The sequence below is a fragment of the Paenibacillus sp. BIC5C1 genome (assembly GCF_032399705.1).
Lineage (GTDB): Bacteria > Bacillota > Bacilli > Paenibacillales > Paenibacillaceae > Paenibacillus > Paenibacillus taichungensis_A.
The window spans coordinates 807,403-1,268,775 of sequence record NZ_CP135922.1; the positions used below are offsets into that span (position 1 = coordinate 807,403).

The window sequence follows — 461,373 nt, forward strand, 5'->3', positions numbered from 1 at the left end:
AGCGACGAGGAAATCGCAGATGCGTTCAACCCGTCATGGCACCTGAAGCATGTGGATACAATCTTCAAAAAACTTGGTTTGAACGACTAATATAATCCTTTCATAAGGCTAGAGAACAGAATGATGGGTCAGCAGGGAACGCAGAGGACAGAAATAAGCTGAAGAAGCGAAGCGTTCGCCTTTATCCCCGGATTTTCACTTTGAAAAAGTGGAATCAAAAAATCTGGGGATAACAGCGATCGGAAGATTGTTCTGTCATCGGAGTGAAGTGTGCATCATCACGGCTCTGTTTATAGCCCTACATCTCCTGAAAGAAGGTGAGCCTCCATGGCGCTGTCCACTGCGGCAGATCTCGTTAAAGCTCCTTTGTTATACAAGGGAAAAGTGCGTGAGTTGTACGATCTGGGTGAACATTTTCTCATCGTGGTTACGGACCGGATTTCGGCATTTGACTATGTGCTGGACCCGGCCGTTCCCGAGAAGGGCAATGTGCTTAATAAACTGAGCAGCTTCTGGTTTGAACTGACGGACGACATGATGGATAACCACGTGGTGCATACGGATGTAAACCAATTGGGCGATGTCATCACTGATCCTGAACAGCTCAAAGACCGCATCATGGTGACCCGCAAAGCCGAGCGCATTGATATTGAATGTGTGGTACGCGGATACATTACCGGAGGCGGGTGGAGACAATATGAGAAAAGCGGAGAGGTCAACGGCATCAAGCTGCCGGAGGGACTTCGCAAAAACGCCAAGCTCGACGTTCCCATCTTCACCCCAGCAGCTAAAAACGATGTCGGTCATGACGAAGACATTCCGATGGATCGAATGAAAGAAATTGTCGGAGATGCTCTGGCGATTGAGCTTCAGGAAAAGAGCCTGCGTCTCTACGAATTCGCTCGCGACTATTGCGATCAGCGGGGCATCATTCTCGCAGACTGCAAATTCGAGTTCGGCATGGTCGACGGCAAAGTCATTCTGATCGATGAAATCTTCACGCCAGACGCTTCTCGCTTCTGGGCCCAGGAGAATTATGCACTCGACATCGAGATCGACAGCATGGATAAAGAGCCAGTGCGCACCTATCTGTTAGGCAGCGATTGGGACAAGAACAGCAAACCTGACCCGCTGCCACAAGAGGTAGTGGAGGCCACAACCGCAAGATACGTCGATATTTATAACCGTTTAACGGAAAAATAAGTTTGAGTAAGGGACGTTTGAGTGTAGGCTACGGGAAAGTTTGGCTTTCGATCGCTGTTGCCCCCGGAATGTTTGGATTGGAATCCTTTCTTCAAAAGGAAACATTCCGGTTGCAAAGGCGAGCGCTAACGCTTCTCCAGCTCAAATTTTTCCCTCCACCAGTGTCAAACTGGGGATGAGGCAATTAAACCAAGACTTTTATTAAACTGGAAGTCTATCAATATAAAAAAACAGTAGGGTTACTCATTTAACTCGAAGACCATTCACTTTTTTCACGTAATGGTCAGGCTCGACCATTACACACCGTGCAACGTAAAGGGTTTAGGCCTTTAAAAAAACGTCGCATGGACTAGCGGAGGGGCGGAATTGTTCTTAAAGGAGCGATAGCGTTCGCCTTTGTCCCCGGGTTTTGACCGCACAGCGGTTCAAAACAATTCAGAAAAACCTGGGGACAACAGCGACCGGAAGAACAATCCGCCCCGGAGCAAGCTCCCAAGTCACTTTTTTAACAGCATAAAGCATTTATCCCGTTCATTACTGAGGAGGAACATAAGGATCATGATTAAAGCAACCGTCTATGTCACTATTAAGCAAAGCGTTCTCGACCCGCAAGGAGTAGCTGTTCAAGGTGCCCTGCACTCGATGGGATTCAATGAAGTGGAAAGTGTACGGATTGGTAAAGTCATGGAACTGACTCTGGATACAACAGACCGTGCGGAAGCGGAGAAACGATTGACAGTAATGTGTGAGAAGCTGCTGGCTAACACCGTTGTTGAAGATTACCGCTACGAATTGGAGGGTTAATCCCATGAAATTTGCAGTTCTTGTGTTTCCTGGATCCAACTGCGACATCGACTGTTACAAAGCAGTAGAAGATGCGATTGGACAAGAGGTTGATTATGTATGGCACACGGCTACAGATTTATCGGCTTATGATTGTATCCTTGTTCCAGGTGGTTTCTCTTATGGAGACTATCTGCGCTGCGGAGCGATCTCCCGTTTTGCACCCGTAATGAATGAGGTAGCTAAGGCTGCTGAACAAGGTAAATATATTCTCGGCATTTGCAACGGATTCCAGATCCTCACTGAGGCAGGATTGCTTCCTGGCGCGTTGATCCGCAACATGTCGCTGAAATTCCGTTGTCACGATACGGTGTTGAAAGTGGCGAATGCAGCTACTCCATTTACACGTGACTATGCACCTGGGGAAGAGATCGTTATTCCTATTGCTCACGGTGAAGGAAACTATTACTGTGACGAAGAAACACTAGCAAGTTTGCAGGCAAACAACCAGATCGTCTTTACGTATGGCAGCAACCCGAACGGTTCCCTGGGTGATATCGCGGGAATCTGTAATGAGGGTGGAAATGTGGTTGGCATGATGCCACATCCAGAGCGCGCGGTGGACTCACTGCTGGGTTCGGAAGACGGCAAACGTATGTTTACATCTATTTTGAAAGCATGGAGGGATCGGCATGACGCAGCAGCTATCCGCTAAGGAACCGACGGCAGAACAGGTCGCAGAACATAAACTTTACGCACAAATGGGCGTGTCTGACAGCGAGTATGAGCTGATCTGTGAGTTCATGGGGCGTAAGCCGAACTACACGGAAATTGGTGTTTTCAGTGTGATGTGGTCGGAGCACTGCGCTTATAAAAACTCCAAGCCATTGCTGCGCCGTTTCCCAACCACTGGACCACGTGTCCTGATGGGACCTGGTGAAGGTGCCGGTATCGTGGATATCGGTGACAATCAGGCCGTTGTATTCAAAATTGAAAGCCATAACCATCCTTCCGCGGTTGAGCCTTATCAAGGTGCGGCAACAGGTGTGGGCGGCATTATCCGTGATATTTTCTCCATGGGTGCAAGACCCGTAGCAATACTGAACTCCCTGCGTTTCGGTAAGCTGGAGAGCGATCGCGTTAAATATTTGTTCGAACATGTGGTAGCGGGTATTGCTGGATACGGTAACTGTATCGGTATTCCTACCGTTGGTGGCGAAGTGATGTTTGATGAGAGCTATGAAGGTAATCCGCTGGTTAACGCGATGTGTGTGGGTCTGATTGATCATGACAAGATTCAGCGCGGTGTAGCTAAAGGCGTAGGTAACCCGGTTTACTATGTGGGCCCGCCAACAGGCCGTGATGGAATTCATGGAGCAACCTTTGCATCGGTTGAACTGACGGAAGAATCCGAGTCCCAACGGACAGCGGTTCAGGTCGGTGATCCGTTTATGGAGAAACTGGTAATGGAATCCTGTCTGGAATTGATCGACACGGGCATCGTGCTCGGGATTCAGGATATGGGTGCTGCTGGTCTGACATGTTCGAGTGCAGAGATGGCAAGTAAAGCGGGTAACGGTCTGGAATTGTATCTGGATCAGGTACCACAGCGTGAAGAAGGCATGACGCCTTACGAGATGATGTTGTCCGAGTCCCAGGAACGGATGTTGTTCGTTGTTGAGCCGAAGGATGAGGCGCAGGCGATGGAAATCTTTGAACGTTGGGGCGTAATCTGTGCGAAAGTCGGTAAAGTAACGGATGACGGACGTCTGAAATTGATCCACCACGGTGAAGTGGTTGGAGATATGCCAGTAACGGCACTGGTTGACGAATGTCCAGTGTACGACAAACCTTCTTCTGTACCTGCATACTATGAGCAAAGTGCTTCCATCGACACGCTTCGTTACGACGAAGTGTCGGATCTCGGCGGAGCGCTGAAACAAGTGCTGGCTTCACCAACAGTAGCAAGTAAAAAATGGATTTATGATCAATACGATTACATGGTACGTACAAGCACTGCCGTTCGTCCGGGGTCGGATGCAGCCGTAGTCACGATTCGTGGCACACGCAAAGGTCTCGCGATGACAACGGACTGTAATGGACGTTATGTATATCTGGATCCAGAAGTAGGCGGACGGATTGCAGTCAGTGAAGCTGCCCGTAACATTGTATGTTCCGGTGCAGAGCCACTCGCGATTACGGACAACCTGAACTTTGGTAACCCGGAGAAGCCGGATATTTTCTGGCAGATGGAAAAAGCAGTAGACGGTATGGCGGAAGCTTGCCGCGTGCTGGATACGCCAGTTATCGGTGGTAATGTGAGTCTGTACAACGAAAACGCTAAAGGCTCTATCTATCCAACACCAGTGGTTGGTATGGTTGGTCTCGTTCATGATACAGATCACATCACAACACAAGCATTCAAATCCGAAGGTGATGTTATCATCCTCCTCGGTGAAACAAAAGCTGAGCTGGGTGGCAGCGAGCTGCAATACGCGGTTCATGGCCAGACGGAAGGTCGTCCGCCAGAACTGAATTTGCAAACGGAAAAAGCGTTGCTCAGCACCGTGCTGGAAGCTATTCAATCCGGTCTCGTTCGCTCGGCACATGACTTGTCTGAAGGCGGCTTGGCTGTTGCACTCGCAGAGTCTTGTATCAGTGGTAACGTTGGAGCACAGGTGAATGTCGAGACTGCACTGCGGGCAGATCACGCCCTATTCAGTGAGAGCCAATCTCGTATTTTGCTGTCGGCTTCGCCGGAGCAAGCAGGTAAGCTGGAAGCTTTTGTACGTGAACGTGGTGTGCCTGTAGCTGTTATTGGACGTGTAGAAGGAAGTAACCTGACAATTGAATTGAACGGAACATCAGCCGTGAACGAACCTGTAGGAGGTTTAGCTCAGGTCTGGGAGGATGCGATTCCATGTCTCATGAACTGACGACAGGACCATTGTGGACAGGTGATTATTATAACGAAGGGTCCGGCAAGGAAGGACTCGACAAATTAAAGGAAGAATGCGGAGTATTCGGGGTGTTCAAACATCCTGACGCCGCATCACTATCCTATTATGGCCTGCATGCCCTTCAACACCGGGGTGAAGAAAGTGCAGGGATGTGTGTAAGTGACGGTAACGAGTTTCACTACCACCGTGGTATGGGTCTGGTGAAGGAAGTCTTCACCAAAGACCTGATGCAGACGTTAACCGGGGATATCTCCATCGGACACGTTCGTTATTCAACGAGTGGTGACAGTAAGCTGACGAACGCACAACCATTGGTATTCAAATACCGTGATGGTGATCTGGCTGTAGCAACGAACGGAAACATTGTAAATGCGCCAACAATCCGGCGTGAATTGGAGCAGGGCGGATCTATTTTTCAAACGACCAGTGATACCGAAGTTATTGCCCATCTAATCGCGAGATCTTCCAAAGGATTGGTAGAAGCTGCGAAGGATGCGTTCCAACGGATTGTGGGTGGTTATGCATTTCTGATCATGACCAACGACAAGTTGCTGGTTGCTTCTGATCCTCATGGTCTGCGTCCGCTCACAATGGGTAAATTGGGAGATGCGTATCTGTTCGCATCCGAGACGTGTGCCCTCGAGACGATTGGCGCAGAGTTGATTCGTGACATTGAGCCAGGCGAACTGTTGGTACTGGATGCGGATGGTCTTCATGAAGACCGCTTTGATCATCACAAACACCGCAAGGCACTGTGTGCGATGGAGTATATCTACTTTGCCCGTCCGGACAGTGACATGAATGGTGCAAACCAGCACGCTGCGCGTAAACGGATGGGTAGCCGGATGGCGATTGAGTCGTTTGTCGATGCAGATCTGGTAACAGGTGTACCGGACTCCAGTATTTCCGCGGCAATTGGCTACGCCGAGCAGACAGGGATTCCGTATGAGATGGGTATGATCAAAAACAAATACACCGGACGTACGTTTATCCAGCCAAGCCAGGAACTGCGGGAGCAAGGCGTGAAGATGAAACTGAGCGCTGTACGTCGCGTTGTGGAAGGCAAACGTGTGGTTATGATTGACGACTCCATTGTGCGGGGAACCACTTCCCGGCGGATCGTAAACATGCTCCGGGATGCCGGAGCAACAGAGGTGCATGTACGGATTACATCACCACCGTTCAAAAACCCGTGCTTCTACGGTATTGATACGCCTGACAGTCGCGAATTGATTGCCTCTCAACTGTCAGTGGAAGAAATTTGCCGTGAAATCAACGCGGACTCCCTGTCGTTCCTCAGCCCCGATGGGCTGATTACATCGATTCAGGGAGATAATCAGGATGACTACAAAGGCGGGCTTTGCCTCGCATGCTTTGATAATGATTATCCAACCCGCCTCGATTTCGGCGGCGAAGAGAAATTCGGCTGTAGCTGCTAGCTGTTAAGCCCCGCCTTGCGGAGCAACAGGGGCTCAGGCAGCGATGCGAAGCAGCTGCCCCGGGTCGCAGCCCGAGCCCTTAAGCCCCGCCTTGCGGAGCAACAGGGGCCCAGGCAGCGATGCGAAGCAGCTGCCCCCTGGCGTAGCCCAGCTCTTAAGCCCCGCCTTGCGGAGCAACAGGGGCCCAGGCAGCCAAGCGAAGCAGCTGCCCCGGGTCGCAGCCCTTGCCCCTAAGCCCCGCCTTGCGGAGCAACAGGGGCCCAAGCAGCCAGGCGAAGCAGCTGCCCCCGGGCGTAGCCCAGCCCTTAAGCCCCGCCTTGCGGAGCAACAGGGGCCCAGGCAGCCAAGCGAAGCAGCTGCCCCCGGGCGTAGCCCAGCCCTTAAGCCCCGCCTTGCGGAGCAACAGGGGCTCAGGCAGCCAGGCGAAGCAGCTGCCTCCGGGCTTGCCCCGCAGCGCAGCCGAGCGGGGTTCGCCGACCAGTGGCCTGCGGCCAACGGAATCGGCGAACAACCACGCGAGCACACGAACGAACCAACCATAGCAAGATCATACCAGCCACCCCTGCACCGCTTGTTTGGCGGGTGTCCAGAGGGCCTGCCAAGGTCCTTTGGGGTCCTCCCGGGCGGGAGGATTTAGGAGGGGCGAAAAAAAAGGAGCTGATTCCACTTGTCCGAAGCATACAAAAACGCCGGCGTCGATATCGCGGCAGGCAACGAAGCGGTTGAACGGATGAAAAAACACGTGAAGCGTACCTTCCGTCCGGAAGTGATGACAGATCTGGGGGGCTTTGGCGCCCTGTTCGGTTTGAACAAAGATAAATATGATGAGCCGGTGCTTGTATCCGGTACAGACGGTGTAGGAACTAAGCTGAAAATCGCATTTGCCATGGACCGTCATGATACCATCGGAATCGACGCGGTAGCCATGTGTGTGAACGACATTGTGGTACAGGGCGCAGAGCCGCTGTTCTTCCTCGATTATCTGGCATGTGACAAAGTCATCCCGGAGAAAATCGAAGCCATTGTTGCGGGAATCGCAGAAGGGTGTCATCAGTCGGGCTGTGCTCTGATCGGTGGCGAAACGGCTGAAATGCCGGGCATGTACAGTGAAGGTGAATACGATATTGCCGGATTTACCGTAGGTATCGTGGACAAAGCGAAAATCATTAACGGTACAACGATCGCTCCTGGCGACACGGTGATTGGACTTGCATCCAGCGGAGTGCATAGTAACGGATTCTCCTTGGTACGCAAACTTTTGTTGGAACAAGCCGGATTGGGCTTGCAGGATGAAGTCGCTGAACTGGGCGGTAAGCTGGGTGACGCACTGCTGGAACCAACGAAAATCTATGTAAAACCACTCCTGTCCCTGCTTGAAAAGGTAAAAGTAAAAGGCATGGCCCACATTACTGGTGGTGGCTTCATCGAGAACATTCCGCGTATGCTGCCAAGCAGCGTAAATGTAGATATTGATTATGGTTCTTGGCCGATTCTGCCAATCTTCAACCTGTTGCAAGAAAAAGGAGCCGTCTCAAACCGCGACATGTTCACCACGTTTAATATGGGGATCGGACTTGTCCTGGTTGTGAACGAAGCAGATGCAGGTGAAGCATTGGAACAATTGAAAGCATCTGGTGAAGAAGCGTACATCATTGGACGTGTGACCGAAGGAGATGCGCGAGTAACCTTCACGGGAGCGGATGTTTAATGGCGAATTACCGTATTGCTGTATTTGCCTCTGGTGAAGGGTCTAACTTTCAGGCATTGGTTGATGCAGCAAGGAACGGAGGGCTCGGGGCATCCATAGATCTGCTGGTATGTGACAAACCGGCTGCACGTGTAGTGCAGCGGGCGCAGGATGCAGGTGTGGAATGCCATCTGTTTACTCCCAAAAATTATGATTCCCGCGAAGCCTACGAGGCTGAGATCGTGGAAGTGCTTGAATCCAGAAACATTGACCTGGTTGTTCTTGCCGGCTACATGAGATTGTTGACTTCAGTTGTGGTAGATCGCTATGCAGGACGACTTATTAACATTCATCCGTCCTTGTTGCCAGCGTTTGCAGGCAAAGATGCCATAGGGCAGGCGCTTGAATATGGTGTTAAAATCACCGGGGTTACCGTTCACTTTGTGGATGGGGGCATGGATACAGGGCCGATTATTGCCCAGCATCCTGTTCCGATTTTGCCAGAGGATACGGCTGAATCCGTTAGTAGTTCCATCCATGCTGCCGAACAGCAACTGTACCCTGAGGTTGTGTCCTGGTTTGCTCAGGGATGGGTTCAACTCGAAGGTCGACAAGTTACGGTACGGAAACCGGTTTGATATAAGTTGGAACCTTTTACACGTTAACGGAGAGGCCAGAAATAAGCTGGAGAAGCGAAGCGCTCGCCTTTATTACTGGATTTTTACCTTTGAGAAATTGTTCGAAAAATCTGGGAATAACAGCGATCGAAAGATTATTCTGGACTCGTAGTGTTTTAGTGTAAACTCATTTATCAACTTGTATAACAGAAGTCGAAAATTGGTACGCATTTTGTGATATTTCTCGGGAAATAAATCGGTTGTGTTTCGCCATGAAACGCGAAGCCATGGGACATTAAAGGAGGAGCATATTGTGAGTATCAAAAGAGCGCTGGTCAGCGTATGGGATAAAACAGGCATCGTGGATTTTTGCCGCGAGCTGTCGCAAATGGGTGTGGAGATTATTTCGACAGGAGGTACAAGCAGCCTGTTGTCGAAGGAAGGCGTGCCTGTCATCGGAATTTCGGATGTGACCGGATTTCCGGAGATTATGGACGGACGTGTTAAAACATTGCATCCAGCAGTTCATGGTGGTTTATTGGCTGTTCGTGACAGCGAAGAGCACAAGCGCCAGATGGAAGAGAATGGACTGGATTATATCGACCTCGTTGTTGTAAACCTGTATCCGTTTCAGGACACCATCGCCAAACCGGACGTAACGTATGAGGACGCAATCGAGAACATCGATATTGGTGGTCCAACCATGCTTCGTTCTGCTGCTAAGAACCATGCTTATGTTAGTGTTGTTGTAGACACAGCAGATTATGGCAAGGTGCTTGAAGAGGTCCGCAGCAATGGGGATACCACACTTGAGACACGCAAACGGCTTGCGGCAAAAGTGTTCCGCCATACAGCGGCATACGATGCAGTTATCTCCGATTATCTCTCCAACCTGAACGGTGATCCACTGCCAGAGCGTCTGACGGTTACTTACGAAAAACTCCAGGATTTGCGCTACGGCGAAAATCCACATCAGCAGGCGGCATTTTACCGCAAACCGCTGGCAGCTCAAGATACATTGACAACAGCCGAGCAATTGCATGGCAAAGAGTTGTCTTACAATAATATCAACGATGCGAACGCAGCATTGCAGATTGTGAAAGAATTTGAAGAACCGGCCGTTGTGGCGGTTAAACATATGAATCCTTGCGGCGTGGGTATTGGTGAAAGCATCTACGAAGCTTATGGCAAAGCTTATGCGGCTGATCCAACCTCCATCTTTGGTGGAATCGTGGCAGCCAACCGCATTATCGATAGCGATACAGCGGCTAAACTGAGTGAGATTTTCCTGGAAATCGTACTGGCTCCTGATTTTACACAAGAGGCACTCGACATCCTGACCAAAAAGAAAAACATTCGTTTGCTCAAAACGGGTGAACTGAACGCTGCCCGCAATCGGGAGAGTAAGTTCGTAGTAACCTCCATCGACGGCGGCATGATTGTGCAACAAAGCGATGTGCATTCCATTGAAGCGGGCGAGCTCAAGGTAGTTACAGATCGTGCACCATCGGAAGAAGAACTGAAACAGCTTTTGTTTGGCTGGAAAGTGGTTAAGCACGTGAAATCCAATGCCATTGTGCTTGCAGCAAACGACATGACTGTTGGTGTAGGCGCAGGGCAAATGAACCGTGTCGGCGCAGCCAAGATTGCTATCGAACAAGCTGGAGAACTAGCCAAAGGAGCCATTCTGGCATCCGATGCATTCTTCCCAATGGGCGATACACTGGAACTTGCAGCGAAAGCTGGAGTTACAGCCGTTATTCAACCAGGTGGTTCGATCAAGGACGAAGAGTCCATCAAAGTAGCGAATGAATACGGTATTGCCATGGTCTTCACAGGCGTTCGTCACTTCAAACACTAGAACGAAAAAGGTTTAATAAGGGGTGTCGCCTGTCATGCTTATGACTTATGGTACACCCCTTCTTTTTAAGCTATTTCAACACGTAATAGTATAACAAAACCAGTTATGCACGGAGGGGGAACAACACTAATGGATATTCTGGTAGTTGGCGGCGGTGGCCGGGAACACGCAATCATATGGGCACTGGCGAAAAGCCCGAAGGCAGGCAAGATTCATTGTGCTCCGGGAAATGCAGGCATTGCGCAGCTCGCCGAGTGTCACCCGATTTCGGTAAATGAATTCGATAAACTGACGGCGCTTGCCGTGGAGCTTAACGTGGGATTGGTTGTTATTGGGCCAGACGATCCGCTCGCAGACGGCATTGTAGACGCTTTTGATAAAACAGGCATTCCGGTATTTGGACCACGCCGCAATGCAGCAAAGATTGAAGGCAGCAAAACGTTCATGAAAGACCTGCTGCACAAATACAATATTCCGACTGCAGCCTATGAGAAGTTCGACAATTATGAGCAAGCGCAGGTTTATCTGAATGAGCAGGCCATACCTGTAGTAATCAAGGCCGATGGGCTGGCAGCTGGAAAAGGCGTTACCGTAGCCTATTCACGTGATGAGGCTGACCAGGCACTCCGCAGCATTATGGTGGAGAAAGTATTTGGTGAAGCAGGAGCCAAAGTCATCATCGAAGAATTCCTGGCAGGTCAGGAAATGTCGATTTTGGCTTTTGTCGATGGGGAGACCGTTCGTCCGATGGCTGCTGCACAAGATCACAAACCGGTATTCGACAATGATCAGGGGCCAAACACGGGCGGAATGGGTACATACTCACCATTGCCACATATCCCGGCCTCCATCATTGAAGAAGCGGTAGAGACGATTATCAAACCAACAGCCAAAGCGATGGTATCCGAAGGGCGTCCTTTCCAAGGTGTATTGTTTGCCGGGCTGATGATTTCACCAGATGGTAAACCCAAAACGATTGAATTCAACGCTCGTTTCGGTGATCCCGAGACACAGGTCGTATTACCGCGTTTAAAGAGTGATCTGCTCGACATTTTCTGGGCAACTGTGCACGGGAAATTGGCGGATATCGAGATTGAATGGAGCGACGAAGCTGCTGTATGTGTAGTGCTTGCATCTGGAGGCTATCCTGGTCCGTATGCCAAAGGTGTCGTTATTGAAGGACTGGAGCAAGTCGATGAAGCAGTAGTATTCCACGCTGGAACGGCACGCAATGAATCTGGAGACTGGGTCACCAATGGTGGACGGATTCTAGGCGTTGTGGGTCTTGGTTCGGATATTGCCGAAGCCCGAAACAAAGCCTACGCTCAAGCGGAACGTATCCATTTTGACGGTAAACATCAACGGTCTGATATTGCTGCCAAAGCGTTGGTATAACTAATTCTAACTTGATAAATTGAAACATGAGGGTCCGTACAGATGTACACCGGAAAAGGTGTTTGCATCCTGCGGGCCCTTTTCAACGTATACATCATTATGGTGTCATTGCCGGACTTGTTATAGTCCGGATACGGCAAAGAAGAATGGCTATAAATAAAGGCCCGAAGCAGGTTTAATCGACTAAAGTAAAGGGTACCATTTCTATAAGCTGGTCTATACTAACCATGTGAACCATATCACATAAAATAAAACTGTAGATCGAGAAAGACCACATACATAAAAGTTTATTTTGTGAACTCATTTTATAATCTATATTCCAAACCATAACGTGCAACTGGATGGTTTGGCGTAGAACATGTTATACTTTTCTGAAACAGGAATGAACAAGAGGGGAGGTGGATATCTATTGGGAAGGCGATATTGTAAACTGTCCAAATGGAGAATTTTGGTGGAGTAAATCGAGAAACAATGACAGCAAGAGGGGGAACCCTGTTTTTAGTGAAGTAGTTTCTATAAGTGATGGACTTCATCCTGAATTCCTGTTTTGCAATTTTACAAGGTCAAAGTACAACCTATACACACTTTATCATTTAACGATTTCATATAAGGCATAGGCCATATTGAACGTCAATCAGCTGTTGAATGGTTAACCAAGTTAACCGATGACGCTGTAACTATCTCTGGAGGTGAATCCCTGAGAAGCGGGGAAATCATTGGACATAATCACCATATTAAATATTGTATTACTCATTATCTTGATTGCATTGACCGCATTTTTCGTTGCATCTGAGTTCGCTGTGGTTAAGATTCGTACATCAAGAGTGGATCAACTGGTTGCCGAGGGGAATAAAAAAGCCATATTGGCCAAGAAAGTAGTCTCGGACCTCGATTATTATCTGTCAGCCTGTCAGCTCGGTATTACCGTAACTGCCCTTGGATTGGGAGCACTCGGTAAGCCAACGGTTGAAAGGTTGTTATACCCGGTATTTAATTATCTGGACGTTTCAGCTTCCATATCGGCGGTTGCTTCCTATGCGATTGCCTTTATACTTGTCACGTTCCTGCACGTTGTGGTTGGGGAGATGGCACCCAAAACGATGGCAATTCAATTTTCGGAAAAATTGACGCTGTTGCTCTCACCACCGCTATACTGGTTCGGAAAAATTATGTATCCCTTCATTTGGGCGCTGAATGGTGCATCCCGGGTAATTCTGCGGGCATTTGGAGTGAAGCCTGCCGGACATGAACAGGCATACTCGGAGGATGAGATCAAAATCATCATGAACCAGAGCTATGAAGGAGACGAGAACAACAAGACCAAGCTTTCGTACCTGGAAAACGTATTCGTGTTCGATGAGCGTGATGCCAAAGACATCATGGTTCCGAGGACAGAGCTTGTGACATTGAATCAGAATATGACATACGACGATATCATTCCGATATTGGATGAGCATAATTATTCACGTTATCCCGTCATTGAGGATGGCGACAAGGACCGAATTGTCGGTGTAGTCAATGTGAAAAAGATTTTGCCTGACATGGTTGCCCTTAGGGAACACCAACTTATCGATTTTGTTCGGGAGATTCCTTTTGTTTCTGAAGTGACAAGTATCCAGGATGCCATGATCAAGATGCAGCAGGAACGCGTGCACATGGCTGTGGTAGTGGATGAATACGGAGGTACTTCGGGAATTATTACTATGGAGGATATTCTGGAGGAGCTTGTCGGCGAGATTCGGGATGAGTTCGACGCTGATGAAGTTGCTGACATTCAGGAAACTGGAGAGAACCAATATCTCATTAACGGCCGGGTGCTGCTGGATGAGTTGGAGCGACAGTTTGGGCTTGTCTTTGAAGGCAACGAGGAGATGGATACCGTGGCCGGATGGATTCAGTTCCAGAAGGGTGTGGGTGTGGAACAAGGCGATACGGTTGAACACGGTGATTACGTCTGGACCGTTGTGGACGCAGAAAATTTCCACATTAAGCAGGTTCTGCTTGAACGTGTAAATAGTGCTCAGGTGGATGAATCTGCTAGCGATCTGGCGTGATGTTGGTTCGATCATGACTGTAATCTAGGGTATGACTGCCATTTGGCTACTGCCCTCAGAATTTAAATGTTTTGGCAACGTAGCAGTGTAGGGGACGGAATCGATTCTGAAGAAGCGTAGCGTTCGCGTTTGCAAACCAATTTTAAACCTTTGAAAACAACAATCAGGGAAATTTGGAGGCAATGGCGATCGGAAGAACGAGCCGTCACCGGAACGTCACTTGTGCAACCTTAATATAAATTTTACTTGGAGGTGAATCCCTCATATTGAGGGAAATCATTGGACGGAATAATAGCCTTAAACTTATTTTTAGTAGCCGTATTTATCGGACTGACCGCCTTTTTCGTTGGAGCGGAATTTGCAATTCTGAAAGTACGGATGTCCCGAATAGATCAGTTGATCCTGGAAGGGAACAAAAAAGCGGTATTGGCCAAAAAAGTGGCTCACAATCTGGATTATTATCTATCTGCGTGTCAATTGGGTATCACGATCACGGCGCTGGTATTGGGTGCGTTGGGTGAACCCACTGTTGAGAAAATGCTGCATCCGCTGTTTGAGCGACTGGAAGTCACAGCGGCGTTGTCTACGGTACTTTCGTACGGGATTGCCCTGGCAATTATTACGTTCCTGCATGTCGTTATTGGTGAATTGGCACCGAAAACACTGGCGATCCAGTTTGCAGAGAAGATGACACTATTGCTTGCACCACCGCTGTACTGGTTTGGTAAGATCATGAATCCGTTTATCTACGCGCTGAATGGGGCTGCCCGTCTATTGCTTGGCATCTTTGGAATAAAACCTGCCGGTCACGATACAGTTCACTCCGAAGAGGAGCTGAAGCTGATTATGGCGCAAAGTTATGAGAGTGGAGAAATTAATCAGACAGAGCTGGACTACCTCAAAAACATATTTGCTTTTGATGAACGTCTGCTTCAGGAGATTATGATCCGCAAAGAAAAAATCGTTACGCTGGACAAAGAAATGCCGCTGGATCGTATGATCGAGGTTCTAAAGCAGCATGAATATACACGTTTCCCGGTGATTGAAAAAGGAAATCAGGATCACTTCGTTGGATTTATCCATACAAAGGAAATGCTCACGAGTGTTGCCGCAGGCCGGGATTTCAACATGGATACGTTTGTACACGACATGTTAAAATTTTCGGAGTTATCGCCGATTAAGGATGTCTTGGTCCAGATGCAGCAAAGTCGTTCCCATATCGCAACAGTGCATAATACAGAAGGGGAAACAGTTGGTCTGGTTACGATGGAGGATATTCTTGAAGAAATTGTTGGAGATATCAAGGACGAGTATGATGGCAAAGATCTGGTTCAACCGACTAAGCGATTAAAATTAACCTAAAAGTAATGCGAGATTATAAGGATCGATCTTGTGCGGCGGCAATTGAATAAGATTCAAGGAAGACAGGTTTCCGAGTGATCGGGGCCTGTTTTTTGCCCATCTCAGTATACTCAAGCGGCATTCAGCAGGTTAAAGCCTAGATATATCTTAACTTTAAAACAAAAGCTTGCTTATTTAGTCCCAATGGATTAATATAAATTTAAAGAATCTTGATTTAAAGATAAATAACAAAAAGCGAAGCATAACAAACTGCTAAATATAACAATGAACTAAATAAAACCAAGGGAGTGGAGATTATGTTCAGAACTTCAGGAATCCATCACGTTACGGCTTTTGTAGATGATGCACAGAAAAATGTTGATTTTTACGCAGGTGTATTGGCACTGAGACTGGTGAAAAAAACGATTAACTTTGATGCACCGGATGTGTACCATCTGTATTATGGCAATGAGGATGGCGCACCTGGCACCATCATCACCTTCTTCCCTCAGCAGAATGCCAGAAGAGGTGTCATCGGCGCAGGACAAACGGGGGTAACCGTATATGCGATTCCGGTGGGTAGTCTGCCATTCTGGAAAGAACGTCTGACATCCTTCGATATTCCATTTGAAAATAAAATAAGATTTGGCGAGCAGTACATTCGCTTCTTCGATAAAGGCGGTCTCTTGCTCGAATTGGTCGAGCGTGAAGGAGGTCAGCCAAGCCAGTGGTCATTCAACGGTGTACCGTCGGAACATGCCATTAAAGGTTTTGGTGGAGCTGTATTATTCAGCCATGTACCTGACAAAACAACGGATGTGCTGACAACGATGCTCGGTCTGGAGCAGGTAGGAGAAGAGGATGGGATCATTCGTCTGCAGGCGAGTGGTGATATCGGGCAACTGATCGACATTCAATCGACTGGAATCCAGCGAGGAATTGGCGGAGCAGGTACGGTTCACCATATCGCATGGCGTGCAAAAGATTATGTCGAGCACGAACAAATGCAGCAGGAGCTTCAAAATGCGGGATATCATCCAACGCCGGTCATTGACCGTCAGTACTTTAACGCTGTGTATTTCCGGGAACCGGGAGGTATACTGTTTGAATTGGCGACTGATCCTCCAGGTTTTGCACGGGATGAACCACAGGACAGCATGGGCCAAAAGCTGATGCTGCCTGAATGGTATGAACCACAACGTGAGCAGATTGAACAGTTGCTGCCACCTATTCAAGTACGTGAATGGAAAGGAGAGTCCAAATCATGAGTACTATCAATACAATGAAACATATTTATAAAGCAGGTTCTCAGCCAGATGCACCCACCTTTTTGTTGCTGCACGGGACAGGTGGAACGGAGAACGATCTGGTAGGTCTGGCCGAAATGATCGCCCCAGGAGCAGGTATTCTGGGTGTGCGTGGTAACGTATCCGAAAATGGAATGCTCCGTTTCTTCCGCCGTTTGGCGGAAGGGGTGTTTGACGAAGAGGATCTCATTGCACGGACAGCGGAATTGGGTTCTTTTGTGGATGCAGCTGCTGTTCAGTATGGCTTTGATCGTACCAATGTCTTCGCACTGGGCTACTCCAACGGAGCAAATATCGCAGCAAGTCTGATTTTCCATCAGCCTGACGTATTTAAAGGGGCGATTCTTCACCATCCGATGGTACCGCTCCGCGGTTTGGAACTGCCAGAACTGAAAGGGCTGCCTGTATTTATCGGAGCAGGAGAGAACGATCCAATTGTGCCGAAACGAGAAACGGATGAACTCGCTTCACTGCTTAGTGGAGCAGGCGCAGCCGTGCACATGCACTGGGAGCGTCAGGGGCATCAGTTGTCCCGTACCGAGGCGGAATCTGCTGCGGCGTGGTTTAAGACTCAGGCTAAGTCGAAGTGACTGGTTGGGCAGAGGTAATACTTAATCATAGCAAAAGAACACCGTTACCTTTACAGGTAATGGTGTTCTTTTTGTTTAATTGCTATAGTCAATACAAACTTAGATGTACATTGATGATTTATTTGTAGCTACCAGTTACAAAAACAGACTGTGAATCATAACCTATATTTGGTAAATCAGCTGTGAATTTAAGTTTTTTAACTCCTCCGATATCAAACGAAGCCGTTTGTTTTCCGCTAGAAGCATTTATTTCGAATTCTTTAAGAAGAGTATCTCCGCCGAATGCTTTTAGACTAACGGTATTATTCATTTTAACGGGAAATACAGAAAGTTCTATCGTTTGATATTTCCCTTCAGGGACTAAAGTGAATTCTTGACCTATAAAAATTTCTTTAATAACTACTCCTGACTCATAATCTTTTTCTTGTTGCACTGTAAATTGTTTATCTTTTGTTACATAGGAATCATGTCTCACTTCAATTTTCTCGGAAGTAATAGGTGTTGTATCTGATTTTTCACCAAGCGAAAGGGTTTGATTACTGTTGTTATAATCTACGGCTACCCCAAGTGCTTCCCCTACAGATCGAACTGGTAGATATGTCGTATTGTTATATGTAATTGCTGCTAGTTTCTTACCATTCTGATCTACTGGACTCCATGTTTTACCTGAAATGCTGTAGTTAATTCCCCAGTTAAGGTTGGCAGTAATTTTCTCCAAGATAGGCGCAGCCCCAGCCCCGATAGCCATACCTCCTAGAAGTGTAAAACTTGATAAAGCGATAATCAACTTTTTCTTCACAAATTCTTCCTCCTTAAGTAAATTTATGATTTCATTGTAATTATATTACTTTAGTCATGGTATGACAATGATTTTGTTGGTCTTAAAGACCTAGTAAAATGAATGATCATATGGTGGACTTAAAAGTCTGGCATGTGGATAGGGCAAGAATTTGATGTTCAGTTGAGCTGAACAAAGTTGTTGCAGCAACCGTTGTGGAATTTTAGAGGCTAAGAGAACGTGTAGAAAATGAGCTAAAGCATGAGTGGGCCGAATTATTAAATTTAATGTAATAACTGAACTGTTAGACAACTCTGTGGAGATAGTTTAACAGCTCGGTCCCTGAATCGATCGAGATTTTGGTGTTATTTCTTAAATTGAAGCTTTGATGTCAGCGAAGAAAAATGAAGGGCCAGTGTGCTTTGCTTATGTCAATATGCCTTGTCCTAAAGTATGGAATAATCTATAATCAAGTAATTGATAATCATTTTCAATTAGATTCGGTTTGTTATGACTATGCGTGTAATCAGGAGGGGAAGATGAAGCCTAACCATAGCTCACATTCTTTTGGTTCAAGTGCATTTATTCAGACTCGGGATGGTCGCAAACTACATTATATGTCCAGAGGAACAGGTGATCTGACCGTTGTATTTGAGTCCGGTATGGGCTTCTCACGATCGACTTGGGGGCTGGTAGCACCGGCTGTTGCTAAACATGCATGCGCCGTCGTGTACGACAGGTCGGGGACAGGACGAAGTGAAGTCGATTCGTCTGCGCGCAATCTCCGTAGAATAGCAGAAGACCTTGACGATCTGCTGACTGCATTGGGGCCTGGTCCGTTTATATTGGTAGGGCACAGCTGGGGAGGCCCCATTGTACGAGCAGCTGCGGCCTCGAACCTGTCACGATTAAGGGGAATCATCCTGGTTGATCCTTCAGACGAGCATTGCCAATTGTACTTTTCCAAAGCAGCCAAATTCAATTTTGCCTTGAATAGTCTCCTAATTCCACTCATGGCACGTACAGGATTGTACAGATTAGTTGGCAGCAGACCTGGAAGTGTACAGCCTGACGATGTTGTCAGCGATCACCGTGCAGAAGATTTCACTGTACAGGCGGCCAGGACAATGGTTGCGGAGTCGAAACCTTTTCTGACTGACTTGGCTTCCTTGCTGGTTACTCCTCTCGATCTTGGTGATTTAGAGGTCAGCATCATCTCAGGTACGAAAACAGGCATGGGAGAACGTAAAATAAGACCTGCTATTATCGAGGCACACCACCGGACTGTGAGTACTTTAACGAATGCAAAATGGATTGGAGCTGATCAATCCAGCCATATGGTCATGTTTACAGATCCACAGGTCATTGTTGATGAAATATTGCGAATGGTAAATGGTTCGAGCTCAGGCGCAAGAACTGAATAAAAGTGATACAATAAAAAGAAAAAGCAATGCTTGCATTGCCAACCAAGATAAGCGGAGTGTGGATAAGAGATGAAACCAGTGGAACAAGAACCAACGGGAACTGCCAATCCCGGCCGTACCGGTGTTGGCATGGAAGATATCGTGCGCGCACATCATGTGCTGCGTGAAGTCATTGTAAGAACGCCTTTGCAGCGGGATGCTGTATTGTCGGCCAAATATAACTGTAATGTGTATCTTAAACGGGAAGACCTGCAGGTAGTACGTTCGTTTAAAATTCGCGGAGCTTACAACATGATTCGTAGTCTGACTCCAGCTGAACTGGAGAAAGGCATTGTCTGTGCGAGCGCGGGCAACCATGCGCAGGGCGTTGCTTTTTCCTGTAACGCGCTTAGCATCCACGGTAAGATCTTCATGCCGAGCACAACTCCAAACCAGAAGGTGAAACAGGTACGTCGATTTGGTGGAGATAATGTTGAAGTTGTGCTGACAGGTGATACGTATGACGATGCTTATGAAGAAGCTATGCGTGCGTGTAATGAACAGGGCATGACGTTTATCCATCCGTTCGACCAGCCGAAGATCATTGCGGGTAATGGTACGGTAGCGATGGAGATTATGGAGAGTCTGGATGAAAAAGCGGATTATGTATTTGTCACAATCGGTGGTGGCGGTCTGGCTGCTGGCGTTGGAACCTATATGAAGACGGTTAGCCCGGAAACCCGCATTATTGGCGTAGAACCACTTGGTGCGGCTTCCATGAGTGAGGCCATGTTCCGCAAGCAGGTTGTCACGTTGGATAATATTGATAAATTCGTGGATGGTGCAGCGGTGAAACGTGTTGGTGACCTGACCTTCGACATCTGTAGTGGCACGTTGGATGACATTGTGAAGGTGCCTGAAGGCAAAGCCTGCACCACCATTTTGGAGCTCTATAATGAAAATGCGATTGTTGTGGAGCCTGCTGGTTCATTGGCGGTTGCTGCACTCGAGCAGTATCGCGAACAAATTGCGGGCAAGACGGTTGTCTGTGTAATCAGCGGCGGCAACAATGATATCGATCGGATGCAGGAAATCAAGGAACGTTCGCTGATTTATGAAGGTCTGAAATATTATTTCATGGTCAATTTCCCACAGCGTGCGGGAGCTTTGCGTGAATTCCTTGTGGAAGTACTGGGACCCAATGACGACATTGCCCGTTTTGAATATACGAAGAAGCATGATAAGGAAAATGGACCTGCCTTGGTGGGCATCGAGTTGATGTACAAGGAAGATTACCAGCCGCTGATTGAACGTATGAATCGTAAAGGTCTCGCGTATACCGAGCTGAACAAAAATCTCAATCTGTTCAACATGTTAATCTGATGAATTATTCCAATGTGAAGTCGGACCGTAGTGAGGCGCAGCCTCTGTTGAGACCTGCTCGCATAGAAGATGCGGCACAAGTCATCCCTCTGCTTTATCAGGCGATTGGTGATATTGCTTATTCTCTGGCGGGTGAAGGGGTGCATGAGAAAGCGATGCAGATACTGCAGCAATTTTACGTGCAGGAAGACAATCGGATCAGTTATCGCAATATAACGGTAATGGAGCAGAACGAACAGGTCGCTGGAATACTGGTGGCATATGATGGCGGTGAAGCAGATCGTTTGGATCAGCCAATTCTGGATCGGCCTGGTCGGAGTACAGATGAGAAATATACGTTGGTCAAAGAAACCCGTCCCGGGGAGTATTATCTGGATACTCTCTCCGTAAGCGAAGCGTATCAGGGGCAGGGGATCGGCAAGGCATTGATGGCTGCTTTTGAGCAGCAGGGCAGGGAACTGGGACACTCACAGGTGTCCCTCATTGTTGAACGTGACAATGGCCGGGCCTTGATGCTGTACGAACGGCAGGGCTATATCAAGGATGAAGTGATTGTCATTGCTGGACATGAGTATAACCATATGGTCAAGCCAATTCAACGATAGAATCAAAAAGAAGACCGACATGGGAGCGATCCTGTGTCGGTCTTCTTTTGCGTTCTTTATGTGCATTAGGTGATTAATATCATGAATTATTTAATAGCCGGTATCAGCCTTGGTCGGAACATTCTGTTCCAGCCATTTCTCCACAGCAGCTGTTTTCTCATATTTCGCTTCCTTAACCACATCCATAAAGGCATCCAGCTTGGTGAGGAATTCACTATCGACGGATGCAAGACGCTGCAAGACGCCGTTGTAGCCTCTTTGGGCGTTCGCAACCATTTTGTTCGTATCATAATCAAACAGCGGTGTGTTGTTCAGCCCATAAAAGGTATACAGGGTATAACTGTTCAACAAATCCTGCACCTGCTTGGCCCGATTCGATTTCGGATAAAGCTCCAGGAATCTTTCCTGGCTGAGTGCTCGAAGGAGAATTTCCTGGTAACCAATGACCAGAGCTCCGTCATCCGCAGGCAAGTTTTTCGTTTCCTTTGTCATGATACTGATGTAGCTTGAGATATCCTCTGTAATCTCAGAGGTATATTTCACGAGTGCCGCATAATTCATAATGGGATAGAGGGAGCCTTCGAGCATGACGAGGCGATAGCCGCTGTCACGGGCTTCTTTTAACAGTGCACGCACATTAGAGTCCTTAGTACGCTCCATGAGTTTGGTGAAGCTGTCATTCATTTGGTATACCTTGAGCATCTTGGCCTGAACGTTAGGAACGAGCAGACGGTCCGTCATGGCGGTTAGAGCCTTCAGACGTGCATTCTCCAATTGAAGCACCATCAGGGTAGCATGATGCGTTGTTACTTTTTTGATATTGGACTCCAGATAGGTGTCAGCGGCGGGCAAGCCGTTCTTTTTTTTGAGCATGGACTGAAATGTTTTATATATGGCGGTTGAACTGCTGGTGGTTACTTTGGTATCGGGGCTTGAAGGAGCGGCAGCAGCGAGTCCAGGTGTAACTGCAGTTCCTGTAAAGATTGCAGCTATGGTAAGGACTGTGATGAAGAGTCGAGCCCCTTTGCGTTGGCCAGATAAATACGATGATGTCATCTGTGTGAACCTCCCGTAGTTTTAAAGATAGTAGGTTGTTATTCACTATACATTAAACGAAATTGGAAAGGATGTTGTTGCGGAATAATGACAAATTCTTCTGTTATTTTTAACCTTTGGAGGGTAGATCGTATAAGGACATTTCTGCGAAAATATTTTTTGTGGGATTGGAAACTTTTACTGATGATCATACGTCTTAGATGTGCACAGGAAATTACAGGAATAAATTGAAATTCAAAAAAGATCACATTTTAACTTAAATAATGAAGAGAATGGGGATATTGGATATGAAGAAAGCGGGAGGACGTCAAGTGAAAAAGGTGATGTCAGCACTGGCCGTATCGGCTATGTTGATGTCTGCACTACCAACGTCGGTTATGGATGCAGCTGCGAGAATTAGTATATATATCAATGATGCGGAGCTCTCGTCCGCACAGGCACCTGTCATGAAAGGTGGACGTGTACTGGTTCCTTTGCGCTCCATCTTTGAAGGATTGGATGCCACTGTAGAGTACACCAACAGAACCAAAACCATTAAGGCTAGCCGGGGTGACCAAGAAGTCTCGCTGACCCTGGGTTCCAAAACGGCTTACATCAACGGCGAAGCGGTAGCGCTAGATGTACCTGCAAATACCATCAAGGGAAACACAATGGTTCCAATTCGTTTTGTCAGTGAAGCTTTTGGGGAGAAAGTATTCTGGAATTCCCGCAATCAGCGGGTAGATATCAAAACAACGTCCACACCTCCTGTAGATGAGACGAAATATGCAGCATGGAACATTTACGGTTCAGTATCCGGAAGTAATGGGGATGGTCGTGATCTGACTGTAAGCTTCACACGCCCGACGTCCGAAAAAGCTGTATCCCAGTATCGTGTGATGCTGGTGAAAACCCGTGATGTAAACAGCTTTAATGAGTCTTCGGCATCAGTCGTGCCATCCGGTAATTACACAGCCATTTCTCCAAATGGCACTGATCCAAGATTGACGCTGAATTCTCAGACACGCGACGTGAACGGGGATTTGTTAAACACAAGTGAAACCTATCGTCTGTACGTACTTACAATGGGGAACAGCAACAACAGCTACAAAAATCTGCTGGCGTGGTCTTCCCAGTCCTTGAAATTAAACAATGTGAAAACAACGGTGCAGCCTGTCACAGGTCTGAAGATCGCAGATATCAGTGACTATGGCGATGGACGTGACATGGAAATTAACTTCACACAGCCTAGTACAACATCAAATATTACGTATTACCGTGCTTTTGTAGTTAAGGCGAAAGACGCTTCTTCATTCAATCTGACTACGGCAAATAATGTGTCCAGTTCTAATTCAACCATTATTTATAAAGGCAACAGCACAGCGGTCAAAACCCAGTTAAGTTCCTCGACACGTGATACATCCGGGGAATTGATCAAAAACGGCACATCCTATGTCGTGTATATTGTATCTGTGAGCTCCAATGCGGCAACAGCAGACAATAAACTGTCCACAGTATCATCTTCACTTACGCTGGGCGTAAACACAGCAACAGCGCCAGTCATCACGCAAGTGAAAGACAATTCGGATTATGGAGACGGTCGTGACATTCAGGTGAGCTTCAACCGTTCATCCGATGAATCCAAAGTTGCTAATTATCGAATTTTCGTAGTGCGGAACTCGGTATCCAGCAGCTTTAATCTGACTACGGCAAGCAATCTGTCTTCCAGCTTGTACTATAACGTGAACAAAACAGGCAACAATATTACAACAACACTGCCATCCTCCATGAAGGACACAAGTGGTTATAACGTAACGAATTTACAGGATTATCGGATCTACGTTATGGCTGTAGGCAACCAGCAGAATGGATATACCAATGCGCTGTCTTCCTCGTCAACGCTGCTGAGACTGGCAACGAATAGTAATGCTGGAGTTGCAAGCAACATCGGTGTGGCTGATGTGAGTGACAATGGCGACGGCCGCGATCTTCGGGTTTCGTTTACCAGAGCTTCGGATGAATCCAACGTTTCTGCCTATCGGGTATATGTGGTTCGTTCCGCCTATGCAGGCAGCTTTACACTGAGCGCGGCTAACGCATCGAACAATTATTATCAGGTGAACAAGACGGGTGGAAATCAGTCCTTTACTCTTCCTAGCAATATGGTGGATACTAACGGTTACACAGTTTCCAATAACAATAACTATCGCGTGTTTGTCCTGTCGGTAAGCACAAGCGGGAACTCCAGCCAGAATGCTCTATCATCTTATTCTTCACAGATTACGCTGACTGCCAATGCAGCTGTGACTGCACCGAGCAATGTGGTGGCAACGGATATTGGGGATAACGGCAATGGTAGTGATCTGCGTGTGACATTCAATCGTTCGACAGATGAGACGAATGTGAGTCACTATCGGGTGTTTGTGGTGAAATCGACAAATACGAGCTTTAATCTGACATCTGCGAACTCAGTTAGCAGTGCGAATTATAAGTATGTAAGCAAAAATGGAAACAACCAGACTGTTAATTTTACAAATGAGAAAACCGTGGATGGCAGTGCGATCGTGAATGGTGTGGGCTATCGTGTGTATGTCATGGCGGTGAATAACAATGGCTCTCTTGCCAATGCATTGTCTTCAGGCTCGGGAGTAATTACATTAGCCTCCAATACGGCTGTAGCCGCAGTGAGCAATGTAAATGTAACTGTGAAAAAACAAGGGCAAGCGGGAGATGCTTCGGATGTATCTATAAGCTTCAACAAGGCATCTAGCGAAAATGGGATTTCGGGTTACAAAGCTTTTATAGTACCAGCTAATCAAGTGAGTGGTTTTAGTGTTTCTTCTGCACTTGGAATTTCTTATAATGTTGATATCAACAAAAATGATGCTTCAAATCCTGTCGTTTTGAATAATGGTCACCGGGATATTAATAATAAGTCACTTGTTATAGGGCAGAAATATCGGGTCTTTGTGTTATCCGTATCGGACAGCAGTTCACGTGCTTCCAATCTGTCCGCAGCTTCCGATGAATTTAATATTATTGCACAAGCCGTACCTGTCCAAACCGCGACCATTACTAAAATTGAGAATGCTAGCACGACAACGGATGCGGGATTCAAGGTAACTATCAATAAAGCGACAGACGAAAGAGGAATATCTCAATATCGCCTTTTCGTAGTTAGAGCCCAAGATGGCTTCGATGTGGCTCAGGCAACCCAGAATAATAGTTTTAAACAAGTGTCAGCAGGAGAAATGAACTTGAACAAAGATACGGTGGATTCTAACGGGAAGGCAATTGAAATTGGAGCAGAATATAAATTATATATCCTGTCAGTATCTAGTGATAATTCCTTGTATACAAGTTCGCTTTATGGCCCTTCGGCTACAGTTAAGTTGGATGCGCCTGTATCTTCAGCTCCAGATTCATCTCCAACGACAGACACAAATACTGGATCTTCCAATTCGAATCAATCTGGTACTGCATCTCCACAGACCTAAAATCAAAATTAAATAATAAATTGAATTGAAAAGGCTCCCTTTCCGAATGAGAAAGGGAGTTTTTCTTTTGCATATTTTGATAAAAGGCATTTCGTTTGAATCAAATATACTGCACTATAAAATCCTGTCACCAAAAAGGTTCCTTTGGCCATTGCTGCAAGTGGGTAAACCGATGGATAATAGGAGAAAGAAGAGCATGATCCGAAAGGACTGATGGGATGCTTGCATTTCGCTTAACCGGCCTGCCGGATTCCCGGTTGCCTCTGTATCTGTATTGTGTGGGGACACAAGAAGAGAAAGTTCAGTTCAGACCGGATGGATTTCCGGTGTATCAGCTTTTTTTGTTACGCAGCGGCAAGGGAGAATTTAAGGTTCCAGGTGAAGGAGCATGGACAGTATCGGCAGGTGAACTGTTCGTGATCCAACCGGGGGTGGCCCATGAGTATATTCCGCATTCTAAAACACACGGGGAGCTTGGATATATTGGCATTGGTGGAGAGGCGGCGGGGGTGGTGCTTCGGTCGGCGGGACTGCTGCCAATGGGGCCACGGCGTTTGTCTGAATTTGAACAGTTCTGGTCACGAGTGACGGACATCTGGCACTCGCTGGACGATGGGATGAGTGAAATGTGGAACAATTCAACAATCATCTATCAGCTTATTCTGGATATTTCACAGTGCATATTCCCGCTTCATGATGAGACTGAAGAGCGAGAAGCAAGGAGTAGGTCGTTAACACGTTCTGAGCGCGAGTCGGAATCGGCAAATGAAGCATTCACTCGAGCAGTGTCGCTGATGCATACACACTACCAGGATGATCTGCTGTTGAAGCATGTCGCTGAAGCCGTTGGTTATTCGGTGCAGCACCTGAACCGATTATTTCACCAGAGGCATGGGATAACGGGGCATCAGTACATGCAGCGATTGCGTTTGCAGAAGGCGTCCGAATGGTTGGACAAACACCCACGCGCAAGTGTAAGAGAGGCTGCGGAGACGGTTGGTATGGAAGCGAACTACTTTATCCGCATATATAAGCGAGAATTCGGAGAGACCCCGGGCAAGGAGATCAAGCATCGCATTCAGATCAAAATGGAGAGAGACTCTACGGGGCCTGTGGATCGTCTGTATGAAGTATGATAAGTCCATTCCGTTCGCAAGATGGGATCAGTTTTAAACGAGCTACTGGCCGTAATATAAGGTTACTTATAAGGTGTGGTAAGTGATCGCCTTTACCTCTGATAGATAAAAAGCATTATGAAATTTTACCTGAACGGTCTGAAAATAAAAATAGCTGTCGAGAATTTCTCAACAGCTGGTTGGGGGCCATTAGGGCCCCTTTTTTGACACTCGATATTCTATTTCATCACCGAATTGTCGTACTTCACTCGTACTTCATCTTCACACACCACATAACGGGGATATACCCAATGCTGCTGCCCACAAAGGGCACCAACATTGTTATGCTTTCTTTTGTCCGAATAGTGGTCTCAACGTAGCCAATCCCACAATCCCGATTACGAGACTTATCCACGGAGCCAGCGTAAATACGGGAAGGCTGTCGCGCAGCGGATATCCTACGAATAAAACAAGCACAACGATAACGATATAGATGACGATTCCCCGAAGATTGACCTGTGGCCTGGCAGTCTTGTCTGCTCCCTGATCATCTGGACGCTCAGCAAGGCGGCGAAGCATTTCAACCAGTGCAATACCCCCAACCGCTGCAACGATCAGGGAGAACAGACTGATATGGCTAAATGGTTCCGTATCTCCATCCGTCCAGCCAATAAATAGCCCAACCGCACCTTGAATCAGCATGACAAAAGACAAAGCTGCCCAGGAGATCATGAAGTACCATTTGGGTGTCCGTTTAACTTGACCCTTAGTCTCCGCAGGTTCGGCTTCAACTGCTGCTGTATTCTTGGCTGACGTGCTGCGTTCATTGGATTTGCTTCCGGAGCCCCGTACGGCCGTACTTGAAGCTCTGGATGAGTCCATATTTGATTCACCAGCAGTTGCAGCCGGATTATTGCCTGCTACTCCTAGTTGTGAATAGATATGTTGTTCCAGATCAGTTCCATATAACTCACGAGCAGGCTTGCCGTCACGCTGAGCTTGTACGATGGCTCTCCCAGCCGAGAGAATCCATTCTTCCTGTGTTCTCTCATCTGCAGGTGATTGACGCGCAATGGTGCTGATCTGGTCAAACAGTTTTACATGTTCCGGTGTCATTTTACTCATTTCGGTCATTTGCCGATTCTGTATTTCTTTCAACTTCTTATAGGAAATCCCCAATGATTGCTCCCCCTGTCTACACACGTTCTGATCCCCGGTGAATCTGGAGACCCTGACGGTATTTTAGTATACGGGAAGGGCTCTCGTTTCGCAAAGTCATTCCTTATAAAACAACTGTTTACGATTCGACCACAGCTCTGCGCAGGCCAGAATGATACATGTGCATAGCAGCACCAGTTTTCCGTGACTACGAATCCATTCCAAGATGTGTTCCATGAATTCAACCCTTTCGCCAGAAGGAATCGGAGGCAAATGTTGGCTATGATATATGGCTTAGTTTCTCCGTGGTTCGACGTTAATATGCGTAAGTGCTCATCCAGTTCTAACGATTGTGTGAAGAATGAATAAAGTACAGCCGATTCCACCACAATAGTAGCATTTCCAACAGAAACCAGGGATTGGAGTGTGGCAGGGATGGATCAACAAACAGAACAATTAACAAGGAAGCTGCTGCTAAACAGCAACTCCCGTGGAGTAACGGATGAGGTTGTGCCAATGGAGGAGACGTTGGAGGATGCGGAGTATGCAGAAGAGTATTCAGAAGGAACCTTTCAATCAGGGAGCTTCTGGGGGAGCTCGAATCCGTTTCATGAACATGAATGGCAGGGTCGAGTGGAGACCCATGAGATGTTCCGTCGCAGTTATGAGTAGTGGCTTCAAGTAATAGGAATGACTCGAGTCAGCTGTTGTCAGCGTGGCTCATTTTTTTTGCGAAATTGTCGATAAAATGTAGACAAGGTACGTCTGGAAATGGACATTTCCTCACGTTGACTTGAGGTTCACAGGATGATAATATACTAATATCATCCTTAATACACATTAAACTTATCGGATTTATATATAATTAACAAAATGAACATGAGCAGGGAAGAATGGAAAGGGGAAATGGGCATGGAGCGTCAGATCAGTATTCGTCATGGGCAGGAAGAATTAACAGCCACGATTCATTATCCGGTCGTCAAAGACATCAAGGAGGGAAATCACCAACAGCGTGTACCTCTTGCTGTCATCTGCCATGGATTCGTAGGAAGTCGGATCGGTGTAGATCGTTTGTTTGTGAAGACCGCCCGTGAGCTGGCCGAAGATGGGTATTTGGTGCTGCGCTTCGATTACATTGGCTGCGGGGAGAGCAGCGGTGAGTACGGAGCTGAAGGACTTGAATCCATGATTATTCAAACACGTTCTGTGCTGGACTATGCGGTAAACTGCAGTGATGTAGATCCAACCCGTGTAACGCTGATCGGTCATAGTCTGGGTGGAGCTGTTGCTCTGCTGACTGCTGTTCGGGACAAACGGGTCAAGAATCTCGTTATGTGGTCATCTGTTGGATACCCGTTCAATGATATTGTGAAAATTACGGGACGTGATGTGTACGATGAAGGGGTGAAACTGGGGTCGGCTGATTATCTCGGCTACAAGTTTACACCAGCATTTTTTGAATCACTGGCTGAACATCAGCCGTTCCAGGAAGCCGTTAAATTTAATGGGGATGTTCTGGTGGTGCACGGCACGTCGGATGAGATCATTCCTGTCGATTACGCATTCCTGTATCAAAAGGTATTCTGGATGCGCCAGGAAGGCCGCTGCGACAAGGAGATTATTTTCCAGGGCGATCATACCTTCTCTTCCGGCAAAGAGCGTGAACAGCTGATTACGCGTACGAGAGAATGGCTGGGAGAACGTCAGAAGATCGAACAGGATTGGCAGCACTGGATGATCTAAGAGGGGTTAAATATCAACCTTTATCGTTGGGATGGAACATTCTATATCCAACATGGATTAGTCCATAAGGCAACATGCGCGTCCAGATTGCATCTGATTGGGATGTTAGCTTGGAAAAGCGCCTTCTTCGGGGTAAAATAGAAGGGTAAGCATCCTATCCGTGTCTGGAGGTTGGCAGCAATGACATTACCCGCACTATTCATTGCGCATGGTTCTCCCGCTCTGGCGGTGGAGAGCAATGACTACACTCACTTTTTGAACCAGCTTGGAGACAGGCTGCCGGCTCCGAAAGCCATTGTTGTATTTACGGCGCATTGGGATCGTCCCGAACCGTCCGTGACAATGGATGATACACATCAGACCTTGCATGATTTTTACGGATTTCCCTCTAATATGTATACAATGAATTACCCTGCGCCTGGTCAGCCAGACCTTGCGAATGAGATCTGCGCGCTGTTCACCCGTAGTAATCTTCCGCATCAACCGGTTCGAGGCCGGGGATTGGATCACGGGGTATGGGTACCGCTGTTACACATGTATCGAGAAGCCAATATTCCTGTTATTGCGGTATCTGTCGATTCGCTGCGTTCCCCGCAGGAACAGTATGATATTGGACGGATGCTGGAGCAGCTGCGTCATGATAATGTGCTGATCATTGGCAGCGGCGGAACGGTTCATAACTTGCGCATGCTTGGCAGCAATGACGAACCCCAAGACTGGGCAGTGGAATTCGATAACTGGATTGGCGAGCGGCTTGAACAGTGGAATACGAGAGAGCTGTTTCAATATGACAAAAAAGCGCCCCATGCCCGCACGGCGGTTCCATCTTATGGGACGGAGCACATTGCGCCTTTGTTCTATGCCATGGGTACGGCTGATATGTCACGATCTGCAAAACGTCTATTCCAGTCGTATCCTTACGGTACGCTCAGTTTAAACTGCTGGCAGTTTGGTGACGGCGTATAACTTGGAACAGACAAGAGGATGTGAACAAGTCTTTGAGTTTTATTTTGTAAATACACCTAGTTCATCGACCAGCCAGACTTAGGTTATGAATGAGCTGAACCAAAAAAGGTTTCTGCGGCCAGCGTAATGGGCCTCAGGAACCTTTTTCTATAACTTGAGCAGACTGCAATTTAGAATAATCACTTGCGAATCTCAAAAAGCTCACATGCTGTACGCGAGTGATATGCCAGTTCACTTACACTGGACTGAACCACAACGGTATTGCTGTCAAAACGGATAATGACGCCACCGGAATCAATCTGGTGATTATCTTTGAAAACACGGACTTTATGCTTCATTTCCATCGCTTCCTGGAAGTCGGCATCGGTCTCAAGACGGCGCTGGGTTGGCATGTCATGTACTCCTTTAATTGTAGTCAATCGATATGTTCATCATAATACGTGTTTCTGTCGATGGGCAAGTCAGAGGATATACAAGCATATATAAAAAAACAAGAAAAAATCCTGCTCTCCAGGGGGGAGGGAGCAGGACCGGAAAAGTCTATTTAACGTTAGGCTGTTTTGTGCGTATGGTTTATCGTTGGTGTGTCTTTCGGCTGACTGCCTTTGTTGCGAGTGAACAATCCGCGAAGGTAAGGCATTACCCAACGATCCAAACCGATTTTACCAGCATTTGCACCGGCGACTACAAGGAAGATTTCCATCAGGACTAACTGAGCATTCGTGCTTACTGTTCCCGAGAAGAGGAACGCGAAGTTCATGACCATCGCCATCAGTGCTGCCAGTGTTGTGAAGCATCCAAGAATGAGACCCAAACCTACAAGGAATTCACCCAGTGGGATGATGAAGTCGAACAGTCCTGCATTTGGTACCGCGAAGTTCTCAAGGAATGTTCCCCACCAAGCTTGAACGGTTGGGTTTTCACCCGTTGCTTTTCCTACAGCGCCTGCAAGGAATCCGCCAGCTTGGAATCCACCTGTTAATTTGCCCCATCCGTGCGTCATCCAGTCGTAACCGATATACACCCGAAGTACTGTCAAAATCCACATTGCCACTTTGTTTTCTCTAAGCCATTGGTTGAAGCTGAACATATAAACCACTCCTTCATGGAATTTAGTGTGTGTTGTTTTTTTGTTTTTCTAAGTGATCACCTTTGATGTCTTTATTGTATAGTTCAAAAGTCATTCTGTTTGTGATTATTATCACAATCTAGTTCAAATTTTAAGTAAGGTTTGAGAAGTTCACATTTAGGACATATTTTTCAGTCTGCCTCAAGTTTCAAACGTAAAATGAAGGGTAGAAAATGCTCTCCTTATCGAAGACAAATGGTGCTGTGTGTGATTAAATGGAAAGAAATACGTGAAATGGTCACTTACATAAGAGCAACTACAGCCTAGATTTCAGCCATATCGTTCAGGAGGTACATATATTGAAGCAATTGAAATGGAACAAAACGACGTCAGCGGCGTCGCTGCTTATTCTGGCCCTGAGTCTGGTCGCTTGTCAGAATAAGGAGATGGTGCAGATTCCAAAGCCGGAGTCCGTTCCTACACCGATACAGGAAGAACAAGAGACAGAAGAACCTGCCACTTCGCTCTACACAGCACCACTTACGGGTCTGCCTGTTGATGAAGCAATTATGCGTCGCCCACTGGCAGTCATGATTAACAATGCTCCTGCAGCGCGGCCTCAATCCGGTCTAAGCGCGGCAGATATTATTATCGAAGTGCTCGCTGAGGGAGGCATTACCCGTTTTATTGCCATATTCCAAAGTGAAGGAGGGGCAGAAACGGTCGGACCCGTGCGCAGTATCCGTCCGTATCTGATCGAGCTTGGTGAGAGTTACGATGGTGTATTGGTACATGCGGGTGGCAGCCCGGATGCCTATTCCATTTTACAAAAGCAGCAGAAACAGCATATGGATGAGATATCGAATAGCGGCCCTTATTTCTGGCGTTCCTCGGATCGTAAAGCACCGCACAATCTATATACGTCGGCGGACAAGCTGAGAGAAGGCGCGGATACCAAAGGCTATAGTCACGACTTTAAGTCCCCTATATATACGTATAACGAAGAAGGTTCCACGTCCGCCGGAGAGTTGGCCAAGCAGTTCGATATTCATTATTTATTGGAGAGTTACCGGGTCACGTATGATTATGATGAAGTTAGCGGACGATATATGAGATTGGTGAACGGAAAGGCAGATCAGGATCTGGATAATGGCAGTCCCATTGGAGCGGCAAATATTATTGTAGCGGGTGCGGATCACAAGGTACTCGATAATGTGGGCAGACTTTCCGTTAATTTGGAGCAGGGCGGTGAAGCCATGCTGTTTCAAAAAGGCAAGATGATTCGAGGACAGTGGGTCAAAAAGCCAGGTGATATTATTCGATTTGTACAAAATGGGACCGAAGTTGCTCTTGTTCCTGGCAAGACTTTCATCAGTATCGTACCGAATCAGCCTGACTTTGCAGGGCATGTCGAAATTGAAAATTAATCCAATATGAAGAGAAATGTAAACGCAGTGTAAAATTTCATCATCATTTTTCCAGCCATTCCAAATAATTAAGATTCATTTCAGATTTATGTGATAAGAATATAAAAAAGGATCATGCCTTATGTACAAACCGTGAAACATTTATGATAAGATATCAAAGGTTGTCATTTCATGTTTCATCGGTTATCGGCAATTTCTCGTAAAGGGGATAGAGCTATGAAGCTTAAGAAGAAGAAGGATATATTTTTTGAGACACTAGAGAACATGGCAGATACGGTCGTGCAAGCGGCTGATTATTTCTCCCAACATGTTTCCAACCTTCAGGATGTGACTCTTTTTGCCAATGAAATGAAGAAGTACGAGTCCCAGTGTGATGATTATGTTCATACCATCATTACAGAGCTCAACAAGACATTTATCACGCCGATCGAACGCGATGATATTATGGAACTGACAACGACACTTGATGACGTATTGGACGGACTCGAAGCAACGGCTTCCCGTTTCTATATGTACCAACTGACTGACCCGGACGAATATATCGTTCAATTCGCTGAAATTTTGCGCCAATCGGCTTACGAAATTCAGAAGGCCATTCATTTGCTGTCTCAGAAAAAGTTGCTGGCGATCCGCGAGTACACGATTCGTCTGAACGATCTGGAAAACCAGGGCGACGAAGTGCTGCGCAACTGTATCAAGAACCTTTTCGCTACTGTGCCTGATCCGATTGAACTGATCAAACGCAAGGAAATTTACGAACGTCTTGAGACGACAACGGATGCTTGTGAACACGTAGCGAATGTGCTCGAATCCATCATCATGCGTAATTCTTAAGGAGCCAGAGAATAATGGAAACAACGATTTGGGTATTGGGTATAGTCGTCTTCCTTGCACTGGCGTTTGACTTCATCAACGGATTTCACGATACGGCGAATGCCATCGCAACTTCGGTCTCGACACGGGCACTGACTCCGCGCCGGGCAATCCTTATGGCTGCCGTGATGAACTTTGTCGGTGCCATGATGTTTACTGGAGTAGCGAAGACGATTGGGGGGAGTGTAACAGACCCCACCAAGCTGGATAACGGGATTGAGGTCGTCATAGTCACCTTGATCGCCGCGATTATCTGGAATCTCGTTACATGGTGGTTCGGAATTCCTTCTTCATCCTCGCATGCACTGATTGGTGCTCTTGCTGGTGCTGTACTTGTTGGCGCAGGGGCTGATAAAGTCAAATGGAGTGGATTTATTGACATCGTCGGAGGGTTGTTATTATCACCTCTGATCGCATTTGCCATCGGTTATGTGGTCATGACCATTCTCAAATATATTTTTGCCAAACGCAGTCCGCATAACGTGAACAAAGGTTTCCGTACGGTACAGATTTTCACAGCAGCACTTCAGGCATTTACGCACGGTACCAATGATGCGCAGAAGGCAATGGGGATCATTACTTTTGCTTTGGTCGCAGCAGGCGTACAGGATCATCTGGATGTTCCGTTGTGGGTTAAAATCTCTGCGGCAACAGCGATGGCGCTTGGTACTTCCATTGGTGGTTGGAAAATCATCAAAACGATGGGAACCAAAATTTTCAAAATTGAACCGATTAACGGTTTTGCCGCGGATCTGTCAGCTGCATCCGTTATTTTCACAGCAACGTTGCTCCACCTGCCGGTGAGTACAACGCACGCAATCACATCTGCCATTCTGGGTGTTGGTTCCGCGAAACGTTTCTCAGCCGTTAAATGGGGACTTGCTGGACGTATCATTATTACGTGGTTTATTACGATTCCGATTACCGGGGCGCTGGCAGGATTGTTGTACTGGATCATTTTCTAATTCAAGAAAGTGTTTCGGCACAAACTCTGGGTTTCAGACAAACTGTTCATAACTATGTGAATATCGGGATATGTGGACAATTATACAACCAAAAAGAAGAGACGCCTGTGCATGAACGTGTGGACAGGCTGGATATGTGGATAGCCATCCGTGGAATGATAAACCAAAAGAAGATATTCCTGTGGATACAGGAGACTGTGGATAGGGAAATGAGAGAAGCCAACAGGGTTGGCTTTTTTTGTTGTCGCGTTTGCAGGATAACGTGTGTATAATGGGCTGTTGCAGGGGACGGTTCAATGGTTAAAGTTGTACAATAACGTAAAGGATACAAGACAAGGACGTGGTCTAATTTATGATTCGTACACTCGCCATCTCACGGGATCATCAGGTATCTGTAAATGTACCGCTGACACAGCTGGATCTGCAGGATTACGCCTGGGTATGGGCAGATTTCAACCAGCCTTCCGAAGAGGAAAGCCAGTTGCTGGATACATATTTTCATTTTCATCCATTAGCTATTGAGGATTGTATGCATGTGCTGCAGCGACCCAAACTCGATTATTATGACAATTTGCAGTTCCTCGTGCTGCATGCACTGAATCCGACCACATTGGAAGCGGAAGAGGTGGACCTGTTTCTGGGTGCGAACTTCCTGGTATCCTTTCATCATGGGGCACTGGAGGAAGTCGACGAAGCTTGGGAGAGGTTGCTGCATCATGCGCACGAACGAACCATCTGGGCCCGGGGCCCGGTAGCAGCGGCATATACGGTGATGGACAAGTTGGTCGATCATTATTTCCCGTCTCTGTTTGCCATTGAGGATGAGCTGGCTGAACTGGAGAACCGGGGCGGCAAGGAGTCGGTGGAAGACCTGATGAATCAGGTGTTCGACTTGCGCAGTCGATTGCTGAAGCTTAGACGAACGGTAGTGCCCATGCGGGATCTGCTCTATCGGGTAGTCAATTCTCAGCATGTGCAGCGAACAGGGGAGCATACCGTATACTTTACCGATATCTATGACCATTTGTTGAAGCTGACAGACATGATTGAAGCTGATCGGGAAATGACGGCAGACCTGCGCGACAGTTACATCTCCTTGAATTCCAATCGAATGAACCAGATTATGAAGACCCTCACTGTGATTACAACCGTCTTTATGCCATTGACGCTGATCGCGGGGATCTATGGCATGAATTTTGCTTATATGCCTGAGTTGCAATGGAAGTTTGGGTATGGAGCGGTGCTGCTGTTGATGTTTGTTCTGGGCGGAAGCATGGTGGCCTGGTTTGTGAAGCGGGGCTGGTTCAAGTAGGAAAATAGAAACTGGATAGCAAGTGAAGAGTTAGCGGTCTGCACAGATCGCTTCTTTAGCCTGTGTATGATGTGCATAAGAGGGCAATTAGGAGTACATATAGATTTGTTTTCGCAATAGATGTCCACATGTGGATAAGATAAATGAAGAAGCATCATGTGCATAACTTTATTTTGAAGGATATTTAGCTGCTACAAACCGGGTGAAAATAGTAAAAGGCATCTTCAGTATTGAAGACGCCTCGGGGAATTTCTCAAGGATGGATTCCATGATCTGAATGTTAATATCGGATTCTTATCATGAAATGAACCCTGCTGCGTTTTCGTGATAATTTGGATGGCTCCATCGTATTGTAGGTTACTCTGTTTGTTCCAATAAAAATGTGGCTGTAGCGGTAGGTTGTCCATTAACGACAATCGTTAGCGTATGCAAACCGGCATAATGCTTTCTCGTCGTAATGACTTTGAACGATTGCTTCGTTGCAACCTTGGTTCTCCCGGTAGGGAATGTTTTATCAGAGCATTTGAACCGCTTGGGTGCCTGCTTGCCATTTGCTTTCATATATCCGATTTCATATTCGATCCGCAGCATCTGTGACTGACCACTTTCATTAACGACATCAAAGGAAAAATGAAGATCTTCCCCGATGGCTACGGTATCTCTTGCAAGCTGAAGATGCTCGATATGTGTCGCATCCTGCTCGACATATCCAAAGAGACTCAGCGCTTTCGGATGTCCCTTTTTCAGCAAAGAGCGGCTTGCGTGACGAACGATCCAGTCCGTATGCTCATGTTGTCCGTACCAGCTTGAGGCCAAATCCAGAACCAGTTCTGGATGGTCTTTCGAGATGTCGTTCAGGTGATTGGCTACACTTTTCCGGACATACAGGGACTCGTCCTGCTTCAATTCATGCAGAATGGGAAGTACTGGTGTTGGATCGGTAATGAATCCCCGAAGTTTGGAACCCCATGGAAGACGTGGACGGCTGCCTTCACTGGCAAGCCTGCGTATATGTTCATTGGGACTTGCCGTCCATTCCATCATGCGTTTCATCGTTTCGATCGGGTAGCGTTCAATAAACGGGCGTACCGCGAACTCGGAACTGGAATAAGGTGTGAAGAGGGTCAAGTACTTCATGGATAGTTCGTAGTTTTCCGGCGCAAGTCCGTTCACTTCAATAAAATCGGGAACGAACAGATACTCGACCCCTCGCATCTGTGGTGCTGCCTGCTCAATCACGTGTAATGCCTCTTCATAGTTGTCAGGCAGAACTTCGGTCAATGCCGACGTAATGCGGCGGATACGACCTTTGAATTCTAGCTCTCCCCAGCCTTCGGCAAATACAAGTTCATGAAACTGTTGCTTGTCCAACTTCGGGTAGAATTGGTGTAACCATTCTCCTGTCCGGTCGATTAATGCGGGAGTATATTTGTCTTTAAATAGTTCCATAGTCCGCCTCCTTTATCTATAAACTCAGTATACCTCAATTCACGGGAATAAGAACATAGGTTCCTAAGGAATTGGTAATGAATATTCTCTTATATGAACGATTGAGTGGATTGAAGAGAAAGAAGATGGAAGTGGATTAAGGCACCCCCTTATGTAAGAGGGCGCCTGGGAAAAGTGTTAGAGCTTTTTGCTTTTTTGGGGACGACGTTTGGTGGTGTTGGATTTATTCCGGCCAGTTTTACTACTCGTGTTCCGTTTGCGCGGAGTAGAGTTCGTTTTTTTACGACGTTTGCGTGAGCGAGGTGGCGAATACTCTTCATAATCTTTATCCGCAAGACTGCTACTTTTTTTTCCTTTTCCAAAAGGCAGAATCCCCATCACCAGTTTCATCATGGGTGCCATCTGCTGGAAGCCGCCAACGACCTTTTGCATTTTGCCGATTCCGCTCATGATGCCATCAATTCCACCGAAGCGGTCGATCATTCCTTTCAGTTCCCCGATGTTGGCCAGGGAAAAGCCTGAGGAAGACGCAGGTGCTTCCACCGGAACGGGGGGAGCAACAGGAGCTCCCCCGCCGAAAAAGTTTCCACCGGGTCCCCCCGGACCACCTGGACTATAAGGTACAAGTCCGGATGCTTCAACCTCTTGGAATTGAGGGTAGTAAGGCTCTACTCCAGGATACATGGGTTGAACCTGAGCTTCATTCAATGCCCGTGGCGGCATATAGGCAGATGTATGGGCCTGCCGTTGCGTATGAGAAGACGGACGCTGCCGTGGAGCGGGCTGACGGTGATAATAATGCTGTGGCATGAACTATCACGTTCCTTCTATGTTGGATTTCGGAATTGCGTTCCTTCAGCTGCTGGACGTGCATAACAGACCGAGTCGGAACTCCCTTTTGCTATACTGTATGTCATTAGCGGAGAGACGGCGTAGGCGAGTATCCCGCAAAACGGGATATTTGCGGATTTGGGCGCAGGAGTGGATGATAGCTTAACAGTGGAATTATATAGTTTAGACACAAAATTGTCACATATTAAATGTAATAATTCCTACATATTTAATCGGAAAAATACGGTGAAAAATGGGATAAATCGTGAGATAGAGCGGGATTGTGCGCGCAGGGAGGACATTAATGCTATATGAAAGCGGTAACATGTATTTTTATTCTGTAGTGCGTGAAATCGTTAACGCTTGAAATACCAACTCAGGCTGGGTACAATGAAGGTACACAGTAACCGCTAGGGGATGATGATGAAATGCAGCTGAAAAAGCTAAATGATAAAAGCATTGAACAATTATTTGAGGCTATTTTGACTCTGAAAGATATTGAAGAGTGTTATGTGTTTTTTGATGACCTCTGCACGGTAAACGAGATTCAATCCATGTCCCAGCGGCTGGAAGTAGCGCGTATGCTTGGCAAAGGAAATACCTATAACCAGATAGAAGCTGAGACAGGTGCAAGTACAGCCACGATCTCTCGTGTAAAACGCTGCCTGAACTATGGTAATGACGGTTATAAAATGACGCTGGAACGCCTGGGACGTTAAGGATGAAGAAGCCGGGTGTACTCATCATTAGTCACGGTTCTCAGGAGAAAACCTGGGTTGAATCCGTCGATGACGCGGTCTCCCGGTTGAATCTGCCTGAACCCTTGCCCGTCGAAGCCGGGTTTCTTGAACTTGTGGAAGGACGCCTGATTCAGGACGGTATCAACCGACTGGAAGCACAGGGCGTAACCGATATATTGGTCGTACCTCTGTTTGTTTCATCCGGTAGTACACATGTGGATGAGATTGAGTATGCCATCGGTGCCAAAGACGCTCCGGAGCGTGAGACGGATCTGGAACCATTCGAGGTGAAAGCACAAATCCACTTCGGCTATCCTGTGGATAACGACCCGGATATTGCGGTCATGGTCTGGGACAAGGTAAAGGCCCTGTCGCAGCAACCAGAACAGGAGACGATCCTGTTAATTGGACATGGGAGTATTCACGATGGATTCCGTCAGCGATGGGAAGCGGGTATTTCTTCACTCGCACAGCGGGTGCATGAAGTCAGCGGTGTTGCTCATACCGATTATGCGCTGCTAAATCAGGATAGTGTGTACGACAAGGCGAAATACTGGAGTGAAGAGCGGGGGAGCCGGGTTATTGTGGCGCCGCTGTTTTTGAGTGCCGGTTATTTCACCATGAAGGTGATCCCGGGCCGACTGAAGGAACTGGATTATGCATATAGTGGTGAGACGCTGCTTCCACATCCGCTGTTAGGAACGTGGCTGGAGCGCCAAATTCAACTTTTACTGGAAAAATGTAATGAGGTTAAGGTTTAATTCAGGGAAAACAGATCGCTGCTAGCGATTATTCCCGTTATCTCTAACAATAGCTTAAACACAAACGGCAGAGATGCCGTTTTTTTGTTATGGCTTCAGCCAGTTGAGTGCGTGAAACGCGCGAAACAAAAAACCACCCGCTATGCGGGTGGAGGGACCTGAGGTTTGACCACCAAGACCATTCCGATAAAATTGAGATGTTCAGGCTCAACGAAAGGAATGGTCTTAGATGGCAAATAAGAGCTACAGCCTAGCTCACACAAAGTGGATGTGCAAATACCACATTGTATTCACCCCGAAGTATAGACGGAAAGAAATCTATAATCAAGTGAGAAGAGACTTGATCGAAATTTTCAAACGTCTATGTAAGTACAAAGGAGTAGAAATTATAGAAGGTCACATGATGCCCGATCATGTTCACATGTTGGTAGCGATCCCACCGAAAATGGCTGTCTCCACGTTCATGGGATATCTAAAGGGAAAAAGTTCGCTCATGATCTTCGAGAAACACGCCCAGCTCAAGTATAAATACGGAAATCGAAAATTTTGGGCAGAAGGGTATTACGTAAGTACAGTGGGTCTAAATGAAGCAACGGTAAGAAAGTATATACGTGAACAAGAAGCACATGATCAGGCGATAGATAAGCTGAGTGTAAAAGAATATGAAGATCCATTTAACAGCAACAAGAGCAAAAAGAAGTAAAACCAGTTTAACTGGTAAGTGAAAGTGACAAATAACACTGAGCCTGAACAGATTTGCTGTCAGGCTAGCGTCTTTAGGCGCAGTTTGGCAACAGGGGGTTATACCCCAAGAGCAAACCACCCGTTGGACGGGTGGTCCTGATTTTTGTATGTATTTTAGACAAAACACGCCGATTTAGGCGTGTTTTTTTGTATTAGGCAGAACCCTCTACGAAGCCAAATTTCGGGTTCAATCCGCGGAGACAGAGTGGAGGTTGAGGGTTCTAACTCTGAAATGATTCTCTTTACAGGAAAGTTTTTGTCTGATAAGATGTCAACATTCAATTGTTAACCTAAATAAATATTTTTGGTTAACAATTGAAATGCTCTTATGGAAGGTGATAACTTGTGACACATTATGAACGGCTTGCAGCTATAAATAAGGCTCATTTATGGAACCCTTTTACGCAGATGAAAGATTACAATAACTCCGATCCTCTCATCATTGAACGAGGCGAAGGCGTCGTGCTGTATGACGTCCAGGGACGTGCTTATTATGATGGCTTCTCCTCGGTTTGGCTTAATGTTCACGGACATAACATACCCGAGCTGAACCAAGCCATAACGGATCAGTTGGAACGTGTTGCACATTCTACGTTACTCGGAATGGCTAACGTGCCAGCTATTGAACTTGCTGAGAAACTAGTGGAGATTTCCCCAGAGGGATTAAATAAAGTATTTTATTCCGATTCAGGAGCAACCGGTGTCGAGATCGCAGTGAAGATGGCGTTTCAATACTGGAAGAACCGAGGAGAAACCGGTAAAACGAAGTTTATTACGATGAATCAAGCCTATCACGGAGATACGATTGGTGCGGTAAGTGTCGGTGCAATTCCGTTGTACCATGATGTGTTCCGTCCGATGCTGTTTCCTACTCATGTCATTCCATATCCTTACGTTTATCGACATGAGGATGGCGAGCGGGAAGCCATGGAAGCTACGTTAACCGCATTACGTAATGTACTTGAAACGAGTGCAGATGAAATCGCGGCTATTATCGTGGAGCCAATTGTGCAAGGAGCTAGCGGCATCCTCATTATGCCAGACGGCTGTCTGCGCGAGATGGCAGCACTTTGCCGTACATATGATGTACTGTTCATAGCCGATGAGGTGGCGACAGGCTTCGGTAGGACAGGTGCTATGTTTGCTTGTGACCTCGAAGAAGTGTCACCTGATTTGATGGTGATAGGCAAAGGTCTTACAGGCGGCTACTTACCTGTGGCAGCGACACTGGCAACAGATGAGGTGTACAGCGCGTTTTATGCCGATTATGAGGAGCAAAAAACATTTTTCCACGGTCATTCCTTCACAGGTAATCCGCTCGGCTGCGCCGTAGCTTTGGCTAACTTGAAACTATTTGAAGAGCGCAACCTGGTGGAAGGTGTAAGAGCAAAGGCGGCTTTTGTAGAGCAGAAGCTCTCAGTACTTAAAGATTCTCCGCACGTCGGGGATATCAGGCAAAAAGGACTGATGTTAGGAATTGAGCTTGTACGGGATAAAGCAACTCGGGAACCGTATGATTGGGCCGAACGCATCGGCGTTCGTGTAACGGAGCGGGCCAGAGCGCTTGGCATGCTTACGAGACCACTTGGCAATGTTGTTGTGTTCATTCCTCCTCTTGCCAGCACAGAGGCTGAGCTTGAAGCCATGATTGATATCTTGATGCAATCCATTTTTGACATCACCGAAGGTGGCTTTGAATCATGAATGTAATTCGCGGATTGTTCGTCACAGGTACGGATACAGGGGTTGGGAAAACCATCGTTACAGGGGCTCTTGTTGCTGCGCTTCGTGCTGAAGAGCGGAATATAGGCGTCTGGAAGCCTGTGCAATCCGGTGCACCTCTTGGGAGCGGAGAAACCGATGCGGAACGCCTGTTGAAATACACCGGAATTGATGAGTGTGCCGAGGATGTGGCGCCATTTACATTCCAAGCCCCACTGACCCCGCTGCTCGCTGCCAAGCAACATGGAATGGATATTACGTTACAGGAGATTATTAAGGCTGGTCAGCAGCTGGCAGATCGATATGAATCAGTACTTATTGAAGGGGCAGGGGGAGTCGCTGTTCCTCTGACCGAGGATTCTTTTGTCGTGGATTTAATCTCGGAGCTTCGAACACCTGCCCTCATCGTTGCGCGGACAGGTCTGGGTACGATTAATCACACACTTCTTACGGTATCGTACCTGCAGCAGCACGGGATTCCGATCGTAGGTTTTATTCTGAACGATGGTGAATATGACGAGATTTATAACGATTCCAGTATCACAACAAACGCGGAGCTGATTGAACGTTATTGCGGCATCCCCTTTCTTGGGCGTTTTCCCCGCTTGAGGGACGAATTAAATACGGAAATGTTGATCCAGGTGATTCGAGAGAAGATCCAGTTAACACCGATCAGACAGGCATTAACAGTTCAATTCATGGAGGAGGAATGAAGATGAAAACAACGGTAACTAATCTGAATTGGTCGTCGCTTGCGAATCGATCGTTGAATGGCGAATGTTTATCAATTGAAGAGGGACTTGCCGTGCTTGAAGCAAGCGACGATGAGGTACTGCCGCTGATGCAAGCGGCTTTTCAAGTGAGGAAATATTTTTACGGCAAAAAAGTGAAGCTGAATATGATCATCAACGCCAAAAGCGGCTTTTGTCCCGAAGACTGCGGTTATTGCTCACAATCTCTCGTATCGACCGCACCCATCCAAAAATACAGCTTGCTCGACAAAGAAACGCTGCTTGCGGGAGCACATGAAGCTATGGCGCGTAAAGCTGGAACTTATTGCATTGTAGCATCAGGCAAAGGTCCCACGAATAAGGAGCTGGATCAAGTGGTAGAGGCGGTAAAAGAAATCCATGAAACAATGCCACTTAAAATCTGTGCGTGTCTGGGAATCTTGAAGGACGGTCAAGCAGAACGCTTGGCTGAAGCAGGCGTGCACCGATACAATCACAACTTGAACACAAGCAAGGCCAATTATCCGTCGATCACCACAACGCATACTTATGACCAGCGAATTGAAACCGTGGAAAAGGTTAAAGCATACGGCATGTCCCCCTGCTCCGGTGTCATTATCGGTATGGGTGAAAGTAATCAGGAAATTGTCGAGATGGCTCTTGCACTCCGTAAGCTTGATGCGGATTCAATTCCGATTAATTTCCTGAATGCGATACCGGGGACCCCTCTGGAAGGAGCAGGGCGCACTCCGGCCATGAAGGCGCTCAAGGTACTGGCGCTATTTCGGTTCATTTGTCCATCTAAAGAGATTCGTGTTGCGGGTGGACGCGAGATCAACCTCCGTACGCTACAGCCTTTGTCACTTTATGCCGCAAATTCACTCTTTGTAGGTGATTATTTAACGACAGCAGGTCAGGAAATATCGAATGATCATCAAATGATTGAAGATTTGGGTTTTGAGATTGAGTTAAATGCACTTTAAGGCGGTACAGACTATGAATTGGATGGAAAATGAACTTGCGTTATTGGCTGATGCCTCCAATGAACGTTACTTGCGTGACAGTGCCGCGGTTCCAGATCGTCCTGGTTATACGTGGAGAGGAGACCAAGTGCTCCTCAACCTGGCCTCCAATGACTACCTGGGACTTGCTCGGCATCCTGATATCATCGATACAATTCGCGAGGCACTTCTTGCCGAAGGGGGAGGTTCTGGCGCATCTCGGCTTGTTACTGGGAATCGACCGCTTTATGGCCGTCTGGAAGAAGAGCTGGCCACTTGGCAGCATAGTGAAGCTGCGCTTGTTTTTGCAAATGGTTATATGGCTAATTCTGGTGTCATTCGTGCACTCGTGGGCCGGGGTGATGTCGTTTTTAGTGATCAATTAAACCATGCCAGCATCGTGGACGGTATTGTGCTGAGCCGCGCAGAACATGCCAGGTACCGACATCATGATATGGAACATCTAAAGCTATTATTGAACAAACATCGGGATAAACGACATAAGTTGATTGTTACGGATGCTGTCTTTTCAATGGATGGTGATCAAGCACATTTGGAAGAACTCGTTGCGCTCAAACAAGAATACGGGGCCATGCTGATGGTGGATGAGGCGCACAGCGGGGGCATCTACGGGAAAAGGGGGGAAGGACTTTGCTTTAAGCTTGGTCTGCATCATGATGTGGATGTGCATATGGGGACGTTTAGCAAATCATTCGGTTTATATGGGGCTTATGTCTGCGGCAGCCGAACATTAATCCGCTTTCTCGTTAACAAAGCTAGACCTCTTATCTATTCAACGGCATTGCCGCCTTCTCTCGTAGCTGGTATTTCAACAGCGTTAAGTCTGGTACAAGCAGATCATTGGCGCCGCGAACGCCTCTACTCGGCAAGTCAATTATTTCGTTCTTCGCTTAGTGATGCCGGATTTAACGTTGGGACCGGGGACTCCCCTATTGTACCGGTAATTGTCGGTGATAATGAAAGGGCTCTTCGTTTCAGTGAGGCACTTGAAGCAGGCGGTATTGCTGGGGTCGCTATCCGTCCGCCTACCGTTCCTGATGGCACAGCACGAATTCGCTTCTCCTTATCGGCCGACCATACCCCTATGGAGTTGAATGATGCCAGCGCAAAAATCAGTGAAATCGGGCTTCAGTTGGGGGTACTGAGCTCATGAGTGCCTTGGAAAATAGTCCGGTGCAAATCGAGCAGGAGACAAGTGGAACCATATTATGGCTAACGGGATGGAGCATGCCAGATGCGGTGTTTGACCGTCTTCGCCTGTTATTGCCTGATTTTCGTCATATGTCTGTAGATTACAGTGCTGCGGATTCTCCAGAGGAAATGCTGTGTTTAACTGAAACAGCAGTTAAGGACATGTTGGGTATTGAAGGGTCAGCTTGCAGGGAGAAAGTAGCTGATGGTCGGCTTCTGATATCAGGTTGGTCACTCGGAGGTTTACTGGCACTCAGACTGGCGGCTAAAGGTTACGTGGACGGCCTTGTGCTGTTCGGTGCAACGGCTCGTTTTACCCGCCCAAAAGAAGAGTTGGACCGTGGCATAGCAGATGCCTATGTTAGGCAGATGATCAAAGGGATTTTAAAGGATCGACATGAAGTTGAAGCTAATTTTCGTCAAAGGATGTTCACAGAGCATGAATGGAAGGCAGGTCTGGCTGAGTGTCTACCTCCTATGGGTAGCTGGACAACGCAAGCACTAATTGCAGGTCTTCAGATTTTACGAAGAGAGGAATGTTTGTCTCAATTGCCCAATATCGATTGTCCGGTTCTTCTTATTCACGGGACTGAGGATAGGATATGTCCTTACGGTGCTGGCTTGGAGCTTACAGCTCATTTACCTCAAGCCGAGTTAATTACATTAATCGGCTGCGGGCATGCACCCTTTTTGGAAAAGGAAGTACACATCGCTGATGAATGGAGGAGATGGTGGCATGACCATTGGAAGAAGTAGTGCTGTTCAACGCCAATTTAATCGTAGTGCCACTTCTTATGATGCACATGCTCATATTCAGCGTTCTATGGCTGATCAGTTAGGAAGATCCCTCGCAGAATGGAAGAACAAAGGGTTATTAAGTGATCCGAGCATTCTCGAAATTGGTTGTGGCACGGGGGCTTTGACTCAAATCCTGGTAAATGAATGGCCTAGTGCAAATATTACTGCACTTGATATTGCACCCGAGATGATCGAAGTGGCTTCAAAGCGGTTACGATCAGTAGAGCATCCAGGCAATGGGAATTCTACAACGGATCGTTTACGTTTTCTACAAGCAGATATCGAAATGTGGGCCGTAAATACTCCGGAGTGCTCTGTGGATATCATCGTCTCTAACGCCTGTTTTCAATGGCTAAGTTCGCCGCAGGAAACACTGGGTCACCTACGGCGAATGCTGCGACCTGGGGGCTTGCTCATATTTACGACCTTCGGGCCTGATACATTTTGTGAAATGCATGAGGCATTTGATGAAGTTTATCGTGCCAACGGGATGGAACCACAGCGGCATGGACTTTCGTTTCTATCGCTTGCTCAATGGGAAACCATGCTCCACGAATCCGGATATACTGGTGTCCATTGTGAGCGTTCAATTCATATGGAAAAGTATGCTTCGGCAAGAGATTTTCTGTATTCGGTTAAAGGAATGGGAGCCAGTACTTCAGAAGCAGCAGCGATTCCTGGGTATAGTTTACGACGTTTATTCACCAACATGTATAAAGAGTACGAGGATAAGTTCAGCATACAGGGAGGAGTTTCAGCAACATATGATCTCCTGTTCATTCAATCATTAGTGTAGTCCCTGACGAGGTAATATTAGCAACAGTTACTCTTGAAATGACTCTTCTTCTGTCCATACACAGTTATTTTGTGAATGAATCGCTGTCGTTCCAGAATCAATAGCTGTTTTGTAATACCAAATCTTATAATCTATTTTCTCCAAATACGTTTCCAGTTCAGCAATTTTCTCCAGAACAACGTTTTTGTGTGTTTCAAATACTTCAAGACGCTGCTTTAATGTAGCGTCTCCTTCTATGCTCCAATCGACGTACTCTTTGATCTTTCTCACGGGCATACCACTTTTTTTCAGACAAGTAATCACTGCAAGCCACTCAAAATCACTTTCTTTGAAATCCCGGTTACCTGCCTGATTACGATCAACAAAGGGCAATAAGCCTTGCTTGTCATAAAAGCGTAATGTATGTGCGGTTAATCCTGTTCTATCTGCAACCTGACTAATTGTATATCCCAATGTATAAGCCACCTTTGTTATTAGATATTCATGATTGTAGAGATTAGAGTGTACTCTAAGTCAAAACAATATTCAAAAAATGAATGCGTTGGAGCGGATACATCCAGAAGTTTGACTTAGACAATACTCTAAGGATTAGAATTTTTTTGCATCGAAAATTTTAATCGTAGGGAGAGAGTGTAATGAGTAAACCAAGCGTTTGGGTGATCACTGGATGTTCCACTGGATTCGGCAGAGAACTTGCAATAGCAACGATTAAAGCAGGTTATCATGTTGTTGTCACAGCAAGAAATCTGGATTCAATTACTGACCTTGTCCGTGGAAATACGGATAAAGTTCTGGCTATGGAGCTTGATGTTACCAAGCCTGATCAGATTGAAAAAACAGTGAATGCCACGATAGAGAAGTTTGGCCGAATTGACGTACTTGTCAATAATGCCGGAGTTGGTTACTTTAGCTCCATAGAGGAAGCCGATGAAGTCGAAACTCGGAAAATGTTTGAAATAAACTTCTGGGGTCTTATGCATATGACTAATGCTGTTTTACCTTATATGAGAGTCCAGTCCTCGGGACATATAATCAATATATCTTCCATTGGGGGGTTAGCTTCATTTCCTGGCGTGGGTTACTATAATGGTACTAAATATGCTGTTGAAGGGATATCGGAAAGCCTGGCCCAAGAGGTTGCGCCGTTTAGAATCAATGTAACGTTGGTTGAGCCAAGTAACTTCCGTACTGATTGGTCCGGACGCTCAGCCGCTAAAACAAAATCAGCGATTAAGGAGTATGAGGAACTCATCTCACCGTTTGTAAATGCCGAAAACCACGGAAAAGAACCCGGAGATCCCAAAAAAGCTGCAGAAGCAATTGTTAGCATCGCTGAGTTGGAAGAGCCTCCGCTTCGCTTGTTGCTTGGAGCGGATGCTTACCATACCGTGGTGAACAAATATACAGAGCAACTGAATAAATTCGAGGAATGGAAAGAAGTATCGGTAAATGCTGATTTTCAAGATTAAATGGGGCAATTCCAAAAGAGACAGGCTCCCCAGCTTGCAAATAGAAAAAAACGTCATCACTTCACGTGATGGCGTTTTTGTGTTGGTCCGGTCATCTTTATCGAAGAGGGAACAATCAGATGAAGCTCCAGCAAAGACATCAATTCTTCAACAATCTGTTCGGCTGGATAAGGCATGGAATTCATGATCCACCATTCCAACAGGCCAGCGGTAGCACAGGCAAGAAATTGCACAGTGATTTCCCTGTTGATTCCCTTGTGAATACCGCATGCATCAATCTGCTCTTCCACTCCCTGGATCAGAAGTTTCATCAGCCGGTTTCGAAAGGCAGGAATCCCTTTTTGGGTTAATAGCGTGGTATAAACAGGGGCGTGCTGCTCCAGGTAACGGAAGGTTCGGAGCAACGCCTCCCTAACAGTCATAGGCGTTGTAGGACTCTCCACCATACAGCTCTCCACCAGTTGCTGCAAATACGTCTCAATGCTTTGATCCAACAGATCAAACTTGTCCGTGTAGTGCAAATAGACGGTACCACGGTTCACATTGGCCCGATCAGCAATCTCATTAATCGTAATTTGCTCGAAATCCTGCTCTTCTAACAACCCGATAAAGGCATCGGTTATGGCTTTTCTTGTTTTGACAACTCGTCTGTCCATGGCTCCTCCTTTGATGTATTCAACAATATGGATCAATTCGTTGATTATTCAACAATAACGGATATTTTAGCGATTGAAGCGTTGCACCTGCTTTGTTACTCTTATTTTATCAACAAATGTTGATAAAGCAACGAATATCCATAAAAATTGAAATAGAGGGATAACTAATGAATATATTAGTATATGGCGCAGGTGTTCTGGGCAGTCAGTTGGCGCAGGTTCTGGTACGTGGGGGAAATAACGTTACCCTTCTGGCTAGAGGGAAACGGGCAGAGGAACTGGAGAGGGATGGTATTGTCATTCGTCATGTGTTTCAGTTTAAAACGACCATAGATCCAGTTCGGGTAACCCGTACGTTGGAAGTGAACGATAACTATGATCTTATTTTCGTGGTTATGAAGTATAACGATTTCCCATCGGTGCTGCCTATTTTGGCTGCCAATCAGAGCAGAAACATAGTGATCGTCGGCAATAACGCAGATGCACGTAGCATGCAAATCTTTTTGGAGGAAAATAGCAAGGTGGAGAAAAAGGTCGCCTTTGGTTTCCAGGTCAGCGGCGGGCGGAGGCAGGAAGACCGTATGTTATCCATTGGTGGAGCAAGCGGGCAAATGGTGATTGGTGGGCTGGACGGCGAGATTACCTTTAAATCCATACTGGATCAAGCTTTTGAGAAGACGAAATACAAATTGAATTACCTGAACGATATCGATGCCTGGCTGAAAAGCCATATTGTGCCCATTCTGATGCTTAATGCGGTGAGCTTTAATGAGAAGCGTGAGATGATCAAGCTGGAAGGAAGCAGAAAGCAAATTCAGCATATGATTGGGGCGATGGATGAGGGCTTTAGTGTGCTTGAGGCTATGGGCATAACAATTATACCGGAGATTCAGGCCAAACTGATTCGCAAACATCAACGGATGTTTTATCTTCTGTTGAAGATTTACAGTATGCTTCCGATCTATAAACTGGTTGCCGGTTCCTTTGGGGAGATCGAGGCTTTAAATGATGCATTTACCGATTGGAAAAAGGCTACTAACACGCCTACTCCTCATTGGGATGTGCTCAAAAAAGAATATTCTGATCTCAAATGAGATGACTATTGCTCAAAGTCCCGATCCCGACTACAATTAAACCAACTAATAAAATGGGGATAAGGAGATATGCAGATGCGGGAAGTGCCTATGCGCTATGTCAAAGCAAACCAGATTGGGATTGTCCTATTTGTTGTTCTGTCATTTCTGTTCAATCAACCGTTAATTCTGGGAGCGTTATGGATCATCCAAGTTGTCGGTCTGGCATCTGGAGGCAAGCTTAATCTGTTTGTGCAGATTGGGAAGGCCGTGTTAACGGGAAAAGGGACAGAGACACAGGCAGTGGAACTGCAACGCTTCAACAATGTTCTGGCCATATTGTTTCTCACGCTGGCACTTGTCTCATTCGGCCTTGGTTGGCAGGTAGCAGGTTATATTTTCTCGTCGATGCTTCTCCTGGCTGCAAGTGCCGCATTGCTCGGTTACTGTGTGGGCTGCACCGTATATTTTTGGTATAAACAGCTCCGAGCGGGCAGAAAGATTGGCTTATAAACTAAATGTAGTTGCAAAAACAATCCCCTCCAAGTTCTGTGGTCTACTTGAAGGGGATTTTTACTTTTTTTATCTAAACCAGGCATTGTTTAAATTGTTCGTAAAATTACTATCGTTCAACGGAACATTGGCACTGCCAAAATCGGTCGTATTCAGAGCATTGCGTGCCGCAGACGTCAGATCATCCCAGCCGATCAAAGGCTGCGTTCCACCCACGGTTCCAGTCACACCAAGCTCATGATTTAGAGGCCAGGTACTATTGTAACTAATCAAAGGATTAGTACCGTTTAGGTTCGTGTTACTTGGTGCAACATTCGTGAACTGCCCATGTCCTGAATAGGCGATGGAGAGGATTTGAGGATTTTGTGCTGCGGGATTGTCTACCCATACTACGATGCCTTCCCAGTCATGACGATGGCCGAGGCCGGAGGAAGGGGAGTCTTTCGGGAAGTACCATGCGTACATAATCGCCCATACGCCATTATGCCATGCCGAACGGGAGTAGACTTGGCCTGTACTTGAGCTGCAATTTCCATTAGGTGAACCGGAGGTTTGCAAGCCTGCATTGGTATTGCCCTGTTGATCCACGGCGGGGAATGGAACACATCCATGGTAGACTTTTAAGTAGGGTTGGAAACGCTTGGCTGCTATTTGCGTGACTGTGACGGGAGTTGCTTCCTGGAATCCGACAACCTGATCATGGTTAATGACCGCCGCTTCAACGGCTGTGACAAAGGGAATACAGGCCAAGAGCGAAACCAAAAGCAATAATACAAGTTTTTTCATTCGGTGATCTCCTTCATGGGTAGGATATTGGAATATGTTAAGGATGCACTAAGACTATATTGAAAAAGGTTTCATTTTATTTGTCATCTCGTTCTAGTTTTTGTTAATTTTTTGCAGGATATGGTTGTCCTCATGATTTGAGAGGGGATAAGACTATTTACGGCCCAAGCGGGCAGAATGGTTATGGATGGTTATAAATGACAGCAAATTCATAGGATTAGATTCAAGAGGAGTGCCAGAGGTTTATTTTGTAAAGGATAGACAAGTTCGGAAGTGAACAGAGAGCTTAAACTCCATTGTATGGCCATTGCTGGAACGAGGTAATTCTCTAGGATGTATCGTTATTGTTATCCAAATGTAAATTTCGCTATAATCGATATGAAAATAATTACTTATGCATCACAGGCTAGGACATCTTCACATTTGATGATATGATAGTACATAAAGGCTTTGGAATGAGACGGAATTCCTTATGCATATATATAAGTAGAGAAAAAGTGTTGGGGCAGGATTAACGGACGTGAGTCATTGTGTAAAATGATACCCGACTACGGTCACTCTCAGATAGTAAGAATATGAGGTCGTTCAGACTCATGGATAATGTGGAATAGGTGGCGTATGAGATGAAAAAAGCTCGCTTGATATATAATCCGACCTCAGGCCGGGAAGAAATGAAGAAACGTCTGGCAGATATTTTGCAGCGTTTGGATCAAGGTGGTATTGAAGCCTCGTGTCACGCAACAACGGGTGAGGGAGATGCAACCCGGGAAGCGGAGCTGGCGATCGAACGCGGATATGACATGATTATTGCCGCTGGTGGCGACGGTACGTTATATGAGGTCATTAACGGTATGGCCGAGCGGGAGAATCGTCCTCCACTGGGTGTATTTCCTTTGGGAACGACGAATGATTTTGCGCGTGCGCTGGGTATTCCGAGACAGTGGGAAGATTACGTGGATCTGGTCATTAACCAGCAGCTTCGTCCGCTCGATCTGGGCAAGGCGAATGATAAATATTTTATCAATATCGCAGGCGGGGGTTCGTTAACCGAACTGACCTATGAGGTGCCAAGCCGTCTGAAAACGATGATTGGGCAGCTCGCCTACTATATGAAGGGTATTGAGAAAATGGCGAGCCTGTCTCCTCAGGAGCTGGTTATCCGTGCCGCGGGTCAGGAAGAAATTCATGATGAATTCATGCTGTTCCTCATTGCCAATACGAATTCTGTCGGGGGCTTCGAGAAGCTGGCTCCGGGTGCGACCATTGATGATGGCTTGTTCGATGTAATTGGTGTGCGCAAATGTAATCTGGCTGACATGATTCGCCTCGTAACCCTTGCGCTGCGTGGTGAACATCTGAATGACAAGAAAGTTGTTCATTTCCAAACGGATTATATGGAAGTAACATCGCCGGGCTATGTTCAGTTGAATTTGGATGGCGAGTTGGGCGGCACATTGCCTGCGACATTCAAGAATCTGCGTCATCACCTGATGTTGTATCGTTAAGCGTAGTATGGATCGGGGAGAAAATGTGATTTCCTGTTGCTGTGTGCAGTGGGATCACGTATAATCTCATGGTGCCTGAAAATGAATGGAATTTCCCTTGCACAAGGGATGAACATATATGAAGAAAGAAGTGAATGTACGTTGTCTAATACGAACCGCAGCGGTCGTGGAAAAAACCGCCGGAATTCGGCTGCCTCTCAGGGGCAAGGGAATGCTTCAGCATCCCGTCAGCCGAGCAAATCATCTCGTCCATCTACACGTCAGCAAGGGAAAGAGGTGCGGCTACAAGGCGCATCTCTTTCTGCCGTTCGTCCGAAGGGACGGGAACGTGAATCTGCATCAATCGAAGGACTTCCTGTCAGCAAAAATGAAGAGACTGTCATCGACATCATCGGTATGAACCATGACGGTGAAGGTGTCGGCCGTGCCAATGGATACACGTTGTTCGTGCAGGGCGCGCTCCCGGGTGAAACCGTCCGCGTACGCGTGATGAAGACCAAAAAGCAGTACGGCTACGCCAAACTGTTGGAGATCGTGAAGGCCAGCCCGGATCGTGTCTCCGCGCCTTGCCCGATCTACGATCAGTGCGGCGGATGCCAAATCCAGCATATGAGTTACGCCGGACAGCTTGCCTGGAAACGCCAGCTCGTAGTGGATAATTTGCAGCGGATCGGTAAGCTGAATGTGTTGGTGGAGGATGAAGAAGGTGCCGAGCAACAGGGCATTCGTGTGCTGCCTACCATGGGTATGGACGAGCCGTGGCGCTATCGCAACAAGGCACAGGTGCCTATCGGTGCAGCCGAGGGTGGTCTGGTAGGTGGTTTTTACGCTAAAGGAAGTCACCGGATCATCGACATGGACACCTGCCTTATTCAGCATGAGCACAATGACGAAGTGGTTGCGAAGGTTAAGGAGATCGGTAGCCATTTCGGGATTAGTGCATATAACGAAGAGACAGGCCGCGGTTTGCTGCGTCATGTGGTTGTGAAGAAGGCATTTCGTACAGGTGAGATGATGCTCGTTCTCGTCACGAATGGCCGCGACATCCCCTACAAGGAAGATTGGATTGGAAGTATCCGTGAAGCGATCCCGCATGTGGCAAGCATTTGCCAGAACGTGAACAAGAAACAGACCAACGTCATCTTTGGCGATGAAACCCGCGTCCTGTGGGGCCGTGATGTAATCTATGATTATATCGGTGATGTGCAGTTTGCCATCTCGGCCCGTTCGTTCTATCAGGTGAATCCGGTGCAGACAGAAGTACTTTATGGGAAGACGGTAGAGTACGCAGGACTGAGCGGTAAAGAGACGGTAATTGACGCCTATTGCGGCATCGGTACGATTTCTCTTTTCCTTGCGCAACATGCGGATCAGGTGTACGGGGTTGAGATTGTGCCCGAAGCGATCGAGGATGCGCGTAGCAATGCGCTGCTGAATGAGATAAAGAACGTGAAGTTCGAAGTCGGTGCATCGGAAGATGTCATCCCTCTTTGGAAAGAGCAAGGCATCGAAGCCGACGTCATCGTCGTAGATCCACCGCGTAAAGGTTGCGATCCACGTTTGCTGGATACGATTCTGGAAATGAAGCCGGAGCGAGTGGTGTATGTGAGCTGTAATCCGAGCACCTTGGCACGCGACCTGCGTGTACTGGAGGATGGCGGCTATCGGACGGTTGAGGTAACGCCGGTGGATATGTTCCCGCACACGGTCCACGTGGAGTCAGTGGCGATGTTGGTTAGAAGCTAAACAAAAACAGAAGGGGTTCGAGAATTTATTCATGATTCTCGAACCCCTTCTTGTCTTTGTTTCAATACCATTCATTAATTTGTGAGTAATTCTGGAGTAAGTTTAATTAATACACATGCACACCCGTACCAAGCACGGATTTGTTTTGTACGAAATTACCGGATAGATATACCTTTTGAAGATTAGGCAGCTGGCTTAGGGTCTCGATATTGGAAATGGCATTGTTCTCGAGATGAAGCTCTTCTACGGCCTGCCAGTTACTCATAAATTCGAGAGAAGCCAAATTGCTGTCTTGCAGAGTGAAGGAACGTAGAGCGGACATTTTGCCAAAGTAAGACATCATTTGGTCAACTTCAGTAACAGAGGTATTGTTTATGCTGAAATATGGCTGCTCTAAGGTCAATTGTTCAAGCACGTTGTTCTCCGCGGCCGCTTTTTGTTCAAAATCCAGCCTGCACTCGGAGCACATCAGAGATTTGACCTGCTTCAAACGAAATAAAGCATCGCTCTCCTTATATAGTGACGAGTCGTAAATGCTTAGGGCCTCTAGGCGAGACAAGCCGTCCAGGGCGGGAAGGCGGGTTATTTCACTGATCTCCCAGAGGGAAAGCTGCTTAAGTCTCGGGAATTTCCCAAGCGCCGCCAAATTCAACTCTCCACTTCCGCCCCGGAGCGTCAGGCTGGTTGCGGCGGGCGCCTTTAGCCCCGGGAGAAAGGAGCCTGGGATTTCCACCCGCATAACATTTGGCAATGTCAGCGCTTCTTCATTCTCGTAGTAGCCGGATAACGTTAATTCCCGCAAAGAGGATAGGCTATTGATGGGTTTGACCGAGCTGAGCTTGCTTAAAGAAGCCAGGCGTAGTTTCGTGATGGAAGTCTTGTCGGTCAGATGCTCCAGACTGGAGAAGTTTACATTTTCAATATCTAACGTTTGTAGAGCAGGCATATTTTGCACAAAGTCGATGGACTTTACGTTGGTTAAATAAGAAAGCCGGAGCTCTTGAAGCTGAGTTAAGGAGTACAGCGGCTGCAGGTCTGTGGCTTCACTGTAATCGATGGACAGGGAGGTCAGCCCGGTCATAGACGACAACCATCCCAGTTCATTGATATAGGTGAGCGACAGGGACTTGAGCGGCAGTTTGTTCAACAGAAAGAAATCCGTTACGGACTCATCCACATAGGTAATGGATAACGAGTTCAGATTAGGGAATTCCAGCAGCAGGGCCAATTCCTGATTGCTGCGAAGCTGAGTGGAAAGCTCCGAAACTTTGGACTTGTCGCCAAAGTAGCCGGAAAACGTGCTGAAAGATTCGTTAAAAGCGCCTCCATAACTTTTTAATCCGGGCATATGAGCAAACGTGGTTTGGTTCGACTGGGAGATTTCATAGGTATTCGTCAGGTCCAATGCCGTCAGTCCCGTAAAGGCTTCAAAATCTCGCTGATCGATCTCCTGAGTATTCAGTTTCTTGTCCTGAGTAACATAAGTAATCTTCTCGGCCTGTTCATCGCTGAAGGGATCGGAGAGGCTATATGTAAACTTCCACTGATCATTCTCCGAATGCTCTACGGTTAAATAGCGAAGACGAGCCAATTCCTCCTCGGTAGGCAGGGCAGAGCCTTTATCGAAGATATCTCGCAAAAATGAGAGCAGAACCTCGCTTTCGGGCATCTTTCGCACAGGCAGATTGGCTTCTGTTTTTGGATAGGTGGAGTTGTTGCTATAATAAAAATAAGTACCGATGGCGCCAGTTAGGACTAACATTAGCATCAGCATTAGCTTTACGGAGACAGCCTGCTTCAGCGGTGCTTTAGGGGGCGTTCCGTGGTAATGATTAATGGTCTGGTCTACGTAATAGACATTATTTTGCTTCAATAAGAGCTCTGTTTCACAATAGGGACACTTTAAAATCTCACCCTCTTTGTATTCAATTCTTCCGTTGCAGTTGGGACAGTTTAACGGGATAAAAGCCACGAATGTCCCCCTCCTTCATTATGATGGTCATAAGATCATGCCGAATGGTCATCTGACTTCATTATACCTTGTGAATTTACGTTTGATGAGAGAAAGAAGTTTCACATTGCGAAGGAGCAGGGGGAATCCTGCTCCTTTTTGATCTTTTTTAAGTAAGGCTGGTGGTAGGCATTATTACATAAGTCTTTAAGCGATCGAAGTAATCGGATGTTTAACTTGCACAGGGTAGAGATGATCACCAGGGGTTCTTACAAATAAACCGTCATTGGTGATGGTACTTTTTAGAACGAGATGTTCTGTTGCATCTGGTGTGAAATGGAGGGTTATTTTCTCCGTATCCTCATCTGCAATCTGATGTAAAATATCTGTCATATGGATTTCGTTTAAACAAATAACATCGAAGAGGTCAATATTATTGTCTTCCTTCTGATAAATAAGGATGACGTTTTCATTTTCCAAGTGATAAATATCGTTACTGAACACATTCAGGCAGTAAAACATGAGTATGCCTTGAGTCTGGGCGGTTCCGAAATGTTGCGAAACAGGCAGCCTTTGGGATGCAAATTGAAGGATAAGGCGTAAATCCTCAGCGTTAGTAACATCGAGTTTTCGAAGGTTCTCAGGCTCGGGTGATTTTTTTGCCTTATAATCCATTGAAAAAAGATGTTCTTCCACAGGCTTAAACCCAAACTTGGGGTAAAAATCAAGCACCGATTCATTGGCAAAAAGGTACATGAGGTCGTACTTGTTGTCGTATTCCTCTAAAATCTTGTTCATTAAACGAGTGGATAGTCCTTTCCCTCGATAATCGGGATGTGTCATCACCGTTCCGATTTGAATTGCTTTTTTCTTTTCCCCATGAATGATGAGTTCAAGGATGTTAACAGAAGCGTTGGCAATAACCTGGTCTCCATCTACAAATGAAAAAGGTATATATCGTTCTCCCCAAAATCCTTGTTGGTACCAATTTTCAAATTTTATATCAAAAGTGTTAGCAGCAAGTTCGAAGAAACTTGTTCGAAGTGTTTCATTGTTTCTATAATCCTTCTTAAATATAAATTCCTGCATTGTATGTTCCCCCTTAATCCGCAAAAGTGACTGTCTGTATATTAATGGTATTATCCAGTACTTAAACTGATATATCAAGCATCGTTCACGGAAATGCATGACTGTGGATTTTATGTATTTGATAGAGATTTATCATGATATTGAACATAACAATTTCGTGACGAGTAATGAACACCGTTTCAGCTTATATAGCTTATCGAATTTATTGCCGCGACCTGATCATCGGAAAGAAGAGCATGTCCGTACAATTATCAGACTTGGAAGAGTTCTGTAAAAAACTAAGATTCCTCTTTAATTTGGAGTAAGAATTCTCTTCCATGAAGTGGTATTATCTGGGGTGAAAGGAGGTTGGCTAAAGCAATTTATGTAAGCGCTTTATATGTTTTATAAAAAAATTTTGTGTGGGGGGAATGCTTCGAAATGAGGAAATCATTTAAGCAGGTCGTTTCCGGGTTACTCGCAGCGGCTCTGCTTCTTCCGGGCGGCTTGATAGCTCCGGCAGTTAGCGCTGCGGATCTAGCGGCATCTAATTCACAAATTGTGTATCAGGAAACATTCCAGAATGGTCAAGGCAAGGTGACTCAATCAGGTGGTGCCCAGCTGAGCACTGTAACAGGCAAGGCGTTTGAAGGCAATGATGATGGAGTAGCTTTAAAAGTTAGTAACCGATCTAATAACTGGGATGGCGTGGACCTCGCTTTTGATGACCTTGGTTTGTCCGTTGGCAAAGAGTATTCTGTAACTGCTTCCGTTTATGTAGATACTGATGCTAACCCACCTGCAGCTGGGAAAGCCATTCTGGAGATTGTATCTAATAAGGGCGTTGCTGGCTCAGAAGGATACACTGGAATTAGCTCTGCTGACTTTAAAGCAGGACAAGGCATTACGCTATCCGCCGCTCTCTCCGTAACCAGTGTGGAGAAGACAGCTCTGCGAATCAAGTCTGATGAAGCAGGTAAGGGTGTCTCTTTCTATATTGGGAATATCACGATCACCCAGACAGTAACACCTGTCGAACCCACGGTAGTCCTTAACCAAAGCTTTGAAGATGGAAATACTGGAGGCTGGGGCAAGCTGTCTTGGGGATCAAACGGCGAAACTGCGGTCGTTGGTAACTTAGCCTCCGAAGGCACGAAATCTCTGAAATTCTTCAACCGGGCCGATGAGAAGGCCGTTCCTGCCCTCGTACTTACAGGCAAGATGAAATCCGACCGTAAATATGATATTTCTCTCAAGGTTAGACTCGGTTCAGGTGAAGGTCAGTTCCATCTGGCTTCCAAGATAGATTCTGAAATATTGCCGGATGGTCAGAAGTATCCTTGGATTATAGGGAATAAAAATGTAACTGCTTCCGAATGGACGCTATTTGAAACCAAAAGCTATGAAGTTCCTTCTAAAACGAATGAGGTCATCATCTATGTTGAACCATCGGACAATACGTTAACCTCGGATATTTATATTGATGAAGTCATCATCACCGATGTAACCCCTGATCAAACCGCGCCGGAAAATGTAGATAAAACGGGCATCTTTGCAGACTTTGAGAATGGTCTGGATGGATTCAAAGCACGAAATGGCCGTGAAACGGTAGTTCTTTCCGAAGACGATAATCATACATCTGGCGGCAAGCAAAGCTTGCTTGTGACGGCTACGACACAATATGATGCAGCCTTGGTTGATGCTACAGGCAAAATGGCAAAGAATCATGAATACGAGCTCTCTGCTTGGGTGAAAATGGCTCCTGGCGAAGCACCTACAACCCTTCGTATTAGTGTTCAATATGCAGACAGCGGCTTTGCGAACGTTTCATCAAATGCAACCGTTACCGATCAGGATTGGGTTCACTTAACGGGTAAGTATACGCTCACCACTACTCCAAGCGTGCTTAATGCTTACATTGAAACAGCAAACAATGACGGCGGCAACCGTACCTTCTTCTTGGATGACTTTACTCTAAAATATGTGGGACCCGTAGCTGCTGCACCTCCGATCCAAGAAAATCTTCCTAATCTCAAGGATATTTACGAGGATGATTTCCTGATTGGGAACATTCTTAATCCGTCTACCTTTGACGAGACACGGCTCAAGCTTCTGAAGAAACATCACAATGTCGTCACGTTTGAGAATGACATGAAGCCGGATTATGCATATAACGCGGACAGACAATTTGATTTCACCGCAGAAGATGCTCTTGTCCAAAGAGTAAAGGATGCAGGCCTTGATTTGCACGGTCACGTGCTTGTATGGCATGCGCAGTCACCAACATGGCTTTATACGGCAGAGAGTGGTAAACCATTGAGCCGTGAAGCAGCTCTGACGAATCTAAAAACACATGTTAAAACGGTTGTTGAGCACTTCGGTGACCAAGTTATTTCCTGGGATGTTGTCAATGAAGCGATGAACGATAACCCGGCTAATCCGGAAGACTGGAAAAATGCATTGCGTAATTCAGGCTGGTTACAAGCCATCGGCCCTGAATTTATAGAGGAGGCATTCCTTGCGGCAAAAGAAGTCATTGATGAAAATGGCTGGGATATCAAGCTTTACTACAATGATTACAATGATGACAACCAGAACAAATCTACAGCCATCTACAGCATGGTGAAAGAGATCAATGAGAAGTACGCCGCAGATCACCATGGCGAGAAACTGATTGATGGCATCGGCATGCAAGCCCACTATAATTTGGGTACGAGATTGGACAATGTCAAGATGTCGCTCGAGCGTTTTATTTCCTTGGGAGTAGAAGTCAGTGTCACCGAGTTGGACATTATGGCAGGCACCAATTCTACAATTACTGAAAAAGAAGCAAAGCAGCAGGCCTATCTGTATGCTCAATTAATGGATCTCTATAAGAAGAACAGTGCGCATATTCCACGTGTGACCTTCTGGGGATTGAATGACAGCACGAGCTGGAGAGCCGAGCAGAATCCAACCTTGTTTGACAAGAATTTTCAAGCAAAAAAGGCGTTCTACGCGGTAGTTGATCCGCAAAAGTACATGTTGGAAAATCCACCCGAAGCCCTTGAATACAAGAAATCAAGCGCGCACTATGGGACACCAACTATTGATGGCTCTGTAGACAGTGTATGGAGCCAAGCTCCTGAAATGAAACTGGATACGAAGCAAATGGCATGGTCAGGTGCGACAGGAACAGCAAAAGCACTGTGGGATGACGACAATCTGTATGTGTTGGTTCAGGTCAGAGATGATCAACTGAACAAGTCCAACCCGAATGCATGGGAGCAGGATTCCGTTGAAGTATTCGTCGATGAAAATAACGGCAAAACGTCCAGCTTCCAAGATGATGATGGACAATACAGAGTGAACTTTGAAAACGCAGCTTCCTTTAATCCTGCGGAAATCGCTGCAGGCTTCGAATCCAAAGTCACTGTTTCCGGTACCAACTACACCGTTGAAATGAAGATTCCGTTCAAAAAGGTTAAGCCTGCGAACAATGCCAAAATTGGTTTTGATGCGCAGATTAATGATGCGAAAGACGGCAACAGAATCAGCGTGAATGCATGGAATGATCCATCTGGTCAGGGTTACCAGGATACGTCCGTATTCGGTGAATTGACGCTGATTGGCAAACCTTCTTCTGGTGGCAACAACGGTGGCGGTAATAACAGCGGGGGGAACAATGGTGGTAGCAGTGGCGGATCAAATTCCGGGACTACTCCGCAACCTCAACCACAGCTTCCAGGCAGCGATTCGGCGATTGTGCCGGTAATTAAAGTCGAAAATGGAACAGCCACAGCAACCATTTCAAGCGACAGCCTGAATAAAGCGATTGAAAAAGCTTCTCCAGGTGCAAATGGCAAGAAGCTGGTTACTATAGAAGTGCCGAAGCAGGCCAATGCCCAATCCTATGTGGTGCAGATGCCGACTTCCATCCTGCAAAGCAACAATAATGTTGAGTTTGTGCTTAAGACGGAGAATGCAACACTTCGAATTCCGTCCAATATGCTTTCTAATATTACGGAGCAAGCCGATCAAGTCTCTATTCAGATTAACAAAGTCTCAGCAGATCTTCTGGGCGCAGATGTTCGCGCTATTGTGGGCAGCCGTCCGGTGATCGATCTAAGCGTAAAAGCTGGTGACCGACTAATTGCCTGGAACAATCCTGCGGCGCCTGTAACGGTATCTGTTCCGTACACGCCTGCTGCACAGGAGCTTGTCAATGCACATCAAATCGTGATTCTGTACATTGACAATCAAGGCCATGCAACAGCCGTTCCAAGCGGACGCTATGATGCTAAAACCGGTTCGATGGTGTTCAAAACAACTCATTTCAGCACTTATGCAGTAGCCTACGTAACCAAGACCTTTGCCGATGTGCAAAATGTCCTGTGGGCAAAACAAGCAGTCGAAGGGATGGCTGCACGCGATATTATTAAAGGAATCTCTGATGACAGCTTCGCTCCTGCAGCTTCTATCACGAGAGCCGACTTTATCACCTTGCTTGTCAGAGCACTTGAGTTGAAAGGTCCGGGCACGAACACGGCAGCCTTCAGCGATGTACAGCCAACTGCTCACTATGCACAGGCTGTGGCCATTGCCAAAGAACTTGGAATTGCCTCTGGATTCGAAGACAACACATTCAAGCCAGGCAACAAGATTTCCCGTCAAGATATGATGGTTCTTACGGCGAAAGCATTAAAGGCAGCAGGTAAGCAATCTGCCGGTAACGGAAATCTGGCTCCTTATTCCGATGCTGCAAGCATTTCCACTTACGCGATGGATAGTGTAACTTCCCTCGTAGGAAGCGGAATCGTCAACGGCAAAGATGGCAAAATTGCGCCAGGCGAACCATTGACCCGTGCTGAAGCAGCGGTGATTCTGTACCGCATCTGGAACATGTAATTGTAAATTGAATTGAACAAGCTGATTAAAAAGATTACCCCCGTCTATTTATCTAGACGGGGGTAATTCTGCTAGTTTATATCTAATGCACGGCGGGGGGTTAAATGTAGATACCGTAATCTACAGATTCCATGGGTTCCGAAACGACCTGCCACATGCAGTGCTAACAACGTGAAAAACCTCGTGCATCACTCTGCAGCAAAATGCACGACTGCACTATATAACATCTTATTTCGAAGGGGGTCGAACGTCACTTGATGCTGAACCTGTTTCACACGCAGCAGCAATGCCTTGTTCATTCCGATTCGTTCCTCGATCGACCGTTCCAGTTCATTGAAGTCATAAGCCTGCAAGCATTCGACTTTGTCTTTGATAATATCCAGTGTAATTTCCATGTTTGATCCAGGCCTCCTCCATGTCACAATTGCAGGTACAAAAGCCTGCCAAGCTTTTATTGTAGAGCAGCTTCTCCAGTTCGACAAGAGTAATGGAAAAAAATGAACAGCGAAACTTAGTTGTTTGAAGATTGCCCATAGCAGAAAACGAAAAGAATCTAATGAGACGAAGGTACCCGCCCGATAAATATATAAATCATCATCAAATGTGAACATTGACTCAAAGCCGCCAGCCCTTAGCTTGAACCAAAAAGGAGTCAACAGCCAATGATACGTGTCATGTTAATTGACGATGAAGCAGATGCATTGAAATTGCTTGAAATATTGCTTAAACAAGTGGGGAATGTCGAAATTGCCGGGACGTATCTCAATCCCATTCAGGCAATCAATGCTCTAAACGAAACAATGGTCGATGCAGTGTTCTTAGATATCCAGATGCCCGGTATGAAGGGAACCGAAGCTGCCCGGCGCATCAGAAGCATCTCTCCTGAGCTACCCATTATTTTCACGACTGCCTACGCGGAATATGCACTGGAAGCGTTTGAGATCGATTCTACGGATTATTTGCTGAAGCCTTTTACGGTAGGCAGATTAGAGAATACAGTAGCACGGATAATCAAAAACCTATACAAGGCAGACCTAGCGCTGCCCAATAAAGCTCCTGTTCCGTCTGTTCAATCTCTTGGAGGGTTTCACATCGTTTCACCGCTCAAGACCGGCACAGAAATCGTGTGGAAAACAAAAAAAGAGCGAGAGCTCTGCGCATTTCTGATTCATCATGAAGGCAAGAGTGTGAATGCTGGCGTCATTATTGAAGCGTTGTGGCCGGGGTATGACCTCGACAAAGCCAAGTCGTATTTGTACACTTGTCTTTCTTATCTTCGGAGAAGCTTGACGGATCAAGGTATTCCTATCCATATCCGTAAAGGAAATCAAGGTTTCTCCGCTGAACTGAACGATATTACGACAGATGCCTCTCCATTCGAGACATTATTGAACCGAATATTGGACGAAGAGAATATGCATGAGAAGCATTACCATCAGATGAACGAGATGTACACCGGAGATTATATGGGTGAATGCAATTTCGACTGGGCTATTGCCAGACAGTTGGAGATCAAATCATTGTATGTTCGTGTTCTTCGCAAATGGAATAGGTATTACCATGGCCTAGAGAAGCTCTCACTTGCAGCAGATAGTTTACAGCGATTGCTGACAATATTTCCAGACTCCGAGATCGACGGCCGTGCGCTGATCAGACTCCATCTGAAGCTTGGCAACCGGAGTGAGGCGTACCGTGTATGTTTGCAGTTGGAACAGGCTGTACGCATTCAGCTTGGAACAGAATTAGAGGAGGAAACGATGTTACTGGTTCAACAAACGATGGAAAGACAGAGTGCACAGTCTAATGAATCGTAAAATCATTGCGGCACTTATAACAATAGCGATGCTGTTTGCTACTTATGGGTTATTGCTGACATATTTCACAGTGAATAAGAAAACGATGCCGATTGCAACAAATGGAACGATGGATTTGACCGAATGGGCTTTTGAAGAGAACGGCATCGTTCGCTTGGATGGACAATGGGAGTTTTATCCCCATCGACTGCTCTTCAGTCGGCCACTCGATTCAGATAGTACGAGAGATCAGGCACCTTCATTGATTCAGGTACCTGGTTATTGGGCCAAGCAGATGGATACGTTGGGCGTGGCTACATACCGGTTGAGGGTTCTAATTGATGATGACAATGTCGTATATGGGATTAAAACGGCTGCCGTTCTGATCTCTAACAGGCTTATCGTCAATGGTCAAGTCGTAGGCTCCAGCGGAGACCCTAGTCTGAAAGAAGATTATGAGGCACTTAATAAGCCATATGTCAGTTACTTCACACTAAAGCATGGTTGGAACGATATTCTGGTCGAGGTTGCTAATCACGAATTTAAGGTTGCTAGCGGAATTGGTGAATCGATTCAATTTGGTAAGGCTGATCAGATTTCAAGAATTCGGGATCTCGCGACAGCACATGACTGGGTGGTATTGACCGCCTTTCTGATCATGGGACTATATTTTATCGGTTTATTCTCTCAGCGGAGGAACGATCTCTCGCTTGTCGTATTTGGACTCGTCTGTTTGTTTATCGCAGCGTTTACAAGTGTCAGTGGCGAGAGGGTGTTGTTTGATGTGATTGGGCCATTCCCATTCTGGCTCTATTTCCGCATTCAAATGGTGGTGACCGTTGGGGTAGGCGTAGGCTTTTTCCTGTATGTGTATACCGCATTCCGCCCCTACAGCCACAAATGGCTTACTAAAGGAAGCTTAGTTACAGGGACATGTTTAATCTTTTTGCATTTGGGCTTCGCTACACAGATTACAACAGGACCGGTACGTCTTGTGACGTCACTATATGTCACGTTTGCATTGCTGTACGCAACCTATGTGTTTGTTCACGCAGTTCTACATAAGGTAGCTGGCAGTTGGTATCTTGCCGTGGCGGCTATGGCGTTAAACGCTCTAATTTTGAACCAGAACTTGAACGTATATTTCGGAGTACCCATCTATTCGTTGGCACCAGTCGAGCCGTTCCTTGTGCTCCTCATGCTTGCACTGTTGATGTCGCTTCGCTTTTCCAATGCTTTTCAACGGATTGAGGAGCTTTCCGAGCAATTGCTGGAGGCAGACAAACACAAGGACGATTTTCTTGCGCGTACCTCGCATGAATTCAAGACGCCTCTGCACGGCGTGATGAACATATCGCGATCCATGCTTGATGATGTTGCCAATCCGGTTACAGTTGGGCAGCGAGAAAAGCTACAATTAATGATTGAGATCACCAGAAAGCTGTCTCAGCTTGTCTATGACATTCTGGACTTGTCCAAACTGAAACAGGGAGAATTCAGGATCGTGCTTGCACCAGTGGATGTGCGTTCTGTCGTGGAGGTTCAGATCCGTTTCTACGCCTATCTCTGTACAGAGAAGAATATTCAACTCATCAATCAGGTTCCAGCGGACTTACCTCTCGCGCAAGCTGACGAAAATCGGATAAGCCAAGTCATCAGTAATTTGCTCGATAACGCGATCAAGCACACGGAGCATGGAACAATCGTTGTTACCGGGAAAGAACACGGAGGGTTGCTACAATTCGAAGTTAGGGATACAGGTGCAGGCATTGATCCAAAAAATCTGCCGCATATTTACGAGCCGTTTAAATCCATGGAGGAAACACGGAAACGCGGCTTCGGGCTTGGGCTGCCAATTGCGAAGCAACTGATCGATTTGCAAGGAGGTAAGCTAGCTGTAATGTCTACGTTGGGAGTGGGTACTACCTTTACGTTTACACTGCCGACGGCATTACAACATAGCGATCCTTGGGTTCCTTCATCTACTGCCTATAATCATCCCCTGGAGAAGGAATATTCATTTTCGACGCCTTATGTTATGAATGCTGAAGGCCAACGTACGGTATTAATCGTCGACGATCAGTATGTGAATCTGAAGGTCTTGCTGGATGCGTTGCAATCGCTCAATTACCGTGTTATCGCGGTCAAAGATGGATACGAGGCGCTAGAACAGATCGACCAACCAGGCAGAATTGATCTGGTCATTCTTGATCTCATGATGCCTGGTATGTCTGGATATGAAGTCTGTCTAGAAATTCGCAAACGGTATTCACTACTGGACTTGCCTGTACTCATGGTAACAGCAGCGCTGCAACCGCAGGATAAGGTGGCAGCCTTTCAGGTGGGAGCTAACGATTATTTGCCGAAACCATTTGATTTAGAAGAACTGAAAGCTCGAATCGGAAGCTTGCTTGCCATGAAGGAATCGTTGGGGCGGGCAGTACATATGGAGGTGGCATTCCTTCAATCACAGATCAAGCCACATTTTCTATATAATGTCCTTAATAGCATTGTATCTTCCAGTTATACAGATGTAGAGCGTGCGAGGAACATGATTGTTTCTCTGGCAGATTATTTACGTGGAAGCTTCCGGTTCAGTAATACGAATGAACGTATTGAATTTGATGAAGAATTCCAGCTTATTCAAACGTACGTGGAGATTGAGCAAGCAAGGTTTGGGGATCGAATCTGCTTCGAATATGATATTCCCGAAGCGGCTTATCGTTCGAAGATGCCGCCGCTGCTGTTACAGCCTTTGGTTGAAAATGCAGTTCGTCACGGCATCGGGGCTCGAATCGAAGGCGGAACGGTAAAGTTGACAGTAGAGAGATCCGAAGGTGATTGGTTATTCACTGTAATTGATGACGGAGTCGGAATTTCTCCTGAGCGAATAGATCTGCTATTGGAACAAAACGAATCGAATGGTGAGCACGGCGTAGGCTTGCGGAATATCAATAAGAGACTTAGATTTGAATACGGGACTTCACTGGAACTTGCGAGCGAGCCGGGGCGTGGAACGAGTGTTGCCTTTCGTATTCCTGATATACAGTCTTAAGGGAAAAGTGCGTAGTATCACAGGGTTCCATCGTATTTGCGATGGGGCTTTTTTGTATGCGTTGAAAAGTTAATATATCGATTGATATGGTCGAAGTATGTCGAATGGAGTCAATTTTTAAGGTTTTTTTAAGGTGCCGTCCGTTATGCTGAGCATACATGTATAGATGCATCAATAGAACGAGAAGGCGGAGGGATAGATGCGCAATGATTTCAGTGAGAACAATAAGTAAGAGATACAACAGACATTTTCGAAGAATGGCACACTTGTTGCTAGCCATCATTCTCTTTATACCATCTTTGGTGATTGGGGGCGGGGTCACTTCCGCAGCATCCGGCTGGTCGATCATTGATGGGTACGGACCAACTGGAATCAATGTAAATCCATCCATGAGGGGCGAAAAACCTGCCATAGTGGAATGGAATGGTGAAATCTATGTGGCATGGCGAGAAAGTATCCAGAGTACGCCTACGATCAACCAAATCAGAGTGAAGAAATTTAACGGATCAAATTGGGTTAGTGTTGATGGGGCTCATCAAACAAATGGTTTGAATTATGATGTCACCAAAGATGTCGAGTCTCCGGCTCTAGCTGTTTATGACAATGCGCTGTATCTGACATGGACGGAGAAGAATGCTTCTTCTATTGAACAAATTAGGGTTAAAAAATATGACGGTACAAGCTGGATGAGTGTCGAGGGCGGGAACCCGGTCGGAATCAACGTCAATCCCTCCGTAAAAGCGACCGGTCCGAAATTGACTGCATTCAAAGGCGAATTGTACGCTATATGGGGAGAGGCAGGTAAAATTCGCGCGAAGAAATACAATGGCACCACGTGGACAAGTCTCGACGGTGGCGGAACAGATGGGTTGAATGTAAACCCTGGCAGTGGAGCAAGTGGGCCAGCTATGGTTGTATTTGGCAATGATCTATATGCAATGTGGGCTGAAAAAGTAGGCACAGGCTTCAATATATTGCGGGTAAAGAAGTATGACGGAACCAACTGGATTGTGGCTGATGGTGGCACAGGCTTAAATAAGGTAAGTTGGAATAACGCAATAACCCCATTTCCAACGGTTATCAATGATAATTTGTACGTCACATGGGTGGAAGCTCGTGGGGGTCAATATAGCACGGATGATCAGATTCGTGTCAAGAAATTTGACGGCATCACTTGGACTAATATAGATGGAGATGGTGAATATGGCATAAATGTAAGGACTGGATTTCGAGCTTTCGAGGTTCAATTAGCGGGTTTGAATAATGAATTATATGCTATTTGGTCCGAAAATTCGGGAGAAATGGCTAACGGAGTCCCCGTTTTCAAGATCCGCGTGAAAAAGTATGACGGCAATGGATGGGTTTTAGCCGAAAATGGAAGAAATGGTGGCTTGAATGCTTTTGGAACTAAAACCGCCAGCAACCCTGCCATAACAGCAATGAATGGAGCGCTGTATGCGGTGTGGGACGAGAATGACAGAACAGTGGTAAATATAAGGGCAGCCCAATTTACGCCGCCACCTCCACCAAGCGTCACCAGCGTTACTATGAATCCAGTTACGACAAGTATCATGCAAGGTGGTAGCAGACAACTATCGGCTGTTGTTAATGCAGTAGGAGAGGCGCCAACGACGGTGACATGGAACAGTAGTGACGCCACGAACAAGGTCGCAGTAAATTTTACGGGTTTAGTAACTGTTGCACGGGACGCAACACCAGGTGATTACATGATCACGGCGACTTCCACATACGATAACACCAAAAAAGCAACAGCAACCGTTACGGTAACATATGCACCAGCGGTTCAGAGTATAACGGTTAATCCAAGTACTGCTAGCCTGATGCAGGGAGAAAGCACCCAGTTAACGGCAACGGTAGTGGCAGTAGGTGGAGCGCCAGATACGGTAAGATGGTATAGCGGTGATCTCAGTAATAAAGTAACAGTTGATGAAACGGGGAAGGTAAGTGTGGCAACAGATGCTAGTCCGGGTGACTATACCATTACAGCATCTTCCGCTTATGATACTGGCATGAGAGAATCGGCCATTATTACGGTGACGTATGCACCAGCCGTTAATAGCGTTAGCGTCAGCCCAGATACCGACAGTTTGATGCAAGGAGAGAGCAGACAGCTGGTAGCAACGGTAAACGCTGTAGGTGGGGCGGCAACAACGGTGACGTGGGTCAGCAGTGACACGGATAACAAGGTTGCGGTAAGCGATACCGGCTTCGTAACGGTTGCAGCAGATGCTGTGCCAGGGAACTACACGATTACGGCAACTTCAACGGTAGACAGTAGTAAGTTGGGTACAGCAACCATGACGGTGACGTATGCACCAGCAGTAAACGGAGTTATCGTTTCACCTGATCCGGCAAGTATTATGCAAGGAAAGAGCTTGCAGTTAGGGGCTGTCGTTGAAGCAGTAGGTGGAGCCTCAATGGATGTAACGTGGAGCAGTAGCGACCTTACCGGGAAAGTTGTGATAAGTAATACAGGCTACGTAACGGTTGCAGCAGACGCTGTGCCAGGGGACTACACGATTACAGCTACATCAATTGAAGACGGCAGCAAAACGGGAAGGGCAACCGTTACAGTGACTTATGCGCCAGCCATTCACAATATCACTGTCAATCCGGAAAGTGCTAACGTCGCGCAAGGAAGAAGCGAGCAACTCACCGCCACGGTAACTGCGGTGGGTGGAGTCGATCCATCCGTGATGTGGACAAGCAACGATTCCACCAACAAGGTAACGGTGAGCACCACGGGGAATGTTAGCGTTGCTTCCGACGCTGTGCCAGGTGACTATATCATTACAGCAACCTCAGTGTCCGATCTAACCAAGGTTGCAACGGCAGTAATTAAGGTAACGTATGCCCCGGCCGTGAACAGCGTCATTGTTAATCCGACTACGGATACCCTGATGCAGGGAGAGAGCAGACAACTGACGGCAACGGTAGACACCGTAGGCAGAGCCGATGTAACGGTGACGTGGAGCAGTAGCGATGCAACGAATAAGGTGAAGGTCAGCGATACAGGTTATGTTACGGTTGAAGCCGATGCTGAGCCAGGGGAATATACCATTTTCGCGACTTCTACAGTAGATATCAGCAAAAAAGGTAGCATGGTTCTTACGGTAACAGCAGCTCCAACATATACGATTGCTGCGATTGAAGATCGCACATTGGAATCTCTATTGCTCGGCTATGAATCTGGTACTCAGGAAACGACTACCGTTTCCATTCAGCATACGGGTACGGGAAATCTGGTTCATTTATCTGCATCTCATGGCGGGGATGATTCGGATGCCTTTGTGATCACACAGCCGGATACTGAATTGGCCGCTGGAGAACAGACCCATTTTACCTTGCGTGCCAAGGACGGATTGCCAGCAGGAACATATACAGCTACGGTTACTTTGACGGCAGATCACATGTTGCCTGTCACTTTCAAAGTAACACAGGCAGTAAATCTGCCTAATGCGCCAGCCAACCCTCGGAATCTGACAGCTGAACCTGGGGATGGTCATGTAACGTTGAAATGGGAAACGGAACCCGATGTAGAGTATCGGATTTATATGGCAACAGATGATGATCCTGACCAAAGGGTTGAAATCACAGACAAAGCATCGTCACCTTATACGATTCCTGAGTTGGTTAACGGTAAGACCTATTACTTTGTTGTAAAAGCAGAGAATAAGGGAGGGCTTAGTGAAGCCTCCAATCAGGTCAGCGTTACTCCATCAAGCGCTCCGGGGGCACCAACAGATGTGACGGCGACTCCGGGCAACGGACAAGCCACTGTGAGATTTACAGCGCCAGCCCATGATGGTGGAAGTCCAATTACGGGATACGAGGTGACTGTATGGCCAGGGAACACGATAATTACAGGAAACGCTAGTCCAATTATAGTTCCAGGATTGAGTAATGGAACAAGCTATACGTTCACGGTGAAAGCCATTAACGGTGCAGGTAAAAGCACAGACTCAGCTAAGTCCAATGCAGTTGTGCCTACAGCGGGCTCTACTCCGCCAACCAATCCGCCTGTAACACAAGCTCCATCGACCACACCAGTAACACCTGTCAAACCACCGACAACAGCGCCTACAACGGCAACGACAGGGGTTGATATTCTGGTTAATGGGAAAGTAGAGAATGCTGGACAAGCGACAATATCCCGGCGTGATCAACAAACCGCTTTGACGATTGTGGTGGATCAGCAGAAGCTGAACGATAGATTGGCAGCGGAAGGACAACATGCTGTTGTTACGATTCCCATTCGTCAAACGTTTGACATCTTTGTTGGTGAGCTTACTGGCGAAATGATCAGGACGATGGAAGATTATCAAGCTGTACTGGAATTCCAAACGGAGCAAGCTTCATACACCGTGCCTGCAGGGCAGATTCGCATTGGGAAGATTGCGAGTCAAGTTGGAGGGTCTAACGACTTGCAGGGAATCAAGGTACAGATTGAAATTGCAGCTCCGACCTCTGTTCAATCGGACATTGTAGGGCGCGCAGTCGCTCAGAATGAGTTGACGCTAGTTGCACAGCCGCTTAACTTTACAGTTAATGCTGTTTATGGTGATAAGTCCGTTGAAGTCAAAAATTTTGATGCTTATGTCGAGAGAACGATTGCTATCCCAGATGACGTGGATCCGAACAAAATTACAACTGGCGTTGTCGTGGAGCCAGACGGATCGGTTCGCCATGTTCCGACCAAAGTACGTCAAAACAATGGAAGATACGAAGCTCAAATTAACAGTCTTACCAATAGCACATATGCAGTGGTATGGCATCCGCTACAATTTGGTGACGTAACGAATCATTGGGGTAAAGATGCTGTGAACGACATGGGATCTCGAATGATTGTGGAAGGCGTTGGCAACGGCAACTTCAACCCTGATCGAGCCGTGACTCGCGCAGAGTTTGCCGCAATCGTTGTTCGTGGTCTAGGACTTCGCCCGGAGAGTGGAGATACACCATTTTCGGATGTTCAAACCACGGATTGGTACAACGGTGCGATTCGTACAGCACATGCTTATGGACTGATCAACGGCTTTGAGGATGGTACTTTCCATCCGAAAGAAACCATTACGAGAGAACAGGCGATGGTCATTTTGGCAAAAGCAATGACGATTACTGGGCTGACAGACAGCTTGGATACAGAATCTTTAGATACAACGCTCCAGTTGTTCCAAGATGAGACTGCTGTATCCTCCTGGGCACGCAGCAGTGCAGCAGACAGCGTGAAGTCCGGTCTTGTGCAGGGTCGCAGTCAATCTTTACTTGTACCTAAGGGTCAGATCACACGTGCCGAGATTGCAACGATTATGCAGAGATTGCTACAGAAGTCGAATTTAATCTAAGTAGTGATAGGTGATTAAACGATTCATGCAGTAATGGCAGGTATATCGCCTGGCTAAGAGAAAAGCGGAACGAGGGCTAGAACCAGCCTTCATTCCGTTTTTTTCATTTAGGATGTAGAGTTTTATATTCATATTCCTAATCTTCGTTTGTCTCTGGGACGCAGGCGACTTGATTAGGCATTTTTACGGGAGAAGTATGCTTCTCTCAAGGGTGTGATATAATCGTTCTACAAATGATGAATTATTTCGGGATAAGTGATTTCCCTAGTATGCATAGAGAGGTTTTGGATATGACGAAAGACAATTTTTGGCGTGAATTGCCACGGCCATTTTTTATACTTGCACCGATGGAAGATGTGACAGATGTGGTGTTTCGCCATGTCGTAAGCGAAGCGGGCAGACCGGATGTGTTTTTTACGGAGTTTGCGAATACAGAGAGTTACTGTCACCCGGAGGGTAACAAAAGTGTGCGTGGGCGTTTGACTTTTACAGCGGATGAACAGCCGATTGTGGCACATATTTGGGGAGACAAGCCGGAGTTCTTCCGCGAGATGAGCATCGGGATGGCAAAAGAGGGTTTCAAAGGCATCGACATTAATATGGGTTGTCCTGTAGCTAATGTGGCAGAGAATGGGAAGGGGAGCGGTCTGATCTGCCGTCCTGCACTTGCAGCGGAAATCATTCAGGCGGCTAAAGCCGGAGGACTGCCCGTAAGTGTAAAAACAAGGCTCGGGTTCACCGAGGTGGACGAATGGCGCGACTGGTTAACTCATATTTTGCAGCAGGACATTGTAAATTTATCCATTCACCTGCGGACAAGAGAAGAGATGAGCAAAGTCGATGCGCACTGGGAGCTGATCCCGGAGATCAAGAAACTTCGGGACGAGCTTGCACCGAATACGCTGCTAACCATTAATGGAGATATCCCAGACCGTGCGACCGGACTCAAACTCGCCGAACAGTACGGTGTGGATGGCATTATGATTGGACGAGGCATTTTCCAGAATCCGTTTGCTTTTGAAAAGGACCCAAGAGAGCATACCACAGAGGAGTTCCTTCGTTTGCTGCGGCTGCACCTGGACCTGCATGATCAATATTCAGAGCTTGAATTGCGTTCGTTCAGCCCGCTGGCCCGCTTTTTCAAAATCTACGTCCGTGGATTCCGCGGGGCAAGTGAGCTGAGAAACAGCTTAATGAATGCCAAAACAACGACTAGAGTACGGGAATTGCTCGATGAGTTTGGAATTCAGGAACATGATAGGGCAGAGGAAAATGAATAGAATACAGGAGGTCACATGTCCTGGAGTAAACTGAAACAGCAACTGGAGAGTTTCCTTAGTCCGGCGTTAGTTGGAAGGGTCGAGTACCGGGCAACCAGCTACCGCTATTCACCTGATAAATCAGGAAATTGTTACATTACCGTAGATAAAAGGAACGTACTCAATATGAGTGATATCACTGGCTCGATCAGATGGTATCTGACGGAGCAGGAGATCAAAAACGACCCGGATTTGCTGATTCCTGTAAGTCATGAAGAGATTGAAGCCGTCAGAAAAGATACCAAAGGTACCGTTCCAGAGGATCGTCTTCAAGTCATAGCAAGAAGCAGAAAAAGCTCAGGACATGCCAAAGAGCTCCTTTCTGCGCAGGCCGCATTAAGTAAATCGAATTTTACTATTGTAGCGACTACGTTTTTATCTACTTCGATAGAGGATAATCTGGAGAGCAACGATATCTTGTTGAATATTCTGGCTTTAATAGACAGACGAGTTGGTAAAAAGAGAATCCTAAATATGTCCGAGCAGATCAAGTTAAAGCATCCAGCTGTGCAGTATTTTTATGAATTAAGGCGCAGTACGTTGTGAAAATTAATAAATTTCAATGACGGGCACCCTGTATTTAGGCTAGTCCTACTGAATATGAGCTTAACAAGAAAAGAGATGATCAAGTAGACTTCAACCTGCGCATGTAGGTAAGTCTACTTTTTTATTGTTCAATTTTTGCTATAGCTTTTAACTATAACTCGTTATGGCATTTAAGTATCTCAGCCAACCTCGTTCTGCATGATATGATAGTAGTATACAACGAGGGGGTTTTTGACATGACTGATAAGTTCCAGATCGTAGGTAGTTTGTTGCGTCCTGAAGAGCTGCTGACATATAAAACGCAAATTGAACATCGTGATGATATCAAATATCCATTCTATGAGAGTTTTGAAGGTTATGAAAAATGCGAGACTGAGGCCATCAAACAAGTGGTGAAAAAAGAAATCGAGCATGACCTGTCGATTATTACAGATGGAGAGTTTTCCAAATCGATGTGGCATCTGGATTTTGTGTGGGGCTTTGGTGGAGTTGAGCGTTATATTGCAGACCATGGATATTTTTTCCGTGATGTCGATGGATCATCAAAATATGAAACACGTAAAGATATTGGCCTGCGCATAACGGGCGAATTGAGCGGTAAAAATCATCATTTCATTCAACTGTTCAAACAACTGCAAGACACGGCGGGTGATCAGCAAACGAAACTTTGCGTTCCATCGCCATCCCATATTTTTGGTGAACTCTCCTGGTCGGATAATATCGGAGGTACGGATGCTGTTTATCAGAATATTCAGGAGCTTAAAGCGGGTCTTGTGAAAGCTTATAAGGAATTTGTGGAAGAATTCGCTGCGGTAGGCGGTAAAATCCTGCAAATGGATGACTGCTTGTGGGAGCTGTTTGCAGACGACAACCCGAACTCTCCGTTTACAGGGGAGCATATTAACCAAGAGGAAGTACAGGGTCTCGCTACCGAATTTATTGATATTAACAATACAGTGATTGACTTCGGCCATAGCCTGGGATTGAAAATGTGGACACATAATTGCCGCGGCAACTATGATTCCCGCAACATGGGCGGTGGATCTTACGCGAAAATCGCGAACCTGTTCCTGAAGCAATTGAAATATGATCGTTTCTTCCTGGAGTGGGATGATGATCGTGCGGGTTCTATCGAAGCATTGGAAGTTTTCAAGGACAGACCTGAAACGGAAATCGTATTAGGTTTGTTGTCATCTAAGACAAGTACACTTGATGATGAAGAGCGCGTAATCCGTTTGCTTGATGAAGCATCCAAAATTATTGATAAGGATCGTCTATTGCTTTCGCACCAATGTGGCTTTGCATCCTGCGATGGCGGTAACGAACTAAGCGAAGCTGAGCAATGGGCCAAAATCGTACAAGGTCAAAAGATTGCCAAGCAATACTGGGAAAACTAATTCCGAATAGTAGCATTTTCAGCTATAAGAGATGACTCGCAGGACCAGCAATGGACCTGCGAGCCGTCTCTTTTTTTTATACCTCTTTTCTCCCCAAAATAACGTCGTTTCTTGCTTAAGGTTGCAGGACCATACTCGAGTAGCATAACTAAGTGCAGCCTCACAGGATGTATCTGTACCGCCATTGTATTGCGCGATAAGTGGCTCTTTCTCAGATCGGTGATTAAGACACTGTAGGAGAGAAAGGAGTTGTTAGCATCATTGGTGAGGTTGGAATGGGAGTGAATTTAGTGGAATCTGGATGTATAGCGTGGCAACAGGCTGTGATACAATGAAAATGAAATTGTTATACGGATTATCTCGCAAGCTGTACTTCCTCAAAAGATAAATTAGAAATATATATGTCCTATGAAAAAGGAGTTTTGCACAATGAATTTGGAAGAGGTTATGGAGGAGCTAGAAGCGCTAGGGAAAGAACGAACAAAAAAAATATATATGTCCAATGGTGCACACGAACCGCTTTTTGGAGTCGCAACTGGAGCGATGAAACCTATCGCGAAGAAAATAAAAAAGGATCAACCTTTGGCTGAGCTGCTTTACGCTACGGGGAACTATGATGCCATGTACTTTGCTGGCGTGATTGCCGATCCCCAAGCGATGACAGAAGCTGATTTTGACCGTTGGATCGATGCCGCTTATTTTTACATGATCTCTGACTTCATCGTTTCCGTCACGTTGGCAGAGACGGATATTGCCCAAGCGGTTTCGGACAAGTGGATCGCGAGCGGGGATGATTTGAAAATGTCAGCTGGATGGAGCTGTTATTGCTGGTTACTCGGTAGCCGACCAGATAGCGAATTCTCCGAAAGTAAGCTAAACGATATGCTCAAACAGGTAGAACAGACGATTCACGAATCACCTGAACGCACCAAGTATTCCATGAACAACTTTCTCTACACCGTTGCAGTTTCCTACCTTCCGTTGCATGATCAGGCGGTGGAGACGGCCAAGGTCGTGGGCCCTGTTGAAGTCAACAAGGACAAGCCCAAGAGCAAGTTCCTGCAAGCATCCGAAAATATTCAAAAGGCAGTGGAGAAAGAGCGCACTGGATTCAAGCGTAAATATGTAAGATGTTAAGCTGAATAGTTGTCGTCAGTTTTGGTATAGAGAACATTAAAATCTGCATTATTTAGTTGTATATAGATAATTGAAAACACGCCATTTATAGGCGTGTTTTTTGTGTTTACAGCTGGATACTAAAAATGTAACAGCATCAAATATACGCATTTTATAAGGACCCGGAGCGTTTACTTTTTAATTACTTCTAACCATTTCTTTAGCTTGCTGCCTGCCTGCCGCGAGGAAGCTGTCGCTTAGTTCAGGATCATTAACAGAGCGTGCAAGAACAAGCGAACCAACTAGTGTACTAAACAGTGCACGACTTTTGGACACATCCATATCTGCTAGATCGGAGATAAAAGTAACCATCCGCTCCAGTTCATGAGTGAATACCTGCCGAACTTCTTCGGAAGAGCGGGATATTTCGCCGGAAAGGGCAGGGAAAATACAGCTCATTTCCGTTTTGTCACGGTGATAGGGACTGAGATAATAATCAATGACTGTATTAATCTTGGGGTTCTGCTCTTCCTGATCTGCGACTTTCTGAAGAAGTGCGATGGTATCGCTAATGGCATATTCACAGGCTTCGGCAACCAGTTGTTCCTTGTTGTCAAAGTGCGAATAGAACCCTCCATGAGTCAATCCGGCTCCCTTCATAATGAACGGTACACTGACGTCCTGAATACCGTTGGTGCGAAAAGCCCGAGCGGCACTCTCAACAATCTTACCTCGTACTTTTATTTTATGGCCTTTGGGATAGGGCATTATCATTCACTCCATAGCTTCATCATTCTATAGCAATTGAACTAAAGAATATTTACACCTTGCACTCCGATGACAGAACAACCTTCTGATCGCTGTTATCCCCAGATTTTTTTTGAATCCCTTTTCCAAAAGGGAAAATCCGGTGATAAAGGCGAAGCATATGCTTCCGATGCAGCTTTCTTTCAGAAAGCTTTTAGCTTCGCTTCCTCAGGTAATTTCTGTCCTCTCCGTTCTCGTGTAAATTTGTAGTTCAATTTTTATACTTTCAAAATATTATAGTCATCATAATAAAGCTTGTCAATTTGGCGACTGGATGTCTGTTGATTTACAAAGGGGCCAAATACGGTTATTGACTGTGTTAAAATATGATGGTTATAATATATTAAGATCATCATATATTAAGATCATCATATTTTAAATCGACTGCAAATCGGGGGAATCAGGATATGAGTAAGCTTGAATCTGTAGATACGTTAGTTATTGGATCAGGTCCGGGAGGATATGTGGCGGCGCTGCGTTCTTCGCAATTGGGGATGAAGACGGCAATCGTTGAACGTAAACAGCTCGGCGGGGTCTGCACGCATGTGGGTTGCATACCATCCAAAGCATTAATTGCGGAATCACATCGCTATGATTTGTTCAGACAGTTCAATCAAGCTGGCGCAGAAGCGACATTTAGGATTGCACAGGATTTTAAACAGGGGGTTGTGAATAAACAGGCAGGTGGCGTCCACTATTTGTTAAAAACTGCGGGTGTGACCATTCTCGAAGGAAATGCCAGTCTGGTGGATGAGCACACAGCTCTGATTCAGCAAACTGGACAGGAGCAAAACATCTCTTTTAAAAACCTCATACTGGCAACGGGATCTCGCCCGATTGAGCTGCCAGCATTTCCAGTTGGAGGTCGTATCTTGTCTTCCACAGAAGCACTGTCTTTGTCTGAGGTTCCGAGTAGTCTGGTTGTTATCGGCGGAGGATATATTGGTGTGGAGCTTGGACAGATGTATGCCAAATTCGGAACAAAGGTAACGATTCTCGAGGGTGGAGCACAAGTATTGCCCGGATTCGAGGCGGAACTTACAGCACCTGTAGTCAAACAATTGAAGGCGGACGGCATCCACATCGTAACCGGAGCAATTGCTGAAAAGGTGGAGCAGAATGCTGATTCCATTACACTGCATTATTCGAAAAATCAGGAGCAGTACCAGGTTACGGCAGAATATGTATTGGTCACAATCGGCAGGAAACCCAATACAGACGGCCAGTTAGGATTGGAACGCATAGGCGTGTCCGTAACGAATAAGGGACTGATTGAGACGGATGAACAGTGCAGGACGGTTATTCCGCACATTTATGCCATTGGAGATATTACGGCTGGTCCGGCACTCGCTCACAAGGCGTCCTATGAAGCCAAAGTAGCAGCAGAGGCCATTGCGGGTCTTACCTCCAAAGTGGATTACAAGGTGATTCCGCTTGTCGTCTTTTCGGATCCGGAGCTATCCAGTGTTGGAGTAAGTGAGACTGAAGCCAAAGCACAGGCCATTCCGGTGATTATCGGAAAATCTTCTTTTGGGATCAACGGAAGAGCATTGGCATTAAGGGAGACCGAAGGATTTGTGAAAATAGTGGCTGACCCGACCTCGGGAATTGTCATTGGTGCGCAAATCGTTGGCGTGGAGGCATCCACACTGATATCGGAGATCGCACTTGCAATTGAAATGGGTGCAACCGTGGAGGATCTGGCCATGACCATTCACCCTCATCCCACTTTGGGAGAAGTGATCATGGAGGCTGCCGAGAACGCGGTCACCAAAATGAAAAAGCAAAAATAGTCAACAAATTTGACTATACACGAAGATTGGGAATGGGAGAGAAAAAGCATGAAGTTAAAAGCAGGTTTGTACATCGGAATTGCGGTGGTATTCATTGTTGGAGGTTCACTTCTGGCTGTTAAGGGCAAGGATGCTGTAAGTCAGGCCGAGAGCAGGAAACAAGGCTTACTTGAGGCAGAGCAAACGACATTGTTTTATCAGAATAGTCCTGGGGCGATTATAGAGGCTGGTGCATCTGCAGGGGACTCCGTGAAAGAGGGAGAGGTGCTGTTCAAAGTGAAATCAACTGGGGAAGGAGATGTGGATGTACTCGCACCGTATGATGGTTTGGTCGACCGCGTTACTGTGAAGCAGGGAGATCAGGTACAAGCAGGCGTGCCGCTGGCGGTTCTGCAAAAAAATAATTACTATACGGATCTCTATATCCAGGAAAGTGAAATCCAAAAGCTTGAAGTGAATCAAAGCATTGATGTTCATTTTCCGTACTTGGATCAGCCAACACACATGAGCGGGGTGGTTACGTCCATCTCATCTGCCCCACAATTCGCGAGCTTGCGCATGTCACGAGAAAAGGGGCAAGCCGATCTAAGTATGTTTTTGGTCCGAATATCGATGGATTCAAGTGCTGATTTGCTTCCGGGGATGACAGCAGAGGTGAAACTTGATGAAATCACTGATTGACGAGTGGAAGTACGTATCGGGAAGTAAGTATGTTCGATTGATTTTTATCGGCCCGCTTATTGCAGCCTTATTCTTTGGTTTAATGTTCTCGCAGAATCAAATTAGTAAATCGCCAGTTGTGATCATTGATGAGGATCATAGCGAATATTCACGGCAGTTGATCTCCAAAATAAATGCCTCGCAATATATGAGCGTCAAAAGTGTATATGCGAGCCGAATGAGTCCGGAAACATTACTTGCTAACGAGCAGGCAGTAGCAGTCATTATGCTTCCCGATCAATTGGGATTACGTCAACAGCAGGGAAAATCGACGAATATCGGCATCTTGATGGATAACACAATGCCTTCGGGGCTAACCGGAATTCGGACCGCGATTCAGGAGATCATCCAGACGGAAAATATGACCCTTTCCATGACACGTCTGATTCAGAAAGGGATGGATGCCGAAACAGCTAAAGGAATCGTATCGCCGTTATCCCTTCAACAGCGGATGCTGTTTAATCCAACCACCAGTTATGTCGGTTTTATGGTGCTAGGATTTGTAAATATCGTAGTATTGATGATTACGACAAGCGCAGCAGGGTCGATTGCACCTCGGCTTCGTCAGGAAGGGAAACTGTTTGCAAACGGAACGTCACCTTTCCAGCTATGGATTCGGTGTGTACCCTACACTGTGTTGAGTTCGATTTCGCTGCTTCTATCCTATGGATTGTTAAAGCAAGTAGGGGGGATGCGGTTTGAAGCTGAGCCTTATCTTTTTATCATTCCACTCGTTATTTATGCCTTTGCCTTGTCGCTTCTGGGTATGTTGATTGGATACACAGCCAAAGACATATCGAAAGTAAGCCTACGAACCAGCTTTGTGTTGTATCCGTCCTTTCTAGCTACGGGAATTCAACTAACGCCGCTGGCATTTCCAGAACCGTTCCAAATTTTCGCTTGGGCACTACCCATGAACTGGCTTAACCGCCTGATTCGTGGAATGGCTTTTCGGGACGGAGCGCTTACAGCCTACAGTCTGGAGTTGGGGGCATTGCTAATTATTATTGGCGTCGTGTCCTTGCTCATGGGGTTACTGTTTTTGCGTGAAGGGAACAAAGTGTCTCCCAGCCGTGAACCACTTTTGAATGCAGATATATTGCCGAGCAGCAGTTAAATGAAAAGATAAGCAGTGAAACGAAAACAGACGCACGGGAATCATTCCTGATGCGTCTTTCTGTTTAGTTACCGCAGATGACTTATAAAGATAAAGGTCCTTCTAGCGAAGGTTTTTTATATCGTTTATACTTGTAAGGCCAATTTACTTGAGGAGTTGTCTAACGAATCATGAATAAAAAAGAAGTCGCGCATATACGCAAACAGTTTAAGATGGATCATGATCTACTGAATATTTACGATATTCTCAACGTGTATATTACAAAAGAAACGAACGAGATTTATCATTGGGAGCGACATCCGTTTGAACTGGTGGATAGAGAGAAGCAGGAGCTGTACATGGGCAATTTCAAAAAATTGCTGACAGGCGAGCTGGATCAGAAATTGTTTGAGCTGAGGTTCCAGGAGCAAGCGGAGGAGCCGGCTCAGGTGATGCTTCACCAAGCATTGGTAACAGGAGATCCGGAGGAGTGGCAGGACCTGATGCTTCTGTTGGTGGAACGAATGTTGGCAGATGCCAAGTATGAACGGGATATGGTGGTCACGTTTGTTCGTGGACAGTATTACTTGCCTACCAAGGCTCGAAACGATGAAGCGGAAGAGAGCGAGAAAAACGAAGTGTTCGCACATCCATTCATTCTGTGCAGTGTGAATTCCACGGAGAAGCAGCGGAAAACACTTTTGTTTGATTACGTGGAGAGAGAATTTAAGTACAATGTCATTGTAGATCCAGTTGTCAAATTAAGCACGCCAGAGCAAGGGTTTCTGTACCCCAGCGTGACGGACAACTACTCCGATGTAAACCGTGTTCTGTATTGCACGGGAAAATCCAATTTCCCGGACCCGCATTTTGTTGAAAATGTGTTGAATGGAGAAAGGTCTGTGACAGCACTGGAAGAACGGGCGATCTTCGAAGATATCGTGAAGGAAGTTGCCGGTGAACAGCTCGACTCAGCCACAATTGCACATGTGTACGAGGAGATCAACCGGGTTATCGAAATTAACGAAGAGTCACATGAAGAAGAACCTCCGAAGCTGGATTATAAAGATCTGGAACGTGTGCTGACCGCAAGCGGTGTAGAGGATCTGACATCGGAGAAAGTGGAACGTGCATTTGAAACCATCGTCGACAACAAGAATTATGAAATGAAAGCGACCAGTGTTATGCCGAAGTTTACATCCAAGTCCATTAAGATTGAAACCAAAGTGGCTACGATTTCGGTTAGCCCACAAGACTTGAGATATGTGAAACAAGTAAATTTTCAAGGCAGACGGTGTATCATGATTGAAGTGGATGAAGATGTTGTAATTGAAGGGTTTACGCTTACGACAGAGGTACTGTAGTTGCATGGTAATGAAACTAAACATTTCAGTTCAAAGAAGACGCTCGAGACTCGCTCCCGAAGCGTCTTTAATTTGCCTATAAACTCTATCGCACATATCCCTCCCCTACATCCACCCTGTAATCTCCAAAATGGAGGCTTTCGCAGATTGCACTTCGGACTGTGCACCTTTGCGCCATTCTTTCGGCGATTTACCCATAAGTTTGGAGAAGCAACGATTGAAGCTGGAAATGGACTGAAAACCGACTTGTTCAGAGATGGAAAGAATGGAAGCGTCCGTGCTTTTTAATTGCTTGCAGGCTTCTTCAATCCGGGTGCTGTTCAGGAAATCCAGAGGTGCGGTTCCCATAATGTCATGAAATTTCCTGCGAAAATGTGTGGTGCTCAGATGGCACAGATCAGCGAGATAATCGATGGTTATGGGCGACATATAGTTTTTGGTGATATACTCCAGCACCGGAGAAATAACAAGATCACCTTTTAGATTATGCTGCGTTTCTTGATCTGCCAAAGGTTCATTCCGGGAATGGATTCGCAGGAGTTCGATATAAAGGGATAACAATAGGCCATAGGCGCTTTCCTGATAAAGAGGATTTTTCTGCTTCAATTCTTCTACGACAGATGTCGCAAGGTTATAAATCTTCGGATGTTCCTCCCTGTTTAAAATGCAGTTCAATCCCTTAATTGCCTTCAAATTGGGCTGAAAGTTACTGTAGGCACTGTTCTTAAACGACTGTTGAAAGAGGTCCTCGGGCGAGAAGAAGAGATAAGACCATAAGCTGGCTTCATTGGGTGTACTATATGTTGTATGAGGAAGATATCTGGGGATAAAGGTTACGTCACCGGCTTTAAAAGGTACCGATTCACCTTTGATCTCCATAATGCCGCTATCCGAATGGCAAATGCCAATCTCCAGATGGTTGTGGAAATGAAGATGTTCACTTTTGATATCGGAGATCTTCCAACGTTCACCGCTTAGCAGCAGAATAGGAAAGTGGATCGGCAAGCTGTAGTGGCGATATTCAATAATGGGCTGCTTTTTTCTGGGCACATTCGATAACTCCCATTCATAAATGATTGAAATTGCGCAGTTTTGTTGCGAATATGCTTAGATTGACACTATTTTACTGCGTACAATGGAATAAGTAAAGCGTTTTCAAACCATGGACGGACAGCTCTCAAGCACATTTGGGGGCGTGTGCGCTACGAGAGGGGAATCACCGATGCTTCAAGTGAAATATGACAGGGAAGAAATTTTAAACGTTATTGATAACGTTACGAAAAAAACATTGGCGATGGATTTAACGTGGGATTGGCCTTGCGGTGTGGCATATTATGGTGTATCCAGAGCTTACCAAACGACAGGCAATCAAGAGTACTTGGACAGGCTTGTCCAATGGGCGGATGAATACATCGAGCTGGGCTTGCCGGACTGGACCGTAAATACATGTGCGATGGGCCATATGCTGATTACTTTATATGAAGAAACAGGGAACCAGAAATACTGGGATATTGTAACGAGCAAGGTGGATTATCTTCAAAATCATGCGCTTAGATTCGGAGATAACGTGCTGCAGCATACCGTATCCATTTCTAATGATTTTCCCGAGCAGGCATGGGCGGATACCTTGTTTATGGCGGCATTTTTCCTGCTCCGTGTAGGAAGCAAATTAAAGGATCAGGACATGATCCAGGATGCTCTGAATCAATATTACTGGCATATTAAATACCTTCAAGATCCGAGCAGCGGTTTCTGGTACCACGGGTACAATAACGTTAACAAGGACCATATGTCCGGATTGTATTGGGGCAGAGCGAACGCCTGGGGCGCTTACACCATGTCACAAGTAAAACCACAGTTGAAGGACTGGTATCTATATCCACAGTGCATGGACGTGGAGTGTTCGCTGCGGGATCAACTGGCATCTCTGAAGCTCGTTCAGACAGAGAATGGCTTATGGCGGACAGTTCTGGATGATGAGGAGTCGTATGAAGAGGTGTCGGCTTCCGCCGGTATTGCAGCAGCCATGATCAATAACGGTAATCCGCTACATACCAAATATGTGCAAAAGGCATTGGAAGGCATTCTGGACAACATTAGTGAAGATGGACGTGTGCTTGGTGTATCTGGTGGTACGGCCGTGATGAAGGATCGGGATGGATATCGCAATATTCCAAAAGATTGGATTCAGGGCTGGGGTCAGGGCCTGGCACTCGCTTTCCTGTCCGACATGTTGAAATAGGGAGGGAACCAAGTTGTCCAAACCAATCAAAGGCTCCTTTACGCTACCCGGCGAATCCGGTTATGAGGCACTGACTTTGGAACTTGCCGAACGGTGGGGTGCCGATGTCATTCGTGACAGTGACGGCACACAATTATCCGATGAAATTATCAATGCGGGGTATGGCATTTATTCGACCATCTGCATCATCCGGGATCATAACGAGTGGGCATTCCGCAATCAAGATAAATTGCAGCAATGTTTTTTAATTACAAATCCGAAGGTAGCTGTACAAGATTATGTATCGTTCTATCTGATGGAGGATTTTTTTGCTGAACAATTCAAGGTGAATGATTCGAAAGAGGCGTTTAAATATTGGCAGGTCTTTGACCGGACAACTGGGGAGGAAGTGCCAAGAGGACAGTGGAATTATGAGAGGGAATCCGGTCATGTAGTCATTACCGGCATCGTCCCTTGGCATAAATACACGGTAAGCTTCATGGCCTATCGGATCTGGGAAGAGATCTCGATGTACAATCACACCACGAACCATTGGGACAAGGAGCATTTGATGCAAATTGATCCGATCTATTCGGAAACGCAGACCTATCTGCTGGATTGGATGGAGAATTGGTGCCGGCAGCATCCGGAAACAACGGTGGTTCGTTTTACCTCATTATTTTATAATTTCGCATGGATCTGGGGCAGCGACGAGCGTAATCGCCATCTATTCTCGGATTGGGGATCATATGATTTTACGGTAAGTTCAAGAGCACTTGATTTGTTTGCCAAAAAATTTGGATATTCACTCTCTGCTGAGGATTTTGTGAATGGCGGCAAATATCGCGTAAGCCATATCCCGGCGCAGCAGCGCAAGCTGGACTGGATGGCATTTATCAATGATTTTGTGATCGAATTCGGGAAAAAATTAATTGATATCGTGCATAACCACGGCAAGCTCGCGTATGTCTTCTATGATGACAGCTGGGTTGGCATGGAGCCTTACAACGACCGCTTTCAGGAGTTTGGATTCGACGGGATGATTAAATGTGTATTTTCCGGTTATGAGGCAAGAATGTGTTCAGGTGTCAACGTGGATACTCATGAGATTCGTCTGCATCCCTACTTGTTTCCGGTTGGTTTAGGCGGACTTCCGACCTTTAAGGAGGGCGGAGATCCCACGCTGGATGCCAAAAAGTATTGGATCAATATCAGGCGCGCTTTGCTCAGAGAGCCGATTGACCGGATTGGATTGGGTGGATATCTGCATCTGGTTGAGCCTTACCCGCACTTTTGTGAATACATCGAGAAGATTGCGGACGAGTTCAGGGAAATAAAAGAGCTTCATCATGAAGGCAAGCCCTATCAGATTAAGACCAAGGTAGCGGTTCTGCATAGCTGGGGCAAACTAAGATCGTGGACGTTATCCGGCCACTTCCATGAAACGTATATGCATGACTTGATTCATGTAAATGAAGCCTTGTCAGGCTTACCGATTGAAGTGCAATTCATTGATTTTGAAGATATCCGTCAGGGCGTGCTGCAACATATAGACGTCGTGATTAATGCCGGCTCTGCCGGTTCAGCCTGGAGCGGCGGAGAACATTGGAATGACCACCAATGTGTGGACCTACTGACCCAATGGGTGTACGAGGGCGGTACCTTTATTGGCATCAACCAGCCATCGGCGGTAGAAGGGTACGACAGCTTTTTCAGAATGGCACATGTTCTTGGGGTGAATGAGGATACTGGCGCCAGGGTGGTTCATGGAAAATGGACATATGAGACTCGCGATGAGCATGGTTTGTTGCCGGAAGGGGCAAAAATAACGCCGAAGAATAATATATATCTTACCGATGGAACAGCGGCTGTGGTAGATGAAACGGATGGTATGATTACATTGTCTGCACATGACTTTGGTAAAGGAAAAGGAATCTACCTGCCTTCATTCGAATTCAGTTGGGAGAACACAAGGTTGCTGCTGAATCTGATTCGCTTTGCAGGTCATGAATTCCATGATTCGAAGTACATTACGGATAACTTATTTACAGAGTGTACTTATTATCCGGAGAGTAAAATATTGGTCGTCATTAACAATAGTGATCAGGTTCAAACCACGACAATTGATACGGACTACGGAAAACAAACGCTCGAACTGGCTCCGTATGATACGGTCATCACCAAGATTGGTGTAACCAAATCGATGTCCTCATAGAATATCTTCTGCATAGACCGTTTCCTGACCAGGGAGCGGTCTATTTGGGCTAAGAAGAATTTTTACTCATGAATATTTTATAATGTAAACCATAAATGCAAACCTGCTCTATGAATTAACCATGGACATTTTCCACTTCGTCTATATTACTAGGGAGGGTAATCTTTATTCAGTTGGGATGAGTTTTTATGTAGAAAGGTTCGTCTAACAACATTGGAAAACACCAACTTATGTAAAAATTTTGTAATTTATAAAAAAGGCTATTTCTCAAAATATATTAAAATATCAAATAAATCATGTTAAATTATATGATAATTATGGAAATTGGAGGATTTATATGGGGATTCATAATGAGTTGAATCAAATTAGAGTTAGAAACAATTCAACAACTGAACAAAATTTTTTTTCAATTGTAAGTGCGATAGTGATCGGGGTAATTTTAGGTTTAGCAGCAAAGCTTGTAGATACTCAGGGGATTAACCCCATATTTGACGCTATCGGTGGACGTTTAGGTATATGGATTTTTTTTGCAACACTCTTATCGGTTTTTAGTTATTCTCCCAAATTAGCAGCTGTAAAGATATTCTCCTTTTTCGTATCGCTTCTAACTGTTTACTATGTGTACAGCGTGCTCTTTCTGCATTTTTTCCCAAAGAGAGAAATTGTATTTTGGGGGATATGCGCGTTGATATCGCCGGTATGTGCTTATGTAGTGTGGTATGCACGTGGTTATGGAATTGTATCTAGCTTAATCTTATCCCTTCCAATTACAGCTTTACTGTCAGAAGGATTTCAACTACGATACGCTTACTTACCTGAGCACACTCACTACTATTTGATCCCTATACTTATGGGAATATATCTGATTATGGTCATTGTTTTATTTTTTATTGTTCCTAAAAGTCCCTTAAGATTTCTGATTGTTCTACCAATTTCTATAGTTCTCTCTTTCATTATGATATATTTTAATGTTTTAGGGCATATATTTGGTGGATTAAACGGCTTTTTGTGAGTTTAGTCTATCATTATAAGGGGGGGATATATCCAAATAAATAATATTTTTTCCAAAAAAAACTCTTGATTCACTTTTGTATATGATTATCAATCAAAACCGAGCCATTGCATTTTATATAAAAAAATCGGTATAGAAACGTAAAAAGCAAGCAATAAAACGTTGGGGACTAGTTCCTTAAGCGTCTTATTTTGCATGGTGTAATACACAGCCGATCCCCTGAATACGGACCGGCTATGGTTCTAAACAGAATCTAAAAGGACTTCTTTTTAACTAATCCTCCAGTCAATCCCGTTATTGCAGCTGCCAGAGGGTTGGTGTTGCGGAAGGGATCCAATCCACTTGAGACGTGTGTGTAAGAAGGCATTTGTACGTCAGGTTATTGTAGCTCACGATTGTGCCCACTGTGTATTGCGTATTGGCTGCCCAGGCAGGTGCAGTTGAAGCAGCGGCCGTTTTACCGCTGACTGTGCTTGCAGCTGATTGGTTGCCTGCTGCATCAACAGCATAAACCGAGAAGTTGTAGGTCGTGTTCGCTGCAAGATTAGTTACCGTATAAGACGTTGCCGTCCCGGATGTCGTCGTAACCAAAGTAGAGCCGTTGTAAATTTTGTACCCTGTCACGCCTACATTATCCGTGGATGCCGTCCACATCAGCTGAATGCTGGAGGCGGTCGGCGTTCCCATCACATGCAGCCCGCCTGGAGATGTAGGTGCAGTAGTATCGTTTGCAGGAGGTGCAGTTGTGGTAACGCTTACAGTATTACTGGCTGCAGATTCGTTGCCTGCTGCGTCGACTGCTTTGACAGTAAAGGTATACGCCGTGCTTGCTGTCAGCCCTGTTACGGTATAGCTTGTAGTTGTGCCGGATACATTGCCGATTAAGGTAGTCCCGTTGTAAATTTTATACCCTGTTACGCCTACATTATCTGATGAAGCCTTCCATGATAAAGATGTACTGGTCGCAGCCGTTGCAGTTGCCACAAGTGAAGTTGGAGGTGTTGGTGCCACATTATCAACCGGGTTCGTCCCGGAAAAGTTTACGTCGATGACATTATAGAAGGCGTTGGGAGTATCCGCAACCTCCCAGACTGCTAGAATGACATGATAACCGCTGCGTTCGGGTACGTTGCATGAATTGGTGTAGCTAAATGGAGGTTGGCTGCCATTATAAGGAACTGAACAGAACGGTGTCAGGTCAAACGAATCACGGGATAGAGGTGCATTCGGGTTCCAGTTTGGTTTCGTAATATAATATTTCCAGCTTGCCGTTGAATGGTTAGCTGTCAGCTTCCAAGTAAACGTATTAGTGCCACTAGACATATTCACTTTCGACCAACGTGTAGCGGATTGCTCATCGAGCTTAGGAAAGACGCCGTTAGCGCTTGCAATATGGCCGTCCGTAGGTCCTGCAGCAGGGAAGCCCTTAGGTGCTTCCAGACTTTGGGGTTCATACACGATACTGCCGCAATCCTGATTGACTCCCGAAGCACACAGTGCAGCTCGGCTCGCCGGCCCTTCTACGTAACCATGTGACAACGCCTTTGGACTGTTGAACAGCATGCTTACCGTTGTAAGCACCAGCAGACAGCAAATCAATACTAGCTTGGAAGACGGTAAAATAAATCTGAACATTCGATAGCCTCCTATATCATTTTTTTTATATAAACTCAAGTAAGAGCTTATATCGTAATTAAGGAAGTGCTATACCATATATGGATATCGTTTGATAAAGAAATCCATATACGGGAATTTCTAAAGTTATTGTAAAGGACCTAGATTTGCTGAACAAGGATAAATTTGATAGATCATCCAGTTATTCAAGACTTAGGTAGGTATACAAAAAGGCCTTTGCGGAGAGATCATCTCTCCACAAAAGCCTTTATTTCCGACTGGATTGATAAGTGAAGTGCGTATTATACATCGATTTTAAATAAAAGGCAAGAGGAAAAAGATTGCTTTTGAGTGGGGGATCGTTTATGCTAAAAAAAGGAGGTTTACTATATTTGAAAGGAGGAAGTTGAAATGGAAAATATGTGTATGAACATGATGATGAACATGTGTATGGAAGAAATGATGTGCAAGATGAAATCCATGAAGATGATGATGGAATGTATGGAAGACAAAAGCATGATGGAAGGCATGGACATGAATAAAATGATGTCCTGTATGCAAGAATGCGACGAAATGATGACCACAATGATGGGCATGATGAGCAACATGAAGAAAGCATCCATGTAATTATCGTTCATTCATTTCATGTAAAGCTGGCGGGCTTTACATATGTGCGGAACAGTTGACTGTACGCATCAAAAGAATAGTAAGCCTTTAATCAAGGCGGGTTAAGCAGACGAACTGCAGACCGGCTTTTTCTTATTTATATTGAAGAATCTTCCTCGACACATCGATACGCATAAGCTTTAATTTGAACCATTGCTCTTGCAGGGAATCGGTCTGAGAACCTTCGGAAGCGACCCGCAGTTTGTTGAAGATCTCCAACAGCTGGTTGTTAATCTGGTCATAGTTGGCAAGCAATTCACGCAGCATAATAACCCTTCGTTCTTTCTGTAGCAATTCATCCTTCTGCTCTTGAAGCTTTCCGAGAATATCTTCAGCCCATTCCGAGTCTCCTATGGTACGGGCATAATTATATAAATCCAAATAATCGTTAACCCAAGCTTGTGTCCAAGAACTCATGGCGTTATTCACTCCAGTCAGCTTCGCTTTTCTATATACCGAGTATTATACCCGGAATAATACAATTTACAAGTAGATTATAGGATTTTTTGGGATGGAATCATGCAGAGAATATACAAGAGTTGGCCCATGGGCTGCATTGTGGCGATTCCGAGCAGAAGAAGTAACTGTTCAATGCTTAATAATATCAATGATTTTGCGCTCTGCATCCTTGGCTTCAGGAATAGGGTATAGCACAAAGACATGATTCATTTTGGGATAAACAAAGGTATTATGATCAATGCCCTGGTCGGTAAGCAGTTTATCGAGCTTCATGTTGTCGGGAAATAAACCTTCATGAGTTCCGATGAAAATGGTAATCTTTCCAAGCCCTTTGAAGTCTCCGTAGATTGGACTGATCAATGGATCATCCAGATCTTTATCTGCCGCCCATATTCTCCGAATCACATCATAGCCTTCCACAGCCAGCATCGGATCTCGGGTCTCATAGTCGAATATGACCGGGTTGTCCAGAACCATATCCACACATGGAGATAACAGAATGATATCTTTGGGTTGAGGAAGAAGATTCATCTTAATGTAATGTGCGAAACTTAGCGAAATATTTCCGCCCGCTGAATCTCCCATAATGGTAAGTTGGGCAGGGTTCTTGATCGATTCAATGATTTCCCGGTATAAGCTCAAGAGTTTTGGATAAGTATGCTGGTAGTTGAAATGAGGCACTTTGGGATAGATGGGTGCTATAACTTTGGCATTCAACGAATGTGCGATGCGGTCCATGAACTTCCAATGAAAGATTAGAGGCTGGTGCGTATGAGCGCCGCCATGTATATATAGAATTACTTTTTGGTCAGCGGACTTCTGGTCATTCAATGTGAACACCTGCATGTCCTCAAAGGAACGGTCGTTTACGGAGGAGATTAATTTAACTTTACCCAACGCATAAGGCTTAGTATTTTCTACCCCCATGTGCTTCAGGTGCTTCAGGGTATTTTCTCGTGTGGATAAACTCTTCTTGCTATCTAAAGTTCCGATGTATTTTTCGAAGAGATAGCTCTTTATAGAGCGTTTTTTGTTATATATATTCACACTCATCTGTGCGCCGCCTCTCATCCATAAAGTATGATATCCACAGTATAAAGCCTGAAGTATACTCCAAGGTCAAGGCTGGGAAAGTGATTGGTGTGCATAAAAGAGGAGAAATGAATTCAGCTAAGCATTTACCCGATTAAATATATATTCTGGAAAATAAATTAAAAATATACTATGTTATAGGTTGATAGATGAAGGGATCATTTATCTCTAACTATAGTAAAGATCATATCAAACTGAAGGAGCATACATATGTTCAATCAACCGACTGCTTTTCGTTCAGTGCTCAACCCTAAGTATCTGGAGTTTGTATTGAGTGATCAATATGACATCGGATCGTGGGAAGAATGTTTATTCTGGCTGAGAGGATTAAATGATACCTACCGCATACGTACTTCCTCTGGAATGTATATTCTTCGTGTCTACCGTACTGAAATTACGGAGGCTGATGTTCTGTACGAACTCTCCCTGTTATCTCAATTAAAGGGCATACTAGGTTCATCAGCACATACTGATATTGGAGAATACATCGAGAAGAAAGATCATACTGGATATACAGTGTTGGAGGCCGCGGAAGGCAAGCGGGTTGCTGTGATGTTTCGGTATATTGAGGGTACGGAGAACAACCTTGAAGATGAACAGTCATGTTACACTTTTGGTCAGTCTGCGGCTGAGCTGCATAAAGCGATGAATCAAGTGGTATTGGAGCAGCCGCGATATGAGTTGGATACGAAGTTTCTCATTGACGAGCCTCTTGAGCGAATCATCAACTATATCGGTGAAAAAAATGAAGCATCATCATTCCTACATACGTTTGCTAGAGAGTTAAAAGAACGAATTGGCGTCGCATCCAAACTAGGTTTGGACAAGGGGCTGTGCCATGGCGATATGCATGGAAACAATAACGCTTTTCAGCAGGGAAATCAGTTCAGCCATTATGACTTTGAGTGGGCGGCTAAAGGCTGGCGTGCCTACGATCTGGCGCAGGTGAAGGCTCGCAAGAGACAGTCTGGTGAGCAAAAAGAAGTGTTATGGAGTGCGCTCATGGCGGGATATCGTTCGGTTAGAAGCTTCTCTACGGAAGATGAACAGGCTGTTGATCTCTTTATTATTGCTCGCCGATTCTGGGTTATGGGTCTGGATGTTGCTTTTATCGAAAGTGATATGGGCGCGCTGGATTATGGTTCGGATTGGCTGGATAGTTTCGTGGGAGAGTTCCGGGATACGGGGATTGTGCAGCAGTGATGATTAACAACAACGATGGATTCAAATGAAGTGGGCCTTCTGGGTGGTTCCAGAAGGCCTCTTTTATTTTGTGAAATGCATTTCATGACCATTACTTACTTAGTTCGATGAAGTCGAAGCTACGACGGCAGCCGATGTTGCAGCAGCGGCCATGGCGGCCTGTTGGGCAATGATAATGTTGGTGATGCTAGTGGAGACTGTCGTGGTCAGGACGCCGTTTCGAAGATCCTCCACATACTGCACTGCCACCAGCGAGGACGAGAGCAGCAGCAATTCCTGTTTGTTGATGGACCAGGCACCAAAGCCCTTCTGTGTACGCAACCACTCATACGTTTCCTCAACTTGCTCTACCAGCGTATCTCTGTCAGCGGGCAGTAGGGAGAGGATACCCAGAGCCGGCAGGGTGTATATTTTGTCTAATCGTATTCCCCGGCGGCGGAATGTCTCATTTAATGCTATCACATGAGTGCTCGCCTCCGGATTATCATCGCCTAGGATCAGCACCTGTGTTAATGCCTGCACGCTATTGCCAGGCGAGAACTCAGGTTTTAATTCTGCATAGAGCTGCTCCATACGGGTCACACCAGATTCCACGTCGAGATCGGAAAGGGCCAGCATAGCTGCAAAAATATAGTCGTCCTGTCCGGTAAGAAAGCGGTGTTGGGCTTTCATGTGATCATAAAATGATTTGGCTCGTTCGACCTTATGCTCGAATTGCTCAGGCGTCGCGTGAGCTGCAATCTGATAGGCGGCGATAACCAGAAAATCGGACGAACGAAATTTGATTTTTTTATCATCAGATCATAGATAAGGAGGGTGTCTTCAAGTTTCTTTTCCTGATCTGTCGTAAGCGAGAGTAAGGTGGCGATGCTGATCGCCGAATTTCCCCTGAAGGCCGAGAAGAGATTGGTGTTTTGTTTAATCAATTCATGACTTTGGCGAATGGCCTCGCCATCGGCTTGTTTTTTTTCTGCTGCATATAAAAGGGCTGCCAGACGGTGCATCATCACATTTTTCCACTTGAATGATTTTTTGATGATCTGAGTGTTGGAGACGAATAATTCGACTCGTGCAGCATGTTGCTCATGCATAAGCAGACCTCCCGAATGATTGGATCTTTTCTCCAGTTTACTATAAATGAGGCCTTGCCGTTCACAGAAAAAAAGCACCCCATCAGAAGTTTATGGAATCCTTGGCAGGCTCCAATTTGTACTTCCAAGAGGTGCATTCTTGATTAAAACTGAAAGAGTTCATGTATTTGAATCTGTGTATGAGAATGGATACTATGTGGTTGTTGTATTGTTAATTAAAAGAAATCGTGTAGGATACGGAAGGATACAACGTTGTAGACGCTGGTACGCGTTCTACCACAGTGACCAGAGTGCCAGGATTGTAGTAGGCTGAACCCCCGGTGTAATTGTTGTTGTTTACGATGGCTGTCCCCAGGTCGATTGTCGTATTATTGTAGCTCCAGTAGTAGTGCAGTTGAAGTGCATTGGCTGCGGAAGCCGTAATTTTTACGCTTGTACCTGTGGTTTTGGCATTAGGGAGAATGTAGGCGTATCCTTGGCCAGCAGTGAGCGTATTGGAATAGCTACCTCCATAACTTACGACCGCGGGATTAGCTGAAGCGGTCAGACCGAACATAAGGGATATGCCCATAAAAAATACAAATAATGTGCTGCTTAGTTTTTTCATCGATACCTCATCCTTTCAAAATGAATTGTTTTAAAGTGTAACCTCACCAAAACGAAAACCTTTTCGAAAATGGATGGAGACATCCTCCTTTTTTCAGTTTATGTTAGCGTTAACATTCCTGACGGCTATAATATATACCAATAAAATACAGTTGTAAATAGCGGAAAAGAGTATACAAAAAAGGACCGCTTTAAGCGGTCATAGCGTTTCTTATTTCTCAGTGTACGATCTAATGAATTTACAATAATAACGCTAACAGATGGATGGCCCCAATAATCCCCATGGGGTAAATAAATGATCTGGAAAATGAATTCTTAAATTCATTACGAGGGTGCTTTTCGAAAAATAGGTGCAGTACCGCATGAATGATGAAAAATATATCGAGCACCCAGAACGTAACCGTTTGATATGAGCTGAAAAGCAGTGCGAGTATGACGGTGTAGAGTGGTAGGTGAACGAATGTGAAGCATTTATAGGCTTTTTCATCTTCCATATTTTTCAGCACGATAAACAATTTCCACTCAGATCGTCTAATGGCGTCCATTTCGTGCAGTAGAAATAAAGATAAATTAAACAAAAATAAGACTAGTAAAAAGTCAGGCATACCCATTCTCCCTTTCCTATTCAACCTCCCCCTATCTTACTAGTGTCAATTATTTTTGGCAAAATATGACTAAAAGGTTCACGCTCCGTTCATACGTTCTTGATATGCTCTCGAAAGAAAGCCGAGAAACAGTGGTTAAAACAAAATATACGGAGTGGTGGAGGTTTGTGATGTCATCGTCGATAAGGAAATTGGTTTGCAAAATGATGTTACTGGTATTGTTGGGGACTACGCTTGGGGCAACTTGGTTAGGGATTCAGGCTCCCGCATCAGCAGAGACTTACTCTTCCGGATTGAGTTCTGGTACACAAGAGAAGAGAAACGCGGTTAACCTGGATAACAAAGAACAGCTAGCAGCATTCATTGATGGGATTATGGATGTACAAATGGATTCTTTACAGATTCCAGGTGCAGTCATTTCAATTGTGAAGGATGGGAAGATTCTGCTCTCCAAAGGGTACGGACATTCGAACATCGAAGAAAATAAAACTGTTGATCCCGAAACCAGCCTGTTTCGGATTGCGTCGACCACAAAGCTGTTCACATGGACCGCAGTGATGCAGCTGGTAGAGGAAGGAAAGCTTGATCTGGACACTGACGTTAACACCTATCTGAAAACGGTGAAAATACCACCAACCTATGCGGAACCGATTACGTTGCGTCATCTCATGACCCATACGGCAGGCTTTGAGGAGGGCGGTGTTGGATATCAGATTACTACCGATCCAGAGAAGCTGCCCGTTTCCATTGCAGAAACAATGGCAAACCATATGCCAGCTAGGGTCATGCGGCCAGGCGAGATGCTGGCCTATTCCAACTATGGTGCCTCACTCGCAGGACTTATCGTCGAAGAAGTTAGTGGCATTGCTTATAATGACTATATACAGAAAAATATATTTGATCCGCTGAGCATGAAGTATGCTACGGTGGAGGAGCCTGTTTCGGCATCGTTGAAGCCCTATGCTGTACTTGGATATGCCCGAGCCAATGGCGAGTATATAACCAAGCGTCCTACGTTTGAAGGTGGCTTTCGACCAGCAGGATCAGGCAGTGTCTCGGCGAATGATATGGCTCATTTCATGATTGCCCATCTACAGGACGGGCGATATGAGGATAAGCAAATTCTCAAGCCGGAAACCGCCAAGCTCATGCATTCCCCGGCATTCCGGTTCGACAAACGTTTACCCGCCATGGACTTGGGCTTTTATGAGTTGAATATGAATGGCCTGCGTGTGATCTCCCATGCAGGTGCCGACGAGTTGTTTAATACAGCACTTTATCTTGTACCGGACCAACACGTCGGCATATTTGTTTCCTACAGTGGAGGGGACGGTGGAACGGCAGCAGGAGGATTGGCGCAAGCCTTCTTTGATCGTTACTATCCTGCCCATATGACTAATCAGCCTGCTGCAACCTCTATTGAACTAGGGGAGCCTCTGGAGAAATATGCAGGTTCCTATCAATTTACACGTCGTAATCACACGAAGATCGATAAGTTTTTCAGTTTTCTGACTCAGATCAATATTAAGGTTTCGGATAATCGGTTGTCGATTGGAAGTGGTGCAGATCAGCAAGTATACACTCCGATTGGAGTGAATCTATTCCAGGAAGTCGGCGGGAAGCATCAGATGGGATTCCGTACGGATACAGAGGGCAAGGTCACGTATCTGTTTCTGGATATACTCAACCCCATGCCACTGGAGCCTACGCCGTTAATCAATCAATCGAAGCTTTGGCTTCCGCTGCTCGGTATCTCGGCCGTTCTGTTCATTACTGTACTACTGGGAGCTATTTATCGCAGACGCAAAATCAAAGCGATGCCAAGGGCGCAGAAATGGGCAGTCCTGCTGTTGGTAGTTACGTCCGTGTGGTCATTGGTGACCTTGGGAGCTACACTTCTGGTGGTGAACATGGATCTGATCGATCGACTCAGTCATATTTCACTATCTCTACGTCTTTATCTGTTCATGCCTCTGATTCTTGTGGGATGGAGTGTGGCCATCGTAACGATGAACGTTCTGGCATGGAAAAACAAATATTGGACGTTACCTAAGCGTGTGTATTATACGTTCGTAACTTTAGCAGCAGTAACCTTATGTTTATTTTTCTATCATTGGAATCTGTTGGGCTGGCATTTTGGTTGAACCCTCCACCCAGGTGGAAGAGGATAAGAAATCTATTGGAGGCATGCATTTTATATGACCCAAATCCTTGTCGTGGACGACGATGTGCACATTCGTGAGCTGATTACTTTGTTTTTGCGGAATGAGGGATTTGAGATCGTGGTGGCTAAAGACGGTGCAGAAGCATTGGATATTGTTGAGAAATCGCAAATTGACCTGGTTATCCTCGATATTATGATGCCCAAATTGGATGGTTGGGAACTATGCCGGGAGATCCGGCGCATGGATCTGAATATGCCGCTCTTGATGGTTACGGTAAAAGGGGAATCGGCTCAGAAAGTGAAGGGATTCCAGCTTGGAACAGATGATTATTTGACAAAGCCCTTCGATCCGCTGGAGCTTGTGATGAGAGTGAAAGCATTGCTGAAACGGTATCTGATTGTCTCTTCCCAAACGATTCAATTGGGGGGCATTACACTGAATCGCCGCAGTTTTCAAGTGATTCGAGGAGAGCAGACGCTCAATCTGCCTTTAAAGGAGTTCGAGTTGCTGTTCATGCTGGCGAACCAGCCTGGGCAGATATTTACCCGGGAACAGTTAATTACGAAAATTTGGGGCAGTGACTATGAAGGTGATGACCGGACGGTTGACGTTCACATTAAGCGATTAAGGGAAAAATTCGCTGGCGATGCACATCACTTTCAGATTGAAACGGCCCGAAGTCTGGGCTACCGGTTAGTGATCACATGATCAAGACCTTATACGTTCGCATCATTCTCACATTTTTGGTTGTCATTATCTTCAGCTTGCTGTCGTCTTTCCTCGTAGGGCTCTTTCTGTTCAAAAAAGAAGTGAACCACCTCGGTCAGAATGACATGATTGCAACAGGTGAGGAAATGATACGTCTCTATGAACAAACACACCCGGAGGACCGGGATGCATTCATTAAAAGTATGGTGAAGATATCTACCTATCCCATTCATCTATATGACGTTTCCGGCAACGTAACATTTTATAATCTGGACAATACGGATACCGTTCAAATTGCGCCAGAGGTGGTTCAAATGGTATTGCAGGGCCAGGTCTATCGCTCGCCGGCTGAGGTGGATCAGACCTTTATCGGTCTTCCTTTCCCATTCCAAGGGGAGCCGCAAGCCGTGTTTATGCAATTTTCTCCGCAGAACGAAAATATCATTAATCGAATGGTCTTCCTGATATTATTACTCGCACTGTTTATTGGAAGCCTCTGTATTCTTATTGCTGCAAGGTACTTGGTGAAACCGATTCAGGTATTGACTCGTGCAACCAAGCGGCTGGCGAAGGGTGATTTTGAGGTGGAAATCCAAACGAAACGTGTGGATGAAATGGGAGCTTTGACGCACAGTTTTAATGAGATGGCGAGTGAGCTCAAACAGTTGGAACAGATGAGACAGGATTTTGTTTCCAATGTATCTCATGAGATTCAAACCCCGCTGACCTCTATTTCCGGTTTTGCCATGGCGATGAAAAATAACAGCCTGGTTGCCGAACCTGATCGTAACTATTACCTGGATATCATTATTACGGAGAGTGGACGGCTATCCAGACTTAGCGATAATCTGCTGGAGCTTGCATCTTTGGACTCCGATCATCATCCGTTCGAGGCGGCTACTTATAATCTTGATGAGCAAATTCGGCAAATTATCGTTACCTGCGAGCCGCAGTGGTCCACCAAAAATATTCAGGTTCATCTGGAGTTGGCCGATACGATTCAAGTTACAGCAGATCGGGATCAGCTCAATCAGGTCTGGATGAATCTGCTGGGGAATAGCATCAAGTTTACGCCAGCAGGTGGGCATATTTGTATACGAACGCACCAGGTAGAGAATGAAATTCTCATTACGATAACGGATACGGGTATTGGAATAGCGCAAGAGCAGCTGGAGTATGTGTTTGATCGGTTTTATAAAACAGACCTGTCGCGAAACCGCAGCATTAGCGGTAACGGTCTGGGCCTTGCGATCGTCAAGAAAATCGTGATGCTTCACCACGGAACCGTCGAAATGAGAAGCCGGGAAGGTGAGGGTACGACGGTGCTGGTTCATCTGCCTTTAGGATAATTGCATCAAAATCAAACACGCCACGGTTGGCGTGTTTTTTTATTTTCGCTGAATATTTAGATCAAACAACAAAGCAGTCAGCAGGCTCCACATTCGAAAAAGACAAACTCTTTACCCACAGTTTATACATCCCGCATAGTAGATTGCTAACGTGATGAAAAGGGGTGATAAGGATGAGAACAACCGAAAGAGTATATCCTGCTGACAACCAGCCTGTACTCACGAGCCATACCCTTGGATGGGACTATCTGCAGGTGTCCCGGTGGCCGAGTCCTCAGCATGCTGCCGGGGGGCTTACCGGAACGAAGCATCAGATTGCCATACATTGTTCGGCTTACTATGAGAACTATTATACCATTCATATCCTGCCTGCTGGAGAACCCGTTCTCTGTTCCTGGGGAAAGGCTTCCCTGTATTTCCTGCAGATCGAAATCCCGCCTTCCTATCTAGAGCACATCGCACGTGAATCGGGACTGCTGAAGGAAGGGTATATTCAGTTGGAACTCAAGTATTATGTCAAGGACCCCAAGCTGTTGCAATTAGGACTCTGGTTGCTCGAAGAGCTGCAGAATGGCGGCAGACAAGGAAAGATATATAGTGATTCACTCTCCAATATGCTCATCCTGCATCTCCTGAACCATTATTCTCAGGTATGCACGAACAGCACTCCCTCCAGAATGACGGCCAATCAGGAAATTTATCAGTCCATAGAATATATGAAAGAAAATTTGGAGGCGGAGCTCTCCATTCAGGAACTGGCTGACAAGGCTGCCCTGAGTCTGTCCCATTATATTCGGCTGTTCAAACAGCAGACGGGGCATACACCACATCATTATCTGATTCGCCTGCGGATCGAACATTCCAAGCTGCTGATCAGTAAGGGAGAGTACGGGCTGAAGGAGATTGCCGACCGTGCCGGTTTCTCCGATCAGGGTCACTTCACAAGAATGTTCAAGCGGATCGCTGGAACGACGCCCAAACAGTATATGAACGAGGTTTCTTCGAACCGAATCATTCTAAAATGATTGTTTTGTTCAATAAAAACCGCATTTTGTCCAACAGACGTCCTTGGCCTGAAAGCTACAATTAGTTTAAGCCGATCGGGAAGTGAATCCCGCTGGCTAAAACGGGGGTCACTGCTTCCATAATGGACGAACCATTATTGGAGCAGACCTACAATTCAGGAGGCGTTAATATCATGAAACTGAGAAAAGTGTCAGGCTGGGTCTGTGCGGGAGTGTTAATTGCAGGTTCTCTTACATCAGGAACATGGGCGGTGCACGCATCGGCCGAAGCTGCGGAAAATGCGGTATATGCTGCACAGGCCGCCGAATCCTGGCATGAGGTGTCCAAGCAAACCTTTTGGCTGACGGATGCCTTTGAGCGCGGACAAGGCGTCACAACAGATGGAAACTCGTGGATTTTTAATTCACAGCTTGGTTTATTAAAGACGGCACTGGACGGAAAGACGGTTCAGAAACGAAATGCGGTAGCAATCCCGGCTGAGATAGCAGTGCAGGGCGGTGACCACATTGGGGACATTTCCTATTACAACGGGTTGATTTATGCTCCTATTGAAGACAGTAAGAAATACGAACATCCCTACATCGCCGTCTATAATGCCTCCACACTTCAATATACTGGAACCTCCTATGCGCTTCCGTTGAACCTTCATCCCGGTGGTGTGCCTTGGGTAGCCGTAGATGCCGATCGAGGTCAGGTCTATACGGCCCAGTGGAACAATGCCCCTGTGTTGAATGTGTTTCGACTCAGTGACATGTCCCTCATCAAAACCGTACCGCTTAGTCAAACGATTGATCGCATTCAAGGCGCAGAGATGTATAATGGTGCGCTGTATGCCTCCTCCGACAATAACTCCAAGAAATCCGTCTACCGGATTGATCCAGATACCGGAGCTGTCACGCTGGCCTTTGACCGGAACCTCGGAAGCAGTAATGAAGCGCAAGGCATCACTGTTCTTCCAACAGCCGAAGGTGCTGTCCTGCATATCCTTGATGTAGACTCCAACCGTGTAAGCATGAATTTCAGACATTATGGATTTTAAACAGAGCTAACATGCTCTGCACATATGAGGGGAGAAAACAAATGCTGAAGCAGGGGAAAATGGCGCTAATTGCGCTGGGATTAACGTTAATGCTAGTCGGGTGCGGTCAGGGAGGGGGGAATGCAGCGGATACCAAGGTCGGCACGGCTACAACGGCTTCAACAGCTGATGCAAACGCGGCTTTGGATCAGACTCCCAAGGAGCCGATTGAAATCTCGTTCTATTACCCGGTTAATGTAGGCGGGCCACTTACAAAGGTTATTGACGGGATGAGCACATCTTTTATGGAAAAATTCCCGGATATTAAGGTTAAACCGGTCTATACCGGAAACTACGGAGATAATACGATCAAAATTCAGGCAGGTGTACAGGCCAAGCAGCCGCCGGATGTGGCTGTTATGATGTCGACTGAGCTGTACAGCATGATGGACACGGACGCGATTATTCCTCTGGATGATTTTATCGCCAAGGATGCGGACTATAACAAGAATGATTTCTATCCGGCCTTCGTGGAGGATACCCAAGCGGATGGACATACGTACAGTGTACCGTTCCAGCGAAGTACTATTATTCTGTATTACAACAAAGACATGTTCAAAGCTGCTGGTCTGGACCCGAGCAAGCCACCGACAAACTGGGATGAGCTGGTGGAATATGCCGGGAAGCTGAATCGTGATGGACATACAGGGCTGGAGATTCCGGGGAATGACGATTCCTACTGGATGTTCCAGATGCTTGCCCGCCAAAATGCGAGCGATCCCAAGCAGAGCATTATGGGGGATGACGGCAGGAAAGCCAATTTCAATACGCCGGAGAACGTCGAAGCTCTGCAATTCTGGCTTGACTTGTCCCATAAGTACAAGGTAATGCCAAAAGGAGTTATAGATTGGGCTGCCACGCCAACCGATTTTATTGAAGGCAAAACGGCTATGATGATGCACACTAGTGGCAACTTGACGAACGTGAAAACCAACGCCAAATTCGACTTTGGTGTAGCCTTCGCACCAGCCAATAAGCAATACGGATCGCCTACGGGCGGGGGTAACCTGTACATTTTCAAAGATACCACACCAGAGAAACAGGCAGCAGCTTGGGAATTTGCCAAGTATATGACTGCTCCGGAACAAGCTGCACTGTTCAGTTCTTCATCCGGTTATGTCGGGGTTCGCAAATCTGCCTACGATACGGAAGCCATGAAGGTGTACACAGATGGATTCCCGCAGGCACTCGTGGCCCGTGACCAGTTACAGTATGCGTTCCGGGAATTATCCACGCATAATCACGGCAAGGTGTCCTCCGCACTAACCAACCAGATTCAATCCGCGCTGGCTGGCAAAATCGATGCGGCTGGTGCATTGAAGGCCGCACAAGAAGAAGCGGATCGTGTGCTCGCTCTTTTTAACAAATAAAGCTGCTGAATTAGAACCTTCCTTAGTTATGATCCTGGCGGGAAGCCACTACAGTGCTTCCCGCCGATATTTCTTACCAGGGAGTTGCAGGGAAGTAAGGCTCAGATTGTACAAGGAGGAGAATCGGGCATGAATACCCGTTGGAACGAAAAGCTTAGGCGGAACGGGTTTGGGTGGGCACTTGTGTTACCATCCCTTCTGTTTCTTGGCATGTTCACCTATTATCCGATGCTAAAATCGGCATGGCTCAGTCTGTTTGAGCAGAATTTGGCCGTTCGCACGCCTGTATTTGTAGGAATGGACAACTATAAGGCATTGCTGCATGATCCTGTTTTTGTTGAAGTGTTCCGAAATAACATCTGGTTTGCGGTCGGTACGGTTCCCGTCTCGATGGCGCTGGCCTTTGTAATGGCGTTGTTTGCAGATAAAGCGATCCGGGGCAAAGGTCTGGTCCGTATTGCTTTTTTCTACCCGAATATGATTCCAATGATCGCCGCTGCGAGCATTTGGCTGTTTCTTTATATGCCTCAGTTTGGTTTGTTTGCCCGGTTTGCTTCCTGGTTCACAGGAAGCGAGGTTAATCTGCTTGGCAATCCGGATACGGTGCTTGGCTCGCTGATTGTGATGACTGTCTGGAAGGAGGCCGGATATTTCATGATCTTTTATCTGGCTGGCCTGCAGCAGATTCCGAAAGATCTTTACGAGTCGGCTTCGGTAGACGGGATCGGCGTGTTGACGCAGCAGCTGCGGATCACCATTCCATTGACGATGCCCACAACGCTGTTTGTCACCGTCGTCGCGATTACGAATGCCTTCAAATGGGTGGATCATCTGTGGATGATGACCAAGGGAGGGCCTGATCATGCCAGCAGCTTGCTTCTATATTATATCTATGAGACGACTTTCAGTTTCAATGACCAGGGGATGGCGGCAGCTATGACCGTGGTGATGATTGTTCTGCTTCTTGTCATATCCTGCTTCCAATTTGCGGGATGGGAACGCAAAATTCATTATCAGTAGAAGGTGGAAGGGGATAGGAATCATGAAAAATGCTGCCGAGCTGTCCTTGTCCGCTAAATTGCGGCCTGAAAAGGCCAAGCAGTCGCTGAATCGGAAGTTTAGATTCGCAAGGCGCCGTCGGATAGCCGGACAAGCGTTGTGGCATGCAATTATGTTGTTGTTTGCTGCGGCTTGGCTGATTCCGCTAATATGGATGCTGCGCAATGCCTTTCTACCAAAGGATGCGTCCATTGGCGCAGGTTGGTCCTGGGATTTTACGCTGGATAATTTCAGTCGGGTTTGGCAAGGGGCACCGTTCGGACAATACATGTGGAATACGCTACTGGTAACCTCAGGAATATTTGCAGTTCAGATTGTTACATTAACCCTGGCAGCATATGCGTTTGCCCGTGTTGCTTTTGTTGGGCGGAATATTGTATTTATGCTCTTTCTCGTCCAGATTATGGTCCCATCGGATGTACTCATCTTCTCTAACTACCAAATCATTAACGAGTTGGGACTGCTGGATACAAAGATCGGTATTATGCTGCCTTATTTCGCTTCTGCGTTTGGAGTGTTCCTCTTAAGGCAGGCCTTTAAGCAGCTTCCGTACGAACTGGATGAGGCTGCGCGTGTAGAGGGCTGCTCTTCACTAGGCATTCTGCTGCGTATTTATATGCCGCTGTCGAGGCCCGTCTATCTTTCGTTTGCGATTGTTTCCATCAGCTTTCACTGGAACGACTTTCTTTGGCCGCTTATTGTGACGAATTCCCCGGAAAATCGTCTGCTGACTGTAGGTCTGGCGATGTTTGCAAAATCAACCGAAGCAGGTGCGCAGTGGACGGATGTCAGCGCAGCAACCCTGATTGTAACTGCCCCGATGCTGATTGGCTTTCTGTTGTTCCAGCGACAGTTTATCAGCAGCTTTATGCATTCGGGCATCAAAGGATAAGGGAGATGATGATAATGAGACTGATGGTAATGGGCGATTTGCACTATTCTAGCGAGCTGATAGAGGCCGATGATCAGATGATTGAGGCCAGGGAGGATTTCTATACCGATTATCTGTCGGAGTTTTTGGCATTCTCCGCTGACTATCACCTGTCTATTGGTGATCTGACACATGCCGGCGAACTCTCGGAGTTCGATTTTATTATGAGCAAGGTAAAAAGTGAGCTACTGCAAGGTGAATTTCTATATGCACTGGGCAATCATGATACGCATACCTGTTCCAAGGCCGATCTACAGGCAAGGACGGGACAGCATCGCTATCTGGCCATTGAAGAAGAGGAGGCAGTGCTGCTGGTACTGGACACTGCACGTGAGGATCCCGACCATTGGGGCGGCATGATCGATGAAGAACAACTGAACTGGCTGCGCGAACAAATGAACAGGTACGGACATAAGCCGCTGCTCGTGTTCGCCCATCATCCGGTATACGCTACAACGGCCAGATCCACGGAGCCGATGATGTCTATTGATGCTGCACTCGATATCTGGTCAATACTGAATGAACATCAAGGACCGGGCATTTTCTTTAACGGACATAACCACGTTCAGTCTGTCTTTCAACGTGATCATTGGCATTTCGTACAATTGGCAGCCGTACCGGATATCCCTGCGGTTCTGCTCGTGAACCTTCAGGAGCAGCAGTTGAGCATCAATACTATTTTGCTGAAGGGGACACCGTATCAGGAGCTGGCGAACATTTTTGTCAAAGGCATGTATGATTATGAACCCCATCCTGATGCCAAAGGCGACGGTCATTCCGCAGAACTGCTAGTATCACTATCCTTTCAGAAGAAAGGGATGACGCCATGACCCGCAGGAGGGTAAGGCTGGCTATAGTTGGAGGCAACCGGGGGGCAAGCTTTTTGAATGCCTTGCATTCTCTTGCTGACCGAATTGATCTTACGGCTACTTGTGATTTGAATGAACTGGTCCTGGAGCAGTGGAAAGGGATTTTTCCGGGGATCAGAACGTATAGCGACTATTCGGAAATGCTGCAGGACGCTTCCATTGATGCAGTCTTTGTAATTAGCCCCATGCATATGCATGCTCGACATTCCATTGATGCACTGAACGCAGGCAAGCATGTGTTAAGTGAGGTGATTGCAGTGCAGTCACTTGAGGAGGCTTGGGAATTGGTCGAGACAGTGGAGCGCACAGGTTTGAAATATATGATGTCCGAAAATTATTGCTTCTCCAGGTCCAATCTTATGGTTAATTATATGGCGCAGCAAGGTTTATTCGGGGAGATTACCCATGTAGAGGGTGGTTATATTCATGATTTACGTCATCTAATTCATCATCCGGACGGCTCGCTTACATGGCGAGGACAACTCCACCACAATTATAACGGGGTCAATTATCCGACGCATTCGATTGGGCCTGCCGCGCAGTGGATCGGGCTGAATAAACCGGGAGGAGATCGGCTTAAAAACATCTCGACGCAAGTCTCCAAACCGAGGGCTTTGCAGAATTATTTCAGCGAGCAGTTTGGCAAGGACCATCCTGCTGCCCGTGAAGGCTACTGGAGTCAAGGGGATTCAGCCGTCGCCGCGCTGGTGACCGAGAATGGCGTTCTGATTACGCTGCGTATCGACTGGGTCTCCGTCCGTCCACATAATAAAACTCATTATATGCTTCAGGGAACCAAGGGAGCGTACTTGTCCGCGCGTCATCCCTATGAGGAAGATCTCGTATGGCTGCAGAACCGATCTCCGGTAAACGGAGAGGATGGCTCAGAAGTATGGGAGAACATGTCCTGTTATCAGCCTGAATATGATCATCCCAAATGGAAGCAGTGGGGCCACTTAGCGGCGGGCACGAAGCATGGCGGGGGTGATTTTCTGGTGCTGGAAGAATTCATCTCGGCGATTCAGGAAAACCGCAGCCCGCTGGTTGATGTGTATGATGCCGTGACCTGGAGCGCGGTCTTTTTCCTCTCCATGCAATCCGTGAAGCAGGGCGGGAACACGGTGTCCTTTCCGGACTTTAGAGTAAAGGCAGGCTATACAGGATGAGGAATGAACGTTCCAAGTTGGTCATGAAAAAGGATACTTTGGCAGATCTGCCGCAGCTGAACATACCGGAAGGCTACAGCTTAAGATCGTTTCAATCCGGTGATGTAACGGAGTGGGAGCATGTGATCCGAATTTCTTTTGCCAGGGAGATTGCCTTCGGTGACAAGATCGGATTTCAGCCTCCGTTTTTGCCGGAGAAGATTCTGTTTCTCTGTTATCAGGGACTTGCTGTTGCCACTGCTGTAGCATGGGAGAAAGAGGACAGGGATATCGATTGTGGATATCTGCATATGGTGGGCGCTCTGCCGGGGCACTCCGGGAAAGGGTTGGGGTATACCATTGCCCTGGCGGCCTTGCATCGAATGAGAGATGAGGGGAAGCAAGCGGCCCTGCTTGAGACGGATGACTTCAGGCTTCCTGCAATTGCAATCTATCTCCGATTGGGATTTATTCCTTTATTCATGGAGGATGGGCACAGCGGCCGCTGGGAAAAGGTATTTAACGAACTGATGAGTTAACTTGGCTTCGTTCAAGCCTTATGTGGCTAAACCGTTCACCGTAGGTATATCCACCAGTGCTTTGCTGCTGGTGGATTTTTTGTATTGAATCCGCTTCCTTACATTCCTTGTTGTATTTCTGCGACACATCTCGTACAATTTGGTGAAGTAATTCTGCATTGCGTTAATGTGAAAATAATAAGTTGATCTGACAACAAGAAGCTGCACACAAGAAAAGGGGAGAATCGTTTGGAATCCAAGCAACTATCTAGAGGGCTAAAGCCCCGCCACGTAGAGCTGATTGCACTCGGAGGTACGATCGGGGTCGGATTGTTCATGGGATCGGCAAGTACGATCAAATGGGCAGGTCCTTCGGTACTGCTGGCCTATTTGCTGGCCGGGATCATTATCTTTTTTGTCATGCGTATTATGGGGGAAATGCTGATTCAGGAGCCTGTCACCGGTTCATTTGCCACATTTGCTCACAAGTATATCAGTCCGCTGGCCGGGTTCCTGACTGCCTGGAGTTATTGGTTCCTCTGGGTAACGGTTGGTATGGCTGAAGTCACCGCGATTGGGATTTATGTAGGCTACTGGTTCCCGGATATACCACAATGGCTGCCTGCCTTGGCTGGCGTGCTCATTATTGCAGCAGCGAATCTGGCAGCGGTAAAGTACTATGGAGAATTCGAATTCTGGTTTGCGCTGATCAAGGTGACAGCGATTATCTTCATGATCGTGATCGGAACCGGACTCATCTTCTTCGGCTGGGGGAACGGAGGACAGCCCATTGGGCTATCAAATCTGGTGAGCCATGGCGGATTTTTCCCAGGAGGGATCAAAGGTTTCCTATTTGCCCTGTGTATCGTAACGGCTGCTTACCAGGGCGTTGAAATGGTAGGTATTACGGCAGGTGAAGCGGAAAATCCGAAGATCACGCTGCGTAAAGCGATCAAAAATATCGTGTGGCGTATTCTCATTTTTTACGTTGGGGCCATCTTTGTCATCGTGACATTGTACCCTTGGAATGAAGTTGGAGAGACGGGAAGTCCGTTTGTACTGACATTTGCCAAAGTCGGGATTGTCGCTGCTGCGGGAATGATTAACTTTGTCGTGCTTACCGCTGCGATGTCGGGATGTAACAGTGGGATCTATAGTGCAGGACGTATGCTTTACACACTTGCGGAGAATGGACAGGCACCGGTCTTTTTCAAAAAGCTGTCCAAAGGCGGGGTTCCCCGCAACAGTATTATCATCACGATTTCCTTGCTGCTGGTGGGTGTGGTACTCAACTATCTGATGCCGGACTCCAAACTGTTCCTGTACATCTATAGCGCAAGTGTTCTTCCGGGGATGGTTCCGTGGTTCGCGTTGGCCTTCAGCCAGTTCCGATTCAGAAAGCGTTGGGGCAATGAGATGGGAGACCACAATTTTAAATCCAAATGGTTCCCCATCAGCAACTATATCATCATCGTATATCTGACGCTTGTCATTATTGGTATGGCATTTAACCCGGATACGCGGTTACCCCTAATTGTCGGGGCTACATTTATGGCGATCGTTGTGATCGGATATTTCGTATTTGGCATAGGAAAAAGACAGCGGGTAGATGAAGGCGAAGATCATTAACCTCTTATTATAGAATCGTTGATGTTAATATCGTAATATCATACGTGCATTCCTTGAATACATGGGAGAACCTTCGGGAGATCCAGTGTCATGCAGGGAGTGCATTTTTTTGTTTTCAAAATTCACTCTTGAATCTCCTGTAACTGGAGGTTTTATGATTGGAAATAGAAGAGCTGCTGCACGATATATTTTAGTTCAATTGTGGCAGAGAAGGGGGCAAGGAATAATGAGAACTCTAGAATGGATTTATCTTATTTTCAATGTAGTGATGCTGGTGTGGTTGATTGGGGGCTGGAACAAACCTCGGAAAATGGTGTGGGGAGGATGGGTCATATCGGTTGTATTATTGCTGGTGCATGGGGTGAGTGAGGGATTTCGTTGGCCCATGATTCCGGCGTATCTTCTCACACTGGTTCCACTGTTTGTGTTAATCGCTAAGAGGTCAAAATCAGCTGGCGTGCGGAAATTCGGACGTGTTCGAATCATTGGAACATCGCTATTGGTATTGGTATACGCTGCCGTGACGATGGGGCTACCACTTCTGTTTCCGGTATTTTCATTTGATAAACCAACAGGACCTTACGGAATCGGTACGCTATCCTACGATTGGACGGATGAGAGCCGGGAGGAATTGCTGACGAGTACAGCCGAAGACAAACGGGAACTGATGGTGCAGATCTGGTATCCAACGGATAAAGACACAAAGGGAACAACGGCTCCTTACGTCAATGATCCGAAAGTGTATGCAACAGCCTTTAATGATGTGCTGAAGCTGCCAAAGCTTCTATTTTCAAGCCTGAGTCAAGTCAAAACCCATGCCATTCAGGAAGCATCATTGTCTAATGCGGAAGCCAAGTATCCGGTTATTCTTTTCTCACATGGTCTGCATGGTTATGAAAATCAAAATACGTTCCAGGTGGAGCAACTGGTCAGCCAAGGTTATATTGTTGTGGGTATTAATCATACGTACAGTAGTCTGGTCTCTGTGTTCCCGAATGGGCGAGTGGCGCAATTTGAATCGGAGAGCAAGGAAGGCTTCGATCAACTGCAATTCAGTTATATGGACAAGCTCAACGAGACATGGGTGAAGGATGCGCAATTTGTGCTGGATCAAGTGGAGAATTTGGCTACCAATGATTCAAACGGACGTTTTAACGGTCATATGGATCTGGACAACATCGGCATGTTTGGACATTCATTTGGCGGGGCAACAACCGTACAGATGCTGATGGATGATCCTCGTGTCAAAGCAGGTATGAACATGGATGGCGTATTGTTTGGGGAGAAGCGCATTCCTGCTGAAGGAGTGGGCAAACCGTTTCTCATGATGAGCGCGGACACAACCGTTGCAGGTACAAGTGTCATGAGTGACGACGAGATTGAAGCAATGGGCACGACTCGTCCGGAAGCCGAGAAATACTACAAAGAAGTGTATGCACGTTATGAACCGGTGACCGCGGGAGGGAACTACTGGATGGAGCTGAGTAATACCAAACATCTGAGTTTCTCGGATCTCTATCTGATATCTCCGATTCTTGAATGGTCACAGGGGGTAGATGCAAAGGGAGCTCACCAAATCGTAAATGACACAACAATCGACTTCTTTAATCACTATCTGAAAGGGCAACCGCTCCAGTTGGACAGTGAAGTGGGAGAACACGCATCCTATTCATTGAAAAAAGGGTGAATGTAACAATGGAAGAGGACTGAAATTCAGTCTTCTTCCATTTGTTTTAATCGCAGTCGCATGCCTTCCTGCAACAGATTAATGCCGTCTACGATCTGGCTCCATTCAGGATTCACGATCTTGCAGAGCTTGTTAAAACGAAGGATGCGCTCAGTTACGGAGTCGAGCATATATCGAGCCTGTTTGCGAAAAAATACTTCCGGATCTCCAGCATGTTCATTACTGGCGTACATCATCACAAAATCCCACACCATGCTCTGCACTGCGGGGCTATCTAACGGCCAACATTGGTCCAGAGCTTCGGTGGCACGAATGCGGAGGGTTTCCATTTTTTTTACCCAGGCTTCTGCTTCAAGCTGTGGATGATTCGCCATGGTGAAGAAGGGAAGTTCGAGACGGGCCAGATCGGCGATGTAGGCCGGATCGTTGATGATTTCCTGAATTTCTTTCCATGCCAGTGTTTGTTGGGCTGACAGCTTTGTATCTTTCATCATGTATTTGTCGAAAAAATGCAGAAACGAAACTCTCCATTCGTGCGGGATTCCGTCCAGCAGGTGAGATTCTTCCATTTTGGCGGAAACGAATTTTTTCCTTTTTTGAGCATTGACGGTCAGCGAATCCACCAGGCTTGAGACATAGGTAAGGGACTGTCCGGAATGGAGTGTATCTTCCGCTTCCCGTTGTCTGGCTTGTTGCAGAATGGAGAGCATGGAATTCATTGTCCCAATCTGAGTTTCCAGGGCTTCAATCTGTAGATCCAGCGCCTGTGACACGCCAAGTTCACCGGACATCAGCTTGCGAATATCCGATATGCCAAAATTCAAATAGCGAAGCGTTGTGATGAGTTCCAGCCGCCAAACGTCTTGCGGTGTATAAAGACGGTGACCACCTTCCGTATGAAAAGAGGGCCGGAGCAACTCGATTTCATCGTAATAACGAATCGTTTTGACAGTCGAGCCGATCATTTTAGCAGCTTCACCGATCGAATATGTATCACTGCTTGGGTTCAATAAAATCACCTCAGGATCTATTATACAACCTCCTGTTACTGGAGATTCAAAGTCGGAAGGTTGCCATGGAAATATTCAGAGCCAGTTTAAATTTTACCCATCTCGGTTACAAAGGAAAGAGTGCAACGTTTATGAAAACAACTTCCAAAATAAAATAAATCCGAGGAGGAATTGTACATGGCTAATCAAGACCAGCACACCATGCAAGATCCGACGACACAATATCCGAAGGCAACATCAGATTGGAAGCAGCAGCAGGAGGAGCCGGGGCTTCAGCGTGAAATGACTCCTGTACCTGATACAGGTGAAAAAAGCTATAAAGGCAGCGGACGTCTGACCGGACGTAAAGCTGTTGTAACCGGAGCCGACAGCGGTATTGGTCGGGCGGCAGCTATCGCTTTTGCCCGTGAAGGCGCGGATGTCGTCCTGGCTTATCTTCCTGAGGAAGAAGCCGATGCGAAGGAAGTGGTCAAGCTGATCGAAGAAGCTGGCCGCAAGGCTGTTGCGATTCCAGGTGACCTCAAGGATGAGAAATACTGCGAAGAACTCATTGAATCTGCTGTGAAAGAGCTCGGCGGGATCGATATTCTCGCCAACGTAGCAGGTAAACAGCAGTTTGTTGAGCAGATCGCCGATCTGACTACAGAACAATTTGATGCGACATTCAAAACCAATGTCTATTCGATGTTCTGGCTCTGTAAAGCAGCTGTGAAACACATGAAGCCAGGCAGCTCCATCATTAACACGTCTTCTATTCAGGCATACAAGCCCTCTCCAATCCTGCTGGATTATGCGACAACAAAGGCAGCAATCAACACCTTCAGCAAGGCGCTGGCGCAACAAGTCGGCAGCAAAGGTATCCGTGTGAATGTTGTCGCACCGGGTCCAGTATGGACACCGCTTCAGGTTGTTGGTGGACAACCCGTAGAAAAGCTTGCAGATTTTGGCTCCAATACGCCACTTGGTCGTGCAGGGCAGCCTGCTGAAATGGCGCCAGCGTTTGTGTTCCTGGCGAGCCAGGAATCGAGCTATGTGAGCGGTGAGACACTGAACGCCAATGGCGGTACAGTTAGTCCGTAATTTTGGATATAAAAAGCCTATGAATTATAGGTCAGTGATCATAGGCAAGTAAAGCAAAGAACTCCAATCCCGATAAAGGTGAATGGAGTTCTTTGTTGTTATGGACTTTTTCCTGATTATTGCATTACTTCTGATCCGGGTTAGGCTCCAAAATGGCGTAGCTGCCGAGCGTGGCCAATTGAGCTGTATTCAGCAGGGCTTCATCTACCGCAGCGAGGGCTTCGCCTGCAGCTGTCATCAGTTCATCAGAGTCCACAGGTGAGGCAAAACGAAGAATTACCCGATTTTCTCCATTTTTCAGTTCACTCTCAGCCTTCGTTTTGTATTCACTAATCGAAGCGACTTCGAGATCGTTCTGTACATAATAATCGTTCGCATCACTTTCGCCATTAAACAGGGCGAGTTCGGCATCAAGCCAGTAATCCTTATCGGCTATCGTTTTCTGACTTGCAGCCGTCTCATCATTTGCATTGTACAGGAAGTAAGGAATACCGGAATTGGTCAGATTGTTGGTAGCATCTACATGGAACCATTCATTTCCGATTTTTACCTTATTCCACGCATGAGGAACACCGCTAGATGCTCCCGTTACGACGATGCTTTCCAGTCCAGACAGATCGGAGAGCAGTTTGTAGACGGAAGCATAGCTGGCACATACGCCAACGCCTTTGACAAGGATACCGTAAGTGGTAAACGAATCGTTGAACTGTGCATCGACATTTTTAAAATTGTTCTGTTCTGCATTTTCCAATGCTGCATCATCATACTTCGCGTTATCGTTCAGATAATCGTAGATGGCTTTCCGTTTCTCATCATCCTTCATGCCATCCTTGATGATGGAAGCAACAACTTCGTTTGCTTTGGCGATAATCTCGCTCTGCTTCTTCTGGATGACATCTGCCGACTCATTGTAATGGATCGAAAGGGTAAGTGTACCGTAATTGTATTCAAAACCTTCCACACCAAGAATCAATGGATTCTGGTACATTACTTTCAGGACAACATCCGAGAGCGTTGTGAAATTTTGGGCCTCTGGAAAAGCTTTTAATGAGATCTTGTCTTGGGCAGCAACCATGTTTTTAGCCAAAACTTCTTCCAATGCAGAATCTGCATTGATCATTGTATCGCCTGTAGCCGGCTCAGGAACCGTTTCCTGATTACCTTGTTCTACATTCTGCTGGGTATTGGATTTCTGCTCATCTACCAGATTGTCCTCTTCAATTTCGGAAGCTGGATCCGGAGATTCACTCGTAATTTCATCAGAAGCTTTATCGGGAGTTTCATCGCCAATCTCGGTGGATGCAGAATCAGTATCGGCTTCTGACGTTTCAGTATCGTTTGTGGACTCTGTAGATAGAGCTTCTTCAACCGTCGGTCCTGTTTCTGTTTCCGTTGCAGTCTCCGATGCAGGAGAATCATGATTGTTGATAATGGTTGGCACATCAGGTGCAGGGACGTATGGTGTGTTATTTTTCGGTTCTACCAGTCCGTTACTGGAATCAGCCACGGTTTGCTGGGCAAGTCTATTCAGGTCATCTTGGGTCACATTCTCTACGCGTACGTAACTTTTCAGAGCTGTTCCTTTAATGTGAAAAGGAATATTTGTTTCATTGAACTCCGAAATCTCTACGTTGGCGGTATCATAAACAATCGTCTCACGGGCTAAAGAACCATCATTGTACTCAACTGTCGTTTTTTGGGGGAGTACATCTATATTCTTTAATTTCTCCCTATACAATTGTTCTTTCAAAGCTGTTGGTAACTGGGAAGCAAGCGGAGCTGTAGGGACACCTCTGCTAAAATTGGATTCTTTTCCTCCACCTAGTGCAGTGACGTAATACTCTCCTCGTATACCATGGTTCTGATGAGTAGTTATCAGTTCATTATAAGTGCCGAGCCCGCCTTTTCCGTCTCTCAAAAAATCATTGAAAGACGTCTCTGTCGTTACCGCAAGATCTAAAGGCAGACTATTATTAAAAGCATCCTCTGCACCGGTCACAGGCTTGTTTGTATCAAAGTAAGTTAGGTCAGAACGCTCATAAATTTTATATTCGGTTGCACCTTCAACCTTGTCCCAGACCAACTTGAACCGTCTGTCTTTATCAATCTCGTATCTTAGGTTGGGCACAGGTAACTCCGATTTCACTGTAAACGGAATAATGATGGGTTGATTGAGCAGTGTTAGCTTCTCCGCATCCGGATCATAGTTCAGACGAATGTAATAGATAGGGGCACCGCCCCAAGAACTTTGATGCGTGTTATTTAATGAATCGGAGCTTAGTACACCCGATCCAAGAGGCTCAATAGAAACATTGTTGTCATTGATTTCTGGTATGGCGTAAACTTTGCTGGATTCAAGGGCCTTAATATCGGTATGTACACTAATAATGTCACTAGCTGACAGGCTATTTTTACGTAAATCTGCTTTAAACCTAAACGTAAATTCCTCATCCTGAGCTACGTTATACATCGGCATAATCGCTTTATTCGATTCGGATCCGTACTTCTGCTTCAAACTTAATACGCTAGAACCTTCTACTATTTCTGTGGGGTTATTCTCGGACGGGCTGCTCTCCTTGTCATTGCTCTGACATCCAGCCAGTAACAGGGTAAGCATAAACATAATCAAAAATAAACGTTTCATGGTACACCGCTTTCTCGTTTTTCTAAGTTGTTGCAAAGTCTAATTTCTAAAAAAATTAAAACACCGAAGATTATCATTTCTGGTTAAAACCCATTTACGAACCTCTTATCAGCAAAACCTCCTATTAATTTCCTAATGTCTTTTGCTAGTCTATGGTCATATAGACTTATTGTCAAGATATGTAATGGTATATTATGACTATATACAATAGAGCAAGAATCCAGTAAAAGAGCTAGTTAAATTGATCTTTGCGAGAGAGTGAGAATTGTCGAGACTTCTGGTACAATGCATGATAAAACGAAAAATGGAGTGGATCGGATGACGCCAGAACAGATTGTCAGAACTTTTTTTGAAGAAGTGCGCTCGGGTCGCAATCTTGATTATGCCAATACACTGATGGCCGAGCAGGTACTGGCTCACCAGGTGATCTCGGAAGAGGAAGTGACAGTCACAAGAACGCCTTCCGTCTATGCGGATCATGTGAGGGAAATGATTGAGGTGTACGGAGATTTTTCGCTGCAGATTCAGGAGTTGCTCGCACAGGGAGAGAAAGTATATGTACGCTGGAGACAAGTGGGTACTCATGTTGGAGAAGTGGATGGATATGCGCCGACCAACCTGCCCGTGATTGAAATTGCGAGTGCGGTATACCGAGTGGAGAATGAGAGAATTGCAGAGTACTGGATTCAGATCGACAGGCTGGGAATCGAAAAACAATTGGAGCGCAATCAGAGCTGAGAACCAGCTTTATCACAGAAGAGATTTCTCAAATTATATAATACAGATATAACTACTTCTACCACATCCACATTATCAGTAATTAATAATGAGGATTTTGCAGGTACTGCGACTACGAAACAGTTTAATATCCCGGAGGGATTTGAATATGTGAAAGTGAACTTTAAAAATACCGGTTCGAAAGCGTTCACGTTTACGATTAACCAAGAATCTACTGCTGGAACCGCAAAAATGTCTTATACTGTCCCAGCAGATGGTATAGAGCATACTTATTGGAATGACCAGGCTTGGTCAACGGGTTTGTTTTATGTGAGCATGTCTTCTGCGCAAGGGATGTCCGGCAAATTGAGTGTGTTGCTGGGTACTGACCCCAATAAACAGAAAAGTTTGTAAAAGCCATCGACTCATGCTGATAAGTGATTGTAGAAAAGCCTAGACTTTCTTGACCCTATACCAGTATGTATAGATTTCCGTGTATCCAAGTTTGGCATACAGTTTTAATGCGGGAGCATTATTGGCAACTACTTGCAGGTAACTGGAGGTAGCACCATTCTCTTTTCCCCAATGCAACAGATGAAGGATCATCTGCTCGGCCAATCCCCGATTCCGGAAGTTAGCGTCCGTTATGATGTCATATAATCCAATATAGCCTCGTTCCACCACACCAAATCCACAAGCAACGACTTGTCCGTCGATGAACAGCGAGATGAAACCTGTACGCGTACGGATGTTATTCAACATTAGTTCCATCGTTCCCCGATGCAGATCACTTACCTGATTCAGTCTGCAAAAGTGATCCAGCCACTCTCCGGTTAACTGTTCGTCCATTTTTACATCAGAGTGCTCGGGCTCCTTAAGGGTTTCCAGGCTCCGAGTCTGAACCCGGCTGAGATCCACAATATCATACCCCTTTTCATGCAAAAGCTGGTCGAGATGATCCGGCTGGATAAACGGCGTAATCTTGAATATGGTACTTAACTGATTGGAAGCGTAAATTTGCTCGCATTGCTCGATCTTTTCATGCACATCCATGGTCGAGTAGTGAAGAGGTTGAATGGAGTTGGCGCGCTTCGTATATCCCTGTGCAAAACGCATTGCCCATCCGTCAAAAAGCAAGGTGGATAAGGGCGGCCAATGGTTGAGTGATAGTTCCTCAATGGTTTTGTAATCCGGATTCGATGTAGGGGTCATATCTATCCTCCTATCTTATAATTTTATAATAATACATATTAATGAATAAAAATTCAATACGAAATATATAATGTGTCACGAAACATAATGCATAGAGTTACTGAATGGGTTACAATCTGAATGAATAAATCCAAATTTTGAAATTGAAATATCGGAAGAAGTGGAGCAGGTTATGCTAACTATTGAAATAAACAATCACATCATTAACTGTCATATCGAATATGGAAAACGGAAGAAAGCTTCCATTACGATGGATTTACCCTATATGGTCACAATCAAGGCTCCCAATGGTACCAGCGAAGACATGATCCGGCAGCTTGTTACGCAGCATGGGGAAGTGATTTTGACAAAATCAGCTCTGATGCAGCAGGCGTTGGACGGTCCTCAAGCGAAAGAATATGAAGAGGAAGGCAAAGGGAAGTTTCTGCTCTTTGGCAAAGAACATGCGCTGCATGAGTTAATTGACGTAGAGGGATGTTCGGAAGAGGATTTGCGTGCGAATCTGAAGAAGTTTTATTTTGCGGAGTGTAAAAGAATGATCGGTGAGCGCATCGGCCGTTACCAGCAGGAGTTGAAGGTGAAGCCGAAGTCTGTGGACATCGTGGAATCGGCGACCAAGTGGGGAAGCTGCAGTTGGGATAAAAAGCTGACGTTTAACTACCGCCTGGCGATGGCTCCACTAGAGGTGATTGATTACGTGATCATCCATGAGTTATGCCATATCCATCATATGAATCATGATCGTTCGTTCTGGCGCCGAGTGGGCAGTGTTATGCCCGACTACAAAGCCAAGGAGGATTATTTGATGCGATATGGCCGAGCCATGACCTTGTGAAAAATAAGCGTACCACGTATGGACGTGGTGGAAGGAGTTCAAGATGTCAGATAGTACCTCTTATGATGTGCTGGTAGATGAATATATCTCGCAATTTCCTTCAGATGTACAGGTCAAATTACAATCATTAAGACAGATTATTCGCGATTCCGCTCCCAATGCCGTGGAGAAGATCAGCTACAAGATGCCAACGTATGCAGAGCACGGGAATCTGGTTCATTTTGCAGCGTACTCCAAGCATATCGGATTTTACCCGGGTGCCAGTGGGATTGAAGCGTTTAAGGAGGAACTCTCACGGTATAAAGGAGCCAAAGGATCGGTGCAATTTCCATTGGATCAACCATTGCCAGAAGAATTGATCCGCCGGATCGTGGAATTTCGGGTGCAGGCCAATGTGGAGAAGGCTCGGGAAAAGAAACGAAAGAAGTAGTGGACGGTCCCATATATATGCGCGAGTAACGCGAGTAAAAGGAAATGGATGAGGATTAACACGGTTTATATGTAACTTCAAAGATTTGAGTATGGTATAATTAGAGCAGATTAGTCGTAGAATGCTCAGAGAGCCGTGCTGGTAACACGACTCTCTGAGCAATAGCCGCTTTTAAGGGCGGTGGGCTTCGCTTAGAAAGCTGATCATAAATAGACCGCATCCTTTTGCGAGGGGGGCGGTCTATTTGCGTTTATCGGACAGAATGGCAACGAGGAGCGTGCCGAAGGTAAGCATCAACATGATTGCTTCAAACACTGTCACAGGGCATACCTCCCTTCATGGCGAGGTAGCCGACCGACCCTTTAAGCCTATTCTATTGCTTTGTTGATTATAGCATATTTTGTAAGAATTTATGGCTTCAGAATCTGTGTATATGTAATTCGCTCATTAGTTGCAGGGCATCCCGAAAAAAATAGCTATGTTACATTCTAATGTTGATTTGTGACCATAAGAAAACCGCCTTTGTGAAAAGGCGGTTATTTAGCGATTTGTCTACCGTTGCGTAATCACCTTAAGTGACAAGGTCATCTTACCGTCTGATAAACGAGACCTATGGCTCCAGAATCAAAGGTCTTGTTTTCAATTAGATTAAGATTGATCTTCTCCTTGATGCCTTGGAATAATGGCAATCCCTTACCGACCAGGACGGGAGAAACTGTAATTTTATACTCATCAATTAAATCAAGCTGCATAAGGTGGTGTGCGAACCTAGGACTGCCGAGGATGACCATATCCTTGCCTGGCTGCTGTTTGAGGTTATTGATCTCTTCCTCGATATCTTCTTTCACGAGTCTTGAATTATTCCATTCGACTTTCTCCAGCGTCGTGGAAAAAACGACTTTGGCTGTCTTTTCGATCCAATCAGCATGATCAAGTTCATGTTGCGAAGCTGATGGGTTCGAAGGCACAGATGGCCAGTAACTGTGCATCATCTGATAAGTCCCACGCCCCCAAAGGACCGTGTCGGCAGTACTCAGAATTTCTTTTGCGTGTTTCTCCAAATCAGCATCGTAGGAAACCCAGCCAATGTCCATTTCACCATTCGGCCCTTCTACAAAACCGTCAAGCGATGCGTGCAGAAATAGAACGAGTTTTCTCATTTTCAATTCTCCTTTGCGCATGAGGGATATCTAACTATGAACATATTTTTCTTATTCGATGAGGTATCCTCATATTCCTTGTTGTCTCCATGAGCATTTTTAAGCACAAAACTGAATTCAGCCTTTTTTCAGGTAGAGCCATTATACTATTCCCGAATCCTGTACTGGAAAAGGAGTTTTGGCATGTCTAAGGTGGTCCATAAGTCGCTTTATCTCATCCTGCTTGTTTTTGTCGGCGTGTTTATCGTTTCATCCCTATTTGTCCGGGCACAGTACAACTACACCTTGTACGGGGATAATCCGATTCTGGGTACGCAGCAGTGGAGTATTTTTATCCCAGTGATTGCCTTGCTTCTGGTATCGGGCGTCGTGTTATATCGGCTTGGTCTGAAGCTGAACAAATACAGTCCCAAAGTTGTCATTCCTGTGGTGCTGCTATGTTCTCTGGCCATTCAAATTATAATTATTTTCGTGTTTCCACGAGTGCCTACGGATGATTCACAGACTGTGCTTTCACTCGCGATGAACATGCTCTACGATCAGGATTATTCCTCGTTTGAAACAGGTGGATATCTGCACATGTTCCCGTTCAACTTTTCCACCGTCTTGTATCTAAAAACATTGCTGTACCTGTTCCCGGATAATTATCTGGTAATCAAGCTGTTCAATATTTTGTTTGCAACGGTAACGACATTAATGATTTATCTCATTTATAAACAGTTAAATCATAAGTCCGCGGAACGTGATTACGGGGTTCTGATCTTTGCACCCACGTATCTGCCATCCCTGTTCCTGAACAACCTGATCTATAACGATGTTATTGCTACGGCATTTCTGACATCTTGTTTATACTTTTTGATTCGGTTTATACGTGAAAAGTCTTGGCAGACGATCGTTATTGCCGCCATTCTGCTCGCCATTGGCAACTACTTCCGAAGCATTGGCGTAATTGTGCTGATTGCTGCTATGTTAACCATCCTGCTGAATATGCGAAGTATTGGATTCAAGAAAGTGATTGCCTCCATCTTCGTGCTGGCTACGTTGTTTAACGTCCCAGGGTGGACTCAGAATGCGGTATTAAAATCATCAGGTGCTGTAAGTGAGCCTGTTGGAGAAAATTCGGCACCGGTCTATATGTGGTTGAACATGGGTATTAATCTGGAACGATTCGGCTTCTGGGACAATATGGAGAGCTACCAGATCTATCAAAGAGAAGCCAACTATAATAAAGCTGAAAGTACAGAACTGTACAAGCAGGAGATTGAACGCAAACTGTCGGAAGCCAGCTTAAGTGACTTGGCCCAGATGTATTACAAAAAGATTATTTGGACCTGGACCGAAGGCACCTACCAAATGGATCGATATGGCATTGGTAACGAAAGCTCCTCGGGTATGGGAGGAGGAAGAGGTGGCGGAATTGCCGGCTCCTACAGTTATACCAATGCGGTCACAGAATTATTCAAGGGAGATTCCGTCTATCGGACGGGGGTGCTTTGGATCGTTTATGTGATGAATTTCATGATGTACTGTTTTATTTTCATTCGCTTGGTCGGTGGGATTCGTGAAAAGCGGTATGACGAAGTCTCTTTGATTCTGGTTATTCTCGGATTTATCGGATTCTATATTCTGTGGGAGATTAAATCGAGGTATATCTACCCCGTATATCCGCTGCTGATTGTATTGTCGTACATGGGATTCAAAGATGCGTATAACTTCATGTCTCATAGAAAACTCGGCTGGGAACGTTCTTCCCTGAGAAAAGGGTGATCCGTATGCGAAAAAATGGTTATCTCATATCGGCTATGCTCTTGCTGCTGACCTGCTCAGTTTTGCTATCTGCCTGCGATGCTATCACTGCCCAGAACATTACGAATACCGGTTCTGCACAAGGCATGAACGGTGGCGGAATGATGAATGGTGGTGGCCCGGGCATGAATGGAGGAACGCAGAGGGGCGGAGGACAAGGGATGAATGGCAGAACAGGCGGTCAGGACGATATGCGGGGGATGATGAATGCCGATCTTACAGGCAGAGTGATCTCTGCTACAGGGAGTACCGTCACGATTTTGTTGCTTGAGGTGGAGGATAACTTATCCACAGATTCCAATAATGGAAATGGAAGACGATCAGGCTCCTCCAGAGGTGGAAGCATGGATATGAAAGATACGGGCATCGAAATGAAATTGAACATCAGTGAGGATGTGGATATCACGGAAGGCATGGGCATGGGGGCCCCAGGCAACAACCAAAATGCTGATTCATCCATTCAGGTGTCTGATTTGAAAGAGGGAGATGTCGTTATGGTTTGGTATAAGGAGAACACCGAAACCGTAGAACGAATGGTGGTTACACAGTCTTGATATTCATTGCCTACCTTCACTTGATGGAGTATTATGGAAATAACTTGTTTTTCGGAAGGAGTGAGCGTCATGAAACGACGGGCTAAGATGATGCAAAGCGTTACAACAACAATTAAGGTGATTACGAACTGAATAGATCCGGCAGAGCAACGGACACATGGTGAAGCATTTGGAGTTTGCTAATGTGACGATCTGAGGTCTGCCGACATACAGGGATATAACTGCTTATTTTTCCTGGGTTGCACGAGGTTTATTTGCTTATGCAAGTAAACCCGTGTATCCAGAATTTTAAAGCCGCAGGCATAGCCTGCGGCTTTTTGCGCGCAAAAATAGGAATCGGAACGCTAAATGCGTTCTACATTAAACGACCACTAAGGAGATATGCCCATGTTAAAACTTAAATATTTATTCCATAATAACGATCTCGCCGAGATGATTTTGAAAAACTGGAGTTATGATCCGGAGTCACTGGACATGTTCCAGTATTATCGTATATCCTCCAATGCCGTGTATCCGTTCAGGGATCAGGGAAAGCTTCACTTGCTTCGTTTTGCCCCTGCAGAGGAGAAAAATCAAACCAATCTTGCAGCAGAGCTAGAATTCCTGACCTATCTTAAACTAAACCAATATGGTGCCATGGAAGCTGTACCTTCCCATGCAGGGAAAGAGCTGGTTGAGGCACATACGCCTTGGGGAATGTATTATGCCTCCGTATTCAAACGAGTTGCTGGTAACCAGATGGGCAGTATCGATTTAAATGACCAGATCGTACACAGCTTGGGTGAGGCATTGGGTAAGCTGCATCGTTTATCCCGTGAATACACACCCAAACAGGCAAAACGCTGGATGTATACCGATGTATTGGATTGGATGAAGGACGTGCTGGGGGAGTTCCCTGGCGAGAATGCGGCGCTCAATGAGGTAGAAGTTCTCCGGATTTATTTTGCAAATTGGCCCGTTACCCTGCAGAACTTCGGTTTAATTCATTACGATTTTGAACTGGATAATGTCTTCTATGACGAGGAAAGTCATTCCTGTTACGCCATTGACTTCGATGACGCGATGTACCACTGGTACGCAATGGATGTGGAGCAGACTCTGGATAGTTTACGGGATGAAATTCAGCCGGATGAATGGGAGCAGAAGAAGCGACTATTCTTGCAAGGGTACTGGAAGGAAGCAGGAGACGCCTATGATATGGAGTCGATGTTTCCGGCATGTCGTCGTTTTGCCAATCTGTACGGTTATGTACGTGTGCTTCGATCTGGGGCAGAACAATGGGCGCATGAGCCAGAGTGGATGAGTGGATTAAGAGCAAGGCTGGATAAAGCGATGGCAGTAAAAGCAAAGCGGTTTGGTCAGCAGCAGCCCCACCATCTACCGGCCAAATGATCCTCATTACTTTTCCAGCAAAGATAATTAAGGTTAAATCAGGCATCTGCATAAGCGCAACGAAATAATGATTGATTTTTTATTCATCTCCATTGTAACATTGGATTAAGCGCTATACCTTTATTGTTAGAACATCAATGTTGGATTACATGGTCAAGTGGAAACCGGCAAGTCGTTTCACCAATTGAATGAAGAGGACGGTCATAACGAACATGGACGACAAAAAGTTAATTATCTTTTTTGACAGCGGCGATACCATTGTTGATGAATCGACCGAGATTCGGGACGAAGAAGGAATTGTTCTGAGTGCGGATCTGATTCCGGGTGCGGATATCACGATTCAGAAGCTTCATGAAAGAGGGTACACGCTGGCCCTGGTTGCTGACGGCGATGCACAATCCTTCAAGAACGTATTTAAGCAGCATGGACTTCATGATTATTTTAGCGCAATGATTATTTCGGAGAATATTAAAGCCAGCAAGCCAAGCCCGCGGATGTTTAAGGCAGCAATTGGTGCCCTTGATTTGTCAGAAGGGGATTTTTCAAGAACAGTGATGATTGGCAATAACCTGAGTCGTGATATGAAGGGAGCCAACGCACTTGGCATCACCAGCATCTTTCAGAGCTGGACACCGCGTTATCCCCATGAGCCGGTGGATGAGATAGAACGTCCGACTCACACAGTCGGTGAACCGATGGAGCTGCTTGAACTTATTGAACGGCTAAATGCCGAAGTTAAATAAATAAGTGTTTGCTTGCCATGCCCGTGAGCAGAAGGATGGATTGACTTTCAACCTTCTGTTCACGGGCTATTTTTACTTTTTTACATGAGAAAATGATAGAATGATCGTAAAATCCGGAACTGAGGCAGGTGTTCACATGGAGGAACCACATCGGAAGCCGTTGTTATACTTGCAAACTGCCGATTTGGTGATGGAAGAAATCCGTAACCGGAAATTGCAGCCACATGATCCCGTACCATCAGAGGGGGAGCTCTCCAAACTGTATTCTGTCAGCCGTATGACGGCCAAGCTTGCGCTGCAAATTTTGGAGAAACAAGGTATTGTCTATCGGTTGGCGCGGCGGGGTACATTTGTATCGGGTGATTATTTGGGTGGCCCGGGTAAGGAGTCATTGTCGGGGAATGTAACTACAGACAAGAAGCTTATGAAGCGAAAAATTGCCCTTTTGTTCCCCAATATGGATGATTACGTAGCCAGAATTATTGCATCCGTCGAGAAGGAAGCACGTAAATCAGGTTGCCAGTTGCTCATTCGGATTACTACGGATAAAGAGGATGAGAGCATCTGCCTACAAGAGTTGTACGAGGAAGGAATCGATGGAATTATTCTGTTTCCAAGGGGGCGAACACGCTGCAGTGAAAAGGTGCTGGAGCTTAATCTGCTGAATTATCCTTTGGTAATCATCGATCGGATCTTTCGTGAGGTCAATATTGATTGTGTGTACCATGACCATTATCAGGGAGCCTACAACTTGACGGAATATTTGATTGATAGAGGACATCGGGAAATTGGGTATATCTCTATGCCGTTTGATGGAGTGACGAGCCGGGAGGACCGCTATAAAGGTTATGTGCAGGCCATGCTGGACTACGCACTGCCTGTTAACGGTCGCAATATTTGCCTGGATTGTGCAGAGGATTACATGCTCAACCTGAATGGGCCGAATCTCCAACTCAAGGATTTCATTCAAAGTAATCCCGCAATGACAGCCGTTGTCTGTGCGGATGATTATATCGCGACTTCTTGTCTGTACACGGCCTTATCCATCTACAAGCAGGTACCTGAGGAACTGTCCATCATTGGTTTTTCCGACATCCAGTTGGCGAGTCTGCTGCCCGTGCCACTGACTACGGCAAAACAAACGACAGAGAAGCTTGGACAGGCAGCAGTGAATTTGCTGTGCAAACGTATGGAGAATTCCCGAGAAGGTGCTTTATCCATCAAGGTGAACACAACCATCATCGAACGAAGCTCCGTACGTAATCTTAATCAATGAGTGTTGATGCGGTTCCGTTATTCAAGCCAATTTAAACCTTCCTTATCTCGTTTTGATGATAAGGGAGGTTTTTTTGTATGTCAGTGACATAAGATGGTTGTTATCATATTCAAACTCAATAATACGTGATTTGTTATGTATCTCACCTTTTTATGCAAAAATATTGTAAATAATAGTAGTTATATGAAGTTTATTTGGAGGAAAATTTACATTTATATCATTGTATATGTCAATGACATATATTAGTGTGAAGATATGCCACTTATCTTTTAAGGATGAAGGGAGGATCTTCCGGAAAGCGCTACCACACATCCTGGGAAATGACCTGCAGAGCCAAAAGAAATGTAACGTACGAACGTTGGCAATAATCGAAATCATTATTCGAAGAGGAGCCCGAATATGACAATCAAATCCTTGCTTGCAGCTTCGTTCTTGGCAGTATCTCTTTTCTTTCCACTGGCGCAGCCTGCGCAGGCGGCAGAGGACAATGCCGTAACGGTTTACCAGGATGGAGATTTTGGAGGCAGCTCCCAACCATTTGGGATTGGCCTGTTCAATGTGAATCAGCTTAACGTGGTTGGCAACGACAAAATATCTTCGGTAAAGGTAGCTCCGGGATATCGATTGACCCTGTATCGTGACAAGGATTTCTCCGGTGATACCAAAATACTGACCAGCGATGCGGGATGGCTTGATGATTTTAATGACGCGACCTCCAGTCTGAAAGTAGAGAAGATCGGAGGCCCCAATAAACCAGTTATCGCATACTCCAATTCACCTTATGGAGGTTTTGAGCAGCAGTTTGATATTGGCAGCTATAATGTGGATGAACTGAAGGCTGGCGTAGGCAATGATGCCATTTCTGCACTTCGGGTAGCCCCAGGGTATAAGGTCACATTGTACAAAGACTACAATTTCGCTGGATACTCAAAGGTTCTGACCGCAGATGCGATCTATGTTGGCGGAGATATCAATGATTCGGTATCGAGCCTGAAGGTTGAAGCCATCTCGCCGCTCGATGCCACATCGCTTGCCGTTCCGGGTAACGATTACAGTGACACAGCCAAGCGTGAAATATTGCAAACCTTTGCACCCAAGATCTGGTTTGCCCAAGGCGAAGTTTATTTTCCGTCCTCGGTAGAACATACCCTGCCGCATGTGGATCGGTATGTGAATCCAGGTTCAGGTTTATATGAATTCAAGACCAAAACGGAATTAAATCCATATACCCTGAAACTGCCGTATTTTACGGGCGATCTGGCTAATGCGCCGATCTACGCGTTTTGGGTGGAGAAGGAGTATAACAATGTCGATCTGGTATATTTCCAGTTCAGTCCCTATGATCTTGGGAAAACGGTGTTTGGCACGGAAGTGGGAGATCATGTCGGAGACTGGGAGCGGGTTACGGTCAGATTGGCCAAGTTCACCGATCAGAACAGTAACTATGTGAAGCCGGTTCAAGTTTACTATGGCGCGCATTCTTTCGGTACAACCTACTCCTGGGGTGAAGTGGACAAAGTAAACAATACACATCCTGTCGCTTATTCCGCGTTTGGTTCCCATGGGATGTGGAAAGATCCTGGCAATCATGTCTATCAGGAACTCGTCGTGACCCAGTTGATTGATGTGACCAATCAGGGAACGGCATGGGATACCTGGAACAATATCCAGGCCTTTCAGTATTATCCGAATACCCGAACAGGCAATGGTCTGGGAAATGCTTGGCCTTCATGGCTGGACAGGGATTACAGCAATCCGAACAGCTTGTCTGTCTATAGATTCGGAAATCCGTCCCAAGGCTCCTTCTTTGGTCAGCCTCTGCTTGCGGGAGGACCAACAGGACCGCAGGAAAAAGGCGCATTAACGAATGATGTTATTTTAGATTAGACGATGATTAACGAGGGGACTCGCTTTCACAATGAAGCGGGTCTCCATGCTTATTGTTCAAATAAACAGTATTAACTGTGAATCTAACAACGGAGGCTCAGACAACCATGACTAACCGTAAAAAAGTACATGTTGTTTTTAAAACTCACCTGGATATCGGATTTACACACTTGGCGGAAAACGTCGTAAAGCAGTACATGGAAGAGTATGTGCCCAAAGCTATCGCACTGTCCGCACAGTTGGAAGCAGAGGGAGGACGAGAGCAATTCATATGGACCACGGGTTCCTGGCTGATCCGTCATTATCTGAATCATGCGACCGAAGAGGGCAAACAGGCTATGGAACAGGCGATCCGCAAAGGTCATATCGTATGGCATGGATTACCGTTCACGACGCACACCGAGCTGATGGACCCCTCATTATTTCGCTACGGATTGTCCATCGGACTGGAGCTTGATAAACAATTTGGCAAAACGACCATAGCAGCAAAAATGACGGATGTACCCGGGCATACCCTTTCTATGGTGCCTCTGATGAATGAAGCGGGTATCCGGTATATGCATCTTGGGGTTAATCCAGCTTCCATGCGCCCGGATGTCCCTAAACTGTTCAGATGGCAGGCAGCGGATGGCAGTGAGATCATTGTCAATTATGCGGACACCTACGGTGAGGCAGTCGAAATTGAAGGTATCGATGATATCTTGTTGTTTGCCCATACGGGCGACAATTGCGGACCGCCAAGCGCAGAAGAGATTCGTGAACAATTCCAGCATATCCAGGAACGATACCCCGATGCAGAGATTATGGCTTCGTCTCTTGATGCATTTGCGGTGCACCTAGATCAGGTTCGGGACCAATTACCTGTTGTACGTGAAGAGCTCGGGGATACTTGGATTCACGGAGGTGGTACCGACCCGCTTAAAATAGCCCGATTCCGCCAGTTGCAGCGGTTAAGAGACAAGTGGTTGACGGAAGGCCGAATCGATCCGGCAAGCGCTGAATATAAAGGTATGAGTGATGCCATGCTGCTGGTTGTGGAGCATACGTGGGGACTTGATGTGAAGAAATGGCTTCCGGATTTCCGGAATTATGCCAAGCCTGACTTCAACCGGGCGCGGGAAATGAATGACGTGGATGTCGAGGATATTCCTGCCAAATTTCAATATATCGGTGCCTTCGCCATGGATGAGTTCGACAGTCATTCCAGCGGACTATTCTCTTCGGAGACGAGCCGTCGTACCTATTCGATGATAGAGAGCTCTTGGGCGGAACAGCGGAGATATTTGGACACGGCTGTGTCGTGCCTGAGTGAAGAGAAGCAGAAGGAAGCGCGTCAAGCTTTTGAACAACTAAATCCTGTTAAAAGTGTATCTTCCGGTACTGTATCTGCGGCAAGTCATCAAGTTTATAGCAGTGGCGGATACCAGTTGGCCTTCAATAACAATGGTGCACTGATTCAGCTGACAGGTGATAATGAAAAGAATTGGGTTGACGCGAAGCAACCGTTCGGAGTCTATGCCTACGAAACCTTCGGGACGGAGGATTACGACAGGTATTTCCGTACTTATATGCAGAACCTGCCTGTGACCCATCCTTGGGCTGATGCCGATTTCAGCAAACCAGGCTTTGAATTTGTGCGTCCGCTACCAAGCCATCAGGTGTACTTGCCAATCGTGACCGATATGCACAAGTCAGGCAATGCTAGTGGCGATACGTATTGGTTCCGGTTGTACATGCCAGCAGAAAGTTATGAATTGTACGGAGCACCCAAGGAACTGGAACTGGTATATACGTTTTCCCAGGCAGGAGTGGTAGAGGTTACCTTGCAATGGTTTGGCAAAGAAGCGAATCGTCTTCCAGAGGCCAGTTGGTTTGGATGCGGACTTAAGGTGGATAACCCCAATCTGTGGATGATGGACAAGCTTGGAGGACGAATCTCTCCGTTGAATGTTGTAAAAGACGGCAACCGCAATCTGCATGCTGTAGACAAGGGAGTATTCTATGATGGCACAGATGGCCAGGCCTCTATTGAAGCATTGGATTCCGCTTTGGTCGCACCTGGACAGAGAAGACTGCTGCAATTCGACAACTCGTTTGTCTCGCTTGAATCCGGATGGCAGTTTAATCTGCATAACAATATCTGGGGTACCAATTTCCCAATGTGGTACGGGGAGGATGCCAAATTCCGCTTTCGACTAAATACAGCTGCAAACCGCAAATAAGAGAAGTTGATGTAGAATTTTACCAAAAATTGATGATCGGATAATAATCCTAGTACAATTGGAACCTATACTTGGATTTGTGAGTGAGAGTGCTGTTGGAGCAGACTTGAATTGTTCGGAACTGTTCCTAAAATGAATTTGAAAAAACAGAATTTTTTTGTAAAATCCCTATTGCTTGAACGTAGTCATCCATGTATTATATACAAATAAAGCGTTTACATTTTCTTATATGTCAATTAAACCGGTTTAATTCTACGAGATGTTTTCCCGATTGAACACCTCTGTTGCATAAAAATTAAACCGGTTTAATTGTATCTACATATGTACATAAAGGGTTTATTTCGTTAGGGAGGTGAGCGCCAACCAGAGCATATTCAGGCAAGTTAATGGCAAATCCAAACGTGGAGGGGTTTAGCTTGAAAAGGAAAAGCAACTTGTTAATTGTTCTTGTCCTAATCACGACAATACTGGGGGGATGCTCTGCATCTTCGTCTAACAACGAAAATGAGGAATCGACAGTGAAAGAACCTGCTGTTACGGACAACAGTGCCAAAGAAGCCCCGATGCTGACAAAGCTTGTCGATGAAGGTAAATTGCCTGCCCTGGCTGAGCGGCTGCCAGCTTCCAAAGACATTATGGTTGAAGAGGTCGTCGAGGAAATCGGGCAATATGGTGGAGATTGGAACATGCCTTGGACTGGTGTTCCTGATAAGTGGGGAATAGGCCAACCGACAGAGGAAGCGCTGTTTCGTTTCAACAAGGAAGGAAACAAAGTTGAACCAAACGTAGCCAAGAGCTATGAAGTGAATGATGATTCCACCGTGTTCACCATCCATTTGCGAGAAGGCATGAAATGGTCCGACGGTGTTCCTTTCACAGCGAATGATGTTCTCTTTTATTGGGAGCATATGTTGACCAAAGAGACCTTTGGCAAAAAGATCTATGATGCTTATTACTCTGTTGACCCTGTTACCGGGGATAGAGCGTTGGCTGAAGTGAAGAAGGTGGATGACTACACGTTTACCGTAACTCACAAGTATCCAAGTGTGCTCTTCCTGGAACGTGTGGCCATTGATAACAAGTGGTTCTTCGCTCCTGCACACTTTCACAAAACCATCCTTCCTGAGTTCGTAGGGGATGCCAAAACATTGGAGATTACGAAGCAGTGGGGCTATGAAGATCCCAAAGTATTCTTGATGGAAACCGGGTATACGGACTGGCTGCATTACCAGATTCCTACACTCCGAGCATGGGTGCCAACCAATGATCCTAATGGCGATCAGTTTGTCATGGAGCGCAACCCGTACTACTGGAAAACAGACAAAGAAGGCAAACAGCTCCCGTATATTGACCGGATTGTAGCGACAAAGATTCAAGATCCGAGCCAAAAGGTACTTGGAACGCTTGCCGGTGATTACAACCTGGTGATCTTTGATTCCAAAGACTTCACGGTACTGAAAGAGAATGAGAAAAAAGGTGACTACCGGATTATCCCTTGGACACAACCAGCTTGGTCCAGCGCGGGAGTACAGTTAAACCAGACTACGGAAGATCCGAATCTCCGCAAACTTTTCCAGGACATTAAGTTCAGGGAAGCACTCTCCATTGGGGTAGATCGTAACCAGGTGTCTGAGATTGTCACCAGTGGACTGGGAGAACCGATTCAAGCTTCCGTACCCGAAGGCGTAATGGGCTTTCAGGAAGGGTGGGCCCAGCAGTGGGCGGAATACGATCCTGAACGCGCAAACCAAATTCTTGACGAGTTAGGCTTGAACAAGCGGGATAAAGACAACTTCCGTATGAACCCTGATGGTTCCGAGTTGACGCTCACGGTGATTGAGAGCACGACCGATACAGCACCATTCCTTGAATTGCTTAAGAAATACTACGAGGATATGGGGCTGCGAACGAACCTGAAAGTGGTTGACGGAGGCACACATTTTGATATGAAATATGCCAACAAAATTCCGATGACTACCGAGAATATTTCTGTCGTCAACGTAGCTTTCCGACCGGATACAATGGTTCCGCTCCGTGTTATAACACCATGGTTCGGCCATTACGGCCTATACAGCCAATCTGGCGGCAAGGAAGGTGTCAAGCCTGAAGGGGATGTCGCTAAAATCCTTGAGTATTGGGAAAAAGTGAAAGCAAGCAAGACACTGGATGAAATCAATCAGTATAGCAATGAGATCGTGAAACTGCACCAGAAGAATCAGTGGGTAATCGGATATGCGGGACCAACTCCGGTTCTGATTACAGCCTCGAATAAAATTCATAACATCCCTACGGATCTTATCTGGTCCGATGAGTATCGCTCGCTGGGTCAAGGCCATCCGGCACAATTTTTCATCAAGCAATAGCTGGTGAAGCATTCAGGTAAACAATAGTGAGGAGGGGCTTATCCTTGCTATTGTTTCCTTTTGTATCATTCACGCGGTGCAGAGGAGAGGAATAGATGTTTGAATACATTTTAAAACGAATCCTGTTGGCCATTCCTGTTGTTGTTGTGATCTCCTTTATCGTCTTCTACATTATTCAATTGCCACCTGGCGATTACGTATCCTCCTACTCGGCCAAGATGTCCGCTTCCGGCGATATCATGACCCAGGCTGAGATGGATGATATGCGGGCGAATCTGGGGCTCGATCGGCCAATCTATGAACAATATTTCGTTTGGGTAAAGAAAATCATTTTGCATGGCGACTTTGGTTTCTCGTTCAACTACAACAAACCGGTGATGGCGGTGATCCAGCAGTATATGGGACTGACTCTGGTCGTCTCGCTGGTGACAATGGCCTTCCATTATATAATTGCGATTCCGGTTGGGATCTACACGGCGGTAAAGCAGTATTCTGCGGGCGATTATTTCTTTTCCGGCCTGAGCTTTATCGGGATGGCAACGCCCAACTTTTTGTTAGCCATTATTCTCATGTTCTTTTCCTATAAGTGGTTCGGTAATCCATTGCTCGGCTTATTCTCCAACGAATACGTGAATGCGCCGTGGTCCATGGACAAGGTAAAAGACTTAATGCAGCATATGGTGATTCCGGTTATTGTAATCGGGCTTTCGGGAACTGCAGATCTGATTCGGATCATGCGCGGACAAATGCTCGACGAGTTGAACAAACCGAATGTCATTACAGCCCGTGCCAAAGGCTTATCAGAGATGCAAATCCTGTTCAAGTATCCGACACGTGCAGCCTTGAATCCTATTGTGAGTACCTTTGGCTGGTCACTGTCCTCCATCTTTACCGGCGCTACCATTACAGCAATCGTATTGAACCTGCCGATTCAAGGGCCAGTTATGCATAATGCATTGCTCGGTCAAGACATGTATCTTGCTGGAACCTTTTTATTGATCATGGCTTTGCTGACGGTTCTCGGAACACTGATTTCCGATATTTTGCTGGCTTGGCTTGATCCCAAAATACGTACAGAGTTCAGAGGATCCTAATGATGAGACCACTACCGTTATTTAAAGGTCAAAGGCCGGCAGCCCCTGTTACAGCAGCACCCAAAGATACTGTATACAGCTCGCAGTGGCGGCTGATATATCAGAAATTCAAGAAACATAAGTTGGCCCGGATCAGCATGTACATTCTTGGCGCATTTTACATCATCGCACTGTTCGCACAGTTTATCGCTCCGTATGGGCTGCAAAGCTATGACAGCAAATACGTGAATGCTCCGCCAATGGGACTGCGATTTGTCGATGCGGACGGCAAGTTTCACATCAAGCCGTTTGTATATGAATTGAAGAGCGAGCGTGACCCCGAAACATTGCGTAAAATGTTTGTCCCGGATACCGAAAAAAAGCATTTCTTCAAGTTCTTTGTGAAGGGAGAAGAATATAAGTTTCTTGGTCTGATCCCCATGTCGACGCATTTGTTCGCTGTAGATGAGCCAGGGCGGATATTCCTGCTGGGTACGGACGGTATGGGGCGTGACCTGTTCTCCCGGATCGTGCTGGGCAGTCAAATCTCACTAAGCATCCCGCTGGTCGGCGTAGGCATTAGCTTTATTCTGGGTTTGATTATTGGAGGCATCTCCGGTTATTTTGGCGGCTGGATTGATTCCATGATACAGCGCATCATCGAAATCATCCGTTCCTTTCCGACGCTGCCATTGTGGATGGCACTGTCTGCTGCAATTCCGCCACGTATTCCGGTCGTGACCATGTATTTATACATCGTGATCATCTTCGCTTTTATTGGCTGGACCGATCTGGCACGTGTGGTCAGAGGCAAGTTCATTTCGTTGAAGAATGAAGATTATGTAATCGCTGCAAAGATCGCTGGTGTAGGGGACGCAAAGATTATTGTCAAACATCTACTGCCAGGCTTCATGAGTTATTTGGTCGTAGCGACAACCCTGGCGATTCCAAGCATGATTCTGGGTGAGACGGCTATGAGCTTTCTCGGTCTTGGCGTACGTTCGCCGGCAACCAGTTGGGGTGTGCTGCTTCAGGAGGCGCAAAAAATTGAAAATGTGGCCCTTTATCCATGGAAGCTCATTCCGCTCGCTTTTGTCATTCTGACTGTATTGACCTATAACTTCATCGGCGATGGCTTGCGCGACGCGGCTGATCCGTACAAAAAATAATTGTCCAAATACTAGGCAAGCGAGGGGATAGCATGGCAACTCAAGCTGTTGATAAGGAGCAACCTTTACTGTCCGTTCAAGACCTGAAGATTCGGATTCAGATGGAAAATGGCGTCATGAATGCCGTGGATGGAGTCGACTTCAATATATACAAAGGCAAAACCCTTGGGCTTGTGGGGGAATCGGGCTGCGGCAAAAGCCTGACAAGTCGGTCGATTATCAGCATCAATCCCAAGGAATGTGAAACGAGTGGAACAATCACTTACAATTCCGACTCGGAATCGAATCTCCATGGTCTGAATCTTTTGTCTCTTAAGCCGACAGGCAAGCAGATCCGCTCTATCCGTGGCCGCAAAATCTCGATGATCTTTCAGGAGCCGATGACGGCCTTCTCACCGATGTATACCATCGGGAATCAAATCATGGAAGCGATCCGAATTCATCAGACGAGGAATAAGAAAGAGGCCAAAAAAATCGCGTTAGAGATGCTAAGCAAAGTCGGGATTTCCGATCAGGCCAAGCGTTTCGATCAATATCCGCATGAATTCTCGGGAGGTATGCGTCAGCGGGCGATGATCTCCATGGCATTGTCCTGTAACCCCGAAATTCTGATTGCGGATGAGCCTACGACAGCGCTCGATGTGACCATTCAGGCTCAGGTATTGGAACTTATGAAAAGCCTGCAGGCGGAGTTTGGCATGGCCATTCTGCTGGTGACCCATGATCTGGGTATTATTGCGGAGATGTGTGATGAGGTTGCGGTGATGTACCTTGGAAGAATTGTTGAGCAGGCACCGATGAGGGAAATCTTCAACAATCCGAAACATCCCTACACGAAAGGGTTACTTAAATCAATGCCCAGGCTGGGAGGGAATAAAAGTAAACGGCTGGATTCCATCGAAGGTTCTGTTCCGATGCCGGTCAACATGCCTCCGATGTGCGGATTCTATGATCGCTGCAAGGACAGGATTGAAGGTGTATGTAATCAACAAGCTGTACCGAAAACCGCGATTTCCGACCAGCATATGGTCAGATGTTTCTTGTACGCGGACCAGAGAGAAGGAGAAGCATAATGACCAAACCCATTCTTGAAGTCCTCAAACTAAACAAAAGCTTTCAAGTCAAATCCAAAAAAGCCCTGTTCAAAAAGCCAAAACCCATTCATATTCTAAACGAAATTTCATTTGAACTCCTTGAAGGGGAGACGCTCAGTATTGTCGGGGAATCCGGGTGTGGAAAAACGACGCTCGGACGCTGTATCGTTAGAGGTGTGGATGCTTCTTCAGGCAGTGTAGTCTATCATGCGGAAGATGGAAAAGAAGTGAATTACCTAAACTTGAAGGGCAAAGAGATCAAAGCATATCGCAAGGATATCCAGATGATTTTTCAGGACCCGTATTCCTCACTCAGCCCCCGGATGAGCGTATTCGATATTATCGCCGAGCCGCTGATTGCGAACTTTAAGCTGAGCAGGACTGAAGTGGAGACGAAGGTGATGGAAATTGCCGAGAAAACAGGTCTGAATGTGAGTTATCTGAAACGTTACCCACATGCATTTTCGGGAGGACAGCGGCAGCGGATAGCCATTGCGCGTGCGCTGATTACACAACCCAGACTGATTGTCTGTGATGAAGCGGTCTCCGCGCTGGATGTATCGATTCAGGCTCAGATTATCAATCTGCTCAAAGATTTGCAGGAGCAATTCAAGATCACATATATCTTCATCTCGCATGATCTTTCCATCGTACAGAACATTTCCGACCGAGTGGCGGTTATGCATCTGGGCAGAATTGTGGAACTGGCGACAACGGAATCATTGTTCTCGAATCCTCAGCATCCCTATACGGAGGCGCTAATGTCAGCTGTGCCCCAACCGAATCCGGATTATAAAAAAGAACGAATTATACTGGAGGGGGAAGTACCGAATCCGGCCAATCCGCCAAGTGGCTGTCATTTTCATCCCAGATGCTCGTATAAGACGGATAAATGCATCCAGCACGTTCCTGAACTCCGTGAAGTAGGATATAATCATTTTGCTGCCTGTCATTATGCAGAGCAGCTTCAGCTTCGCGGCGTTCCGATCGAGACTGAGGATGAAGTGCAGTCCAGGACATCCTAACCAGCGACATGTACCTGACGATACCATCAGTCATCTTTGAACTCGCGAGGACGAAATCGAACTAGTGTTGAGGAGAGGTTGTTCCTAATGGCAAAGATTGATGATGTAGCCCGTCTGGCGGGTGTATCCAAGGGAACGGTATCTAACGTATTCAGCCAGAAAAGGCCGACGAGCAAAAAGGTAACCGAGAAAGTGCTGCAAATTTCGAAGGAATTGAATTACGTGCCGAATCATATTGCTAGAAGCTTGGTCACCAAGAAAACAATGGCGATCGGGCTTACGATTCCGCACGGAAAATTCTTTTTCAGCGTGTTCCATAATCAGTTTATCAATGGTGTTATTCTGGAAGCTTCCAATTACGGATATCGGGTGCTTCTGGACATGATTGCTGCCGAAGAGGTGAAGACACCTTCACTTGCGAGCTATCCTATTGACGGTGCCATTGTGCTGGGACCTACAGAAGAGGATGACCGGATCAATCTGCTGTATCAGCATGACATTCCGTTTGTCACGATTGGTAAAATCATTAACAAGGGACTTCAGGGTGTATCTACCGTCAACAATGATAATAAACAGGTCATGCGCGATATTTGCGATTATTTGCTTGGACTGGGTCATCGGAACATCATGTTCCTGAACGCCGGGGAGCAGATGACTGTTTCCATTGAACGGTCGGAAGAGTTCGTCCGTGTGCTGCAGGAGCATGGTGTGATGATCCAGCCTGGAATGATTCATTATAAACCGGGTATTCATTCAGACAAGTATATTAAATATGGCTATGACGAGACCCTTCACAATGTGAAGAATCCCATGGGAAGGGTTACGGCTATTATTGCAGACGACGACCGTACTGCATTTAGCGCCCTTAATGCCATCAACGACGCAGGTCTTCGTGTGCCGGAAGATATCTCATTATTTGTAATCTGTGGTGATCAGTCCATGATGCATCAGGTAAGGCCTTCTTTGACGGGAATGGATCTGCAACCATCTGAGCTGGGTGTTCAGTCGGTAAGGCTGCTTATGCATAAGCTCGGTATTCTGGAGGGATCGTACGAGAATAACAGGATCGTGCTTAGCAAAATAATAGAAAGAAACTCTTGTGCCTCGATCAAGAATTAGCAAGAATGAGTTTCGGATGTCGTGAGGTTAAATATGATAACGTTTACATCCTGGGTGGGCAACTCTGTACCTTTTGAGTATTATGTTCGAATTCTAATCAGTGCTGTGCTCGGGCTGTTAATCGGATTTGATCGGACCCATAAGAACAAACCGGCAGGCGTAAAGACGTATACATTTGTCACGGTCGCTTCTGCACTCATTACAATCGTATCCATTGAGAGTGTTGAAGTGTACGGACAACTGCACAACCGAACGATGATGGACCCGATGCGTCTGGCGGCTCAGATTGTTTCGGGCCTTGGTTTTCTCGGAGCAGGACTCATTATGAAGGCCGGATTTGAAGTGAAAGGTTTGACATCGGCAGCAATGATCCTATTTGCAGGTGGAGTCGGTATTGGTACGGGCGCTGGTTTCTACGGAATTGTGACCTTTTCGATGGCGGTGGCTTTCTTTTTCATCCGGGTTGGGGGTTGGATTGAGAAGTGGGAGCACAAGAAGCTGGTGGCAAAGGAAGAAAAGAAGGACTTGAGTGCTTAAATGTTTGAGTATTTTCTGCAAACGAATAAGCGTATTCGATGGAAAGCTTTGAATACGCTTATTTATTAAAGTAGTGAAGAATGCATAGTTATCCCTATCCTCATTAAAACACTAATTTATAAATTACATACCCTATTACCAATAATATAATGAGGATTCCAGTTCCTTTCCATCCCAAACCGCCAACTAAATCTGCGAAGCTTCCAAATTGAGCACGATTTATCCCATCACCAAACGTACCCATGGGGTTTCCCTTTAATTCTTCTTGTCTCAAACGTTCTCTTTTTTCTTCAGGTGTTTCTTCTCGAAAATCCATGTAACCACTCCCTGAGATTTGATTTTTTTTAGTAAACAGAACCTATAATCAAATAGAGCACAGGTGATCCGAAGTAAGTCAGGAACGCTTTGTGCTCTTGTTGTATTCAAATGTTGTAGGGGTTATGGTTCGATACTAAGATCGAAATTGGGCTCACACATATAGTCGATCGGGTAGAGATCATCTCTCGCCGATATTAATGCACGAAGGTGCAGGTAACGATTATGGGGTTGCACCACAACATCACCGATAGAATAGGGGACAAGTTCAGCTACGACGAAAACGTCCTCTGCGTGGTTACATTTGAAGATTACGTTGTTCGGATTACATACTTCCTCCATATAACTGTAGGTCATGACATGGAAGGAACGTGCTTTCCAATTCGTCTTAATCACTTTATAGGACTGCGTCCGCACAAGATTGAGGTAACGCTCCAGTGAAAAGGTATGCTCGAACTGAGTGATATACCCCTTTTTATCCACATCAATCGTAAATTCTACGTCATAGCTTACATGAAACTCTTCCTTGTACGTTCCCTTCATCATCTTCATCGCATTAAAATATGATCCGAATTCGGGATCTTCTACATAGGGAATGGCAATGAGTTCAGCGTTAATGTGATGAGTAATCTCGCTGTTGCTGGAAATACCCGTATTAAACTTGGTAGGCTGAAGGTCAATTGACCCAATCATGCTCCCGGGGAAACCGGGACTGCAACTTATTCGCATAGTCATCCCCTTCGTTGTTAGTTAATCATTAGACGAAAGAATGAAGGTAAAGTTGCTCCAGAATAAGGAAATTGAGGCTGGGTATGAATGAACCTATTTCCAATCGCCTTGCTCTTTTGATACAGTATTCATAGTAAAACCCGTGAGGATATATTGTATATCGAACAATCACTTCAAGAACTGATGCACAATGCGTGCGCGGAGGCACGTTTCGATCAGATAATAATAATTCGTTTATTTTGAAAGGAGCCCATTCCATGAATGTGAAAGATAACTTGATTGAACAGCAGTCCCTAACTTTCGTAGGCATTAAAAGAACATTCTCTTGTGTGGATGGCGAGAATTTGAGAGAGATTCCAAAGATGTGGCAGGAAGCTTTGGCGGACGGAATAGAAGATCGTTTAAACGAGTTTAATAACGGGGCCGTCTCCGGTTTGGTCGGCATTTGTATAGATCAAAGGGAATTACATAGCGATCAAATGGAATACTGGATCGCAACCTCACACTCCGGGGAAGTACCTGAGGGTTTGTTCTCAATAGAGATTCCCGCGTCCCACTGGATGGTGTTTGAAGCCGATGAGTTGGCGCCAGAAGCGATACAGCAGTTGTGGAAGTATATTATGAGCGAATGGTTCGGAGCCACCCCTTACAAGCACGCAGGAATTCCGGAACTTGAGGTATACCCTGGTCAGGGTCTTCCTCCTCAAGTATGGATCCCTGTTAAACCGTTATCGTGATTTAACGGATAACATCGATCGGAAGGTAGTTCTGTCATTGGAGTGGCAAGTGTAAATAACCTTTAGTTCAATTATATAGTACTAGAGGGTTTACTCACCATGGCTGCATCATGTTCTATTCATTAGGAGGCTTAATATGTTATCCAATAAAGTAATTGATTATTGTCAAAATCAGGGCTGGTGGCATGAAGATGTGCCGGCAGAGTACGAAGAAGCCTTACGTAAACTGGGTATTGATCTTGAATCTGATTTTGCACATTTTTATTTGCATGCTGATGATGGTCCGACCTTTTACAGCAGACATCAGGAGATCTATCAGATCTGCTGGGTGATGGAAAACACCGTATATTTGGAGGACATGACGGTGGCTCAACTCACGTTAGGATTGCCAGAAGCCTACATCCCGCTGGACAGCTTTGAGGGCGAGGGTGGATTCTTTTATAACCGCCAAACGGGAGATGTGGCTCTGGTCGAGCTTGGTGAATCGATTGAACGTTTCCTGAGTGGTGAAAGTACACCGCAGTGGGCGAACTTCAATACCTTTTTGGAATGGTATTTCGAACTGGAGGAGGAGGTTGCGGAGTGAAAGATTTGACGCCGGAGCATCCCGAACTGGAGAGACGAATTATTGAAACGGTAGAAGCAGGCAATGTTCTGGATGAAACGCAGCAGCATGAGCAAGCCCTGATCTATTATGATCAGGCTTGGGGGATGCTACCTGAGCCAAAGACGGACTGGGAAATGGCAAGCTGGATCGCTTCCTGTCACGTGAATGCACATATGGACATGGAGCAATACGCGCTGGCGAAGCCATGGGCTGAAATCGCACTGCAAACGCGAAGCTCGGATATTAATACTGGGCCGTGGATTGAGCTGGGTATAGTCTGCATGAGGCTAGAGCAGCATGATGAAGCTTTTGCAAATTTGGACCTGGCGTATGTATATGGCAAGGAGAGAGCGTTTCAAGGAAGCCCGCGTGGCGTTTTGCAATATTATAAGGAACAGAAGGCGAAGCGTGAACGAAACCAAAACACCTTCAAGAGAATGAAACCTTGTCGTAAGACAGGGAGATCATCTTGGAGGTGTTTTTGCATTGGCAACTAGAGTGAAACTAGATAACGTGTCACTCTGGCTTGAATTCCACGAATCACCTGATCACCTTGTCCAAGCACAATAAACCCTCAATTCATATAGTTATAGCAAACCAAAAAAAGGGGGTGAAGCTCATGGCAACCACAACAGGTATGATTACGAACACAGGAATTACCCCAGCAACGACCGTAATCATTAACATCGACAATGACAACCTTAGTTTTTCATCAAACGTGGTCTATCACATTTACGTATGGAATACAATTTTTAGTAAAGCTTTAATCTACGCCGGCTCATTGAATATTAATGCGAACACTAGTCAGATTCTCAGTTTTAATATCGCAGGCAATTCAGCTTATGAAGTCCAATTCCTTGTAACTGGAAATGCACCGACAGACACAGTTATTACGGTATTCGGAACGGACTCTTCAGGAAACGTCATCCCTCATCAAAGAGTGCTGCAATCCGAACTTACCTTCATAGCTCAGCTGAACCCGTAGGTATTGCAGTACCAATTACGAAAGGATATTGATATGGTTAATATTCAAATTTCGCCAAGCACAAGCGCTCAATTCGAGCCCACCATCGCGGTGAATTGGCTCAATCCTTCGGTTATGGTTGTTGTAGCCGTAGATCTTTCATCAGGTCCTCCCATTATAGGTTTATACAAATCTATTGACGCAGGTGCTACGTGGACAACAACGTTATTACCGCTACCCACAGGATTTGCAGGCATCGAAGCACCACACATTGATTATATTTTTCCGAATACGTTCGTAGTGTTGGCCCATGCCTTCGATTCAGACGGTCTCAGCGGGTCGATTGTTTCCTATACATCAGTCGACAACGCCTCTTCATTCGGGACGCCAGTTATTGTGAATCAAGGGTTTGGACAGTTTGTGAATGATGACCAGGTGGTTGTTGTCACTGACAAGGCTGGATCAAGTCCCTTCTTCGGAAATGTATATACCGGTTATACTCATGATTACAACACGCAATTCATACCAGGAAATACGATATTTTTCAATCGCTCCCTAGATAGCGGTAATACCTATTCCAGTCCCTCCCTGCTGTCTTCGATTGAAGAATTCGAAGAATTCCCCGGCATCGCCATTACATTAAATGGGATTGTCGTCGTGGGTTGGATCAATCAACCTCCTGGTGATACAGATCTTAAAATTCGTACTTCACCGGACGGTGGAGTCACTTTTACCAATGAAACGATGGTTGATTCCGTTGTGGTTCCGCCAGACCCATTACCGGGATACCAATTTAGATGTCTGACATATCCTTCCCTCGCCGCGGATATTTCTAATGCACCGACGACGCAAGGTAATGTCTATGCTGTATGGCAAGACTTTCGGGAAGGTTATTCCGATATTTTTCTTGCTACTTCCACTAATTTTGGTGTGGATTGGGGGACACCAATACCCATTACGGGAAGCCCAGTGGGATCTCAAAACTTTTTTCCAGTCATAACTGTGTCCCCTACGGATGGTGCAATATTTGTTACCTATTACACGAATCAGGTTGATCCCCTCAACATTGATGTTTATCTAGCTACATCGAGAGATGGAGGATTGACTTTTACGAACACCCGTATAACGACAACTTCCTTTGATGTCACCGGCGATGTCTTGATTGGGGACTACATTGGCAATGCGATTGTCCCTCAAACAGGCCGTCTAGTGAGTGTATGGACGGACACGCGGACTGGTACGGAGAACATCTGGTTTGGTGATAATCAATGAGCTATTACCCATGTAAATTAAGAATACCCTCATGTAATAAAGGATGCCGAGCTAACAAATGGCATCCTTTATTATTTTAAATAAGAGACAGCCAAACCAATTTGAATGAATATAAGTCTGACTGAATTATGCGAAGTCGCGGGCTTTATCCAAAGCGGGCTCCGTTTTTACTTGCTCTACTTTTTGGGCCAAGGGCGTACACACAGGCAATCTGCAGGGAATGTAATAAACTAATTTCATACTTGTAGAGAAAGGGTGGGGAAATTGCCGGATGTAGGGATTGTAATGCCTGTGTATACGCAAAAACCAGACTTTTTGCGAAAAGCTCTGAAGTCTGTTTTACAACAGATATTCACCGATTATGAACTAGTCATTGTAATAGACGGTGACCCACAGATGGAGCCCATTGTCAAAGGATATACCGCCAGTGATCCGCGGGTATCCGTGATCTCATATCCGACTAATCAAGGTGTAGCTCACGCGCTTAATACCGGATTTAATGTACTTTTAAGTAATCCTGACATCAAATATTTAACTTGGGTATCAAGCGACAATATATATGATCCACACTTTCTGGAAGTTCTTCGTGCATCCTTAATTAAGGGACCGCAGTCATTAGGCATTGTATATAGTTCTTTTCAAAGCATAGATAATGAGGGGAACCTTCTAAGTGACGAGCACCATTTGGCTGCTCTTCGACAATATCAAGGCCAGTCCAAAGAGAAGCTGCTCGATTCTTCAATTATCGGTGTTTCTTTTATGTACAAAGCCGAACTCGCCAAAATTGTTGGTGAATACCGGATGCAGCCTGTTGAAGATTATGAGTATTGGCTGCGTCTGGTAGAACACTGTGAGATTCGCTTTATTCCGGTGGAACTTATGCACTATCGTGTGAATTCCCCCTTCAGTGTATCGATACAGCTCCATGCAACAGAGCATCATCGGAGATGGAGATATACCTATCATTTAGCCCGTTTACAGGCTCGTTGCCGTAGAGAAATCGCTCCTGTTTTAACGGTCCTATATCCGGTACAGACCGCAGAACTTTCCCACATTAAAGCTGTGGAGGATATGTATGAACAGACTTTTAGCAACTATATTTTTCGGGTAATGGATTTGTCGCATGATGGCCAGCCTACATCCGTACTTGCAGAGATTTCACATCCAATAACCGAGTTTATATGGATGCCAGGCGCATCTGTTCAGCATGCTATATACCGAATGCTCTTAAGTGTAACTACCCCGTACACTATAATCTATGGTCCTGAATCGTTTACATCCTATATGGATATCCAGTATTTGATGGAGAACCTGATTAAAAATGATCATCTGGCTATAAGCAATTATTATACTGAGGATCATACTCTAATCGGTTATCGTAATAAGGGTGTACCAAATGTAAAAAAAACAAATACCAACGAACTCTTCAAGAGCGCGGAATTGCTGGAGCTATATAGTCAGATTATGATTACAAATACAGATGAAAAAGAGTGATAATATGAAAGTATTATTTACGTTCTTTAATCCAAGCGGGGGGATGGAAACCTTAAACCGGGTAAGATGTGCAGCTCTAAACGCAAGGGGAATTGAATGTCATATGCTGTACACTCATGATGGCGAAGGTCGGAGGAATATTCGCGATTTTCCCGTTCATCTGATTCACAGCAACGAGGATATATCCAATTTACTATGTTCACAAAAGTTTGATTTGATTGTAGTAAACTCGGATATTGACCTGGTAGAGCAAATCAGAATTCTTGGTTATAAGGGTTTGATGGTGTTCGAACTGCAGGGTCTTGGGGAGCTGGAGGAAGCTAGAGCGGTTATTGCTAACTATGCAGGCCGGATCAGTCTGTATACAGATGCCCTGCTGTATCCAGAGACTGCCCATTTAAAGAAGTTACTAAAGGAATACCTTCCTGCAATGCCGCATTACTGTTTTGATAATCCTGTTGGTCTTCCTTACTTCGAATATACAGCATATCCACCGAAAAATTATCCTGTTCTGGCGTGGATTGGGCGAATTCAAGCCAATAAAAATTGGAAGGAGTTTCTACAGATTGGAATGCAGTTGCTACGTAGCCAGCCAGAAATGTATTTATGGATTTTTCAGGATGACACTTTAGCTGATCCAGAAGAGAAAGCCCGATTTGATCAATTTATCGCTGAAACAGGGATTGCTTCCAAACTGATAATGTATTCAAACATTCCACATGAGCATATGGCCGATTACTTAAGTATCATTGGTGACTCCGGGGGTTTGCTGTGTTCCACCTCTATACTTGAAGGATTTGGATATGCAGTGGCAGAAGCCATGTTATGTCGTTGTCCTGTGTTGTCCACCGATTCAGACGGAATCCGCAGGTTGGTTATTCATAATCAAACCGGAAAAATATACAGCAGAGGGAATATAGAGGAAGCCGTTTCGGAGGCATTGTTATGGATGAATAATCAGGTTTTTAGAACTTCTGTTAGACACGAAGCCGAGGAGCATGTCCGAGTTAATCTGAACCCCGAGCTATACGTTACAAGATTCCTTACGATGTACACATCAATGTTAGGTAAGATAGCCCGTTAGAGGAACTGTTGAACTTAAAATTATGATGATTTGCAGTGGTTGAGACGTGGATGAGATGGAAATGAAAAGGGAAGGCATTACCATGAACATGTACCTTAAAGGAACGCCCGCTGATAATGCCCTATGGAGTCGTTTCATTCCACACTAAAGTCGGAGGTTCTACCTTGAGGATCTGATGTGTAGAACAACTGCCAAGCATCGTATGCATACGCGATAACAGGATTTCCTCCCTAATAAAAAAGGGATAAAAGAAATCTGGGGATAACAATGATCGGAAGATTATTCTGCCACTGTAGTGGTAAAGTATGATCCTTCACCGAGTTAATCTTTCGCCCCGTAAGGGAAAAATTCATCGACGAGATCCTGCGGCGAAATGGACACAAAGACGTGATCCAGGTCGGTTTTGCTGGCGAAATCCACGATGTCTCCCGTATAATACCGTGGATCAATCAGGTAAATCTCAGACACGACGGTCGACAGGAAGGAGATCATTGGCACTGCGAGAGAGTCCTTGATGAACATTACCTTGAGTCCGTTGGGCTTGTCTTTGTTCACCACATGAACGATTCCCTGATTTCCGTAGAGGTACGTAAAGTACTTGTCAGCGGTTAGATCATAGGTAGCTCCTTGCACATTCAGGGGATAGGTCGTGAGCAGAGCGTCCTCAAAGCGACCGTTCAATGTAGCTTCCGTCTCGCCGGTCTTGAAGTAGAAGGAATAGTCCGTTTTGAACTTCGGATAAATCAGGTCAAAGTCATCGTCACCCGCAAAGTATTTCCCGGCTTTTCGCCCCTGTGATCCAATGAAAATATCCTGATACGGAACCACATTATAGTTATTTAAGTCGGTGAAATAATGATCCGGGTCCAGCGGCTTATCGTACATGCCGTCCAGATGATTCACGAGCTGGCCAAAGGCCCAGAACGCGGTCTTGATTTTCCAGTGGTGATCCGTGGTGAAAAAGAGATCCTTTGCCGGAATACCACTTTCCAACAGACCTTCGCGCAGATCCACCGTATCGATGCCATCCTGCTTGAGATTGGCGAGAAAGCCATCGGCTGTTTCGTTGTTATAATTGTAAGGAATGCCTTCCGGGAACTGGGTATAACCACGTACGTATTTGTCGGGTGTCATTACATAGGTTAGCTTCGTTTTTGGGGCCAAATGAGCTCCCAGTGCAGCAACCTGATCGGACAGATCTTTCGTATCTGTCGGCTCTGTCGCGAAGTAGGTATAGTGCAGTTTTCCCTCCATGTCTTTTACGACCTCGAAGTTGTTCTCCTCGTTCTTCCACATGAGTGACTGCATATATCCGTACGCTTCCACGAAGCCGAACTTATCGAAGACATGTTCATTAATGTCGTCATCCAGTTCGTGAATCAGTTCTTTGGCTTCAGAATAATGATAGTCCGCTGAGGCCAGCGTCTTTTGGATCGGCCCGAAGGATTGAATAATGTTCAGAACAGAGAATGTCACGAGCACGAGAATGAAGAGGAAAGCCGTGATTCTCTTTTTGGCAAAAAAGTTGTGCATGCTTGTGCCTTCTCTCAGAAATTGAAATAAATAAACGGATTGTATGTACCTTTGACCAGATACGATACACAGACCAGAAATAAAACGATGATTGTGACCGGGTACACCAGTTCCAATGGTTTGCTGAAACGTGCGCCGTCCACCATCAGTTTGTTCATTCGTGTGGCAATTGGCATGCAGAACACAATACCGAGGATGAAGAAGAGTGCGTACTCTCTCAGGAACATCCAGGTTGTATCACTCCAGAATCCATTGCCGTACAGTCCGAACATATTGCCCAGATAGTTGCCAGCTTGAAGCAGATCCGGTGAACGGAAGATCACCCACCCGATGACCACAATAAACATCGCATAGAGATGCCGCAGCGGGTTGAAGCGGGTACCTTTATCAAAGTTAGAGATTTTCTCCAATGCAATGAATGCGAAGTTAATTAATCCCCAGACGACAAATGTCCACTCCGCGCCATGCCACACGCCAGTCAGTCCCCAGACGATGAGCAGATTGCGAATCATTTTATCCTTGTTGGTGACACGTGATCCCCCGAGTGGGAAATAGACATATTCTTTGAACCAGGTGCCGAGCGAGATATGCCAGCGACGCCAAAATTCAGTGATGGAGCGAGAGATATACGGATATCTGAAGTTCTCTTCGAACTTGAACCCGAACATGAGGGCTAGACCAATGGCCATATCGGAGTATCCTGAGAAATCAAAATAAATCTGCAACGTATAGGCGATGGCTCCAAGCCATGCCAGACTTGCCGGAATATCCGAGGTGCCACCCATGCTAAAGATGTGATCTGCGACAATCGCCATGCTGTTGGATAACAGCACCTTTTTACCCAGACCCACAATGAAGCGGCAGCAGCCGAGTGCGAACTTGTCCCAACTTTCCTTACGGTTGACCATCTGGTCTGCAATTGTGTTATAGCGCAGAATCGGTCCGGCAATGAGCTGAGGGAAGAAGGAGATATACAACGCCACATAGAAGAGGTTTTTCTGCACAGCACCATGTCCGCGATACACATCGATGACATAGGAAATTCCGTGGAAGGTGAAGAACGAGATCCCTAGCGGTAACGCGATATTCGGAATATTTAATCCAAAGCTTGTATTCTCATTCACAATACGAAGTGCAAAAGCCATGTATTTGAAGACAAACAGCATACCCAGATTGACGATAAGCATCAACGTAATGATGGTGTAAGCGGCATTCCGTCGTTCTCTGAACTTGTTCACAAGCAGGGCGAAGATATAGTTGAAACAGATGGAGGCCAGCATGATGAGGACAAACCACGGTTCACCCCATGCATAGAAGAATAGACTGGCAACCAGCAGCAGCATGTTTTTGGCCGTAACCGAGAATCTCAGTATGTAATACAGCCCCAGCACAAGCGGCAGAAAATAAAATAGAAAGATTACACTGGAAAAGAGCACTGCCTTTCCTCCTTGAGGATCATATAAGAGAGCACGTTGTATCTATTGATGCAACAGGCTCAAGTAAAACAGACAGACACCCGCATCTCAAGATGCGAGTTGGTCTGCAAGGGTCGTTCACATGCGAAAAGGACGCCGTGCTTGTCGATCATTCCGGGACCGTCGCTTTCTGGTACCCTGAGTATTCCGTTGTCTTCTCCACATCCAGTAGAGGACGAGTCCATGGATTCCGGCAGCAGTTAACAAGAGTCGAATAAACCATCCCACCGATGTTTTTATCAGTGGGTCCGCAGGGTTGAGCACCTTGGTAACTTCGGATGGGTCAGGAATAGAACGTGGCGTCCCGTCGTTCTCCTGAACATTCATGGCCGAAGAGCGATCCAGCATGATGGTCTTTGTCAGATTCCATTTATTATTCACAAGTGCATGTATGGTGGTCTGCTCAGCAGCGACATCGGTATGAAGTGTCAGCAGTCCATACGGTGTAATGGATACTCCCTGCACGGGGGTGTCGAGCTGGAATGTTACTTCGGGTTTTTCTTCTGAGGAGAATTCAACACTGTATTGGGCAATGGATTCTCCGGCTACAGGTTTTACCACACGTTCGTCACCAGTCATTTGTATGGTGGTGAGCCCGTTCTCCACCACAGCTTGCTTTTTGGACAACGGCTTGATGTTGCCGATGCGGAAGCTCAGTTTGGTGTTTTCGGGAGTTGTGGTTGTAATGCCCCAGCCAATGACTTTACCCAAGTTCACCTGACCTGCCGTGCTGGCCTTGTCCTGGACCATTAGGCTGGAAAAGGGGATGCGGATCTGTCCGACAAATCCCGGTTCCAATGCAATCAGGCCGGATATCGGGCGGACCAGTTCAGCCTGTCCGGTTGATTTCTCGACTACGATGACGTTTCGGTCATCAGACACAGTAAGGGAGGTTTTATCCGCTCGGGTCAGTACGATATTAAGAGGCAACTTTCGGTCCGATTCATTGCGGATGGAGAAGGTCAAAGCCCCATAGCCTGACCAGTCTCGATTCTGCAGCTCATAGACGTAGGCCGAATAGTATCCTTTTTTGAGCCCCTGAGTGGAGGTCTTAATTTGGATACTGCCTTGGTTATCAACGCTGGCGTCTACTTTGGCTCCATTGTTCCATTCATGGAGTGTACTCCCCTTCACCTTAAGCTGCTCTGCCTGAACAGCCTGAATGGGATACACGTTCCACAACACAACAAGACTGGCGACAAGTGTAAGTTGTTTCCACTTCTTGATCATGATTGATTTTTTGCCTCCCCTCTATAGATAAGCCATCTCGTTCAGTTCGTCTGAAGAGATGTTGTTCTTGCCCTGGGATACAGGGCCTGTTTTACCCAACTGGACATGTTCCTTATTCCACTGTTTTAGCAGAGCTTCCAAGGTTGGCATCTGATGGTTGCGAGCAACATCACGAATATTGGTCACACGGTACAGATTGCCTCGTTTGTTACGCAGGGACTGCACCCACATGCATTCCAGTGAGATGTCTTCGCCAAGCGGAAGTTGGATCTCATTGGCCAAATCATGAGGCTCCACCTCCACCAAGACGAATTCATAGTTGAAATCCAGCAATGTCACGGTTCCATGATCTGCCGTTGGCAATTCGCGATTTAGCGCAATTCGTGCCAGCTTCCGGTTGGACATGAATTCACTCTGACCTCTACGTACAAAATTCAGGCGAATGTCTTCAAATGTACTGATATCCTTGTCCAGCTTCTGAGGCAGCGTAGGTTCGCGATCATAGATGATATGCAGCAGCTGGCGCTGCTCTTGTTCCGTGATATCCGTAACCGTAAAAGCATATTTCCAGCGGTTCCCGATCGAAGCGACATGTGCCACCTTACCAGTAAACTCGCTTGAATATCGATCATTCACCAGTTTAATGCCAATCTCCATATCACTTGGAATGTACTTCGGTGTATCCAGTATAACGGAAATGCCGCCTTCCGAGAGATCGTTGGTGATGCAGGAGATGACCTCCCCTTCCGTTGTGAGCGTGCAATCCACAGCAGCCGTTGAGCGCTCATGATTGCGGAACACTTTGCGTCCAGCCAGGAAGAAGATCGACATCATGATGTTGTAGAAATTAATCAATAACCAGTACAGCACAACGAGGAAACCAATCGTTCCCTGGCTAAATGTCCAATGGATACAATTCACGATTCCGATAATGGACAGTACCGCCAGAATCAGATGAGGAATCATCTGTTTAATCTGATAGTTCCGATCATCATTTTGAGCGCCGTCTTTGCGGGTAACGACGAATTTGTTCATCGTGATGCCCAGAGTTTCCAGAATGACGGCAGGCAGAAGGGAAGGGAACAAAATGGTCTCATATACATTGGTCCATTTGGTGGTTCTAATATTGCCGGATAACATCCGCAGACAGGTGTTGGTCAACAGATACATCGGCAACCAGAACACGAGAATCTCCAGAATGGTACATTTCACAACTAGAACGCCGAACACGGCAAACAGTATGGGTGACATGATGTACAGCAGTCGTTTTAAACCGGAGTACCAGTAGGTAATGGATGAGATGTAGTTCAGTTTTTGCGCAAAACTAAGTCCCTTTTTGAAGAGAAGGTTCATTTTTTTACCTGTCTGGATACAACCACGCGCCCAGCGCTGACGCTGTTTGATCAGACTTTTCAGATCACCGGGAGCAAGTCCCGAGGCCAGTACTTTATTGGTAGCGAAGCAGCGATACCCTTTGCTCTGCATTTCAATACCAGTGGCAAAATCCTCTGTAATGGAACCGGTATAGAAACCGCCGACATCTTCCAGTGCCTGTCTGGAGAGTACAGTATTTGTTCCTCCATAGATGACGGAGTTGGATTTGTTACGTCCCACCTGTACGTCCCGATAGAAATAGTCCTGTTCATTCGGTATCCGGTTCTCGGAGTACAGATTGTACTGGAACTGATCCGGATTATAGAAGCTCTGTGGTGTCTGCACAAAACCAATTTTTTCTCCGGTCAAAAAATAGGGAACGCACGACGTCAGAAAATCATGTTTTGGAATCATGTCTGCATCAAAGGTGACGATTAGCGGGGAAGAAGTATGCTTCATGGCATTGTTCAGGTTACCCGCCTTGGCGTGTATATGCTCCGTTCGCGTAAGGTAGTTGATGCCCAGATGAGCAGCCAGTTCCCTCATTTCTGGACGATTGGAGTCATCACACAGATGGATATGTACTTTGGAGCGATCAGGATAATCCATATTCAGACAGCCATTAATCGTTTTGAACAGAAGCGAAGTGGGTTCATTATAAGTTGCGATAAATACATCCACATCCGGATATAAGGCTTCGTCAACAACGGGAAGTTCGGGATATTCGAGCCGGGTCATATTGTAAAAATGGACGGCGAGTTCGAACATACCTATAAGTTCGACAATGAGGAGGGCAAGACCTGCGGTTACGGCGAGAGGGCCATGTCCGAAAGGAATGGTGAAAAATGTACGCCAAATGACGTAAATACAAGACATAATCACAGTAGCTGTGACAAGTATCTTGTTGCGTGTACTTAAGTAGTTCAAGTGAATACCTCTTCCTGATTTTCTGTGTAGTGCCGCCTATTGGATAAAAAGAATGTGATCATTGTACTAAACGATTCTGAACAAATTCTGAAAAAAGAGATAGGACCTCGCAAAATATAGAACCATCGGTTCAATTTTTGATGGTTAATTTTGTCGTATCATAATAATTATTGTAGTTATTTGTCGAAATTTGCGCAATATGTTTATTTATTTTTTTCGCATAAATGAAAGTGGGACTTGGATGTTATCTGAAAACACAAAAATGACGAGCCCAAGGTTTTAATGTCATTAAGTTAAGTAACTTAATGACATCGCCCCAAGGACTCGTCATTTCTGATTTTTCTGTTTCAGTCTTCTGCCATCGTGATCAGCAAAAGGCATATATTCATTTCAAATTAGTCAGAGATGTTGCGCGTATAATACTCAATAATATCTTTGCGACGGATAATACCGAGGAAGACACGGTCGACATCCACCACAGGCACAAAGTTTTGATCTGCTGCCAGCGTCAGCATATCCTCCATTTCTGCCTTAATAAAGACACATTCATTATATACACGGTTGTCGATCTCATGCACTTGGACCTGATCCATCGTCTCAAATGTCAGTCCAGGAGTGCTCCGCATTTTCCATAACAAATCGCCTTCGGACAGGGTGGCAACATATTTTCCATCCTGGTCAATCACGGGAATGGCGGTATAATGCTGCAATTCAAGCTGCTCGATCGCATCTTTCATGGAAGCGGAAGACTTGATATAGGCCACTTCGGCTTTGGGGAGTAAAAAATAGCTGATTTCCATCATCGGGCTCCTTTACTGTAATCTCACTCTCCTTATTTAAACATATTATGTGAGCTTTCGGCTATTTTTAATGATAAATTCGTCAGATTTGTTCCATTGTTTAATTGAGGCTGGAAATCTATAGTGTATATTAGAGGTGATATGATCATGAAATCGAAACGTAAAATTATTTATGGACTGCTTCCCATCTTATTTGCCGGTGGAATCGGAATGTACTTATACATGCAGAATAGCAAAACAGAGGAAGTAAAGCCTGAGGTAACCGCTAATCAGTACATAGAGCATTTGCAAAAGAAAGAATTTGATCAATTGTATACCTTGATGACGCCTGCTTCATTGAAAGAGTCCGGTATGAACCGTGAGCAATTTGTGGAGAAATACAACGTAATCTATTCGGGTATGGAGGTTTCTGCGATTAAAGCAGAATTGAAACCGAAAGTAATCGAAGAGGCATCGGACGGCACGGGTGATGAAAATAAAAGCCAAAATCCGGATGCTTATGAAGTGGACTACAGTCTGCAGTTAACAACTTTCCTGGGGGAAGTGGACGAGACACATACACTGAAACTGGTGCGTGAAGAGCTTGAGGAAGGTGGAAAAGTCTGGCGGATCAACTGGAAGCCATCCATGATTCTGACTGACATGGCCAAGGGAAGCAAAGTTCGGGTGAGAACCCTTTTTCCGGAACGTGGAGACATTGTTGATCGTGAAGGACTGCCCCTCGCAACAAAGGGAAATATATATGAATGGGGCATCATACCTGAGAAGCTGGGAGAAAACCCGGAATCGATGATCGCCCGGATCGCGGAGCACTACAAAGTAACAGAAGCTTTGATCAACACCGCGCTTGCACAGAAATGGGTGAAACCAGAATATTTTGTCCCGATTGCTTCAACAGAAGACTCCCGGGTGCCTACAGCGCTGGCTGGTGTGCAAGTTCAATCCAAGGAAATACGATATTACCCTCTTGGTGAGGCTGCGGCTCATTTAATCGGTTATGTGCGCAAGGCCACCAAGGAAGACTTGGAGAAAGATACGGAAGGCTATTATCGTGCGGAAGATTGGATTGGCAAAGCCGGACTGGAGCAATCCTTGGAGAAACAGCTTCGCGGCGAACGAGGTGGCCTGATCGAGATCACCGATGAATCTGGAAACACTCGCTCTGAGCTTATTCGCAAGGATGCAGTGGATGGACAGAATATTCAACTGACGATCAGCTCCGAGCAGCAGCGCAAGTTGTATAAGACACTATCGAGTGGTGGTGACGCCGGAGCAATGGTGCTGATGAATCCAACGGATGGTAATTTGCTGGCACTGGCAAGTGCGCCCGCCTATAATCCGAACAAGATGGTTACAGGACTGACGCAGGCAGAGTGGGATGCCTATTCAGCAGATGAGAAGCTTCCTTTTATCAATAGGTTTACGAATCGTTATGCACCAGGTTCAACCTTCAAAGCCATTACGGCAGCGGCAGGTCTGATGGAGAAGGTTACCACAGCGGACAAATCGCATGATATCTCTGGTCTGCAATGGCGCAAGGATGAGAGCTGGGGCGGTTACTATGTGAAACGTGTGAAAAGTGTATCCCCGGTGAACATGGTTGATGCGCTGGTCTACTCGGACAATATTTATTTTGCGAAGGAAGCTGTTGAGATGGGCAGCACCAAGTTCATAGATGGCATCCAGAAGTTCGGATTTGGAGACAACTTTGGACTGGATGAACTGTATTTGAAATCAAGTCAGTATGCAAACGAGGCTCATCTCGATCTTTCATCTGAGGTGCTGCTCGCTGACACGTCCTATGGACAGGGAGAAATGTTGATGTCGCCAATCCATCTGGCGTCCTCCTTCACCCCTTTTATTAATGAAGGAAAAATGGTGAAGCCCGTACTGATAGAGGAAAAGGAAACCACTGAGCCGGAAGTTGTGATTACGCCTGAAGTTGCAAATACGGTGAAGGATGCTTTGGGCCAGGTCGTGACCCGATCGGGAGGAACGGCTCATTCCTTGAACTCACTTCCTGAAGGACTGGCGGCTAAGACAGGAACTGCCGAGCTGAAGGCCAAGAAGGGGGAGAAAGGACAGGAGAACGGTTTTGTCGTGGTGTTTGATACCGAATCACCATCCTTCCTTATAGCCGCGGTCATTGAACAAGTGAACGGACGAGGCGGCAGTCATTATGTTTTGGACAAATTAAAGCCTTTCCTGGAGAAAAAGGGAGTAACACAGTAATTGGATTGCTATTTATGATGTATCTTTTAGTATGTGAAGAGCCCAGCCTCCATTTATGTTATGAAAATGGGGCTGGGCTCTATGTTTGCCTTTATGTTATAAGATTTATTTCCGAGCAGTCAGCATAAAACGTGCCGAGTTCGTTCGAATCCCTTTATCGCAGCGATTTTGCTCAACAAACTGTTGGAAACGCACTAAGTCGGATTCCTTCTCTCCAAAACCGGGAATGATCGGTGCATGGGTCAGTAGGAAAAGTAGATCATCAGGCGTGGAGTAATACTCTGTTGCATTATATTCGTGTGCATCGATGTCACGAAAACCGGCTTCTCGAAGTTCACGTTTGTATCGTTCCATTAATGTGCCAGGCTGAACGCCCAGCAATTGTCCACGGTCAAAAGCCTTTGAGAGGTTATATTTATCATTTTCACTGACTTGTTGGGTAAGGAATACACCGCCATCGGCCAATACCCTGAATACTTCTGTAGCGCAGAAGTCGGAGTGTCTGGAGGACACGACATTAAAGAATTGATCCGGAAATGTCAGTTGCTCTGCATTCATATGCACAAAACGAACATTCGAACGGGAACCAGATGCCTTGAGATTACGCTGGGCAGTCTCAATCATTCCCCGGGAAAGGTCGATTCCAACCAATAACAGTGCGGCACCCGCGATGGAAAGAACAGCTTCTCCCCCGCCTGTGCCAATATCAAGCAAAAGATCAGACGGTTCGGTGCAGTGTGTAACTTCCTCGTAGAAATTCCATTCGATGCCCTCTGAAGTCACTTTCAGGGAGCTGAAGTCCCAGCCATTCAATCGCCCAATATGTTCGTAAAAAGAAGTATAGTCCATCTTTTTCTTCATGATATGATTCCTCCAATGTGAGTTCTTGATTCTAGACAGATGTTGTGCAAAATCGTTACGTTTAGATGCCGAACAGACTCAAAAGGGCAGACGTATCCCATGTTAGCTGGTACGCGTTTTGACCCAGCCCGACGACTAATTACTTCGAACGATTCGGAACGACATCCGTGTCACCTCACAGTTTGGAATATCGTTATTATAATGAATTGACAGCGTATACGCGAGATGTTATTTTGAGGTGAAATCCATTCTATTAGATTGAGGTGATCGATGGTGACTGTTCGCGCTGAGCAAATTTTTGTTAATTTGCCCGTTAAGGATTTGAAGAGGTCCGTTGATTTTTTTACCAAAGTAGGGTTTGAGTTCAATGCGAACTTTACAGACGAGTCTGCGACTTGCATGATCATTGGAGACAACATCTATGCGATGCTGCTGGTGGAGGATCGGTTTCAATCGTTTATTTCGAAAAAAATATCCAATGCGGCGGACACGGCTGAAGTCATCGTAGCCTTGACGGTGGAGAGTCGTGAACAGGTCGATCTGATTGTACAAGCTGCTCTGGATGCTGGCGCCAAGCCGTATAATGATCCTCAAGATCATGGGTTTATGTATGGATGGAGTTTTCAGGATCTAGATGATCATCTGTGGGAAGTTTCCTATATGGATCTAAGTAGCTTTCCTACGCAAGAATAGAATACATTAGTTAGTCAGTGCCTTCCTATTAACAGGGAGGCACTTTTTGCGTTCATTTTATCCCAATAAATATATGGTGTAATTTACCTTTTTACTATATGATAAGTGTCGATTCGTGTAAAAATAGCATAGGATACATACGTTCTTTTTGATGGAGGGATCAGGGTGTATTGTCACGTATGTGGGACCAAAAGCAATCCAGGGGACAGCACATGTAGAAAGTGTAGAACGAAATTAAAAGATTCAAGCTCTACAGATGAACAGATTTGGGCAGAAACAGCGGTTGGTCTGGAAAGTGGAACAGGAAAAGCACTAGATCAGTTATCCAGACAGCAGCAGTCTGCACCGAAGCAGAGCAATACGGCACAAGGCCAAGCATTTAGCTGGATTATTCCACTGCTTCTGGCAGCGGTGATGGGGGCCTTGTTGACTTATTATTACAAACAGGAGATAGGGATCAATGCGGAGGTAAAATCACTGCATCAACAGGCGGAGCAGGCTGCCTTAGATGGTAAATATCAAGAGGCGCTTCAACTTCTGGATTCGGCTCTTGCGAAACGGCCCAATGTTGATGGCCTTGTGAAGGATCGCCAAATTACAGCCAAAGCCTTCAATCTGATGAATCAGCTGAACGAAGCTGCGACAAGTTTGAAAACGGGGAAACTTGCTGCTGGTGACAAGACACTTCAGGCTGTAGCGAAAGTGTTGAAAGAGCGAGAAGAACCGGTATTTGCCAAGGTACGTACGACTCTAAACAACAACAAGGTGACACTGGCTGTCCTGAAGGTAAAGAAAGAAATCGATAGTTTGACAACCGTACAGGCACTTGCTGAGAAATTGGACACGGTATCGAAATTGAAAGGCAAGGAAGCAGAGGCGGTTCAGAAACAAATCATCGACAAGCTGGCTGGACTTAGCTATAAGCAAGCTGAACAGCAAGTGAAGAAAAAGGATTTTACGGCTGCATTGCAAACCGTTGATCAGGGGCTATCCTACGCGCCCGAGGATGACAAACTGACAGCATATCGCGAACGGGTGCTGAGTGAGAAGAAGGCTTTTGAAAAAGCAGAAGCTGAACGAATTCAACTTGCTGAGCAACAAGCGGCAGAAGAAGACCTGAAAAACCGCACAGCAGCGGTGAGCATTGTAGACGTAGAAGCGACGCTTGATATGTATGGCGACCTGTATATTAGCGGCTCAATCGTGAATAATGCCACTCGGCCTATCTCTTCCGTGACGGTTATGTTGGACATCTACAGCTCAGACGGGGCATATCTCGGTCAAACCTATGCGGATGTGTACCCAAGCTGGCTTGATGTAGGGGATCAGGGATTTTTTGAAACGTATTATTACGGTGTGTACGAGGAAGCTGAAGTTTCTGTAGTGAACGCAACGTGGTATCTGGAATAGGAGGACAGGTTGGAATGGCCAAACGAACATGGAGTACGATTATATCCAGTGCAATCATTATTGGAGCAGGAGCAGGAGGGGTGTTCTGGATTCATCAGTATTCAGCAGATCAACTGCAGGATGGACCAAGACTGGCTGTTGTCACTACGAAGGAAACGGCAACTACAGCGTCTAAACCGTCCTCCCAGACAACCGTGAAGAAAACACGTAAACAGATTATTGAAGAGAGTCAGAAGAAAGTGGTTACGATTGAGAGCAGCAGTGGACTGGGTTCCGGTTTTCTCTACAATGATCAAGGGGATGTGGTAACCAATGCCCACGTGGTGGAGGGCTCGAAGGAAGTAACGATTCGAACCCTGAATCATGAGGAGTATAAGGGAACCGTTATCGGGATTGGAGAAGAGACAGATATCGCTGTCGTCAGGGTGCCAGATCTGAAAAAAGTTAAACCGCTGCCTATCGCCAAATCCAAAGCGGAGACAGGAGATGAGATTCTCGCGCTGGGCAGTCCGCTAGGTCTGGAGAATACCGTAACTACAGGCATTATCAGCGGTGTTGGCCGAAGCTTCGAAATTGCCCCTTACATCTACAGTAATCTGTATCAAATCTCGGCACCCATTACACACGGTAACAGTGGTGGCCCACTGATCAGTGCGGACACCGGTGAAGTATTGGGCATTAATTCAGCCGTTGTGGAACAGGAAGGCGGGATCGGGTTCAGCATTCCGATCACCAGCGTATTGAAGCAGGTCCAGGCTTGGTCTGAGAAACCATCATCGTCTAAAACGGCGGTTCAGACGAGTGGCAGTCAGGGAGCGGGAGCAGACTCAGCTTCTTTGGAAGCGGAGGGTCTGGTGACCGAATTTTATATGAACCTGAATCTGAATGACTATGTTACCGCCTATGCCTTGCTTGGCAGTGAGTGGCAGAGCGGTATAAGTTATGCCAAGTTCCGTGAAGGTTACATCAACACCAGTTATGTTACCATCGCCGAAGTTTCGTCCTCGGATAAGTCAAATGATGAAATAGAGGTCACTGCGGTTATTACAGCGGATGAACGAAAAGATGGTGAATTGGTCACCACGAAATATAAGGTTACGTATCAAGTCGGTTATGAAAATGGACAACTGAAAATACTTCATGGCCAAGGGAAAAAAGTAAAATAAAGCTGTGGAGGGAGAATGGGCGCCAAGCCGATTCTCCCTTTTTGATTGCTTAAGTTTGATGGTTCTGTTAAAATACAGAACGAACGTTCAGTATGCAAGAGGTGGAGTGAAATGTATGAGTATGAATAAAAAGCAAATTCAAACCGAGCAGACCAAGAAGAAACTTGCGGATGCCTCAAGAGCTCTTTTTGTGCAAAAAGGGTATAAAGCAACTTCCATTGAAGATATTGTGACTGCGACAGGCAGCAGTAAAGGCAATATCTATTACCATTTTAAAAGTAAGGAAGGCCTCTTTCTGTATCTGATTGATGAGTGGGATCGGGAATGGGAAGAAAATTGGGCGGCCAAGGAACATCTGTATCATACTTCTACGGAGAAGATCTACGGCTTGGCAGAACAATTAATCCTCGACGATATGAATCACCCGCTAACCAAGGCTGCAGATGAGTTCTTTACGGGGGAAAAGAAAGAAAATGATATTGAAGAACGAATAGCTTTGATGTTTGAGCGGCATATTCAATTTAACAAACAATTGGTGGAACAGGGGATAGAGAGCGGAGAGTTCAAGGCGGACAACGCTGACAATCTTGCTCTCATTCTGGAAAGTACCATTATTGGACTTAGTCAACTGTCGCGCGGAATGGAGCCAGAACAGGCTCTTGCCTTGTACCGCCAAGCGGCTAGCGTATTCTTGTATGGAATAGCAAAAGATAAAGCTTAAGCTTAAGGCAACATTTTGACAACTACGGAGGATGGAATCATGGCATTACTTACACGGAACAGGGGCGCATTGCTGCTGTTAATGTTTAATATTTTTCTCGTTTTTACAGGTATAGGTCTTGTGGTACCTATTATGCCTGCGTACATGGATCTACTGCATATCACCGGGTTCACGGTTGGTTTGCTGGTAGCAGCATTCTCCTTCACGCAGTTTCTGTTTTCTCCAGTTGCGGGCCGTTGGTCTGACATCTTGGGACGTAAAAAAATTATTGTTGGCGGTATGTTAATCTTTGCTGTATCGGAGTTTATGTTTGGTGCTGTGAATGCACCATCGCTGCTCTTCGCAGCCCGGATGCTTGGGGGAATCGGTGCAGCTATGATCTTCCCGGCAGTTATGGCATATACCGCAGATATTACGACAGAAGAAGAACGCGGTAAAGGCATGGGATTAATCAATGCGGCAATTACTACAGGATTTATCATTGGTCCGGGGATCGGCGGATATATCGCTGACTTCGGTATTCGGATTCCTTTCTATGCCGCAGGTATTGCGGGTTTGCTGGCATCCATCATTACGTTGATTATTTTGCCGGAATCGACCAGAATTACCGGAGAGCAAACCAAACCCGCTGCGGGTGCACCGAAGGTCAAAAGCCCGGGCATGGTTTCACAGTTGCTGCATTCGTACCGGGAGCCTTACTTTTTCAGTTTGATTATCGTATTTGTCATGGCGTTTGGTCTGGCGAACTATGAGACGGTCTTTTCGCTGTTTGTGGATCACAAATTTGGCTTCACCACCAAGGATATTGCATTCATTATTACATTTGGTTCCATTGCGGGAGCCGTGGTGCAGGTCTCACTGATTGGCTGGCTGTTAAACCGGTTTGGTGAGAAAAAAGTCATTTCGGTCTGCTTGCTTTTTGTAGCTGTATTTGTACTGTTAACCTTGTTTGTGAACACCTACTGGATGATTCTTGTCGTAACGTTTATCGTTTTCCTTGGCATGGATATATTGCGTCCGGCAATCAGTACGCAGATGTCCAAACTGGCGGAAGAACAGCAAGGCTTTGTGGCCGGCTTGAACTCAGCCTACACAAGTTTGGGGAATATCGCAGGTCCAATTGTAGCGGGAGCATTGTTTGATGTGAATATCAACTATCCTTATGTTTCAGCAGCTGTTGTTCTGGCGATCTGTTTCCTGTTATCTCTGCGGGTGTTAAGAGGAGTTAACTCCACAGGCAACGCCAAAGCAGAAATGTAAGCCTGATTTGAATAAGAATGCGTGAGTGAACCAATACAAAAAGCCAGTCGGCTTACACATGAACTGGTATTATCCCCTTTAAGTAGACACTTAAAAAAACCTTCATGTTATCATGAGGGTTCAAGTGACACTTGGAGGGGATATTTTTATGGCCAAAAAAGGACAAACATTTCAGACGTATACCGAAGAGTTTAAATTGAATGCAGTTAGATCCTATGTCGAAGGTTCTTCAAGTTACAAAGTGGTCGCTGATCGCGAAGGAATTCGAAACTGTTCACAACTGAAGGTGTGGGTAAAAAAATGGAAAAATGGGGAAGTGTTTGATGAGCGAAAAAACAATGTTCCGAATCCAATGAAAGGACGTCCTCGTACTGCCTTTAGCAGTGTAGAAGAAGAACGGGATTACCTTCAAGCACAGGTGGATTATTTAAAAAAGCGGTATCCAAATCTAGTAAAGGAGAAGCGCTGAGCCAACGGGAGAACTACGATATCATAGACGAATTGCGCTGCTCGCATGGCATTACACGCCTATTATCGATTACAGGAATACCCCGTTCCAGTTACTACAAATGGCGAGCAACACAGCCGCAGCGAGACGCAAGACAAGACCGTGAGCGTGAGATCAAAGAACACATGATGGCTATTCATTTTGCAAACCGAGAGTTTGGTTATCCTCGCATGACAACGGCGTTGTGGGAGGCTGGTCTGAACGTTAATCACAAGAAAGTATGGCGAATCATGCGGGAACTATCGATCCAATCGGTAATTCGTAAGAAGCGGAAGAAGTCCAGCTATACGCCATCTGTGATTTATCCGAATCGCCTGAAGCGCCAGTTTCATGCGACAGCACCCCAGCAAAAAATGGTGACGGATATTACCTATATTCCGAATGGAAGTACATTTGTTTACCTGTCCGTGATTCAAGACCTGTTCAACAATGAGATTGTAGCTTGGCAGTTGTCTAAACGGAACGATGTTCAGCTCGTATTGGATACGGTGGAACAATGGACACAAAAAAGAGACGTTTCAGAAGCCGTGCTCCATTCGGATCAGGGCTTCCAATACACGTCTCAGGCGTACAACACACGATTAGAAGCATTCGGCGTGAAGGGCAGCCACTCTCGCAAAGCAACCTGCCTAGATAACGCATGCATCGAATCCTTCTTTTCGCATCTCAAGACAGAGAAGCTGTACCTTAACCAGTGTAATTCAGAAGTAGAGATTCGACAAGCCGTGGAAGATTATATGTACAATTACAACTACCGACGCTTTCAAGCCAAACTCAAACAGCGCGCACCGATTGAATATCGATGCGCACTGGCAGCATAGCTTTTTTTATCTGTCTACTTGACAGGGGTAAGACCAAACCATGTGTAGCCGACTGGCTTTTTATTTTACCGTATTAACGGACTTCTCCATTGGTTTCAATCAGTTTTTGATACCAGTGGAAGCTCTGTTTTCGGATACGTCTTAATTCCTTGATATCGAATTCTTCCCGATCCACGTAGATGAATCCATAACGTTTGCTTGATCCCTGATGTGTGCTGACCAGATCAATCGCAGACCAAGGGCAGAAGCCGAATACATCTACACCGTCTGTAATAGCCAGTTGGATCTGTTCGATATGTTTATTGAAAAACTCGATGCGGTAAGGGTCGTTGACCACGTCGCCTTCCTCCAGTTTATCAAATGCACCCAGACCATTCTCGGTAACGATCAATGGCAGATGATAACGGGAGTAAATCTGACGCAGGGTAGAGCGGAAGCCGACCGGATCAATTTCCCAACCAAATTCAGTTTTTTGCAGATTTGGATTTACAGATCCTCTATATGCGCCTGGTTCACCTACGATTTCGTGCTGATCTCCTGTATGTGAGAAGTCATTACCATCGTTTAGACTTTCACCAACGGTTTGGGAAGTATAGTAGTTAAACGCAATAAAGTCAGGGTTTCCTTGAGCCAGGATATCCATGTCTCCATCTTCAATGACAGGGGTATATCCTTTTTCTTCGAGATAACTCCAGGCAACATGATTGTAGCGTCCATATACCGCCATATCGAGATAGAGCCAGTTGCGAATGGCAGCATAGTTATCAGCAGCGAGCGTATCTTCCGGTTTGGAGCTCGCAGGGTAGATAACACCGATATTGGGAGCTGGGCCGATTTTGGCTTCAGGCAGCATCTCATGACACAGGACCATGGCTTTGGCTTGAGCGACCAGCATGTGGTGATTTTGCTGATACAGTGTTTTTTGTGGATCAACAAGCGTTGTATCCAGTGTACCCAGCGAGCCAGGATGCAGGATCAGCATATTTTGTTCATTGATGGTCAGCCAATATTTAACCCGGTCACCGTAGTTCTCATAAAGAGTTTTGGCATATTGTTCAAAGGCATCTATCGTTGCGCGGTTGGACCAGCCGCCTTTTTCTTCAAGCGCATAAGGAAGATCAAAGTGATACATGGTCACAATGGGTTCAATACCGTATTTAATTAACTCATTAATGAGAGAATCGTAAAATGCCAGTCCCTTTGGATTTACTTCACCAGCGCCTTGCGGATAGATGCGAGTCCAGGCGATGGAGAAGCGGTAGGCTTTGAAGCCCATTTCGGCCATCAGGGCCACATCTTCTTTGTACATATGATAGTGATCACTGGTTACCTTGAAGTCGGTTACGCCTTCCACATGATTGCCCATGTCGATGACAGAAGGGCCTTTGCCATCTTCATTCCAGGCTCCCTCAATTTGATAGGCAGAGGTTGAACCTCCCCAGAAGAAATCTTTAGGAAATGGTTTCAGTTGAGTATGTTTCATGGTTAGTTCCTCCTAAGTTGAATTCGTATAATATAAGTTGGGTCAGACAACGAGAGTCAGTAGGACATCATTTTTCTGTACCTGCTCTTGATTCGTTTCGAACACATCCACTTCTTGCTGCGTTAGGGTAACGATGACAGGGGTTACGGTTTCGTATCCTGCTTCCTTGATCTTATCGATGTCAAACTGGATCAACAGATCGCCCTGTCTAACGATATCGCCTTCCTGAACGACAGGATTAAAATGTTTTCCCTTCAGCGCCACCGTGTTAATACCAATGTGAATCAAAATCTCGGTACCTGTGTTGGTCGTTAAACCAATGGCATGTCCAGTTGGGAAGAGCGAAGTTATAACACCATCCACCGGAGCGACGACTTCACCAATCTCAGGAACAATCGCTAATCCTTTGCCCATGGCACCTGTTGAGAAAGCAGGGTCATTAATAGTGCTCAAGGCGACAGCTTTACCTGTAAGAGGACTGTAAATTTGCTCCTTTTTGATTTCAGTTGTTTTTGCCTCAGGTAGGACAGAAAGTTCTTCCGGTGTGCTTTCAGTCGATGTATTGGAGACAGGTTCATTTGTTTCGGAGGTTGTGTCTTTGGTTTTGCTTTCATATCCGAACATCACGGTCAATACCGCTGCTACCGCAAAGGAGCAGGCAATCGCAATCACATAGACAACCGTTGGTGTATACACAGGAATGGCAAATATATTATGGAACACATAAGCAGTCATTTTAACGCCAAAGTGACCATTAATCGCACCGCCGATCGCACCTGCAATGACAACGATAGGAATCACTCGTTTATAACGCAAGATCAGACCGTATACGATCGGTTCAGTTACACCTGCAAGTAAACCGGTAAGGCTGGTGGAGCCTGCAAGGGTTCGCAGGGTTTTGTTCTTTTTGGCTTTCAGGAAAATACCGCAGGCTACACCGATTTGTGCAAACACGGCTGCAGCAGCCATAGCTTCAATTGGATCGCCGCCAACCCCGATATTCTGAATCGTAATAGGTGTGAAGCCCCAGTGGAGTCCGAAGACAACCATGAAGGTCATGAATCCGCCCAGTACAATTCCTGACAAAATGCCACTGACGCCAATAAGCCAAGTTACGCCGGAGGAGATCCAGTCACCTACCGTAGTGCCGAATGGTCCGAAGGCCATTGCGGACAAAGGAACCATAATCATCAGAGCAATCATCGGTACCAGGAACAATTGCAGGTCTTTCAAAATGATTTTCTTGAGTAACTTATCCAGAACGGCGTAGATGCTGATTGATATGAAGATTGGGAATACGCTGGCTGAATAATTCATCATGACAACCGGTATGCCCAGGAACGATACATCCGAGCCTTTATCCATCAGTCCGGTGAAGTTCGGCTCCATCAGAGCGGCACCAATTACACCGGCTACATAAGGATTGGCTTTCAGTTTCATACCAAGTGTGATACCGAGGAAGATTGGCAAGAAATAAAAGACGGCGTTGCCGGCAGCAGATAGAATCAGGTACGTGTCACTTGTATCAGACATCCATCCGAGCATGGTCAGGACAGTCAGCAAAGCTTTTAACATACCTGAACCTGCCATGGCCGGGATTAACGGTGAGAAACTTCCGGATATAATTTCAAAAACTTTGGATAAAACCGAGGTTTTTTCTCCTTTGGACTCAGCGGATGAGGAAGAATCTCCTCCAAAATCTCTGTTCTTCATGATCTCTGCATATACATGAGCCACATTGCTGCCAATGACGACCTGGAACTGTCCACCGCTTTCGACAACGGTAATGATACCATCGTGTTTCTCGAGCGTTTCGCGTTCTGCCTTTTTCGAATCCTTTAGATCGAATCTCAGGCGGGTTGCACAGTGGACAAGCCCATTGATATTGGCTTCTCCGCCGACGAGGCGAACGATGTCATCCCCCATTTTTTTATGATCCATGTTCATTCTCCTTTGTTGTTAAGATTGCCTGAAAACAAAAAAATACCTAAACGAATGGCTATGATCATCGGAAAAAATGACCCGTTGCCAATCATTTAGGTATCGCCTGCTTTACCAGTAACAATCCTTGTCGTTAAGTTGTGAGACCTACTATAAATGACGCCGAAATCGTTTGCAAGCTTTTTTTATTCAGCGTCCAGCATTTCATTACGGGAAGTGACACGGTGAATATGGATCGTCAAATACACTTTTTCATCAATAGACATGGCGCTTTCAAACTTCTCTTCAAGGTATTGATTAATGAATTGTGTACACTGAAAAGCCTTGGCATATTTGTCTTTAACCTGCTCATACAGGAAGTTATCACCCGATGCAAATTGCTCCTGTTCATTACTCAGCATTCTCTGCACAAAGTATTGAAGATGGGTAATAAACCGGGAATAATTAAATGAATTTTCATCCAGTGTGATGTGGTAATGATTGGTGACAATGTTGAAAATATCATCAATAACCTCGGTAATTTCAACCGTTTGTTTCATACCCTGACCGTCTTGCCGGGCGTTGACAAAGTGCATGGCAATAAAGCTGGCCTCATGCTCATCCATTTGGATGCCGAATTGTTCCTGAATCAGATTGACAGCATTCATGCCGATCCAAAATTCTTTTTTGTAAAATTTCTTGATTTGCCACAAAAGGGAATTCTTTAGTCCGACGGATTTGCGGTACCTTGTAATGGCGAATTGAATATGATCAATCAACGAAATATAGATATTATCACTAAAAATATCGCCCATTTCCTTTTTGGCATGGCCTACAATTTCGTCAGCCAATTTTAAATATTCAACCGATGTTTCACCGATCAGGTCAATCAATTTTTGCGGTATTTTATCCGATTTCAGCACAAAGGTTTTCTCGATTTTATCCTCATCCACGGGCTGTCCATTTTTCTTCTTGAAACCCAGACCGTTGCCGATGACAACAAACTCTTGGCCTACCTGATTCTCGGCGCGAATGACGTTGTTGTTGAAAATCTGTCGGATGATCATGTATGTGTTCACCTCAATAGCTCGTAATAATAACAAAAAACCCAAACAAAGGCTTATTGGACAGCCTTTTGTTTGGGTATCGCCTGCTTACCAGTAACAATCCCGAAGAAGACGGAGCTTCCTCTTTCAATTATGTCCACTATACCGCTTTCATAACAGAATAACAATACAATGATTTATGGAAATGAACGTAAAGACGTCAATTTTTGTTATAATAAGAAAGCTGGAAGTGAATTAGATGGGCTGGGTTGCATAATAAGTTACCGAGGACGGTCATTTTTAAGCATATACAGGATTATTGGAGTGATAACATGAGCAAAGCAAAAGGAAAAGGCGGCACCGGCCGTGGTACTGGCAAAAAAGGTTGGAATCGTTGGCAAGCCGCTGCTAACCGAGCGAAAAGTGCTCCGAAGCCTTATAAAAGTAAAGGCACAAAGAATAAAACCGATGCGGAAACGCCAAGTGACAAGTCCGTGTAAATGGGCACGAGATAGAGTAGAGAAGGGATCTGACCTGAATAAAGGGATGGTCTCTTTTTTATTTCGTCGCAAGCGCATCAGTTTAAACGAATACAAAAAAACCAAGAGCAGGAATTACCCTCAAGCATCTTGGTTTTTTGTTATTAACATTATTATTGTTTACTCACTTGGTATTCAACTCTAGTTAGCTCTTACTTTGAAGAAGGAGATCAGTTCTTGCAATTGGCCCGATACAGCCGAAAGTTCATCAGAGGCAGCAACAATGGAAGCCATGGATGATTCCTGTTCGGCAATGGATTGCTCAATCTGTTTGCTGCTATGTGCTGCTTTGCTGACGCTCGCAGACAACTCATCCGCAGTAGCGGACATTTCCTGTGTGCTGGCGGATATTTCTTCGGTTGAGCTGGAGATATCCTGAATTTGGTTAGCGACTTTGTTCGTAGCTGTCAAAATATCTTCAAAGAATTGCCCCGTCTCCATAGTGACCTGAGATCCCTTCTCCACTTCTTGAGAGCCAAGCTGCATAGCTTCAGCTGATTGAAGGATATCGCGCTGAATGCCGTCAATTAAGGTACGGATCTGTTTGGCAGAATCCTGGGACTGTTCAGCGAGTTTGCGTACTTCCCCTGCCACCACCGCGAACCCTTTTCCTTCCTCACCAACACGAGCCGCCTCAATGGAAGCATTCAGGGCGAGCAGATTAGTCTGATCTGCAATTTGCGTAATCATATTTACGATGCTGCTAATTTCGTTGGAACGACTTTCCAAAGACTGTATCGATTCCGACGTGTGTTTCACAGCACCGGAGATCAGTCTCATCTGCTCAACCACTTGTTGCATAATCTCATGCCCTGAATTGGAGCGTTGTTCCATGCTTAATGCTTCATCCGCTACATCTGCAGAACTGCTGGCAATCGTCTGCACAACGGTAGACATTTCTGTCATTGCTCGGGCACTTTCCACGCTCGCCTGATCCTGCGAGCGAAGGCCGTGAGAGATGTCCCGGATATTGCTGCTGATCATCTGGATATTATCATTATTTTTCTCGGAAATATCTAATAATTTCTTGGATGAGTCAGAGAGGTGATACGAAGTTGTTTGGACTTTGTACATCGTGTCATTGAATCGCTGAATCATCGTATTGAATTTTTCATTGATAATTCCCAGATCATCCCGTCCGGTTTGGATGGTTACATCCAGATTGCCTGCGCTTGCAGTCTCAATACCTTTCATAAGGTCACGGATTGGCTTAAGTGTTTTCTTCAATAGAATGTACTGCAGTACCATAAACAGGATCAGGAAACCGATAAGGAAAATACTACTGTATGTAATCAGCTTATGAAGTCCTTTTGGAACTGCGTTTGCATCAACGTCGAAGTAAAGTGCAGCGTACATTTTTCCTTCGGCATTTTTAATAGGGTACATAATCGTAGTCCAAGTACCGTATTCGTCCGTATAAAAGCTACTTAATGCGGCCTCGTCGTCGTTTTTCATACCTTTAAGAGCTATAACATTTTTCTGTGGTAATGGATACATTGAACCTGCTGCCATATTGCTTTCTTCGAAAGGTCCCAACAAATTAGTAGGGATCGCAATGATGGACGTCTGATTTCCTTCCTTCAGTTCGGTGCCAAAGATATAGGCTTGTGCAATATTAGGATATAGCTCGTGGATAGAATCCAGGTAATCTCTTAATTCCTTCTGAACAGGTCCAGAATAACTTTTCTCTTTTACTGCTTCAAGTACTTTGTCTGTATCCAGATCATCAAACCATTTCTGTGTTGTAACTTCCGCCTGCTCATACAATTGTTGACTCAAAATATTCTTTTGCAGCTGATATCCCGCAGTAATCAGAATAACCCCAATCAACATAATGCTGCCGAATGAAATAACGAGATTTTTAGCAAAGAAGGGAAGAGTACTCCACCTTATCTTATCTAACAACATAGTTCACTCCTTTTTCTAATTGTGACCATCTGGATGCGTGTTCGCTCTACGTATGGTACTTTGTATCCATGTGATATATCGTAATAGGGTTAGACTAATGTTAGTTTTTGAATGAAAATGATGCTTTAGTACCAAGGTTTTCAGAATTTCTCTCATTTCTTTCATTATTGTGTTCATAAATAAATAATGCGCAAATTCATAGGGGTAATTTCATTGAAAGATTGGAGAAATTAAATGCCCGAAAGAATGTGGCCCCTTCATTTTAAAAGGTGAATTGTGCGTAACATGTATATACATAAAGGAAAGAGGGATATATGTTGAAATAAAGCTATGCGCATATATGAACTACATGAATACGCAAAAATGACTCTAAACGAGGCTTTACAAATATCGGAAAGATCACTGAATGATATCCTGTTACTGTAATGAGAGACAGCAGTATATAGATGAAGCTAACTTAATAACCTATGACATTAATGAAGAAAAGTTTTCTCGGCACTACGAAACAAACTGTTCATTAGAGCTTAGGCGTTAGGATTACAACGGATATAGACTGCCCATAAAACTAAAAGAGCGGTTCTGTAGATTCCGTTAGCTTAACAACTGCTGGAGTGCATTTATATTAGGAGAGTAGATCAACTCAATGTGAATAAAATTAATTTATTATATTATGGGTTGTAATTAGTATTAGAACATGATATATTATTAATCCGGCCAAGAAAACACAAGAAACACGGTGCGGCAAGCGAATGAAATAAGCTTCGAAAGAAACTTAAAAAAAGAACTTGCAAAGTTGGTTCGGACATGATAATATATAAGAGTTGCTGAAGAGAACAACGACGGCAACGAAAACAAGTTTGATCTTTGAAAACTGAACAACGAGTGAGTAACGATCTTGCTTGCAAGATCGACGCTGAGAAATCGGTACAAGTCTTCGGACTGTATGATTTCGAAGCATAAATGAGATTTTTAATCTCGTCAGTTTCAAAATGAGCTTATCGCTCTTTTCAATACTTTATTGGAGAGTTTGATCCTGGCTCAGGACGAACGCTGGCGGCATGCCTAATACATGCAAGTCGAGCGGACCTGAAGAGAAGCTTGCTTCTCTGATGGTTAGCGGCGGACGGGTGAGTAACACGTAGGCAACCTGCCCTCAAGCTTGGGACAACTACCGGAAACGGTAGCTAATACCGAATAGTTGTTTTCTTCTCCTGAAGAGAACTGGAAAGACGGAGCAATCTGTCACTTGGGGATGGGCCTGCGGCGCATTAGCTAGTTGGTGGGGTAACGGCTCACCAAGGCGACGATGCGTAGCCGACCTGAGAGGGTGATCGGCCACACTGGGACTGAGACACGGCCCAGACTCCTACGGGAGGCAGCAGTAGGGAATCTTCCGCAATGGGCGAAAGCCTGACGGAGCAATGCCGCGTGAGTGATGAAGGTTTTCGGATCGTAAAGCTCTGTTGCCAGGGAAGAACGCTTGGGAGAGTAACTGCTCTCAAGGTGACGGTACCTGAGAAGAAAGCCCCGGCTAACTACGTGCCAGCAGCCGCGGTAATACGTAGGGGGCAAGCGTTGTCCGGAATTATTGGGCGTAAAGCGCGCGCAGGCGGTCATTTAAGTCTGGTGTTTAATCCCGGGGCTCAACCCCGGATCGCACTGGAAACTGGGTGACTTGAGTGCAGAAGAGGAGAGTGGAATTCCACGTGTAGCGGTGAAATGCGTAGATATGTGGAGGAACACCAGTGGCGAAGGCGACTCTCTGGGCTGTAACTGACGCTGAGGCGCGAAAGCGTGGGGAGCAAACAGGATTAGATACCCTGGTAGTCCACGCCGTAAACGATGAGTGCTAGGTGTTAGGGGTTTCGATACCCTTGGTGCCGAAGTTAACACATTAAGCACTCCGCCTGGGGAGTACGGTCGCAAGACTGAAACTCAAAGGAATTGACGGGGACCCGCACAAGCAGTGGAGTATGTGGTTTAATTCGAAGCAACGCGAAGAACCTTACCAGGTCTTGACATCCCTCTGATCGATACAGAGATGTATCTTTCCTTCGGGACAGAGGAGACAGGTGGTGCATGGTTGTCGTCAGCTCGTGTCGTGAGATGTTGGGTTAAGTCCCGCAACGAGCGCAACCCTTGATCTTAGTTGCCAGCACTTCGGGTGGGCACTCTAAGGTGACTGCCGGTGACAAACCGGAGGAAGGTGGGGATGACGTCAAATCATCATGCCCCTTATGACCTGGGCTACACACGTACTACAATGGCCGGTACAACGGGCTGTGAAGCCGCGAGGTGGAACGAATCCTAAAAAGCCGGTCTCAGTTCGGATTGCAGGCTGCAACTCGCCTGCATGAAGTCGGAATTGCTAGTAATCGCGGATCAGCATGCCGCGGTGAATACGTTCCCGGGTCTTGTACACACCGCCCGTCACACCACGAGAGTTTATAACACCCGAAGTCGGTGGGGTAACCGCAAGGAGCCAGCCGCCGAAGGTGGGATAGATGATTGGGGTGAAGTCGTAACAAGGTAGCCGTATCGGAAGGTGCGGCTGGATCACCTCCTTTCTATGGAGAATCGTTTCCCGTAGCGGAAACATTCAAATACGCAGCTTAGCTGCAAAACTTACTCACTCGTTGCTCAGTTTTGAGAGCTCAAACTCTCAAACAGCTTGCTTTTGCATGGAGCTTGTTCTTTGAAAACTAGATATCGAAACGAAAATTGCGATTTAGAACATTCCTTTAAGCTGATCTTGTGTAAACAAGTGAAGTGTTTATAAGGTAGACTGCTATTGCGATGGTATCGAATGGGAAGCGACTTTTGGCTTTGGACGTAGTCCAAAACAAGCGGGGCGCGCCATCGAAACCGGAGCAACTGGTTAAGCTACTAAGAGCACACGGAGGATGCCTAGGCGCTAGGAGCCGATGAAGGACGTGGCGAACAACGAAACTGCCTCGGGGAGCTGTAAGCAAGCTTTGATCCGGGGGTGTCCGAATGGGGAAACCCAGCTGGGGTAATTTCCAGTTACTCATAACTGAATACATAGGTTATGTAGAGGCATACCAGGGGAACTGAAACATCTAAGTACCCTGAGGAAGAGAAAACAATAGTGATTCCGTCAGTAGCGGCGAGCGAACGCGGAGAAGCCCAAACCAGAGAGCTTGCTCTTTGGGGTTGTGGGACATCTCACATGGAGTTACAAAGGAACCGGTTAAACGAAGAGGTCTGGAAAGGCCCGCCAAAGAAGGTAAAAGCCCTGTAGTTGAAAGTCTGTTCTCTCCGAGATGTATCCCGAGTAGTGCGGGGCACGTGAAACCCCGTATGAATCCGGCAGGACCATCTGCCAAGGCTAAATACTTCCTAGCGACCGATAGTGAAGCAGTACCGTGAGGGAAAGGTGAAAAGCACCCCGGAAGGGGAGTGAAATAGAACCTGAAACCGTGTGCTTACAAAAAGTCAGAGCCCGTTTTAGGGGTGATGGCGTGCCTTTTGTAGAATGAACCGGCGAGTTACGTTCCCGTGCAAGGTTAAGGTGAAGAGCCGGAGCCGCAGCGAAAGCGAGTCTGAATAGGGCGACATAGTACGTGGACGTAGACCCGAAACCGGGTGATCTACCCCTGTCCAGGGTGAAGGTGCGGTAACACGCACTGGAGGCCCGAACCCACGCACGTTGAAAAGTGCGGGGATGAGGTGGGGGTAGCGGAGAAATTCCAATCGAACTCGGAGATAGCTGGTTCTCCCCGAAATAGCTTTAGGGCTAGCCTCGGAAAACAGAGTCGTGGAGGTAGAGCACTGATTGGGTGCGGGGCCCGCAAGGGTTACCAAGCTCAGTCAAACTCCGAATGCCATAGACTTACTTCCGGGAGTCAGACAGTGAGTGCTAAGATCCATTGTCAAAAGGGAAACAGCCCAGACCATCAGCTAAGGTCCCCAAGTGTGTGTTAAGTGGGAAAGGATGTGGAGTTGCACAGACAACCAGGATGTTGGCTTAGAAGCAGCCACCATTGAAAGAGTGCGTAATAGCTCACTGGTCGAGTGACTCTGCGCCGAAAATGTAACGGGGCTAAACACACCACCGAAGCTATGGCTTGATGCTTTGCATCAGGGGTAGGGGAGCGTTGTATAAGGGTTGAAGGTGTACCGTAAGGAGCGCTGGACATTATACAAGTGAGAATGCCGGTATGAGTAACGAAAAGATCAGTGAGAATCTGATCCGCCGAAAGCCTAAGGGTTCCTGAGGAAGGCTCGTCCGCTCAGGGTAAGTCGGGACCTAAGGCGAGGCCGAAAGGCGTAGTCGAAGGACAACAGGTCGAAATTCCTGTACCACCGTAAGCCGTTATGAGCAATGGGGGGACGCAGCAGGGTAGTGACGCGGACTGATGGATGTCCGTCTAAGCAGTGAGGCTGATGTGTAGGCAAATCCGCACATCGTAAGGCTGGGCTGTAATGGGGAGCGAAAATTATAGTAGCGAAGGTCATGATCTCACACTGCCAAGAAAAGCCTCTAGCCAGGTGATGGTGCCCGTACCGCAAACCGACACAGGTAGGCGAGAAGAGAATTCTAAGGCGCGCGGAAGAACTCTCGTTAAGGAACTCGGCAAAATGACCCCGTAACTTCGGGAGAAGGGGTGCCCCGGTAGTGTGAATAGCACGAGGGGGCCGCAGTGAAAAGGCCCAAGCGACTGTTTAGCAAAAACACAGGTCTGTGCGAAGCCGTAAGGCGAAGTATACGGGCTGACGCCTGCCCGGTGCTGGAAGGTTAAGGGGAGCGGTTAGGAGCAATCCGAAGCTGTGAACCGAAGCCCCAGTAAACGGCGGCCGTAACTATAACGGTCCTAAGGTAGCGAAATTCCTTGTCAGGTAAATTCTGACCCGCACGAATGGCGTAACGACTTGGGCGCTGTCTCAACGAGAGATCCGGTGAAATTTTAATACCTGTGAAGATGCAGGTTACCCGCGACAAGACGGAAAGACCCCATGGAGCTTTACTGCAGCTTGATATTGAATTTGGGTACGATCTGTACAGGATAGGTGGGAGCCTTTGAAGCAGGAGCGCAAGCTTCTGTGGAGGCACCGTTGGGATACCACCCTGATCGTATCTAGGTTCTAACCTGGTACCGTAATCCGGTGCGGGGACAGTGTCAGGTGGGCAGTTTGACTGGGGCGGTCGCCTCCTAAAGAGTAACGGAGGCGCCCAAAGGTTCCCTCAGAATGGTTGGAAATCATTCGAAGAGTGCAAAGGCATAAGGGAGCTTGACTGCGAGACCTACAAGTCGAGCAGGGACGAAAGTCGGGCTTAGTGATCCGGTGGTACCGCATGGAAGGGCCATCGCTCAACGGATAAAAGCTACCCTGGGGATAACAGGCTTATCTCCCCCAAGAGTCCACATCGACGGGGAGGTTTGGCACCTCGATGTCGGCTCATCGCATCCTGGGGCTGAAGTAGGTCCCAAGGGTTGGGCTGTTCGCCCATTAAAGCGGTACGCGAGCTGGGTTCAGAACGTCGTGAGACAGTTCGGTCCCTATCTGTCGTGGGCGTAGGAAATTTGAGAGGAGCTGTCCTTAGTACGAGAGGACCGGGATGGACGTACCGCTGGTGTACCAGTTGTTCCGCCAGGAGCACCGCTGGGTAGCTATGTACGGACGGGATAAGCGCTGAAAGCATCTAAGCGTGAAGCCCCCCTCAAGATGAGATTTCCCAGTATGTAAGACCCCTTGAAGACGACGAGGTAGATAGGCTGGGGGTGGAAGTGCAGCAATGCATGGAGCTGACCAGTACTAATCGGTCGAGGGCTTATCCAATATGCAGGTTATGAATCGCAAATTTCGTTTCGGATCTAGTTTTCAGAGAATGATCTCTGAATGTAAGCTAAGCTATGCGTTTGGTGGCGATGGCGGAGGGGTTCCACACGTACCCATCCCGAACACGACCGTTAAGCCCTCTAGCGCCGATGGTACTTGGACCGCAGGGTCCTGGGAGAGTAGGACGCCGCCAAGCAATCAAAAGACACGATCGTACATAAGCGATCGTGTCTTTTTCTGTTATTATGATCTTGGAAATGAATCAAACTACTGTAGGCTGTTTTATATATCTTCGTTTTAGAGATAAAACTCATTTTATACATAAAATACTGGCCTTCCCATCATCCAAGTTGTGATACAATAGGTGGGGTCTGTATAGAAACGGAACACGCAATGAGTACGAGGAGGAACTGAATTACGATGAAATCAGCCCCGTTTATTGCCGTGGAGGGTCCGATTGGTGCGGGGAAAACAACGTTGGCAACGATGCTTTCTCAGGAACTGAACCTTCCGCTGGTCAAGGAAATTGTAGAAGAGAATCCCTTTTTGGCTTCCTTCTATCAGGATATAGATGAGTGGAGCTTCCAGCTTGAGATGTTTTTCCTCTGTAACCGGTTCAAGCAACTGGAAGACACAGGTGCGCATTATATTAAGAAGAATACACCCGTCATTTCGGACTATCATATCTATAAAAATATGATTTTTGCTGATCGTACCTTAAAGGGAACGAAACGGGACAAATACCGTCAAATCTATCATCTCTTAACGGATGATCTGCCGAAACCCAATCTGGTGCTCTATATTGAGGCTGAACTCGATACATTGATGAACCGGATCAACAAACGTGGACGGTCTTTTGAACAGGATATGGACCCGGCTTATATGGAGCAGTTAATTGCAGATTATAAAACAGGTATGGCCTACCTGGCTGGCAGCCCGAATCCGCCAATAATTATTAAGGTGAATGCGGAGCAACTTGATTTTGTAGAGTATCCCGAACATTTCAAACAGATTGTTAATCAGGTAAAGGAGTATATCACATGAACAACTATGGCATTCCGACGAATGCATTAATTACGGTAGCAGGTACCGTTGGGGTGGGCAAATCCACGCTAACAGCGGCACTAGCAGAGCGATTAAGCTTCAAGACTTCTCTTGAGCAAGTCGACCATAATCCATATCTGGAGAAGTTCTATCATGACTTTGAACGTTGGAGCTTCCATTTACAGATATACTTCTTGGCAGAGCGCTTCAAGGAACAGAAGAAAATCTTTGAATTGGGCGGCGGATTTGTACAGGATCGTTCTATTTATGAGGATACAGGTATCTTTGCGCAAATGCATGCAGATCAGGGCACAATGTCGGCTACGGATTTTGAGACGTACAGCAGTTTGTTTGAAGCGATGGTAATGACACCTTATTTCCCTCATCCTGACGTACTGATTTACCTGGAAGGTAGTCTGCCATCCATTCTGAATCGAATTACGGAACGCGGACGGGAGATGGAAATCCAGACGGACCGTTCCTACTGGGAGCATATGCATGAGCGCTATTCGGTATGGATTAATCAGTTTACGGCCTGTCCAGTACTGCGTTTGAACATCGATGAGTATGATGTGAATGACCCAGCATCGGTGGATGCCATTTTGGCGCAGATTGCTGCTGTCATCAATCCTTCCAAGCGAGCTTAAGTGTATATAAAAACTGCCTTATGACAAGAGATAATTAGATTTATATAGTCTTCCCCTCTACGCCAGCGAAAGCTTATAGAGGGGAATTTTTTTCGTTATTTGGTCATAGGAGAATTCTCAAAAGATGTTTTTGACTTATGCTTTGTTAAGTAATACAGGAACCAGACGGCATGCCTCTGCTCATCCGTTGCTGCACGTCGAAACGATTCCTTAATGTAAGGGTCATTTGCTTGATCTGCGACTTGTGAGTAAAACTCAACCGTGTTTTGCTCATCATTAAAAGCATAATCTATACCCGCGAAATACTCTGATGGACAATCCGGAGAAATTTGGACCGTAGGTTGCGTACCTGTTAACGAAACATAAATGGCGGAGAATTTTTGAAGATGTTCTAATTCATCAAGACGTATCTCCAGAATACGTGCTTTTTCCACTTCTGAGGGAGCTAATTCTGCCAGTTTTGCGTAACAGGCAATTGCTGAGGATTCTCCATTAATAGCTTTGGAAATTTGCGCTAACAGCATATTGTCATTCCGGTAATAGGGAACATAGTACATGGGGAGTACTCCTTCCTTCCAAACTCGTTTTAACCAGAATATGCGGTTAATGGGCGGGCGTTCCTATTTCTTAAAAAGTGGGGGAACGATACAAAAGCAGGGAGAAATTTGTTGAATAAAAGGAGTATTTGTGGTTTCATAGGAAAGGTGAATTCTGGAAAAGAAGCATAAGCATGACTCAGGAGGGAAAGACAACGTGGAAGAGAAACAAGGAATCAAGATTGGCATGCCAATCGTTGGTGGATTATTGGCAGCAGTTGTAGGAGGGATTGTGTGGGCAGTGATCGCTGCCATGACGGAAAGGGAGCTAGGGCTCATTGCTATCGTCATTGGGGCGCTCACAGGCTACGCGGTTGTATTGTTTTCGAACAAACGGATCGCGACGCTACACAAAGCCATTGCAGTCATTTTTGCACTTATCGGCATTTTGCTTGGAAAGTATCTGACGGTGGTGTATTTTACTTCCGAGTTGTTCAGCGATGCAAGCATGTTGGATCTGGTGTTCGATGGGGAGATGGTAAGTGCATTTGTGGAAACCTTTACGGATTATTTCAGTGAGCCGGTTGACCTGTTATTCATTGTACTGGCGATTGTATCGGCATGGCAGATTCCAGGACGGATGGCGAAGACCAGTCTGGCATCGGATGCTTCTTCGTCTAATCACGCTCCTAGAGCTTAACCGATGATAGCAGGAAGCAGACCTGTGTAATACAGGGACTGCCTTCATCTAAAAAGTACTCAGAGTGAATGACTGTAATGGTTTATTCACATTGCGGCTGAGATACTAAAAGAGGGACGTGACGCTTTAGGGCGTACGTCCCTTTTTTGTGTAAACTGAGTAATGTTGAATCCCTTCGACTGTCTAGCACATTTGCATGAACACGGAAAAGTTGTGGGAGAAGGGAGTTCTATTTAATACGATCATATTGCCTGTATCGAGAGAGCAAGCTTTCCTTAGCAATAGAAAGATCGAAATGGAACTACTTGTCTACCTCTGATTACGTGAGGATCGGATAATGTTATATGCGGAGTCAATCCAGGTCTGGATTAACTGTTCTGATCAGCAAACGCAGCCATGGCATCCCTCATAAATACAGCCAAGCCATCACCGAATTGATCAATATTACGTGTAAAACGTTCGTCGTCTACGTACATTTGGCCCAACCCTCTGAAGGCTTCAGGAGAATAATTGCCCATATTGTTCAGATAGTTGTACCATTCCGAGATTCCGGCTTGAGCTTCGGCAGAGTTTGGATCCGTGTGACGAATTGCTGCAAGTCGAGTGTAGATTGAATTCATTTGATCGGATAGAGCTTTTTGCTCCCCAGGAGACTGGTTTTGTAACTTTTGATTAGCCTGATCCACTGCTTGGTCTCCCCAACGTTCCCGCGCTTCCTGCTCATACGGATTATGACTGAAATTAAACCCTTCAAATTGTTCTTTGGCTGTCATCTTAATTTCTCCTCTCACGTGTTGAACCGATTTATCAATGGTGGCGATCATTTGGTCCAACCGCTTGCGTTTCTCCAGCAAAATAAGGCGATGCATATTTAGAGCTTCTTCTCGATCGAACGATGGATTGTTTATAATCTCCTTGATATCTTTCAGAGAGAAATCGAGTTCTTTAAAAAATATAATCTGCTGCAGCATTTCCAGATTGGCATCTGAATACAGTCGATATCCGGCAGAAGTCACTTCGTCCGGTGTTAACAGTCCGATCTCATCATAATGATGCAGTGTGCGCACACTGATCCCGACAAGTTCGGCGACTTCTTTTACTTTCATGGCCATGATTACAACCTCCTTACACCACCGATTGTACAGCGTCACGTTACGTGAGAGTCAACAAATAAAAATAAGATGCAGGCATGGAAGCTGCATCTTGAGAATGACTGAATGTGCTGCACCCTTTATCTGGTGCAGCACACGGGCTGGCGGTGCAGGGAGCGCATGGCTACGCCTGCATCCCGCGCACCGCTGCAGCGAACTTCGCAGCCGCTGCGCGTACATCGGCCGCGCCCGCAATGGCGGAGATGACGGCTACGCCGTCGGCTCCTGCCGCCATCACGGCGGCCGTGGTATCGGGCGTAATGCCGCCGATACCTACCACCGGAACTGCGATGCCTGCGGCGCGCAGTTCCGCTACCCCAGCGGGGCCCAGCACAGCGTGGGCATCCGCTTTGGACCGCGTCGGGTACATGGGCCCGACGCCAAGATAGTCGGCGCCCGCCTGCACCGCACGGCGGGCTTCCTCCGCGGAGTGGGCGGATACGCCAAGCATCCGCCCTTCTCCGATGCGGGCGCGTACCAGCGCCGCGTCCGCATCGTTCTGGCCGACATGGATGCCGTCGGCCTCCACCGCCACAGCCAGCTCCACATCATCGTTCACGATGAACGGTATCCCGTGCTGGCTGCATACCTCGCGAAGCCGCATCGCAAGCGTGATGCGGGCTTCGCCAACCAGAGCGCCAGTTCCTTTTTCCCGGAACTGGAACAGCGTAATGCCGCCAGCAATGGCCTGGCGCAGCACCTCCACCGGGTCACGCGTCGTATTCACGCTGCCCATGACCAAATACACCTGCATCGCAAGCCGTACTGCTTCTGCATCCAGAGGGCGCATTACTGTTCACCCCGCAGTCTGCGCTGATACGCAAAATGATTCGTCGGTCCATGTCCGGCCCCAATCCCCAGCTCATCTTCGATGGCTGCCTGAATGAATGCTCGCGCGGTGATGACGGCAGCCAGTACAGTTGAGCCCTTCGCCAATTCGGCAGTAATGGCCGCGGAATACGTACAACCCGTTCCATGGGTATGCCTTGTCACCACCCGAACATTCTCCAAATAGTGAAAAGACTGCCCATCATAAAGCACATCGACAATCATGCCACTCCCCTCATCATGACCACCTTTCACCAAAGCATACGTGGAGCCCATCTGCACGATTCGTCTTGCAGCTTCTTCGCGCTGACTCAAATTCATAATAGACATTCCAGTAAGAAGCTCGGCTTCCGGAATATTCGGGGTCGTGATCAGTGCATGAGGCAGCAGCTCTGTAATTAGCGCTTGAACGGCCTCCTGCTGTAGCAGGGGAGCGCCTCCTTTGGCAACCATAACCGGATCGATGACCAGATTGGACCAGCCATATTGCTGCCATTTCTCGGCAACCAGTTTAATGATTTCGGCACTATAGAGCATGCCCGTCTTCACGGCTGTAGGATGAAAATCATCACCGGTCGAATCCAATTGTTGAGCGATACCATCGTAAGGAATAGGGAAGACGCCCTGCACACCTGTTGTATTCTGGGCAGCAATGGCTGTAATTACAGTCATGCCGTATACACCGAGCTCCTGAAAGGTCTTCAGGTCTGCTTGAATTCCGGCCCCGCCACCGTTATCGGAACCAGCAATCGTTAAAGCCTGCGCAATACTCATTGCGCACCCCCATCAATCTGGCGAATCTGTGCCCGCTCTGCGAGAATGTCAGGTGTCACTTGAGCCAGTTGATTCAGCAATTCGATCTGGAAGCTGCCCGGTCCCAGCTCAGCGGTATGTTCCGCCGCAATCTCTGCTGCAACACCATAGAAAGCGAGTGCCTCCACAACACTGCCGAGCAAGTCGTCTCCCGGTTTCGCTATGGCTGCAAAAGCACCAATTACCGAGCTGAGCAAGCAGCCTGCACCAGTCACTTGGGTAAGCAGGGCATGTCCATTACTCGTCAGGAATGTCGTTTGTCCATCTGTAATGACATCCTCGCGTCCGGTAATGACGACCACACAGCCGAGTTTTTGTGCTGCCCGTTCTGCTATTCCAATTCGATCGCCCTCGCCTTGACCGGCATCCACACCTTTGATACTCCAACGCTCACCGATGACATTGGCAACTTCCGCCACATTGCCCCGCAGCACCGTGAGGCGAAGCTCACGGACGAGCATCTGAACGGTTTCCGTACGATAGGCGGTTGCGCCAGCTCCCACCGGATCGAGCACAACAGGTACGTTATTTGAATTAGCTGATTGACCAGCCAAACGGATCGCCTCGACCACCTTTTCGTCCAGTGTACCAATGTTCAGTACAACTGCTCCCGACATCTTGGCAACATCAGCGACTTCTTCATGTGCATAGGCCATAAACGGAGATGCACCTAGTGCGAGCAAACCGTTGGCCGTAAACGGCGCAACGACAATATTCGTAATGTTATGAACAAGCGGATTTTGCGTACGAACACGTTCCAGATAAGACATATAAGTTCCTCCTTATAAATAAGCAATTTGAGAACAAAAGCAGGCAGGGCAGAGTTGCCCTTATATCAGTTGCTAACTCTGCAACGTTGCCGGTTTCCAATTAATGTCGGGTGTTAAACGTTATTCCCGGATAGCTGCAAAGTCCGTATAGAAAAGCCTAATAGAAGGCCCTCATCCTCGTTAAAGATTCCATTCGTCCCAATGTAATCCCGAAACTACTCTTGTGAGCGACACCTTTCTTACTCGCCCTGTAGATTAATAAAAGCATCCTCAGCCTTCACGGTATCCGGAATCAGTTCACTTTGAACCAACCATGCCCGAACATTTTCCCAGGACGAGGCGTCCTGACTGCCAAACGGCTGACTTTCTTCATTCATCAAGGGCAGTAAAATATTCAGACTTTTGGTTTCGATCTCCGGGTCAAGAGGAGACGTTTCGTTCTCATGTGCGAGCAGAATGTTCAGCGCGTTCTCAGGGTACTCTGTCACATATTTCTGTCCTTCTTGTATCGCTTTAATGAAGCGGGTAAGCTGATCCTTTTTCGCTTCAATGCCCGCATCACTTGCAGTGAGGACCAGTTCATAATAATCAGGTACACCGTAATCGACAGGATTGATCGATTTCATGGCATGGCCTTCCTTTTCCAGAATCAATTGTTCATGGTTAATAAAACCACCCATAATGGCATCTGCCTGTCCGGAAGCCAGGGAAGGGATCAGGTCAAATCCCACATCCACCAGATTCATCTTGTCGGGATTACCGCCATCCTGGCTGATCATGGTACGCACCATCGCTTCATACAGAGGGATTGAGGAATAGCCAACCGTCTGCCCTTCGAGATCTTTTGGTGACTTCACTTTACCGTCTGCTTCGGTCAACAGATGCACAAGCGGATGACGAACGACGGCTGCAATCGAACGTACAGGAATGTTCTCCCCACGAGCGAGCAAGATTTGCGGCTGGTAGCTTAGTGCCAGATCGATTTTCCCGGCGGCAACAAGTTTGAGTGAGTCATTGGTATCGGCAGGCATCTGGATATCGACATCCAGACCTTGATCCGCGAAGTAACCTTTTTCCTGAGCAGCATAGATGAAGGAATGCACTGCATTCGGGTACCAATCGAGCATGATGGACAGCTTGTCTTTGGATGCCGATGGCGTTTCTATTGCAGATGATTCTGTATCGTTTGCATTGAAATTTGAATCTGTAGCAGGTGTATTGGTAACCGTATTTCCGCATCCGCTGACGATCAGCAACAGGGTCATAAGCAGAATGGGGAGCAGGGAATAGAAATGCTTTTTGTTCATAACGTAAAGTTCCTCGTTTCTTTTGTTTTCTGTTTTGAAATCCGAAAGTTATCCAGCTTTTCTTCTACCTGCATGCCGCCGTGATGTACCGAATCTTCTCTCCATCCATGCAATGAGTACAAACAGGGCGATACCAAGCAGGGATAACAGCACGATGGCGGCGAACATGGCATCCGTGTTCATATTGCTCGACATTCTGCGGCTGAAGTAACCAAGGCCCTTGCTTCCACCGAGCCATTCACCGATCGTTGCACCGACCACACAATACACCACAGACATTTTCAGTCCCGAAAAGAAGGAGGGAAGGGCAAGTGGAATCTGGAGTTTGCGAAAAATATCCCACTTGCTGGCCCCCATCGTCAGCAGCAGTTCACGCTGCTCCGGATCACCCTGACGCAGGCCATCGTAGGTGCTCACCACTATGGGGAAAAATGCAATCAGGAACACCACCGCAACTTTACTCCACAAGGTGTAGCCAAACCACAGGATGAAGACGGGGGATAGGGCAATCAGCGGGATCGTCTGACTGATCACGATGAAGGGATATAACGCTTTTTCAATCGACCGATTCATATGCATACCAGTTGCAAGTACAATTCCGGCAACAATGGACAAGCCAAAACCAACGGCAACCTCCATCAAGGTAGCAGGCAGATGTGTAGCCAACAAGAGGTGGCGATGCTCATACAGCGAACGGGCAATCGCCGTCGGGGCTGGAATGATGAAGGAAGGCACCCATCCCATACGCACAACCCACTCCCAGATGACAAGCAGCAAGAGCATGAGCAAAAAAAACAGACCATAACGGGCAAGCCAACCTCTTATGCTATCCTTCATGCTGTCTCTCAAGTTACCGTATCGCATGCAATTGTTCCTCCAATAGTCGTCTCATCTGAACGAGAGCCGGTTCGTAGATCATGTCCGAATGTCTTGGACGTGCCAAAGGTACCGTCAGATCCTGCAGCTGTTGGCCTTGGCCCCCCGGAGTTAACAGGATAATCCGATCACTGAGCAGCAGGGCTTCTTCAATGTCATGTGTGATGAACAACACGGTTTTGCCCATGCCTTCCCAGAGCTCCAGTAGCCAGCGATGCATCTCCCGTTTGGTCAGGGCATCGAGTGCACCGAATGGTTCATCCAGCAGCATAAGTTGGCCACCTGTCAGCAAAGTGCGAAGCAGCGCGACACGCTGGCGCATACCACCTGACAGCTCGTTCGGGTAAGCATTCGCGTGGCCGGATAAGCCAAATCTGTCGAGACCAGCCAGAATGTCCGCTCGTATCCTTACCTTATCCTGCCGACCTGGAGTAAGTTCAGAGGGGAGTATGCAATTCTCCATGACGGTTCTCCAGGATAAAAGGAGGTCCTTTTGTGGCATGTAGGCCACCTGCCCCAGTCGCTTTCCTTCTTGAACCCAAGGAATGTCAATGGTTCCGTGTGTTGGCTCAAGCAAGCCTGCCAGCAGCTTGAACAGGGTACTTTTGCCGGAGCCGCTGGAACCGATGAGCGAGACAAATTCGCCTTTGGCTACACGCATCGACACATTGGAGAGCACGGGGGAATCCCTTTTTCCCGGGAAAGCGTAGCTCATGTTGTGAATGGTTATGTCGTTATTCATCTCGTTCCGTCCCCCCTTGTGATTCAAAATTCAAACCGCAGGATCTTTAATTACACCTTCTGATCTGCCCGCAGAACGCGAAAAAGACCCACCCATTTCCGGAGAAATGAGTGGGTCTGTAAGTTCAATTCACATTAAATTTCATCATCAACATGAAAAAATCCGCTTACTGAGAGGCCGCTCCACTTCCCTCCGCTGGTATGATCCAGATCAGGTTCAAAGGGTCCGAATCGTTCGATTCGTCTCAGCCGCAAGGCTCCCCTAGTGCAATGTTTAAGATATGCAGTTGTGTGTTCAGCATATATCACATGCAAGTGGAATGTAAAGAGTGTGGCCTAAAAGAAGTGTGAGTACTGTGAGTCAGGAAAGTAATCCAGGATTCTAATCGTTTGAATGTAACAGTGAATCAAGCTCACCGATCAGACGGACAATCTGCTCAGGTGTACCAATCGTAATTCGAAGCCAGGTAGGCATACCGAATTCGGCACCGCCGCGAACAGAGATACCTCTGTGCAACAATTTTTGGGTAATTGGGCCACTATCCTGCAACAGATCCACCATGATGAAATTTGTTTCGGAAGGGATATAGGGTAATTTCCACTGCTCAAAGGACTGCATTAACGTTTCCCGTCCCTGACGATTGTAGTGCAGGCAATGAGAAACAAATTCATGATCATCCAGGCTGGCCGAAGCAGCGGCTTGGGATGTGACTGTCAGACTGATGGGCAGCTTGACCCGGTTAATGCCTTCAATGATGCTTTCATTCCCGATGCCATATCCAATTCGCAGGCCGGCCAGTCCATATATTTTGGAGAAGGTACGCAAAATAATCAGATTATTATACTGCTCCAGCAGCTTAACCGTATCAGGATAATCTTCACTTTCCGCGAATTCATAATACGCTTCGTCCAGGACAACCACGACATGGGAGGGCACATGTTCGAGTAAACCGAGCAGGGCATCTGCCGTGAAAATGGTTCCGGTTGGATTATTCGGATTGCACAGCCAGATGATTCGGGTAGAAGCATTGATCCGCTGCCGGAATTGCTCCAGATCCAGCGAATGGTTGACCAACGGAACTTCGTGGATGACCCCGCCTGCCAGCAGCGTAGCGCCCTTATACCAGTTAAAGGAGGGCACCGGAATGAGTGATTCCTCGCCGGGATTAAGATAAGCTTGGGCGGTAAGGGTTAGGAGCTCGAAAGATCCACTGCCAAATACCAGTTGGGAGGTACGCACTCCCAGACGTTCCGCAAGTTTGTCACGCAGCAGTTGGCTGGAACTATCGGGGTATTGAGCCAAAAGATCGGAACCCAGCGATCTGACCGCTTCCGCTGCCAGGGGAGAAGAGCCAAACGGGTTCTCGTTCGCTGCAAGTCGATCTACACTTTCCAGTCCCAATTCCCGCCGGATCTGTTCCATGGATTTGGCAGGTGTATAAGCCGGAATTTGATTTAACAGATCTTTAACAGGAGGAGAGGGAACGGTTGAGAGGGATTGCATAATCATACCTTCTTTCCAATGGAATTAGATCGAGAATGATATCTGTTTCTGGGCTATCTGCTGTGGTGTCTCTTGTGGAGGAGTCAACAAGCGATTTAGAATAAGATTTTCAAAATGGGCAAACCCGCTGTCCCGAACACGTGGACGCTCCAGCGTAATTCGTGTATCCATCGTGATATGACCATCCTCGATTAACAGCACCCTGTCAGCCAGCGCAACCGCCTCACTGACATCATGCGTGACCAGAATGACAGTCAGATCTTCTTCTACCCACAAGCGTTCGATTAATTGCTGCATCTCAATTCGGGTCAATGCATCCAATGCACCCAGCGGTTCATCCAGCAGCAGTAAGCGCGGATGACTTGCGAGTGCCCGTGCCAAGGCGACACGTTGTTTTTGTCCGCCAGATAATACCCCCGGCCAGTCACCTTCACGCTCTCCAAGTCCTACATTGCGAAGCGACTGGCGTGCATCGTCCTTGTTCTTGTCGGGGATTCCCAGCCGTACATTGTCGAGCACGGATTTCCAAGGCAGCAGTCGGGCTTCCTGAAACAGAAACCGTGTCTCGGGTGCTGTACTGCCAAGTTTTCTGTTGCCCAGCATGACGCTTCCGGAAGAGGGGGATTCCAGCCCGGCGATCAGACGCAGCAACGTACTTTTGCCACAACCACTTCGTCCAACGATGGCTACAAATTCCCCTTGTCTTACGTTGACATTGATGTCGGATAGAATCGTCCGCTGATCATACGATTTCTGAACCCTATCTACTTGAAGAAAAGGACTGATCTGACTTGTGCTCATGGATTAATTCACGCTCCTTTGGCTTTACTTGCGGGATAGAGCCGGGTTCCAGCGCAGCCAGCGCCGTTCCAGCCATTTGGCGATGGTATCGGACAGTTTGCCCAGCAGGGCATATAGCAGAATGCTTAAGACGATTACATCCATCTGCATGAATTCCCGCGCGTTCATCGCCATGTAGCCAATCCCCGCATCCGCCGCAACCGTCTCGGCTACGATAAGGGTCAGCCACATAATGCCAAGTGCGTAACGAATGCCCACCAGAATGGAAGGCAGTGCACCAGGCAGGATAATGTCTTTATAAAGGGACCAACGGCTGAGGCCATATACTTTTCCCATTTCAATCAGACCGGGATCGACCGATCGTATGCCGTGGAACGTATTCAGATATACCGGAAAGAATACACCCAGGGAAACGAGAAATAATTTGGCTTCTTCACCGATCCCGAACCACACAATAACGAGGGGGATCAAGGACAGATGCGGAATGTTACGGATCATCTGCACCGAGGAGTCTGCGATCTTTTCCGCAAGGGAGGAGATGCCGTTCAGCACTCCCAGCAGGAAACCCAGCCCCCCACCAATGATGAATCCTCCCAAAGCTCGTCTGGCACTAATACTGATATTGTTCAGTAGTTCACCGTTACCAAGCAGACGAATGAAGGCCTCCAGTACCTGAGCGGGACGGGGCAAAATATTGGCTGCAACAACTCCGGATGCAGTCAGCCATTGCCACAGAGCAAGAATGAGTAGTGGTACAACAAAAGGAATGAACTGGTTAAACCATGCCCGGTTAAAGGTTTTGGACCGCACGTTATGCCTACCTCCTTGTTTCCTTCGTTATTGAGTACCTGGAGCTGGAAGTTGATCTTGAAGTGCATCACTCCAGAATGTGCTCACATCGACTGCCTGCTCAAAAATTCCCGCTTGCTGAAACGTATCCGCTACGTCCTGTTCGGACTTGATGGCCTCATCAGAAATGGCAACAATACGTGATGGGCGTTGTGCTTCTCCATCCGTGTAGGTTTTAAGGGCTTGTTCCACCGGCTGGTGGGTATTGTCTGCTGTAATTTGAGCCCACGCATCCTTATTGGCACGAGCCCAATCATTGAATTTGTTGATTCGCTCCAGATAATCGGCTAGGGCCTCTTTCTGTTCCACATTTGCAATAGCCTGATCGGACGCGGCTACCAGGAAGCTGCCTGACAAGATATCTTTGGCGCTGGCGAGCGCTGTTGCTTCATTCTGATGTGCCGAGATGATGGCATTGCCGTAACTGGCAAGGGCATCCACTTTCCCGCTAATCAGGGCGCTGAGTCCGTCGGCTGTTGAAAGTTCGACCGGACTGATGTCACTCCAGGTTAATCCGGCTTCCTCCAGCATTTTGAGCAGGAAATAGTGGGCCGTTGTATTTTTTACGAAAGCAACTTTCTTGCCTTTCAGGTCAGCAACTGATTTGATAGAAGAACCTTTGGGAACAACGACCTCCTGATTTAAGGTGCTGCCTTGTTGTACCGCAATAATTTTGAAGTTTCCACCATTGGCAGCCTGAGATGCAAAAATGGGCGGAATTTCACTGGTCACACCAAAGTCCAATTGATTTGCAGCCATCGCTTCGAGGATAAGGTTACCTCCCTGAAATACGTTATAAGTGACTTTATAGGGGGTGTCATCGAGTCCGGCGGCTTTTAGCCCCAATTCGAGATTGCCCCATCCGGTCTGACCAACACGAATGGTAACGTCTTTATTCAAAGCAGCTGATGCGGCTGTCGGTGTTGTGCCTGTACCTGCGGCCTGATTGTCAGCTCCGGCAGAGCAGCCGGAAATCAGCAACAACAGAAGCACGCTCAGAAAGGCAGTTAAGGGAAGAGTGTAGTGGCGGTTTGGACGGATCATAGGGAGGAAACCTCCTTGGTGTGTGTACTGCTTTCACTGGACTGACTGGATTCTATGAATGTTTGGCCGATACGATCTGCCTGAAGAATGGCTTCGGTTACCTGCGTCGTGCTAACTCCGAAGGAGAGATGTGCCGCACTGCCTTGCCGCAGCTGTAGTCCTGCTGCAATGCGTGCAGCAGCTTCCTGAGGCTGTTGTTGTATGCCGAGTTGGGCAAGAGTGATTGGCAAATTCAGCTTATGTAACAAAGTGATCAGCTCATGAAGCTCATCTCCTGCTTTGCCTTCAAGAATCCACTGGGTGAAGAGTCCAAAGGCTACCTTCTCTCCATGTAGTGAGGCGTGTGTTTCGGGTAATTTGGTCAGGCTGTCATGTAGCCCATGAGCAATCGCGGCATGAAGTGATCCATCGCTAATGCTGCCTACAAGGCCTGCGAGCACAATAATAGCATCGGCAACATCACGGAATTGAGGTGTACTACCGGTTGTATCGGTGGATTCATAGACATCGATGGCGTGCGCTTCGAGAATATCGAGTGCAAGCTTGGCGGTGCTGACACTGTTTCGGAGAGTGAGGCTGGTGGCGTTGCCTCTTAGATTAACGGCGAACTCATGCCATTTTACGAGTGTGTCACCAATCCCAGCGGCCAAATACCGCCTTGGTGCACTCGCCAGAATATGAGAATCAGCCAGAACGAGATTAGGCGACCGGCGCAGGGGGCGGTAGCCTGCAGATTGGCCCTGTTCATCATAGAGCACGGTTAAGGCAGACCAGGCAGCACAGGTTGCGGCAATCGTCGGGACCGTTACAATGGGCAATTGGGCTTGCTCGGCCACAGCTTTGGACAGATCGAGCACTTTACCACCACCAACGCCGATAATCAGATCAACATCCAGATCGAAAGCTTGCTGCGTAAAAGTATCAATCTGGCCTGTCGTAACCTCACCGTAAAACAATTGCACATGGAACTTGACCTTATGCTCCTCCAGTGAGGGAAGAAGATAAGGTTTTACGGCTTTTAATGCAGACTCACCGGCGATAATCAGAACATGCTGCCCAAGCTGTGCAATCCGTGGACCACTTTGCTCAAGAATGTTAGCTTCGTGTACATATACTGCGGGCGCCTTAACAGTAATCATGAATACACTCTCCTTATAGCTTATTATTCTTACGTTTTAACTTGGTTTTAAATTGTTTAGATTCTAGCATTGCGTTTCGGCAACCACAATAACCCGGACAATCAATACATCCTATACTTCGATTGAAAGAATCTATAAGTGAACTTATTTAATGGATTCGAGGAGAAAAGGAAATTAACAGGCTGGTCGATTTACCTCGGCTCCCGAACCCGATATAATAGTGGTGGCACATATGGGCCGGATCACAAATGAGGGTGGGACTGTTCTCCCTCTAAGCAGAATGGGGACCCCGAGTTGAAAACGTTCAAGAAAGTATATATTGAGATCACAAGTATATGTAATCTGGCATGCAGCTTCTGTCCACAGACCAAACGTGCCAAAAATTTCATTGACCCTGAAGTCTTCAACAATATATTGGATCAGATCAAACCCCATACCAAACATATTTATTTACATGTCAAAGGTGAGCCGTTGCTTCATCCCAAAATTGATCTGTTACTGGATTCAGCGCATGAGAAGGGATTCAAGGTTAACATTACGACAAACGGTACGCTACTGCCCAAGACCCAGCACAAACTTCTCGGCAAACCGGCGCTGCGTCAGATGAACTTCTCTTTGCACAGCTTTGATGGTCATGAAGGTTCCACGGACCGTGAGGGCTATCTAGGCAATGTGTTGTCATTTGTGCGGGAAGCAGTGAAGCACAATGTCATTATTTCATTCCGACTCTGGAATCTGACACAGGATAACTTCACGAATGCGCAGATGAACCGAAACCGGGAGACGCTGGAGGTTCTTGAACGTGAGTTCAATCTGGATTTCCGTATTGAGGAGAAGGTTGTGCCGGGGAGCGGTGTCAAAATTGCCCCGAATGTGTATCTGAATCAGGATCATGAATTCCAGTGGCCGAGTCTGGATGCACCCGAAGATGATGGTAAAGGCTTCTGCCATGCGCTTCGCAGTCAAGCTGCCGTGCTTGTCGATGGAACTGTAGTTCCATGCTGTCTCGATGGTGAGGGTGTAATTAACTTGGGCAACGTTCATGAAAAATCGTTCTCGGAGATTGTGGATGGTGAACGAGCCAACAATCTGTTCTATGGTTTCTCCAAACGGGAAGCAGTGGAGGAATTATGTCGGAAGTGCGGATATCGTCAGCGGTTTGGCGCTTAAAATAAAGATATAACAAGTATATAATTGAGAAACGTACCATTCTGAAAATCGCATTTCAGAAATGGTACGTTTTTGTTTTTTTATACAGATTAGTCCTTGGAAGTAGAATTTTAAATGAATAGAGTAAAACAACTTTTTTGTAAAATGATAGATTAATAATCTTGTTTTTATGAATTTACATGGTATTATTATCCTATTGATAAGGGGGTGTTTTAGTTCTAAAGATTCATATTTTATTATTTTACCTACCAGAAGCCTATTGAGGAGTGTGTTTTAATTTTGAATTCAAAATGGAAAAAGTTTAATCAAAAAGTATCACTAATGCTTTCTACTTCGCTGGTTGTCTCTATGTTATCCATGAGCTTATCTGTATCTGCAGAAATTGATAAGTCTAAAAATGCTCTTACTGATATTGATAAATCGTATGCCAAAACGGAGATTTCAAAATTAGTGGAACAAGGGATAGTTACAGGATATGCGGATGGTACATTCAAACCCTCTCAGTCCGTAACAAGAGCTCAATTAGCCAAAATCATGGTTGGTGCACTCAATTTGAAGCCCGATGCTTCGGAAGCAATCCAATTTCAAGATGTTAATAAGGATTTATGGTATGCCGGATATATCGGTGCACTTGTCAAATCTGGAATTGCACAAGGTACATCAAAAGAAAGTTTTTCACCTAATAAAAGTGTTACAAGAGAAGAGTTAGCAGTATTTTTTGTCAGAGCTTTTGGTTGGGAACAACAAAGTGTAATGAGTCAATCTTCCAAACCTCAGTTGTCTGATCTAGATCAAGTATCTAACTGGGCGAAAGAATCAGTATCTATGGCTTATCAATCAGGTTTTATCAAAGGGTTGGTGCAAAAAGATGGAGCGGTGAAATTTAACCCTTCAGGTGTTGCAGATCGACAGGCGTTGGCAAGACTCACTTATGAGTTTGTAATGAATAAGTCTACATATGATGAGTACATGGCTCCTACCAAAACAGAGGAAGAGACTGAAGAAGCAAAACCAGAAATCTCAAAGCCATCTGATAGTAGTAATAAAGGAAATAGTGGAACCACTTCCGGTGGTAAGGGGAACGATAATAGTAATGGTGGAAATACTGGAGGTGGGGAACAAGTCTCCAATAATATCAAAGCTCCAGGTACCTATACTCTTGGTGAAGTGACTGGGAATGTGACAATTAGTTCTCAAGATGTTGTATTAAAAAATACTAAAATAAACGGTAGTTTGAATGTGCTTGAATCCGTTGGGAACGGTGACGTGATCCTTGATAATGTAAGTGTTACAGGAACTACCGAGATTCAAGGCGGGGGGCCTAACAGCATTCATGCTATTAACTCAGTTCTTGCAACAGTCATTGTCAACAAAGCAGACGGGAGCATCCGTTTGGTTCTTGAGGGTGGGAGTGAAGTTCAACAAATCGAAATCAAATCCGGGGCGATAATAGATAATAATTCAACCGGTAACGTTGGGCCGATAGAATTAGCAGAATCAGTTCCGCATAATGCATCTGTAAGACTCAACGGAAGTTTTGATTCTATTTTGGTTCATGCCGAACAAGTTTCGGTAGAATTTGGTGATAACTCTATGATTGGTAATCTTGAAGTGTTTGAACAGGCACTGAATTCTACGTTCAAAATTGGACAAGGGGCTGTAGTGAACAGAGCGATTTTAAACGCAATAGTCGAGTTTTCTGGACAAGGGATACTAAATTCGGCTTTAGTTAATGTAGATGGTGTTGACTTTAGTCGACTCAGTCAGTCGCCCAATATTGAAGCAGATCCGACAGTGACTCAGGTCGTTTATTCTCCTGAGGCAGTAGAATTATCTGCAATAGATTCAACACGTCAGATCGTTTTCACAGGAATCACTGACACATCATTCAAAGATATTACAACCATTGCGAAATGGGATGTAGAGAATAACTCGATTGTTGTCGTTAACTCAGGCAAAATTCAGGCGAAGAGCAATGGTACAACGCAAGTAAAAGCAACATATGGTGAATTTGTAATCAATGTTCCTGTAACGGTGGCTGTATACAATGAAGAGGAAACTTATCCGACTCTTAAAGCAATCCATGTCACAAATGGAAGTGCAAAACTAGAGTTTTCAGAAGGTATTGATGTTAGCGACCTAAGTTCAGATAATTTCATAGTTACAGCCTATTTAAATGGATCAGAAAAGCGTCTAAATAATCTGCAGTATGCTAACGGAGAATTTACTTTTGAGCCTGTTAACAGTTATGGATCTACTCTATATCTGACTGTAGAGTCCGATGTAAATAAGACTCTTTTTGCAGGAAGTCAAAGTGGAGCAATCAAGCTTACCGGTTTCGGTGGCCACATTAAGGATGTTGCTGGGAATGCAGTTGCAAATCTACAAATTGATTTCAGAAAAGGTCTGGATAACAAATCAGGCGAAATTGTAGGATCAGTAACGACAGACTCCTATGGAAATTATAAGATTTATCTTCCCCCTGGCATATATACAGGTGAACTGGGCGGAGGGAATACAAAATATATTAAAACATTTTTAATTGGTATATCGGCTTTAAATGTGGAAAACAGAAATGAGAATCAAACCGCTATTGAGATTCCTACTGAAGATGAAACACGTATCGTTTTAACTTGGGGTAAAGATCCGGTTGATTTGGACTCCCATCTTATCGGTCCTGGAGGTTCGGGTGACATTTTCCATACGTATTATGGTGACAAGAAATACTATTACGACGGAGAAGTTTTAGTTGATTTGGACTTGGATGATGTCACGTCCTATGGACCAGAAACAACAACAATTCGTCATCTTCTTCCAGGTACGTATACTTTCTATGTACATCATTACTCAGGAGTAAGTACAATTAAAAGTTCTGGTGCTAAAATTGAAGTATTCAATGGTGCGGTGGCCACACCAAGTGCAGAGTTTATCGTTTCTGAAGGAAGCGGAAGCGAAAGATACTGGGTTGTCTTCAAAATGGTTGTTTCGGAGACTGGAACAGTTACTTTTGAAACTGTAAATGAATTCACAGACTTGAACCCACTTTACACACTTCAATCAACGAATAATAATACTGAGGAAGAACTATAGGAATTTTACAGATTGTAGAGAAACCCTGTCTTTTATAGATTAGGGTTTCTTTTTTTGTATAGTACTTTTGATTTACAGATACAAATACAGCATACCCGAAGTTGAGAACGGCATATTAGACAATGGAGTACGAAGCAAATAAGGCCGAAATCACAGGTATAAAGCTATCATCTCGATATCTAAGCTAATGATTATTATCGTAACATTCCTTTTTTGGTAGGATCAGGTTAGGTTCCGAGCCAGAGGTGCACCTCTGATCGGTTCCTTGAGGACAAGCTTATGCTTGTACGCCAATTCATCAGAATAAGGGAGGATTTAAGTGATGAAAAAAATGTTGACGTTGTTGCTGTCTGCCGGTCTGGTTGCTTCATTGTTCGGTGCAATTCCAGCTTTTGCTGCACCTACTGTTGTGAACTCAACGATTATTGTAGCCAAGGGAGAAACGTTTGACGGCAAAGGCCAAACGTATGTAGCCAATCCTTCCACCCTGGGAGATGGATCTCAAGCGGAAGATCAGAAGCCGGTATTTCGGTTGGAGGCAGGTGCCACACTCAAAAATGTAATTATTGGTTCACCTGCAGCTGACGGTGTTCATTGTTACGGTAACTGTTCTATTTCGAATGTGGTATGGCAGGACGTGGGCGAGGATGCACTGACGCTGAAGTCTTCCGGAACGGTCAACATCACTGGTGGAGCAGCTTACAAGGCCTATGATAAAGTATTTCAAATGAATGCAGCCGGAACGATTAACATTAAAAATTTCCGTGCAGACGACATTGGCAAGCTGGTGCGTCAGAATGGCGGAACAACCTTCGCCGTGAACATGACGCTCGACAACTCAGACATCTCCAATGTCAAAGATTCCATTATGCGTACGGACAGCAGTACATCGCAAGGCAAAATTACAAATACCCGTTACTCCAAAGTACCGACCTTGTTTAAAGGCTTTGCATCGGGCAAAACAAGTCAATCCGGAAATACACAATATTAAAAAAGGAGCTGCTCGTTTTTAACAATTTTCTCTAACGACATGAAGCATACCAATTAAAGGGGATGTCCCATACGTCATGCATATGACGGGGGACATCCCCTGCTCGCGTTAATTTGGTCTAATAAACCTGAGACACCTTATTCGCTGCCATTTGCACTGAATTAACGTTACTGAGGTTCATTTGCAAGTTTGACGCATCGCTCTGACCAGATGTGTGATCAAGATTACCAAAATGGGAGGCCCTTTCGAGACAACCCTTGGTGTATTCTAAAGGCTGCATGCAAGAAATACAGGTGGGAGAAGAGTCATATCGCGCATAAATAAAACATATAGTTAAACACTCTTTCTTCTAGTTTAAACTGATTTTTCCTTGTCGGGATTGTCACAATTACCCATGTGTTGTACAGTAGAAGCAATGAAATAAGTGAACCGGGAGCTCAATGAAGTTGGGCTGAGAGAGCGGCCTTGTGCCGCTGACCGTATATCTGATCTGGGTAATGCCAGCGTAGAGAACATGAATTTGCGATGTGCAATGTTTAAGCGATAAGGGATAGAACATAAATGTCAGCGTTTCTTGAGTGCAGCGGAATTTTTCTGTTGTGTCGGGGATGGTGTCGTTTGTTTTCTACATTCTCTATATCTGCCTAATGCGTAGCATCGTAAGAATTGTAAACTGTGCGTATGGCCTGCCTGGGAACCGGGGAGGCTTTTTTGTTTGTTTTATTATTTATTTTAAATCAAGGGAAACAGAGGAAGGAAGTAGAAAACATGTCAACAGCAGCAGGCAGCAACAGATTGAAGTTAACCGATATTTTGGTAACGATTGTGATTGCAGTGGTCTTCGGGGTGATCTACAAAATATGGGGACCTACATATGATCTGATGAAGCCATTCGGCGTTCATGCGGAGCAGATGATTTACGGCATGTGGTTTATGGCGGGCACCTTTGCCTTTGTAATCATTCGGAAGCCGGGTGTAGCCATTCTGGCTGAAGTTGCGGCATCCACGGTGAGTGCTTTTCTCGGAAGTGAGTGGGGCATGTCCACACTGGTATATGGGCTGCTGCAAGGGCTGGGAGCGGAGATTTTCTTCGCCGCATTTCTGTATCGGAAAAGCAATCTGTTCGTCACCTGCCTTGCGGCTATTGGTGCAGCGGCGGCTTCACTTGTACTGGATTATCAATACGGGTACATTGATTCCCTCACGGCTTGGAACTACACGCTGTTTATCGGGTTCCGCTTCATTGGCAGTATTCTGATTGCAGGTGTATTCGCCTATTATCTTGCCAAAGCGCTGGAGCTTACAGGTGTAACACGATCCCTTAGACCGGTGTCGAAGCAGGATTATGAGGCGTTGGACTAGATGAATGAAATGGATAATGTGCAAGCGGTAGGTGTTACGAATCTAAGATGCAAGTTCCCGGGAGAGAAGGCCTTGGTGTTCCAAGGCTTGTCTCTCTCTGTGCGTCAAGGGGAGAAAGTATTGTTACTTGGACCCAGCGGCTCTGGCAAATCGACCTTGCTGCAGATTCTAAGCGGTTTGATTCCGAGATCAGTGGAGATTCCGATGAAATGTGATGACATTCAGGTACCTGAACAGCCGGGCATAGTTTTTCAAGATCCGGATACCCAGTTCTGTGTGTCATATACGGATGAAGAGATTGCTTTTGTATTGGAGAACCGGAATATTCCACGCGAGCAGATGCATGTACTTATCAAGCGATACCTGGAACAGGTCGGGTTATCTTTTGAACATAATCGCACACTCATTCAATCGATGTCTCAGGGCATGAAGCAGCGTCTTGCTATGGCTTCAATACTAGCCATGGAGCCAGATGTACTCTTTTTGGATGAACCAACGGCACTGCTGGATGATGAAGGAACCTCTCAGGTGTGGGATACGGTGAAACAGATTGCACAGGACAAAACGCTCATTATCGTGGAACATAAAATTAATGAAATTGTCGAGTGGGTAGACCGAATCATTGTATTGTCGCCTGAAGGAAAGATTGTGGCAGATGGCCCGGCAAATCAGGTGTTTACAGATGAGCGGAGTATGCTCAGGGCATACGGGATCTGGTATCCAGGGGTCTGGGAAGAACGAGGCCAATCGAAGGCACAGGCATGGGTCTCAGGAGAGGATAGCCGTTACGGTACAACAGAAACTGAAAGTATAGATTATAAGGAGGGGGAAACCTCTGTACTGCTCCAACCGGCCCTGGAAATGCAGCAATTCACCGGATGGCGCGGAAAAACGCCATTCATTCAGGTGGAGCAGGCCAAGGTATGGCATGGAGATTGGGTGGGAATTGTGGGGGTTAACGGGGCAGGTAAAAGTTCATTATTGCTATCCATGATGAATATTCTAAAAACGACAGGCCATTATGTTGTGGAAGGACAATCGGCCGGAAAAACCGAGCAGCTTGCCGATCACATTGCCCTTGTATTCCAGAATCCTGAATTTCAATTTGTGACGAATACAGTTCGGGATGAAGTGGAGTTTTCTCTGCTGAGCAGCAAGCTAACTGCCGAAGAAAGAGGTGTCCGAACCAATCATATGCTGGAGCAATTCGGATTGACTGACCTGTCAGAGAGGCATCCATATCAATTGTCGATGGGACAGAAACGGCGGCTGAGTGTAGCGTCAGCGCTGGTACGGGAACAGCATATTTTGTTGCTGGATGAGCCTACTTTTGGACAGGATGCGCGCAATACCTTTGCCATGTTATCACAGCTGGAACGGCTGCGGCGTGAAGGGACAGCCATCGTGATGGTTACGCATGATCGTGAAATCGTAAAACGTTATTGCAACCGAATCTGGACGGTGGATGAGGGGAGGTTAACGGATGCAGCTCTCGTTTCCTCATCGTGAGACCTGGCTTCACGCGGTGAATCCGGGGTTGAAAATGATTTTTCTGACATTGCTGTTTGTCTTCGTCATCCTTGTTCACAACCTGAATGTAATGGCTAATGTGTCAGTTGTCATGCTGTTACTGCTGGGCTGGACAGGTCACCCATTGCCCCGATTGTTGCTGTATGCGTCTCCGTTCATTTTGGTATTTATATCAACTTCCACAGGTATGATCATGTTTGGTAAAGGCGAGACCACCTGGTTTCAATGGGGATTGATTCATATTACCGAGGAGAGCTTCTATCGCGGGCTGCATTTGGGATTTCGTTCCCTAAGTATGGCGGCGGCTGGATTGTTGTTCGGCCTGACGACCAAGCCTGTGCGTCTCTTTTATTCCCTCATGCAGCAGTGGAAGCTCCCACCCAAGTATGCTTATAGCTTTCTGGCGGCGATGCGCATGATTCCGATTTTGCTCGATGAATTCCAGACGCTGCGTTATGCCATCCGCATTCGGGGAACGAGGCAGCGCGGCTCCCGCTGGAATGTATACGGCATACTGAAACGATATGCTATTCCGCTGCTTGCACAGAGTATTCGGCGCGCGCAGCGTATGGCGGTGGCGATGGAAGCGAAAGGGTTCAAGGAAGGCGGGAGCAGGACCTATTACGTTCACATCGGGTATTCCCGAGCAGATGTATGGTTTACGGGGTATTTTATCATCATGTTAACGGCTGCTTATATAATGGGGACCACATTCCCTTATCATTCAACCCTAGTGGATGTAAGGTGAGACCTGTAATTATTTTGTATCTTGCAAATATATTTGGGAGTAACAGTAACTTTTCCTTGTTCAAAACGTCTTTAATGGAAATAACTTCAAATAGATGAGGTGAACGAGTGTGAAGACAGGGTCGAAGTGGAAAAAGACGGGGTACCAATGGATCACTGTAACCGGAATAGCGGCCGTGCTGGTTACGGGGTTCATGCTGCTGGAGACGAATACGGAAACACAGGCAGGACAGGGCTCTGGTTCGACAACTCAAGCCTTATCTGCACAAGCGAAAACGACTTATAAACCGGGAGATACCTTGAATTTGGAGGCAGGTATACCCCTGTACACCCAAGTTATAGGTAACAAAGTGCCCGTTGATTTGATGGGAATACAGTACTACACTTCCAGCAATGAGAAAATCAAAGTACAAGCGGTTCGCGGCGAATGGATTCAATTCCAGGATTACAATAGAGGTGAACTCTGGATTCCCGGCTGGTATGCATCCAAGGAAAGTAGAAGCCTGAAGACTGTAACTCCCCAGACGTTCAGTCTTCGTCCTGGGAGTAAGCTGTATCTGGCTCCGGGAAGCTCGACAAGTTGGTCTCCAAGTCCAACGCTGACAGAACAGGCGTTAATTGTTGCAGCGACGAAGGATTGGTATGGCGTTTCTATTGCCCCGCACGTCTGGAATAAGGAATCATTCATCTATCGTCCTGCATTGCTTTGGGTTAAAGCACAGGCTGTAGAGCAGCAAGTCATTGTAGCGGATGGTTGGTTTCAACAGGATGCATCGAAGTCCGCTTTGGCTGTACGTCATTTGACGGATATTATGCTGAACAAAAAAACAACCTCCAAACAAGTCAAACAATGGCTCGGTGAACCGGATTGGAAAGAGAATTCAGCCAATTTGAATGACACCGGTTATACGATGAGTATTGGACAGACCTGGCGATATGAGCGAGCAGACGCGCAATTTTTGGTGACATTCAATAAGAACGGCAAACTTGCCAGAACACGCTGGAATATACCGCAAGATGATCGGAACAATGTGGTGTTCGATTGGAGCTTCAGTCGTTCGGATGAATATGAATTCACAACCAAAATCACAGGCAAGTCATTGCCGATAACGCTACCTTGGAAACCAATATGGACAAATCAAGGGGATATCAACTATACCTTTTTGCAAGCAGCGACGGATGATGTGCTCTTGATGAAAGGGGATGACGGTGGATTTAGTGGTTTTCATTATGAGAGTTCAATGTATGCACTTGACCGACATTCCGGTAAGAAATTATGGGAGATCAATGCGGGGTATGGGAGACAGCAGGTAGAAGTAGATGCAGGACGCCAATACGTTACAATGTATACAGATTATGACCCTGACAAGAAAGAATACGTGGATCGTATACGCCACCTTCGATTGAAGAGCGGTGATGTCGTATGGGAGTATGCTCCCAAGCAAAAATTCAGATTGAACGGCATCACTGCCGCAAAGAATGTAGTTGTTGTGAGTAGTCCAGTTGTCGAAGGCTCAAGTAATAGCTGGTTAACGGTGCTGGATAGTGCAAACGGAAAAACATTATGGACAAGAAAACTTAGTACAGGATATCAACTGTTAAACAAAGGTTCAGATGACCCTTATGTGATGTATTGGGAGAAAAACCAACTGGTCGCTGCGGAGCCTCAGTCTGGCCGAACCGTATGGAGCATCAAGGTGGGTAAACCGACTGTGGATCATCCTGAGAACAATTCATACTTTGATGGAATATACCGTCTTGATCCCTTTGCGTCAACTCAGCCGGAACGCTGGATGTTGTTGAGAGATCAGTGGGCGTTGCTTGATCTGAATACTGGCAAGAAGCTTGCACAATTCCCTGCTCGGAATGGACAGCAATTTGAGGTTCTGAGCGATGGCAAGCTGCTGATTCGTGATAACAAGAAAGGGGATATATACGGCGATTACGCAGACTTCACAACCACTCTGTACGATGCCAAGAGCGGGACAAAACGTTGGACGCTGGACAGCAAGATTGAACGAGGGTTCGTGGAGGACGATCAACTATACGTAATCAAAAATGGGTACCCAGCAGCCCTTGCATATGATACAGGAAAGACCCGTTGGTCCGCACAAAACACGATTTCGTCACTTCGATATCCTACCAATCAGGGGAGTTACCTAGTGATTGAAAATCAGCTTTTGCTGCCGATGGGTGAAGATCTCCTGATTATGGATAAAAATAACGGGGCCTTGATCGGCCGTGTGCATGATGTTGTGATGGGCACACCAGAGCACCGGGATCGGGATGCGAAGAACGGGACCATTAATCGGAATGGAAATGAAGTCTATATCGGGTCGTCGAACGGACGGTTCAGTAGATATGAAGCAAGTGATCTGAATGCAGATATCTCACGTTAAAGCTTGTTTCATGTCGAATGATGATTTATTATAAATAAACAGGATTGCTCGCGCTCCGGTTATCGGCTGTGCGGGCTTTCTTCATGTGTTCTTGAAGGACCATGTACGATCAATCGCAGGAGGAATCTCCCATGATTTCATTATACGGGGTAAGCAAGCGTTATAACGAGCATGGGTCCCGTGAAGATCAGGGATTCGTGGCGCTAAGCTCGGTTTCCCTGGAAGTAGGCCAGGGAGAGATCCATGGCATTATCGGCTCCAGTGGTGCAGGGAAATCCACGCTTCTGCGTATGCTCAATGGATTGGAGAAGCCAGATGACGGCGAAGTCATTGTGAATGGGCAGCAACTGACCCGGATGAGTGAGAATAGCCTGCGTCAGGCACGGAGGTCCATTGGCATGATTTTTCAGCACTTCAATCTGGTCAGCAATCGGACTGTAAGTGGCAATGTCTGCATGCCTCTGGAACTTGCGGGCGTCTCCCGGACTGAGCGGGTTGCACGAGGACTTGAGGTATTGAGATTTGTCGGACTTGAAGATAAGGCTAACCAGTATCCTGCACAGTTAAGTGGAGGGCAAAAGCAACGTGTCGCCATCGCCAGAGCACTTGCCAGCCGCCCGGATGTGCTGCTCTGTGATGAACCAACATCTTCGCTTGATCCGCAGACAACGAGTGGAATTCTGGATGTGCTGCGTCATGTCAATGAAACGCTGGGGGTAACTATTGTACTCGTTACACATGAGATGGAGGTTGCCCGAAAGCTCTGTGACCGGATATCGGTGATGAAAGAGGGACAGATCATCAAAACGCTGTCGGAAATGGAAGTACGCAGTATACCGGCACCGAAGCCGGATCTTCTAACCTCCTTGTTGATGGGTGAAGATGAACCTATGAGCGGACGAAATACCTCTCTTCATGGCGGTCAGGAGGACAATAATGATGATACCTGAGTCTGTTGTGAAGTATCAGCATGAAATTTGGCAGGCCATTGGGGAGACGTTTGTCATGGTGGGGATCTCCATCACTGCGGCTGTGTTAATCGGGTTGCCTCTAGGTACACTGCTGTATCTGTTCAGAAGAGGGCAACGTTATCAGAATCGACCTCTGTTCATGATTCTGGGAAGTCTAGTCAACATCATTCGTTCCTTCCCGTTTCTGCTGCTAGTCGTATTTATGATTCCGTTCACACGTATGATCGTTGGAACATCTATCGGGACACTCGCAGCAACCGTGCCGCTCTCGGTCATTGCCATTGCTTATTACGCCAGACTGGTAGAACAGGCTTTGCTTGATGTACCGAAGGGTGTGGTTGAAGCTGCTTCTTCCATGGGTGCATCGACCATACAGCTTGTGGTGAAATTCCTGTATGTGGAGGCTCGCTCAAGTCTCGTACTCGGCTTAACAACCGCAACCATCAGTTTTATCTCTTACTCTACGGTCATGGGTATTGTCGGTGGTGGAGGTGTTGGTGATTTTGCGATTCGTTACGGTTATCAGCGATTCGAAACGGAGATCATGGTATTTACGATTATCATTATGATTATCCTGGTACAGATGATCCAATTTACTGGCAGCAGAGTGTCCCGCTGGCTTGATCGCAGATCCTGAAGAAGGACAAGCACAAGTAGTGCAGAAAGATTGAATTACAGCACGAACAATACAGATTACATGATGAAGGGGTTTATATCAGATGAAAGCAAAACTAATGCTCATGCTGCTGGCAGTGACGCTCGTAGCAGCCGGATGCGGCAAAAAAGAAGAAACACCTGCGGCGGAAGGAAATAAGGAAGGCACTCAAGCAGGACAAGAAGTGACGTTGAAAGTAGCTACTTTGATTCCGCCAATGACGGATGTGCTGGATATTGTGAAGCCATTGCTAAAAGAAGATGGCGTTAATCTGGAAGTTGTTGTACTTTCCGATAACGTTCAACCGAATACTGCACTGGCGAACAAAGAAGTAGACGCAAACTTCTTCCAGCACGTACCTTACATGAATCAGTATAATGAAGCGAATAATGCTAACTTGGTGGCTGTTCAACCGATCTACAATGCCATCTACGGAGCATATTCCAAAAAGGTAAAATCCATTGAAGAATTGCCTGAAGGTGCAACGGTAGCGATTGCCAACGATCCGTCTAACATTGGACGCTCACTGGTGATGATGGAACAGAACGGCCTGATCAAGCTGAAAGAAGGCGTCGGTTTTAATGCAACACAAGCAGACATCACGGAAAACACGAAGAACTTCAAGTTCAAAGAAGTGGATCTGTTGATGCTGGCCCGCATGTTGGATGATGCGGATCTGGTTGCCATGACTCCAGCCTATGCGAGTCCACTTGGACTTACACCGAAGAAGGATGCGTTATTCACTGAGAAGGATGATTCCCATTTTGCCATTACTTTGGTTGCCCGTGAAGATAACAAGGATTCGGAAGCCATTCAGAAGCTGGCGAAGCGTATGGCTGGTCCAGAAGTGAAAGCCTTCTTTGAAGAGAAGTATGCAGATATTGCAATCCCGGCTTTTAAATAACATCCGTTAATCTGCAACTGAAATGATTGTACAGATAGGTTTCAAGACAAACATGAAGACCCAGGCCTCATCGCCTGGGTCTTTTTTGTTACCTTGTATTACGGAATAAAGGAAGAAGGTCAGCATCAGCTTTTGTCTGAGTCAGGTTCTACCTTTGGCTCCATGAGGCGGATCAATTTACGCTCTGTAGCCGTGTCTGTTGCAGGTGTGTAGATGCTGCACCGCAAATCGGCATTTCCCTGAACCTGAAGTGAGGTAAGATCAAAAAGCATTTTGCCAGCTCTGGAATGTCTAAATTCAATCAACACATCCGGGGCGCTGCTAACACTGCTTTGTTTCCAAAGGGGTTGAAAATCGGGATATCTGTCCATCATGTCATCCAAAAACAAGTTGTACCATTCATCATCGACATACTGACCATAATAAGCACGGAAAATAGCCAGAAATCCGCTGACAAAATCCTCCCAATTGACGGCCAGTCTTCGAAATTCTTTTCGTTCAAACAACAAACTGATCATGTTCCGCTGTTCAGCAGGAATCTGTTCAAAGTCCATAAACACATGCCGCGCTGCGTCATTCCAGCCAACAATGTGGCAGCGTCGGTCTGAGATGATTGTGGGACAATTGCGAAGTTCCTGCAATATTTTTTGCAAAGAGGGATGAATTTGGAGTGGCTTTTCATCCAGGATATGAAGTTCCGAATGGTAATCCAGACCAAGGGAAAACAAATACTTTCGTTCATCCGCTGTCAGCCTGAGAGCTGAGGCGATGTTATCCAATACGGAATGAGATACCTGAATATCCCGGCCCTGTTCAAGCCAGGTGTACCATGTTGTGCTCACACCTGCCAATTGGGATACTTCTTCTCTTCTTAATCCAGGTGTTCTTCGCCGGGAGCCCGCGGGTAATCCGACAGATTCCGGAGAGATTTTGGAGCGCTGGTTTTTCAGAAAAGCAGACAGTGCCTGCAACCTGACATCATGGTTCATTCCATCACCTTCGTTCCTGAGTTTATCATGGTAGTCATTATACTATTATAATTGACAACTTGTAATAGGATAATACGAATGGCAATATAAGTGCATAACTTAACTAAACAAGTATGGAGAGAGCACTGAAGGAGGATGCATTATGGAGCGTGTTGTTATTACAGGAATGGGGATTATCTCTCCTTTGGGGAATGATGTGCATACATTTTGGAATGGATTGGTGGAAGGTAAATCGGGAATTTCGCCAATTGAAGCGTTTGATACAACGTCTTATAAAACGAAAATAGCAGGAGCGGTCCGTGATTTTGACGGAGAAGAACGGTTTGGACGGAAGGAAGCTCGGCGTATGGACCGGTTCGTGCAATTTGCTGTTGCGGCAGCAGAGCAGGCTTTATCTGACTCCGGTCTAGAGATGGATCAGGTGGACAGGGAGCGCGTTGGCGTGTATATCGGTTCCGGCATCGGCGGAATCCAGACCCTGATGGAACAAGGCAAACTCCTGTCTGAACGTGGGCCTGCAAGAGTCAGTCCAACACTGGTGCCCATGATGATATCCAATATGGCGGCGGCTATGGTGAGCATGAGATTTGGCTGCTGGGGCCCGACTCTCTCGCCAGTGACAGCCTGTTCGATCGGCAACACAGCGATAGGTGAGGCTTTCCGGCTGATCCGTCATGGTGGAGCGGATGTGATTTTTGCTGGAGGGACGGAGGCAGCTGTCACCGAAGTATCACTGGCAAGCTTCGGCAATGCGACGGCACTATCTACACGAAACGAAGCGTGCGAAGAGGCGAGTCGGCCATTTGATGCAGGCAGAGATGGTTTTGTTATGGCTGAGGGTGCCGGGGTCTTGGTTGTGGAGTCTTTGTCTCACGCCCTTGCGAGAGGTGCAAACATCCTTGCGGAGATCGTTGGGTATGGTGCCAGTTCAGACGCGTATCATATGGTAGCCACCCATCCGGAAGGACGTGGTGCATACTTGGCCATGAAAGCCGCTCTGGCGGATGCACAGCTTCAGCCACAAGACATTGATGTCATTAATGCTCATGCTACCAGTACGGAGGCGGGTGATCTTTCCGAGACACGAGCAATTAAGCAGCTGTTTGGTGCGGAAGCTTATCATATTCCGGTAACAGCAAACAAATCGATGACAGGACATATGCTGGGTGCGGCTGGTGGGGCGGAAGCCATATCGCTCATTCAAAGCTTGCGTAGCGGCATCATTCCACCGACAATCAATCAGGAGCAGAGCGATCCGGAATGTGATCTCGATTATGTACCCAACGTTGCTCGAGAAGCTGAACTGAAAATTGGCATGTCCAACTCATTTGGCTTCGGTGGTCATAATGCGGTCATTATTTTGCAGAAATATTCGTCGTAAACTTACAGAGAGCAGTGACTGCCTGAGGGCGCACTGTTCTCTTTTTATTTGCTGTGCTAAGGCTGTTCCGGCTGCGAAAGTGCATTATAGGTCATTAGTTCGCTGGTTGCATGTAAACATGAGAAATGGCCCATGAATATAGCCGGGATATTCGTTAGAATATTCAATAGGGGCACATATGTACGCATATTTGAATGGATAACGAAATAGACCGAAGTTTACGTTTGTTCCATCTTCCATGGTGGTATAGATACAAGAGATGATAGAGGCTTCTTCTAACATAAAGCAATACATAGGAGGTAAAGCAGTGAACGTATGGATTACGGTGAAAAGTCTGGGTAAACGCAAGCCGGCACTTGCCAAACAAGCTGCCGAACTTCCGGAAACAACCGATACGCTGAGACAACTTATTAAGAACATGGTGGCTCAGCAGCTCAAGGCTCTTCAGGACAAGAAAAATGAAGCGGAATGGCTTGCCTACCTGATGCCGGAGGACATTCAAGAGCTGGGAGCAGCAGGAAAAGTAGGCTTTGGTACGATATATAACGAAGGGGTTCCCGATGTAGAAGGTGCCATGGATACAGCTGTTACCGCATATGAAGATGGGTTATTTAAAGTGTTTCTCAATGATGAAGAGGTGCAGGCACTGGATGATCCGTTGATTATACAGGAAAACGATAATGTGGTATTTATCCGCTTTACAATGCTTGCCGGGCGTCTGTGGTAGAGAGTGACGAGGAGGAGAATGGAATGAATCAGGAAGATAAAGTTCAACAGTATCAACAAGAGTTGCAGGAAAAAGTAAAATCGCTGAATGGCGTGGAGCAGGAACTCGCAGGCTATGTTGCAGAGATGGCTGGATTCACCTATTTGCGCGAAGACGAAAAGGCCTATTTGGATGCAGAGCAGCAATTGAAACGTATGTCTGCTGAGACGAAAACTCCATTGTTCCGTCCATTATTGGATGTATTGGAGCATTTGGTCAATGAATCCTTCTTGGCTCAGTTCCGTTACATTGCAGAACGTGCCGCGAATTTTCCTTATAGCAAACATTACGAGCGCAGACCCTTTCGTACGACCGATCCCGAACAGCATATTGGACAGGTTTTTCGTAAAATGATTGCCTTGTTCCGCATGGAGATACATGGCTTCTCTATGAACGAATATGTATCCATGCGGGAGTACAAGTTTGATTATCTTCATGAGATTAGAGCCGTTATACCGGATTGCATTGCCTATGAACTGGATCATGAAACCGGCGATATGAAGCAGGCGCTGCATGATATCATCTATGGTGATAATCAGAATGCATTGCTGACCACTGAAATGATCAAAGGTATCTTCATGAGCGCTCAGATGGATGCTTACCAGATGGTTGGGGAATTGCTGGTAGCAGCCAGACTGCAGGAGGGGTTGCGCCAGAGCATTGTGGAACGAATGGATGAAGGAACGCTTGAGGCGTATATATACATATTAAAAATAATCATCGACAACAACCTGATACGGTTCAGTTCGGTGGTGAGAGCGCTCGCCGTATGGACAGGGATTGGAATTGAAGCGGCGAATCAGCGTGTTGCTGCGCAATTAATTACACAAGCGCATCAAGCATTGACTGATCCTGTGGTGCGAGAAGAATGGCAGCAAAGTGCCAATGCAAACCAATTATTCATCAGTCTCTGGGCAACGGCTGTTATTGAAGAGAATGAGTTGGAGCGAAAAGTCATCCAGATCATGGATCACGGGCAAGTATATCAGCAGATTGTTGCACAATACGTACTTGCTAACAGTCAGAACAGAGGGCTGCGCTTAAACATGGCACGTCAGTATCTTGAAGTTCAGGATCTGGAATTGCTGCATTGGGTAATTGAGAATTATGATGCCGTGTACATGTTTAACTGGAGCTTCGAAAATGGGGAGAATCAACGCAGTGTTCACGTTTGGCCGCTGCCTGTATTTGAAGATAAAGCCGTGCGTCGGCGTGACTTTGATCTGTTTAAACAAATGCTGGCCTACATTCCGCAGGGAGGGGCAGGAGGACCATCCGGTGTTCTTGAATTTGTTCAATATCGGATTGATCCGGATGATGTAGTAAAAAAAATGCTGTACCTTGCTGCGTATGACATGGACCCGGAATGGATTGGCGAGGTCATTGCGCTCAAAGACAAGCTAAGCCCGGATTTGCGAGGAGAATTGTTGTCCCAGTTTGTCCATCATCCCGAGAGCGAAGTACAAAGGCAGTTTATTTTTGATAGTCTATCGGATAAGAGCATGAACAACCGTGAGAATGCTCTGCTCAAAGCCAAACTGTTGACGCTGACGCTCGAAGAGATGCTGCAAATGGAGGCGTTGCTCAAACTGAAAACAGGATCTTTGCGTCAGAAGATCATTCAGGTGTTATTGCTTCAGCCAACCGATCAGCTGATGGTATCCCTGAAACGACTTGTACAATCCAAAACTGAACTTCAGCGATTGGGTGCGCTGGAGCTGTTGACCGAGATCTCCGCAGATCCACAACGCACGGAGCAGCAGGAGCAGATTCAGCCAATCATAGCGTTAATCAAGACACCAACAGCCAAGGAGCAGAAGCTGCTGGACAAGCTTACAGAGCAGAGCAGCAGGTATACGGCGGCTAATGGATTCGGTTTGTATGATCCTTCATGGGAAAATCCATTGCTTCAGGAAGAACGTGATCTCGGCGGCTTCAAGCCGAAGGACATGTTTACCCTTTCCCTGGAAAAAGCGAAGCAGTTTCTTGATGGTTTGGATGCGTTGTTACATGAGCACAGAGACCATGAATATGAGGCAGAATATTATGCCGGTTACAAAGAAACCTTGCTTGTAGGTGCGACATTGCGTGCCATGGTCTTCATTCCTTATGATCAGCGGCAAGATATAGAATTATTGGAGCAGTTCCCACTCCATAACATATGGGGAGAATATATTCAGAAGAGTGGTCTGGATAGTAAAGAATTGCTGCAAATTTTGTTTGCGATCCGTTTGGAGGATCTGAATAAGAAGCTGGATAGTTATTACCGTTACTATTCCACCATATATGAATATAGTGAGTTGGAGAAACACTGGCTGCTGGAAGGATGGCGTAAGGAATTTGCCGAAGCCGTCTATCCGGTTCAGTATATCCAGGACATGAAAAAGATGGTGAGTGAGCTTCGTTACACAGATCAGATGAAAACGCTGATTGAGGCCGTTTATGAGGACAGCGATAAGTCAGACACATTTGAAATCGCTGAGCGGACATTGTATGCGCTGATGAAAATGATGCCTGAGGAACAAATGGAAAAGGAAGCTGGCATGCTCGCTGTCTTATCCGGCCCATGGTTCTATATTGCACGGGATCGAGTACACGATGATAACAGTTTCAAGCGATATTTCCAGACGTTAATCCAATTCGACCGATTAAATAAGGACAGTAACCAAGGCTCCTTCCTCACTCTGAACGATTACCTGCGTGCCTATGAATTGGACTTCATTGATGCACAGGAAGTCTACAAGCAGCTACTTGTGGGAGAGTCTCGTGCCCAGTTTATTCGGGAATTGACCTCAAGCCGGTCCGACTGGATTACAGAGAAACCGATATTGGCAGACCTGCGAAGAACAGTTGTTGAACGAATTTTGGAGATTGAGCTAACCCGAGGAGAGCTCTCAACAGAAGTAAGTACACTGGCCATGAAGCTTGAACGCATTGAAGGGTTGGAGCATTGGGTGCATCTCGTTGCTGCCATGGATCAGGATACCTTTGTCCGGGGATATATCTACAGCTACGGTGACAATACGACACGTAAAGAAACGTTCAGCCATCTGATCCAGGTTTGCCATCCGCGTGATGGAGAAGACGAAGCGCTGCTGGGACAATTGCTGGCGAAGCATCCCATCCAGGAGAAGAAGCTCCTGGAAGCCGCAATGTACGCGCCGCAATGGATGGAGATTGTTGCGAAGCATCTCGGATGGGAAGGACTGCGCAGTGCAGCCTGGTACTTCCATGCTCATATCAATGAACGGTTCACTGCTGAAAAGGAAACCATTGTGGCGCATTATTCTCCAATCTCACCTCAGGACTTTAACGAAGGTGCATTTGATATCGCCTGGTTCGAGGAGGCATACGAGGCCGTCGGTGAGGAGCGGTTCGGTCTGTTGTACGATTGTGCCAAATATATCTCCGGGGGAGCCAATCACCGCAGATCACAATTATTCGCGGATGCGGCACTGGGGAAGCTAAAACTAGAAGACATGCGTGAGTCCGTGGAAGATAAGCGCAATAAAGATCATTTGTTGACCTACAGCCTGATTCCGTTTGCAGAAGAACGGGGACAGGATCTGCGTGAGCGGTACGACTTCATTCAGAAGTTTCTGATGCAGAGCAAACAGTTTGGCGCACAGCGGCGAGCCAGTGAAGGTCTGGTATCCCAAATAGCGCTGGGCAACCTTGCCCGTAATGCGGGGTATGCCGATGTTACCCGGCTGATGTGGGATATGGAAGCTCGCAAGCTGGATGAGATGAAATCCTATTTTGAGCCCCATGAACTGGATGAGGCTACGACAGCCCAATTGGTCATTGATGAAGAAGGGCAGCCGGAGCTGCTTATCGTGAGCAAAGGGAAGACACTCAAGTCTGTACCTGCCCGGTTCAAGAAAGATGGATACATCGCGGAATTGAAGGAATTAAAGACCGATTTGGTTGATCAGTATCGCCGGGCAAGACAGGAATTGGAGCGTTCCATGACGGCAGGAACTTCATTTACGAGAGAGGAAGTTTCAAGTCTGTTGCAGAATCCGGTTCTTCGTCCACTGGTTCGCACGCTTGTGTTCCTAGCAGGGGACAAGCTGGGCCGTTTCGATGTAACGTCCGGTGGGCTGGTTACTCCGGCTTCGGATAAATCAGAAAGCTCAATTCAAATATTGGCGGAACAGGATCGGCTGCTCATTGCACATCCATTGCACCTGTTCCAGAGTGGAAGCTGGAGTGAATTCCAACGGGATCTGTTCAACCATCAGGAACGTCAGCCATTCAAGCAGGTGTTCCGTGAACTCTATCTTCCGAATGAGGATGAGCTGGCTAATGGAACGGTATCCCGTCGGTATGCAGGTTATCAGATTCAGCCGAAAAAAGCAGTTGCTCTGCTTAAAGGACGTCAATGGACCGTCAGCTATGAGGAAGGACTGCAAAAGGTAAGCTATGAGCATAATCTGATTGCCAATCTCTATGCCATGGCAGACTGGTTCTCACCCGCAGATACAGAAGCGCCTACCCTGGAGACGGTGCAGTTCTATGATCGGAGAACTTACAAACCTGTTGCGTTGAAGGATGTACCGCCGGTCTTCTTCTCGGAAGTCATGCGTGACATTGATTTGGTGGTTAGCGTTGCGCATGTTGGCGGAGTAGATCCGGAAGCCAGCTTGACCACGATTGAGATGCGTCATGTGATTGTGAATGAGTCACTGCGTCTGTTGAAGGTCGATAACGTACGACTCGATGGAAATTACGCTCGAATTGATGGTGAACTGGGCGAGTATGCCGTTCATCTTGGCAGCGGTAATGTGTTCAAACAGGCGACGGGCGCGCTTCATATCGTACCTGTGCATAGTCAGCACCGGGGCAGAATCTTCTTGCCATTCCTCGATGAAGATCCAAGAACGGCTGAGATTTTAGCGAAAGTGATGTTATTGGCTGAAGACAAGAAAATTAAGGACCCGCAAATCCTTGCACAATTGCAGCATTGATTAGTCATGTTGAGATGAGGCTGTAGCAAGTGGCATTAGATTGACGAAGTCGAGTGGACCTATCGAATATCAGGCAGCTAGAGCACCAGTTCAAGGTGACTTTGGCTGCTTTTTATTTTCTGCTTTTTTGGTAAGTGATCCTTATTACGCATTGGAAAGTTGACTCAAGATTGGCAATGGTGGGTACAGATTGAGTGTTGGGCATGGTAAAATATACGTAGAGTTATATAAAATTTGAGGTATTAACCAAAATGAATCCCAGGATCGGATGGTTACATAATCGTTATCTGGAAAAGAAAAAGGAGAATACGTTGGACATGTTAATTGCTTCATATCGTGATCAGGATCATGACAAGTTGGTCGAGATTTGGGAGAGAGCCGTTCGGGCAACCCATACGTTTTTGGAAGAGCATCACATCCAGTTCTATAAAAAGGTAGTGAGCGACGTTTTGCAACAAAGGCAAGTTGAGGTATGGGAAGCACTGAATGCTGACGATGAACCCGTTGGTTTTATCGGTTTGGATGATAACTTTATTGAGATGTTGTTTATAGATGTCAGTCAGCATGGACAGGGTTTGGGACGTCTTCTGATCAACCATACCCTTAACATCAAAGGCAGTCACCTCAAAGTGGATGTCAATGAGCAGAATGCTGGAGCAGCCCGATTCTACGAAAAAATGGGATTTGTACAAATTGGTCGTGCCGAGTTGGATGGTTCCGGTAACCCGTTTCCGCTACTGCATCTGGAGATCAAGGCAGACCAGACTGCAAGATAATCATCGGTGAACCACGAAACAGGAGGAATATGACGAAGAGGAGCATGCAGGATGACACAGATTAAGGTAACACCGGAGCAACTGGATACAGTCAGCGGGCAATTCGCTCAGGCACATCAGCAATTGTCGGGGTTCATGTCCACATTGGACAGCCAGATCCGTGTCATGCGCAGTAATTGGGACGGAATGGAGCAGGAGCGCTTTTATAATGATTATGCAACAGCCCAAGGTACAATGAAGTCCGTCCTGGAGCTGATTCTGTCCATTCAGTCTGAGCTCAAGAAAATTGCCGAGCGTTTCCGTACAACGGATGAAGACGCGTTGAGCAAGGCTATTATGGTGGCTTTGACCGCGGCACAGACTCTTACGTCCCTCGGTAAACATAAAGGTGATAGCTCGGACAAAACGTCTGGTCCTCCAGAGAATATGGATGATTGGAAGAAGAAGGACGCCGAAGATTACAAGAATTATGAGGAAATGTTGAAGAAAGCCGAGGATATGGGTGACGAGAAACTGGCACAGCAGCTTCAGGCCAGCATGAACATTATTCGGCTTCAATATGAGGATGAAATCTATCAAACCGATCCAAACACAGGCAAGACGGTGAAGATTACCGAGGATTCCATTGTTGGCACGTATCAAGTGAAAAGTGACAAGGGTGAAATGACCAGCATCAGCCTGGATAAACAGGGTAACGTCGTGGATTACAACAAGGATACGAAAAAATACGAGTATTGGGAACAAACCCATACGACCAGTCATGGGGAACATCTCTTTGGTAAAGGAGCACAAACGGCTACAGCTTATGGAATCGGCCTGTTGTTGACCAGCAAGAGTGGATCCGCCTTTACAGAACATGCGACAGGGCTCGGTTCTTCCTTTGTCGCGGACAAGTTTCTGTTCTCCGTTCCGGAGGAAGGCGAGACACGTACGATGATCTACCGAACCAACAAGGATACAGGCAAAATCGAGAATATGATCGTGGTCACGCGTGGCGACAACGATATTGAATATATTCCGTGGCGTGAGTATAACTAAGCCACAGATGGCACGTCTAGCAGGCACACAGAGTTACCTAATTACGCCTGTGTGTCAGTTCTTACAATGGAGCCGTGTGATTTTTTTGTGTGTCACATGGCTAAATAGCAAGGAGGGCAGGAGGATTAACCGTGAAACTGCCCATAAACACCCCCCCCGCGCAGCCTTCATCACAGGATGGCAAGGCTGCGCGGGGGTTTGTGGTTTGGCTTACCGTCCAGCCGCGGTCAGGTGACCGGGCCAGTAAGGGGGCTTTTTTTGCCCAAAGATTAGTGTGTCTCTTCGTCCAGAAACGGTTTGTTCACCGCATAATACATGAAGCCCATCAGCAGCACACCGCCCACCAGATTGCCAAGCGTCACCGGAATCAGATTGTGAATAACCCCGCCGAATGAGATCGTCCCCGGATGGTTCAGTACCAGCGCAATGGCGAATGTACACATATTGGCGACGCTGTGCTCATATCCCGAGATGAAGAAACAGAAGACGAAGAGCATCATGGCGAACATTTTCGCACCATTCTCCTTCATGAACATTGGCACAAAGAACGCCAGACATACAAGCCAGTTACACAGGATACCCCGGAAAAAAAGCTGCATGGCTGGAGCCTCCATCTTGTGCTCTACGACACTCAGCAGAAAACCATTCACCTGAGATGAATCGAACAGACCCGTCAGGTAGATTAATAGGGCAAATACCGCCGCACCCATCAGATTCCCACTGTAACTTGCAATCCACAGCTTCACCACTTCGAACCATTTCAGTTTCTTGCGCAAGGCGGCATAGGTGTAGTAGAACGTATTTCCTGTGAACAAATCACCGCCACCATAAGCGATCAGAATAATTGCCGCGCCGAACGTGAGGGCAGCCATGGGGTATGTAAAAGGGGAATCCTCCATATAAAAGAAGTTACCCGTCTTGAACGCCACGATGACGCCAAACCCGATAAACATGCTGGCGAGCATGGAGCGTGCAAGGTACCTGATCAAGCTTTGTTTGTAAATCTTGTGTTTCTTCAGCGCCAGCTTCTCTACGTTGCGTAAACCTTCCGTTTCCATAATTCGCCTCCAATAGCTAAGTTGAATAATTGCATAAACTTACAAATCTCACCAAGTTCTTTTCATTATAACGAATTTTGAGGCAGATACACGTGATTTCAGAAAAAGAATGTAAGAAAGCGCAATGTGAGTTTTACGTGAATTCATAATATTTAGACTGATATTATTTATTTTTTCATCATTTATTTGCACCTATTTCAATCCGATGGGCGATTCATTTTGTATTTAACTTTTTGATCCAATGTTAAGTGAAGTGGGGGTGAAGGGGGTATTATTAAGCACCTTTTAATTGGATAATATGTTAGTTTTTTTGTTCAGAATTTGTTCAGAAAATCTTGATAAACTATGTGCCGGAAACGAAGTTTTTGGGGAGGAACAAGCATGAATCAAGATTGGAAAAAAATACTACTTACTTCAATTGTAGTGGGCATGCTGTGGGGAAATCAGATCGTCAACGCAGCCGATCAAACGGGAGGAGTAGCGAATCATATATCATCGGTGTTCACAGATCAAACCGATATTCGGTCCACTTCCTTGCAAGCGGTTCAGGAGGCGGTAAAACAAGGATTAATTGCGGGATATCCTGATGGCTCCTTTCATCCGAGACAGCATTTGACTCGGAGAGAAATGGCCGTATTGCTGGCTAAAGCATCCCATTTAACACTTGATGAACCATCGCAATCGGTTCGGAATAATCCAGACTGGGCTGCTCCTTATATTGATGCTATTCGAAAAGTAGGCTGGATGACTGGAGATGCATCCGGTAATTTCCGTGCCAACGATCCAATTCGACGGGAAGAACTCGCTTCCATCTTGGTAAGAGTTACAGGAGCACAGGGAATAAAGGGAGGTCAACAACAGACACTTTCAGATGAATCCATGGTGAGTAGTTGGGCCAAAGAGCAGGTACATACTGCATTAAAGCTTGGATTGTTGGAATCCAGTGAAGGAAGGTTCAGTTCCAAGGCTTTGGTGGAGCGGCAAGATATTGCTGGAATTCTAGTAGACGTTTTTCAAACGGGAGAGAGAACAGCTTCTCTGACTAAATTGGATGGAGATGTTGCCTACATCGACGGACGTCCTTTTGTAATTAGTAAAGAGCTTCAAAATATTTTGAATGATGGGAATAAAGATGCTTTACAGAACGCTGTGATCACTTATGATGCTCGAACACGTAATCTATCTTCCTTGTCGGAAATTCAGATTGTTCAAGCAGGGACGGTTAAAGATCCAGTGACATTGGATCTGAAAGGTTCATCTTATAAGGGCGTGATTTCAGTCTCGGCGGATCATGTTGTTTTGAAAGCCGATACATTGCCACAGGTTGTCTTCAAACCAGGCTCGAGTGAAGTGACAATCGAAGGGGACATCGACGAAGTAATCATAAACACCACTAACAAAGTTAACGTTCAGGGAAGCGGGACGTGGAAACAGATTGTAATAAAAGATGCGCAGTCTGTTATTCAATTGCCTGAGACTGTAAAAACGGACAAGGTTATTCTTCCAAAGGGAGGAGCATCAACACAGATTATCCGCAGTACACCAACTGTAACGACACCATCCAGTAATACGTGGACTAGCAACTCTAATTCAGGTTCAGGTGGCTCATCAGGACCATCCACACCAACACCTGAACCAGAACCACCTGTTGTCATTGGACCTCCGTCTCCCGAGAATCAACCGCCGGTTGTTCAATCGAACATCCCCGACAAAATTGTATTTTTGGGAGAGGGTGCACAAGAGATTGATCTGAGCACTGTTTTTACGGATGCGGATGAAGATGAACTCAGTTATGAGATTTCAGAAATCGATCATAACATTGCTACTGTGGATATTCAGGGTTCAACATTGAGGATCCGGCCTATTGCTTTAGGTAATACGACGGTTACGGTGAAAGCTACGGACGGAAAGGGAGGAAGTATAACAACATCCTTTGGCTATTTTGTAAATCCATTCGTTATAACACCACCGATACCGCCAGTTATACCACCGATACCGCCAGTTACACCACCGATTGTACCGCCGCTACCGCCAATAAACCATGCTCCTGAAGTGGTGAAAACACTGCAAACTGTAGAAATTGAATTGGGTGCTGTAAGTGATCCGATAGATTTAAAAACTATTTTCTCAGACCCGGACGGAGATGAACTGACCTTCGTTGTATCCTCATCCGATAATCAAGTCGCGAGTGCTGATATTACAGACAGTATGATGACACTGAATATTTATTCTGTTGGAAGTGCCAAGTTGACTGTAACTGCCAAGGACAATATCGGTGCAGCAGTGAAGAGCGAGTTCACTGTCGAGGTCAAAGCCCCTGTAGTTATTAATCATAAACCTACGGTAGCAGGGCAGATTTCTAAGTTGAATGTAACTTTGGGAAAGGTTAGCGATACGGTAAGCCTGGCTGGCGTGTTCGAAGATTCAGATGGAGACATTCTGACGTATACAGCAGAATCTTCGGATTCCAACGTAGTAGTTACCAGCGTGCAAGGAGAAACATTGACGTTGGGCTTCAAGAACGTTATTGGTTCAGCTACGGTTACGGTCAGAGCTACCGATCCTGATGGTGAAGAAGCTGAGACCACATTTACGGTTAACGTGGAAGACCCGGATGCAGGAAAGGGATTATTTATTTCTGAGGTAGTCTGGGGTGAGGAGTTCAATCAGGCAATTGAGTTGTATAATCCTACATCCAAACCGCTTAACGGAGGGGATATCACAATTGTACGCAGTGATTCCAATACTCCCATTACGCTGGACTCAGGCACAATCATTCCATCGAATAGTACGTTGGTTCTCGCAGAAGAGTTTAGTGAATTTTCAGATGAAGATTATTATTATTTGATTTTGGATCTGGTTGAGAATACGGAACCGGTAACGCTGACGCTATATTACAAAGGGGAAATCATGGATACGGCAGTTATTGTACCAACTCAATCTTTGACAAGAAAATGGGATACTGTTCAAGGTGACAAGCTTTCTTATGAGCCATCCAAATGGAACAATATCGGAGAAAACAATTATGGCAACTTGGGCAAATTCGATACTTTAATTACTCCTTAAATTCGTTTAATTCAACAGCAGATATAGAAGGAGAATACTAATGCGAAAAATGAAAAGAACAGCACAATTAGCCATGATTGCATTGCTCTTAAGTAATACTGTTCCAGTTGCTGCACAGAGTGGAGATTCAGCAGATCAGACGATAACCCCATCTAGCATATCTTCAGGCTCCAATGCTACGAATCAATTAAATGATTCGATGAATAAGGCTGTAGGCATGGGGTTTATCAAAGGAGATCCGGATGGGAACCTTCGGGCGACCGATCCGATCACCCGTCAGGAACTGGCGGTCGTTCTTGCGCAGGCCCTCGGACTAACCACAAGTAAGAAAGTTACAGAGCCATTTGCAGATGTAAACTCAGCTAGTTGGTCAGCACCTTCCATTCAAGCAGTGAAGAAGGCTGGTCTTTTGCAGGGAGATGCAAAAGGGTATTTCCATCCACGAACGGAGATTACCGGACAGGAATTAATCACCGTTTTGGTCAGAGCAACGGCTTATGCTAAACAAGGTAATCAAGTAGAGTCGCTTCCTTCAGAATGGAAAGGGGCAAGTGCGTGGGCGGTTCCTTATATCCAAGCTGCTGAGAAGGCTAATCTTCTAAGTGAATATCAGGGAGAGAATAAAGTTAAACAAGGTCTTGTTCGGGGCGAAGCCATAGGTATGATGCTGTCAGCCATCTTCCCAGAAACCCGCCTGTCGGTGGTTCAGTCAATTCATGGAAGCAAAGTTCAGATTAACGGAGTTTTCTATCAGATATCTGAACAAGTGGCAGGTCTTCTGAATGAGCGTAACAAGGCTGTACTTGATCAGGCTGGAATACAGTTTAAGAGCCAAAATCATACAATTACCGAAATTAATGCCTTGGAAATTAGAAAAGGCGGAAAATCAGCACAGATAGAAGAGGCGGAATTCAGCCGTAATCTGTTATTGAATGCTGGGGAAACCACATTGAATGGTGATCTGACGATTAAGGCGGATTTCACTTCGGTACAAGGGCTTAAGATCAAAGGCAAGCTGACGATAGCCCCAGAGATGGAACATGACTTTTATGCCAAAAATATAAAAGTGGAACAGTCTGTTTTAGTTCAGGGTGGCGACAGCAATACCGTTGTGTTCGAAGATTCTGTTCTAAACAAAGTAAATATTAATAAAAGTGATGTACATGTGGTGTTCTCGGGCAGTACGAATGCTCAAGAGGTCAGTATTAAATCTGACAGTGCTCTTGAAATTGCAAACACAGCTGAGCTGTCTTTGCTGAATATTGTAGATGGCGCAAGTAAGGTGGAATTGCAGGGAACTGTAGATACGGTCAAGTTGAATACGTCACAGCTTCTGCAACTTAACGGTAATGTCAACCTGCCACAATTAACGGTAGATGGGGTTGGGGCTGTTAATCTTAATGTAGCGGGCACCATTCAACAACTTCAGGTGAATAATGCATCAGCGCAGGTTAATATAACAGGGAATATTAAGGTTGCCGAGGTTTCTCTGGCTGCCGGAGTACCATCTTCGGCCGTAAGTGGAAACACTGGAACAGTAACTTCGAATGCGGTATCTTCTTCGACAGGTGGAACGGGAGGGAGTGAAACAACTCCTGTTGTTGCCAATCGATCACCAGAACTGCTGAAGTCATTTGAAAATCGCAAGTTTACGGCAAATGGTCAGGGTACGAAGTTAAACCTGAACGACTATGTGACTGATCCGGATGGTGATCCAATAACGTATACGGTTGCTTCATCCAAATCCTCAGTAGCTAAGGTTGTGCTTAGTGGATCAAATCTAGAAGTGATACCATTGGAACATGGTACGGCCACAATAACTGTGTCCTCGAATGATGGTCGCGGCAAAAGGCTGAGGTCCACATTTGACGTCAACGTGAATGCACCCCCTCTTCCATCACCGATCCCGGATCAAGAGCTTATAGCCTGGTCAGGCAGCACGGATGTCGATCTCATGGTCTATGTTATGGATGATGAGAAATATGAATCGGAGCTGCTGTACAGTGTATCGAATAGTGCCCCGGAAATCGTGGATACAGAGATCGTAAAATCGGAATATGCTGAATCTGTACTGAGGTTAACGCCTAAAATGGCGGGCGAGGTTATTCTTAAGATCAAAGTGGACGATGGGCAAATCGCAGATGATGGCAGTACGGGTGTTACAGAACTCGATATGAGGGTTGTTGTGCTTCCACCACTCAATCGTTCGCCTGTGGGAGAAGCTCCATCGAAAATAGACGTCTATTTGGGTGATGACATCCCTGTAGTGAAACTAAAAGAGCTATATACTGATCCAGATGGCGATGCTTTAACGTATACAGCAGCTTCATCCAATTCAGATGGGGTTTCTGTGGAAGAAAATGCAGGTGAGTTGAAGTTAACTGCTCTTCAACTTGGAACGTATACCATATCGTATTCCGTAAATGACGGCAAGGGTGGAATAACAAGTGGAACATTTGATATCAATGTAGAACCTGTACCGAATTTGAATCCGGTAGGACAGTCACCAGGTTGGGTTTTCGTATATTTGGGTTTCCTCTCTGATCCAATTCCCTCTGTTGACTTAAATGAGTATTACACTGATCCTGACGGTGACCCACTTACATTCAGCGCTACTTCATCTGATCCCGATGGATTGATAGTGGAGGAGACTTCAGGAGTACTTGAATTCACTGCTCTGAAATTCGGAGAATATACCATTAACTATTCGGTGGAAGATGGTAGGGGAGGTTTCGTTTCCACTGGATTTCCAATAAGCGTTAATCCTAAGCCTAATGCTTCTCCAGTTCTTACTGGTGATCTTCCTGCTCAAACGTTGTTTCTGGGTAAGGAGGATATTGTCATTGATCTCTCACAATATTTCAGTGATCCTGACGGAGATGAATTAGAATTTAAAACGCCAATTGACTTTAATAATTTCCTGATCGCAGAGATGAACATTCAGGAAAACAAGCTGGTTATTCATCCCAAGCGAGTTGGTCAATTTCAAGCTAACGTTATAGCAAAAGATGTATATGGCAAAGAGGCAACAGCCTCTATTGATGTGGAGGTCTTAGAATCAGGAAGTATTGGTTCAATCCCAGATCAAACAATCATGTGGCCTTGGTCGACTTTGGATATAGATCTTACTCCTTACCTGTTGAATTTTGATATAAGTACTTTAACGGTTGATGCCTCTTCTGGAGACGTCAATATTGTGGAAGTTTCTACCGCTGGTCCAAAGGTATCTGTCGCTCCAGTTGCGGAAGGACAGACCACCGTGACGTTGTCGGTTTATGATCAGTCTGGACGAAGGGAGCAAGTATCCTTTGGCATGACCATACAAGGCGAGCCTGCTGGCCCTAATATATCACCAGAGGTTGTAAGCAGCATTTACGAACAAGTGTTAACGCCAACGGTAACGAATGATCGTACGTTTGATCTGAGTCAATTGTTTAGTGATCCCGATGGAGATTCGTTACAATTTGCAATTAGCAGCAGTTCGAGCGAAGCAGTTAATGCAAGCATTAATGGTAGCCTGTTAACCTTGAAGCCGGGAACAGGTAATGCAGTAGCCCCTTTAACCCTGACGGCGAAGGATGGAAGAGGTGGAGAGGCAGAGTATTCCTTTAATGTTCGTACCGCTTCTCTGGTGAATGCTGGGGTGATGCAGATCAATACGAAATCAGGGGTGCAGGATGCTTTAACCTATTCAACTTCGAATTTGTTCCCGGGACAGACAAGTTTCAAACTATACAGTGGCACACCAGATTCGACGTTTACTGGACCGGATACGATGAATACGACTCAAATTCCTTTAACCGCATCTCCGTTGTACTTCTGGATTATTGGAAATGATGGTAGAGCCGTGGTAGTTAAGGTCAATTCGCTTCCACAAGGCTCACCCGAGTTGTTTTTCTCTCAATACATGGATGCAGGAGATGGACGTAGTGTTGTCCAAATGTACTATACTGGTGACGGAAATCCGTCTCACAAGGCAACAGGTTATCAAGTGGATGTGTATCAGTGGATGAAAAAGACGTCAACAATGAAGGTGACGACGAAAAATGTATTCGATGTTGTTCCAGGAATGCCTTTCATTTATATAAATTATATATTTTATGATTTTTTTGACATCACTTCAGCCACGTACTACAATGATGAACTGGAATTATATAACCCGAATGAGTATAACGTCGTTGCTTTGGTTCTCAAAAAGGACGGAAGAATTGTCGATGTACTGGGAGACCCATCCTCGCATGATCAATTTATGCCTGCTGGTGGGACATTTATTCGCAAACGTGGGATTTACACGGGTTCACAACAGTTCTCATTAACAGGTGAGTGGAACGAGTTCCCTAAAGGAACTTTACAATACGTGGGTAAACATACACCGTAGAGTAGAGGGTAATAAACCAAGAAATACAGTTTACTAGGTAGTATGTTTCATTAACGATATTAAAAATCCTTCATGCTCTGAACTTGAGTATGGAGGATTTTAATATTTAACCGGAGATGGATACATACAGGGTCTGAGAATCTCAATCTTCGGTTCCTCTGTTCGTTCGGACAGATCTCGTAGCAGCTTCTCCTGGTTTTGATTCAGTTTTCGTAAAATTCGTGTTTATTTGAAGGGTCATGTCTTTCGCTTATCATCATCGCTTCCTTGCTTCGAATGCAGTACCCGTTTCGCGGAAGAGCCAAAATCAGGATCGGATTGAAGCGACTCTAGCGCGGATGTGGCACCGGTAACTTGTTGATGTGCAACGAGAATAGCGAAGGCCGCTCCTTTGACCAATATGTAGGCATCCCCCTCCAGAACCTCTTGAGCTAATTGGATCTCGGCTTCTGTAATGGGCAGAATAGCGAGGGTTTGCAAGACATAATTCTGTACATCCTCATCTTCTTCTGGTTTACGAACAAGTTGCGCGGCAGCATGAAGGATTTCACCCAGAAGAGTAGAGGAGCCTGCCATACCAAGAGCGCGCCATGCTTCGATGCGTATGAGATCTTCTTCGTGTGGATCCATACCAATATTGAGAACTTGCTGAGTAAGATGGTTATCCGTCAGCTCGATCAGATCACGAAGTGCGTGTAGTTTTTCTTCTCCACTGACAGCGTTAAAATCAGTTTGATCATCATTATTATGATTCATGTAAGACATATCCGTCATTCACCTCCTGAAGTATATTAGGGCTGGGGCGGAAGAATGATGGGACGAGCAGTTAGCGCCTCTTCCACAATCTGTTCGGGTGTCAGGTCTCGATCATCCCAGAAAATCAGATTGCTGATCTCTGCATAAGGCATCTGTTGCTGTAGCTCGTCTAGCATCTCATCCAGTTCATCTTCGGTTCCTTCGGCATTCATCAGCTTGCGAACTAATTCTACCAAGTGCAAATGATTGGACATAGCGATACCTCCTGAATGATTCATAGAGTGAATAATCTAGTCTTTCATGGGTTGATCCAATGAATCATACGTAACGATCACCGGTAAAAATTTGGGTTCAAGCATCAGGGTAATAAGCTGTTCGTTTTGATCAGCATAAGAAATGAGATAGCTTCCAAAATGGGATTCATAGATGAAATCCCTGTATTGATAGGAGCGTTCAGGGTACTTTGTGTTCACATATAGCGTAGTTATCCCTCGGGCAAAGGTTGCTTTCAACATCGGAATTTGGGCCAAAAGTATAATTGCGACGAGAACAATGGCTGAACGTTTAGCGAGACGGGTCAGATGGACTCCCCCTATTATCGTAAATGATATTTACCAATTCATGAAGGTCCATTTAAAACCAGATGTCACTCCACGAGTATAGCAAGATTGCCAAACTGCTCTCCCTTTTCCATACGTTCGAATGCTTTCACTGTGTCCTGTAGCGGATATATGCTATCGATCACAGGATGTAAATTATGTTCTTCAACCCATTGGAGCATCTGGACAAACTCTTCACGGCTGCCCATGGAGGTGCCGATCAGGCTAACTTGAGGGAAAAAGATCGAGCGGATTGGAACATTCAGATCATCTCCCGAGCTTGCACCATACATCACGATACGGCCACCTGGTCTGATTATATCAAAATATTTGGGGAACATGGATTGTCCGATGCTATCCAAGATGAAGTCAACAGAATCGAGATCGTTCTGCAGACTCCAGTCTGCCTGACTGTCCAGAGCTTGGAAAGCGCCCAGGCGCAGAGCCTCATGTTTCTTGGCTTCACTTCTGGATGTAACGGTTACCTTGGCACCAGCAGCTACGGCCATGAGCAGGGCATAGGTCGCTACACCGCCGCCAATGCCGGGAATGAGGATATGTTCACCCTGCTTAAGTCCGCCACGAGTGAATAAGGCGCGGTATGCTGTCAAAGCCGAAAGGGACAATACCCCTGCTTCCGCCCATGATAGATGAGAGGGTTTGGGCAAGGCATTTCTAGCAGGCAGCGTAATATATTGTGCGAGAGTTCCATCCGTAGGGCCTCCTACAATATCGGGCACAAGGGGTATGTCTACTGCTTGGTCCCAACCGAGAGTAGGGTGGATAATGACCTCATCACCTACAGATAAACCATCAACACCTTCGCCAATCTCAACGATTACACCTGCTCCATCGGAGCCAAGAATGAGTGGTGTGTCCTGGTATGTACGTCCTGCCATGATGAACAGATCACGATGATTAATTCCAGCAGATTTCAGTTGGATCTGTACTTCACAGGCTTCTGGTGCCCGAGATGTTGACTCTGTATATTGAAGACCTTCAAGGCCGCTCTGGCCGGAATGTATAATAGCTTTCATTTTCAAAATTCCTTCTTGTGTATATAAAACTTCACTACTGAGCCTCATTGTACAGATGGGTCAGATTCACGTAAAATGAACAAAAATGAATGTCAGTATCAATTCAGATAATAGATAACAAGCAGGTGATCAGCGCATGGATGCAGGAGATTTGAAAATATTTCAGACGGTTGCTCGCGAAGGCAGTATCAGCAAAGCGGCATTAGCGCTGAATTATGTGCAATCCAATGTAACAACACGAATTAAACAGTTGGAAGATCAGCTGCAAGTACCGCTGTTTCATCGCTCTAACCGGGGCATGTCGCTCACACCAGCCGGTGAGAATTTGCTGGGATATGCGGATAAAATATTACATTTGTTATATGAAGCGGAGCAGTCAACTCAGATTGGGAATCCACCTGCAGGTATGCTTCGTCTTGGTGCGATTGAGACCGCAGCCTCCAGTTATCTGACGCCGCTGCTCGCTGAATACCGTTTATGTTACCCCGATGTTCAGCATTCGTTAATTACAGGTGGTACACATGGACTCAATCAGAAGGTCATTCAACATGAGCTGCATGGAGCTTTGGTATATGGTCCGATCGACCACCCTGAGCTGAACTATATGAAAGTGTACGACGAAGAGTTGGTACTGATTGCTGAACCCGGAACCCATGAAATGCATGCTCTATTGTGCAAACCGATGTTGTTTTTTGAAGTAGGCTGCACCCATCGCGTGCAGGCAGAAGCCTTTTTGAAAGATCAAGGCGTGCACACCCTCAACGTTACGGAATACGGAACACTGGACACCATTATGAATGGCGTATCTGCGGGAATAGGTGTGTCATTGCTCCCACGCTCTTCGGTTACGAAAGCCGAACGGAGAGGCGAGGTTACAGTGTTATCTTTGCCTGATCCGTATTGCAGGTTGGAAGTAGGATTCGTGCATTCGCAGAGTGAGCATCTATCCGGGGCGCTGGGTGCACTGGTGCAGATGATGACGAAACAAGGAATAGAACAGTAAAAGGAGTGAATAATCTTGAAGGATACAGAGCTAACGTTAGCGGAAACATTTCGTCAGGCGGAGTTTATTGTAGGCGGTCACGGCAGCCGTAAAGTCAAAGTGCTTCAGGAAGTGCTGGAGCAGGTGGATGGGGAACAGGATAGTGATCATTATGGCAACGGTAAAATCATTGATCAATTCCAGCAGCAGATGGCTGACGTTCTGGGCAAGGAATCAGCTGTATTTTTCCCCAGTGGTACGATGGCACAGCAAATTGCGTTACGTATCTGGTGTGACCGCAAAGGCATCAAGCGGGTAGCTTATCATCCTTTATCTCATCTGGAAATCCATGAGGAAGACGGACTGAAGGAACTGCATCAGATTGAAACCATTTTACTGGCGGATGAGGACCGACTGATTCGATTGGAAGATGTAGAAGGGATGAATGAGGAAATTTCCTGCCTCTTGCTTGAACTGCCTCAACGCGAGATTGGTGGACAATTGCCTGCCTATGAAGAGTTGGAGGCCATCTCGGCCTATTGCCGTGAACGTGAAATCAAGCTTCATCTGGATGGTGCACGCCTGTTTGAAATCACACCATACTATCAGAAGACACCAGCTGAGATTTGCAGTCTGTTTGATAGTGTATATGTATCCTTTTACAAAGGTATTGGAGGAATCGCTGGCGCTATATTAGCAGGGGATACGGAAGTTATGCAAGAATCAAAAATATGGAAGCGTCGGCATGGCGGTGATCTGATTGGCCTATATCCATATATTCTTAGTTCCCAATATTATTTCAATGAACGGATTGGCAAAATGGGGCTTTATTACGAGCAGGCCAAGGAACTTGCTTCCTTGTTAAATGCGTGTCACGGTATACGAACGTTGCCAGAAGTGCCCGTCTCCAATATGTTTCATGTACATTTTCCCTTGGCTCAAGCCGAGGTGGAGCGTATTTTGGCATCCATGACTCAGCAATTCGGGTTAGGGATTACTTCATACTTGCAGCAGACCAGTGCTCATAGCTGTGCTTTTGAGTTGTCAACGGGGGATCGTTATCAGAATGTGCCCAAGGACAAGCTGCATTCAGCGCTGCAATGGTTGGATGAAGAACTACGGAAACATGTGAACTAAAATAAAGCTATGCGTATTCTGCCTTATCCACCTCTGGATAGGGCTTTTTTTTGCAGGAAAAGAAAGATAGGTGACGAAAGGTACTTTAATGCAGCAATAACAGCAATAATGCATCTTCTGGTATCATCGTGTCGTTAATAGTGAACATATTCGTGGACCTCAATTTCATTGATTTTCATTTATAGAGGAGGAGTTCAAGTGGAGTCAATAAGTTTGGAGCCCATTCGTGATCTTTTGGTGGAAGCTTACAATACAACCATGGGAGAAGGGTGTACGCCTGAAACGCAACAGAGTATTGAGGATTTTGAGCAAAAGTATAACGTGAGATTGCCCGCAGTGTATCGTGAGCTCTTGCTTGAATTTGGTGCATGCAACTTCGGCGATCCTGCCTTATATTCGGTGAAAGAATTGAATTGGGCATATCCCGAGTTCCTGGATGTATACCGTGAATATGAGAAGGAATACGAGTTGCCCGCTGAGCTGCAACCATTTCCAATTGGTGGGTTTGGCGAAGGAAGCATTGCTATACTGGATCAAAATTCTGGTAAGGTCCTAATGTTAATCCACGATGCGGGAGAACTGCCTCTTCGTGAGATTGCCGTGGACTTTAATGATTTAATGACGATGCTGGCTGAATCAGCCATTTGGGTACAGGAACAGATGAAGTAACAGGCTAGTCGGAAGGGAAGATACCAGACGTATGGATATTCGAAAACTACGATACTTTATCACCGTGGCGGAAGAGCTTCATTTTCACCGTGCGGCTGTGTAATCCAGTTGCCCAGTGAAATCTCACTGACGGTTAGACCGCTGTTTCCCAATTTGCAGTATTCCATTCGTGACGCCTCCCTAAGTAATCTGGATTCCATTGTAGCAATGGCAGATTAATAGGTGAAATATCTTTTAAGCCCATCTTTGATACGAAAAAGATATCACTGGATTTTCTCTTATAACAAAAACATATAGTTAGGCTTGCTCATTGTTCCTGCATGTATTTGCGATAGAGGGCTGGCGTAATCTCCTCGAATTTTTTGAATATTTTGATAAAATACCCCGATTCATTGAACCCCAGTTCATCACTGATCTGTGACACGGGCATGTCCGTAACTTCAAGCAATTGCTTGGCCCATTTGATTTTGAGTCGAGCAATATAAGTCGTGAAGTTTTCACCCGTTTCCTTGGCAAACAGCCTGCTGAAATAACTTGGACTCAAGTGGCACAGATCGGCCATTTGTTTAAGCGAGACTTGCTCACTCTTGTGACTGTGAATATATTCAAAAGCAGGTTGGAGCACCGGGCTGGAGCTCTCTGTATCACTTGGACTGTTTTTAAGATAGGCATCCGCAATCGCATTGGTCATTTCTTTTTTGATCGACTCAATGTTACGGATAGAGTATCCAGGCAGAATAGTGGACAGATTCAGAGATTCCTGATGACCCGAAGCTTTCTCGAACATTTCCACCAGCAAATTTTTGTTCAGCGCTTCCTCCACGATGTAATTACAGAGTAAAGAAAGCATGTTGGAAATTTTCACAACTTCTTCGTAGGTCATGACAGGCAGTTGGTCATAGTCTTCCTGTAATTCCTTTAGCTTCGCAGCATGCATAGGTACGTTCTTGGATGTGACGATCTGTTCCAGTTCCGTCCCTTTCTCCGGGTCAGCGAGCTTCACCTGTCCTGCCATTACGGCACCAATATATTTCCCGTCGATCGTGATGGGAATTGCGATATCCACGATATTGAAATGACACAAGTAAACATAAGGCTCATTCAATCGAACCGCTTCCAGCCCACCGCGGGAATCACATTTTTGGCAGTAGGGGAGCAGTTCGGGATCTTTGCGAACATTTTGGCAAAAGGCCTGACAACTGCTATGGCTGGTCACAGGAATGCCTTTATAGTCGACGGTTAGAATAGCCAGTTTGGTTACGGTAGCAAGTGAATCCTGTAGACGCTTCCATTTATTCAGGTCGAGAATTTTATTAATATGCAGATATTCTTTAATCATGGGTGGAACCCTCCATAGCTAACCTGATGAATGATTTCGTTCGTTAAAAGTTAGCAAGTTGTACATATTAAGATGAGTTAATGACGGGTAATGTATAGATGATGTCAAAATTAACCCATCGCATGACAATAAGATACCATGATTCCGTTGAAAAGCAAAAAATTACGATTGCAAATTATAATTATTTGTTATCAATGTCCACTGTAAACCTCACATGCATGGTATATATTTAGGTTAATTGTGAGCATTTAAAATTGAATGTATAAGTTCATCCAAGAATTACATCAGGTAGCCTTGTTAAAGGTATGCAGGTAATTGATGCAGTAAACAAACTTAATTTATATCATCCTTAGGAGGGTCTATATCATTATGAGAAAAGCATTTATTAGTCCAACGAAATACGTGCAAGGCGAAGACGAGTTGTTGAACCTCGGTTACTTTGTGAAATCCTTTGGTGAATCTGCATTGCTGATTGCGCATCCGGATGATGTACAGCGTGTAAAGGCGAAGCTCGATGCAACGGCACAGAAATTTGATATTACATTTGTTGAAAGTGGTTTTAGGGGAGAATGTTCCCGCGAGGAAGTCGCTCGTCTTCAGGAAATTGCGAAAGAAAAAGGATGCACTTGTACGATCGGTCTTGGTGGCGGTAAAGCGATCGATGCAGCAAAATGTGTGGCAGAAGGTGAAGCACTAATCATCTGTCCTACCATCGCAGCAACGGATGCACCAACAAGTCACTCGGCTGTGTTGTACACGCCGGAAGGTGCTTTTGATGACTACGCGTATTTCAAACAAAGCCCAAGTGTTGTCCTCGTGGACACAACAGTTATCGCAAACGCACCTACACGATTTCTTGTATCGGGTATGGGTGACGCGTTGTCTACCTATTTTGAAGCAAGAGCTACAGCGAAATCATACTCTCGTGTGAACGCAAGTTTGCCAATGGGTTCCCGTAAAGGATACACCCCATCTGCGGTAGGTACCAATGCAGCACTTGCCCTTGCAAAACTTTGTTATGAAATGCTGCTGACTGACGGATTAAAAGCGAAAGTAGCCAGTGACAGCAACGTCGTGACGCAAGCGCTGGAAAATATTGTTGAGACAAACATTCTGTTGTCTGGTCTTGGATTTGAGAGTGGCGGTTTGGCTGCAGCACATGCGATCCACAACGGTTTGACTGTACTGGAGGGTACACATCACTTCTTCCACGGTGAAAAAGTATCATTCGGTACGATTGCACAACTCATCCTTGAAAATGCACCAACCGAAGAGTTGCATGAAGTGATGGACTTCTGTCTCGCAGTGGGACTGCCTGTAAGCTTGGCGGATATCGGTGTAGATACCATTAGTCAGGAAGAGTTGTTGAAGGTGGCCGAGATCGCATGTATTCCGGAAGAATCCATTCACGCCATGCCGTTTCCAATTACTGTTCCTGAAGTGGCTGCTGCCATTGCGGCGGCTGATCGTATGGGACGGGACTACAAAGCAGCTCGCCGGGAGGCGAAATCATGAAGAAAATGATCAATCAGGCTGAAAATGTTGTCATGGAAATGTGCAACGGGATTGCGCTGGCACACCCGGAGCTTGAATTTTTGAAAAAATATAAGGTCATTAAACGCAGAGAGATTAACGGGGATAAAGTCAGCCTCATCAGCGGAGGCGGTAGTGGACACGAACCGGCTCATGCGGGTTATGTGGGTAAAGGCATGCTGGATGCTGCGGTCTGTGGAGATGTATTCGCATCCCCTTCCCAGATTCAGGTATACCAGGCGATCAAGGCCACAGCTAGCAAGAAGGGCACGCTGCTAATCATTAAAAACTACAGCGGCGACATGATGAACTTCAAGAACGCGGCCCATCTTGCCGAGGAAGATGGCATTGACGTGCAATATGTACGGGTTGAGGATGACATTGCTGTTCAAGACAGTCTGTATACGGTAGGACGCCGCGGCGTTGCCGGAACGGTACTGGTGCACAAAATCGCTGGAGCTGCAGCCGAAGAAGGCCGCAGTCTGGCAGAGGTGAAAACTGTTGCTGAGAAAGCAGCCCAGAACGTTCGCAGCATCGGATTTGCGTTCACTTCCTGTACCGTGCCTGCCAAAGGAACACCGACATTTGAAATCGCTGAAGATGAGATGGAATTCGGTGTGGGCATTCATGGTGAGCCAGGCATTCGCCGCGAGAAATTGGTATCTGCCGATGAGCTTGCAGGACGCATGGTTGAAGCACTGCTTGCAGACATGAAGCTGGATAACGATGCATCCGCTGAGATTGCTGTACTTGTAAATGGATTTGGCGCTACACCTTTACAGGAGCTCTATCTGCTCAACAACTCGGTTCAACGTGAGCTGGCACAGCGTTCGGGACTGGGTGTAGCCACTACTTTTGTTGGCAATTACATGACGAGCATCGATATGGCAGGTGCATCGGTAACTATCCTGAAACTGGACGATGAACTGAAAACGTTGCTGTTTAAGGAAAGTGATGCACCTGCTTTCAAAGTGTCTGGTCCTCCAGTAGCACAAGTGGCCTATTCGGAAGCGTTGGAAGCCGTTGTAACTGAAGATGCGCCAGTATCCTATGAAGTGGAGACACCGACATCTTCTGCGGTAATCAGCAACAATCAATTCTCCCTGGATAATATCGTCTACCTGATCGATAAGATGAGTGAGATCATTATCAAGAACGAAGTACCATTCTGTGAACTGGATTCCCATGCAGGTGACGGCGACTTTGGCATGAGCGTAGCGAAGGGCTTTAGACAGCTCAAGCGCGAATGGAACCATATCGTGAATGAAGAGAAAAAGAATATCGGTTCATTCCTCGATGCATGCTCTCTTGTCATTATGGAATACTGCGGCGGTGCATCCGGCCCAATCTGGGGTTCGGCATTCCGGGCAGCAGGCAAAGCCGTTGGTGACAAGCAGCAATTGAACGTTGCAGAGTTCGCTGACATGATGCAGGCGGCAGTACAAGGGATTCAATCTACTGGCGAACGTTCCTTCGGACGTGGTGCCGTTGTAGGTGACAAGACATTAATTGATGCACTTGTCCCTTGTGCAGATGCATGGACGCAAAGTGCGAAGTCTGGAGATGACTTCAAAACAGCGTTTGCCAAAGGTGCCGAAGCGGCAGTAGAAGGTGCGAAGAAAACCGAAGACATCGTGGCACGTATGGGCCGCGCGGGCGCTGTGGGTGATCGGAGTCTGGGATACCCTGATGCTGGAGCCTATGCGCTGGGTGTTATTTTCACAGAATTGTCCGATTCGATGAAATAAGTGTGTCCATAGCTTAGTGAAGTGGACCCTATTGGCTAACATGCCAGTAGGGTCCATTCTTTATTAGGTTAGTTAATTTACTGTTTTAAAGATACAATTGACTGATTGTTCCCTCATGGGAAAATCCGTACTCATTTGATATGATATAGTTAGTTCATAGTAGAAACGAGGAGTTGTGAGTAGATTGTCTGGTGTTATTAATAAAGTAGTGCAAATTCTGGATCTGTTACTACCACAAGGTAGTGAAAAAGATATGAGTGTTACAGAAATAAGCAAAGCGTTAAACATGCCGATCCAGAGCGTTCATCGCTTGCTTTCCTCTCTTGCTGAACATGGCTTTGTATCTCAAAATGAAAAAACAAAACGCTATAAACTAGGTCTGTCTCTCATGAAGTATGGTTTCTTGATGTGGGATAGTTTGATGCTGCGCACTATCGCAAGACCGTTCATGGAGGAATTGTCGAAACGTACCAAAGAGACGGTGTACTTGTCAGTGCGTGAAAATGCGGAAGGCATCTATATTGATTCTGTGGACTCGCCACAAGTTTTGAAAATTTCGGAGCCAATTGGGCTGCGCTTGCCATTATTTATTGGAGCATCCAATAGGGTTATTCTGGCTTTTCTGAATCCATCATTGCAAAGATCACTATTGGATTCATTTAATTGGGACGATACCTCATCATCGAAACCGCTTTCTCGTCAATATATTGAGCAAGAACTTATAGCAATTAAAGAACAGGGCTATGCGATTACGACAAATGAGGCAACCGAAGGTACTACGGGAATTGGAGCGCCTATTTTCTCCTATGAGAATACGGTAATTGGTTCTTTGAATGTTGCTGGTCCTTCGATCCGATTCGGAGGAGATAGCATTGAGAAATATTCGAATTTGGCCAAAAAATACGCCGACCTCATATCAAGTGAGTTGGGTTATCGAGGCCATGGTCGCTAATGATCCAAGATCAAAATGAGAGCAATATCAATGTGTAAAATAGATGATTATCCTACTATATGGGATAGTTATTTATTTTTTTTCATTTTTTTTATATAATTATCCCATTATTCGGGATAATCGTGTTGTTAATATCTTAATTTGGGATATTATATGATTATTCAGTCTAGTGGAGGTGAGCCTATGAAGATCGTTGTTTTTCGTCATTTTTTATTTGATGACCCCTCCGTAATCATCTCGTGGTCCGAAGATACCGAACATGAACTGGTCATGCATGACCCTGCTCAGGGGATACAGAGAGAGTGGCTCCATTCCTTAGACCTCCTTGTGATCCTCGGTGGACCGATGAGCGTTTACCAGGAGAACGAATACCCGTGGCTTATCCAAGAGAAGGCATTTGTAAGTGAGGCCATCCAAATGGGGAAAAAGGTTTTGGGGATATGTTTGGGAGCTCAGATGATTGCAGAAATCCTGGGAGGAACTGTAATCTCGAATGGTGAAAAGAAGGAGATTGGTTGGCACCAAGTTCAAAGAAAAAGGGATTATCATCCCTGGTTAACGCATGTCCCGGAACAATTCACATCATTTACATGGCACGGTGATACATTCTCATTGCCTGAAGGAGCAAGACTCCTGATGTACTCCGAAGCTTGCGAGCACCAAGCGTTTGCATATGGTGAACATGTACTGGGGCTGCAGTTTCACTTAGAGTCTACAACACAATGCATTGAACAAATGCTGTCTAGATGGTCGCATGAACTTATAGATTTACCATTTATTCAGAAGGATTTCGTAATCCGTGAAGGCATGGTACATAGCGAAAATTCTCAGATGTTGTTATGGGGAATACTCGACCAAATAGCCTTGAACTCATTGAACAGTGCGGATTGAAATGGATATAGGAATGAACAGCATTCTTCGCCGCTGCATTTTCTGTGCTCGAGGAACAAGAAGTTGTAGGATTAGACTATAGCGAACACGTAGCTTTTGGTTACTCTGAGCAATTGAAATTAAGCGGACAACATAATAATACTCTGTAGAAAAGTAGGTAGGACCGCTCTGTAGCTTGGCTTGCAGAGCGGTCTTTTTGATATGGAGGATCGATTTCTTATGCCTAAAAATTGGATTAGCGGTTCCAGATAGTGTAATCTGAAGGTTAGGTGCAGAGCGATAGAAACTCCATTTTGAACGAGAAGGGATCGGATGATTCGATGACGCAAAAAATCTATTATGACTCCGCGTACACACGGGAGTGGCATACACAAATTACAGGCAGAGTGGACAAGGAAGACGGTATATATGTCACGCTGGCGGAGACGGCTTTTTATCCACATGGGGGTGGACAGCCTTGTGATCTGGGGCAGATCGGCGGCATTGATGTGTTGGATGTGATTAGTGAAGATGGCGAGGTGTTGCACAAGCTGGAGCGTGCCCCGGAGCAGAATGACGTGGATTGCCACATCGATTGGCAGCGCAGATTCGATCATATGCAGCAGCATAGTGGGCAGCATTTGCTGTCGGCTATTACGCTGAAGCTGGCAGATGCGATGACGCTCAGTTTTCATCTGGGGACAGATTACATCACGATTGATGTGGCCGCAGCTGAACTGGGAGCGAACCAACTGGCTGCAATTGAAATGGAGGTCAATCAGCAGATTTACCGGAATGCACGAATCAGCAGTTCCTGGGTCACAGCGGAAGAAGCGGCCCGTCTGCCGCTGGTGAAGCAGCCTTCCGTAACTGAAGATATTCGCATCGTGGAGATGGAGGGTGTGGAATATAACGCTTGTGGTGGGACACATGTGTCAGCCACAGGAGAGATCGGAATTATTAAACTGTTGAAAACCGAGAAAGTGAAGGGTGGTACCCGGATTTATTTTAAATGCGGATACCGAGCACTGAATGAGTTCAATGCCGCGCAAAGCGTGCTGACCGGAATTACAGCCAAATTGAAGACCAGCCGGGAAGAGCTTGCGGATCGGATCGACAAAATGGAAGCAGAACAAAAGCAGCTGCAAGCAGAGCTGAACGCTGTGAAATCTTCCAATGACGCTTATTATGCGCAAGAGCTTTTATCTGCACGGGAAGGGCTTGTCGTTGCTCAAATCTTTGAGGACAAATCGCTCAAGGATATGCAGAGTCTGGCGACCAAGTTGACATCAGAACATGAGGGACTTGTACTCTTTGCGAGCATCTCGGAGGCCAAAGTTGTATTGGCACAGAACGGGCAACCGCCGGAGTGGGCTTGTGGACCTTTCTTCAAGGGCAATCTCGGAGCCTACCAGGGCAAGGGTGGCGGCAGCGACAAGATGGCTCAGGCGGGTTTTGCCAGCAGCGAAGATGCGATCGCATTTTATGAATTTACGAAGGATCAACTGGGACATCACTAATCTACCTTCCCGCTGATTGATATCGAATGGACTCGATGGATCGTGAAGCGTGATCAATAGCAGAGGAGGTACCCATAGATGACAGAACGTATTCCGTGCATACGAGAGGAGTGCCCAAATACAATTTTGCCAGCAACGGCTGCCAGAACAGGTGGGTACTGCATGCCTTGCAAGCAGGAGATGGAACGCGAGGCACATCAGAGATACATTGAAGCCAATCGGCGCGACGTGGATTTGTATGAGGGAATCACGGACCCTGTGGAGATTTTGAAAATTATGCATACACGCCAGGTTCATGATCCACTAATCCGTTATGTGGCATACGCGCATTCCAAAGAAGAAGTATATCTGTCCTTGTCTACGGAGCAGCAAGCCCTCATGGTCGATTATGCGATGCAGCTGATTCGCACAGGGGATGACGATACAGGTAAAGATATTTTGGTGTATCTGGTCTGTTACCATGATACGTCGTTGTGTGCACAGATTCCTGAGCTGTTGGAGCGCGAAATCTACTACCCTGTCATTTTGTATAAGAGCGCCTCGGCTGAAGTACGTGATCAACTGTTGCAGCGGGTGAACACCGATGATGAGAATCGGAATAATCTGTTGCTCATGCTCGCCTATATTGGAGATGAAGTGGTTGTACGTCAGTTCCAGCAATGGAGGCAGTCGCCACCTCGCTGGGCAGATCAGCTGCATGTCGCACCAGAGCACTATACAACCGAAGCCGGTTGGGAGTTAACGAATGAAGGCCAGCGCAAGGATTTATTTATCACCCCAAGTTATTCACTCTATAAAGTAAAAGAGAATGAAGGGGCTGACGACACATCAATTGGCGATCCGATCTCCATGCTGTTGACCGGTGACGATAACTGTAAGTGGTGTGGCAGTCAGTTAACGACCTTAATTGATCTGAATGTACGGCATCCAGCACTGCAGGACGTTGCTTGGAACAGTGAGCGACTTCAAGTGCAGACTTGCGTTATGTGTAGCTGTTATGGTGTCGTTTATATGGAGATGGATTCAGCATGTGGACCGTGCTGGAGTGCGCATAATGTGATGCCGATGGGAGCGGATGATCTTGACCCGGATGACTATGTTCAGCTTGCACCGGATGCAGGCCGGCAGTTTCGGATTGCGACTGCACCACGTCAAGCGTTCCATGGTAGTGAGTGGGCGATGGAGCCTTCTACATCCCAGATTGGGGGCCATCCCGGATGGGTTCAGGACGCGGAGTATCCGAATTGTCCATGCTGCTCTTCTAGGATGAGGGCCGTTGGACAAATGGACTGGAGCGAGGTTGAGGAATCCGGGGATGGCATGTATTACATGTTCATTTGCGAGTCGTGTCAGATGACGGCGGTATCTTATCAACAATCCTGATGAGGGAACTCTAAAGATCTGTTATTGCATAGATGCGATTTAAATTGTATTGACAGCTGCATACCCAAAAGGGGCTATCCCATATGTATTAACATTCTAGGAAGCCCCTTCGTATGATCAGGTCAACCAGATATATGCTGGTTGGCCTTTTTAATAGTTGCTAGAGCCGGTTGAAAGAAACTGAGACACCTTATATCCTCAATTCCAACTTAGAGTTCTGCCGATGCTTGTGTCAGAAGTGTAGCCAGCCACACATAGTCAGGCGTATCTTTTTCCTTGATCTTGATTGTTTTACGTTCCGCTGGGCCTTCAAATATCCCATCTGGCAGCTCAAGTCCGGTTGCATTGAAGATCGTGAAGGATACTGCTGGCTTGGAAGGGGAGATGACCGCTGCATATTTACCGTTTTTCAGGAAATGAGGTTTCTTGTATTGCACACGTTCCTCTACTTCAGGGATGGACTCATGTACCAACTCCCGCAGTTTACTTGCAACCTGGGCTTGCCAGGGAACCGGGATCTGTTCGATAAATTCAGTAACTTCCGCATTCATATTCATGCTTGTCCACCCTCCACATTGATCTGATTGTGTACTTCCCATTCTGGTCTTAGAATTCCCATCAATAAGCGATCATAGCGTTTTCCATCACGATACACGGCTGATCTAGCACGACCTTCCAACTGAAAGCCGACCTTCTCATAGGCACGGATGCCCTTGGCATTATAGGCGATGACATCCAGACCTACCCGGTCCAGATTCAATTCATGGAAGGCATACCGCAAAATAAGATTCAACGCTTCCGTTCCATATCCCTTGTTGCGATGCTCTGCGAGTCCAATGCCAATGGCAAGTTGTCCGCAGCGGTTGTTCCATTCAATGCTGTGAATGACAACGAATCCGATCAGTTGTTCATCCTCAAGCGTTCGAAGCCGAAAGTAAACTTCCTTGTCCTTCGTCTCGCCTTCATCTTCAAGCTGCTTTTCCGAAAATGGAATGGCAATATCCGTATCCACATTTCGCAAATACTCAGGATCTTCATTCCATTGCAGCATGGTCTGCACGTCTTCAACACGGGGCGGAGTCATTTTCAAGCGTTTGCTATAAAACAGATTTTCAGTCGATAGTGTCATGGGGTCTCCTTTTGGTTTCAGATAGCCTCACTATAATGGAAATTTAAGGGTATCACAATAGACATTTCATTCGTGTTTCTGAAGTTGTTGTCAGGAAACCTGTCATGGTAGTACTATATAAACAATAGACATGTATTCAGTGATACAACACACAACAAAATGTCGGCAGGAGTGGTAGATATGGAGATCAAAGTAGACGATTTGAGCGGTCATCAAGTCATTGGATTAATTGCAGAACATCTGCAGGGAATGGCAGCAGATTCGCCGCCGGAAAGCATTCACGCCCTGGATCTGGATGGGTTAAAGAAACCTGAAATAACATTCTGGTGTGCATGGGAAGCGGAGGAGCTTCTTGGCTGCGGCGCGATGAAGGAATTGAATTCGGAGCATGCAGAATTGAAATCGATGCGTACAGCATCAGCCCATCTGAGAAAAGGCGTAGCAAGACAAATTCTTGCCCATATTATTGAGGTAGCCAAAAATCGGGGATATAAACGGATCAGTCTGGAGACCGGTTCGATGGATTCATTTATTCCGGCGCGGAAGCTGTATGAGGACTTTGGGTTTGTATACTGTGAGCCATTCGCAGATTATAGTTTGGACCCGAACAGCGCTTTTATGACGAAGGAATTATAAATTACATGATAGGAAGTAAAACATAGCAGGGACAAAGGAAACCAGTATTCTGTTGCATACAGACGGCTGGTTTTTTACGTTTATTAATTGTTTTGCGAAGTGATGGACTGCAACAAATCATACATATTGGAGATCGCAAGAAGAGTAGAATGTATTCAAATGAACGAATTGGATTGCATACAGATTGCATTGTCTCACTGCGGGGTATAAAACATAGGTTATGTGAGCATTTGTTTGGGATGAATTGGCCGTACGGAACTGCTGGGCTGAGGCATGGACAATAGGGTATACTGGACATTATGTTTATATAAACATGAAACAGAAATGCAGACGTTTTTTACATCAGGAGGACTTGAATTGGCTCAGACAGAAGGAACATTGCAGAAGAAACTTAAACCAAGGCATATTAGCTTTATGGCTATGGGCGGTGTCATTGGAACCGGAATTTTCAAAGGAAGCGCCGAAACGATTGGACTTGCAGGTCCAGGAGTTATTGTAACGTACATTTTTGCAGGATTGTTGTTACTGGTTGTCATGGCTGCGATGGCGGAGATGGCTACGGTATACAAGAACAAAAATATGAAAGACTTTGTGCAGGAAGCGTTCGGCAGCAGAGTCTCCTTTATCATGGGATGGATGTATTGTTTCCTCTGGTTGTCGGTATGTGTGATTGAGGTGATCGCAGCAGGGAGCTTTTTGCAGTATTGGTTCACGGAAGTGCCGCTGTGGGCGTTGAGCTTGGCATGTGCGGTGTTTATTATACTGATTAATCTGCTGAGTGTGGGCGTATTTGGGGAATTTGAATTTTGGCTGGCGGGCATTAAAATCGCCATGATTATTATTTTTATTATCCTCGGGGCTGGTCTGATCTTCGGGATCATTCCAAGTGATAACACGCCTTATCTGCATAATTACACGCAAGCAGGCGGTTTCTTCCCTAATGGATGGTCATCGATCTTTTCGGCATTATTGGTCGTCATGTTCTCTTATGGAGGATCTGAGCTTATTGGCTTAACCTTAACGGAGACGGAAAATGCGGACAAGGTGATGCCCAAAATTGTAGGGAACTTTATGCTGAGAATCATTTTATTTTTCACGCTGCCGATTCTCATCATCTGTGGGCTCATTCCGTGGAATGAATTAGGGCCCGAGAGTAGTCCTTTTGTACAGGTGCTGGCTTCCACGGGACTTCCGGGTGCAGCACATATTATGAACTTTATTTTGGTGACCGCCGTTCTGTCTGCTGCAAATTCCGGCATTTATGGCGCATCCCGTATGATGCATTCTATGGCGGTAGGTGGTGAAGCTCCCAAGGCTTTATCACATACGAATCGCAACGGCAGTCCGGTAAATACACTGCTGGTATGTGCTGTGATTCTGCTTGGGGGCTCCATGCTGGGGCTATTCGCACAAGATCAGCTCTTCCGCGTGCTGCTGGCGGTTCCGGGGTTTGTCGTGATGCTCGTGTGGATTTGTATCGCCACATCACAGATGAAGCTGCGCAAGAGATATCCGGTACAGCCGACATTTAAGGTTTGGGGATTTCCTTACGTAACTGGAGCTGCTGTGCTCTGTCTCGGCGTCATTGCAGTCATGTTTGTATTTGATGAAGGCAACCGATTCAGCATCAGCATCTGTCTAACTGTACTCGTGTTACTGATTCTCTGGTCACTAATTCGATTCAGGAAGAAACGTGGGCAAGAAGTTTAGTGTTTGTAGAAGAATCATAATAGCTATGCAGTAACAAGACATCTCAGCGTTCTGAAGTGCACCCCTTAGAATAGACATTGGAAAAAAACCTGGGTTTAGCCGATGAAATTCTAGGGGGTGCATTTTTTATGGCGATTAAAGGACAAAAGTTTAAAACGTATTCAGAGAAGTTAAAAAAAGAGGCTATTCGTTTGCATACGGTTGAGGACTTACCGAAAGATAAATGAACATTTGGGAATTCATGACGCAGGACGGATGAAGCGCTGGATGCGAAAACACCGGGAACAAGGCGAGTTTGGACTGTTGGATCAGCGAGGTCGCCGAAAAGAATACTTGGATCAAGAACGCTATGTACAAAAACTGAAACGGGAGAATGAATTGCTAAAAAAGTGCTTGGTAATCTGGAAGGAGGAAGCAAACAAGAACGATTTCAGATCATAGAAAAGGTAGCTGCATTCGGTGATATCCAGAAACTCTGTCATGTATTTGGCGTGTCACGGAGTGGATTTTACGCCTATGTAAAACGTAAACGATTGGATCTCGATGCAAAGGCGAAGAGCCAAGTCCTTCAAACCTATCAACGATATGAAGGCAAATACGGTTATCGACAACTCCAGTTGTTCCTTTGGCAAGATCAAAGAATTTGGATGAACCACAAAAAAGTGCTTCGGCTGATGCAAGTGCTCGGTATCCAAGCAAAAATCCGTCGTAAACGACGCTCCAGCAGCTCGTATGCGCCTGCGCAGCGTGTAGCAGAGAACCTCTTGAAGCGAGATTTCAGTGCAGAAAAACCGAATCAGAAATGGGTAACCGACATTACCCAGTATCGTGTGGGAGAGCGCTGGATATACCTTTCAGCCATAAAGGATCTGTTTAATAACGAGATTGTGGCTTATGAGATAGGCGAACGCAACGACAATGAACTGGTGATCCGCACATTCAGAAAAGCGTTTGCGAAGCAAAAAAACGTGACTGGACTAGTCGTTCATAGCGACCAGGGGTTCCAGTACACGTCTCATGCTTACCATGACATGCTGCCAAAGGTTGGCGCCCGAATCAGCATGTCTCGCCGAGGAAATTGTTATGACAATGCCTCAATGGAGAGTTTCTTCTCGCATCTCAAAACGGAAGGACTCTATCCTTATCATATCCGAACGCTTACTGATGCACAAAGCAAAATCGGAAAATATATCCGTTTTTACAACCGAAAACGGCCACAACGGAAATTAAAAAAACTGACGCCGGTAGAGTACCGACGCCAGTTTGCAGCCTAGGGTCTTTTTATAATGTCTACTAAATGGGGTCTTGACCAATATAAACAAATCGGAAAAGAGGCTTATTCAAATTTGCCTCGGACTAGCGGACCAGTTCCAATGAACGATTTATCCAAATTCAATGCTCCTGAGCAATTTGTCTATGATATGTTATCAAATAGCCCTAAAAAATGGAACTCGTTAAATGAAGCTGAGCAACTACATGCTAACTGGTATATTACACAATATGGAGGTGTTCGTTAATGAAGTTATCGAGAGAAAGAGCAGAACAACTAGCGCTTGAATATGTAAATAAAGATAAAAATGAAAACTTCAAATTAGTTCTCCTTGGTGTAGAAGTCTCCGAAATTTCTCCCCAATATTGGGCCGCTACTTTCGAGGTTAGAACTTCAGAAGGGCATATTTTAGAAGGTCCTTTACTAATACTTATAGATGATGAATTAGAAAAAGCAATGAGTTTAGATGAGGCCGTCGAAGCGCACTTGGCCAATAAAGATAACTGATATTCGTATTTTGGAAGTAGTGGTAGACCGATTTAAGCTTGAGTTAACGGTAAATTGTAGTTCAAAACATCGTCAGTTAAGAGCTGACGGTGTTTTTGTATTGTGCTTTTAAAGTAGCTAACACAGTCATGATAGCGTTCCAATTCCGTTCCAATATTTTCTTGCCTAATTCGACAACTTCATATACTATTTTCACATTACATAGTGCTTCAAGCATGCTGTTTTTGGGTAGGGCGTAGTCGAAAAGGCTTACATACAGGTGTGAGGGGAAGAGGATCTCGGATGGTCGGTTTTTTCAAAAAACGTTTGGTTGTTCGCATTGTTGCCATAGTTACATTGGTCATTATGATTATATCTGCGGGAAGCATGCTGCTTCAGTTGGCGAATATGAAGCTAGCCGCGCAGGAGGCCATATCGAGTTACAATATTCAGATTGCCGAGAGTTATGTGAAACAGCTGGATACAGGGCCATATGTGGAATTTGCCAAAGATCCCAAGGAAAACGACGTGTTCTTGAAGATTCGTGATGAGCTGGATGATTTTCGTGTGAGCATCGGTGCGATGTATGTGTATTTTGTGAAAATAGACGATGCAGGCACGCCTCTCATTATGGTGGACGGCATGAAAGATTCAGATAAAGCATCACCGATCAATGAAGTGACGGATATCCCAGGCGATGCAGTCCAAAAGCTTCTGCAAGGGAAAACAGCCAGTTCCCCTATCATTAATAACGAGGAGTATGGCGAATATATTTCCTCTTACGCTCCGATTTTGGACAGCAAGGGGACCTTAACGGGTGTGATAGGAATCGATACAGCTGTATCGGTCATTGGAAGCATTGAGTCAGATATTATGAAATCCAGCATTCCATTGTATGCCCTGTTGTTATTCATTACGCTTGCAGGCGTCGCGGTTGTATTGTGGTTCATCGTAAGAGGACTGCGACCGCTGAAACCGCTGAAGGCAAGCGTCGAACAAATGGCGCAAGGTGAGCTGGCGGAAGCCAACCGAATTCTGACAGCGTATCGGCTGCAAAGTGAGGATGAGATTGGCAGCACATTCAAGGCGATGATTCATATGTCTGGGGACTTAAATAAAATGATCGGCGATATGGTCGCAGGTGTCTCGGTTACCACTGATATCCTCTCCAAATCAACGGAACAATTCAGTCGTGATGCAGAAGACATGCTTATAATGAATAAGAGCGTTGACCAGTCCGTACAGCAAATTAGACAGGGCGCACACACCCAGAAGCAAGGTGCTGGTGACAGCGCCAATGCGATGGAGGAAATCGCCAAAGGTATTACGGACATTTCAGAGTCTTCTACAGCCGTGTCTGACGCCGCAACAACTGCGCTTGCTACGGCACAATCAGGTAAGCAGAGCATGATGCAAATGAAGAAACAGATGGAGAGCATTTCGGCTGTATCTGCTGAAGTTGTAGCCATGGTCCAAGTGCTTAACAACTTCTCGCAGCAAATCGGCGGTGCGCTTCATACGGTGCGGGATTTTGCGAGTCAGACCAAGCTACTGGCGCTGAATGCTTCAATTGAAGCCGCTCATGCAGGAGAGCATGGGAAGGGATTTGCCGTTGTAGCGGATGAAGTACGAAAATTGGCGGAGGCTTCAAGCGCATCTGTGCAGGCGATATCCGATTTGTTGCTTGGCATTCAGCAGGAGTCCCAGCACATCGGATCACAGATGGATGTTACCTCGCAAGAAATCGGCCAGGGGGTGACGAGCACAGCAGAAGCAGAGCTTGCCTTCACGCATATGGTTGAGGCGTTTCGTGTGGTAACACATCGTATCCAGGAAGTATCCGCAGCAGCGGAGGAGATATCGGCGGGTTCCGAGGAAGCGGCAGCCTCGGTCAATACGATCTCGCAAATTTCATCCGGCGTTTCAGATCATTCGGATGACATTTATCGTTTGACAGGGGAACAGTCGAGCATGTTCCAGAAGGTGGCACAAACGTCCACCCTGCTGAGGCGGCAAACGATTGAGTTGAGCGAAGCTGTAAGAAAAGTAAAGGTATAAGGGAAGCAAGCAGCAAACTGAAACCTTATCAAATGTGGAACACTCTGGTGTAAGCACCGGAGTGTTTTTTTTGATCCCCCAATTATGACTTAGACTCTGCCATCATAACTGGTCCAGCTCAATTGCCTGTCTGAAGCGTTGAGCAAATCGCTCAGCGGCTATGGCAACCTCCTTGGATTCGGTCTGCACGAAGCCGATTTGCATTTTAGGTTGCTCGATCGAGGCAATCTCTACCATTTTTGCAATGCCTTCTTTCCATAGCGGATGTTGGTGGAAGGAGAAGTCATGGCCAATGGTAGCGGCAATATTATTTCTTAAAACGGTGGTGATTGCTTCCGAGTTGTTCGTTTTGAAGAGGATGGACAGAGGGCCGTAATCATACGCGAACTCCTGCAGGAAATCTTCGATGAATCCATCACGATACAGAGCCAGCTTATGTTCTTTTAATTGTTCGGGAGTAACCCGGTTAAGCTTGGCTAGATCGGATTGGTGATGAGTGCATACGACCAGTTTACCTGAATACATGGGACTGAAATGCAGTCCATCGAATTCCCGCAATTGTTTGGCGTAGATGGCGATGAAGCCCAGGTGGGTTCTGTTGTTACGGATGTCTTCAATAATTTCCATGGAACCTTTCTCCTCAATGGCAATATTCAATTGAGGGTGCTCGCGTTTCATATCTGCAGCAGTCTGAACAAGGTAAGGCATCACACTTGGAAAAGTGGCAACATGCAGGTCTCCGGTTAACGAGGATGTCTCCGCATTCAGTGATTTCAATTCATCGATGCGCTGCAAAATATCGAGTGCCTTGGCAATAAACTGTTTGCCTTCAAGGGTGGGGAACGTTCCATGCCGCGAGCGTTCGAACAGGATCATACCCAGCTCATTTTCAAGACGATGCACAGATTGGCTGATCGCCGACTGAGTGACGTGCAGGTGCTCCGAGGCGGCCGAGAACGATTGGGTTTTGGCAATTTCAACTACATATTCAAGCTGTTCCAGATTCATGGTCTCATCTCCGTTTTAGCATTAGTACGAGTAATATTAACATTAGTATCTATAAATATGAATAATACGTGAACGGCGATATAATTAATAGACAGTAGTTGGATTTCAGATGGACAAGATAAACCAAAGGGGATGTATCTCATGAAAGCAGCAGTATGGTATGCCAAGAAAGATGTCCGGGTCGAAGAACGGGAAATACCGGTAGCCCAATCAGGACAAGTGAAAATTAAAGTCGAGTACGCAGGAATCTGTGGTAGTGACTTGCATGCTTACCATCATGGCGTAGGCATTCAGGAAGGGCAGAACCACCCGCTTTCAGGACAGAAAGCGCCGCTGACACTTGGTCATGAGTTTGCAGGAACGGTCAGTGAATTGGGAAGTGATGTAAGCGGTATCAGTATAGGGGACCGTGTTGTTGTTGAACCACTGTATCATTGCGGACAGTGTGAGTACTGTATTCAGGGGCGCTATAACCAATGTACCGAGTTCGGATTTGTGGGACTGAACGGTGATGGAGGCTTTGCTGAATACGTTGTTGTTAAGGCGTATATGGTGCACAAATTGCCGGACAACGTATCCTTTGAAGAGGGCGCACTGGTTGAGCCTACAGCGGTAGCTTTCCATGCAGTTCGCCATAGCAAATTAAAAGTAGGTCAGAAGGTTGCTGTATATGGTGCAGGTCCGATTGGATTGCTGACGATCCTGTCAGCCAAAGCTGCTGGAGCTTCCGCGATCTATGCAGTCGATGTATTTGAAGAACGCTTGAATTTGGCTTCCAAGCTGGGAGCCATTCCGGTGAATAGTGCCAAAGTTAACGCTACTGAAGTGATTTTGCAGCAGTCTGGCGGAATAGATGTAGCATATGAAGCGGCAGGTGTACAGCCAACCATGGACAGCGCCGTAGCCGTGATCAAAAAAGGTGGAGAAGTTGTTGTCATTGCAGCAATTCCAAATCCACTTCAGGTGAATTTCTTCGACCTGTTAGTGAAAGAAGCGAACCTGACAGCAACGCTGGCCTATCGTCATATTTTCCCTGAAGTCATCTCTTTGATTGCTGAGGGAGCACTTGATGTGAAACAGGTGATTACCAGAAAAATCAAGCTGGACGACATCGTTCAGGAAGGACTTGAACTGCTCATGACCGACAAGAGCCATGCGAAAATTTTGGTGCAGATCGGCGGTTAATCGTGGGGAAAATGGAGCGACTAGCATTTGCTGCTCGACTCCGATTCTTTAGCTCAGAATAACGCTGAAAAGGGATACCCTCCGTCATATAATGACTTATGGGTATCCCTTTTTGTGTTATCCGCGCTTATTACTATTTGCGAGAATTATGAATCATAACGGTAGCAGATCGCTTTGCCTCCGCCACTCTCGGAACTGAATTCCGGGTCTTCTACAAAACCGAAACGTTCGTATAATCGAATCGCGTTGACCATCTGACCCCCCGTATATAAATACACCGTATTTTTGCCCATGTGTTTGGCAGATTCAACGCATTGTTGAAGCAGTTCTCTGGCAATACCGTGACCTCTCCACTTGGGATCGACGCCCAACAGTCGAATAAACGGATAATCAATAGGCAACTCGAAGTTCGGGTAAGCCTTATGCGCGGTCTCGAACAATTGGACCGTTCCGACAATCTGATTATCTATTTTGGCAATCCATAATTGCTTGATGTAAGGATTGCTCGGCGATTCCCGAATATCCTTCAAATAATGTTCCCATTGTTCCTGTGTTTGGAATGTCTCCCGGTACTCGGAGTAACTTTCAATGAGAATATGTACAATTTCTTCATGGTCAGCTTCTGTAGCGGGATGAATCGTTACTGCCGTTGTCATCTCAAGTTCTCCTTCTGATCTAATCTTGGTTTGATAAGAGATATAGTTGACTTGAATTGTATCACACCCAATGGTACTGGATTCATTCAAATTTTCTATATATGACTCATAAAATTCTATGAGTTGGTATATCCACACAAGCACATCCAAGGTTCGCACGTATAAGGTTCATTATAGACGGTTGAGCTGTGTGGAATACAAATTATTGCGATATTCGGTAGGTGTGTTGCCTTCGTATTGTTTGAACATGCGCAGGAAGAGTTTGTAATCCGAAAAACCGCATTGTCCTGCAATTTCTTTCACACTGGCATTGGTATTGAGCAGCATTTGCTTGGCCCGGCGAATCCGTTCCGTGAGGATATAGGTTTTGAGCCCAATGCCTTTCTCACGTTTCACCATTTTGGAGATATAGTCCTTGTTAAAATTAAAAGACTCAGCAATCTTACCCACCGTAATGTCGGTATGCAGATGAATATCCACCCACTTGCAGATGTGGTCAACGATCGCATTATGCGGTCGATAACCAGCCTGTGTGTTGCGTTCCAGTTCTTTGAGCAGCAGCAGCAATGCTGCGTCTGCTTCTTCCGGTGAGAACGATGAACTATGCAGCAATTGCTTGAACAGCTGATTGGCGGTGGACGGAACCTGAATAGTCGCATGGGTGGGATACTGGTCGAACTCTTCCTCAATTGAATCATAATGAACCCAATAAAAGCTGACGGGAGCATCGCTGATCTGATAGCCATAATGGGTGCGCCCAGCTCTCAGAAACAGCAGATCATTAGCCCGAACCACGAACTGCTCGTCCTCCTCCGCAATGTACATCTCGCCCTCCAACATCAAAATGACCTCGTGAACAGGCATGCTGCGTTTCATATGGCTCCAATTGCCTTCGGTTATGAACTTGCCGCACAGATAATGTTCCAATGGTTTTTGCATAGGACGGATTTCTCCACCTTTTCTTGGATTATGAGTCTGATGTAGTTGTATTTTATTTGATAATATGAGGATATTCAAGGCCTGTATGAAGAAAGAACGCAAGAGACAATTGAATTGCAACACGGATTTTACCCTTTGTATATCTATAAAAGTATTTCTAAATATCCACTACATACCGAGGAGGAGCGAGCAGAATGATTGAAACCAAAAAGGGATTTCTGGGACCTGAGCATGTCAATCTGTTAAATGGCGTTTTTCAAACGTCACAGGAAGTTGGAGAAAAGTATTTGTTATCCCTCGACATGGACCGTTTTCTGGCACCATGTTTTGAGGCCCAGGGGTTACCGGCAAAAAAGGAACGATACGCGGGTTGGGAGGCACGCTCGATTAGCGGGCATTCCCTTGGACACTATCTGTCTGCCCTGGCTGTGACCTATCAGGCGACAGGTAATGATACGTTAAAGCAGACGCTGGACTATGCCGTCAGCGAGCTTGCATCCATTCAACAGACAACAGGCAGCGGATATATTGGCGGCTTGTCCGAAGAAGCCTTCCGCATCGCATTCCGAGCAGAGCATATTGGCAGTTTCAATATCGGCGAATACTGGGTGCCTTGGTACAGCGTGCACAAGATCTATCGCGGACTAATTGATGCATACAAATTAACGGGCAATCAGCAGGCACTGGAGGTGGTAACACGGTTTGCGGATTGGGCGGTAGAAGGTCTAAGCCCGATGACCGAAGAACAGATGCAAACGATGCTTCAAAGTGAGCACGGTGGAATGAACGAAGTATTTGCACATTTGTATGGAATCACCGGGAAGTCTGTATACCTTGAGATAGCTAACAAATTCACACATCAATTAATCCTCGAACCGTTGGAACACAAGCGGGACGATCTTCAGGGCAAACATGCGAATACGCAGATTCCGAAAGTCATCGGTGCAGCCGAAATCTACAATCAGGACCATAACCATGAGAGCTACCGGACAGCGGCGGAGTTTTTCTGGGACACTACGATTCATCATCGGTCTTATGTATTTGGTGCTACGAGCATTTCGGAGCATTATGAAGCGAAAGGCATGGAGAGTCTGGGCATCAAAACCGGAGAGAGCTGCTGTACCCACAACATGATGCATCTGACGAAGCAGCTTTATACCTGGAATCCCGACAGTGCCTACATGGACTATTATGAAAATGCGATCTACAACCACATCCTGGGCACACAGGACCCGGACACAGGGAACAAAACGTATTTTGCATCCACGCTGCAAGGCCACTACAAAATCTACGGTACTCACGATACCGCTTGGTGGTGCTGCACAGGATCTGGCATGGAGAACCCGGGTAAATACGCCGAGGCAATCTATTTCGAGGATGAACTGGATCTGTACGTTAACCTGTATATTGCTTCCCAATTGGATTGGAAATCCCAAGGCATATCGTTGAAGCTCGAAACCGAATTTCCTTATTCGGAAAAGGTAACCCTTACGATCACCGAAGGCAGCGCCTCGGCCAATCTTAGACTACGCGTGCCCTCATGGCTGCAGGAGCCAATGACGGCAACGGTCAACGGGGATACGGCTCATTCGCATACCCGGATGGAACCCGGATACCTCGACATCGAGCGCACATGGACCGCTGGCGATGTCCTCACCATCACGCTGCCGATGTCACTTCATCAATACACGTCCCGGGATGATACACACAAGGTGGCATTCCTGTACGGCCCGATTGTGCTGGCAGGGGCTTTGGGAAGCGAAGGGCTGCCCGAGGATACCATCGTGGACGAAACGGCACTGAATCCCAAAACTACACCTGTACCTGTGATCTGGACAGAGCAGGAGGATGTGCACGAGTGGATCAAGGTCGTGGACGCAAGTACGTTGACGTTTGAGATCAGCAAGGATGTCACTTCAGACGGTAACCCGGTGAAACTGATCCCTTTTTATGATGTACATCATGAGTTCTATACGGTCTATTGGCCGTTTAACGATGAAGGGGATGCACTGGAGAAGGAATTGAATGATATCACCATCGACAGGGTGCAGCCCGATGGTCAGCAGGATGAGATCGGACATCATCTGGATAGCAATTGCCGCGCAGAACATCATAACGGTTCGTATACAGACAGCCGCAACAAGCTGCATATGTGGCGAGAAGCATTTGGTGTCAGCGGAGCTTACTTCAGCTACCAGCTGGCAGTGGATGGTGCTGCACCGAACTATGTATGCGTGGCATACTGGGGCGGGGATCATTCTCCTTTTGAACGGGAAGGAACACGGCATGAGAGAATATTTAATATCGCCGTCGATGGCCATGTGGTCGGAGAACAGCGAATTCATATGAACAAGATCGGTGAAGTATTCTACGTTACCTATGATATCCCTGAGAATGTTACGTCAGGCAAAGACAGTGTGCGAGTTGCATTCCAGGCGTTGGACGGCAACGGATGTGCCGGGAAAGTCGTGGAGGTACGTACAACGCGCAGCAAACCGGAATCTATCTTCTCGTAAAAGAGGCATTGTATGAAAATGGGCAAACACAATGTTATAATAAGAGCAAAATGCTGATTAGGTAAAAGAGGAGGTTGGAAGTGTGGCAAAACCGGATAATAAAGGCATCTATAGTTTTCAGGATTGGTTAACTTGGGAGGGAACTTGGGAGTTAATTAACGGCAAAGCGTTCAATATGTCTCCAGCCCCTACCTCATTACACCAGTTTATTGTGGGTGAGCTGCACTTCTCCTTGCGTACTTTTTTTCAGAATAGGAAATGTATCGTATTTGTTGCTCCCTTTGACGTGTATTTCAGTGAGAATGAACAGTATGACGTACCTGATCATGTTGTCCAACCGGATTTATCGGTGGTTTGTTCCAAAGACCAAATATCCAAAAACGGCTGTCAAGGTGCGCCGTCTCTAATCATAGAAGTACTTTCTCCTTCAACTGCGCTGAAGGATTTTAACGAGAAGTTTAATCTGTATCAGAAATATGGTGTGAATGAATACTGGATTGTTGACCCTGGCAATCAGACCGTTCATGTGTACACATTGGAAGAAGGCAGTTACCAGAACCGTCAACTGTACACGGAGCAAGAAACGATTCAATCGGTGTTATATCCGGAACTTGCGATTCCGCTTCGAAATTTATTCAAGCTGAATTAGATCTGACAATATCATCATCACTCCGGCGTTGGGCGTCGGGGTGTTTTTTTTGCTTTTTATCGAATAAGCCCTATATAAAAAATGACACGCACAGCAAATTTCCACGTATTACCTGATAACATTTCTTTTTCCGTCACCGATTGTTCAAGGGCACCAGACTCGTTTCCCAAAGGTTACAAAATCTTATCCACGTTGTCCCTCTAAAGATGAAATGGGATAAGCCCAAGCCACGTATATTATGAATATCCATATTAATCCACCCGAATGCGGCAACATCATGTACAATGAAATAAAGTTCCAATGGTAAATATCGACATAAAGCTCCAACACATAGCGCGAAAGGAGGTCTGATGATTTACATGATAAAGTACATAAAACTGCTGGGGCTGATCTTCGGCGTTGTAGTCATGAATGTTCTATTGTTCTCACCAGGATTCATCGGACTGGAGTTTGGCGGGGGAGCATTTACGACATCGCTCTCCGTGACATTTCTGTTTGGCAGCGTGATGGCTCTCTTCTATGGAAGCTACACTTTGTTGTTCAGACAGCCTGTAGTCTTGCCCGTGAAGAGTATCGAAACCCATGAAGATTATGTGGAAGCGTTATCCTTTTATCGACGTATTAAAGTGCTTGAGGAAGATATCACATTGGGATTATCTCAACTAAGCCGCATGAAGAAAAAGAAAGAAACCCTCCTGAGCGTGTTGAATCAGCGATTTGATCCGGGGGAACTGAGTTACAAGAAATTTGCTTCGGTCACCCTCGAGGTGGAGAAGCTGTTATACCTCAACATCCGAAGTGTACTTAACCGACTTAATGTGTTCGATGAAGCGGAGTACGCCAGCCTGATGAAGTCCAAATCCGCAACACTTCCCCAGAAGCTTTTTCAAGAAAAGACCAAAGTGTATAACGACTATCTAAGCTATGTGAAAAACTCGCTTCATACCAATGAGGAAATTCTTTTGAAGCTGGACCAATTGATGTTGGAAATCTCCCGCCTGGACAGCTTTGAAGCAGGAGATATTGAACAGATGCCTTGTATGCAGGAAATTGACCAATTAATCAAGCACACCAAATTATACAGACAGTGAGGGGTTGTACGTATGGCTAAGAAAGGAAAGTTTTTTTTCATATCGATCTTAATGCTGGTACTCGTGTTTGGGCTCGTATATGCAGGTATCACGCTGACGTCGAACGTTGGTAAATCCAGCACACAGGTAACGACAGAGAATGCAGGCAAAGAGTTAGGCAAGCTGTATGCGGACATTGCTCCGGCAACGGCTGAACCCGTGAAGGGACAGATTGATCTCGACCCGGTGGATGTGGCTGAATCACTGCCGGACATCTCCAAATTCCCGATCACGGTCGAGAATACAACGAATGATTATGTAGAGATCTTTTCTTCCATCGAGAAGGCGGGAACCGGAGCGGATGGCTGGTTAACCGAAGTAACCGAAGAGTTCAACAAGGCTAACATTACCGTTGGCGGCAAACAGGTTTCGGTAAAATTACGCAATATCGCATCCGGTACGGCGGCTGATTATATTAAGTCTGGTAAATATGTGCCTGATGCGTTTACACCTTCGAATGAGTTATGGGGCGAGATGGTAGCTGCAAGCGGAGTAAAGACCGACCTGGTATCCAAAAGACTGGTGGGGAACGTTCCCGGCATCGTCATCTCCAAAGCCAAATATGATGCGTTGGTCGACACGTACGGCTCGGTTAATGTAAAAACCGTGACCGAAGCGATTGCGAACAATGAGCTCGCGATGGGGTACACCGATCCATTTGCCAGTTCCACGGGGCTAAACTTTCTCGTGACGGCACTCAACACATACGACAGCTCCAATCCTCTTGGAGAGAAAGCGATTGAGGGTTTTGAGAAGTTCCAGGCGAACGTACCGTTTACGGCGTCCACAACCATTCAGATGCGTGAGGCAGCCAAGTCAGGCCGACTGGACGCATTTGTACTGGAGTACCAGACTTACGTAAATACCGCGGATCTGAAAAGCGGATATGTCTTTACCCCTTTTGGCGTAAGACATGACAGCCCGTTGTATGCACTGGGGCAACTGCCGCAGAACAAGCAAGAGATCATTAAGAAGTATGCAGAATTCGTAACCCAAGCGAAGTATCAGCAATCGGCTGAGGAATTCGGCTTCAACGGTTTACAGGATTATAAGTCCGAATTGAACACAGTGGATGGTGGCACCTTGTTGTCCGCACAGAAAGTATGGAAAGAGAAAAAGAACGGCAGTAAACCGATTGCGGCCGTATTTGTAACCGATGTTTCCGGGAGTATGGACGGCGAACCGCTGAACCGACTCAAGGAATCATTGCGCAAAGGCCAGAAGTTCCTGGGCACAGATAACAGTATCGGCCTCGTCTCCTACTCTAGTGGAGTAACTGTGAATCTGCCAATTGCCAAGTATGATACGAATCAGCAGTCGATGTTTGTTGGTACGGTGGATAGCCTGCAAGCGGGTGGCGGTACGGCAACCTTTGATGGGATCGTCGTGGCGATGAAGATGCTGGAAGATTATATGGCTACTGATCCAAATGTGAAGCCACTAATCTTTGTCCTAAGTGATGGAGAAACCAATGAAGGTCATACACTGAAGGATATTCGTGATCTGGTCGAGACCTACAAAGTGCCAATCTACACGATTGGTTATAACGCGGACATCAAAGCTTTGGAGAGCATCTCCAGTATTAACGAAGCAGCGAGCATTAACGCGGATACCGACGATGTGGTGTACAAAATTGGTAACCTGTTCAACGTGCAGATGTAGCACCTGTATTGCACACGAAATGACCTAATGTAAAGTTCATTATTCCATTTTATATAGCACGTAATTGAAGGGGGAACTTGGATGTCGTTTTCGATGGAGATACCTAGCCAAAAGGAAATTCAGAAGGTAATAGAGGAGGAAGTAAAGCCCGTACCTGCCGAGGTGGCGGAGTTGCAGCAAGTCGCAAATGCTAACGTGGAGATGATCATGACACTGGATCTCGAATCGTTGGAGAAACGCAAGGAGATTCTGCAATCCATTGACGGTTTTGGCATGAACACGATGAGATCCTCTTCTGAGAAAAACGCGTTGCTTCAAGTCTCCGTTGGACATCTGTCCAAGACGGGAGACGAGGGCGGTCAGGTCGCCAAAGGCTTGACCGAGCTGCATATGCAGCTGAAGGATCTCGACCCGAGCGTGGTCGATTTTGCCAAGACTGGATTCCTCGGCAAATTGTTCAATCCGCTCCGGGCCTATTTCCTGAAATACCAGAAGGCTGATGCGGTCATCGCCGATATTGTGACCTCGCTGGATAAAGGCAGAGCGACCTTGAGGAACGACAATACTACACTGGAGATTGAACAGCAAAATCTGCGGGAACTCACCAAACGATTGCAAAAGGAAATTCAGCTTGGGGTGCTGATGGATGAGTCGATTGACGCACAGATCGAAGCCGCCAAAGTGCGTAATGAGGACCCGGAGAAAGTCCGTTTTATCACGGAAGAAGTGCTGTTCCCGCTACGCCAGCGGGTCATGGATTTGCAGCAAATGTTGGTGGTGAACCAGCAGGGCATCATGGCCATTGAAGTCGTCATCCGCAACAACAAGGAATTGATCCGCGGTGTGGATCGTGCCAAAAATGTAACGATCTCGGCATTGAAAATTGCCGTTACCGTCGCGAGTGCACTCTACAATCAGAAGATTGTATTGCAGAAAATTGAACTGCTTAACCGGACGACCAACGACCTGATCGCAGGTACGTCCAAAATGCTGAAAGATCAGGGCATTGCCATCCAGAAGCAAGCTTATGATGCCAGCATTTCCGTCGATACGATGAAGCAGGCGTTCACGGATGTACTTTCCGCGCTTGACTCTATCAGTGTGTATAAACAGGAGGCCTTGCCACGGATGCGGGAGACAATTAATCAGTTCCGTGAACTGGCGGATACCGGGGAACAACAGATTCAGCGGTTGGAGAAAGGGCAGAAGCTGGGGCTGTAGTTTGGAAGGTAGTCAGAAGGTGTAGAGGAAGTTACATGCATGACCTCAAAAAACGGTTGAACACAGATAAGCTCTGGTTCAACCGTTTTTTTTTTTTTTTTTGATCTTGCTGCTGATTAGGTCAAATCTCGTTGAACATGGAGGACGTAGGGGATCAGCAGAAGAAGCAGAGCCAGTGAAGCACTCAGGGCAAGCAGCAGGCTTCCTTGGATTAATAACAGTGCTCCCAGAGCTGCACCGATCACAAAAATAACCCAGGACAGGGCGAGTACTGCCCATTCGGAAGCAGGAGCCTTACCCCGAACAGCTTTGGCCAGTGCCTGTCCAATACCGAATAATGTGCCTGTCACAAAACCTTTGCCCACGTCAGCATGAGCAACCATCTGGTGCATGGTGTTTTGCATGCCCATGGCGACGGCAATCGGGAAAAGCACGCTCTGTGTTTCGAGGAACAGCAAGAATACAATGGCGCCAGCGAAAAGCAGGGATTCAAAGCCCAAGATGCCCGCCAGTCGCCATTTGCCCGATAGATCTGTGATCAGCGTACCAATAAAGGCGCCAACAACGAATAAAAAAATGACCAGACCTATATTCGTTAATACAGCGGAATCTCCTTCAAATAGCGCGATACCAATCTTGGTACTGTTACCACTCATGAAAGACAGATAGATTTTCCCCAACTGCAGATAGCCGACCGCATCAATGAAACCGGAGATCAGCACAAGCACACATGACAGCAGAAGCCGGGAAAGACCCGGCTCCAGTCGTTCTACGGTATGTCCCACACGTTTGCGATCACTGGCCGAATCGGAAGCAGAATCAGAAACCATGATGTCCAACCCCTTTTCCATGATACTGGAGTGGTTACGTGATATATAACAGAAGGATCACTAACCCAAACCTATATTTAATTGGTAACGGTCGTTGGACTATGACTTCGTTTTATTCGGGTCAGGTGCGATAAAAAGAGTATCATTCGGAAGCTGTTCGGCTTCCTCTTTGGACATTTCCAGATTCGTGGACAGCACATCATCCGGATTGCCTGCGAGCCACTCGCTCAGATCAATAGCTTCATAGTGTCCACTGTTGAACCCGATTAACACACGGCAGGCCTCATCTCCCGTATTTTTGATATAGTGGCCCGCACCCATTGGGGCATATCCCACATCACCTGCTTCGAATTGCTCTGTCACTGCATGACCTTCTGCGAGAAATACCGTCATTTCGGCAGTGCCGCTAATGTAATACTGCCATTCGTCAGCGTTGGGATGCCAATGCATCTCTCGTAATGCGCCGGGTTGCAGTTCGATTAATGATCCGGCCATCGTAGTGGAGATGGGGAAATCTTCGACAGTAACCGTACGCTGTGTTCCGCCGCCTGGCACTCGTCTGGGCTGCTTGGCATGCAGCGGATATCGGTGGGGAGTCGTTAGCTCCGAATTGCGGCGATACGTTCCGGAAGAGGAGCTGTCATTAGGGACAGGCCCTTTGACGAAGTAGGCTTCGCCCTGAGGCAATTTCGCTGCACGCTCCGGGGTAATCCCGAGATTTTGGGCAACAATGTTGTTCGGTGTATGAGACAGGAAATCGGTAATGCTGAACGTGTGATCTTCCGAGAAATCACCATTATCAAATATCAGAATAAAATGGCATTCGTCCGGTCCCAATCCCTGAATGGAGTGTCCGTAACCACGAGGGAAATACCACACATCTCCTGGCTCAAATGTATCGGTGTATGCATGTCCGTCGGGATGTATGACGGTGGTGCGACATGAGCCGCTGATCACATAAGCCCATTCTGCCGCATTGGCATGCCAGTGCAATTCACGCATGCCTCCTGGTTCCAGGCGCATGGATACGCCTGCAATTCCAATGGACGCAGGGAAATCCCGAACGGAAGCACCGCGGGTAATACCGCCAGGGCCCGTACGGGGTTCTTTTTGTTCAAGCCGATATTTGAAAGATGTCATCATGATTCCTCCTCATATTATATTAGGTACACATGTAAATAGTTAAATATGGCGTTCATACCTTTTACCCATATTTTGCGAAACTATTCAATTGATTCCTGATTAATATGAGGCAAAAGAGAGACTTTCATTCAACTTTTTATGTTGGGTTTGCCAATACAATTGTGCTTAGGGCGCCTTATACGGGGTGTGATACACTACATTGCCAGGTTTGTAGTTAATGATTTTAAATAACTCATCTGCCATATAAGCAGGGCTATGTTTGAATTCCTGCCGAATCCATTCAATAATCATGCCGAATATGGCATGGGATTGATAACTTGCCAGCAGCTCACGATTGATGTGGGACGGAAATATTTCGTTCAGATCCTGGAGGGCAAGGTCACGCAGAACATCGCAGATCATTTGCTGAAAATTGGATGATGCCTCCGATTTCACGACAAGGGTGTAGAATTGCGCATGCTGATGCACATGTTCGAATATTTTAATTGCCGAAGAGGGCATATGACTTACTTCAAATATTTCTTTATCCAGATAAGGTTCACGATAGGAGAAGACCAGATCCTTAATGATGTCATCCATGATCTCATTGAACAAGTCTTCTTTGTATTGATAGTGTCTGTAAAAAGTGCCCCGATTCAGATCTGCCAGCCGCACAATATCGGTAATGGATATTTCTTTGAATGACTGCTTTTGCATTAATTGAATGAGGGCATCCTTCAGTGCCGCTTTGGATTTCTTGATTCTTCGATCCATGGAACTCGGAAGTTCGGTCATATGCAGTACTCCTCGTAAATAGGTATTTTAAGATAAAGTACATTCGGAATTAGAAGTGTTGATTAACGTACAATTGGGCAAGCTTTTACTGATTGAACAGGAATGCTATGACTTATTATACTAAGGATAAGAGTTAATGAACATTTGTTTGTTAACTTATTGTAAACGAATACATGGAGGTTGATACAATTATGAGACTTCAAGATAAAGTAGCTGTAGTAACAGGTGCAGGTTCCGGCATGGGCAAAGCAATTGCAACACTGTACGCGCAGGAAGGTGCTAAGGTGGTTGTATCGGATATCAATGAGGCTTCAGCGCAGGCGGTTGCTGAGGATATCAAGGCAAATGGTGGAGAAGCAACGTTTGTGGTTGCGAACGTGGCGAAGGAAGAAGATATTCAGAACCTGATCGATACGACGGTTAACACCTATGGAACTGTGGACATTCTGGTCAATAATGCGGGTATTATGGACAGCATGGAACCAGCTGGCGACATTGTGGATGACAAGTGGGAGCGGATCTTTGCGATCAATACCACAAGTGTTATGCGTGCTACTCGTAAAGTGCTGCCAATCTTCCTGGAAAAACAAAAAGGTGTTATCGTCAATATTGCCTCAGCAGGCGGATTGCATGGTGCGCGTGCAGGCGCAGCTTACACCGCATCCAAACATGCGGTTGTTGGATTCACAAAAAATACAGGCTTCATGTATGCTCAGCAAGGTATTCGCTGTAACGCGATTGCTCCAGGTGGGGTTGAAACCAATATTGCCTCCACGATGACAAACATTAACCACTTCGGTGCCAGCAGACAACAGCTGGGAATGGCAATTAATCCGCGTGCAGGAAAAAGTGAAGAGATTGCACAGGTGGCGCTGTTCCTTGGTTCGGATGAATCCAGCTTCGTGAACGGAACAGTCGTAACGGCAGATGCAGGATGGAGTTCTTACTAATCCATCGTTCATAACTGAAATATGCAAAGAAGCTCATACCAGTGTATGGGCTTCTTTTTGCATGTCCGCAACAGGCGAGAAGGTGGGACATTAGGTCAGCAGGACAAACGTTTGCACAGACATGTCTACGCATTCCCGGATAACGTAAATAGGGACGAATCCCGAACAATCAAACGGTGCGGAATAATAACCGGATTCTGAGGCAGATGTTCACCATTTAGAATTTTTAACAATACCTGGACTGCAGTATAGCCCAGCTGATAAGTTCCGATATCAATTGAACTAAGCGGCGGCGAAGCAAGTTCCGATAAGGCAATATTGTTAAAGCTCACAACACTTATATCTTCAGGAACGTTGTATCCCAGCTCAGCCAGAGCACGAAGCACACCAAAGGCAACATTGTCGTCGATAACGACGAGCGCGGTTGGCCTGTCGGGTAGCGACATGAACAGGGACATCGACCGGAAGCCGCTTTCCTGCAGGAATTCTCCCTCCACGATCCAGTCATTGTTAGCATCAAGACCCGCTTCTTCAAGCGCATTTTTGTATCCGAGCAGGCGATCATGAGACAACGTCAAATCTGGTGGTCCGCTAACAAATCCAACGCGTTTATGCCCTTGGGCAATCAGATGTGTAGTTGCATCGAAAGCCGTCTGTACATTGTTATTGTCCACCATCGGAGCATCAGGATGCGTTTCGCTGCGGCCAATCAGTACAAAAGGGAACTTTTCCGCCTCCAAAAACGAAATAATCGGATCTTCCCGTTTGGAGCCAAGCAGCAAGATGCCATCCACGCGCCGCCCATGTACCAGGCGAGATATGGCATTTAATTCATCGCTGGAAGACGTTTCGGTTGAGAGAAGAAGTTCATAATTCATGCGGGTGGCATGGGTAATGATTCCCCGAAGCAATTCTCCGAAAAAGTAGTTCTGAAACAGCTCTTCAGCAGGTCGGGGCAGCATGATACCCAGGGTTTGAGTCGTTTTGGAAACAAGGCTTTTGGCCATCATATTTGGATGATAATTCATTTCTTTCATGATTTGCTTCACTTTGAGTGATGTTTCCGAACTGATTCTGGGATGGTTGGAAATAACCCGTGAGACCGTAGAAGGGGATACACCCGCCAATTTGGCAATATCTTTGATTGTAATCATGTGAAAAATCCCTTCTGTACAAGCATTTCAACATGTCTCCTATGTTAATTCAAAGACTTCGATAAATCAATTGCTAACTGCTTCATGGTGAAGAGGGGAAACGAAAAATAAAGGAAGATGGTGGGAGATCAAGCAAATAGGAAATTACAGAAAGAAACAGCACAAAAGTGACGGAAAATGAACGAAAATGACTTGTGCAAACGTTTGTACAAATAAAGTTTGCTGTTGTATGATGTTATTGTCATTATAGCGCTTACATTAATTAAATCAACATACTTCTTAGAGAATTCATCCCGATTACATAAGGATTGGGCCAGTTCGAGGTTAATATGAGCAAACGTTTGTATTACTTTCAAACGGATACACGGCGAACTTCGGAGTACAGGAACAGTACACAGAAAAACGGATGAAAAGCGCGAGTACAGCATCGATCATGACCACGAAAAGGGGGAAATACAATGAGAAAATGGCACCAAGCAGCACTTGCAGGATTCATGGCACTCACACTTACCGCATGTTCAAGCGGAGGTGGAGGCGCAGCGCCAACCACAACAGACAGCGGTGAGACTGGAGAAACCACAGTGACCGCGGAAAATATTCAGCCAGAAGAGGGCGCAAGCCTTGTCATATGGGAGGATAAAAATCAGAGCAGCTTTATAGAGGAGCGTGCGAAGAAATTTGAAGAGGAGTACGGCGTTTCTGTAAAGATTGAGGAATTGCCGCCGACCGATCAAGTGACTAAGCTGACCACGGACGGACCCGCGGGATTGGCTGCGGATGTGGTCGTTTTCCCACATGACAAGATTGGCAGCGCTTCAGAAGCCGGACTGATCTTGCCGAATGATATTTTTGAGCAAGAGACCACACAATCCACCAGTGACAATGCGGTTAAAGCCGTAACCTTCAAAGACATTTTATACGGATATCCCTACAGCGTAGAAACCTATGCGTTGTTCTATAACAAAAAGCTTTATCCTGAAGCACCGAAATCATTTGATGACATTATCAGCTTTGCCAAAACCTTTAATGACACCAAAAACAACAAGTACACCCTGATGTGGGAACTCCAGCAGTTCTATTACAACTTTGCTTATCTGGCTTCCCAAGGGGGATATATCTTCGGCGATGAAGGCATGAACAGCGAGGACATTGGCCTCAACAATGAGGGAGCCATCAAGGGCGGTCAGTTCCTGCAAACGCTGAAATCGGAAGTGCTGCCTGTAAAAATGGGCGATGTGAACTATGACATCAAGAAAGGTCTCTTCTCAAGCGGGAAACTGGCCATGGATATTAACGGACCTTGGTCCATCGCCGATTATCGCAATGCTGGCATTGACTTCGGTGTGGCTCCACTCCCGGCAATTGAAGGCAAACCAATGACGTCCTTCTCTGGAGTCAAGGCATATTACGTCAATGCATTCACAACCTATCCGAACGCTGCCAAGCTGTTTGCGGCCTATCTCTCCAGTGCCGAATCCCAGATGGTCAACTTTGAGATGAACGGAACTCTCCCGGCTAATAAAGACGTGGCGGCAGATCCGAAAATTCAAGGCGATGAAATCACAAAGGCATTCCTTGAGCAATTCAACAACTCCACCCCAATGCCTTCGCTTCCTGCCATGGATAGCGTATGGGGTCCCATCAGCGCGGCAATTACCGACATATGGGATGGAGGCAAGGATGTGAAAACCTCTCTGGATAACGCAGTCAACCAAGTCAAGGAGAGCCTTGCAACTGTCCAATAAAAAAGAAAGAGCAGGTGCAGGGGAAGCCAACAGGTCCTCTGCACTCTGCTATTACTGATCGGTAACTTCGCTTGCCGGGAAGGAGTAGGAATGAATGAAACAACAGCATGTTCCAGTCACTGTTAAGCCGAATCGAGAAAGACAGCATCGCATGACAGCGGCTTTGTTGTCCGTTGTCCTCCAAGGACTTGGACAGTTGTATAACCGTCAATGGATCAAGGGAATTTGTTTTCTGATCTTAGAGGGAGTGGGACTCGCATATCTGATTCCCCGTTTGAATCAGGCCGTATGGGGAGTATGGACGCTGGGCGAGCAGACGCAACGTTTCGTCAAGGTCAATGGATCAACGGTGCTGCAGCAGGGCGACCACTCCATCTTTTTGCTGCTCAACGGAATCATAGTACTTTTGGTATTTTTCGTTTTTCTTCTTCTGTATATCTTCAATATTCGGGATGCGTACATCACGGGAAAATTAAGAGAGGAAGGAAAGCAGGTCACCGGAGCTTCTGCTTCCCTGAGATATCTGCTCGATAAACAATTCCCGTATCTGTTCTTATCCATCCCTGCGCTGGGCATCCTGTTTTTCACCATTATGCCTATTTTGTTTACGATTACTTTGGCCTTTACCAATTACTCGGCACCGGATCATATTCCGCCTGCCAAGCTGGTGGATTGGGTTGGTTTCAAAACTTTTACGGATCTGATCCAGCTTAAATCGTGGAGCAATACCTTCTTTGGTGTATTAACGTGGACGGTGATCTGGGCCATTCTGGCAACGGTCACCACGTATTTCGGCGGGGTCCTGGTTGCACTTCTCATCGAGCAGAAGGGGATTCGCTTCAAAAAGGTGTGGCGAACAATATTCATTCTTCCTTATGCCATTCCACAGATTATCTCACTGCTCCTGATGCGTAACCTGTTCAACGGACAGTTTGGTCCCATTAATACGTATATGAGGGCTTTTGGCCTTGAGGGGTTGCCATGGTTAACCGATCCGTTCTGGGCAAAGGTTACCGTCGTCATTGTAAACATGTGGATCGGAATCCCGGTCAGCATGGTGCTCATCCTGGGTGTGTTGACGGCGATTCCACGGGATTTGTATGAAGCGGCTGAGGTAGACGGTGCGTCTGGCTTTCAGAAGTTCCGCATCATTACGCTTCCTTTTATCATGTTCGCTACGACACCGGTGCTTATTATGCAATTTGCCGGGAATTTCAACAACTTCAATGTCATCTTCCTGTTGACGAACGGTAATCCGCTGCGTGGCGATTATCAATACGCGGGATCAACCGATCTCCTCGTGACCTGGTTGTACAAACTGACGTTGGATAACAACAAGTTCAATATGGCTTCGGCGGTCGGCATCATTATTTTCCTGATTATTGCGTCGTTCTCCATCTGGAATTTCCGTCGTTCCAAATCGTTTAAGGAGGAGGACATGATTCAATGAAAAAGCGCAACAATCCCATGCGTCTGGCGATCAGTTATGTGCTGCTGGTCATCATTGCCATCGTATCGGTGTATCCCGTCTTGTGGATATTTCTCTCGTCACTGCGTCCAGGGGCAGCGCTGTACAGCGAACGTCTGTGGCCTGAAGCGTTCACGCTGGCCCATTACGGGGAACTGTTTACCAACCCGTCGTTTATGTATGGCACTTGGTATCTGAACACGTTGAAGATCGCCTTTTTCACGATGATTTTCTCAACGCTTATGGTTACTTTGGGCATGTATGCCTTGTCCCGTTTCCGTTTTCGCGGTCGTAAGACCATTCTATCCACGATGCTGATTCTGGGGATGTTCCCCAGCTTCATGAGCATGATTGCCATTTATATTATTTTGCTTCAGATCAAATTGCTGGACACCCATACGGCGCTGATTCTGGTCTATTCGTCCGGGGCCGTGCTGGGTGGATTTATTGTCAAAGGGTTCTTTGATACCATCCCGCGCAGTTTGGATGAAGCAGCACGAATTGATGGTGCCAGTCATCTGCGCGTGTTTACCAGTATCATTCTTCCGTTGTCCCGGCCGATGCTGACCTATGTAGCCTTAACCAGCTTCACTGGTGCGTGGATGGACTTTATCTTTGCCCGGCTGGTACTTCGGACGAAAGAGAACTGGACACTGGCAGTTGGCATGTGGGATCTGGTGAGCCGCTATCAGGACAGTAACTTTACCATGTTTGCTGCGGGGGCTGTACTTATCGCAATTCCGATTACGTTATTGTTTGTATTCCTGCAGCGCTTCCTTGTGCAGGGGCTGACCTCTGGCGCCTCCAAAGGATAAAAGGATAAAGGATATAAACAATTAACCGCATAGACAGCCTGTAGAACATATCCAGGCCACCAATCAGGCGCTTCTGAGAGGTTCCATTCATCGCTGGAACTGCTCCGGAAGCGCCTGCCTGCTGTTTGAGATCCGAATGACAAGAGGAGGAAAAGATCGATGGGAACGCTACAGTCCCCGGAACCGGAAGTGGGGCCAAACGGGGCTCTTGCTGCTGCGGAAAGTCAGAAAATGGCCAACAGGGCGCTTTGGCGCAATGTTGCTTATCGCAGAATTTTGTGTGGCTATGGCATCTCCGTATTTGGTGATTGTTTCAACGGCATTGCCATCAGTCTGTGGGTATTGCAGACCACGGGAAGTGCGAAGAGCATGGCAGCTGTACAGGTATGTAACATGGTCATCAGTTTTCTGTTCGGATCATTCGCGGGTACGTTTGCCGACAGGCTGGATCGCAGAACATTGATGTTGTCGTCGGATTTGTTTCGCGGGGCCATGGCGTTTATCATCGCGGTTAGTCTGTTTGTGCTGCATGCTCCTTTTCCAATCGTACTGCTCATGCTTTCCCTTTCGATGTTCTCCAGCCTGTTTCAGGCGCCTGCATTTCATGCTTCGGTAACCAGTTTGGTGGGGAGGGAGCATCTGCAACAAGCTACGGGAACCATCCATCTGGTCGATAATATGGCCCGGATCAGTGGACTGGCCGCAGCGGGGATTGCTGTTTCTGCATTTGGAGGATTTACGGCTATTATGATTACGGGTGTGACCTTTCTGCTATCTGCGATATGTGTAATGTTGGCAGGGCGTTTTCCGGATGTACAACGCTCTTCCCTACATAGAGGATCATTCGTAAAGGAGTGGGGTGGTTCGTTTTCCTACATCTTTGCACATCCCCTGATTCGCTCCATCGTTATTCTTAATCCGCTGCTGATTCTTTTCTTCATGTCAGCCATCATGCTTGTTCAGGTTATGGCCGTCAAAGTATGGCAGGCGAATCCTGTTCAGTTCGGACTGATCGAGACATGTATTCCACTAGGGTACATGCTGGGTTCCGGAATTCTGATCGCCTCAGGCAATCGGCTGAAACGAAGGGGACGATGGGTGTTTATCGGTCTACTGGTCCTTGGACCACTGTATATGCTGTTAGCCAATGTATCTTCTCCTTTGGTGGCCTTGCCGCTGATCATTGCTGGGGGAGCCATGTTTGCGTGCTGTACGATGTTAACCCAGATCATGATGCGTGCCGAGGTTCCCGATGAGCTGCAGGGGAGAATCTACGGGGTGCTTGGAACCATTACAAGTACAGCCCCGATCCTGGGATTAACGGTGGTTTCCGTTTTGGCTGATCAGTGGGGTGCCCAAACCGTGCTGGAAAGTTTGGGAGCATTGCTGTTGGTGGTAGGAATGATTGCATCAGTTGGATTAAAATCCATTCGGACCTATCGATAGCAAATGCAGCTATTTGTTAGGATGAGCCTAATCAAAGAACCCGGAAGCAGACGCTCATCGCGTCTGACTCCGGGTTGAATGATAGGACGGTGAAGGAATTAAGGCTGCCAGTTCACTGTAACGGTTGCGGTTCCACTGGTTGGTGTGGTGAAGGTATGATTGTTGCCATTTTCCCACGTAATCGTAGAACCGTTCTTTTTGAAGAACTTAAATTCCAGATTCGTTCCGGCAGGCACGCTCACGTCATAATACCAGGTTGGATAAGAATAGATCACTTGATTGAACGCCGGACCAATGGCGAGAGGGCTTGTGGACCAGTTACCCAATTCAGCGACATTGCCCGTCAGATAGAGATTCTGGCCGAGAGTTGTGGAGGCATTATTGATGACAAACCGAACGGAAACCTGGTTGCCACTAAGAATCGTGAAATTGTTATAGGTGTTACTGTTAACTCCGCTCGCTGCGACTTTAACTGCATAGTTGCCGGCGGCAACAGCAGGGATGGTCACTTTGATCTGAGTATCTTCCCATGATGTAATGGCTGAACCGGTAACAGCGGTTGTACCGAAATAGACAGTGCCTTTGGTAGTACCGAATCCACGACCATCAATGGTAACGGTATTACCTGCTTTACCCATTACAGGGCCCACATGACCGATGGTTGGTGTAGTGGTACTGGCTGTATACTGCCAGACCGCTGTAGCTCCTGCTGCCAATGTGAAGTTAGCGACGTTACCTCCTGTAGAGGTAATGTTATTCCCACTTAATGCACCTGCAAGAACGTCGTTGTATGTACCCGAAGGAAGTGAAGTGGTCAGGCCACTGATGGAAGTGGAAGTCGAAAGATTACGGTTAACCGCTACGACGGCCACGTTGTTGCCGAATTTACGTTCATACACATACACATCGTTGTTAATCCAGCGCTGCTGGGTAGTTCCATAGGCGATGGCTGGATTGGTTTTACGCAATGGAGCGAGCTTGCTGATAACGTTAAAAGCAGTTGTTGTTTTGGAGAAAGAAGGCATTTTGGCACGGTTATCCGGGTCACCGTTACCTGTCATATACTGCTCAGTGCCATAATAGATGGCTGGTACGCCACGTGAAGTAAGTGTAAATGCAAGAGCTTGTTCCAAGCGACGGTTGTTAACGGCACTTGTTTTGAAGCGATCCATGTCATGATTATCAATAAAAGTCACTTGGTCATTCACTTGGGCATAATCAGCGGCGGTGCTGGTGATCATGGAATCCAGGGCAACCATCGTGGATGTGTTATCACGGAACACGTTACGTACTTCATTGTTGAAACGGAAGTCAAGCAGACTCATGCCGGATTGGTTGGCGAAGTTGGTGTTGTCCGCATCGGATGCGGATGAACCCAGGAACCATTCACCAAACGTGAATACCGGTTTGTAGCCATAGATGGAAGACATCCAGTTCTTTTGCCATCCCATCGGCATATGCTTCACCGCATCCACCCGGATTCCGTCAATACCCATATCCAGCCAGAGCTTGATCGCATCCTTGAAGTAGGTGTCAATGGTGCTGTTATTGTGGTTCAGGTCAGCGAGATCATAGAGATTTTTGTAGATGCCATTCTCCAGTGTGGAGAAGTCGGAGCCGCCGTTGTGGTGGAAAAGTTTGTTCGTGTCATTGGTGTAGCCGCCAAGCAGAGTGCCGTTATTGTACAACTTTCCATTTTCTGCGAACGAGGTGTCGGTTTCCATGGCAGGAGAGGTATGGTTGGGAGCAAAATCAATGATGACTTTAATGCCTTTGGCATGTGCCGTATTGATCAGATTCTGGAAATCGGTCATCGTACCGAAAGCAGGATTGGTCTTCTTGAAGTCACGTGCCCAATACCCGTGATAAGCCGTATTGTTGACACCGGAATAGTTAATCAGCGAGTAAATGTTCTCCACAGGCTGGGAAATCCAGAGTGCCGTAATGCCGAGATCGGTAAAATAGTTATCGTTGATTTTATTGATTAGTCCTTGCCAGTCGCCCCCGCAATAGAGCTTCAGGTTGGAACAGGAGGCGTCATAGGCCGCCCCGGTAGGGTTGTTGGAGGGATTGCCGTCCAGAAAACGGTCGGTAAATACTTGATAAATAACATCAGTGCTGAAGTTCTGCTTGTTGGTTACAGCCGTATCAGCATCTGCGAATACGGACGCCGCCGGGAATATGGGCAGTGCACTTCCGGCCAGCAAGCTGAAGCTCAGCGTGGTACTGAGGATGATTCGCTTGGTCCATTTGAACATTGGTAATCCACCCTTCGTTTATTATATAAATTGAACTGAAGAATATTTACATTACGACTCCGATGACAGAACAACCTTCCGATCGCTGTTATCCCCAGATTTTTTTGAATCCCTTTTTCAAAGGGGAAAATCCGGGGATAAAGGCGAAGCGTATGCTTCCGATGAAGCTTTCCTTCAGAAAGCTTTTAGTTTCACTTCTTCAGGTTATTTCTGTCCTCTCCGTTCTCGTGCAAATGTGTAGTTCAATTTATATAGATTTGTGATCTCTTTTTTGATTAGAAAAGCGCTTTCAAGTTAGACTTTGGCAGGTTATTCTTAACGATATCCCCCCTTTTATGAACGCCAACAACCCCGGCACCTCCTGCTGGAGTTACCGGGGTTGTCCTAAACCGATTGGGTTTAAAAGCATGGCCCTCTAGTTATAATCACAACGTTATGATAATTAAATAATGGTTTGGTTGTCAATAACTTTTTCTTGAGCATTTTTTTTCTATTTCCATATTTACAAATCAGGCTCAACAGATTTAAACTATTCGCAGACCCACCAATATAAGGGCTATGCATTTTAGAACATTTCGGTGTTTTAAAACAACCCCGTCTCTTCAGAGACGGGGTTGTTTGTCGATGTAGCCAAGGGAAGAACGAAGCAGGACTAACAAAACAGAGAAACCCCGGTAGTGTATGAGCGAAATCTATAGGAGAGGCGGTTGATGGATCAGTGAACACTCATTCTGTTATCGAATGTGTGGAAGGTTTCAAGGCGTCCAGGCTGGACAACACACGAAAGATTTTTATCTATTTGCCACCAGGATATAAGGAGCATGTGGATCAACGCTATCCGGTGTTATACATGCATGCGGGTCAGAGAGCCTTCGGCTCTTCGACCGCGGGAAATGAAACGTGGCACGTAGATCAGGCGGCAGACCAACTGATTGATCAAGGCTTGATGGATGGACTGATCATTGTCGGAATTGCCCATGTTCGTCCAGTTACAAACAATGAATTCTATCATTTCATTGCGCCTGCAAGAGAAGCGGTGAGTGTGGGCTGCTCAGGCCTGGATTATGAACACTTTATCATTCATGAACTGAAACCATTCATTGACGAGCATTACCGCACACTTCCAGACAAGGACAACACGGGACTGCTTGGTTCTTCCGCAGCGGCACTCAGCACCTTCCATATAGGAACACGTCATCCTGATATTTTTGGCAAACTGATCATGCTCTCTCCCTTTTTCGTAGATGTGCAGCTGGATGAAACGTCGGAGAGCAGGTTACAGGAGGAGGATATGTACCTCATGCCTGAGGGCAGTGCTCCGATTCGAATGTGGATGGATATAGGGGATGCAGAAGGGTTATTTCTTCCTTCCCAGGTAAGAAATGTAGCCCATCAGATGCTCGAACTGGGATATAAGCCTGGCAAGGACATCGCATTTCTGGAACAGCCGGATGCAGGTCATCAGGAAGCGGATTGGGGAGAGCGGGTTCATCTTCCGCTACTATACCTGTTTGGCCGAATCGGGAATCCAATTTCTTTAGAGCTGATGGGAAGGGACGTTATCGGATTGAAGGGCGGCATGAGCGGGCACATCAATGCGCTGCTTCATCACGACAGCGGGTTCACCATGAGTGTGCTAGAAGGGGATTATCATTCCGATCAACCGGATGTTCTTGAGGTTCGATCCAGTGGGGAATTGGTTCCTGTCAAGATGGGGCATGCCGTAGTTACCCTGACGGTGGGAGAGTTGACGGCATCACGGATGTACACGGTTGTGGAAGAATTATCGGGTCACGTAACAGTCTGCATGACTGCCGAGGTACCCTTTCAAGACATGTATGATGACTCGATCTACGGAGGCATGGGCATGAAGCTTCTGCACACCGGAGGTGGTCATTATGAAGGTTGTTTCGAGGTTCCGCGCGACAGCGGATTTCGGTTCAGGTTCACGCGAGGCTTCCGGCAGTTTGAAACTGATGCAGATGGCAAGCCACTGCCCAATCGGGTGTTTCGTGCCCATGATAACCTGTCTCTACATTACAAAATCCAGTCTTGGGGCAGCACGGCTGCCAAAGCCGGGAACAGGAGGTAGCCATGATTAGTCAACCATTTCAACCAACGATGGATATTCCGTATTATTATCCCTGTAATTTTCCTTTGATTCACGAAATCCTTCAGCGTCAGGGCTCGATAAGCAGTCTCGGTCTGTTGGCTTCCAGCCGCTTGTATAGTCTGACTTCCTGTTCGGATCGTGGCCTGATCAAGCCTTATTTTCATAAGCTGGATTATGAGGAGCCGATGTGGGAAGTGTTTGGAGAACGGGAGTTTGACAGCTTCGCACAAGGAAAGGCATATATTCGGGAACGCCTTGAAAATGAGGGCATTTTGGTCGTTACAGGCACAAGTTATTGCTTGCCTTATGGGGAAGATTATAGAAATCCCGAGTATATTCATAAACTCGTTAAACAAGATTCACGCCTGCATCTGGTCGATCATTGGCTGGCTGTGTACGGGATGGATGAGGAGCAGTTCTATGTCTATGATCCCGTTCCCTCCAAATACATGGGAGCTGTATCGTCTACTGATTTCCAGGAGTTCTGGAAAGGGAACAAAAATATCTCCGAGCTCGAAATAGCCCGTCGCAAAGAAACATTACGAACATATGGCACGATGGAGATTCGTGCTGTGGAGACACTCGACGCTGCAGGTTACCGAGACATGCTGCGCTCTGCGCTGGCGACGCAGGCCCATGAATTCATCGCGGGCAGAACAATCTGGCAGGGCAATCGAAGCTATTATTTTGGACAGGCTGTAACATCACAATTGTTACAAAGATTGCACCCGGATGCCGAGGTGGATCGGGAACAGGAGAAAGCCATCTCCGCGTTCCTGTTCGACATGCGCTGGAGCCGCTACTTTTTCCGTGATTTGCTGGAGGAAGCGGCCCAATGGCTTGATTCTCCTCATGATCAATATGTTGAGGAATTCGGTGCAATGATAGTTCGGTGGGAACAAGCCCATAAGCTGCTGCAGATCGCCAGAATGAAACGAAGCCCTGAATGGCGGGAGCAGTTAACAGATATTATCGAACAATTGGCGGCGGACGAATTACGCTGGTACGAAGCGCTAATGACTACACATCAGCATGCCGATCGCTTCAGACAGATCCCATCGACTGGGGAAAACCCCGCGCCTACGCCTTCACATCGGGAAGTTATTGAGCGAATTGTGCTGGATAGCTGCCATGAGATCAATCGGTACCATAACGCGTCCATTCCTCTGGAGCATGGCTTGCAAGCACCCCTGTATGGAAGTCGGGGGAGACTGGACTCCCTTGAACTTGTCACTTTACTTGCGGTTGTTGAGCAAGGGGTTGAAGATACATTTGGTGTAGGGATAACTCTCGCGGAATTGGCGGCCGCTTCCATGCCGGAAAGTCCTTATCAAACGGTGGAATCACTGGTTGAGTATCTGGAGGCGCAATTGAAGTATTGCTCAAAGGATGATAAGGGATGAATATCACTTCCCTTCTGGAACGGTTCACCGCGTATGGTAGTCGCCCTGCGTTGATATGGAAGGACGAACAATATAGTTATAACTGGTTATTGGATCAGATTCAGACCTTTAGCCAGTGGATTTCCACTGAAGGGCTCGAAGGGGCCATCGTTGTGCTTGAAGAGGATTATTCTCCTTATGCCGCAGCGGCACTGATCGCTCTTCTGGAACGGAATTGTATTGTGGTTCCGCTGGATCGACACTTGATTGAGGCCAAACGGAATGAGTATACAGCGCTCGCTCAGGCAGAATGGCGAATGAGTGTTGGGGAAGGGGAAGCTATAGCCAGACATTGCTCTGTGCAAGGGAGTCGGTCCCCGATATTGTCAAAGCTGAGTCAGGAAAAGAAAGCAGGTCTGGTGATCTTCTCATCCGGATCGACAGGACAAAGCAAAGCTGCTGTTCACAGCGCGGATCGTCTGTTGCACGGGTTCAGGCGGCAAGTCCGGCCGCTCTGTACGATCCCTTTCATGATGTTTGACCACATTGGCGGCTTAAACACAATGCTGCAATCCCTGTCCAGCGGCGGCTGTTTATGCGTCATACCGGATCGCTCCCCCCTGGAAGTATGCAAAACCATTGAAAAGCACCGTGTTCAGGCACTGCCAGTCTCACCAACGTTCATGAATTTGCTGCTCCTTAGCGGAGTCTATCCGGAGGTTGATCTATCCAGTCTCGAAGTGATTTCCTATGGATCAGAGGTTATGCCGGAGGCGCTGCTTACCGCATGGAATAGACAGTTTCCGAATGTACGTACGGTGCAGGCTTATGGCATGTCAGAGCTTGGCATTCTGCCGACACGCTCCAAGGATTCGGGTTCATTGCTATTTACGGTTCGTGATGGGGAAGTCCGTTATCGGATTGTGGACGGGCTGCTGGAGATCCAAACGACAACGGCCATGATCGGGTATCTGAACGCTCCGTCTCCTTTCACGGAAGATGGCTGGCTCCAGACCGGCGATGAAGCGGAGATGGAGGATGGCTACATTCGTATTTTGGGTCGCCGCTCGGAGATCATTAATGTAGGCGGGCGTAAAGTTTACCCTGCGGAAGTGGAGAGTATTCTGGAGCAAATGGATGCCATTGAAGCGGCTGTGGTGAGCGGGGAACCGAGTGGGATTATGGGGCAGATGGTAAAGGCCACGGTCAAACTTACAGGTGAGCATCCTCTTACGGAACTGCGCAGACAAATCTGGGACTTTTGCCGAGACAAGCTGCCCCAGTACAAAATCCCGCAAAAGATTGTAATTACCCAGGAGACATTAACAAGTCCAAGAATGAAGAAAATAAGAAATCCCGGTCCAATCTCCGCCGTTCGGGATGAGGTTGCGGCAAGCCTGGAGGAGGATTCGCAAGGGGCACAATAGGGAATGAACGAATGGATAAAGTGACTCATGAATGCCAACGCAGCAGGGGACATCATGAGTTGTAATAGGAGAGGGGAACCTTCGGATGCGCGACGCACCGAGGGTTCCCCTTTTCACTTTGAGAGATAAACATACACAGTATTCTTGCGAATGATCTCAGATAGCTTCGAGAAGGCCTGTGATTAATGTAAATGTTATGCCTTCACGTGTGATTTGACATCCAACTGCAACAGGGAGAAACCGTACGCGTCTAGGTCCAGCTTCAGCTTGTTCTGCTGAGTTTCCCGAGTTGTGGCTGAGAATACATTACGCCAAGTTCCTTGGTGTAGTGGCAACTCCAAACTGCGTGGTTCTTCACTTGCATTCAGGACGAGTACGAATTGTTCCCCCGTATCCTGATTCTTGCGTCCGATGGCAATGCACGGGTCTCCGGCTTCCGCATAAATCATTGTGATGTCCGCACTGCGCAATGCAGCGTGTTGTTTACGCAGGGCAATGGCTTGGGTGAAGAATTCGAGCAGATCCTTGTTCTGCTTCTGTTCGTCCCACTCCATACATTTGCGACAACCTGGATCATAGCCACCATCCAGTCCTACCTCGTCGCCATAGTAAATACAAGGAGCGCCTGGGTACGTAAGCAGCAGAATGACTGCTAGCTTCATTTTGCGTACATCCCCTTCACACACGGTGAGCAGTCTTGGCGTGTCATGACTGCCGAGCAGGTTGAAGGCCGCTTCGGTTACAGGCTGTGAATACGCAGCCAGCAGTTTGCCAACCTCGTTGGCAAATCCGAGGCCGTCCAGCTTGCCAAGCACAGCGTAATCCATGACTGAATTCGTGAAAGGGTAGTTCATGACTGCATCAAACTGATCCCCCTGCAGCCACATGATGGAATCATGCCAGATTTCGCCGAGAAGATAGGCATCCGGGTTAAGTGATTTGACCGTTTGTCGGAATTCACGCCAGAATTGATGGTCTACCTCATTGGCAACATCCAGCCTCCAACCGTCGATACCCATATCCTGAATCCAGTAACGGGCCACCTCCAGCAAATATTCCTTAACCTCGGGATGTTCCGTGTTCAGTTTGGGCATAAGGGGTTCAAAGGCAAAGGTATCATATGTGGGGATACCGTCTTCGATACGTGCTGGCCATTCTCTGACATGGAACCAATCCGCATAACGGGAAGCAGCCCCTTTTTCAAGCACATCCGCGAATGGAAGAAATTCTCTACCGGAGTGGTTAAATACCGCGTCCAGAACTACCCGTATGCCGCGTGCATGGCATGCATCCACAAGCTCCTTCAATTTCTCATTGGTGCCAAAGTGGGGATCAACCCTCAGGTAGTCTGCGGTATTGTACTTATGGTTGGTTGTAGCCTGGAACACCGGGCAGAAATAAATGGCGTTAATGCCAAGTGCGCTCAGATGATCAAGGTGATCCAGAACTCCTTGTAAATCACCTCCGAAAAAATTGACAGGTGTCGGTTCACCGCCCCAGGGTTCAGCATTCTTCGGACTGATAGACGGATCACCATTGGCAAAACGTTCAGGGAAGATCTGATAGAATACAGCATCCTTAACCCAAGCAGGTGCCTCGAAGAAATCCACCGGATTCATAAATGGAAAATCGAAAAATTCCAACGGATGATCAGGCAAAGCCTGCTCGAATCCCCGTTCCGTCATCCAGACCGATTCCTCTCCCTCGATCAGTTGGAAGCCGTAGCGTAATCTGCGGTAGGGTGGTTGCGCTTCCACTTCCCAATAATCGAACAAGGCATCACGGGCAAAGATTCGCATCGGAAGGTGGAGGACCGTACGATCCCATGCATATTTATCCCCGATGATGGCGATAACAGCATCCAGATCGCCCCGCTTGGAACGTAGCCTCAGGTGCATGGTGGAACGGTCATATACGTAGGACCAATTCATTTTGGGACGATGATAAATAGCTTCAAGTAACATAGCATTCACTCCTTATCTGGGATGGATAATATGGCTATAAACGCAAAAAAGGCACAACCCCAATGTTCACGAGGTTGTACCTTTCGGCAGCATAGCCTTTTGATTATAGTGCTATTATACGAACTAAATTGGAAAAAGAAAACACTTTTTTTTCCTGAAAAGATGAGTTGAATTCATCGTTTAATTTTGGGTACTATTATTTAAAAATCATACCCAAGCTTATTGGCATAAGCAGAAATTTCTTTGTGATATTTCTCGATACTTTTCTTGCCGGTATCAATTTTGGCATTGGCTTGTTTCAGGACAGCGCTGTTTACCGTTGTTTTGGAGACAGCCTTTTTAGCGAGTTGGAATCCTTCAAGCTGTGTATAACTACCTTTGATCAAGTTGGCATGGATTTTTTGCAGTTCCGCATTTTGCGGTTTAATCAGCTTCAGCTTGGAAACATATTTGGTGTAGTTAGGAATCGCTGTGTTGGTCAATTTCAGGAAAACGGACTTGCGATTGGAAGATGTAATGTAGAATCCTCCTCCCAAGGCGTTGAAGGCTTTCTCTTCATATACCGATGCGGTATCCAACTGATCCAGGTAGTTGAGGAAATCTTCCTCTTCGGCTGTAGGGATCGGTTCTTGTTCTGACGTGTCAACTTCTTCGTAGTATTCGTCTTCCGAATATGTAGTAGTTGAGTCATCCGCAGCAGCGGCATAGGACCCTGCAGGTGCGAATACTCCGCCGAGCAAAACAAAACTCATAATGATTGATAGTACCCATGATTTCTTCACGTTCTAATTTCCCCTATCTATATATGTGATATTATTCCAATGGATAATCTAACATAGCACGACAAGAAATTACAGGAATCAATTGACAAAGATGGAATCTATGAATAGCGATAAAAGGTTATAATAACGTTGTGAATCAACAAAAAGGGAGGAAATTTTGATGACTGTTGAACGTTTTCATATTCATGTCTCTGATGAGATTTTGGACGATTTGCAATATCGGCTGCATCACATCCGTTGGCCAGATCAATTGGTAGACTCCGGCTGGGAGCGAGGAACTGATCTCAGTTATTTAAAATCACTTGTCTCTTATTGGAGAGATCATTATGACTGGCGAGCACAAGAGTCCAGGTTGAATCAATTTTCCCAGTTTCGTTGCCAGTTGGATGGGGTGGATGTGCACTTCGTACATGAGCGTGGTAAAGGGCCTAACCCTCTGCCGATTATTCTTACCCATGGATGGCCCGATAGCTACCTTCGTTATCAAAAGATTATCCCTCTCCTGACCGATCCTGCGAGTTATGGAGGTAATCCGGAGGATTCTTTTGATGTCATTGTGCCTTCACTGCCTGGATTCGGATTCTCTAGTCGCCCTGACCAACCTGGCTTCAACAATTCTCGTGTCTCCCAGATGTGGGCCAAACTAATGACCAAAGAATTAGGCTACAACAAATTCGCTGCTGCTGGTGGAGATATTGGCTCTGGCGTTACACGTTATCTGGCATCGAATAATCCTGAACTTCTAGTTGGAATCCACTTAACGGATATTGGTATCATAAGAGATCTTTTATCTTCCCAGGATGAGGCAGAACGCTCAGAGGAAGAACGAGAGTACAAGAAAAATGCTTCAACATGGATTTCACAAGAAGGGGGTTATATGTCCATTCAATCAACCAAACCTCAGACACTTGCGTACGGACTTTCCGATTCGCCGGTAGGTTTGGCCGCTTGGATCATTGAGAAATTTCGTGCATGGAGCGACTGTAAAGGTGACCTCAATCAACTATTTAGCAAGGATGAGTTGCTGACTCATATTATGATCTATTGGGTTACGAATACCATAGGATCATCCACACGTATGTACTACGAAAATTCGCATTCCTTGCCACCACTGGGCCGTATAGAAGTTCCGACAGGCATTGCTATATTTCCTGCGGATATCGTGCTGCCGCCCAAGTCTTGGGCGATGCAAAACCTGAACGTAACGCGCTGGACCTCCATGCCTAGTGGAGGGCATTTTACGGCTTTGGAAGAACCGGAGTTGCTGGCGGATGATATTCGGGCATTCTACAGACCGATTCGAGCAATGAACAATTAATGTAGTTATATATAGTTGAATTCATAAGGTCCCGACTTGGATATCTAAAAGCGGGATCTTTTTTTCTTGAATCTGCTCAAAAAGTGACGTACAGAGGCGGTCAGATGATATAATCGGGTGAAGTGTTATTGTCTCACCAAGTTATTTTCGAAAAGGTTTTCGGAAAATAGTCTGTTTTTGTTTGTAACCGCAATCATAATACACACAGAAAGTGAGAGCTGAGATGAATCAGAAAAAGCTTTTTACGGATGGATGGCAATTTGCGAAAAGTAAGCTGGAAGTTACGGAGTCTGCGGGATTAACGTTTGAACCGGTTGAGCTTCCTCATGATTGGCTGATCTATAATACGCTTGAATTGTATGAGGACAGCATCGGATGGTATCGCAAGACATTCCCATATACGAAGGATGACCAGCAGCTTCTGCTTTGCTTTGACGGGGTGTATATGGATTCTTCCGTATATGTAAACGGTCAGCTTGTTGGAGAGTGGAAATACGGCTATTCGGCTTTTGAGCATGAGATCACGAGTGCTTTGGTGGAAGGTGACAACGAAATTGTAGTCAAAGTTGTGCATCAGAGTCCCAACAGCAGATGGTATTCGGGGGCTGGAATTTATCGCAATGTGTGGCTCAAAACGAGAGATCGGAATTATATCGTCACAGATGGTACCTATGTATCCATTCAGCAGCAGCCAGAAGGTTGGCAGGTTGAGGTGGATACGGAGCTAAGTCTCAATCAGAACGCACAACTTGTGCACACGATTTGGTATAAGGGTAATCAGATCTTTTCCAGCAAAGCGGACGTTACAGCTGCAGCGGGTAAAGACACCGGACATGAAGAGATACAATCCAACACCCAACAGCTGACGGTCGATCTTCCGAAGTTATGGAGCCCGGATGAACCGAATCTGTATGATCTGGTAACGGAACTTCAATTAGCTACAGGTGAGCAGGGCTATGAGACAATCGAGTCCGTCACACAGCGGATTGGCTTCAGGGATATCAAGCTGGATGCGAGCGAAGGATTCCACCTGAATGGGGTCAAGATGAAGCTGAACGGTGTGTGTGAACACCATGATCTCGGTGCGCTTGGGGCTGCTTTTAACCTGACGGCACTGCGCAGAAGATTTGTGCTGTTGAAAGAAATGGGCGTTAACGCCATTCGGACCGCTCATAACATGCCTGCCAAAGAGTTCATGGAACTTGCGGATGAGATGGGTATGCTGATCGTTTCGGAAGCGTTCGATATGTGGGAGAGAGCCAAGACCCCTTACGACTATGCGAGATTTTTCCCGGAATGGGCACATACTGATGTGAAGAGCTGGGTGAAGCGTGACCGTAACCATGCAAGTCTGATCATGTGGAGTATCGGCAACGAAATTTACGATACCCATGCGGATGAGCGGGGCCAAGAAGTAACCCGCATGCTGATGGATTATGTACTGGAATTTGATCCAAAAGGCAATGCAGGTGTGACGATCGGTTCGAACTACATGCCGTGGGAAAACGCACAAAAATGCGCTGATATCGTGAAGCTCGCAGGATATAACTACGCGGAGAAATACTACGACAAGCATCATGAGGAACATCCAGACTGGATTATCTATGGTAGTGAAACCTCGTCTGTGGTGCAGAGCCGTGGGATCTATCACTTCCCGTTTGAGCAATCCATACTGGCAGACGATGATGAGCAGTGCTCGGCTTTGGGCAACAGTACAACAAGCTGGGGCGCAAAGTCAGCAGAATATTGCATTTTGGCAGAACGAGATACGCCGTATTCCTTGGGGCAGTTCCTGTGGACGGGATTCGATTATATTGGAGAACCAACACCGTATCATACGAAGAATTCATATTTTGGACAGCTGGATACAGCAACGTTCCCGAAAGATTCCTACTATATTTACCAAGCAGCCTGGACGGATTATAAGAAAAGTCCGATGGTTCACCTGTTCCCTTACTGGGATTTCAGCCCGGGTCAGCTGATTGATGTACGCGTGTGCAGTAATGCGCCGAAGATTGAATTGCAGCTGAATGGCAAAACAATCGGCACGTATGATATCGACCATGCAAAGGGAACCCAGCTGGCAGGCTGGTGGAAAGTGCCATATGAAGAGGGCGAGCTCAAAGCGATCGCTTATGATGAGAACGGTAACGTAATTGCAACGGATGTGCAAAAATCCTATACAGATGCGAAGAAGATTCGTCTGCAAGCCGATCGGGAGCAGCTGCAAGCAGACGGTACTGATCTGATTTTCGTGGAAATTCAAGTGGAAGATGAAGCAGGCAATCCCGTGCAAAATGCAAACAACCGTGTGCAGGTCCAAGTGACAGGTGCAGGTCGTCTGCTCGGTCTCGATAACGGGGACAGCACGGACTATGATCCATACAAAGGACTGAGCAGAAGGCTATTCAGCGGCAAGCTGATGGCAATCATCGGGGCAACGAACGAATCGGGAACGGTGAAGATCGAGGTGACCTCGGAAGGATTGCAAAGTGCAGCTGCCGAGTTCGAATCACGAGCTGTTGCAGGTGCAGGAGATCGTACCAATGGGGCATCCGAGGCTGCCGTTGCTGGTCAGGAGCAAAACGTACTCATGAGTAATACGGAACGTCCGGTTCTGACGGGACGCGCGTTAGAGATTCCTTTGCGGAAAATCGAAATGATCAGCGAAGGTGGACAGCTATTCGATCCATCGAAACAGCAAATGACGGTGAAAGCCAAGCTGTATCCGGAGAACACATCCTATCGGGATATTGATTGGGCCGTTGTGAACGATGCGGGGATTGAATCCAACATTGCCAAGGTCGAAGCCAATGGCCTGGAGGTCAACGTATCCGCTCTGGGCGATGGGGAATTCCGTCTTCGTGCGACAAGCAGTAACGGTACCGATAAAACGAAACTGATCTCCCAACTGGAGTTCAAAGCAACGGGTCTGGGCACGGCTTACAAAGATCCGTACGGCTTCATTACGGGCGGGCTGTACGATTACACCAAAGGGGATGTCGGTAACGGCAATGAACGCGGGGTAGCGACAAGCCGTGATGGGGAGACACATGTGGGCTTCCGCAATATCGACTTCGGGCCATACGGCTCCGACACGATTACGATTCCAATCTTTGCGTTGTCCAGTGAAGAGTACTTCATTCAGATCTGGGAAGGTATGCCGGATGAAGAGGGAAGTACACTGCTGGCAGATGTGGTGTATGACAAAGAATCCAGATGGAATGTATATCAGGAAGAGACGTATCATCTGTCCAAGCGGCTGAGCGGGATTACGTCGATCTGTTTTGTACTGAAGCAGAAGATTCATATCAAAGGCTTCTCATTCGAGCGCCAAAGCCGCGCATTTGAGCAGAATACGGCTGCATCATGCGATCATCTCTACGGGGATACGTTCAAGATCGAGGGTGATCATGTCGAGGGGATCGGAAACAATGTGTCGCTGGAGTTTGAAAATATGGACTTCACAACAGAAGGCACGTCCAAGCTTGTGATCTATGGACGTTCGCCGATTGATAAAAACACGATTCATATCCGCTTTGCAGGTGAGGACGGACAGAGCAATCAACTGGTGGAGTTCACACAGTCCGATGGATATGAGGAACGCGTGTTTGAGCTTGAGCAGGTGAAAGGTGTGCAGAAGGTGACCTTTATTTTCCTGCCGGGTAGTCAGTTTGACTTTGGCTGGTTCCGGTTCGAGAAGTAAGATGCATGATGTCCAGTAAGTGAAACGTACATTCCATTGCTCCAACGGATGGAGAGCTGTGGGTGCTAAAAGAGCAATCCCCTTCAAGTATACGGTGTTCGTTAAGAACAAGACGTTTATCTGAAGGGGATTTTTTCTTATGTTAAAGGGATTCATTTGGTGTTAAAGCGACTCGTTTAGCGTCCTGAATCTTTCTTATCAGCATCGTCAATGGTCAGCATAGCTCTCTCAGAATCCCAGGATACGTTCAATCCCAAACCACGCAATACCTCAAAAGGCACTGTAGTTGCTCCCGAGTAATTATTTATGGGTTCAGGTATCTGTATGACTCGCTCCTCAGATGCATCTGCTGAAGTTATAACATATTGTGTTTCGTTAGGGCGGATTGTGATTGTCCGATTGTTATATTTCAACGTATAGTGGTTCAGGCTACCTTCCACCTGATGAATCTCAAATTTTGCTCCGATTGCTGTGGCGATGGCTTTGATTGGCAGTTGCACAGTCTTAGGCGTTTCAACAGCGGCATACATTGACTGGAACAGATCACCGTTCAGATATACATCTGTGCCAATCTTGGCTTGAACGGGTTTGTAGACCATTCCTCCAGATGACGTTGCAGGTGCACCCGCTTCCTCGTATTTATCACTTCCCCAGCCCCAGACGGTTCCATCCGAGGATAAGGCAAGACTATGGTAATATCCTGCTGAAATATCGGTAATACCGGATAAATGGTTTACTTTTCCTTCTTTACCGTTCACGCTCCTTCCGTAGCTGTACACCTCACCGGATGTTGTGAGTAATAATATATATTGCGAATTTCCATCCATCTTCTTCACTTTGAAGTCGTAATCAAAAGCGAATGCTTTCCCTGTGTCGTCCAAACCCCAGACTTTCCCGTTCTTATCCAGTGCAAGCAAGGATGTATCTATACTTTTAATCGAAGATATGTCGGTTACACCTTTTATCTTGGTTGGTTTGGATTGGACTTGACCGGGTTGGTCAGGCTCGTTCCACGTCCATACGGAGCCATCTTTCTTTAGGGCATATCCATGCAAACCTACGGATCCGATCTGGATGACATCTTTCAGTCCGCTGATCGCATGCGGTTTACGTACGAGATCTGAATCGCTTCCTTGAGCGGTAGGGCGCTGCCATGACCAGACTGTCCCGTTCTGGAGAAGGGCGACGGTCAAAGAGCCAGTCACTACATCCTTCGCAGAGTTGATGCTTTCGACTTTGCTTGGTAGTTTGCCAGCACCCCACTCCCAGACCGTTCCATCTGCCTGAACTGCTGCGTTGATTCCACCACCGGCGGCTGAAATAGCTATTACATTAGATAGTTCCGGTACGCGGATGGGACTAAATGTATGACGATATCGAATGTTCTCGCTCACACCCAGCTCTCCCAACAAATTGCGGCCCCAGGTCCAGACCGAACCATCACTTCTCAAGGCGACTGTGTAATAATAAGCTCCCTCTACAGCGGTATAGTGGAGTTTCTTCTCTGAGTTTACTGCATTCGATTGAACAGAAGTGTTACTGGCGGAACGCTGTACGTTAGGGGCTGCGTGAGTCGTTGGCTCAGCTGTCAGCTCCAACAACAAGCTGGACGCAACTAGTGCTGCAGCCATTGCAATGGCGAATCGTCGGGACGATTTACTTTTACTATTAGGTCTATGATTCAAGCGTGAAGTGGGACGTCGTTTTTCTTTTGCTATGTCATCGGATGGGTTAGCCAAACGCATGTGTATCGCCTCTTTTTCAGATGAGATGGAAGTGAAAGATGCATTGTTATATAAACACTTTATGGAGGGTTGAAGTTACATACAAACGATAAAAATTCCTTTATATTGAAAGTCGGTACTGGGTGTGTTTACGTTATTTCTAACAGCACATAGGTAACATGTACGGAGACATTAGCGTCTTAAACATGAGGTGATTGGATGAAAAGGGTACTGCTCACGCTTTCGTTAGCGTTAATGATGTTAACAGCCTGTGAGGCAAACGATCCGACAGTGGATTCTCCAGTGGTTTTGAATTCATTCCCGGAAATTATTGAGCCACATAACCCTGAGCAAGCGGAGCAAAGCGGAGATGTCGTTGTACTTCTCGAAGGCATGCGGAACAAGGATAAGTGGAATACATTTGTGAAGAATGTGGAGAAGAAGCAGCAGGATCAGGTTCGTGTGACGATGTATACCATCGAAGGTGGGGCCATCATCTATGAATTGATATACGATGGCTCAGTCATTCAATCGACTTATGATAACTCAAGGGATGCCTATGGCTCCAAACAGGGGATCACGACCAACACCTGCAAAGGGATCGGTACGATGAAGAGTGAGCAAGGACGTGTTTTTAACGTGTTAACCGATTGTGAGAAGGAAGGCAGTACCTTTTCTATTCCCAAGTGATGAGAGCGGTATCTAACCGTAAATAGTTGAGCTATGTAATTATTCATGCTGTAAATCAAAAAAGATCCTGTGAAGCCGAGGCTTTTCAGGATCTTTTTGCTGCCATATGGAGAGTGAGAACTGATGGCTTATGCATACAAAGCATTGGATAGTTCGATCAGATTACCGTCAGGATCACGTATATACACCGAACAGATTGGTCCCAGTGCACCTGTCCGCTTGACTGGTCCTTCTTCGATTTTAGTGTTCTGGTGTGTTAAATGTGCAATGACTTCTTCCAGCGGTGTGCTGACCAAAAAACAAAGATCTGCTGAACCCGGTGTGGGGATATGAGCTTTCGGTTCAAACTCTTTGCCCCGTTCATGCAGATTGATTTTTTGCTGTCCAAATTGTAATGCTTTTCGGCCCTGGCCGAACTCGACCGCTTGCATGCCTAATACATTCGAATAAAATGCAATCGTTGCTTCCAGATTCTCTACGGTTAACACGAGATGATCAAGTCGTTCTAATTTCATGGATGAGCCTCCTTCAAATTGAATCATTAGGACCTGTGAGACGAGGGTTGTATATAATAGTATGTCATTTATTATACCTTAGAGCTTGGTGTGGTAATCGATTTAGGAAACGCCGAGCCTCCGGACATTTTAGTGGAAAAGTAGAATATGAAGGGAAGAGCGAGCAAGATTAGACAGATGATCATGGCGATGATGATACTCTTTTTGTTCAATTTACAGGCTCCTTTCGGAAAATAGAGTCTAGCACTATGGTTTATATTAACCAATTGATCGAATTTTGGAGTAACATGCACGAATGCGCAATATATCTACCTATGGATGTTTACCATCTTCCAGCTAACCTATGTGAAAATGAATCCTCTGTTTGATTCCAATCCCCATTCTAACTTGTTAAAATTTAGGGATAACTACTACGGTCAGGTTGGCGGTGAAGATAGAATGCAACGTATTCAGGTACATCCCGATCAATTGGAGGAAAAAGCCCGACTCGTCCAGCAGAAAAAACAGGAACTGGAGCGTATGGTCAGGGAACTGGAGAAATCCATTTATATGCTGCAATCGGAATGGTCAGGTGTGACAGGAGAGCGGTTCTTCTGGGATTTTATGCAGGTGAAAGAAGTGTTCCCAGCTACACTGGGTCTATTGGATAAAATTCAGAACGAATTTATTTTTATAGCGAAGAATTTCAGAACAGCCGATGGTTCGGGTGAGGTTGCTCTATATATACCTGAAGAACTGAAACGAAATTTCGGTGTTGGACTGCTGGACAAGTCGGTGGGAGAGACCGTAACTGGAATTGGACAGACGGCGGAGGCGCTCTTTTATGATCCATTCGGCACGGTCGCTAGTGTGGCCTATGGGCTGACTTTGGGTAAGGTGGTCGATGTTGGGCGAGGTATTAAGTTTGCATGGGATGCAGCCTGGGGAAACGGAACAGCGAGGTCTGATGTAGGTCAATTTGTGGATGAGCAGAAGAAACAGGTGAATGAGAGTGGGGCCGGGTACTATAGTGGTTCTGTGATGGGTCAGGTGTTGGCCTACGCCTTTGTTGGCAGGGCGCTTCGTACTGTTGAAAATAAGCATAGCGATCTGGGTGGTGGGAAGGGGAAAGAGGGCGATTTTGGTAGTATAGTTAGGGATGGAAACAAAACAAAATATACGAATCCTGCTGGTAATGAGCTGACGTTTGTTGACCAACACCCTAAAAATATTGATCGTGATGTTGTTAACTTTTTGAAAAGTCCAGACGTAGGTAAAGCCACTGAAGCCAAGGTTGCCGACTTTATCAACAAAGAGCAGCAAGTTACAGCATTTGGGCAAAAGATCCTAAAGGAGAATGGCGAAGCGGCGGGTGATCTAGACGTAGTTACCAAAAATGCAATTATTGAGGTGAAGGCTTCAATTAAAGCTGTAAAAGAAGATCAATTCAATAAATTTATGGATAAAAACCACGAGTTATTCTTTAACCCAGAACAAAAGCAGGTAATTCTATATATTGATAAACCGTTAAACAATTTGAGATCAGAACATTCACAAATGTTAGAACGCATTGAAAAGCAAGGTGTAACTGTTGTGAATTCATTGGAAGAATTAAAGGGGGTATTAAAATAATGGGAACTTCCGCATTTATATTAACGGAGAGAAAAAAATATACAACTGAAAAGTTACTATCAGATTCTATAGTTGCAGCTTTTAATGCAGATGCTATGCTTAACTTTCATAATAGTAAAAATTATTCAACCGATGGACATTTCCTCTCAACTACCATGAACATAAGCCATAAATTAATCAAAGAAAATAACTATTCGTTTATCTTCTACGTGGATGCAACAGATAATCCGGGATTGGAATTTTACTATAATGATGATGTTGGGCTAGAAGCAGACAGAGATCTTTTTCAGGTTGGCTGCATAGAAGAGATATACGGTGTTCAGGAACTTGTTTTTGAATTTATTTACCACTACCTCAAGTTAAACCCTAATGATTATTTTTGGGTAGCAGACTATGACTGGGTTTACAGTTGGGAGGATATGAAAAAATTAAAAGCTCTACCTTACGACCCGGATTGGTGTTATAAAAATCCGCGATCCTAAAGATTATTAACATGTGACATCTAGAAATATTAAACAGCCTATTCCAACTTGGTTACTAAGTAGGAACAGGCTTATTTATATAATCTGATTCAAGGTTAGTTGAGTTAGTATAACTCCTTGGTAGTGGTGTTTACTCAATAACCATCCAACTAACGGGCCTTGTCGGAGGAGGAATGTAAATCATGAGACTGAAAAAACGATTTCTAATCGTTGGATGCTTAGGTTTTGCAATGCTACTCGTTCTAACCTATAGCTTTTATAAAGAAAAAAGAATATACGAAGAGTATTTAACGATGAATGTACGACAAGATATGGTTGATATGAAGAGTGCGATTTTAAACAATGAATCCTATTTTAAACGCATACTGGAGAAAGAGAAAATAACGAACGAGATGATAGAAGATGGAGAACAAGCGAGGCAGCTATCTTATAATTTGATGAATATGATTCAGATTATTAATAAGAATAATTTGATGAATCAAAGCTTTAATGAAGAAATGACTGTACTAGCCAGACCTGCCAAATCATTAACAGACAAACTAGATCGAAGTGACACGTTGCCCCTAACGCTTCAACGTATGCTAATAACATTCGACAGATTGGATGCCACAAATTACCCTTTAACACCTGAACTTAAAGCAAGAATTATGGAGTATCAACAGTTAAACAACCGATGGTTGAAAGTAGTTGGGGATCCTGAATCAACGGAAATTAATGAAAAGGATTGGCCACAATTTTTGAATGATCTTGAGAATGAGAATAGAGTTTATTTTCAAGAACAAAGTGTCAATCACGTTGATGAAGTGTGGAGAGACTCACTGAATCCGAGATATGAGTGGTAATTAAGAATAAAACTTGATACTAGATATGAGATGCACATTGGAAGTGGAGTACTCCTGCCGTTTAGAGGCAATAGGAAGAACTCCACTTTTTCGATATCAAAACAACTAATGAAATTATTCCCATACTGGACGATAATATAGTAGAAGTAATACTTAGTTATACCAATTATCTAACTCACCATATACATAGAGAACTATCCACAACCATCCTACACCCACACGAGGTACATTCATGAAACAAGGCATATATGAACAGCTTATCAACACCATCACCAGGCAGGAGATTTCTGCGCTGGACCCGGATGTGTATAACATTGGGACCGAGAAGCTGGATGCGGAGGAAGCGCGCAAGTTGCTGTCCACGTATTTGGCGGCGGTAACGCGGCGAGCGCTCAAGATTGTACGGGAACAGACGGAAGATAAAACGGCAGTGTTGGCGCAGATCCGAACGTGTAATGAGATTATTACTACCCTGAAAGGCACACTGGGGGAAGAAGAGTATAACGAATTGCAACTGGATGAGCAGGGGGAAGTGTTGACCCATGTGTATTCCAAGTTGAATAGCATTCATGCGGTCCGGGATACCAAAATCGTTCGTCCAGATACGCCGATCTCCCAAAGTTCATTATTCACAGGCGCGAAGTCCGAACCGAGTATGTTACTGGAGCTGCAGAAAGAGATCGTGACCGCCGATCGGATCGATTGGCTGGTGTCATTTATCAAATTCAGCGGACTTCGCCTGCTTCTGGAACAGCTTCAACAATTCACAGCCGGCGGCGGGAAGCTGCGGATCATCACGACCACCTATATGGAAGCAACCGACCTCAAGGCTATTACTGAACTTAGCAAATTACCTAACACAGAGATTCAGATTTCGTATGATACCAAAGTGACACGGCTGCACGCCAAAACGTACATTTTCCACCGCGATACTGGATTCACCACGGCCTATGTCGGCTCCTCCAACCTGTCCAACCCGGCGCTGACCAGTGGTATGGAGTGGAACCTCAAGGTGACGGAGAAGGATTCACTCGACGTGCTGCGCAAGATTGCAGCGACCTTCGAAAGCTACTGGAATGACCGTGAATTCACGCGATATGTGGCTGAGGATGAAGGACATGAGGCACAGTTGAAGGCGGCTCTGAATCGCAAAAAAGATCAGTCCAACCACTTCCACTTCGATATCCAGCCTTACGATTATCAAAAGGAAGTGCTGGAACAGCTGGACGCCGAGCGTACGCTGTACGGACGAACTCGCAACCTGATCGTCGCCGCCACAGGCGTTGGCAAAACGGTCATCTCAGCCTTCGACTATAAGAGATTCCGTGCGAGCCATGCGGGAGCCAAGCTGCTTTTTGTCGCCCATCGGGAAGAAATCTTGAAGCAAAGCCGGGACACGTTCCGGTATATCCTGAAGGATATGAACTTTGGTGAGCTGCATGTCGGGAATCACCGAGCGGAGGCGCTGGGCCACCTGTTTGTTAGCATTCAGAGCCTTAACGCTATGAATCTAACCGAGATCACCAGCCCAGACTATTACGATTACATCATTGTGGATGAATTCCACCATGCCGCAGCGCCTTCGTACCAGAAGTTGTTGTCCCACTACGAACCGAAGATTTTGCTAGGACTTACTGCAACACCGGAACGGATGGATGGCAAAGACGTTACCGCCTACTTCGATCATACGATTGCTGCCGAGATCCGTCTAACCGATGCCATTGACCGGAAGCTGCTGAGTCCTTTTCAATATTTTGGCGTCACTGATACTGTCGATCTATCTCAGGTGAAGTGGTCGCATAAAGGCTACGATCTGAACGAACTGGAAAAGCTCTACACTCATAACAAAATCCGTGCCAACCAGATCATCCAAAGTCTGAACAAATACGTAACCGATCTGGACGATGTGAAGGGGCTTGGGTTCTGCGTAGGGGTGGATCATGCGATGTATATGGCAAAAATATTTAACGAAGTCGGCATTCCATCCATAGCCCTGCATGGTGGGTCGAGCGAACAGGAACGTCATTCTGCTAAAGGACAGCTGGTGAACGGGGAACTGCGCATGATCTTCGTCGTGGACTTGTACAATGAGGGCGTGGATATACCTGAGGTGAACACCATCCTGTTCCTGCGTCCTACCGAGAGTCTGACCGTATTCCTGCAACAGTTGGGACGTGGACTACGGATGGCGGATGGCAAAGAGTGCCTGACCGTGCTCGACTTCATCGGACAAGCGCATCAGGAGTATAGGTTCCAGGATAAGTTCCGTGCTCTGATCGGCGCCACCAAACATTCCATCTCGTACTACGTCGAGAACGGCTTTTCGAACCTGCCACGCGGCACGTTCATTCAATTGGAAAAGCAAGCGAAGGAATACATCATGCGCAACCTCAAGCAGATGAGTCGTAATCGGAGAGCGTTAATCCAGAAGCTGCAAACGTTCCAGCAAGACACCGGCCTGCCGCTGACCTTGGCTCATTTTGTAGAGCATCACGGGATGACACTCTATGAATTGTATGGTGGACGTACGGGGAGAAGGTATTTCCGGGGTATGCTGGCCGAAGCCGGACTGACAGAGCCAATCGAGAGTGAGCAAGATGAGTACATCCGCAGACTACCGTCTGTGCTGACGATCAATTCCCGAAGCTGGCTAACGTTCCTGATTGACTACATTGAAAAAGGGAAAGAACCGACCACCGCCGATGAACAGCGCATGTTGATCATGTTCTATTATACCTTCCACCGGGCTGCGCCTGAGAAATTAGGATTGAGCAGCATCGAAGAGGGTGTAAAGCGTGTGCTGTCTTGTGAGGCATTCCGAGCAGAGCTTGTGGATATTTTCAAATATAATCTGGCTCATCTGCGATTTGTGGATAAAAGCAATTCGTTCCCGTACACTTGTCCACTGGATATCCACTGTATGTACTCCATGGACCAAGTGCTTGCCGCCTTCGGTTATTGGAATGCCCAGCAATCACCCGCCTTCCGTGAAGGGGTGAAGTATTTTGCCGATGAACAGACCGATATCTTCTTCATTACATTGAACAAATCGGACAAAGATTTCTCACCATCTACGCTGTATGAGGACTATGCGATCAATGAGCGATTATTCCACTGGCAGACACAGAGCCGGGTGTCGGAGCATACGGCTACCGCGCAGCGGTATATTCATCATCGAGAGACGGGCAACCGGATTGCCTTGTTCGTGCGGGAGTATAAGGAGGAGCATGGCTATACGTCTCCATTTGTCTTCCTGGGCGAAGCAGATTATGTAAGTCATGAGGGGAATAAGCCGATGAGCTTTGTATGGCGGTTACGGGAAGAGATGCCTGCGAAGATGGTGGCGGTGGCGAACAAGTGTATTGTTTGAAAACTAGCGGTATTAGAATATGTATGGAGGCAAGGTCATGTGGGATAGAATTTTGGATGGACAATTTTTATCTAAATTAGGCGGATTGGGCGGGATTGTTGCTATTCTTAGCTTTATGTGGACTTTTTTTAAGAAAAATCAGGTAATAACTTCGTTAACTTCATCCAAGATCGAAAGGTTAATTTCATCAAAAGAAAAGAGGACTTTGATAAAAATATCCAATTACATCTTTTATGTTATGATAGGCTCTATTTTTTCTGTTTTTCTGACAGTGTTATATTACAATCTTGGTGTTAATGAATATTTTACATTTTGTATTTCAATCATTGGAACAATTTTTTATTTTACTATCTTATATGTTAGCCTTACACAAAAAAGTATTTTCGATAAAAGGTTATCAAGGTCAAAGAATCTTACATTCACATTAATCGTACTTACGTTACAAACATTATGTTTTTTCTCCGTGCTCCCAAGTTTCTTAGCCAGTAATATAGCAGAAGGTAGTTTAGTGTTAACTATGGACAAACCAGAAGTGTTATTAATTAATTTAACACTGAGTTTAATTACGTTGTGTTTCTCAAGTTCCATGTTTGTACTATTAATAATAATGACATTCACACAACTCAGAGAAAAGTTTACTAGGTATGCTTATGAGTGTTTTTATGTTCTAGATCAGGAGGATCAGGAAATAAAATGGTTTATTTATCATCTCCTTGATAAGGATCATTTTTTACTTGGAAATTGTGAGTATATACATGATGCTACAATTTTCCGTACCGAAGAGCGTTCTAAATTACTCTCCGAGAAAATCCATTTACTGAAATTATTGAAAAATAAGGAGGGGGAAATAGAATACTATATATAGAGAAAAACTGATATATAGGTGATACCAAATGTTCCATTAAAGCAGTGATGCATTAGCTTCTTGTAAATCATGTCACTTAAAAAGTAGAAAACTTAAAATGTATTATAGATTTTGCGTATCGAAGAAACCCTATCATTCCAATAATGGAGAGATAGGGTTGTTGTTTTTTACATCAATATTCCTTTTATAACATTTTTGGCGGTTCGTATATGTTCTGAATTAGAGTCTCTTAGTAGTTGTACAATTTCCTTGATTTGCTTCTCATCTTCAGTTACTTCAAACTCTTCCTCTACATACGCAAATAATTGAATTAAGTTCACTTCCAGTGACTCAGCGATCTTCGCCAAGTTCACCAAAGAAACATTCTTTTCTCCACGTTCAATCTGTCCTATGTATGAAAAATGAAATCCACCTTTTTCTCCGAGGGATTCCTGTGAATACCCTCTTTCTTTGCGTAGTGCGCGAATCCTGGCTCCGACCAGCTTCAAAACTTCTCTGTCCTCGTTCATGGTATTCACCTCTCTATGTTCAAAAGTGTAGACAAGTTTCCTCAAGGTAAACACCAAACGAAGAATACAAATAATTTATTTGATTACTATATGTATCATTTTATTGTATAATACTGGTATTAACTCTTTGGAGGGATGACAATGGCAAGAAATTGGTCCATAACCGAAGCACATTGTAATCACCAAGTAGATTTTACCCCACGTTTGCAAGACCATGATATCTCCACACAACCTAGGTCCAAACGTATTCCTGCTTACCATATGCTACGTACCACAATGATGGCCTATCACCAACATGCTAAGTATCATCTCAAACTTGCCGCCATCATGTGTAATCACAATCAGTTTAAAGCCTGCCTAATTCTATGTGATTGGGCTCTAGCCTCCATGATTAAGGCGCTTTATATCCATAAGTATCATTCAGTTCATCCACCCAAAGAACTAACCATGAATGAAATCTTACCTTTAGTGCATACGGACACTGAACCTGGACTGGATATTGCCTTGTTCATCGGTACGATGCAACATGTGTCATCTTTAGAGGAACGCCAAGAGGATCAATATTTAGGCCTTGATAACATCGAAAAGCTTCTTCAACGAACGGAAGACATATTGGAGGAGTTAGCCCCTCGATTGAATGATAATTCATTAAAGTTTTTTTGATATAAGGCGTGCCCTGATGATTTGGAGGTTCCTTTTACAGGAATGGGAATGGAGGAGTATAAGTACTAAATGGTATTCATTTGAATAAAGGGTAATCAGGATTATAGGTGGATGTAATTGAAAAAAAACTTCTGCTAACATTGTAAAATTCTAATTTTAACGGCAGAGAATGATATGAGTACAATTAAAGTAACACCGGAGGAGCTGCTGCATGTATATAAACAGATTGAGCAGGGCAGGCAGCAGTTGGAAGGTATACGTAATGACCTGACTGCACGGATCGGATTCATCCAGTCTCGGTGGGTGGGAGCAACGCAAGAACGATTTTTCTATGATTTTCAGCAGTCACGTTCTGTACTGGATCGAGCACTGGAAAGTATGGTGAAGTCATCCCAGGATCTGAGGGCAATAGATGAGAGATTTCAGCAAGCGACGAGGAACAAGTGAGTCTAGTAGCAATTGTTGGGCAGATGGCTGCAAGTACAGCACTGAACAAAGCCATAGAGAGCTCGAATGTTCACCACCGATGGTGCAAAATCCTTTGTTTGGTGGTTACATGGCTGCGAGTGAAAGTGGTAATAGGATGCCAGGACAGAAGGAGTTCGTTGAATACTGGGAAAACGGCGGTACCTATGAAGAAATAAGAGGTGGGTCCAAGCAAACGGAGTCCTATATACGATGAACAGATTAACGCATTTAAGGAAGGTCATCCAGTAACCGGAGAATCCATACCTGCATGGCAAGCAGCAGTTTTTATTGGAGGTTTACAGACTACTAAGCTCGTGTTGGCTTTTACAGGAACGTATAATAGGGGCTATAAGGTTCCGAAAGAAGGATTAGGATTTCCAAAAGGTATGAGTGGTGCAAGATTTACTGTAAGTAATGAAAGAATTCATCTTGCTACAGTTGGAGACTTTAATTCTAAAAACAGACTGAACGACGGCTGTCATGGTCAAGAATATTAATTATTTAAATATAAAATTCCATTTAACTTTACTAAAGAATATGCAAACGGAGTGCGAGTTGGTAATATACCAATACACAAAAACAAATCAAAGCGAAGTGGAGAGGGCCAAGCTTGGTCCCCTAAGGATTGGACAGCGAAAGATATCAAAAAGTCAGGTGGGTACGTAGCAAATCTTCTCAAGAACAGAATGTTAAAATTAATAGCCCATTTCAACTCGAATACGAGTTGAAATAGGCTATTTTTATCGGCTCTTCGCTCTATTAGATTGGTAGAACAAACTATAATATTTCACAGATCAATTACATACTGAAAGATTTTTAATAAAATCTCGTAAAAAGGGGTAGGAAAGAGCAGGGGCTCCTCCATGCCACAAGAGACGGCATAAGATTTTGTACTCCACCGCAATGAGATTGTCTGCATTACAGCCCGTTGATCATGCGGCTGTGAAACCAGCTAAGAATCCCTTCTTCATGTCGTTTTAACGGTCTTCGCCAAATTTACTATAGGCTGGAGCTGTGAGCGCGTGGCGCAGTGCATTCATTCTCGCAGATAGACTTCAGGAATGATGTGCGTGGTCGCTCATACCTCTTGCTTAGCTAATTTAAGACTGTAGGCTCTTCCAGTCTTCAGATGGCTGTCCTTCAAGGTTTGGAATTCTTTTTGCTGCTCCGCTGTCAGCTTATTTTCAATTTTTACCCATAGATATCTCGTTCGCTTTAACTGTGGAGCTTCTTTTTGCTCTGCTTTACGTACATCATCAATCGCTTCATTCACCATTTTCATGACTTGCAACTTATCAAAGGTAGTCTTTACCTTTGGAATTGCTCCTCCGAATAAAAGCAACGGACATATCACAGCAGACTTCCTGTTGCGAAGCTTCTACCCCTTTTTGGAGTAAACATTGTTTAAAACGAGCGAACGTATCCTTCCCTTTTCACGCGGTGGCAAACAGGACAATCTTAGTATTGACATCCACAAACAACGTAATGTAACGATGTCCGCAGCGTGACAAGGTTTCATTTACAGCAATCCATGTAACCTGGGTTAGATTCAATTCAGCCATAGCCTGGTTCACATAATAATGGAAGATCCGCCACATCCGTGTATCATGCTCACGTAACTCACGAGCCGCAGCGTTGAAAGGCCTCTCGGCCATTAAGCGCATGGCCCAAGCGCCAAATAGTAAGGTGAAATGAAATTGTAGACGAGCCCATTGTATGGGAACCAACGTCACTATATTGCAGTTAGTGCAGTCCGTTCGAGGAGCTCGAGCATGGAAGTAGGTTTTCCAGTTCCAGAAATCCAGATGCCTCCACAGTTTCTTTTCAGTGTCGTATACCTTGTTTGCTGTTCCGCAATGCGGGCAGGCGAACTCTGCTTCGCGTTCAAAGTCGATATATAAGGACCGGGCTTCATCCAGTGCATCATACTCGACAAGGGTTAATTTTCAAGACGCTTCAAGAGCTAACGTGTCTTGAACATACCCAGAACTAAATGATCTTCACTATGGAATGAACTCCACATCTTCAAATCCCACCCTATGATTATTCTTATAGAGCAGTATGTGCCATTTCTCTATGAAACAGGCATCAGCCATGCAATTCAGCGAGGAAGTAAAATATTTAAGTGTATCATAATAATTAAGATTCAAGCACTTCTACCAGACCATAAGTAGCGGTGCGTTTTCTGTGAAATCAAGACCACTATATGGATTGATAGTTATTATACCCCGGAACCATTCAACGAAAAAACCTTTGATCAAATCCAGCGGGAGTAGTGCAACATATAAGCTTGCAAAATACCTTGAAAAAAGAAGCATCCATCTCGTGGCAGGAGTAGACCTGGCGTTACGGGGAGGAAGAGAGCTATCTCCAAATTCAGGACACGGACTATTAGATGCCGACGAGCGAATCAGGTGCATTCACAGATATTGAGAATAAACGGTGAAGTCTATGGGCGTGCACTTCGAACACATCCACAGGTCAAACCGCTCTTTGTCTCCTGCGGTAATCGAATTGATATTAATACATCGCGTGGATTAACAAAGAAAGCCGATTACCCATCCCTGTAAGACAAGCTGATCTGGAACGAAAAGGCTGTAACGGGCTGACCAGAAACAAATGAACGTTAAGGTAGGAGATGAGAGCCACACTTGCTTGATGGATTACATTATTATACATAAATTACTGTAAAACTAGTAGATATAAGTTATATCATAATATCAACTTACAATATATAATTGAATAGATAAGGGGTAGCATCAATAATTTTTATAAAGAAATAACCTTCTCATGTCTTAGAACGATGCTAGTCTGTGGCGATTTTACATGGCCTGTAGCTATGCTCGTACTTGATTAAAACCAGTACGACAACAGATAGCAAAACGTTGGTTATATTTCTCATACTAGGATACCAAGTTTTTTTTCTAATGCCTTATCATGAGGGAATCATTTTCTCAGATTCTTGTATTTCTGAGTTTTGTTAAACGACTCGATCAGATTGGTTCCTACTAGAGATTGTACCCCTTTGGGATAAGTCATTTCCATTTGTCAAAGAAGATCGCGAGGGTGGTTCTAGCTGCTTCTTCATCCTCAGCGCAATACACGGATTTGAAGTCTCCACAGATCTCTGCTCGATCCGTCACGCGAACTTTTTGTGAGATATTTTCTGGAAAATGAACACAACAGATTGCTAAAAAGGGCCTTCCTTTTTTATTTATATAATATATTTTGCACACTCAGATAAAGAAGGAGTGAGTAGAAACTTTGAACAATCGTCACATGGAACTATTGAAATCTGAAGTGCCTTTACTTCAAAATCAATATCACAGACTTCTTTTTATTTCCGAATCCAAATTTGGAAATACACTTAAACATTATAGCGAGGAAACTGGGTTTCCTTATATTAATATAAATCTATATTTAAGTGAAAAGTTAAAGGGAGTTCCATTTAAAAAAAGGTCTTATAAGGCGATAACCTTTATAAATGATCTAGTTAGAAATGAAAATGAAATTTTATGTATAGACTATTTTGAAATAATGTTCGATAGCTCCCTACAATTAAAAGTATTTGATATATTAAAAAATATAAGTCGCAATAAGACGTTGCTTGTCTGTTGGAGAGGAGCTGTAGAGCAAGGGTTTTTAGTTCATGCAGTACCGGGTCATTCCGAGTACAAGAGAGAAATAATAGCTGATTTTAAACTAATTTATTGATAAAGGAATAGTGGAAATGATTAAATATAGTGATTTAGTTCAATTTGAACCGATTGAATCGGTCATCCAATTAATCGATGCAAATGATTCAGATCGAGCATTTCATTTACTGGATACTTATGTTATTTCTGACCGTATGGCAGAGCAATTAAACGAACTTATTATTAATCAATTACAGTTTGAACGGGCTGCTGACAATAAAGGCCTTCTAATCGTGGGGAACTACGGTACAGGTAAATCGCATTTGATGAGTGTAATCTCAACGATTGCTGAGTATGAGGGTGCTAGTAATCATATTCAAAATAATAGTGTTGCTGAAAAAGCTAGGGAAGTCCAAGGTAAGTTTAAAGTTATACGATTAGAAATAGGTAGTGTAGGAACCTCATTACGTGATATTTTATGTAACTCTATAGAAGATGGGCTACAAAGTATGGGAGTAGAATACACGTTCCCTCAATTCAATCAGATTACAAACAATAAAGATGCACTTGAAGAAATGATGGGATTATTTAATGAAAAGTACCCAAATCAAGGACTATTAGTTATAGTTGATGAGTTACTAGATTACTTACGAGGACGAAGAGAACAAGAACTAACATTAGATTTAGGGTTTTTACGTGAAATAGGAGAAGTATGTAGTAAAACAAGACTTCGGTTTATTGCAGGTATTCAAGAAATGTTGTTTAATAATCCTCGCTTCAGTTATGTGTCAGAGCCTTTACAGCGAGTCAAAGAACGCTTTGAACAAGTACGTATCATAAGAGAAGACATTGCACATGTAGTATCCCAGCGATTACTTAAAAAGAGTGATGAACAAAAAGCTATTATTAGAAAACATTTATCAAAATTCACTACTCTATACCATCGATTAAGCGAGGATATGGAAACATTTGTTGATTTGTTTCCGATTCACCCAAGCTATTTAACAGCGTTTGAGAAAGTTAATAACATCGAAAAACGAGTGGCACTTAAAACAATAAGTATTGAAATGAACCGTATTATTAATAACGAACTCTCTGAAGAAGAGCCTGGTTTAATATCGTATGATAGCTATTGGCGCTTTATTGAGGAAGACCCATCTTACAAAGCTATTCCAGAGGTTGCAGAGGTTCTTGATAAGGCAAAAATTCTGAAAGATCGTGTCCAAAATGCTTATACTAAACGAATATATAAACCAATGGCACTACGAATAGTGAATGCATTGGCAGTATACCGTTTATCTACTGCTGACATATATCACAATGTAGGATTGACAGCAGAAGAATTGCGTGATGACTTATTTTTAGATCTTTCTGGAAACAATAACATGTTACTAGAGGAAGAAGACCCAGCTGACTTCTTAAAATCAACAATCGATGTTGCAACAAAAGAGATTCAAAAGACAGTTAGCTTTCAATATATTTCAACAAATGATTCTAATGGCCAGTATTATTTGGATCTAAAAAAAGATATTGATATTGATAGCCTGATTACTCAACGAGCGGAGACAATAGAAGAAGATAAGCTAGACCGTTATTATTTTCACATCTTACAGAAGGTAATTACACTAGATGACAATACGTATGTGTCAGGATATAAAATTTGGCGTCATGATTTACCATGGGATTCACATCGTGTTAGACGACATGGTTATCTTTTCTTTGGTGCGCCTAATGAACGTTCGACCGCACAACCGGAGCGCGACTTTTATATTTATATGCTACGACCGTATCTTAAGACAACGTTTAAAGATGAACATAGAGCGGATGAAATTTTCTTTGAGTTAAATCGAGCTGATGGGCGTTTCGAGCAATTACTGAAGCTGTATGCTGCTGCAGATGATCTCAAAACAGATGCCACCTCAGCTACGAAAAGTTTATATCAACGGAAATTGGATAGTTATTTTAAGGAATTAAGTAAATGGTTAAATGAGAGTTTTGTGCATTCTTTCGATATCACGTATAAAGGCAAAAAACAAACTGTCTTAGAATTCGGTTTGTTCCTTCCAACTAACGAAACCATCCGGGAGATCATGGATATTGTCTCAGAAGGCTTATTAACCGATTGGTTTGAAGAGAAATATGAAGGATACCCTGTATTTAGGGATATTAAGGATGGATATTTATCTAAAGCTAATATGGAGACATATGTAAAAGATGCTCTGCAGTGTTTTGTTGGCCGAGAGACAAGACAAGGATTGGCTATTTTAAATGGATTAGTCCTACTAGATAATATGAATAAAGTGACAACAAAAAATTCGGGGTATGCCAAATGGATTAACAGTTTACTTGATAGTAAAGGTCATGGGCAAGTATTAAACTACCAAGAATTGATTGAAACAAAAATCGTGAATAAAGTTCCAGACATTCAATATACTAATAAATTTAAACTTGAGCCTGAATTATTAATTGTTTTAATGGGAGCAATGATCAGTACTGGAGACATTGAAGTTACCATTGAAAATAAGATATATAACGCATCAAACTTACATGAATATGTTCAACTTCCACTAACTAAACTAACTTACTTCAGCAATGTAAAAAAACCGACGGATATACCATATCAAGAGCTTAATGCTCTTCTTGATTTATTGAATATTTCTCTTCCGAATTATGAAGAGGAAAATTTAAAACATGCCATTGTTAAATTAGCAGAAAAAGTAAACGATCACATTAATGATATCTTTCTTGTAATGCAATATGTGAAGGAAGGTTTCCCTATGTGGGATGGCACATTGCTAACAAATGCTGAACGCCAAGAGTATCTAACGTCTTTAAATTTGTTTAAAGAATTCTGTGAGACAATTAAGCGTTACAATACACCAGCTAAAATGCGGAATTATAAAAGTTCCGTTGAAGTGATTCAGCGACAAGAAGAAGCCTTGAAGCAACTAGACTATTTTAAAGATCTTCATCAATCTCTGGAAGAATCTAAGGTATTAGCGAGTTATATACAATTGGCTCAATCCACGATAGGACTTCAATCAGATTGGTCTAACAGAGCAACACATGCTTTAGATGAACTATCGTATGCACTAAAAGGTCAAAAAAATCATACAGCAGAGCTACAATCACTGGTAGCATTAAAGCACGAATATATCAAGTTATATATGGAAAAGCATGATTTTTCTCGATTGAATGCTACTGAGAATAACATGAAGAAACAACTGTTAGCATCTTCTGAGTTAAAAGCGTTAAAGGAGCTTGGTCGATACATTTCCATCTTACCGATGGAGCAAATCCAGAGTTGGGAAAGATCTTTAGGTAGCTTAAAGGAATGTTATGCTGTTACATCTGAAACACTGCAACATTCACCTTTATGTAATAATTGTAAGTACCGATTGTCTGAACTAAAAATGAGTGAAAAAGCTATGTTGAAAACACTAGAAGCACAACTGCCAGATATATATGAAAGCTGGATAGATACAGTTTTGACAAGCTTAAATGACGCATCGGTTAAAGAAAACATTGAGCTATTACAGCCTGAGCAAAAAGGGATAGTGAAAGAGTTCATAGCAACAAAACAATTATCTGTACCGTTAGATATTCGATTGGCACAGGCTATCAATGACTTGCTGAAAGGATTTAATAAAGTAGAAATTTCTATGGCAGATCTGGAGCAAATGATGGCTAATGGTAGTCCTTTAACGGTAGAGGAACTTCGCAATAGATTTGAACAACTTTTAAAACAAACAGTAGGCATGGGACCTACAAATCAAATACGTATCACTTTAACTAAGGAATAAGGAGATAACTACATGACAAATCACAATGATGAGCAGATTTCCTTTCTATATGAACAAGATAAAGATGAGGTAGACAACAAACCAGTTGTCTGCCTTGGCATGACATTTAAAAATGAAGATGAAAGAAGAAATTATTTTCGTGAAGAATTACGTAAAAAATTGCCGGAGTTAAAGTTAATTGAAGGCTTCCCGATAGGGGAAGATGAAGATGTTATTGCTCTTTCTGATCCTCCGTACTATACTGCTTGTCCAAATCCTTGGGTTAATGATTTTATTGAGAAGTGGGAAAAGGAGAAGGTCAATAAACATGGACGAGATTTAATTGAGGATTATCATCGAGAACCATTTGCGACAGATGTAAGTGAGGGTAAAAATAATACAATTTACAATGCGCATAGTTATCACACTAAAGTGCCATATAGAGCCATTATGAGATATATTCTTCATTATACTAAACCCGGTGATATTATATTTGATGGTTTTTGTGGATCAGGTATGACAGGACTTGCAAGTGAAATGTGTGAGAGCATGGATGAGATAAGATCTTTAGGATATAGAGTGAAAGATGGAATTGTTTTTGATGAGGATAATGTTGAGTTTTCACAAATTGGTAACAGAAGAAGTATTTTGAACGACTTATCACCAGCAGCAACATTTATTTCTTATAATTACAATAAAAAGGCAGATAAAATAAACAGTTCACAATATTTATATAGTCTTTTAAAAAGAATTGAAGATGAGTTTTCATGGTTGTATACGACTTTCTTACAAGAAGAAGATGAAGTTTGCTTTAGTGAAGAAATTCAAAAAATTTATAATATTGAAGATCTGAAAAGCTTTATTGAAAGTCATATAGATTTCTTAACGACTGTTAATTACCTCATTTGGAGTGAAAATTATATTTGTAACAGTTGCTTTGAAATAATGACTTATTGGGACGCAAACGTTAATGAGGATGAACAATCTGTCAAGAAAAATTTAGTTTGTCCAAACTGTGGAGCGGAAGAAGAGAAAAAAAAACTTGAAAGAGTATTTCAGAAAAACAAAGATTTAGTAGATGGAGAGGTAGTTAGTCACCCTAAGCTAACTCCTGTTAAAGTAAATTATACATCTGGCAATCATCGAAAAGATAAGAAACCAGGACTATTAGATTTAAAGATAATAGAGATGATTAAATTAGAAAAATCTTTTCAATTGATTAAGCCAGTTCTTGTTTATGATGGAATAAAAACTATTGAACCCTTAAGGTTGGGAATGAACAAGGTCCATCACTTTTATATAGAACGAGTTATTTTATTAATAATAAATTATCTTAGTCAAGCAAAAAAGTCTAACTATTATTATAATGAAGCTCAATTTTTGTTAGGAAGTGTGCTCCCTAAACTGAGCAAGATGAACCGATATATGCCACAATATGCCAGTAAGGAAAAAGGTTTTAGAGCACTAGTAGGACCTATGGCAAATGCGCTATATTTCCCCGCACTATCTGTGGAAAATAACTTTTTCTCTCAATCAAAATTTCAGTTAAATAAGATTATAAATGCATGGAATGAATACTCTGGTAATTTAACTTCTACACAAAGTAGCACTAAATTAGATATTAAATCTGACTCTATTGATTATATATTTATTGATCCACCCTTTGGTGCAAATATTATGTATTCGGAGTTGAGTTTTCCTAGGGAGTCTTGGTTGGGAATACTTACCAATAATAATAAAGAAGCTATTGAAAATAAGGCACAAGGAAAAAAATTAACAGACTACACTAAGTTGATGCTGGAAAGCTTTAAGGAAGCCTATAGGATTCTAAAACCGAATAGGTGGATTACAGTTGAATTTTCAAATACACAAGCTAGTGTATGGAATGCAATTCAATATGCATTACAGGAATCTGGCTTTATTATTGCTAGTGTAGATGCGCTTAATAAGCAAAGGGGGGGATTTCATGCGATGATTACAACTACGGCTGTTAAACAAGATTTAGTTATATCAGCCTACAAACCTTCATTGGAAAATGTTAATAAGATGCTTTCTGAAAAGAATACCGTAAATTCAGCCTGGACTTTTGTAACACAACACTTACAACAATTACCTAAATTTCTTGGATCAAAAGGTGAGGCTTCAATTATTGCTGAAAGAACACCACGTATTTTATTTGACCGTATGGTGGCCTATCATGTTCAAAATGGATTGCCTGTACCAATTTCATCAGCTGAATTTCAAGAAGGCGTAGCACAGAGGTTCCCGATGCGTGATGGCATGGCATTCTTAGAATCTCAAGTTGCCGAATATGATAAAAAACGTACTCTTGTGAAAGAGTTTTCTCAAATGAGCTTGTTTGTATCTGATGAAAATAGTGCGATCGAGTGGATCCGTCAACAATTAATGAAAAAGCCCCAATCTCGTCAAGACTTACATCCTCAGTTTATGAAAGAAATCCAACACATTGCGAAACATGAGCAATTACCAGAATTAGATATTTTATTGCTACAAAATTTCCTGAGATATGAAAGCGAGGAATTAGTACCAGATCAAATTGCAGCATATCTACGTCGCAATTATCATGAACATCGTGGCTCAGAAAACGATAACTATAAGTTAAAGGAAAAAGCAATGAATCGATGGTATGTACCAGACCCAAACAAACAAGCCGATCTTGAAAAACTTCGCGAAAAGACACTAATACGTGAATTTGAAAGCTATGTAGAAGAATTATCTATTCACAATAAGAAAATAAAACAATTTCGTACGGAGGCAATTCGTGCGGGATTTAAAAAAGCGTGGAGTGAAAAGAAATATCATAAAATTATTACCGTAGGAGATCGCTTACCTGAATCTGTTATCCAGGAAGATGATAAGCTTCTAATGTATTATGATAATGCACAAATACGTTTAGAAATGTAAGGGAGGTGAGTGAAATGGGGTTTACTGAAAAATTAAACAGTTTCTTTATTCTACAAGGAGCATTGTACATTGTTGTAGACGATAATAAAGTATTAACGCCAGAGTTTGTCTCAAAGGAGCAAGCAGTTTCCAACAGGCGTGTAATTTACTATGATGATCCAATAGAATTACGTTTCATATATGAGAAAGATTTTAGGCATTACCCAATAGAAAAACGTAATACACTTCTTATCATCATCCAGTCAGCCCAGTTCACTCAATTACCTTATGATATTTTTGATGAAGGACATCGTGTTGATATAAATCTTGAGAAACTCTTTCCCTTATTTGACAGTGTAGCGATATCTCGCTGTTCCTCGAATTTTTATAAGAATTTTTACAATTTCCATAATAGTGCGGTGAAAAAACTAAATTATAAAGAAACTCTAATATTTATTTTAGAGCAACTATTAGGGGATTCATTAGAAAATTTACATTGTGAAATTGCTATTCTAAAAGCGATTATCCAATATTATAACGAACATAGTGAAGATATACCTAGTGTCATATTAGATACATTTAATGATCATATGATAAAGCGAAATATCATTATTGATCAAATTATTTTTGATTCGTTTTACTCAAAGAAAAAATTTAGAGATGTTTTGAATACTAATTGGAGGAATTATGTCCTTCAGAAAGAAAAAGCAATGGCACCTTCTGGATTACATTTTTTTGATGATCCAGATGTTCAGAGAATGATCCATGAATGTATAGATCCAATTGAGACAGCACATAGTTCACAGCTTAAAAATTGGATGAATAGCAGGCTTGTTAAAGAAAAGTCCATGTTATTTAATTTCGATATACGAAATTCAGTATATGAATCTTTTGGTTATAAAGAATGGGGAGAGCTTGCATCTCAAATTGGAAAGCTTAAAGCCCAAATTTTTAAAGGCCCTAGTTATTCAGATGAAATACAAGATTTATTTAATTCTGCTTACAATCATTTTGAACAATGGATGCGAAAGGATTATGTATCAATAGCAACACTCCCGGACTTACCTAAACCTAAAATTTTGCATCATATCCCAAGTTACTTAAGCAAGCAATCTCAAGACAAAGTAGCCCTCATCGTTATGGATGGTATGAGTTACACACAATGGCAGCTTGTCAGAGAAAATTTAAGTCAAGATGATTGGGGATTTGAAGAATCTCCTATTTTTTCTTGGGTACCAAGCATAACAAGTGTTGCAAGACAATCTATTTTCTCGGGAAAAGTTCCTCGGGAGTTTGCTAATTCTATTGATACAACAAATAAAGAAGAGTTTTTTTGGACAGAGTTCTGGGAAAGCCAAGGGTTACATAAGAGAAATATTGCTTATCAACGATCTCTGGGATTACAGTCATTTGACGAAGTAAGCTTTAATTTTGAAATTTCCCCTTTTGTTACAGTATACGGTGCAGTAATTGATGTAATTGATGAATTTATGCATGGAGCTAAGCAAGGGAATATTACTGTTAATTCAGAATTAGTGAACTGGTTAGAAACAAATTATTTACGTCGATTAATAAAAAGGTTATCTGAACAGGGCTTTGAAATATATTTAACAGCAGATCATGGAAATATTGAGTGCGTTGGTAGAGGAAGGATCAATCAAGGAGTAACCGTAGAATCTGCTGCTCAACGATTAAGGATATATAAATCTGAAAATATTCGCATTCAAACTTCGTTTGAACATAAAGATACACTGATTTGGGATAATCCAAACCTACCTGATAATTATTTTGTGTTATTGGCAGAAAATAACCGTGCATTTGTACCGAAAAGTGATAGAATTGTTACTCATGGTGGCATTCATCTTGAAGAAATGATTGTTCCATTTGTAAAGTTATTTCGATAAAGTAGGTGCAATATTATGAAATCTGTTGGGTTTGATCAAAAGATAAAACTTCTTAATTTAGATCTTATAGTAAAAAAAATTCAGATTAATGATGGGGAAAATATATATTCCAATTTAGACAAATCTCTTAGAGACGACATTAAAGGCAATATATCACGAAGAAAAGTAATGACTCTGTTAATGAAAATTTGGGGTTTTAGTGATTATCGTATAGAAGGTCTAAGAGAACTGATTGTTGAGAAGCTTCCTTTTTTAACAAAATATGAACAAATATGTGCACATTATTGTATGTCGTGTCTAGCATATCCGTTTTTTGCGGAGCAAATGATGATAGTTTACAAGAATCTTAAACTATCTGATATAGTTCATAGCAAATTAATCATGAAAGAAATGAAAAATATTTATGGAGACCGAAGAAGGGTGGAGGTGGCAGCTGGAGCTGTTTTTTCCTCAGCAAAAGATTGGGGAATTATTAACATGCCGAAATCAGGATCGTACAAATCATTCAGTAAACAATTTCTTATCTCTAATCCAATCATCAAATATTTAATCATTGAAACTTATATGCAAATTCATGAAACAAGTTCAGTATCTTTAGAAAGTATAAATAATAGTGCGATCTTCTATCCGTTCGATTATGATATAAGCATAGGGGATATCCGACATTCACGTTTCACAATAGTTCGTAATATACGTGATATATTGATAGAAAGAAACAGCAGAATCCCTTACTCCATTTGAGTAAGGGATTTTTTTTGGGGCAATGAAGTGAAGATTAGTGAGATTGTTAAATTGCTCCAGACAACCCTTCCATTCACGCACTAACGCTTGTACCTCACGAGAAGCAGGAGACAGATCCTGATTCTTCGCCAACTCCCTAAATACCTGCTCCATGTTGACCGAGAACTGCTGGTAAGCTTGTTCTTGCTCTTCCGCAGACAGTTGTTTCACATTGGCTTCAAATTCCTGATATTTCTTGGTATCTCCATATACAAACTTCGCCTCAGATCCATATTGTTCTTGAATGGACAGAATGGAAGAGTCGTCAAACAGATGAAGATGAGAGATATCCGTTCCATCTACATACTCGTCCAACTGGTCGATGATGGTTTCAAGCTTTTGTTTGCGTTGAACGAGTGTACTGCGATGCTCTCTTAGGATATCTTTCTGTTCTTCTTTCGAAAGTTGCATCATGGCTGCAATGTCTTTCAATGAGAAATTCATTTCTTTGAACAGAAGAATCATCTGCAGATTCCCCAGTGCCTCTTGATCGTAATACCGATAGCCATTGTCCTCGACTTTGCTCGGTTTCAACAGATCCGTTTTATCGTAATAATGTAATGCGCGTTTGGTGATGCCTGTAATCTGAATGATATCTTTAACGGTGAAATAGGGTGTCTTCATTCGAAAAGTCCTTTGTTTCAGCAAGGATAACACTTGCCGGAGTGATGGTTGCTTCGGTAATCGGTGTACCTGTTTTCTTCAGATAATACTGGATTAGGTGATAACCGCATGCATAACCAGCCGCATAGGGCATACCTACGGGCGTGAAATTTTGCAGTGTGGCAAGTTCATCACCGTATAGATAGGGATTAATCTGGTCAAAACCGGTGACATGCAACTGGTCTTTCATCTTCGGTTTGATAACGTTGTTCAAAGTCTCCATATCTGTTTTGGCTACCCAGGGGCCTAGCAACTCTTCTCCATACAGGGATGTCGCAAAACTCTCGGCCAGCCCCTCGCTAACAACCATCTCGCCAAGCTTAATCTGTGGATTCCACTGGATATATTGATATCTCACGTTATGATTGCATTCATGTGCCAACACGGATTGCATACGAGGTAGAGTATACCCATTGGGGATCAGGTTCGCAATAATGTAACCCGGGATTCCACCATCTCCGCTGATACCTTCGTTCATGGTGAGTGAAGGGCTGTTCTTATCGCCTAATAAAATCGTGTATAGATATTCGGAGACCGACGGCTCAATTCCATGATCTGTAAACTTTGATAGACTCGCACAAACAGCTTCATGACACTGTTGCCAAAATGCTTCAGACGAAATCGCTGCTAACGATTCGTTAATTTCAGGTGTAATATCTGCTGGAGCGATATTCATAAAGTTATTCATCATGATCACATCGAAGCCGTGAGGCTCTTGAGATCGAAACGGGATTTGTTGAATGTTCCATTTGTTCATGAATGGACTCATCATGTGCTCGCGGTATAACTCCAATTTTTCATCAGGTGCAGCCTGGATGATCTCTTTATAGATTTTATCTGAGCGTAACGCGGTAATCTTCATCATTAATCTCTCCTTTAGGTGAACTTGAGCCCATTATCAAGTATGACCTTACGTAACAGTCAAGGAGGAATTTGCGATACGTATAAGTGCATTAATCGATCCGATTCTAAGATAAGTTGTAAAAAAATTTGGCTGCAATCCAGATATCTATGGAGAACACAACCAAAATTTTTGAACGTTTATAATCGCCTCACACACGTTATCCACGTCTCATTAATCCCCACAACACATATATGAACAATGCAGCCAATAGAAACGCAGGTACGATAATGGGTTGTACCAGGTTGCCAATGGACATTGACGTCACTTGTGAACCAACCAAACTGAACGAACCAATCCCAACAAACAAAGCGACATTCCATAAGGCAAAAGGGAGTAATCTTCTTACTTTACTTCGATACCGCGTAATCATGATGATCATCACCAGTATGAAAAGGACCAGAAACAGCGATTCAGTGATTGACGTCCATCTTCCCAGTTGACTCATTGACTCGATCGCTTGGTCGCTTATGGAACCACCGGAAGTCCACTGTTGTGATTGAGCTATCCGATCCAATTCCAAGGAAACATAAATGCCATAAAATAAAATCATTAGTACGAGATACATAAGCATGGCTACGTTTATACGACGTTTATCTGGTTCTTTGTTTAAAATAAAGTTCATAGATTCACCTCTTAACCTGAATAATGGGTTATCACATGAAAACAACATTGAAACCGATCCGACACCAAAAATGGATATCTTTGTAGTATAATCCATTTGGTTCTGGATCGAAACCATGCACGAAGGAGGAGTGCTATGAAAAAGAAAATGTTCTTTTTGCTACTAGTTATAGTACTCGTTACTTCAGCGGTAATTATGATATGGTTTTCTGGGTTAGAACCTCCCGCATATCAGGTGGAAAATGATAACGATACCAACTTTTCAGGCTTGTATAACAAGGCATCATCATTACCCAATATCATTGAAATCATAAATGAAGAAGCAGCCCTACAATTACCTCTTAACGACGTCCCAGAGTATAAGCGCTACCTGATGAACGAACCGGACTTCCAAACTGAAATAGATCGTACACAATTGGAGGTATTGGAGGTGCCTTCTTCGGAAACATATACGATGCTAAAGTATAGCTGTGGAAACAAAGCTTGCTATACCCTTTTCGTGAAGACTGATGATGTAGGGACTCATAGCTTGCCGATGCCTGAGGGCATTTTACAAGATTATAAACTTTCCTCTGACTATTAGCAGGTGTTAATTCGATATGCTTATGATGAAGGCGGTCTGGTCAAGAGACAAATCCTTGTTGCCGTGGATCTCAAAAAATTAGAAATCATCCCATATGCATCAACTGAATTTGAACAAACATTCATGTTAAAACCGACCTGGCCCATCATCTCTTATGAATGGATAGACAATAACCATTTCACGATTGAAACAGCGGCATTAAAAACAAGTGAATATAACGTACTTAAGGATTGGTTTGATTCCAATGATCATGAAACGAGGAAGGTAATAATTCAGTTAAATTCATTGGATTAATTTTTGTTAATCAGAAACAAATTCAAAATTGAAATTAATCGGATCTTCTAAGGATGAACAAGTAAAACTTTATGCAGTTAAAGAAACGGAAGATGCAATTGAAAGAGTAACTCTAGATATAAATGGACGCACAAAAGATTTTTATTGGAGCATTTCTCATCATTCGGGAACGGAGCCGCAGTTATTTTATACCGATCTTACCGGTGATGGTAAGGAAGAGGCTGTAATAATCATTCAGACTGGCCGAGGGGCAGGCTTGGATAACTATGAAATTCATGTCGTTAACTCCGATAACTTATCGAAAATAAAAGTACAGCGTTATGAGGATATTGTTGCTGAGCATATTGATTCGCGTGTATCTAAAAATGATAATGGTACATTAGCGATTACAGTGAATTCACAAATGCAAGTAGATAACTTTAATTATGATTTTGATCCAGCACCAGACTACCATCAAGATGAGCTTTCTTTCGGCGGTGTAGTTATTTATACATTGGATAATCACAAAATTAAATTAAGTCTTCCAGGCTCTATTGGTATATCTCCTACATATGTGTGTGACTTCAATATCACGTATAACTTCGATAAAGCCGACAATGAATTTATTGTTGAGCAGATTAAATTTAAACCTATTAAATAAGGTAAAATGTCTTCAAAAAACGCTTAAAAACTTTCAATTCTACCCTACCTTTTCCGAAATGAAGCTGAGATAATGGGAGAGTAAACGGACATGAATCGTTCCCCGTATTGTTTATCATCTATGTCAACAAAATAAATGCTGCATATCCATAGGAGGATTATCAATGACTACACAACCACTGGAACTGATCCAATCCACTTCAGGCCAAGCGCTGCTTGCCCAAATGTATGGTCAGCAACAACTAGAAGAACAGACAGCACGTTATACGAAGCTCATTGGATCATTCGAACAGTATTTTGGCGTACAAGAGGGCAGCAAATTGTTCAGCGCGGCTGGACGCAGCGAAATTGGCGGCAACCATACAGATCATAACCATGGCAAGGTGCTGGCCGGCAGTATTACGCTGGATACGATAGCGGTGGCTACGCCAACGACGGATTCCGTGATTACCTTTTATTCAGAAGGCTATGACCAGAAATATGTAATCGATCTCACGGATCTGGCACCGAAGGCGGAAGACGACGGCACTACGGCTTTGATTCGTGGTATGGCTGCGGGATTTGGGGAGTTTGGATACAAAGTAGGTGGATTCCATGCGTACATCTCCAGTAATGTGTTCTCGGCATCGGGTCTGAGTTCGTCGGCATCGTTCGAGATGTTGATTTGTACGATCTTGAACCATTTCTACAACGATGGATCGCTGGATGTGGTGGTCATGTCCAAGATTGGTCAGTATGCGGAGAACAACTATTGGAACAAACCGTCAGGTCTGCTGGATCAGATGGCTTGTGCCTATGGAGGGCTAATTGCGATTGATTTTGAGAATCCGGCCGAGCCTGTAATTGAGCCTGTACAATGGGATTTTCAACAAAACGGTTACTCCTTGGTCATTGTGAATACAGGTGGAAATCACGCGGATCTGACGGAGGATTACGCTGCTGTACCTTATGAGATGAGAGCGGTTGCTAAGGCGCTGGGCAGCGAATATGTCCGCGAAATTACAGCCGAGGTGATCTACGCCAATCTCAAGCAGGTACGTGAAGCTGCTGGAGATCGTGCGGTGCTGCGTGCGCTGCATTTCTTGGAGGAAAACAATCGGGTGGACGGTCAGGTACAGGCCTTGCGGGAAGGGCGTTTTGCTGATTTCCTGAATCTGATTACGGCATCCGGGAACTCTTCCTGGAAGTGGCTCCAGAATGTATATCAGAGCGGCTCGGTGAAGGAACAGGAGATTGGTATCGCACTGGCGTTAACTGAAAATTATCTGCAAAAGCTGGGTGATGGCGCTTGCCGTATACACGGCGGTGGGTTCGCAGGGGTCATTCTGACGATTCTTCCCAACGAAAAAGTTCAGGAGTATATGTCCTGGATGCACGGCATGCTGGATACGCCAATTATTGTTGTTAATGTGCGTGCGCAGGGTGCGGTATGTTTGAACACATTAATCGAAAACGTGGGTTAATCTTGTCGTTGTAACACACTGCGTTGTATAACCTGTACAAATAGTTTTAAACGGTACATTATAGCGGTTCTCCAACTTGACGCTGGTCATGGAAGAGGATCGCTTTTTGCTGTGTATCATACGAGGGAAGATAGTCGGGTATAGGTTCATGTGATATGCTCGGGTGAATGAAGAATGCGGAGGGAAACACAATGATTAGAGCAATATACGCTTTGCGTGACGCACGTGTAGTCGCTGATTCAGGGACAATATTCCCGGTGCAGCTGCACCTGCCTCATCCCACGCTGATCATTCCCATGACAGAAGTGTCGGTTCGATTGAACGAGCGAAAGTATTGTGCGGGAAGTGGGAAATGTATTTTTTTGCATCCCTCCGAAGCAGAAGTTGTCCTTGAATCGAATGTACCGGGAGATTCGGTTACGGTCTATGTATTGGTTTTTGAGCGATACCAACTTGTTGAGAAGAAAGATACCAGTGTGCATTACGAGTTGAACCGAGAGCAGTTGCCGGAGGATGGTATTATCAAGTTCGCTCGCCATCTGCACGGACCGCTTGGGGAATTGATCCAGCGTGTAATGCAGTCTGTTGCACCTGAACAGAATCCCCGGGTGAGTTCGCTCTTGAATGATTTACTCCATCAGGTATTTGAGCATTGGAGTGATGCAGAAGGCCATTACGTACAGGACATGACGATTAAGCAGATATGTGCCTATATGCAGCAACATGTGGATGCAGATCTGAACCGGGCAGCACTTGCCCGAATGACCGGATTTAATGCGAGTTATTTCTCGTCGCTGTTTCGCAAAGAAACGGGGTGGAGCTTCGGGGACTATCTGAACCGTCTTCGTCTGGATGAGGCCAAGCGTTTATTGTTTACAACGAACGATTCGCTTCAGGATATTGCAATGCGGACAGGGTTTTCGGATGGTTCATATTTGAGTAAAACCTTCAAGAAGCATGTGCACATTACCCCAAGTGCATTTCGTCAATTGCAGCAAACGGAACAGATTGCGGCTGTGCAATTTGTAGGAGCTTTGCTCAGCATTGAATTGACTCCTATTATGACCACACAAGAAGTTGCAGGTTCATCCTTGCTTCTTGAGGAAGATTTGCAGGATACGGTCATTACGAACAACTCGGAGATGCTGGAGCGCTTAAGAGAGGTGAAGCCTGAACTGATTCTTGCGCCGACGTATTTCTATCATTTTCCGGAGGTGTTGAAAGAGATGGAGCAGGTGGCTCCGGTTATCATGCTGAATTGGGGCACAATGGACAAACTGGAGGAAGTGAGCCAAGTCGGCCGTCTGTTCGGCAGAGAACAAGAGGCGAAGGAGTGGATTTTCCGATACAAGGCAAGGGTGCTTGCAGCCCGAGAGTTGTTGCAGCAATTCATTTTGCCAGAAGAGACGGTGGGGACCTATGAATTGAATTATGATCAGCGCTGGCTTATGCCCCATGACAAAGTGAGGTCTGCCTATAATTTGTACCGGGCATTGAAGCTTCATCCGCCTGCACGGATTCAGACCGAGGTGCTGGAACAGGATAGGCCGTTGTTCATTACTGAAGAGGATTTGCCGAATTATACTGCTGACCACATGTTTGTTATTTTGCCTGCGTCTGATTATGGAGAAGATCTGGAGAAGCTGTTATCGCGTCAAATCTGGCGGCGGTTGGTCACGGAGGATGGATGTCGGGTATATCCGCTGATACTGAATGAATTTTGGATGGATGAGGGTGTATCGCTAGAGAAACAACTGGATATTCTGGTGCAATTGCTGACTGCCGGAGCGTGGAGCCAACCATAGTACATGAGACAAAGCCAACGATAACACATCGACGTTCGTTCCGCGGCACCGCTATAATAATGATTGTAATCGGGAATGATAATCATTATTAATTGGAGGGTGTCATGAAGAGAAAAGGGTTTACCATAGTGAAAATGATGTTCCTCGTTCTATTGGTTGCGATGCTCGCTGCCTGTGGTACAACAAGCAACACGGCAGCAACAGGAACCGGGACAAAGACAGAGGCGGCTTCCACAGGAGCAGACGAAGGACAGGCAGAAAATGCAGATACGGAGGCAGATGATGCGGAGTCTGCGACCCGGATTATTGATACACCTAACGGAGAATTGGAGATGCCCGTTCATCCTAAGCGAATTGTCGTTGACGGCTACCTCCTCAATTTGCTGGCACTCGGTATGAAGCCGGTGGGCGCAACCAGTTATGAATTGGAGAACAAAGTGATTCAGGATCAGATTGATGGCATAGGCAACATTGGCGAGCGCTCTTTGGAGAAGATGCTGGACCTGGAGCCGGACCTGATCATTACGTGGGTCAATCCGGCAGGAGATGCAAAGGTCATTGAACAATACAATAAAATTGCTCCAACGCTTGTACTTCCGTATAACCATTTCAAGGATACATATGAGAGCATGCGTTACTTCGGTGAACTGTTTGGCAAAGAGGCGGAAGCAGAAGCATGGTTGGCAGATCTGGATCAGATCTCTGCGGATGCACGTGAACAGATTAAACCGTATGTGTCCGCAGAGGATACCTTTGCGTTGATGGGTGTTTTTGTAGCGGACAAGAACTTCTACATCTATGGTGACGGCGGGTATCGTGGCGGGGAAGCCATTTATGAGCATATGAAGCTGAACCCGCCTGCGAAACAGGCTGCAGAAATGATCGGCAAGGAAACGTACCGACAGATTTCATACGAAGTCGTTGGCGAGTATGCCGGAGATTTTATTTTCCTGGATCAGGGTGAGATGCTCTCTGAAGTATGGGGAAGTAATGAAGGCGTGTGGAAGACGCTGGATGCGGTCAAAAACAATCGGGTGTTCCAGCTCGATCCGGACTTGTTCTGGGGGAACGACCCGATCTCTCTGAAGCTTCAGATTCAGGAGGTTGCGAAGATGATTGTGGAACGTGAGCAGGCGAATAAGAAGAATAAATAAGTGTGTTAAACCAAGTCCGGGCTTGCTCGGGCTTTTTGGTGTATACCTTTTTCTGTTGAATTTCAAACTTTGCAGGTCATTAACGTGTTGATAGGGTAGTGACTCGAAAAAAAATAGGCAGCGTTGTGGATTGCTATGCGCGGAAGGTTGAGATTTTCATATATATTTTCGTATGGAGGGATTGCGATGACTACACCTGCATTACAGGAGAAGGAAGAGGCGCGTTTGTATGACGAGTTGCGACGTACGCTGGAAGAAGTGGAGGAAGGAAAGCAGCGGCATAAAATGTTGAAGCATATGATCAGGCAACTCAAGTTTGCCAAATGGCGGAAAGAACGATCTCACTGGTTTAATCAATACTTCCAGGGTGCAAGGCCAGCAACACTTTGGATCATGTTAGCCACTGGGGCTCTTATGCCAGTTGTGTTATTCAGCATTTTTATATGGGTATCTTTGTGGGTGGAATGAGCCATGGAAGATTAGGGTAATTAACTTTGAATGAATAGCATGCTGGAGTGAGGGCAGTGGGCATGTGGGAATCATGTGAACAGTCACTGCCTAATAACTTCATTAGGATAAAGCTAGATTTCTTTCTTCACATATACACGCAAAAGTGAGATTTATTTCTGGTAACAACTGCCTAGGTACTTGAATGAACCTACTGCTATTACCTAAAAGGGATAAAGACTTTGTGCTCATTTTTCAGTTGTTTTGTACACGTTACACCGAAGATGCACTATAATGATTCTACTTCTTTTGGAAAAAAAGATGAAATCTAGTGAATTCGGTCCCTATTACATCATTAAAGAGCCAAGTATTTCTACAAGGCTCTTATATAAAAAACGTATAGGTTTCATTGCGTTAGGAAGAAATCATTTAATTAAGAGGCTTAATTTCATCAGGCACTGAACCCGTCTTGACTTCATAGGTATCATAATCGACCATAGTGAATATTTCCTGATCTTTGTTTCCTTTCACATATCCTGTTAACGAGACGGTATGGGATAAATCAGCGGGAATAAACTTATGGTCTGTGAATTCAACATCTATTCCATACTTTTCTTTAAAATAGGCTTGACTCGCCACTTGAGCTTTTTGGATAATCTCTTTTTTTTCGTTAGACATACATCCTCCTAAAGTGAATGATATGACGCAGATCATTAATATAAAAAGTAATTCTAATTTTTTCAATTAATCACCTCATATTCCTAATGTTGTCGTTTGATAATGTGCATTATACAACTTCCGTTAACTAGAAGAAAGGGTGAATAGGATGGATAAGTACATGACTGACGAATTATATTTAAAAGTATCTGAGCTTGCATATACGGATGTTCCTGCAGGCCGTAGTGATATTTTGGACAAGGAAGAGTACAAGGATTGGAGAACGATTGAACCAAAGGGGGCAAGTTTGCATAGTGCGTATTCAGGATTTGATGCTGTTGTGCTTGAGAATCCCAAAACAAATCAAGTTATCATCGGCTATAGAGGTACTGAACCTGAAGGTATTATTGGAAAAGCAGCTGATATTGAGACAGATGCCTTTGATGTTGTAGGTGGCAGAACCAGAAGGCTTGAAGATGCGATAACCGATCCAGAACGCCATAATATATTTAAAAATAGTCCCTTCAAGCTTATGAAGGATAACATGGATTGGGAAAATAATCAGTTTCACCAAGCTGAGGAATTGTATGAGGCGGTGAAGGTGGCGTACCCTGATTCAGATATTTCATTGACGGGTCATTCCCTGGGTGGCGGTTTGGCTCAATATGTAGCTGCTCGTCAGGATGTGTCTGGGATGACGTATAGTGCTCCTAGTGTAACGAATCTTTTGGATGATGTCAGTTTGGCCAAGGTGAATGAGGGTCATTTTGATAACAAAATGGTTAACGTGGTTCATCCCAATGATTCTGTTGGAGCTGGGGGAATAAGTGAATATGACAGGCACGTAGGAAGTACCGTGTATAAAGGTCAGGACTTTGACACCGCTAATGCGATGTATCAGAACTGGAAATTTCAGTTTCAGTTAAAGGTCCCTTTTCAGCCTCTGGGCGCAGGCTCACCCATGTTAGTTCATGACGTAAGAATAGGTGTGGATCTGGACAAGCTTCATGTTGGTGATATTATGAGATTTTTTGATTCGTTCTCGAAGGACGAAGGCAAAGGGTATCATTCCATGGATCAATATGAGTTTGATGAGAATGGAAATCTCAAAGGCCCATTAATAGACCGGAGTACAGGGGAAACCATTAATATTTCTCCAAGATGGACAGCACATCAGGAGGCCTTATCCACCTTCTCCAATTTGATGGCAGGGATTGTTCCTCCGTTGATCGCAGCAGCTACAGGATTTGTTATTGGAAAGACTGGGGGCAAGATTCAATTAACACCGGAAGAGTTAGCCCAGGCTGCTAGGGAGATGAGGCTAAGTTTAGATGGCTTCTCGAATGATGCCCAGGCTTCAATTCAGATGTTTCAGACTCATATATCTACCAGCGAAAGTCAGTCCTTTACACCCATCGCCTATAACGCAACAGCAACGTTACAAGCAATCAATCGTTGGTATCAGGAATCCATCAGCGAAATTGCGGAATATATTGAACGTAAAAGAGAAGATTTTGTAATCGCAGACCAACACTAATGCATTTCTACATAGAAGGACTAACAGGAGGAAATGAGAAATGGGCAGAATATCCGTATCCTTGTCTGATCTGAGGAGGGCTGTTCAGCAATGTGAGCAGTTGCAGCAACGGCTCATGCAGCAGGAACAGAAAATGCGCTCCATTCATGGTCGATTGCAGCAAGACTGGATCGGTACATCCGCAACAGAGCTGACACATAAGATGCAGTCATTTATGGATGGGGCATCTGCAAAGCTGACTGAACTCGAAGCTCATAAAGAAGAACTGAAGCGATATATTCGTAAAATGGAGGAAGCGGACAGAGAAGACCGCAGGGATCGCAGCAGGGTACAGTAATACCTCTTTACAAAAAAACAGTTAGATAGGAATGAACCTTCCCATCTAACTATTATGGTTTGTTATTTATACAGGGAGCAGAGTCATCTGAGTAACTGATACAAATTAATGTGTAGCTGACTTCGCCTTGTTTAGAGTCTGAATCTTCTCTTGCATGTACTGGTGGTAATCGCGAAAACTGCTGATGTGGTGCAAGGAATCGGAGTTTTCAGACTGTATCTTGATTTTACCGTCCTGGGGCAGTTTTTTCATCTCAGCAACCACTTGTTTCGAGCCTTGAATATCTCCTGCCATCTCCTGAATTCGTTGTAACAGCGTTGGATGGCCCTCATGTTGCAGCATTTCAGCGAGCGGTCTCATTTCCTCCAGCTTCTGGGTGGATCGTTCGAGGGTGGTCATTACTTTGTCTTCATCCAGGCTCGCATTCAGCGAAACCATGCGATGAATGTGATCCTTTTCCATCCGTTCCAACGCTTCCAGGTGGGAAGCCTCCAGTCGTTTGGGATCACTCCAGCTCTCGGTTTGAACGGTATCCTTCTGCTCCGAAGCATGGTTCATATTGGCATTGCCACATCCCCATAACAGCGTCGAGCAAGTTAACACCGTTCCAACGGCGATGATGCTTTTTAACCTCATGTTGTCACTCCTTCAATATTTTCCTTATGGTAGTATGAGCCGTAAATTGGTAATTATGCATACCAACCAAAGGTACAGAAGGTCCAACTTTTTAGCATAGGTATTGTTTATAAAGTAAAAGGATTGCTTGGTACAAACGGGGGGATCTCATGAAACTGTACACCAACAGCATTTGGCGATGGAGGCAGAATGGAAAATAATCTAATAGCCGGCTGCCGTCTTTATGTCATGCTACGGAAGGATGCTGTTTGTACGACAGCCAGCTTGAGGGAAGTTTTTTTGCCTGAAGTGACATTACCTTTTTACGAAATAACATTGAGCTTCTTTCATTGATGAGATTGCCCGAGTCCATTCAATATAAATAATACAACTTCTTCAATTTCACTTTTGCTAACAGAAGGTTTATTCAGAAGTACATAATTAGAAACAAAGAATCCGCCAACGACAGTGCTTAACAGCTTTAGAATGGATTCATTGGGGATGTCTTTAATTTCACCACGTTGTTTAAATATCTCAATGACCTTTACTAAACGTTTAGATGCCGCTTCAACAATGTATGGAAGTAATTCATGTCGAAGTTCCTCTTTATAGATCATTTCTTTTATAACGACCTGGAATATTTCCTTGTTTTTGGCGAAAAAGGTATTGCGATTAGTCATGAAAGATCTCAGGAATTCTTCAAATGAACGTTCTTCATTCATTAATTCCCCGAAGAGTTCATCTGCCATCGCAGGGAAAAATTCCTTTAGAAAAGGTACCATAATCGCTAACAATAAATTTTCCTTCGTTCCATAGTGCTTAAAAATCGTTCCTTCTGCAACGCCTGCTTTTTTTGCTATTTCAGACGTTGATGTATTGGAATATCCTTTTTCTGCGAAAGTCGCAATCGCAACCTCAATAATTTTCTTCTTTTTAACCGTTTGTTTATTGGACTTTTGAAGGATTTTAGCCATTTTATCCAACAGATTATCATGTACCAATGAATTCACCATCTTTACTTAACGCTGTATCGTTACCGTATTATAGCTTACGATACTTTTTTAGAGCAAACAAATTCAAGACGATAAACACGGCTGCAAAAGCCAATAGAATATATAAGTTGCTGCTAATGTCAGATAAGCTTAACCCTTGATACATGACTCCTTTTAACGCGTCCGCTGCGTAATATAACGGCATAAATTTGGCCAATATTTGTAGCCACTCCGCCATTCCCTCAATAGAGAAAATACCTGAAAAGAATATTTGTGGCACAATAACGATGGGAATGAACTGAATCATCTGGAACTCGGAACTTGCGAAAGAAGATAATAATATTCCAAGGGATAAAGCCACAAGAGCTACGATGACATTGATTAATATAACAGTCCCAATGGAACCTATTAAAACCATATCCAGCACATTAATTGCAAACAAAACAATGATAACGGTCTGAATAACGGCCAGCAAGCCGTACCCGACAAGATATCCTGTGACAATCTCGCCTCTTTTAATAGGTGTTGATAATAAACGCTCTAATGTTCCCGTGGTTCTTTCGTTTAATAGCCCAATGCCAGAGATTAAGAAAACGAAAAAAAAGACAAAGAATCCGACTAAAATAGGGCTAAAAGTATCAAAGAGCGCAGTATCACTGCTACCGTATACATAATTGGTTTTCACCAAATCTGGTGATAGAAGTTCACTCTGTATGCCATTTTCTTTCATTTGCATGAGTTGAATTTCTTTATTATAAATTTGCTTTACTTTCATTTCTAAGCTTTTTGCTATGGAGGGATCTTCATTAAGTAAGGTTATTGTTGCTTGATCGCCTTCAATTTGTAGAAATCCATCTAATTTTTGTTCTACGATCGTTTCATTCACATCTGAAATATTGTTATATTCCTTGACTTCAATATCTGCATCTTTTAATTTTTCAATTATGTGTTGATTCCCATTAGCCACTCCAAGTACAGGGTTAATCGTATTTCCATTAAACACTAAATTCATTAGGGTTAAAACTAATAAAGGAGCCACAAAAAGAAGTGCCAATGTCCGCTTATCTCTGAGTATTTGTAATAAAATCCGCTTAATAAGAGCTACGATTCTCATTGTGATTTCCTCCCTGCATTTAAAAATACCTCGTCAAGACTATTCACTTTATAATGGTCTTTCAATTGGCGAGGGGTCCCGGTTGCAATAAATGAACCATCTCTAACCATTGCGATGTAATCACATTTTTCTGCTTCATCCATGACGTGAGTTGTTACAATAATGGTTTTACCTTCTTCATTTTTTAATCGTGACAGCTCATTCCAAATACTTAATCTTAATTCAGGGTCGATTCCCACAGTAGGTTCATCCAGGATCAGAACTTTAGGGTTCTGAATCAAAGCGATAGCAAGAGATAACCGACGTTTCATTCCTCCTGAGTAAGTGGAGACTCGTTTGTTAAGATCTACTGTCAGGTTAACCAAGTCAGCGGTGTAGGCAATGCGTTTCTGCTTTTCGGCTTTATCCAGATTAAACAGGGATGCGAAAAACATTAAATTTTCTTTACCCGTAAGAGCCGTGTATAGCGCATCTGATTGGGCCATATATCCGATCTTCTGCAGGATATTTAAATTAGGCATTTTTTTACCTAATAAATAGACAGACCCTTGATCAGGAGTATCCATACCAACCATCATCTTGATTAAAGTTGTTTTTCCAGCTCCCGATGGCCCAATAAAACCGTAGATACGCCCTTCTTTAATATCAAAGTTGATATCTTTTAATACCACTTTTTTGCCGAAACTCTTCGTTAGTTCCTGAATTTGAATCGTATTTGTTTCGCTCATTTTGTAGTACTCCTCTCAAAAAAAGTGAGTGTTCAATCACTGTGATTTATTATAATAATAATGGATATTTTTATCAAGAAAAAAGTAAGTGGTTACTCACTTTATATATCAAGCTTATACACATTGAATATTTTTATTCCACTAACCTGCGCCACTGCATTCATCCCGTAATCGTGTGACTTCATTGAGCTTTCCAAACCCTCAAATCTCATTTTGCAAAATATTCACATCATCAACCCCAAAATCCCCTTGTCCGTTACGGTAGGGGATTTGTTATGGCTACACTTTCCTACGGAATTTACCCGTATATGGAATCGTAATATGAATGTCCAGCTTCTGAATGGAATCTTCCGTCAAGATCATCTTTGTACCATTGTTGGACAGCTTGCGCCAGAGGCTTGGATTTTTGCGATAAACCTTCTCCTGAAGTCCATAGACATCGACCCCACGCTTCAGACCTTCGCGATACGTTTGCAAGATTTGCTCCCTCAATGTCTTCTCGCTGAATTGGACCATCTCGTCATAGGAAACAGGGGTGAGATATTCATACAAGGCGGTAAGGTACTTGGCATTGATGTTGAAATGAACCTCATTCCCCCGAATGACAGGTACAATCTTGACGTTGGGCAAGCCAACGCTGAGCACGCCATAGATGGTTCCTTCGTTTTCAATAATCAGTGGCGCACGACGCATATCCTTAAGCAACCAGTGAAATCCAGGAAGCTTGCTATGGGGCAAATATTCAAAATCATCCCCGGTTCTTTCAAAAAATGCACCGTCAATGATAAACAGTTCATAATTCTTTTTGTTCTGCGACCAGTGTTCCTTGTTCATGGTGATGCAAGGCAGATACGTTGTCGTGGACGCATTGTTATGGGTGGCAATGAGTTTGAAACTGAGCACCGGAGGGTACAGCGATTCTTCCAGGAATGAGGGAAGCGGGTTATGCAGAATACTGTCCAGCGGCGACATATTGTAGATGGATGTGGCACTCAGAATATTTTCCAATGGATCGCGAGTGCCATACACCCAAGTTGTATAACGTGATTCCGGGAAACGTCCAAGCATATCGAACACTTCCTTAATATGCTTGCTTGTAAGGATACTTTCGGCCATAACAATGGCCGTTACATGGCCCCAGGCGATATGGAGCTGGGAACTTCGGAACAGTTCGTTTACCGCCAGATTTAATGTTCTCCCCGATGCATGTCCAACCCATACGGGTGGAGCTTCCGCCGTTTTGGTTGAATTTTCGCTCTTGGCTACACTGGCAAAGTCCATGCTCTGAACATACATATGATACAACCCGTCTTTATAATCGATCCCGATTGCTTTGGCATAATCCACCTGTTGAATCTCATATGCACTCCAGCACCCGCTGGTCACGAAACAAAGAGAGAGACTTAACAGCCCTAGCAACCATCGTTGTATAAGCCGCTTCATCGATCATTCCCTTCTTTGCGAGGCTCCTGCGTCTCCAGATAGACAGGTCTGCGTTTCATCCATCCTTTCGGAAGTTTGAACAAGGAGACCAGTGCCTGTTTGAAATTAAGCGGACTGAGTGGGGTCAGATAAGGAATCCCGAACGATTTCAGATCGGTCAGATAGATCAGGAACAGGATAATGGACAGAATGAACCCATATATGCCAAGGGATGCCCCCAGTACAAAACAGAAAAAACGCAAAATCAGAACAGAACTGGTCATGACCTGATTCACAATCGTTGCTCCAGCCACTACGGTTACGGCTATGACGACAATCATCAGCGGGGAAACCATGCCTGCACGGATGGCCGAATCCCCAATAATTAATCCGCCAACAACGGTCAACGTCTGACCAATGGCGCTGGGAAGCCTCACCCCTGCTTCCCGGAACAGCTCCATCAGAAGCATAATGAGAAACATTTCCATACCAGACTCCATAGGCAGACCCATGCGCCCGACCGAGATGGTGGCGACAAGCGGGAAGGGAAGCTGATCCATGTGGAATGAAGTCAGTGCAATATAGAAACCAGGCAAAAATACGGTCACCAATAGCCCGATAAAGCGCAGCATGCGGCCCACATTCACCGGAAGAAAAGGAAAACTGGCATCCTCTGGCGATTTGAGAAGCAGAAACAAATTAACCGGTCCGATGATGACGCTGGGATTGCCATCCACGATCAGGATGAAACGCCCGTTAAGAAGACATTCCGCGGCAAAGTCCGGTCTGCCTGTGTAATGGGTTAGCGGAAATAATGTAATTTTGGCAGGGGACAATAGTTCCTCCAGCTCGTTGGCGGTCATTATCCGCTCGGTGTCAATTTTGCGTAGTCGGTTCTTGACTTCATCAATCAAATCAGGATTGGCTATGTTTTTGATATACATCAGGGCGACTTTGGTAACGGACCGTGTACCAATTAATTCAATGTTACAAGCCAGTTCATTTGTACGCAGTCGGGTACGGACCAAAGCAATATTCACCGACAACCGTTCAATAAAGCCGTCCCGCGCCCCGCGAATGGAAACTTCCGTGGTGGATTCTTCCGGTGTCCGGGTAGGAATGTGGGAGATATCCATGCTCCACATTTTCTGCAGGGAAGGAATACAGATGAGCATATGTCCCTCAAATACCCGCAGGGACATGAGTTCCTTTCCCAGTGGATTGCTCTGTATGTCTATGCTTGTCCATTGCAGGGTAATGGACTTCTCGATATCTGATGCACGAACAAAGTGAGTACTCTCGTACGTTCGCGTCAATTCGGGAAGAATAATATCATATATGGATTTGCTGTCGACCATACCGCTGCAATACACGATCACAATCTGCTGCGGAGACTTCCCAATCATATGGCTGCTGATGATCACATCGTCTGAACCTGCAAAAAAAGTCGTCAGATTATGCTCATTGATTCGGAAGGATTCAGCCAGATGGGGGTTCTTCTTTGGTGTGGTTGTGAGCGGCATGAGCGGGAGCCTCCTTGTCTTTTTTGTGTATGAATGCGGCGAGGGTCAACAAGACTGTAACCACTGAAACATATGTCAGCATTACAGGAAATTGAATATGGTTTACATAATAGTCAATGTAATCAATTCTCCACCACTGTACAGCTATGGCGCACATGATGAAAGTGACGACTAGAACGGCAATGTATCTTTTCTTGGGCCTGCGAAAGTCCAGCAGATCGACGATAAGATAGATGGAGATCGCCACTCTGGCAAATGAACCGCTTAACCATTGATAGATGGACAGGAAATCCACGTGTTGGAGCAACTTCCCAATGTTCACCAGCTTCCATTGCTCATAGGGGCTATTTCGTTGTTTCGCTGCTTCCTCCGGACCGAACTCAACGATGGCTCCCAGCGTTGGGCCGATCGCCATACTGAGCATGAATAACCCGAGCAGCAGCAGATGCCACCAGCGAATTTTGCTTTTGATATCGTGTTGGAACAGCATCAATATCCAGATTTCCATCAGTCCCGCAAGCGAATAGATCATGCCTCTCAGGACAGGACCTGCACCATATTCCATGATAGGAAACAACTGGCCGTAGTCCTTATATTTCATGTTGGCTGACATCACGAAATATCCAAGCAGGATCACAAATGGAAGCAGAAGACTTGAAGTCATGGCAATGGAACGGATACCTTTGGCAGCCGCCCAGGCAGCAACCAGTGCTCCTACGCCTGCAAGCACATAGGGTGGGGTGAATTGCAGATAGGTAGATACCGTCCAGTTCGTTGTTTCATATAAGGTATGTGAACCGAGTGCAAGCAGCATGAGTGAGGCAGTAATACGAAAAATCCATGAAGGAATTGCACCAAATTCCCGCGTGATCCAGTCCGTCAAACGCTGCCCGCGTACCCGTCGGATAATAACGAACATCATGCATAGGAACAACATAAAGAAAGGAGCAGCAGCGACTACCGATAGCCAGCCATCTCTACCTGCATAATCCAGAATCGCCGGAATGGACAGAACATGGCACACGAGTCCTGCGCTTAACAAAATGATGGAAAAGGAAAGCCATATCGTGATTTCTCCCTTTTCACGGCTCATGGGAATTCTCCTTTCCGTTCAAGGAAGTTTCCGTTAGGTTGTACAGGAAATGGATTTTCGATTCCTGTTTTATTTTTTTGAACAATAGAAGACGAAACAAGATAGACGGAAGAGACAGAAAGCATTAACATAACAGATATAGCAAGTTTAGAAGACAAGCTCCAAACGAAGTATAGAGAAATAGGAGGAAACCTACGATGACAAATACAACAAAGGCACCTGGAGAGACGAAAGTTGGCTTTATCGGTACAGGCGTGATGGGCAAAAGCATGGCAGGGCACATCCAGCAGGCAGGCTATCCGCTCCATGTCTATACGCGCACGGCCGCCAAAGCGGAAGCGTTGGTGAAGGAAGGTGCCGTATGGCATGACACACCAGGCAAACTGGCAGCCGAGTGTGATGTCATCATTACGATGGTGGGGTATCCAAAGGATGTTGAGGAGATTTATCTTGGTGAAGATGGTCTTGTGGCGAACGCCAAACCGGGTTCGTATCTGATTGACATGACCACATCCAGTCCGCTGCTGGCTGCACGGATCTATGAAGCCGCGGAAGCGAAAGGACTGCATGCATTGGATGCACCAGTTTCCGGTGGGGATATTGGAGCACGTGATGCCAAACTGTCCATTATGGTTGGCGGTAGTACAGAGGCCTTTGAAGCGGTTCGTCCGTTGTTCGAGCAAATGGGCACCAATATTGTGCTGCAAGGTAAGGCCGGAGCAGGACAGCATACCAAAATGTGCAACCAGATCGCCATTGCTTCAGGCATGATGGGTGTATGCGAGGCGCTCGCTTATGCCAAGACATCGGGTCTGGACGCAGAGAATGTGCTAAAGAGCATCGCTACCGGCGCAGCCGGAAGCTGGTCGCTTAGCAATCTCGGTCCGCGCATGATCGCTGGCGATTATGAGCCTGGATTCTATGTGAAACATTTTATCAAAGACATGGGTATCGCTCTCGAATCTGCCAAAGCCATGGGTATGAAGACGCCAGGGTTGGCCTTGGCTGAATCCTTGTATCAGGAAATATCCAGCAACGGTCTGGATGAGAAGGGTACACAGGTGCTTTACACATATTATTTACAGGCTTAATCCTCACAGCCAAGATAACGGCGTATTCTTTTTCTTCAATAGAAAGGAATACGCTGTTTTTATAAAATTTCCCCTTCTGGTATGCGTCTAAAGTCACAGTATTGGTTAAAGAATCGTATATACTTTAGTTGAACAATGGATTTTTGGCCCTCTTCCCTTTATTTCTGCCCCTCTTTATCCGACATAAGTAATAGAAGTATACATAATGGATGTGCGAAACCCACACTACATAGAACGGAGCTTGCCCATGTTCAAAAAAATCCTGTCTCTGTTCAAGTCACAGCCAGAGCTCGCGAACCAGATATCAGCTTCCGCTTCATCTTTACCGTCAATGGCTCCCATTCCCACACGTATGGTCCGCAGCCGACGCAAAAAAACGAAATCAGATGGAGATTGGACCCGTCAGCCAGAGGAACCAAGCACTGCCCAGCAGCTGCATGCTCTTCCGGGTGAATACAAAGTTCTGAACGACTTGCTTGTTGCCAATACTAAGTCCCGCTCGGGTTATTCATCGATTGATCATGTCGTCATTGGTCCGCGGGGGATCTTCGTGATTGAGACACGAAACCTGACGACAGGTGAGATTCGTGGCGGCCGAAGAGAGGCCAACTGGACAGTCAGCAGCAGCCGAATCAAGATGTATAACCCATTGATGCAGCACCGGGGGCATGTGGAGGCCATTCAGGCACACCTCGGCGATTATAAAAGAGTTCGTCTCGTCTCCATGGTGACATTCACCAATCGCTGCCGGATCAGTGTTGATCCAGCTGTGCGGTATGTCAATTCGGATGAACTGATTATCTATGATCATGAATTGGTGGAGACCATTCTGCGCAAAACGGAAAGGCTTGAGACCGAAGTCCCCGAAACGTTGTATAAGGAACAGGATATTCAGGCGATCTACAACATGTTGTCCGCAGTCAATTCCACGGATCCCCAGATTCGGGCTGACCATATGGAAAAGGCTAAAGGCATTAAATAAGAGGAATCTGAACCTGTTACATCATCCATGCGCGATGAATTGAAACGAATAATACAACATAGCCAGTCATACTTATCAACACGGTTGTCCTTCATGGATGACCGTGTTTTTTGTTCTCTCCGTAATTGAGAATAGGACAGGCAGAAATGCAGCATAAGCATGCAGGCACATTGTCTTATACACCCAGTATTTAACTTATGATAAAATAAAGACCAGATTACATAGTGATCTATCTATGTTATCCGAAAGGATATTTATGGAGTGAACTGTTCATGAATTGAAGTAGAGGTGGATGTAATACAGGTACATACATAAGATAAGGGGAAGATTATACGATATGAGATGGAATCATAGAATCAAAATGTTTACGGCCATTTTCAGCTTGGTTGCCGTTCTGACCGCATGTGGCGGTGGGGCGAAGGAAGCAACAACGAAGGAGCCAACCCAGGATGCTGGTACAGTAGCAACAGCGACCAATAGCTCGGACACTTCAACGGCTGACTCGTCGGCTGCAGATACGAATGCAGAAGACTCTGCGGACACATCCTCAGCATCCGGCGCAGCAGGGTCCTCGTCGGAAGACGGTAAGATTGGACTGGATTCCACACTGGAGCAATTGAAGCAGGAGTATGCGGACAAGCTGGGCTATATCCGTGTGCCGCTTAATGATCATCCGGTGCGCAGGGTAAGTGAAGAAGGCTCCAAAAATATTAATATCGCCAACTATAGTGATGCGGTAGTGAATATGAACACAGGTATTCCAATCCATTCCGATTCACAGCGTTTGATCGATGATGCCTTTCCTTTTTTCACAACCGTTCAGGCACCAGAAGTGTCCTATGTATCATGGGAAGAAGCAACCAATCTGGAGCGTGCCATGGTGAAGACGTTGTTTATCTCTCGTCAGGCCCTGCTACTTACGGAGGATGCCATGAAGAACAAGGATTACACAAGCCAGTCCTTTACGGACTCAATGGAATTTTTCAAGAATGCAGCAGAGTTCGACTCGATGGCACCTGTCGCGCAGCATACGTATGACATCACTTTAACGAAACTTTACGATAAAGCCCGCGACGTGTGGGGCAAGCTGGCTGCAATTGATCCGAAACAGGACGAAGCTGCATTTGCCGAGAAGTATACTGAAGCCAGAACAGAAGCGAATAACGTGATGGGGCTGCTGAATATTTTGCTATCTGCCAATGAAGAAGAACGTTTGGAGCAGACATACGGTAAATAAATATGATGTATCGTTGCAAGAGTATGTTTGGTGTAACTGGAATATATCAAAAAAAATCATAAACCAAAATCATCGCTCCTGGGCAATCTGCCCAGGTTTTTTGTTGCAGATGAATGTTCACTCCAAGTCTAATTCAGGTTAATAATAAGAAGGAAAGAAGATATTAGCGATTTGAAGGTTCAAAATGCGATATAATAAGCGTATTGGATACGTGAAATTTTACATAGAGTTATGGAAAGAGACTAACGGAGCTGGCTGCGTGTACATACCGAATCGTCACGAAGATTAGACGCTCTGGGCCGGAGGAATGTAAATGATCAAGCTGTTGTACTACTTGAAGAAGTATCGAGTCGCCGCCATCGCAGCACTGGTCATGATGCTGATTGAATTGACGGTCGAACTGGCTCAACCCTATTTAATCTCGAAGATCATTGATAACGGTATCCAGCAAGGAGATCTGTCAGTGGTTTGGCTATGGGGTGGGGTGCTTGTGGGCAGTGCCGTCGTGGCGTTTGCCGCGGGTATTGCGAGTTCTTTTTTTGCGTCACATGCGAGCCTCGGCTTCGGTTACGATCTGCGGGAGAAGCTGTATGATAAAGTGCAAGCGTTCTCTTATGCAGTGTTTAACCGTTTTGCCACATCATCCCTGATTACCCGATTGACCGGGGATGTTACACAGGTGCAGGATACGGTGTTTATGAGTCTGCGATTCATGACGCGTGTGCCGCTGGTGGTGATTGGGAGCATGATTATGGCGGTAGTGGTGAATCCGAAGTTGGGTCTGCTGCTCGTTGTGATGGTGCCTGTGCTGCTCGTGTTTGTTATCTGGATGATCAAAAAGGCAGCGCTGCTGTTCCGCAATGTGCAGCGCAGACTGGATGCCGTTAACGGTGTCATCCAGGAAAATCTGACAGGCATCCGGCTGATCCGTGTCTTCGTCCGGATGGGCCACGAGATTGAACGCTTCGCCGGGTATAGCGGCAAGCTGATGAAGGGCACAATCTCCGCGCTGCGCTTGACGGAGACGACGATGCCATTCATGCTGTTCATGATGAATGGCTGCATCATCGCCGTGCTATGGTTTGGACGACGTGACATCACTACCGGAAGTGCAACCGTGGGTGAAGTGGTCGCCGTCATTAACTATCTGCTTCGCACTATTGGCGCCATGTCTGCACTGTCATGGATTCTGGTGACTTTCTCCAGAGCGAGTGCTTCGGCACAGCGGCTTAATGAAGTTTTTGATACGGAGGAAGTCTCGGAAGCAGGTCAATCGATGGAAACAGACCGTTCTGCACAAACGGGTAAAGGGAAAGGCAATTCTGTTATCCAGGGTGCAGTTGATTTTCGGGGTGTAGGATTCAGCTATCCAGGCAGTGAAATTACCGTGCTGGAGGACATTACATTCTCAGCCAAACGAGGTGAGCGAATCGCCATCATGGGAGCGACGGGCTCCGGTAAATCCTCACTGGTACAGCTTATACCAAGGCTTTATACCGAAGATCAAGGCAACGTGCGTATCGATGGTAATGATGCAGAACAGTTGGACATTTCCACATTACGCGGAGCCATTGGTTATGTGCCGCAGGAGGTGGTCCTCTTTACCGGATCGGTACGCGATAACATCGCCTGGGGGCGGGAGGACGCAACGCTCGAAGAGATTAAGGAAGCAGCGCGGCGTGCCCAAATTCACGAGACTATTGAGAATCTGCCGAATGGCTACGATACACAACTGGGACAGCGGGGAGTCAATCTGTCGGGTGGACAGAAGCAGCGGCTCTCGATTGCCCGTGCATTGATTCGTCGTCCAAGCATCTTGATTCTGGATGACAGTACAAGTGCTCTCGATGTAGCCACGGAAGCAAGGCTGCTGGGAGCACTGGAAGAGCTGTCGTGTACAACGTTCATTATTACGCAGAAGATCAGTTCAACCACCTCTGCGGATCTGATTCTGCTGTTGGACGATGGACGTCTGATTGGACAGGGGAAACATGAGGATCTGATGGATTCATCCGAACTGTATCGCCGAATCTATGAATCACAATACGGGGAGGGTACACCACATGTTCAAAGCATTCATTGAACCTTTCCGTCAGCCCCCACCGCCGATTGATCCCGAGACGCTGAAGGCAGGTGGAGGTCGCAAACCGAAGGCAAGGGCGAAGAACTGGTCCGGTACGTTAGGCCGGATCTGGGCGTATCTGGCCCGTCGCAAGGTCAAGCTGACGATGGTGCTGTTGATGGTATTTGCCAGTTCCGCGCTCGCTTTGCTTGGACCTTATATGGTCGGTGTAGCTGTGGATAAATTCATTGATGGAGAAGCAACGAGTTCCAGCTGGACGACATTTTTATTGGGTCTGGTGGCCGTCTATGTTCTCTTTTCCTTGTCGTCATGGCTGCAAAATATATGGATGATCGAAATTGCACAGGAGACCGTGTTCCGCATGCGGTATGATCTGTTCTCCCATCTGCACAAACTGCCGATTCCATTCTTCGGCAAGCGTCAGCAAGGAGAGATCATGAGCCGGGTCACCAACGACATTGAGAATGTCAGCGGTACGCTGAACAGCTCGGCCATCCAGATTTTCTCCAGTGTGTTAACACTAATCGGAACGTTTGGCGTGATGCTTTGGTTAAGTCCGCTGCTGACCTTGCTTACATTTATCGTCGTACCGCTGATGGCCATTGGCATGCGCTGGATTACGCGTAGAACCGGCCCATTGTTCAAGCAGCGTCAACGTAATCTCGGCGAACTTAATGGGTACATTGAGGAAACCTTGTCCGGCCAGAAGATTATCAAGGCTTTCTCGCAAGAGGAACGGGTCATTCGCGGGTTTGAGGAACGAAATACGAAAATCCGGTTGTCTGGTTTCTGGGCACAGACCATCTCCGGTTTTATTCCAAAGCTGATGAATGGCCTGAACAACCTGAGCTTTGCGATTGTCGCAGGCATCGGCGGGATCTTGGCGATTCAAGGTTCCGTTACAGTCGGCGTGATTATCATTTTCGTAGAATATGCCCGTCAGTTTACCCGTCCGCTCAACGATCTGGCCAACCAGTGGAACACATTGCTGTCTGCGATTGCTGGGGCAGAGCGCGTGTTCGAGGTATTGGATGAGGATGAAGAAGCGAAGGATGAAGGTGCAGCAGTATCTCTTGAAAAGGTAGAGGGAGCCGTTCGCTTCGACAAAGTATCCTTTGGATACGATGAAGGACGCAATATTTTGCATGAAATTAACTTTGAAGCCAAGCCGGGCGAGATGATTGCTCTGGTAGGTCCGACCGGAGCAGGGAAAACAACATTGATTCAGCTGTTATCCCGCTTCTATGATCCTACATCCGGTACACTAACGGTGGATGGACGTGACATTACGACCATTCGGCGCGAGAATTTACGCTCACATATGGCATTTGTTCTTCAAGATTCATTCCTGTTCCAGGGCACGATTCGGGAAAATATCCGTTTCGGCCGCCTGGATGCGACCGACGAAGAGGTGGAAGCTGCTTCGAGGCTGGCAAATGCGCATTCGTTCATCATACGGATGAAGGATGGGTATGACAAAGTGCTTCAGGCCGACGGAAGTGGCATCAGTCAGGGACAGAAGCAGCTACTTGCGATTGCCCGGGCAATTCTGGCTGATCCGTCCATCCTTGTATTGGACGAGGCGACCAGCAGTATCGATACCGTCACGGAGATCAAAATCCAGGAAGGGCTGCAGCGCCTAATGCAAGGCCGCACCAGCTTTGTTATCGCTCACAGGCTGAACACGATCCGCCAAGCCGATCGTATTCTTGTACTGAAGGATGGTCAGCTCTTGGAGCAAGGTTCGCATGACGCATTGCTCGAACAAGGTGGCTTCTACAGCGAACTGTATTACAGTCAGCTGCGGAACAAGGCGCAATAGAATAAAAAAGAGCGAGTAACTGAACCTCAAAAGGGTTCGAGTACTTGCTCTTTTTGCTGCTACAAGTCGGACATCCCAGTTTCTTGAGCAACTATGGAAGATAGATCATCTGTGATAACATCCCTCTGGATGACAATTTTTCCTCTCATATTCCGGGTGTCGTAATATTTATGAGCTTCGGCTACACCTTGGCGGGTAAAGGGGAATACGTTGTCTACATGTATATCGAGCTTATTCGTCTGAATCCATTGGATAAACGCTTCCCAGTCGTTAGCATTGGGGCTGATTAAGGCAAACTGGGCATCAATTCCTCGGATGAGAGGTTGCTTAACAATCGCCGGATTTACAAGGGAAATGAACGTCCCATTATTCTTTAATATGCTGTAATTTTTCAGTTCTGTTGCTCCGATTCCCGTGACTTTATCGACAACCGGGTCGCGAACCATATCCAGCACGACATCAACAGGACTCAAAATCTCAGCAAAGTCGGTTGTTGTATAATCAATGACTTCGTCGGCACCGAGCTGAAGAACAAATGAATGATTATGGGCCCGAGCCGTGGTGATCACATAAGCGCCGTGTTGTTTGGCTAATTGTATGGCGATATGTCCTACGCCACCTGCACCGGTGTGGATCAGAATACGCTGTCCCGGCTGCAGTTTACCATAGTGAAATAAGGCTTGCCAGGCCGTCATGCCGGACGCAGAGACCGAAGCAGCTTCTGCATCGGAAAGGGACTGCGTTATCACAGCAAGATCGGATTCTTCCACTGCGACATATTCAGCGTAACCACCTCCTGTACGAGACACCGCAATAACGCGATCCCCGGTTTGTACACGAGTAACCTTTTCCCCTGTGGCCACGACGATTCCAGTTATATCGACTCCAAGAACATAAGGGAATTGGGTGGGCATGAAATGCCTGAATGTTCCGCTCCTAATCAGTTGATCCGCTGAAGATACTGTGGTCGCCTTCATCTCCACGAGCACCTGTGTATCACTAATATGTGGTATATCGAGCTCCTGCTCCGCAAAAACCTCCGAGCCTCCGTAATTTTCTATCACTACTGCTTTCATCATAGTCCTCCATTCGGTATTGCTGGCTGTCAGTTGATTTGTTCCCAGCCGTTCAATATAATGATCGTACTTATAATGGGATTGGACGACAATTGTTAAAACAGTGGAATGTGTATAATATTGAACACAATCTACTGTTTTGTTCAAACTCAGATCCGATAATAAAAGGAGTAAAAATGGACAGAAGAATACAAAAATCACGTGAATCGATTATAGAGGCCTTTATTCAACTGCTGTCCGAAAAAAATTTCGAGCAAATCACGATTAATCAAATTGCAGAGCGAGCGAATGTAAGTCGCGGAACGGTTTATTTGCATTTTATGGACAAGTTTGATTTGTTGGATCAGTGTATAAAATCCCATTTGGTGGAACTGATCGAGAGCAGTCTCTTCTGCGGAGTCACTGGCATATTTCCTTCCAAAGAAGCTCTGCTGCACAGTTTTCGGTATCTGAAAGAACATGACCTATTCTATGGTGCAGTGTTGGCTGATCAAAGTGTTCCGGAATTTCGAACTCGCTTGCAAGCTGCTCTGTTGAGAGGACTGGATAAACAAATCGACATGAGTGGCATCAATCAGGGAAGGAACAAGGGGATTATGATTCAATTCCTTGCTTCCGCGCTGGCTGGCATGATTGAATGGTGGATTACCTCAGCCGAACCGTACTCCGTAGAAGAATTGGTTGATGAATTATGGATTCTGATGGAACGCAATCAAATGACACCTGTACCTCACGTATAGAGGAGAGTTGCTGGGGTTTACTGATTGTTGTGTTCGGTTGATAGATAGTTATCATCAAAAAAAAGAAAGAGCAGGAATGAGGGCATAGTGCCCTACATTCCTGCTCTTTGCATTTTCACTAGTCGAATCAATCACAGATTACTTCGTTACACTGCTCAGCTTGAAAGAGCCGTCGGTCAGCTTGTTTGTATTGGCAAAGTCTACGCCAGGTTTATTCGTTTCCGGGTCAATGATCGCTATCGCGATATCATAGGTTCCGGCAGCAAGACCGGAGACCGGAATGGAATCGGTCAGGGTGTAGGTACCCGTTTTCCACGTGGTCAGATTAACGGTTGTTGTTTTCTTGGCCACCACGGTATTGCCGCTGCGAAGCTGAATTTCAACCGGCCAGGCAAACGGGAAGTGCTGTACGCCTTTATTCTCCACTTTAATGGTTGTTGTCAATGTGTTTCCGCTAATGGTGGATGGGTGCGAGATTTCCTTCACCACAAAGTGGTAACCCATTCGTTTCTTGAGTGCATCGATATTGGCCTGTAAGGCATGATTCAGAGGAAGCGAGGCAGGGGAATTCGGACCCAACCAACTTGGTTTGCTAAGCTCCGTTTGACGTAACGTTTCCGTAAATCCGCTACCGGTGGTTAATGCTGCAAGCATGCCGGAAGCTCCCCCGTAGAATTCGCCGCCTGAGATCCGTGTCTCCCAGAAGTTCGCATGTGCTGGCTGTTGTTGACCGATGTCATCCCAATAGCCATTCTGGGTGCCTGTGTACCAGCCCCAATCGGCATCGAAGCTGTCTTTATGTCCAAACACATCGTTGAACATGCCCATGACCATGCCTTTATTATTGGTTTTGGCGAGGGCGATACTGCGCCGGATCAGAACCTGCATTTTGTCCTCTTTGCCGGCAAAAGCATCGATATAATGCTGGACATACTTGTTCGAGATGTCATTGGTAGGGAAAGCGCCTGTGTAATTGGTCTCCCCATTTGGTCCGACATAAGGCCATGTATGGAACTCGCCCCAGTGTCCGAGAGAACCGATCTGGACAAAGGCGACCGGACGATCATTGGTGTTGTATCTTGCGGCAATGGCCTCAATGGCTAATTTGTGGCGTTCTTGCAGATAGGTGGAGTTGTAGTTCGGAGAGAAGCCCATGTTGTTTCCCGCACCCATGCCTCCGGTGGTATCGTTGTATACGGTTCCCGGGGATTCACCGCGGGCAATCATGTCATTGTAGAGCCAGTCGGGAATATCCCTGTGAGCCTGTCCTGTCGGGCTGTCCAGAATGAAGCGGAACACCACTTTGACGCCTTTACTTTTCCAGTAGGCAAAATTGTTGGCGGCTTCAATTGCACTAAAATCATATGTGCCCTTGGTAGATTCAAGCTCCTTCCAAGTCACTCCGGCATATACGAGCCTGTGTGGCTGTGCATAGGTTGTGCTCTTGGCTGAAGGCGCCCAGCCTTTGAATGGGTTGTTGAGTGGGCTGTCCAGCTCTACGGGATTCACCACGGTATTGTTCCCTGTACCGCCACCTGATCCAGCCGAGGTCAGAAGGTAAGCGGGCAGTGTTTGTCCAGCCGCGGGCAATCTCGATGTATCCGAGCTGTTGTCGATGTACCCGACTCGCACTGTGCTGCCTGCACTGATTTGCAGTGTAGAGAGAGGAATAGCGACCTCTATGACGGTGGAGCTGCGATAGAATTGGGAGCTGGTCAACGTGCTGTTGAAGTTCCAGACCCAGTCGGTCCCGCTGCCGCCATAGCGGTATAACCCCGTATTTTCAAGCAGCCACTCCACTCCTGTAACTCCCCAGCCCGCAGCCTGGTAACCGGTTGAAGTATTGTTATCGGTATTGATCCAGAAGTTGCCCATCGTTGTACTCAGACCAGAGCCTTGAATAAGCAGATAGAGGTTGGTTCCATCATTGGTCGCCTTGAGCGTCTGGGCAGTGCCGCTATTGGTGGTGAGAGCACTAACGCTGCTCCAGTCGCTGACATTGCCATCAATGGTGATGGTTGCAGCAGAGGCTTTGGGCAAGGCTCCCGCAGGCAATAGCAGAGTAATCATAAGGACAAAAGCCAAAAATAGTCCAAAGCTCCGCTTGCTTTGATCCAATAATCTTGTCATGGTATTTCCTCCTGAATAATGGATTTTGAATGATAACTCGTTATGCCCACCCCGAATTTCTTTATGAGGGGAGAGTTAGGAGAGCTCAACTCCTTTCTAATCCACATGAAGTGGCGGGATATTGACGTTTTATGTGAGAGTCGTGGTAGTAATTGGGGGATAAACAATTGAAAAGATGTAATTTTAGTTTGCGGCAAAAATAAAATGTGCTTTCAGTTCTTGGATTCCGTATCTAAATTGCATTATAGGGGATGGATACAGGAGATTCAACAGATATTTTTCCAGAATTTATTGTGTTTTCTATTGAAAATAAGCGTGTTTCATTGAATTTTGAACATGAGTATTGATAGATTTGAATATTATATTTGCCGCAAATAAAAATGGATACAAATTAAAGTATATGATAATACAACAAAAATGTAAACGCTTAATTTATGATGAATAAAGAGTTATACTGTTTAGTAGTATGTAAAATACGCTGTAAATATGTTGCCGCAAAATAATTTAAAATTTAGCCAAAATCAATTGACAAGGGATTAAAACTATTTTACTATCGTTACATAGTCACAGTCCTGTTAGATTTCTTAACATCAAATTGGCTTCATGGCATTTGCCGCAAATTTACGAGCAACGGAGAGTGTAAGCATGGGAAAGATAAAAATGGCTTTTATCGGTGTAGGAGACATGGGGTCACATCATTGCATTGGTTTTGATTTGCTCGAGGATAGTGAGGTTCGTTATATCTGTGATATGAATGAAGCCAATGTGGCACGTACGCTGGCTGAACTTAAGAACAGTAATCCCACCATTGTTAGCGATTATCGTGAACTGCTTGCCAAGGAAGATTTGGATGCGGTGGTCATCAGTGTACCGAACTATTTGCATCGTGAAGTGGCAGTCGCTTTTCTGGAAGCGGGTAAGCATGTATTCCTGGAGAAACCGGTCGCCCATACCATTGAGGACTGTGATGCCATTATAGAAGCGGCTGAAGCCTCGGGACGGGTATTGCAGATCGGATTGGTTTATCGGTATTCGAATCTGTATCGCCGAATGGAGAAGGAATTGGAGAACGGGCGCCTTGGTGACGTGAAATTGATGTGGTGCAAGGAATTCCGTGACCCGTTCCCACCTGCGGATTGGTTCTATGACAAGACCAAGTCTGGGGGAGCGATTGTGGAGAAGGATTGTCATCACTTCGACATTTTCAACTGGATGATCCAGGCGAAGCCTGTCCGCGTGTTTGCCTCTGGAGGCCAGCATGTCATGAAGCAAGGAGAGCCTAATCGAATTCAGAATTCATACAGTCACTATCCGACGAAAGAAATTTCGGATACCTCCATCGTGGACCATGCCTTTATCACCATTGATTATGATAACGGCAGTAAGGCCAATCTCGGCCTGTGCATGTATTTGAAACCGCGCAATCTGATGGGAGAAGGGCTTGAGATTGGCCTGATCGGAGAGAACGGCGGCCAGATGGTGGCCCGTAATGACAAGACGATTGATATCGTTGGCGGACAGGACTGGACGAAGGACCATCTGGAGATTGATGTGACGTCGGATTCCATTATGGGTGGACATACCGGTGGACAGACCCAACGCATTGATTTTCTGAAATGTGTACAGGAAGGCAGACAGCCTTTTGCTAGTGCGCAGGTTGGTCGTAACGCGCTGCTTATTGCCCTGGCGGCAGAGAAATCTATTTTGGAAGAACGGTACGTCTATTTAGAAGAAATTTCAGGCTGAGGGGTGTCATCATGAACAGGTTGAGAAAATATGACACACTGCTGTTTTTTCTCTTCATTTTGCCTTGGATTATCGGATTTATTACCTTTTTCCTGTTTCCTTTCGGGACTTCGGTCTTCTACGCTTTTACGGATGCGAGACTTCCGGGAGCGACCAACTTCAATTTTGTCGGTATTGATAATTTTACACACATGATGGATGATCCCATCTTCTTGAAAAGCTTGATGAACACGATGTTTTTCGTTGTATTCGGTGTTCCGATCGTAACGGCGGGTATGCTCGGTCTGGCGATGCTGCTTAATTTTAATGTCAAAGGTATTGCCTTGTTCCGCACCTTCTTCTATTTACCGACCCTGGTGCCCATTGTGGCAACGGTTATTATCTGGCGGCTGGTGTTCAACTCCGAATTCGGCATCCTGAACGCCGGACTTGGCGCGCTGGGTATAGGCAAAGTGGACTGGATTGGCGGGGAGCACACGATCAAGCCGGTCATCATCATGCTTCAGGTCTGGATCTCGGGCAGTGGAGTACTGATCTTCCTGGCTGCACTGAAAAATGTACCCCGACATTTGTATGAAGCTGCTGCCATTGACGGTGCAAGCGGGATTCGCCGATTTTTCCAAATTACGCTGCCGATGATCAGTCCTTCCATCCTGTTTGTCATCATTATTCAGACAATGTATAACTTTCAGATGTTTACGGAAGCACTGCTGCTATCCAAGGGTGGTCCGAACTACTCTGCGTATACGTTTGTCTACAATATATACAAGTCGGCCTTTACCGATCTGAAATTCAGCATGGCGATGACGCAGTCGATTTTCCTGTTTGCCGTGATCTCGCTTGTCACCCTGATCCTGATGAAAGTATCCAACCGCTTTGTGTATTACGAGGGAGAACGATAGGAGGAGAGTTACATGAACAGCCGAAAAATAGCGGTAAAAGCGTCCCAATATACCATGCTGATTGTAGCATTAATGCTGTTCGCAGGGCCTCTAGTATGGATGCTCTCGACCATGCTGAAAACCAAAGCGGAAACCTACAAGGTACCTCCAACCATCCTGCCAGACACATTCAGTCTGGAAGCCTTTGAACGGTTGTTCGCTGTACAGCCGATGATGTGGCAGTGGATTCAGAACTCATTTATCATTTCCTTTTTTGTTGCGGCGGGAGCGGTGGTGTCCAGTTCACTTGTCGCTTACGGTTTCTCCCGTTTTGCAACGAAGTATCGGAATATTCTGTTCCCGGTCGTGCTTGTTACCTTAATGATTCCTCCATCCATTATGATGATTCCCTCGTACGTCCTTTTTTCCAAGCTGAACTGGATTGACACCTGGTTGCCGCTCATTGTTCCAGCCTGGCTAGGAGGCGCCTATTATATCTTCCTGTTCCGACAGTTTTTCATGACCATTCCCCAGGAGCTGGATGAGGCTACATATCTCGATGGCGGCAATCGCTGGACGGTATATGCACGAGTCATTATGCCGCTGTCCAAACCTATTATTATGACGACCATTATTTTTGCCTTTGTGAATTCCTGGCTCGATTTTCTGGGGCCGTTCCTGTATATCAAAAACGCAGAAATGTTCACGCTGAGTGTGGGCTTGCAGCTGCTGATTGGTCAGACGAGCCAGGATTTGCCGGCGCTCGCTGCGGGTGCATTTATAAGTATTGTACCTATCGGTCTGCTGTATCTGTTTGCACAACGTTATATCGTCGAGGGGGTGGTGCTTACGGGCACCAAAGGGTAGAGTGGCTGCCTGCTTTCCGGTTTTCAGGTGAACAGGACTTATTGATAAGACTTAAAGGGGAGCTGTGTATATGAGAGCGAAGAGTAAACGGCTATTCAATGTATGGGCACTTGTACTTGCTACAATGGTGGTGATCAGTGGATGTGGAAATGGGGGATCGTCCGAAAACGCCGACTCTTCTGGTTCAGGCAGCAGTCAGAGTGAACCTGTAACGATCACATACTCTCAATGGGGGACGGCAGAAGAGCTTCATCGTACACAGGAACTGCTGGATCAGTTCATGAAGGCCAATACCGATATTAAGGTCAAACTCGAAGGCAAGGATTGGGGCAGCTACTGGGACGGACTAACAGCGAATGCAGCTGGGGGCACACTTCCGGACGTGTTCAAAACGAGTTATGCATACGTGGAGAAATACGCCGAGCTGGGCATTTTCAAGGAATTGGACGGCTTGCTCGCGGAAAATCAGTTTGATCTGAACAATGTGGACAAAAGTCTGCTCGGCCTTCATCAATACCAGGGTAAACAAGTATCCCTACCTATCGATGCCAACGTCATCGTATGGTATTACAACAAAGCGATCTTTGAGAATGAAGCCACGAATCCTCATAAAGCTCCCGTTCCATCGCTTGAGCCAACGTGGGATGAAATTACCGACATTGCAACCAAGCTGACGCTGGATAAGAACGGGAAAAGCGCAGACGAAGCGGGTTTTGACGCAGGAAACATTGTGCAGTGGGGCTTGTCCATTTCACCAGGGTCAACGATGGATTGGTTCCTGGAGCCGGAGTTGTGGTCCAACGGTGCGAAACTGGTGAATGACGATGGCTCCCTGGCACTTGAGACACCTGAAGCGATGGAAGTGCTGAACTATTTTATCGACTTGACCAAAAATAAAAAGATCAACACCACACCTGCACAGATTGAAGGTTTGGGTGGACAGGTGAACCTTGCGATTACGACATCCAAAGTAGCGATGAATCCGGGTGGCAGCTGGAATACAACCAACTACCAGGAGGCTGGTGTGGATTATGGTATCTCCTATTTGCCGAAATTCAAAACGAACCAAACCGTTGTTCAGCCAGCAGGTCTTGCCATCAGCTCCAATACAAAACATGAAGAGGCGGCTTACAAGCTGCTGGCTTGGCTGGCAGGTCCGGAAGGTCAGACAGAACTGGCGAAGCAGGGATACTCGATTCCGGCGAACAAGGCCGCAGCGGATGCTTATATTGCCACTGTAGGTGAAGATAATAAAATCTTCCTGGATGCGCAGCAGTATGGCATTGTATCTCCCTTTACAACCAAGAAAACCGATCTGGTCTGGACGTATGGTGAGCAATCACTCAAACTTCCGCTTGCCGGAGATGGTGATCTGAACGCAGCACTTAAGGATTTGGCCTCCAAGATGCAATAAGCAGATATAGAGGTGACAATGCTTCATACGTTTTCATAAAAGAATTAAAATTGCGGCAGTTATGGGGGACAGCAAGCTCCCCGACTGCCGCTATTCTTTTATAAAAGACTGCTCCCGTGCACCATTTCATTGACTTCTGGCCAGTAGAAATATAGAATTATATTTGCCGCAAATTTGTGCTTGCTAAGATGAAATTGCCCCAATACGAATGGGGTTTAAATACATAGGTAGAGGAAAGGTGGGGACTTCACATGGCAAAATTGAAGGATATTGCAGACCGCGTTGGTGTATCGATCTCTACCGTTTCACGTGTGATGAAGAACGATGTCAATCGATCGGTCAGCGATGAAACCCGCAAAAAAATATGGGACACCGCTGAGGAACTGGGCTACCGTTCACAGCGTCCGGCCAAGAAGAAAAAGGTTCAGCCCAAGACGGCATATGCGATTGGCTGTGTGGTAGCCATTCCCCAAAATAAATACAACAGTCCGTATTTTTCTGTCATTATGGAAGGCATTGAGAAGCAGCTTGCTGAAGCGGGCATGCGTCTGGAATTTGTGTACAGCATCGAAAATGACGGGGATATTGTACAGCTGCAGTCTCTGGTGAAGGAACATCAGATTGATGGCATGATTGTGGTGGAACGGATTGATCCGGAAGCCTATCGCTGGCTTAAGACCAATGTACGGACTGTTGTGGGTGTGGATATTACGGACCCGGATATTCCGGTCGTCGGTTATGATCGTGAAGAGGCTGCGAGGGAAGCAACGAATCATCTGATTGCCCAAGGGCATCGGATCATTGCCTACATTGGCGGAGCAGAATTCAAGAATGATTTTCTGGAGGAAAAACGATTTCTTGGTTATCGGCGTGCCATGACTGATGCGGGATTACCTATTGATAATGATTGGGTGATCGATGTGAAATGGGATGTTTCGCTAAGTTATGAATTGACCAAGCAGGCATTTACCAATAATGCGAACAGACCTACGGCCATCTTTGCAGCCAGTGATATGATGGCGATTGCGGCCATGCGTGCTGCAACCGAACAGGGGCTCCGCATTCCGGAGGATATTGCCTTTTTTGGGGTAGATAATATTGAAATATCCGAATTCACCTCTCCACCGCTATCGACCATCCATGTACCCAAGCTGGAGATGGGCATGTTCGCGGTGAAACAGCTGCTCGATTATCTGGATCATTCGTATGAAGTGGCAGTCAAAATGATCGTACCGTACCGCTGTATATTCCGCCAGTCTTCCAATGGCAAAATAAAATAGCTTTTAACCAAAGAGTTCCCTTGTCCAGATTTGGACGAAGGGAACTTTTTGGTTAAGAATTAATCGTAGATCACATTTTTCCCTTCATCACTTAATTTTTTTAAAGATGTGAGCATATGATTTATCTCTTCATCGGAGTGTCTTTCCCATGAAGCTAATTCAGCTACTATTTTTAGAGGTGATTTAGATCTGTATGAGCGTGTTGGGTTGCCGGGGAATTTTTTATCAGTTAAGTTAGGATCATTTTCAAAATCTCCTAATGGTTCTACAATGTAGATTCTTTCTTTGGCGTTCGTTTTTGCTAATTCAGCACCCCACTTGGCAGCATTTAGTGTTCCCGTAAAGTAAATATAGTTAGATTTTTTATCTTGGTAATTGGATAAGTATTGCGGTTCTAATAAATCTCCAATGTTCAGTTCTGCTTTAGTACCATGAAAAAAAGGGCCATTATCTAAGACATTTTTTGGATCATCCATACTGATGCACCTCTTTTTTAGAATTGTATTAAGCAGTATAGTGTAGGAATCGCAAAAAAAACAGTCTATAAAAAACATGAAAATAACGTTACAATATAAGTAGAGAGAATGATATTGAGCGGAAATTACCTATATAGGCTGAATTAAAAGTTATGGTTTGGCTCGGAAAAATGAACCATTTGTCTAAACGATATTTCAAAAAGCATGGAGCAGACTGCACATTGGCAGGCTGCTCCTTTTTTTATAACATTCTGGATAACTTCCGGTATTCCCGAGGTGAAATGCCTTCATATTTGCGGAACATGCGGCTGAAATAATGAATGTCCGGGTAACCACTTTGTACACCGACAGCCTCAATGGAATGATCGGTTTCCCGCAATAGTTTGCGTGCCTCGCTCAGACGGACGGATTGAATGTATTCGTTGGGCGGTATGCCCGCCATCTGTTTGAACAATTTGGCCATGTGATCCACACTCAGGTTCAATTGTTTGGCGATGCCCGAATTGGTCCACGGGTCGGATGGGGAGACTTCTATACGTTTCATGAGTTCGAGCAGCTTCTCCCCGTGTACCGAATCATGGCGTGACGACCTTCGCCAGGATGAACGCAGCAGATGCGTCAATATTTGCAGCATCAAGCCTTTGCATACCAGTTCATATCCCGGTGGGCGCATCGTAAATTCATGTACTAGTTGCTCCATAAGCTGCACGGTAGCTGGAGAAGGGGTATACACCGGGTTGATAGATAGCGGCGTCATGCCCTCTGCGCAAGCTTCCACTGCGAATTTGTGGTGCAGAACCGTCTCTTCGTTAACAACCATATCTGCCTCGGTCTGAATGGTCAATTCGTTGAAGAAATCAAAATGAATGCCAATGAAACGTGCTTCCGGGCTCGAAACCACCTCATTCTGATGATAGACACCGGAAGGCAGCAAGATTAGCTGACCCGCCTTCAGAATATGGTGTTTATCGTTCATATAAGTTGCCGCTTCACCTTGAGAGACGTACAGAAGTTCAAAATCATACAGACGCCGCTTGGCCAGTTTGCCAGGAGGAAGACTCTGGAACTGAGCGTAATGCACGCTCGGGGACCATTCCTTGTAAGTGGCGGTTCGTTGCACAGGATATCCCGCTTGTTGGAGAGACATTTCAAATCATCTCCTTTTCTAAGAATATAGGTTGGAATTAATCAAAATAGATCAGCTGAAATTGAACGGAATTATGCAAATAATCTCTTTATCTCCTAAATAAATGATCACGTAAGTTATTTATAATATATGTATTATCACATGTTCTTACGAGAGAGACAACATCACGGATTATGCTAAAAAGGGAGGATTAGGATGCACTCTCTCCCTGTGGAACGGAGCACGAGTTATTGCTGCAAGCCCCTCAGTTCAGTTGCACAGTGTGGATTCCCCTCGGCTGCGGATTGGGAACGATGTATTCCAGTGGAACTGGTGGACACGGTAACAGGCAGACCACCTAATCAATCCACGGAAGTCCGTTTTGGCTGGAGTCCCGAATACTTGCATATTCGCTTTGTATGCCAGGATGATTACGTCGTATCTGATTTCACGGAAAGGGATCAGCCCTTGTATGAGCAGGATGTGGTTGAACTGTTCATTGATGAACAGGGCGATGGCAGGAACTACATCGAGTTGGAGGTAAGCCCGCACAACGTGGTTTTTGATACATTCATCCACAATAACGGCGAAGGTTCTGAATTGAAGGTAGATGTAACCTGGCAGCTGGAGGGGTTGCAAACGGCTGTGGAAGTGGATCATCAGGGCCGTCGGGTGTATGTGATCCATATTCCAGCGAGTAACTTCAAGGCGCCCCTGACTAAAGGGGGGTGCTGGAGGGTCAACGTTTACCGAATTGACGAGAATGTGCAGGGAGATCGGGAGTATCAGGCATGGCAGCCCACGGGTGCTGTAAACTTTCATTTGCCTGCCCGATTTGGTCATTTTCAATTAGGATAGCTAGACGATGCTGAAGAACAGATATTCATATTTTGAAGGAGGGTATTCGGATGAAAAAAGGGATTAACATATGGTCGTTTCCAGGAAATGCCTCTATTGCGGATTGTATTCAGACGGCGAAGCAAGCTGGCTTTGAGGGGATTGAACTTTCGCTTAATGGAGAAGGCGAGCTGAGTCTGTCTGCCTCGGATCAGGAGGTTCGTGATATTCAGGGACGTCTCGAAGAGGCTGGCCTCGAAATTGCGGGACTTGCAACCGGATTGTACTGGGATTATCCGATGACGAGTGCTCATCCGGAGATTCGCACGAAAGCACTGGATGTGTGTAAAAAACAGCTGGAGCTTGCCGCGGCATTTGGTGTGGATACCATTTTGGTCATTCCGGGTGCGGTCGGTGTGGACTTTATTCCAGACAGCGAAGTAACAGATTATGAAGTTGCCTATGAACGGGCACAAGAAGCCCTTGCGCATCTGCTGCCGTATGCGGAGAGTGCCGGAGTATCGATTGGTATTGAGAACGTATGGAACAAATTCTTGGTGTCGCCGCTAGAGCTGCGTACCTTTATTGATTCTTTTAATTCGGATTATATAGGTTCGTATTTCGATGTGGGCAATGTCGTACAGAACGGTTACCCGGAGCAGTGGGTTCGCATTCTGGGTCACCGGATCAAGAAGGTGCACTTTAAGGATTACCGTCGTCAAGCGGGAGGACTTCATGGATTTGTGGATCTGCTGGCTGGAGATGTGAACTATCCGGCGGTGATGCAGGCATTACAGGCCATTGGTTACGACAACTATGTGACTGCTGAGATGATTCCGCCTTACACTCATCATTCGAAGCAGATCATATTTAATACATCCAAAGCGATGGATGCCATTCTTGGACGTTCTCAGGAATAGATACGGATAACAACAATTATACGATATATAATCTATATTTTTGTGGGAGGTAGAAACATGTTAAAAGTGGGATTGATCGGTTTTGGGTTTATGGGACGTATGCATTTTGATAACTATGTACGCCTTGCCTCAGAAGGGGAACCCGTGAAATTGGTAGCCATCTGCGATCTGAGAATAGAGGAACTGAAGAACGGTAAAGCAGCCGGCAACATGGCGACAGAGCAAGAGGTATATGATCTCACACCTTATCGTTTGTACGACAACATTGACGCGATGCTGGAACAAGAAGAACTGGATATCATTGATATTACGCTGCCTACGCCACTGCATGCTGAATTAACGTGTTCGTTGCTGGAAAAGGGCATGCATGTGCTGTGTGAGAAGCCGGTTGCGCGCCATTCGGCGGAAGGCTGGAAGATGGCAGAGACAGCCAAAGCGACTGGGAAAACACTGATGATTGGTCAATGTTTACGCTTCTGGCCAGCCTATGCCTATCTGAAATCCGTAGTAGAAGACGGGCGTTATGGAGCGGTCAACGCAGGTTATTTCTTCAGGGGTTCAGATTTGCCTCAAGAGTGGTTTTTGGATGGGGAGAAAAGCGGTGGCTGCATTTTAGATATGCACATCCATGATGCCGATATTATCCACTGGGTGTTTGGCAAACCGGATCACGTATCCACGCTGGCTCGCAACGTCATTCCGGGAAGCGGTTATGATACCGTATCCACCAATTATGTATACCCTGACGGAAAAGTGCTGAATGCCCAAGCTGACTGGACGCTGGGGGGAGACTACGGTTTCTCGATGACCTATCGCGTTAATTTGGAGCAGGGAAATCTGGTCTTTGAGAATGGCGAGCTGAAAGTAAATCCGAACGATGCTCCCGGTTTCGTCGCTGAGCTGTCACCCGACTCTGGATATTATCACCAACTCAAATATTTTATCCAGTCTGTTCAAGCAGGTACGCCTGTATCTGTATGTACACCGGAGAGTGCAACAGGCACACTTGAGTTAATTGAAGCGGAAATGCGCTCGGCGGATGAGCGTGGGGCATTGGTTTCATTATAATAGAAAGAGCAGAACCTGTGATGCAGGTTCTGCTCTTTGCATTTCTGAAGTAGTACGACTTGTGGTAACGATTAAACTCCTTCAATTACAGTAATTACTCAGTACGACAACAACCCGCCAGTTATTCGCCTGCTCCACTGTTAGTGGTTGATGTCTGCGAATATAATCCTCCACCAGTGCCGCCATATCCGTGGCGCCTTCGTGAAGTACCTTTTTGCCCGGATACATCGCATAATCACCGCCACCTGCTGCGCGATAACTGTTCATCACTACAGAATACGTCGCGTCCATCGCAACAGGTATGCCCTCGCGTTCCAGCTTCACCACACGACTTCCCACAGGTTTGGAGATATCCAGCTCATATTCTACGCCCGCCCACATGTCATAATTATAATGCTGTGGCTTCGGCTGCATGTAAGCAGGATTAACGACTACTTCGCCTGAAGCCTCCACTTCAAAGTAACGCGCCGTTTGCTCCAATGCATCCCGAATGTCCTGACCACGAAGCTCCAGCATCGTCAGTGTATTGGGATAGATAAAGTTGGACAACACATCCCGAACGGTAATGAGGGAACCAAACCCACGGGCTTCTTCGCTAAGTAATGCGGTATTGGAGATTTGAGCTCCCGTTGCTTCCATCTGCACCTGATGTACAAAAGTAATGAAGGGATGCGCCGCGAGCCGCAATGCGGCAGGATCGGTGATGGATAAGTCTCCGGCCACCTCGCCAATCGGCTGATCCAGCCATGCCTGTGCTTTTGCTTCCAACTCGTCCGTCAGTTTCATAACAGCCGAATCGGGCTGTACATCACTATTTTCATCCAAGAGCAACAAGCAAGCCTGTTTTCCTGCAATCTGCCACTTTCCATTCGATAACCGGTCCAACTCAATGGATACATGACCCGCACCGTTCCCGCTAAATCCAGGCTGAACAACGGTCACACCATGTATTTCGGCGGTAAGCTGACGGTGTTGATGTCCGGTAAGAAGAACGTCAATCCCTTCAATGTCACGGCAGATCGCATACGCCTGATTTTCACCAGTTAACCGCTCGGCAGGTTCGCCTGTCTCCAGGTCACTCTCAAAACCACCATGGTAACTGACCACGAGCACATCCGGCTGTTCATGCTCACGAATATAACCAACCCACGCACGAATAGTCTCCAAAGCATCAAGGAACTGTAAACCTTCTATATTTTTCGGATGCTCCCAATTCGGAATATAGTGCGTCGTTGCGCCCAGCAAAGCAATTTTAACGCCTGAAGACAAAGTTTTGACCAGATAGGGAGGACCGAAGGCGGGTATGCCTGCTCCAGAAGGTGTAGTGTGTGGTGCCTTTTCGTCAGGCTTTCCTTCATTAACAATATTTGCGGATAGCCAAGGGAAATGGGAGTCTTCAACGGCTTTGCGCAGCAAGTCCTGGCCGTAGTTGAATTCATGATTGCCCATTACGGCAGCATCATAGCCCAGTTCATTCAGAACATTAATGAAGGGATGCACTTCGTGATTCGAAACAAAGGAAGCAGCATACGAGGCCAAAGGAGAGCCCTGCAACAGATCACCGTTATCCACGAGCAGCAGTTCGGGTGAACGATCCCGTTCACGCCGGATCAGCGAAGCAAGCAAAGCAAGTCCGGCTGGGCGATAGGCATTGGTGTTGTAATGTATGGGACGAATGGCCCCATGAAGGTCACTGGTTACCATGATGTCGAAGTTTGCCGTAGTTGTTATGGATGTCATTTTACAATCTCCTCTAAATATATAAGTTTAAACATATCAAATCACAGGTCATTCTAGCGGCAGAGTACAAGGATATTCACCATTTATACTTGTATTATCAACCGTAATGAGGCTATTCTAACAGATCAAAGCCGCTCTGACAGCCTGACAGGAAACTTTACAAAACTCCAAATTTCGTTTCACATCGCGGTAATATTCGACGACTATAGTAGACAAGTAATGAAAAATAGAAACTCTTTGGAGGGTGTTCGCTTGAAGAAGTCTGCTTTATTTTTACCATTGTTGATTTTGGTTCTGTTTCTAAGTGCTTGTGGGTCTAACAGTAGTACAACAGGTTCGGCTAACGGGGCTGATACGAGCTCGAATTCATCCAGTACTGACACGGCAGAGACAGACAAAGCCGCTGAAGGTTATGTGCCGACTGAGCTGACTGTACAATTCGTTCCATCACAAAATGCAGATACACTCGAAGCCAAAGCAAAACCGCTCGAGAAGCTGCTGGGTGACAAATTGGGTATCCCGGTGAAGGTCAGCGTATCCACAGACTACAACACAATTATTGAAGCAATGGCTTCCAATAAAGTGGACGTAGGTTTCCTGCCTCCGACGGCTTATGTACTTGCCAAAGAAAAAGGCGCAGCTGAAGTTATTCTTCAGGCACAACGTTTTGGTGTAAATGATGAGACTGGTGCTCCAACTGAGGAACTGGCAGATTCGTATAAATCCATGATTATTGTGAAAAAAGACTCGCCAATCCAATCCGTTGAGGATCTGAAAGGCAAAAAAATCGCTTACCAGAACGTAACTTCTTCCGCAGGTTATGTATGGCCGGCAGCCCTGTTGCTCGACAGAGGCCTTGATCCTTTGAAAGATGTACAGCCAATTACGGTTAAAGGCCATGACCAAGGCGTATTGGCAGTACTGAACGGTGACGTTGATGCTGCAGCAATTTTCCAAGATGCTCGTAACACTGTAGCGAAAGACTACCCGACTGTATTTGAAGATACTCGTGTACTGGCGTTCACTGAGCCCATTCCTAACGATACGATCGCAGTACGTACAGACATGAATGCAGATTGGACAGCGAAGATCAAACAAGCATTCATCGACATCGGTAAAGATCCACAAGGTCACGAAATTATCAAAGAAATCTACACACACGAAGGTTATGTAGAGTCTGATGACAGCAAGTTTGATATCGTTCGTCAATACAACGAAAAAGTAAAAACCGAGTAGTTTTCTGTCAAAAGAAAGATCGTTAATGATTGCATTGCATTGCATTGATTATCTTTTCATTGGATAACTTCATCGTATCAGCGGGCAGGCCAGTTCAGCGTGACATACGCTGCGCTGGCTTGTCCCATTACAGCGTGACCCTGCGAAATACCATATTAATGAAAGAAGGATTACTGCCATGATTGAGCTTCACAATGTAACGAAAACATACGCTAACGGCACCAAGGGCCTGAATAATATTAATCTGAAATTTAAACAAGGGGAATTCATTGCCGTAGTTGGTTTGTCTGGTGCGGGAAAATCGACGCTTCTGCGTTCCATTAACCGACTTCATGATATCAGTGACGGTGAGATTTTGATTAATGGCAAGTCGATCACCAAAGCTCATGGCAAGTCACTTCGCATGATCCGCCGGGATATCGGCATGATCTTCCAGAGTTTCAATCTCGTGAAACGTTCCAGTGTGCTTCGTAACGTGCTTGCTGGACGCGTGGGATATCATTCCACGATGCGTACCATTCTGGGTCGTTTCCCAAAAGAAGATACAGAACTCGCATTTGGAGCACTGGAACGAGTAAACATCGCGGAAAAAGCCTATTCACGTGCAGATCAGTTGTCCGGTGGGCAGCAGCAGAGGGTGGCTATAGCCCGAGTACTTGCACAGGAAGCCAAAATCATTTTGGCAGACGAGCCTGTCGCTTCACTCGATCCACTAACAACGAAGCAGGTAATGGATGATCTGAAACGCATCAACCAGGATCTCGGCATTACAACGATCGTTAACCTTCACTTTATCGACCTAGCCAAAGAGTATGCTACCCGTATTGTGGGATTGCGTGCGGGCGAAGTGGTGTTCGATGGTCCGGTATCCGAGGCAACGGATGAGCGTTTTGCAGAAATTTATGGCAGACCTATTCTGGCAGACGAGCTGCTGGATAAACAGGCTGTACAGGAACAGCGGGGAGAAGTTCTGGTATGAAGCAACCCGTAAACGTATCGATAGATGGATCATTGCAGAACGAATCAGGAAAGGGAAAGCGTCCTGGCACAGGTTCAGGCTCAGGCTCGGCTGTCAACCGTCCCAAACCACCGGGGCGTACCAAACATCTGCTCACGTTGGTCATCATTCTGTTGCTTTTGTGGGCAAGTGCCAAACAGACTGATGCCAGCTTCAGCGAACTGATTGAAGGTTTTCCGAACATGCTGGATCTGCTGAAGGAGATGTTTCCTCCGCGGTGGACTTACTTTGACAACATCGTTCAGGGCATGCTGGAGACGATCCGTATGGCTCTGATCGGTACAACGATCGGTGCGATCATCGCGATTCCGGTCTCCATTATCTGTGCAGGCAACTTAATGCCTAGCCGTTGGATTTACTATCCAGCTCGCTTTGTACTAAACCTGATACGTACCGTGCCTGACCTGCTGCTGGCGGCGCTGTTCGTTGCTGTGTTTGGACTGGGACCGATTCCTGGTATATTGGCACTCGCCGTCTTCTCGGTGGGACTTATTGCCAAGCTGACCTACGAAACGCTGGAAACGATTGATCAGGGACCGCTTGAAGCAATGACGGCTGTCGGCATGAACCGAATTCAACTCATTGTTTATGGTGTGGTGCCACAACTGGCCGCCCAGTTTACTTCCTATGTACTGTATGCCTTTGAGATTAATGTGCGCGCCGCTGCGATTCTCGGATTAGTTGGAGCTGGGGGCATCGGACTGTATTATGAAGCAACACTTGGATTCCTGGAATATGACAAAACGAGTGTAATCATTCTGTTTACCCTTGTCATTGTTCTGATCATTGATTATGTAAGTACTAAGCTGCGGGAGAAATTGTTATGATGAAAAATGAAACAAGCGTAATCCGGCGCAAACCACGGAAAAACCCGCTTCGCTGGGTCATTGTAATCTTGCTTATTCTTGTGTACGCTTGGGCACTTGCCGGCGTACCGTTTACCGGTTTGAAGGAAACCGCTGGTCAGATCATGAAGGCCATTATTGCCGGGGTTTTCTCCCCGGATTGGGACTTTGTTTATCTGCCTGAGGGTGAAGATTTGCTGCGAGGATTGCTGGATACGCTGGCGATCTCCGTGCTGGGTACTGTCATTTCCGCTGTACTGTGTATCCCGTTTGCGTTCTGGTCTGCCCGGAATATGAGCAGCTTCCGTCCTGTATCGGGTACGGGCAAAATGGTGCTCAGCTTTATCCGTACGTTCCCGGAGATTATTATGGCTTTGCTGTTTATCAAGGCGGTGGGTCCGGGTTCCTTCGCGGGTGTACTCGCCCTTGGACTTCATTCCATCGGGATGCTAGGTAAACTGTTCGCTGATGAAGTGGAAAATATTGATTATGGTCCTTCTGAAGCGTTGCTCGCTTCCGGAGCGACTCGCATGCAGCAGCTGTGGTTTGCTGTACTGCCACAGGTTTTGCCTGGATTCCTTAACTACACGTTGTATCGGTTCGAGATTAATGTGCGTTCCGCAACCATTCTGGGGGTTATCGGGGCAGGGGGGATTGGTACACCGCTGATCTTTGCACTCAGTACTCGGAACTGGCCGCGAGTAGGGATTATCCTGCTTGGGATCATCGTGATGATTACGATCATTGATCTGATCTCTGGATACATTCGCAAGAAGCTGGTATAGAGAAGCAAAAGTACTAATAAAGACGAATAAAATAAAGAACATGATGGATATGTTTCAATCCATTGTTGATCTATCGGAAGAGCAGCCCATGCATTAGCAGGTGCTGCTTTTTGTGTTTTGTAGGAAGTTAGTATCAGCAAAATGTTGAACCTATATGAAATTACTGTTTTAGAAGTAGACTCATCTTATGATACTGTATAGTACAGTAACAAATGAAAGAGCAGAAAGTGGAGAGTATACTATATTTTATAAAAAAGATAATTTGGAAGATATTAAAGGATATAAAATTAACATTAATGAAGGAAGAATAATTAGAAAGGAAAGCGATTTAACTTCGAAATCGATAAATTTTCCTATAATACGAACAAAAGGTTCACAAGTCAGTAGGAATAAAGACCAAACTATTGTCATTGAGTGGACAGATATGAATGGTAACAACTTTGAAGAAAAACTGATCTTAAGTGAAAAATAAAACAGAAAAAAACCGAAGCAAGTGCCTGGAGTGGTCTTACCCCTGTCAAGTAGACAGATGAAAAAAGCTATGCTGCCAGTGCGCATCGATATTCAATCGGTGCGCGCTGTTTGAGTTTGGCTTGAAAACGTCGGTAATTGTAATTGTACATATAATCTTCCACGGCTTGTCGAATCTCTACTTCTGAATTACACTGGTTAAGGTACAGCTTCTCTGTCTTGAGATGCGAAAAGAAGGATTCGATGCATGCGTTATCTAGGCAGGTTGCTTTGCGAGAGTGGCTGCCCTTCACGCCGAATGCTTCTAATCGTGTGTTGTACGCCTGAGACGTGTATTGGAAGCCCTGATCCGAATGGAGCACGGCTTCTGAAACGTCTCTTTTTTGTGTCCATTGTTCCACCGTATCCAATACGAGCTGAACATCGTTCCGTTTAGACAACTGCCAAGCTACAATCTCATTGTTGAACAGGTCTTGAATCACGGACAGGTAAACAAATGTACTTCCATTCGGAATATAGGTAATATCCGTCACCATTTTTTGCTGGGGTGCTGTCGCATGAAACTGGCGCTTCAGGCGATTCGGATAAATCACAGATGGCGTATAGCTGGACTTCTTCCGCTTCTTACGAATTACCGATTGGATCGATAGTTCCCGCATGATTCGCCATACTTTCTTGTGATTAACGTTCAGACCAGCCTCCCACAACGCCGTTGTCATGCGAGGATAACCAAACTCTCGGTTTGCAAAATGAATAGCCATCATGTGTTCTTTGATCTCACGCTCACGGTCTTGTCTTGCGTCTCGCTGCGGCTGTGTTGCTCGCCATTTGTAGTAACTGGAACGGGGTATTCCTGTAATCGATAATAGGCGTGTAATGCCATGCGAGCAGCGCAATTCGTCTATGATATCGTAGTTCTCCCGTTGGCTCAGCGCTTCTCCTTTACTAGATTTGGATACCGCTTTTTTAAATAATCCACCTGTGCTTGAAGGTAATCCCGTTCTTCTTCTACACTGCTAAAGGCAGTACGAGGACGTCCTTTCATTGGATTCGGAACATTGTTTTTTCGCTCATCAAACGCTTCCCCGTTTTTCCATTTTTTTACCCACACCTTCAGTTGTGAACAGTTTCGAATTCCTTCGCGATCAGCGACCACCTTGTAACTTGAAGAACCTTCGACATAGGATCTAACTGCATTCAATTTAAACTCTTCGGTATACGTCTGAAATGTTTGTCCTTTTTTGGCCATAAAAATATCCCCTCCAAGTGTCACTTGAACCCTCATGATAACATGAAGGTTTTTTCAAGTGTCTACTTAAAGGGGATAATACCAGGAGTCCCGGCAAACTTGCTTCGGTTTTTCAATGCTTGGTTAAACGTCAGGTATTCCTTAGTGAGGCTTAGCTTGCTGCTGGCAGAGATACAGCGGATTTCGTTACTTGTACCGTAATTGTTTCAGTGCTTGTCACACCCGCTGCATTGATCAGCTCGGCACGATATGTGTACGTTCCATTTGCGTGACCGGATACATCTGTCACAGCGCTTTGTGCATTAGGTGTTACTGCGTTCAGTGCTTTGGTATCGATCAGTTGACCATTCTCATAGAGACGGTATTCTGATGCGTTTGTTCCCCACCACAGATTCATCGTCACTTTGTAGTTTCCGTCCCCATCCCAATTGTCTTGGGAGAGAACTGCTTCGCCAGGGGCAGCATTCGCAACTTGTACCGTGAGTACTTCACTGCGAGTTGTACCCTTGGAGTTCGTCAGCTCAGCTACATAGGTATAAGTACCGTTAGCTTTGCCATTAATCGTAGTTTGGGCTGATTGTGCCGCTGGTGTAGCGTCAGTCAGCTTTTGTGTGTCAATCAGCACGCCATCTTCATACAGCTTGTAGCTTGTGCCATTGTCACCCCACCAGAGGTTCATCGTAACCGTATAAGATCCTTCAGACAGACCGTTGCTATAACCATTATTGGATGTAAGCGCCGGTTTACCTGGTGCGCCAACAGCTGGCGTAGAAGGTCCTTCTTCGCCGCCTTCCTCCACTTTTACGAAATCGTTCAAGCTTCTAGGCTTCAGTTGAAATACATCTTTGAAAATAGCGGCTACACCTGTCACGCTGATTTTATCGCCTGCTGCATAAGGGAAGGTCGTTTGTGTTACACCTGTGCGTGTATCCACACGTACATGCGTACTTGTTCCGTCCGCTGCAACTGCATCGAATTCAAATGAGCCTACGGGTGTTGCACTAATGATGTTCTGAACCGTTACTTCTTTCAATTGAACGAGTTGACCCTGGTTTGCAGCCGTTACTGCTGGAACCTCAATGGCAGCAGGGATGGAGGCTGTACCTGTTTTCTCGATCGCTACGATATCCGTAAGCTCAAATTCACTGTTGTACAGCGCCGTTGCTGCGGTTACTTTAACCACATCTCCAGCGTGGAAGCCGCCAGTGCTTTGGAAAACATAAAGACCGCCAGTTGTGTCTTGAAGGTAGAAGGATTGTCCACCAAAAGCACCTGGCTCTGTAGTAACTACGCCTTCAACCGTAACGGTTGAACCAGCTGCTTTGGTGCGTGCATCAGCAATGCTGATTGTTGCCGGGATAGGTCCTTCTTCTTCGGGAAGCTGCTCAGCCGGAACATTGCCGACGGTAACTGCATTGGTAATTAGATTGCTGCCATTCAAACGCAGACGCAGGCTGGCAGCGCCTGTTGTACCTGATTTAATGCGGACATTCAGGTCTTTGATTGCGCGACCTTTACTGTCGGAAGTAACGCTAAAATTAGAGCTGTAACCGTATGAAGTCGGCCATGTACCACCTTCATTCTGAATCATGGCGACCTGTGTTCCGCCAGTCAGGTAAATCCCTGCACTGTAACCGGAAACGGTTGTGTTAGCAGGCATGTTCTCTACAACCACACGGATCTGGAAGTCCTCCGCATTTGGCAGGGTTTCCTGCTTCACGAAGCTGTACGAAGCGTTCGCGCTTGAAGCTGGTCCACCATAAGAACCTGCTTTGAACGTGGAACGATCATACCACTTGTATCCTGCAGCGGGTGCCGCCCAAGGTTCAGCCTGTGGTTCTGTGGAAGCCGCAGGTTGTTCGAACGGAAGCAATGCTGTTGCATTATCCAATTGGAGTCCGTTCACTTGAGTCAGGCTAGTGTAATTTTCTTGATTAGCAAGCCAGTTAACGGTATTGACCAGCAATTTGCCATCATCCACTTCTTTGAAGCCGTCATATGTTGTTTTGCGAGCGCCAGTCTCTTCGCGCAAATATTTCGGTGAAGCATCCTCAACCGGAGAAGAGTCCCCGATAAACGCTGCTTTACCTGCACCCAGTTTGGATACGGCTACGTAAGGACCTTCTTCAACTCCGCCGCCGTTGTATACGCCCTGGTCAACAGCGTTTGGCCAAGCTGCATTCGTTTTCGGCAGGTATACAATACCTTTAGCCTTTGTTGGATCGGTGATCGCAAGTGTGGACCCTGCGTGCATAGCTACAGCGGATACACCTTCCGTAATACCAAAAGCCTGTCCAGCAGGCACAATGTTAGTAGCGTTAATATCGCCTAATGCGTTGTAACGGAAGCGTACGCCGAAATTATCGGACAGCCAGTCCGTGCTGGTTACATTTTGCATCGCCTCAGAGTTACGCTCTTCTGTGCTCATGCCTTTGGCTGGATCTTCGAATGCGCCACGACGATAGCCGTTAATCGCTTCAGAACCGTCCCAGCGGTTTTTGTTACGGTCAGCATTGTAGTGATCTCCAATGAAGAAGATGCTGCCGCCTTTTTCTACATATTCTTTCAGCGCTGCCTGTTCTGTCGTTTTGAAGGGAACATTCGGTTCAGCAATAACAAACACGTTATAATCTTTCAGATCGTCATAGGTAAAAGGAGTCGTCTTGCGCAGTTCCTTTACATAATATCCATCATTCGCGAGTGCATTTCCGAAGTCCGAAAAGCCTCCGTCAATGACCCAGTCAGCCGCTCCGGCTGTTTGTGCATGAGTATTGTCGAACAATACTTTTTTGCCAGCATTTCCGTTAACAACCTTTGCCTGAATGAACGGTGCAGGGTCTGTTGCCCATTCGGCTTGAACCGTTGCATCTCCGTTCCACAATCCGATCTGAAGCGGCAATGCCATGGACAATGCCAGGAGTGATTTTACCCATACTCCTCGCATACGTGTCAATTTACCCAACCAAATCCCTCCCAAATATTAGTTAAAACATGAGTTCGTCCATATTCTAACACACCAAAATCTCACATAGTCATAACAATTTGTAAAAACGAACTCGACTTTTGTAAAAATGAGTCCATTGTCATGCTCCATACAGCAAATTTTGATACTTTCTAACATCAGAGTTGATTTCGCGTCATTCCTGCTCATGAAAAAAGTCATCTCCTAGGAGATGACTTTGGCCCGAATGCGATTGACGGCATGGAATACCGAGGATTTGATCATGCCTTCACTACGGTTAACGAGTTGTGCGGTTTCCTTGATGCTGTACCCGTGAATCACGCGTAATTCGAGAATTTTGCGATGCTCTGTATTGTTAATGATCGAGACAAGGTCGTTAACCCCTTCAGAGATCTCCAACTCGGATGTATCACAGTGATACGTCTGCATCTCCAATCTACTGTCCCGCTTCAGTGTACGGGTTCGCTTGCGGAATGTATCCATGGCGAGGTTACGGGCAATTCTTTTGAGGTAGTAGAGAAGTCGATCTTCCGGAATGTCTGCCGATACATTCATCATTCGAATGAAGCACTCCTGCGTGAGATCCTCTGCATCCTGTTGATTTTTGACGATCTGAGATAGATACCGTGTCACTTCTGATTTATAGTTTACATAAGCATCATGGATGGTTGTTTTGTTCACGTGATGTTTTCCCCTTTGGATACCGATCTGGCTATGTCCGGTCTGGTTTGTTCTCTGTGTTCCAAGTATATCGGGATGATGTTTCCAAAGACGCCAGACTTGTATCCGAGTTGTAACATTTCCGGTGAACCTCTGTTCATTCATGGAGCAGAGATACAAAATATAAGGCAGATGAAATTCATAAAGCAGGGAGATTAAGATTCATCATGAGACCGAAACAGATTTTGATTATTGAAGACGAAGAGTCCATTCGGGACATCCTGTCCTATTCTTTGCGCAAGGAAGGATTTGAGATGACCGAAGCAGCGACAGGCAGAGAGGGCTTGGATCTGCTCAGGGAGTCCAGACCAGACTTGATTTTGCTCGACCTGATGCTGCCGGACATGAGCGGGTTCGATGTATGCAGACAGCTTTCCGTGAATTCGAAGATTCCCGTCATTATGATTACGGCGAAGTCCGATATGCTGGACAAGGTGCTCGGCATGGAGCTGGGGGCGGACGATTATATTACCAAGCCATTCGATATTCGTGAGGTAGTTGTGCGCATTAGGGCCATTTTCCGCCGGATTGATCTAATTAGCGAGACGCTGGAGAATCAGTCCTATGAAGTGGTGCGGCTGGGCAGACACATTGAGATCCGCAAGGATGAGCGTGAGGTCTGGAAAGATGGAGAACGTGCCGGACTGACCAATAAGGAGTATGATCTGCTGTTATATTTGGTCAACCATCACCGCAAAGTACATACAAGGTCCGAGTTGCTGGATAAAGTGTGGGGATTTGATTTTCCCGGAGATACCCGGACGGTAGACATTCATATTCAGCGCATCCGCAAGAAGCTGGATAGTGGGGAGCAGGGGATTTCACTTATCGAGACGGTCTTCGGCGTAGGGTACAAACTGAATATTCAGGTGCATACATGAAATGGACGATCCAGTTCAAAATGGTCGTTCTTTTCTCGGTCATCGTATTTATCGGTTTTTCGGCCTTGCTCATTATTTCGAATAAAGTGGGTGAGGAGAACATGTACAGGGAAGTGCAGGAGGACATGGTGCAATCCAAAAAAAACCTGGATATCGCGCTCAATCAATACTTCCTGATTCATAACAAACGGATTAGTGAGGACTCCCTGGGGACCGGGAATCGGGACCTCGCAGAACAGATCGGCTCCGCGGTGGGCGGAAAGGTCGTGGTCTATCGGTCTGATGGCACTCCCTTTAGCGGTACGGGTGCGGAGGCGAAGCTGGCTGCTGCGCAAACCTCTGATCTACAGGCTGCCATGAAATCAAAGATCGCCTATACAACCGTGGTGGATAAAGGCAGGGTAACAGGGAATCTGTCCTTCCCTGTGCTGTCGGAGGAGAGCATCCTCGGCATTATCCAGCTGGAAAAAGATTATACGGAACTGTTCAAACGGCATCTGCGCTTTCAGAACACGATCAAGGTCTTTGCAGCCGTCATTTTTGTATTTGTTTTCATTGGATCTGTCTTTATTTCACGCCAGATTACGAAGCCGATTCGTGTGCTGACGAAACGTTCAGCCGAAGTTGCACAAGGCAGCTTGAATGCAGACATCCACATCTCCACGAAAGATGAGATTGGAGAGCTGGCTTCCAGCTTTACGGTCATGATTGCTCGGGTAAAGGAGCAGATTGACGTGATTGAGAGAGAACGGGATGAGGTCAAGCATTTGCAGGCACGCAACAAGGTCTTTTTTGACAATGTGACCCATGAATTAAAGACACCGCTGACCACGATACTGGGGTATGCCCAGATTTTGCGGGATAATGGATTTACGGATCAGGCGTTCTTCGATAAAGGGTTGAAATATATTATCAATGAGAGCCAACGTCTCAACGTCATGGTTGCGGATATCCTGGAAGTGACCGTATCATCCACACCGATTCAGACCTTCCGTTTTGAACGGGTGAATGTATCGAATATTATACGAGAAGCCTGCGAAGACATGTCCATCAAGGCGGGCAAGTACAATATTGGCATTCGTTATGAACTTGAAGAAATGCTGTATGTTCAGGGAGACTGGAATAAGCTCAAGGAAGTTTTTTTGAATGTGCTGGATAACTCGGTCAAATACGGGAATGTGAATTCCATCATTCAGGTCCAATCATTTCGGTTGGGAGATTCGGTAGCCATACTGATTCGTGATGAAGGAGAAGGCATTCCGGAGGAAGCGCTGAAGCATGTATTTGAACCCTTTTACCGGGATAACGGGATGAACAGGACAGAGAAAGGAAGCGCGGGGCTAGGCTTGTCCATTGTGAAAAACACGGTGGAGCAGCATGGGGGAACGGTGAAAATGAAGAGTATATTGAACAAGGGAACACAAGTGAATATCAGTCTGCCTGGAGAATCGAACGTATGAAGAATCGAGGATTTTGGAGCAGATATCGCGATATGCTTATGTTATCCGGTTTGCTGATTGTATTTGTCGGAGGTATCTTTGGCATTGGTAGCCTGTTCAGCATCGGACATGGGAAGCCCAGAACGGTCATTCTGCCGGATAAACAGTTCAACAGCCGTCTCGCCCCGCCGCCAAGCAGCACCATTCAGATTGAGTCGGCTACCAAGCTGCCCAATGACTTTGCCATCTATGATTTTGAGGTAGCTGATTCCAACACCGTCATATTGAATCGGCCAGATCGCTCCTATACGGGGATAAAGCTGTCACAGCTGCATATGGATGATAATCTCTTGAAGGACATTGCCACGAATACAGAGTATGGCATTACTCTGAGTCCGGATCAGAGCAAGATGATTTATTCCCAATACCGATCAACTCAGGCGCAGAAGACAACCTATGAATATGACTTGAAAACAGGAGGATACCGCAAGCTGAAGAATGACAACTCCTATTCACGCGTCTTTGTAGGCAATGAATCCTACATCGGATATGATGACCTGGTGTTCAACATGGTGGATCTGAATACAGGAAAGAAACGCGAATTATACAGTTATGATGAGTTAGTTGCCAAGGTTGCACAGGTGAGTAACATTTCAAGTCCGGATGATACCCTGATTATGCTGGATTCATATGAGATTAGCCGGGATTTATCACGAGTATATGTGCTGGTCAAACTGAAAGAAAATTACGCCGTCTATAGCTTCTCTCTTAATGACAAAAATGATATCACGGCATACACCCCTGCTCAGGATATACAGCAGTTTAAGGTACTGAAGAATGGGGATATGCTGATTCAGGGCATGATCAACAACGAACAGGGACTGTACCGATATCGAGCGGATACCAAGAAGTTTGAGCTGCTGGTCAAAGGACCCATCTGGAGCTTCGATCTGGATGAGGAGGAGTCCCGCATTGCCTATTTTTTGACACTCGAAGGACAGAAGAACGAGGTGCACATTGCCTACCTGAATGACCGCAAGCTGGGGTCCGATACGGTTATCTACCGGAATATCGATTACTTTATCAAGTTGAAATGGAATGACAGCAATCTTTTCGTTGTCGGGAGCTCCATGGAAAAAAGCGAGTTATATCGGTTTAGCTTCCGGGCTTGGTAAAGGTGTGAATAGGGAACGCTCCGATAATAGGGCCCTATGGAGGGAAGTCGCTATTTTAAGGACTGAACCCATAGGGCCTTTTTGTGATTTGAACATTTTGCATAAATCCAAAGAAGGCCTTTCAATCCAATGCAGCTAAAGGTTGATTTTACAAATTGGATACAAGTCCAGATTGGACCGATACATCTGATGGCTATAATTACCTCTATTACATCGATGAGAGGAAGCCGGATTCATGCTGCGAGTAGAACAGGTGTCACACATGTTCCGCAATGCACAAGGGACTGTTCCCGTGTTGCAGGACATTAATATATCCGTGGGCAAGGGTGAGATGGTTGCACTGCTGGGAAGCTCCGGTTCAGGCAAATCGACGTTATTGCATCTAATGGCAGGTCTAATGAAGCCGGACACAGGCAAGATCCTTATTGCAGGTCAGGATATTGTGCGTATGAGTGAGAACCGACTGGCGGAATTCCGCCGGACACATATTGGCTTTATTTTTCAGGCGTATGAGCTGCTGGCGAACCTGACAATTCGGGAAAATGTGGAGCTGCCGCTCGTGTTTCAGGGCATTCGCCCATCACGGCGTAAGCAAAAGGCGATGCACCTGCTGGAACAGGTTGGCCTGGTTGGCAAGTCCGAATTATTCCCTTCCCAGTTATCGGGAGGGCAGCAGCAACGTGTCAGCATTGCGCGTTCACTGATTACGGAGCCGTCCGTCATATTCGCGGACGAGCCTACCGGGAACCTCGATACGCGAACGGAGGAAGAGATTATTTCCATTTTGCAACAGTTGAATCGGGAGATGCATACAACATTCGTTATTGTCACGCATGAGGCTGAAGTGGCGGAGCAGATGCAGGTTGTCATTACATTGCAGGACGGATGCTTGGTGGAGAGTGGCCAGTCCAAGGCAGTAGAGCAAGGAGAGCGGTTGTGAGAGTTCTGGATGTGTTGCGAATGTCATGGGGACAGATTGTGCGCAGGAAGGTGGTTACTCTACTGTGCATGATTGGCCTGTCCATAGGCTGTGCCGCCATGATTATCGCATTAAGCGTGGGGCAGTCGGTACAGGTCTATGGTGAGAAAACGTTAAATGAGAATTACAAAATGGATGAGATAACGGTATCACCCAATGAAGGAATCGGTTCGGGCGGGAGCAGTGGTCAGACGTCCACCTTCGAACGCGGAGCGCTAACGGCTCGAAAAATCGATATTATTGCCAGCCTTCCGCATGTTGTCGCCGTTGCTCCAATGTTGAAGCTGGATATGCTGGAGATGGCTACGTTGGATGGCAAAAGCTCCAATGTGGAAGTCATCGGTACAGAGCTTGGATCATTGAGCCGTTTCGGCTACCGTTTTGACAAAGGCGGGGCATCGGGAATTAGCGGAGCCGCGATTGTGAATTACGGTGCAACATTCGGACTTGTGGACGCCGAGGTGATACGGGAACTGAACAACAAGCTCATGGAGGATTCGTTTAATGACGAGTTTCTACAACAGTACATGGCGTTGATGTCTACCCAAACCGAGCTGTTTCAGGCGCAGTTTAACCTGAAATATCAGGACATGAATGACTCGTCCAAAGCCAAAACAAGTTCGCCTTTGCGAGTGACGGGTGTGCTGAAGGTGCCTGGCGGCATGAGTGAGAATAATGCCATGTATGACAAAAAGATCTATATTTCCCTCGAAACCGCCCGGATGCTCGCGGAACAGTTCCAGAGCAGTCAGGCACAGGCCGCGGCGGCAGGACGGTTGAACTCTGCACTCGTGAAGGTAGAAGACAAGAAGTATGTAGCACAGGTGCAGGAGCAGATTCAGAAGCTGACGCTGATGACAGACAGCAATCTGTATCAGGAGCAGGCGATGAAGGAACAGCTTGGCATGTACCAGAAGGCCGCTATGGGCATAGGGATATTCGTCATGCTGCTGGCTTCGCTGTCCATTATTGTTGCGATGATCATGTCCACGCATCAGCGCCGCAAACAGATTGGCGTCATGAAGGTGCTGGGAGCCAATCTGTGGCAGATCAGGCAGATGTTCATTACTGAAGCTGCTGTACTTGGAGTGTTGGGCGGCATTGTTGGTGTCTTCATCGCTTATGGAGCCATTCAGGGGGTAAATGGACTGCTCCAAGGACAAATCTCGATGGAGGCAAGCACACCACTCCAAGTGGTTATTGAGACGTCGGCCCTGCCTGCTGGTATAGCGTTTGCGGTGTTGACCGGAGTACTATCGGGAATCTATCCGGCGATTAGCGCCTCGCGTACAAATGCGTTGCAGGTGATCAAATCGGCATAAATGAAAGCAGAGATACAGGGGAAGCACAGTTTAGGGATTGAACAGACAGAATCAATAGACAGATTCAACGAAGGGACATACGGCAATGAAGAACTCGGCAATAAGCAAATGGATAAAGAGAATCATCATGATCGGACTGCTCGCGGGCGCTGGATACTTTCTGTACCAGCAATATAAACCGATACCCGAAGCGCCCATCGAGGCCCCGCAGCCCATTACATTTGAAGTTACTCAGGAGACGATCACGCAGGAAATTCAGGTCAAAGGCAAGTCTGCTTATGCCAAACAGACGGATGTGTACGCTCCTTTTGCCTCGAAAATAAAGCAGTGGAATGTCGAGAATGGGGAGCCCATTCACAAGGGAGCCGTGATGTTCTCGCTTGATTCGAAAGCATTGCAGACGGAAGTGCAGCAGTTGGAAACCGATATTGAGAAATCGAGGCTGGAAGCTCAATTGAATGAGATTGGTCTTGCTCAAGGAGAGGGTCCCGAGCAATTGGGGGTTACCGAAGAAGAACGGAAGAAAGCCTTCGCCGAGCGGGAAACAAAACGACTGACCAACAAAATGAACAAGGAATCCATCGCTGTAAAGGAGCAGGAGGTTCAGGCCAAGAAAGCGGTCATTGGTTTATCCACTGTGTACGCGCCGGTATCCGGTGTGTTTCTGATGAACGATTCGGAGACCAAGACACGTATGGTGGGAGAAGGTCAGTATATGGGTACCATTGTGGACACTGGCAAATTACAATTTGTGGCGACCATTAGCGAGCAGGAGCTATTCAAAATCCAAACAGGTATGCCTGTAAGTGTACATATGACGGGCAATAAGGAGGTTCCGTTAACCGGAAAGGTCAGCAAAATCTCCAAGTTTGCCAAAAAGGGAACAGAAACCGATCTGAAACAGCCTTCCCAATTCGATATTGTCATTGATCTGAAGCCAAACGCCAAGCTGATCGGTGGATTAAGTCTGGAGGGCAAGATTGAAACGCTGCGTAAGGAGAAAGCAACGGTCGTTCCGACGCTCGCGGTCATGCGGGATCAGGATACGGCATATGTGATGCTGGATCAGGGCAACGGGCAATATGCACAGCAGACGATTCAAACAGGCATCGAGACAGATGACAAGACTGAAGTATTGAACGGCTTGAAACCGGGTGATATTGTAGTGCTTCCATAAAAAAGAGAGCATGAGAATATGGCATGTGAAATAGCTCATTACGGGGAATAAGCCTGTGATGGGCCTTTTTTATGGCTTGGGGAGGCGCATCTCGGAATTCCTGCTAGATTTATGGAATTAAATATAATAATTTTTAATAAATTCAATTTACAGTAATATTTACATGGAGTATAATCGATTCATAAGGAGGTGGACACGCGATGTGAGGATTGTATCGAGGGTAAGCCTTTTTTTAAAACCTCTAAAAGTAAGCGCTTACTTTGTTTGAGTCTGAGCAATGCCTTGAAAGCCGTTCACCAAAGATCACCCGCACATACCTACAGATGTTATCCCCCTTGCTTTGTCACTTAACCTCAGTGTAAGACACCATTTCTGTTTCTTGTTTCACATCTTATTGTTGTTGACCTAGCTTGTCCCAAATGTTTCTACATTCATGGAGGTGAAGATCCTACTGCTCATCCATATGTTCTCTACCGTGCATAGCATCTTGCCGACACAGAGGATCAGACATGAGTATATACCCAATCCAAGTACAGGAAAGGTGGAACCCTAATGACAAGATCGAAAACCTTATCGAAAGGCGGAAAGGTCCTTCGCAGAAGTGTAAAACAAATGCTGGCAGCAACGCTGCTCGCGGCGGGAATCTTCCCGGGCATGGCTCCAGGAGTGAGTCAGGCGGCTGAAGCACATGTGGATAATCCGTTTGTCGGAGCTACAGCGTATTTAAACCAGGATTATTCCGCTCTCGTGGATACGTCCATCGCGCTCACCAGTGATGCGTCGTTAAAAGCCAAGATGGAAACGGTCAAATCCTATCCAACGGCAGTCTGGATCGACCGTATCGCCGCCATTAATGGTGGAACAGACAATGCGGGACGCAAAAGTGTGGAGCAGCATCTGGATGCCGCCTTGGCACAAAAGAAAGCAGGTACTCCAATTACCGCTTCATTCGTTATCTATAACTTGCCTGGGCGGGATTGTCATGCGCTTGCCTCCAATGGTGAACTTCCACTAACACAGGCGGCTCTGCAGACGTATAAAAATGATTATATCAATGTAATCGCCGATATTTTTGCAAAGCCGAAGTATCAGGACATTCGCATCATCGCTATCATTGAGCCGGACAGTCTGCCCAATCTGGTAACTAATCTCAGTACACCAGCTTGTGCCCAGGCGAGTTCAACAGGCATCTATGAAGCTGGTGTGAAATACGCCTTGGAAAAGCTGCATGCCATTCCGAATGTTTACAACTACCTGGATATTGGTCACTCCGGCTGGCTTGGTTGGGATAACAACCGTACAGGTGCAATCTCGCTGTATACCAACGTTGTCCAAGGAACAGCAGCAGGTCTGAACAGCGCCGATGGCTTCATTACGAACACGGCGAACAGCACACCGCTAAATGAACCGAATCTGCCTAATCCGGATCTGAACATCGGTGGACAACCAATCAAGTCTTCCAAGTTTTATGAGTGGAATCCTTACTTCGACGAAACCGATTTCACTGCGGCACTGTATAGCGGATTTGTACAAGCGGGTTGGCCGGCCAGCACAGGCGTCCTGATTGATACCAGCCGCAATGGATGGGGCGGGGTGAACCGTCCAACGTCTGCCACAGGCAGTGATATTAATACGTACGTAAATTCCGGGCGTGTGGACAAGCGTGATCACCGGGGGAACTGGTGTAATAACAGTGGAGCAGGCATAGGTGAAGCACCTAAAGCTGCACCAGGACCAGCCCATCTGGATGCCTATGTATGGGTCAAGCCTCCAGGGGAGTCTGATGGCTCCAGCTCGGAAATTCCGAACAACGAAGGAAAAGGTTTCGACCGGATGTGTGATCCAACGTTTACAACTCGTGATGGTGTATTGACGGGTGCACTGCCCAACGCACCAGTGTCAGGTCACTGGTTCCATGACCAATTCGTCATGCTGGTGCAAAACTCATTCCCTGTTCTTCCTGCCAGCAATGGTGGAGGGGGGGGAACGACAGCTCCAGCAGCTCCGGCAACACTATCTGCGACAGCAGGTAACGCACAGGTTTCCCTGAACTGGACAGCCTCCACAGGTGCGACCAGTTATAACGTGAAACGGGCGTTGAGTGCATCGGGTCCATTCACTACGGTTGCTGCGGGCGTGACCGGCACATCGTATGCCAACACAGGTCTGATCAATGGAACAACCTACTATTATGTAGTTAGTGCCGTGAATGCTGCGGGTGAAAGTGTGAATTCGGCAGTACAAAGTGCTGTGCCGGTTGCAGGCGTAACCGCTCCTGTCGCACCAACAGCGCTGGCAGCTACGGCAGGCAATGCTCAAATCAGCTTGTCCTGGACGGCTTCGCCAGGAGCGACAGGTTATAACGTGAAACGGGCGTTGAGTGCATCGGGTCCATTCACTACGGTTGCTGCGAGCGTAAGCGGCACATCCTACACCAATACGGGCCTGACCAATGGAACGACCTATCATTATGTAGTTAGTGCTGTGAACGCTGCCGGGGAAAGTCTCAATTCTGCCGCAGCTTCTGCAACACCACAAAGTGTAGTTGTTCCGACCAGTGACCTGGTTCTGCAATATCGTGCGGGAGATACCAACGCGGCAGATAACCAAATCAAACCGTATTTCAATATCAAAAACGTAGGTAACACGGCTGTAAACCTGAGTGATCTGAAAATTCGTTATTACTTCTCCAAAGAAGGTACCGCAGCGATGGACTCTGCTATCGATTACGCTCAAGTTGGCGGAGCCAACATCCAGCGCACATTCACCGATTCCTATGTGGAGCTGAGCTTCACTTCTGGAGCGGGTGCCATCCAGGCAGGCGGACAATCCGGGGATATCCAGCTCCGCATGTACAAAACGGACTGGAGCAACTTTGATGAAACCAATGATTATTCCTACGATCCAACCAAAACATCCTATCAGGACTGGAACAAGGTGACCCTCTACAAAGGCGGTACCCTTGTCTGGGGCATTGAGCCTTAAAAGGAATGTTATACAGTTGGTTCGGTTGTGAAAAAAAGAATTCGCTGATGGAAGCGTTTAAGAGCCGCTTGAAGATCGGAAATTAGGGATGTGTAAGCGGATGTATGAAAGAGGGCTGTCCTCTGATCATGGAAATGATCTGGAGACAGCCCTATTTTTCTTACGAACAGAGCAGACGCTATATAGGTGATTTGGTGCAGTTGGAAATTTTAACGAATCCTAGACACGTTATTCCGTAAATTTGGGTGGTTATAGCCCTGCTTAGCATCTTTTTGGCCCGAATAGGGTTACTGAGGTTCGTTAGGATTCGTTAGATAAGGCCTGCCTGAATCTTACTTCGGACGAATTCGTTCGTCGGTTTGATTTCCTTAATGTCCTCTGAAGAACACTGAATATTGATCGTTTTGGACGGATATTTGCCTATGTCGCGGCAGGCAGGATGTCTATAATAGTACCCGACGGGCAGGATGAAGCTGCTCTGATGGAGAGGGAATGGAAGGGGGACGGAGTCAAGGAATTCAGTTGAGGCGGAGGATCTTTCTTTTATATTTTTGTAAGCGCATTCAGTAAAATTTGAAAGATATGAACGTCTGTATGGATTGACGGATAATGCATGATCCCAAGCACAGCCATAAGCATCACCCATTCTGTCTCAAGGAGAGTGAAGGTCGATGAAATCCAAATTAACAGCGCCGATACATAAAGGATCTGTTTCAGGTATGCACTCCAATCGCAGGAAGGTGCGTATGCCACTTGCAGCCAAAATGCTATCTTCGGCACTAAGTGTTGCTTTGCTCGTTGCGGGAACAGCGGGTGCGAGCGGAGCAGCAGCTTCCAGTGAGAACAGCGCGGCTGGGGCCAGCGTGCAGACACATAAGGGAGGTAGTTCTTTGAAAGACATTCAGCTTGAGTATCTTGATCGCGGTCTGGTTGCGACGTCTACTTCCGAGGGTGTTTTTCTCAGTTGGAGATTGCTTGGTGACGAGGCCACAGGGTATAGCTATAAAGGTCTGACGGGAACGGATTTCAACGTGTATCGTGATGGCAAGAAGATTGCTACGGTCACCGACAGCACCAACTATGTTGATGCCTCAGGCAAATCGTCGTCCCGTTATGAAGTGGCAGCGGTAAGCAATAAGAGCAAGGAGAGCAAACGCAGTGCATCTGTCAAACCTTGGGCGAATGGCTACGTCGATATTCCTTTGCAAAAACCGGCCGATGGTGTGACGCCAGTAGGAGAAGTCTTCACTTATTCTGCGAATGACATGAGTGTGGGCGATGTGGACGGAGACGGTCAGTATGAGTTTTTTGTAAAATGGGACCCTTCTAACTCCAAGGATGTTTCTCAAAAAGGCTACACCGGTAAAACGTACGTGGATTGTTACACGCTGGACGGACAATTGTTGTACCGGATCGATCTCGGGGTTAACATCCGTTCGGGTGCTCACTATACACAAATGCTCGTTTATGATTTTGACGGGGATGGCAAAGCTGAGATCATGTTTAAGACCGCACCGGGAACCAAGATTATCAAATATAACAAAAAAGGAAAGGTCACTTCCGAGAAATACATCACCCTTCCGAAGCAGGATCGCAAGGCAGGATACTCCAACGAAGATGATTATCGTTTAAGTGCAGATGGCTACTATGATCATGTCGTGGATATGTTCAAAAACTGGCATAAACATGAAGAGGTCGTGAAGGGCAACTGGCCTGCTACGTTGGAGGAAGCTTTTGGGATTGAGAAAAAGTATAGTTATCCATTGTCTCAGCAGGATGCTGAGAGCTTGGCCGATTACTTCATCGATGTCTATGCACCAAGCCGCAGTGACAAGAATGAGCTGCGCAAGTTCGAAGGTTTTATCGTGGATGGACCTGAGTATGTAACGGTGTTTGAAGGAGAGTCAGGCAAAGAGCTGGAGACCATTCCTTATGAACCGGCACGGCAGGATGATGGGTTGATGTGGGGCGATTACGCAATGGCACGTATTGAACCGGCGAACCGGGTAGATCGTTTCCTGGCAGGTGTGGCATATCTGGACGGGAAGAAACCGTCTGCGATCTTTGCACGCGGGTACTACACACGTTCGACCATGGTCGCCTACAACTGGGATGGCAAAAAGCTCAAGCGTGAATGGAAGGTGGACAGTGGCTGGACACCAATGAAGAACCCGTTCAATGACGGTCCGCATGGAGTGGATGGTACAGATCCGGTGTATGGCTCCATCACAACGCAAGGCGCACATTATTTCAGTGTCGCTGATGTGGATGGAGACGGTAAACAGGAGATTGTGTACGGCTCGGCCACGATTGATCATGATGGCAGTGTACTGTACAGCTCCAAGGACCTGATGCCTGCGGAGAGTGCTGCTCCGGGAACGATTGCACGTCTGGGCCATGGGGATGCGCTTCATGTAGCGGATATCGATCCGGATCGTCCAGGACTGGAAATCTTCATGGTGCATGAAGGTGGTCCTTGGGCGCCATACGGATATTCCCTGCGGGATGCGAAGACTGGGGAAGTGATCTATGGCGGGTATACGGGCAAAGATACCGGACGCGGCATGATCGGTGATGTAGACCCGACCCGCCGCGGGTTGGAGACATGGGCTGTAGGCTTGTGGACAGCCAGCGGTGAGAAAATAAGCGATAAGGCTCCCGGCACGAATATGAATATACGATGGGCCGCCGATATGACAACTCAGATCGTGGACGGTGCCATTGATGTCACACCTACGATCAAGGATTGGAATCGGGGCACGCTGCTGACCGCAACCGGAACATTGACCAACAATTATACCAAGGGTACACCTTCTCTCGTAGCGGATATCTTCGGGGATTGGCGGGAAGAGATGCTGGTGAGAACCGAGGACAGCTCAGCGATCCGCATCTACCTGAGTACCGAGAAGACCGATCGCAAACTGTACACGCTGATGCATGACGCGATGTATCGTGTCGGCATTGCCGGACAAAACAGTGGTTACAACCAGCCGTCCTACCCATCTTTCTACATGGCATCGGATATCGATTGGTCGAAGGTTACGCTGCCCAAGTTCCACACGCCCAATTCGGGTAAAGGTGGAAAGTGAGAAGTAATAGGTGATAAGTGATAAGGTGATTAGTGGCCCAAAACACAGATGAAAAAGATCCTCTGAAAGCTGGGATTGAAGAAGGCAATACCCGTACGGTGATACAGCGGAACTCTGGAGTAACCTCGGTGCGTTTAGGCGTACGGGAGGTTACCCGGAGTTTTTTTGATATGGCTAAACTAAAGCAACAAACGAAGTCATCATTTCAAATGTGTTACAGATGCAAAATCTTGAATGATGTATTTCCCGTTTTCATGAAACAATGTGGTGATGGAGCATTCGGAAATCAGCTGACTTTGCATGGCTATAAAATCAGGGTGCCAAACGTTAAGTTCATGCTCGGGGAAGGTGTTTACCAGAAAATCCGTAATTAACCCGCCATGAGTAACGATAACAATATGGCTATCTGGTGGCTCTACATTCGTTAATTCCGTTAGGAAAGAGGCCAAACGTTCGCCTGCCTGCTTAGAGGAATGACCCACGGGTGGGAGGTAGTCTGGATCACTTGTGCATCGGTCCCACATCGCGATGAATTCTTCAAAGGTTTGTTCAGGCAGGTCACCCCAGTTGGCGCGTTCCCGCAGACGCGGGTCCTCAGTCACTGTAACTTTTGTTTGGAGAGAAATATGCGACGCAGTGTCGGCTGCTCTTTGAAGTGGGCTTGCAATGATCTTGGTGACAGGTACGTTAGCCAAATGAAGTGCCGTCGACTTGGCTTGTACTACGCCTTCAGATGTGAGGGGAACATCACCGATGCGCTTTTCTTTTAATGCATGCCTTACCAGATAAAATGTAGTTCTCATGGCCTCAAGACCTCCTGCTTGTAAATTGGATAAAATAAAATAGAATTGATTAGATTTATAACTAATTATATTATTGTCTAATTTATAACCGCAATGATTTTCTTTGGCAAGGGTGAAATACATCGCCGAGACTTGCTACAATGGAGAAAAGTGAGGATCGTTGCAGCAACGGAGGTGCAGGCATTGGAAACCAAACATTGGACAGGCAGTCTGTTTCAGGAGAAACTTCGCACAGAGGATTATGGACCACGTTTCTACGCGTATTATTACAAGCAATGGGACAACTACCAGATGTCCTATCACGATCATGATTCCACGGAGATCATGTATATTATTTCGGGAATGTGCCGGGTCGATGTACAGTTGCCGGATGGCAGCTCGGAACAGGCAGTATTGAAAAAAGGGCAGTTCATTCTGCTGGACGCGGGGGTTCCACACCGTCTGCTGGTGCAGGATGGCGTACCGTGCCGCATGCTGAATGTGGAATTTGGAGTTACCAGATCGGAGCCAGGGCATCCATCCATTCGCCAGCTCGCGCTGGAAGAAGAAGAAGTCCATGCATTTCTATCCCATGCCTCGCCTTATCTGGTTTTGCCTGACCCGGAGGAGGTGTACCACATTATGAAAAGCCTGGTGCTGGAGCTGGATCAGCGCGGACTGATCGAGCAGGGACGATCTTCTGCAACCATGCGGATCATTCCGCCGGAGGAACGCTCGCATCATCGCGAAGCCCGTGATCTGAAGTCGCCTGAGCAAGGTACGCTGGTACGCACGTTGTTTATCCAACTGCTCGTTCGGGTCGCACGACTTCGCGGGGAAATCAACCGAAGTGCGCTGGATCAGACGGAGTTGTACGTAAAACGGACGATTGAATTCATGCATCACAATATGGATCGCAATATTCAAATGAAGGATATCGCAGCTGCGGTGAATCTGCATCCAGGCTATTTACACCGTATTTTTCGCCAGCACACGAAGCGTACGCCTACCGATTATCTCACGATGCTCCGAATGGAAAAGGCGAAGATGCTGCTGCAGCAGACCAATATTCCAATCTCCGAAATTTCCGATTACGTGGGCGTGGGGAGCAGACAATATTTTCATATGTTATTCAAGAAATATACAGGCCGAACTCCGGTTGAATTCCGTTCCTCGATGGAGCGACATGTCAGTCATTATCCCGCTGAAGAATAAATCGTGCAGTTTATCTGGAAAGTACGGCGCGGTGGATGCTAAAGGTGAAAAAGATTTAAAAGTGAGGATTTTTGACAACCTCAATGTGAAGAGGTGATGATATTGATAACGCTTCCTTACAACCCGTTGCTACAATGATTTCATGTAGTGAGATCATTAACCGGGGCGAATATACTCGGATTACGGGAGGAACTGTGCATGTCGTTTAAAGTGGCATTTATCGGGGCGGGCAGTATCGGATTTACACGGGGGTTGCTGCGGGATTTGCTCGCGGTATCGGAATTCAACAATATTGAGATTGCGTTCTGTGATATCAATCAGCACAATCTGGACATGGTTACCGAGCTATGTCAGCGCGATATCCGCGAGAATGGACTGAATATTCAGATTCAGCCGACAACAGACCGGAGAGAAGCGCTCAAGGATGCGAAGTATGTACTGTGTACAATCCGTGTGGGCGGATTGGAAGCTTTTGCAACTGATGTGGATATTCCGCTCAAATATGGAGTAGATCAATGTGTCGGCGATACGTTGTGTGCAGGTGGCATTATGTACGGCCAGCGCGGAATTGCCGAGATGCTCGACATCTGTAAGGATATTCGTGAGCAAAGCGCACCGGATGTGCTGCTCCTCAATTATTCAAACCCGATGGCTATGCTGACCTGGGCCTGCAACAAGTATGGCGGTGTTCGCACGATTGGACTATGTCACGGGGTACAGCATGGGCATCACCAGATTGCAGAAGCGTTTGGATTGAAAATGAATGAAGTGGATATCGTATGTGCCGGAATTAATCATCAGACCTGGTACATCAAGGCATCCCATGAAGGTAAAGACCTTACGGGTGATTTGCTCGAAGCCTTCGAGAAACATCCTGAGTATAGCCGTACCGAGAAAGTGCGGATTGATATGCTGCGCCGATTTGGTTATTACAGTACGGAATCGAATGGTCACCTTAGCGAATATGTGCCTTGGTACCGTAAACGTCCGGAAGAGATCAAGGACTGGATTGATCTGGACAGCTGGATTAACGGCGAGACGGGCGGGTATCTGCGTGTATGTACAGAGGGAAGAAATTGGTTTGAGACTGATTTCCCGAACTGGATGAAGGATGAGCCAATGCAATTTGCCCCGGAAAAACGAGGGGGAGAACATGGTTCCTACATTATAGAAGGGTTGGAAACGGGACGTGTATACCGCGGACACTTCAATACCGTCAATAACGGTGTGATCTCCAATCTGCCGGATGATGCGATCATCGAAGCACCGGGATATGTGGACCGTAATGGCATTTCGATGCCACATGTAGGCGACCTGCCACTCGGCCCGGCTGCTGTGTGTAATGTGAGCATTTCCGTTCAACGGCTTGCAGTTGAAGCTGCGGTACATGGTGACGACAAACTATTGCGTCAGGCGTTCATGATGGACCCACTCGTGGGCGCAGTATGTAATCCAAAAGAAATCTGGCAAATGGTTGACGAGATGCTGGTGGCCCAAGCCGAATGGTTGCCGCAATATGGTGATGCGATTGCTGCGGCAGAAGCAAGACTTGCTGCAGGCAACCTGATCCCAACGAAGGAATATGAAGGTGCTGCACGTCTCAAAGTGAAAACCGTTGAGGAGATGCAGCAGGATCGCGATGCCGCCAACAAAAATGCGGGTGAATCGGATAAAGGGAAAGATCGCGAGAAAGTGCAGCAATAGATAAAATGAGTGGGGCCTCTCCAAAATTGGAGGGGCCTTGTTTGGTTCTATTTTTTTTCGACACCACGGATTACAAAGGCAAAAGAGGTATCACCCAAGGAAACCTGCGAATTTTTTGGGGAAGACCAGCCGACAAAAGCTCCATAATAATGAGTACCTTTTTCCTGTGCAAACCGGAATGTTCCTTCTCGCAAAGAGATGGGACGTGCCTCCCCGTTCACATATTCAACCAGAGTGAACTCGTTAGGTGGTACATCCGTACCCAAGTTAATTGATATGTTCTCGCCTACCAAAACCGAGACAGGTACTTTACCTTCCAGCAATTTCACATCACCTGCATAGTCAGCACACATGCCTCCCCAGCAATAACTGCCCTGTACAGCTGGAATAGAGATGCCGCTTTCGCTCTGGATAGTTGGCGTAGGCAGTTCCTGAGGTAAGTTGGGCTCCGGTTCCTGAACCTGTTTTGATCCCATTTCCTTTGTATTTGGCGATGGGAGAGAGGGAGGTTCGTTTGTGCCGTTACTTGGAGTAGAATTACAGCCGGATAATATCAGCAAATTTGTAAGGAACACGAGTAGAGTTATCGTTCTCATAGCAATGATGAATTTTATTGTTTCCACCTCCCTAATATCTTCCAGACGAAAAGCGAGAGAGGAATGTTGCTCATTGAAATGTATATTTACCATGCGATACATATTACCTTTACAGACATAGTAATATGTCTTATAGTATACCCAGGATTGAAGAAAGTCGGTGAAGCTGGCAGATGGATGAACAAGCGATTAACAGTGACCTAATTAGAGGCAACATTGACCCCATTATTCTGAGCGTACTTATACCGAAGGATAACTACGGCTATAGCATTATTAAGGAAATTTATCGCAAGAGTGGAGAACGGTTTGAATTAAAGGAACCGACACTCTATTCCAGTCTGAAAAGGCTGGAGAAGAGTGGATATGTGGAATCCTACTGGGGGGAAGAGACCCAGGGAGGACGACGCAAATATTACCGGATTACAACACAGGGGCAGGAAGCTTATACACAGCAAGTTCACGCTTGGCACGCAGCCAAAACATTGATTGACTGCATGATTATTTCCGGGGAAAAGGGAGATGAAGGGATATGACATTGGAAGCTCGCATTACCCGCCATGTGAATCGTCTGTTCAATCATGCGCAGGATACATTAGCTAATCAGGAGTTAAAAGAAGAGATTCACAGTAATCTCGCTGCACGAATTGAAGATTATATGGAGCAGGGGATGGACGAGGATCAGGCTTTTCAGACTGCCATTCAGCATGTGGTTGGCATGGATCAGATCATGAGTGATCATCGCAGAGTTCGACGCGTTCCTTATTGGACGGCGGTGTTGCAGTCTGCCTTGATCTATAGTCTTATTGCCTGGATCATTACGATTCCAATGAGAGTCATGGTCCAGGGCGCAACCATTAACAACTTGCTTATGATCATGAGTGTGATTGTTGGTGGAGCGTATGTATTTTACATGATGAAAAATAGAAATACTTCGACTGATCCAGAAGACACTACCGTTATTCGTACACCTGTGTTCTTGCAATGGACGCGCAGAGTATGGTGGTTATGGGCAGGGCTCATCGTTGTGTTATGGGGTACACAGGCGGCGCTGCGATTTGGAAGCAACATCTGGTATAGTCGACCTATTCAGGTAGAGGGGCCCTATCAATTTACGGTAATCGCGATTGCCTTTGCCATACCTTTATTAAGTATTATTATCCCTTTGATCGTGCAGAGGGCGTATCGGATCGTGGGCAAGTATGAGGCAGGTGATGTCGTATGACGGGAAAGAATAAATGGATTATTGCATTGGTCATGCTCGGCATTTTTGGTGTTATTGTGGTTGAGGGCTTCGTTAATCCCAGAATAGAGGCGAAGCAATCGCAGTATGAAGCAGAGCAGCAAGATCCGTTGACCCATGATTTTGCGGCATTGGCGAAATATCGCAGTCCTTATATGGGCGACTTCTCCAATCTCAGCCATTTGAATCAAGCCTTGCCTCTAAACGGCCAATTGAATGGGTATCAGTTGGTTCCAGAGACATTTACGGCTCAGATCAATTACAGGATTAATACCAGCGAGATGAATTCCGAAGAGTTGGAACGAATACTTGTATATAACGCTACTGCCAATTTTGTATGGATTGATAATTTGGAGCATGTGCTTTATTCATTGGAGGATGTTCAATATACTTTGAGCCGTGAGGCTGCCCAGCAATGGGCTGGAACGGAATTGAAGACCCTTCAGGAACCGAAGGAGTGGGATGCAGCGGTGCGTAAGAAGCTGGGGGAGCCCGCGCAAGTGAACGAAGCTTTTTCACAAATTGTTGACAATTAAGTTGGTTCAAAGATAAGGAAAAGGTAAGAGGCTCGACTCTTCTCCTATGCTATGTTATTATAAGACTCTGATAACGTGGTAACGAACTAAAGCGTTTGGGTTTTGGTTATAGACATGGAGGGGTTAGAGAGATGAGAAAACAAGCGATATTTCTATTATTGATCAGCATATGCATGATTGTTGTTGCGGGATGTTCCAGCTCGGGAAGCAAAGATAATAATGCCATTATTGTGGGGATAGATGATAAATTCGCTCCAATGGGCTTCCGGGACGACAAGAATGAAATTGTTGGTTTTGATATTGACTATGCCAGAGCGGCAGCGGAGAAAATGGGTAAAGAAATTACGTTCCAGCCCATTGATTGGTCTTCCAAAGAATCGGAGTTGAACAGCGGCCGCATCGACCTGATCTGGAACGGGTACACAATTACCGATGAGCGGAAAGATAAAGTGCTGTTCACGAAGCCATATCTGGAGAACAGTCAGGTTGCAGTCACACTCGCGGACTCACCGATTACGAAGCTGGATGAACTGGATGGCAAAAATGTAGGATTGCAGGCCTTGTCTTCTGCGGCAGATGCACTCGCGGCAAGTCCTCTGAAGGATAAAGTGAATGCTTCCGAATTCCCGGACAACGTACTGGCCCTGACCGATCTCAAGACGAAACGTTTGGATGCTGTCATCATCGACGAAGTGGTCGCGAGATATTACATGTCCAAGGAAGAGGGAACGTTCAAACTGCTGGATGAATCCCTTGCTCCGGAACAATACGGCATTGGTGTAAAAAAAGGCAATGAAGAACTGCTGAATCAGCTGCAAAAAGCATTGGATGAGCTGAATGCCGATGGCACAGCAGCCGAGATTTCCACCAAATGGTTTGGTGAAGATGAAGTTTTGAAATAGGATCAGGCCACTTGCCTGACATATGTAGTAAACAACATGACCCCGGATTCCAAAAAGGAGCAACTCTCCTGCGGAATGCGGGGTTAACAGATTAGAGGAGCCGATTGCGATGAGCTGGGAGTATTTGTTGGGCGTCATGAAGCCCATGCTTGAAGGGGCACAGACCACGATCTTTTTATTTTTGCTGGCAATTATAGTGTCTGTACCACTTGGATTTGGAGTAACCTTATTGATGAAAAGCCGATTCAAGCCGTTGGCATGGATCGCTCATACGTACGTATATGTGATGCGGGGCACGCCGCTTATGCTTCAACTGTTGTTCTTTTGCTTCGGTCTGCCGCTGCTTCCAGGGGTAGGGGAGTATCTTGTATTTGACCGCTTTACGGCGGCAGCGTTGGCCTTTATTTTGAATTATGGTGCGTACTTTGCCGAGATTTTCAGAGGTGGATTGCTCTCGATTGATAAAGGACAACATGAAGCTGCACAGGTACTGGGTCTAAGCAAATGGCAGACGATGACGAAAGTCATCATCCCGCAGATGATCCGGGTTGTACTGCCTGCGACGGCGAACGAGTCCATTACGTTAATTAAAGATACGGCGTTGCTGTATGCAGTTGCTGTACCCGAGTTGCTGCATTATGCGCAGGCCGCAGTAAACCGGGATTTCCGTCTGACACCGTTTCTGATTGCAGGTATTATTTATTTGTTGCTGACCATGGTACTCACCTTGTTCTTCAAGGCACTGGAGAAACGTTATACATTTGAGTAAACGCGCACGGAACAGAAGTTAATGAAGTTATCCAATCTCATCAATTAAAGGACTGTCTGCATATGACACATATTATAGAAGTGAATCAATTAAGAAAATCATTCGGTACACTTGATGTGCTGAAGCAGGTATCGTTCAACGTGGAGCCTGGTGAAGTCATTGCTGTAATCGGGCCTTCCGGTTCGGGTAAAAGTACGATGCTGCGCAGCCTGATTCATCTTGAGGATATTTCAGGTGGGACTATTCGCATTCAAGGGCAGGCGCTGGCTGAGAACGGATCGTATGCAGGTGCCGCGGATATTCGGAAGATTACGGATCGCATGGGCATGGTCTTTCAGCATTTCAACCTGTTTCCGCATCTGACGGTACAGGCGAATCTGGAACTGGCACCGAAGACGTTGAAAAAAGAAAGCTCAACGATCATCCGGCAGCGAAGTCTGGAATTGCTCGGTAAAGTAGGGCTGTCCGACAAAGCGGATGCTTATCCCGCCAACCTGTCCGGTGGACAGAAACAGCGCGTAGCAATTGCGCGCGCACTCATGATGCAGCCCGACATTCTGCTGTTCGATGAGCCGACCTCGGCACTCGATCCCGAGCTGACGGGGGAAGTACTACGCGTCATCAAGCAGTTGGCACAGGAAAATATGACGATGATGATCGTCACCCATGAGATGAGCTTTGCCCGCGATGTCGCGGATCGCGTCTTCTTTATGGATAACGGCGAAATCGCCGAGGCAGGGCCGCCGGAGCAAATCTTTGGCAATGCCAAGCTGGAGCGTACTCGCACGTTTTTGCAGCGGGTGGAAGTGGAAGGATAGAGGTTTTAAAAACGAGTCAAGAAATGGATGTAAACGAAATCCGGATATCATTCGATCGACAAAAGTCGACGAGGGATCCGGATTTTTTTAATAAAATCGGAATATTCACAAATAATGGAGCATAATTTTCCAGCTAATCAAGTATAATGAGACTACTTAACAAACAGGGAGGATTTACCTTTGGATCAACGTCAGAATGATGTGGACCGTTATTATAGCGATCCACTTCCACCACCACCTTATGTAGTACCCAAAACCAATAGCAAGTCTATTGCAGCTCTTGTCTTGGGAATTTTGTCAATCATGATTCCATATTTGGGATTTCTGATTGGGATTGTTGCTATCGTATTTGCCTCTATTTCTCTTAAGGAAATCAGGCTTCGCATGGAACAGGGAAAAGGACTTGCGATAGCCGGTCTCGTCTGTGGCATCATCGGCACAGCCATTTATGCGATTATCCTGTTATTCCTGCTGGTAGTATTCGCCGTTTACACTAATGGGGAGATTTCTTCTACATATTAGTTTTCTACATATTAGGATGATGAAAACTGAAGAAGGGCGAGCTACTTTTGCTCTTCGCTCAAAAAAAGCAAGGCCGTTTATAAGCAAACACTCGCTGTGTTCCGGACGAGGATATGCTTGTAACACGCCTTGCTTTTTATTTTTTTGAATTCTACACGTGAAGCACTGCCTCACTATTAACTTCTTCTACCTCATTCGTGCGATGCATCATGAAATAGGCAAAGGTAGCTGCCAGACCAATCACCGCAAAGATGCACAGAATTCCGATCTGATCCCACGCCACACCGAACTGTCCACTCGAAATAACAGCTTTATACCCGGTTACCGAATAGGTCATTGGCAGCCATGGATTGAAACCTTTCAGCCAATTCGGAATGAGCTCCAACGGGAACGTACCTGCACTGGTGGTCAATTGGAAGATTAACATGAGGATCGCCAGGAAGCGGCCGGGATTCTCTAACCAAGTAACCAGAGCCTGAATGATGTACATGAAGGTCAGGCTGGTAACGAAACTGAATAAAAGGAACAAAGGCACGCTTTGAACTTCCAGGCCCAAGCCGGACAAGACAAGCCAGGAAGCGAGCAGGGACTGCACGGCACTCATGATTGTGAACGCCAGCGTTCTGCTCACAAAACGATTCCAGCCACTCGCATCGGTAACCGAGCTGCTGCGTGTTGGTACAACCAGCGTTGCAATTAATGCCCCCACAAATAGCCCCAAAGACAGGAAGTATGGCGAGAATCCTGTACCATAGTTGGGCACTTCATTATGTTTATGTTCATCCACCTGAACGGGCTCTGCGAACATTGTTACGAGTTCATCCGTCTTTTTCACACTGCCCGTTTGATCGGCGGCATCATTCAGTTTGGTGGCAAGCTCACCAGAGCCGTCGGTCAACTTGGCGGTACCTTCTTTTAAATCTCCTGCGCCGTTATCCAGCTTGCGGGAACCATCGGCAATGGTGGTGATTCCGTCTGAAAGTTGGCTCAACCCATCAACCAGTTTCCCTGCACCTGCGTTTAATTGACTCGAACCCTCTGAAAGTTTGGCTCCACCAGCAGCAGCCACAGATAACTTGACGTTGAACTGCTGGAGGCCAGTCGCAAGCTGTACCTGCCCGGCAGACAATTGCGTTGCTCCTTCCAAAAGCTGCTGCTCACCCTGCACTAACTGGCTGCTGCCTTGGTGCAGCTGCTGTTGCGCAGCTTGCAGGTTCTGGCTGCCTTCGAGCAATTGCTGTCCACCTTGATATACCTGTTCGCTACCAGCGGCAACAGCCTGGCTTGCTGCCAGCAGCTGCTGTACAGCCGGGTTGGCTGCGAGCTCCGGACTTGCCTCAGCCAGTTGGGCAAGTCCTTGCGCGACGGCCTTGGCACCTTCACTTACTTTGCCGCTGCCTCCGACTGAAGTTTGCAATCCAGCGGTCAGCTTGGCGCTGCCTTCCTCGGTTGCTGCCAGTCCAGCATCCAATTGTGCTGCTCCTTCCTGAGCAGATTGAATCCCAGCCTGTAACGTTTTGCCGCCAGCTTCAGCCTGTGCTGCTCCGTCACCAAGCTTCGTACCCGCTGCCGCCAATTGGGATAAACCATTGGAAAGGGAGCTGGCTCCCGTATGAAGCTCGCCAATACCCTGAGCCAAGGTGCTCGTGCCTTCTTTTAACGGGGCAATGCCTGTTTCGAGTTGGTCAGTTCCATCGACCAGTTTGGACAGGTTCTCTTTCAGCTTCGAGGCACCTTCATCCAGCTTAACCGCGCCATCGTTGATCTGACCTGCACCATCTCCGGCATCCGCCAGACCGCTAGAGATTTTCTCTACCTGATCCAGCAAGGTTTCCGTATATGATTCCGTCACTTTGGCCGAGACTTTGGATTTGATCTGTTTGACCGCTGTCCCGCCAATCTGCCCCGCTAGGAAGTTGTATCCTTCATTGGGTTCATAGATCAGCTCTGCCGGTTGTGGATGGTCATCCATTAGAGTGGTAGCTTTTGCGGAAAAATCCTCTGGAATAACAATTGTCATATAATACGTGTTGTCTTCCATGCCTTTCTCGGCTTCTTCTCGGGTCACAAATTGCCAGTTGAAGTCATCACTTTTTTTCAATTCATCGACCAGATTCTGTCCGACTTCCAGCGATTTGTCATTGTAGGTTGCCCCCTGATCCGTGTTCACCACGGCAACAGGCAGTTCATTCATTTTGCCATAAGGGTCCCAGAACGCATTGAGGAACAGACCGCTATACAGTACCGGAATGAACAGCACCACGAGAATCGGAATAAATACTTTTGGTTTCTTGAAGGCGGATTTCAAATCCTGCCCAAATACAGTGAATGATTTCATTATGTTCTCTCCCCATCATTACGCTACTCTGTTGCTATATCTATCTCTAATCCATAAAGGATTCAGCCGCGCATCTTTCTTTATGTAGGGGATAATCCACTTTTGAGAAAGAGGCCCACGAAATCCTTGATCTGATCCTTATGAAGCGAAGGATGCGCTTTGTTCCAATCGGAAGTTAAAGTGACATACAGCTTCAGCAGGACAAAAGAGACCAGCCTTGGATCGTCTTCACGAATCTGCTCTAGTTCCATGGCGCGCTGAACTTGGCGTTCCAAATATTCGAGAATCGCTGTCTCTACTTTCTGCAAACCTTCCTTCGCCTGAGGTGTGCCAAACTCATTTACTTCCTGAAATAGCTTGATTAACAGCTCATGTTCCTCTCTATACTCCAGCAAAGCGTCCATGCTCTCGTGTACGTTCTCAAGAAACGGTTTGTCGTCTTGAACAGTTTGTTCCGTAATCCGCTTCATATCAGTAATGATCGAGTGGAGGATCTCTCCGAACAATTCTTCCTTGTTCTCGAAAAAAGTATAGATCGTACCTTTCCCCACGTTGGCCAGTCTCGCAACTTGTTCCATTGTGGTGGCTTTGTATCCAAACAACGCGAACGATTTCTCAGCAGAGTCCATGACTTGCTGTCTTCGATCGATGGTTTTCATGGCATATACACCTCCTAGTCGTATGCAATGATAAAAGTAACTCAGATTTGACCGGATTACTTATTTGGTCAATTGGTCGTAAACAAATGTATCATTGAATGCGGAGAGAAGAAGTGATGTTTGTCATAAGCCCATCTGGAATATTAGCTTCCCACCATCATCCCCACCTAAAGAAAACACAAGTGAACGAAAAGACAGTCCATTGTTGCTCTATCTCAGGAGCGCTAAGATGAAGTTGTTGAAGCGTTTACATTATATGGTGAAGGGAGCTTAACTCGGATGCCAGAAATTACGATCAGGCTGTATGAAGGCAGGACGGATGAGCAAAAGCAGGAGATAGTGGAGGTGTTCACACGCGAGCTCTCGCGTATTATCGACCGTGAACCGGATTATATTTCCGTTGAATTCAATGAAATCCCATGGGACGAGAACGTTCCTGATAATTTGAAAGCCATGCAATCACAGAAGCAAGGAGGGAAGAAGACGTGAAGCCGGCGGACTATGCGCCGCCAAGCCGGGGAACAGCGAGACTTCACTCGTCTGGTCTGGGCACTCGGCTCGGAGATGCGGGACGTTATCTTTGGCGATACCGGATACTATATCTGCTCTCCGTACCGGGCATTCTGTATTTTTTCCTTTTCAAATATGTGCCTCTGTTCGGCTCGATCATTGCTTTTCAGAACTACAACATTTTCAAAGGCATCACCGGAAGTGATTGGGTAGGCCTGGAGCATTTCCAGAAGATGTTCAGCCATTATGACTTTTTGCGAATTCTCAATAATACACTTCTGCTCGGACTATATGATCTGGTGATTGCATTCCCGGTACCGATCTTACTGGCCATTCTGCTGAATGAAGTACGGATGATTGTGTTTAAGCGTTTGCTGCAAACGATTGTATACATGCCTCACTTTCTGTCCTGGGTTGTCATTAGTGGTATATTCATGGGGATTTTCTCGATGGATGCCGGGGTGGTGAACAAGGCACTTGGATTTCTGGGCATGCAGCCGATCTACTTTCTTGGAGAAGACTCGTACATTCGTTCCATTCTGATCGGTTCGGGGATCTGGCGTGACTCCGGTTATGGCACGATTATTTTCCTGGCTGCCATTGCGGGCATTAATCCCGATTTGTATGAGGCGGCAGAGGTAGACGGAGCCGGACGTTTGAAGCAAATATGGTCGATTACCCTGCCATCCTTACTGCCGACGATTATGATCCTGCTGCTGCTGCACATCGGGAAGTTCCTTGATCTGGGCTTTGAGCGTGTGTTCGTATTCCTGAATCCGCTCAATCTGGAATCGGGTGAAATTCTCGATACGTATATTTACAAAGCCGGCCTGCTCTCACAGCAATACAGCTATACAACGGCTATCGGATTGTTCAAGTCGGTCGTGGGTTTGATGCTTGTTCTACTCGGTAATTTCTTCAGCAAAAAAACAACCGGCGAAAGCCTGTATTAGGAGGCGAGATTGATGCGTACCCCCAGTGTCCGTTACCGTATATTCCGCATTGGAAATCTCGTTTTTCTTACGCTGCTCTCGTTGACGATGATTCTGCCTTTCATTAATGTGCTGGCTCAATCTCTCAGCAGCTCGGAAGCGATCATGGGCGGAAAGGTCAGCTTCTGGCCTGTCGCTTTTACGTGGATCAATTATGAATATGTATTCGGCGATGCTTCGTTCTGGCGGGCATTTGCGGTATCGGTTGGGGTGACGCTGTTCGGGACGCTGGTCAATCTTGCTGCAACGGCATCGTTGGCGTATCCCGTTTCCCGTCCAGAGTACAAGGGGCGCTCCCTGGTCGTCATGTTTGTCCTGGTGACCGTTGTGTTCTCGGCGCCGCTCATTCCGAACTTTATCCTGATGAAGGAACTGCATCTGGTCAACAACCCATTGGTTCTGATTGTGCCAGGAGCGATTAATGCCTTTAACTTTTTCGTCATGCGCTCGTTCTTCGCCCAGCTGCCAGGTGAACTGATCGACGCTGCCCGCATCGATGGCTGTGGGGAATTCGGCATCATCTGGCGTATCGTCATTCCATTGTCCAAACCGGCCATGGCCTCACTCGGCATTTTCTATGCGGTGGGCCATTGGAATGCCTATTCCACCGCGCTTTATTATCTGAATGATCCGGCCTGGTGGCCGATCCAGGTCACACTCAAGAAGCTGTTTGAGAGTGACGATATTTCCGTTGATCCAGGTTCTGCCGTCTACAGCACCCTTGCGCATACATCGCCGGAAGGCATCAAAATGGCAACCATCATCATCGCCACCTTGCCGATCATTATCATTTACCCTTTCCTGCAAAAGCATTTTGTAAAAGGAATCATGGTCGGCTCCGTCAAATCTTAAGTACAAGAAGCATACAGATCTGACGGAAACGGGGGAATGGCGATGTTCAGAATCTTGATTACGGACGATGAACCGATGATTCGGATGGGTCTGGCGAAGATGATCAAGCAAGCGGGACTGTTCGACTGTGAGATACGTCAGGCAGCGCATGGGGAAGAGGCCCTTCAGGTGGTGGAGGCTTTTCGGCCGCACATCCTGTTTACGGATATCCGCATGCCGACGATGGATGGTATTGAGCTGTGTCGACGTTTATCCGAGCAAGGCAGTACGATGCGCATTATTGTGGTCTCCGGTTATTCGGACTTTGAATATGCAAGAGCCTGTATGGATTATGGGGTGAAACGATATCTGCTGAAGCCTGTGGGACGACAGGAGCTGCATGAACTGCTGCTCAAATTGCTGGCCTCAGAAGAGGATAAACCTACGGTGTCCCTTGTACCCGTGAGGGAGCTGAATGATTGGGCGATGCGTCTGGAAGAGGCCATATGGGAGCTGAGACAGTCCGATGTGACGGAGCTGCTCGCAGCATGGTCTGGTCGGTATCCGGCATATTCCTTGATGCCTGAGCAGACAGCGGAGCTTTTTCAGGAATTGCTGGAATTGATTGTGGCCCGCATGAACGCACGTGGCAACGGAACGATGAGTACATCCTGCGAGATAAATGAAAGCGCTTCCTCAAAAGAATGCTTCGAGGCGCTGGGCAACGAGATCCACACGTTAATGAAGACGATCAAGGAAAAGCGTAGTGGCAAGCGCAAGCATCCGGTGGAAGAAGCAAAAGCCTATCTGGAGAAGCACTTGCGCCGTGAAGTTTCACTGGACGAGATTGCTGCCAAGCTGGGCCTTAACCCATCCTACTTCAGCCAACTATTTAAGCAGACAACAGGCCAGACCTTTATCCAATACCGGATACGCAGCAAAATGGAACTGGCCAAACGCATGCTGGAACAGCCGGGCAACCGGATTACGGATATTTCCTACGAAGTGGGGTATGCGGATCATCCCCATTTCACGAAGACATTCAAGAAAATTACCGGACTGACACCGTCCGAATACCGCAGCAAGTTGGGCATTGAATGATGAAGCGCAGCCTGTCCATCCGCCTGTTCTTTCATTTTGCCGTCGTGATTACGTTGTCCCTGTCCGCCATCGGCCTGTTCACCTATACCTATGCCTCGACTGAAATGAACGACCAGCTTGCGGACAATATCGCCCAAACGATGCGCAATACGGCATACCAGACCGATCTGTATTTGCAAAATTATGATCGTGCGACCTACTCCATCCTCTCGAACGGAAGTGTGAAGCACTTTCTCGATATGAATTCGGAGGACAGTTATGCCTATTACGAGTACAGCCGTCAGATTAAGACGAATGTGTTCCCGCCTGTTTTTATGTTATACCCACAGATCAAGTTCCTGTATGTTATCGGGGATAACGGGCGTGTTGTGATTGATGACAACCAGAATTCAGCCGGCATACCGGATATCGACGCGGTACAGCAATATAAGGAGTTGCTGGCTGCAACCCCTGCAAATGGCGAATCGACGTTGCTGACCCGCAGTATTCGCGGTGGACAGAGTGCCAATGTGATTACGATCGCGCGACGGATCAGAGGGGTGTCCTCCTATACGCCCAATGGAGTACTGGCGATGGAAGTGAATGTGCTGGAACTTGACAAAATATGGGGAGAACTCGATCTCGGTCAAGGTGGGTATCAGTATGTGATGGATCAGAACGGAACGGTAATCTACACACCCGGGGACGAAGAGGCGCAGACGGCTATGCCGTCCAACACTGTGAACAGGCTTATGCACATGGAGGCAGGGTCACTGGAACAGAACACGGATGGCACCAAGCGGCTGCTCATATCGGAACTTTCTGCATATTCGGGATGGCGCTTTGTCGCTTCCGTGCCGCTGTCGGAGCTGCAAAGACCGATTGCAACGATTCGTTCGGCCACCTTATGGGTTGGTGCAGGGACCTTGCTCGCTGCACTTGTCGTGGCCTACCGGATTGGAGCATCTCAAGTGGAACCCATTCGTGTGCTGATGAACGGAATGAGACAGACGGAGAAGGGAATCTGGAACAAGGTGGAGATGAAGGAAAGGCGCGATGAAATTGGTGTGCTGATCCGCAGCTATAATCTGATGGTCAGTCGCCTGTCGGACATGATTGAGAGTGTATACGAGTCGGAGCTGCGCCGCCAGAAGTCGGAAATCGAGCTTCAGCAGGAGGCGCTGGAACGGCACCGTGCGGAATTTCAGGCGCTTCAGTTGCAGATCAATCCGCATTTTCTCTACAACACCCTGGAAACGATCAAATGTTATGCCGTCGTACAGGACTCCGAAGAAATCGCACAGATGGTGGAATCCATGGCTCATATGCTCCGTTATTCCATTCAGACCAATCTGGAGGAAATTACGGTTGCCAATGAACTGAAGCACGTGCTGGCCTACCTTTCCATCATGAAACATCGCATGGATCGGGAGCTTGAAGTTGAGGTCATCATTGCACCGGATCTGTTGTTGGAAAAAATGGTTCGACTCACTCTTCAGCCACTGGTGGAAAATGTGCTACAACACGCATTTCCGCGAGGCATGGAGCCCGGTCACTTTATCCGTATCGATGCTCGGCGCCTGGAAGATCGCTTTCTTGTCATCGTCCAGGATAACGGTATGGGCATGAGCGAGGAACGCCTGGAGAAGCTGCGTGACCGTCTGGAATTGAATCGTCTGGCAGGCGAAGATTCCGATGATGTCTACCATCGCGGAGGCATCGGACTCATGAATGTTCATCGCCGGATACAGCTGGTATTTGGAGAAATGTATGGCTTGATGATTGAGAGTGAGCAAGGCTTGGGAACGACCATTACGATGGCGCTTCCCGCAGATCAGCATAGCAAACGGATTTAATTGAACCTATAACAGGGAGGAAGATCGAACATGAATATTAACTTGCAGAACAAAATTGCGCTGGTTACCGGCTCCAGCGGAGGAATTGGTGCTGCCATTGCTGGGGCATTGGCACGTTGCGGAGCAAAGGTAGCTGTGAATGGCCTGCATAATATGGATCGGGCGGAGGAGGTCGTGGCCGCCATCCGGGATGCTGGCGGTGAAGCAGCGGCATTTCAGGCAGATGTGACCGATACGAATGCCATAGAATCGATGGTTGGGGATATTACGCTCCGCTTTGGCGGTCCGATTGATCTGTTGATTAATAATGCAGGGCATCTGGTTGAACGGAGTCCGATTGAAACGATGAGCGAGGAGCTTTACAGCCGGATTATGGATGTCAATCTGAAGAGCGCTGTCTTTGTCTCCAAAGCGGTCATTCCTGGTATGAAAGCGGCTGGAGGCGGCCGAATTATCAATCTGACCTCGGTAGCGGCTCATAACGGGGGCGGTCCGGGTGCAGCTATTTACGCAGCCTCCAAGGCAGCTGTCATTGCGTTAACCAAAGGACTTGCCAAAGAACTGGCGCCTGGCAGGATTACGGTCAATGCCCTTTCACCGGGCTTCATCGGGCAAACGGCATTCCATGCAACGTTCACCTCGGCGGAAGGCCGATCTTCTGCGGTAAGCAGCATTCCGCTTGGACGGGAAGGGACTCCCGATGATGTCGCAGGAGCGGCGCTGTACCTGTGTTCCGAGCTGGGTTCTTTTATAACCGGAGAAACGATTGAAATTAATGGCGGAATGTACATGCGTTGATGCTACACCATTGTGATAAGGGGGGAACGATACGATGGAAGTGAAGCGGAAGCTTGCAGAAAGACCGTTGTACCAACCAATCAGCGGGCCATTCCATGTGGACTATGCACCTGATGAACATACTGTTCTGGCAGAGAATCCGCCAAGATTTACCTGGATGGCGGCGCAGCAAGAGGATGAGAACGCCTATATGCTGCAGGTGTCGGTGGGGCCTTCTTTTCAGGAAGAAGGGACGATGACCTTTGCGCCGCTCCCGTATAACTTTTTCACGCCGGATAAAGTGTTTGAACCTGGAGATTATTATTGGCGATATGCACTGCTTGTAGATCATCCAGTGCAGCAAGGTAGCGAAGCCGAAGTGGATGTCGTGCGGGGTAAGCAGCAGGAAATGTCGGCATGGAGTGAGGTGAGGCGGTTTACGGTGCCAGCGGGATTGCCCGAGACACCGATACCTTCTCGGGCACAGCGGTATGTTGCCACGGAAACGTCTCACCCTCGGCTATGGCTCGGAGATAGCGGGCTAAGGGCACTTGCGGATGCCATTGCGTCAGATGCTACATATTGCGGCTGGGATATGTTTATGGCAAAATCCGTGGAGCCATGGGCCAACAGAGAGCCGATCAGTGAACCGCTGCCTTACCCGGATAACAAACGTGTCGCTGCGCTGTGGAGGCAAATGTACATTGACTGTCAGGAAACGTTATATGCGATTCGTCATCTCAGCATCGCGGGGCGGGTGCTTCGTGACGAACGGTTGCTTGGTGCAGCGAAAACCTGGCTGTTGCATGTAGCGGCTTGGGATACGGAAGGAACGACCTCCCGTGATTACAACGATGAAGCGGCCTTTCGGGTCGCAGCCGCGCTCGCTTGGGGCTATGATTGGCTGCATGATGAGTTGAACAGTGAAGAGCAAGAGGTGGTGAGGCGCAGTTTGCTGCGTCGGACAGAACAGGTGGCCCAGCATGTGATGGTCCGCTCGAAAATCCATCATGTGCCTTATGACAGCCATGCTGTGCGTTCATTGTCTTCCGTGCTTGTGCCCTGCTGCATGGCCATGTTGCATGAGGAGCAGCAGGCTGCAGAGTGGCTGGATTATGCGATCGATTATTATGCCTGTCTGTACTCCCCTTGGGGAGGAAGTGATGGAGGTTGGGCCGAAGGTCCAATGTACTGGACAACAGGTATGGCCTACGTGACCGAAGCGATGAATTTGTTGCGAAACTATGCGGGCATCGATTTCTTCTGTCGGCCGTTCTTCCAGCGTACCGGGGATTTTCCATTCTACGTGTACCCGCCCGATGCTCGGCGCGCCAGCTTTGGAGATCAGTCTACGCTGGGTGACCCCGTAAACTTGAAAACAGGCTATCTTGTCCGCCAACTGGCAGGTGTTACAGGAAACCGCTGGTACCAGTGGTACTTTGAGCGTGTACGCCAATCCGATCCGGGGACAGAGGGAGCTTTTTATAACTACGGTTGGTGGGACTTTAACTTTGACGACTTGGTATACCGCCACGATTATCCGCAGGTGGAGGAAGAGTCGCCTGTGGACATTGAGCCACTTAAGTGGTTCCGTGATGTGGGGTGGGTAGCGATGCATCATCGGATGGATAATCCGGATGAGCATATCATGCTGCTTCTCAAGTCGAGCCGTTACGGCTCGATCAGCCACAGTCATGCGGATCAGAACAGCTTCACTTTGCATGCATTTGGTGAGCCACTTGCAGCGGATACAGGCTATTATATCGCGCACGGCAGCTCTTTTCACCGGGAATGGCGCAGGCAGACACGCTCCAAAAACAACCTGCTGATCGGTGGAGCAGGTCAGTATGCCGAGAACAACAAGGTGCTGAACATGGCCGCCACCGGGCAGATCGAGGAGGCCTATTGGCGGGATGGCGATGGTTATGTGCGCGCGGTAGCGACCGATGCCTATGCCAGCACCGTTCCCCATGTGAAGCGTGTTGTACGGGAGATTCATTTTCTGCAATCATCCTATTTCGTCATTGTGGACCACATTGACCTGGAGAAGCCGGACAGCGTTCAATGGCTGTTTCATGCACTGCACCCGCTACAGCTGAAAGGGCAGAGCTTCCGTCTGGACGGTAATAAGGCTGGGCTTGAGGGCACGTTTGTATATGCTTCCTCCGGTGAGCTGGCGCTCAGCCAGACGGATCAATTCGCAGAGGTGGACCCGGCAGAGTACGAAGGACTGGAAAGACATTATCATCTGAGCGCAGAAACGCGCCCTGCTTCAAGCCATAGAATTGTAACACTGCTTGTGCCGTATAAGATCGAGGAGCCGAAGTATGTCCCCTATTTCATCGATGACCAGGATCACGGCATCCATCTCTATTTTACCGACAACGGTGTTACGAAGAAGATCGAGGTATCCAAGACGTACTAGGGAGTGCTGACCTAAAGAAAACGCAATCTCATCTAAAACATCCCCATTGTGGCAGGCGGTGGGGATGTTTTAACATCTATTTGAAAGCGCTTCACCAATGAGTGGTACCTAAATCAGGATGAAAAGAGGGGTAGCATGAAAAAGTGGATGGTCTCAGGCATGGCGCTATTGCTGGCAGCAGCTGTCATGACAGGATGCAACAAAGGCAGCGGAGCGGCATCCGGTGAGGGCGGGGGAGACGGCAAAACAAAATTCTCCATTTCACTACGTACGCTGGCGTATACCTATGTGGAGAAGTCACCGGACATTAACAAGGATCAATGGGTGAAGAAACTGGAGGATCTGACCAATACCGATCTGAAAATTGTCCTGGTGCCCCATAAGGAATATGAACAGAAAATGGTCCAGATGTTTGCCACCAATGATATTCCTGATGTGGTGCAGGGTGACGGCGGCGTCAACGGCAAAGAGATGGCCGGATCGGTCGAAGCAGGAGTATTTCAGCCGCTGGATGAACTGCTGCAGCAGTACGGGCAAGATTTGCTGAAAGCCGTGCCGAAGGAAGCCTGGGACCAGGTAACTCATGACGGACATATCTATGCCATTCCCGAATATTTATCCAATCCATCCCGCCGGGCAACCTGGATTCGCAAGGATCTGCTGGATCAAACGGGACTGCCGGTGCCTACTACGGTTGAGGAGACTATGGACGTTTTGCGCGCCTTTAAGAAACTCGGCGTGGAGAATCCGTATATGGGGCGTGAGGATTTCAAATATGCGGATACCTTTTTCGGTGCCTATGACGTACAGCAATTCCTGTCCATGATGGAGCAGCAGGGCGACCAGGTTGTACCGAAGTTCATGGATAACGAGAATATGCAACAAGCCCTAACGGTCTATAAGACGATGTACGAGGAAGGTCTGATCAACAAAGAGTTCGCGACCATCAATTCCACCGTATTCAAAAATACGATTCTCTCTGGCAAGGCGGGCATGTGGTCCATGAACGCCAACGAACTGATCCAATGGGAGAAGCAGATTAAAGCGTCGGTTCCCGATGCCAAAATCGAGATTATCCCTTCCCCAGTCGGCCCCGACGGAAAGGGCGGTTATTATTTGTACGGTCCGGTGACACGTGCCTACTTTATTAATAAGGATGCAGCTGATCCGGCTTCCATTATCCGTTTCTTCAACTGGATGGTGTCAGACGAAGCCGAGAAGTTTTTCACATACGGCACAGAAGGAGAGACCTACACAGAGGATAATGGCGTGATTTCATACACAGCGCCAACAGACTCTGCTGGTGTGGACGAAGAGCGTTATCGTCAGTCGTTCTTATGGTTCGTACAGGACACGACGTACAATAAAGGCTCGTTGTCGCTGACAGAAGAAGGCAGAAAGCTGATGAATATTTACGATACCATTTTAGCCAAAGAAGGTCGGGATGGCATCAACTTTGATCCGCGTTTGGAAGCCTTTGTACAGAATCCTGATATTGCTCCCAATTCGGATACACCTCCTCAGGTATTGCTCACACACATGATCAAGATGGTTTATGGTAAGGAGCCGATTTCTGATTGGCCGAAAGTGGTAGAGGAATGGAAATCCAAAGGTGGCGATCAGGCAATCAAAGAAGCCACCGAGAAATTCAATAAGGGTGAGGGAGTGTCGGCACCGCGTCGCTAACGATTTAAGTTGAACTATACATTTTACACGATAACAGCGATCGGAAGGTTGTTCTGTCATCGGAGTGACAAGTCAGCTGAATATGGAGGGGATACAAGTGAGTGGCGTGTTCATAACGTGGAAGAGGCGGGTTGTACTTGTTGCCATGTCTGTCATACTCATTAGCGGTATTACCGTTCCCGTGCATGAAGTTCGGGCGATGGAAGACGCTATTCCTAGCTCTATTTTCAATATTACACAGGAAGAAAATATCCCAGATCCGGAGGGCCCAGAGCTGGAGATTTACGTGGAAAACTTTGATGATCCGGACAATTTTGGCTCTACTGGCGGAATTGCATTGAGAGCTCCCTGGCTGCAGGAAGGAGAAGGTGGAAGCAAGGCCAAAACGTCATCTTCCACAACCGCACCTTCGCTGCCCAACATGATCAAGATTGACGGAACCGATGCACTCGCTCTGCCGCTTGATCTGACTGGATACGGAAATATCCGGCTGAGCTACTACACGCGCGCCTCATCCTATATCAGCGGTAGCATTATTATCGAATGGTCGAAGGACGGAGGCATTTCCTGGGCTACGCTGGAGACATTTGAACTTCCTCCGGGTACTCCTGACGTGAAGAACAAGCAAGGAAATACGCTAAAAAGCTGGACGCTGGGCTCGGAAGCGAACAATAACAGCACGGTGAAAATTCGTTTTCGAACAGGAGATGCCATGCAGGCCAACATGTATATCGACAATGTTGCCATTTACGGTCAGGCTATTCCCGGTATAACGCCTGCCCCATCCCCAGTGCCGCCTGGAGAGGAGAATACTGAGTTTACGCCACCACAAGGAGTGACTTTATACGAAGATGTGGAGATTGGCACGGCTGGTGGGCGAGCAATCTATTCATCCATTGCTGTTCCCGAGACAGCGGCAGCTGAACCGATGCCGGTCATGGTCTATATCCATGGAGGTGGATGGAATCACGGTGATCGAAAGCAGGCATTAAACTCCATATGCAATTATGTACTCAAACGTGGTTATATCGGTGTATCTCTGGACTACCGGCTGACACCTGAGGCGCCCTTCCCTGCCCAGATTCAGGATGTAAAGCTCGCTATCCGATACTTGCGAGCTCATGCGGCGCAGTACAATCTGGACCCGAGTCGTATCGGCGTCTGGGGATCATCTGCGGGCGGCCATCTGGCTGCATTACTCGGCACAACAGGGGACATGGTCGCTGGTGACACTGTAGAGCTCGATACAGGGGTGACGGTAGATGTACCTGATCTTGAAGGTTCTGGCGGATGGCCTGAGTATTCCGATAAAGTGCAGGCCGTCGCCGACTGGTACGGACCCGCTGATTTTACGACGGCATTTGCCAATAACTATAGCTCGGTTACGGCTCTGCTTGGTGGGCATCGTGCGTTCGATGTTCCGGAGCAGGCCAGACTTGCCATGCCTGGCACGTATGCTTCACCGGATGATCCACCGTTCTGGATTCGGCACGGTGATGCTGATGCCACCATTCCCTATACCGACAGTGTTACTTTCGCGGGACAGCTTCAATCTGCGGGTGTCCCGATTGTGGATATGAAAGTCGTACCAGGTCAGGGCCATGGATTTACAGGGACGGCTTCCGAGATTGCTAATGCGGAGGCGTGGGCCTTCCTTGATGAACATGTGAAGAACCGGATCGTTACGGAGCCCATTATTTTCAAAAGTAATCCCGAACACCCTTCGCCTGGAAATGAAGAAGAGGGAGAAGAAAAACCTTTGATTGAGAAGGTCATCGCCAGTAAACTGCCAAGCGACGATTGACAGCGGAAAGCCTGATCTGAATTTCAATCAGGCAACGGGCTCCAGCACCGGATTACTAAGCATCTCTTCCACTTCATCGACCAAGAAATATGTGTATTTCAAATTTGATATGACCGGAAATGAGCCTGAAGGAGATCGGTATCGACTTCGGATTGCCGCCAAGAAAGGCACATCGAATATCGATACAGAGTTGTCTCTATATGGTTTGAATGCAACGGACTGGAGCGAATCATCGTTAACCTGGTCGAATGCTCCGGTTCAAAGTCTCAGCGAAGCTTCGCTCGTTGGCACATTCCAGGTTACGGCAGATCGTAATGGAAGCCCAGCAGTCTATGAAGTGGATGTAACCGATGTTGTGAAGAGTCGTCCAGATGCGGGGCAGGTTGCATTTTTGCTCGCGGATGCGGGATCAACTGGTGTTTCCGTGAACGTATACACCAAGGAAGCCAACGGAACAAGCAATCCGCGTCCACAGTTATCGGTCATTGCTTTAATTGAAGAAGGTAGTGACACGCAGTCGCCAGAATGGGAGCAGGGAGCCGAACTGAAAATTCGCAACTGGGGAACGGATTTTGCGGAACTGAGATGGCCCGCTGCCAGCGATGATACGGCTGTATCTGCCTACCGAATGTATCGGGATGGAGTTATGCTGGCAGAACAAGGTAAACAGTCATTTCGTGACAGCGGACTTGCAGCTGGAACATCGTACACGTTTCAAGTGAGGGCGATTGATGAGGCAGGTAACGTCAGCACTGCATTATCAACCGATATGACCACCCTTGCCGTTCCGGTTTCGTCCTTGTCTGTTGCTTCCGTCTCGGCAAGCGGCAGTGACGGTAACCTGGCGACCAATACCATCGACAATAACAGTTATACACGCTGGTCTGTTGCCGGAGAGGGGCAATGGATCACGTTTGATCTGGGTCAGGCTCAGCAAGTGGGCTATGTTGGGATTGGTTTTTACAAAGGGGATGTCAGGAAGACCTTTTTTGAGATAGAAACGTCTGTTGACGGTAATCATTGGACCCAGGTATATGACGGCGAAAGCAGTGGGGATACAACAGAAATGCAGGCATTTGATATCCCGGACACTTCTGCACGTTATGTACGGATCACCGGGCATGGCAATTCTGATTCCAGTATTTATACAAGTCTGACCGATGTGCATCTGTATGCCCCTTATGCAGGGGGAGGAACGCCCGTTGCCCTGATTCCATACATTGAGCCGCAACCACCGGAGGGAACGGTACCTTTTATCGCTCCAGGTCTGACGGAGACAGATGGAACACCGCATACTATCCATTCTCCTCATGCTGTAACTGGACGTACGATTGATGTACGGGATTATGGAGCAGATCTGGCTGATAATACGAGTGATGATCGACCTGCAATACAGGCCGCCATTGATGAGGCTAACGTTGGTGATGAAGTGTTTTTGCCTAATGGAGTGTACAATTTGTTGTCCGGGCCGGATGGAACCACCAACCTGATGCTCAAATCCGGGGTGAACCTGAGAGGGGAGAGCGGTGAAGGAACTGTGCTCAAGACATCACTGGATCAAGTGACGGGCAGCGCTGTTCTGAAAGCATCAGCTCAGCAAAGCATTCTTGTATCCAATATGACCATAACTTCATCCTGGTCCGGCACTTACACGACCGATCACAAATCCAATAACCCCTCCGCAGGGGGGCCGGATAGCATGATCCACATCGCTAACTATGGTGAGGCTCCATCGTATGACATTACAATCGATGGCGTAATTGTGGAAAAATTCAAACGAATGGCTATCCGTATCGAACACAGCCGAGATGTCGTTGTGAAACATGCAACATTCCGTAATGCAACAGATCTGGGCCCTGGGGGTTCAGGTTATGGAATTTCCATTCAGGGAACGGCCAAGACCGATCGGCTCGGCTTTGACAATGATACGATATGGAATGTGGTGGAGGATAGTACGTTTGAGGGCCCTTATCTCAGACATGGAGCGTTGATTCAGTTTGTCGCCCATAACAACGTGCTGCGTGGCAATACATTTAGCGGAACAAAGCTGGATGCTATTGATCTTCATGGTGAACTGGAGTATTTGAATGAAATCTCCGGCAATGTCATTACGGATGTGCTGACAGGCGCAGGGATCGGACTTGGCAATACAGGGGGTTCAGCACCCAGCAACCACAGCAAGTCGGGCAAAGGAAACTACATTCATGACAACACGATCAGGAACAGCCAAATCGGCATTTCGGTAACCATGGGCACCCCGGATACATTAATCGAGGATAATCTCATCGAGAATACAACCACGATTGCCGATGCGGCAGGAATTAAAGTACTGAACGGACCGGGCACAGTAATACGCGGCAATGTGATCCGTAACAATACCGCCAGCGGATACTGGGGCGTGCGGCTTGAACGCGACAAAGGCGATGCCGGAGCCGGCAATATTGGCGAAGGAAACCCCGAGAATGTGTTGATTGAAAATAACCGAATCGAAGGTAACACAAACGGAATCGGACTCTTTGCCGGAGTCGGCATTCTGCTGAAGGCCAACATTCTAAACAATGTGAATGAGGACTACTACAAAGCAGCAGGTGTTACCGTTACCGAGTTATAAAAGGATCAGAACAAGTAGCCTGGCAGGCGTTTATATAAGTTGAGGCTCAATTGTACACCATACTGCAATCGGAGTGATAAGGTGTAACATTTATAGTTTAACTTATGTAGCCTGATGGGCTACTTTTTGTTGTGAATCATTGATTTAAGATTCATTAAAGGTTTGTCCTCTACCATGGTTTCATAAGCCTAAGTTGCTTAACAGAAACCAAGAAGGAGGATTCATCATTTGAATAGTTTACTACGTAAAGTTGCAGTAACGGCCTTGTCCGTGACGATGGTATCATCATCTTCTTTTGCCCTGATAGGAAGTCCAAACGCTGCGTTTGCCGCAGAGGATACAAGCACCAGCACAGGCGTCACGCAAGCCTATGAATCGTTGTTCCAAACGGACAACGTCATTGATGTGAATGTTACGATTGATGATGCAGACTGGAAGAGCATGCTCGAAAGCCCGCTGGATAAGGATTATAAGAAGGTAAGTGTGGAAGTGGACGGCAACAAGCTGGATAACGTTGGTTTCTCCACCAAGGGTAATCTGACTTTGAAAGCCGTAGCCTCGATGCAAGATTCGGACCGTTACAGCTTCAGACTGAAGTTTGATAAATACGACAAAACACAAACCCTGCTCGGTTTGGATAAAATGGTCCTGAACAACAACTATGCCGATCCGTCGTATATGCGTGAAGTTCTTCATTATGAAGCGCTGCGCAGCATTGGCATGGATGTACCGATGACAAACTACGTTAATCTGTATGTAAACGGCGAACTGGTTGGTTTCTATACCGGGGTCGAAGCAGTTGATGACAGCTACCTGGAACGCAATTACGGTGAAGATTATGAGGACGGTGTCCTCTACGATACGGATGAGAAGAGTTACCTGCAATATTCAGAAGGCAGTGACTACAGCACGATCACAGAAGATTTGGGTACGGACGAGAACAAAACCAAACTCAAAAATTTTATCAAAACGCTGAACGACATGCCTGAAGGTGAAAAAGGCGATATCGAGAGTGTGCTGGATGTGGATTCGGCACTGCAATATATCGCGGGCAACATGGTCTTTGGCAACTATGACAGCTATAACGGCGACAAAGGGCATAACTACATGCTTTACAGCGACGCGGATGGCAAATTCACAGTAGTACCTTGGGACTTTAACATGTCCTTCAATGGATACTCGGGTGGCGGCGGACGTGGAACAACGACAACCGGATCAACCACAACCAACACCAACGCGACAAACGTATCCGTGGACGAGCCAGTACTGGGCATTAGCATGGAAAATGTACCGATGATCAACAACCTGCTGGCCGTGCCTGAGTATAAAGAAAAATACTTGAGCTACGTCAATGAGTTGACGGATTATCTGGAAGGCATTCAGGATCACATCACAGGTCTGGCTGATATCATTCGTCCATATGTAGAAGCCGATCCAACGAAGTTCTACACAACCGAGCAGTTTGAATCCAACATTGCATACTCTGCCAACGCTGATGCAACAGGCGGTATGGGTGGCATGGGTGGTACACCACCAGAAGGATTCGAAGGCATGACACCGCCAGAAGGTTTTGAAGGTATGACACCTCCCGATGGTATGACACCACCGGATGGCACAACGGGAACAGGAACAACAGACAGCACAGGCAATACTCAGACACGTCCTGGCGGTAACTTTGGCGGAGGCGGAGGTATGGGCTCGATGGCAGCGGGATCGCTGACAACGTTTGCCCTGAACCGACTTGCCAATCTGCAAGAGCAGCTTGGACGTGAAGTAACACCTCTGCCGGAGACTTCAGAAGATACAGGCGCGGATAACGGAACAGGAACAACAGACAAAGCAATTACTGTATCCCTTGATGGAAAAGCGATTACGTTCCCGGATCAGGACCCGCTAGAGCAAAGTGGCCGGGTTATGGTACCCGTGAACGCTATCCTTGAAGCTTTGGGTGCAGAAGTGACGTGGGACAAAACAGCGAAAACCGTAACAGCCGTTCTGAATGACCAGACGCTTGTACTCCAGATCGGAAGCAGCACGGCAACGGTGAATGGTGAAACGCTCGAAATTGATGCACCAGCCATTATCAAAAACAGTCGCACACTTGTGCCGGTACGCTTCATCTCTGAAGGACTGGGACTGACCGTGGATTGGGATCAAACGGCTGCACAAGTAACACTTACATCCAAATAAAAAAATTCTCCGGTAGAGTAGCGTTGTTCTATGGAGAACGAGAAAAGGGATTCGATGATCAGATCGAATCCCTTTCTGTGCTGCTTTAATCCAGTTCCAAGTTACCATTTAAAATTATACATGTATCCGAGAGGGAGAAAACTCAAACGGAGCTCAATCAGTAATGTTTGGGGTCATTATATCTTGAATTGTTTAAGCTTGTCAGTACAACAATGTTAAAATTTACTATCATATAGGTATTATGCTTGAACTGTATTTCTAGATTCAACCAGATCTTCTGAGTTATTGTATATCTCATCAAATAAGTAATCAGATTTCTAAGTTAGTTCACTAAGTGATAGTTTTAAAACTATTAGATCCACATTGTTCAAATCATTTTTATTATTAATAACGACATTAATGTCGTTAGTGTTAAAGAAAAATAACCCATTATCAACTTTTTGTTCCATAAATTCTCTAATATGATCTTTTTGTTGATTTAATTTTTCCCACAATGAAGATGCAAGGTCAAATTCCCAATTTTCAGTAGGGAGAATATTCTTAAGAACTACCTCAAGTGCAGCCTTCTTAAAGCCATTATTTGAATTTTGGGCTTCCAAGATGTATTTTTTTAAGAAATGGTAAGAGAGGCAAATAACGTTCTCGTTTAATATTAAATTAGCAATATCTGATTTATGTGTGTGTAATCTCTCTGTTATGAAAAGATGGTTATGGTAGTTAAGCCAATCTTCATTTATAAAATTAGCTTTTATCTGGTAAACAAATTTATATGATTCAGTTAATCTATTAATGTTGCTGACAGTAGCAAGAGTAACATTATTCTTACTCATTATAATTTCAGGAGTGGTTATCTGTTTGCTGACAAGTTGAACAATATCTGTCTTAGCCCTTATTGGAGAGTCTATCGTAATGTGTTTTTTTAAATATTCTTTAATGTTAGTAACTCAACTTTCGCACCTAGAATATTGAGTCAACCCCTTGTGGGCGTAAGAGAATTTAAACATTACTGTTTCTCTTGACAAAAAAAACACCTTGCTTGTTTAGTATCATGGAAGTGCGACCAACCATGAACAAGAAAGGTGTGTAACCCTATGTTACAACAACATTCCCTGTCTGACCAGTCTCGTTTTTCTAAACTTTTTGCTTCACTTCACATCGGGAAAGCTTTGCGGCATGCAGGGATTTCCAAATCGTTTGGTCTTTCGAGTTTAGCTATTTTTCGAATCGTGTTCTCCTTGGTTTTTGAAGGGAAGAACTGGTTTCGCCTGTTGGAGAGTAACCGCGGAGCCGATCTGCCAGGTAAAGATGTCATCTATCGATTCTTGAATCAATCTTCCTTTGCTTGGCGGCGATTTTTGCAGACATTAAGTCTCCAGATCGTACGCTATTTTGAAACGCTCATTTCCTCCAAACGCGTACGTGTATTTATTGTGGATGATTCGGTGCTCAGCCGAAACCGGAGTAAAAAAGCAGAACTGCTGGCACGTGTGTTTGACCATTCTGCAGGCAGGTACATCAAAGGCTACACGATGCTCACACTCGGCTGGTCGGACGGTTTTAGCTTTGCACCGCTCGATTTTGTCATGCTGTCTTCCGCCAAACTGGCCAATCGTTTTTGCGAAATGGCCTCCCATCTCTCGAAACGCAGCCATGGATACAAACGCCGAATAGAGTCTTTTTCTCGGAAGCCCGATGCCGTTGTGGGCTTGTTAGATCGGGCGTTAAAAGCCAGCTTCACGGCGGATTATGTTTTGATGGACAGCTGGTTTACGCAGGTTCCATTACTTCGCGAGCTCACAGCCAGAGGTCTGCCGGTGATTGGAATGATTAAAGAAATGAAGCAACGGTATCTCGTACAGGGACAGCGTATGACGCTAGGTGCTGTGTTTCAAAGCCTGCCTAAATCGAGTTCAAAAGACATCAAAGGCTCCGTGGTCGTACATACGTCGTGCGGTCTGCCCGTGAAGCTTGTTTTTGTGCGCAATCGGAATAAAAGACGGGAATGGCTTACCATTTTAAGTACAGACGTCACGCTGGATGCGGCAGAAATTGTACGAATTTACGGCATGCGTTGGAGTATTGAGACCTTTTTTAAAGTGACCAAAAGCTATTTAAAACTAGGAACCGAATTTCAGGGCCGTTCCTTCGACCAACTGATTAGCCACACGACGGTTGTATTCAGCCGTTATTTAGCGATGGAATACGAACGACGCGAAACCAATGATGACCGAACCCTGGGAGGACTCTTTTTCCTCTTTGCCGATGAGGTTCGGGATCTGGACTTTCAAACCGCGCTTCAGCAGCTGATGCGTTTATTTCTCGACATGTCTCAAGCGAAAACGAAAACGAACAAAATGGACGTTTTTTGTCAACTACAAGAATGGATCTCCGGTTTACCCAGCTATATCAAGGGTTTGTTTGGAGATTTAAGCTGCGAAAGTTGAGTTAGTAATGTTATAGTTATATATTTTTTTAACAATAGAGGAGGAGATTTCTTTTCCGATTTGTGCTGAATTTCGAGAAAGTTCAATTTTATATTCCTCTTCAGTAGTTTTGCCAACGATTACAATAAAGGGGATGACATCTTTCTTTAAGTAACTATAGTCGTCAGTTTTATAAGTAACATTTACACCTATATCATTGTAAAGGGCAACATTTTTTTGATGTAGTAGATCTTTGATGAATTTATCTTCATTATTAAGATCAAGATACTTAGCATGGTCAAACATGTAAACTCTTGCAGATCCAGACTCATAAATTCTCTCGAAATATTTACTTTCCAAATCTATACTTGGTAATCTCCATTCTTCATTATTATATCTAAGGGTTACTTGATATGTAGTACTGCTTAGGGCCCATTTTTCAATATTGAAATCTCTTTTTAGTTTATTTATATCTGAGGAACTGACACGCTTGTTCAGCTCAATTTTAATTCGTGTATAACTTTCAAATTTATTTAATACTTTTATTTTTTTTAGATCAGAAGTTTCTATATTACCTTCGAAGAGTTGAAAACTATACTCAAATTCTTCATTTATTTTCTTTGTAACCACACTGACTTTTTTGCCGATCAAAAACATACTCAATGCGCCCACTCCAAATTTTCCTACCATCGCTACATCAGAAGACTTCTTTTTGGATTTCCCAACGGTTAAATAATGATTACTTATATCTGATAGATCCATGCCTACTCCGTTATCCGAGAATAATAAAATATCCTTGTTTTCTTCTTTTAATACTTCAATTTTAATTATTCCATTACGCGATTCAAGTCCAGTACTTTTACATGCATCGATTGCATTCTGCAACAATTCGCGCAATGCTACACTCATTTTATTGCTTTGTTCATATAGAGGTTCTATTAACAATGGAATGACATCTTCAGAGACCCTGAACTTGATATCAGACTGGATAAACATTTGTTGGACTTCTTTGTCAAATTTAATACCTCTAATATTTAAAATTTTCACATTATTATAAAAATATTTTATCTTATTTACATAAAGTATAAATTTATTACAGTTATTAACAATTCTATTCATTTTGTCATATCCGCTTTTCTTAATATTGTCTTTATTGAAGTTAATGATTATTTCTTCATTTTGTATTTCATACTCGAAATATTTGTCTCTTAATACTTGGTATAAACTGTAGCTGGTACAAAATAAAGAAATGATTAATGAGTGTTCACCACCATCCAGGAACCCGTCCATCTTTTCGAAGTCATCTTTATTTTCATGAATTAATTTACAGATGTAGTCATTATTGTTTGGGTCATTATTCTCGTCAGCAATCTTAAATAATCCACCTTGAATTATAAGATTATTGAAAATCTCCAACAAGCGATACTTGAATAAACTATTATTAGTTGAAATAATATCCAATGATTCTTTATCTAAAGTTAAATTCATACATTCCAAAAATAGCATCATTTCGTTAAAGTATTCATGATCACTAGCAGCATTAATATTAAAATATCCATAGATATTTCGTTGTTTTCTATAAAAAAGATCCGATAGATCTGAACGGGTTAGAATTCCGGTTGAACTCCCGCGGCGGATATATCCAATTCCTTGACACTTCATTTCAAAATTATTATTATGTTTTTTCTCAAATGATTTTTTGAAAAGATAAGGTTGATCTCTATTTTCTTTTTTTATTTTAATAATGTTTAGGTTTTTACCTTCATAATTAAAATTTGTTATTATCTCTATTTGAGGAAATGGTTCGATATAATTCTCAATCAATTGTTGGATGTTATTTTCTTCAATAATTTCCTGAGTCCCACAAATGTTAAATTCCCTACTCTCTTTGTCCTCTGCGATGCCAATAATAATATATCTTTCTAGATCAATACTAACATTTAAAAAAGCTATACAATCTTTTAAGAATTCAAATCGACCTTTGAGGTAATTCTTGTTGTTTACTTGATACCACTCTTCTTTGAAATCTAGTAGGATGCTTTCTGTCCCTCCGCGTATGAGGTTGTTGATATACTCAGATTCATAGTTATTTAAAATGCTCATTATGTTTACCACCACTTTCGTATTTTTAATGCAATTTAAGTATTCGACAAACCATTCTATTAAACCTCCAAAAATTAACAAAAAAATTATTAATACAGAGGTGATAGATGGATCTACATCTATGTTTAAAATAGAGAATTTTCCGATATATTTGGAAACAGTCCTCACTGTAAACTTAAGAATATAAGCTAATTTGCTTCGTATTTTATTGACTACAGATTAAAGTTCAATTCGTACGAAGAAGTTAAGAGAGCCAATCCATCTGTAGGTGGACTTAACTCGCGCTGAATTCGGCTACACTGAATGTAGATCAGAGAACATGTGGAGAAGGTGAGGAAAAAAACATGATGAATATTGTGATTGTAGCGGTCATTGTTCTATTGTTATCTCTAAGGGAGAAGGAAGTGAAGACATCCCGCTTATGGATATTGCCAGCGATCCTTGCGTATTGGGTGCTTTCGAGTGTAGTAAATACACCATTAACGGTGGGCAACATCCTGTTATATATTGTTTTTCTCATTATAGGTTGCGGGATTGGAGCGTGGCGTGTACATCTGGAACAGCTTCGAATCCATCCAACGACAGGCAAAATGATGTCCAAGGGATCGCTGGCCAGCAGCTTGCTTCTGATCGCGGTTATGGTGTTAAGACAGCTCGCCAGCCAATGGGATGTGCATCATGCGGTGGTTTCACTGAGTAGTGCTCTGTTGTTTCTGCCTCTGGGAAGCATCGCTGCCCGGCGTTATTTTCTGTATGCCAAAGTCCAGCGCTTTCAAGGCAGAGGTGTATAATCGTTTCAAACTTTAGAATTGGAAAGGATAGCTATGCAGAACGATTCGAAATGGATGCAGATTCAGAAAGTGGTACTGGATCATACAGCAGATATTATTCTAACGTTGCTGCTGCTTTACAGTCTGATCGAGCCCTTCAAAGAAATGGCATGGGTCGAGTTGGGCGCAGGACTCATCGTTAGGCTGCCGTACCTGATGTTGGTTTGGGTTCCACAGTCACTTCGAAATGAGCGGATGCGGACGTTAGGGATATTGGTGATTTGGATCGTGACACTGCTCTATGCCCAGTTCTTCCAGGCCGAGGATCGTATATTTGAATTAAGCTTTTATCTCATCGGATATACTGCATTGAAGCTGCCCGTCCATCGTTCTTCGTTGCTCGGCATCATTATTCTCATCGGGAATGCGGCGCTGCTCTATATGGATGAATACGAACCCAATCAGATTCTGGTGTATTCAATGGCTCACGCTGTAACCTATATTCTATGCTGGGCTGCGAGAATCAGGCGGGAAAGCAGACAGGACAGCAAACGGCATTATGAGGAATTGCAGAAAGTGCACGCTGAACTGACACAGGCCCACGAGGAGCTTCAGGATACACATCAGGAGTTGGAGCAGGCTACCGTGCGACTGATGCAGTACGCCGTACTTGAAGAGCGAAGCCGAATTTCGATGGACTTGCATGACAGTGTTGGCAATCGATTGACCTCCATTATTGTTCAGCTCCAGGCATTGCCGTATATGATGAAGATGGACACAGCGGAAGCGGACAAAGCAATGGGTACGGTGCTTGAAGTAGTCCGACAATGTCTCCAGGAGGTTCGGACCGTTGCTCATCAGATGGGCAGCAATGAAGCAGGTCTCGGGTTGGTTGCATTGACGAGTCTGGTGAATGAGATACGGGAGATGGCGGGCTTCACAATCAAGCTCACTCCCCAGGAGCAGACGAGTCATTGGTCGCCAGAAACATCCGAATTATTGTACCGTGTACTTCAGGAAGCGTTAACGAATATCATTCGTCATGCCCAGGCTTCGCAAGTGAAGGTGGACATCTTGGAGAAAGAGCACCAGTTACATATGATCGTGGAAGATAACGGAATATATCGAAATGAAAATCCGATCTCTCCCGGTTTCGGGCTGTCGAGTATGAGAGCAAGATGCGAGAGAGCAGGCGGTTCCTTATCCATAGATGCAGTCGATCCACATGGAATGAGGTTAACCCTTACCATTCCTCAAGATGTGAAGGAGATTATGGAAGGTGATGAACAGTAATGGAACAGGACGTACAGGAAATACGTGTACTTCTCGTGGATGACCAGCATCTGGTCCGGCATGGATTACGTTTTATTATTAATGCACAGCAGGATATGGAAGTGGTAGGCGAAGCGGGCGGGGGACATGAAGCAGTCCATCTGGCAGCCGAGGTTCGTCCACATGTCGTATTAATGGATGTACAGATGGAAGCAGGAGACGGACTGGAAGCGACAGCGGAGTTAATGAAGATGCTGCCTGAATGCAAAGTGGTCATCCTGACCACATTCGATCATGAGGACTATGTGTACAAAGGAATACGTGCCGGAGCAGTCGGTTATCTGCTCAAGGATGCGGCGCCGGACGAACTGGTTGATGCGGTTCGTGCTGCATACCGGGGGGAGGCGATTTACCGCACGGCGGTGGCAGCCAAGGTGATCAGTCTTGCGATTCGTTCAACCCCTAGTCATTCGGATTCGGTGAAGGAGACAGTAGCACACGAACCCTTGCCGGAACCGTTTACCGGGCGGGAATTGGAGGTTTTGCAACAGATGGCATTTGGGTTAAGGAATGAGGAGATTGCTCGCAAGCTTTTTATCGGAGAGAGCACGGTCAAGACTCATGTACATCGCATTTTGCAAAAGATTCAGGTGGAAGACCGCACACAGGCGGTCGTCTTTGCCATTCGTAATGGATTCGTCAAGTAAACCGTTCTTGATCTTCTGTATAGTAATAATCATAATTCGGCAAATAACCAGCTTTCCCATGCGGTGCTGGTTATTTCGTGTGTCCGCATAAACAATGTCTCAAAATTGAGAAAAGAGATGGAATGTTTGGTGTGAGATAAGTCATAGAATAACTTTAAGTAAGCGCTTCCAATAACATCAATATGAATTCACGGAGGGGTTCAGAATGCGATTTAAAAGAGCTGCCACACCGCTCGTCGCTCTGTTCATGTCGGTCACATTGTTTGCCGGATGCCAAAGTGTTCAGCCACCATCAGTAAGTGAACCACAAGGGCCGGTGGATACACCGACCACGACAACCCAGAACGAACCTGCACCACAGACCAACAAGGAGACACCACGGAATGAGACCTTGTATATCAATGGGCTGCAATGGGGGCCGCCAACCAATTTCAATCTGTTGAGCGGAAACCCCGCATTTCCAGTGAATTACGGCAACTCTAGGGAACTGGTGTACGAAACACTGTTTATGGTAAACCAGCTGGATGGTGGTCTTGAACCGCTCTTGGGCAATTCGTATGAATGGACGGATGAAACCACGCTCCGCATTGAGTTGAATGCGGATGCGAAGTGGAGCGACGGAACGGCTTTTACAGCAGATGATGTTGTGTACACCTATGAACTGGGCAAAAAATACGATATCAACTGGAGCAGCTTCTGGACCTACATCAGTGAAGTAAAAGCGGATGGAGCGCAGGCTGTGGAAATTAAGCTGAACCCTGCTAACCCCAACAAGCTGACTGTACTGGACAGCATCGAACTGATTCCAATGCTGCCGAAGCATATCTGGGAAGAGATCGAGAAGAAAAACAACAATGATCTGACTGCGATCCGCAAAGAGGTTAATGACAATCCGGTGGGCACCGGAGCATATAAGCTTCACTTCTACAACGATCAGAAAATTACGATTGTCCGTGATGACAACTACTGGGGTCAGAAATTGTTCGGCAAATTGCCCGCACCGAAGTACATCACCCACGTGATCTACAAGGATAATGCCGCAGGAGATCTGGCATTCAAGAGTGGTCAAGTGGACGTCTCCCAGCAGTTTATCCCTCAAGTGTGGAAGATGTGGGAAGGCGGGGCTGCTGTCAAAACGTATCTGAAAGATGCGCCGTATTATCTGCCCGGTTCCATGCCAAGTATTTTCTTCAATCTGTCCAAAGCCGGACTCGATAATGCTGACGTTCGCCGTGCAATAGCCATGAGCATCAACTATGAAAAAATTTCGGAGCTGGCCATGAGCGGATACTCCGCACCAATGCAGCCTTCCCTGACCTTGAACTCGGACGCCGAGTCCAAATATATTGACCAGGATGCCATCAAGTCGTTGCAATGGACGATGGATATTGAAGGAGCCAACGCCCTGCTCGACAAGATTGGAGCGAAGAAAGGCAAAGATGGCATCCGTGTCCTTAACGGCACACGCCTTGGACCTTTCGAGGTTGAATGTCCTTACGGCTGGTCTGACTGGAACGCTGCCCTGGAGATCGTAGCGCAGAGCGCCAAAGCCATAGGGATTGAGATTCGCACCAAATTCCCGGAATCTCCGGTATGGACCAATGATCTGCAAACCGGCAAATTCGATATCATCATGAATACACCTGCAGGCGGGGTCAGCCCAAGCCAGCCATGGAACCGTGCGATGACGATCATGTACTCCAAAGGGGTTGCCCCAATGGGTGAGATGGCATTCTGGAACTGGGGACGTTACCAGAATGACCGCGCAGACGCCATTATTGAAGAGATTCCATCTGTGTCTGACGAGGCGAAGTTGAAATCACTGTATACCGAACTGAATACCATCTGGCTGAAAGATATCCCTTCCATTCCGCTGATGTACAGACCATGGGTGTTTGACACCGTGAATGAATCAGTCTGGAAAGGCTTCCCGACGGAAGGAGATGGCACCAACATTCCGCCGCAAATCTCGATGGACGGCGCAGGTATTAAGGCATTGTATCAGATCCACAATTAAGGAGCTTATATTGAATCAGGACATGATGAAGTGACACGCCACTTTAGACATAAGGCCCTTATCCGCTAAACTCGGGGGTGCTAAATCCTATGAATGCCTATTCCAGATATGTCGCCAAAAAAGTATTCTGGTACGGCCTGACCCTGGTCATCGCCATCGGACTGAATTTTATTTTGCCAAGACTGATTGAAGGTAACCCGGTGAGCATGATCGCTTCCAAAATGACGTCAGGGATGACCGACTCGGATTCCATCAAGCGGGTGTATGAGACGTTTACGGTTGAATTCGGTATTGATCAGCCGCTATGGACCCAATTCGGCATCTATTTAAAAAATCTGTTCACAGGCAATTTGGGCACGTCCTTTGGACTGTATCCGAAGCCTGTGACGGACATTCTGGCCTCCGCCGTCCCTTGGACGGTGGGGCTTCAACTTCCGGCCATCCTGGTCGGCTGGATCATTGGCAATTTGCTCGGTGCGATTGCAGCGTACCGGAAGGGTGTTTTTGATAAAGTGCTGTTTCCGGTAGCATTGTTTATCAATTCCATTCCTTTTTTTACTCTGGCTATTATTATGCTGTATGTCTTTGCGTTATCACTGAAATGGTTCCCTTTATCAGGGGGATATGACTTCCAGATGGTGCCGCAGCTGAGCTTCGACTTCATCATGTCGGTGGTTCGCCACCATACTTTGCCGTTCCTCTCCATTGTGCTTGTGACCATTGGTGGTCAGGCCATTGGTATGCGGGAGATGTCCATCTATGAGCTCAATTCAGACTATGTGTTATACAGCAAACTGCTGGGTATTCGCGACGGTCGAATTGCACGTTATGTGTTCCGCAACGCCATGCTGCCGCAAATTACGGGACTTGCGCTCTCCATTGGTACGATGGTCGGCGGATCACTCATCTGTGAGATTGTCTTCAGTTATCCGGGTATCGGCACATGGCTGTTCACGGCTATACGGCAGCTGGATTACCCACTAATCTCGGGATGTACGCTGCTGATTGCCATTGCTGTATTGCTTGCGAATTTCACCATTGATGTCATCTACGGCTTCATTGACCCGCGCATCAAGGCCGCTCAAATGGAGGAACAGTGATATGAAGCATTCGATCTCTATTTTGCTGAAGTCACCCAAATTCATGATCGGTGCGGTGACTTTTGTCGGCATGCTGCTCTTGGTTACGATCTATCCGCTCATTAATCGCAGTGATCCCCTTGAGATGATTGCGATGGCGTTCCAGCCACCTGGCGATGGCCTGCTATTAGGATCGGACAATTTTGGACGGGACATTTTCCTTGAATTGATGTATGGCATCCAGACATCCATACGTGTAGGGCTGATTGCAGGTGTGTTTGCGACCGTTATCGGTCTGGTTATGGGGCTTGTGTCGGGATATATAGGGGGAATGCTGGATAACTTTCTGACGGCAATTACCAACATATTCATCGTCATTCCTTCGTTTATTATTCTGATCCTGATCTCCGTCAGCATTGATTCACGCAGTTCCCTGGTGACGGCGATCATTATCGGTATAACCAGCTGGCCTTGGACGGCCCGGGCTGTGCGAGCTCAGACGACATCTCTACGCAGCCGGGATCATGTGCATATTGCGAAAATTTCGGGACACAGTACGCCGCGTATCATTATCCATGAGATTTTGCCGTATATCGCGTCTTATGTGGTGATGGCTTTTGTGCTCCAGACGGCATCGGGCATTCTGTCCGAAGCTTCCATCTCCATGCTGGGACTGGGGCCGTATAATACGATCTCGCTTGGCATTCTGATGAACTGGGCACTTGTGTTTGAAGCGCCAGTAGCAGGGGCGTGGTGGGCTTTCATTCCTGCAGCGCTGGCGATTGCCGTCATTACCTTTTCGCTTTATCTGATGAATACGGGCATGGACGAAATTTTCAATCCGAAAATAAGGAGCTAAGACCATGAACCAACCTATACTTCAGGTCAGCGGTCTGAAAACCTATTACCGTACCCGGCTCAAGGAGAACGTCTTTGCCGTCGATGGGGTGGAGTTCGGGCTGAAAGAGGGGCAGACGCTGGGCATTGCAGGTGAATCGGGCTGTGGCAAATCGACGCTGGCGCTCAGCCTGATGGGCTTTTATTTCCCGCCGCTTCATTATGGCAGTGGTTCGATCCGCATTAATGGTACCGATATTATGCAGCTGAACAAAGAGCAGCTTCGTTCTCGCATTCTGGGCAAGGAAATTGCTTATATTCCGCAGGCTGCCATGAATGCACTAAACCCAACGCTGCGGATTATCAGGTTTATTGAAGATATCATGAAGGAGCATCGTCCGGAGATGAAACGGTCGGATGTACGGAAGATGGCTACGGAGCGCTTTCAATCACTGAATCTGTCGCCGGATGTGCTGGATATGTATCCAAATGAATTATCCGGCGGCATGAAGCAGCGAACGGTTATCGCCATCTCAACGATTCTGAATCCCAACGTGCTTATTGCGGATGAACCTACTTCCGCACTGGATGTGACTTCCCAGAAGGCAGTCATTCGTCTGTTGAAGGATTTGTTGAAGCGTAAAGTCATCAAATCACTGGTGTTCATCACGCATGAACTGCCGCTGTTGTACCATGTGACGGATGAAATTATGGTGATGTATGCCGGGGAGATTGTGGAACGAGGTACGGCAGAGCAGATGATTTTCAATCCGCTGCATCCGTACACCCGCAAGCTGATGGGTTCCATCATTGTGCCCGAAGAGGGCATGAAGGAGCATAAACTGGCTGCCATTCCTGGTGCACCACCAAATCTGAAGAATGTGCCGGAAGGCTGCCGTTTCGCAGAGCGCTGTACACTGGTGACCGACGAGTGCCGCCAGGGCAAAATCGAGAACATTCATGTCGATGGACGCATATATCGCTGTCTCCTGACACCAGAGATTTTGGAGCAGATCAGGGAGCAGGAGCAGGACGGTCATTTAGAGCAGAAGAGCATAAACGAACAGCCCCAGGAGATGGAACAAAATCAGGAGGAAAGCGTCTTAAATAAAATTGAAATCCAGGATATTGGAACTGACACAGACGATATAGCAGACTAATGAAATGATTCTTTCTGGGCGTAATGAGCTCGGATCAAGGCTCCCCGAAAGGAGTGAGGTAGTATGGCGATAGGCAAGGTGCTGATCAGCGGCCGCCATCTGACCAAGGTGTACGGTACAGGCAATCGTAAAAAGGCAGCCGTGGACGATGTGAGCTTTGATTTTCATGAAGGGGAGATTATATCCATTGTCGGAGAGAGCGGCAGTGGCAAAACCACGCTTGCAAAAATGATCATGGGCCTGCTCAAGGAAACGGATGGAGCGATTGAATACGATGGCAAGCCCAGACAACTGAAACGGTACCGTGAGCGCAAAGCTTATTGGAAGGATATCCAGGCCATTTTCCAGGATCCGTTTTCTTCGTTCAACGTATTTCACCGGGTGGAAAAGCTGCTGGTGGACTGTATCAAACTTCAGGGGCTGAAGCTGAACAAGGACGAAGAATATGCCAAAATGAAGGAGGCCTGTTCCTTCGTCAACCTGAAGTTCGAAGAGTTATACAACAAATATCCGTTTGAACTGTCCGGTGGACAGATGCAACGGCTTATGATTGCCCGCATTTTCATGCTGCATCCTAAGGTATTGATTGCCGATGAACCAACGTCCATGGTGGACGCATGCTCGCGTTCAACGATTCTGGATATGCTGCTCAAGCTGCGCGACGAGAACCGCATGACCATTGTATTTATTACGCACGATGTGGGTCTGGCTTATTATGTGAGCGACACGATCTGTATTATGGAGCATGGACGAATGGTGGAGGCAGGGAGAGCGGAGGAGGTCATTCATCATGCGGAGCATCCTTATACCAAACAATTAATCAATGACGTACCCAAAATTCATTCTCCCTGGGTGCTCGAGTGACACAAGTGACACAAATCAAGCCCTGGACCGTTTTGAGCGGAACAGGGCTTCTTATTGTCCAAGATGAAAGGTTCGTTTTAGCGAGTGGGTGGTTGTGGCGTCTGTGCAGACTCTGTTGATGGGGGTGTTGAATGGGTGTGATCTTCCGCGTTATTCTGGTTTGTCTGCTTGCCGGAATAAAAGTTAATGATATCATCAACCGTAGAAAACACGACATTTACATCAAAATGTTCGTTGTGTGTTTGAATAAAAACCTCTTTTCCAATCCTGTTGTTGCTGTTTAGTTCAAAGCTTCTTTCATGGTTAATCCTGCTGTGAATACGGGAACTTTACCTGCTGGAAGCTGAATTTCCTTACCGGTTCGACGGCTTTTACCCATACGTGCTTCACGATTACGCACTTCGAATTTGCCGAATCCAACCAGTTGAACCTCTTTGCCTTCTTTTAATGCTTCCAAAATCGAATCCAGTACAACCGTTACGGCCTTTTCAGCGTTCTTTTTGGAGAATCCGCCGTTTTTGGCTACTTCTGTGATCAATTGTTCTTTATCCATTTGTCATACCTCGCTTTTCGTTTTTGGATGAAATAAAACAAAAAGCTGCCTTGTACAAGGCAGCTTTAATATAATTAAACTTTAGTAACGTTCTCAGCCTGTGGACCACGGTTACCTTGAGTTACTTCGAATTGGACGCGTTGTCCTTCATCCAATGTTTTGAAGCCGTCGCCTTGAATTGCACTGAAATGAACGAATACGTCTGTTCCTTCTTCAGTTTCGATAAAGCCAAATCCTTTGTCCGCGTTAAACCATTTCACTGTACCTGTTTGCATGTAGTTCCTCCAAAAAATAAGTTTTTAAACGACCATTTTGAAAAGGCTAATTTAACAATCAACGCTAATCAGGTATATTCAAACCCACAGACTTGATGTCCGCTAATGTATCGATTAATATGATAATACCATGTCCGCTAATATAAGTCAAGATTTGGAGGTTTTTTCTAATGGATAAGATATCTGGTACTTCGATACAAGGGGAAATGGTTGTTCAGGAATTCATACATATGCTTACAATCCAGGGAGAATTGACTCCCAAAACCTTGAAGGAATATGCGAGTGATTTGAAGCATTTTACCGAATGGTATAAAGAGAATGATTCTCGGAGTGAAGAGATTTCATTTCATATTGAAGATGTGCATACATCGACTTTGGTCCGTTACCGGGAGGATTCACAGAAGGTGATGCAATTGAAGCCATCTACCATTAATCGCAGACTGATTACATTGAAGCGTTTTTTCAAGTGGGCCGTATCGGAATCCAGGATCAACAGTGATCCTTCCAAACCTTTGAAATTCATTCCGGAAGACAAGGTTAGCCCACGCCGAATGACCACCGAGGAAGAACAATCATTCATATCTGCGGTCGAGAACGGCAACTCGCTTCGGGATCAGACCATCCTTACGCTCATGTTTCATACCGGTATGCGAACGATGGAGATATGTAACCTCGCTCCCGATGATATTGAATTGGGCAAACGAAGCGGGCAAGTTACCGTGCGGGCCGATAAACGAAACGGTCAACGGAAAATTCCGCTGAACATGACATGTATTACTTTGTTGAAGATGTACATGGCTGGCCTCGCATCGGATAGTCCTTACCTGTTTCCTTCCGAGAAAACCAGTGATCGCTTAACGGAGAGGGCGCTGCGCCATTTGATCAAAAAGGTGATGACTACAGCCGGTCTCGAGGGGCTAAGTTCCCATGATCTGCGTCATCGGTTCGGATACGCTATGGCCGAGCATACACCACTACATCGCTTGGCAGAAATGATGGGACATATCAATCCGGATACGACTATGATTTATGTTAAGGGGTTAAATGCCAATCTATCTTCATCAGCAGAAGAGAATGGAGAAACGGAACCGCATTAAAGTATGTGAAGAACTCTTTATGAGGAATTAAGAATGGATATAGGAATATAGGATCAATGCCCTGACCCACTTCAAGTGGATGAGGGCTGTTTGGTTATCCAAGAATGACTGACATCCCATTCGGGTTTGTTGTTTGCATTGATTTGCGATTCTAATGTAATAATGGCATAGGTTCCATCATGCTTTTCCCAATAAAGTATTGCCTTTGTATGATCGGGATGTAAAAGCAAGGCAGGCATGATATCCCCGTTTTCCAGCATGGTTCTTCGTTCATTACTATAATAGGCAGTGATGAAGGAAGAGTGCTCTTGATGGGGAAGGGTGTTTAATGAATCCTCCAAGCTGTAAAACAGTTTCCATTCAGTTATATTTTCCTCCTCACTGTTCTCATTCAGCGTGCTACGTATCGCCTCCATTCCTCTGCTCCATGATTTTGTTAATTCCTCCTGAAGTTCTCGAGGTTGGTTCTCCCAGCGTGAAGACTCTGTGGATGCTTCTAACCGATCAGTTCGAATCGTCTCCGTGATTGCACCGCTGCTAATTAATATTGCGGCAATACCGGTCGTTATCATTCCGGATTTCAAATAATTCATCAGTTAATAGACTCCTATCCTTTTTCATAATCAACTACTTCCTATATTTTACCATATATTTGTGTATGAGCACTTATTAGATCAATCTTATCACCATAAAAGTAAGCGGTTACACAATTAAATTTATATTGTATATTATGATGGCAACCTTGAATCATATCGACATATACATTATTGCTTGGGCTTATGGCCCCTTAAATAAAGGAGGAATCTGACGTGTACCGGGTATTGTTGGTGGATGATGAAGAGGATGTACGCGAAGGGTTGGTTGTAGAGGTGGATTGGGAAGCACTCGATCTGCGCATAGTTGGTCTGGCGGAGAATGGACGTGAAGCACTGGAGATGGCAGAACGAGTGGAGCCGGATATTGTGGTAACGGATATCAGCATGCCATTTATGGATGGACTGGAACTTGCCAAAAGGTTGCGGGAACGAAATCCGCTTGTAAAAGTGGTGATTTTGACCGGATACGATGAATTCGACTACGCTCGACAAGCGGTCTCGCTGAGTGTGGATGAATATTTACTAAAGCCTTTCTCGGCAGGACATCTGACAGATCTGCTTACAAGGTTGCGTGCACAGATGGCAGATGAAGTGGCAGAGCGAGAGGATGTACAGCAGCTGCGCGACCATTATTATACAAGCCTGCCCCTGTTACAGGCGGACCTGATGGCCACTTTGTTGCATCGGCAAAAATCGCCTGAATATATTCACGGCAAAGCAAAGCAATGTGGACTGGATCTGCAAGGTGAACGCTATGGTGTATCCGTATTGACCCTGCATATGGACGGAGACCAATCCGAGGATGTGGAGTTGAAGCAGTTCGCTGCGCTAAACATTGCCGCAGAGGTATGGGCGGAACACGGGGCCGGACATGCTTTTATGCATCAGGAGACGATTGTGCTGCTCTATGTAGATCGATGGGGTGGAGGAGATGGGGAAAAACGACAGCAGCAGGCGCTGGAAAATGTAATGCGCAGCATCAATCACTATCTGCGTGTTCCTGCCACTGTTGGATCGGGCTCGATCGTGAACACACTGGCAGGTGTAAAGCATGCCTATGAGGATGCACTACTGGCACTGGATTATCGGCTTGTACCGGGGACTGATCCACTTATTTATATTGCAGATGTGGAGCGTCAGACGGCGGGAAAATTGCGTTTTGACGAGTTGAAGCAGCAAACGCTGACACGTTGTTTGAAAGCGGGTACGCAGGCGGAGCTGGAGGATGCGCTAGAGATCATTTTCCGGGAAATTACGGTGGAGCATGGGCGAAGTGACATCCAATTGTATCTGATTGAAGTTTTAACAAACGTTTGGAAAGCGGCCCAAGCATCGGGTGAGGCCATGGAAGACATTTTTGGAGCAGGGTTCCAGTTGTATGCCGATTTATTCCGTTTGCCTGGGTTGTCTGAGGCACAGGGTAAGGTGCGGGAGGTTTGTCTGCTCGTTCAACAACGTATTGCCAGCGGAAGGCAGCATGTGTACAAGGATATTGTGGAACAGGCATTGTCGTTTACCAAAGAACATTACGCCGATCCGGATCTGTCCATTCAGAAAGTATGCGGGCATCTGCATATCAGTTCGGGTTATTTTTGTGGCATTTTCAAAAAAGAAGTACAGCTTACCTTCCTGCAATATTTGATGCAAATCCGGATGGAGGCGGCGAAGGAATTGCTTCGATCCACAGAGATGAAGTCGTTTGAGATTGCTGGTCAGGTAGGCTTCGCGGAACCGAATTATTTCAGTTTTTGCTTCAAAAAACACATCGGCGTCTCGCCCAAAGAATATCGCAAACAGATTGCACTAACAGCTAGTGAAGGCACAAGCCGATGAGACCGTTTGCCGGATGGATAAGATCCCTATGGCTTAAGTTTCGTTCAAGGCTGCGTTCATCCAGAGTCAGCAGTATCCGCTTTATTATTACGTGGTCCTTCTCTGTCTTCATTGTACTGGTGCTGACCATCATGGCGTTGCTGCTGCATGACAAATTCACGCAGGCCGCAGAGCGAAGTGCGGAGCTGACGACGAGACAGATCGTGGACCAGGTCAGTTACAATCTGGAGGATTATGTCCGCAGCATGTCGCATCTGTACCGAGCCATCGAAGAGCATATGCTGCGGGACGGCACGTGGGAAGGGGATCAGGTAGATAAACAGCTCGACACGCTGCTCAGCAGCCGTGAAGATATCATCTCGATTACGTTGTTGGATTCAACAGGGCATTTGCTCAAGAACAGACCTTCAGCTGAATTAAAACCGAGTGCGCATGTGACACAGCAAGGGTGGTTTCAATCTGCACTCCGAGTGCCGGATCACCTTAGTTTCTCTCTACCTCATATCCAGAACATGTACACAGGCCCATACAAATGGGTCGTTTCCATGAGCAAAGGCATCACCGTACGCCAAAATGGTCAGGATCGGCAGGTCATTTTGCTGGTGGATATCAACTTCAAACAAATGGACGAACTGAGCCGCCGGGTCAGTCTGGGGCAGCGGGGATACGTCTACATTATCGACGAAAGTGCAGGAAATATCGTCTACCATCCGCAGCAGCAATTAATGTATATGGGGCTCAAAAGTGAAAATATCGAACAGGCACTGGTTGCAACCGGCAGTTATGAAGATGAGGCGGATGGGCAGAAAAGGTTGAATGCGGTCAAGTCTGTCGCCAATATCGGATGGAAAATTGTCGGTGTAGCTTACCTGGATGAGATCATGACAACCCGCCAGGAGGTCAATGGATATCTCATTCGGGTACTGCTGGTTGTGCTGGTTCTGGTCATCCTTGTCTCGCTGTTCCTCTCTTCCAGTCTGACACGTCCAATCCGGCGTATGGAACGAAAGATGAAGGCAGTGGAGCGAGGGGATTTTAACGTGGAGCTACCTATCGAAGGGCCGCTGGAAGTGGAACGTTTATCCCGTCGTTTTAACCTGATGGTCTATAAAATCCGAACTTTGATGAATGAAATCATTCATGAACAGGAACAAAAGCGTCGTCTCGAACTGGAAGCTTTGCAGGCTCAGATCAATCCACATTTCCTATATAACACGTTGAATTCAGTTGTGCGTATGGTGGGCATGAGCCGGAATGAGGAAGTTATTACGATGATCACTTCGTTATCCCGATTGTTTCGCATCAGTCTCAGTCAAGGCAAAACGATTATTACGGTTAGGGAAGAACTGGAGCACGCCCACCATTATCTGACGATTCAGCAGATGCGGTTCAAGCGCAAATTCAATTTTAGCATGAAGGCGGATGAAGATACGCTGGACTGCCTGACACTTAAGCTGGTGCTTCAGCCACTCATTGAAAATGCGATCGTGCATGGCATTGAATATCATATGGACGAGGGATGTATTGAGATACGTGTATACCGGGAGGACGACAAGCTGGTATTTCGCATTACGGATAATGGGGTCGGCATGACAGAAGAGCAGTTGTCGAAACTTTTGATGGGCAGTCCTGTCGTGAAAAGTGGTGCAGGATCAGGTGTAGCTGTGCGCAATGTGCATGATCGGATTCAGCTCTATTATGGCGAACTTTACGGTCTTGAATTCGAGAGTGAGCTGGAGGAAGGCACAACCGTCTGGATTCGGATTCCGATCCAATCGGAACGAGAGGAGGACGATGCACATGAAAGCGAATAAGATCAATGGAACGGAATGGATGGGGCATCTAGTTATGAAAATAAACCTCTGTCCTCGCGTGGGAATCATTCGGATGAGAGTTCTTCTCCTTCGTTATATGGCCATGATAGCAGCAACTTGCTGCCTGTTGTTATGTGTGGCGTGCGGCATGTCGAATGCTGAGCCAGCGGGATCGCCGCCGCGTATTGCGCTGATTACGCCAGCAGGAACCGGAGAACTTGCAGAAGCGATACGTCTTGGGGCCGAAGCCGCTGCCAAAGAAGCGGGAGCGGAGCTTATTACGGTGGAGGCTTTTCCCTCAGAGGGGTTAACCTATGCGCCATCTAACCCCGATTTTACAGCAGGACAGGGAAAGGTCAAGCAAGAGCATTTGCAAAATGGGACTTATCTACTGAGCGAGCGTGAACAAGCTCAGGTGGATGCGGTATCGTTGGCAATGGAGCAGGGAGCATCGGCCCTGTTGATCGATCCCTTGAGTGAGAAGGCACTCAGTGACATCATTCAGAAGGCACAGACTAAGGATGCCAACGGAGTGATTATCCCCGTCATTTTGTTGAATGACGAGTTTCCTGTAAAAGGCATAACAAGTGTTATCTCAATAGATAACGTTGAGGCAGGACGGCAGGCGGGTCAGGCCATGGCTGTGCTTATGGGAGGACGAGGACGTGTAGCATTGCTTGGTCCTGATCCTGTAAATCCTGTTCTGATTAACCGGGAACAAGGGGTAGAGGAATCACTGGCTCAATACCCTGACATTCATGTGGAGGCTCAATCGGTATGCAGTACCCGGGATGCTTGCTGGCAGGCGGCGAAGCAACTGCTTGATGAGCAGCAGGTGGACGGATTGATTGCCCTTCAGGAACCTGCTTCTCTGGGGGCAGCGGATGAACTGAATCGACGTACGTCCGAGAACAACGGGAACAAGGTGAAGATTGTGGGATTTGGCAGTGAACAGCAGCAGTTAGAGCAGTTACAGGAAGGCAGAATTCAACACTTGATCGTGCAAAACGGATTCAGCGCAGGTTATCTTGGTGTGAATCAGGCTGTTGCACGATTGAACAACCAACAGGTGCAAGCCAGGGTAACACTGGAAACGAAGCTGGTCAGTACGGACAATATGTTCTGGATGGATAATCAGAAGCTGCTGTTTCCTTTTGTACAGTGAAAATTCAATTGAGGAAGATTTCGATAAAACAGAGGAAGATATTGTATTCGAATTTATTGTAAACCCTTTCATAATAAAGACATCGGTAAAGCCGAATGAACTTGGGGGAGGTCATTAGGATATGAAGAAAACGTGGATGACATTGTTGCTTACAGCGTGTATGGTTGCGGCGGCGGGGTGCAGCAGTGGCGGAGACAGTGCAGGCGGAAGTACAGGAACAGATACAGGAGGTCAGACGGCCGCAGGAACGGAAACGCCGAAGATTGGCGTGGCGATCTACAAGTTTGATGACACGTTCATGACGGGTGTACGGAATGCGATGACCGCAGCAGCGGAAGGCAAAGCCACACTCGATATCGTGGATAGCCAGAACGCACAGCCGACCCAGAATGAGAAAGTCGATCTGTTTGTATCCAAGAAGTACAACGCAATGGCCGTGAACCCGGTTGACCGGACCGCAGCAGGTGTCATTATTGACAAAGCCAAAGCGGCCAGCATTCCGGTGGTCTTCCTGAACCGTGAGCCAGTTGCTGAGGACATGAACAAGTGGGATAAAGTTTATTACGTTGGAGCCAAGGCGGAAGAGTCCGGCACGATCTCCGGTCAACTCATTGTGGATTACTGGATGGCCCACCCGGAAGCAGATAAAAACGGGGATGGTAAACTGCAATACGTCATGCTGAAAGGCGAGCCTGGCCACCAGGATGCTGAGCTGCGGACTAAATATTCCGTACAGGCAATTCAGGATGCCGGTATTGAAGTGGAAGCATTGGCGGAAGACACGGCGATGTGGGATCGGGTCAAAGGCCAGGAGAAAATGCAGGCGTTCCTTGCCTCCCACGGAGACAAAATTGAAGCGGTATTGGCTAACAATGATGACATGGCACTTGGAGCCATTGAAGCGTTAAAAGCAGCGGGATACTTCAAGGACGGCAAAATGATGCCTGTTGTCGGCGTGGATGCAACTGCTCCGGCCATTCAGGCCCTTCAGGACGGAACGATGCTGGGCACGGTGTTGAATGATGCCAAGAACCAGGGCGCAGCAACGGTTGCACTCGCTTCCGTACTTGCGAAGGGTGAGACGCCAACAAAGGAAAACACGGGTTATGACATTACGGATGGCAAGTACGTCTGGATTGCCTACAAAAAAATTACGAAAGACAACATTGCCGACGCCCAATAACAGCAGCAAACAGGGACGTCCGTCATGAGATGGCGTCCTTTTTTTGCGGGTTTACGGAAGGGGAGGATGAAAGATGGAATCACCTTACCTGCTGGAGATGGACGGAATATCCAAAGCATTTCCAGGTGTGCAGGCACTAAGTCAGGTCACATTGAAGGTAAAGCCGGGTACAGTTCATGCGCTGATGGGAGAGAACGGAGCGGGCAAATCCACGCTGATGAAATGTCTATTCGGTATGTATCGCCCGGATGAGGGGACGATTCGGATTGAAGGCAATGAGGTGGACATTCCGAGTTCGAAAGCGGCGCTTCAGCATGGCATATCGATGATTCATCAGGAGCTGAACCCGGTGCCGCATCGGCCAGTGATGGAGAACATCTGGCTGGGACGGTTTCCCATGAGGGGGTTGTTGGTGGATGAGAAGCGAATGTATGCCGATACACTGGCCCTGTTCAATGACCTGAATCTGGACATTGATCCAAAGGCTCAGGCGGGGACTTTATCCGTTTCCAAAATACAGTCGATGGAAATCGCCAAAGCGGTCTCTTTTCAATCCAAAGTTATTGTGATGGATGAGCCAACGTCCTCGCTCACGGGCAAGGAAGTGGACCAGCTCTTCGCCATTATTAATCAGCTTCGCAGTCGCGGGGTTTCTATTATCTACATCTCGCACAAGATGGAGGAAATTCTGACAATCTCGGATGAGGTCACGATTATGCGGGATGGTTTTGTGGTCGGTACCTGGGATGCTGCTGATTTAACGACCGATCTGATCATTACCCGCATGGTTGGACGTGATCTGGATGAACGGTTCCCGGAACGGACGAACGTACCAGGAGAAGTGATTTTGAAGGCTGAAGGCTTAACCTCCAGCCAGCCGAATTCGTTCCGTGATGTGACGTTTGAATTGAGGAAAGGCGAAGTACTTGGGATCGGCGGCCTTGTTGGGGCACAGCGGACGGAATTAATCGAGTCATTGTTCGGCTTGCGCGGACTTGCATCAGGGACAATTTCAATTCATGGACGCAAGGTAAAGATCAAGTCACCTGCCGCAGCAAAGCGTCATAACATTGCCCTGCTGACCGAAGAACGAAGAGTCACGGGAATTTTTCCGGTGCTGTCTGTATATGAAAATACGATTATTGCGAGTCTCGGACGTTACCAAAATCGTATTGGTCTGTTAGATGAGAAGAAAGGCCGAGATGAGGCACGCGAGCAAACACAGAAGTTCAGAACTAAAACGCCTTCAGTTAACACGCTGATTCGCAACCTTTCCGGTGGTAATCAACAGAAGGTACTTCTGGCAAGATGGTTGTTAACTGACCCGGAAATTCTACTGCTCGATGAACCGACACGTGGGATTGATGTAGGTGCCAAATTTGAAATCTACACCATTATTACGGAACTGGCCCGCCAGGGCAAAAGCATTATTATGATCAGCTCGGAGATGCCCGAACTGCTGGGCATGTCGGATCGAATTATGGTCATGAGCGAAGGACGGCTCACCGGAATTGTGGACGGAGCCGAGGCAACAGAGCAGGATATCATGAGGCTGGCCGCACAGCAGCGGATGGCTTAGTCAGGAGGGAACATATGAATACACAGGTTATCAATCAGGTGAAGCAGTATGTGGCGCAGCGCGCGATCTTTATTGTGCTGATCCTGCTCGTCATCGGCATTGCCATTGCCGATCCGCATTTTCTTGCTTTCTCTACACTTCGGGATATATTACAACAGTCCTCCACACGGGCCATCATTGCGCTGGGGGCGGCGTTTATCCTCGTAACGGGCGGGGTCGATTTGTCGGCAGGGCGGGTTGTTGGGCTAACGGCTGTTGTATCGGCATCCATGCTGCAGATCGACGAATATGCCAATCGGTTCTTTCCTGATCTTCCACATTTATGGGTGGGATTGCCGATCGTCATCGGGATCATCGCAGGCTTGGCAGTGGGTCTCGTCAACGGCATCATTGTAGCCAAATTACATGTTCCACCCTTTATCGCGACACTGGGCACGATGGTTGCGGTATACGGTCTGAATTCGATTTATTTTGATACAGAGCCGAATCAGTCACAACCCATTGGAGGACTGAGACCCGATTTTACCGTTATTGGTTCCGGTTACATTGATCTTGGCGGTGGTTATTCCATTCCGTATATCGTATTAATTGCTGTAGCGGTTGCGCTGATCTGCTGGGTCGTCTTCAACAAGACCCGCCTCGGGAAGAACATGTATGCCATCGGTGGCAACATTCAGGCTGCGCATGTGTCCGGTATTCATGTAGCCCGCAACCTGATTGTGTTGTATGCCATTGCAGGTGCATTGTATGGACTGGGCGGTGTGCTGGAAGCCGCACGTACGGGCGGGGCAACGAACAATTACGGCAATATGTATGAGTTGGATGCGATTGCGGCCTGTGTCGTGGGGGGCGTCTCCACTGCGGGTGGTATTGGTACGGTGCCCGGAGTCATGGCAGGGGTGCTGATCTTTGGAGTCATCAACTATGGTCTGACCTTTATCGGTGTAAGTCCTTACTGGCAGCTGATTATTAAAGGGTTGATTATTGTGGCTGCGGTGGCATTTGATATCCGCAAGTATATGGCGAAAAAATAAAAATGTAGTAATGAAGCAAAAAGCCAGCTTCCTGAAATGACAGGGGAAGCTGGCTTTTTGCTTGTTTGCTCTTTTAATGAAATGTAACCCATATTATACCGTAAAGTGGAAAGATCATAACGCTAAAGATCAGCATGAAACCACCGACCTTGTAGGCTACTTTTGTACCAAAGTGAGAATGATATTTGCGTGCGATCAAAACGGAAGATAACCAAAAGATTATAGCTACCATAAAGGGAATGTGAAATCCTTGATGACCATTGCTATAGATAGGCAAGTTCAGTAGATTAAACAAATAGTGGCTGATTTGTACCTTTTCTGCTCCCCAACCATAATTAAAGGCAAACCCCATAGCGAGCACAAGCAGAGAAAGTGTCCCGATGCCCAAAGGTTTTCTTTGTTTTATCATGCTTATCCCTCCATAACCAAGGTGATATCCTAAATAAATCCATTAATGTATTTTAACACAGTGTTGATCAATGTGATAGGAGGATTATTTCGTAATATGCACTTTCCTATAAACCGTTTGTCCTATTTTAATTATAAATTTATACATTCATGTGAATTTGACAAGCCTCCAATAATCGACAACATCAGCTAATCATAACCGATATAATACATGTAAATAGGATCTGGATATGAGAATTATGTCAAAGGGGGCGAGGCTGTTTGCTGAGTTACACGATGAAAATGGTTATTTTCCCGCTAGGATGTCTGCTTGTTATACTGTCCTCTTATTTTCTAGGGCTTACTTCCCACCTTGTGTTAATGATATGTGCTGGTGCGTTATTTGTGGCAAGTGTGTATAAGGAAAAACAGTATCCGGTATTGCGTAACTTTCATTGGATCTTTCTTGGCATATTCCATTATTTCAGTGAACTTAACTGGTGCAATATGTTGTATTACCTGCTCATCATGTCGATGATTCAGGATAAACAGCGGATTACGCAGACGTTACCCATTTCAATGTTGATTGTTTTTGAATATACCGTGATTCGGCTATCGTATGTGACGATAGATACATATAGTTTGCTAGTGTCGATATTTGACATGTTAACTGCAATTGTCATTATCTTTTTGTATCATACCTTGCTTAACAGCGAAGCAGAGAAGCGCAGACTTCGGGAGGAAAATCATTTTCTAACCCTTCATGATCCGCTCACTGGATTGCTGAATTACGAGGGATATATGAACATACTGAAGAAGACAGTGGACGAGCAACCATCTTTTTTGCTGATTATCATGAACATTCAGAATTTCAATGGATTTGATAAAGAGGTTGAAGACAACTGGAGTCATGTAATCAAAGCGACAGGCGAGAGTGTTTTGAAACAGTTTGCAGATGCATATGGCATATCTCGGTATGCGGGGGATCGTTATGCTGTCGTTTTGCCTGAAATACAAAATATCGAAGAACGCATGGCGTTACTGCTGTCCGGGGAGTTAAGGGGCTTACAAATAAACTACAGCATATCCCTATATCCTGGAATGTCCGAGACGTTGCAACACTTTATCGCGGTGTCGGAGGAGAGGATGTTGCAGCAGCAGCGCAGCAAATGGTTAAAAAACGGAGAGGAGGTCTTCCGTTCCGAAAGACTTCGGGCTGTTGGTGAGTTAGCCGCGGGCATGGCTCATGAAATTCGCAACCCCCTGACTGCCATTCGTGGTTTCCTGCAGCTTTCTCGGGGACAGGCCTTCAATATCGCTCCATGGTATGAGGTCATTATGGGTGAGATCACACGGGTAACAGAGCTGACGGCTGAGTTTTTACAGTTCTCCAAGCCGCATGCCAATCACATGAAACCTGAACGAGTAGAGCTGTGTCTTGAACGGGTCATGTCGTTAACCGGATCGGATGCAGCATCACGGGGGCATCGAATTACACTGGAGATGACAGGTGAGTCGGTCGTGGTCAATATGGATCGGGACAAGATCGTACAGGTTCTGATTAATCTGATTCGTAATGCTTTTGAAGCGATGGAAGATCCGGGTGAAGTGCATATTGATTTGCATCATGATGGTGAGAAGGCGCTTATCTCGATTACCGATACGGGCAGCGGTATCCCTGAGAACTCTCTGGTGACGATCTTTAATCCATTTTATACGACAAAGGAAGAAGGTACAGGACTTGGACTGGCACTCTGTCAGAAAATCGCTCAGGATCATCATGGCAAAATTACCGTTCATAGTGAAATGGGGATTGGCTCTACATTTACCCTTCATTTACCAACAAATAAAAACGCTGAACTGCTCCCCGTCAAGTAGACCGTTTAATAAACAAAAAAATGGATCGTTTAGAAACCTTAGCTCGGATGACATGCTAAGGTTTCTTGTTATGCTGATCTTTGGCGAAGCTTTTTCAGCGTACTTGCGGATCATCTTATTCTCAGCGACATATCCATGTGAATTTGACGAGCCTCCAAATATCGACAACATCAGCTAATCGTGATCGATATAATACATGTAAATAGGATCCGAATATGAGAATTATGTCAAAGGGGGGCGATGCTATGTACCAAAAAACGATTCGTAATAGTTTTACATTAGACGGCATTGCTGTACATAGTGGGAATTTGTCAGCGATAACTCTGCATTCTGCACAACCAAACACAGGTATTGTTTTTAGAAGAGTGGATGTAGATCCATATGAAATTATTGAAGCTAGAATCGGTAATGTATCCAATACGGAACGTTGCACACAGCTTAAAAACATGCATGGATACACCGTATCTATGGTTGAACATACATTGTCTGCAATTCGAGGGATGGGCATTGATAACGTGATTATTGATGTTAATGGTGAAGAATTACCTATTTTTGATGGCAGCTCTACCAATATTGCAACCAAGATTTCAGAAGTTGGCCATCTGCAGCAAGAAGTCAAAATAAAGTACCTTCATTTACAACAAAAAAAATTGCGCCAGCTAGGACATTTTGTTTTGAAGAAGAAATAATGTACTTAAAAAGCAAAGGTTTAATTCAAGGAGCTTCTTTAGACCATGGAATAGTTATAGGTGAAAAGGAAATTTATCCCGATTTACGTTTTTCTGATGAATTGTCTCGTCACAAGCTGCTGGATCTTATTGGCGATTTAGCTCTGAATCCTCCTTTTCATGCAAAAATCATAGGATCGGGAACGTCTCATTATTTGAACACTCTTTTTGCTCAAGAATTATTAAATAATCTAATTTAAATACAAAAGGAGACCATATTATGCCATGTAATTTGAATGAAATCTCTGAACAGATAAATGGGATTCTAATAGGTGATGGCGATGTCGTTATAACAGGCGTAGGTTCAATTAATGCTGCTAAAGAGGGAGATATTGCTTTTGTTACGGATAAAAATCTAAATAAATTAGATCAATGTAAGGCTTCGGCTTTCATTGTGCCAGAAACGACAATAATAGAATTTAAAGTACCTGTTATTAAGGTGAAAAATCCCCGACTCGATTTTATTCGCCTAATTGAAATGTTTAGCGAGAAAACCAAAAGCAGTGGTGTATTATCATCAGAAGCAATTGATCCTTCAGTAACGTTAGGCTGTAATGTGCAGATCGACGAATTCGCGGTAATCAAAGAAGATGTATCTATTGGGGATCATACTATTATTTCCGCGCATTCATTTATTGGTAAGAATGTGACCATTGGAACGAATTGCTTGATCCACCCTAATGTCACTGTTCTACATGATACTTTCATCGGAGATAATGCCATCATTCACTCAGGCGCAGTGATTGGCGCTGACGGCTTTGGTTTTGAATGGGATGGTCAAAAACAAGTTAAGATCCCACATATCGGAAATGTCGTTATTTTTGATGATGTTGAGATTGGAGCAAATACCACTATTGATCGCGGAACGATTGATTCAACAACCATTGGTAAAGGAACTAAAATGGACAACCTTATTCAAATTGGCCATAATGTTCAAATTGGTGAGCACTGCATTATCGCAGGCACAAGTGCAATTGGGGGCTCATCAAAAATTGGTAATCGCGTCATAATGGCTGGTGGAAGTGCGGTAATTAATAATATCACCATTGGAGACGGCTGCGTTGTTTTAGCTAAAACCATGGTTACTAAAAACATGCCCGAGAACTCAATGGTGTCAGGGTATACAGCTCGCTCACATAAGAGACAACTACGAGAATCCGCTGCACTTTCCAGACTCCCCCAAACGATAAAAAAACTAAATAAAAAACTTGATGAACTTAGCAAAACAAAGGAAGGTGCTAAGTGATACATCAGTCAGCCATTATTCATCCTACAGCAGTAATTGGGGACAATGTCGAAGTCGGACCTTTCAGTATCATTGAAGAAAATTCAAAAATAGGTAGCGGTTGTAGGATTGGAAGTCACGTTATCATAGGGGCTAACACGGTATTGGGGGAGAATAACTATATCTCACATGGTGCCATTATCGGCTCAGACCCACAAGATAAAAGTTACCAAGGCGAAGAATCGTATCTCATTATTGGAGATAATAATACCGTGAGAGAGTATGTCACTATATGTAAAGGCACATCAAAAGGAGATTGTTTCACGAGAGTAGGAAATAACAACTTTATTATGAACTATGCTCATATCGCACATGATGTATTGATGGGAGACCATAACGTCATCGTCAATAATGTGCAAATTGGCGGACATGTTATTGTTGAAGACTATATCACATTTGGTTGTGGTTCTGGTGTACACCAATCATGTAACATTGGAAGGTTTGCAATGATTGGAGCGGGAAGTAAAGTTTCACAAGATATCGTTCCATATTCTTTAGCGGATGGTCCGCGTTCGTACATACATGGTATTAATATCATTGGTCTAAGAAGAAATGGATTCTCAAATGAAGAGATAAGCACGATAAAAAAGATTAATACCATTTTATTTCGCCAAAAGCGAACGCTCGATCAATCTATTGAAGAAATAAACAACTTGCCTCCTTCTGAATTTAAAGAACACACATTGAATTTTCTAAATAAATCTACACGCGGAATTGTACGAATGAAGCGATAAAATGGAAATGCCGCAAAGGTCCGGAATAAAACGGAACTTATGCGGCGTTTTCGTCTTGTCTTTAGGGGCAAGGGGCGTTAATTTTGTTGACCCTGATGCAACTGATAGTAGAAACCTTGGTGTTGCAACAACTCATCATGGCTGCCTCGTTCGGCGATCTTGCCGTCATCAATAACCAGGATCTGATCGGCTTCACGAATCGTACTCAGCCTGTGGGCAATGACGAAGCTGGTGCGATCCTTCATCAAGGTGCGCATCGCTTCCTGAATCTGCATTTCGGTGCGTGTATCAATGCTGCTGGTCGCTTCATCCAGAATAAGAATCGCAGGATCAGCGAGAATGGCACGAGCGATGGTTAACAGTTGTCGCTGTCCCTGACTTAGATTGCTGCCACCGGAAATGATCGGGGTATCATAACCCTGCGATAATTTGCGGATGAAGGAGTGGGCATTGGCCAACTTCGCTGCTTGCTGGATTTGTTCGTCCGTTGCATCCGGTTTGCCATAGGCAATATTGTCACGGATGGTGCCGGAGAACAGATAAGCGTCCTGTAACACAATGCCAAGTTCGCGCCTTAGCTGGTCTTTCTCCAGTTCGGAGATGTCACAGCCATCAATGGTAATCCGTCCGCCCGTAATCTCGTAAAAACGGGGCAGCAGGTTGATGATCGTTGTTTTACCCGCTCCAGTCGGGCCCACAAGTGCAATCATCTCGCCTGGCTTGGCGGTGAAGCTGACTTTTTTCAATATTTCCCTCTCGGAGTTATACCCAAAGGATACATCTTCAAATACAACTTTACCCTGGATCTGCTGCAGTTGTTTCTTCTGTTCTTCCACATATTCACTGGGTGTATCAATAATGTCGAATACGCGCTCGGCACCTGCGATAGCTGCCTGAATCAGGTTATATTGGTTCGCCAAATCATTGATGGGCCGCTCAATCTGGCGGGAGTAAGCAAGGAAGCTTACAATCAGCCCGATGGACGTCAGATCATGATAAGCCATCCATCCACCTACGGCTGCCAGTATGGCAAAGCCGATATTGTTCATAACGTTCATCGTTGGCCCAACCAGACCCGATACGCTTTGAGCTTGGGTACTGGACGTGCGAAGCTTCTCGTTCAGATTCTGAAAATGGTTTTGTGCCTGCTCCTGGCGGTTATAGGCTGCAACCACCTTTTGTCCGGCAATCGTTTCCTGAGCGTAGCCATTAAGCTCACCAAGCAACTTTTGCTGGGCGGTAAAATGTTTGCGTGTTCTTGAAGCGATCAGCCGAGTAGCGATCGTAATCAGGGGAACCGTGACCAGACTGAGCAGTGTCAGACGGACATCCAGGGCTAACATAATCGACAGGGAGCCAACGAGCAAGATGGCGCTGGACATCAATTGGGTTACACTTTGATTCAGTGTTGTGGACACGTTATCGATATCATTGGTAGCCCGGCTCATCAGATCACCGCTCTGATTTTTGTCAAAAAAACTGATTGGCAGCTGCTGCAGCCGTGAAAACAGAGCATGACGCAAATCCTTCACAGTCAGTTGGGACACACCGATCATGACATAGGATTGAGCCCACATCATGAACGAGCCGAGGACGTATACGGTCAGCAATAACATGCAGTCTTTCAGCAGACCGTCCGTAATTTTGGGAACGATATGTTCATTGACCGCACGGCCGAGCAGATAAGGTCCTGCCAGATTAAGTAACGTTCCAAGAGCCGTCAGTACCAGAGCGGTGATAACCCCTTTGCGATGACGTCCCATGTATGACCACACTCGGATGATGACGTGCCGGGCGTTCTTGGCTCTTACTTTGGGAACCGGACCTCGGCCGGGTGGCCCAGGTCTTCCGATCATCGGTGGGACAACGGTCTGATGGATGGAGGAAGAAGCGTTTTTAGCCAAATTGAACATCCTCCTTCCGCTGCTGCGAATAATAGATGGCTTGGTAATGTGACGAATGGGCCATGAGATGTTCATGTGTACCACTTGCCACGATTTCTCCCTCATCAAGCACGTAAATACAGTCTGCATCCTTTACAGAAGAGATCCGTTGTGCAATCAAGAAGGTGGTACTATTTTTCATTAGTGAATGCAGCGCCTTCTGAATGATTGCTTCGGTACGCAGATCGACGGCACTGGTGCTGTCGTCCAGAATCAGAACCTCCGGTTGCATGAGCAGGGCACGGGCGATAGAAATCCGTTGTTTCTGCCCACCTGAGAGATTGACCCCGCGCTGGCCCAGCTCCGTGTCATATCCATCTTTCAGATTCATAATAAAATCATCAGCCGCCGCCGCTTGAGCTGCGGCACGCAGTTCAGCTTCCGTTGCATCAGGTCTGCCAAAGCAGATGTTATCCCGGATACTGCCACTGAACAGGATGGATTCCTGTAATACGATGGACACACGGCTGCGAAGATCCTGTAGATCCCAGTTACGCACGTTCACTCCATTCACGAGCACTTCACCCTGTGAGGCATCATACAAGCGGGGGATCAGCTGTACAAGTGATGTTTTGCCTGATCCTGTAGATCCGAGCAGAGCCACTTTTTCTCCCGGCCGAGCCGTCAGTGTAATTCCGGAGAGTGTATGTTCTCCATCATAGCGGAAATAGACATCCCTGAATTCCACCTGACCTGCTCCTTTACGAGACATATCATCTCCCGATTGAATATCAGGCTGGGTGTGAAGCACCTCGTTGATGCGTGTTGCAGATACTTTCGCGCGGGAGAAGCTCATCATCATCATGCCGATTGAAGTGAGCGACGAGAGTACAACGGTTACGTAGTTGATAAAAGCAATCAAATCCCCGGCGGCAATATCGCCTCCCACCACCTGAAAGCCTCCAAACCACAGCACCGCTACAATGGTTGCATTCAGCATCAGGCTTAATACCGGTGCATTCAGCGATACGATGCGCCAGGCTTTCACTGCGGTATGGGTATAATCTTCATTGGCTTGCTGAAAACGCTTCTTCTCCTGACGTGCGCGTGCAAAAGCTTTGACGACACGAATGCCGGCCAGATTTTCCTGAAGCACCGCGTTCACCTTGTCGAGCTTGTTCTGAACGCTGGCGAACAGCGGATAGGAAGCGGATATGAGGATGTATAAGATGATAAACAGAATCGGTACGGACAAAATGAGAATGAGCGCCAGTTTGACACTGATCGTAAACGCCATAATAATACTGCCGATAATCAGCATCGGCGAACGGATAAACATACGCAGAAGCATCTGTACAAAGGTCTGCATCTGGGTGATATCACTCGTCAGACGAGTGATAAGCGAGCCCTCCTGGAAGCTATCCAGATTACGGAACGAGAACTTCTGGATATGATCAAATAATTCCTGGCGCAGATCAGTGCCGTATCCAACAGCCGCTTTGCTTGAAAACAGCGTACATCCTGCACCGCCAACCCATCCGATTAACGCAAAAAGAAGCATAAACAAACCTGTAGTCACAATGTGGGACAGGTTCCCTGCAAGAACACCATCATCCACAATGCTGGACATCAGCTTGGGTTGAAGCAGATCCATGGCAACCTCAAGGACCATGAGCAGCGGTGCAAGAATGGCCGCTGACTTATACGGGGTAAGAAATCGTTTTAACGTCCACAATGGGAAAAATCACCTCATTTGATATGAAATCATCATGTAGCAAATATGGATGCATACAGATGAATCTCACTTAATATTCTCGCAGATTCTGAACCATGCGCTGGGCGAGCGCTGACATCAGCTGCGATTCCTCGGGTGTAAAATCTTTCTGGGCTTGGCGATCAAGCTCTTGGAATACTTCCCTCAGGTCTTTAAGTGCGGCACGGCCCTGATCGGTCAGATAGACACGCAGACTGCGCAGGTCCTTCGGGTCGGCTTCACGCCGTATAAACCCCGAGCTTTCCATACGTTTCAGCATTACCGTCACCGTTGCAGGGGCGCGGCGAAGCTGTTCAGCCAGGTGTTTCTGGGTCTGACCATCTTCCCGTTCAAGCTGGAACAGCAGCGGCGGTTGTCCTGGATATAACTCAGGGTGGTTGACGAGCTTCTCATGAACCTTGTAACGATGTAGCTTGACGAGTTCTGATAATTGGCCCATCAACCGTTCATTTCGAGCTGATTTCATAAGTGCTTCCATCCTTTTAATTAGTCGACTAACTAAATGATAAGTTTCATTTGACATATCGTCAAGTGATTTTTGACATGCAAAGAAAGCATGTGTGAGCATGCCATAATGAACTTTTGCAAGGAGATGGGAAATATTGACGCAGGCCATGAGGGTATGTTAGATTGTTATTATCTAATTGTTAATAACAAATTGTTAATATCAGAATGGAGTCTTTCGAAATGACACATAAAGGTAATTCTGATCCAAATTCATTAGATCATCAGAATCACGTGAATATAAGTGAACAACAGTTTCTTGAAACCTATGACCCAGGCGATTTCGAACGTCCCTCCGTCACGGTGGATATGTTGGTATTTACCATACGAAGTGAAACGCAGGAGAACTATCGCAAACTTGCGGAACCTGAGCTCCAGTTGCTGCTGATCCGGCGTGGCGGCCATCCCTATATGGGGCAGTGGGCTCTTCCGGGCGGGTTTGTCTCCATGCAGGAATCGCTGGAAGATGCGGCTAGGCGGGAACTATTTACGGAAACGGGACTGGATGATATCTATTTGGAGCAGCTGTATACCTGGGGAGATGTGCATCGTGATCCGCGTACGCGTGTAATCAGCTGTTCCTACATGGCGCTGGTCGACAGCAGCGAACTGCAACTTCAGGCTGGCGATGATGCCAGCGAAGCAGACTGGTTCCGAATGGAGCAGCGGCTTCTGGAGGAGAAACGCCATATTCATGAGCGTGGACGCGTGACGGAGGACAGGGTGCAGCTGATTTTGACCAATGGAACAGAGGAATTGTCGGCGGTCATTGAGACGAAAGAAACGTTGGAAGGCAGAGTACGTAGCAGCCATATTACCGTGAACGAAGTTCAAGGAATTGCCTTCGATCATGCGAAGATCATTTACTACGCGCTGGAACGTCTGCGGGCAAAGGTGGAGTATACGGATATCGCTTTCAATCTGATGCCGGAGACGTTCACTCTGACCGCTCTTCAGAAAGTATACGAGACCATCAGTGGCAAAAAACTGCTGGCTGCCGCCTTCCGGCGCAAAATCGCCGATTGGGTCATCGAAACGGGGGAGTATACAGGGAATGCCGGACATCGCCCATCCCGTTTATATAGATTGAATCCGGAAAGATTGGCCCCATGAAGTTAGGAGGGAATATCAATGGAGAAGTTTACATTTTTCTGGCGCACAGCGTCTCCGTTCTCACAGTGGCACCCGGCGGATTTTACCGTGAATGGTGTTCAATACACCAGTGCGGAGCAGTATATGATGCACCAGAAAGCTTTGCTGTTCGGCGATCAGATTAGTGCAGATAAGATCCTGAAAGCAAGCTCCGCTTCCGTACAAAAAAAGCTGGGCAGACAGGTCGCAGGGTTCGACCAGACTGTATGGGAAGCGGAGTGCAAACGTATTGTCTATGAAGGTAACGAAGCCAAATTCACCCAAAACGAGCAACTGATGACCTCGCTGCTCGCTACCCGCGGAACGACCCTTGTGGAGGCAAGCCCGGATGATCGCATCTGGGGGGTTGGACTGGCGGAGGAAGACCCGCGCATTCGTAATAGAAGAACGTGGCGGGGAACGAACTGGCTGGGAGAGATTCTCACCCGTCTTAGAGAAAATATAGGAAGTGATGAAGATGAACAATCAACAACATAGGAACAATATTCAGAACAACAATCATAGTAAAACAACTGGCATCAATAGCACGAATCAACGTTCCAAACGATCCCAGATCGCCCATCAGACACTGGCTATTCTGGAAGAAGGAGAATACGTGAACGGTTATGATCGCAGGGTTCAGATCGGTATAGATTTACAGCGAGCGATCCAAGATTCGGTCTTATATCGTCCCACGGAACTTATCGCTCTTCGAGAAAAGCGAAGTAAAGAAATGGTCCAGCTGCAACCTTCCGTCGAAACTTCAGCCGTTCGCATCGAGGTTACGGGCGAGACCACACTCGCAGCCGCTTCACGTCTTTCTGTGGATGAAGGAAGGGAAGATGTCATTTGCCTGAACTTTGCATCAGCGAAAAATCCCGGCGGCGGATTCCTGGGTGGCAGTCAGGCACAGGAGGAGAGCTTGGCCCGGGCTACGGGACTGTACCCATGTATCGCCCAAATGAGCGAAATGTATGACTACAACCGCAAGCAGCGATCTTGTATGTACTCGGATTACATGATCTATTCGCCTGCTGTTCCGGTGATTCGTGATGACGAGGATCGGCTGCTCGACCAATATGATCTGTCGGCATTTATTACAGCGCCTGCTGTAAATGCGGGAGTGGTGAGAGAGCGGGAAAATGCCGATGATCAGCAGATTGAGTCCGTCATGAAAGGGCGCATTCGCTATATTTTGGACTTGGCTTTGCTGCATGGACATCGAGCCATTGTGCTGGGCGCATATGGCTGCGGAGTATTCAGGAATGATCCGGCGAACGTAGCGAAGTATTTCCATGATGTGTTGGTGGAAGAGAACTTTAGACATTCCTTTGAACGAATCGTATTCGCCGTATTCGACCGGACAGCAGGACGGAAAACGTTCAAAGCATTTGAGAATCGTTTGGCGGGAGAGTGAATTGGAGAAGTTTGAAAAGTAAAACGTTGTAAGGGAGAGAACGGATATGGAGTTTCGTGAGATACAGCAGGATCTATTTGCTATGGAAGATTATTACACGCTTGCACACTGCATTTCCGCGGATGCGCGGATGGGTGCAGGAATTGCTGTGCAGTTTCGCCAGCGATTTGGCTTGGAGGTTCTCCAGGAGCAGGCGCAGCAGGAGCCGCTTGAGATCGGACAATGTTATTCGGTAGGGCGTACCCTCAATTTGGTCACCAAGGCCAAATTTTCGAACAAACCGACTTATCAGTCGTTTACCCGAGCCGTGGAATCCATGCGTGACATATGCATTAGAGATGGGCTCAACAAACTGGCGATGCCGCAGATTGGTTGCGGGCTGGACAGGTTGAAATGGGATAAGGTGAGGGGCATTATTCAGGATGCTTTTGCCGAAACGGATGTTGAGATCGTCGTTTGTACCTTGTGATTAGGCCATGCCGACGGACTTTTACCTACAAGAATACCAATTTGGATTCAAAAAAACCTCTGCTTTGAGTGGATGAAGAGAGCATGTTAGCTGACTCTGTTCCGATCTACAAAGAGAGGTTTTTTGTGTTTTTAAATGTTGTGCGTAAGGATCATTTTATTTCTTGGAAAACATTTCTTTGGCTTCATCCATGGCCATTTTATTGCCGATTGAAGAGTAGTCCAGCCAAGGTTGAGCGCCGATCGGGTAGACATGACCTGCTTTGACAGCCTTCAGTCCTTGCCAGATTGGATTGTTTTGCAGTTCTTTGAACATGTTCTGAGCTTCATCATCCGAGTTCACAACAACGAAGATCGCATCTGCATCAAAGTCCGGCAATATTTCACGTGAAACAACTTGATACGGTTTGGACGAATCGAATTCCTCAATGCCTTTAGCCGGAGTTAACCCCAGATCTTCATACAAAATCGGGCCCATAGGACGGCGTGTACTGAATACACGCAGTTCTTTGGCGGTAACACGGATTGCCATTACGGTGCCGTCACCGATTGTATCGTGAATCAGCGATTTCACTTCTTCCGTTTCAGTTGCATAATCCTGAATGTATTGCTCTGCTTCTTTCTCGCGGTTGACCAGTTTACCAATGTCTTTCAGGTGGTCGCGCCAAGTGCCATCATCCAGATTGAAGACGTGTACAGGAGCAATTTTCTCGAATTTGGCAATATCATCACCGGAGAATTCTTCGTCCAGATAGATGACATCCGGTTTCAGGGCAAGCAAAGCTTCCATGTCCGGGTCCTTAACGGGACCGAGCGGCGTTGTATTTTGTAGACGATCAGCAACATGGGACAAGAAGGCTTTGGCTTCCCCGCCGATCACCGAACCAACCGGTGTAATGCCGAGAGAGAGCAGGTCATTGGTCAGATGGATCGACATGGATGCGATGCGTTGATCCCCGGAAGCGGAATTGGTGTCCTGCGTAGTGTTCGAAGTGTCCGTAGTAGAACCTTCCGACGCAGAAGATGATTTATTGGCATTCCCGCAGGCTGCGAGTACAAGCACCAGACAGATGCTCATGAAGAGCATAAGGTTTTTCTTTAACATGGGTAATCTCAATCTCCTTGAACATCTCATGGATGTCGTTTTTATGTTGGGTATAACGGTGAAATTATTCGGATTGTTCCGATAAAGTCATTACTTGGTTCGTACCAGCAGGTATAAAAAGTAAGGTGCGCCTATCGCCGCGACCACAACACCTGCCGGAATGGAATTGGGCTGAAAGATCGTTCGCCCGACCGTATCGGCGGCAACTAGGATCACCATGCCGATGAGTCCGGCGGCTGGGATCAGATGGCGATGCATCGGGCCAACCAGTCTGCGGGCCAGATGTGGTGCCGCCAGACCAATGAACCCGATTCCGCCAGCCATTGACACACTGACAGCAGATAATGCTACCGTGCACAATAGCAAAATAACACGCTGGGATCTGACGGGTGTACCAATACTGGTTGCGGCAGCATCTCCCAGATTGAAGGCATCCAGTGTTTTGGAGCGGCTCCATATGTACGAGATGCACAGCACAATCCATGGAAGCAGCGCCTGAACATGAACCCAGTCTCTGCCCCACACGCTGCCAGCCAGCCAGCGGGCGGCGAAGGAATAGGTTTCTTCATCCAAACGCAGGGACAGATAGAGCGTCAGGGCATGGAAACCGGCTGCTACGGCAATGCCCACCAGAATTAGTTTAATGGGGGATACTCCGTTATGTCGGTCATAGGATAGCAGCATGATAATTAGCGCCGCGGCGACACTACCTGCAAAAGCAAACAACGGAATCAGCAAGGCCACCGAACCATTCATGGAATGGGAGAAGCTTACAAATACCATCAATCCAAAAGCCGCTCCTGCATGCAAGCCGAGAATGCCCGGATCGGCCAGTGGATTGCGCGTAATACCTTGCAGTGCAGCACCAGCCACACCGAGTCCCGCTCCGGCGAGTACAGTAACCAGAATGCGTGGCAGTCGATAGTCGAACAATACAATCTGATCATCCGGAGTGCCATTGCCTAGCAGGGTGTGAAGCACGGCTATTGGTGACAGGCGAATTGTTCCCGAGTTGAGACTGATAACAATAACGGCACAGGCGATGCAGAGCAGCGTAACGCTGACCGCGATGGAACGTTTGCCTCGTGAGGGTGCATTGGTGTTCATCGCTATAGGGCCCTCCTTTCTTTACGGGCCAGATAGAGGAAGAAGGGCACACCGACAAAGGCGACCATAATGCCTACTGCCAGTTCCTGCGGCGGGTTCACAATGCGTGATCCCAGATCGGCGAGCACCAGCAAGACGGCTCCGAGCAGGGAGGACATCGGAATGATGAGTCGATAATCCACGCCAACCAATTTGCGAGAAATATGTGGAATGACCAGTCCAACAAAGCCGATCGAGCCTACAGCAGAAACGGATACGCCAGCCAGCACAACAACCGCCGTCAAGGCAAACAGCCTGGTCCAGCGTAGATTGATTCCGAGATTAATGGCAACTTCTTCTCCTAGCGACATGAGAGATATCCGACGAGCCATAGGCAAAGTGAGCACGAGAGTAACGAGCAGAATAGGCAGAATCAGCTTCAGATGCCGCCATTCAATTCCCCCGAAACCACCCGCATACCAGAAGGCCAAATCCTGGCTCAAGTCAAAATATATGGCGACACCGGTGCTGAGCGAACTCAGCATGGCTGCAATAACGGCACCCGCAACGGTAAGCCTGATGGACGTCAGTCCTCCAGGGGCCGCCATACCCAGCAGGAAAATGAGCAGAGTGCCAAGCACAGCCCCTGCAAATGACAGGAACATAATCCAGCCATAAGGCAGCCCTGGCCAAAAGGCAAAGCTGAGCGCCACAACAAAGGTAGCTCCTGCATTAATCCCAAGAATGCCGGTGTCTGCCAGCGGATTACGTGTTATTCCCTGCATGAGCGCTCCGGCCACAGCAAAGGCTGCGCCAATTACAGCAGCAGCAATGACACGTGGCAGCCGTAGCTCGTGAATAATCTGATGCGGCGTCAAAGCCGGATTGTACTGGAATATGGCAGTCCATACGGTCTCCAGTGTCAGCCCCTTGGCACCAAGAGAAATGGCGACAAACATACTAAGCAGCAGTGCGGAAATGGCCGCCAAAAACATTAGGCCAACCGTCACTGCGGATTTTCTTGATTTGGACGGACGTTGTGACAGTCCCGGATGTTGAATGCGGGTCACTCCTTTGGTACCAACAACGCTTTGCTGTTGTTATTGATTATCATTATCAATTAGTGAACATTATAAAATCTTAATTCAGGCCCGTACATGGCATAAATTAAGATTCTAGAGATGGACATTTTTTAGATTACAGAAATGCTGGTTTGTTCGTCAACATAGAGAGCGCTTCATCGAGCTGGATGTTGATGGAATACGGAGCGTATACCACCCATGAATTCCAGTCTATGACATGAATGCGCCCAGCTTTAACCGCGGGATAGTTTTTCCACAATGGATCAGCAGTAATCTGCTGCAACAGAGTGGTACGTTCGTGCATGGACGTAACCGCAATCAACAGCACATCTGCTTCGAGGCCATTCCATTCTCCAGGCGTGAAAGGCATCCAGTTGAATCCCACACCAGCAGGTTTGCCTGTCAGTTCCTTCTGAATTCGATCAGGAGCGGCCAGCTGCAGGCTGCGGTAAAATACATGACCGAAGTTGCGATTGCTGTACATGCGCGGTCCTTTTGCAGTTAAGGTGCAGATCGCGACGGTGACCTGCCCCGCTGTTTCCCTGATCTTTTTGCGAGCCCGCTCTGCCTTACGCTCATGCCGATCCAGCCACTCCCTAGCCGCTTGAGTACGATCCACAATAGAGGCGATTTTCTGAAGGTGACCGAACATGTCTGTCTGATTCCATGGGATGGTGATGATTGGAGCCACATCTCCGATATGCTCCATCGCTTTAGCCGCTGCGTTATCCTTGGTCAGAACCAAATCGGGATTCACATCCAGAAATGCCTGACGTCCCTGTTCCCATGGTTCATAGGCATGGAATGGCAGTGTCAACGATTTGGGAACATGGGGCAGATGGCCTTGGATTTGGGCTGCACATGGTGTGATGCCAAGTGTCATCAGGTGATCGGTGTATGGATAGGAGAGTGAGACGATATTTCGATGTACCTGCTTGGCATAGGAAGTTGGCGCATAACCGGCATGGTTCCTGAACCGGCGGCTGAAATAGAATTCGTCCCGATAGCCTACGTGGCGGGCCACATCACGAATTCGCAGATCTGAAGTCATGAGCAATTCCTTGGCCCGATTCATTCGTAAATGAGTGATATATTCGATTGGATTTTTCTGCATCCGGCTCTTGAACAGCTGTGAATAATATGAAGGGTGCATACCTGCCAGTTCGGCCAACTTCTCCAGCTTGATCTCGTTCATATAGTTTTCCCGCATGTACTGCAAAGTTGATCTGAGCCAATGCTCTGGCTCGTCCTGTCCTTCCGCATCCGACTGATCATCCTGCGGCCAGAGGGTATGAAGCAGATCGGTCAGAAGCAGCTGCACTTTCAGGCTGGTCTGTGAAGCTTCGGTTGTTAATTGTGCGGCAATTCGCTGTATCCCATAGTAAGGTCCCTGAATCCATCCTGTTACAGGTGAACCAAGCTCTCGCTCATATATTCGCCGTTCTTCCGTTTTCTCAGCTACCCGAAACAGATCAAATTGAATGATATACAATTCCATCTCATGGTCCGCATCAGAGTATAGCTCCAGGGATGTTCCCGGAGTGCACAGGAAGGCAGACTTGCGGGCGACAAGGGATTCGATGCCGTTCACTACCAGCTTGCCCGTGAATTTGTGCATGTAGACAAAGGTATGGTGAGGGAGCTCAGTCTGACTCCATTGCCAATGAGTATTCACGGTAACCAGCTCTGCCTGACGCAGTTCGAGCAGCGCATCATTCAGAAAAGCATGCATTTCCGTTCGGGAGATGGATGCATCAGCTGGTTTCGGCTGATCCGGTTGGGTCAACGTGTGAGAGATAGTGCGGTTATTATTGATGCTCGGACGGGTTAACATGGTGTGACCTCCTTTCCTGGCGGGGTTGATGTGTTATAGCGAGCGAAGCCGCATATCCGATGTGAACCACTGTCGGTACGTCATCATGCTGAGCAGGATGCTGGTAATAGCGGCTGAGCTGGTAAAAGCAAATACGATCAGAATCTGGTAACGAACGGCCTCAACCGGATCGGCACCCGCAATAATCATGCCTGTCATCATGCCAGGAAGCTGAACGAGTCCTACTGTTTTCATGCCATCGATCGTGGGGATCATGCTGGATTTTACGGAACGTTTCAAAACATCCTGAAAAGCACGTCTGGGCGTTGCACCCAGTGCAAGCAGCGATTCAATTTCTCCTTTGGAGGATTCGACCTCGCGTTTCATCTGATTCAGGAACAGCCCGGATACTACCATGGCATTACCGATGGTCATCCCGCTCAATGGAATAATGTATTGGGGAGTAGGGGCTACAATACCCAGTCCTAACAACAGCCCCATCATAAGCAGCTCCGTGACTGTAATTGCAGCCGCAATATAAAAGGCAATCCAGCGAAGTCCTTTTCCGCGTTTGCCAGCATTAATGGAGGCTACGGTAATCATGAATCCGACAATGGCAATGATGAGTGCCGGGTGGTCCGAGTTAAAAATAAATTGAAGTACATAGCCGACAAGCAGCAGCTGTACAGCGGAACGAACGGTACCTATAGCAATATCCTTTTCCAGATCAAGCTTCTGCCAGACAGAGATGAGCATGGTGACCATCACAAATATAATGGTAAAACTCAGAGCGATGAGTGACATGATTTCTCCTTATTCTGCCGCAGGGGCAGGGCGCATAATGAATTGTTTGGCCAGGTCAGTGGCCGGATTGTCAAAAAAATGAGCTGTAGACTGGCGCTCCAATAGTGTCTGATTGCCCATAAACCAGGTGGTTGTACTGAATGATCGTGCCTGTTCCTGATCATGGGTAACCCAGACGAGTGAAGTACCTTCCTGCTGACTCCAGCGTGTCAATTGTTCTTCTACCATTCGGGCGTTGGTCCGATCCAGGGAAGCAGTCACTTCATCCAGCAGCAGGACCTCAGGACGCAGCATCATGGAACGAATCAGGGCTATACGCTGTTTCTCCCCTCCAGAGAGGTCGATGGCCCGCTTATGAATATCAAGATTCTCCAATCCCATGCCTGCAAGCAGGCGGCGGGCGAGATCCTGATCGTATGGCTGCCTGTGAAGCAGGTGCACCGTTTTCAGGTTATCTTCCACACTGCCTGCCAGCATGACAGCCTGCTGTGCGACATATGTCATTCGCATGCGCCAGATACGAGGGTCCGAATCCCGATAAGAAATTCCTTTCCAGATCAGGTCTCCTTCATCAGGAATATCCAGAAGGGCGAGAATGCGGAGCAAGGTGCTCTTCCCTTGGCCGGATGCACCAAGTATGGCAATACGTTCTCCCTGATCCACTACTGCGTTCACATGTTCAAATAAAATACGCTGCTCGGTTAAACCGATACGTTTTACTAGCTTATCAATGGTTATAAGTGTGGACAAAGTCGGGCCGTCCTTTCATCCGTGATCTGCAATCATCTTAGCAAAAATACGGAAAAATTGAAATGAGAGTGAATCTCAATTAGAACATTGAAATGACAACATCGAATGTGAAAGATGAAACTGGTCTGACGCAAGCGGTTCTTTTTGGTAAAATAAAGAAGACTCCGTGTTGGCCTAATCGAGATCGTGATCTTTTTAAAATATGTTGATATCAGGGGAGGCTTTACGATGACGAAAGTTGTTGGACGGGACAAAGTGAATTGGGGCATTATGGGCACGGGATGGATTGCATCCCAATTCGCGCGAGATCTGGAGCATGCCGGGAATGCTGTAAAAGCGGCGGTGGGTTCACGAACAGCCGAAAGTGCAGAGAAGTTTGCAGCTGAATATGGTTTTGCACGCGCTTACGGTTCATATGATGAGCTGCTGCAGGACCCTGAAGTGGATATTATTTATGTGGCTACACCGCATCCGTTACATAAGGAAAATGTGCTTGCTTGTCTGGAGGCGGGCAAAGCAGTTCTCTGTGAGAAACCCTTTACGATGAATGCCCGTCAGCTGGAGCAATTGGTGGAGAAGGCGCGTGAGCGCAAACTGTTCCTTATGGAAGGCATGTGGACACGCTTTCTGCCACCGATTACCCAAGCGAGAGCATGGATTGCGGAAGGGCGAATCGGCGAGGTACGTCTGGTCAAAGCAGACTTTGGTTTCCGCGTAGGCTGGGAGCCGGAAGGCAGGTTACTTAACCCGGATCTGGGTGGAGGTGCTTTGCTTGATGCAGGGGTATATCCGATCTCCTTCGCGTCCATGATTTTTGGTGAGCAGCCTCAGCATGTGTGGAGTACGGCGAACATTGGACAGACGGGTGTGGATGAACAGTTCTCCGTACTGTTGTCTTATTCCGAAGGCCGTTCTGCCTCGCTGAATGGGGCCATTCGGCTTAACCTGAGTAACGAAGCGGTCATATATGGCACAGAAGGGTACATTCGTTTACCACTTTTCCTGGCAGGCAAAGAAGCCTATCTGCATGTGAACGGCCAGGACGAACCGGAGAAATTCACCGATGACCGGACGTGTATTGGATATGCATTTGAAGCCGAGGAAGCAGGGCGCTGCATTCTGGAAGGACGTACCGAGAGCAGAACGATCCAACTGGACGAATCCCTGGAAATCATGAAGTTGATGGACACCATTCGTGGACAGTGGGGCCTGCGTTACAAATCCGAGTAAATAGACAGGAGTGGAAAAGCGATGGTGAAAATTCTGATCTCTGGATTTGAACCTTTTGGCGGGGATGCGGTGAATCCAACGGGAGAGCTGATGGAGGCATTTGCGCAGGAAGTGATGGAGGGAGCGGAGCTGAAAACAGTGCTGCTGCCTGTGCACTTCGATGAATGTGCGGATCTGCTGATCGCAGAGATGGAATCCTGGCGACCTGATGTTGTCATCGCCTGTGGTCTGGCCAAAGGCAGGACAGCCATTACAGTTGAACGGATTGCTGTTAATGTCAAAGATACTCCTCCTAACTCCTATGCGGACAACCAGGGCCAGCAACCTGTGGACGAGCTCATCGTGGAGGGCAGCCCAGACGGTCTGTTCTCCACATTGCCAATTCGTGCGATGGTAAATAACCTGGGGGCAGCAGGCATCCCGGCTGCGGTGTCCAATACGGCAGGCACGTATATTTGTAACAATACGATGTATCGGGTGCTGGATCATATCCGATTGAAGCAGCTTCCGATTCGTGCCGGATTTGTACATTTCCCAGCTTCAACGGAGATGGCTGTGTTTCAACCTTCCGTGCCGTCACTGCCCATTCCCATGATGCTGGATGCTCTGCGGGTTATGATTCGCACGGTAATAGCGGAGTAACGGGTAGTGACATGATGGAAGGTAAATGAATGATGGTTGGCATCATGTGCATCTCCTAGTGTGCGGTGTAATGAGTGATACGCATCCTGATTACCAGTTTTGTATCCCGACCTGCGTATACATATTGGACTGCTGAGAGTTTGTTAATATGTGGAGTTTGAGGGATCAACAAGGTGTGAAGATTTCGATTTTTGTTGAAGTGAATTAAAAAAGGCTGTCCTGTAGTCAATAAACATGACTTTACAGGACGGCCTTTTAATTATTGGTATTGGTGGCAGTGAGAGATGTGGAGCCTCGTCACGTCTAACGAACTTGAGAAACGCTGATGGGCGAAGATTCACAACTACTGGAATCTAACGAATCACAGAAGCGTTATTTGGGCGATATACCCGATTTTTCTGTCTTTTCGCCGAGTTTTACGGAAATAACGTGACTGAGATTCGTTAGTATTGGCATTCCGCTGAGTTCAGCTTAATAAGGTGTTACCGGTTCGTTAGCGGTTTTGGGGCCCGCAGGTCAATATTACATCACTGAGACCGTACCCAACAGAAATAGGAAAACGAGATTGGGCACAGCCTCAGTGATGTATGTTTTGTATGAATACCTGACGAATTAGATCCGCAACAAATCCAGATCGAACTCGGGAACAAGACCTTCTTTCATCGCTCGTCCAAGCAATGCTGTAATTGCACCGTAACCGTCATCGCCCAGGTTGGCACTGAACTCGTTAACGTATAGGCCGATATGCTGCGCAGTTACATCAGGGTCCATCTCTTGAGCATGTTCCATGACGTATGCTTTGGACTCATCCGGATGCGCCCAAGCGTATTCCACCGAGACACGTGCCCAACCTGCAAGAGCGTGAGCATCCAGGTTACGACGGGCGATGATCGCACCCAGCGGGATTGGAAGACCAGTGTCGCTTTCCCACCAGTTACCGAGATCTGTCATAAGTTTGAGATCATAATTCTGGTACGTGAAGCGTGCTTCATGGATAACCAAGCCGGCATCGATTTTGCCATCCCGGACAGCAGGCATAATCTGGTCGAATGGCATAACGACAATCTCGCCTACACCGCCGGGAACATTTTGTGCTGCCCAGAGACGGAATAACAGGTAGGCTGTTGAACGTTCGCTCGGCACGGCAACTCGGCGTCCCGAGAGATAGGCCGGATCGGTTGTGCCGTTAGCGGTCAGAACCAGTGGACCACATCCTCTGCCAAGTGCGCCGCCCGCAGGCAAGAGCGCATAATCTTTCAGCACATAAGGCAGTGCTGCATAGGATATTTTCATGACTTCAGGTGTATCTGGTCCATCCGGATTAGCCGCAAGGCCGTTGGTAATATCGATGTCCGCATAACGGACATCAAGCTCAGGTGCACCAGGAATAAGTCCATGCACCCATGCGTGAAAGATAAATGTATCGTTAGGACAAGGGGAAAATGCAATTTTCATGATGTAAGTACCTCCCGTAAAATGGAACTTGCAGCCTGGAGCGCATCCAGGGCATCCTTGATGCACCAGGCGTCGCGGTCGCGTGGACCGACCGCGTTGGATATAGCCCGCAGTTCGAGTGCAGGCACGCCGAACTGCTGGGCAGCAGTTGCCACGCCGAAGCCTTCCATGCCTTCGGCGGCGGCATCCGGCACGCGGCGCAGCAGCTCCGCGGCCGTCTCGGCAGTTCCGGTCGCCGTGGATACGGTGACCGCCGTGCCTCCGCTGACAGCGAGCCCTGCCCGCTGCAGCTCATGGCGCAGGCGCGCGGCAAGCACCGCGTCCGCCGCCACACGGGACGAGCCGAAGCCGAGCTCGTCCACGCTGAGGAAGCCGTCTGGCGTCTGCGAGCCCAGATCGGCGGCAACCATGGCGTCGGCCACCACGAGGGAGCCGACGTCCGCCCGGCCGGGGAACCCGCCGCCGATGCCGGCACTGACCACCAGCGTGTACGCTGGGGTCAGTCCGGTCCCGGCAAGGGGCCCCGGCCTTGAAGATGCGGCAGATGCCTGTGCCGCATCAGTTTGGCTTGGCGCAGCGGAGCCCTGCGCCAGCGCATTTGCGCCAGCCGCTGCTGAGGCAAAGGCCAGCGCGGCAGCGGTTCCTGCAGCGGCCGAGGCAGGGCCTACACCAGCAGCAATCACATCAAAGTGCGCAGCTTGGTCACCCAGGCCGCGCAGTACAGCCTCTTTTTCCGCATCAACGGCGGTTACGATTAATACACGTTGTGTCGAAGCTGTGGATGTCGAGTTTGTTTCAAAGCTACTTGACAAGGTTGCAGTTTCTGGGCGATTACGATCTATAGAATCATTCTGTTTCTGTTCATTCATCCCGAATTCTCCCTCTTGAGGTTTTTATAAAGCCATCTATAAAATATGTACGCATAAGCCAGACGGAGTGACAACTGTACTGACAACGAGCGAAGCGAGCACGTGAACCAGCGAACGAGCACAACGTTCTTCTCCATCATAACGGAAGGGGAAAGATCAGAACAAGCTTTGAACGTATTTAGTCGAATAAGTGATTTAACGAACAGCAGCAATCCGCCCGAACCAGTCTGAACCCTGAAATTACGCGTTTCATATAACAGAATAATCTATTTTCACCCGGCTATATGTCACTTTAATCATATATATAAACCTAACGCGAATCATACGAGAAGTCAAAGTAAATGGTTGACAATCTGTATTAACTGTACTAATAATAATAATACAGTTAATACGCCTTAGGATTGGATATATACACTTCAAAATACAGTCATCGTTCATCAATAGGGTATTACAACTTTTATAGAGAGGAGGTGCGGGATGTTCGAATTGGATGTACGCAGCCGTAAGGCGATCTATGAGCAACTAGTGGACAAAATCAAAGAAATGATCGTGTACGGTGTTCTCCAACCCGATGAGCAGCTGCCTTCCGTTCGCACACTATCCGGGCAGCTCACGGTTAATCCGAATACGATTCAGAAGGCGTACCGGGAACTTGAACGTGAAGGTTATATCTATTCATTGCAGGGAAAAGGGAGCTTCGTATCATCGTCCGTGGAACATCCGAATGCAGCCATGAGAGATGAAATCAGAGCCGCTCTGGTGAAGCTGATTGCGGAAGCTTCATATTCGGGTTTGAGCAAAGCCGATATGACGCTTTTATTTGAGGAAGCGATGGCCCGTATAGAGAAGGGGGAGCCGCATGATTGAGCTGAATCAGGTCATTAAGGCATTTGAACAGGAAAAAGCCGTTGATGGCGTCACGATGCAAGTACATAAGGGATCGATCTACGGTTTGCTCGGTTCCAACGGGGCAGGCAAAACGTCGCTGCTCAAAATACTCGCAGGCATCTATCGTCAGGATAGCGGCACGGTTCGCATTGATGGGCAAGAGATATATGAAAATATGGACCTCAAGGGACGTACCATTTTTATGGCGGATGCACCATACTTTTTCCCTCAATCGTCCATTCATCAGATGGCTGCCTTCTATCGTTCGGTATACCCGCGCTGGAATGAGGAACGCTTCATACAGCTTGGCAGTGTATTTAAACTGGACGTGAAACGTAAGCTGCATCGCATGTCCAAAGGCATGCGCCGTCAGGCAGCCGTCTGGCTTGGGCTAAGCTGTATGCCTGAAGTGCTGCTCATGGATGAGCCAATTGATGGACTTGATCCGGTCATGCGGCAGCAGATCAAAAATCTGCTGTTCCAGGAAGCAGCGGAGCGTCAGGTGACGATTTTGATCTCGTCTCACAACTTGCGTGAGATTGAAGACCTGTGCGACCATGTTGCCATCATGCACAAAGGCCGGATTATCGTAGAGAAAGATCTGGACGATCTGAAGGCTGATACCCATAAAATTCAGGTCGCTTTCCGTCATCCTGATCATGCCGAGGCAATGGACGAACAGGTGAATATTTTACATGAAGAGAAGCGCGGCAGTGTATCCCTGTTTATTGTGAAAGGTAATCGCGAGGTTGTGACGGAACGATTCCGTGCATTTGATCCCTATCTGCTGGATGTGCTGCCGCTGACGCTGGAAGAAATATTTATCTATGAAATGGAGGATGCAGGATATGATATTCAACCGATTGTTCTGTAACCGGGGCATCCTGTTCCAAAATTTCAGGCAGCATGGATGGATTGGCATTTTGTATCTGCTCACGTTGTTGTTTTCGCTACCGCTCTATATCGGTACAGAGTACCGGGAAGTACCACAGCAGATTACGAGCTTGTTCCAGGCGAATGGGGAAGTACAAATTCTGTTTGCCATTACGTTCCCGGTAGCAGCGGGTATTTTTCTGTTCCGATATGTGCAATCCGGTGCACCTTCGGATATGTTCCACAGTTTGCCGCTGCGCCGCAAACATCTGTTAACCGTTAATTTGTTGACAGGATTTATTATGATCCTGCTTCCGATCTGGATAACGACTGCCATTACAGGCTGGGTGTGGGCTGTTTTGGATCAACCCGCATTTATATTCGGAGGTAGTTCAATCTGGATGTGGGGCCTCAGTATGAGCATCTACTCGCTGTTTATGTTCATGCTGACCGTGGTGGTAGGCATGTGCATTGGACAGTCCGTGTTGCAAGGGCTCACCGTTTATGCGCTCCTACTGTTGCCTGTTGTTGTATGGTTCATTTTTTCCTTACATCTTCAACATTACCTGCTTGGATATCCCTACGATGATATTGGGCGAAATGCACAAAATATATCTTTACTGCTTCGCATGGGTTCGATTAGTGGAGCTCCTGTGATCGGTTGGGAACTTATTATTTATACCATATTGACATTGATGTTCATTCTGTTGTCTTACGTATTCTATGCGAAGAGACAGGTGGAATCTGCTACCCAAGCGGTGACATTTACTGTTGTTAAACCCATATTCCGATTTGGTTTGATGTTTACGCTGGTTTTAATTAGCGGAGCCTACTTCACCATTATTGCTCCAAGAGGATCATCGGGGTGGGGAATTTTCGGATATATCCTCGGTGGAGTTGTCGGTTATATTGTAGCCGAGATGATTATTCGCAAGACGTGGTTGATTTGGAGCGGCAAGCTGCTGCCCAAGATGGCTTTATATGGTATCGTGGCCGGGTTGATTTTGTACGTCCCTGTTGCCAGTTGGAATGGATATGCTGCACGAGTGCCTGAGTTGAAGAAGGTTAACAGTATCAAGCTTGGTGGAGAGAGATACACTTATACTAACGGTGTCTCATCGAAAATGGATGACGATCCTTTCTATTCAAGTGATCCTGAATATATGAAAGCCGTTATTGCTCTTCATCAGAAGATCGTGGATTCTGATCTGTCTTTGCTGAATGATCCCATCAATCCTGGTATGCGTAATGACGAGTATGTGTTTATTAATTACAAGCTGGATAACGGCAAGGTGATGAAACGCAAATATTACATTCCGGAAGCCGATTTCCGTGAGGACTTAATAGCCTTGAAGCAGTCTCGAGATTATAAAAAATTTACTTACGATACCTATAAGCTGGAAGAGGATGCACTGAGTATCGGAATACGTTCCTCCATTAGTTCGTATCGTAAGGTTTACATTAGTAACCCGGAGCAAGTCCGTGAATTCAAGGAACTTCTGAGTCAGGACATCATGGATCAGACTTACGAGGAACAACGCTCTCCGTGGCAGTCCTTTGCGAACGCGGAAATCAACCAAGATTCCTCATTCGAGAATCCATCTCAGCCCAAGGAAATGTCGTACTTTGAGATAAAACCGAGTTACGACCGGGTTTTGGGCTGGTTGAAAGAAAATAAATATTATGAACAGCTGGACTTTCCTACGGAAGAAGTGGCTTCTGCACAGTTTGTGAAGCAGGAGATCAACAGTCCTGGAAATCCTCAGTTTGTATATCCTCAGTCAGAATATGTGGACGGGAATGTCAACGGCAACAAGCAAGTCGCTACTAAAAATAAAAAAATCATTAGCGACCTGCTCAAGCGTCAAAGGTCCGCTTATCAGACAGAGAAAGATACCCTGTATCAGATCAAATTGAATGTCACCCGCGGGGAGAACATCTACATGATCCTGAAAGAAGAAGACCTTACAGAAGAGATGAAAGCCATCCTGGCCGGACAGTAATATCATTTGCAAGCGGGAAGGGTTCTCCCGGTAAATATGCTGATTTCTCGATCTGACTTGACCAGAATACAAGTATGGAATATATTAGAAAAAGGTAATGATTCGATTCGAAATAATGATCATTTCGGCGAATCCCATATGGACGGCTTATGAGGGAAGCACCCGTAAGAGCAGGCAATACGCCTGACTTGCGGGTGCTTTTTTTTGTTTTAGTCAAGATTTATTCATTCAGGGATCGTAATCGAATCACCGCACAGATACTCCAGCAGGTTCTAACTATCAATTCATATTGAAGGGAGCAGAAGAGAATGCAAACTGGAATTTTGGAGGGGAAGGAAAATAATCAGGCGGGTCTTTGTTCATGTTCAGTGCAAGCCAGGCAAAGCCACTTAAATGAGGGAAATGAAGGCAAGCAACAAATTATGAACCCATACCATATGAGGAGCATGAAGAATCATAGTTTCATGAGCAAACTGAGTAATCGATACGGGGCGCGCCCTAACCTTCGCGCTAACGTATGGACCCGTATGAGCCTGGGACTCATCATCATATTCAGTATGAGTGTGATGTATTATTCCTCCACTGCTGAAGCAGCGGGCCCTGAGCTTGGCGTAACAGCCCAGAAGGCGTGGGAAACCGTGCTGAGCAAGGCCGATTCGCAGACCAAGTTGTCCCTGCAACGAGCGTACGAGAACGTTAGTAACTGGACGACGCAGGAACAAGCTTGGGAACAAAAGACAAAGACCATTCATGCCGCCAATACCAAGGATCTTGAACAACTACGTGTAAGTATAAGGCAAATCGATGATGCAAAGATCGGGGGTCTAAATGAAAAGGTAAAACAAACCGAGGCACGGTATGAGTCTTTGTTTGCCTTGTACAGTTCAGTGAATAAGCAGCTCGATGCCGCCAAAGCGATCAAAAACAAGGAATGGAGTGCGGCTATTCGCACCCAAGCGGATACGTTGAAACCAGTTGTTCAGCTTGCCCGACAAGACATTCGTCTCAAGAAAAAGGAGCTTGCCGAAGCCCGTAAACGAAAGAGCACAGAAGTGAAACGGTTGCGTACTTTACTGGCTGGAGCTGATCCGGTGAAGAAGCAGATTCAAACGGGCAAAAAGCAGGCGAGCCTGTCGAGAGAGCGATATTCAAACGCGTTGCAGCAGTTCAAACAGAGCACAAAACTAGGCCAGTCATCACGCGTATTAAGCTCGTTGAACTCCTTATCCGCAGCAGCAGAGAAATGGGCAGGTTCCAAACAACATATCTATACACTGGAACAGAAGGTAAGTGCTACCTACGCTAAAGTCAGACAGGAATTGACCAAGAGACCTAAATAAAAGTGGGCTACATTAACCCTTTTGCCACTACCGAGAAACAACAGTATAGTCGATGAGAAGACAGGACTGTGGTACACTCGAAGCAAACGAGGCGGCAGGAGGATATGAATGGCAGACAAAGAAGATTTGACCCGGTTTGGTGTGGCATTTCCCACGCCTCTGATCGAACAGTTTGACAGCTACATCGAAGAGCAGGGATACAAAAATCGTTCGGAAGCTTTCCGTGACTTGGTCCGTAAAACATTGCTGGAGCCCTCTGCATTGCATTCCGAGCAGGATGTAGCTGGAACCATTGTGATGGTATATGACCACCATATCAGTGATCTTCCCATTCGATTAATGGAGCTGCAGCACGAGGCACACCATGACATCATCTCCAATATGCATGTGCACCTGAACCATGATCAGTGTCTGGAGGTCATTGCGGTACGGGGCAACCTAGGACGATTGCGTCATCTGCATCAGCAGATCCAGGTTCAAAAAGGAGTACTGTATGCAGAGTTGTCCGTAACGTATGTGGACGAGCTCAACAAAATGGCAAGCCACCACCATCCTCACCATTCTCCTGATTCTTCAATGGATTAAATGTCAAAATGTTAATAACCGATTCATTGGCTTTAGCCGACTCTTTCCTTAGCACGTATTTAGAACAACAGATGATTGGTCCAATACCGATAATCTGTTGTTCTTTTGTTTTGTTATAATACCTAACTTCAAATGGTGGATCATCTATTTACAGCTCTATTAATCTCATTTAAATTCCCTGTAAATGAAAATAAATGGATTTTGAAGTTAAGTTTGTTGACACAACAAATCTGATTTGTGCTACAATTTTCAAAAAAAGTAACACGGAATTGGATTGAAACGAAAAACTAGAGGGGGAACAACGTAAATGCGCGGATTTTCATGGGGGAAACGATCGGTTAGAGCGGGATTAGGCATTTTACTTATGTGTACAGTTGGGTTGTCGGGATGTACACAGGGGACATCCTCAACAGAGAGCGTCCATCAGGCGGCGACTTCTCTTCCAAAAGACGAATTGGTGCTGGCCGTTGGCACGGAACCGGAAGGCGGATTTGATCCCACTACGGGCTGGGGACAGTACGGCTCGCCGCTCTTTCAGAGCACTTTGCTGAAAAGGGATGCCAAGCTCCAACTGGTCAATGATCTGGCGACAGAGCATTCCGTCAGTGAAGATGGGCTGACTTGGACCGTCACACTTCGGGATGATGTAAAGTTCTCCGATGGTGAGCCACTGACGGCTGAAGATGTCAGGTTTACGTTTGAAACGGCTGCCAAGAGCGGTTCGGTCATCGATCTGACCAATATGGCTGATGTGGAAGCACCGGATACAACTACTGTCGTCTTTACATTGAAGTCGCCGCAGTCCACGTTTATCAGTCTTCTGACGACACTCGGTATTGTGCCTGAGCACGCCTATGGTCCTGATTATGCCGAGCATCCGGTTGGGTCTGGTCCATACAAGCTGGTGCAGTGGGATAAGGGGCAGCAGGCGATCGTCGAGGCTAACGAACAATATTACGGGAAAAAATCCACATTCCATAAACTTACATTTCTCTATCTGGATGAGGATGCAGCATTTGCGGCGGCGCAGGCCGGTACTGTCGATATCGCAGCTATCCCGGCGGCATTCAGCAAGCAGCAGGTAAGTGGCATGAAGCTTGAATCAGTGAAAACAGTGGATAACCGGGGCATCATGTTCCCGATGCAACCCGCAGGTGCGAAGTCTGGTGACGGCCTGCCGGCAGGCAATGATGTTACATCCGACATCTCCATTCGTAAAGCGGTAAATGTCGCGATTAATCGCACTGCATTGGTGGAGGGGGTACTGGAGGGGCGTGGTCGTCCGGCCTACTCGGTCAGCGACGATCTGCCGTGGAGTAATCCGGATTCTGTATTTGCAGATGCGAATCCGGATGAAGCGAAGCAGATTCTGGCTGATGGCGGCTGGGTGGACACAGATGGTGATGGAATTGTGGAAAAGAACGGCACGAAGGCTGAGTTCAATCTGCTTTATTTTGCAGGGGATCTAACTAGACAATCTCTGGCACTGGCTGCTGCGGATATGGTGGCCCAGGCAGGGATCAAGGTCAATGTAGAGGGGAAGAGCCGGGAAGAGACGAAAAAGCTGGCCTATACTAATGCCGTATTATTCGGGTGGGGCAGTCATGATCCGCTTGAGACATACAACCTCTACAGTAGTACCCATAAAGGGGAAGGTTACTACAACACTGGATTGTACAGCAATCCAGCTGTGGACCACTGGATGCAACAAGCTCTCCAAGCGACAACGGAAGAAGAGGCACTGCCCTTCTGGCAGAAAGCGGAGTGGGACGGATCGACAGGATTCAGCTACCAGGGCGATGCGCCATGGGCATGGCTGGTGAACATTGATCATCTGTATCTGGTGAAGAATGGTCTAAATATCGGTGAACAGCAGATCCATCCACATGGTCATGGGTGGCCGGTGACATCCAATCTGGAAGAATGGTCATGGGATGCAGAATCGAAATAGAAACGCTGCGGTAGCTTTAGCCTGAATTGGGGAGAGATTGGATGGAGGACAGGATGGGATGGGTCAGATTTGTCGGATTTAAAATGCTGCGGCTGTTATCTTTGCTGGCAGGAGTCAGCGTGGTGTCGTTTATATTAATGCAGTTCTCTCCGGTGGACCCGGTGGAGGCCTACATTGGTGGAGATATGATCAGGGTGAGCGCAGAACAGCGCAGTCTTATTGAGGATCGCTGGGGACTCAATGATTCACCCGTAGAACGGCTGCTTACTTGGGGGCAGGCACTAGTCCAAGGCGATCTGGGAACATCGATGATCTATAGGCAGCCGGTTGCGGACATCATCCAGGAACGATTCATGAATTCTGTCGCTCTTATGGCGGTGGCTTGGGCGTTATCCGGTCTGATTGGATTCGGTCTGGGTGTTGTTGCTGGCATGAAACGGGACTCGCGACTGGATCGTCTGATCTGTTGGTACTGTTACACACTGGCTTCCACTCCGGTATTCTGGATCGCGCTGTTACTGCTTATGGTATTCGGTGTATGGCTTGGCTGGCTGCCAATCGGACTTGGTGTACCTGCGGGTATGGCAGCAGATCAAGTGACATGGGGAGATCGGGCCATGCACATGATTCTGCCTGCGTTGACGTTGAGTCTGACGGGCGTAGCCGCTATTGCCTTACATACCCGGCAGAAGCTCGTGGATGTGCTGGACTCGGATTATATTCTTTTTGCGAGGGCACGAGGTGAGCGAGGTGTTCAACTGTTTCGTCGCCATGGGTTCAGGCATGTGGTACTGCCAGCTTTGACGCTGCAATTTGCTTCATTTAGTGAATTGTTCGGTGGAGCTGTGCTCGCGGAGCAAGTGTTTTCCTATCCCGGATTGGGTCAAGCAACGGTCCAGGCGGGATTGCGCGGTGATGTGCCGCTGCTGCTGGGACTTGTGCTGTGCAGTGCGATATTTGTGTTTACAGGCAATATGTTGGCCGATATTCTATACCGTATCATTGATCCGCGCATGAAGGAGGAGGCTATAGGATGAAACAGACATTGGAACGTCCCTCCCGGCCTGCAGTTCAGACTGCACAGCATCCGAAAGTTAACTCTCCCAAAAGTGAAGCGGGGAACAAGAGAAATTGGAGGCGAGTACATCCACGTACTCATGGTGGGAAAGGTTATTCAGGTGGCAGTAATCCTCGTTTCCGTAATCCGCGCAAATGGGCGATGATCTGGGGTGGCCTGGCTGTGATGTGGATTGCCATCGTGTGGCTGACAGGCAGACTGCTTCCGGCAGAATCGACGCTGACCTCCTTAATGGATCGGAATCTGGCTCCAGCCTGGGCACATCCTTTTGGTACGGATTGGCTGGGAAGAGATATGTTCATGCGCACATTAAAAGGTTTAGCAACGAGCATTCAAGTGGGGTTAATGGCGGCTTGTGGCGGCGGACTTATCGCGCTATTGCTGGGGCTCGCTGCTGCTTCAGGGAAGGCTGCGGACCGGGTCATTTCATGGATTATTGACCTCTTCCTGAGTGTTCCTCACTTGGTGTCGCTGGTAATGTTGGCTTTTGTGTTCGGTGGAGGTTTGCCTGGGGTGGCATTAGCGATTGCTCTGACCCATTGGCCGAATCTGGCCCGCATTGTACGGGCAGAGATGATTCAGCTGAGATCAGCAGAGTATATTCACATCTCACGCAGATTGGGTCATTCACGAATGCGTATTGCGGTGCGACACATGCTCCCCCATCTGATCCCGCAGCTGTTCGTGGGAGTGCTGCTGATCTTCCCTCATGCCATTCTGCATGAGGCAGCGATTACGTTTCTGGGGCTGGGGCTGTCGCCGCAGCAGCCAGCGATCGGTATTATTTTATCAGAGTCGATGAGATATTTATCTGCAGGAATGTGGTGGTTGGCTTTTTTCCCAGGTTTCGCATTGTTGTTGGTCGTTCGTGCATTTGATGTGTTGGGCAGTAGTCTGAAGACATTAACGGGAACTGGCAGTTCAAGGGAGGTGGTGTAGACAATGGCTCTTCTTGAAGTAGAGGGAGTGTCGGTTTCGTTCCGGCGTGCTCGAGGATGGTTTGGGCACGAGGAGACCCATGTTATTCAGGATCTGAATCTGACTGTGAATGAAGGGGAGATTGTCGCCGTCGTAGGGGCAAGTGGATCAGGCAAAAGTGTGCTGGCGCAGGCGATCATGGGCATTCTTCCTGCCAATGCGACGATAGAAGGTCGAATTAGCTATGCAGGCGAACCCTTGACCATGGACCGGCAGCTTCATCTGCGCGGCAATGAACTGGTGTACATTCCGCAATCGGTCAATTATTTGGACCCGTTGTTGAAGGTGGGCAGGCAGGTTCAACCTGTAAGCCAAAAGACAGGGCGCAAGCACGGATCGACGCTCCGATCCACGATGCACAAGGCAGAGCAGGAACTGACGGGACGTTATGGATTGCCACATGGCACGACGGGTAAATATCCGTTTGAACTGTCAGGTGGTATGGCTCGGCGGGTGTTGATGGCAACGGCCACCTCGGGCGATCCGAAACTCATTATTGCAGATGAGCCCACACCTGGCATCCATCCCGAAGTGCTGGCTGAAACGATGAAGCAATTTAGACAACTGGCCAATGAAGGCGTCGGCATCCTTTGGATTACCCATGATATTACGACTGCTTTGACGGCAGCAGACCGCATATCCGTATTTTACGCAGGCTCCAATGTGGAGACGGCACAGGCATGTGATTTTACAGGTAAGGGCGAAAAATTAAGACATCCATACACGAAGGCACTTTGGAATGCGTTGCCGCAAAATGAATTTCAACCTCTGTCTGGTACCCAGCCTGAAACAGGTCGGCAGCAGGTAGGCGGATGCTCATTTGCACCACGCTGCATTGGAGCAACCATGGTTTGCACGAGTGAACGTCCTGAGCTGCGCAAGTTCCGCGACGGGGAAGTGAGGTGCATTCATGCCACTTGAAGCTAGAAAGACAGGGTATCGCTATGGTAAGGACGCTTGGGTATTTCAGGATATAAGTATGGAAGTACAGCAGGGGGAAGTTGTTGGCTTGTGGGGGCCCAGTGGATGTGGAAAAACAAGTCTTGGGCGTATCCTTGCAGGGTATGTGGAACCGTTGGCAGGTCAAGTGCTGCTGGATGGGAAGCCGCTTCCCAAAGCCGGAGTCTGTCCGGTTCAGCTTGTATTCCAGCATCCGGAGAAAGCGGTGAATCCGCGGTGGCGGATGCGCCGTGTCTTGAAGGAAGCGGCAATCGAGGACCAGGAGCTGCTCAATGACTTGGGTATCCGGATGAATTGGCTGGATCGCAGGCCCGGTGAGTTGTCAGGCGGAGAATTGCAACGATTCTGCGTTGCACGTGCACTCGGCACAGCAACTCGCTACGTGATCGCTGATGAGATGACCACCATGCTGGATGCGATCACACAAGCCCAGATCTGGCATACGGTGATGAATATCGCGCGTCAGCGCAGCCTGGGATTGCTGATCATCAGCCATGATCGGGAGTTGCTGCACAGGTTATGCGATCGGATTGTGCAGATGCCAACTTCATAGTTTACGGCGTATAAACCGTTTTACAATTTAAAAGGGGCGTCCGAGTAGTTGATCATGAACATTAATCATGGATTTGACTACGGGGACACCCCTTTGCAATTATAACGAACTCAGTGCTTTAACGAGAAGCGTGCGCTATTAGATGGAATTCTACAGTTTTGATGTTGGAATGAATTGTAGACACCTTATATGCCCGTATTGTCTGTATTTTCACAGAATTTTGCTATGCATACGATAATAAAGGGGTTGAAGTTCGTTAGCCTTCCCGATTCACGCTAAACTTCCGAATAAGGTGTAATCGATTCGTAAGCGTCTTTAGTTTACTTTACCTACCGTGATTCACCTTATTGGTTCGACAGCCTGCCCACCAGCACAGACAATCTGCGCATGGCTTCTTCCACTGTTGAACGTGGGCAAGCCACATTCATGCGCATGAATCCTGTGCCTTCTGCTCCGAAGATACTTCCATCATTGAAGGCGAGTCCCGCTTCCTTGAGCAGCATCGTACACAGCTGCGCATGTGGAATATTCAACTTTCGGAAATCCATCCACAGCAGGTAAGTCGCTTCTGGAAATCGGATTCCGATTTGCGGCATATGATCTGCGACATACTCCTGCACGTATTCCATATTTCCGCGGATATAGGCAAGGCAGTCATCCAGCCATTCTTCAGCACCGTTGTAGGCCGCTTCGGCTGCAACTGCTCCCAACGTGCTGATGTTGGCAAGTCCCATCGTTTTCACGCCCTGCATGAATGATTCCCGCAGCTTGGCATTTGGTATGATGATATTGGAGGTGCAAAGACCTGGTATGTTGAACGTTTTGCTTGGTGCTGTACAGATAATGCTGAGATCAGCGACAGCTTCAGAAATCAGGGCCAACGGAGTATGCGCACCGCGTTGGTGGACCAGATCGGCATGAATCTCATCCGAAACGATAATTACATTATATTGCACGCAGAGTGCAGCAAGGCTTTGAAGTTCTTCACGAGTCCATACCCGCCCAACTGGGTTGTGAGGGCTGCACAGAATTAACATTTTGACCCGACCCGTCTTCAGGCAGGATTCCAGATGCTCCAGATCCATAGAATAATGTCCATCGTTCTCCACTAATGGATTGGTCATCAGTTCTCTGCCCTGACCACGTACCACATCATAGAAGGGTGCATACACTGGAGTCTGAATTACTACTGCATCTCCCGGTTCGGTGAACCGTTGTACAGCAATGCTGAGTGCAGGCACAATACCTGGGGTGAATACAACCCATTCATCGTGAATGCTCCAGTTGTGACGGCGCTCCATCCATCCCGATAGCGCGGCGTGATACGCATCTGTTCGCACCGTATAGCCAAAAACACCATGTTCCATTCGAGTTTTCAGCGCTTGAATGACCGACGGCGGAGCAGCGAAATCCATATCAGCAACCCACATGGGGAGCGCATCTGCGACGCCAAAAATCTCTTCAAGCGCATCCCATTTCTCTGATCCTGTAGAGAGCCGATTAATCGGCTCATCAAATGTATGATTCTTGTTCTTGCTCATTGCTTAAATCCTCCTTGATATCCGTTCCTTCGACTACAATCGACAGATTATTATCTAATAAATTCGGTGAATTCGCAACTTGTAACAGCGGATGGATTCCATTTGGTATGGGGCTGCATCCAGAAATTTATTCACGTAATAACAATGATTTGAGTGTGCGTATGGACAGTGAGGCAGTATCTACCCTATTTCCAAACTTCCAAACAGTAAAAGCCACCAGAGAAGGTCAGGATATGACCGATTCTACTGGTGGTTTTTTTGCTGATCCTGAATTCTTCTCGCACAGGCAGACATAGGTAGCAGGAGGAGGGATATTTATCCTTTATTTCATAAATGTGATCTTATGATGGCGTTACAGGTGCTCATTGAACCATCCAGCAATATGCTCCAGACGACGTACCCTTAAGTGCGGGTGACCTCCGCGAGACAACTCATGATTGGCCCCCGGGAAACGAACGAACCGAGTGGTCTGTCTGCGCCGCTTCAAAGCAACATACAATTGTTCAGCCTGTTCAATCGGACATCGTAGATCCTGCTCACCATGCAAAATCAGCAGCGGCGTGTTGATTTTACCCACGTATGCAAGCGGGGAGTGTTTCCATAACTTCTCGGTGTCATCCCATGCATTACCGCCAATCTGGTCTTCCGTGAAAAAGAATCCAATATCACTGACTCCGTAGAACGAGAGCCAGTTAGAGATGGAACGTTGAGTGACGGCTGCCTTGAAACGGTCGGTATGTCCAACAATCCAGTTGGTCATGAAGCCACCATAGCTGCCGCCAGTGACGCCCAGACGGGACTCGTCGATAAACGGATAACGGGACAACGCATAATCCATGGCTTCCATCAGATCACGATAATCCCCGCCGCCATAATCACCACGGCAGGCATTCACGAATTGCTGTCCATATCCGAGCCCGCCTCTTGGATTAATATATACAACAGCGTATCCCTGTGCTGCGAGGATCTGGAACTCATGCATAAACGTAAAGCCATACATCATATGTGGCCCGCCATGAATCTCAAGGATGGTTGGGACTTTAACTCCTTCCACCATGCCAGCCGGTTTCAGCATCCAGCCTTGCAGTCGCAGGCCATCAGAGGAATCGAACCAGAAGGTCTCGGGTGTGCTAAGTTGGATTTCTTCATCCAGCTGAGGATTGCTATGGGTCAATTGTATAGGCTCGGCCCCAACTTCATCAGGTTGAGTATATAGAAAGAGATCACCAGGACGAAGTACGTCTGCTACGCCTGCCACAATCTGTCCATTTTCCAGCTCAGCAAACTGATAGAACTCTTTTTCGTCCGGCAAGATGTATTCGGCATGACTGCCATCTCGTGCAAATCGGGCAATCCGAACGCTGCCTTCAATAGTAGCAAGACAGAGAATGGACGAACCATCACGACTGAATACCGGGCCCGTATTAGTCAGGTGTGAACGCATATCACCAACGAGGCTGTGATTGATCTGTACATCCCAATCCTTGCTCAGACATACGGGTTGACCGCCTGAGATCGGAAGGGTATAGAGCTTGACCAACGTTGCATTTCCATAGGAGCGGTCGCTGGCAAGCAGTGCAAGGGATTGTCCATCAGGTGCGTACGTGAGCCTTCCGAAAGAGTATCCTTCAGGGGTCAACTGCTGCACGTCAGATCCATCAGCCTTGGCACGATACACATGGTTCGTCAGGGTGTAATCGTTATGCTCCTCGCCCTCTTCCGGAAACTGAGCGATCCAGGCAATGGACTTTCCATCCGGCGACCAGTCATAGTCCCCAATATCATAATGGCCTGTAGTTACAGGGACCGTCTCTCCGCCTTCGACTGGAACACGGAAGAGATGGGTTCGTCGACCGTTCCACAGTCCACCGCTGTCAGATTTCATTCGAATTCGATCCACGACAAGTTCTTGCAGCAGTTTTTTATCTATGTCTTCAGTTTCATCTTCGTCTTTTTCGCTCATGTCCACAGAGGACTTAACAAGTAAGGTGAGCCCATCTGGTGACCAGAGCAGGGAACTGACACCATGCTTCAAATGACTGATTTGCTGTGCTTCACCACCGTCTGAGGCGATCAGCCACACTTGTGTTTTGCCTTCATGCTCTCGTAAAAAAGCAAGCTGTGAACCATCCGGCGACCAAGCAGGAGCGTGATCCTTATCTCCGGATGTGAAAGCTCTGTCCTTCTGGTTCTCCAGGTTAAGGAGCCTC

At 46.3% G+C, this 461,373-nt stretch carries 380 protein-coding genes, 3 rRNA genes, 2 pseudogenes and 1 riboswitch (2 of these 386 cut by a window edge); of the genes and pseudogenes, 265 read left to right on the top strand and 120 right to left on the bottom strand.

From position 1 onward, the window contains the following. From purB to purF, 6 genes are all read left to right on the top strand, one after another. A protein-coding gene (gene purB, locus RS891_RS03815) for an adenylosuccinate lyase (protein WP_113055575.1) crosses the window boundary here: on the top strand, positions 1 to 90 show its 3' portion. 1,209 nt of this gene lie to the left of the window's left edge; only the last 90 of its 1,299 coding nucleotides appear in the window; its start codon lies off the left edge, out of view; it ends in the stop codon at positions 88 to 90. Positions 91 to 327: 237 nt separating this feature from the next. Further along, complete coding sequence (locus RS891_RS03820; RefSeq protein ID WP_113055576.1) at positions 328 to 1,203, top strand: phosphoribosylaminoimidazolesuccinocarboxamide synthase; 876 nt, start codon at positions 328 to 330, stop codon at positions 1,201 to 1,203. 558 nt (positions 1,204 to 1,761) lie between these two features. Then, positions 1,762 to 2,007 carry a phosphoribosylformylglycinamidine synthase subunit PurS gene (purS, locus tag RS891_RS03825; protein WP_024633544.1) on the top strand — a complete coding sequence of 82 codons (246 nt, stop codon included), beginning with the start codon at positions 1,762 to 1,764 and terminating at the stop codon, positions 2,005 to 2,007. A gap of 4 nt (positions 2,008 to 2,011) precedes the next feature. Beyond that, positions 2,012 to 2,701, top strand: coding sequence for a phosphoribosylformylglycinamidine synthase subunit PurQ (gene purQ, locus RS891_RS03830; RefSeq protein ID WP_315794470.1), 690 nt, complete (start codon positions 2,012 to 2,014; stop codon positions 2,699 to 2,701). After that, a complete protein-coding gene (purL, locus tag RS891_RS03835) occupies positions 2,679 to 4,922 on the top strand; it encodes a phosphoribosylformylglycinamidine synthase subunit PurL (RefSeq protein WP_315794471.1) in 2,244 nt (747 codons plus the stop codon). The genes purQ and purL overlap by 23 nt, the downstream gene beginning before the upstream one ends. Beyond that, on the top strand, positions 4,907 to 6,385 hold the full coding sequence (purF, locus tag RS891_RS03840; RefSeq protein WP_079697175.1) for an amidophosphoribosyltransferase: 1,479 nt from the start codon (positions 4,907 to 4,909) through the stop codon (positions 6,383 to 6,385). The genes purL and purF overlap by 16 nt, the downstream gene beginning before the upstream one ends. 410 nt (positions 6,386 to 6,795) lie before the next feature. Here the strand turns inward: purF and RS891_RS03845 are convergent, their stop codons facing one another. After that, entirely contained in the window at positions 6,796 to 6,987 is a 192-nt protein-coding gene (locus RS891_RS03845; RefSeq protein WP_146752162.1) for a hypothetical protein, read from the bottom strand. A gap of 65 nt (positions 6,988 to 7,052) precedes the next feature. Between RS891_RS03845 and purM the strand changes: the two genes are divergently transcribed. The 8 genes from purM (at position 7,053) to RS891_RS03885 (ending at position 17,237) form a co-directional block, all read left to right on the top strand. Then, positions 7,053 to 8,093 (top strand): phosphoribosylformylglycinamidine cyclo-ligase, encoded by a 1,041-nt coding sequence (gene purM, locus RS891_RS03850; RefSeq protein WP_315794472.1) that lies wholly within the window; start codon positions 7,053 to 7,055, stop codon positions 8,091 to 8,093. Then, positions 8,093 to 8,710 (top strand): phosphoribosylglycinamide formyltransferase, encoded by a 618-nt coding sequence (purN, locus tag RS891_RS03855; protein ID WP_315794473.1) that lies wholly within the window; start codon positions 8,093 to 8,095, stop codon positions 8,708 to 8,710. Before purM ends, purN begins: the two co-directional genes overlap by 1 nt. Positions 8,711 to 9,002: 292 nt before the next feature. Next, positions 9,003 to 10,550: a bifunctional phosphoribosylaminoimidazolecarboxamide formyltransferase/IMP cyclohydrolase gene (purH, locus tag RS891_RS03860; RefSeq protein ID WP_315794474.1), complete on the top strand. Its 1,548-nt coding sequence runs from the start codon at positions 9,003 to 9,005 to the stop codon at positions 10,548 to 10,550. Positions 10,551 to 10,679: 129 nt separating this feature from the next. Next, on the top strand, positions 10,680 to 11,945 hold the full coding sequence (gene purD, locus RS891_RS03865; protein ID WP_315794475.1) for a phosphoribosylamine--glycine ligase: 1,266 nt from the start codon (positions 10,680 to 10,682) through the stop codon (positions 11,943 to 11,945). A gap of 716 nt (positions 11,946 to 12,661) precedes the next feature. After that, complete coding sequence (locus RS891_RS03870) at positions 12,662 to 13,999, top strand: hemolysin family protein (protein ID WP_315794476.1); 1,338 nt, start codon at positions 12,662 to 12,664, stop codon at positions 13,997 to 13,999. Positions 14,000 to 14,278: 279 nt separating this feature from the next. Further along, on the top strand, positions 14,279 to 15,361 hold the full coding sequence (locus RS891_RS03875; protein ID WP_315794477.1) for a hemolysin family protein: 1,083 nt from the start codon (positions 14,279 to 14,281) through the stop codon (positions 15,359 to 15,361). 296 nt (positions 15,362 to 15,657) lie between these two features. Then, positions 15,658 to 16,608, top strand: a complete 951-nt coding sequence (locus tag RS891_RS03880; protein WP_397386889.1) for a ring-cleaving dioxygenase — start codon at positions 15,658 to 15,660, stop codon at positions 16,606 to 16,608. Positions 16,609 to 16,622: 14 nt separating this feature from the next. Beyond that, positions 16,623 to 17,237, top strand: a complete 615-nt coding sequence (locus RS891_RS03885) for an alpha/beta hydrolase (protein ID WP_315796161.1) — start codon at positions 16,623 to 16,625, stop codon at positions 17,235 to 17,237. Between the two features lie 118 nt (positions 17,238 to 17,355). Here the strand turns inward: RS891_RS03885 and RS891_RS03890 are convergent, their stop codons facing one another. Further along, entirely contained in the window at positions 17,356 to 18,036 is a 681-nt protein-coding gene (locus RS891_RS03890; RefSeq protein WP_315794478.1) for a stalk domain-containing protein, read from the bottom strand. Between the two features lie 518 nt (positions 18,037 to 18,554). Between RS891_RS03890 and RS891_RS03895 the strand changes: the two genes are divergently transcribed. The 3 genes from RS891_RS03895 to RS891_RS03905 all read left to right on the top strand — a co-directional run bounded on the left by RS891_RS03895 (position 18,555) and on the right by RS891_RS03905 (position 21,406). Next, positions 18,555 to 19,439, top strand: coding sequence for an alpha/beta fold hydrolase (locus RS891_RS03895; protein ID WP_315794479.1), 885 nt, complete (start codon positions 18,555 to 18,557; stop codon positions 19,437 to 19,439). A 69-nt stretch (positions 19,440 to 19,508) separates the two neighbouring features. After that, positions 19,509 to 20,801 (top strand): threonine ammonia-lyase IlvA, encoded by a 1,293-nt coding sequence (gene ilvA, locus RS891_RS03900; RefSeq protein ID WP_315794480.1) that lies wholly within the window; start codon positions 19,509 to 19,511, stop codon positions 20,799 to 20,801. Beyond that, positions 20,801 to 21,406: a GNAT family N-acetyltransferase gene (locus tag RS891_RS03905; RefSeq protein WP_113055587.1), complete on the top strand. Its 606-nt coding sequence runs from the start codon at positions 20,801 to 20,803 to the stop codon at positions 21,404 to 21,406. The genes ilvA and RS891_RS03905 overlap by 1 nt, the downstream gene beginning before the upstream one ends. 90 nt (positions 21,407 to 21,496) lie before the next feature. Here RS891_RS03905 and RS891_RS03910 read toward each other — a convergent pair whose 3' ends face one another. After that, complete coding sequence (locus RS891_RS03910) at positions 21,497 to 22,462, bottom strand: hypothetical protein (protein ID WP_315794481.1); 966 nt, start codon at positions 22,460 to 22,462, stop codon at positions 21,497 to 21,499. Positions 22,463 to 22,749: 287 nt separating this feature from the next. Here RS891_RS03910 and RS891_RS03915 point away from each other — a divergent pair, with 287 nt between their 5' ends. After that, positions 22,750 to 25,938: a copper amine oxidase N-terminal domain-containing protein gene (locus tag RS891_RS03915; RefSeq protein WP_315794482.1), complete on the top strand. Its 3,189-nt coding sequence runs from the start codon at positions 22,750 to 22,752 to the stop codon at positions 25,936 to 25,938. Between the two features lie 218 nt (positions 25,939 to 26,156). Then, positions 26,157 to 27,074 carry an AraC family transcriptional regulator gene (locus RS891_RS03920; RefSeq protein ID WP_315794483.1) on the top strand — a complete coding sequence of 306 codons (918 nt, stop codon included), beginning with the start codon at positions 26,157 to 26,159 and terminating at the stop codon, positions 27,072 to 27,074. Between the two features lie 321 nt (positions 27,075 to 27,395). Here the strand turns inward: RS891_RS03920 and RS891_RS03925 are convergent, their stop codons facing one another. Then, positions 27,396 to 28,232: a hypothetical protein gene (locus tag RS891_RS03925; protein ID WP_315794484.1), complete on the bottom strand. Its 837-nt coding sequence runs from the start codon at positions 28,230 to 28,232 to the stop codon at positions 27,396 to 27,398. Between the two features lie 414 nt (positions 28,233 to 28,646). On the opposite strand from RS891_RS03925, the gene RS891_RS03930 reads away from it, so the two are divergent. The 3 genes from RS891_RS03930 to RS891_RS03940 all read left to right on the top strand — a co-directional run bounded on the left by RS891_RS03930 (position 28,647) and on the right by RS891_RS03940 (position 30,920). Further along, a complete protein-coding gene (locus tag RS891_RS03930; protein WP_315794485.1) occupies positions 28,647 to 28,883 on the top strand; it encodes a hypothetical protein in 237 nt (78 codons plus the stop codon). A gap of 240 nt (positions 28,884 to 29,123) precedes the next feature. After that, positions 29,124 to 29,954: an alpha/beta hydrolase gene (locus tag RS891_RS03935; RefSeq protein ID WP_315794486.1), complete on the top strand. Its 831-nt coding sequence runs from the start codon at positions 29,124 to 29,126 to the stop codon at positions 29,952 to 29,954. Between the two features lie 180 nt (positions 29,955 to 30,134). Next, on the top strand, positions 30,135 to 30,920 hold the full coding sequence (locus RS891_RS03940; RefSeq protein ID WP_315794487.1) for a DODA-type extradiol aromatic ring-opening family dioxygenase: 786 nt from the start codon (positions 30,135 to 30,137) through the stop codon (positions 30,918 to 30,920). A 179-nt stretch (positions 30,921 to 31,099) separates the two neighbouring features. Here RS891_RS03940 and RS891_RS03945 read toward each other — a convergent pair whose 3' ends face one another. Together RS891_RS03945 and RS891_RS03950 are read right to left on the bottom strand one after the other, a co-directional pair. Then, on the bottom strand, positions 31,100 to 31,312 hold the full coding sequence (locus RS891_RS03945) for a hypothetical protein (protein WP_076291601.1): 213 nt from the start codon (positions 31,310 to 31,312) through the stop codon (positions 31,100 to 31,102). A 158-nt stretch (positions 31,313 to 31,470) separates the two neighbouring features. Beyond that, positions 31,471 to 32,010 carry a DoxX family protein gene (locus RS891_RS03950; RefSeq protein ID WP_113055594.1) on the bottom strand — a complete coding sequence of 180 codons (540 nt, stop codon included), beginning with the start codon at positions 32,008 to 32,010 and terminating at the stop codon, positions 31,471 to 31,473. Between the two features lie 338 nt (positions 32,011 to 32,348). Between RS891_RS03950 and RS891_RS03955 the strand changes: the two genes are divergently transcribed. The 4 genes from RS891_RS03955 (at position 32,349) to corA (ending at position 36,566) form a co-directional block, all read left to right on the top strand. Continuing rightward, on the top strand, positions 32,349 to 33,416 hold the full coding sequence (locus tag RS891_RS03955; RefSeq protein ID WP_113055595.1) for a DUF3048 domain-containing protein: 1,068 nt from the start codon (positions 32,349 to 32,351) through the stop codon (positions 33,414 to 33,416). 216 nt (positions 33,417 to 33,632) lie between these two features. Then, positions 33,633 to 34,250 (top strand): DUF47 domain-containing protein, encoded by a 618-nt coding sequence (locus RS891_RS03960; protein WP_062327047.1) that lies wholly within the window; start codon positions 33,633 to 33,635, stop codon positions 34,248 to 34,250. A gap of 14 nt (positions 34,251 to 34,264) precedes the next feature. After that, entirely contained in the window at positions 34,265 to 35,254 is a 990-nt protein-coding gene (locus RS891_RS03965) for an inorganic phosphate transporter (RefSeq protein WP_110001756.1), read from the top strand. A gap of 352 nt (positions 35,255 to 35,606) precedes the next feature. Further along, entirely contained in the window at positions 35,607 to 36,566 is a 960-nt protein-coding gene (corA, locus tag RS891_RS03970; RefSeq protein WP_113055597.1) for a magnesium/cobalt transporter CorA, read from the top strand. A 357-nt stretch (positions 36,567 to 36,923) separates the two neighbouring features. Here the strand turns inward: corA and RS891_RS03975 are convergent, their stop codons facing one another. Together RS891_RS03975 and RS891_RS03980 are read right to left on the bottom strand one after the other, a co-directional pair. Beyond that, the gene (locus RS891_RS03975) at positions 36,924 to 38,015 is read right to left on the bottom strand and encodes a DNA alkylation repair protein (RefSeq protein WP_315794488.1); all 1,092 of its coding nucleotides are present in this window, start codon (positions 38,013 to 38,015) and stop codon (positions 36,924 to 36,926) included. 177 nt (positions 38,016 to 38,192) lie between these two features. Next, positions 38,193 to 38,825, bottom strand: a complete 633-nt coding sequence (locus RS891_RS03980) for a tyrosine protein kinase (protein WP_113055599.1) — start codon at positions 38,823 to 38,825, stop codon at positions 38,193 to 38,195. Between the two features lie 449 nt (positions 38,826 to 39,274). Between RS891_RS03980 and RS891_RS03985 the strand changes: the two genes are divergently transcribed. The 9 genes from RS891_RS03985 (at position 39,275) to bioC (ending at position 47,351) form a co-directional block, all read left to right on the top strand. Next, on the top strand, positions 39,275 to 39,565 hold the full coding sequence (locus RS891_RS03985) for a YerC/YecD family TrpR-related protein (protein ID WP_017690665.1): 291 nt from the start codon (positions 39,275 to 39,277) through the stop codon (positions 39,563 to 39,565). 2 nt (positions 39,566 to 39,567) lie between these two features. Next, positions 39,568 to 40,347: a sirohydrochlorin chelatase gene (locus RS891_RS03990; RefSeq protein ID WP_315794489.1), complete on the top strand. Its 780-nt coding sequence runs from the start codon at positions 39,568 to 39,570 to the stop codon at positions 40,345 to 40,347. Positions 40,348 to 40,576: 229 nt separating this feature from the next. Next, positions 40,577 to 41,050: an IS200/IS605 family transposase gene (gene tnpA, locus RS891_RS03995; protein ID WP_315793911.1), complete on the top strand. Its 474-nt coding sequence runs from the start codon at positions 40,577 to 40,579 to the stop codon at positions 41,048 to 41,050. A 386-nt stretch (positions 41,051 to 41,436) separates the two neighbouring features. Beyond that, positions 41,437 to 42,795: an adenosylmethionine--8-amino-7-oxononanoate transaminase gene (gene bioA / locus RS891_RS04000; RefSeq protein WP_315794490.1), complete on the top strand. Its 1,359-nt coding sequence runs from the start codon at positions 41,437 to 41,439 to the stop codon at positions 42,793 to 42,795. Next, complete coding sequence (bioD, locus tag RS891_RS04005) at positions 42,792 to 43,526, top strand: dethiobiotin synthase (protein ID WP_315794491.1); 735 nt, start codon at positions 42,792 to 42,794, stop codon at positions 43,524 to 43,526. Before bioA ends, bioD begins: the two co-directional genes overlap by 4 nt. 2 nt (positions 43,527 to 43,528) lie before the next feature. Then, positions 43,529 to 44,527: a biotin synthase BioB gene (bioB, locus tag RS891_RS04010; RefSeq protein WP_315794492.1), complete on the top strand. Its 999-nt coding sequence runs from the start codon at positions 43,529 to 43,531 to the stop codon at positions 44,525 to 44,527. A 13-nt stretch (positions 44,528 to 44,540) separates the two neighbouring features. Continuing rightward, positions 44,541 to 45,719 carry an 8-amino-7-oxononanoate synthase gene (bioF, locus tag RS891_RS04015; protein WP_315794493.1) on the top strand — a complete coding sequence of 393 codons (1,179 nt, stop codon included), beginning with the start codon at positions 44,541 to 44,543 and terminating at the stop codon, positions 45,717 to 45,719. Further along, positions 45,716 to 46,513, top strand: coding sequence for an alpha/beta hydrolase (locus tag RS891_RS04020; RefSeq protein ID WP_315794494.1), 798 nt, complete (start codon positions 45,716 to 45,718; stop codon positions 46,511 to 46,513). The genes bioF and RS891_RS04020 overlap by 4 nt, the downstream gene beginning before the upstream one ends. After that, positions 46,494 to 47,351, top strand: a complete 858-nt coding sequence (bioC, locus tag RS891_RS04025; RefSeq protein ID WP_315794495.1) for a malonyl-ACP O-methyltransferase BioC — start codon at positions 46,494 to 46,496, stop codon at positions 47,349 to 47,351. The genes RS891_RS04020 and bioC overlap by 20 nt, the downstream gene beginning before the upstream one ends. Before the next feature lie 27 nt (positions 47,352 to 47,378). Here bioC and RS891_RS04030 read toward each other — a convergent pair whose 3' ends face one another. Next, positions 47,379 to 47,804, bottom strand: coding sequence for a MerR family transcriptional regulator (locus tag RS891_RS04030; protein ID WP_113055606.1), 426 nt, complete (start codon positions 47,802 to 47,804; stop codon positions 47,379 to 47,381). 182 nt (positions 47,805 to 47,986) lie between these two features. On the opposite strand from RS891_RS04030, the gene RS891_RS04035 reads away from it, so the two are divergent. Beyond that, positions 47,987 to 48,820, top strand: coding sequence for an oxidoreductase (locus RS891_RS04035; protein ID WP_315794496.1), 834 nt, complete (start codon positions 47,987 to 47,989; stop codon positions 48,818 to 48,820). 56 nt (positions 48,821 to 48,876) lie between these two features. Here the strand turns inward: RS891_RS04035 and RS891_RS04040 are convergent, their stop codons facing one another. After that, positions 48,877 to 49,476 carry a TetR/AcrR family transcriptional regulator gene (locus tag RS891_RS04040; RefSeq protein WP_113055608.1) on the bottom strand — a complete coding sequence of 200 codons (600 nt, stop codon included), beginning with the start codon at positions 49,474 to 49,476 and terminating at the stop codon, positions 48,877 to 48,879. A gap of 167 nt (positions 49,477 to 49,643) precedes the next feature. On the opposite strand from RS891_RS04040, the gene RS891_RS04045 reads away from it, so the two are divergent. Next, positions 49,644 to 50,570 carry a ketopantoate reductase family protein gene (locus tag RS891_RS04045; protein WP_113055609.1) on the top strand — a complete coding sequence of 309 codons (927 nt, stop codon included), beginning with the start codon at positions 49,644 to 49,646 and terminating at the stop codon, positions 50,568 to 50,570. Between the two features lie 75 nt (positions 50,571 to 50,645). Next, positions 50,646 to 51,062 (top strand): DUF4395 domain-containing protein, encoded by a 417-nt coding sequence (locus RS891_RS04050; protein WP_113055610.1) that lies wholly within the window; start codon positions 50,646 to 50,648, stop codon positions 51,060 to 51,062. 69 nt (positions 51,063 to 51,131) lie between these two features. Here the strand turns inward: RS891_RS04050 and RS891_RS04055 are convergent, their stop codons facing one another. Next, positions 51,132 to 51,848, bottom strand: coding sequence for an NPP1 family protein (locus RS891_RS04055; protein ID WP_113055611.1), 717 nt, complete (start codon positions 51,846 to 51,848; stop codon positions 51,132 to 51,134). A 623-nt stretch (positions 51,849 to 52,471) separates the two neighbouring features. On the opposite strand from RS891_RS04055, the gene RS891_RS04060 reads away from it, so the two are divergent. Together RS891_RS04060 and rlmD are read left to right on the top strand one after the other, a co-directional pair. Further along, the gene (locus tag RS891_RS04060; RefSeq protein ID WP_063568189.1) at positions 52,472 to 53,353 is read left to right on the top strand and encodes a diacylglycerol kinase; all 882 of its coding nucleotides are present in this window, start codon (positions 52,472 to 52,474) and stop codon (positions 53,351 to 53,353) included. 108 nt (positions 53,354 to 53,461) lie between these two features. Then, positions 53,462 to 55,099, top strand: a complete 1,638-nt coding sequence (rlmD, locus tag RS891_RS04065) for a 23S rRNA (uracil(1939)-C(5))-methyltransferase RlmD (RefSeq protein ID WP_397386933.1) — start codon at positions 53,462 to 53,464, stop codon at positions 55,097 to 55,099. Positions 55,100 to 55,205: 106 nt separating this feature from the next. On the opposite strand, the gene RS891_RS04070 is transcribed toward rlmD, so the two are convergent. Both RS891_RS04070 and RS891_RS04075 read right to left on the bottom strand, forming a co-directional pair. Then, entirely contained in the window at positions 55,206 to 57,071 is a 1,866-nt protein-coding gene (locus RS891_RS04070; protein WP_315794498.1) for a leucine-rich repeat domain-containing protein, read from the bottom strand. Between the two features lie 186 nt (positions 57,072 to 57,257). Then, positions 57,258 to 58,139, bottom strand: a complete 882-nt coding sequence (locus RS891_RS04075) for a GNAT family N-acetyltransferase (RefSeq protein ID WP_315794499.1) — start codon at positions 58,137 to 58,139, stop codon at positions 57,258 to 57,260. A 420-nt stretch (positions 58,140 to 58,559) separates the two neighbouring features. On the opposite strand from RS891_RS04075, the gene RS891_RS04080 reads away from it, so the two are divergent. Further along, positions 58,560 to 63,005 carry an endo-1,4-beta-xylanase gene (locus RS891_RS04080; protein ID WP_315794500.1) on the top strand — a complete coding sequence of 1,482 codons (4,446 nt, stop codon included), beginning with the start codon at positions 58,560 to 58,562 and terminating at the stop codon, positions 63,003 to 63,005. Between the two features lie 188 nt (positions 63,006 to 63,193). Here RS891_RS04080 and RS891_RS04085 read toward each other — a convergent pair whose 3' ends face one another. Continuing rightward, positions 63,194 to 63,400 carry a DUF2536 family protein gene (locus RS891_RS04085; RefSeq protein WP_315794501.1) on the bottom strand — a complete coding sequence of 69 codons (207 nt, stop codon included), beginning with the start codon at positions 63,398 to 63,400 and terminating at the stop codon, positions 63,194 to 63,196. A gap of 267 nt (positions 63,401 to 63,667) precedes the next feature. On the opposite strand from RS891_RS04085, the gene RS891_RS04090 reads away from it, so the two are divergent. The 7 genes from RS891_RS04090 to RS891_RS04120 all read left to right on the top strand — a co-directional run bounded on the left by RS891_RS04090 (position 63,668) and on the right by RS891_RS04120 (position 77,618). After that, positions 63,668 to 64,819: a response regulator gene (locus RS891_RS04090; protein ID WP_315794502.1), complete on the top strand. Its 1,152-nt coding sequence runs from the start codon at positions 63,668 to 63,670 to the stop codon at positions 64,817 to 64,819. Next, positions 64,809 to 67,853, top strand: coding sequence for a sensor histidine kinase (locus tag RS891_RS04095; RefSeq protein WP_315794503.1), 3,045 nt, complete (start codon positions 64,809 to 64,811; stop codon positions 67,851 to 67,853). Before RS891_RS04090 ends, RS891_RS04095 begins: the two co-directional genes overlap by 11 nt. Positions 67,854 to 68,059: 206 nt before the next feature. Next, a complete protein-coding gene (locus RS891_RS04100; RefSeq protein ID WP_315794504.1) occupies positions 68,060 to 73,219 on the top strand; it encodes an Ig-like domain-containing protein in 5,160 nt (1,719 codons plus the stop codon). Positions 73,220 to 73,509: 290 nt separating this feature from the next. Beyond that, a complete protein-coding gene (locus RS891_RS04105) occupies positions 73,510 to 74,499 on the top strand; it encodes a tRNA dihydrouridine synthase (protein WP_315794505.1) in 990 nt (329 codons plus the stop codon). Between the two features lie 15 nt (positions 74,500 to 74,514). Then, a complete protein-coding gene (locus RS891_RS04110) occupies positions 74,515 to 75,084 on the top strand; it encodes an SF0329 family protein (RefSeq protein ID WP_315794506.1) in 570 nt (189 codons plus the stop codon). A gap of 236 nt (positions 75,085 to 75,320) precedes the next feature. After that, positions 75,321 to 76,481 carry a uroporphyrinogen decarboxylase/cobalamine-independent methonine synthase family protein gene (locus tag RS891_RS04115; protein WP_113055619.1) on the top strand — a complete coding sequence of 387 codons (1,161 nt, stop codon included), beginning with the start codon at positions 75,321 to 75,323 and terminating at the stop codon, positions 76,479 to 76,481. Positions 76,482 to 76,910: 429 nt separating this feature from the next. Continuing rightward, positions 76,911 to 77,618: a DNA alkylation repair protein gene (locus RS891_RS04120; protein ID WP_113055620.1), complete on the top strand. Its 708-nt coding sequence runs from the start codon at positions 76,911 to 76,913 to the stop codon at positions 77,616 to 77,618. A 177-nt stretch (positions 77,619 to 77,795) separates the two neighbouring features. On the opposite strand, the gene RS891_RS04125 is transcribed toward RS891_RS04120, so the two are convergent. After that, positions 77,796 to 78,365, bottom strand: coding sequence for a TetR/AcrR family transcriptional regulator (locus RS891_RS04125; RefSeq protein ID WP_315794507.1), 570 nt, complete (start codon positions 78,363 to 78,365; stop codon positions 77,796 to 77,798). Between the two features lie 446 nt (positions 78,366 to 78,811). Here RS891_RS04125 and lpdA point away from each other — a divergent pair, with 446 nt between their 5' ends. From lpdA to RS891_RS04145, 4 genes are all read left to right on the top strand, one after another. Further along, on the top strand, positions 78,812 to 80,197 hold the full coding sequence (gene lpdA, locus RS891_RS04130; RefSeq protein ID WP_315794508.1) for a dihydrolipoyl dehydrogenase: 1,386 nt from the start codon (positions 78,812 to 78,814) through the stop codon (positions 80,195 to 80,197). A 48-nt stretch (positions 80,198 to 80,245) separates the two neighbouring features. Continuing rightward, a complete protein-coding gene (locus RS891_RS04135; protein WP_315794509.1) occupies positions 80,246 to 80,878 on the top strand; it encodes a biotin/lipoyl-containing protein in 633 nt (210 codons plus the stop codon). Next, positions 80,862 to 82,034, top strand: coding sequence for an ABC transporter permease (locus tag RS891_RS04140; RefSeq protein ID WP_113055624.1), 1,173 nt, complete (start codon positions 80,862 to 80,864; stop codon positions 82,032 to 82,034). Before RS891_RS04135 ends, RS891_RS04140 begins: the two co-directional genes overlap by 17 nt. A gap of 170 nt (positions 82,035 to 82,204) precedes the next feature. Then, positions 82,205 to 83,377, top strand: coding sequence for a DUF4317 domain-containing protein (locus RS891_RS04145; RefSeq protein WP_315794510.1), 1,173 nt, complete (start codon positions 82,205 to 82,207; stop codon positions 83,375 to 83,377). A 105-nt stretch (positions 83,378 to 83,482) separates the two neighbouring features. Here RS891_RS04145 and RS891_RS04150 read toward each other — a convergent pair whose 3' ends face one another. Further along, on the bottom strand, positions 83,483 to 84,427 hold the full coding sequence (locus tag RS891_RS04150) for a helix-turn-helix domain-containing protein (RefSeq protein WP_315794511.1): 945 nt from the start codon (positions 84,425 to 84,427) through the stop codon (positions 83,483 to 83,485). Positions 84,428 to 84,599: 172 nt separating this feature from the next. Between RS891_RS04150 and RS891_RS04155 the strand changes: the two genes are divergently transcribed. The 3 genes from RS891_RS04155 to RS891_RS04165 all read left to right on the top strand — a co-directional run bounded on the left by RS891_RS04155 (position 84,600) and on the right by RS891_RS04165 (position 88,825). After that, positions 84,600 to 85,619, top strand: coding sequence for a glycoside hydrolase family 88/105 protein (locus RS891_RS04155; protein ID WP_315794512.1), 1,020 nt, complete (start codon positions 84,600 to 84,602; stop codon positions 85,617 to 85,619). 13 nt (positions 85,620 to 85,632) lie between these two features. Then, a complete protein-coding gene (gene gnpA / locus RS891_RS04160; protein WP_315794513.1) occupies positions 85,633 to 87,813 on the top strand; it encodes a 1,3-beta-galactosyl-N-acetylhexosamine phosphorylase in 2,181 nt (726 codons plus the stop codon). Positions 87,814 to 88,150: 337 nt separating this feature from the next. Further along, positions 88,151 to 88,825, top strand: a complete 675-nt coding sequence (locus RS891_RS04165; protein WP_315794514.1) for a hypothetical protein — start codon at positions 88,151 to 88,153, stop codon at positions 88,823 to 88,825. Between the two features lie 294 nt (positions 88,826 to 89,119). On the opposite strand, the gene RS891_RS04170 is transcribed toward RS891_RS04165, so the two are convergent. After that, positions 89,120 to 90,460, bottom strand: a complete 1,341-nt coding sequence (locus RS891_RS04170; protein WP_315794515.1) for a lytic polysaccharide monooxygenase — start codon at positions 90,458 to 90,460, stop codon at positions 89,120 to 89,122. A gap of 390 nt (positions 90,461 to 90,850) precedes the next feature. On the opposite strand from RS891_RS04170, the gene RS891_RS04175 reads away from it, so the two are divergent. Next, positions 90,851 to 91,066, top strand: a complete 216-nt coding sequence (locus RS891_RS04175; protein ID WP_063567124.1) for a hypothetical protein — start codon at positions 90,851 to 90,853, stop codon at positions 91,064 to 91,066. A 132-nt stretch (positions 91,067 to 91,198) separates the two neighbouring features. Here RS891_RS04175 and RS891_RS04180 read toward each other — a convergent pair whose 3' ends face one another. Further along, positions 91,199 to 91,522, bottom strand: a complete 324-nt coding sequence (locus RS891_RS04180; RefSeq protein ID WP_315794516.1) for a hypothetical protein — start codon at positions 91,520 to 91,522, stop codon at positions 91,199 to 91,201. Positions 91,523 to 91,693: 171 nt separating this feature from the next. Next, a complete protein-coding gene (locus RS891_RS04185) occupies positions 91,694 to 92,617 on the bottom strand; it encodes an alpha/beta hydrolase fold domain-containing protein (protein WP_315794517.1) in 924 nt (307 codons plus the stop codon). Between the two features lie 249 nt (positions 92,618 to 92,866). Between RS891_RS04185 and RS891_RS04190 the strand changes: the two genes are divergently transcribed. Further along, positions 92,867 to 93,859 (top strand): phosphotransferase, encoded by a 993-nt coding sequence (locus tag RS891_RS04190; protein ID WP_315794518.1) that lies wholly within the window; start codon positions 92,867 to 92,869, stop codon positions 93,857 to 93,859. Positions 93,860 to 93,958: 99 nt separating this feature from the next. Here the strand turns inward: RS891_RS04190 and RS891_RS04195 are convergent, their stop codons facing one another. From RS891_RS04195 to RS891_RS04210, 4 genes are all read right to left on the bottom strand, one after another. Next, positions 93,959 to 94,645 carry a DUF4003 family protein gene (locus tag RS891_RS04195; protein ID WP_315796163.1) on the bottom strand — a complete coding sequence of 229 codons (687 nt, stop codon included), beginning with the start codon at positions 94,643 to 94,645 and terminating at the stop codon, positions 93,959 to 93,961. Beyond that, complete coding sequence (locus RS891_RS04200) at positions 94,528 to 94,950, bottom strand: DUF4003 family protein (RefSeq protein WP_315794519.1); 423 nt, start codon at positions 94,948 to 94,950, stop codon at positions 94,528 to 94,530. Before RS891_RS04200 ends, RS891_RS04195 begins: the two co-directional genes overlap by 118 nt. Positions 94,951 to 95,161: 211 nt before the next feature. Beyond that, complete coding sequence (locus tag RS891_RS04205; RefSeq protein WP_315794520.1) at positions 95,162 to 95,557, bottom strand: hypothetical protein; 396 nt, start codon at positions 95,555 to 95,557, stop codon at positions 95,162 to 95,164. Between the two features lie 238 nt (positions 95,558 to 95,795). Then, positions 95,796 to 96,167: a DUF6713 family protein gene (locus tag RS891_RS04210; RefSeq protein ID WP_309304352.1), complete on the bottom strand. Its 372-nt coding sequence runs from the start codon at positions 96,165 to 96,167 to the stop codon at positions 95,796 to 95,798. A 164-nt stretch (positions 96,168 to 96,331) separates the two neighbouring features. Here RS891_RS04210 and RS891_RS04215 point away from each other — a divergent pair, with 164 nt between their 5' ends. The 13 genes from RS891_RS04215 to RS891_RS04275 all read left to right on the top strand — a co-directional run bounded on the left by RS891_RS04215 (position 96,332) and on the right by RS891_RS04275 (position 111,695). Next, on the top strand, positions 96,332 to 98,305 hold the full coding sequence (locus RS891_RS04215; protein WP_315794521.1) for a serine hydrolase domain-containing protein: 1,974 nt from the start codon (positions 96,332 to 96,334) through the stop codon (positions 98,303 to 98,305). Positions 98,306 to 98,359: 54 nt separating this feature from the next. Continuing rightward, a complete protein-coding gene (locus RS891_RS04220; protein ID WP_315794522.1) occupies positions 98,360 to 99,034 on the top strand; it encodes a response regulator transcription factor in 675 nt (224 codons plus the stop codon). Beyond that, positions 99,031 to 100,383 (top strand): sensor histidine kinase, encoded by a 1,353-nt coding sequence (locus RS891_RS04225; protein WP_315794523.1) that lies wholly within the window; start codon positions 99,031 to 99,033, stop codon positions 100,381 to 100,383. The genes RS891_RS04220 and RS891_RS04225 overlap by 4 nt, the downstream gene beginning before the upstream one ends. A gap of 173 nt (positions 100,384 to 100,556) precedes the next feature. After that, positions 100,557 to 101,408, top strand: coding sequence for an AraC family transcriptional regulator (locus tag RS891_RS04230; protein WP_315794524.1), 852 nt, complete (start codon positions 100,557 to 100,559; stop codon positions 101,406 to 101,408). Between the two features lie 173 nt (positions 101,409 to 101,581). Then, positions 101,582 to 102,448 carry a DUF6923 family protein gene (locus RS891_RS04235; protein ID WP_113055642.1) on the top strand — a complete coding sequence of 289 codons (867 nt, stop codon included), beginning with the start codon at positions 101,582 to 101,584 and terminating at the stop codon, positions 102,446 to 102,448. Positions 102,449 to 102,489: 41 nt separating this feature from the next. Beyond that, positions 102,490 to 103,857 (top strand): ABC transporter substrate-binding protein, encoded by a 1,368-nt coding sequence (locus tag RS891_RS04240; RefSeq protein WP_315794525.1) that lies wholly within the window; start codon positions 102,490 to 102,492, stop codon positions 103,855 to 103,857. Between the two features lie 129 nt (positions 103,858 to 103,986). Beyond that, the gene (locus RS891_RS04245) at positions 103,987 to 104,877 is read left to right on the top strand and encodes a carbohydrate ABC transporter permease (RefSeq protein ID WP_113055643.1); all 891 of its coding nucleotides are present in this window, start codon (positions 103,987 to 103,989) and stop codon (positions 104,875 to 104,877) included. Positions 104,878 to 104,899: 22 nt separating this feature from the next. Beyond that, positions 104,900 to 105,808 (top strand): carbohydrate ABC transporter permease, encoded by a 909-nt coding sequence (locus RS891_RS04250; RefSeq protein ID WP_397386890.1) that lies wholly within the window; start codon positions 104,900 to 104,902, stop codon positions 105,806 to 105,808. 14 nt (positions 105,809 to 105,822) lie between these two features. Beyond that, positions 105,823 to 106,677, top strand: coding sequence for a metallophosphoesterase family protein (locus tag RS891_RS04255; protein WP_315794526.1), 855 nt, complete (start codon positions 105,823 to 105,825; stop codon positions 106,675 to 106,677). Then, on the top strand, positions 106,674 to 107,882 hold the full coding sequence (locus RS891_RS04260) for a Gfo/Idh/MocA family oxidoreductase (RefSeq protein WP_397386891.1): 1,209 nt from the start codon (positions 106,674 to 106,676) through the stop codon (positions 107,880 to 107,882). The genes RS891_RS04255 and RS891_RS04260 overlap by 4 nt, the downstream gene beginning before the upstream one ends. Beyond that, entirely contained in the window at positions 107,879 to 108,400 is a 522-nt protein-coding gene (locus RS891_RS04265) for a GNAT family N-acetyltransferase (protein WP_113055647.1), read from the top strand. The genes RS891_RS04260 and RS891_RS04265 overlap by 4 nt, the downstream gene beginning before the upstream one ends. A 228-nt stretch (positions 108,401 to 108,628) precedes the next feature. After that, positions 108,629 to 110,008: an amino acid permease gene (locus tag RS891_RS04270; protein ID WP_315794528.1), complete on the top strand. Its 1,380-nt coding sequence runs from the start codon at positions 108,629 to 108,631 to the stop codon at positions 110,006 to 110,008. A 226-nt stretch (positions 110,009 to 110,234) separates the two neighbouring features. Further along, the gene (locus tag RS891_RS04275) at positions 110,235 to 111,695 is read left to right on the top strand and encodes an alpha/beta hydrolase family protein (RefSeq protein ID WP_315794529.1); all 1,461 of its coding nucleotides are present in this window, start codon (positions 110,235 to 110,237) and stop codon (positions 111,693 to 111,695) included. Positions 111,696 to 111,721: 26 nt separating this feature from the next. On the opposite strand, the gene RS891_RS04280 is transcribed toward RS891_RS04275, so the two are convergent. Further along, positions 111,722 to 112,705: a MerR family transcriptional regulator gene (locus RS891_RS04280; RefSeq protein ID WP_397386892.1), complete on the bottom strand. Its 984-nt coding sequence runs from the start codon at positions 112,703 to 112,705 to the stop codon at positions 111,722 to 111,724. A 177-nt stretch (positions 112,706 to 112,882) separates the two neighbouring features. Between RS891_RS04280 and RS891_RS04285 the strand changes: the two genes are divergently transcribed. Continuing rightward, complete coding sequence (locus tag RS891_RS04285; RefSeq protein ID WP_113055651.1) at positions 112,883 to 113,785, top strand: SDR family oxidoreductase; 903 nt, start codon at positions 112,883 to 112,885, stop codon at positions 113,783 to 113,785. Positions 113,786 to 113,909: 124 nt separating this feature from the next. On the opposite strand, the gene RS891_RS04290 is transcribed toward RS891_RS04285, so the two are convergent. After that, entirely contained in the window at positions 113,910 to 116,429 is a 2,520-nt protein-coding gene (locus RS891_RS04290; RefSeq protein WP_315794531.1) for a transglutaminase domain-containing protein, read from the bottom strand. A gap of 318 nt (positions 116,430 to 116,747) precedes the next feature. Between RS891_RS04290 and RS891_RS04295 the strand changes: the two genes are divergently transcribed. Next, on the top strand, positions 116,748 to 117,167 hold the full coding sequence (locus RS891_RS04295; protein WP_315794532.1) for an ester cyclase: 420 nt from the start codon (positions 116,748 to 116,750) through the stop codon (positions 117,165 to 117,167). Positions 117,168 to 117,317: 150 nt separating this feature from the next. After that, positions 117,318 to 117,560: a hypothetical protein gene (locus RS891_RS04300; protein ID WP_315794533.1), complete on the top strand. Its 243-nt coding sequence runs from the start codon at positions 117,318 to 117,320 to the stop codon at positions 117,558 to 117,560. A gap of 39 nt (positions 117,561 to 117,599) precedes the next feature. On the opposite strand, the gene RS891_RS04305 is transcribed toward RS891_RS04300, so the two are convergent. Next, entirely contained in the window at positions 117,600 to 118,358 is a 759-nt protein-coding gene (locus RS891_RS04305; protein ID WP_315794534.1) for a GNAT family N-acetyltransferase, read from the bottom strand. Positions 118,359 to 118,530: 172 nt separating this feature from the next. Between RS891_RS04305 and RS891_RS04310 the strand changes: the two genes are divergently transcribed. Together RS891_RS04310 and RS891_RS04315 are read left to right on the top strand one after the other, a co-directional pair. Further along, positions 118,531 to 119,193 (top strand): M48 family metallopeptidase, encoded by a 663-nt coding sequence (locus RS891_RS04310; protein ID WP_315794535.1) that lies wholly within the window; start codon positions 118,531 to 118,533, stop codon positions 119,191 to 119,193. Positions 119,194 to 119,236: 43 nt separating this feature from the next. Continuing rightward, the gene (locus tag RS891_RS04315; RefSeq protein ID WP_113055656.1) at positions 119,237 to 119,623 is read left to right on the top strand and encodes an iron chaperone; all 387 of its coding nucleotides are present in this window, start codon (positions 119,237 to 119,239) and stop codon (positions 119,621 to 119,623) included. A gap of 240 nt (positions 119,624 to 119,863) precedes the next feature. Here the strand turns inward: RS891_RS04315 and RS891_RS31630 are convergent, their stop codons facing one another. Together RS891_RS31630 and RS891_RS04320 are read right to left on the bottom strand one after the other, a co-directional pair. Next, positions 119,864 to 119,944 (bottom strand): putative holin-like toxin, encoded by an 81-nt coding sequence (locus tag RS891_RS31630; RefSeq protein ID WP_397386934.1) that lies wholly within the window; start codon positions 119,942 to 119,944, stop codon positions 119,864 to 119,866. A 263-nt stretch (positions 119,945 to 120,207) separates the two neighbouring features. Continuing rightward, positions 120,208 to 120,783, bottom strand: a complete 576-nt coding sequence (locus tag RS891_RS04320) for a dihydrofolate reductase family protein (protein WP_315794536.1) — start codon at positions 120,781 to 120,783, stop codon at positions 120,208 to 120,210. 183 nt (positions 120,784 to 120,966) lie between these two features. Between RS891_RS04320 and RS891_RS04325 the strand changes: the two genes are divergently transcribed. The 14 genes from RS891_RS04325 (at position 120,967) to RS891_RS04390 (ending at position 139,043) form a co-directional block, all read left to right on the top strand. Continuing rightward, entirely contained in the window at positions 120,967 to 122,550 is a 1,584-nt protein-coding gene (locus RS891_RS04325; RefSeq protein ID WP_315794537.1) for a glycosyltransferase family 39 protein, read from the top strand. 5 nt (positions 122,551 to 122,555) lie between these two features. Further along, positions 122,556 to 123,143: a hypothetical protein gene (locus tag RS891_RS04330; protein ID WP_315794538.1), complete on the top strand. Its 588-nt coding sequence runs from the start codon at positions 122,556 to 122,558 to the stop codon at positions 123,141 to 123,143. Positions 123,144 to 123,530: 387 nt separating this feature from the next. Beyond that, entirely contained in the window at positions 123,531 to 124,535 is a 1,005-nt protein-coding gene (locus tag RS891_RS04335; protein ID WP_315794539.1) for a phosphotransferase enzyme family protein, read from the top strand. 212 nt (positions 124,536 to 124,747) lie between these two features. Then, entirely contained in the window at positions 124,748 to 125,278 is a 531-nt protein-coding gene (locus RS891_RS04340) for an HAD family hydrolase (protein ID WP_315794540.1), read from the top strand. A 136-nt stretch (positions 125,279 to 125,414) separates the two neighbouring features. After that, positions 125,415 to 126,554 carry a GntR family transcriptional regulator gene (locus tag RS891_RS04345; protein ID WP_315794541.1) on the top strand — a complete coding sequence of 380 codons (1,140 nt, stop codon included), beginning with the start codon at positions 125,415 to 125,417 and terminating at the stop codon, positions 126,552 to 126,554. Positions 126,555 to 126,953: 399 nt separating this feature from the next. Continuing rightward, positions 126,954 to 128,441 (top strand): Vps62-related protein, encoded by a 1,488-nt coding sequence (locus RS891_RS04350; RefSeq protein WP_315794542.1) that lies wholly within the window; start codon positions 126,954 to 126,956, stop codon positions 128,439 to 128,441. Between the two features lie 107 nt (positions 128,442 to 128,548). Further along, positions 128,549 to 130,663, top strand: coding sequence for a DUF5054 domain-containing protein (locus RS891_RS04355; RefSeq protein WP_315794543.1), 2,115 nt, complete (start codon positions 128,549 to 128,551; stop codon positions 130,661 to 130,663). A 416-nt stretch (positions 130,664 to 131,079) separates the two neighbouring features. After that, positions 131,080 to 133,026, top strand: a complete 1,947-nt coding sequence (locus RS891_RS04360; RefSeq protein WP_315794544.1) for an ABC transporter substrate-binding protein — start codon at positions 131,080 to 131,082, stop codon at positions 133,024 to 133,026. A gap of 95 nt (positions 133,027 to 133,121) precedes the next feature. Further along, the gene (locus tag RS891_RS04365; RefSeq protein ID WP_024631276.1) at positions 133,122 to 134,120 is read left to right on the top strand and encodes an ABC transporter permease; all 999 of its coding nucleotides are present in this window, start codon (positions 133,122 to 133,124) and stop codon (positions 134,118 to 134,120) included. Further along, positions 134,120 to 135,268 (top strand): ABC transporter permease, encoded by a 1,149-nt coding sequence (locus RS891_RS04370; protein WP_315794545.1) that lies wholly within the window; start codon positions 134,120 to 134,122, stop codon positions 135,266 to 135,268. Before RS891_RS04365 ends, RS891_RS04370 begins: the two co-directional genes overlap by 1 nt. A gap of 32 nt (positions 135,269 to 135,300) precedes the next feature. Beyond that, positions 135,301 to 136,341 carry an ABC transporter ATP-binding protein gene (locus tag RS891_RS04375; RefSeq protein ID WP_315794546.1) on the top strand — a complete coding sequence of 347 codons (1,041 nt, stop codon included), beginning with the start codon at positions 135,301 to 135,303 and terminating at the stop codon, positions 136,339 to 136,341. Continuing rightward, complete coding sequence (locus tag RS891_RS04380) at positions 136,341 to 137,387, top strand: ABC transporter ATP-binding protein (protein WP_315794547.1); 1,047 nt, start codon at positions 136,341 to 136,343, stop codon at positions 137,385 to 137,387. The genes RS891_RS04375 and RS891_RS04380 overlap by 1 nt, the downstream gene beginning before the upstream one ends. A gap of 87 nt (positions 137,388 to 137,474) precedes the next feature. Beyond that, positions 137,475 to 138,506 carry a LacI family DNA-binding transcriptional regulator gene (locus RS891_RS04385; protein WP_113055668.1) on the top strand — a complete coding sequence of 344 codons (1,032 nt, stop codon included), beginning with the start codon at positions 137,475 to 137,477 and terminating at the stop codon, positions 138,504 to 138,506. Positions 138,507 to 138,539: 33 nt separating this feature from the next. Next, positions 138,540 to 139,043 (top strand): MgtC/SapB family protein, encoded by a 504-nt coding sequence (locus RS891_RS04390; RefSeq protein ID WP_113055669.1) that lies wholly within the window; start codon positions 138,540 to 138,542, stop codon positions 139,041 to 139,043. A 103-nt stretch (positions 139,044 to 139,146) separates the two neighbouring features. On the opposite strand, the gene RS891_RS04395 is transcribed toward RS891_RS04390, so the two are convergent. Together RS891_RS04395 and RS891_RS04400 are read right to left on the bottom strand one after the other, a co-directional pair. After that, positions 139,147 to 139,359 carry a DUF6366 family protein gene (locus RS891_RS04395; protein WP_064642138.1) on the bottom strand — a complete coding sequence of 71 codons (213 nt, stop codon included), beginning with the start codon at positions 139,357 to 139,359 and terminating at the stop codon, positions 139,147 to 139,149. Positions 139,360 to 139,481: 122 nt separating this feature from the next. Then, complete coding sequence (locus tag RS891_RS04400) at positions 139,482 to 140,051, bottom strand: hypothetical protein (protein WP_315794548.1); 570 nt, start codon at positions 140,049 to 140,051, stop codon at positions 139,482 to 139,484. A 293-nt stretch (positions 140,052 to 140,344) separates the two neighbouring features. Here RS891_RS04400 and RS891_RS04405 point away from each other — a divergent pair, with 293 nt between their 5' ends. The 7 genes from RS891_RS04405 (at position 140,345) to RS891_RS04435 (ending at position 146,245) form a co-directional block, all read left to right on the top strand. Next, positions 140,345 to 140,824 carry a GyrI-like domain-containing protein gene (locus tag RS891_RS04405; RefSeq protein WP_113055672.1) on the top strand — a complete coding sequence of 160 codons (480 nt, stop codon included), beginning with the start codon at positions 140,345 to 140,347 and terminating at the stop codon, positions 140,822 to 140,824. 136 nt (positions 140,825 to 140,960) lie between these two features. After that, a complete protein-coding gene (locus tag RS891_RS04410; protein ID WP_315794549.1) occupies positions 140,961 to 141,410 on the top strand; it encodes an SMI1/KNR4 family protein in 450 nt (149 codons plus the stop codon). Continuing rightward, positions 141,407 to 141,928, top strand: a complete 522-nt coding sequence (locus RS891_RS04415; RefSeq protein ID WP_315794550.1) for a hypothetical protein — start codon at positions 141,407 to 141,409, stop codon at positions 141,926 to 141,928. Before RS891_RS04410 ends, RS891_RS04415 begins: the two co-directional genes overlap by 4 nt. A gap of 122 nt (positions 141,929 to 142,050) precedes the next feature. Continuing rightward, on the top strand, positions 142,051 to 142,416 hold the full coding sequence (locus RS891_RS04420; protein ID WP_315794551.1) for a hypothetical protein: 366 nt from the start codon (positions 142,051 to 142,053) through the stop codon (positions 142,414 to 142,416). Positions 142,417 to 142,449: 33 nt separating this feature from the next. Then, positions 142,450 to 143,667, top strand: a complete 1,218-nt coding sequence (locus RS891_RS04425) for a sialidase family protein (protein ID WP_315794552.1) — start codon at positions 142,450 to 142,452, stop codon at positions 143,665 to 143,667. A gap of 264 nt (positions 143,668 to 143,931) precedes the next feature. Then, positions 143,932 to 145,161: a glycosyltransferase family 2 protein gene (locus RS891_RS04430; protein ID WP_315794553.1), complete on the top strand. Its 1,230-nt coding sequence runs from the start codon at positions 143,932 to 143,934 to the stop codon at positions 145,159 to 145,161. A gap of 4 nt (positions 145,162 to 145,165) precedes the next feature. Further along, positions 145,166 to 146,245 (top strand): glycosyltransferase family 4 protein, encoded by a 1,080-nt coding sequence (locus RS891_RS04435; RefSeq protein WP_315794554.1) that lies wholly within the window; start codon positions 145,166 to 145,168, stop codon positions 146,243 to 146,245. 321 nt (positions 146,246 to 146,566) lie between these two features. Here RS891_RS04435 and RS891_RS04440 read toward each other — a convergent pair whose 3' ends face one another. The 5 genes from RS891_RS04440 to RS891_RS04460 form a co-directional block, all read right to left on the bottom strand. Then, a complete protein-coding gene (locus RS891_RS04440) occupies positions 146,567 to 147,778 on the bottom strand; it encodes an alginate O-acetyltransferase AlgX-related protein (protein ID WP_315794555.1) in 1,212 nt (403 codons plus the stop codon). A gap of 14 nt (positions 147,779 to 147,792) precedes the next feature. Then, positions 147,793 to 149,214 carry an MBOAT family O-acyltransferase gene (locus RS891_RS04445; RefSeq protein WP_113055676.1) on the bottom strand — a complete coding sequence of 474 codons (1,422 nt, stop codon included), beginning with the start codon at positions 149,212 to 149,214 and terminating at the stop codon, positions 147,793 to 147,795. A 117-nt stretch (positions 149,215 to 149,331) separates the two neighbouring features. Then, the gene (locus tag RS891_RS04450) at positions 149,332 to 150,483 is read right to left on the bottom strand and encodes a hypothetical protein (RefSeq protein ID WP_315794556.1); all 1,152 of its coding nucleotides are present in this window, start codon (positions 150,481 to 150,483) and stop codon (positions 149,332 to 149,334) included. 21 nt (positions 150,484 to 150,504) lie between these two features. After that, the gene (locus RS891_RS04455; protein ID WP_113055678.1) at positions 150,505 to 152,784 is read right to left on the bottom strand and encodes a glycosyltransferase; all 2,280 of its coding nucleotides are present in this window, start codon (positions 152,782 to 152,784) and stop codon (positions 150,505 to 150,507) included. A 395-nt stretch (positions 152,785 to 153,179) separates the two neighbouring features. Next, complete coding sequence (locus RS891_RS04460; protein ID WP_024631266.1) at positions 153,180 to 153,584, bottom strand: CBS domain-containing protein; 405 nt, start codon at positions 153,582 to 153,584, stop codon at positions 153,180 to 153,182. Positions 153,585 to 153,731: 147 nt separating this feature from the next. Here RS891_RS04460 and RS891_RS04465 point away from each other — a divergent pair, with 147 nt between their 5' ends. Further along, positions 153,732 to 155,816 (top strand): penicillin-binding protein PBP4(5), encoded by a 2,085-nt coding sequence (locus tag RS891_RS04465; protein WP_315794557.1) that lies wholly within the window; start codon positions 153,732 to 153,734, stop codon positions 155,814 to 155,816. A gap of 105 nt (positions 155,817 to 155,921) precedes the next feature. Here the strand turns inward: RS891_RS04465 and RS891_RS04470 are convergent, their stop codons facing one another. Beyond that, positions 155,922 to 156,677 (bottom strand): class I SAM-dependent methyltransferase, encoded by a 756-nt coding sequence (locus tag RS891_RS04470; RefSeq protein WP_315794558.1) that lies wholly within the window; start codon positions 156,675 to 156,677, stop codon positions 155,922 to 155,924. Between the two features lie 273 nt (positions 156,678 to 156,950). On the opposite strand from RS891_RS04470, the gene RS891_RS04475 reads away from it, so the two are divergent. The 7 genes from RS891_RS04475 (at position 156,951) to RS891_RS04505 (ending at position 163,256) form a co-directional block, all read left to right on the top strand. Beyond that, positions 156,951 to 157,370, top strand: coding sequence for a VOC family protein (locus RS891_RS04475; protein ID WP_113055695.1), 420 nt, complete (start codon positions 156,951 to 156,953; stop codon positions 157,368 to 157,370). Positions 157,371 to 157,535: 165 nt separating this feature from the next. Then, entirely contained in the window at positions 157,536 to 158,780 is a 1,245-nt protein-coding gene (locus RS891_RS04480; RefSeq protein WP_113055681.1) for an FxLYD domain-containing protein, read from the top strand. Between the two features lie 14 nt (positions 158,781 to 158,794). Next, positions 158,795 to 159,946: a trypsin-like peptidase domain-containing protein gene (locus tag RS891_RS04485; RefSeq protein WP_113055682.1), complete on the top strand. Its 1,152-nt coding sequence runs from the start codon at positions 158,795 to 158,797 to the stop codon at positions 159,944 to 159,946. 121 nt (positions 159,947 to 160,067) lie between these two features. Next, positions 160,068 to 160,667: a TetR/AcrR family transcriptional regulator gene (locus RS891_RS04490; RefSeq protein WP_113055696.1), complete on the top strand. Its 600-nt coding sequence runs from the start codon at positions 160,068 to 160,070 to the stop codon at positions 160,665 to 160,667. Between the two features lie 39 nt (positions 160,668 to 160,706). Continuing rightward, positions 160,707 to 161,927: an MFS transporter gene (locus RS891_RS04495; RefSeq protein WP_315794559.1), complete on the top strand. Its 1,221-nt coding sequence runs from the start codon at positions 160,707 to 160,709 to the stop codon at positions 161,925 to 161,927. A 148-nt stretch (positions 161,928 to 162,075) separates the two neighbouring features. Continuing rightward, positions 162,076 to 162,396, top strand: a complete 321-nt coding sequence (locus tag RS891_RS04500; protein WP_315793342.1) for a transposase — start codon at positions 162,076 to 162,078, stop codon at positions 162,394 to 162,396. Between the two features lie 23 nt (positions 162,397 to 162,419). Continuing rightward, the gene (locus RS891_RS04505) at positions 162,420 to 163,256 is read left to right on the top strand and encodes an IS3 family transposase (RefSeq protein WP_315796124.1); all 837 of its coding nucleotides are present in this window, start codon (positions 162,420 to 162,422) and stop codon (positions 163,254 to 163,256) included. Between the two features lie 73 nt (positions 163,257 to 163,329). On the opposite strand, the gene RS891_RS04510 is transcribed toward RS891_RS04505, so the two are convergent. From RS891_RS04510 to licT, 3 genes are all read right to left on the bottom strand, one after another. Continuing rightward, the gene (locus RS891_RS04510; protein ID WP_113055684.1) at positions 163,330 to 164,739 is read right to left on the bottom strand and encodes a glycoside hydrolase family 1 protein; all 1,410 of its coding nucleotides are present in this window, start codon (positions 164,737 to 164,739) and stop codon (positions 163,330 to 163,332) included. Positions 164,740 to 164,781: 42 nt separating this feature from the next. Continuing rightward, a complete protein-coding gene (locus tag RS891_RS04515) occupies positions 164,782 to 166,680 on the bottom strand; it encodes a beta-glucoside-specific PTS transporter subunit IIABC (RefSeq protein ID WP_315794560.1) in 1,899 nt (632 codons plus the stop codon). 185 nt (positions 166,681 to 166,865) lie between these two features. Continuing rightward, positions 166,866 to 167,726, bottom strand: coding sequence for a BglG family transcription antiterminator LicT (gene licT, locus RS891_RS04520; protein WP_315794561.1), 861 nt, complete (start codon positions 167,724 to 167,726; stop codon positions 166,866 to 166,868). 311 nt (positions 167,727 to 168,037) lie between these two features. On the opposite strand from licT, the gene RS891_RS04525 reads away from it, so the two are divergent. Beyond that, positions 168,038 to 168,205 carry a DUF3934 family protein gene (locus RS891_RS04525; protein ID WP_064642109.1) on the top strand — a complete coding sequence of 56 codons (168 nt, stop codon included), beginning with the start codon at positions 168,038 to 168,040 and terminating at the stop codon, positions 168,203 to 168,205. 180 nt (positions 168,206 to 168,385) lie between these two features. On the opposite strand, the gene RS891_RS04530 is transcribed toward RS891_RS04525, so the two are convergent. Beyond that, complete coding sequence (locus RS891_RS04530) at positions 168,386 to 170,152, bottom strand: methyl-accepting chemotaxis protein (RefSeq protein ID WP_113055687.1); 1,767 nt, start codon at positions 170,150 to 170,152, stop codon at positions 168,386 to 168,388. A gap of 1,015 nt (positions 170,153 to 171,167) precedes the next feature. Here RS891_RS04530 and RS891_RS04535 point away from each other — a divergent pair. The 5 genes from RS891_RS04535 to RS891_RS04555 all read left to right on the top strand — a co-directional run bounded on the left by RS891_RS04535 (position 171,168) and on the right by RS891_RS04555 (position 177,645). Next, positions 171,168 to 172,719 (top strand): 16S ribosomal RNA (locus RS891_RS04535). Positions 172,720 to 173,028: 309 nt separating this feature from the next. Continuing rightward, a 23S ribosomal RNA gene (locus tag RS891_RS04540) occupies positions 173,029 to 175,954 on the top strand. Between the two features lie 79 nt (positions 175,955 to 176,033). After that, positions 176,034 to 176,150: ribosomal RNA gene (gene rrf, locus RS891_RS04545) — 5S ribosomal RNA — on the top strand. Together the 16S, 23S and 5S rRNA genes form the textbook arrangement of a ribosomal RNA operon. A 224-nt stretch (positions 176,151 to 176,374) precedes the next feature. Continuing rightward, on the top strand, positions 176,375 to 176,998 hold the full coding sequence (locus RS891_RS04550; protein WP_113056173.1) for a deoxynucleoside kinase: 624 nt from the start codon (positions 176,375 to 176,377) through the stop codon (positions 176,996 to 176,998). Next, positions 176,995 to 177,645 (top strand): deoxynucleoside kinase, encoded by a 651-nt coding sequence (locus tag RS891_RS04555; protein WP_113056172.1) that lies wholly within the window; start codon positions 176,995 to 176,997, stop codon positions 177,643 to 177,645. Before RS891_RS04550 ends, RS891_RS04555 begins: the two co-directional genes overlap by 4 nt. Before the next feature lie 95 nt (positions 177,646 to 177,740). Here RS891_RS04555 and RS891_RS04560 read toward each other — a convergent pair whose 3' ends face one another. Beyond that, positions 177,741 to 178,202 carry a ferritin-like domain-containing protein gene (locus RS891_RS04560; RefSeq protein WP_315794562.1) on the bottom strand — a complete coding sequence of 154 codons (462 nt, stop codon included), beginning with the start codon at positions 178,200 to 178,202 and terminating at the stop codon, positions 177,741 to 177,743. Between the two features lie 196 nt (positions 178,203 to 178,398). Between RS891_RS04560 and RS891_RS04565 the strand changes: the two genes are divergently transcribed. After that, the gene (locus RS891_RS04565) at positions 178,399 to 178,881 is read left to right on the top strand and encodes a hypothetical protein (RefSeq protein WP_315794563.1); all 483 of its coding nucleotides are present in this window, start codon (positions 178,399 to 178,401) and stop codon (positions 178,879 to 178,881) included. Positions 178,882 to 179,249: 368 nt separating this feature from the next. Here the strand turns inward: RS891_RS04565 and RS891_RS04570 are convergent, their stop codons facing one another. The 12 genes from RS891_RS04570 to RS891_RS04625 all read right to left on the bottom strand — a co-directional run bounded on the left by RS891_RS04570 (position 179,250) and on the right by RS891_RS04625 (position 190,704). Further along, positions 179,250 to 179,993 carry a MerR family transcriptional regulator gene (locus RS891_RS04570; RefSeq protein WP_315794564.1) on the bottom strand — a complete coding sequence of 248 codons (744 nt, stop codon included), beginning with the start codon at positions 179,991 to 179,993 and terminating at the stop codon, positions 179,250 to 179,252. Positions 179,994 to 180,156: 163 nt separating this feature from the next. After that, positions 180,157 to 180,822, bottom strand: a complete 666-nt coding sequence (gene thiE, locus RS891_RS04575) for a thiamine phosphate synthase (RefSeq protein WP_315794565.1) — start codon at positions 180,820 to 180,822, stop codon at positions 180,157 to 180,159. Beyond that, entirely contained in the window at positions 180,822 to 181,634 is an 813-nt protein-coding gene (gene thiD / locus RS891_RS04580) for a bifunctional hydroxymethylpyrimidine kinase/phosphomethylpyrimidine kinase (RefSeq protein ID WP_315794566.1), read from the bottom strand. Before thiD ends, thiE begins: the two co-directional genes overlap by 1 nt. Beyond that, a complete protein-coding gene (gene thiM, locus RS891_RS04585) occupies positions 181,631 to 182,443 on the bottom strand; it encodes a hydroxyethylthiazole kinase (RefSeq protein WP_315794567.1) in 813 nt (270 codons plus the stop codon). Before thiM ends, thiD begins: the two co-directional genes overlap by 4 nt. Positions 182,444 to 182,682: 239 nt before the next feature. Further along, complete coding sequence (locus RS891_RS04590) at positions 182,683 to 183,750, bottom strand: ABC transporter substrate-binding protein (RefSeq protein ID WP_315794568.1); 1,068 nt, start codon at positions 183,748 to 183,750, stop codon at positions 182,683 to 182,685. Between the two features lie 48 nt (positions 183,751 to 183,798). Next, positions 183,799 to 184,614 (bottom strand): ABC transporter permease, encoded by an 816-nt coding sequence (locus tag RS891_RS04595; RefSeq protein WP_397386893.1) that lies wholly within the window; start codon positions 184,612 to 184,614, stop codon positions 183,799 to 183,801. Next, complete coding sequence (locus RS891_RS04600) at positions 184,601 to 185,368, bottom strand: ABC transporter ATP-binding protein (RefSeq protein WP_315794569.1); 768 nt, start codon at positions 185,366 to 185,368, stop codon at positions 184,601 to 184,603. The genes RS891_RS04595 and RS891_RS04600 overlap by 14 nt, the downstream gene beginning before the upstream one ends. Before the next feature lie 170 nt (positions 185,369 to 185,538). Further along, positions 185,539 to 185,641, bottom strand: a riboswitch (TPP riboswitch). Between the two features lie 108 nt (positions 185,642 to 185,749). After that, positions 185,750 to 186,871, bottom strand: coding sequence for a histidinol-phosphate transaminase (gene hisC / locus RS891_RS04605; RefSeq protein WP_315794570.1), 1,122 nt, complete (start codon positions 186,869 to 186,871; stop codon positions 185,750 to 185,752). A gap of 24 nt (positions 186,872 to 186,895) precedes the next feature. Then, positions 186,896 to 187,672 (bottom strand): ATP-binding cassette domain-containing protein, encoded by a 777-nt coding sequence (locus tag RS891_RS04610; protein WP_315794571.1) that lies wholly within the window; start codon positions 187,670 to 187,672, stop codon positions 186,896 to 186,898. A gap of 24 nt (positions 187,673 to 187,696) precedes the next feature. Next, the gene (locus RS891_RS04615; protein WP_315794572.1) at positions 187,697 to 188,482 is read right to left on the bottom strand and encodes an ABC transporter permease subunit; all 786 of its coding nucleotides are present in this window, start codon (positions 188,480 to 188,482) and stop codon (positions 187,697 to 187,699) included. Between the two features lie 27 nt (positions 188,483 to 188,509). Continuing rightward, entirely contained in the window at positions 188,510 to 189,565 is a 1,056-nt protein-coding gene (locus RS891_RS04620) for an ABC transporter substrate-binding protein (RefSeq protein ID WP_315794573.1), read from the bottom strand. Further along, complete coding sequence (locus RS891_RS04625) at positions 189,562 to 190,704, bottom strand: iron-containing alcohol dehydrogenase family protein (protein WP_315794574.1); 1,143 nt, start codon at positions 190,702 to 190,704, stop codon at positions 189,562 to 189,564. The genes RS891_RS04620 and RS891_RS04625 overlap by 4 nt, the downstream gene beginning before the upstream one ends. 294 nt (positions 190,705 to 190,998) lie before the next feature. Between RS891_RS04625 and RS891_RS04630 the strand changes: the two genes are divergently transcribed. The 10 genes from RS891_RS04630 to RS891_RS04675 all read left to right on the top strand — a co-directional run bounded on the left by RS891_RS04630 (position 190,999) and on the right by RS891_RS04675 (position 204,523). Then, positions 190,999 to 191,874, top strand: coding sequence for a radical SAM/SPASM domain-containing protein (locus RS891_RS04630; RefSeq protein ID WP_064640556.1), 876 nt, complete (start codon positions 190,999 to 191,001; stop codon positions 191,872 to 191,874). Between the two features lie 279 nt (positions 191,875 to 192,153). Continuing rightward, a complete protein-coding gene (locus RS891_RS04635) occupies positions 192,154 to 194,964 on the top strand; it encodes an S-layer homology domain-containing protein (protein ID WP_315794575.1) in 2,811 nt (936 codons plus the stop codon). 322 nt (positions 194,965 to 195,286) lie between these two features. Beyond that, entirely contained in the window at positions 195,287 to 195,955 is a 669-nt protein-coding gene (locus RS891_RS04640; RefSeq protein WP_076290425.1) for a pectate lyase, read from the top strand. Positions 195,956 to 196,723: 768 nt separating this feature from the next. Then, positions 196,724 to 197,317, top strand: a complete 594-nt coding sequence (locus tag RS891_RS04645) for an ECF transporter S component (RefSeq protein ID WP_315794576.1) — start codon at positions 196,724 to 196,726, stop codon at positions 197,315 to 197,317. Further along, on the top strand, positions 197,318 to 198,826 hold the full coding sequence (locus RS891_RS04650) for an ABC transporter ATP-binding protein (RefSeq protein WP_315794577.1): 1,509 nt from the start codon (positions 197,318 to 197,320) through the stop codon (positions 198,824 to 198,826). Then, positions 198,801 to 199,595, top strand: coding sequence for an energy-coupling factor transporter transmembrane component T family protein (locus RS891_RS04655; protein WP_315794578.1), 795 nt, complete (start codon positions 198,801 to 198,803; stop codon positions 199,593 to 199,595). Before RS891_RS04650 ends, RS891_RS04655 begins: the two co-directional genes overlap by 26 nt. A 109-nt stretch (positions 199,596 to 199,704) precedes the next feature. Continuing rightward, positions 199,705 to 201,993 carry an outer membrane protein assembly factor BamB family protein gene (locus RS891_RS04660; protein WP_315794579.1) on the top strand — a complete coding sequence of 763 codons (2,289 nt, stop codon included), beginning with the start codon at positions 199,705 to 199,707 and terminating at the stop codon, positions 201,991 to 201,993. A gap of 131 nt (positions 201,994 to 202,124) precedes the next feature. After that, positions 202,125 to 202,943, top strand: coding sequence for a methionine ABC transporter ATP-binding protein (locus RS891_RS04665; RefSeq protein ID WP_113056154.1), 819 nt, complete (start codon positions 202,125 to 202,127; stop codon positions 202,941 to 202,943). Beyond that, complete coding sequence (locus RS891_RS04670; RefSeq protein ID WP_113056153.1) at positions 202,930 to 203,601, top strand: methionine ABC transporter permease; 672 nt, start codon at positions 202,930 to 202,932, stop codon at positions 203,599 to 203,601. Before RS891_RS04665 ends, RS891_RS04670 begins: the two co-directional genes overlap by 14 nt. Positions 203,602 to 203,683: 82 nt before the next feature. Further along, positions 203,684 to 204,523: a MetQ/NlpA family ABC transporter substrate-binding protein gene (locus RS891_RS04675; protein WP_163758710.1), complete on the top strand. Its 840-nt coding sequence runs from the start codon at positions 203,684 to 203,686 to the stop codon at positions 204,521 to 204,523. A gap of 125 nt (positions 204,524 to 204,648) precedes the next feature. Here RS891_RS04675 and RS891_RS04680 read toward each other — a convergent pair whose 3' ends face one another. Next, entirely contained in the window at positions 204,649 to 205,512 is an 864-nt protein-coding gene (locus RS891_RS04680) for a helix-turn-helix transcriptional regulator (protein WP_315794580.1), read from the bottom strand. Between the two features lie 142 nt (positions 205,513 to 205,654). Here RS891_RS04680 and fabF point away from each other — a divergent pair, with 142 nt between their 5' ends. The 5 genes from fabF (at position 205,655) to RS891_RS04705 (ending at position 214,443) form a co-directional block, all read left to right on the top strand. Continuing rightward, a complete protein-coding gene (gene fabF / locus RS891_RS04685; protein ID WP_315794581.1) occupies positions 205,655 to 206,893 on the top strand; it encodes a beta-ketoacyl-ACP synthase II in 1,239 nt (412 codons plus the stop codon). A gap of 307 nt (positions 206,894 to 207,200) precedes the next feature. Continuing rightward, positions 207,201 to 207,620 carry a hypothetical protein gene (locus RS891_RS04690; protein ID WP_315794582.1) on the top strand — a complete coding sequence of 140 codons (420 nt, stop codon included), beginning with the start codon at positions 207,201 to 207,203 and terminating at the stop codon, positions 207,618 to 207,620. 23 nt (positions 207,621 to 207,643) lie between these two features. Then, positions 207,644 to 212,629, top strand: a complete 4,986-nt coding sequence (locus RS891_RS04695) for a DUF4132 domain-containing protein (protein WP_315794583.1) — start codon at positions 207,644 to 207,646, stop codon at positions 212,627 to 212,629. Between the two features lie 317 nt (positions 212,630 to 212,946). After that, positions 212,947 to 213,405 carry an acetyltransferase gene (locus RS891_RS04700; protein WP_397386936.1) on the top strand — a complete coding sequence of 153 codons (459 nt, stop codon included), beginning with the start codon at positions 212,947 to 212,949 and terminating at the stop codon, positions 213,403 to 213,405. Positions 213,406 to 213,456: 51 nt separating this feature from the next. Then, positions 213,457 to 214,443 carry a WXG100 family type VII secretion target gene (locus tag RS891_RS04705; protein ID WP_315794584.1) on the top strand — a complete coding sequence of 329 codons (987 nt, stop codon included), beginning with the start codon at positions 213,457 to 213,459 and terminating at the stop codon, positions 214,441 to 214,443. 269 nt (positions 214,444 to 214,712) lie between these two features. Here RS891_RS04705 and RS891_RS04710 read toward each other — a convergent pair whose 3' ends face one another. After that, positions 214,713 to 215,501: a formate/nitrite transporter family protein gene (locus RS891_RS04710; RefSeq protein WP_053784134.1), complete on the bottom strand. Its 789-nt coding sequence runs from the start codon at positions 215,499 to 215,501 to the stop codon at positions 214,713 to 214,715. A 381-nt stretch (positions 215,502 to 215,882) separates the two neighbouring features. Between RS891_RS04710 and RS891_RS04715 the strand changes: the two genes are divergently transcribed. After that, a complete protein-coding gene (locus RS891_RS04715) occupies positions 215,883 to 218,567 on the top strand; it encodes an S-layer homology domain-containing protein (RefSeq protein WP_315794585.1) in 2,685 nt (894 codons plus the stop codon). A gap of 40 nt (positions 218,568 to 218,607) precedes the next feature. Then, positions 218,608 to 222,945, top strand: coding sequence for an Ig-like domain-containing protein (locus RS891_RS04720; protein WP_315794586.1), 4,338 nt, complete (start codon positions 218,608 to 218,610; stop codon positions 222,943 to 222,945). Positions 222,946 to 223,182: 237 nt separating this feature from the next. On the opposite strand, the gene RS891_RS04725 is transcribed toward RS891_RS04720, so the two are convergent. The 3 genes from RS891_RS04725 to RS891_RS04735 form a co-directional block, all read right to left on the bottom strand. Next, positions 223,183 to 223,710: a hypothetical protein gene (locus RS891_RS04725; protein ID WP_315794587.1), complete on the bottom strand. Its 528-nt coding sequence runs from the start codon at positions 223,708 to 223,710 to the stop codon at positions 223,183 to 223,185. Positions 223,711 to 223,736: 26 nt separating this feature from the next. Continuing rightward, positions 223,737 to 223,955, bottom strand: a complete 219-nt coding sequence (locus RS891_RS04730) for a hypothetical protein (protein WP_315794588.1) — start codon at positions 223,953 to 223,955, stop codon at positions 223,737 to 223,739. 392 nt (positions 223,956 to 224,347) lie between these two features. Next, positions 224,348 to 225,337, bottom strand: coding sequence for a quinone oxidoreductase family protein (locus tag RS891_RS04735; RefSeq protein ID WP_315794589.1), 990 nt, complete (start codon positions 225,335 to 225,337; stop codon positions 224,348 to 224,350). Positions 225,338 to 225,473: 136 nt separating this feature from the next. Here RS891_RS04735 and RS891_RS04740 point away from each other — a divergent pair, with 136 nt between their 5' ends. The 3 genes from RS891_RS04740 (at position 225,474) to RS891_RS04750 (ending at position 228,125) form a co-directional block, all read left to right on the top strand. Next, a complete protein-coding gene (locus RS891_RS04740; RefSeq protein ID WP_315794590.1) occupies positions 225,474 to 226,340 on the top strand; it encodes a LysR family transcriptional regulator in 867 nt (288 codons plus the stop codon). A 15-nt stretch (positions 226,341 to 226,355) separates the two neighbouring features. Further along, a complete protein-coding gene (locus RS891_RS04745; RefSeq protein ID WP_315794591.1) occupies positions 226,356 to 227,456 on the top strand; it encodes a threonine aldolase family protein in 1,101 nt (366 codons plus the stop codon). 198 nt (positions 227,457 to 227,654) lie between these two features. Further along, on the top strand, positions 227,655 to 228,125 hold the full coding sequence (locus RS891_RS04750; RefSeq protein WP_315794592.1) for an SMI1/KNR4 family protein: 471 nt from the start codon (positions 227,655 to 227,657) through the stop codon (positions 228,123 to 228,125). A 307-nt stretch (positions 228,126 to 228,432) separates the two neighbouring features. On the opposite strand, the gene RS891_RS04755 is transcribed toward RS891_RS04750, so the two are convergent. Then, positions 228,433 to 229,464, bottom strand: coding sequence for a PocR ligand-binding domain-containing protein (locus tag RS891_RS04755; protein ID WP_315794593.1), 1,032 nt, complete (start codon positions 229,462 to 229,464; stop codon positions 228,433 to 228,435). 369 nt (positions 229,465 to 229,833) lie between these two features. On the opposite strand from RS891_RS04755, the gene RS891_RS04760 reads away from it, so the two are divergent. From RS891_RS04760 to RS891_RS04785, 6 genes are all read left to right on the top strand, one after another. After that, positions 229,834 to 230,979 carry a glycerol dehydrogenase gene (locus RS891_RS04760; protein ID WP_315794594.1) on the top strand — a complete coding sequence of 382 codons (1,146 nt, stop codon included), beginning with the start codon at positions 229,834 to 229,836 and terminating at the stop codon, positions 230,977 to 230,979. Next, the gene (gene dhaK, locus RS891_RS04765; protein WP_315794595.1) at positions 230,976 to 232,745 is read left to right on the top strand and encodes a dihydroxyacetone kinase subunit DhaK; all 1,770 of its coding nucleotides are present in this window, start codon (positions 230,976 to 230,978) and stop codon (positions 232,743 to 232,745) included. The genes RS891_RS04760 and dhaK overlap by 4 nt, the downstream gene beginning before the upstream one ends. Before the next feature lie 175 nt (positions 232,746 to 232,920). Further along, complete coding sequence (locus RS891_RS04770; RefSeq protein ID WP_315794596.1) at positions 232,921 to 233,697, top strand: IclR family transcriptional regulator; 777 nt, start codon at positions 232,921 to 232,923, stop codon at positions 233,695 to 233,697. A 183-nt stretch (positions 233,698 to 233,880) separates the two neighbouring features. Continuing rightward, entirely contained in the window at positions 233,881 to 234,588 is a 708-nt protein-coding gene (locus RS891_RS04775) for a type 1 glutamine amidotransferase (protein WP_315794597.1), read from the top strand. Positions 234,589 to 234,908: 320 nt separating this feature from the next. Then, positions 234,909 to 236,087 carry an alanyl-tRNA editing protein gene (locus RS891_RS04780; protein WP_315796173.1) on the top strand — a complete coding sequence of 393 codons (1,179 nt, stop codon included), beginning with the start codon at positions 234,909 to 234,911 and terminating at the stop codon, positions 236,085 to 236,087. 78 nt (positions 236,088 to 236,165) lie between these two features. Continuing rightward, entirely contained in the window at positions 236,166 to 237,470 is a 1,305-nt protein-coding gene (locus tag RS891_RS04785) for a DUF1963 domain-containing protein (RefSeq protein ID WP_315794598.1), read from the top strand. Between the two features lie 209 nt (positions 237,471 to 237,679). Here the strand turns inward: RS891_RS04785 and RS891_RS04790 are convergent, their stop codons facing one another. Continuing rightward, on the bottom strand, positions 237,680 to 238,021 hold the full coding sequence (locus RS891_RS04790) for a DUF1801 domain-containing protein (protein WP_315796175.1): 342 nt from the start codon (positions 238,019 to 238,021) through the stop codon (positions 237,680 to 237,682). A gap of 2 nt (positions 238,022 to 238,023) precedes the next feature. Beyond that, positions 238,024 to 238,599, bottom strand: coding sequence for a GNAT family N-acetyltransferase (locus tag RS891_RS04795; protein WP_315794599.1), 576 nt, complete (start codon positions 238,597 to 238,599; stop codon positions 238,024 to 238,026). Between the two features lie 180 nt (positions 238,600 to 238,779). Here RS891_RS04795 and RS891_RS04800 point away from each other — a divergent pair, with 180 nt between their 5' ends. The 6 genes from RS891_RS04800 to RS891_RS04825 all read left to right on the top strand — a co-directional run bounded on the left by RS891_RS04800 (position 238,780) and on the right by RS891_RS04825 (position 244,759). Next, entirely contained in the window at positions 238,780 to 239,235 is a 456-nt protein-coding gene (locus tag RS891_RS04800; RefSeq protein ID WP_079694988.1) for a GNAT family N-acetyltransferase, read from the top strand. Positions 239,236 to 239,559: 324 nt separating this feature from the next. Then, positions 239,560 to 240,945: an amino acid permease gene (locus RS891_RS04805; RefSeq protein ID WP_310851982.1), complete on the top strand. Its 1,386-nt coding sequence runs from the start codon at positions 239,560 to 239,562 to the stop codon at positions 240,943 to 240,945. Positions 240,946 to 241,334: 389 nt separating this feature from the next. Next, the gene (locus RS891_RS04810) at positions 241,335 to 242,219 is read left to right on the top strand and encodes an IS3 family transposase (RefSeq protein WP_315794600.1); all 885 of its coding nucleotides are present in this window, start codon (positions 241,335 to 241,337) and stop codon (positions 242,217 to 242,219) included. Positions 242,220 to 242,231: 12 nt separating this feature from the next. Next, on the top strand, positions 242,232 to 242,462 hold the full coding sequence (locus RS891_RS04815; RefSeq protein WP_315794601.1) for a hypothetical protein: 231 nt from the start codon (positions 242,232 to 242,234) through the stop codon (positions 242,460 to 242,462). Then, complete coding sequence (locus tag RS891_RS04820) at positions 242,462 to 242,722, top strand: hypothetical protein (protein WP_063566026.1); 261 nt, start codon at positions 242,462 to 242,464, stop codon at positions 242,720 to 242,722. The genes RS891_RS04815 and RS891_RS04820 overlap by 1 nt, the downstream gene beginning before the upstream one ends. Positions 242,723 to 243,004: 282 nt before the next feature. Further along, the gene (locus RS891_RS04825) at positions 243,005 to 244,759 is read left to right on the top strand and encodes a methyl-accepting chemotaxis protein (protein ID WP_315794602.1); all 1,755 of its coding nucleotides are present in this window, start codon (positions 243,005 to 243,007) and stop codon (positions 244,757 to 244,759) included. A 102-nt stretch (positions 244,760 to 244,861) separates the two neighbouring features. On the opposite strand, the gene RS891_RS04830 is transcribed toward RS891_RS04825, so the two are convergent. Then, complete coding sequence (locus RS891_RS04830; RefSeq protein ID WP_113056127.1) at positions 244,862 to 245,767, bottom strand: LysR family transcriptional regulator; 906 nt, start codon at positions 245,765 to 245,767, stop codon at positions 244,862 to 244,864. A gap of 141 nt (positions 245,768 to 245,908) precedes the next feature. Here RS891_RS04830 and RS891_RS04835 point away from each other — a divergent pair, with 141 nt between their 5' ends. Beyond that, on the top strand, positions 245,909 to 246,952 hold the full coding sequence (locus RS891_RS04835) for a 2,3-butanediol dehydrogenase (protein ID WP_315794603.1): 1,044 nt from the start codon (positions 245,909 to 245,911) through the stop codon (positions 246,950 to 246,952). Positions 246,953 to 247,098: 146 nt separating this feature from the next. Here the strand turns inward: RS891_RS04835 and RS891_RS04840 are convergent, their stop codons facing one another. Together RS891_RS04840 and RS891_RS04845 are read right to left on the bottom strand one after the other, a co-directional pair. Beyond that, positions 247,099 to 247,608 carry a GNAT family N-acetyltransferase gene (locus RS891_RS04840; protein ID WP_113056125.1) on the bottom strand — a complete coding sequence of 170 codons (510 nt, stop codon included), beginning with the start codon at positions 247,606 to 247,608 and terminating at the stop codon, positions 247,099 to 247,101. Positions 247,609 to 247,779: 171 nt separating this feature from the next. Then, positions 247,780 to 248,547: a helix-turn-helix transcriptional regulator gene (locus RS891_RS04845; RefSeq protein WP_315794604.1), complete on the bottom strand. Its 768-nt coding sequence runs from the start codon at positions 248,545 to 248,547 to the stop codon at positions 247,780 to 247,782. Positions 248,548 to 248,741: 194 nt separating this feature from the next. On the opposite strand from RS891_RS04845, the gene RS891_RS04850 reads away from it, so the two are divergent. The 5 genes from RS891_RS04850 to RS891_RS04870 all read left to right on the top strand — a co-directional run bounded on the left by RS891_RS04850 (position 248,742) and on the right by RS891_RS04870 (position 255,725). Further along, entirely contained in the window at positions 248,742 to 251,063 is a 2,322-nt protein-coding gene (locus tag RS891_RS04850) for a beta-L-arabinofuranosidase domain-containing protein (protein ID WP_315794605.1), read from the top strand. An 82-nt stretch (positions 251,064 to 251,145) separates the two neighbouring features. Further along, on the top strand, positions 251,146 to 251,712 hold the full coding sequence (locus tag RS891_RS04855) for a Uma2 family endonuclease (protein ID WP_064640522.1): 567 nt from the start codon (positions 251,146 to 251,148) through the stop codon (positions 251,710 to 251,712). Between the two features lie 359 nt (positions 251,713 to 252,071). Further along, entirely contained in the window at positions 252,072 to 252,803 is a 732-nt protein-coding gene (locus RS891_RS04860; RefSeq protein ID WP_315794606.1) for a hypothetical protein, read from the top strand. Positions 252,804 to 252,815: 12 nt separating this feature from the next. After that, positions 252,816 to 254,504: a vWA domain-containing protein gene (locus RS891_RS04865; RefSeq protein WP_064640520.1), complete on the top strand. Its 1,689-nt coding sequence runs from the start codon at positions 252,816 to 252,818 to the stop codon at positions 254,502 to 254,504. An 81-nt stretch (positions 254,505 to 254,585) separates the two neighbouring features. Continuing rightward, positions 254,586 to 255,725 carry a toxic anion resistance protein gene (locus RS891_RS04870; RefSeq protein WP_315794607.1) on the top strand — a complete coding sequence of 380 codons (1,140 nt, stop codon included), beginning with the start codon at positions 254,586 to 254,588 and terminating at the stop codon, positions 255,723 to 255,725. A 116-nt stretch (positions 255,726 to 255,841) separates the two neighbouring features. Here RS891_RS04870 and RS891_RS04875 read toward each other — a convergent pair whose 3' ends face one another. The 3 genes from RS891_RS04875 to RS891_RS04885 form a co-directional block, all read right to left on the bottom strand. Further along, positions 255,842 to 256,555 carry a YoaK family protein gene (locus RS891_RS04875; RefSeq protein WP_315794608.1) on the bottom strand — a complete coding sequence of 238 codons (714 nt, stop codon included), beginning with the start codon at positions 256,553 to 256,555 and terminating at the stop codon, positions 255,842 to 255,844. A 99-nt stretch (positions 256,556 to 256,654) separates the two neighbouring features. Next, the gene (locus tag RS891_RS04880) at positions 256,655 to 257,698 is read right to left on the bottom strand and encodes a cupin domain-containing protein (protein WP_315794609.1); all 1,044 of its coding nucleotides are present in this window, start codon (positions 257,696 to 257,698) and stop codon (positions 256,655 to 256,657) included. A 165-nt stretch (positions 257,699 to 257,863) separates the two neighbouring features. Then, positions 257,864 to 258,472, bottom strand: coding sequence for a TetR/AcrR family transcriptional regulator (locus RS891_RS04885; RefSeq protein ID WP_315794610.1), 609 nt, complete (start codon positions 258,470 to 258,472; stop codon positions 257,864 to 257,866). A 191-nt stretch (positions 258,473 to 258,663) separates the two neighbouring features. Between RS891_RS04885 and RS891_RS04890 the strand changes: the two genes are divergently transcribed. Next, complete coding sequence (locus tag RS891_RS04890; protein ID WP_064640518.1) at positions 258,664 to 259,422, top strand: SDR family oxidoreductase; 759 nt, start codon at positions 258,664 to 258,666, stop codon at positions 259,420 to 259,422. Positions 259,423 to 259,547: 125 nt separating this feature from the next. Here the strand turns inward: RS891_RS04890 and RS891_RS04895 are convergent, their stop codons facing one another. After that, a complete protein-coding gene (locus tag RS891_RS04895) occupies positions 259,548 to 260,576 on the bottom strand; it encodes a LacI family DNA-binding transcriptional regulator (protein WP_064640517.1) in 1,029 nt (342 codons plus the stop codon). Between the two features lie 458 nt (positions 260,577 to 261,034). On the opposite strand from RS891_RS04895, the gene RS891_RS04900 reads away from it, so the two are divergent. The 4 genes from RS891_RS04900 to RS891_RS04915 all read left to right on the top strand — a co-directional run bounded on the left by RS891_RS04900 (position 261,035) and on the right by RS891_RS04915 (position 266,050). Then, positions 261,035 to 262,321, top strand: a complete 1,287-nt coding sequence (locus tag RS891_RS04900; protein WP_315794611.1) for a sugar ABC transporter substrate-binding protein — start codon at positions 261,035 to 261,037, stop codon at positions 262,319 to 262,321. 94 nt (positions 262,322 to 262,415) lie between these two features. Next, positions 262,416 to 263,771, top strand: a complete 1,356-nt coding sequence (locus tag RS891_RS04905; protein ID WP_315794612.1) for a carbohydrate ABC transporter permease — start codon at positions 262,416 to 262,418, stop codon at positions 263,769 to 263,771. Further along, positions 263,768 to 264,604 (top strand): sugar ABC transporter permease, encoded by an 837-nt coding sequence (locus RS891_RS04910; protein ID WP_315794613.1) that lies wholly within the window; start codon positions 263,768 to 263,770, stop codon positions 264,602 to 264,604. The genes RS891_RS04905 and RS891_RS04910 overlap by 4 nt, the downstream gene beginning before the upstream one ends. A 159-nt stretch (positions 264,605 to 264,763) precedes the next feature. Next, positions 264,764 to 266,050 carry an MFS transporter gene (locus tag RS891_RS04915; protein WP_315794614.1) on the top strand — a complete coding sequence of 429 codons (1,287 nt, stop codon included), beginning with the start codon at positions 264,764 to 264,766 and terminating at the stop codon, positions 266,048 to 266,050. A 98-nt stretch (positions 266,051 to 266,148) separates the two neighbouring features. Here RS891_RS04915 and RS891_RS04920 read toward each other — a convergent pair whose 3' ends face one another. Then, positions 266,149 to 268,308, bottom strand: coding sequence for an alpha-amylase family glycosyl hydrolase (locus RS891_RS04920; RefSeq protein ID WP_315794615.1), 2,160 nt, complete (start codon positions 268,306 to 268,308; stop codon positions 266,149 to 266,151). A gap of 718 nt (positions 268,309 to 269,026) precedes the next feature. Between RS891_RS04920 and RS891_RS04925 the strand changes: the two genes are divergently transcribed. The 3 genes from RS891_RS04925 to RS891_RS04935 are packed head-to-tail and all read left to right on the top strand — an operon-like array spanning position 269,027 to position 273,230. After that, positions 269,027 to 270,400: an alpha/beta hydrolase gene (locus RS891_RS04925; RefSeq protein ID WP_315794616.1), complete on the top strand. Its 1,374-nt coding sequence runs from the start codon at positions 269,027 to 269,029 to the stop codon at positions 270,398 to 270,400. A gap of 2 nt (positions 270,401 to 270,402) precedes the next feature. Continuing rightward, a complete protein-coding gene (locus RS891_RS04930) occupies positions 270,403 to 271,824 on the top strand; it encodes a hypothetical protein (protein ID WP_315794617.1) in 1,422 nt (473 codons plus the stop codon). Next, a complete protein-coding gene (locus RS891_RS04935; protein WP_315794618.1) occupies positions 271,821 to 273,230 on the top strand; it encodes an ANL family adenylate-forming protein in 1,410 nt (469 codons plus the stop codon). Before RS891_RS04930 ends, RS891_RS04935 begins: the two co-directional genes overlap by 4 nt. Positions 273,231 to 273,424: 194 nt before the next feature. Here the strand turns inward: RS891_RS04935 and RS891_RS04940 are convergent, their stop codons facing one another. Next, on the bottom strand, positions 273,425 to 275,194 hold the full coding sequence (locus RS891_RS04940; protein ID WP_113056108.1) for an alpha-glycosidase: 1,770 nt from the start codon (positions 275,192 to 275,194) through the stop codon (positions 273,425 to 273,427). 200 nt (positions 275,195 to 275,394) lie between these two features. Then, entirely contained in the window at positions 275,395 to 275,976 is a 582-nt protein-coding gene (locus tag RS891_RS04945; protein ID WP_113056107.1) for a hypothetical protein, read from the bottom strand. A 160-nt stretch (positions 275,977 to 276,136) separates the two neighbouring features. Here RS891_RS04945 and RS891_RS04950 point away from each other — a divergent pair, with 160 nt between their 5' ends. After that, positions 276,137 to 277,294 (top strand): epoxide hydrolase family protein, encoded by a 1,158-nt coding sequence (locus tag RS891_RS04950; RefSeq protein WP_315794619.1) that lies wholly within the window; start codon positions 276,137 to 276,139, stop codon positions 277,292 to 277,294. A 223-nt stretch (positions 277,295 to 277,517) separates the two neighbouring features. Next, positions 277,518 to 281,000, top strand: coding sequence for a glycoside hydrolase family 2 TIM barrel-domain containing protein (locus RS891_RS04955; protein WP_315794620.1), 3,483 nt, complete (start codon positions 277,518 to 277,520; stop codon positions 280,998 to 281,000). A gap of 176 nt (positions 281,001 to 281,176) precedes the next feature. Here the strand turns inward: RS891_RS04955 and RS891_RS04960 are convergent, their stop codons facing one another. Further along, on the bottom strand, positions 281,177 to 282,745 hold the full coding sequence (locus tag RS891_RS04960) for a stalk domain-containing protein (RefSeq protein WP_315794621.1): 1,569 nt from the start codon (positions 282,743 to 282,745) through the stop codon (positions 281,177 to 281,179). Between the two features lie 198 nt (positions 282,746 to 282,943). Between RS891_RS04960 and RS891_RS04965 the strand changes: the two genes are divergently transcribed. Beyond that, complete coding sequence (locus RS891_RS04965; protein ID WP_113056103.1) at positions 282,944 to 283,414, top strand: DUF4362 domain-containing protein; 471 nt, start codon at positions 282,944 to 282,946, stop codon at positions 283,412 to 283,414. A gap of 128 nt (positions 283,415 to 283,542) precedes the next feature. Here the strand turns inward: RS891_RS04965 and RS891_RS04970 are convergent, their stop codons facing one another. After that, positions 283,543 to 283,929: a VOC family protein gene (locus RS891_RS04970; RefSeq protein ID WP_315794622.1), complete on the bottom strand. Its 387-nt coding sequence runs from the start codon at positions 283,927 to 283,929 to the stop codon at positions 283,543 to 283,545. A gap of 438 nt (positions 283,930 to 284,367) precedes the next feature. On the opposite strand from RS891_RS04970, the gene RS891_RS04975 reads away from it, so the two are divergent. From RS891_RS04975 to RS891_RS04995, 5 genes are all read left to right on the top strand, one after another. Continuing rightward, positions 284,368 to 285,540, top strand: a complete 1,173-nt coding sequence (locus RS891_RS04975; RefSeq protein WP_315794623.1) for a WXG100 family type VII secretion target — start codon at positions 284,368 to 284,370, stop codon at positions 285,538 to 285,540. Beyond that, on the top strand, positions 285,540 to 286,022 hold the full coding sequence (locus tag RS891_RS04980; RefSeq protein ID WP_113056100.1) for a hypothetical protein: 483 nt from the start codon (positions 285,540 to 285,542) through the stop codon (positions 286,020 to 286,022). Before RS891_RS04975 ends, RS891_RS04980 begins: the two co-directional genes overlap by 1 nt. Positions 286,023 to 286,204: 182 nt before the next feature. Further along, positions 286,205 to 286,864: a hypothetical protein gene (locus RS891_RS04985; RefSeq protein ID WP_315794624.1), complete on the top strand. Its 660-nt coding sequence runs from the start codon at positions 286,205 to 286,207 to the stop codon at positions 286,862 to 286,864. A gap of 232 nt (positions 286,865 to 287,096) precedes the next feature. Beyond that, on the top strand, positions 287,097 to 290,234 hold the full coding sequence (locus RS891_RS04990) for a DUF3427 domain-containing protein (RefSeq protein ID WP_315794625.1): 3,138 nt from the start codon (positions 287,097 to 287,099) through the stop codon (positions 290,232 to 290,234). A gap of 37 nt (positions 290,235 to 290,271) precedes the next feature. Further along, the gene (locus RS891_RS04995; protein WP_315794626.1) at positions 290,272 to 291,099 is read left to right on the top strand and encodes a hypothetical protein; all 828 of its coding nucleotides are present in this window, start codon (positions 290,272 to 290,274) and stop codon (positions 291,097 to 291,099) included. Between the two features lie 167 nt (positions 291,100 to 291,266). Here RS891_RS04995 and RS891_RS05000 read toward each other — a convergent pair whose 3' ends face one another. Next, positions 291,267 to 291,608 carry a helix-turn-helix domain-containing protein gene (locus tag RS891_RS05000; protein WP_315794627.1) on the bottom strand — a complete coding sequence of 114 codons (342 nt, stop codon included), beginning with the start codon at positions 291,606 to 291,608 and terminating at the stop codon, positions 291,267 to 291,269. 141 nt (positions 291,609 to 291,749) lie between these two features. Here RS891_RS05000 and RS891_RS05005 point away from each other — a divergent pair, with 141 nt between their 5' ends. The 3 genes from RS891_RS05005 to RS891_RS05015 all read left to right on the top strand — a co-directional run bounded on the left by RS891_RS05005 (position 291,750) and on the right by RS891_RS05015 (position 293,236). Then, on the top strand, positions 291,750 to 292,271 hold the full coding sequence (locus tag RS891_RS05005; RefSeq protein WP_315794628.1) for a hypothetical protein: 522 nt from the start codon (positions 291,750 to 291,752) through the stop codon (positions 292,269 to 292,271). Positions 292,272 to 292,445: 174 nt separating this feature from the next. Continuing rightward, the gene (locus RS891_RS05010) at positions 292,446 to 292,718 is read left to right on the top strand and encodes a WXG100 family type VII secretion target (protein WP_315794629.1); all 273 of its coding nucleotides are present in this window, start codon (positions 292,446 to 292,448) and stop codon (positions 292,716 to 292,718) included. A gap of 200 nt (positions 292,719 to 292,918) precedes the next feature. Then, on the top strand, positions 292,919 to 293,236 hold the full coding sequence (locus RS891_RS05015) for a hypothetical protein (protein ID WP_315794630.1): 318 nt from the start codon (positions 292,919 to 292,921) through the stop codon (positions 293,234 to 293,236). Positions 293,237 to 293,817: 581 nt separating this feature from the next. On the opposite strand, the gene RS891_RS05020 is transcribed toward RS891_RS05015, so the two are convergent. Together RS891_RS05020 and RS891_RS31640 are read right to left on the bottom strand one after the other, a co-directional pair. Continuing rightward, the gene (locus RS891_RS05020; protein WP_397386895.1) at positions 293,818 to 294,093 is read right to left on the bottom strand and encodes a transposase; all 276 of its coding nucleotides are present in this window, start codon (positions 294,091 to 294,093) and stop codon (positions 293,818 to 293,820) included. A 79-nt stretch (positions 294,094 to 294,172) separates the two neighbouring features. Next, the gene (locus tag RS891_RS31640; RefSeq protein ID WP_397386937.1) at positions 294,173 to 294,658 is read right to left on the bottom strand and encodes a helix-turn-helix domain-containing protein; all 486 of its coding nucleotides are present in this window, start codon (positions 294,656 to 294,658) and stop codon (positions 294,173 to 294,175) included. Positions 294,659 to 295,089: 431 nt separating this feature from the next. Between RS891_RS31640 and RS891_RS05030 the strand changes: the two are divergent. Next, positions 295,090 to 295,362 (top strand): annotated as a pseudogene (locus tag RS891_RS05030) (endonuclease V); the annotation flags it as partial. A gap of 412 nt (positions 295,363 to 295,774) precedes the next feature. Here RS891_RS05030 and RS891_RS31645 read toward each other — a convergent pair. Further along, entirely contained in the window at positions 295,775 to 295,975 is a 201-nt protein-coding gene (locus tag RS891_RS31645) for a transposase (RefSeq protein ID WP_397386896.1), read from the bottom strand. Positions 295,976 to 296,003: 28 nt separating this feature from the next. Between RS891_RS31645 and brxF the strand changes: the two genes are divergently transcribed. The 5 genes from brxF to RS891_RS05055 are packed head-to-tail and all read left to right on the top strand — an operon-like array spanning position 296,004 to position 305,705. Further along, complete coding sequence (gene brxF, locus RS891_RS05035) at positions 296,004 to 296,453, top strand: BREX-3 system P-loop-containing protein BrxF (protein WP_315794634.1); 450 nt, start codon at positions 296,004 to 296,006, stop codon at positions 296,451 to 296,453. Positions 296,454 to 296,469: 16 nt separating this feature from the next. Further along, a complete protein-coding gene (locus RS891_RS05040; protein WP_315794635.1) occupies positions 296,470 to 300,177 on the top strand; it encodes a DUF6079 family protein in 3,708 nt (1,235 codons plus the stop codon). A 12-nt stretch (positions 300,178 to 300,189) separates the two neighbouring features. Further along, complete coding sequence (locus RS891_RS05045) at positions 300,190 to 303,081, top strand: DNA methyltransferase (RefSeq protein ID WP_315794636.1); 2,892 nt, start codon at positions 300,190 to 300,192, stop codon at positions 303,079 to 303,081. A 14-nt stretch (positions 303,082 to 303,095) separates the two neighbouring features. Beyond that, positions 303,096 to 304,964 carry a BREX-3 system phosphatase PglZ gene (gene pglZ, locus RS891_RS05050; protein ID WP_315794637.1) on the top strand — a complete coding sequence of 623 codons (1,869 nt, stop codon included), beginning with the start codon at positions 303,096 to 303,098 and terminating at the stop codon, positions 304,962 to 304,964. Positions 304,965 to 304,979: 15 nt separating this feature from the next. After that, entirely contained in the window at positions 304,980 to 305,705 is a 726-nt protein-coding gene (locus RS891_RS05055) for a hypothetical protein (protein ID WP_315794638.1), read from the top strand. On the opposite strand, the gene RS891_RS05060 is transcribed toward RS891_RS05055, so the two are convergent. From RS891_RS05060 to RS891_RS05070, 3 genes are all read right to left on the bottom strand, one after another. Beyond that, positions 305,631 to 306,368, bottom strand: coding sequence for a MerR family transcriptional regulator (locus RS891_RS05060; RefSeq protein ID WP_315794639.1), 738 nt, complete (start codon positions 306,366 to 306,368; stop codon positions 305,631 to 305,633). The two genes, RS891_RS05055 and RS891_RS05060, sit on opposite strands and share 75 nt — an antisense overlap. Further along, positions 306,343 to 307,269 (bottom strand): DUF2268 domain-containing putative Zn-dependent protease, encoded by a 927-nt coding sequence (locus RS891_RS05065; protein WP_315796177.1) that lies wholly within the window; start codon positions 307,267 to 307,269, stop codon positions 306,343 to 306,345. Before RS891_RS05065 ends, RS891_RS05060 begins: the two co-directional genes overlap by 26 nt. A 199-nt stretch (positions 307,270 to 307,468) precedes the next feature. Beyond that, on the bottom strand, positions 307,469 to 307,933 hold the full coding sequence (locus RS891_RS05070; protein ID WP_315794640.1) for a hypothetical protein: 465 nt from the start codon (positions 307,931 to 307,933) through the stop codon (positions 307,469 to 307,471). A gap of 135 nt (positions 307,934 to 308,068) precedes the next feature. Between RS891_RS05070 and RS891_RS05075 the strand changes: the two genes are divergently transcribed. The 6 genes from RS891_RS05075 (at position 308,069) to RS891_RS05100 (ending at position 314,338) form a co-directional block, all read left to right on the top strand. Next, positions 308,069 to 308,515, top strand: coding sequence for a hypothetical protein (locus tag RS891_RS05075; RefSeq protein WP_315794641.1), 447 nt, complete (start codon positions 308,069 to 308,071; stop codon positions 308,513 to 308,515). A 322-nt stretch (positions 308,516 to 308,837) separates the two neighbouring features. Further along, on the top strand, positions 308,838 to 309,449 hold the full coding sequence (locus tag RS891_RS05080) for a hypothetical protein (RefSeq protein WP_315794642.1): 612 nt from the start codon (positions 308,838 to 308,840) through the stop codon (positions 309,447 to 309,449). 163 nt (positions 309,450 to 309,612) lie between these two features. After that, positions 309,613 to 310,911 carry a galactokinase gene (locus RS891_RS05085; RefSeq protein ID WP_315794643.1) on the top strand — a complete coding sequence of 433 codons (1,299 nt, stop codon included), beginning with the start codon at positions 309,613 to 309,615 and terminating at the stop codon, positions 310,909 to 310,911. Positions 310,912 to 311,102: 191 nt separating this feature from the next. Continuing rightward, the gene (locus RS891_RS05090; protein WP_315794644.1) at positions 311,103 to 312,716 is read left to right on the top strand and encodes a helix-turn-helix domain-containing protein; all 1,614 of its coding nucleotides are present in this window, start codon (positions 311,103 to 311,105) and stop codon (positions 312,714 to 312,716) included. A 104-nt stretch (positions 312,717 to 312,820) separates the two neighbouring features. Further along, a complete protein-coding gene (locus RS891_RS05095) occupies positions 312,821 to 313,870 on the top strand; it encodes an ABC transporter substrate-binding protein (RefSeq protein ID WP_315794645.1) in 1,050 nt (349 codons plus the stop codon). 186 nt (positions 313,871 to 314,056) lie between these two features. Beyond that, on the top strand, positions 314,057 to 314,338 hold the full coding sequence (locus RS891_RS05100) for a hypothetical protein (RefSeq protein WP_315794646.1): 282 nt from the start codon (positions 314,057 to 314,059) through the stop codon (positions 314,336 to 314,338). Between the two features lie 408 nt (positions 314,339 to 314,746). On the opposite strand, the gene RS891_RS05105 is transcribed toward RS891_RS05100, so the two are convergent. Further along, on the bottom strand, positions 314,747 to 314,995 hold the full coding sequence (locus RS891_RS05105) for a DUF1433 domain-containing protein (protein ID WP_315794647.1): 249 nt from the start codon (positions 314,993 to 314,995) through the stop codon (positions 314,747 to 314,749). A 160-nt stretch (positions 314,996 to 315,155) separates the two neighbouring features. Here RS891_RS05105 and RS891_RS05110 point away from each other — a divergent pair, with 160 nt between their 5' ends. Beyond that, positions 315,156 to 316,511 (top strand): Tle-like phospholipase domain-containing protein, encoded by a 1,356-nt coding sequence (locus tag RS891_RS05110; protein WP_315794648.1) that lies wholly within the window; start codon positions 315,156 to 315,158, stop codon positions 316,509 to 316,511. A gap of 40 nt (positions 316,512 to 316,551) precedes the next feature. Beyond that, positions 316,552 to 316,848 carry a WXG100 family type VII secretion target gene (locus RS891_RS05115; RefSeq protein ID WP_315794649.1) on the top strand — a complete coding sequence of 99 codons (297 nt, stop codon included), beginning with the start codon at positions 316,552 to 316,554 and terminating at the stop codon, positions 316,846 to 316,848. A gap of 105 nt (positions 316,849 to 316,953) precedes the next feature. Here RS891_RS05115 and RS891_RS05120 read toward each other — a convergent pair whose 3' ends face one another. The 7 genes from RS891_RS05120 to RS891_RS05150 all read right to left on the bottom strand — a co-directional run bounded on the left by RS891_RS05120 (position 316,954) and on the right by RS891_RS05150 (position 324,335). Further along, positions 316,954 to 317,484 (bottom strand): hypothetical protein, encoded by a 531-nt coding sequence (locus tag RS891_RS05120; RefSeq protein WP_315794650.1) that lies wholly within the window; start codon positions 317,482 to 317,484, stop codon positions 316,954 to 316,956. A gap of 326 nt (positions 317,485 to 317,810) precedes the next feature. Further along, positions 317,811 to 318,464 (bottom strand): TetR/AcrR family transcriptional regulator, encoded by a 654-nt coding sequence (locus RS891_RS05125; RefSeq protein ID WP_397386897.1) that lies wholly within the window; start codon positions 318,462 to 318,464, stop codon positions 317,811 to 317,813. Positions 318,465 to 318,504: 40 nt separating this feature from the next. Continuing rightward, positions 318,505 to 319,569 carry an ABC transporter permease gene (locus RS891_RS05130; RefSeq protein ID WP_315794651.1) on the bottom strand — a complete coding sequence of 355 codons (1,065 nt, stop codon included), beginning with the start codon at positions 319,567 to 319,569 and terminating at the stop codon, positions 318,505 to 318,507. After that, the gene (locus tag RS891_RS05135) at positions 319,566 to 320,297 is read right to left on the bottom strand and encodes an ABC transporter ATP-binding protein (protein ID WP_315794652.1); all 732 of its coding nucleotides are present in this window, start codon (positions 320,295 to 320,297) and stop codon (positions 319,566 to 319,568) included. The genes RS891_RS05130 and RS891_RS05135 overlap by 4 nt, the downstream gene beginning before the upstream one ends. Positions 320,298 to 320,576: 279 nt before the next feature. Next, a complete protein-coding gene (locus RS891_RS05140) occupies positions 320,577 to 321,740 on the bottom strand; it encodes a Ger(x)C family spore germination protein (RefSeq protein WP_315794653.1) in 1,164 nt (387 codons plus the stop codon). Then, positions 321,737 to 323,242: a spore germination protein gene (locus RS891_RS05145; protein WP_315794654.1), complete on the bottom strand. Its 1,506-nt coding sequence runs from the start codon at positions 323,240 to 323,242 to the stop codon at positions 321,737 to 321,739. The genes RS891_RS05140 and RS891_RS05145 overlap by 4 nt, the downstream gene beginning before the upstream one ends. Further along, positions 323,199 to 324,335: a GerAB/ArcD/ProY family transporter gene (locus RS891_RS05150; protein WP_315794655.1), complete on the bottom strand. Its 1,137-nt coding sequence runs from the start codon at positions 324,333 to 324,335 to the stop codon at positions 323,199 to 323,201. Before RS891_RS05150 ends, RS891_RS05145 begins: the two co-directional genes overlap by 44 nt. Positions 324,336 to 324,532: 197 nt before the next feature. Between RS891_RS05150 and RS891_RS05155 the strand changes: the two genes are divergently transcribed. The 5 genes from RS891_RS05155 (at position 324,533) to RS891_RS05175 (ending at position 331,550) form a co-directional block, all read left to right on the top strand. Beyond that, on the top strand, positions 324,533 to 325,426 hold the full coding sequence (locus RS891_RS05155) for an NAD(P)-dependent oxidoreductase (protein ID WP_076290322.1): 894 nt from the start codon (positions 324,533 to 324,535) through the stop codon (positions 325,424 to 325,426). A 247-nt stretch (positions 325,427 to 325,673) separates the two neighbouring features. Further along, a complete protein-coding gene (locus tag RS891_RS05160) occupies positions 325,674 to 326,408 on the top strand; it encodes a nuclease-related domain-containing protein (RefSeq protein WP_315794656.1) in 735 nt (244 codons plus the stop codon). Positions 326,409 to 326,745: 337 nt separating this feature from the next. Continuing rightward, positions 326,746 to 327,645: a hypothetical protein gene (locus RS891_RS05165; RefSeq protein ID WP_315794657.1), complete on the top strand. Its 900-nt coding sequence runs from the start codon at positions 326,746 to 326,748 to the stop codon at positions 327,643 to 327,645. Between the two features lie 313 nt (positions 327,646 to 327,958). After that, positions 327,959 to 329,728: an ABC transporter ATP-binding protein gene (locus RS891_RS05170; RefSeq protein ID WP_315794658.1), complete on the top strand. Its 1,770-nt coding sequence runs from the start codon at positions 327,959 to 327,961 to the stop codon at positions 329,726 to 329,728. Beyond that, positions 329,709 to 331,550 (top strand): ABC transporter ATP-binding protein, encoded by a 1,842-nt coding sequence (locus RS891_RS05175; protein WP_315794659.1) that lies wholly within the window; start codon positions 329,709 to 329,711, stop codon positions 331,548 to 331,550. The genes RS891_RS05170 and RS891_RS05175 overlap by 20 nt, the downstream gene beginning before the upstream one ends. A gap of 59 nt (positions 331,551 to 331,609) precedes the next feature. Here the strand turns inward: RS891_RS05175 and RS891_RS05180 are convergent, their stop codons facing one another. Beyond that, entirely contained in the window at positions 331,610 to 332,629 is a 1,020-nt protein-coding gene (locus tag RS891_RS05180) for an NADP-dependent oxidoreductase (RefSeq protein ID WP_315794660.1), read from the bottom strand. A 173-nt stretch (positions 332,630 to 332,802) separates the two neighbouring features. On the opposite strand from RS891_RS05180, the gene RS891_RS05185 reads away from it, so the two are divergent. Then, positions 332,803 to 333,366 (top strand): TetR/AcrR family transcriptional regulator, encoded by a 564-nt coding sequence (locus RS891_RS05185; RefSeq protein WP_113056063.1) that lies wholly within the window; start codon positions 332,803 to 332,805, stop codon positions 333,364 to 333,366. 138 nt (positions 333,367 to 333,504) lie between these two features. Here RS891_RS05185 and RS891_RS05190 read toward each other — a convergent pair whose 3' ends face one another. Continuing rightward, positions 333,505 to 335,496, bottom strand: a complete 1,992-nt coding sequence (locus RS891_RS05190; RefSeq protein ID WP_315794661.1) for a DUF4832 domain-containing protein — start codon at positions 335,494 to 335,496, stop codon at positions 333,505 to 333,507. 645 nt (positions 335,497 to 336,141) lie between these two features. Here RS891_RS05190 and RS891_RS05195 point away from each other — a divergent pair. The 5 genes from RS891_RS05195 to RS891_RS05215 all read left to right on the top strand — a co-directional run bounded on the left by RS891_RS05195 (position 336,142) and on the right by RS891_RS05215 (position 341,684). Beyond that, on the top strand, positions 336,142 to 337,242 hold the full coding sequence (locus tag RS891_RS05195) for a Gfo/Idh/MocA family protein (protein WP_315794662.1): 1,101 nt from the start codon (positions 336,142 to 336,144) through the stop codon (positions 337,240 to 337,242). Between the two features lie 11 nt (positions 337,243 to 337,253). Continuing rightward, positions 337,254 to 338,144, top strand: coding sequence for a carbohydrate ABC transporter permease (locus tag RS891_RS05200; RefSeq protein WP_072735121.1), 891 nt, complete (start codon positions 337,254 to 337,256; stop codon positions 338,142 to 338,144). A gap of 12 nt (positions 338,145 to 338,156) precedes the next feature. Next, positions 338,157 to 338,990 (top strand): carbohydrate ABC transporter permease, encoded by an 834-nt coding sequence (locus RS891_RS05205; protein ID WP_099855528.1) that lies wholly within the window; start codon positions 338,157 to 338,159, stop codon positions 338,988 to 338,990. 70 nt (positions 338,991 to 339,060) lie between these two features. Beyond that, positions 339,061 to 340,404 carry an ABC transporter substrate-binding protein gene (locus tag RS891_RS05210; protein WP_053784042.1) on the top strand — a complete coding sequence of 448 codons (1,344 nt, stop codon included), beginning with the start codon at positions 339,061 to 339,063 and terminating at the stop codon, positions 340,402 to 340,404. A 251-nt stretch (positions 340,405 to 340,655) separates the two neighbouring features. Beyond that, complete coding sequence (locus tag RS891_RS05215) at positions 340,656 to 341,684, top strand: LacI family DNA-binding transcriptional regulator (RefSeq protein WP_315794663.1); 1,029 nt, start codon at positions 340,656 to 340,658, stop codon at positions 341,682 to 341,684. A 59-nt stretch (positions 341,685 to 341,743) separates the two neighbouring features. On the opposite strand, the gene arr is transcribed toward RS891_RS05215, so the two are convergent. Beyond that, positions 341,744 to 342,160: an NAD(+)--rifampin ADP-ribosyltransferase gene (arr, locus tag RS891_RS05220; protein ID WP_315794664.1), complete on the bottom strand. Its 417-nt coding sequence runs from the start codon at positions 342,158 to 342,160 to the stop codon at positions 341,744 to 341,746. A 241-nt stretch (positions 342,161 to 342,401) separates the two neighbouring features. Then, the gene (locus RS891_RS05225; RefSeq protein WP_315794665.1) at positions 342,402 to 343,307 is read right to left on the bottom strand and encodes a helix-turn-helix transcriptional regulator; all 906 of its coding nucleotides are present in this window, start codon (positions 343,305 to 343,307) and stop codon (positions 342,402 to 342,404) included. 195 nt (positions 343,308 to 343,502) lie between these two features. Here RS891_RS05225 and RS891_RS05230 point away from each other — a divergent pair, with 195 nt between their 5' ends. The 3 genes from RS891_RS05230 to RS891_RS05240 are packed head-to-tail and all read left to right on the top strand — an operon-like array spanning position 343,503 to position 346,111. Then, positions 343,503 to 344,144 carry a carbohydrate-binding family 9-like protein gene (locus RS891_RS05230; protein ID WP_315794666.1) on the top strand — a complete coding sequence of 214 codons (642 nt, stop codon included), beginning with the start codon at positions 343,503 to 343,505 and terminating at the stop codon, positions 344,142 to 344,144. Positions 344,145 to 344,194: 50 nt separating this feature from the next. Next, complete coding sequence (locus tag RS891_RS05235) at positions 344,195 to 345,043, top strand: sugar phosphate isomerase/epimerase family protein (RefSeq protein WP_315794667.1); 849 nt, start codon at positions 344,195 to 344,197, stop codon at positions 345,041 to 345,043. Positions 345,044 to 345,100: 57 nt separating this feature from the next. Then, positions 345,101 to 346,111 carry a Gfo/Idh/MocA family protein gene (locus RS891_RS05240; RefSeq protein WP_315794668.1) on the top strand — a complete coding sequence of 337 codons (1,011 nt, stop codon included), beginning with the start codon at positions 345,101 to 345,103 and terminating at the stop codon, positions 346,109 to 346,111. An 81-nt stretch (positions 346,112 to 346,192) separates the two neighbouring features. Here the strand turns inward: RS891_RS05240 and RS891_RS05245 are convergent, their stop codons facing one another. Beyond that, positions 346,193 to 347,851 carry a bifunctional metallophosphatase/5'-nucleotidase gene (locus RS891_RS05245; protein WP_315794669.1) on the bottom strand — a complete coding sequence of 553 codons (1,659 nt, stop codon included), beginning with the start codon at positions 347,849 to 347,851 and terminating at the stop codon, positions 346,193 to 346,195. Positions 347,852 to 348,103: 252 nt separating this feature from the next. Here RS891_RS05245 and RS891_RS05250 point away from each other — a divergent pair, with 252 nt between their 5' ends. The 5 genes from RS891_RS05250 to RS891_RS05270 all read left to right on the top strand — a co-directional run bounded on the left by RS891_RS05250 (position 348,104) and on the right by RS891_RS05270 (position 352,207). Further along, positions 348,104 to 349,087 (top strand): phosphate/phosphite/phosphonate ABC transporter substrate-binding protein, encoded by a 984-nt coding sequence (locus tag RS891_RS05250; protein ID WP_064640434.1) that lies wholly within the window; start codon positions 348,104 to 348,106, stop codon positions 349,085 to 349,087. A gap of 178 nt (positions 349,088 to 349,265) precedes the next feature. Continuing rightward, a complete protein-coding gene (gene phnC, locus RS891_RS05255) occupies positions 349,266 to 350,066 on the top strand; it encodes a phosphonate ABC transporter ATP-binding protein (protein ID WP_315794670.1) in 801 nt (266 codons plus the stop codon). Next, complete coding sequence (gene phnE, locus RS891_RS05260; RefSeq protein ID WP_315794671.1) at positions 350,063 to 350,932, top strand: phosphonate ABC transporter, permease protein PhnE; 870 nt, start codon at positions 350,063 to 350,065, stop codon at positions 350,930 to 350,932. Before phnC ends, phnE (RS891_RS05260) begins: the two co-directional genes overlap by 4 nt. After that, positions 350,929 to 351,735 (top strand): phosphonate ABC transporter, permease protein PhnE, encoded by an 807-nt coding sequence (gene phnE / locus RS891_RS05265; RefSeq protein ID WP_064640432.1) that lies wholly within the window; start codon positions 350,929 to 350,931, stop codon positions 351,733 to 351,735. The genes phnE (RS891_RS05260) and phnE (RS891_RS05265) overlap by 4 nt, the downstream gene beginning before the upstream one ends. Before the next feature lie 187 nt (positions 351,736 to 351,922). After that, the gene (locus RS891_RS05270; RefSeq protein ID WP_315794672.1) at positions 351,923 to 352,207 is read left to right on the top strand and encodes a hypothetical protein; all 285 of its coding nucleotides are present in this window, start codon (positions 351,923 to 351,925) and stop codon (positions 352,205 to 352,207) included. A gap of 67 nt (positions 352,208 to 352,274) precedes the next feature. Here the strand turns inward: RS891_RS05270 and RS891_RS05275 are convergent, their stop codons facing one another. The 4 genes from RS891_RS05275 to RS891_RS05290 form a co-directional block, all read right to left on the bottom strand. Further along, positions 352,275 to 353,138, bottom strand: a complete 864-nt coding sequence (locus RS891_RS05275; RefSeq protein WP_315796181.1) for an IS3 family transposase — start codon at positions 353,136 to 353,138, stop codon at positions 352,275 to 352,277. Next, positions 353,135 to 353,455 carry a transposase gene (locus RS891_RS05280; RefSeq protein ID WP_053779095.1) on the bottom strand — a complete coding sequence of 107 codons (321 nt, stop codon included), beginning with the start codon at positions 353,453 to 353,455 and terminating at the stop codon, positions 353,135 to 353,137. The genes RS891_RS05275 and RS891_RS05280 overlap by 4 nt, the downstream gene beginning before the upstream one ends. 151 nt (positions 353,456 to 353,606) lie before the next feature. Beyond that, positions 353,607 to 356,417, bottom strand: coding sequence for a chitinase N-terminal domain-containing protein (locus tag RS891_RS05285; RefSeq protein WP_397386898.1), 2,811 nt, complete (start codon positions 356,415 to 356,417; stop codon positions 353,607 to 353,609). A 204-nt stretch (positions 356,418 to 356,621) separates the two neighbouring features. After that, positions 356,622 to 357,098 carry an RNA polymerase sigma factor gene (locus RS891_RS05290; protein WP_315794673.1) on the bottom strand — a complete coding sequence of 159 codons (477 nt, stop codon included), beginning with the start codon at positions 357,096 to 357,098 and terminating at the stop codon, positions 356,622 to 356,624. Between the two features lie 206 nt (positions 357,099 to 357,304). Here RS891_RS05290 and RS891_RS05295 point away from each other — a divergent pair, with 206 nt between their 5' ends. The 8 genes from RS891_RS05295 to RS891_RS05330 all read left to right on the top strand — a co-directional run bounded on the left by RS891_RS05295 (position 357,305) and on the right by RS891_RS05330 (position 370,184). After that, on the top strand, positions 357,305 to 358,018 hold the full coding sequence (locus RS891_RS05295; RefSeq protein ID WP_024628875.1) for a response regulator transcription factor: 714 nt from the start codon (positions 357,305 to 357,307) through the stop codon (positions 358,016 to 358,018). Beyond that, positions 358,015 to 359,478, top strand: coding sequence for a sensor histidine kinase (locus tag RS891_RS05300; RefSeq protein WP_315794674.1), 1,464 nt, complete (start codon positions 358,015 to 358,017; stop codon positions 359,476 to 359,478). Before RS891_RS05295 ends, RS891_RS05300 begins: the two co-directional genes overlap by 4 nt. Next, positions 359,475 to 360,632 carry a hypothetical protein gene (locus tag RS891_RS05305; protein ID WP_315794675.1) on the top strand — a complete coding sequence of 386 codons (1,158 nt, stop codon included), beginning with the start codon at positions 359,475 to 359,477 and terminating at the stop codon, positions 360,630 to 360,632. The genes RS891_RS05300 and RS891_RS05305 overlap by 4 nt, the downstream gene beginning before the upstream one ends. A 235-nt stretch (positions 360,633 to 360,867) precedes the next feature. Further along, positions 360,868 to 361,572 (top strand): ABC transporter ATP-binding protein, encoded by a 705-nt coding sequence (locus tag RS891_RS05310; protein WP_315794676.1) that lies wholly within the window; start codon positions 360,868 to 360,870, stop codon positions 361,570 to 361,572. Next, entirely contained in the window at positions 361,569 to 362,933 is a 1,365-nt protein-coding gene (locus RS891_RS05315; protein WP_315794677.1) for an ABC transporter permease, read from the top strand. Before RS891_RS05310 ends, RS891_RS05315 begins: the two co-directional genes overlap by 4 nt. Positions 362,934 to 363,018: 85 nt before the next feature. Next, positions 363,019 to 364,110, top strand: a complete 1,092-nt coding sequence (locus RS891_RS05320; protein WP_315794678.1) for an efflux RND transporter periplasmic adaptor subunit — start codon at positions 363,019 to 363,021, stop codon at positions 364,108 to 364,110. A gap of 552 nt (positions 364,111 to 364,662) precedes the next feature. Continuing rightward, positions 364,663 to 367,095, top strand: coding sequence for a glycoside hydrolase family 6 protein (locus RS891_RS05325; protein ID WP_315794680.1), 2,433 nt, complete (start codon positions 364,663 to 364,665; stop codon positions 367,093 to 367,095). A gap of 746 nt (positions 367,096 to 367,841) precedes the next feature. Next, positions 367,842 to 370,184: a rhamnogalacturonan lyase gene (locus RS891_RS05330; protein ID WP_315796184.1), complete on the top strand. Its 2,343-nt coding sequence runs from the start codon at positions 367,842 to 367,844 to the stop codon at positions 370,182 to 370,184. 200 nt (positions 370,185 to 370,384) lie between these two features. Here the strand turns inward: RS891_RS05330 and RS891_RS05335 are convergent, their stop codons facing one another. Next, complete coding sequence (locus tag RS891_RS05335; protein WP_315794681.1) at positions 370,385 to 370,987, bottom strand: histidine phosphatase family protein; 603 nt, start codon at positions 370,985 to 370,987, stop codon at positions 370,385 to 370,387. 183 nt (positions 370,988 to 371,170) lie between these two features. Here RS891_RS05335 and RS891_RS05340 point away from each other — a divergent pair, with 183 nt between their 5' ends. Both RS891_RS05340 and RS891_RS05345 read left to right on the top strand, forming a co-directional pair. Next, positions 371,171 to 372,181, top strand: coding sequence for an AraC family transcriptional regulator (locus RS891_RS05340; protein ID WP_315794682.1), 1,011 nt, complete (start codon positions 371,171 to 371,173; stop codon positions 372,179 to 372,181). 198 nt (positions 372,182 to 372,379) lie between these two features. After that, positions 372,380 to 373,885 carry an alpha-glucosidase/alpha-galactosidase gene (locus tag RS891_RS05345; protein WP_315794684.1) on the top strand — a complete coding sequence of 502 codons (1,506 nt, stop codon included), beginning with the start codon at positions 372,380 to 372,382 and terminating at the stop codon, positions 373,883 to 373,885. A gap of 47 nt (positions 373,886 to 373,932) precedes the next feature. Here RS891_RS05345 and RS891_RS05350 read toward each other — a convergent pair whose 3' ends face one another. Next, on the bottom strand, positions 373,933 to 374,361 hold the full coding sequence (locus tag RS891_RS05350) for a hypothetical protein (RefSeq protein ID WP_315794685.1): 429 nt from the start codon (positions 374,359 to 374,361) through the stop codon (positions 373,933 to 373,935). 293 nt (positions 374,362 to 374,654) lie between these two features. Here RS891_RS05350 and RS891_RS05355 point away from each other — a divergent pair, with 293 nt between their 5' ends. From RS891_RS05355 to RS891_RS05385, 7 genes are all read left to right on the top strand, one after another. Beyond that, positions 374,655 to 375,014 (top strand): PadR family transcriptional regulator, encoded by a 360-nt coding sequence (locus RS891_RS05355; RefSeq protein ID WP_064640409.1) that lies wholly within the window; start codon positions 374,655 to 374,657, stop codon positions 375,012 to 375,014. Next, entirely contained in the window at positions 375,011 to 375,703 is a 693-nt protein-coding gene (locus RS891_RS05360) for a permease prefix domain 1-containing protein (RefSeq protein ID WP_064640407.1), read from the top strand. The genes RS891_RS05355 and RS891_RS05360 overlap by 4 nt, the downstream gene beginning before the upstream one ends. Then, a complete protein-coding gene (locus RS891_RS05365; protein ID WP_315794688.1) occupies positions 375,700 to 376,257 on the top strand; it encodes a DUF4825 domain-containing protein in 558 nt (185 codons plus the stop codon). Before RS891_RS05360 ends, RS891_RS05365 begins: the two co-directional genes overlap by 4 nt. Positions 376,258 to 376,388: 131 nt before the next feature. Continuing rightward, a complete protein-coding gene (locus RS891_RS05370; RefSeq protein WP_090893770.1) occupies positions 376,389 to 377,159 on the top strand; it encodes an amino acid ABC transporter substrate-binding protein in 771 nt (256 codons plus the stop codon). A 109-nt stretch (positions 377,160 to 377,268) separates the two neighbouring features. Next, entirely contained in the window at positions 377,269 to 377,928 is a 660-nt protein-coding gene (locus RS891_RS05375; RefSeq protein ID WP_113054586.1) for an amino acid ABC transporter permease, read from the top strand. 62 nt (positions 377,929 to 377,990) lie between these two features. Beyond that, a complete protein-coding gene (locus RS891_RS05380) occupies positions 377,991 to 378,746 on the top strand; it encodes an amino acid ABC transporter ATP-binding protein (protein ID WP_315794689.1) in 756 nt (251 codons plus the stop codon). Between the two features lie 180 nt (positions 378,747 to 378,926). Further along, positions 378,927 to 379,268: a DUF4190 domain-containing protein gene (locus RS891_RS05385; protein WP_315794690.1), complete on the top strand. Its 342-nt coding sequence runs from the start codon at positions 378,927 to 378,929 to the stop codon at positions 379,266 to 379,268. Positions 379,269 to 379,419: 151 nt separating this feature from the next. Here the strand turns inward: RS891_RS05385 and RS891_RS05390 are convergent, their stop codons facing one another. Both RS891_RS05390 and RS891_RS05395 read right to left on the bottom strand, forming a co-directional pair. Further along, complete coding sequence (locus RS891_RS05390; protein ID WP_315794691.1) at positions 379,420 to 381,606, bottom strand: YhgE/Pip family protein; 2,187 nt, start codon at positions 381,604 to 381,606, stop codon at positions 379,420 to 379,422. Positions 381,607 to 381,686: 80 nt separating this feature from the next. Next, positions 381,687 to 382,265: a TetR/AcrR family transcriptional regulator gene (locus RS891_RS05395; RefSeq protein ID WP_315794692.1), complete on the bottom strand. Its 579-nt coding sequence runs from the start codon at positions 382,263 to 382,265 to the stop codon at positions 381,687 to 381,689. Positions 382,266 to 382,544: 279 nt separating this feature from the next. On the opposite strand from RS891_RS05395, the gene RS891_RS05400 reads away from it, so the two are divergent. From RS891_RS05400 to RS891_RS05450, 11 genes are all read left to right on the top strand, one after another. Then, positions 382,545 to 382,754, top strand: a complete 210-nt coding sequence (locus RS891_RS05400; RefSeq protein WP_113054070.1) for a tautomerase family protein — start codon at positions 382,545 to 382,547, stop codon at positions 382,752 to 382,754. Positions 382,755 to 382,810: 56 nt separating this feature from the next. Beyond that, a complete protein-coding gene (locus RS891_RS05405; protein ID WP_063567852.1) occupies positions 382,811 to 383,728 on the top strand; it encodes an ABC transporter permease in 918 nt (305 codons plus the stop codon). Positions 383,729 to 383,740: 12 nt separating this feature from the next. Then, positions 383,741 to 384,619, top strand: coding sequence for a carbohydrate ABC transporter permease (locus RS891_RS05410; RefSeq protein WP_063567831.1), 879 nt, complete (start codon positions 383,741 to 383,743; stop codon positions 384,617 to 384,619). A 42-nt stretch (positions 384,620 to 384,661) separates the two neighbouring features. Then, on the top strand, positions 384,662 to 385,699 hold the full coding sequence (locus RS891_RS05415; protein WP_315794694.1) for a response regulator transcription factor: 1,038 nt from the start codon (positions 384,662 to 384,664) through the stop codon (positions 385,697 to 385,699). Further along, entirely contained in the window at positions 385,696 to 387,534 is a 1,839-nt protein-coding gene (locus tag RS891_RS05420) for a cache domain-containing sensor histidine kinase (RefSeq protein ID WP_315794696.1), read from the top strand. The genes RS891_RS05415 and RS891_RS05420 overlap by 4 nt, the downstream gene beginning before the upstream one ends. A 30-nt stretch (positions 387,535 to 387,564) precedes the next feature. Continuing rightward, entirely contained in the window at positions 387,565 to 388,332 is a 768-nt protein-coding gene (locus tag RS891_RS05425; protein WP_315794697.1) for an SDR family NAD(P)-dependent oxidoreductase, read from the top strand. Positions 388,333 to 388,366: 34 nt separating this feature from the next. Beyond that, positions 388,367 to 390,736: a DUF4962 domain-containing protein gene (locus tag RS891_RS05430; RefSeq protein ID WP_315794698.1), complete on the top strand. Its 2,370-nt coding sequence runs from the start codon at positions 388,367 to 388,369 to the stop codon at positions 390,734 to 390,736. Positions 390,737 to 390,871: 135 nt separating this feature from the next. Beyond that, on the top strand, positions 390,872 to 392,422 hold the full coding sequence (locus RS891_RS05435) for an extracellular solute-binding protein (protein WP_197521455.1): 1,551 nt from the start codon (positions 390,872 to 390,874) through the stop codon (positions 392,420 to 392,422). A gap of 97 nt (positions 392,423 to 392,519) precedes the next feature. Further along, positions 392,520 to 394,226, top strand: coding sequence for an alpha/beta hydrolase fold domain-containing protein (locus tag RS891_RS05440; protein WP_315794699.1), 1,707 nt, complete (start codon positions 392,520 to 392,522; stop codon positions 394,224 to 394,226). After that, entirely contained in the window at positions 394,186 to 396,837 is a 2,652-nt protein-coding gene (locus RS891_RS05445) for a CBM96 family carbohydrate-binding protein (protein WP_315794700.1), read from the top strand. Before RS891_RS05440 ends, RS891_RS05445 begins: the two co-directional genes overlap by 41 nt. Positions 396,838 to 397,065: 228 nt before the next feature. Then, positions 397,066 to 399,027, top strand: a complete 1,962-nt coding sequence (locus RS891_RS05450) for a CotH kinase family protein (protein ID WP_315794701.1) — start codon at positions 397,066 to 397,068, stop codon at positions 399,025 to 399,027. Positions 399,028 to 399,344: 317 nt separating this feature from the next. On the opposite strand, the gene RS891_RS05455 is transcribed toward RS891_RS05450, so the two are convergent. Continuing rightward, a complete protein-coding gene (locus RS891_RS05455; protein WP_315794702.1) occupies positions 399,345 to 399,857 on the bottom strand; it encodes a hypothetical protein in 513 nt (170 codons plus the stop codon). A gap of 261 nt (positions 399,858 to 400,118) precedes the next feature. Between RS891_RS05455 and RS891_RS05460 the strand changes: the two genes are divergently transcribed. Further along, the gene (locus RS891_RS05460) at positions 400,119 to 401,471 is read left to right on the top strand and encodes an IS4 family transposase (RefSeq protein WP_315793080.1); all 1,353 of its coding nucleotides are present in this window, start codon (positions 400,119 to 400,121) and stop codon (positions 401,469 to 401,471) included. Here RS891_RS05460 and RS891_RS05465 read toward each other — a convergent pair. Further along, positions 401,454 to 403,553 carry an ATP-binding protein gene (locus RS891_RS05465; RefSeq protein ID WP_315794703.1) on the bottom strand — a complete coding sequence of 700 codons (2,100 nt, stop codon included), beginning with the start codon at positions 403,551 to 403,553 and terminating at the stop codon, positions 401,454 to 401,456. The genes RS891_RS05460 and RS891_RS05465 overlap by 18 nt on opposite strands. Positions 403,554 to 403,897: 344 nt before the next feature. On the opposite strand from RS891_RS05465, the gene RS891_RS05470 reads away from it, so the two are divergent. The 8 genes from RS891_RS05470 (at position 403,898) to RS891_RS05505 (ending at position 412,259) form a co-directional block, all read left to right on the top strand. Then, a complete protein-coding gene (locus RS891_RS05470) occupies positions 403,898 to 404,344 on the top strand; it encodes a DUF1453 family protein (protein WP_113054078.1) in 447 nt (148 codons plus the stop codon). 33 nt (positions 404,345 to 404,377) lie between these two features. After that, entirely contained in the window at positions 404,378 to 405,616 is a 1,239-nt protein-coding gene (locus RS891_RS05475; RefSeq protein WP_315794704.1) for a sensor histidine kinase, read from the top strand. Continuing rightward, positions 405,616 to 406,302 carry a response regulator transcription factor gene (locus RS891_RS05480; RefSeq protein ID WP_315794705.1) on the top strand — a complete coding sequence of 229 codons (687 nt, stop codon included), beginning with the start codon at positions 405,616 to 405,618 and terminating at the stop codon, positions 406,300 to 406,302. Before RS891_RS05475 ends, RS891_RS05480 begins: the two co-directional genes overlap by 1 nt. Before the next feature lie 205 nt (positions 406,303 to 406,507). Continuing rightward, positions 406,508 to 408,319, top strand: coding sequence for an ABC transporter substrate-binding protein (locus RS891_RS05485; protein WP_113054081.1), 1,812 nt, complete (start codon positions 406,508 to 406,510; stop codon positions 408,317 to 408,319). An 89-nt stretch (positions 408,320 to 408,408) separates the two neighbouring features. Then, positions 408,409 to 409,419, top strand: coding sequence for an ABC transporter permease (locus RS891_RS05490; protein ID WP_063567843.1), 1,011 nt, complete (start codon positions 408,409 to 408,411; stop codon positions 409,417 to 409,419). Between the two features lies 1 nt (position 409,420). Beyond that, positions 409,421 to 410,257 (top strand): ABC transporter permease, encoded by an 837-nt coding sequence (locus tag RS891_RS05495; RefSeq protein ID WP_090893845.1) that lies wholly within the window; start codon positions 409,421 to 409,423, stop codon positions 410,255 to 410,257. Positions 410,258 to 410,261: 4 nt separating this feature from the next. Beyond that, positions 410,262 to 411,395, top strand: coding sequence for an ABC transporter ATP-binding protein (locus RS891_RS05500; RefSeq protein ID WP_315794706.1), 1,134 nt, complete (start codon positions 410,262 to 410,264; stop codon positions 411,393 to 411,395). 63 nt (positions 411,396 to 411,458) lie between these two features. After that, entirely contained in the window at positions 411,459 to 412,259 is an 801-nt protein-coding gene (locus RS891_RS05505) for an ABC transporter ATP-binding protein (RefSeq protein ID WP_113054083.1), read from the top strand. 280 nt (positions 412,260 to 412,539) lie between these two features. On the opposite strand, the gene RS891_RS05510 is transcribed toward RS891_RS05505, so the two are convergent. Both RS891_RS05510 and RS891_RS05515 read right to left on the bottom strand, forming a co-directional pair. Next, positions 412,540 to 412,812, bottom strand: coding sequence for an HU family DNA-binding protein (locus RS891_RS05510; RefSeq protein ID WP_053783990.1), 273 nt, complete (start codon positions 412,810 to 412,812; stop codon positions 412,540 to 412,542). A 74-nt stretch (positions 412,813 to 412,886) separates the two neighbouring features. Continuing rightward, positions 412,887 to 413,087, bottom strand: coding sequence for a cold-shock protein (locus RS891_RS05515; RefSeq protein ID WP_062320808.1), 201 nt, complete (start codon positions 413,085 to 413,087; stop codon positions 412,887 to 412,889). Between the two features lie 170 nt (positions 413,088 to 413,257). On the opposite strand from RS891_RS05515, the gene RS891_RS05520 reads away from it, so the two are divergent. Continuing rightward, a complete protein-coding gene (locus RS891_RS05520; RefSeq protein WP_315794707.1) occupies positions 413,258 to 414,184 on the top strand; it encodes a tyrosine-type recombinase/integrase in 927 nt (308 codons plus the stop codon). 71 nt (positions 414,185 to 414,255) lie between these two features. Here RS891_RS05520 and RS891_RS05525 read toward each other — a convergent pair whose 3' ends face one another. Next, positions 414,256 to 414,777 carry a hypothetical protein gene (locus RS891_RS05525; RefSeq protein ID WP_315794708.1) on the bottom strand — a complete coding sequence of 174 codons (522 nt, stop codon included), beginning with the start codon at positions 414,775 to 414,777 and terminating at the stop codon, positions 414,256 to 414,258. Positions 414,778 to 414,993: 216 nt separating this feature from the next. Between RS891_RS05525 and RS891_RS05530 the strand changes: the two genes are divergently transcribed. From RS891_RS05530 to mglC, 6 genes are all read left to right on the top strand, one after another. Continuing rightward, positions 414,994 to 416,613 carry a response regulator gene (locus RS891_RS05530; RefSeq protein WP_315794709.1) on the top strand — a complete coding sequence of 540 codons (1,620 nt, stop codon included), beginning with the start codon at positions 414,994 to 414,996 and terminating at the stop codon, positions 416,611 to 416,613. Further along, positions 416,610 to 418,427: a cache domain-containing sensor histidine kinase gene (locus tag RS891_RS05535; RefSeq protein ID WP_315794710.1), complete on the top strand. Its 1,818-nt coding sequence runs from the start codon at positions 416,610 to 416,612 to the stop codon at positions 418,425 to 418,427. Before RS891_RS05530 ends, RS891_RS05535 begins: the two co-directional genes overlap by 4 nt. Further along, positions 418,414 to 419,592 carry a sugar ABC transporter substrate-binding protein gene (locus RS891_RS05540; protein WP_181586623.1) on the top strand — a complete coding sequence of 393 codons (1,179 nt, stop codon included), beginning with the start codon at positions 418,414 to 418,416 and terminating at the stop codon, positions 419,590 to 419,592. Before RS891_RS05535 ends, RS891_RS05540 begins: the two co-directional genes overlap by 14 nt. A 121-nt stretch (positions 419,593 to 419,713) precedes the next feature. Continuing rightward, positions 419,714 to 420,775: a galactose ABC transporter substrate-binding protein gene (locus RS891_RS05545; RefSeq protein WP_315794711.1), complete on the top strand. Its 1,062-nt coding sequence runs from the start codon at positions 419,714 to 419,716 to the stop codon at positions 420,773 to 420,775. Positions 420,776 to 420,848: 73 nt separating this feature from the next. Further along, entirely contained in the window at positions 420,849 to 422,354 is a 1,506-nt protein-coding gene (locus RS891_RS05550) for a sugar ABC transporter ATP-binding protein (protein WP_315794712.1), read from the top strand. A gap of 14 nt (positions 422,355 to 422,368) precedes the next feature. Then, on the top strand, positions 422,369 to 423,388 hold the full coding sequence (gene mglC, locus RS891_RS05555; RefSeq protein WP_315794713.1) for a galactose/methyl galactoside ABC transporter permease MglC: 1,020 nt from the start codon (positions 422,369 to 422,371) through the stop codon (positions 423,386 to 423,388). A gap of 73 nt (positions 423,389 to 423,461) precedes the next feature. Here the strand turns inward: mglC and RS891_RS05560 are convergent, their stop codons facing one another. Further along, complete coding sequence (locus RS891_RS05560) at positions 423,462 to 423,797, bottom strand: hypothetical protein (protein WP_113054092.1); 336 nt, start codon at positions 423,795 to 423,797, stop codon at positions 423,462 to 423,464. 260 nt (positions 423,798 to 424,057) lie between these two features. Between RS891_RS05560 and RS891_RS05565 the strand changes: the two genes are divergently transcribed. The 4 genes and pseudogenes from RS891_RS05565 (at position 424,058) to lpxA (ending at position 428,400) form a co-directional block, all read left to right on the top strand. Then, positions 424,058 to 425,653 (top strand): ATP-binding protein, encoded by a 1,596-nt coding sequence (locus tag RS891_RS05565; RefSeq protein WP_258530699.1) that lies wholly within the window; start codon positions 424,058 to 424,060, stop codon positions 425,651 to 425,653. A 245-nt stretch (positions 425,654 to 425,898) separates the two neighbouring features. Further along, positions 425,899 to 426,581: pseudogene (locus tag RS891_RS05570) on the top strand (UDP-3-O-acyl-N-acetylglucosamine deacetylase). A 20-nt stretch (positions 426,582 to 426,601) separates the two neighbouring features. Beyond that, a complete protein-coding gene (gene lpxD, locus RS891_RS05575) occupies positions 426,602 to 427,627 on the top strand; it encodes a UDP-3-O-(3-hydroxymyristoyl)glucosamine N-acyltransferase (protein WP_315794714.1) in 1,026 nt (341 codons plus the stop codon). Continuing rightward, the gene (gene lpxA, locus RS891_RS05580) at positions 427,624 to 428,400 is read left to right on the top strand and encodes an acyl-ACP--UDP-N-acetylglucosamine O-acyltransferase (protein ID WP_113054095.1); all 777 of its coding nucleotides are present in this window, start codon (positions 427,624 to 427,626) and stop codon (positions 428,398 to 428,400) included. Before lpxD ends, lpxA begins: the two co-directional genes overlap by 4 nt. 77 nt (positions 428,401 to 428,477) lie before the next feature. Here the strand turns inward: lpxA and RS891_RS05585 are convergent, their stop codons facing one another. The 3 genes from RS891_RS05585 to RS891_RS05595 all read right to left on the bottom strand — a co-directional run bounded on the left by RS891_RS05585 (position 428,478) and on the right by RS891_RS05595 (position 432,523). Continuing rightward, complete coding sequence (locus RS891_RS05585; protein ID WP_315796185.1) at positions 428,478 to 430,313, bottom strand: ABC transporter ATP-binding protein; 1,836 nt, start codon at positions 430,311 to 430,313, stop codon at positions 428,478 to 428,480. Then, positions 430,297 to 432,018, bottom strand: a complete 1,722-nt coding sequence (locus tag RS891_RS05590; protein WP_315794715.1) for an ABC transporter ATP-binding protein — start codon at positions 432,016 to 432,018, stop codon at positions 430,297 to 430,299. The genes RS891_RS05585 and RS891_RS05590 overlap by 17 nt, the downstream gene beginning before the upstream one ends. 70 nt (positions 432,019 to 432,088) lie before the next feature. Continuing rightward, positions 432,089 to 432,523 (bottom strand): MarR family winged helix-turn-helix transcriptional regulator, encoded by a 435-nt coding sequence (locus RS891_RS05595; protein ID WP_181586625.1) that lies wholly within the window; start codon positions 432,521 to 432,523, stop codon positions 432,089 to 432,091. Between the two features lie 221 nt (positions 432,524 to 432,744). Here RS891_RS05595 and RS891_RS05600 point away from each other — a divergent pair, with 221 nt between their 5' ends. From RS891_RS05600 to RS891_RS05615, 4 genes are read left to right on the top strand one after another with little or no spacing between them, the layout of a single operon-like run. After that, the gene (locus tag RS891_RS05600) at positions 432,745 to 433,674 is read left to right on the top strand and encodes an NUDIX hydrolase (protein ID WP_315794716.1); all 930 of its coding nucleotides are present in this window, start codon (positions 432,745 to 432,747) and stop codon (positions 433,672 to 433,674) included. Positions 433,675 to 433,692: 18 nt separating this feature from the next. Continuing rightward, a complete protein-coding gene (locus RS891_RS05605; RefSeq protein ID WP_113054100.1) occupies positions 433,693 to 434,190 on the top strand; it encodes a riboflavin biosynthesis intermediates N-glycosidase in 498 nt (165 codons plus the stop codon). Next, the gene (locus RS891_RS05610; protein WP_315794717.1) at positions 434,171 to 435,109 is read left to right on the top strand and encodes a TIGR02452 family protein; all 939 of its coding nucleotides are present in this window, start codon (positions 434,171 to 434,173) and stop codon (positions 435,107 to 435,109) included. The genes RS891_RS05605 and RS891_RS05610 overlap by 20 nt, the downstream gene beginning before the upstream one ends. A gap of 46 nt (positions 435,110 to 435,155) precedes the next feature. Then, a complete protein-coding gene (locus RS891_RS05615; RefSeq protein ID WP_315794718.1) occupies positions 435,156 to 435,578 on the top strand; it encodes a macro domain-containing protein in 423 nt (140 codons plus the stop codon). A 156-nt stretch (positions 435,579 to 435,734) separates the two neighbouring features. Here RS891_RS05615 and RS891_RS05620 read toward each other — a convergent pair whose 3' ends face one another. From RS891_RS05620 to RS891_RS05645, 6 genes are all read right to left on the bottom strand, one after another. After that, the gene (locus RS891_RS05620; protein ID WP_315794719.1) at positions 435,735 to 436,682 is read right to left on the bottom strand and encodes an iron-hydroxamate ABC transporter substrate-binding protein; all 948 of its coding nucleotides are present in this window, start codon (positions 436,680 to 436,682) and stop codon (positions 435,735 to 435,737) included. Between the two features lie 90 nt (positions 436,683 to 436,772). Continuing rightward, positions 436,773 to 437,789 (bottom strand): FecCD family ABC transporter permease, encoded by a 1,017-nt coding sequence (locus RS891_RS05625; RefSeq protein ID WP_315794720.1) that lies wholly within the window; start codon positions 437,787 to 437,789, stop codon positions 436,773 to 436,775. Between the two features lie 2 nt (positions 437,790 to 437,791). Next, entirely contained in the window at positions 437,792 to 438,763 is a 972-nt protein-coding gene (locus RS891_RS05630) for a FecCD family ABC transporter permease (protein ID WP_315796186.1), read from the bottom strand. Positions 438,764 to 438,965: 202 nt separating this feature from the next. Beyond that, positions 438,966 to 440,684 carry a helix-turn-helix domain-containing protein gene (locus RS891_RS05635; RefSeq protein ID WP_315794721.1) on the bottom strand — a complete coding sequence of 573 codons (1,719 nt, stop codon included), beginning with the start codon at positions 440,682 to 440,684 and terminating at the stop codon, positions 438,966 to 438,968. A 33-nt stretch (positions 440,685 to 440,717) separates the two neighbouring features. Then, positions 440,718 to 441,467: an ABC transporter permease gene (locus RS891_RS05640; RefSeq protein WP_113054107.1), complete on the bottom strand. Its 750-nt coding sequence runs from the start codon at positions 441,465 to 441,467 to the stop codon at positions 440,718 to 440,720. Between the two features lie 9 nt (positions 441,468 to 441,476). Beyond that, the gene (locus tag RS891_RS05645) at positions 441,477 to 442,217 is read right to left on the bottom strand and encodes an ABC transporter ATP-binding protein (RefSeq protein ID WP_315794722.1); all 741 of its coding nucleotides are present in this window, start codon (positions 442,215 to 442,217) and stop codon (positions 441,477 to 441,479) included. Positions 442,218 to 442,445: 228 nt separating this feature from the next. Here RS891_RS05645 and RS891_RS05650 point away from each other — a divergent pair, with 228 nt between their 5' ends. Next, positions 442,446 to 443,447, top strand: coding sequence for a Gfo/Idh/MocA family protein (locus tag RS891_RS05650; protein ID WP_315794723.1), 1,002 nt, complete (start codon positions 442,446 to 442,448; stop codon positions 443,445 to 443,447). Positions 443,448 to 443,468: 21 nt separating this feature from the next. After that, positions 443,469 to 444,089, top strand: coding sequence for a pyroglutamyl-peptidase I (locus RS891_RS05655; protein WP_315794724.1), 621 nt, complete (start codon positions 443,469 to 443,471; stop codon positions 444,087 to 444,089). Between the two features lie 612 nt (positions 444,090 to 444,701). On the opposite strand, the gene RS891_RS05660 is transcribed toward RS891_RS05655, so the two are convergent. Together RS891_RS05660 and RS891_RS05665 are read right to left on the bottom strand one after the other, a co-directional pair. Further along, a complete protein-coding gene (locus RS891_RS05660) occupies positions 444,702 to 445,544 on the bottom strand; it encodes a 1,4-dihydroxy-6-naphtoate synthase (protein ID WP_315794725.1) in 843 nt (280 codons plus the stop codon). Continuing rightward, positions 445,541 to 446,413 carry a futalosine hydrolase gene (locus RS891_RS05665; protein WP_315794726.1) on the bottom strand — a complete coding sequence of 291 codons (873 nt, stop codon included), beginning with the start codon at positions 446,411 to 446,413 and terminating at the stop codon, positions 445,541 to 445,543. Before RS891_RS05665 ends, RS891_RS05660 begins: the two co-directional genes overlap by 4 nt. A gap of 477 nt (positions 446,414 to 446,890) precedes the next feature. Between RS891_RS05665 and RS891_RS05670 the strand changes: the two genes are divergently transcribed. The 10 genes from RS891_RS05670 (at position 446,891) to RS891_RS05715 (ending at position 457,622) form a co-directional block, all read left to right on the top strand. Then, the gene (locus tag RS891_RS05670) at positions 446,891 to 447,280 is read left to right on the top strand and encodes a GntR family transcriptional regulator (RefSeq protein WP_053783970.1); all 390 of its coding nucleotides are present in this window, start codon (positions 446,891 to 446,893) and stop codon (positions 447,278 to 447,280) included. Continuing rightward, positions 447,273 to 448,175, top strand: a complete 903-nt coding sequence (locus tag RS891_RS05675) for an ABC transporter ATP-binding protein (protein WP_315794727.1) — start codon at positions 447,273 to 447,275, stop codon at positions 448,173 to 448,175. The genes RS891_RS05670 and RS891_RS05675 overlap by 8 nt, the downstream gene beginning before the upstream one ends. Then, a complete protein-coding gene (locus RS891_RS05680; RefSeq protein ID WP_315794728.1) occupies positions 448,150 to 450,177 on the top strand; it encodes a hypothetical protein in 2,028 nt (675 codons plus the stop codon). The genes RS891_RS05675 and RS891_RS05680 overlap by 26 nt, the downstream gene beginning before the upstream one ends. 446 nt (positions 450,178 to 450,623) lie before the next feature. Beyond that, the gene (locus RS891_RS05685) at positions 450,624 to 451,517 is read left to right on the top strand and encodes a hypothetical protein (RefSeq protein WP_315794729.1); all 894 of its coding nucleotides are present in this window, start codon (positions 450,624 to 450,626) and stop codon (positions 451,515 to 451,517) included. 108 nt (positions 451,518 to 451,625) lie between these two features. Beyond that, positions 451,626 to 452,102: a nickel-responsive transcriptional regulator NikR gene (nikR, locus tag RS891_RS05690; protein WP_315794730.1), complete on the top strand. Its 477-nt coding sequence runs from the start codon at positions 451,626 to 451,628 to the stop codon at positions 452,100 to 452,102. 307 nt (positions 452,103 to 452,409) lie between these two features. Further along, the gene (locus tag RS891_RS05695) at positions 452,410 to 454,053 is read left to right on the top strand and encodes an ABC transporter substrate-binding protein (protein ID WP_315794731.1); all 1,644 of its coding nucleotides are present in this window, start codon (positions 452,410 to 452,412) and stop codon (positions 454,051 to 454,053) included. 41 nt (positions 454,054 to 454,094) lie between these two features. After that, positions 454,095 to 455,090 carry an ABC transporter permease gene (locus RS891_RS05700; protein ID WP_315794732.1) on the top strand — a complete coding sequence of 332 codons (996 nt, stop codon included), beginning with the start codon at positions 454,095 to 454,097 and terminating at the stop codon, positions 455,088 to 455,090. 182 nt (positions 455,091 to 455,272) lie between these two features. Continuing rightward, on the top strand, positions 455,273 to 456,070 hold the full coding sequence (locus RS891_RS05705) for an ABC transporter permease (RefSeq protein WP_397386938.1): 798 nt from the start codon (positions 455,273 to 455,275) through the stop codon (positions 456,068 to 456,070). 3 nt (positions 456,071 to 456,073) lie between these two features. Beyond that, entirely contained in the window at positions 456,074 to 457,030 is a 957-nt protein-coding gene (locus RS891_RS05710; protein WP_315794733.1) for an oligopeptide/dipeptide ABC transporter ATP-binding protein, read from the top strand. Then, positions 457,020 to 457,622 (top strand): ABC transporter ATP-binding protein, encoded by a 603-nt coding sequence (locus RS891_RS05715; RefSeq protein WP_315794734.1) that lies wholly within the window; start codon positions 457,020 to 457,022, stop codon positions 457,620 to 457,622. Before RS891_RS05710 ends, RS891_RS05715 begins: the two co-directional genes overlap by 11 nt. Positions 457,623 to 457,966: 344 nt before the next feature. Here RS891_RS05715 and RS891_RS05720 read toward each other — a convergent pair whose 3' ends face one another. Then, positions 457,967 to 459,163, bottom strand: a complete 1,197-nt coding sequence (locus RS891_RS05720) for a MalY/PatB family protein (protein WP_315794735.1) — start codon at positions 459,161 to 459,163, stop codon at positions 457,967 to 457,969. A gap of 352 nt (positions 459,164 to 459,515) precedes the next feature. Beyond that, a protein-coding gene (locus RS891_RS05725; RefSeq protein WP_315794736.1) for a S9 family peptidase crosses the window boundary here: on the bottom strand, positions 459,516 to 461,373 show its 3' portion. It continues 143 nt past the right edge of the window; 1,858 of the gene's 2,001 nt are visible here — the last part of the coding sequence; its start codon lies beyond the right edge, outside the window; the stop codon is at positions 459,516 to 459,518.

What these genes read in the sequence shown, in the direction of transcription:
- RS891_RS04940 (WP_113056108.1), bottom strand. Translation starts at nt 275,194, where the DNA reads ATGTTACTTGAAGCTATTTATCATCGTCCCAAAATGAATTGGTCCTAC.
- mglC (WP_315794713.1), top strand. Translation starts at nt 422,369, where the DNA reads ATGAATACACAGGTTATCAATCAGGTGAAGCAGTATGTGGCGCAGCGC.
- RS891_RS05305 (WP_315794675.1), top strand. Translation starts at nt 359,475, where the DNA reads ATGAAGAATCGAGGATTTTGGAGCAGATATCGCGATATGCTTATGTTA.
- RS891_RS05365 (WP_315794688.1), top strand. Translation starts at nt 375,700, where the DNA reads ATGACGGGAAAGAATAAATGGATTATTGCATTGGTCATGCTCGGCATT.
- RS891_RS05640 (WP_113054107.1), bottom strand. Translation starts at nt 441,467, where the DNA reads ATGTCACTCATCGCTCTGAGTTTTACCATTATATTTGTGATGGTCACC.
- RS891_RS03885 (WP_315796161.1), top strand. Translation starts at nt 16,623, where the DNA reads ATGAAACATATTTATAAAGCAGGTTCTCAGCCAGATGCACCCACCTTT.
- RS891_RS05005 (WP_315794628.1), top strand. Translation starts at nt 291,750, where the DNA reads ATGGCAAGAAATTGGTCCATAACCGAAGCACATTGTAATCACCAAGTA.
- RS891_RS04625 (WP_315794574.1), bottom strand. Translation starts at nt 190,704, where the DNA reads ATGATTACTGTTAAGGCGCCCGCAGTATATGTACACGAAGCTAACATT.
- RS891_RS04190 (WP_315794518.1), top strand. Translation starts at nt 92,867, where the DNA reads ATGTTCAATCAACCGACTGCTTTTCGTTCAGTGCTCAACCCTAAGTAT.
- fabF (WP_315794581.1), top strand. Translation starts at nt 205,655, where the DNA reads ATGGAGCGTGTTGTTATTACAGGAATGGGGATTATCTCTCCTTTGGGG.
- RS891_RS05400 (WP_113054070.1), top strand. Translation starts at nt 382,545, where the DNA reads ATGCCAGAAATTACGATCAGGCTGTATGAAGGCAGGACGGATGAGCAA.
- RS891_RS04975 (WP_315794623.1), top strand. Translation starts at nt 284,368, where the DNA reads ATGCAACGTATTCAGGTACATCCCGATCAATTGGAGGAAAAAGCCCGA.
- RS891_RS04260 (WP_397386891.1), top strand. Translation starts at nt 106,674, where the DNA reads ATGACCCGCAGGAGGGTAAGGCTGGCTATAGTTGGAGGCAACCGGGGG.
- RS891_RS05560 (WP_113054092.1), bottom strand. Translation starts at nt 423,797, where the DNA reads ATGATAAAACAAAGAAAACCTTTGGGCATCGGGACACTTTCTCTGCTT.
- RS891_RS04310 (WP_315794535.1), top strand. Translation starts at nt 118,531, where the DNA reads ATGCTAACTATTGAAATAAACAATCACATCATTAACTGTCATATCGAA.
- RS891_RS05175 (WP_315794659.1), top strand. Translation starts at nt 329,709, where the DNA reads ATGTTCAAAGCATTCATTGAACCTTTCCGTCAGCCCCCACCGCCGATT.
- RS891_RS04305 (WP_315794534.1), bottom strand. Translation starts at nt 118,358, where the DNA reads ATGACCCCTACATCGAATCCGGATTACAAAACCATTGAGGAACTATCA.
- RS891_RS05090 (WP_315794644.1), top strand. Translation starts at nt 311,103, where the DNA reads ATGATTAGAGCAATATACGCTTTGCGTGACGCACGTGTAGTCGCTGAT.
- RS891_RS04600 (WP_315794569.1), bottom strand. Translation starts at nt 185,368, where the DNA reads ATGAATAACGACATAACCATTCACAACATGAGCTACGCTTTCCCGGGA.
- RS891_RS05510 (WP_053783990.1), bottom strand. Translation starts at nt 412,812, where the DNA reads ATGGATAAAGAACAATTGATCACAGAAGTAGCCAAAAACGGCGGATTC.
- RS891_RS04710 (WP_053784134.1), bottom strand. Translation starts at nt 215,501, where the DNA reads ATGGAAACGGAAGGTTTACGCAACGTAGAGAAGCTGGCGCTGAAGAAA.
- RS891_RS05490 (WP_063567843.1), top strand. Translation starts at nt 408,409, where the DNA reads ATGAATGCCTATTCCAGATATGTCGCCAAAAAAGTATTCTGGTACGGC.
- purF (WP_079697175.1), top strand. Translation starts at nt 4,907, where the DNA reads ATGTCTCATGAACTGACGACAGGACCATTGTGGACAGGTGATTATTAT.
- RS891_RS05635 (WP_315794721.1), bottom strand. Translation starts at nt 440,684, where the DNA reads ATGTTAACCCGTCCGAGCATCAATAATAACCGCACTATCTCTCACACG.
- RS891_RS04465 (WP_315794557.1), top strand. Translation starts at nt 153,732, where the DNA reads ATGAAATCGAAACGTAAAATTATTTATGGACTGCTTCCCATCTTATTT.
- RS891_RS04555 (WP_113056172.1), top strand. Translation starts at nt 176,995, where the DNA reads ATGAACAACTATGGCATTCCGACGAATGCATTAATTACGGTAGCAGGT.
- RS891_RS04380 (WP_315794547.1), top strand. Translation starts at nt 136,341, where the DNA reads ATGACCAAACCCATTCTTGAAGTCCTCAAACTAAACAAAAGCTTTCAA.
- RS891_RS05430 (WP_315794698.1), top strand. Translation starts at nt 388,367, where the DNA reads ATGGAAGTGAAGCGGAAGCTTGCAGAAAGACCGTTGTACCAACCAATC.
- RS891_RS04225 (WP_315794523.1), top strand. Translation starts at nt 99,031, where the DNA reads ATGATCAAGACCTTATACGTTCGCATCATTCTCACATTTTTGGTTGTC.
- RS891_RS04035 (WP_315794496.1), top strand. Translation starts at nt 47,987, where the DNA reads ATGAGTAAACCAAGCGTTTGGGTGATCACTGGATGTTCCACTGGATTC.
- RS891_RS05110 (WP_315794648.1), top strand. Translation starts at nt 315,156, where the DNA reads ATGACTGACGAATTATATTTAAAAGTATCTGAGCTTGCATATACGGAT.
- RS891_RS04375 (WP_315794546.1), top strand. Translation starts at nt 135,301, where the DNA reads ATGGCAACTCAAGCTGTTGATAAGGAGCAACCTTTACTGTCCGTTCAA.
- RS891_RS05325 (WP_315794680.1), top strand. Translation starts at nt 364,663, where the DNA reads ATGACAAGATCGAAAACCTTATCGAAAGGCGGAAAGGTCCTTCGCAGA.
- RS891_RS04570 (WP_315794564.1), bottom strand. Translation starts at nt 179,993, where the DNA reads ATGGCCATGAAAGTAAAAGAAGTCGCCGAACTTGTCGGGATCAGTGTG.
- RS891_RS05615 (WP_315794718.1), top strand. Translation starts at nt 435,156, where the DNA reads ATGGAGTTTCGTGAGATACAGCAGGATCTATTTGCTATGGAAGATTAT.
- RS891_RS05550 (WP_315794712.1), top strand. Translation starts at nt 420,849, where the DNA reads ATGGAATCACCTTACCTGCTGGAGATGGACGGAATATCCAAAGCATTT.
- RS891_RS04755 (WP_315794593.1), bottom strand. Translation starts at nt 229,464, where the DNA reads ATGATTAAAGAATATCTGCATATTAATAAAATTCTCGACCTGAATAAA.
- RS891_RS04185 (WP_315794517.1), bottom strand. Translation starts at nt 92,617, where the DNA reads ATGAGTGTGAATATATATAACAAAAAACGCTCTATAAAGAGCTATCTC.
- RS891_RS04820 (WP_063566026.1), top strand. Translation starts at nt 242,462, where the DNA reads ATGAAGTTATCGAGAGAAAGAGCAGAACAACTAGCGCTTGAATATGTA.
- RS891_RS04850 (WP_315794605.1), top strand. Translation starts at nt 248,742, where the DNA reads ATGATTGAAACCAAAAAGGGATTTCTGGGACCTGAGCATGTCAATCTG.
- RS891_RS04620 (WP_315794573.1), bottom strand. Translation starts at nt 189,565, where the DNA reads ATGATCCGTCCAAACCGCCACTACACTCTTCCCTTAACTGCCTTTCTG.
- RS891_RS04355 (WP_315794543.1), top strand. Translation starts at nt 128,549, where the DNA reads ATGACTAACCGTAAAAAAGTACATGTTGTTTTTAAAACTCACCTGGAT.
- RS891_RS05695 (WP_315794731.1), top strand. Translation starts at nt 452,410, where the DNA reads ATGCGCGGATTTTCATGGGGGAAACGATCGGTTAGAGCGGGATTAGGC.
- RS891_RS04905 (WP_315794612.1), top strand. Translation starts at nt 262,416, where the DNA reads ATGAAACAACAGCATGTTCCAGTCACTGTTAAGCCGAATCGAGAAAGA.
- RS891_RS05515 (WP_062320808.1), bottom strand. Translation starts at nt 413,087, where the DNA reads ATGCAAACAGGTACAGTGAAATGGTTTAACGCGGACAAAGGATTTGGC.
- RS891_RS05720 (WP_315794735.1), bottom strand. Translation starts at nt 459,163, where the DNA reads ATGAGCAAGAACAAGAATCATACATTTGATGAGCCGATTAATCGGCTC.
- RS891_RS05660 (WP_315794725.1), bottom strand. Translation starts at nt 445,544, where the DNA reads ATGAAAATTGCATTTTCCCCTTGTCCTAACGATACATTTATCTTTCAC.
- bioD (WP_315794491.1), top strand. Translation starts at nt 42,792, where the DNA reads ATGAATGTAATTCGCGGATTGTTCGTCACAGGTACGGATACAGGGGTT.
- RS891_RS04405 (WP_113055672.1), top strand. Translation starts at nt 140,345, where the DNA reads ATGAATGTGAAAGATAACTTGATTGAACAGCAGTCCCTAACTTTCGTA.
- RS891_RS05415 (WP_315794694.1), top strand. Translation starts at nt 384,662, where the DNA reads ATGTTCAGAATCTTGATTACGGACGATGAACCGATGATTCGGATGGGT.
- RS891_RS05395 (WP_315794692.1), bottom strand. Translation starts at nt 382,265, where the DNA reads ATGAAAACCATCGATCGAAGACAGCAAGTCATGGACTCTGCTGAGAAA.
- RS891_RS04970 (WP_315794622.1), bottom strand. Translation starts at nt 283,929, where the DNA reads ATGAAATTAGAACGACTTGATCATCTCGTGTTAACCGTAGAGAATCTG.
- RS891_RS04145 (WP_315794510.1), top strand. Translation starts at nt 82,205, where the DNA reads ATGAATAAAAAAGAAGTCGCGCATATACGCAAACAGTTTAAGATGGAT.
- RS891_RS05230 (WP_315794666.1), top strand. Translation starts at nt 343,503, where the DNA reads ATGCACTCTCTCCCTGTGGAACGGAGCACGAGTTATTGCTGCAAGCCC.
- RS891_RS04335 (WP_315794539.1), top strand. Translation starts at nt 123,531, where the DNA reads ATGTTAAAACTTAAATATTTATTCCATAATAACGATCTCGCCGAGATG.
- RS891_RS03915 (WP_315794482.1), top strand. Translation starts at nt 22,750, where the DNA reads ATGAAGAAAGCGGGAGGACGTCAAGTGAAAAAGGTGATGTCAGCACTG.
- RS891_RS05665 (WP_315794726.1), bottom strand. Translation starts at nt 446,413, where the DNA reads ATGAATGAACAGAAACAGAATGATTCTATAGATCGTAATCGCCCAGAA.
- RS891_RS04985 (WP_315794624.1), top strand. Translation starts at nt 286,205, where the DNA reads ATGAGACTGAAAAAACGATTTCTAATCGTTGGATGCTTAGGTTTTGCA.
- RS891_RS04995 (WP_315794626.1), top strand. Translation starts at nt 290,272, where the DNA reads ATGTGGGATAGAATTTTGGATGGACAATTTTTATCTAAATTAGGCGGA.
- RS891_RS04670 (WP_113056153.1), top strand. Translation starts at nt 202,930, where the DNA reads ATGATGATACCTGAGTCTGTTGTGAAGTATCAGCATGAAATTTGGCAG.
- RS891_RS05455 (WP_315794702.1), bottom strand. Translation starts at nt 399,857, where the DNA reads ATGAGTAAGAATAATGTTACTCTTGCTACTGTCAGCAACATTAATAGA.
- RS891_RS03935 (WP_315794486.1), top strand. Translation starts at nt 29,124, where the DNA reads ATGGAGCGTCAGATCAGTATTCGTCATGGGCAGGAAGAATTAACAGCC.
- RS891_RS05605 (WP_113054100.1), top strand. Translation starts at nt 433,693, where the DNA reads ATGGAGAAGTTTACATTTTTCTGGCGCACAGCGTCTCCGTTCTCACAG.
- RS891_RS05165 (WP_315794657.1), top strand. Translation starts at nt 326,746, where the DNA reads ATGAGATGGAATCATAGAATCAAAATGTTTACGGCCATTTTCAGCTTG.
- bioC (WP_315794495.1), top strand. Translation starts at nt 46,494, where the DNA reads ATGACCATTGGAAGAAGTAGTGCTGTTCAACGCCAATTTAATCGTAGT.
- RS891_RS04095 (WP_315794503.1), top strand. Translation starts at nt 64,809, where the DNA reads ATGAATCGTAAAATCATTGCGGCACTTATAACAATAGCGATGCTGTTT.
- RS891_RS05010 (WP_315794629.1), top strand. Translation starts at nt 292,446, where the DNA reads ATGAGTACAATTAAAGTAACACCGGAGGAGCTGCTGCATGTATATAAA.
- RS891_RS04435 (WP_315794554.1), top strand. Translation starts at nt 145,166, where the DNA reads ATGAAAGTATTATTTACGTTCTTTAATCCAAGCGGGGGGATGGAAACC.
- RS891_RS03975 (WP_315794488.1), bottom strand. Translation starts at nt 38,015, where the DNA reads ATGGAACTATTTAAAGACAAATATACTCCCGCATTAATCGACCGGACA.
- RS891_RS04265 (WP_113055647.1), top strand. Translation starts at nt 107,879, where the DNA reads ATGAGGAATGAACGTTCCAAGTTGGTCATGAAAAAGGATACTTTGGCA.
- RS891_RS03945 (WP_076291601.1), bottom strand. Translation starts at nt 31,312, where the DNA reads ATGCCAACCCAGCGCCGTCTTGAGACCGATGCCGACTTCCAGGAAGCG.
- RS891_RS04290 (WP_315794531.1), bottom strand. Translation starts at nt 116,429, where the DNA reads ATGAAACGTTTATTTTTGATTATGTTTATGCTTACCCTGTTACTGGCT.
- RS891_RS05680 (WP_315794728.1), top strand. Translation starts at nt 448,150, where the DNA reads ATGATATTCAACCGATTGTTCTGTAACCGGGGCATCCTGTTCCAAAAT.
- RS891_RS05670 (WP_053783970.1), top strand. Translation starts at nt 446,891, where the DNA reads ATGTTCGAATTGGATGTACGCAGCCGTAAGGCGATCTATGAGCAACTA.
- RS891_RS04760 (WP_315794594.1), top strand. Translation starts at nt 229,834, where the DNA reads ATGAGAAAAGCATTTATTAGTCCAACGAAATACGTGCAAGGCGAAGAC.
- RS891_RS04020 (WP_315794494.1), top strand. Translation starts at nt 45,716, where the DNA reads ATGAGTGCCTTGGAAAATAGTCCGGTGCAAATCGAGCAGGAGACAAGT.
- RS891_RS04180 (WP_315794516.1), bottom strand. Translation starts at nt 91,522, where the DNA reads ATGAGTTCTTGGACACAAGCTTGGGTTAACGATTATTTGGATTTATAT.
- RS891_RS04980 (WP_113056100.1), top strand. Translation starts at nt 285,540, where the DNA reads ATGGGAACTTCCGCATTTATATTAACGGAGAGAAAAAAATATACAACT.
- RS891_RS04215 (WP_315794521.1), top strand. Translation starts at nt 96,332, where the DNA reads ATGTCATCGTCGATAAGGAAATTGGTTTGCAAAATGATGTTACTGGTA.
- RS891_RS04470 (WP_315794558.1), bottom strand. Translation starts at nt 156,677, where the DNA reads ATGAAGAAAAAGATGGACTATACTTCTTTTTACGAACATATTGGGCGA.
- RS891_RS04680 (WP_315794580.1), bottom strand. Translation starts at nt 205,512, where the DNA reads ATGAACCATGATGTCAGGTTGCAGGCACTGTCTGCTTTTCTGAAAAAC.
- RS891_RS05000 (WP_315794627.1), bottom strand. Translation starts at nt 291,608, where the DNA reads ATGAACGAGGACAGAGAAGTTTTGAAGCTGGTCGGAGCCAGGATTCGC.
- RS891_RS04440 (WP_315794555.1), bottom strand. Translation starts at nt 147,778, where the DNA reads ATGCACAACTTTTTTGCCAAAAAGAGAATCACGGCTTTCCTCTTCATT.
- RS891_RS04860 (WP_315794606.1), top strand. Translation starts at nt 252,072, where the DNA reads ATGATAAAGTACATAAAACTGCTGGGGCTGATCTTCGGCGTTGTAGTC.
- RS891_RS05600 (WP_315794716.1), top strand. Translation starts at nt 432,745, where the DNA reads ATGACACATAAAGGTAATTCTGATCCAAATTCATTAGATCATCAGAAT.
- RS891_RS04075 (WP_315794499.1), bottom strand. Translation starts at nt 58,139, where the DNA reads ATGCAGGAATTTATATTTAAGAAGGATTATAGAAACAATGAAACACTT.
- RS891_RS05160 (WP_315794656.1), top strand. Translation starts at nt 325,674, where the DNA reads ATGTTCAAAAAAATCCTGTCTCTGTTCAAGTCACAGCCAGAGCTCGCG.
- RS891_RS05105 (WP_315794647.1), bottom strand. Translation starts at nt 314,995, where the DNA reads ATGTCTAACGAAAAAAAAGAGATTATCCAAAAAGCTCAAGTGGCGAGT.
- RS891_RS03940 (WP_315794487.1), top strand. Translation starts at nt 30,135, where the DNA reads ATGACATTACCCGCACTATTCATTGCGCATGGTTCTCCCGCTCTGGCG.
- RS891_RS05300 (WP_315794674.1), top strand. Translation starts at nt 358,015, where the DNA reads ATGAAATGGACGATCCAGTTCAAAATGGTCGTTCTTTTCTCGGTCATC.
- RS891_RS04930 (WP_315794617.1), top strand. Translation starts at nt 270,403, where the DNA reads ATGATTAGTCAACCATTTCAACCAACGATGGATATTCCGTATTATTAT.
- RS891_RS04865 (WP_064640520.1), top strand. Translation starts at nt 252,816, where the DNA reads ATGGCTAAGAAAGGAAAGTTTTTTTTCATATCGATCTTAATGCTGGTA.
- RS891_RS05070 (WP_315794640.1), bottom strand. Translation starts at nt 307,933, where the DNA reads ATGAACTTTATTTTAAACAAAGAACCAGATAAACGTCGTATAAACGTA.
- RS891_RS05095 (WP_315794645.1), top strand. Translation starts at nt 312,821, where the DNA reads ATGAAGAGAAAAGGGTTTACCATAGTGAAAATGATGTTCCTCGTTCTA.
- RS891_RS04175 (WP_063567124.1), top strand. Translation starts at nt 90,851, where the DNA reads ATGGAAAATATGTGTATGAACATGATGATGAACATGTGTATGGAAGAA.
- RS891_RS04610 (WP_315794571.1), bottom strand. Translation starts at nt 187,672, where the DNA reads ATGAGCACAAGTCAGATCAGTCCTTTTCTTCAAGTAGATAGGGTTCAG.
- RS891_RS05545 (WP_315794711.1), top strand. Translation starts at nt 419,714, where the DNA reads ATGAAGAAAACGTGGATGACATTGTTGCTTACAGCGTGTATGGTTGCG.
- RS891_RS04665 (WP_113056154.1), top strand. Translation starts at nt 202,125, where the DNA reads ATGATTTCATTATACGGGGTAAGCAAGCGTTATAACGAGCATGGGTCC.
- RS891_RS05145 (WP_315794654.1), bottom strand. Translation starts at nt 323,242, where the DNA reads ATGCCGCTCACAACCACACCAAAGAAGAACCCCCATCTGGCTGAATCC.
- RS891_RS04235 (WP_113055642.1), top strand. Translation starts at nt 101,582, where the DNA reads ATGAAACTGAGAAAAGTGTCAGGCTGGGTCTGTGCGGGAGTGTTAATT.
- RS891_RS04515 (WP_315794560.1), bottom strand. Translation starts at nt 166,680, where the DNA reads ATGGATCATAAAAAAATGGGGGATGACATCGTTCGCCTCGTCGGCGGA.
- RS891_RS04365 (WP_024631276.1), top strand. Translation starts at nt 133,122, where the DNA reads ATGTTTGAATACATTTTAAAACGAATCCTGTTGGCCATTCCTGTTGTT.
- RS891_RS03930 (WP_315794485.1), top strand. Translation starts at nt 28,647, where the DNA reads ATGGATCAACAAACAGAACAATTAACAAGGAAGCTGCTGCTAAACAGC.
- lpxD (WP_315794714.1), top strand. Translation starts at nt 426,602, where the DNA reads ATGCCATGTAATTTGAATGAAATCTCTGAACAGATAAATGGGATTCTA.
- RS891_RS05180 (WP_315794660.1), bottom strand. Translation starts at nt 332,629, where the DNA reads ATGATGAAAGCAGTAGTGATAGAAAATTACGGAGGCTCGGAGGTTTTT.
- RS891_RS04965 (WP_113056103.1), top strand. Translation starts at nt 282,944, where the DNA reads ATGAAAAGGGTACTGCTCACGCTTTCGTTAGCGTTAATGATGTTAACA.
- RS891_RS05330 (WP_315796184.1), top strand. Translation starts at nt 367,842, where the DNA reads ATGCCACTTGCAGCCAAAATGCTATCTTCGGCACTAAGTGTTGCTTTG.
- RS891_RS05135 (WP_315794652.1), bottom strand. Translation starts at nt 320,297, where the DNA reads ATGAGCGAAACAAATACGATTCAAATTCAGGAACTAACGAAGAGTTTC.
- RS891_RS04915 (WP_315794614.1), top strand. Translation starts at nt 264,764, where the DNA reads ATGGGAACGCTACAGTCCCCGGAACCGGAAGTGGGGCCAAACGGGGCT.
- RS891_RS05410 (WP_063567831.1), top strand. Translation starts at nt 383,741, where the DNA reads ATGCGTACCCCCAGTGTCCGTTACCGTATATTCCGCATTGGAAATCTC.
- lpdA (WP_315794508.1), top strand. Translation starts at nt 78,812, where the DNA reads ATGAGTAAGCTTGAATCTGTAGATACGTTAGTTATTGGATCAGGTCCG.
- bioB (WP_315794492.1), top strand. Translation starts at nt 43,529, where the DNA reads ATGAAAACAACGGTAACTAATCTGAATTGGTCGTCGCTTGCGAATCGA.
- RS891_RS04230 (WP_315794524.1), top strand. Translation starts at nt 100,557, where the DNA reads ATGAGAACAACCGAAAGAGTATATCCTGCTGACAACCAGCCTGTACTC.
- RS891_RS04675 (WP_163758710.1), top strand. Translation starts at nt 203,684, where the DNA reads ATGAAAGCAAAACTAATGCTCATGCTGCTGGCAGTGACGCTCGTAGCA.
- RS891_RS05350 (WP_315794685.1), bottom strand. Translation starts at nt 374,361, where the DNA reads ATGGGATCAAAACAGGTTCAGGAACCGGAGCCCAACTTACCTCAGGAA.
- RS891_RS04045 (WP_113055609.1), top strand. Translation starts at nt 49,644, where the DNA reads ATGAATATATTAGTATATGGCGCAGGTGTTCTGGGCAGTCAGTTGGCG.
- RS891_RS04105 (WP_315794505.1), top strand. Translation starts at nt 73,510, where the DNA reads ATGACGAAAGACAATTTTTGGCGTGAATTGCCACGGCCATTTTTTATA.
- RS891_RS04500 (WP_315793342.1), top strand. Translation starts at nt 162,076, where the DNA reads ATGGCCAAAAAAGGACAAACATTTCAGACGTATACCGAAGAGTTTAAA.
- RS891_RS04425 (WP_315794552.1), top strand. Translation starts at nt 142,450, where the DNA reads ATGGTTAATATTCAAATTTCGCCAAGCACAAGCGCTCAATTCGAGCCC.
- RS891_RS03965 (WP_110001756.1), top strand. Translation starts at nt 34,265, where the DNA reads ATGGAAACAACGATTTGGGTATTGGGTATAGTCGTCTTCCTTGCACTG.
- RS891_RS04880 (WP_315794609.1), bottom strand. Translation starts at nt 257,698, where the DNA reads ATGATGACATCTTTCAAATATCGGCTTGAACAAAAAGAACCCCGTACG.
- RS891_RS04950 (WP_315794619.1), top strand. Translation starts at nt 276,137, where the DNA reads ATGACTGTTGAACGTTTTCATATTCATGTCTCTGATGAGATTTTGGAC.
- RS891_RS05520 (WP_315794707.1), top strand. Translation starts at nt 413,258, where the DNA reads ATGGATAAGATATCTGGTACTTCGATACAAGGGGAAATGGTTGTTCAG.
- RS891_RS04840 (WP_113056125.1), bottom strand. Translation starts at nt 247,608, where the DNA reads ATGACAACGGCAGTAACGATTCATCCCGCTACAGAAGCTGACCATGAA.
- RS891_RS05470 (WP_113054078.1), top strand. Translation starts at nt 403,898, where the DNA reads ATGATGAATATTGTGATTGTAGCGGTCATTGTTCTATTGTTATCTCTA.
- RS891_RS04560 (WP_315794562.1), bottom strand. Translation starts at nt 178,202, where the DNA reads ATGTACTATGTTCCCTATTACCGGAATGACAATATGCTGTTAGCGCAA.
- RS891_RS05375 (WP_113054586.1), top strand. Translation starts at nt 377,269, where the DNA reads ATGAGCTGGGAGTATTTGTTGGGCGTCATGAAGCCCATGCTTGAAGGG.
- tnpA (WP_315793911.1), top strand. Translation starts at nt 40,577, where the DNA reads ATGGCAAATAAGAGCTACAGCCTAGCTCACACAAAGTGGATGTGCAAA.
- RS891_RS04725 (WP_315794587.1), bottom strand. Translation starts at nt 223,710, where the DNA reads ATGTCTTACATGAATCATAATAATGATGATCAAACTGATTTTAACGCT.
- RS891_RS04730 (WP_315794588.1), bottom strand. Translation starts at nt 223,955, where the DNA reads ATGTCCAATCATTTGCACTTGGTAGAATTAGTTCGCAAGCTGATGAAT.
- RS891_RS04240 (WP_315794525.1), top strand. Translation starts at nt 102,490, where the DNA reads ATGCTGAAGCAGGGGAAAATGGCGCTAATTGCGCTGGGATTAACGTTA.
- RS891_RS05655 (WP_315794724.1), top strand. Translation starts at nt 443,469, where the DNA reads ATGGTGAAAATTCTGATCTCTGGATTTGAACCTTTTGGCGGGGATGCG.
- phnC (WP_315794670.1), top strand. Translation starts at nt 349,266, where the DNA reads ATGATTGAGCTTCACAATGTAACGAAAACATACGCTAACGGCACCAAG.
- RS891_RS05115 (WP_315794649.1), top strand. Translation starts at nt 316,552, where the DNA reads ATGGGCAGAATATCCGTATCCTTGTCTGATCTGAGGAGGGCTGTTCAG.
- RS891_RS04920 (WP_315794615.1), bottom strand. Translation starts at nt 268,308, where the DNA reads ATGTTCAAATGGACCAAGCGAATCATCCTCAGTACCACGCTGAGCTTC.
- RS891_RS04200 (WP_315794519.1), bottom strand. Translation starts at nt 94,950, where the DNA reads ATGCATGAGCAACATGCTGCACGAGTCGAATTATTCGTCTCCAACACT.
- RS891_RS04490 (WP_113055696.1), top strand. Translation starts at nt 160,068, where the DNA reads ATGAATAAAAAGCAAATTCAAACCGAGCAGACCAAGAAGAAACTTGCG.
- RS891_RS05715 (WP_315794734.1), top strand. Translation starts at nt 457,020, where the DNA reads ATGCCACTTGAAGCTAGAAAGACAGGGTATCGCTATGGTAAGGACGCT.
- RS891_RS03880 (WP_397386889.1), top strand. Translation starts at nt 15,658, where the DNA reads ATGTTCAGAACTTCAGGAATCCATCACGTTACGGCTTTTGTAGATGAT.
- pglZ (WP_315794637.1), top strand. Translation starts at nt 303,096, where the DNA reads ATGGGGTTTACTGAAAAATTAAACAGTTTCTTTATTCTACAAGGAGCA.
- RS891_RS04485 (WP_113055682.1), top strand. Translation starts at nt 158,795, where the DNA reads ATGGCCAAACGAACATGGAGTACGATTATATCCAGTGCAATCATTATT.
- RS891_RS04450 (WP_315794556.1), bottom strand. Translation starts at nt 150,483, where the DNA reads ATGATCAAGAAGTGGAAACAACTTACACTTGTCGCCAGTCTTGTTGTG.
- RS891_RS05055 (WP_315794638.1), top strand. Translation starts at nt 304,980, where the DNA reads ATGAAATCTGTTGGGTTTGATCAAAAGATAAAACTTCTTAATTTAGAT.
- RS891_RS04825 (WP_315794602.1), top strand. Translation starts at nt 243,005, where the DNA reads ATGGTCGGTTTTTTCAAAAAACGTTTGGTTGTTCGCATTGTTGCCATA.
- RS891_RS03895 (WP_315794479.1), top strand. Translation starts at nt 18,555, where the DNA reads ATGAAGCCTAACCATAGCTCACATTCTTTTGGTTCAAGTGCATTTATT.
- RS891_RS05610 (WP_315794717.1), top strand. Translation starts at nt 434,171, where the DNA reads ATGAACAATCAACAACATAGGAACAATATTCAGAACAACAATCATAGT.
- phnE (WP_064640432.1), top strand. Translation starts at nt 350,929, where the DNA reads ATGATGAAAAATGAAACAAGCGTAATCCGGCGCAAACCACGGAAAAAC.
- RS891_RS05085 (WP_315794643.1), top strand. Translation starts at nt 309,613, where the DNA reads ATGACTACACAACCACTGGAACTGATCCAATCCACTTCAGGCCAAGCG.
- RS891_RS05710 (WP_315794733.1), top strand. Translation starts at nt 456,074, where the DNA reads ATGGCTCTTCTTGAAGTAGAGGGAGTGTCGGTTTCGTTCCGGCGTGCT.
- RS891_RS05475 (WP_315794704.1), top strand. Translation starts at nt 404,378, where the DNA reads ATGCAGAACGATTCGAAATGGATGCAGATTCAGAAAGTGGTACTGGAT.
- RS891_RS05435 (WP_197521455.1), top strand. Translation starts at nt 390,872, where the DNA reads ATGAAAAAGTGGATGGTCTCAGGCATGGCGCTATTGCTGGCAGCAGCT.
- thiM (WP_315794567.1), bottom strand. Translation starts at nt 182,443, where the DNA reads ATGTCTTATCTGGAACGTGTTCGTACGCAAAATCCGCTTGTTCATAAC.
- RS891_RS04420 (WP_315794551.1), top strand. Translation starts at nt 142,051, where the DNA reads ATGGCAACCACAACAGGTATGATTACGAACACAGGAATTACCCCAGCA.
- thiE (WP_315794565.1), bottom strand. Translation starts at nt 180,822, where the DNA reads ATGCGCCCTCTGGATGCAGAAGCAGTACGGCTTGCGATGCAGGTGTAT.
- RS891_RS05650 (WP_315794723.1), top strand. Translation starts at nt 442,446, where the DNA reads ATGACGAAAGTTGTTGGACGGGACAAAGTGAATTGGGGCATTATGGGC.
- RS891_RS05595 (WP_181586625.1), bottom strand. Translation starts at nt 432,523, where the DNA reads ATGAAATCAGCTCGAAATGAACGGTTGATGGGCCAATTATCAGAACTC.
- hisC (WP_315794570.1), bottom strand. Translation starts at nt 186,871, where the DNA reads ATGCAATCCCTCTCAACCGTTCCCTCTCCTCCTGTTAAAGATCTGTTA.
- RS891_RS04060 (WP_063568189.1), top strand. Translation starts at nt 52,472, where the DNA reads ATGAAAAAAGCTCGCTTGATATATAATCCGACCTCAGGCCGGGAAGAA.
- RS891_RS05335 (WP_315794681.1), bottom strand. Translation starts at nt 370,987, where the DNA reads ATGAGAACTACATTTTATCTGGTAAGGCATGCATTAAAAGAAAAGCGC.
- RS891_RS04275 (WP_315794529.1), top strand. Translation starts at nt 110,235, where the DNA reads ATGAGAACTCTAGAATGGATTTATCTTATTTTCAATGTAGTGATGCTG.
- RS891_RS05245 (WP_315794669.1), bottom strand. Translation starts at nt 347,851, where the DNA reads ATGACATCCATAACAACTACGGCAAACTTCGACATCATGGTAACCAGT.
- RS891_RS04845 (WP_315794604.1), bottom strand. Translation starts at nt 248,547, where the DNA reads ATGCAAAAACCATTGGAACATTATCTGTGCGGCAAGTTCATAACCGAA.
- RS891_RS05195 (WP_315794662.1), top strand. Translation starts at nt 336,142, where the DNA reads ATGGGAAAGATAAAAATGGCTTTTATCGGTGTAGGAGACATGGGGTCA.
- RS891_RS04935 (WP_315794618.1), top strand. Translation starts at nt 271,821, where the DNA reads ATGAATATCACTTCCCTTCTGGAACGGTTCACCGCGTATGGTAGTCGC.
- RS891_RS05705 (WP_397386938.1), top strand. Translation starts at nt 455,273, where the DNA reads ATGATCTGGGGTGGCCTGGCTGTGATGTGGATTGCCATCGTGTGGCTG.
- RS891_RS05140 (WP_315794653.1), bottom strand. Translation starts at nt 321,740, where the DNA reads ATGAAGCGGCTTATACAACGATGGTTGCTAGGGCTGTTAAGTCTCTCT.
- RS891_RS05630 (WP_315796186.1), bottom strand. Translation starts at nt 438,763, where the DNA reads ATGTTTTTGGCGGCCATTTCCGCACTGCTGCTTAGTATGTTTGTCGCC.
- RS891_RS05060 (WP_315794639.1), bottom strand. Translation starts at nt 306,368, where the DNA reads ATGAAGACACCCTATTTCACCGTTAAAGATATCATTCAGATTACAGGC.
- RS891_RS04805 (WP_310851982.1), top strand. Translation starts at nt 239,560, where the DNA reads ATGCAGACGTTTTTTACATCAGGAGGACTTGAATTGGCTCAGACAGAA.
- RS891_RS05150 (WP_315794655.1), bottom strand. Translation starts at nt 324,335, where the DNA reads ATGAGCCGTGAAAAGGGAGAAATCACGATATGGCTTTCCTTTTCCATC.
- licT (WP_315794561.1), bottom strand. Translation starts at nt 167,726, where the DNA reads ATGATCATCCGACAGATTTTCAACAACAACGTCATTCGCGCCGAGAAT.
- RS891_RS04140 (WP_113055624.1), top strand. Translation starts at nt 80,862, where the DNA reads ATGAAATCACTGATTGACGAGTGGAAGTACGTATCGGGAAGTAAGTAT.
- RS891_RS04340 (WP_315794540.1), top strand. Translation starts at nt 124,748, where the DNA reads ATGGACGACAAAAAGTTAATTATCTTTTTTGACAGCGGCGATACCATT.
- RS891_RS04590 (WP_315794568.1), bottom strand. Translation starts at nt 183,750, where the DNA reads ATGAACAAAAAGCATTTCTATTCCCTGCTCCCCATTCTGCTTATGACC.
- RS891_RS05240 (WP_315794668.1), top strand. Translation starts at nt 345,101, where the DNA reads ATGTTAAAAGTGGGATTGATCGGTTTTGGGTTTATGGGACGTATGCAT.
- RS891_RS04525 (WP_064642109.1), top strand. Translation starts at nt 168,038, where the DNA reads ATGAGCAAAGCAAAAGGAAAAGGCGGCACCGGCCGTGGTACTGGCAAA.
- RS891_RS05485 (WP_113054081.1), top strand. Translation starts at nt 406,508, where the DNA reads ATGCGATTTAAAAGAGCTGCCACACCGCTCGTCGCTCTGTTCATGTCG.
- RS891_RS04460 (WP_024631266.1), bottom strand. Translation starts at nt 153,584, where the DNA reads ATGGAAATCAGCTATTTTTTACTCCCCAAAGCCGAAGTGGCCTATATC.
- RS891_RS04990 (WP_315794625.1), top strand. Translation starts at nt 287,097, where the DNA reads ATGAAACAAGGCATATATGAACAGCTTATCAACACCATCACCAGGCAG.
- RS891_RS04550 (WP_113056173.1), top strand. Translation starts at nt 176,375, where the DNA reads ATGAAATCAGCCCCGTTTATTGCCGTGGAGGGTCCGATTGGTGCGGGG.
- RS891_RS05380 (WP_315794689.1), top strand. Translation starts at nt 377,991, where the DNA reads ATGACACATATTATAGAAGTGAATCAATTAAGAAAATCATTCGGTACA.
- RS891_RS04250 (WP_397386890.1), top strand. Translation starts at nt 104,900, where the DNA reads ATGAAAAATGCTGCCGAGCTGTCCTTGTCCGCTAAATTGCGGCCTGAA.
- RS891_RS05130 (WP_315794651.1), bottom strand. Translation starts at nt 319,569, where the DNA reads ATGAGAATCGTAGCTCTTATTAAGCGGATTTTATTACAAATACTCAGA.
- RS891_RS04350 (WP_315794542.1), top strand. Translation starts at nt 126,954, where the DNA reads ATGACAATCAAATCCTTGCTTGCAGCTTCGTTCTTGGCAGTATCTCTT.
- RS891_RS05505 (WP_113054083.1), top strand. Translation starts at nt 411,459, where the DNA reads ATGGCGATAGGCAAGGTGCTGATCAGCGGCCGCCATCTGACCAAGGTG.
- RS891_RS05210 (WP_053784042.1), top strand. Translation starts at nt 339,061, where the DNA reads ATGAGAGCGAAGAGTAAACGGCTATTCAATGTATGGGCACTTGTACTT.
- RS891_RS04705 (WP_315794584.1), top strand. Translation starts at nt 213,457, where the DNA reads ATGACACAGATTAAGGTAACACCGGAGCAACTGGATACAGTCAGCGGG.
- RS891_RS05170 (WP_315794658.1), top strand. Translation starts at nt 327,959, where the DNA reads ATGATCAAGCTGTTGTACTACTTGAAGAAGTATCGAGTCGCCGCCATC.
- RS891_RS04885 (WP_315794610.1), bottom strand. Translation starts at nt 258,472, where the DNA reads ATGACCGAACTTCCGAGTTCCATGGATCGAAGAATCAAGAAATCCAAA.
- RS891_RS04115 (WP_113055619.1), top strand. Translation starts at nt 75,321, where the DNA reads ATGACTGATAAGTTCCAGATCGTAGGTAGTTTGTTGCGTCCTGAAGAG.
- RS891_RS04120 (WP_113055620.1), top strand. Translation starts at nt 76,911, where the DNA reads ATGAATTTGGAAGAGGTTATGGAGGAGCTAGAAGCGCTAGGGAAAGAA.
- RS891_RS04800 (WP_079694988.1), top strand. Translation starts at nt 238,780, where the DNA reads ATGGAGATCAAAGTAGACGATTTGAGCGGTCATCAAGTCATTGGATTA.
- RS891_RS05585 (WP_315796185.1), bottom strand. Translation starts at nt 430,313, where the DNA reads ATGTTCAATTTGGCTAAAAACGCTTCTTCCTCCATCCATCAGACCGTT.
- dhaK (WP_315794595.1), top strand. Translation starts at nt 230,976, where the DNA reads ATGAAGAAAATGATCAATCAGGCTGAAAATGTTGTCATGGAAATGTGC.
- RS891_RS03950 (WP_113055594.1), bottom strand. Translation starts at nt 32,010, where the DNA reads ATGTTCAGCTTCAACCAATGGCTTAGAGAAAACAAAGTGGCAATGTGG.
- RS891_RS04650 (WP_315794577.1), top strand. Translation starts at nt 197,318, where the DNA reads ATGAATGAAATGGATAATGTGCAAGCGGTAGGTGTTACGAATCTAAGA.
- RS891_RS04370 (WP_315794545.1), top strand. Translation starts at nt 134,120, where the DNA reads ATGATGAGACCACTACCGTTATTTAAAGGTCAAAGGCCGGCAGCCCCT.
- RS891_RS04870 (WP_315794607.1), top strand. Translation starts at nt 254,586, where the DNA reads ATGTCGTTTTCGATGGAGATACCTAGCCAAAAGGAAATTCAGAAGGTA.
- RS891_RS05225 (WP_315794665.1), bottom strand. Translation starts at nt 343,307, where the DNA reads ATGTCTCTCCAACAAGCGGGATATCCTGTGCAACGAACCGCCACTTAC.
- RS891_RS04495 (WP_315794559.1), top strand. Translation starts at nt 160,707, where the DNA reads ATGGCATTACTTACACGGAACAGGGGCGCATTGCTGCTGTTAATGTTT.
- RS891_RS04315 (WP_113055656.1), top strand. Translation starts at nt 119,237, where the DNA reads ATGTCAGATAGTACCTCTTATGATGTGCTGGTAGATGAATATATCTCG.
- RS891_RS04835 (WP_315794603.1), top strand. Translation starts at nt 245,909, where the DNA reads ATGAAAGCAGCAGTATGGTATGCCAAGAAAGATGTCCGGGTCGAAGAA.
- RS891_RS05525 (WP_315794708.1), bottom strand. Translation starts at nt 414,777, where the DNA reads ATGAATTATTTGAAATCCGGAATGATAACGACCGGTATTGCCGCAATA.
- RS891_RS04255 (WP_315794526.1), top strand. Translation starts at nt 105,823, where the DNA reads ATGAGACTGATGGTAATGGGCGATTTGCACTATTCTAGCGAGCTGATA.
- RS891_RS04510 (WP_113055684.1), bottom strand. Translation starts at nt 164,739, where the DNA reads ATGAAACATACTCAACTGAAACCATTTCCTAAAGATTTCTTCTGGGGA.
- RS891_RS04165 (WP_315794514.1), top strand. Translation starts at nt 88,151, where the DNA reads ATGGGGATTCATAATGAGTTGAATCAAATTAGAGTTAGAAACAATTCA.
- RS891_RS04220 (WP_315794522.1), top strand. Translation starts at nt 98,360, where the DNA reads ATGACCCAAATCCTTGTCGTGGACGACGATGTGCACATTCGTGAGCTG.
- RS891_RS04040 (WP_113055608.1), bottom strand. Translation starts at nt 49,476, where the DNA reads ATGGACAGACGAGTTGTCAAAACAAGAAAAGCCATAACCGATGCCTTT.
- RS891_RS05685 (WP_315794729.1), top strand. Translation starts at nt 450,624, where the DNA reads ATGAAGAATCATAGTTTCATGAGCAAACTGAGTAATCGATACGGGGCG.
- RS891_RS04125 (WP_315794507.1), bottom strand. Translation starts at nt 78,365, where the DNA reads ATGCCCTATCCCAAAGGCCATAAAATAAAAGTACGAGGTAAGATTGTT.
- RS891_RS05360 (WP_064640407.1), top strand. Translation starts at nt 375,011, where the DNA reads ATGACATTGGAAGCTCGCATTACCCGCCATGTGAATCGTCTGTTCAAT.
- RS891_RS04410 (WP_315794549.1), top strand. Translation starts at nt 140,961, where the DNA reads ATGTTATCCAATAAAGTAATTGATTATTGTCAAAATCAGGGCTGGTGG.
- arr (WP_315794664.1), bottom strand. Translation starts at nt 342,160, where the DNA reads ATGGATGATCCAAAAAATGTCTTAGATAATGGCCCTTTTTTTCATGGT.
- RS891_RS05700 (WP_315794732.1), top strand. Translation starts at nt 454,095, where the DNA reads ATGGAGGACAGGATGGGATGGGTCAGATTTGTCGGATTTAAAATGCTG.
- RS891_RS05185 (WP_113056063.1), top strand. Translation starts at nt 332,803, where the DNA reads ATGGACAGAAGAATACAAAAATCACGTGAATCGATTATAGAGGCCTTT.
- RS891_RS05100 (WP_315794646.1), top strand. Translation starts at nt 314,057, where the DNA reads ATGACTACACCTGCATTACAGGAGAAGGAAGAGGCGCGTTTGTATGAC.
- RS891_RS05480 (WP_315794705.1), top strand. Translation starts at nt 405,616, where the DNA reads ATGGAACAGGACGTACAGGAAATACGTGTACTTCTCGTGGATGACCAG.
- RS891_RS04295 (WP_315794532.1), top strand. Translation starts at nt 116,748, where the DNA reads ATGACGCCAGAACAGATTGTCAGAACTTTTTTTGAAGAAGTGCGCTCG.
- RS891_RS05345 (WP_315794684.1), top strand. Translation starts at nt 372,380, where the DNA reads ATGTCGTTTAAAGTGGCATTTATCGGGGCGGGCAGTATCGGATTTACA.
- RS891_RS04700 (WP_397386936.1), top strand. Translation starts at nt 212,947, where the DNA reads ATGTTAATTGCTTCATATCGTGATCAGGATCATGACAAGTTGGTCGAG.
- RS891_RS04170 (WP_315794515.1), bottom strand. Translation starts at nt 90,460, where the DNA reads ATGTTCAGATTTATTTTACCGTCTTCCAAGCTAGTATTGATTTGCTGT.
- RS891_RS04735 (WP_315794589.1), bottom strand. Translation starts at nt 225,337, where the DNA reads ATGAAAGCTATTATACATTCCGGCCAGAGCGGCCTTGAAGGTCTTCAA.
- RS891_RS05280 (WP_053779095.1), bottom strand. Translation starts at nt 353,455, where the DNA reads ATGGCCAAAAAAGGACAAACATTTCAGACGTATACCGAAGAGTTTAAA.
- RS891_RS04110 (WP_315794506.1), top strand. Translation starts at nt 74,515, where the DNA reads ATGTCCTGGAGTAAACTGAAACAGCAACTGGAGAGTTTCCTTAGTCCG.
- RS891_RS04790 (WP_315796175.1), bottom strand. Translation starts at nt 238,021, where the DNA reads ATGAATGCGGAAGTTACTGAATTTATCGAACAGATCCCGGTTCCCTGG.
- RS891_RS04325 (WP_315794537.1), top strand. Translation starts at nt 120,967, where the DNA reads ATGTCTAAGGTGGTCCATAAGTCGCTTTATCTCATCCTGCTTGTTTTT.
- RS891_RS05310 (WP_315794676.1), top strand. Translation starts at nt 360,868, where the DNA reads ATGCTGCGAGTAGAACAGGTGTCACACATGTTCCGCAATGCACAAGGG.
- RS891_RS05425 (WP_315794697.1), top strand. Translation starts at nt 387,565, where the DNA reads ATGAATATTAACTTGCAGAACAAAATTGCGCTGGTTACCGGCTCCAGC.
- RS891_RS04245 (WP_113055643.1), top strand. Translation starts at nt 103,987, where the DNA reads ATGAATACCCGTTGGAACGAAAAGCTTAGGCGGAACGGGTTTGGGTGG.
- RS891_RS03820 (WP_113055576.1), top strand. Translation starts at nt 328, where the DNA reads ATGGCGCTGTCCACTGCGGCAGATCTCGTTAAAGCTCCTTTGTTATAC.
- RS891_RS04100 (WP_315794504.1), top strand. Translation starts at nt 68,060, where the DNA reads ATGATTTCAGTGAGAACAATAAGTAAGAGATACAACAGACATTTTCGA.
- bioF (WP_315794493.1), top strand. Translation starts at nt 44,541, where the DNA reads ATGAATTGGATGGAAAATGAACTTGCGTTATTGGCTGATGCCTCCAAT.
- purD (WP_315794475.1), top strand. Translation starts at nt 10,680, where the DNA reads ATGGATATTCTGGTAGTTGGCGGCGGTGGCCGGGAACACGCAATCATA.
- thiD (WP_315794566.1), bottom strand. Translation starts at nt 181,634, where the DNA reads ATGAGTATTGCGCAGGCTTTAACGATTGCTGGTTCCGATAACGGTGGC.
- phnE (WP_315794671.1), top strand. Translation starts at nt 350,063, where the DNA reads ATGAAGCAACCCGTAAACGTATCGATAGATGGATCATTGCAGAACGAA.
- RS891_RS04890 (WP_064640518.1), top strand. Translation starts at nt 258,664, where the DNA reads ATGAGACTTCAAGATAAAGTAGCTGTAGTAACAGGTGCAGGTTCCGGC.
- RS891_RS03980 (WP_113055599.1), bottom strand. Translation starts at nt 38,825, where the DNA reads ATGCCACAGCATTATTATCACCGTCAGCCCGCTCCACGGCAGCGTCCG.
- RS891_RS04395 (WP_064642138.1), bottom strand. Translation starts at nt 139,359, where the DNA reads ATGGATTTTCGAGAAGAAACACCTGAAGAAAAAAGAGAACGTTTGAGA.
- RS891_RS04960 (WP_315794621.1), bottom strand. Translation starts at nt 282,745, where the DNA reads ATGCGTTTGGCTAACCCATCCGATGACATAGCAAAAGAAAAACGACGT.
- RS891_RS04640 (WP_076290425.1), top strand. Translation starts at nt 195,287, where the DNA reads ATGAAAAAAATGTTGACGTTGTTGCTGTCTGCCGGTCTGGTTGCTTCA.
- RS891_RS04050 (WP_113055610.1), top strand. Translation starts at nt 50,646, where the DNA reads ATGCGGGAAGTGCCTATGCGCTATGTCAAAGCAAACCAGATTGGGATT.
- RS891_RS05500 (WP_315794706.1), top strand. Translation starts at nt 410,262, where the DNA reads ATGAACCAACCTATACTTCAGGTCAGCGGTCTGAAAACCTATTACCGT.
- RS891_RS04390 (WP_113055669.1), top strand. Translation starts at nt 138,540, where the DNA reads ATGATAACGTTTACATCCTGGGTGGGCAACTCTGTACCTTTTGAGTAT.
- RS891_RS04720 (WP_315794586.1), top strand. Translation starts at nt 218,608, where the DNA reads ATGCGAAAAATGAAAAGAACAGCACAATTAGCCATGATTGCATTGCTC.
- RS891_RS05625 (WP_315794720.1), bottom strand. Translation starts at nt 437,789, where the DNA reads ATGAACACCAATGCACCCTCACGAGGCAAACGTTCCATCGCGGTCAGC.
- RS891_RS05040 (WP_315794635.1), top strand. Translation starts at nt 296,470, where the DNA reads ATGATTAAATATAGTGATTTAGTTCAATTTGAACCGATTGAATCGGTC.
- RS891_RS05155 (WP_076290322.1), top strand. Translation starts at nt 324,533, where the DNA reads ATGACAAATACAACAAAGGCACCTGGAGAGACGAAAGTTGGCTTTATC.
- RS891_RS04320 (WP_315794536.1), bottom strand. Translation starts at nt 120,783, where the DNA reads ATGAGAAAACTCGTTCTATTTCTGCACGCATCGCTTGACGGTTTTGTA.
- RS891_RS04055 (WP_113055611.1), bottom strand. Translation starts at nt 51,848, where the DNA reads ATGAAAAAACTTGTATTATTGCTTTTGGTTTCGCTCTTGGCCTGTATT.
- RS891_RS03905 (WP_113055587.1), top strand. Translation starts at nt 20,801, where the DNA reads ATGAATTATTCCAATGTGAAGTCGGACCGTAGTGAGGCGCAGCCTCTG.
- RS891_RS05355 (WP_064640409.1), top strand. Translation starts at nt 374,655, where the DNA reads ATGGATGAACAAGCGATTAACAGTGACCTAATTAGAGGCAACATTGAC.
- RS891_RS04530 (WP_113055687.1), bottom strand. Translation starts at nt 170,152, where the DNA reads ATGTTGTTAGATAAGATAAGGTGGAGTACTCTTCCCTTCTTTGCTAAA.
- RS891_RS04345 (WP_315794541.1), top strand. Translation starts at nt 125,415, where the DNA reads ATGGAGGAACCACATCGGAAGCCGTTGTTATACTTGCAAACTGCCGAT.
- RS891_RS04695 (WP_315794583.1), top strand. Translation starts at nt 207,644, where the DNA reads ATGAATCAGGAAGATAAAGTTCAACAGTATCAACAAGAGTTGCAGGAA.
- RS891_RS04875 (WP_315794608.1), bottom strand. Translation starts at nt 256,555, where the DNA reads ATGGTTTCTGATTCTGCTTCCGATTCGGCCAGTGATCGCAAACGTGTG.
- RS891_RS05235 (WP_315794667.1), top strand. Translation starts at nt 344,195, where the DNA reads ATGAAAAAAGGGATTAACATATGGTCGTTTCCAGGAAATGCCTCTATT.
- RS891_RS04595 (WP_397386893.1), bottom strand. Translation starts at nt 184,614, where the DNA reads ATGCGATACGGTAACTTGAGAGACAGCATGAAGGATAGCATAAGAGGT.
- RS891_RS04330 (WP_315794538.1), top strand. Translation starts at nt 122,556, where the DNA reads ATGCGAAAAAATGGTTATCTCATATCGGCTATGCTCTTGCTGCTGACC.
- RS891_RS05295 (WP_024628875.1), top strand. Translation starts at nt 357,305, where the DNA reads ATGAGACCGAAACAGATTTTGATTATTGAAGACGAAGAGTCCATTCGG.
- RS891_RS04090 (WP_315794502.1), top strand. Translation starts at nt 63,668, where the DNA reads ATGATACGTGTCATGTTAATTGACGATGAAGCAGATGCATTGAAATTG.
- RS891_RS05270 (WP_315794672.1), top strand. Translation starts at nt 351,923, where the DNA reads ATGATACTGTATAGTACAGTAACAAATGAAAGAGCAGAAAGTGGAGAG.
- RS891_RS04210 (WP_309304352.1), bottom strand. Translation starts at nt 96,167, where the DNA reads ATGGGTATGCCTGACTTTTTACTAGTCTTATTTTTGTTTAATTTATCT.
- rlmD (WP_397386933.1), top strand. Translation starts at nt 53,462, where the DNA reads ATGAACATATATGAAGAAAGAAGTGAATGTACGTTGTCTAATACGAAC.
- RS891_RS04775 (WP_315794597.1), top strand. Translation starts at nt 233,881, where the DNA reads ATGAAGATCGTTGTTTTTCGTCATTTTTTATTTGATGACCCCTCCGTA.
- RS891_RS05045 (WP_315794636.1), top strand. Translation starts at nt 300,190, where the DNA reads ATGACAAATCACAATGATGAGCAGATTTCCTTTCTATATGAACAAGAT.
- RS891_RS03960 (WP_062327047.1), top strand. Translation starts at nt 33,633, where the DNA reads ATGAAGCTTAAGAAGAAGAAGGATATATTTTTTGAGACACTAGAGAAC.
- RS891_RS04715 (WP_315794585.1), top strand. Translation starts at nt 215,883, where the DNA reads ATGAATCAAGATTGGAAAAAAATACTACTTACTTCAATTGTAGTGGGC.
- RS891_RS04795 (WP_315794599.1), bottom strand. Translation starts at nt 238,599, where the DNA reads ATGACACTATCGACTGAAAATCTGTTTTATAGCAAACGCTTGAAAATG.
- purL (WP_315794471.1), top strand. Translation starts at nt 2,679, where the DNA reads ATGACGCAGCAGCTATCCGCTAAGGAACCGACGGCAGAACAGGTCGCA.
- RS891_RS05205 (WP_099855528.1), top strand. Translation starts at nt 338,157, where the DNA reads ATGAACAGCCGAAAAATAGCGGTAAAAGCGTCCCAATATACCATGCTG.
- RS891_RS04155 (WP_315794512.1), top strand. Translation starts at nt 84,600, where the DNA reads ATGCTTCAAGTGAAATATGACAGGGAAGAAATTTTAAACGTTATTGAT.
- RS891_RS05495 (WP_090893845.1), top strand. Translation starts at nt 409,421, where the DNA reads ATGAAGCATTCGATCTCTATTTTGCTGAAGTCACCCAAATTCATGATC.
- RS891_RS05465 (WP_315794703.1), bottom strand. Translation starts at nt 403,553, where the DNA reads ATGAGCATTTTAAATAACTATGAATCTGAGTATATCAACAACCTCATA.
- nikR (WP_315794730.1), top strand. Translation starts at nt 451,626, where the DNA reads ATGGCAGACAAAGAAGATTTGACCCGGTTTGGTGTGGCATTTCCCACG.
- RS891_RS04955 (WP_315794620.1), top strand. Translation starts at nt 277,518, where the DNA reads ATGAATCAGAAAAAGCTTTTTACGGATGGATGGCAATTTGCGAAAAGT.
- RS891_RS05620 (WP_315794719.1), bottom strand. Translation starts at nt 436,682, where the DNA reads ATGTTAAAGAAAAACCTTATGCTCTTCATGAGCATCTGTCTGGTGCTT.
- RS891_RS05320 (WP_315794678.1), top strand. Translation starts at nt 363,019, where the DNA reads ATGAAGAACTCGGCAATAAGCAAATGGATAAAGAGAATCATCATGATC.
- RS891_RS03990 (WP_315794489.1), top strand. Translation starts at nt 39,568, where the DNA reads ATGAAGAAGCCGGGTGTACTCATCATTAGTCACGGTTCTCAGGAGAAA.
- RS891_RS04655 (WP_315794578.1), top strand. Translation starts at nt 198,801, where the DNA reads ATGCAGCTCTCGTTTCCTCATCGTGAGACCTGGCTTCACGCGGTGAAT.
- purQ (WP_315794470.1), top strand. Translation starts at nt 2,012, where the DNA reads ATGAAATTTGCAGTTCTTGTGTTTCCTGGATCCAACTGCGACATCGAC.
- RS891_RS04285 (WP_113055651.1), top strand. Translation starts at nt 112,883, where the DNA reads ATGGCTAATCAAGACCAGCACACCATGCAAGATCCGACGACACAATAT.
- RS891_RS04135 (WP_315794509.1), top strand. Translation starts at nt 80,246, where the DNA reads ATGAAGTTAAAAGCAGGTTTGTACATCGGAATTGCGGTGGTATTCATT.
- RS891_RS05215 (WP_315794663.1), top strand. Translation starts at nt 340,656, where the DNA reads ATGGCAAAATTGAAGGATATTGCAGACCGCGTTGGTGTATCGATCTCT.
- RS891_RS05075 (WP_315794641.1), top strand. Translation starts at nt 308,069, where the DNA reads ATGAAAAAGAAAATGTTCTTTTTGCTACTAGTTATAGTACTCGTTACT.
- RS891_RS05370 (WP_090893770.1), top strand. Translation starts at nt 376,389, where the DNA reads ATGAGAAAACAAGCGATATTTCTATTATTGATCAGCATATGCATGATT.
- RS891_RS04780 (WP_315796173.1), top strand. Translation starts at nt 234,909, where the DNA reads ATGACGCAAAAAATCTATTATGACTCCGCGTACACACGGGAGTGGCAT.
- RS891_RS04645 (WP_315794576.1), top strand. Translation starts at nt 196,724, where the DNA reads ATGTCAACAGCAGCAGGCAGCAACAGATTGAAGTTAACCGATATTTTG.
- RS891_RS05540 (WP_181586623.1), top strand. Translation starts at nt 418,414, where the DNA reads ATGAAAGCGAATAAGATCAATGGAACGGAATGGATGGGGCATCTAGTT.
- RS891_RS04205 (WP_315794520.1), bottom strand. Translation starts at nt 95,557, where the DNA reads ATGAAAAAACTAAGCAGCACATTATTTGTATTTTTTATGGGCATATCC.
- RS891_RS03920 (WP_315794483.1), top strand. Translation starts at nt 26,157, where the DNA reads ATGCTTGCATTTCGCTTAACCGGCCTGCCGGATTCCCGGTTGCCTCTG.
- RS891_RS04900 (WP_315794611.1), top strand. Translation starts at nt 261,035, where the DNA reads ATGAGAAAATGGCACCAAGCAGCACTTGCAGGATTCATGGCACTCACA.
- RS891_RS04910 (WP_315794613.1), top strand. Translation starts at nt 263,768, where the DNA reads ATGAAAAAGCGCAACAATCCCATGCGTCTGGCGATCAGTTATGTGCTG.
- RS891_RS05460 (WP_315793080.1), top strand. Translation starts at nt 400,119, where the DNA reads ATGTTACAACAACATTCCCTGTCTGACCAGTCTCGTTTTTCTAAACTT.
- RS891_RS04400 (WP_315794548.1), bottom strand. Translation starts at nt 140,051, where the DNA reads ATGATTGGGTCAATTGACCTTCAGCCTACCAAGTTTAATACGGGTATT.
- RS891_RS04785 (WP_315794598.1), top strand. Translation starts at nt 236,166, where the DNA reads ATGACAGAACGTATTCCGTGCATACGAGAGGAGTGCCCAAATACAATT.
- RS891_RS04830 (WP_113056127.1), bottom strand. Translation starts at nt 245,767, where the DNA reads ATGAATCTGGAACAGCTTGAATATGTAGTTGAAATTGCCAAAACCCAA.
- RS891_RS05675 (WP_315794727.1), top strand. Translation starts at nt 447,273, where the DNA reads ATGATTGAGCTGAATCAGGTCATTAAGGCATTTGAACAGGAAAAAGCC.
- purS (WP_024633544.1), top strand. Translation starts at nt 1,762, where the DNA reads ATGATTAAAGCAACCGTCTATGTCACTATTAAGCAAAGCGTTCTCGAC.
- RS891_RS05390 (WP_315794691.1), bottom strand. Translation starts at nt 381,606, where the DNA reads ATGAAATCATTCACTGTATTTGGGCAGGATTTGAAATCCGCCTTCAAG.
- RS891_RS05535 (WP_315794710.1), top strand. Translation starts at nt 416,610, where the DNA reads ATGAGACCGTTTGCCGGATGGATAAGATCCCTATGGCTTAAGTTTCGT.
- ilvA (WP_315794480.1), top strand. Translation starts at nt 19,509, where the DNA reads ATGAAACCAGTGGAACAAGAACCAACGGGAACTGCCAATCCCGGCCGT.
- purN (WP_315794473.1), top strand. Translation starts at nt 8,093, where the DNA reads ATGGCGAATTACCGTATTGCTGTATTTGCCTCTGGTGAAGGGTCTAAC.
- RS891_RS05420 (WP_315794696.1), top strand. Translation starts at nt 385,696, where the DNA reads ATGATGAAGCGCAGCCTGTCCATCCGCCTGTTCTTTCATTTTGCCGTC.
- RS891_RS04085 (WP_315794501.1), bottom strand. Translation starts at nt 63,400, where the DNA reads ATGGAAATTACACTGGATATTATCAAAGACAAAGTCGAATGCTTGCAG.
- RS891_RS05200 (WP_072735121.1), top strand. Translation starts at nt 337,254, where the DNA reads ATGAACAGGTTGAGAAAATATGACACACTGCTGTTTTTTCTCTTCATT.
- RS891_RS05065 (WP_315796177.1), bottom strand. Translation starts at nt 307,269, where the DNA reads ATGAAGATTACCGCGTTACGCTCAGATAAAATCTATAAAGAGATCATC.
- RS891_RS04815 (WP_315794601.1), top strand. Translation starts at nt 242,232, where the DNA reads ATGTCTACTAAATGGGGTCTTGACCAATATAAACAAATCGGAAAAGAG.
- RS891_RS04740 (WP_315794590.1), top strand. Translation starts at nt 225,474, where the DNA reads ATGGATGCAGGAGATTTGAAAATATTTCAGACGGTTGCTCGCGAAGGC.
- RS891_RS04895 (WP_064640517.1), bottom strand. Translation starts at nt 260,576, where the DNA reads ATGATTACAATCAAAGATATTGCCAAATTGGCGGGTGTATCCCCTTCT.
- RS891_RS05190 (WP_315794661.1), bottom strand. Translation starts at nt 335,496, where the DNA reads ATGACAAGATTATTGGATCAAAGCAAGCGGAGCTTTGGACTATTTTTG.
- RS891_RS03910 (WP_315794481.1), bottom strand. Translation starts at nt 22,462, where the DNA reads ATGACATCATCGTATTTATCTGGCCAACGCAAAGGGGCTCGACTCTTC.
- RS891_RS05120 (WP_315794650.1), bottom strand. Translation starts at nt 317,484, where the DNA reads ATGAGGTTAAAAAGCATCATCGCCGTTGGAACGGTGTTAACTTGCTCG.
- RS891_RS03985 (WP_017690665.1), top strand. Translation starts at nt 39,275, where the DNA reads ATGCAGCTGAAAAAGCTAAATGATAAAAGCATTGAACAATTATTTGAG.
- corA (WP_113055597.1), top strand. Translation starts at nt 35,607, where the DNA reads ATGATTCGTACACTCGCCATCTCACGGGATCATCAGGTATCTGTAAAT.
- RS891_RS04080 (WP_315794500.1), top strand. Translation starts at nt 58,560, where the DNA reads ATGAGGAAATCATTTAAGCAGGTCGTTTCCGGGTTACTCGCAGCGGCT.
- RS891_RS04385 (WP_113055668.1), top strand. Translation starts at nt 137,475, where the DNA reads ATGGCAAAGATTGATGATGTAGCCCGTCTGGCGGGTGTATCCAAGGGA.